This window comes from Oceanobacillus sp. M65 (assembly GCF_052246275.1).
Classification (GTDB): domain Bacteria; phylum Bacillota; class Bacilli; order Bacillales; family Amphibacillaceae; genus Oceanobacillus_B; species Oceanobacillus_B jordanicus.
In genome coordinates, this window is sequence record NZ_JBQQCJ010000003.1 from 230,687 (window position 1) to 561,503 (window position 330,817).

Consider the following 330,817-nt stretch of genomic DNA (forward strand, 5'->3'; position numbering starts at 1 on the left):
TAATCTAAAGCCTGATCAGGTATGAGCGTATATGGCGTATAGTTATCTTGCATTAGTGCAGGGCCATATACAGCTATCGGTTTTATTGTTGAACCAGGCTGTCTCACGACCGAAGCTCGATTTAACTCTCCTAACTGATAGGATCTTCCACCAAGTGCTGACACAATTTTACCTGTGTCCTGTTCCATCATGACGAAAGCCCCCTCAGTTCCTTCTGTATTTCCTGGGAAATAAGCATCATTTTGGAACTGCTGGTAAGCAATAAGCTGAGCCTCCGAGTCCATGTTTACGACTATTCGATAGCCTCCGCGTTTTAGCTCCTTAATCGACAAACCATGTTTTTCCGCTGCTTCCTTCATTACTAGATCCACATAACTGTCTGAAGAGGGTTCTGTTTTTCTCTCATTTAATTGTAACCCTAAATCACGATTTTCAGCCTGCAGTCTCTTTTCAGTAGAAAGCAATCCGGCATTTTCCATTGAGTGCAATACAATATTTCGTCGTTCTAATGCTCTGTCAGGATGATCAATTGGCGAATAGCCATTCGGTGCTTTGGCAAGCCCTGCAAGCATAGCGCCTTCCTCCACCGTCAATTCATTTACCGGCTTTGAGAAGAAGAACTTTGCCGCTGTCTCAACACCATAGACCCCTTTGCCAAAGTAAATTTCATTTAAATATAGCTCTAATATTTGATCTTTGGTGAAGCGCTGTTCCATATATATGGCTGCCATTACTTCTTTCGTTTTCCTCATCAATGTTTTATCATGATGAAGAAATAAGTTCTTTGCTAGTTGTTGCGTGATAGTACTTGCACCTTCCACTTTTTCCATGGCTACAATATCACGGACAAGCGCACGCATTACAGACCGGATATCAACGCCTGCATGGTCATAAAAACGTCGATCCTCAATAGCAACGAATGCATTCTTGACATGATCCGGAATCTTGTCTATCGATACTAGATCACGATTTTCGTTATAAAGTCTCCCGATAATCGTCCCATCCTCCATCTCTATGGTGGAAGTGGAGTCAAGAAGAAATGCTTCTTCGTCCACTACTAAACCGCCACCATATAAAATAAGAACAAACCCGATCAAACTCAGGACTAAGACAGCAATAAAACTATAGAGAATTCCTTTAACATACTTGGGAGTTCTCTTTTTAATACCAGTACGTTCCTTTTTCATTTGTTCACCTCTACACATATCCCATTATACGACAGATTCCTACATTCTTAAAGTTTAATACTTCATATCACTTAATAATTATTTTAAATAATTTTTTTGACTAATTCTTGTATTCATAGGGTAATATAATAATAGTGATGGAAGAAAGGGTGAAAAACCATGAAAGCGTTTATGACGAACGGAACCATTGATTTTCTTTTAAAGCTAGATGAAAAGCATAAGGATATTCCGTTTCATTTTATGACTAGCAATAGTAATGGGTTAGCTTATTATGAAGGAAACAAGAAAAGTGTTTTTAGTGCTGGGCGGGAGTACGACATCCTTATTGAAAAAGGTGACATTTTAGATGATGGCTATGTTGTAATGAACAACATTCCCGTGATAGAGGATGGGCAGGCTTCCTTTGAAGCGCGCTTTAAGAAACGAGGAAACGACGTGGACATGATGCCAGGTTTTCAAGCATTTCGCTTTTTAAAACCACGAAAAGGGAACACGTATGTAGTATTTACACAGTGGCAGTCTGAACAGGACTTCGAGAACTGGAAAAACTCTGAGCAATTTAAGCAATCACACAAAGGTCAAGCAACAAAACCACCTGCTTATTATGCTGATAAACCTTTCATTACCACTTACCATATGTTTGATAAAGAGTAAAAAAGGCTATTGATCGGTTTAAAAACATAAAGACCAGATGAAGGCTTGAAAACATTCAGGTAGTTTTCAAGCCTTCATCCGGCCATTTTTCTCTTGATATTATAATATAAAAATACTATCCAGCGCAGATTAAGCAGGTATTCTACTCTATTACATATTGATCAAAAAATTGCTGGAATTCCTCTTCTGGTCTTTGTCCTACAATTCTTCCTTGCTCTTCTCCGTTCTCAAAATGGATAAGGGTTGGCGTGGATTCTATACCATATGCGTTCCACTGATCCTGAAACTCACGTAGGTTCAATTTTTTCATGTCCACACCATTATCTTCCGCCAATGGTACAAGGTAAGGAGTGGTGTTTTGGCAGTGTACACATTGTGGGTCATAAAAATAAACGGTCACAGCCTCGCCACTTTCTACTTTCTCACTAAGCTCATCAGGCATAATTTGGTTCCCATAGTTCGGATCATCAAGTTGGTCAATTGTGCTTTGCTCAAGTTTTTTATCTCCGTACGGGTTATCGCTATTTTCCACTGTCTGGTTATTCTTATAGTCTATAACAAAATATAAACCTGCAAATAATAGAACAATTACTCCTACAAAAACGAGTATCTTTTTCTGCATTATTTATTCTCCTTTATTTCTTTGATTAATAGCAAATGTAATACAAAGATAACAATAAACGCGATCCCGGCAAGGAACGGTATCGTAATAAATCCGAAGTAATTGACATAAGCCACATTACATGGAACTAAACCACATGCATCCCCTGCATCCTGTAAGGCGGGTAGCTTTTGGACAAGGTAATGATATAGTGATACAAACATACCTATTCCACTTAAGATCAACCCTGGAAGTGCAATAGATACTTGTTTTTTAAATGCAGCCACTCCATATATAATCACTAATGGATACATAAGGATACGTTGAATCCAGCATAGCTCACATGGGACATATCCCATTACTTCCGAGAAGAACAAACTACCTGCAAGGGCTATAAAAGCCTGCGCCCAAATAAGTAATAACAGATTTTCCGCTTTCTTCGTTAGATTAGTCATTTTTTAAATCCTCTCATTTAATCGTTACATTGGTATTATACAAATGCGAAGAGAAAAAAACAAAGGGATTGTCTTATTTTCAAATTCTTTTTAGTCCTTACTTCTGTCTTTACTCCGTCCACTATTCTTCTATTCTTTCATTAATTGCTGTTTATGTACATACACTGCTGCCTGGGTTCGATCTTGTACTTCTAATTTGGAGAGAATGTTACTAACATGTGTCTTAACCGTCTTTATTCCAATATATAGCTTCTCGCTTATTTCCTGATTCGTCATTCCGTTCCCAATACAAAGCAGCACTTCTCTTTCTCTTTCCGTCAAAGCATCATGCAGCTTTTTCTCTTCCGTACGAAAACTCGACAACATTTTTCCAGCAACTTTCGGTTCAATCACATTTTCTCCCATAGCTGCTTTTTTTATAGCTGCAAGAATATCTGTCGCAGAGGAGGTTTTCAACAGATAACTAAATGCACCTGCCTCAACAGCAGGGAAAACCTGTTCATCATCATAATAGCTTGTTAGAATAATAATTTTAATCGAGGGATCTGATTTTAAAATGCGCTTGGTTGCATCAACACCCGTACCATTCTCCATCATTAAATCCATGAGGACAACATCTGGTTTTTCTTTTAAAATTAATTCAGCGCCATCATTACCACTTGAAGCTTCACCAATTACATCAATTTCTTCATCAGTTTGTAAATAAGCAATAATTCCTTTACGTACTACTTGATGATCATCCACTACAATTACACGTATCATGTTATTCTCTCCTTCTCCCATTTTTAGCATGGTATGCGAATGGTTATATGAGTCCCTTCGTCTTGATCAGATCGAAGGACAAATGTCCCACCAAGCTCCTCGGAACGTTCCTGCATTGTTTTCAACCCATAGGATGCCTTTTTTTCTACTCTATGATTCACATCAAATCCTTTTCCATTATCGCGGATATGGATAAACAATTCTTTAGCACGCGTTGCAATATCTAGTCTAACTTCTGTAGCGTTCGCATGACGTAAAATATTGGAGAGCGCTTCCTGGATAATCCGAAACACGTGATCCTCTATCGTCTCTGTAAGTGCTAAATCCTCTTCTATTGCTAGTTGAAAGCGTGTATTACTCTTTTGCTTCAGTTCCTCTACTAATTTACTAACACCAGTAGATAATGAATCTCCCGATAGATGAACGGGCCGCAAATGCAACAGAAGTGCCCGCATTTCTGTCTGAGATTGTAGCGCAGATTTCGCGACTTCCTCCATTTGTTTTTTAGCTGTTACAGGATTTTTATCTAGTTGCTTTAATGCCGCTTCTGACATCATTGTTAAGGCAAAAAGCTGTTGACTTACAGCATCATGTAGGTCCCTGGCTAACCGTTGACGTTCTTCAATTACAGCAGCTTTATGTGCTGATTTTGCATAATCTGCTTTTTCATCAGCCATTCGCTGCAAGGATTTCACCTGGTTTTGCAACTTCTCACCAAGTTCGTTCATTTCATTACCGATTCGCGCCAGTTCATCTCCTTCGTTATAATAAACACGAGATTGATAGTTACCATTAGCAAACTGTGTAATGAGGACAGACAAATAGTCAAGTCGTTCTTTCATATCCCCACTAGATTTAAAACCAGTATATAGAGAAATAATGATGGCTAGTACAAAATATAAAGAAATGAAGAGAAAAATACTATGCGGCGTTAACCATTCTGGTTCAATTAAGACATAGATTGAGAGCAATATAGACAAAATAGTTACCGTTGTAAGAAATACACCGTATAAATGGGAGCGGATATAACTATATCGTATACTCGAAAAACGTTTATTCATGTTTAGCGCCCCCTTATACATAGTCGATTCTAATTGAACCGGCCTTTAAACGAATATGAAAGTCAATTTTCTGTACGGCGTGCTCGTAATCCTCTGTTTCATAGTCGAGAGAACGATTTATACCATCCACATTTTTCCCAACCACCTCAATATCCCCTGCTTTAACAGAAGCATGTACTTTAAATGGTACATCCTCCGGTATTAAAATAGTCACATCACCTGCCAGTGAGCTAATGGAGACGGGTGTTCTTTTTTCAGGAATGAAAGCCTTTGAAAAGTCAAAGTAGAAGTCACCTGCCATGTTATTCAAGTTCATAGGTTCAAGTTTCCAGTTAGGAGACGTGTACTCATAACTGCCGACAGAGAAGAAAGAAGAATTATGGGATTTCTGGGATTTATCTGTATAGAAATCTTCGTCTTTACTATTATATGTTACAAAGTATTTCTTTCTCCCAATTAAGAGAAAACCGACATAAATAATAAGAAGTGGCCACAATTTAAATATGTCTCCCAATGTAAACGAGATATATTCAAATCTATCAAGAAGCAGTAAGGAACCAGCCACAAGGAACAATGATCCAAAGATCCAGCTCCCTCCCCTTCTTTTCCAATAATCCAATAGCCATTTGCAACCAATCACCACGAAGAATGTAGGATATATATATAGCCAGGCAGCGTTAAAATCAAATGCAATTAATCCAATGTTAGAGAGAACTAGCATGATGCCTAAAGCAATTAACAATACTGCTAGAAAATAACGTATAAAACTTTTCATATACGATTCCCCCTTTCCTAATTATTTGTTTAAAACTATTGTCCTTACGCCTCCACTACAAATTCCTTCAAGCGTTTATTCCTTATGGTGTTTAGCGCAATTCCTGTTATAACAAGCCCGCTTACGATTATAATGACTTGTATTTGGACACCTACTGCAATTAATAAAGACGTCACTGCATAGGAAACAGGAACCAATCCTGATGATACTGTCATCAGCAAGCTCATTATTCTGCCAAGCATGCGCTTTTCTGTAGTCTGCTGAAGCATTGTCATAATAGGTATGTTTACAATCTGCATGGCAAACGCCATGACAAAGACTAACGCTGCTGTCATCCCTAATATTGTAGACGTACCAATAAAAGTATAAATAATACCAAGTCCGATTAATCCGCGAATTACTGCTATACCTGGTTTTTTAAATGAGACTACTGCCAAAAATATAGCTCCCATTAATGCTCCAATACCCATCGACATTTGAACGGTTGCCAGACTGACTGCACTTCCATGAAAAATGTCCTTTACGATAATCGGTATTCCAATGGTAAACGGCCCTGTAAAGAAAAAATTAAGAAAGAATGATACGGAAACGATGGACACGATCAGTTGATTCTTTTTTGCGTATACTAGCCCTTCCTTTAAATCAGCCCAAGGTGTTTGGATTGTTCTTTCCTCTGTATCTTCTTTTTTCAAACGGATAAACAATACGATAATAGAAGCAATAAATAACATGCACATGGCTACAGTAAATACGCCTGTAAACCCAAGAACAGCGATTAAAGTTCCACCTAGAGCCGGTCCAGCTATCGGACTTATTTGCGCGGTCATTTGAATCAAAGAATTTCCCCTCTGTAGCTGATTCTTTTCCAAAACCATCGGGGTCAATGAGTTTATAACAGGGTAGCTGAATGCATCCGATATACCGAATAACGCAGCAAGCGTGATAAGATGCCATGCCGTGACAGAGTCCGTTATTAAAATAAGGATCAGGATGAGAATTAAAACAGCCCGTGATAAATCTGATATAAACAAAATGAGTCGCTTATTAACTCGATCAGCAACTACCCCCCCAAAGGATAGCAACAACAACCTAGGGATAGAAGCTGCTAGAAAGAGCATTCCGAAATAAAAACGGTTTTCACTAAGCGAGAGCATTAACCATTCCGCCCCAATTAAATAGACATAATAACCAGGTGAAGATAGAAATGCGCTTAAAAACAATAAAATAAAGTTACGATTTTTCATTAATGGTACGTGTAAGGCATCCTGCGTACTGACTGATACATCCATTGAAACTACCTCCCTCAATTCATCTCTTACTTATCATACAAAAACAATTGAGTGAGGGGGACAGTCTTCGGATTGCTCTTAACTCCGTCTTAAGACTGAATCTTTATCCGTCTATGTCTAAGTTTTTCGTAAAGGAAAATCATAACGAGCACCCAGAGATACCCAAGTATGAAACCTGCCATGACATCTGTTAGATAATGAACATTGATGATATACCTACTTGTCCCTATTAAGAGGATTAAAAAGGCAAGTCCGCCTTGGATTAACTTTTTCGCTTTAGGCTTCTTTACAAGCTGGACGATAAAATAAGCGAGTAAGCCATAACAAACCATTGATATCATTGCATGTCCGGATGGAAAACTGTATCCTTCAGCATTTGCCGCAACAAGAATGCTTGGTCTTTCACGCTGCACTACATGTTTAATCAACACATTAATTATGTGAGCGCCCCAAGTGCCACCAGCGAATATCAAAACAGGTAAAGTTGTTCGGTACTTCCAATATAGAATAACTGCCATTATAACAACAAGAGGGATTACGAAATGAGATGATCCTAATTCCGTTATCCAACGGAAAACAGTATAGAAATGGGAATCTACTGCAAGACCTTCTACAGGATCTCTTGTCCACTGGTCCATATATGGCAATGTTCCATTTAAAATTTTCGTTATCCACAATCCTATCATCACTACTACTGCAACAAGTAATACAAGTAATAGATAATTCTTCTTCGATCGCATTCATTTATCCCTCCTCTCTTTATGATACCTTAAATGTGGTTTCAAAAACACTGAGGAGGGAAAGATATAAACGGATAAAAAATATAAAAGGCGGGATTAAAATGGAAAAAGAATTACAGCAATTAATTGATGGATTAAACGTGGACTTAGCTAATGAATATGGTGCTGCCATTCAATATACGTACAGTGCTTCTGTAGTTACAGGACTTTATCGTTCTGCATTAAAACCATTTTTTGAAGCGGAGATTAATGATGAACTTGGCCATGCCCTTTATTTATCAGAGAAAATTAAATCACTTGGGGGCACCCCAACAACAAAGGCAGCTGAGATTCCACAGCCTACTGAAGTGAAGGATTTATTAAAAGCAGCTCTTCAATCTGAGTCTGACACAATCGAGCGTTACGAGGAACGAAAAAAACAAGCAGAAAATCTTGGGTTCACGGAACTTGTTGTAAAATTAGAAGATCTTATTTCTGATGAGACACATCACAAAGAAGAAATTGAACGTTTATTAGAAGATCCGCGTTTATCTCAGTAAACAGCTGCGCAGGTAGTTTTAAAACGTATAGATGATATAGATGATCACTTGCCCCCATTGTCCGTATTAATTCGGTCGATGGGGCTTTAACCTTATCTCCCCAAATTGTTTTAGTTTGGATTTTTATTAATTCTTACTTAACAAGCCGACTTAGGATTTACGTCCCCACTTTTGCTCTGAAATGTTATAATAGTTAGAAATTAAATTCATCGAGGGGGATTTAAATGCTACAAGACATCCATGCAGCCATAGACAAATTGTATGATGAGATGGTAGAAACCAGACGATACTTACATCAACATCCAGAATTATCTTTTAAGGAAACGAAAACAGCCAAGTATATAGCAGATTACTACGAAACGATTGGTATTCCTTACAAGTCAGGCGTGGGCGGCAATGGGGTCATTGCTACATTAAAAGGTGGGAAACCAGGTAAGACCATTGCACTACGAGCAGATTTTGATGCCTTACCGATACAAGACGAAAAAGATGTTCCTTATAAATCCAAAGTGGACGGTGTTATGCATGCATGTGGCCATGATGGACACACAGCTTCTTTGCTCGCTTTAGCTAAAGCAATGCAACAATACCAGGATGAACTACCAGGTACAATTGAATTTTTACATCAGCATGCAGAAGAATATGCACCTGGCGGAGCAAAGCCGATTGTGGAATCTAGGGCACTCGATCATGTGGATGCAGTATTTGGGACCCACTTATGGGCTACAACCCCTCTTGGTGTTTTACAGACATCTGAGGACGTTTTTATGGCAGGTGCCGATCGATTCACTATTACAATTCAAGGATTAGGTGGCCATGGCGCCTACCCCCATGAAACAAAGGATGCCATCGTGATTGCAGCTCAGCTCATTACCCAGCTTCAACAGATCGTTTCCCGTAGGCTTGATCCGCTAGACACAGCTGTCGTGACAGTAGGAATATTCGAGGCTGGGAAAGCCTTTAATATAATTGCAGATAAAGCAACGCTGACTGGAACCGTCCGTTATCTAAATCCAGCAATACAAGAAAACCTTATTGCGGAAATGGAGAAAATTATTAAAGGGGTCTGTATTTCTAATGATGCGGACTACACGTTCGACTATACAAAAGGCTATCCTCCGTTAATCAATCATGCTGAAGAAGCCAAACTTGTCTTGGAATCAAGCAAGGTAATACACGATATTCATACTCGTGAAACGGTTGTACCTGTAATGGGAGGAGAAGATTTTGCTTACTACACCTTACACAAACCTGGTGCCTATTTCTTTACAGGAGCAAACCTAGAAGGAAATCCATATCCTCATCATCATCCTAAATTTGATATTGACGAACGCGCCTTACCAATCGCAGCAAAAACCTTAATTACAGCCTATATGGCGTATCAGGAACGCCCTTAAACAAAAATCCCGTCACCAGCAATAGCTGTGGACGGGATTTTTGACATTTTAAACGGTGCTCCGCTTTTATTTATACGAGCTTGGCTTTTACATAGCCATTGATAAATAGGAAGTTAAAAAGTATTCCGCCTAGCAATGTAATGGCAAACCCGATATAGGCTTGGGTAAATAAAAAGACTAGGGAAAAAATCACCGCTTGTCCAATAGATAGCTGATACAATAATTTCATGACAGCTTGCTGTTTTGGCTTCGTCTCAACCGGGTAAATATCGAGCCATATATTCGTACGATGATGCTGATAAATCGTCATCATTTGAAAACAGCTTAAATAAAGAAATAATACTGCAAAAATAATCTTCATCCATACGTTCGGAATATAATAGATGAATAATCCCCCAATAACAATCAAGCGTAAATACATACCGAGGTAATCTCCACTACGTATAAAGGTAATTCGATATAGATAATCAAACGTATTCTTTTTATCCACCGAGAGATTGCTTACCAGAGAAACAAGCCATTGTCGTTTTTTTACTCGATTTTTCAAATGAGGAACATCTGCAAACATATTTGCGATTCGATAGAAGGTCTGCATTCGATTCTGATCCTTTTCAACAAGGAGGTCCCAAACAATGCCAGCCTGTCTTCGAGATACATTCAAAACATACAGAAAAAGAAGTGCAAACATTACAGAGGTGATCCCTGCCATCAGCATATTACCACTAATAATAAAATAAAACACGACTACATTTAGTACAGTTCTCACCGCTAGATCAAGCCTTCTTGTACCTGGCTCGCGAACCTTCAACATCCACCAATTAGCAATTAAATTTCCTACTTTGAACACTAGCAAAATTGCAATGCTCAAAAGATACATTTGTCCACTTCTGTCAGGAAACGATGCAAAATAAAGTGGTCCAAACGCTGCTGCTACCAAGAGAACAAGATATAATTGGATAACAAAACTGTAAATAAGCGCATTTCGAAAATATGCATGCATTTTCGTTTCCGCGGCTATTAAGAAAACAAGGTCAGGCTCCTTAAGTAATGTACGAACAGGACTATAACTTACAAGCAGCCCAAGGGCCACCCCCATAATACCTGCTGTGGGAAAATCTTCTGGCAAACCTACAAGCCACTGTTGGTAGTAATAAGCAAGTGCCGAAATAAAAAACAACATGGCCACAGCAATATGACCATTGAAAATGTATTTCAAGTAACGACTTGTTTCTTTGATGTGAACAGAAAGTCGCTTTTTATAAAAATCGTGAGAATCAAACATGGCTATCTTCTTCTTTCGTGAGCTGTACATACAAATCATCTAACGTTGCATGAGGCATATTGAAACTATTACGAAGCTCTTCCAATGTTCCCATTGCTCGGATTTCTCCTTCATGCAAAATAACAAAACGATCACAATAACGCTCAGCTGTAGCAAGAATATGGGTCGACATTAATACCCCAGACCCATTCTCCTTCATTTCATCCATTAACTGGAGATAGGATTGAATACCAAGTGGATCCAGCCCGACGAAAGGCTCGTCCACAATATAGAGTGGCGGTTCAATCAGAAAGGCGCACATGATCATCACTTTTTGCCTCATTCCTTTAGAAAAGTGAACCGGAAACCAATTTAGTCTTTTCTCCATTCGAAATTCTTTTAGTAATGGTGGCAGTCGCTTTTCAAACAATTCTTCAGAAATATCATAGGCCATCGCCGTTAATTTCAGGTGCTCGTGTAACGTAAGCTCATCATACAATATGGGCATTTCCGGTATGTAGGCAAGTTGGTTGCGATAAGACGCTGGATTCTCTTGGAATGTTTTTCCGTTAACCGAGACAGACCCTTTTTTAGCCTGCATTAACCCAATGATGTGTTTAATAGTCGTACTTTTCCCAGCACCATTAAGGCCGATTAATCCAACAATTTCCTTTGGATAAACATCAAATGAGATACCATGTAAAACATTTTTATGGGTGTATCCCCCATGTAAATTTTCGATATGTAACAATGATTCCACAACGGTTCCTCCTCTTCATCTTCTTTATTTTATCACTACCGGGAATGAATGCCAAAGTAAACTGTACCTTGAATTTTGACAAAAAACGTGCATGTCCTGCATATTTTTTTAATCTGGTTGCAAACTAGTATTAGAAGGGCGGAGGTTTCCAATCCAATCATTTCACTTAAACCACAAATGAGGTGTTAGTGATCGAGTAGCGAAGAAGTTTCCACACTGACCGAGGTGTTCGTGATCGAAATCTAATGTAAAATTTGTGAATTTAGCAAATGAGGTGTTTGCGAAAGGTAACCAAATGTAATAAACACTTTTGCCAGCATATCTCAGAGAAATTCTGAGATTTTGACAAAAAAGTTTACGTAACCAATCGTTCATGCACATGCATAAACTGTACCGTTTACGAAGTCCCCGCATTTTCGTTATACCCCTTCGCCCTTCTTAGCGCAGGCATCGCTCTTTATGAGTGATGCCTGTTTCTTTGCAATAAATTCGTATCCTCTATACAATAAAGGATAATTAAACGAAGGGGTGAATTAGCAATGACTCATGATGATTGTATTTTCTGTAAAATAATTAACGGAGATATTCCTTCTGCCAAGGTGTATGAGGATGAACATGTTTATGCTTTTTTGGACATTAGCCAGGTTACCAAAGGCCACACCCTTGTCATACCAAAACAACACACAAAAAATATTTACGAAACTTCACCGGAAGTAGCGAGTGAACTATTTGGCCGTGTTCCATTAATAGCCAATGCAATTAAGAAGGCCTATAATCCCATTGGAATGAACCTTTTGAATAACAATGAAAAACCAGCAGATCAGTCTGTCTTCCATTTGCACATTCATATACTTCCTAGATATGGGGATGGAGATGGCTATAAATCCAATTGGACTGTACATTCAGACGATTACACATCAGAAGATTTAACAAAAATAGCCAATGAGATTGGAAATGCAATGTAACATTAATTATTTCCAAGTGAATTAAAAAGTAGTACTTTTTATTTGCCCATGTATTTGGTATAATTATAGTACATTTCTGCAGCTGACAATGAGTGTACAGTTGAGGAATGTAACATGATATTTCATGTAGCTGAGAAAGCAGAGAAGAGGAGAGGTAAAATGAATACGAAAGTTTTAGTTATTTTGTCACTATTGGTGGGTATCGGGACAGTGCTACATACTGTCATACCGGGAGTGTTTTTCGGAGTTAAGCCGGATATGCTGTTATCCATGATGTTTCTAGGAATTATCTTATTTCCACAACCAAAGTATGTGGTACTACTTGCACTAGCGACAGGTGCTATTTCCGCCTTAACAACACAGGCGCCTGGTGGGCAGATCGCCAACTTGATTGATAAGCCAATTACAGCAATGCTATTTTTGATTTTATTTTTATTTGTTAAGAACAAGGTTAATAATAAAATAAGTGCCCCTGTTTTGACCGCAATCGGGACAATGATTAGTGGCGCAATTTTCCTTAGCGTTGTACTATTCTTCCTTGGCGCAATGGAAGGTGGATTTATAGCAGGAATGCTTACAGTTGTACTCCCTGCTGCCGCTGTCAACACATTGATCATGATTGTAATTTATCCAGTCGTTGAGGGGATTTTGAAGAGGTCACAGCCCATAACATCATTGTAAGAAAATCCTCTGACAGCTTCGTTTGTCAGAGGATTTTTTAGAAATACATAAGTAAAATGTTTGATGTAACAGTAAAAAGAGGAAAACTATAAGTAAGTGTTGGGAAAGGAGCGTATTAAAATGGCAAATGTAAAATCATTATTATTAGGATTAATGGTTGGTGGTACGGTAAGTGCTGCTACAACCCTACTTACCACCCCTTCTTCTGGTAGCGATGTTCGTAACCGTGTGAAAACCCAAGGTACGGAATTGAAAGACATGATCGCGAATTTAAAACAAGACGGCTTAAAATTGAGAAAACAATTGACGGAGACATCAAAAGAAGGTGCAGCTTTAGTCAAAGAATTAACACAAGAAATGAAGAAATCTGTTGAGGAATGGAAAGATACGGTAGAGCCTCACCAGGAAAATATCCACCAATACCTGGAACAAATTGAATTGAGCTTGAAAGACCTTGAAGAAAAAATGAAAACGAAGAATCCATAGTAAAAGTGCTGCTTATAAAGCACAAAGAAACACGCTTGGTGAATATAAACCAAGCGTGTTTTTTATGTTCTTATTGAAGTTAAATAAGATATGTCCCAACCATTAAAGTGGGAGATACTATTTAGCTTTTAGATCTTCAATAGAATTGATATCTTCCATGTATTCTGGAACGACAAGTCCAATTTTAGCCCCATCAAGGTTTGCGCCAAGATCTACAAAGTCATCCTTAAAATCCTTATAGAAATCAGCGTGAGTCTGTGGCATCCAAGCTGCCATTGTCGCGTCTCCATCTCCGTTTGCTACTGCCTCAAACATAACGGCCACGTCTACAGGAGTTATCGTTACTTCAAACCCTTTTCGCCTCAACACTTCTGCTACAACGTTTGCTGATGCGCGTTCGGAATCCCACGGTGTGGAAACAAGCTCAACGGAAACTCCATCAACGTCTTCAACGCCTTCTGTCCATTCTGCTACCTTATCCGGATTGTCCTCAACCCATTGCTTAGCAACCGTCGCTATATCTTCTCCAGAGTCAGAGGATTCGTACATGATACCCTCCATATCTTCAACTGTCCAATTAAACTGATCGATCAGTTTATAGGCATTCGGCTTGTCCTCTTCTAAGCCTTTTCGCGCGAGCGATTTGATTTGCTCCACTTCTCCATAAACCCCTTGTGGATCTTCAAGATATTTTAGGTTATCAAATTTTGTGAACATCCAATGCGGATTCCATCCAGTTACAACAATTGGTTCTTCATTGTTTATCGCTTTCTCCAACTCTGTAACCATTGCTGCTGTTGAAGATTGCTCAACCTGCCAGCCATCTAAGTTCTCATATTCTTCAATAGCTTTTTCTGTAGTAACTGAGATTCCAGCACCTGGTTCAATACCGGTAATTGTATAGTCTATCTCTTCCCCAATGTTCATAGAGCTATCAGAACTCTCTTCCACGTTTTCCTCACTATCGTTTCCCGATCCGCACGCAGCAAGAAATAAAACGAGTAAAATACCCATTATCAATGTTAATTGTTTTTTCGGATTTTTCAACATAAAATTAAAGCCGTCCCTTCTGTGTTGTATTTCTGAATGCTAAGATAACTATTATTTAAAACAAAAAGGCTGGCACATGCATGATGTACCAGCCCTTTTGTTACCTAATCGCTAGGTTTATTCTACACCATTCAACCATTCATCTACTTTGTCTTGGTTGTCTTCTACCCATGTAGCAGCAGCTTCTTCAGGAGAAGCGCCATTATAGATATCAAGCATTACAGACTCCATATCATCTGTAGTCCAGTTGAACTGGTCAAGAATCTTGTACGCATTTGGAAGCTCTTCTTCTAAGCCTTCACGTACCATTGTGTCAATGGTCTCTGCCTCACCAAATGAACCTTCTGGATCTTCAAGATATTTTAGATCATACTCTTGGAATTTCCAGTGTGGAGTCCATCCAGTTACAATAATATCTTCTTCCTTATCAATAGCATTCCCAAGCTCGGTAGCCATGGCACCACTAGATGACGTTTGAACTTCCCAGCCCTCGAGATTGTCATAATCTTCAAGAGCCTGTTCAGCAGCTCCTACAACACCTGCACCTGGTTCAATACCAGTAATTGTTTTATCAGCTTCTTGATCAAGGTCAGCAATAGAATTTACATCCATGTATTCTGGAACTACTAACCCAATTTTTGCGCCTTCAAGGTTTGTACCAAGCTCAACAACCTGGTCACCATATTCTTCAAATTGTCCTGCATGTGTTGCCGGTAACCATGCAGCTACCATTCCATCTGCTTCACCGTTTGCAACAGCTTCCCACATTACAGCATTATCAAGTGGTGTTAATGTTACATCATAGCCTTGGTCCTCCAATACCTTCCCGATAACATTTGTGGAAGCTACCTCAGAATCCCATTCTACGTATGCTAGTTCTACTTCTTTTCCATCACCTACAGATGCAGAACCTTCTTCTGATCCACCATCTGATGACTCATCATCTGAACCGCAACCAGCAGCAACCAATGATAATGAAAGACCTGTTACAAGGCCTAAACGTTTCCAGTTAAATTTAACCATAACTAAAATCTCCCCTTTTTTTATTAATGAAATATATATGGACTTTTCTTAAGAAAAGATACCAACAGTTTTAGTTGTTTATCCCGGAGCAACCGCCCGTATGACTCCCACATCAAAACATGAAGTGAAACAGTGATGTTCAAGTGGTGGTAAACGGACGCTAACATCCCGATTCGTTCAACTAACAATCAGTAGTGGAAGAAACCTCCACTGATTGAAGTTTCACTTTATTTCTTTTTGTTTAAATTCTGTGTAACACGGTCAATAATTATTGCAAGGATAACGATCCCTACACCAGCAACAAAGCCGTTACCAACGTTTGAACGTTGTAGTGCGGAAAGCACTTCCCTTCCTAATCCTGGAGCACCGATCATGGATGCAATAACAACCATGGATAGTGCAAGCATTACAGTCTGGTTAATTCCAGCCATAATTGTAGCTTTTGCCATTGGAAGTTCCACTTTAAATAGTTTTTGGGAGCCAGTGCTACCAAATGCCTCAGAAGCTTCCACTAACTCACTTGACACCTGACGAATACCTAGATTAGTAAATCTGACTGTTGGTGGCGTTGCGAAAATTAGTGATGCGAAGATCCCTGGTACCATCCCTATTCCAAAGAAGGCAACAGCTGGTATTAAATATACAAACGCAGGCATTGTCTGCATGAAATCCAAAATTGGTGTAATAATTGATTCTGCTGTTTTACTTTTTGACATGAGTATCCCAATCGGAACCCCAATTATGATAGATAATAGACTTGAAATCAGTACTAGTGTAAAAGTACTCATAAGGTGTTCCCATAAGCCCTGGTTATAAATGAACCACAGACCAACAATGGAGAATGCCGCAAGCCCAATCTTTTTGCCTGAAATAAAGAAAGCAAGTATTGCAACTAAAAGAATAATGATAACTGGTGGTACTGCTGTAAGTGACTCAGAAACAAAATCCATAAAGTTCCCAAAATGTTCTTTAATTGGCTCAAACAAGAACGAAAAAGTATCTGTTAAAATATCAGTAAACGTTTCTGTCCAATCCGCAACCGGAATTTCTGGAATGAAATCTAGCATATTATTTAACATCTTCTATGTTCACCTCGCCTTCCCCAGCAAGTGCAGCTATAACTGCGCCGCGCACAATGATTCCTACAAGTTTACCTTCCTCTACCACTGCGACTGGAATTGGAGAATCATGAATGATATCAAAGATTTCTTTTAGTGAGGTATCTCTATCTATTTTTGGTATATTATTTTTCAAGATTTCTTGCAGATTACCCACTTCTTTTTTACGAGCTTCTGAAGCGTCATCAGCAGTAATATACCCCTTTAGATTACGTTTGCTATCGGTTACGAACATGCTTGATAATCCTTCTTCACGCATGCGCTCCAATGCAACCCTAGGGCCATGTTTATCAATGTTAACTGTTTCTGGACGTTTCATAATGTTATGCGCCGTTAATACTTTAGAGCGATCAACATCCTCAACAAATTTTTCAACATAGTCATTAGCAGGATTAACTAAGATTTCTTCTGGCGTACCTATTTGTACGATAGAGCCATCTTTCATCAAGGCAATACGATCGCCTAGACGGAGAGCTTCATCCAGATCATGTGTAATAAATAGGATCGTTTTCTTCATTGTAGTTTGCAGATCAAGCAACTCATCCTGCATTTCTTTACGAATAAGTGGATCTAGCGCTGAAAATGCTTCATCCATAAGTAATACTTCTGGATCGTTAGCTAAAGCGCGGGCTAACCCAACACGTTGCTGCATACCACCGGATAATTGATTTGGCTTTTGGTGCATATAACCACCAAGTCCAACCATTTCCAATGCCTCTGTCGCTTTTTTCTGTCTTTCTTCTTTTGGAACGTCTTGAATTTCTAAACCGTATTCCGCATTTTCCAGAATTGTACGAAATGGGAAAAGGGCAAATTTCTGGAATACCATACTCAGTTTTTCACGACGTACTCTCCGTAAGGATTTTTTATCCATCCCAGCAAGATTCTCACCGTCGATATAAAGGCTCCCCTCTGTTGGTTCAATTAAACGATTAACTAAACGAACCAAGGTAGACTTACCACTACCAGATAACCCCATAATGACGAATATCTCACCGGCTTCTACGGAAAAGGAAGCGCGGTTAACCCCTACTGTATTTCCGGTTTCTTTTAATATTTGCTCTTTGGAAGCACCTTTATCCAACAGTTTTAATGCTTGTTTTGGATTCTTACCAAATACTTTTGATAACTGCTTTGCTTCAATTACTGGCAAATTATTCACCTCACCTTTAATCTAACTATTATTATTGGACCACTACTTTGTAACTATTGTTTGTCCGTGTACAGGCATTAGAAACCAGCCAGAAACCCAATCTGTTGATTTCCATGAAGCCGTACCGCGTTGGTCTACTCTAAATACTATATAGGTTTTTTTATTACAATACAAACTTTGAATTTCGTTAGTTTTGTACATTTTTTACGTACAGTTTAAACTGTACAGATTTAACAGTGCAATACCTTTAAATAACTTCCATTTACTTAAAAATGCTGGTAGATGTGCTGTTTTTAAATAAACTTTTTTTAGTGTACCCTTTATATATCATGACTTAGGAGGATTTTATGAAAGAACCTCAAAATGAAAATGTAACAAGTGAAATTATGATGGAATTCTCTAAAACACTCGAAATGTTTGATCTTACTCCATTAGAGGCGAGATTATTTGTCTATCTATATTTATATGAAGAACCATTTACATTAGATGAAATGAGCGAGGCGCTTGGAAAAAGCAAAACATCTATGAGCACTAATGTGAGAACGTTATCAGACTTAAACCTCGTAACAAGAGTCTGGAAAAAGGGAGTACGCAAAGATTTATATCAAGCAAACACCCAGTTGTTCAAATCGTTCATGAACTCCTATATAAATAAATGGATTGATGCTACGATTCACCAAAAGGATGCACTAGAGGAAACCAATAATTCTGTTGAAAGAGAATTAAGCAAAGGAGAGACACCAGAACTCCAGCAGATAAGTCAGAAGCTTCAGGACATCATTTTCTTCCATACACAGGTCGAGCTTCTGTTCAGGCAAATGAAACAGGATTAAAACCAACAATAGAAATAAAAAAATATAAACGAGGGATTAATAACTTCTCCCTCGTTTATATTTACGTTTGTCTTTTTCAATAATTTTTATAAATGCTGCCATTAAGGAAGGGTAATACCCTTCTTTTTTTAATGCATAAATTGTTGCGTCGGGATCAAGCTTTTCACTTAGCATTCCAGCAAATTCAATAAGAAGTGAACTGTAGTCAAGAAGGCCTTCCTCTTGTTGTACTTCATATTTTTCATTTAACCTGCTCAATAACTGGATTAATTCGTTATACTCTGAGTCTGTCACATTTTTCTCTAACACCATCTTTATCATAGGGAATTTATTAAGATCGATCACTTTAGAAAGCAGTTGCAAATGAAAGGCAGCATTGTCGTTATATTCCGTTCTTCCCAACCTCTCGAACCCCCTTTTCCAACACCGTTAAAGCTCCGCTGTAAATCTTTTATAAAAATGCACAAAAAACTATTGATTTTTCTCTCCAATCGTACTATTATTCATGAAGGATTAAAAGTCTCATCAAGAAGATACTGGAGGGATCAAAAATGAATTGCTGGAAATCCATTAACCTTACGAAAGAACTTGGGAATAATCGAATATATCTTTTGTCATTTTTGATCGGCTTGTTATCCTTCATATTTCTTTATGTGCCTATTACAATTGCCCAAGGTACAAATAAAGTTGACGAAGCAGGTTTTTTACCTTTTATATTGGCATTATTGTTATTACCTGCATTGCATTCACTAATGCATATCCTACCATTGATTATACTAAATAAGCGATTAAAAATTATATTTAAATTAAAAAATAAAAGATTACCTGTTTTTAACTATTATACGAAATTTCATCTGACAAAAAAAGTCTCACTCATAGTAGCAATTGCACCAACTATTTTAATTAGCATCCCAGGAATTATTGCGAGCTATTTGTTCATTGATTATTCCGTTTACATCTTAATGTTTACATCTGTGCATATCGGCATGTCATACCTTGATTTTCTTTATGTGAATCATATTGGAAAAGCCCCTAAAAGTTGTTTCATCGATAGTCGGAAAGACGGCTTTGACATACTGATAAAGGAAAAGCACCTTTAAGATCTGGATATTCCAGGTCTTTTTTTATAGATTCTTTTCTTGGCAAAAGGTTCTTTAATATATTAAAATGATACAATTCCATTCATAATCCTGTCTATAAGTTAGACAAGAACAATTCTTTATTAAAGGAAACACGGTAATATATCCCCATTTCTTTAGCAGCTAAGAGGATTGGTCTGTTCAGATTGATAATCTTTTGTTAAAGTTAAGAATAGGATAATTAGAAGAAAGTGTGTACTTTTACATTGTGAACTGGGAACGAGGAGGTCGATTATGCTTATCATGTATTTACTTTTCGCAGCTTTTGTCTTATTTATATTTAATTCTCTTACAGATAGATTCTGCAAGAAGATGGAAATGGAAATATTAAAACAAAGGAAGGTATTCCGGACAATTAACATTATGGTTCTTATCCTACTCGTATGCTCCTACCTTCGAGTGTTAAATGTCATGGCATAGCCTAACAATAGAACTATATTTTTTTTACATAAAATATGTTATATTAATCAATAGTAAAAACAAAACGCAAGAAAAAGATTAGGAGTGTTCATAATTGAAAAAATTAGCAATTGCTGCAACACTGACAGCAGGTATTTTGACTCTGTCTGCTTGTAACTCTGACGAAGCAGATTCAGAAGTGGTCGTAGAAACTGCTGCCGGGGATATTACAAAAGAAGATTTCTATCAAAAGCTTAAAGACACTTATGGCGAAGATGTACTTCGTGAGTTGGTTACTGTTGAAGTTTTGCAGGACAAGTATGATGTTACAGAAGAACAGGTAGACAGCGAAATCGAAAAAATGAAAGAAGAGTTAGGCGATCAATACGAAAACGCGGTTAAACAACAATTCGGAAGTGAAGATGCTTTCCGCGACGTAATTGAAATTAGCTTGTTACAAGAAGCTGCTGTATCAGAAGATATTAAAATAACTGATGAAGAGCTTCAAGAATTGTATGATCGTAAAAATACAGAAATTGATGCATCACACATCCTTGTCGCTGATGAGGAAACAGCAAATGAAGTAAAGGAAAAGTTAGACAATGGCGAAGATTTTGCTGATTTAGCAAAAGAATATTCTACTGATGAAGCATCAGCTGAAGAAGGCGGAGATCTCGGGTATTTCTCTGCAGGCGAGATGGTTGCTGAATTTGAAGATGCTGCATACAGCCTTGAAAAAGGAAAAATCAGTGATCCAGTTGCATCACAGCACGGATTCCATATTATCCGCGTAAATGACAAGCGCGAAAAAGAAGAAAGCATCGGTGAATTTGAAGATGTGAAAGATGATCTTCGTCGTGAACTTGTAACGCAAAAAATGGATCCAACCGCAGCACAAGAAAAAATCAATGGTTTGATTAAGGATGCGAAAGTAGATATTAAAGTTGATGGTTTGGAAGATATCTTTGAAGAGCCTGAACAAGAGGAAGCTCAAGGCTAAATTCAACGTTTCTATAAACAATATATCAAAAGAGGATGCTCATACGAATGGGCATCCTCTTTTGATTTCTATTTAATCTGATATGTGCTCTTTTTGCTGTTGTTTATTCACTCTTTCCGCTTCTAAACGGTCCATATATACCTTTCCCTCTTTTTCAATAAATTGTTGTTCCAGCCTTCTCTCTGCCAACATTGCGCGCATTGCCATATATCCACTCAAAAAGATTAGAATAACCAGCATAAAAACCCACCAAGGTACTCCTAGTATCATTATTCGGCCTCCTTGTCCATATTCTCTATCAGATATATATGTTCTAGAAGTTTAAATAATGACCGATATCTTTATTCTTCGAATGAGGGCTTGTAGAATGCTCGATTATCCATGGCAAACAACCGATCGGTAAATTCACCTGGTTTCACTTTATCCAACGCACGATTTAGCATATTCATCTTCGCATCCATTAAATCAATTAAGTGTAAAATCTCTGCCTCCCGTACTAAAGGCGGCTTTGGACTACCCCACTCTGCTTTACCATGGTGGGACAAAATTAAGTGTTGTAAGATGAGGGTCTCTTCTTCTCCCTCAATTTGTAATTCTCTTGCCATTAGACCGATTTCTTCTACCATTATCGGTATATGCCCGAGCAATTTCCCTTCAATGGTGTACGATGTTGTAACCATTCCTGACAATTCTCTTAACTTCCCTAGATCATGTAGAATAATGCCTGCATACAGCAAATCTTTATTTACTTCTGGATATAATTGATGTATTTGTCTTGCTATCCCCAACATGCTGACAATATGATGGGCCAGGCCAGACACATATTCATGATGATTCTTTGTTGCAGCTGGATATAAAAGTAAATTTTCCTGATACTTTTTAATAAATGCTCTGGTAATTCGTTGTAACGTAGGATTCTTCATCTCAAAGATGGCCTCGGTCAATTTATCCATAAGTATATCTTTACTCACCGGTGCTTTTTCAACAAAGTCTGATACATGTACGTCATCTGTCGGCTGCGCCGGCCTCACCGCGAGAATTTTTAATTGCGGTTTCCCTCGGAACTGATTTACTTCACCTGATACCTTAATAATTTTTTCCGGGATAAATAATGCTTCATCTTCCTTTGTAGCGTCCCATAACTTTGCTTCAATCTCTCCTGTGGCGTCTCTTAGGATCAGTGTAAGGAACGGTTTTCCTCCACTAGTCAATCCCTTTGAAGCTTCCTTAATAAGCATAAAACTGTCGATCGCTTCCCCTACACTTGCATAACCTATACCTTTATTCATTCTCTTCCCCCCGTATTATAAGAATAGCGCTTAGTGAACTAGTTTCTCCCCTCTAAACATCTGCGCATTTTTTATATATCTTACATTAAAAAAGAAGACTGACTTAAAACAGGCCAAAAGCCTTCATTATGTCAATCTCCAGCTGTTACTTATTATTTTTAGGAATATAATCAAATATTTTCCCAGATTCAATGACCTGAATAAACTTCATCAACCATTCATAATAATTCTGCGCATAACGCAATCGTTCAATATCGTCTTGAATCTTCTCTTTCAATTCAGCATCTTCCGTGCTTTGAATGATTTCTTCTAGTTCAGCAATTGCTTCATCTGCCTCTTCTATATTTGTTTCCGTGTGCTGTCTCCAACGGTTCCCGAAAAGGGAAGTGAACGATTTATACCAATCTTCTTCTGATTTATATAAATCCTTTCGAATACCTTTTTTAAACGTGGACTCAACCATTTTCATATCCGAGAGAGCCCGAACCCCTGTAGACATACTTGTCTTACTCATTTCAAGGGCATCGCGCATGTCATCCAAGGTCATTGGTTGATCAGCAAAGTAAAGCACACCGTATAAGCGGCCTACGGAAGATGTGATGCCATAAAGGTTCATATTTTTGGCAATCACCTGAATAAATTTCTCAATCGTTTCGTCATATTTATCCCAATCAGTTGTTATATTCTTCTCAGGCAATGGATGTCCCTCCACTTGCAATTATTAATCTGCAAATAGTTTATCATTATTTGTCAGTTTATGCGAACAGAATTTTTCAGTTGGATAATATTTTCTAATTCAAAATATTTTATAAAATCTTCATTACACGTAAAAAGTAAAATTTGTTGCTTGTTTGACAGAGCTTTAATAAGCTGAAACATTCGCTCTGTTCTTGTGGAATCAAAGTGCACAAACGCGTCATCTAAAATAAAGGGTAAGCGATGCTTTTCACTCATAATCTCACTAATCGCAAGTCGAAGGGAAATATATAGTTGGTCCTTTGTCCCTTGTGATAGTTCGTTAACTGTAAAACGAACATGGTCAGTTGTCTCAACCTGAAACACTTTCCCCTCCACGGGGGCATAAACGTTTTGATATTTTTCCCCTGTAAGCAATTGAAAATATTCATTCGTTTTTTCCATTACTCTGGCTAAATATTTATCCCTGTATTTTCGTTTTGTCTCTACAAGCATCTCTTTCGCTGTTTTAATGACTGCCCACTTTCGAACAGATTGTTGGAATTCTTCTTTCTCCATAGAAAAAACATGTAGAGCTTCTGAATACTCTCCAGAAGATTCTAATTGTGAGAGTTCTGCCTTTACATCAGCTATCAATTGACGCTGATTTTCTAAATCACTTTCTAGCATGGTAATACGCTGTTTTTCTCTATTAATATGTTCTACCATTTCTGTTTCATCTGAGGTAACAAGACTATTGTGTGTGTTTTCTTCATGTAAGAATGGTTGAAGCAATTGCTCTAGTCTAGATGAAGTCTCTTGCAATTGTTCTTTCTCAGCTAGGAGATTTGCGCGCTTATAAAATGCATTCTCTCCATCCACCTCTGCATACTGCAATAGTTCCATATGAGCTGCCTCATATATAGAAAGCTTTTTCTCTGCACTGTGAAGCTGCTCGGTTGTTTCTTTGTAAAGTTGCTGATAATGCAACTTTTGACTCTCATTCTTTTCGTTACCTTGTATCCACTCCTCGAGTAATGTTAACAGGTCTTCCTGTGTTTTATCTACTGTTCCCTTTATGAATGAACTTAAAAACACTTTTAGCTCTTGAGAGAATCTCTGCTGCTTACTCTCTAGTTGATTTAAGGTTTCTGTAAGACGATTTTCCTCCCGAGATTGTCGAATGAGATGTTTTAGATGATGGTAGACATCAGGCCAATAGATTACATTTATTCCTAACAGAAAAGAATATTGCTGCCTTTCGTTTTCTATTTTTTTATTCAGGAGAGTTTGTCTATTTTTTAGTTGTTCCCCTCTTTCTTGCCATCCGGCAAAGGTATGATCAAGAGACTTTAATTGTGCCTCTAATGTAGCAATTTCTGTAGAAACGTTTTCGTGCTTTAGTAGTTGCTGTTCAGCTTCTCTTTTTTCTACCATTGTTACTGAAGTATTTTCCTTTGCATTTGTAAATGCCTCGACTTCAGTTAGCGCATGCTTCCCTGACCACCACTGTAACACCCCAACAATGATAGAAACACCTGCAAACATGTAGTATGTGTAAGTTTCTACAATTGTGCCAATAACACCTAAGAGTATGGCTAATCCTAAAATGTAAAAAAACACAGCCTGGTAGGTTTTCTTCTTCTTTTGCTTCCACTTTTCCCATGTATTCTGATCTGACCTTAATTCACTATCAGAGAACGTTCCTGTGTTATTAGAATTTAATTCATGAATTTTACTTTTTAGTTCTTTAACACGTTCCTCTGAAAGGAGGTTCTCTTCAAGACTCTCAGCTTGGGACAAAAGACGTGTTCGATCTTTTTTCAGCTGATGGCTTTCTTCCACATGCTTTGACTGTTCAATAGCTAACGTATCCTGTTCTGTTTTCAATTGACTCCACGTTTTTTCTGTATGAAAAGGAAGGTTTATTTCATGTAGCAGTTCCTTATTCAAATCAATATGTAACTGATCCAATTCTTGTTCCACTTGGTTTTCAATCTGTTCTTTTTGCTTTTGAATATTGATAATCTCTTTTTTTTCTGCAAGGTATTCTTCTGCCTGTTTTCTTAGTTTGTAGGCATATTGAAGCTTCTCCCCATCTACCTCTTTAAAGTTTTCATTCAGTGAAGAAAGCGTCTCACCATACTTTTTTTGATTTTCCTGTAACAAAGCGTGTTCACTTTTTATTGGCAACAGTTTATCCTTCACCTGTTGCATGCGTTCCATTCCATTTTCGGGGAAAGGAACTTTTTCTGGGAACTGTTCTAATTGTTTCAGTACCGACGCATAGTTTTTCAAATCTGGAAGAGCTTGGAGCTTTCGTTCATTTAAGGTTAACGTAGCTTTATTCTTTTGCAGTCTTTGTTGCGTCTCTTCTATCGTATCGTAAAGTTTTAGGACCTTCTCCTTTTTCTCCCTATAAGTTGCCTCGTGTGCTTTTTCAGATTGCAAATGATTGGAACGGGCTTCAAGTTTGCTTAGCTGCTCGTTAATGAGTGGCTTTTTACCAGAAGGTTTATACAGTCTGTTAATTTGGCTCTCAAGGCTAGTCTCGAGCGAGTGGATAGCAGTAGAGCCCGTCAACCCAATTCCTAATAGAACTTCCCCCAGGTCTTCTTCTTTCATTTTTGGAAGGTTTGCTAGATCGCTTGCTGAGAAGGAAAAAATGGATCGATATGTTTGCTCTGTCATCCCCTTCAGTCTACTTCTTAACCAGGTTTCATCATATTCGGCCCCGTTTTCCGCATAACAAAGTGCTGCCCCATTACGCATTGTATCTAATCTTTCAATCGTGATCCTGCCTGTATCTGGATCGATCACCGTCAGCCTACCTCCCATTTTCCCGCTTGTTCTCGGTTTATAGAAGTTTCGCTGCTTTGGTGGGAGGCCAAAAAGCATAAATAGGATGAATGCTTGTAATGTTGACTTCCCAGATTCATTTTCACCATATATAACGACAGGACCTAATTTAGGGAATTCAATGGTCTTATCCACCCATGTTCCAAATCCATATATGGTTGCCTTTTCGATATACATTCTTCTCACCTCATTCATCCATTAAACCTTTTATCAAAATATGTTGAGCTTCATTTTTAATTTTTGCCACTTCTTCCTCTGAAAATGTTTCGACATATTTTCTTGCCTGTTTCTGTTTAAATAAATCCTTGAATAAAGGCTCGATGGACGCCTCATCTATTTGTCTGACTAACTCGCCTATGAAGTGGTCCCCTTCATATAAGAAAGGGTCAATCGTACTATAGTCAACTTCCGGACGATAACGGAATATGTGACACCAATGTAACTCTGATTGCATGGAAGCATTAGAGATTTCAATCACTTCCTCTAACAAACCTTCTTGATCCCATGCTGCTAATTTCTTTTGGTCTCCGACAATAGAAAGATCAACCATTTGTGGATGGTCTCTTATTATTTGACGGCAGGCTTTCTGGATCTCTTGTTCCAGCTGATGAATTTCGGAACAGGCAATAGCATTAACTGATAGCTTGGTATACTGGATTGCCTGAAGTGGGATAAACTGTGTTTTGCACGAGGATGCTGATAACTCAACAATATAGCAGCCTTTCTCACCTGTTTCTTTACGGTGCCTCCCTTGTATATTACCAGGGTATATAACAGGAGGAGATTCCTTCAATACTTGTCGCTGATGTATGTGCCCCAGTGCCCAGTAATGGAAATCCTTTTCCACCAGTTCACTTAGTTGGAAAGGCGCATACATGTCATGGTCTGTATTCGACTGTATACTGCCATGCAACATCGCGATATGAAAAGGAATTGTAGTGTCCGATATAATGTATTCACTAGCCTTACCTTCTGTAACTGCCCTATTTTCATAACTAAATCCATATATTTTTGCAGCCGACTGACCTTCCTTATAATGAACAAAAGATCTCACCTGTTCATCTGGAAAGATACATACATTATCTGGATAAGTAATCGGATGAATATTTCCTTTTATGTAATCATGATTGCCATAAGATAAATAAACCATAATATTTTGCGAAGCAAGTAACTCGAAAGCCTTCTTTAAGCGAATTTGTGCTTTTAAACTCTGTTTTTCATTATCAAATAAATCTCCGGTAATTAACACAAAATCAACTTGTTTTTCAATAGCTGTTTGCACAAGGTTATCAAGTGCAAGGAATGTGCTTTCTCTAATTGAATCAAGAACTGACTTTGGCGCATGTGCCAAACCGATAAACGGACTGTCTAAGTGCAGATCTGCTGCGTGAAGAAACCTAATGCTATTCATCTTTTCACCTCTTCTTCTATTTTAGCAAACCCCTAAACAGAATGCACGTTCTATTACCCATGCAAGAGGAGAGTATCCTTTAGAAATAAAGCTCTCGGGGATGTTCTCTCGTTCTCGGGCGGTGATGCTGACAAGATATGCTTCACATAAAAAAACGAGCGAATTCGAATTTCACTTTAAAATTCGAACCCACTCTCATATAACTTGAACGTGACTAGGTAGCTCTTACGTTGCTATTCTTTTTTCGATAAGGCCAGTGCCTTTTTAAAGTCTTTTAATGAACTTGATTTTCCATACATCAGAACGCCGCCTTTGTATACACGGGCTCCGATGATTGCTAGTAACGCGATCGTGCCTACAAGAATGCCAATAGATAGTGCGACTTCCCATATTGGAATATCGAGCATTCCCACTCTTAAGAACATGATCATTGGGGAGAAGAATGGGATAAACGACGTAATTTTGATTAATTCTGATTCAGGGGCATTTAGACCAAATATCGCAATAAAGAATGCAATCATGATTAAAAAGATCATTGGCATGATTAATTGGTGTACATCTTCTATTCGACTAACAAGCGAACCGAGCATTGCTGCTAATGTTGCGTAAAGCAAATAGCCTAGAACAAAAAATACAATTGCATAAATGTACACAGAGATGGACACATCACCTAACCCAAAGACCGAGAAAAATCCGCCAGTCATATTATCCTGGTTAGCTTGGATCATCGCGTACCCGACTCCAAGGAATAGGATGACCTGTGTTAACCCTAGAAGCGCAATACCAATTATTTTGGCAAACATATGCGTTACTGGGGGAGCACTAGACACAAGAATTTCCATGACGCGTGAAGATTTTTCTGTGGCGACATCTGTAGCGATCATATTTCCATAGGTAATGACAGCCATGTAAAGTAAAAATAACATAACATAAACTATCCCTCTTGCCTGACTCAGCTCTTCATCCGTTTTTGCCGACGTATCAAGCGCCTCGGTATTAAAGGTAACCGGTGCTGAAATTTCTGCGAGTGTCGACTGATCAACACCTTGTTGCTGTGTGGCATAAGCTACTTTTATTTGCTGCATTTGTTGCTGGATAAAGGTTTGATTACCCGAGTCAGAAATATTGTTTGCATAGTAATTCCCTTCAGGTAACCCGTTTTCATTTAAAGATAAAACGAGTAATGCTTGATACTCTTCATCCTGCACTGCATCTTTCGCAGCTTCCTCTGTTCCATCAAATAAAGATACATCTATTTCTTCATTTGCCGCCTGTATTCCCTGTTGCAGTGGTTCATAAAGTTCTCCTGACTCATCAATAACTGCAAACTGGTCATTCTCGCCGTCCGAAAATGCATCAATAATTGTTTGAAAGTTTGTAGCTGCTACAATGAATAAAAGTGTAATCAAGGTACTGATAATAAAAGATTTTGTTTTGATTCGACTCATATAGGTATGGGACATAATAATCCAGAATTTACTCATAAGAAGCACCAACCTTCTCAATAAATATATCATTCAGAGATGGCTCTTCTAATTCAAATTTGCGGATAAAGCCTTTTCCTTGAAGAGCAGAGAAGATTGTTTGAGAAACGTCTTCGTTTTCAATTTGAATTGTACAGCCATCCATGTATTTTTTGTAGCTGACAACACCAGGATGATCTTTTAGAAAAGCAAAATCCTCATCTCCACGGATTATGAGGTTTTTCCTACCAAAGGAGCGCTTAATATCCCTTAGAGAACCTTGAACAACTGGTTTCCCTTTATGTAAAATACATAGATGTTCACATAGTTCTTCCACATGTTCCATTCGATGTGATGAGAACACAATCGAGGTGCCTTTTTCTTTTAAATCAACTACAGCCTCTTTTAACATTTCAACATTGACTGGATCCAGTCCTGAAAAAGGCTCATCTAAGATTAATAATTTGGGCTTATGAATAATAGCAGAAATAAATTGGATTTTCTGTTGGTTTCCTTTGGAAAGCTCCTCTACTTTTTTATTCATGTACTCTGGAACCTTAAAACGTTCCAACCAGCTTTCCAGTTCTTTCACAACACCGCTTTTATTCATACCACGTAATTTCCCCAAATAAATAAGCTGTTCTTTAACTGTTAGCTTTGGATATAGCCCCCTTTCTTCGGGAAGATACCCAATAAGATGGCTTTTACCATAATTAATTCTTTCCCCATTCCAAGAGATTTCACCATCGGTCCGATCAAGCAAACCAAGGATCATTCGGAAGGTTGTTGTCTTACCTGCTCCATTTCCCCCTAAAAATCCAAACATTTCACTTTCCGGAATTTCTAAAGAAAGGTTATCCACAGCTTTATGACTGCCAAACTGTTTTGTTACATTTTTTAATACAAGTGTCACCTTTCATTCCCCCTCTACTAAGTAGTACGTATTTTCCACTGTTTTGTTTCAATGTTTTTTTGCAATAATCATAATGACAAATACATCGCAACCCGATATATCGTACATCGATATAATAGCATATACGGGTTACCTTGGCAACTGCTATTTTCATTTCCCCCTCTTTTAAAGAAACATTGATTTTATATACTTAGTGAAAGGTATATTGTATAGTCGTGCTAATAACCCTATTCCTATACTCTTTTCTTACGTCGTTCATTTATCGAGTTCAATACCTTTTGTTATCCTATGTGCAAAAAAGGATTTTTAGGGTATATACAGAATATAAGTAAAAGACGTTCAATACATAGGGAGGGACTTAAAAATGCGTACTTATGCTTTAACTGTATTTGATGATTCCGGTGAGAAACTGTTAGATGAATCCTTTACCGCTCCAACTGACGATGAAGCAAAAACTGTTGGGCAGGCAAGATTAGAGGAAGCCGGCTTCCAGGGACACACCCACCGATGTGTCACACCAGAAGCAAAGCTAATTCTATTTCACCGATAAAGTTTCCACATTATTGTAATAAGACCAACAGTTCCAGACTGTTGGTCTTTATTTTCCATTAAAAACAGGTTTTCTTTTCTCTAAGAAGGCTCGCACACCTTCTTGATGATCTTGTGTTTGCCTTAGTTCCCACTGTGCTTGTTGTTCATCAGATAAAAAGGAGGCGAGACTTTCTTTTTCACGTGAATGATATAGCTCTTTTGTCTTTAGCATAGCAATAAGCGGTGATTTTAGTAGTTTTTCCGCCAGACCTTTTGCTGTAACGATCGCTTCCTCATCTGACAACATATCAACTAAACCTATCTCCTTTGCTTGCTGTCCGTCAATTTGTTGCATCCCCCAAGTAAATTGTTTCGCTCTTTGAATTCCAATTCGTTGCTGTAAAAAGAAATGACCGCCTCCATCTGGCAGCAATCCTATACCGAGAAATAGCATGCCTAATTTTGCATCTCGCTCTGCGATGACATAGTCAGCCGTTAGCGCAATACTAAGTCCTAAGCCAGCAGCAGCTCCATGTATAGCAGAAATAACGATTTTAGGCATCGTATATAACTCCATCACTAATTCTTTAATGGTTCCCATGACCCCATCAAAATACACCTTATCTGAAAAATCTTCCATCATACGAATATCTCCACCAGAACAGAAAGCGCTTCCTTTTCCAGATAAAACAACCACCTTCGCTTTACTATTCTTAGTATGCTTAACTGTTTCCACAAGCTCCTCCAACATCTCTTTATTTAAAGCGTTGTATTTTGCTGCACGGTCTAAGGAGATATGAGTAATATCGCCCTTTTCCTCCATTACTACATACTTCATCATTCCATCCCCTTTTAAAAGTCTTTCTATCTCCTTCGCCATGCAGAGGTGAACTTCCTGCCTCCCCCATTAGAAAAACTCACATTTACTATACTTTAGCTTCTATGTGCGTTTTTATTGCTTCGACCTTAATGTTTTTCATTGCTTACTTGATAAAATTTTTACGTAAAAAAAGCCCACAAAATTGTGGGCTTTTTATCGATATAAAATTATTGTTGCGTATCTTCAGGCGCGCCATATAATTCTTCTAATGGCTTCGTAATAATGCGACTTACATCATTAATTACCGTATTTAATCGTTGTTCTTCTTCCATTAATTTAGAGATGTCTTCATGCTGTTGGACAAGCTCAACAACCTGACGAGCTTTCTCAACTTCTTCCTCTGTAATTTCCTGACCTTGCATTTGTTTTTCTTGTAAAGCCATTTGGGTATCACGGAAATTATCGAACATTTGCTTTGCAGTTGCATCATTCATTACTGCATCATATGCAAGTTTTAAGCTCTTAAATTCTTCACTTTCACGTATCGCTTTTTCTAAGTCATACGCACTGTCATAAATGTTAGGCAAATTAAATCCTCCTCCGATTTTCTTACTCTACCTACTATAACAAACGATTAGTTTCATGTATAGCGATAGAAAGATGAGGCAAAAATCCAATAATTTATTTTTTAATCATGTTATCATTGCTATAATTATAACAAGGTCATGAGAAAGAGGTTTTCATATGTTAGAGCAGCTACAAAACATTTTTCCATCCATTATTTTTCACCAAAATTTAAACAAAAAAGAAGCTAATGAAGAAAACTACAGGTGGTTTCGGTTCGAACAAGATCAAGTGATTGGCATACTGAAGGAGGAGCTGTCAGGTAGGGACCTCACTCTTCTGTCGGCATTTCTCACACCATACCAAGCAAGTTTTCCTGCGCTTACAGAGGCCGAAAAAAAATGGAGAAATATAATTGAAACAGATGACGCATCTGGCAATGTCACGGCCTGCCCTTTTCGCTTTGTTTATTTCTCTATTAGAGAAGATCAAATGGATCCTCAATCATTTAAAGAATCGCTCTATGAATTTTTCTCTTCTCCTGTTCCGATACTTTGGGAGAACGAGCAGGAAGGAATTATCATTGAAGAGAAAGCTGAGAATGATGATGAAAGCATTTCATATGAACAGATTATTGATGTCCTCATGAGCGATTTGTATGTCAATATTCACTTTTTTGCTGGACCTTATTCACAACAATTAACCAATACGGGAGAACATTATAGCTCGATACTTTCAAGTGCACGTACAGCTTTCACATACTCAGACAAGTCTGTGTTATCCTTCTCTGAATCCATCCCATTTTTATTGGTTGATCAAACAAACGAAAGCTTTCGTAAAGAGCTCTCGAATGCAATTCTACAAGAATTTTCAGATGATGAAGACATTCTCCAAACAATTGAAACCTTTATTCAGTGTAATCTAAATGTCTCTGTTGCTGCTAAAACGCTATATATGCACCGCAACAGCCTGCAGTATCGTTTGGATAAATTCATAGAAAAAACCGGCATTGATATTCGTGATTTTCGAGAAGCAATGGCTGTTTATATTGCATTACTGGCAAACATGCACAAAGGATAAGTAGATCTTTGTGCATGTTTGCCATTTTCATTCGGACAGACTTTTTCTATAATAAAGATAATAAAGCGTTTTCAAAAAATGGAGGGGAAGAGAATGGCTGAATTAAAACTAGAACACATTCAAAAGTCATACGATAAAAAAGTGGTAGCAGTAGAGGATTTTAATCTACATATAAAAGACAAGGAATTTATCGTCTTTGTTGGACCATCAGGTTGCGGTAAGTCTACAACCCTTCGTATGATCGCTGGGCTTGAAGAAATAACAGATGGTTCTCTATTTATTAATGAAAAGAAAATGAATGATGTGGCTCCAAAAGACAGGGATATTGCAATGGTATTCCAGAACTATGCACTTTACCCACATATGAACGTATATGACAACATGGCTTTCGGCTTGAAACTTCGTAAATTTAAAAAAGATGAAATTGAAAAGCGTGTTAAAGACGCAGCAAAAATTCTAGGCTTAGAAGCATATCTCGATCGTAAGCCAAAAGCTCTATCAGGTGGTCAGCGCCAACGTGTGGCACTTGGTCGTGCAATTGTGCGTGATGCTAAAGTCTTCCTTATGGATGAGCCTTTATCAAACCTTGATGCTAAATTACGTGTACAAATGCGTGCTGAAATTCAAAAATTGCATCAGCGTCTGCAAACAACTACAATATATGTAACGCATGACCAAACAGAAGCAATGACGATGGCGACAAGACTTGTTGTAATGAAAGATGGTATTATCCAGCAAGTCGGGGCTCCAAAAGATGTATATGACAATCCGGAAAATGTTTTCGTTGGTGGCTTTATTGGCTCACCTTCTATGAACTTCTTCTCAGGTAAACTAACTGAAACTGAGTTTCAAATGGGTGATGTAAAAATAAAAATACCTGAAGGAAAGTTGAAAGGTTTACGTGACCAAAAATACATTGGCAAGGATATTATCCTTGGTGTGCGTCCTGAAGATATTCATGATGAACCTATTTTCATCTCATCAACTCCCGGAAGCAAAATTAACGCGACTATCGATGTAGCCGAACTTATGGGTGCAGAATCCTACTTATACTCTAAAGTAGCTGATCAGGATTTCGTTGCCCGAGTTGACTCCCGTACAGACATACAAGGCAGTCAAGAGATGGAATTGGCATTTGATATGAACAGTGCTCATTTCTTTGATGCCGATAGTGAAGCAAGAATTAAATTATAATACGCGTAGGACAGGGTGCAGCAGGTCTGCTCCCTGTTTTTAGTACAAATTAAAGAGGGAAAAGCAGCGCTTTTCCCTCATACCATTCATATTAAAATTGTTGTCCATTCATTTGTTGTTGAGCAGTTTGTACAAGACGCTTGGTGATTTCTCCACCAACTGAACCGTTAGCACGTGAAGTTGTATCTGCACCTAAGTTAACGCCAAATTCTTGAGCAATCTCAGTTTTCATTTGATCTAGTGCTTGTTGTACACCAGGTACAAGCAATTGGTTTGAATTGTTGTTGTTAGCCATTGTTTATCACCTCCTGTAATTATAGTGTGAGCAGATTTGCCTAACTTATTACTTCTTTTAATTGGTAAATTGTAGGGTAGTTTCCACTTACGTTATGAATGCTATTTAAAAAACCCTAATGCCTCGGCATTAGGGTTTATCGTCTCTATTTAGCTTATCTTAGTCCAGTCATATCGGCTGGGTTTACATACTTATCAAATTCTTCTTCAGTCAGCAATCCGGAAGCAACTGCCGTTTCTTTTAACGTGGCATTATCTGCAAAAGCTTTTTTAGCAATTTTAGCAGCATTTTCATACCCAATATGCGGATTTAGTGCCGTAACTAGCATTAGTGAATCATTTAGATATTTTGCTATTTCCTCTTCATTTGCTTCAATTCCACTAGCACATCTCTCATCAAAAGAAAGAATGCTGTCTGCTAAAAGCTGGCAGGATTGTAGAAAGTTATAGGCAATAACTGGTTTAAATACATTTAACTCAAAATTCCCCTGACTTGCTGCAAATCCTATTGTAGCATCATTCCCCATTACTTGTGCAGCAACCATTGTTACAGCTTCGCTTTGTGTAGGATTTACTTTACCAGGCATAATGGAGCTTCCTGGTTCGTTTGCAGGAATTGTAATCTCACCAATTCCACAGCGCGGTCCACTTGCAAGCCAGCGTACATCATTAGCGATCTTCATGATATCAGCCGCAAGTGCTTTTAGGGCACCGTGTGCATATACGGTTTCATCATGACTTGTTAGCGCATGAAACTTATTTGGCGCTGAAATAAAATCTTTCCCGGTAAATTGATTAATTTTTTCACAAACACGTTGAGAAAATTCAGGATGGGCATTCAGTCCCGTCCCGACAGCAGTTCCACCTATTGCAAGTTCCTTTAAATAGGTTGTACTTTCTTCAATCATTCGTTCCGATTTCTCAAGCATACGATGCCATCCACTAATTTCCTGACCAAGTGTTAATGGTGTTGCATCCTGAAGATGTGTGCGGCCAATTTTAACGATATCATGGAATCGTTCCATTTTTTCCTTCAGTGTCGATTTAAGCTGTTTTACAGCTGGTAACACAGTATCCTCCATTTTTAGGACAGATGCAATATGCATGGCTGTAGGATATGTATCATTCGAGCTTTGTGATTTATTTACATCATCGTTAGGATGCAAGACAAGGTCACTATTTTTTTCTTTTAACCATTTGTTCCCCACGAAGGCAATAACTTCATTGACGTTCATATTTGATTGCGTTCCACTTCCTGTCTGCCAAACTACAAGTGGAAAATGATCATTAAGATTGCCGTCTACTACTTCTTGTGCTGCATAAGCAATTGCCTCAGCTTTTTCCTTTTCCATTAAACCAAGGTCATGGTTGGCCTTAGCTGCACTCATTTTTAATATAGCAAACGCTTTAACAATTTCAGTTGGCATTTTCTCATTTCCAATAGGAAAGTTTTGCTTGCTTCGTTGTGTTTGAGCACCCCAGAACTTATCAGCTGGTACATTTATTTCGCCAATAGTATCTTTTTCTATACGATAATCCATGTTTATTCTTCCTCCCCTATGTATGCATCAATCAATTCATCTTTCCTCCATTGTACCAAATTTTCAGAAGAAAAAAAGCGTTAACAAATAGGTGAGACGCGAAAATATACTAAAACAGGTTCCCTTTTTCGTTCGTTTTCTTTTATACTGATTATAAAGACAATGATAAAACAAGCTAATTTATCCCGGTGAAACAGTGATATTTAAGTGGGGAGTAAACGGAAGCTAACACCCCGATTCGTTCAACTAACAATCAGTGGGGAATGAAAACCCACTGATTGAAGTTTCACTTTATTGGAAGTATCTAAACTAAATCGGTAAAAAGGGAGTTTTTGTATGCCAAACAGTTGGACACATATTCTATTTTGCGAACAAGTTGTAGATGCCATCAAGGAGCCTCAAACTTTTCTAACACATAAAGAATATATGAAGTTAGGTGCACAGGGCCCTGATCCTTTTTTCTATTATAACTTCTGGCCATGGGTCAAAGAGGAGCCTGTCCATGAAGTAGGTATGGCATTACATACGAAAAATTGTGGGGCTTTTCTAATGGATCTTATTTCAGAAGCTAAACGAGACAGCGAAGAGATGCGTGCCTATGTATTTGGCTTTGTAACACATCATATTCTTGATCGAAATACCCACCCGTATATCCATTACCGAGCAGGTTATGAAGGGAGCAAACATCAAAAGCTGGAGATACGAATCGATACTGCAATGATGGAAAAGTATCTTAATCAAAGGACATGGAAAATGCCTGTCTATAAAGAGATCGATGTTGGGAATTTTAAAAAGGAAATTAGCGAACTTCTAGACACTTTAATAAAAAAGCATTACCCAGAGGTTTCTGATCAGAAACCAGGATATATTGAAGCTTCCTATAAGGATATGCGCTTTGCTCTAAAATTGCTCTCTGATCCTTATGGATGGAAAAATAAATTATTTCATTCTCTAATATCTTCCTATTCACATCGGCCAATACGGGATAACATTGACTATTTAAATCTTCAAAATGCAACATGGTATCATCCTGCTACAAAAGAAGCAAGCAACAAAAGTTTTATTACATTGTATAACGAAGGCTTAGAAGAAGGAATAGAAATTCTCTCAGAGGTGCTACATTATTGGCAGCAAGAAGAACGTACTGCGATGGAATTATCGAAGAGGATTGCTAATATTTCCTATGACACAGGATTACCATTGGAACGACAGCTAGAAAATCAATACAGTGACCCAATTGTCTAATGTCATATTTTATTGTTACTAACCACCCCATGTTTACCAAAAAACATAACTAGCCGAACGAATCCCCTTAACTTGGTAGGTTCGTCCGGCTAGTTTATTTAATAGTAGCGTCTCCCACGTTCAATCATTGAGAAATAATTAAAACCTCTATTCCCAAATAAATTGTTTAAACGCTTCACTGCTCTCCATAAACTTCTCTTTATTATCATCTGCTATTGCTTGGTTAATCGATGTTTCTATTATTTGTTTGTTATATTGAAAACAAATTTCATCAAGGATCATTCGGGATGTTAGCCTAAATTCAAATGGTATCTCTTTTCTCGCTGAAGATACTTTTCCTTCGTATCGTTTATATTTATAGATTAGCTTTTCCTTTTTCATGGAATAGCCCCCTTGTTCCTTTTTTCTATTATCCTAAATTTTTAGAATAATTTCAACTATTATTTGAAAAAAACATAAATTTTCTGGTTTAGGTAACAGTAGTTAGAGGACCTTTATTTTTTGCTTTGGCAAACTTACTTCCCTGCTTGCAATACATATACCCCCATGCTTCAATGTTTCTCTAGACCCACCATAACGCGGTTTGTTAAACTATTTACTAGCGAAAGAACCATTAACGGAGGATTTTTCATGAACCATTCAGATAACTTAAAGCGCGGAGAAAAAGGGGCCTGGCTTAGTATTTTTGCCTACATTTTTCTAGCAGCACTTAAGCTCATAATTGGCTATGCAGGGGACTCAGATGCACTTCGTGCGGACGGGCTTAACAATTCAACAGATGTTGTCGCATCAGTTGCTGTATTAATCGGATTAAAGATATCTCGTAAACCACCTGATGAGAATCATCACTATGGCCACTTCCGCGCAGAAACGATTGCATCACTTTTTGCCGCGTTCGTCATGATGTTCGTAGGGATACAGGTCATTTTCAGTACCATTAAGAATGTATTGGAAGGTAATTCCCTAAAGCCAGATATGATTACAGCATGGACAGCCCTAGGTGCAGCATTCATTATGTTGCTTGTCTATCTTTACAATGTAAAACTGGCAAAAAAAATAAATAGCAGTTCACTCTATGCTGCGGCTCAAGACAACCGTTCAGATGCCTTAGTCAGTATCGGCGCTTTCGTAGGGATAATTGGAGCCCAATTTGGTCTATTTTGGCTTGACCCGCTTGCAGGATTACTGGTTGGATTGATAATTTGCAAAACGGCCTGGGATATCTTTAAAGATGCAACACACTCCCTAACAGATGGATTTGATACGGAACAAATAAAAAAAATCCGGTCCAGTGTAGAAATGGAGCCGGATGTTAAATCAGTTAAACATGTTAAAGGTAGGGTACTAGGAAATCAGCCATTCATCGATATAACGATTCTTGTTGATTCCCATTTAAATGTAAAAGAAAGCCATGACATCACAGTAAGAATTGAACAGCATCTCTATAATGAGCATAATATTAGGCATGCGCATATTCACATTGAGCCATTTCAATAAGTTTAATAAGATATTTACGCATGATTTAAAAGAAAATTAAAAAGTAAGCAAAAAGACCGTTGCTATCGCGCCAAAAACAACTAAAATGACATTTAATCCAATATAGGCTAAGCCAATTGCCACCAGTCCCCCGATCAGTCCAATATGTGGCTGATCGGGTTTTATTGTCATTATACCTGGAAATATTAATGCCCCGAGGGCAGCATATGGAATAGCGTTGAGCCAGCGATTTACCCAATCTCGAAACTGAAGCTTATCTACGATAAATGCAGGAATCATCCGGGGAATCATGGTTACAATTGCCATACCAAGTAAAATAAAAAGTATCATCGTTCTTCCTCCTTCATTAGAAAGATTCCACTCATTCCGCCAATAATTGTACCTAGCACGATTGCCCAGCCTGAGCTCATGCCAAGTTCAACACAAAGGCCATTTATTAACATGGCTAAGATAGCGATGATTGCCACCTTCCATTCCTTTTTAACAGAAGGAACCAACAAGCCAATAAACATTGCATATAGGGCGATCCCCATGCTCTGGCTCAACTGATCTGGGATAACTTCGCCAAGTACCCCACCAAGGAAGGAACCGGCAATCCATGAAAAGTAAGCTGTTAAAATAAGTGCTAAATAAAACCAAGGCCCCTTTTCCTCTTTAGCTTCGTCAGGATGGAGTGCAGATACAGCAAATGTTTCATCTGTCAGCCCTAAAGATAAAGGTAGTTTCCATCGCAGACCGATACCCCGCATTCGATTCATAAACGATAGACTCATGACAAAATGGCGAAAGTTTAAGACAAATGTAGCAATCATAATTTCTAAGGCTCCCGCTCCAACTGCAATCATATTCACTCCCATAAATTGACTTGCTCCAGCGAAAACCATCACACTCATTAGTGTTAGTTCTGTTAAGCTCATTCCTGCTTGTTTTGCAAGTACGCCATATGTAATAGCAATTGGTAAATATCCAAGCATGATCGGAAACCCCGCAGCTATCCCCTTATGTATCATTTGTTTTTTCGTATTCGTTGTTACACTGTCTACTGCATCTGTTGCCACATCTCTTGCCTCCTTTATGAATAATAATTCTAATTATTATATCGGATAATTTTCTTTTGAGAAAGGATTTCATTTTTTATTGACAAAAGATATTTACAGCATGTATAGTCATTGTAATCTACAAATGAAAAAAGAATAATTTATCCGGAATGCGAAGTAAATCTTTTTTAGGCAGCAAAAAGAGACGGGACGCTTGGTGTGAGTCCTGGCAGAAAAAGATTGAATTACACATTCATATAGAGCGGATAGTCAGGTTGAGAGGCTAGCACTTGTGTTGGCAATCAGGGTGGTAACGCGGAGTAAAGCTTCGTCCCTATTACAGGGGCGAGGCTTTTTTGTTCGTTTGGAATATTTTAGCCAGGAAGTAACGACGTACTGTTATTTACAAGGGAATGTACGACTGTCGTCTTCGTAACCATTACAAAAACAAAGGAGGATATACCATGTTTCCAATAAAACCAAAACATCAACCAGCATTAATAGAATCTATACTTTTTTTCCTAGTTCTTATTTCACTTATTAGCTTCTTTATTATTAAATTGGAAAGCCCGCCTCATATTCCTATTCTGCTTGGGATATTCTTACTTATCACATACGGGTTAATTAAGAGAATTAGCTTTACTGATATTCAGGAGGGAATGGTGGAAGGAGCCCGTACTGGTATGGGTGCAGTCTTCTTATTCTTGCTAATTGGTGTACTAATAAGCAGTTGGATTATAAGCGGTACAATACCTGTACTTATTAATACCGGGTTTCAATTTATAGGTGGAACTTGGTTCTACGCCATAGTATTTGCTGTTACTGCCATAGTTGGGGTATCTCTAGGAAGCTCTTTAACAACAACCGCTACCATTGGGGTTGCCTTTATCGGGATGGCTAGCGCAATGGATACTTCTTTGGCCATTACAGCAGGAGCTATTGTTTCCGGAGCATTCTTCGGTGATAAAATGTCGCCTCTATCTGATACAACGAATCTCGCCTCTACAATTGTAGGCGTAGATTTATTTGAACACATTAAACATATTAGTTTAACGACAATCCCTGCGTTTATTATTGCATTTATTTTATTTGCCATTCTTTCACCAAATGAAGCTATCTCCTTACAAAGTGCTACAGATTATCAAAATGCACTACAAGGAACTGGCTTAATTCATTGGTTATCATGGTTACCACTTGTTGTCATTGTACTTTGTACTATTTTCAAAATACCTGCATTTCTCTCCTTAGGGATTAGTAGCATAACCGCTACCCTTATCGCAGGATTTGTCCATCATATCCCATGGGGATCTATCTGGGGGATTTGGTTCGGTGGCTATACTGCTTCCACCAATTTTGAACCTGTAAATGAGCTATTGACGAAGGGTGGTATTAACAGCATGTTATTCACCATTTCTCTTGTTATTTTAGCTCTTGGCTTTGGTGGTTTATTGTTTGTAACAGGTATTATACCAAGCATACTATTAGCGCTGCAGGAAAGGCTCCAACGGGTAAGGTCGATTATTATTTCGACTGCTGCTACCGCAATTGGTGTTAATGTATTTGTCGGGGAGCAATATTTATCCGTTATGTTGACTGGGGAAACGTATAAAAGCCTATATGAAAAGGTAGGATTGCCAAGGAAAGCATTGTCTCGAACTCTAGAGGATGCAGGAACTGTAATCAACCCATTAGTACCATGGAGTGTCTGTGGGGTCTTTATCGCAGATGTACTTGGCGTTCCAGTATTAAGTTACTTACCATTCGCCTTTTTCTGCTTAGCAAGCCCCATCATTACCATGATTTTCGGAGGTAAAAGAGTGAAGTAAAAACAAGGGCAAAAATGGGAATATAACCTCGTTTTTGCCCTTGTTTGATTTATCCCGGTGCAACCGTCCGTAAGACTCCCACTTCAAAACATGAAGTGAAACATGGGAGTAAACGGACGCTAACACCCCGATTCGTTCAACTAACAATCAGTGGGGGAAGAGCGAAAACCCCCACTGATTGAAGTTTCACTTTATAGAACTTCAACTAGTTTTCTCAAGCCTTCTAGTAATCGGGGTGATGGTCTACAATAGAGCGATTCTTCCAAAACGTGGATGTTTCTATTTTGTACTGCGCTCATCATGTCCCACCCAGGTCTTTGCATAACTAGTTCTGGTCTCATTTTTTCTTCTTTAATTCCTACCCATACCATACAAATGTGATCTGGATTTCTTGTCTTTACGTCCTCCCACTCCGTCTGGAAGCTTGCCACTTGTTCGGTAGCATAAATGTTCTGGGCACCTGCTAATTCACTAATCTCTGTTAGCCAATTAACAGCACCAGGTGTAAACACAGGATTTGGCCACCATTCCCAATAAAGTTTGGGGCGGTCAGCATCTGCTTCTCCTTTATGCCGTAGCTGGTCTATTTCATCGAGAAAAGCTGCTTTCTTCTCCATTCCAAGCTGAGACTCGCCAATTGCATGACCTACAGTTTCAATATCTTCTGCAATATCATGTAATGAATTTGGATTAAGGATAAGATATGGTAACTGGTATTCCTCCAGCCCCTCCACATTCTTTTCCATTCCAGGAACACTTAAAGAAGCAAGCACAAGATCTGGCTCTAGTGCAGCAACTTTATCCATGTTAATTGATAAATCAGGCCCGACCTTAGGCAATTCGCTTACTGCGTGTGGCCAGTCAGAAAAATCATCAACTCCAACAAGTAAATCCGTTCTACCTAGATAATCAAGTATTTCTGTATTACTCGGACAAATGGACACAATACGCATTGTTATCCCACCAATCGTTATTATACGTTTCTTTCTTCCCCCTGATCTGTCAGTAGCACAGGTCCATCTTTGGTAATAACGATCGTATGTTCATATTGAGCTGAACGGCCCTGATCAACTGTTCGTGCTGTCCAGTTATTAGAATCCATTTGGCTGTGCCAGCTTCCTTCATTAATCATTGGTTCAATGGTGATAACCATGCCCTCTTTCAAACGTAACCCTTTATTCGGAAGGCCGAAGTGTGGGATATGTGGTTCTTCATGTAAGGTCGGTCCAATTCCATGTCCAGTGAAATCTCGAACAACGGAGAAACCTTCTGCTTCAGCATATGTTTGAATTGCATGGCCGATATCCCCAATGCGACTTCCCAACTGCGCCTGTTCGATTCCTTTATATAATGAAGTTTTTGTTACATCCATAAGATGCTTGCCTTTTTCATCTACTTCCCCAACGGCGTACGTCCATGCTGAATCAGCCAAACCACCATCAAGGTTTACTACCATATCAATGGTGACAATATCACCGGCTTTAAGTTTTTCATCACGCGGAAAACCATGACAAATCTCATCATTAATTGATGCACAAGTAGCATAGGCATAGCCGTTGTACCCTTTTTGTTCAGGGACTGCGCCATGATCACGCATGAATTTCTCAGCAAACGTGTCAATTTCCATTGTACTGATTCCAGGCTTTATCATTTTCGCTATCTCTTTATGGCATTGCACTAAGATATCTCCAGCTGCTCGCATTTTCTCAATTTCACGCGCACTTTTTCTTGTAATCAACTCGCATCTTCCTCTCTTCTTTCCACAAACTTCTTTATTAAATATGTTAAACTATCCATAAAGTGAAACTTCAATCAGTGGGGTTTCGTTCTTCTCCCACTGATTGTTAGTTGAACGAATCGGGGTGTTAGCGTCCGTTTACTCCTACTTAAACATCTCCGTTTTACTTTAAGTTTTGAAGCGGGAGTCTTACGGACGGTTGCACCGGGATAAATGTTTTTTTATTAGCTGCCATCATAAAGTGTACCATACAATATGATATTCATAAAAGCAATAGAAATGAGGGGAAAGTATGATCGAAATAAAGGAAGTAAGCAAGCATTTTTCTGGTCAGAGAAAAGTCATTAACCAATTAAACCTTTCCATACCAGATGGGAAAATAGTTGGCTTTCTCGGTCCGAATGGTGCTGGTAAATCCACCACTATCAAAATGATGACTGGAGTACTCCCTATCGATGAAGGAACCATCTCATTAGACGGGTTTGATATCGAAAAAAAAACACTGGAGGCCAAGAGTATTTTTGGCTATGTTCCTGACAGGCCAGATCTGTTCCTCAGGTTAAAAGGGTTAGAGTATTTAAATTTTATTGCTGATATTTATCAAGTCCCTAAAGAAGTAAGACAGGAACGCATAGAACGAATAACAAAGCAATTCTCTATTTATAATTCTTTGGATGATTACATTCAGTCCTATTCACACGGCATGCGGCAAAAAATCATCGTGACAGGCGTTCTGCTTCACGATCCTTCTATTTGGATATTGGATGAACCATTAACCGGACTTGATCCTAAATCTGCCTACATATTAAAAGAAATGATGCGGGAACATGCAAACAAGGGGAAAACGGTCTTTTTCTCAAGTCATGGGTTGGAAGTCGTCGAACAACTATGTGATGAGGTCGCGATCATTAACAATGGGGAACTATTATTTTATGGCACTTTACAAGACATGAAAGAAACGTATGAATCTGATGATCAAAGCTTAGAACAGGTTTTTCTGGAGCTGACTAGCAATGAGTAAAACATGGAAGCTAATTAGAATTATGTTGAAAATGCAGTATTCCAGAGTAGGCAAAAAGAATTCCCAAACGATATTATGGATAGTTGCCTTATTGTTTCTACTCCCGATGGCCTTCGTTTATATTTCTATTGTTAGAAGTGCACTTACCGCTTTCTATAATGTACTTGAACCATTAGGACAAGAGTCTCTTATCGTCGGTATCTTGCTTCTTTCCGTACACGTTATACTTTTACTTGTAAGCTTTATTACGATACTGAATGCTTTCTATTTTGCAGAAGATATTGATTCTTTTATCCCTTTTCCGGTGCAACCTTATCAGCTATTGCTGGCAAAGTCAGCTGGACCAATGATTTATTTATATGGAACTGCCGCACTATTCTTTCTGCCTGTATTCTTTATTTATGGTGGCGTAAGTGCTGCACCTATCCTATATTATATTGCGGGAATTATCACCTTTGTTTTGTTGCCAATCATCCCGTTTACTTTGGCCGGTATAATTCTCATGTTTATCATGCGTTTTGTTAATATCGCAAAAAACAAAGACCGTTCCAAAGTAATTGCTGGGATATCTTCATTGGTATTTATCGTTTTAATCAATGTTTTGATTCGTCTAAATACGGATGTAGATGCCATCATGCAAAACGCGGCAATGTTTATCCAGGAACAGGACGGGCTATTACGCTGGATTACTGCCTTCTACCCACCAGCCTATTTTGGAACTATGGCAATGACTGCTTCCAGCTTATGGAATGGCTTTTTATCGTTAATCGCTGGAGTGGTTCTTCATGCTTGTGCGTTGCTTATTTTTATCTGGGTCGGACAGCTGCTTTATATTAAGGGAGTACTTGGAATGGGTACTGCTAATAAATCGACTTTTTCGGGTGCAAAACTTTCTAGAAAAACATCCGTAACTCCTATCTGGCTCGCTTACATCAAAAAAGAGATGCGAATTATATTTCGGACACCTACTTTTCTAACACAATGTGTGATAACGAGCTTATTTGCTCCAATATTTCTTATTATTATATTATTTATGGATTCATCAAGTGGAAATATAGGTGGCTTATTGGATGGGTTATCAGGAAAGCATGGCCTCCTCATTCTATTTTTAGGTTCTTTACTCATTGTCGGCTCAAACGCTACATCTATTTCCGGCATATCAAGGGAAGGAAAATCATGGCATGCAAACTTATTCCTGCCACTTAACCCAAAACAGATCTTGCTAAGTAAAATCGCCACAGCCTGGTTTATTAATTTAATCGTTATCGGATTAGCCGTTATACTGTTCATTTTTATTATAAAAATAGAGTGGACTCTTTTTCTTATTTGGCTGCCACTCGTATTATTGGCTAGCTGGTTTAGTAGTGCACTCGGAACGTTTCTTGACTTCTTACAGCCTAAACTTAATTGGACAGATGAGCAGGAAGTGTTTAAATCACGGATGATTGGATTAATTGGAATTGTGGTGCAGCTAGGCATATTTGGTATTTTGGTACTGTTAATATGGAATTTAGATTTTGTAAACGGCATATATATGACAGCAGCTATCCTATTTGTACTAGTTGTTATCGCGATCGTCGTGATCCATAGCCTCATCCATCATAAAATTAAGCAGGGACAGCATCAAACCATATAAAGTGAAACTTCATGTGGGGATTTTCATTGTTCCCCAACTGATTGTTAGTTGAACGAATCGGAGTGTTAGCGTCCGTTTACTCCCACTAAAAACACTGTTTCACCTAATGTTTTGAAGTGAGAGTCTTACGGACGGTTGCACCGAACAAAAAAATGCAGAGGAGTATATCTCCTCTGCATTTTTTACTTATTAATAGAAACCGCCGCCGTAGCCGCCGCCATAGCCACCACCAGTATAAGCAGTTCCGATAATGATCAATAAAATAAACAATACAACTAACAGCGCAAAACCGCTGCCGTAGCCTTCACCTTTACTCATTGCTTTCCCTCCTCTTTTGCCGATTAATATACTTTATGCTGCTAGACGCTTTTTGGGAGGGAATTTGCAAAGAATGGGCGCATTTTATTATAAGAAATCTTTTACGTTATAAATCTTTCCATTTTCTATATTGGCTTCATTTGTAAGTATATCAACTAATACTCCGCCTACTGTATCTGTATCCTTTAACGCTTTATCTTCCTTGTAGGATTTAAATGTTTCAACATTGGTAAATTCTTCTGGTGAAGCAGCGCGAATTTTCTCTTGCATTCCTGTATCCATAATCCCAGGACTGAATGCAAACACCTTATTTCCTGTTCCCCTCTCATCTTGCTCGATAGCAACTGTTTGGGTGTACATATTAATACTCGCTTTTGTACTGCAGTAAGCACTCCAGCCGGAAATTGGACGTTCTGCTGCTCCAGAGGTAACCGTAGCGCCGATAAAGGAGAACCCTTTAGATGATGCTTCCTTCAAGAATAAATTCGTCATCACCATTGGCGCGATCGTGTTAACTTGTACATGATATGCCAATTCATTGCTTTTCGTATTCATTGCCTGATCAACAGGATCAATTACAGCAGCATTATTAATAAGATAAAGGGTGCTAATTCCCTCACTCCACTGATTTTTTATTTTACTGCAAGTCTCTTCCACTGCCTCTACATCACCTAAGTCACATTGGAATTGTTGAAAGGTGACATTATTTTCCTCAGCAAGTTTGTTAAGTCCGCTCGCTTCCGATCTAGAAATGCCAATGACATGGATTTCCTGTTCAAGTAAAAGCTTTGCGACAGAATACCCTAGCCCTTTCGATACACCTGTTACAATGGCATACTTCATTAGATAACCTCCAATGCTTCATTATTTGTCGTTTACTTCATTCCAATAGTACGCTAATGTTTCCATTCCTTTATGAAAACTATCTAATGGGAAGCTTTCATTTGGAGAATGTAGTCTATCATCTGGTGTTCCAAAGCCTAGCAAAACAATTGGCATTTGATATATTGCCTCCATCCATTCGACAACAGGTATAGAGCCACCCATCCTAACATAAACGGTTTCTTTGCCAAATGCTTTCGTGTAGCTGGCTGCCGCTTTTTTAATTAAAGTATGATCTGGATCCACTTTATACGCTTTTGCAGACAGTTTTTCTTTTTTAACCTCAACTTGTACCCCTGCTGGAGCGACGTTTTTGACGTGTTTCTCAAGTAATTGCTGTACTCGCTCTGGATCTTGTCCAGGTACAAGTCTGCACGTGATTTTTGCTGTGGCAGAGGATGGAATAATCGTTTTGGTACCTTCCCCTTGATAGCCCCCATACATGCCATTTACTTCAAAAGTAGGGCGTGCCATTGTATGTTCCTTGGCTGAATAGCCTTTTTCCGAAACGGTTTCCGGCACACCCGTAGCTTGTACATAATCTTCTCCCTTAACTTGGTCAATCAAGTCCCTTTCTTCATCAGACAGAGGCTCAACACCATCGTAGAAACCTTCGACCGTAACAACTTCCTCTTCATTTTTCATGGAGGAAAGAATGTGACTTAGCGCCATCAGTGGATTGCGAACAGCACCCCCGTACATGCCTGAATGTAGGTCATGATCTGGTCCATTCACTGTAATTACGATGCCAGTAAACCCTTTTAATCCGTAAAGTATAGTTGGCTGGTTTTTTTCTACCATCCCAGAGTCTGAAATTACGGCAAAGTCAGCTTGGAACTGTTCCTTCTTCTCATGAAGGATTTTATATAAGTTCTCACTACCGATCTCTTCTTCTCCTTCAATACATACCTTTACGTTTAATGGTAATTTACCTTCTGTTTTCATGTAAGCTTCAAAGACAGCCAAATGCATAAATACTTGCCCTTTATCATCACTAGATCCTCTAGCAAAAATTCGCTCATTCCTAATTTCTGGTTTAAACGGATCACTGTCCCATAATTCAAGTGGATCAGCAGGCTGTACGTCGTAGTGACCATAAAACAGTACGGTAGGTGCTTCAGAGCCTGCGCCGTTATATTCTGCATAAACAAGTGGGTGTCCACCCGTCTCCTGCTTTTCTATATTTTCAAATCCAATGTCCTGTAAGTATGTAGTAATGAAATCCGCTGCTTTGTGAATGTCCTGTTTATGTGCGCTATCTGTACTCACACTCGGGATAGCTAAAAATTCAAATAATTTATCTTGCAAACGTTGCTGATTATCCCGTAAATACTTCAAAACCTCTTGGCTCATCGTATTACTCCTCCTAAAATTTCATGTTGGTACTTATTTTAGCATATTTACTCAAATAACTTCCATTACACTGATTAAGGATGTTTGGCTCTCACCCGTTCTTTTAAAAACGAGCAAAAAAAGTTGCAGAAACATACTCATTTTATCAGTAAATACTTGACGTGATATAGTTCTCTAATTATCCCGCCGGAGTTGTGTATATCTTACGCTGTATGCTACTTCTTCAAGAAAAAAAATAAAAATCCAAACTAGATTGAATGAAAAAATCATAGTTCGGATCTTCTTTTCACTAAACACTTCGTGCCAGCCTCTATATTTATCCTAAAGCTTGTTTTAAATCCTCTAGCAAGTCCTCTGCATCTTCAATCCCGACGGATAAGCGGATTAAGCCATCTGTGATCCCCAACTCATTCCGTCTATCACGTGGGATAGACGCATGCGTCATCTTGGCCGGAATCGAAATTAGGCTTTCCACAGCTCCCAGGCTTTCTGCCAAGGTGAAATATTGAACCCGGCTTAATAGTTTATCTGCCACTGCCTCACTTCCTACATCAAATGAGACCATACCACCGTACCCAGTAGATTGATCTACAGCTACGTTATGCCCTTCATGGTTTTCAAGGCCAGGATAGAAGACCTTTTCGACCTTAGGGTGATGCTCTAAAAACGCAACCAGTTTTTTAGTATTTGCTTCAATTGCTTCCATTCTTAGAGCAAGGGTTTTTATTCCGCGCATTAATAGCCAAGAATCCTGCGGTCCTAAAACAGCCCCTACTGAGTTTTGGATAAAGTGAATTTTCTCAGCAAGTTCTTTAGAGTTAACAGCCACAAGCCCTGCTACTACATCACTGTGCCCACCAATATACTTTGTTGCACTATGAAGCACGATATCTGCCCCCAGATCTAATGGCTGCTGCCAATACGGCGTTGCAAACGTATTATCAACAATGAGAAGCAAATTATGCTTCTTCGCAATAGCGGCCATTTGCTTAAGATCAGTTATTTTCAAGAGAGGATTAGTCGGTGTTTCAACATATAAGGCCTTTGTTTTCTCTGTAATGGCTTCTTCCACTGCTTTAACATTACTTGTATCTACAAATGAATGTTGAAGCTGATATCTGTTAAGCACATTTGTCATGAGACGATAAGACCCACCATACACATCGTCTGTTGAAAGAACATGATCTCCAGCATCAAATAGCATCATAACAGATGTGATTGCCGCCATACCTGAGCCAAAGGCAAATCCAGCTGTTCCATTCTCTAAATCTGCAATGACTGTTTCTAGCGCATGTCGAGTAGGGTTTCCTGTACGTGAATATTCAAACCCACTGTGATTACCTGCGCTTTCCTGTTTATAGGTACTTACTTGATAAATTGGCACGGATACAGCGCCAGTTTTCTCATCACCTGTTATCCCACCATGTATCATTTTTGTTTTTGGTCGCATCTCTATTCTCCTCACACGTTGTCATAGATATTTTTACTTATATAACGATCACTACCATCTGGAAAGATCGTCACAATAGTTGTACCAGGCCGCGCTTTCTTTGCTTCCTGTAATGCACCAAACATGGCGGAGCCAGAGGAACTGCCAACAAGCAGTCCTTCTTTACGGGCCAACTGTCCGACCATATCAAAGGCATCTCCGTCTGTTACCGTATACACTTTATTAATGAAGGAACGATTAAAATAACTTGGAAAGAATTCCATTCCAATTCCCTCAGTTCGATGTGATCCTGCCTTGCCACCCGCAATAATAGATCCCTCCGGCTCTACGATTGCCGTATGGACAGCTGGGTTTCTTTCTTTAAAAAAGCGACTGCTCCCCATAAAGGTCCCTGCTGAGCCAGCACCTGCGACGAAAATGTCGACTTTCCCTTCAAGTTCACGCCAAATCTCTGGTGCTAATGTATGATAATAGGTTGCAGGATTGGCTGGATTAGAAAATTGCTGCGGACAAAAACTGCCGGGAATTTCCTTACAGAGATCCTCTGCCTTCTTAATCGCACCTACCATACCTTCCTCCTGTGGAGTTTGTACAATACGTGCCCCTAATGCTTTCATAATGGTTTGCTTTTCTTTACTAAAATGTTCTGGAACACAGAAAATTGCGTGCAGATTATAGGTAATGGCAGACATTGCTAAGCCAATGCCAGTGTTTCCGGCAGTAGGTTCAATAATAGTACCGCCAGGCTGTAAAACACCTTTTTCAAGTGCATCCTGTATCAAAGAAACTCCAAGCCGATCTTTTACACTACCGCCAGGATTCATAAATTCCAATTTAGCATAGAGTTTTACATCTTTCGGCAAATCAAATTGTTTCAGTTCTAATAAAGGTGTGTTTCCAATTAATTCTTGTACAGAAGCATACACCGCCATGTATCTTCGCCTTCCTTTTTGTGGTCGGGCTTAGCCCTACCTTAAAATACTTCCTGCCATTCATTTCGATGTGCAAGCATTTCCTTGGCAATTTCCTTAGCACCTTCTAGGCTGTGATTGGCAGCCCAGCCACATTGCACCTCGTTACATGCAGGCACTTCATTAGCCTCAATTACGTCATGTAGCGTTTTTTCCAATGTATCTAAAATCTCTTCATAGTTATCATGATTTATAACAGATAAATAAAAACCTGTTTGACATCCCATCGGACCAATATCCAAAACACTGTCCATATGATTACGAATGTTTTCTGCCATCAAGTGCTCGATTGAATGAAGCCCAGCCATCTCCATATGTTCTTTATTCGGCTGTTTAAACCGAATATCATATTTATATACCTTATCTCCATTTGCACCCTCTGTCACACCTACTAAACGTACATATGGCGCTTTTACTTTCGTGTGATCCAGATTAAAGCTTTCCACGTTCATTTTTTCTGCCATAATGATCTCTCCTCCATTACTTCATTCGCTCAGCTTTTATCAGCCAAACAAAATCATTCATTTGTTTAAATGTTACATCAAATTTGTGTGTATTGAAAATAGTTTGAATTACAGGAATTGTTGTATAATATTCTCTCTCAAGGTCCTCAGCTAAATCTGCGAACCCCTTTTTTCTGGCATCATCGATCGCTTTTTGCTTATGTGCCTCCGACTGGAAGACTGTATCACCAAATATGATCTTACCTTCTGCCGGCAATAGAGCGGAGAACTGTTTAATTGCAACATCTTTCTCTTCATCTGATAAATGATGGAAAGCATACGTACTTACAATCGTTTCCACATCGGAAGGAAGACTTGGATAATCTAGAAAGTCTCCTTCCTGCACAGTCAGCTCAGGTAATTTTGCTGCAGCAATACTGCGCATTTCATTGGAAGGCTCAACTCCTACCACTTCACTTCCTTTTTCCAGAAGTTTTGCAGCGAGGTTTCCTGTTCCCACACCAAATTCCACTACCGTCCCAGAGGCGTGTCTAACCACCTCCGTTAATATATCATCATAATTGGCAAATACTGCAGCATACTGAGGATCATCCCCTGCTACACTGTCGTCATAGGTATCTGCCCAATCTGTAAAAATGTCAAGAAATTCCCGCCCCATAACCCCTACACTCCTTTAAAAATAATTAATCCATAGTATTACACTTGGTATAGTAAGAATTATATGTATTACAATATCATATGTTACCGTTTTTAAAAAGCATCTTTTCTCCAATATAAATTGATTTAATCATTGCAATGTTCAAATAAAAATATCTAAAAAAACGTAGCAGCACACCATTTAACCATACAAAAACACCCCAAAAATTACTCAAACTTTTGGGGTGCGGTACCACGTGATGCTTCTTTTTATGTTTAGTTATTTTGCGGGAAGAGACGTTCTACCATATTACCAAATTGGTCAAAAAATCCTTCAATTGGCTCACCATTGTTCATATCATCAATATAACCATTGGTTAGATCTCTAAAATCTGGATTCGTTGATACGTAAACATTATCAATATCCTTGTCCACGGATTTTACAATCTCAGAAATCTTTTCTTTTACTTCGTCTGATACTTCACCGTTACCATTACCATTTCCTGCATTGGTATTATTATCGTAAGTATCCGTATTCTCTACGCCGGTATTATCGTCGTCATTTCCGCCAGTACCATTATTTCCAACGTTGTTAGTATCCGTATTGTTTCCATTTCCGTTACCATTTTGGTTTTTCACTTCTGCAGCAACGTAAGCATTATTTTCTGTCGTTAATACATAAACTTGATCAATTTCATCTATTTCACCTTTAATCTTATCAGCGGCTTCTTCTGAAACCTCATATTCCTGTTGGCCATCTCCAGCATTTCGATTCTGATCGCGTTCTGAGTCCCTCGCCATTTCATAGCTACGGTCCCCACTCATTCCCTCACCTGTATTATTGAATCTTGTTTGTTCTACATTGTTATCACCAGTAGCGTCTTCTTGGTTTCCATTAGAATCCCCACAACCAGCAAGCGCCACGGTAAGTACTGTAACTGCACTAATTAGTTTCCATTTCATCTGTTTACTACCTCCTTTTCATTTGGTGTTAGTATGTAACAGTTTCTCTTACTTATTCCCACGAATACCACAAAACTTTTAAGCTTTTATATAGAACCTTAATATGGCAACGACACCATTTTTGTTTCAGACAATATATATAAAATGCGGGGACAATAAATATAACCCTTACAATTAAGGAGGGGTATGAATGGATATTCCTGATTATGACAAAGCATTGTATTTCACACTGTGGGGCCAATGGGATGATTTGCTTGTTTTAATGGTACGTACCAAAGATGATATGCTTTCAAAGAAAATACAACTTTTTCTACACGCTTATCATTATTCCCTTGACCAAAGTAAAATCATGTCTTCCCACGATAATTTACTGTATTATGTAGACCATGCCATGAAATACGAACCAGTACCTATAATGGAAATATAACAAAAGGCTGCGATTCCTATTTAGCGGAATCGCAGCCCCTTTTTATTGGCTACTTATAAGACTTACCTAACCGGACCCTATTTCACCCTTCACTTTTCTTCTGAGAGACGGTTTTTTTCGAAATAAAAGGAATGAATAATAGCTTTCTGTTCGTCATTCAGATTCAAAGCACTTGTAGAGTTCTGAGAGGATTCCGCCCGGTTAATCATTTCAGCCAACTTTTCATTTGTTGGTTTACCCGCTTTCTCAGCAGATTTTCGTACATAATGCGGCACGTGAAATGCAGTAATACTCCAGCTATCATCTCGTTTTCGGGAAAAGGCATTTAAATTACGCAAAAGCCTATTTTCTCCATGATATTTATTAGGATAACTAACGCCTATAAGCATATCTTTCTTCTCCCCAACAAGACCCGATTTTTCACTTTGTTCCATAATTTTTTCAATAACAGTTTCCATCTTTCTATCCCTATATTGGGATAATTTCATACCTACCTGTTCTGCATCTTCGTTAAGATAGCGTATAGATTGAACATGGAATTTGTTATCTACTTCGAGTTCAAAGCTTCGTTTTATATCAATGCTTAAATAGGCTAACGTTTTATTATTTGCCAGTGCGAAATAAATTGGCAATACAAATAAGAGCAGCGCACAGACCAATACAATCAGTCGACCAGGGATTTGCCAAACCTTACGTAACAAGAAAATATAGCCTCTTCTTTCTGCTCGATATATTTCAAAAGGAATCTCATTTCCAATGTCTACATGTTTCACTGGCATTGCTTTATGAAAGGTACCATCTCTATCCATTACGATGGTATATGTATGCCGGTGTTCCATGACAATACCTTTTTTCACTGACCCACCCCCTTAAGATAGTCCTTCAGATACAAGTAATCTTCCGTCAGTACGATAAATACAGCAAGTATAAATTTACGGTTCCTCTCCAACGTTTTTTTGCTGACATCCACCTTTCGCACCAGTTGTTTGATAGGAAGCTTTTTCTTACTAAAAACGAACGCACGCAGTTCAGGATCTTCATACAAAGTCCTGGCTGTCTTAACAGCTGATTCACGTGCATCCCTATGTTTAGGCGAGACTTCTGTCAATTCGGCAAATGTAAGCTTATAAGCAGCTAGTTTTTCTTTATAGTCTGCGATCTCTTCTTTTCTATGCCAAGTGTCCTGTTCTTCTTGGTATTTTTCTTTCACCGCCGCGATTTCCAAGGGGTTGTCCATTTGCTCTGCATCAAACGTCTCATCAAGGGAGATTGGTGTAGGACGTTTTTTTATATAGCGAATATAATCGATAACCTTCCGTTTTATAACCAATTTAGCAAAGGATAAAAAAGAACTTCCTTTATCAGAAGAATAAGACATCATCGCCTCATTAAATGCTGAAAGGCCAATGCTAAATTCGTCATCTCTTTTGGGGTCAATATATCGCTTGCAGACTTCGGAAACACACTTTGCAATGAATGGTTGATACGTCTTTAAAAGATAGTTTTGTGTATGCATATCTCCCCTTTGAACAGAGGAAATCATTTCTTCTAGAGGTTTGCCTTTTAACGACTGCTCTTTTATCAACCTAGAACACCCCCAGGCATTACAAAATTCGATTTTTTTTGTTTCTTTTTGGGTGTAACCATAAAGTATTTCTTATGCACAGAAACTGTATATTTATATATTTCATTTATTTGAGTTCGGTAAGTTGTCATTTTTATTGTCACCAGCTTATTTTATAATAGAATTAAAATGTCAGTCTGATTAATCTTACCGTACCGTATACACTGTTGCTATCTCAAAACAATTACAATTTGTTTAAAATATAATTACCACCACGACCGCCAATGAATATATACCCACACCTATATACCTAGTCGCTTCCAAAATAAAAAAAAGACCCTCAGCAGTCGATGCTGAAAGGCCCGTGTGTTTACCTCTTTATAAACTTGTGAGTATCATGTCTTTTGAATTATATTTGGTAACATTTTTTGTTTCCGCTAATGTTCCCTTAATATAAATATCTCGTTCAAACCAATCAACAGACTCAATTTGATTTGTATGATAGACAAAGTATTGTTCCTTCGTATACGTTTCACTATCTTGTACGACTAGATAACGCAGCTTCCAATATTCTGAATCAAAGACCATATCTGCGACTGTACCTATTTTACCATCATCGGCATGCACTTTAAATTCTATCGTCTCGTCTTCACTACGCAGATTATAGTGACTCTGTGCTTCTAATTGCTGATCAAACACCTCTGGCTGTGGTTCTTCAGCAGGAGGAAATTGTGCCAATGGTCGATCATTAGATCCCCAAAGCATATTTCCTGTCCAGTATCTGCTCCAGCCGTAGTATCCAATTAAACTATCCTCTACATCTTTTGAAACTGCACTTTCTTCAGAGATGGAAGGACTGTTACGTACCTTCTCCTTATCATACTCTACCTCTAAGTGCTTATCATTTTCATTAAGTGTAATAAACGAAGATGGGGAGAGGAGTACACGGCGGCCCGGAAGCCATTTCCTCGTGTCTACAATTGCATAACGAATAGCCCATTTTTCATCGTCAAAATAAAGATCCTTTACTTTACCCATTACACCATCTGCTGCATGGATATTGTATGTTTTTAGTTCGGAAGTAAAAAATAACATGTAACTTCGCCTCCTTAAGACGTTTACAATATAAATACCCCCAAACAGTATGGATGAAACAAGAGGTTACATCTCATGATAATACGTAACAGGTATAAAGAGCCCTACCTTGCCTTCTGTCTCATGATCTAATGTCGCAAAAATTACCCCAATCACTTCGCCTTCTTCGTTAAAGACAGGACTACCACTGTTTCCCCGGTAAACAGGTGCCTTTATCATCACCACTTCACGTTCCCAGTCGCTTAGCCTGGTGTGACCCACAATAGATCCTTGATTCGCTATTCCATTAAATCGCAAAGGATTTCCAATAAATGTAATAGACGCATTTTCTTTAAAAATCGGGGCATTTGCTAGCTTAAGTGACGGAAGGTCCTCCGCCTCGACTTTTAATACCGCTAAGTCGATCGCAGGATTAGTTTCCACCACCTCTGCTTCAAACAATCCGTCATCCGGAAAAGCAACCGTTACGTGATCTTCTCCTTCTACCACATGATGGTTTGTCAAAATCGTACCTTCTTGGTTTATTGCAAAGCCAGTACCCTTACTATTCTCTGTTTCTACAACGACCACCGCTTGTTTATAGTTTCGTATGTCCTGATCGGTTGAAAGCTTTGTAGATGTGATGAGAAAATCAATTGCCGGGATAGAAAAGGTCTGGGGAATTAACGCGAACACATTGAAGGCTAAAGCTAGCGCAATCACCCAAAATACCCACTTTGGAAAAGGACGTTTTGGTTTATCATCTTCTTTGGCCTTCGTTCTCTCTAAAGCTTTTCTGCGTTCTTCTTCCACGAGCTCATAAAGTTCTTCGTCATCAAATTCCTCATATAAATCTTCATCTATAATGTCCGCTTTTTCTTGCTCTTCCCTATCTCTATCCATACCTCACCCCGTGTTTTAAGCGGTTTTCCTATCCTGCGGTTTCTTCAAGTATCCCTTGCTGCATTTGATACATTTGATAGTAGGCACCTTGTTGCTGTAGGAGACTATTATGGTTCCCCTGTTCCTTTATCGTACCGCGCTCTAATACAAATATAACATCTGCTTGCTGTATAGTCGAAAGTCTATGTGCGATAACAAGCGTTGTTCTTCCTTGCTTCAGCACTTCCAAGGCTTCCTGAATGACGTTTTCTGTCTCCGTATCAATATTCGCAGTTGCTTCATCCAAAATCAAGATGGCTGGATCAAACGCCAATGCTCTAGCAAATGATAATAGTTGTCTTTCACCAAGCGAAAAGGTGCCTCCTCCTTCTGTGACTTTTTCATCATAACGATTCGGCAGCTTTTCAATAAAGCGGTCGGCTCCCACTGCTTTTAAAGCATTTATGGCTGCTTCCCTGCTAATATGAGGATCGTTCATCGTCACATTAGAAAGGATAGTCCCAGTAAATAAGAATGGGTCCTGTAATACGATTCCCATATGACTTCTCACCTGTTGCCTTGACCACTCCTGTGTCGACTTCCCGTCAATCGTAATGGAGCCTTTCTGTGGATCATAAAAACGGAAAAGCAAATTCATAATAGAGCTTTTACCTGACCCTGTATGACCAACAAAGGCTGCTGTCTGCCCAGCCTTCACTGAAAAGGAGATATCGTTCAAAACGTAATCCTTCTCATTATAAGCAAATGATACGTGATCAAATAAAATATTTCCTTGATAGCGTGATATATTATCATCTATCACATTTTCACCAGGGTGGTCTAGCAATTCAAAAACTCTCCCACCAGCAACTCGTGCTTGTTCGATAAGCGGTAGCTGATTCACGATATCGGTCACTGGCTCAAATAATCTTGTTAGATAATCGACAATCGCATAGAGCATCCCAATGGATATGATACTTGTCGGGTCTAATGAAGCGGAACCAAAATACCAAATAAAAGCTACGAAAGCTAAATTGCGAAACACGGTAACAAGATTATAAGAGGTTAGCGCACTTAACTTAACTAGCTTACGTTGATAGGTAAAATGCCTATTATTAAGCACCTCAAATTCTTCTTTTGTCTTCTTTTCTCTACTAAACGCCTGAATAATCGGCATTCCTTGAATTGCTTCACTTATGTTCCCATTAATTTCGCTTATCGTGGAACGGATAACTTTATTATACTTGCTGCCAAAATGCTTATATAGCTTCATCCAACCAAATATAAGTGGAATAATGAAAAGACACATAAGAGCAAGCTTTGCATCGAGAATAAACAATGCGACAAATATTCCTGCCATATATATAATGCTTGTGAGGACAATAGACAGCACACGCTCATACAAGTCGCGAATAGCTTCTGTATCATTTGTGATCCTCGCTACTATTTTACCTGCTGGCTGATCAACAAAATAGTTAACAGGAATCCGCTGAGTATGGGCGAATAGATCGTTTCGCATCTTTCTAACAATTTGATTGGACGATTTCTGTAAAAGAAAGGTTTGATAAAATTGAAAGAAACCAGCAATAAATAGTAATGCGACATATAATCCAAGCAGCCACATGATTGGTCCCTGCTCCGGTTTAAAAAACGGATACACTTCAGTTAGCGATAATTTTTCACCTGTAAAGGTCTCTTCTCCAGAGCTTGTCGTTATCGTGATCGTTTCCCCATCGACAGTCCTTTTTCCTTCAAGTGGAATTTCTTCTGCAACAAAATAGTAAGTGGTACCAATTTGAAATATCGTTACGGGATTTCCAATTGTCTGGTCAGAGCCTTCCAACCTATCAACACGTTTGTAAAACTGGCCATTATAAGACGCTGTTTGCTTATCATTTTGCGATTCCACCTCTTGCCAGGTCCCTTCCACTCCAAGAATATGATCATCAATTACTCTCTTGGCTATTAAAGGACCAGCAAGTTCAAGCGATACGGCAATAATTAAGCAGATAAAACCAATGATAATACCTTTTTTATATTGTAATGCGTATTGAAACAGTCGTTTCTCTGTATTTTGTTTCATTATTCGTTCACCCCTGCCTTTGCAAGCTGCTGTTGGACATACTGCTGCTTATACCAGCCATCTGTTAACATAAGTTCTGCATGGGACCCTTGTTCCACGATTTCGCCATTATCAAGTACAATAATGTGGTCGGCATGTGTTACAGCAGACATACGATGTGCAGCTATAAAGGTCGTTTTATTTTTTCTTTCTCTACGTAAATGTTCAATAATATTTGCCTCTGTCTTACCATCGACCGCGGACATGGAATCATCCAATATGAGGATTTCCGGATCTTTAATAAAGGCTCGCGCTAATGCTACTCGTTGCTTTTGACCACCTGATAGCGTTACACCACTTTCTCCAACCTGTGTATCTAAACCATTTGGAAGTTGTTTCATGTCATTAAGGAAGTGTGCTAATTCCATCACACGGAAGATTTCGGTATCCGTTGCGTCCGATTTACCGAATTGGATATTCTCTCGGATAGATTTAGAAAACATCATTTGATCTTGTGGCACATAGCCGATCCAAGAACGAATTTGAGCAAGTGAAAGATCCTCTAAATCTACGTCTGCAACTTTTATGTTTCCTTGCATGCCAGGGTATTGCCTTAGGAGTAATTTGAAAAGCGTCGTTTTCCCTGCACCAGTTTTTCCGACAATCCCAATGGTATCGCCACGTTTTACGTTTAATGAAACATTGTTCAGTTGCTTTGTTTCTGTTCCTGGATAGGAAAACGTCACCCCTTCAAAAACAAGTGATTCCACTGCATCTACGGTTTTTGGTGTTGCCGGATCTGACACATCAGCCTTGTAGCCAGTTGTCTCATTCACTCTATCAAGCGATGCATTCCCCCGCTGTAGTATATTAATAAGCTCACCCACGGCAAACATCGGCCAAATTAACATTCCTAAATATACGTTAAAGGTCACGAGATCACCAAGCGTCATTTGATTATCAAAAACCAAAAAGGCACCATACCCAAGTCCAATTGTATAAGAAAGCCCTACAAGAATTTTCATGGTTGGCTCAAAAAGCGCATCAATCTTAGCAACCTCCATGTTTTTCACATAGACATCATCTGTCATGTTCTCAAATCGCTTTAAATCCTGTTTTTCCTGTACAAAAGCACGAATTACCCGTACTCCTCGAATTGACTCAAGAACATCATTATTCATTTCTCCAAACGCTTGCTGCGCTTTGGTAAAACGTGCATGGATGACAGCTCCATATTTATTCATAATCACTGCCATAATTGGCAGCGGAAGCAATGCGGCAAGTGTCAGCTTCCAGCTAATTGTAAATCCCATCATGGTTACAAGCATCAGCATGAAAACCGATGAATCCACTAATGTTAAAACACCAAATCCCGCTGTGAGACTAATGGCTTTTAAATCATTGGTACTTCTAGCCATAAGGTCACCTGTGCGGTATTTCCCAAAAAACGTTGGCGTCATCTTAGTAAAATGATCCATTAAGTTGCTTCTACTCCAGCGTTCTAGGATAACTGCTCCGCTAAATAGCGTATAATCCCATAAAAATGAAATGGCATAATGTATAATAATTAAAAGTAAATATCCAATTATTAATGCGGTTAAAAGTTGGGTTGTCATCGAATCGAATTGAATTTGATCAATTGTATACCCAGCTAATTTAGGCGGTATAAGACCTATTGCACTTGCTACAATGAGCGCTAAAATTGCAAATAAATAGCGTTTCCAATAATGTTTAAAAAACCAGTCTAATTTTTTAAAAACCTGAAACATTCCATCACCTTCTAATCTCTCTTTAATTTCTTTCTGATGTGTTCTTTCCAACAAAAGTTCCTCAACTCGTATTCCTAACCAATCTTTGTAATGACATCAAAAAAAGCATGCGCCTATGACGACACATGCTTACGATGGGATACGCAGTAACATACCTATCCCAAAAACAAAAAGGCCACAGACAGTTGTGACCTTTGATATCTACAAAGAAGTATGTAAAAAGTTAGAATACTTTTCCGCAAAATACGGTAGAGGTCACATATTTAGTTGGATTAAGTTGCGTTGTTTGAATGATGTTTTTCATCATCATGACCTCCTTTGGTTTATTTGTTCTCAATAATTATAGTATTAGGAAAATTTAAAGTCAATCCTTTTTTAAATTTTGGGTCAATTTCTTTTTAAACTGGACGTCCATTTTAGAAATCTCCTAAAAACACAGAGTTATAAATGGGTGCTCTCACGTTTAATACGAATTCCAAGATGGAGCATTCTTTCTAATTTAACGGAAGGAACCTTGGTCGAGCAAGATATCTCCTGCATCGAAGCTAGCGGGTGCTTTCTAATAAAACTCTGGACTCGATCACTCTCAGTAAGACAGGCAGGGCACATCATAAATGGACTGCTTTCCATTGGCTCTTTGCACAATCGACAATTACGGATTATTTCACTCAAATCCTCACCCCTCACTATTTCCTTAGCTTTTATGATACAAGAACCGACAAAAACAAACAATGTTTTCATTGGAATTTTCTAAAAAATGAGTCTTTAGACTACTAATCATTTGTTTCAAGTGAACTATAAGATAGTGCACATAGATAGTAGTTTTTCCTCACATACTATCTTCATAAAGTGCAACTTCAATCAGTGGGGGTTTTCATTCTTCCCCCACTGATTGTTAGTTGAACGAATCGGGGTATTAACATCCGTTTACTCCCACTAAAAACTAACGGTTTCTCTTCATTTCATGTTTTGAAGTGGGAGTCTTACGGACGGATGTACCGGGATAAATTATTAGCACTGGACGATTACGGGAGGAATTATGAAAAAAGCTAATAGAAAAGCCACCAATTCATTCTTTCCCATTAAGGTTGAAAAGTTAAAGCAGACTCTAGAAGACCAGTTTGAAAATAGTACTGATCTGAGCTTTTCCATCTTTGAACACTCAGGCCAAAAGCTTGCTGTTTTTTATCTTTCCTACCAAGTGAATTCAGAGAGAATAGAAAATATGCTGCTCAAAACTCTTCTGGACTCCCAAAAAGAGTGGACCGTTGAAACAATATTGAATGAAGTACCCTTGAACACAGGCCAGAAGATGGACAAGTTGGAAGAATTGTTGACGAATCTAATCAATGGGCATGTATTTGTTTATGTTGAAGGAGAAAAACAAGTAGTCTCCTATTTAATGCTAAACATTGAACAGAGATCTCTAACCAAAGCCGAAACAGAGTCTGTTGTTATTGGTCCACAGGTTGCTTTCACTGAATCTTTGGTTACGAACTTAAATATATTACGTTGGCGAATGCGCTCTCCAGATCTCGTTTTTGAAAAGATTATGTTAGGAAAAAGGACACCAAAGGAAGCAAGGCTTATTTATTTAAAGTCCGTTGCAAACGAAACAGACGTTAACACAATGCGACAGCGTCTTCAGGACCTTGAGGTTGATGAGGTAGAGGATGCGAATGTACTCATGCAATATGTAGAGGACTCCTCTCTCACGATATTTCCACAGTTCTATTCAACAGAGCTACCGGATCGTGCTTCCTATGCAATTAATAAGGGACGTATTGGCGTAATTGTGGAAAACAGCCCCGCGGCAATATTAGCACCCACAACATTTTTCAGTTTTTTTGAATCTACTGAGGATTTATATATGCGTTGGAATGCCGGATCATTCCTAAGAATTTTGCGCTTTATTTCTATGTTTATATCTGTTATGCTCACGCCCATGTATGTTGCATCTGTAACGTTTCATTATGAACTTATTCCCACACAGCTCCTTATCTCAATTGGACAATCTAGGGCAAATGTCCCTTTTCCACCTATATTTGAGGCACTGCTTCTTGAACTCTTAATAGAATTATTACGTGAAGCAGGTGCTAGGCTCCCAACGAAGGTGGGTCAAACCATTGGTATTGTGGGTGGTGTGGTCGTAGGAACTGCAGCCGTACAAGCAGGGATTACAAGTAATATTTTGATCATCTTTATTACGATTAGTGCGCTCGCTTCCTTTACCGCACCTAGTTATTTAATGGGGACTTCTATTCGGGTATTGCGATTCCCTATGATTATACTAGCCGGTATTTTAGGCATTATGGGAATTGTCTTTGGTATCAGCTTTCTAATCATTCATTTATTAAGATTGACTTCTCTCGGAAGACCTTATCTTACGCCAATTTATCCGTTCCGTATGGTGGATCTCAACAAAGTACTCATTCGATTTCCCCAACAATTTCAGGGTAAAAGATTTCTTTCTTTCCGACCTAAAGATAGGGTTCGATTTAATAAGAAAAAGGCACATGAGAAAAAAGATATTGACGAGTAGGTGATAGATTGGATATAAACGTGAAAGTAAAATCTAATATAAGTATTCGCGCATTTTACCTATTCTTCATTATCACTTCCTTACAGTTAGGCGTGGGGGTAATGGGCGTACCAAGGTTTATTTATCTAGAGGCTGGAGCAGACTCGTGGATATCTGTTCTTATCGCTACCTCTTATATTTTGGTTGTCCTTTTTGTCATGATCTTCATTTTAAAGCAGTATGACAATGCAGATATCTTTGGTATACATCGTGACCTGTTCGGTAAATGGCTCGGCAACCTAATAAGCAGTGTCTATATTATATACTTTATCGCTACCCTTTTTTCCGTACTCATTACGTATATAGAGGTTGTCAGGATTTTTATCTTTCCAACCCTCAGTCCTCTAGTAATGGGATTACTTATGATTATATTGGCTGTATATAGTACATTGGGCGGTTTACGTATCATGGTTGGGGTTTGCTTTTTATTTTTTATTCTTACCCATTGGTTATTGCTTTTATTGATTGAACCTGCTGTTCAAATAGATTGGGATCATTTTCTTCCAATGTTTCAAACCCCCATGCCCGATTTATTAAAAGGCGCTCGAGCCACGTCCTATACGTTTTTTGGTATTGAAATCCTGTTTTTAATTTACCCTTTTATTCAGAATAAAAAAGGAATGCATTTCCCTATATATATGGCAGCAATCTGGTCTGGCCTTCTCGTTATGATCACAACTATCATAACGCTCGGCTTTTTCTCTGGCGTGCAAGTGGAAAGACGTGAGTGGACACTTCTATCATTATTCAAATTTCAGCAATTTTCCTTTATAGAACGCCTCGATTTTGTGGTAGTAGCAGAATGGATGATGGTTATCATCCCGAATATTATCCTTCTGTTGTGGGGGGCAACCTATGGGATAAAGCGGGTTTACAAACTCCCTCAAAAAGTTTCTATTTATGCACTTGCTTTTCCCCTACTTATTGGTTGTTGGTTACTTGATGAACACTTTCAAATCCAATGGATAATTGATAAGATAAATGAATTAGGATTTTGGCTAGTGTATGTATATCCATTTTTGTTACTACCACTTGTGCTTATAAAGAAAAAATGGAAACAACATAAAAGGGGTGAAAAGAATGCGACTTAAAAGATTCTTCTTGCTTAGCATCATTCTTTGTTTGCTTACTTCCTGTGTTGATTCAAGCCAGCTGGAAAAACTAGGAATCATCCATACGCGAGGTGTCGATATTTCAGAAGAAAAACCTAATGAACTGGAAACCACCTTGATCATCTTCCAATTCAATGCTCAAACAGATATGATTTCTAAAACACTATCAGGTACAGGGCACACGATTAAAGAAGCACGTGAGCAAGCGAACAAAAAATCCAGTTTTGCTTTAACTCCAGGACAAATCCGCCTAGAAGTATATGGGAAAGAAATTGCGGAAAAGGGAATACTAAACTACCTAAAAACCTTAACACGAGATGCCAGGGTTTCAGATACCATGCTACTTGCTGTTAGTGACACTACAGCGAGAGAACTGTTGGATGTCGGCCAGTCAGACACGAACATGGACATCGGACAATTCTTTCACAGCTTGATAACACAGGAGTATAAGAAAGATACCATTCCTGAAATCGCGTTGCATGATTTCACTCATATCTATTTTGATGTGGGGCAGGATCCCTTTCTGCCTGTTCTAACAATGGACGAGGATAATCCTCAAATTTCAGCATTGGGAATATTTCAAGGCGATAAATATGTCGGTGAGATCTCCTTAGAAGAAGCGCTTCTTCTAAATATGACACAAAAGCATGTGGACTATGCTCCAATTGAATTAGAAATCCCCAGAGCTGCATTGGAAAAATATCTAGCAGGTACGGAACCGATAGATCCGAACAGCGAAAATATGTATGTACGAATTGGAATTAAAGGAGAAACAACAAGCAAATTAACCGACCCAGAACAACTCGGCTTTCGCTCGAAAGTAGATATTGATGTGGATTTACATGAAGCCTCTGAGGAGGTTGTTATCAAAGATAAGAAGGTGGCAAAGGTTATAGAAGAAGAATTAGGGAAAGCAATTAAGAAAAAATATGAGGTACTATTTAAAAAGGTGCAAGAACTCAATGCAGATCCTATTGGTTATGGGAGATTATACAGAATAAAAAATAATAACAAGCTGACTACGGAAGAGTGGAGAGAGAAATTCCCTGAAATAACTGTAGATTTTCAAGTCGATGTTAACCTAGTCCATTTTGGTACTATTCAATAAGTCGGGCCGATTCAAATATAATCTGTTAGAAAAAAAGCCAACGATTATTCGAATTTCATATCGAATTCCGTTGGCTCTTTCATACTATACGACATTACATTATTTTCTTTGCACTTCACCGATTATTTCTATTACGCGATCTCGTGCCTTTTCACTTCTATATTCTTTCATGGTATCTGTCATAATAGAGGAATATTCTTTTAATTGATTTAGTTCATGAACTAACGTTTCATTTGTCAGTTTCTCTTCTTCTAACACTCTTGCATAGCGCTTTTTAACAAAGGATTGGGCATTAATAATTTGGTCGCCCCTACTTGCCTCTTTAGATAATGGGATTAGCAACATCGGAATTCGTAATGCGAGGAATTCAAATATAGCATTTGAACCTGCACGTGAAAGAACGTAATCAGTTGCTGCGAAAACATCTTTCAGTTCTTCATTAACATAGTCAAATTGAACGTACCCATTTCTTTTATAGGCAGGATCTACCTTATCTTTTCCACAGATATGAATAATGTGGAAGGTTTCAAGTAAGTGATCGAGCGAAGTCCTAATGGTTTCATTTATTTTCTGCGAACCACCGCTTCCCCCCATGATAAGTAAAACGGGTTTATCCGATGATAAGCCTGCAAATGCCAGGCCAGCTTCCTTTTTCCCTTCAAATAATTCGTCACGAATGACTGCACCAACATACTCAGCCTTTTCTTTTGGTAAATATTCCATTGTCTCTGGAAAAGTTGCCAATACCTTACGGGCAAAAGGAATCGCAATTTTATTCGCAAGACCTGGTGTGTAATCAGATTCGTGAATAACGACTGGGATTCTTCTCAGTTTTGCTGCTAAGACTACCGGTACGGAAACAAAACCACCTTTTGAAAAAATAATCGAAGGTTTTCGTTTTTTCATGATGCGCGCTGCCTGGGCAACACCTTTCAGTACTTTGAACGGGTCTTTTATGTTTTCTTTGGAAATGTATCTTCTAAGCTTACCTGTGGAAATCGGATGGTAACTGACCCCATCAAGCTGCGTTATTAGATTGCGTTCTATGCCATCATTTGAGCCAATATAATCAATCTCATACCCTTCTTCCTGATAGTAAGGGATCAAGGCTAGGTTGACGATTACATGCCCTGCAGTGCCTCCACCAGTAAATAGGATTCGTTTGTTTTTCATACTTTGTTCTCCTTTATGTTCATAAATCTCCTTAAGCTTTTATACAGTCTCTACTATGGTATTAAAAACCGGGGCAAAATGAAAGTAAAAAAAGGCATCCATTTGAAATTAAATGGACGCCTGTCTTATTTTAGGATGCTTTTGCGCTTCATAAAATAATTTGCATACCGCTACCAAAATACATCTTATAGGAATAGCCCTACTACTGTTGCGGATAGGATGGATGCGAGTGTTGCTCCGATGAGTAGTTTCAATCCAAACCCTGATACACTTACTGCCTTTTCACTGTCAATTCCTTTTACAGTACCTGCGATGATTCCGATCGAGGAGAAGTTAGCAAAGCTAGTTAGGAATACAGATACAATTCCGACTGTTTTCTCTGACATTTCAGCAATCATTGGTTGGAATTCAAGCATGGCTACGAACTCATTTGTAACAATTTTTGTCCCCATTACGGAACCTGCTCTGAGTACTTCATCCGGAGAAATTCCCATAAGTATCCCGATTGGATAAAGAACGTAACCAAGTAATTCCTGTAATGTTAAACCTGAAAAACTAATAATCCAGTTAACCAATTCAAGTGATGCGATGAATGCAATAAGCATTGCTGCAACGATAAGGGCAATTTTACCACCTTCTAGTGCACCATTTCCCATTGCTTCAAAGATGCTTTTATCATTTGTCACATTTTTTACATCAACTTTGTCCTCTTCCTTCGGCACTTTTACAGGCGCAATAATAGATGCAAGCATAAGCGCACTAAACATATTAAGAGGAAGTGCGACTAAAACATACTCTGGTGGAAGCATTTGTAAGTATGCACCAACGATAGAGGCAGAAACAGAACCCATAGCTGATGCACTCACGATATAAAGTCGATTGGCAGTCAGGTGATGGAATTGTGAGCGGATAGCGATTAATGCCTCCGACTGACCGAAAAAGATACTATTTACGGCATTAAATGATTCAACACGGGGAAGACCTGTTATCTTGGAGATTAACCCGCCAAAATACTTAATGATAGGTGGTAGAATTCGCAAATAAGTTAGCACAGATAATATCGTCGCAAAGAAGATAATAAGCAAAAGGACGTTAAAGAAGAATACGCTTCCTCCTTCTTCGACCATTAAACCGCCTACGACGAAATTAACTCCCTTTGTACCAAATTCAATTAGTTTGTTAAATCCTGCTGCAATTCCATTGATAATGGCCTGTCCAATATTGGTACTAAACATAAACCAGGTTGTCAAAAGTTGCAGGAGCAACATTATTCCAATACCTTTATAATTAATATTTTTCTTATCGTTAGACATTAAAAATGCCAAACCAAGCACAACGATTATTGCTAAAACCCCTAAAATAATTCCCACGTTTTTTACCCTTCCTTTCTAAATGTAACTGTTTTCATTTCTCTTATTACAATGGATATTGTACCAAGACGTCAGACGTCAATCAACTGATTATATTTTCTGTTAATTTTGCTTATCTTACTTAATCATTCCCTAAACGCCAGCGAATTAACAATTTTTCTTCTCTAATAGAGAAAACCTTATTTAAATCTTTCTACTATACACAAAAAACCCGCCAGCTAAAGCTGACGGGTTTTCCTACTAAACAATTAACCTTCTAGTAATAGATCATATGGGTCTTCTAGTAATTCTTTCACACGTACCAGGAATTGAACAGCTTCTTTACCGTCCACAATTCTGTGATCGTAGGATAGAGCCAAGTACATCATTGGTCGAACTTCGATCGAATCATCAGGCATGACCATAGCTCGCTTTTGAATGTTATGCATACCAAGAATTCCCACCTGTGGTGCATTAAGAATTGGTGTAGAAAGCATGGAACCAAATGTTCCTCCATTTGTTATCGTGAAGGAACCACCTTGCAAGTCTTCCATTGCAAGTTTTTTGTCGCGTGCTTTTTTACCAAGATTACCAATTTCTTTTTCTACTCCAGCAAAATCAAGACGGTCTGCATCACGTACAACCGGAACAACAAGTCCGTCATCTGTTGATACCGCAATACCAATATCGTAGAATTTCTTTAAGACTAATTCATTGCCTTGGATCTCAGCGTTTAATAATGGGAATTCTTTTAGTGCCCCTACTACAGCTTTTGTAAAGAAGGACATGAAGCCTAATTTCACGCCGTGTTTTTCAATGAATTTCTCTTTTCGATCACTGCGTAGCTTCATAACATTGGTTAGATCTACTTCATTAAAAGTTGTTAGCATTGCAGCTTCATGCTGTACTTCAACTAGACGCTTTGCAATGGTTTGGCGACGACGTGACATTTTCACTCGTTCTACTGGTTTATCAAACTCGGTTTTTTGTGAAGTTGCTTCTTTCTTTTCTTCCTTCTTACTTGAGCCTTTGGCAGCAGCCTCGACATCTTCAGGACGAACACGACCAAGCGGATCTCTAGGGCTGACCTCACTTAAATCAATATTCAATTCACGAGCTCTTTTTCTAGCTGCTGGTGAAGCGATAACTTCGCCGTTTCTGCTCTTAGTGGACGATGAATCCTTTTCCTCGCTCTTAGAAGGTGCTTCTTTTTTTGAATCACTTTCCTTTTTCGAGTCACTTTCTATATTAGGGGATTCCTTCTTTTCCTCTTTTGAAGCTTCTTCCGCTTTTGGTTCTTCCTCGTCTTGATCCCCGCCAGCTTCGCCGTTCTCATCCACTTTGGCAATAACATCCCCAACTTCTACATTATCGCCTTCTTCTCTAAGGATTTCCGTTATGACACCTGCATAATCTGCATTTACTTCCACATTTACTTTATCTGTTTCTAGTTCAACTACAGGGTCGCCTTTTTCAATCTTGTCACCTTTTTTTACTAACCATTCAGCGATTGTACCTTCTGTAATTGATTCAGCAAGCTCTGGTATTTTAATTTCTTTCATTGGAATCTCCTCCTTTAGACGGGTTGATTGCTTTTTGTACAAGTTGTTTTTGTTCTGCTTTGTGGACGTTTGGTACCCCTACTGCAGGAGCAGCCCGATGTGGCCGACCAATATAGCGTAATTCTTGCCCTTTTTTCAATAAATCTCTTAGGTAGTCATCAACATAATCCCAGGCACCCATGTTCATTGGTTCTTCCTGGACCCATACGATTTCTTCAAGATTCGGTAATTCTGCTAGTTTCTTTTCCAATTCTTCTTTAGGGAATGGATAGATTTGCTCTAAACGAAGAACATTTAGCCAATCAAAGGATTCCTCTGTATTGTCCATTGCCTCTTCTATATCTACCATTATCTTCCCTGATCCGATTAATAGTCGCTTCACCTTTTTCTTACTAAGCGTAAGATTAGGTTGCTGTCGTAATGGCTCAAACTTACCATCTGTAAATTCCTTCGGCTCAGAAGAAACACGCTGATTACGTAGCAAACTTTTTGGCGTCATGAGTATTAAAGGTCTTGCTTCTTCACGACCGCGCATTGCCGCCTGTCTACGAAGCAAATGGAAAAATTGCGCCGACGATGTAACATTTGCCACAATCCAGTTATTCTCTCCTGCCATTTGCAAGAAACGTTCAAGCCTTGCACTGGAATGTTCTGGCCCCTGACCTTCATAACCATGTGGCAATAACATTACCATATTCGATTTTTCTCCCCATTTTGCTCGTGCAGCAGAAATAAATTGATCAAAAATAACTTGCGCAGCATTAGCAAAATCTCCGAACTGAGCTTCCCAGATTACCAGCGTATTCGGTGATTGAACACTATAACCATACTCAAAACCGAGTACACCAGCTTCTGACAATGGGCTATTACGAATGTCAAATGACGCATTAGCAACCTCAATTCCATGCATTGGACTATACTTCTCATCTGTCTCTACATCATGGAGAACAACATGCCTATGCGCGAATGTTCCACGTTCGGAATCCTGTCCAGTTAACCTTATTGGGATTCCGTCACGAAGTATCGAGGCGTAAGTCAGAGCTTCACCTGTTCCCCAATCTGCTTTACCGCCTTCTTCCATAGCCTTACCACGACGGTCTAGAATTTTTTCGAGCTTCTTAAATCCATTAAAACCTTCTGGACGTTTCAATAACCCTTTATTCAAACTTTGTAGAACTTCAAGCTCTACCGCAGTTTCAAATGTTTCTAAAGTATTCTCCAACGCTTTTGGCATGCATTTTACTTCTGCCTTACCGGTTTTATTTTCTTTCATACCGTCGTAGATTTCTTTGAGATGCGCTTCTACATTCTCTAGCATACTCGTAAAGGTCTTTTCTTTTATTACACCTTTCTCCTTTAACACCTCTGCAAACACATTCGCAGCTGTTGGGTGTTGGTCAATGTCCTGATACAGCCCTGGTTGGGTGGTTCTCGGTTCATCCATTTCATTATGACCGTATCTGCGGTAGCCGACCAAATCAATGAGAAAGTCCTTATTGAATTTCTTTCGATATTCGTATGCAATTTTAATTGCTGAAACACATGCTATTGGGTCATCTGCATTCACATGAATGATCGGTATTTCAAACCCTTTAGCTAAGTCACTTGCATAACGTGTTGAACGTCCATCATCCTGATTTGTTGTATACCCAACTAAGTTATTAGCGATGATATGCAAGCTACCACCTGTGGCATAACCAGGAAGCCCACTAAGGTTCAAGGTTTCCGCAACTACGCCTTCCCCAATAAATGCAGCATCCCCATGAATTAATACTGGAATCGCTTTATTTAAATCTCTCTCCGGATATCCGGCTTTAGTGCGATCATCCTGTGCAGCACGTGCAAAGCCTTCTACTACTGGATTAACAAATTCAAGATGTGACGGGTTATGTGCAAGCGTAATACGGGTTGCTGTTTCTTCACCCTTTTTTACTTCTTTCTTTGCACCAAAATGGTATTTAACATCACCTGTCCAGCCATAGTTAATTCCCATGGAGCCTTCAGAAGGAACTAATTCTTTGTCTGGTGAATGATGGAACTCAGAGAAAATTTTATCAAACGGTTTGCCTAGCACGTGAGCCAACACAGAAAGTCGACCCCTGTGAGCCATTCCCATCATAATATTTTCAACTTTATCTTCGGTTGCATATTTTACAATCTGATCAAGCATTGGCACCATTGCTTCCAATCCTTCGATAGAGAAGCGCTTTTGCCCAACAAACGTTTTTTGTAGGAACCCTTCAAATCCTTCAACATCCACTAAGCGTCCAAGCAACTGCTTTTTGTCTTCATCAGAAAGATCAAGTCGTGCCTTACCTGTCTCAATTAGATCAAGTAACCACGCGCGCTCAGCTTCGTTATTAATATGATCATATTCAAATGTGATCGTACCAGAATAGTATTTTTTAAGTTCACGAAGGACATCAAGGCCGTTTTCAACGTGATTCGGTGCCTTTTCCCATAACCAGCTAGCTGGCATTTGTTTTAGATCATCTTCACTTAATCCATAAGTGTCAGGCTGTACTAAATTTGAATTACGATTTTTGTGTAAACCTACTGGATAAATATCCGCTTCTAGATGACCGAAACGGCGAATAGCCTCAACAAGTTTCATAGCTGAGGTTAGTTTTTTCACATCGTGCATGGAAGCTTGAGAACCTGTTGGCAGGTCTGTTGCTCCTGCATCGTTTGATATCCAATTTGGCTTTCCATACTGATCGAACATTTCCTTTATGGAATGATCGACTGCATCTGGATCTGTTTTATACAGATCATATTGTTCTTCTACATACCCCATATTTGGACCATGAAATTCTGCCCAGAATCTTTGATTAGATTCTTCCGTCTGTGCCACGTTTTTATACCCCCATTAGAAGTTAACATTACTCGTAATGTAAACGGTTTTCTAACACTCACTCTATTATAGAACTGTTAAATGACTTTCATCAACTAATATACCCTATTTTATATACTGAAACAATATAATGTTCCAACCTTTACTATTATTAAAATCTTCCGTCTATTCAAAGCTAGAAAAGTTATGTCTTTTCTAAAAATATGAAAGCAAATTGCTTGCATTAGTTCACATTATAAACATAATTCGTTATAATAGGGACATAATCATAAAGACGCTCTTTTTTACCTACATAAGGAGGCATAACAATGAAGCTTGCACTTTTAATTGGCGTTATCTTAACATTTATGACATCAATGTTCACATCTGGATATGAATCAAAACCAGCCGTACCTAAAAAAGATCAATAAAAAACCGCCAATATGGCGGTTTTTTATGTGAGGTGTGGAAATCCTTGTTGACGCAAAGCCTCATAAACGATGATAGCTGCAGTATTGGATAAGTTTAATGAACGAACCTTGTCATTCATATGAATGCGTAGACATCTATCTTCTTTGCCTTCAAGCAATTCATGTGGAATGCCATTCGTTTCTCTTCCAAAAACAAAAAATAAATCATCTTTATCATTGCTGTAATCATAATCTGTGTAATGCTTTGTACCAAAGTTTTCTATATAGTAGTAGGAACCTTTAGGATGCTTTTCATATAGTTCCTCTATGCTAGCATGTTCTTGAACATCCACATCTTTCCAATAGTCCAGCCCCGCTCTTCGTAACATTTTATCCTCTGTACTAAAGCCTAGTGGGTGTATAAGATGCAATGTTGCTCCTGTTGCCAGGCAAGTTCTCGCTATGTTTCCAGTGTTTGCAGGAATCTCTGGCTGAAATAAAACGACATGTATACTCACTGATCTAATCTCCTTGTTCGATAATCAACTGCTCCTCGTATGGAAGTAGCCTATTTATTATAGCATTACTGCGAACCAATGCGAAAAAATTTATACTGAATATTGGGCGTCCAGGCTGTGGAATCTTCGTAAGACCAGTACCGGTTTCGACTGTTATCTGTATGTGCGTTAACAAGCGGCATTCCTGCTGCGTCTTTTGTCACCACAATTGTATTATGGTCCCATCTGCCATTCCCCTGAAAGTCGTAACAAATAATATCTCCAGGCTCCAATTCTTCTGCAGAGCTAACTTCTTTTCCCTGCAGGCCATCCGTCGATCCACTTAAATACCATCTCATTGAATGAGCCACGGCCCAACTAAAACTCCAGCTATCCTGGTTATACCACCAGCCTCGTTCTCTGACTGGTGCTCCTCGCATGGGAGCTCCACCAGCTAACAGGCACTGTGATATATAATTTGTGCAATCCACTTCAAATTTACGAAAGTTGGGATTATAACTATTCCACCAACGCTCAGCGTATTGAACCGCCGCCAGTCGATCATAGGTAAAACGCATTCGTTCTTGGTTTGACGCACGATTCGCGTTCGGAGCAATTGATAAAGGTGACTTTACCTTTGGTGTGCTACCCCTCTTATGCTCTACAATCGAGCCCTTTTCCATTTTAAAGGTATATGGAATTACCTCCTCTTCCAAATATAGCTTATCTTTCTGCTTCGTAAGATAAGAAAAGTGAAGTCTGTACTCATACATTGTTTCGCTATCGTACCGAAACTTTCGGAATAAATGCCCCTTCCCTTCCACACGAACGATCTTTGCACCTCGTTTTTCACAGCACGCTTTCTTCTTATCCCACCAACTTTCTTCCCCACGTTCTTCCTGTAAAAAGTCCAGCCAATATGCTTTTAATTTTTCCATGAAAAATCCCCTCCACCATTACTATATGGGGAGGGGACTTGTCAAAAACCATAATAATGAACAATTATGTCTTGGCTTGATACACCTCTTGAAATGCCATGCCTTTTTCCATCTCAACTTGCACTTGTTCATCCTGCTCTGTTTCCATTGCTTCTCGTATTGCCATATATGCTTCTTCTGTTCCGATTTTACCTAGAGACCATGCAGCCGTTCCTCTGATCACAGGTCTAGGATCAGTGCGCATGACTTTAATGATGTCGTCCACAGCTGTTTTATCCTTGTAATGTCCTAGTGCTATCAATGCGTTACGTTGTATAGGCTTTTTACCACGCCAAGAACCAGAAATATGACCAAAGGTTTCTTTGAATTCTCGATTGGAGATACGTAGCATCGGTTTTAACACTGGTTTTGATACGTCATGTTCTGGCTCAAATTCAGGATGTATATGAAAGTCTATCTTTTGATTTTTAGGACAGACAACTTGACATGTATCACAACCATATACTCGATTACCAATTTTAGTACGGAACTCATCAGGCAGAAAATCCTTTGTTTGTGTTAAAAATGCAATACAACGCTGTGCGTTTAATTGGCCGCCCTGTACGATGGCACCAGTCGGGCAAGCATCAATACACTTGGTACACTCCCCACAACTGTCATCAACTGGATCATCGGGTACAAATGGAATATTGGTTATCATTTCACCCAAATAAACATATGAACCAAATTCAGGTGTAATAATTGAAGTGTTTTTTCCACTGAAGCCAATGCCGGCACGTTCTGCTACAGCGCGATCTGAAAGTTCCCCTGTATCAACCATTAACCGGTTAGCCACATCTGGAACCTGTTCTTTAATAAACGCTGCCAGCTTTTCTAAGCGGTCACGCATGACAACATGATAATCCGTTCCCCAAGAAGCTCTGGCAAAAAGGCCACGCCTCTCTTCCTTCGTACTCTTTGGAGCACCTTTCATACGAGAAGGATATGCAAGTGCTATCGAAATGATTGATTTTGCTTCAGGCAATAACCTTTCAGGTTCTGTTCGTTCCTCAACGGTTCCTTTTTCAAAGCCTGATTGGTAGGATAATTCCTGCTGTCTGCGCAATCTTTCTTTTAATTCTCCAAACACATCGGCAGAGGCAAAGCCAATTTTATCAATCCCTATTTTCTTACTGTAAGCAATAATATCTTTTTTAAGCTGCGCTGTATCCATTGGCTCCGCCTCCTTTCTAATTGTGTTTCACAGCCGCTGTGCGTAATCGGTTGATCACTGCTGCTATTTCATACTTTCTCGGTCTCGCAATATCACCTGGATGCTGATTTTTAAATGGACTGAATGCCGCGATCCCTTTTTGATTCAACTGGTCATCAATATATTGCACAACATCCTTCAACGACTTATTGCCCAATACATTTCTTTGGTCAAGATGCAAAATAATATCTGCGATCAGTCTCGTTTGGGATTGATCCACCAACTGTTCCGTGTCAGCAAATTGTATGTCATTATATCCCATCAATATAGTGGAGAGTCCTTTTGCTTGTACCTTTGCACGTTTCCCCTTTTGGGTCTGTAATGATTGAGGCATGAAATAGCGTTCCGTGACATTGCCAAAGTTCTCCGTAACATCCAAATCTCGCTCAAGCGGCGAATCATTCATTATTTGCTTCGCTTTTTCTGTTACATCTTCAGGCCGGTATGTTTCCAGCATAATCACCTTGTCGGCTACTGCAAAGTAATCACCTGATCCACCCATAACCAATATAGTAGATACGCCTAGTTGTTCATCCATTTGCTTAATTTTATCAATAAATGGCGTAATAGGTTCTTGATCTTTTTTAACTAACTTTTGCATGCGGTGATCCCGAATCATAAAATTAGTGGCACTCGTATCTTCATCGATTAGTAATGTCGTAGCACCAACTTCCAGTGCCTCCATCACGTTTGCAGCTTGAGAGGTACTTCCACTCGCATTTTCTGTGGAAAAGAACGTTGTTTGCTGTTTATGTGGCAAATTATTAATGAATGGGGAAATATTAACCCCTGTCACTTTCCTACCATCCTCTGCTCTAATTTTCACCGCATCCGGATCTGTCAGGACATATTCTCTTCCATCACCCTTTGAATGATAATATACACCACGCTCAATTGCTTGAAGCATTGTGCTCTTACCGTGATAGCCGCCACCCACAATTAATGTGATACCTTTTTCTATTGCCATCCCGCGGATTGGTTCTTCACTATGTGGGATAGAAATCTCCACCTCTGATTGTGCGGGGCTTTGAAAAGGAACTGCTTGCTTCATAGGTCGATTGCTAATACCACTCTCTCTTGGCAAAATAGAGCCATTTGCTAGGAAAGCAATCCAATTATGCTGTCGCATTTGTTCACGAATTGCTTCCTGCTGGTCCGCAAGTTCTATAGCTTCGGTAATCACTTGATCGGTAATAGTAAAAACCGAATTTCTAACAAGCTCAGGAATAGCCTTCGTAAATAACTTTTCTGCCTCTCTCCCATTAATCCTTCTGCCATTTGCAGGAAGTCCGACCGAAAGGCAGATGGTGATTGTATCTGAAGTAAGTTGTACAGCACTTCTCTCCAACACTTCCTGACCAGGTCGGTCAAAGAAAATATTACCGCTTTTCCCTGAGCCTTTAATTGAAATCTCATTCTTACCTACCGCTTTTCCGACACTACGTGCAATCGCATCCTCTGCTGCTATTTTTCTAGGAGCTGTTTGCAGCCATTCTTGATTAATTCCCCGCTTCTGCTTTGGAATCATAATTCGCAGCCGAGAAGGAGATGCAAATGGGTCTCCTTGTACATAATCAAGAAACAGGTCAAAGTCAGGAAAACTATATTTCCCTTGTAAATCTTTGTATGCTTTATACCCTTTATTATCAATCCGTTTTAATTGTTGAATTAAATCCTTCATATATCAATCCCTCAATTTCTCAATAGTTGCCTTAAGGATACTATGGGGAAACCCCTGATTCAAGTGAGGGGATAAGTTTTAGACAAATGAAAAACGCAACACCCCGTAAGTTAGATTACGAAACACTGCGTTAAGACATATGTATGGAGCGGGTGAAGGGAATCGAACCCTCATCATCAGCTTGGAAGGCTGAGGTTTTACCACTAAACTACACCCGCATGGAATATAAGATTAATATTTTATAATAGTACACGTTCTATAAGTCAGACTGCCTCTGCATCTTCTAGCTTACTCATAGTTGCTTGTGCTTCGAGGCAACTCGTTGGTTACTCGGCGGAAGCTTCGCTCGTCACTAAACTACACCCGCATGAGATTGTTAGATTATTTTATTCTCAAATCAACAATTACGTTGTTTTTTTGAATGCATTATTGATTATAGCAAGGCTTTTAAGAGAATGCAAGAGAAAATTTTACTTTTTTCGACAGAATACTAGAAACCCCCTAATAACAACGCAGTTAAAGCAACTCTTCAAAGCTGTTTTACCCTTTTTCTTATGACTACATTTCCATAATATTTTTTTTGAGATTCCAATTTACATCTATTCGGAGAAGTTATAGAATAGGCATAAGATTTAGGGAGGGGAAATCGCATGGCTGTTTATCCAATTATTATGACACAATCAAGCTTCACTCACCGAGATAACTTGAAATATCCTTATGAAGAACGCGGGCTTCAATTTGGCGATGGCATTTATGAAGTGATTCGCATTTATAATGGAGAATACTATTTACTTAAAGAGCATGTGGATCGATTATTTCGTTCGGCAGCTGCGGTGAAAATTAATCTTGCCGCTACAAAGGAAGAAATGACTCAATTACTATTACAACTATTGGAAAGAAATAAGATGAATAAAGACGGCAAGGTTTACTTACAGGTTACACGGGGGTCGGCTCCGAGAGATCATGTTTTTCCTGAGGGAATTCCGGCAAATGTATATGCATATGTTCAGGATCTACCACGCAACACAGAAAAGATGGACGCTGGCGTTGCAACGATTACCCAGCGGGATGTTCGTTGGGAGAACTGCTATATAAAAAGCTTGAACCTCCTACCTAATGTACTTGCAAAACAGGAAGCAAAGGAAAATGGCTGCTACGAAGCAATCCTACATAAAAATGGATTGGTAACAGAGTGTAGCTCTTCCAATGTATACTTAGTAAAAGACGGAAAAATTTACACCCATCCAGCTACAAATAATATCTTGCACGGATGTGTCCGTATGCGTGTTGAAAAGTTTGCTAATGATTTGGGGATACCATTCATTGAAGAAAGCTTTACTGTGGACGATATCGCGACAGCTGATGAAATACTGTTATCTAGCAGTACATCGGAAGTTATGCCCGTTATTTCTGTGGACGATAAGCAGATTGCTGATGGCAAGCCAGGTAAGATAACAAAGCAGCTTCAACAAGCTTACATTGCAGATGCCAATATAGTTGAACCTGATAAAGTAAGTAATTAATCTTAAGAAATCTAAAAATGCCGAGCGTATTTAAACTCGAGCCACCGACAAGGCTTTGAGTAAACGCTCGGCATTTTACTTATAGCTTCTAAATTCCAAACTAAAAAACTTGCAGATTGCTCTGGCTCAACTAACCCTTCACTACTGGTGCGTTACTTAAACCAACCTTTTCTTTTAAACCAAAGAAACATAGTAAACGCAATGACGATCATTAATATAATAGAAAAAAAGTAGCCATACTTCCAAGTTAATTCAGGCATATTTTCAAAATTCATTCCGTATATTCCCGCTATCAATGTTAATGGAGCAAATATGGATGTAATAATCGTCAAGACTTTCATAACATTGTTCGTTTGATGTGAGTTAAGGGAAAGGTAACTATCTCTTATATCAGCAGTTACTTCCCGATTAGACATGACCATTTCCGCTAATTTCAAAAGATGATCATAGATATCAGAAAAGTATTCCCTCCTGTTTTTAATTTCAACTAAATGATGGGAATTTAACATCCTGTATAACAAATCTCGCATCGGATTAACAGAATGCCTTAAATTCAATAACATGTTTCGTATATCAAATAATTCACTCATTAAATCATTCATTGATCTGTCTTGTGTATTATTTTCGATTAAATCCAATTCATCTTCCAGTTTATAAATGAGTGGAAAATAGTTGTCTACAATTTTGTCTAATATTTGATAAAACACATAGAAAGTGTCCCACACATCCGTATTCCTACCAGCGTGAAGCTTCTCCCAAACATGGGTAATCTCTTTAGCCTCAGCACGATGAAACGTTACGATAAAATTCTCGTTCACAAAAAAATTTAACTCGTCCCTTATAATTTCTCTTTCTTGTTCTCGTACAGAATGGGCGACATAAAATGTGTGATCCTCGTAGTAATCCAGTTTTGGTCTTTGGAGTTTTTGAATACAATCTTCAATCGCTAATGGGTGAAATTCAAATGTATTGGATAGATGGTTTATCTCTTCATCTGTCGGTTTGTCAAAATCTACCCAGAACCATTTATATTTATTTTGGGTGACATCTCGTATAGTTATATCTTTTTCGATTGTATTTTCATCTGTTATGCCGACACACCGAATCAACTTGATTCCTCCTTTTGGAGTGAGTCTATTCACTATCTATTATTAGTTTATTGTACTTTGCGCCCTATCCTGGATTAATAGAATGGGAAACTCGTCGTCCTCAGCAGTACTCCAAAGAACCGACTCAATATGAACCTTATCATCTAACTGTGGTAAATCTACTAATAATTCCTCCGCTACTTTAAACATATTTTCCGTTCGCTCATCATCCATATAAGGATTACCATTCTCAAAAACCTCTTCTATCTCTTCCCCAAATTGTTCAGTATTAGGCATGATACGAACAATATACTCTGTTCTTCCTGTTTCTTCATTTTCCCAGGTATCTAAGCTATAGTGGGTATTTTCAATGGCATAATGCTCATTTAAGTACATTTCTACATTCAAGTCCGTGCCAAGAGACTCATTTTTAGTAGCTTCTTCATTTTGCCCAACCTCAGTATCTTCAGAAGCTGAACCACTATCTGTTTTAGTAGTATCAGTGGACTCATTTATTGAAGAGTCTTCTGAGTCAGTGGCATTTGTTTTTCCTACATTTTCTTGTTTGTTGTTGGAGGATTTTGAAACCACATTGTCTTCTTTAGACTCAACATCTTTATTTGACGAAGCGTCATCTTTTACACCTTGTTCACCCTCAGCCTTAGTACAAGCCCCCATTAATATTAATCCTGTTAACAGCAAAATAGTAAGCAATTTCTTCATGTTCTACACTTCTTTCTAGTAAAATTATTCCCTATCAATTATAACAAAAGATAGTAGAGTGAAGTGGAAATGACCGTCTTACTCTTTCACTCTCAAGTCTTCTCCAATCTTTCTACAAAGTGATGAATAATTCTTGCCGTTAAGCCCCAAATAACTTTATCCCCAAAGACATAGAAGTGTTCTGCAAATTTACTTGTTCCCCATTCATAGTCTTTTCCACCAGGGATGAGCTCAAAAGGAAATGACTCCTCTGGCTCCATTGCAACATTCACATAATGAATTTGTGGCGGGTTATCCAAAAAAAATTGCAATGGCACGCTAAATACTTCATCCACTTCGCTGGGATTAGGAATCACATCCAAAGTACTGTCTATTATTCCTGTGTATGGATAGACAATCATTCCAAAGGATGAAACAAGGTAATCTAATGGAAGAACATCAGAAACCCGTTCCTTTTCTATCCCTAATTCTTCTTCGGTTTCTCTAAGAGCTGCATCTTGGGCACTTGCATCACTAGGGTCTATTTTCCCGCCAGGAAAGCAGATTTCTCCAGGTTGCCTTCTTAAGCTAGCTGCCCGTACTTCAAATAAAAGGTGGATCCCATCTTCTTTTTCCACTAACGGAAGAAGGATGGCATATTTATAGAGGTCTTCTGCTCCGAGGATTCCAGCGGTATGATGTGTGAGTTTGTGGAGAATCTCTTCTTTCTTCATCACAACTTCTCCTTCCTTTTTAAATTATCCTTTACTATAACACGAGATCGAATGATTAATCTTAAACCCTGTACTGTGAAATAAAAGGAATGTATTTTTAGAAAATTATGTTATAATAATTCTTCTTGCTTGTCCATATATTTAGGAAGGGAGTTATGTTATGAGGAAAGTTGCAATCATTGGAAGTGGGGGTGCTGGCAAATCTACATTAGCGAGAAAGCTTGGCGAAATACTAGATATTCCTGTTTACCATCTAGACGCAATTTTTTGGAAACCTAATTGGGACCCGATCGGACGTGAGGAACTAATTGAAAAAACGATGGAGATACAGGAGACTGATGATTGGATTATAGATGGAAACTATAATGCGACAATGGAATTCCGCTTACAACAGGCAGACACGGTTATCTTTTTGCATTACAAGACACTTCGCTGCCTTTATGGGATCGTGAAGAGACGCTTACAATATCATAATAAGACTCGTCCTGATATGGGGAAAGACTGTAAAGAAAGGCTTGATTGGGAGTTTTTCAACTGGGTACGTACGTATAATAAAAAGAAAGCCCCACTTGTCTATGAGCGTCTTTCAAAATTAGAAGACACAGCAATACATGTCTTTACTTCACCTAGTCAACTAGAGGCCTATTTAAGGGAATTGCAGAAAACAGCCTAACATAAACATTTGATTCGGCACTCGAAATAGTTTAAAATATAAAAATACAGAAATTTCGATATATATAGGGAGGATATTTTATGACAAGCACAAAACGTGCATTAAAAACAGAAGATTTAACTAGATTAGAAGTTTACAGTGATCCTCAGATTTCACCTGACGGAAACTTCTATAGCTATGTTTCCACAACAGCAAATGATAATGATGATTACAACTCTCATTTGATTGTACAATCCATTCAGGGCGAGCCCCCTGTACAATGGACCTTTGGAGATATCAAAAATAGCAACCTTCGTTATTCACCTGATGGAAAGAGTGCCGTCTTTCAATCTACTAGAAGTGGATTATCTCAGTTATGGATGTTGCCAACAGAAGGCGGGGAAGCAAGACAGCTAACTACGTTTAAAAATGGTGCATCAAGCCCAACATGGTCTAAAGATGGCAAGTATATCTTTTTCCATGCCTCACTCGATAAGGATGACGATCTACATAACCAAAAAGAACAATCTAAGGAAGAACGACAAAAGGAACAAGAAGCAAAGAAAAAGCAACCACTTATCGTGAATAGTCTGAAATATAAGTCAGATTCCAGTGGGTTTCATGATAACAAACGAGTTCAGCTTATCGTATTAGATGTGGAAAACAACACATTTACTCAACTAACACGGGATGGTGCTGATCATAGTTTCCAGGATATTTCACCAGATGGTAAACAGCTTTTATTTGCAGCTAATCTAAATGCTGATGCAGATTATGAGTTATCAAATGACTTATTTTTACTTGACCTACAATCAAAAGAACGTAAAAAGCTAACGGATGGAGAAGGTGGATACCATAGTGCCTCTTTCTCACCAAGTGGTGATAAAATCGTTAGTTTTGGCCATGGGTTTGAATATGCTGGAGCAACGCTAACAGAAATCTACGTATTTGATCCTGAGACAGGTGAGCGTACATGCCTTAGTCAAAGTTGGGACATACAGCTTGGTGACCTGATGATCGGTGATACACGTCTAGGGCAATCAGAAGCAGGACCTGTCTGGGCAAAAGATGAGAAAAGCTTGTTCTTCATCGCAACAGATCAAGGTTCTACTGGACTTTACGAAGTTTCCTTGGATAAAGAACTGACCACCCTCTATGAAAAGGATAACCATGTATTTGGTTTCTCCTATGATCAGAATAAGGAAGCCTTTGTTTTAGGTATTAGCTCTGCTACAAATCCATGTGATTTTTATTACTTGGAAAAAGACGGTACACTTACACAGTTAACAAAAAGCAATCGCGCTTTTCTTGAGGAAGTAGCCATTGCAGAGCCCGAAACGATTTCTATTAAAGCAGATGATGGGAAGGGAATACAAGGATGGCTATTAAAACCTTATGGCTTTACAGAAGGTAAAAAATATCCTTTTGTGTTGGAAATCCATGGTGGTCCACATGCAATGTATGGCCAAACCTTCTTCTTTGAAATGCAGCTCTTAGCAGCAAGAGGATATGTCGTGCTTTACACAAACCCAAGAGGAAGCCACGGATATGGCCAGGAATTTGTGGATGCTTGTCGCTCTGACTATGGTGGTGGAGATTATACAGATCTTATGACAGCTGTAGACTATGTATTAGACAATTATAGCTATATTGACGAAGATCGACTTGGTGTAACTGGTGGAAGTTATGGTGGTTTCATGACAAACTGGATTGTTGGTCATACAAATCGCTTTAAAGCAGCTGTTACGCAACGTTCCATCTCCAACTGGCTAAGCTTTTACGGTGTAAGTGATATTGGCTTCTTCTTTACAAAGTGGGAACATGGTCTTAACCTATTGGATGACCCAGAGAAGCTTTGGGAGATTTCTCCTTTAAAATATGCAGAAAACGTGGAAACTCCATTGTTAATTCTGCATGGGGAATTAGATTTCCGTTGTCCTGTTGAACAAGGCGAACAACTTTTCATTGCTTTGAAACATTTGCGTAAAGAGGTTGAATTCGTTCGTTTCCCTGGTGCTAACCATGAGCTTAGTAGAAGCGGAAAACCAGCAATGCGTCAAGAAAGACTAAATCATATCTGTCGCTGGTTTGAGCTGTATTTATAAGAATGAACTGAAACATAAAACAGGCATGCTATCTAACGTATGCCTGTTTTGTTGTGTATTCTTTACAAAAAAATAAATACTTATTACTGTCTAACAATTTTCTGAAGAGGTAGTGTTTTCCAAATTCCATAACCTAGCAAAGCACCTAGCATATTGAGGATGAAATCATCAATATCAAAACTGCCCGTTCGTGTTAGTAGTTGTAAGGTTTCTATTAAGAACAACAGTACAATCATAAAAGTAGTAAATGTGCTTACACGCGTTAGCTTTGTGATGTAAAATGGCATATAAATGCCCATTGGCAAAAACATGAATATATTGCCACCAAGATTTTTTATCGGTATATCCAAATTCATGCTACCATCAAATATTGCTTGGAAATATGTGTTAATCGTCTTAAAAGGGACGACATTTGAAGAGCTCTTTATATATTCTATTAACGAAAGATCTGCCCACATATAGCCTCTATTTCTAAGAAACAGCAACATTGTCAATGCTATTAAATAAATAACGAAACTCACTTTAAAAATCACTTTAATTATCTTCATTTTCCCTCCTACTGTAAGTCAATCCTCCAGATTTTAGTCATTTCGTTACCACTTCCTAAGAGTCCAACTCAACAAATCTTAATAGTTAACATTTTTCCTATTAAGCTATTCATAGTTGGAACGATATTCTCCCTCTTCAAAAATTTCCTTACCATTTATCCCCAACCACTCATCTGGCTCTAAATCCGGATACTGTTCAAGATAGTTCATTACAATTTTATAGCCTTCACTATACCCATAGTATGGAGGTAGCTCCCCTTCTCCATAAAGGATTTCTAAACTTCGCTCAGAGTCCCCCCGATTTAAGTCAGCTTCGATTAATTTCCAATGATTTTTATCATAAGTGGAATACACGGGAGTCGAATATGAATACATTTCAGGATAGACGAGTTCTTCGAAGACTACTGCTTTCCCTTCAAAAACCAAGTTCTCTAACACTGTAGAATAATCATTCTGATCATAGAATTTCTCTGTCCATACACTATGATGATATTCGTGCGCTGTAGTTATTTTATAATCCTCTTCATCTAAATAACTGCTATGGAAAAGTAAAATCTTTCCTGCCCCAACATTGAAGCCAACAGGGGACTCCTCACCTAAGGTTGGAAACACACACACGGTATTCTCTATATCAGAAGGTAACAAATTAGAAGATTTTATTAATGCCTCTTTAATAGCCCCATTTATGCTCTCTGAATCAATACCCTCAATAAGTTTTTGAGTGTCTCTAAGATTTGATAAAGATTGGTCCCATACTAAATCCATCACCTGCTTATGCTCTCCATCAGCAATACATTGATCATAAATAGGATCCATAACCTTTGTTTCATACAATGCTTCTATATTTTCTTGCTGATTCTCTTTTAATGCCTCCTCTATAAACTCATCATACAGTTTATAAGCGTTTACAATCTCGAAAGTTTGATCCATCTTTGGATGCTTGAATTTAGTAACAATAACTTCCTCTTCCTCACAACCGACTAAAACTATGAGTAAAAGTATAATCCCCGTAAATATGTACTTATCACATATAATTCTATTTTTCACCCCTCACCCCTCCACCTTTGTCATACCAATATTTGATGATGAATTTATATTCAAGCTAGATTATCTCTTGAACCGTACTCTCAATAAAGTCTCTAATTCTTAAAAGTTCCTTTTTCTCAAAATCACACTTACTTTTAGTAGAATCGTAACACTTCAACACTTTTTGAATGGTATACCGTACATCCAAAGGTAGTGCTGATATCCCCCAGTTACCAGCTTCCTGTTTTGATGAGATGACGTCATCGTTAATATACCAAAGCACTCTAAGAAGGTTTAACGTACAATAGATAGGGTCCTCTTCAATGCCTTCTAAACAATCTTGAAAATCTCCCATTATGGATGATAGATAATCAGACCGAGGAACAGAGGGAAAGACTTCCATTATAGGGTTCCCTTCTATGCAGATTCCTCTGTGGTTCAATATCGTTATATGTGCAGCTAAATCGGGATCTGTCTTAATCTCGTCGTTTAAATAATGGGAGGTGCCTTTTGCTAAGTCCTTTTCATAACCAGCTCTCCACCACTCACTATAATGAAAATCAAATGGACAGGGATGCTTCCAATCTCTTAATTGTTTTATAGTTAAAACACTTAATTCTAACGGAAAAGGGTTACTTGAACTTGCAAGTAACAGCTTTGCTAAGTCCCTTTTTGTCTTTAAAGTTAGAGATTTATTAGATACAACCAGAATATCAATATCGCTACTTTTCGGATTAAATCCCCCCATCGCTAAGGAACCGTGTAGATAGCAACCATTAAAGTCTTCCTTTATAACCTCTTTTATTTCACCTAGAAGATTAAAAACGAAACCTCTCACCTCTGGTGGTGAACAGGTTACCCAGTTATAAGGCATATTATAGCCCCCCAGTCTTGTTAACCATTCTTTTAGTTTAATTGCCTAATATTTTTCTGGTAATAACTCCATTACATTACACTTCACTAACGTATCATTATACGAGATGATGACGTCAGTATTACTACCATAATCGCTGATTAACTCGCGACACATCCCACAAGGTGCCACAACCCAGCATTTTTCAATATCCTCGTGTGGATGAGGATGAGCTACTGCTACTATTGTTTTAAATTCATGGTCCCCTTCTGATATGGACTTCCCCATAGCAATCGCTTCCCCACATACAGCTATTCTTCCCACATTTGCTTCTAAATGTACTGCAGCGTACACCTTTCCTGACTTAGCTCGAACTGCCGAACCAATGTGATGGCGTCCATATATATAATTCTTTTCAATGACTTTCTCTGCTTCTTTGATCAATTCATAGTCTTCCTCTTCTAATGCTTTCACGTTTAACACATTAATACCTCCTGTTCAAATCAGTCTCTATATAAATCAGTGAGCCTGCTGAGTCTCTGAAATGTGCTACCTTTATTCCCTACTCCTTTTGTTTAGTCGGCTTTGTAATGAACTCGATTTTTCTGTTTAGTTTTTGGTAACCGCGAATAAGTTAGTTCCATAAAACCCCTCCTAAATGCAAATAAATATTATTCACCATAGACTTTAATGGCCTATTTAGAGAGAACTTATTAATGCACGATAAACTTACGGCTCTGCATTGAATTCAAACTACCGATGTCTATTCTTAGGATTGCTGCAACAGCATAGAACCTCTACCAAGTTTCATCTAATTTATCGGAATAGAAATGAATGGCTCTTTTATAGCTTATTATTTTCTCATCTGATGTTGTCTCAACTAAGCATCTTAATAACAATTTCATAGCTTTACTATGTTCCTTTAAATTATATAAGGTCATTGAATAAAATGTTTGAATTGCTTTATTATGCGGGAAAGCTTCAAGTCCTTTTTGTAAGGTTAATTTTGACTTTTCATATTCTCCTAGTGTCCTGTAAGTACTACCTAACCCCAATATGGCCTCTTGTAGTTCATTCTCTTCCAATCCAAGCTCAATCGCTTTTTCATAAAAGGGGACTGCTTTAGCTTCTTCTCCCAACAAATCAAAACTCCAAGCACATTGATAGTTTATGGACGCGTTTTTTGGATAGTCCTTGACCAATTCAATTAATATCTGGTTCGATTCTTTATGATTTTCTGTTTCTCTTAATTCAATCGCTTTTTGTAATACCTTTATCATTGATTTCATCTCCAATATAAAAATTACCCTTATACTTAAATTAACGTTTTACTATATTCATAAAATCTATTTCTATTAAATAGATTGCTTTACTTAGAGCATCATAAATAAATGGAACAAAGTCTAAATCTTTAAATAGGAAAACCTCTATTTGATTATCGTTGTTTCGGTACGCTTCAAATATCCTATGGTTCCCGTTAATACAGTACATTTTATTATCAGTTAAATATTAACTTTGAAGTATGATAACAGGGTTTTTATGATTTGGTTTTATTAATTTAGGGTCTTTGTTTATATTACCTTGGTCCACAGCCTTAATTATTTTCTCTGGAGAAATTGTTTCTGGTAAAAACCCTTCCTCTTTTATTAATAAAGTCGCACCATCAATATCTAAGTTAAATTCAAAGATCCCAGTTGGGAACTTAATATAAAGGGGAAACGTCTCTTTTCCAATTGGATGCATTACTGGGTATGTTTTATTTGTAAGTGATTGTGCAAAAACACCTCTCCACTTAGAGGCAACCTCAGCACCATAAGGTAATGCTTCCTCTATTTCTTTAATACGTGAAATTAAATGGATATAGAGATTAAATTTCTGAGATTCTTTTTCATATATTTCAATATTGCTTTCCAACTGCTACACCCTCGCTTTTATTTATAAACCTAAAAATAAAAGAATGCGCTATTAAAGTAAACGCTTCTCCAAAATAATTTTATGTAATCCTTTTTCATCCGTACATGTAGCTACTACATCAAATCCACTTTTAATATTGAGAACTAACATATTGCGCCACTTATTCATGGTCTTTGTTTGAACTACTTTATATCCTCTTTCTTTTAAATAGTCATGCTGTTTTTTCATTAAAGCGGAGGCTATACCATGGTTTCGGTATAGCGGATCCACTCCTCCTAACCAGCTATAAAATGTACTATTATCTAACGCGTATCCAATTTTATACCCAATAATCCTTTCGCCATCCATCGCTGTTACGATCACTAACGATGGCTTACCTGTCATTTTGCAACTAAGGTTGTCTGACTCACCAAAAATGGTTTTATGTAATGCTTGCAGTCCATCTAAAATATTGGCGTCTAAAGTTGAATCGTTAATATGGTATGTAATTGTCACTTTGTTCCCCCTTTGTCATAGTTGGCTTTTATACAATTATATTAACATTATATACCATTTGTTTTGAATATTCTTTCATATATATGATTTTCCACTTTGCAAATTCGTTTAATTTCCATAGAACTCGGGAAGCTTGCAACAAGATACTAAGTAGAGGAGGATTTTTATGATTACCTTTTTGCCAAGTAAAAGCACCTCAAGTATTGCGGTAGAATTTACTGGAAGGGCAACGAAGGAAGATGCGGCATTACTAGATGAAAGAGTTGCCCAAAGCTTTAACGGGGATAAATTTAATGTTTTGGCTATTGTACATGATATCGATGGAATGACATGGAAAGGTATAATAGACGGGGTGCAATTCGACGCGAAACATTGGAGCCAATTTCAAAAGTTCGCTATTGTTAGTGATGAAAAGTGGATTGGTACTGCTGCTAATCTCGGTCATTATCTTCCAGGCATAAAAGCAAAGCAATTTAAATCTAATGAAGTGGAAGAAGCGTGGGAGTGGCTTGGCTAGTAGAACAAGCGAAACTTATAAGCAAATGTTATTTGGTACAAAATATAGCTGCTAGGGGGCGCATCAACTCCTAGCCGCTATATTTTATCCTCTCATTCTATTCTTCCATTTTCTTTAAGGATTTCACCGCAGGCCCTTCTATTACAGAGCCTGTATGTGAAAAGCGTGAGCCATGACATGGACAATCCCATGAGCGTTCTGCGTCATTCCACTCTACATCACAGCCCATATGAGTACACGTTGGTTTGATTACATGAATATTCCCAGCTATATCGCGATAAGCGCCTGCCTTTTTACCATTATGAACCACTATAGAGCCTTCATCACGCTCCAGTTCATCGACCGTTTTATCCTCCCGATGTGCTTTTCCTTTAACTAATTCTTTTGCTACATCTGTATTCTCTTTTATAAAAGAGCTAGCTCCTTTTTTTAACTCAGTTCTGGTTGGATCGAACAAAGCAGCATAGCGGTTTTCTTTTTCAAGAATAAGGTCTTTCAATAATAAAGCCGCCACTACACCGTTACTCATGCCCCATTTGGCAAAACCTGTTGCTACCCACACATGCTTTTTGCCAGTTACCATTTGCCCGATGTATGGAACATGATCGAGTGATACTAAATCTTGGGCAGACCAGCGATATGGAATGGATGCGATCCCAAATTCTTCTTCTCCATAATTCTTTAAAGCTTCATAATTAGCAAATGTAGAATCATCATTTTTCCCAGCAGTGTGCCCCTGTCCACCAATTAACAGCAATGGTTCTCCATTAGGATCAGTAGCTTGTCTTAATGACCTTGAAGGTGAATCGACAGCAAGGTACATTCCCTTTGGAGGGGTTTTGACTGGTTTCACAGCAATAGCATAGGAGCGCTGTGCATGCAAACGCGAAAAATAGGCACCTTGCTCATCATTAAAAGGAAAATGGGAACTTACTAGTACATCCTTGCACTTTATTTTATGACCATTTTCAGTCTTTACTGTTGGTTCATAACTTCCTTTTACACTTACAGCTCTTGTATGTTCGAAAATCCAACCACCATTATTTTTAATGGAGGGGAGCAATCCTTGAAGAAATTTCACAGGGTCAAATTGTGCTTGGTTACGCAGCACGAGAGCCTTCTTTACCGTATGAGGAAGGTCCACTTCCGCTGTTGCCTCACCCCCATTTATCCCCAAGGCGTTGTATGCTTGTTCTTCTTTTTCTAATATCTCTAGGTTCTTATCATTTGTCGTATAAAGGTAGGCGTCTTCTGTAGTTAAATCACAGGCAATATTCTCCTCTTCCTGGAGTTTGCGAATATATTTTAACGCCTCCTTATTTGCCTCATAGTACAGTTTGGCTTTTTCTTTGCCGTGTATTTTCATTATCTCCTGGTAAATGGGCCCATGTTGCGAGGAAATTTTCGCGGTTGTATAACCAGTAGTACCTTCTAGCAGGCTGCCAGCTTCTAGTAATGCAATCTTTTTACCTTCCCTTGCCAAGAGATATGCAGAAACAAGACCAGTAATCCCACCACCGACTATTACTACGTCTACCATTAAATCTTTATCTAAAGGTGGATAGGTAGCAATCCGTCTATCCTCTTGCCATAATGAACGTGCTTCGCTTGGAATTTGATTAATATCTCTCAAATGAAAAGCCTCCTAAAGTAGTTTTACTGAGTTATTTACCGTAAACACAGCAAGCGAAACACGGAATGGACTAAACTTCTGAACTGCGTTTTGGATAAAGCAAGTAAACGCAAAAATATAAATCTAAAAAGAGCTGTCTCAGCATTTGAGACAGCTCCGAAACTTCACTTCTTAATAAATAAATAAATAAATAAATAATCTAGAGACTAAACCATTTGCTTCTCCATATACTCATTTAATGAACAAACCTCAATCTGACTAGGTTTTTCCGCCAGAAGAATTGCCTGAGCAGTATCAAGGCTCGTAAAACAGGTAATCCCATATCGAGTTGCTAGCTCTCTTAAATAAAATCCTGTTCTGCGTCGTTCTCTTCCTTTTGTTGGTATGTTGAGTAATACATCTGGTTGTTGCTTCTTCCAGTGTGCTTCTATAGCGCTTTGATCATTCGATACCTCCACTACATTAAAGCCAGTAGCTGCAAGGTATTTTGCGGTGCCTGCTGTGGCTGACAAACTTACATTCTTACCCACAAGCTGCTCAATAAGCGAAACGGCGTCTTTTTTATATCTATCTGTAATAGAAACAAAGATTTTTAAGTGTTCACTAGTTAGATCAGGACGGACCTTATTTATAGCTGTTTCTAGACTTTCTCCCATTCCAATAATTTCGCCCGTGGATTTCATTTCTGGTCCTAGCACATGGTCCACCCCTTTTAATTTCCCTGCTGAAAAGATAGGTGCTTTTACCGTATAATGAGCCGGCTCTTTCATGACATTTAACTCACTAGATAACGTAGCCAAAGGCCTGCCCATTTGCACCTGCACTCCCCATTCCATAATTGGCATATCTGTTACTTTGCTAATAATTGGAATGGTTCTAGAGGACCTTGGATTTACCTCGATGACAAATACTTCATCCTGGAAAACAATGAATTGAATATTCATTACGCCCACTATCGGTACCTTTCTGCAAATGCCTTGGATTATCTTTGTCATTTTATCCTTTATGCTTGGCGTTAAGCTTACAGAAGGAAAGATCATCATACTATCCCCTGAATGGACGCCAGCTTTTTCCACATGCTCGTAAATACCTGGTATGATAACATCCAGGCCGTCACTGACCACATCCGCTTCACACTCTATTCCAGCTAAATACGAATCAAGCAATAATGGCCAGCATTGTCCGTTCGTATCTGCTTCGATGCGCTCTACATAGTGAAGAAGCTCGGATTCATTATAGCTTATAAACATTGATTGACCGCCAATTACATAGGATGGACGAATCAAAATAGGGAAGCCAATTTTTTTAGCACTTTGCTTTAATGCTTCAGAATGAGAAACGACCTCCCCTGCGATATGAGGAATCTCTAACTCATCCAACACTTGATAGAATGCATCTCTATCTTCCATCTTATCAATTGCTTTCGCAGTTGTACCTAGTATCGGTACACCTTCCTCCACTAAATCATGTACTAGATTAATTGCTGTTTGACCACCAAATTGTACAAGCACACCATCAATGTTCTCTTTTTGAATAACGGCCAGCACATCTTCTAATGCCAGTGGTTCAAAATAGAGACGATCTGCAAGGGAATAGTCTGTGCTTACGGTTTCAGGGTTGTTATTCATGACAATTGCGTCGTAGCCCATTTTCTTCAAAGTAATAGTTGCTTGAACAGCACAGTAATCAAATTCAACGCCTTGCCCAATACGGATGGGACCAGAGCCTAATACAAGGATCTTTTTCTTCGAATCTAGTGATTTCACTTCATCGTAACCATGCCATGTAGAGTAATAATATGGTGTAACGGCATCAAATTCCCCTGCGCATGTGTCAACCAGCTTGTACGCTGGCTGGAGTGAAATTTCCTTATATCTTTTTCTAAGTTTCTTAGGGGATGCACCTGTCAGTTCAGCAATACGTTCATCGCTACAATTGAAGCGTTTAGCCTGTTTTAACACTTCAGGGGGGATGTCAGGCCATTGGTAGGAAGCCATTGTCTCCTCCATGTCAATGATGCGTCGTAGTTTTCGAATAAACCAGTAGTCCATTTCCGTCAGCCGCATGATTTCAGCTATGTCGATCTTACGATGAAGTGCTTCCCCAATGGCGAAAAGCCGGAGGTCATTCGGTACGTGAAGTAGATTAGCTAGTTCTGCTTTCGCCTTCTTCTCCATCCCTGGCCAATGCAGGCTGTATACTCCCAGCTCTAGCGAACGGATTGCTTTATTCAATGCACCTTCAAATGTCCGATCAATTGCCATTACTTCCCCAGTTGCCTTCATTTGGGTACCTAAGGTTCGATCTGCTTCGGTAAATTTATCAAACGGAAAGCGTGGTAGTTTTACTACAATATAATCCAAAGCCGGCTCAAACGAAGCATATGTATTTCCGGTGATTGGGTTCAAGATTTCATCGAGATAAAAACCAACGGCACATTTGGCTGCAATCCGCGCAATTGGATACCCTGATGCCTTTGAGGCTAAGGCAGAAGAACGGCTAACCCGTGGGTTCACTTCGATGATCCGATAGTCATTGGATTCTGGATGGAGGGCAAACTGAATATTACACCCTCCTATGACGCCAAGCTCACGGATTACTTTTAAAGAAGCTGTCCGTAATAGTTGGTATTGCACGTCTGTTAAAGTTTGGGAGGGCGCGACAACAATAGAGTCACCAGTATGAACCCCAACTGGGTCCATATTCTCCATGTTGCACACAATGATACACGTATCATTTGCATCACGCATTACCTCATATTCAACTTCCTTCCATCCCTTGATGCTTTTCTCAACCAGTACCTGGTTAATCGGACTAAGCGATAGTGCCTTTACAAGTAACTCAGCAAATTCAGCTTTGTTATGTGCAAATCCCCCTCCTTCCCCACCAAGCGTATAGGCTGGACGGAGAATTACAGGAAAACCGATTGTTCGGATGAAAGAAAGCCCTTGTTCAAGATTTTCAATAATCTTTGACTCAGGGATTGGCTCCTTTATATCTAACATAAGATTTCGAAATAATTGGCGATCCTCCCCATTTTGTATGGCTGTGACTGGCGTACCAAGCACCTCTACGCCATACTGTTCAAGGATTCCTTTTTCATATAATTGTACAGTTAAATTTAAACCCGTTTGCCCTCCTAGTGTTCCAATTATCCCATCAGGTCTTTCCTTAGCAATGATTTTTTCAAGTATCTCTATAGTTAAGGGTTCCATATACACCTGATCAGCAATGGATTTATCTGTCATAATCGTTGCTGGATTGTTGTTAACGAGTATGACTTCTATTCCTTCTTCTTTTAAAGCAAGGCAAGCCTGTGTTCCTGCATAATCAAATTCAGCTGCCTGCCCAATCACAATCGGGCCAGAACCGATAACGAGAACTTTCTTTAGCTGTGTACACTTTGGCATGCCTGTTCCCTCCTTGTTTTAACCTGTTGTAAAAAATCCTGAAAAATATATGCTGCATCACTTGGCCCTGGATGGGCTTCTGGATGGAACTGAACAGACTGAATAGGAAGTCTACGATGTTGGATTCCTTCCACCGAATTGTCGTTGACATTACGGAAAGTAAGTTCAAAGGCCTCCCTATCAATCGATTCTTCAACGACTTCGTAGCCATGGTTTTGTGAAGTAATGGTTACTTTTCCTGTTATCAGCTCTTTGACAGGATGGTTGCCGCCCCTATGTCCATAAGGCATTTTTTTCGTTTTGCCACCATAGGCCAGTGCTAGTAGTTGGTGCCCTAAACAAATACCTAGGGTTGGGTACCTTTCCGATAATTGTTTAACTGGCGAAAAATAAGCCTCCAATTCTATGGGATCCCCAGGGCCATTACTAATTAATATTCCATCAGGAGACAGAAGGGCGATCTCTTCAACTGATGTAGTAAAAGGGACAATTGTTACCTTGCATTGGGCTGCTAGCAATTCATCTACAATTGATTTTTTATAGCCGAAGTCTAGAAGAACAATGTGAATGTCCCCCATTCCGACCACTTCATATTCCGGGACTGTCACGGTTCTTACAAGTTCAATTGTACTTTCCTGCTTCCAGGAAGACATCGAGGTAGTGGAGGATTGTTGCGACACAATTCTTGCGCGAACCGTTTGATGTTTACGGATAATTGCAACTAACGCCCGCGTATCAATATTCGTCAATCCAGACACCCCAGCCTGTGCCAGTTTTTCCGACATTGTGGCGACAGATTGATAATGACTCGGATCTTCACAGACATCACTCATAATCACAGCAGATACCGCAATGTCACTACTTTCCAGATCATGCAGATTAATACCGTAATTACCAATCATCGGATAGCAAAAGGTTAATATTTGGCCGGTATAGGATGGGTCTGTCATCATCTCCTGATATCCAGTCATACTGGTGTTAAAAACAAGTTCTCCAGTGGTATCTTGCTTGGCACCAATCCAGTCACCAGAGAATACTTCCCCTGTCTGAAGCATAAGATAGCCTTTTGTCATTTTGTGTTATTCTCTCCCTCTACGAAAATTCTGTTAAAGGTATGGATGAATTCTTCAAGTTCTTCCCAAGTGACGGTTAGTGGTGGAAGGATTCGTAATACATGCTGTCCAGCTGTCAAAACAAGGATCCCTATTCCCCTGAAGATAGAAACCAAATCTCCTGCATTGCCGCTTACTTCTACACCGATTAAAAAGCCTCGTCCTCGAACATCTATTATATTGCCGAATCTTTCTTTTAAATTAAGTAAAGCCTTTAATAACCAGCTACTTTTCTCTAACACATCTTCGCGAAATCCTTCCTCAAGCATAACGTCTAATGTCGCTGTCCCTGCAGTCATTGCTAGCGGATTTCCACCAAACGTACTGCCATGAGTGCCTGGTTGAAAAGAAGCGGCTACCTGCTGTCGTGCCAGCATGGCACCAACCGGGAAACCGGAACCAAGTCCTTTCGCTAGTGTGATTACATCTGGCGTTATACCAAATTGTTCATAGGCAAATAGTGTTCCTGTTCTTCCTATCCCTGTTTGGATTTCATCGACCATCAATAGAATATCAGATTGACGGCATTGTTCCTGAAGTTCTTTAATCCATTTCTGTTCAACAGGACGGACGCCACCTTCCCCTTGAATAAGTTCAACTAACACGGCTGTGGTTTTTCCGTTATCAATTTGTGATAATGCGTCTTGGGAATTTAGCGGTAAATAGCGAAATCCAGTAGCTATTGGTTCAAATCCATGATGAATCTTTTCCTGTGCAGTAGCAGCCATCGTGGTGCCAGTCCGACCGTGAAAGGAATGATGGAACGTGACTATTTCGGTTCTTTCCGGCTTCCCTTGATCCTTTGCGTATTTCTTCGCTAGTTTAATCGCTGCCTCATTTGCCTCAGCACCACTGTTACAAAAAAACACCTGATCACAAGAAGAGTTGTTGGTTAATCGCTTTGCTAGCTCCTCCTGCTGAGGTATGGTAAATAAATTAGAGCAATGCCATAACGAGGAGAGCTGCTCAGAAAGTTTCTTATGAACAAAATCAGGCACATGTCCGAGATTGCACGTCGCAATCCCAGAAGTAAAATCAAGGTATCTTTTCCCTTCGGTATCCCAGACATAGCTTCCTTTTCCCTTTGCAAGCTTGATTGGAAAGCGGTTATAGACACTCATTATAGCAGGCAGATCATTTACTGGTATGGACTGGCTCATCGTATTTCTCCTTCCTTAATAGAATGCTAGTTCCTCTCGTTTCTCCATGAATAAATGCTCCTAAGTCTTCTGGTTTCAACCCATTAACAATTGCTGTTCTTTTTATACCATTTGCTAATCCTTTTAAAGCGGCCTTCACTTTGGGAATCATCCCACCATAAATATTGCCACACGCTATTTTGTCGTAAATTTCTTGTTCATCCAGTGTTGAAAGTAATGTTTTTTGTCCATTGATCTCTTCCATGACCCCATCGATATCACTAACAAAAATGAGGTCCGCTCCAAGTGCCTGAGCGATTGCCGTGGCGGCAGTATCTCCGTTAATGTTGTAATGTTGGCCATAACTATCTGTGCCGATTGGAGAAATGATAGGCAGGATACCTGCTTCGAGAAAAGTAGTAAGAAATGTTGTATTCACTTTTTCAACCTCTCCGACATAGCCTAATTTACCTGTTCTATCAGCAGGTACAGTCTGCAATAAATTGCCATCCACACCACATAAACCACACGCGTTGACTCCTGCTAGCTGAAATTCTGATACAATTTGTTTGTTAATCTGACCACACATTACCATTTCGGCTATTTCCAAAACACTTTGCGAGGTAACCCGTAATCCATCAACTTTTTCATTTGGTATTTGCAAGCTCTCTAACATTTGATTAATGGCTGGCCCTCCGCCATGTACGATAATGGGAAGGCACTGTTTTTTATGAAGAAGATCACCAACTGTTCGATAAAATTGAGTTGGAAGTTTTTCCAATATGCTACCACCAAGTTTCAGAACAAGTAATTGCATCTCGACACCTCACGTTCGATAGGAAGCATTAATTTTGACGTAATCGTACGTTAAGTCACAGCCCCATGCGGTCGCATTATATCGTCCGTCCTGCAAATTCACATGTAATGTTATATTGTCTTGTTGTAGGTACTGCTTTCCGTCCAGTTCATCAAACGCTACTGGTATGCCTTCTTTCACTACAGGTATTTCTCCGATCTCAATACAGACCTTATCTGGATTCACTGGCTGCTCACTATAGCCAACTGCACAAATAATCCTTCCCCAATTTGGGTCTGCGCCATAAACAGCAGTCTTAACAAGGTTAGAAGAAATCACAGCTTTTGCAACGTGAGATGCAGCATCCTGCGTCGGAGCACCCGTTACCTTCACCTCTATTAATTTACTAGCACCTTCCCCATCCCGAGCAATCATTTTGGCGAGCTCTTCACTCACCATTTTTAGAGCATCGACGAATAGAGACCATTGGGGATGTGATTGGTTAAGTGGATGATTTTCCTGTTGTCCATTTGCCATGACCAGAACCATGTCATTCGTACTGCAATCACCATCGACCGTGATCATATTAAATGTCGTATCCGTTGTTTGTTTTAGTGCCAGCTGGAGACTTTCGGCTTCTATCGCTGCATCGGTTGTAATAAAACCAAGCATGGTAGCCATATTCGGGTGAATCATTCCAGATCCTTTTGCAGCCCCACCAATGGTAATTGTTTTCCCATCAACCTCCAGTTGTACTGCAACATGCTTTGTTACTGTATCCGTGGTTAAGATGGCATCTTCAAAATGCTGTGGATTTGCTTCTTTATCAATAGTTATTCCGTGGATCGCTTTGTTTATTTTTTCCATTGGGAGTGGGCTGCCAATAAGTCCAGTCGATGCAATTGCCACATGGTTTGCTGGAATGTTTAGCTTTGCTGCAGCTTTTTTCTGCATCTCCTCTGCATCCAAGTCACCTTGTTTACCTGTACAAGCATTCGCAATACCAGAATTCACAATAATAGCTTGTAAGTGACTCGTTTCATTGATTGCTTGCCTCGTTATCTTTAATGGTGCTGCCTGGAATACATTCATTGTATATACACCTGCTGCCACAGCAGGTGTAACAGAGTGAATCCAACCAAAGTCACGTCTTTTTTTGCGAATGCCACAATGTAGCCCACCTGCCGTAAAGCCTTTCGGAGTTGTTACATGTCCCTCTTTCAACACTTTAATTGCCTCACTCTGTATCGTTACCATGCTTTCACCCTTTCTATGGATACATGGGGATGTGATTTAAACCTTTACGCTCATCCCATCCATTCATGATATTTACATTTTGAATCGCCTGCCCTGCTGCTCCCTTCATTAAATTATCAATAGCTGAAATGATAATCAGCTGGTTCGTTCTAGTGTCTACATGTAATCCAATATCACAAAAATTGCTTCCATATACGCCTTTTGTGCTTGGAAATTCCCTTTCATTGAGCACCCTGACGAACCGGTCTTTCTCATAAAAATGTTGATATTCTTCTATTAATCTTTCAGTGGCTTGCTGATCGGTAAGCCTGCCGTATATCGTACAAACAATACCTCTCGTCATCGGAACCAAATGTGTAGTCAGGGTAGCATGTACAGCCACGTTGGAGTGTTCGCTAAGATATTGGTCAATCTCGGGAATATGCTGATGCTCGCCAATTTTATATGGTGTAAGATTGTCATTGGTCTCTGGAAAATGTGTCCGTACAGAAGGTGTCTTTCCCGCTCCAGAAACGCCTGTTTTTCCATCAATAATAATTCCTTCTGTATGTATGTGTTCATGCTGTAAAGCAGGAATTAATCCAAGTAATGCTGCTGTTGGAAAACAACCCGGATTAGATAGGATCGTCGCCTCCTTTATCTGGCTTCGATTAATCTCAGAAAGTCCGTATACCGCTGTATCCAATAAACCTTCATTCGCTGCTTCTGCTTTGTACCATGCTTTGTATTGCTCCCGTGAGGATAGTCGCAAATCCCCAGACAAATCGATACATTGCATCCCGCTATCTGCTAATTCAGGTATAATATTTTTTGCAATGCCCGCAGGAGTAGCAAAAAATATAATGTCTATACCTTGGAGAAGCGCAGGAATTTCTAATATTTCCAGGGCAATATCCTCCATGCTCTTCAAATGTGGGTAAACAGAAGAAATTGCCATGCCATCCTGTGAATGGGAAATAACTTTCACTAGCTTTATTTCTGTATGCGTATGTAGTAGCCTGATGAGTTCTAAAGCTCCATAACCGGTTCCGCCAACAATTGCCGCATTTTTCAAATCATCACCCTTTCACGCGCAGCTGAATTTTTTAATTATTCATTAGTATAAATATCTTCTAACAATATTTCAAGTATATTTATTAATTATTTCTTATATTTATGCAGATTTATGCAAAATAATTGTATTTTGTTGTATATTTAATGAATAAAAAAAGCCCCCACTTGAAGTGAAGGCTTCCTTTTCTTTATTCCTTAATATGCTTTTCCAAAAACTCATTGAGCTTCGATACATACCGATCTTCTTGGGTGACAAATGCCTCTCCATGTCCTGCCCCGTCAAAGGTAATCATCTCTGCCTCACTCTTTGTATTTTCCAATAGCTCTTCCGTCATTTTAGTTGGTACAAAGGTGTCGGCATTCCCATGAATATAAAGTATAGGTACTTCAGCTTTTTTCACTTGATCGAGGGCGGATGCTTCTGATAAAGAATAACCAGCCTTCATTTTCGTCACTACACTAGTACTAGGTAGTATAGGGAAAGCAGGTAGATGAAACATTCGTTCCAACTGATAGTCAAACATATCGTAAACACTTGTATATGGACTATCTGCTACAACAGCTTTTACATTTGGTTGAAGATCCTTTTCTCCACTTGCCATTAACACCGTAGCAGCGCCCATCGAAACGCCATGCATTACAATTTCTGTATCATCACCTGTTTTTTCTATTATCTTATCCATCCAATCTAGATAATCCAACCGATCATGCCAGCCGAATCCAATATAATCTCCCCCACTGTTACCATGTCCTCTCATATCAGCTGTGAAAATATTGTAGCCCAATTCTTCGTAATAATATTGGCCGTATAGTCCCATATCTCTCGCGTTCCCTAAGTAACCATGAGCTAATACAACTGTCTTGTTTGTAGGTTCCTTTGCTGGGAGATAGTATCCTTTTAACTCCAACCCATCGTAGGAAGTCATTTCCCAATGTTCGAAGTCTTGGTTATCGACCCATTCTCGCCAATCACCCTCTATAAATACATCCATTGCCTCAGCTGAAACTTCAAGGTCTGCATTCCCCTGCAAGAAGTCTTTTACATTTCGCTCAATGGCTAAATTATAAAAATAATAGCTTGCTATAATATCTATTACTAGCAGGATAGAAAGAATTCCAATACCTATACCAATAATACGTTTTTTCTTCACGATGTCTTCCCCTCTCTGCTCTACTCCTATTATTCTATTATACTAGAAAATAGCGTAGAATGAACCCTGTCTCAACTGGTACATGTTTACAGAAGAGCTTTCTAAAGTACAAGAAAAGAGGGCGGGACAAAATTAATTTCACAAAAGATAAGTCCGAAAGAATGGTGTCTGAAGAACCGCTTCAGAAATATACTTCGCTTTCCATGGGCGGCTGGTGAGCCTCCGGATGCTCCGCATTCCGGGGTCTCGCCTAGGCCTTCCTCCCATCGGAGTCTCCGTATATTTCTTACGCTTATTCTAGCTATCATCCGTCTTTTGACTAAAACTTTTTGTTATGTTCCGTCCTCTTTCAACTATTTATTTAGTTAAAGCGTTTCTTTTATCTCTTTAATTTGGTCAATATGCCTTTGCTCATGGTATCCGACAAAGGGGATCCATTGGAACAAGTTCATTTCACCGAATACTGGGTGCACGGCCGTTTTTTCTACTAATCGTTTTTCATCAACAGTAGTATAAATCCCCCGCAATGCCTCATGGGACGTCTGCAATTTCTGTTGCAAATCTTTAAGCTTCATAGAAGATTCACTTGGTTGCACAAATTCCGGAGCCTCTACTTTTCTGGACCTGTTTACTGTGAGTTCAATAGGTTTAGAACTAACTTCCTTAATCGAGCCATTTTCAAGAGCATGTTGAATATTATAAACGACAGCGCGTTCCATTAAGTATAAGTGTTCCATAACCTGTGCGATTGACCAGCCACCAGTGCTTGGGCGTTTATTTAATTCCTCATCCCCTAGCCCCGTAACCTCATCCAACAGTGTTGCTCTTGCTTCATCATTTATTTTCAAAAGTATCCTCTCCCTTTTTAATATTTATATAGTAAAAAGTGCCGCGAAACCAGTTAGGGTAGCAGGACCACATGATCCGAGGCAGCTATCCTTGAAAGGGGCGCATCACACCACCGTACTGACGCAGCAATCCTCGAAAGTGACGCATCTCATCACTGATCTGACGCAACCAACCTCGTAAGTGGCGCATCACACCACTGATCTGACGCAACCAACCTCGTAAGTGACGCATCACACCACTGATCTGACGCAACCAACCCAGAAAGTGGCGCACACCCCTTTATATATTCCAATTTAGTGAAACAGTCCTGATTCTTTTGATTTTTGTTTAATCTTTTTAGATTGTCTATTAATTGGCTGTTTTAAAAATGCTCCTAGTATAATGGCTGCGATTCCGAAAATGCCGAGGAACAAAATATCATGTAGGACTCGGTCCCAAACAATTCCGCCTACAGCTTCCCGCATAAGATCAATTGCATAGCTAAACGGCAAGAATGGATGGATAACTTGGAAGAATTCTGGTAAAAGGACTACAGGATACGTACCGCCCGAACCAGCAATTTGCAGAACCAGCAATACTATGACCATCGCCTTTCCAATATCTCCAAAGACAGATACGAGTGTGTAAATAATAATCATAAACACGAGGCTGATCAGTAATCCAAATAGTACAAACCAACCAGGACTTGCCATGGAAACATCCAATAGGAAAATATCCCCCAATGACACAATGGTCGATTGCAAAAGGCCAATCGTTATAAAGGTGAATAATTTACCAAAATAAACCTGTCTCGATGAATAGCTCTCCATATTTGTTGTATCTGTAGAAAGTAACGAAATAAGTAGTAAGCCACCTACCCAGATCGCAAGCACCGTATAGAAAGGAGTCATTCCTGAACCATAATTTTCTATAGGGAAAAGTTTATTTTCATTAAGCTGAACTGGTTCGGCAAAAAATCCTTGTTCGGCCTCTGGATCATTTTGTAGCAGTTCAATCATCTCACCAATATCGGTTTCCCCTTGTATTTCCCGTATACGATCCGCTAGTTCATTCACCTTATCGTTTACATATGGAAACTCATTCTGGACCTTCTCTAGCATGTCTTTTCCTTCGCCAAGATCAGCCTCTGTACTTCCAAGAATTCTTTCCACCTCAGGAATAGCAGTCTGAATATCCACCAAGATACCACGTGCTTCAGCAAGCGTTGTTTTCGCACTGTCCACTTCAGCTAAAACTGTTGGTTCGATGTTTTCATTGTACTCTGTTACAAACGCATCAATATTTGCGGAGGTATTTTCAACCAAGCCTTGCAGATCATTAAATACCGCTTCTACTTCTGATTGCTTATCCTGAATAAAGGTACGGACATCATTACTACGCTCCTGAGCTGTCTCAAGACCTGCACGGATAGTCGCCAACTCTTGTAGTGCCTGCTCAATTTGTTGACTTCCCTGTCCCTGGTTACCTTCTCCTGCCCCTTGATCAGGGGTATCTGCATTTTCGCCTTCTTCCACATTCTCATTTTGTTGTTGCTGTACTTGTCTTAACATCTCTTCAATAGATGAAATAGCCTCAATTTGCTGTGTTACTTGTTCATCCAATTGATTAGTCAAATCAGTACCACTTCCGAAATCGATTCCAGCAGATTGAACCTCCTTAAGAAATGTGTTCGTTTCATCCGCTACCTGCTGAACACGTTCTAAGTCTGCTTGAATCTGTGGTGCGACTTCATTAAGCCGGTCCTCAGCTTTATTTAAAAATGCAGTCGTATTATCGATGGTATTCAGCCCATCGTTGGTAACTTGCTCCGCCTCAGGGACAAGCGCCTGGGCTTGGTTAATCATTTCCTCTGCGCTACTAGCATCTGATAATGATTGATCGACAAGCTGTTTAATCTCAGGTAGATTTTCTTCCAAATTGAATATATAATTCTCGAATCGTTCGATATCTGGTAAATCCTGTTCTAGCTCGATTCCAATATTATTAAACATGTCAAAAATGACACCATTTACTGTAGATATGAAATTACTACTAATCTCATCAGTAATGGCGGAAGCACCTTTATCCGTGATTTTTGGGGCAATGGCATTGATTTTCTCGTTAACGTAATATTCCATCTCCGCTTTCTCCGGCTTGTCGTTAACAACTGTACTTAGTTTACTGGAGAAGTTTTCCGGGATGACAATAACAGCAAAATAATCTCCGTTTTCTAAGTTATCCATTGCCTCATCTCTATCCTCGAAGTGCCAATCCATTGATCGATTTTCCTTCAAGTTATCAACAAGCTCCTGCCCAACATCAATATCTTCATCTCTTACTGTTGCACCTGTATCCTCGTTGACTACACCTATTGGAATTTGATCTGTCTGCCCATATGGGTCCCAGGAAGCTTTAATATTAAACCACGCATAAAGTGATGGTAATATAATTAGTCCACCTATCAGTATTAACGCTACCCAGTTTGTTCCCGTGTTCTTTACGTCTTTTGAAAATATTCTAAAGATGTTTTTCATTTTTGTATTCCTTCTTTTCCAAATGAATGGTGATTCATTTTAATGTAAAATTAAGCTATAAGGAAGATTATAGCAAGTTTCTCATGTGAATTCTACTCTTCACGATGGGACGTTAAAAAAAGAGCTGGTCGGTAACCAGCTCTTTAAACATGTCTTCTCTCCATCAGATGGATGCCAAGCCCTGTCATCACTACTCCCATTAACACTAAAATACTGATAGGGAATAATAAGTCCTCAAGGGTATACCCATATAGTACCACACCGTTCAATATTTCCATTCCATATGTTAATGGGTTAATCTTAGAAATTGTAATTAGAATCTTAGATTCCACAATTTCGAGCGGCCAGTACGCCCCACCAATCATCGCCATACTTACTGCGATAATGGGGATAATCGCAGTAAACTGTTGGACATTCTTCACTATCGCGGTAAACAATATAGATAGTGCCACTATGGAAAATATATAAGGTGTTATCAACAGCAACGCTTCTAAGAATTTCCCATGGAAATCAACACCTATCCAAAATCGGAAAATACAGAAGATAATTACAATCTGAACATAGCCTTCTATAAAACTATAAACCAAGTTGGCCACATAAACTTCCCATTTTCTTACTGGGGATAAGATCATACGATCCCAAATCCCATCACGCTTTTCTACTAGAATTGGTTGTAGCTTATAGGCAATCGTATAGATCACAAAAAATAGAGTAAAGCCAAACAATGTTTGAAAAGTATTATCATAAATAACGGCATCCTCGCTACGGAAACTTGTTGTCTCCATTTCAAAGGCAGGTATATTCATCGATTTATCAAACGCTTCAAGAACCGACACACGTTCTTCCTCGGCATTCGTAGCGGAAACCTCTAATAGTGCCGTTTCAAGGTTATGTGCCCGATAAGCTCGCTGGATGGCTTGCTCAATCATGGTAGCATTTGGGGAGTCCACTCCAACTATGAGTTGATAGGAAGTATCACGAAGAATTACGCCAACTTCCGCTTTCCCATACTCAATTTGCTCAAGCATCTCCTCTTCTTCTTTCAACCAATTAAATCGAAATGCTTCATCCTCTTTTAGTACTTTCTCAAGTGTTGAACCTTTAACTGAATTATCCTCAGCATAAATTGGTACAGAGATGGTTGTAGCAGCGCCATTACCGCCTATGATGAGAGCAAAGCCAATCGACATAACAGTAAAGATAATAAATGTCCAAGGGTTGCGTATAAACATGCGTATTTTTGTGAGAAGTATACCAATCATAATGCAGCCCCCCTCTTTGGAAAACTCCAAGCTGCAATAACAATGGAAACAAACCCGAACAATAGCAGAAATGCTACGTGATCGGTAACATCACTTAATTCATTGCCACGCAACAACGTAATATAGGCCGACATTCCCGCACCATTTGGTGTTAAATTTCCTAATGTTGCAATAAATGTAGATGAATCTCCAAGTGGGAAGAAACTTCCACCTAGTAAAGCCATCAAGGATACAAGAATATTGGAGAAAAAGTTAGTAATTACCTCAGAGTGGAGGCGATAGCTCAAGGCTGTTAGTAATACAGCAATCCCACCAACCGCTAAAGCATACGCCGTTGTAACAAAGATAAACCCAAGCAAGTCAGGCCATGTGACACCAAAGACAATCCAGGAAAATCCAAAGATGATAAGCAAGTGTAAAAATGCAAATATCATACCAGATAGAAGAATACCGACAAAGTAAACCCACCTTGAGACATTTGCCAATATAATTCGGTCAAAAACAAAAATATTTTTCTCGAGAAATGCAATCGATCCAATTGCGGAGGCAATAAACAAGACGTTCATTACAGCCATCCCAACGGTATAATAATCTTTTGAGCTAACTGGGGACTGTTGATTCAATGTCATGACATCTGCTGTAACATTTTGTAGATTTTCTTCAAGGTTTTCTGGATTAATGTCTTCCTCTTGTAAAAATGTTTGCAATGTAAGCTGTTCCTGATATTGCGTGAGAATACCATCTACAATGCTTACACCAAGCTGATGTTCCGTATTGGTAAACAGCTGTAGAGAAGGCTGGTTTTCCTCACCTAACAAGGAGTACTCCAATATTTCATATGTGAAATTATCAGGGACCTCTATTAGGGCAGTATAGGTGTTGTCATCCAACACCTTTTCCTTATCCGATGGTGATATTTCCTCTAACATAATATACTTTGTAGCTTCATCACTACCAAAAACATCTTCTTTCAACCGTTGTATCGGTAGCATATTATCTAGTTGGTTTAATACAGCCGGCGGAAGTTCTCCCTTCTTATCCTCACTAAACCTTTCTAACTGAACGTCCTCTTGTTCTTGCTCTACAATTCCTAGCTTTACTTGAATATTCGGGCTTTCTCCGTTCATAAAACTACTTAGTGCCACGCCTAGTATTAAAATGAGGATGATTGGTAATCCGACGAGTAATAATAATTGCACGGGATTGCGAATGAGTACCAAGGCTTGCTTTTTTATAATTTGTCCTATCATTCCTACACCCCTAATCCCTTAAAGCACGACCTGTGAGGTGTAAGAATACATCCTCCAGAGTAGGCGTTTTATTATGAACAGACGTTAATTCGATGCCTGCAGTCTCAGCAAGTTTCGTTAAGTCACCAAACATGCTCACTTCTTTTGCTACCATAAGCGTGATCTCTTTATCTGTGCTCAAAACACGATTAACAAGCGGGTGCTCTTGCAACATGGAAATAAGTTGCTCGTTGAGTTGATCACTCTTTATGGAAATGGTTTTTTCTGAAGATAAAATACGTTTAATCTCTTCATTAGTACCAGATGCAATAAGGTTTCCTTGGTCCATAATATAAATACGATCACATAGAAACTCTACCTCTTCCATGTAATGACTTGTGTAAATTACCGTCATAGCCCTTTCTTTATTTAGTCGCTTTACGGTTTCCAGAATATAATTTCGTGATTGCGGATCTATTCCCACTGTCGGTTCATCCATAATAAGCAGCTCTGGGTCATGTAATAATGCAACGCCAATATTAAGTCGGCGCTTCATTCCACCAGAAAAAGTCTGTACCACATCCTTCTTTCTATCTGCCAACCCAACCAAATCAAGAATTTCCTGTATTCTCTTTTTTAAAATGGAGCCTTTGAGTCGATACATTCTACCGAAAAACTGCAAATTCTCTTCTGCTGTAAGGTCCGTATATAAGGCAATCTCCTGGGGAACCATTCCTACGATTTTACGGAATTCACCTGGTTTTTTTAAAATACTTTTATTATTATAACGGACATCCCCAGCAGTGGGTTCTGCTAAGGAGGAAATCATCGAAATAGCTGTAGATTTACCAGCACCATTTGGACCTAGTAAACCAATGATTTCTCCGCGTTCAACAAACATATTTAAACTCTTTACTGCATAAAACTGTTTAAATTTTTTTGAAAGACCATCTAATTCCAACATGTTGTTTTCTCGCCTCCTTCCATTTAATCTTAAGATAAAACATAGCTGAAGCATACTGTCTGCAGTCATGTAATGCTTCTTCTCATTATGACTTAAGTCACTTCTTTAATATGCCTTTTATTGTCGTAATCTTAAAAATTCTACCTATGAAAAATTTACTAGCGTGCAAAAAAAGCTCACCCGATGGAGAGCTTTTAGATGTTAATCAGATATGTCATGCTTTATAGCATAAATGGCAAGCTGTGTGCGGTCACGCTGCCCTGTTTTCTGCAAAATATGGGTTAGATGATTCTTAACCGTTCCAACAGACAAGAATAGTGCAGAGGCAATTTCTTTATTCGTTTTCCCCTCACCCACGAGCTTTGTGATGGCCATTTCTCTATCAGATAGAGAGACTTCAGATCGTGGCGTCTCGGTTGAACGCTCTAATAATTTCGGCATCACTTTTGCTGCCACTTCTTCGTGTAACGTTAGACCACCGTTCATACAGCTATGTACTGCAGCAATTAATTTTGCTGACTCTGAGGTCTTAAGTAAAAAGCCATTTGCACCTTGCCTTAGTGCTTCCACTGCATATGCATCATCGTTAAAGGTAGTTAAAATGAGTATCTTAACATGGGGCCACTTTTGTTTAATTACGCTTGTGGCTTCTATCCCATTCATCACAGGCATCCGTACATCCATCATCACAAAGTCAATAAGATGCTTTTCCAATATGTGAATGGCTTCCTGTCCATTTGCCGCTTCATGAGCTACTGTTATCTTCTCATCCTGCTCCAAAATAACCTTAAGACCTTGTCTTACTATGACTTGATCTTCTACAAGTAAAACCTGCATTCTCATCCCCCTAACCCTCACTGGGAATCATCCCCGAAACCACAAATTTGTTGTTCGTCTGTATCACTTCCAAGCTTCCACCTAGCTCACCAACACGCTTTCTCATCATCGATATGCCAAAGCCTTCTTTAAAAGAAGTTGCTTTATGTAATGAATTTTCGATTTCAAATGCAATAGCTCCTGTAGCTGATTTACCAAGTGTTACACGCACTTCCCTTGTTTGAGCATGACGCATGGCATTCGTCAGCGCTTCTTGAATAACCCTGTATAATGCAACGCTCTTATCATTAGAAAGTGAAGCAGAGAGAACACCTTGTTTCACGGTGAATTGCACCATAATATGACTTTCTGCTTCAAGTTTACGAATTAGATGTACAACAGTGGCAATTCCTTCGTTCTCCTCAATATTCAGGGCTCGGACCGCTTGCCTTGTTTCCTCAAGGCTCTCTGTCGCCATCCGCTTTAACTCTGTATAATCCTCTGTTTTTCGCTGGATGGAGAGCATTTCCAGTTTCATAATTAATGCTGTAAGCCGGTGCCCCACCGAATCATGAATATCTCGCGCTATTTTGGTGCGCTCTTCTAATCTTGCATCCCGCTCTGCTGCTAAATTCAGCCTTTTAACACTGCGATATTCCCCACGTAGTTGGTCATATAGCTGACGCATTTCCTCTCTTTGTGTAACGATCATGGAAATCCTTGCTGCCAAAATATATAGAACAAGAAGGACCAAGATTCCTTTTACAGTCAATTGATCGTGTAAAGTAAGAGAAAGTAACGAAAGAAGTAAACCAACAGTTAATACAATCCAGGATCTTGGCTTAAGAATACGATAAATCCCGTCTAAAGAATAAAAGTAGAAGAGAGCCATTGTCCAAAATACATCATCTTGTCCAGCTACCAAGAAATGCACCATCCCAATCCCAAAAAGGAAAATGTTTAGAGTGATAGGGAATTTTCCCATCGTCAGGAAAAAATATACCGCAAGTGAAGCAGCAAAAAACAGGATACTTACTGAAAGAAGGTTACTTCCCAATGTAATCATACATATCCATAGTATGCTAAGAACACTAAATCGAAGCCAAAATATCCTCACGTTTACATTCCCCGTTGTTGGATCTTTTCTAAAAATGATTTAAGAACGTGAACCGTTTGAATACAGTCACTTAACTCAGACCATTCATCAGGATGGTGGCTCACCCCATGAATACTTTTCGTGAATAGCATTGCAACAGGTATTTTTTCCCCCACAACCATTGCATCATGCCCTGCCCCACTTGGTAACCGAAATGGAGTTACATCCTTGGATCGGATCGCTTCTTCCAAAAGGTCCTGCGTTTTCTCATTAATTGGTACTGGCGATACACGCATTGTTTCATGGTATGTAATCTGTGTGTTGTGAGCGGAGGCAATCTCCTCACCAGTTTGCCTTACCACCTCAATTAGTTTATTTCGAGTCTCTTTGTGAATATCTCGAATATCCACATATAGAGTTACTTTTCCTGGGATTACGTTCACACCATTTGGTTCCACGTGGAGTTTTCCAACTGTCGCGACCGCACTATCACTAACAGTGGCTGGTAAGCTGGCTACCTTTGTAATAAACGCAGAGGCTGCTACTAGTGCATCCTTTCTGTCATGCATTGGTGTATTTCCTGCATGTCCTGCTTCCCCAGTAAATGTCACTTCAAGCCAACAAGGACCAGCAATCCCTGTTACAATGCCACAGGGCAGGTTTTCTTTTTCCAAGCGCTTTCCTTGTTCAATATGGACTTCCACGAACATTTCAATCGTTTCTTCAGCCCGTTTCGCTTTAGGATAGTCTCCTGCAGATAGGCCTACATCTTGCAGTACCTCTGAAAAGTTCTTCCCGTCACTATCCTTTAACTTTTTCTTAGCTTCCAAATTGCCAAAACCCATTAGGCCTTCACTACCGTTAAAGCCACCATTGAAACGAGCCCCTTCTTCGTCACTAAAGATGACAACTTCATATGGCTTTTCCGGCTGGTATCCCGTTTCCTTCCAGGCTTCTGCTACTTCTAGTGCAGCAAGAACCCCTAAGGGCCCATCAAAGTGACCGCCGTTTGGCACACTGTCTACATGAGAGCCACTTAAAATGGCGGGTAAATGATCTTGTTTACCAGCAAGTCGACCGAACACATTACCAGCCTCGTCACGATGGACGGCAAGACCAGCCTCCGACATCCAAACTGCAACCATATCCTTTGCTTGCTTCTCTTCCTGAGAATAACCAGGGCGGTTTGAACCTTTATCTGCGGTGAGGCCAATTTCGGACAGCGCTGCAAATCTTGCTGCCATTCTTTTTCCTGAGATACCATCATAATTCAGCGTATCATTATAAGAATCCATTAATTTATCGTAAAACGTATCCTTCCAGCTCAGTACGAAAACCTCCGTTTCTTTTCATTAAACATATCAAAAATATCAGACATTGAAAATATGAAGTGCGTGAAACATCGTAATCTTAAAAAGTCTTTTAACTAATGCTAGATACTATGTAACACCCTTCTAATGGTAAAAGGCGAATGCGAAATACATGCATTCACCTTTAGTAAAACGGGTTATAGAAGCGACTGCCATCATAAAACGTTATGACCAATGACAGAATCAGTAAAACCACACCCGTAACGATTGTAATATAATCTGCCCGTCGAAAAGCTGTGGCATTGTACCACGTACGCTTTTTCTTTTTCCCAAATCCCCGGAGCTCCATCGCATTACTAATTACTTCGATTCTTTCTAAACTGGAGAATATTAATGGCATCACAATTACTGCTGCATTTTTTATTCTTTTTGTCAGTTTTTCATTTTTAGACAGGTCTGCTCCTCTAGCCTGTTGTGCTTGGGCAATGGTTCTGAATTCACGTTGGATATCCGGGATATAACGTAAAGTCAAGGATACCGAATAAGCGATTTTATAAGGTACGCCAATACGATTAAGAGAAGAGGCAAACTCACTTGGGTGAGTTGTAACAATAAATAATAGGGCTGCAGGTATAACAACAAAATATTTTAACGTGATATTAAAGTGATAAAACAACTGCTCTAATGTAACATTATACCTGCCTGCTATTTCCCAAAGGACATGGCTCGTTCCATAAATTTTGACTCCCTCTTGAGGAGAAAAAAGGTATATTGCAATATTATTCAATAATAGAAAAAACAAAATAAACATTAAAACGAAACGGATCTCACTTATTTTTATTTTAGATAATCTAAAGATAACAAAGCTAATGACAAGTAAAGCCAAAAGGATCCACGTATCATAGGTGAGCATGGCAGCTGTCGACCAGCAAAGAAAAATAATCAACTTTGTTGCACCAGAAAGTTCGTGGACTGGTGACTGCTTCTTTATGTAGGCGAGCATTTCTACTGCCATGTTCTCACCTCTCTATCATAGGCAATAAAACGGGCTACAAACTCTCTTGGATCTGCAATATCGGCCCGGACAGCCAGTTCGAATAAGGAGGTGACCTTCAAGTTAGTAGCATGAATAACTGCTTGATTCGTTAAGACATTTACTGCTGTGTCATCTGCTATCTTCTTTCCTTGGACAATTGCAATGGCACGGGGTGTGTATTCAAGCATAAGGTGCATGTCATGGGTAATCATGATAATTGTTATGCCCCGTCGATTGAGATCCTCTAGAAATTCCATTATCTCTGTATAATGGCGGAAATCTTGCCCTGCGGTTGGTTCATCAAGGATGAGTACCTCTGGCTCTAACACTAGAATAGATGCTATGGTAACCCGCTTTTTTTGTCCAAAGCTAAGTGCGCTTATCGGCCAGTTTCGGAAAGGGTAAAGTCCGCAAATACGTAGTATTTTTTCTACTCGCTCCTTGATAAGATTATCTGCTATTCCCCGTTTAACCAGTCCTAACGCAACCTCATCATAGATTAAATGCTTGGAAATCATCTGGTTCGGATTTTGCATAACCATTCCAATTCGCTCAGAGCGTTGGTGGATACTATCTGACGTAATATCTTCCCCCTTATAAAGAATTCTGCCACGCTGTACCTTTTCAAAACCGACGATTAACTTTGATACCGTTGATTTTCCTGCTCCATTTTGGCCAACTATGCTGACCATTTCCCCTTGATGAATGGTAAAGGACATATCTTGGATAGCGGTCTTTCCAGTATCGTAAGCAAAGGTTACATTATCAACTTCAAGGATGGGAGAACTGCTTTCATTCAGTTCTTTATGAGGGCGATCCTCATACCAATCCTGTAACTTTCCTTTATTTATTTCTATGGTATCAGAATGTGCTGGTTTCATTGCTTCTGTAATCGTACAACCAGCATATTTCATTGCCCTAATGTATAGTGGTTCTCGAATATTATTCTCCAACAATACTGTTGATGATAGTAATTCATCAGGGGTGGAATCTGACACGATTTCCCCATCATTTACAACAATGATACGATCCACATCACGATATAATACATCCTCGAGACGGTGTTCAATCATGATAATCGTTTTATTACTTTCCTTGTGGATTTGGTCAATGAGCGCAATGGAATACTTCCCTGTTGCTGGATCAAGATTTGCAAGTGGCTCATCAAATAAGAGTACATCCACATCATCAACCATGACACCACCAAGCGAAACCCGCTGTTTTTGCCCTCCAGATAGTTGGTGGAGTGAGGACTCTAAATAATTTTCCATATTTACTAGCTGTGCTACTTGCTCCACCCTCTCTTTCATTTGCTCGTTTGCTACAGCGTCGTTTTCTAGTGCAAAGGCAATATCCTCACCAACGGTTAGTCCAATAAACTGTCCATCTGGGTCTTGCATAACGGTCCCAACCACTTTGGATAACGTAAACAGGTCTAGCTCTTTTGTTTCCATGCCATTAATCGTAAGGCTTCCTGCTATATCTCCTTTATAAGCGAAAGGAACAAGACCATTTATACAATGTGCTAACGTACTTTTCCCAGAACCAGATGGGCCAACAATTAATACTTTCTCACCTTCGTATATGGTTAAATTAATATTTGTTAGTGACGGCTCTGTTTGACTTCGGTATTTAAATGTAAAATCTTTAAATGAAACAATTGGCTTTTTCATTATTTACTCCTAGGGCTATCTTTAATTTCTGCGACGTCCAATGTGTTAGACGCCTTATTCCTTAGAAAGACTGTTGCCTTGACTGCGTGTTTTTGCATAGACAACAAGTAACAATGTACCCAGGATTCCAACCATTGCAATATTCGATATTGCTGCGATAACACCTTGAGTAAATACTTTATTGGCAGGCTCTGCATAGATCAGAATATCAAGGATAGGAGCTACTAAAATCCAACCGACTGCTTGGACAGAAGCCTGTATCACATTAAATAAAAGAATTTGTTTTGAAGCAAACACACCTGCTTCGATATTGATTCGTTTGGCAATAAGTCCAATAAAAAATCCAACAAACAATGAAACCAATACCCAGCTCCACCAAACAGAGCCATATGAAATGGCATCCTTTAAAGCGTGCCCGATAAATCCGATAAGCGCTCCTGCTATCGGACCAAAGATAACGGCCATCAATGCGAGAAATGGATAGGTTGTTTCCACATACGTATTTGGTGCAATGGGTATGGAGGCAAACCTTCCTAAAATAACATAGATTGCTGCTCCAATCCCGATCGCTACAATTGTTTTAACTGATAACCCTTTATTCATTTGTCGTTTCCCCTTTTTATTTATTTTTTAATTATAATGGATACTCGAAGTTTTGCGAATACTTATTTTCCAATCGGCCCCTGTTTTAATGTGATATGCCTTAGCAAAGGAGCCTTGGTTAAGTGCCACTCCCAACTTATCCAATGAATTCACATAGATTAGTGGCTCACCAAGTCTACTGTCAGCAAAAGAACGGCCAAATGTCATAATGTTTTTATATACTTGTTGTTGATTGTTGGTGATCGTAACTTCTAAGGAATCGCCATATTGAATGGTTGCCTCTTTAAATAATCCCCGATTAATATTGGTCCACAGATTTCCGAAACGGATATCAAGTATATCGATATTTCCGATAATTACTTCCTTTTCTATTCGTGCATCTGGTTTTGGTAACTCCACAATGTCCTCCACATTTATAATTGGTCCCACCTGCTCGTAGGTAATAATATTCGAAGCAAGCCTTGCCCCCGTGTATGCATAGACATCCCGGCCATGGAAGGTATAAGACTCTCCTGATCGTGGCAAACGATTTATCTTCTCATCAATAATTCTAGCTTCCTTAATGCCAATATGATGCTTAATATGTGTCAGTGTCCCATTATCAGGCGTTACGATATATTGATTATCTGCTGTCTTCACAACAATGCTTAAGCGATCTGTCCCTACACCCGGGTCAACCACTGATACGAAGACTGTCTCTTCAGGCCAGTAGGTAACCGTTTGGTATAATCTGTAAGAAGCCTCCCATATGTTGTATTCCGGGATGTCATGGGTAAGGTCAAATATTCTTAAAGCCGGGTTAACCGAAATGGCTACTCCATACATCGCACTTACTGCCCCATCACTAATTCCAAAGTCTGTTTGTAATACTAATTTACTCATTGTGTACACCCTCCATTTATGTTTACTAATATAAAAAAACCACGCCATTACCGAATAAACGATAAGGACGTGGTTGGTTTAACGTGGTACCACCTTACTTCACCGTCTGCTCACACAGACAGTCTCATCAAGTACGACAGGTAACATCCCCCTGTATATACTGTGGTATTGATAACGAGTACCAAATCTCGTCGGAACCTACTAGCATAAGACATACGTTCAGCACGAAACTCGTGAGGCCATTGTTCAGATTCGTATTTATGCTTCTTTTCAGCGACTGAAGCTCTCTGTGAAAAATAACTAAATCTTACTTTTCCCCGTCAACGTTTTAATTAGTTAAATTAAGATTAAAGTTATTATAAGCAGAAACTCCCACAAAAGCAAGTGTATTTTTTAAATATAAGTTATTTTCTAAAAACACCTCTTCAATGCGCTCCCATTTCATCATTAATTGACTATGTGGGGGCAGAAAATATGTAACAAAAAAATTTATCTTTTTCACATCCACAAAACCCAATAGAGTCCCGCGAAAAAAGGACTAGGAACAGCCGCTAAATCGCTAAATCCCAACTACATTATAAAGGGTAATTTTACCCAATATAAAGAATCCTGTGAATATTGTACCATTTTCTGTAAATTTCAGGCTATTTTCGGTTTATTTGTTGTATACTATAGGGGACAGTCTATGCAGGGTGAGCTTCGGTCAAAGCTGTAGAAGTACTTCTTTTACTTGGCGACAAAAATCTGGTGAAAGGGGTTGAACAAATTGATTCCAATTGACACAACTCTTGAGTTGATGTTTTTGTTTGCCACACTCGTATTGTTAATCGTTAACAGCCGAGAAAAAAAGTAAGCTACCCTGCCGACGGACGGGAACATTACTTTTTCGTTTAAGAAGTCGCCTCACCCCCCAGAGGATAGCTGTCCGATCCGCAAGTTGCCGCTTGCGGATCGCTTTCTGAGGGTTCAACTAAATGAGATCAAATAAAATCGCCATTTAAATAGTATTGCCTCTTCTTAAAAATTATTCATCTGATTTTTTTTGGACGAATGTGACAAACTCTTCCGCTATGCTTAATTAAATCCTATCATAACAAGCCTCCGGCTGCTACTTGAAAATAAAGCTGTAACACATATTTAACATCTCTATTCCCTCATTACCTCAAAGTGTAAACAAGCTTTCCTTAAAGATACTCTACAATTCTTCTCCATTCCTCTACTTTTCCTTCAAAGGTCTTTGTATATCGACCTGGAATAGGACTGGTTGAGGGAAGCTTTATGACATCAACGCCAGTTAATTGTTCCATCGGGAAATTACGCTTAAACGTGTCATATGCTTTTCCACCATTACAGGCAATAAGTTTAATAGAGGGAAATTGCTCTGTTAGTTCAATAATATTGTTTGGTTCCTCGTCCATAATATTTGCATCTAAACTTCCTCTTCGATAACATTTCCCTATCGTGTCCCAAAGGGCAATACCTTTTTCTTTTACAAAGTCCAATTTTGCTTCATAATCTTGTAATGGAGTTTGATGGAATAAAACGAAAAGAATGTTCCAGAAGTGATTTCTTGGATTCCCATAATATTCTTGTTTCTCAAGAGACTTCCCGCCAGGCATTGAACCAAGGATAAGTACTCTCGGTTTCTCAGGCAAAACCGGCGTGAATGATGATAATTTTTCCTGCATATGTCCAACCTCCATGCCTAAAATGATTGTTTTTCGGGAAATATTGATTGTAACACTATTATAAAGAAAGAAGGGTGCTAGATGAAAGCAATTGTTATTAATGAATACGGATCAGCGGATAAACTAAAGGAAGAGACCCTTCCTATCCCCGCACTAGAAGATAATCAAGTCTTAATGGAATTACATGCCACTTCCATTAACCCCATCGATTGGAAATTAAGAGAAGGGGCATTAAAAGAGGGGCTTCCCTTTGAATTCCCTATTATACTCGGATGGGATGCAGCTGGAGTTGTAGCAAAAACAGGCAAAAACGTGAGCAATTTTAAAGAAGGTGATCGAGTATTTGCTCGACCAGCAACAACAAGAAATGGAACGTACGCTGAATTTACTGCTGTGGAAGAAGACCTTCTTGCCAAAATCCCAGACAATATTCCGTTCGAAGAGGCTGCTGCTGTTCCTTTGGCTGGATTAACTGCATGGCAGTGTTTGGTAGACTTTGGTGGAATAAAAAAGGGAGATAAAGTGCTTATACATGCAGGATCAGGCGGAGTCGGTAGCTATGCCATTCAATTTGCCAAACATTTTGGGGCATATGTAGCTACTACAGCTAGTGGTAAAAATGAATCCTTTGTAAAAGAGCTTGGTGCAGATCAATTTATTAATTACAAAGACACCGATTTCACCGAAGTACTAGAGGATTTTGATATTGTTGTGGACACAATTGGTGGAGAAGTACAGGAAAAAAGCTTTCAGGTTCTTAAAGAAGGTGGAAAACTCGTATCAATTGTGCAACAACCAAATGAAAAACTTGCGAAAGAAAAAAATATTAAAGCGGAATCTATATGGTTAAGAGAGAATGGAGAACAACTTGAAGAAATTGCCCAACTGCTTGAATCAGGAGAAGTCGTTTCCAAGGTAGGTCAAACCTTCCCTCTTACAGAAGAAGGGGTAAAAGAAGCCCATAAACTCAGTGAAACCCATCATGCAAGGGGAAAGATCGTTATTAATATAAGATGAAACTAACAATCAGTGGGGTTTTTCCTTCTTCCCCACTGATTGTTAGTTGATCGAATCGGGGTGTTAACGTCTGTTTACTCCCACTTAAAACTTCATGTTTTGAAGTGGGAGTCTTACGGACGGTTGCACCCTGAAATTTTTATGTAACTATACAAATAAACCTACAACTACGACCGCTACAAGAATAATAATGCCTACTATTAGGGGAGCTCTTTTATTAAAGAAGGACATTTTTTCTAGGAAGTAAATGACTCCAATTGTAACAAGTCCCCCCACAAGATATGCTGTAATTGTGCTTAAGTACATGTCTAAGAAAGGCACACCAAACAATAGCATTTCATAAAGTACGATAAAAGTAAGTATTGTCTTCCATTTCATAAAACAGGTAAACCCCTTCTGCAAAAAGTTAGAAATTATAATAGTCCATTATAACCTTCGACTATAAACCTAATTTTAATGGTGGTTAACAACTTTTTATACAGGGATGACTCGGTATTAATCTATTTAACTAGGAAATATTGTTTTCATCTGCATGATAAAGATCAATCCGTTCACGCAAATCTTTCTTCTTTTCTAAATCATGCCATTTCAGCACAAGGTAGACCTTTTTGATATCCTCTAGTGTTATTGGGTTTCCCTCCTGGTCTACATAACTATCTCCTGTTATTTTACCAGTGTTTTCAACGGCAATATTTATGATTTTACCGGTCCGATCTATCTTTTGAATAACTTGGTCTACATCTCCAATAACCGCTCGAACCTCGATATCAAACGAATTCGTCATAAAGCTATCTACGTCTTTCATATCAAGAAATCCGTTTCCTACGATAAACGAGTCTTCTGATATTTCTATTTCATATCCCTTAACTCTCCAGTGCTGGCCTTCCCCCACTAATGATAAGTAATAGTCTTTTAGATTTTCATTATCATCAATACACCCAGCAACAATAAACAAAGAAAGGAATATTGGTATGAACACCAGTCTCCGCATTATCTTCCCCCTTACACTCAGCTTTCTTTTCCCTATTAAATTTAAACGCTTTGTCTCCCTTATTCACCACGCTGCTTACTTAGTTTCGACCATAACGGCGATTCTTTCAGCTTATGCCAAAGTAGTAAGCTATATTTTTTGATCGCTTTTCCAAAATAATGCCATACAAATAAACCGAGCCAAAAAAATAAATAAACATAGCATAAGAGGAGGATAATAGCAGTAAAACGACCTTGACCAATTTGATGAAAAAGATGCTCCAACTCATTACGATTCGCTGCTCGACCAACCGTATACAAGAAAGAAAATAACGGTGCGCCGATTGATAAAATAATGGTCATATAAGCAAATGGGATAAGCCTGTCCCTTGCATTACTAATAATAGCGGTTATAAGTGCAGTCATAATAAAAATACCATAGATAATCAAAAAGCTACTGGGAAGTGTCTCCATTCACATTCACTCCTTTAACCTTTAAAAGCTTTGTTTCCGATGCCATCTATTTTATGATTCCCAGTCCTTCGACATGCCCATTCTATCCGTCTTTAACTGCAAGATAAATAGTTCTAAAGCAGTCTCGTCAATCCAGTTGGTGCCCCAGACATCTCTGTTTTGCAGCATTGTACCAAGTAACCAAATCCTTCTTGTTGTAATGAACAATGGCAAAGCCTTCATATTCTCTTCACCTAGCGAATACTCTTGCTCATAGCCTTGCAAAAAGGTATTCCAGCATTCCTTTTCCTCTTGCTTGTAATTATGAAGGAGATTCCACCAGGCTACCGCCACATCATATGCACGGTAGCCAATCGCACAACTATCAAAATCAAAGACTTGAAGTTTTCCTTTATTTAAATGCATATTATGGTTATGGAAATCACCATGACAGAAACCTGTTTCTAAATTGGCTGTTTCCAATTTTTCTTTTACATACATTACTGCCTCATTCAACACTTCGACTGCCGTCTCTCCTAAATACTGCTTTAGAATCGGTCGAATAAAGCTAGCTGGCTCATCTAGTAAGTGTGTTAAATCAATTGAATAACCACGTTTATGTTCACTAGTGAATCCATTAGACAATCGATGAAGTCTACCTAGAGATTTTCCAATAAAATATGTATTTTCCGGATTAATAGCAGGTCTTTCTCCCTCCGCAAAATAAAGTAAAACTTCAATCAGTGGGGGTTTTCGCTCTTCCCCCACTGATTGTTAGTTGAACGAATCGGGGTGTTAGCGTCCGTTTACTCCCACTTAAACATCACGGTTACACTTCATGTTTTGAAGTGGGAGTTTTACGGACGGTTGCTCCGGGAGAAAATAACACACCGTAGCGGTCTCCTTCGGGGGCTACTATTTTCTTTACACAAAGACCACCTGTTTCCTGCACAGGCCCTACTGCCTCATACCCCTTATTCTTCAAGTATAAAATGGCATCCAACTCAAATTTAATTGCAGCTTCATTTCTCCAGCCGTGGCGATAAATTCGATACGCATAGCAGGATTCTTTTCCCGTTATTTTATATGTATCATTTAGTCCTCTCGATAAAAAGCGAACATCCTTGACTTGTTCTGAAACCTGGCCCTTAACAAGGCCCAAAACACTGTCTTCATGAATCAATGCATGTTTCACGTTTATTTTTTCTACCATTTTACTATCCACCTCAAAATTATGCCTGTACCTATATTATTAATTCGTCATATTTTTCCATAATCCTGCTTTATCTATTTCCATTTTACTTTCATAATATTATGTTATTTTTGCACCTATTTGTTATGATAATGAAGAGGTGATGAGTATGAAAGCAATTATTATTGGTATTCTATCTGCATTATTCTTTTCTGTAACGTTTATTTTAAACCGATCGATGGAGCTTGATGGCGGAAGCTGGGCATGGAGCGCTTCATTACGATTTATGTTCATGCTACCACTCTTACTTATTATCGTAGGTTACCAACGTAATGTAAAACCCGTCATACAGCATATCATTAAAAAACCGGGTCCCTGGCTTTTATGGAGTTTTGTAGGTTTTGGATTGTTTTATGCTCCACTAACCTTTGCGACCATTTATGGACCAGGCTGGCTTGTAGCAGCTACATTCCAACTAACGATTGTTGCCGGCTCTTTCCTTGTACCGATACTTAATAAGAATACAAAACAAAGGATACCAGTTCAATCTGTGCTTATTTCCTTCATTATACTGAGCGGTGTTTTGCTCATGCAATTAGAACATGCAAGCGTTGTCCCACTAACAAGTGTTCTTCTATGTGTTCTCCCTCTTCTGATATCAGCGATTGCATATCCCTTGGGAAACCGTAAAATGATGCAGCATGTAAATGGAGAACTTAACACTATTCAGCGAATTCTAGGTATGACCATCATGTCCATGCCTTTTTGGATTCTTGTATCTATTTATGGTTTCCTATCACACGGACTTCCAGAAGTGACACAAATAACCCAAACATTTATTGTCGCTATCTTTTCTGGGGTTATTGCTACAGCGTTATTCTTCTATGCCACTGAGCTTGTTCGAAATGATAATGAGAAACTGGCTGGGGTGGAGGCAACGCAATCAGGTGAAGTGGTGTTTGCGCTATTTGGTGAAATGCTACTACTTCATGCAGCATTGCCAAGTATAATGTCTTTTGTCGGGATCTTCCTAGTCATTATCGGCATGATACTTCATAGCCTCGTTACCGTAATTGGAAACCGTAAAAAGCATCCGATCATTAAAAAAGCACAATAATACTATTCAATAGAAAAAGCATAAAGGGTCTCCACAGGGGAGGGTCCTTTATGCTTTGTTTGGTTGCTGTTGTTTCACTCGTTCACGATCTTCAGTAGGCGTGGTTCCTTTAATAAAAAATGCAATGACAAGTGCAATAATGGATATTACGGTCGTTACATAGAATGCAGTATTAACTCCATTCACCATCTCGCTAGCTGAAGAAGCATCACCAGTAGATGCTGTCATAACTGTAACCAATATTGCTGTACCAATAGAAGCTGCCACCTGGCGCATTGTATTGGTCATAGCAGAACCATGTGGTATTAAGCGATTTGGCAAGCGATTGAGCCCAGCAGTAGTAGCCGGCATCATAATCATGGAGACACCAAACATTCTAAAAGCAAAGACAATGGTAATATAAGTTAGTGTTGTATCTGGCGTTAATCTTGTATAAAGGAAAGAAGTTACTGTTAATAAAGTCAGGCCAATAATAACCAAGTACCTCGCCCCATACTTATCAAAAATCCTCCCATTAATTGGTGACATGATACCCATGATCACTGCTCCTGGTAAGATCATCATTCCTGAATCTAAAGCGGAAAAACCAGCCATATTTTGCATGTAGATAGGCAAAATGGTTTCAGCTCCGATTAACCCAATAAACGCTATCATACCAATAACCGTTGTTATAGTGAAAATTTTATCCTGAAAAACACGGAACTCCAAGATTGGTTGAGCCAACTTGAATTGTCTTAAGATAAAAGTGGTTAACGATATCGCTCCTATAGCTATTGCGGAGATAACGAAAACATTGGACCATCCATAATCTCCCGCACTACTGAATCCATAAAGTAAGCCACCGAAACCTAGTGTCGATAGAATGATCGAACTAATATCAACTTTAGGATAGGTACGCTTTGTGATATTTCGCATCACATAGTAAGCAATAATGACATCTATAATAGCAAGTGGCAAAATAATATAAAATAAAGCTCTCCATGGATAATGCTCAACGAGCCAACCAGAGATCACCGGACCGAGCGCTGGTGCAAAAGCAATCACAAGCCCTACCGTTCCCATTGCTGACCCTCTTTTTTCAATAGGGAAAATCAATAAAAAGATAGTCATCATAAGTGGCATCATAATACCGGCTCCAGCAGCCTGAATTACTCTTCCCACCATTAATATGGCAAAGTTTGGTGAAATGGCACATATTAATGTTCCGACTACGAAGGTGATCATCGCAGTAAGGAATAACTTCCTTGTAGTAAATGTTTCAATCAAAAAAGCTGTAATCGGGATCATAATCCCATTTACTAGCATAAAGATGGTCGTTACCCATTGTGCCGTATTTTCGGTAAGATTTAAATCTTCCATTATATGTGGAATAACGGTTGCCAACAAAGTCTGGTTTAATATCGCCAAAAACGCGCCACCTATTAAGACAGCAACGATTGGAAGCTTGTTAATTTTGTGTACATCTTTTATTTCTTCATTTCTCAATCAATCATCTCCTAAAACGCCAACGTGAATTATTCTCTGCGTATTAGTGAATTATATGGAAGTTATTATAGATAGTCAATTTTCTAGATTAGTATGTTAATATCCCCATGAAAAGCAGCATTCCTACGTGCACAGAAGCATTGCAGCCACTTAAAGGAATCGCCGAAGTATTATCCGAGGTGCCATATACTCCTAGCCTAAAGTTCCGCGGTGAGACCTTCTGATATACACCATCCAGGTAACTCCTAAAGTTATTAGTAATAAGCCAGATACATAATAAATCAGTTTAATACCATATAGATCAATCACCGTAAATGCTAATAATGGCCCCATGGCTGCCCCAACATCCACGACTATCGTATGCGCAGTCATCACTTTAACTTGATCCGTCTGGGAAGCTGCACTTGCTGCTAAAGTATCCGTTGTGGTAACGAAAATAGTGGAGAGAAATTGAAAAAATAATAGACTAATTATTAGTCCTGCCATTACGTGTACGTTTACGAAAACATAAAACATGACGCCTCCCATAAACAATGGTACCAATAAAATTTTAGGAGCCGTTTTTATACTATCCATTATTTTCCCAATCCTTGGAGCCAAAAATGGATCCCAACCCCAGCGTATTGCTTGAATAATACCGGCTAAAGTCGCTGCACCAATTGTTATTTCTGCAATATCCCAATTGTTGTCATACGTTTCTTCAATTAAGATACTTAATGTAGAAGAAAACAGGCCAAAGACAATAAAGCCCATAACCGTTCCTGTCAGAAGAATTAGACCAACATAAGAATTAAGCCACTTTTTTCTTTCCTTGTTTCTGTCTCCGGCATCTTTTTCCTCCTTTCTTGAAATAGGAACAAAGTAAAATACCGCTGGCAGAGCTAGTAATCCTGTGATAGAAAATAAGATTGTAACAAACAAAATAGATGTCTGATCAACTAACAGTCCACCTGCAAGCATACCAATTAAACCACCAATGCCCCACAGCCCATTATATAAGCCTACATAGTTCCCCCTATTTTCATCCGTCGTTACTTCAATGACTGTTAGGAAACCACCAAGCCTTAACAAGGACCAGGCAACTCCCCACAAGATACGCATAAGTAAGAGCAGCCAAAATTCTTTAAATAACCCATAGCCAGCAGTTGTGATGATGGCAATGATTAATGCTATCCATACACCTGTACGAAGTTGGAATCGCTGATAGAACATACCGACTAATGGATTGACCGGCAATCGAATAAACCTATTAATCGATAGTAAAAGGCCAATTTGCCAGATTGAAGTTAACCCAAAATCTTGCCAATAAACAGGTAAAACAATAAACAGCATAGCATCTCCTAATAAAGCGACAGCTGTAATTAGAGCAATTGCAATTACTTTCTTTTTATCTGCATTCATGTTGTCTTCCTTTCCAACCAGTCTATAATAAGCTGCTTTGCCTGGAACAAAGCAATCTGTCTATGGTCATAAGGTGAGATGGTATGCTCCAATTGCTCTGTTAACACCTTGTCATTACTTAATAAAAAAATATCACCGTACCCTTTTAATCTACTCGGGATATCCTTTGCAATCCAACCATCCATAGTCCCTTGACTGTGCAAGACTTTTCCATCTGGGAATGCTAAAGCTACCACACTGATAAATTGAGCAGTCCGCTTACTTAATGGAACCCCTTTTAGCCTATCCATTAGTAGTTGAGCGCGATCCGCATCACTTCCGTGAGAAAAACGTGCTGTTTTCACTCCGGGAAATCCTTCTAATGCATCAATTGTTAGACCAGAATCTTCTCCTACTATAATGTCGTTTGGGTAATATCTCTTTACCGTTTCTATTTTTAGTCGTGCATTTCCTTTAAAGGTAATGGCTGTTTCCTCCACATCCTCCATATCTTTTGATAATGAAGTGATTTCTAATGGGACTTCCTTTAAAACCATTTGAATTTGTTCCAGTTTTACTTTATTCCATGTCGCAACAACAATTTTGATCCCTATCACCCCCTGCATTTATTGTAACTTTAGAAAGGAGGAAAAAAAGTGTATACTTGATCTGATTAAATTTCCCCTTTTATCGGAGGTTGGCTTAGTTGAAATTATTGGAGCATTATGAAGTGATTAACCGCAGTTTAAATGAAACAGAAGAAGAAGTTTCTATAACGGTAAATGAAATAGCTAATTTACTATCCTGTTCACATCGAAATGCCAAAATAATTATTCAGAACTTACAGGAGCAGAAATGGATTAAGTGGAAATCTGGGATAGGTAGAGGGAATTATTCCACCCTTAAACTATTAAAAAATTTTGAGTTACTTGTGGTAGAACGAGCAAAAGAAACAATCACGCCTCATTCCATTGACCAAGCCATTACATTATTGAATAAATATCAGGTGAAGGATTCACTACAACGGGAGTTTATTGATTGGATCTTCCATTCCTACCTTAGTGAGTACAAAGACCAATCATCAAATATGCACTCAAGACTTCACTTTCCTTCCTATCGGCCACTACCAATTCTTGATCCAGCATTTGTATGTCGTCGTTCTGAAAACCATGTTATGCGCCATGTATTCAGTCAACTTGTTCAATTCAACCAAGATACGGGTGATTTCCTTCCTCATCTGGCTCATTTTTGGGAACATAATCACGACAGCACGAAATGGATATTTTATCTGCAGAAAGGGGTCCGTTTTCATCATGGGAAGAAGATGACATCTGATGATGTATGCTATAGTTTCTGGCGTCACAAACAACCCATCTCAGCATACGGGTGGATGGTGCAAGACTTACATAAGGTATCAGCCATCCAACCATATATCGTTGAATTTCAGTTTAAGAAGCCATGTCCTTTCTTTTTACATATGGCTGCCTCATTAGGCGGGAGTATCCTGCCGAACGATAAATCTAGTAGAAAAAAATTCCCTCTTGGTACAGGGCCGTATAAGATAAGTGAAAATACCGACGAGAAATTAACGTTACATGTTTTTAACGACTATTTTTTAAGACGACCTTTCCTTGAAGAAATTAAGATCTACTTCTTCCCAAAACTTTATGATAATGCCACTGTTATTGATAGCGTACCAAATAGCTACGAAATGAACTTTTACCATTATCCATATAAAGGACGTGAGCTACACGATCTCGAGAAATACACTGCATTAGACCGCGGAAGCAAACTTCTTACCTTTAATAGAAAAAAAGGTCTTCTTGCTAATGACCCATTACTAAGAAAGGCGATCGTCCATTTGTTATCCCCTGAAAAGATGATTAGAGAATTAGGTGGTACTCGTCATAAAAAGGCTTCTCATCTACTTGAACAATTTGAACACGGTGACCTAACCCGATCAAAGAGGAAAGGTAGGCAGGCACTTGCTAAAAGTGATTACAAAGGAGAGCCGCTCGTTTTAGCAAGTTATACTGGAGCGGGGAACGAGGCTGACGGGGAATGGATTAAAGAGGAATTGCTAAAAGAAGGGATAAATGTATCTCTTACATTTCATACGTATGAACACTTACATTCCTTGCCCCTCGAGGAAGAAACAGACTTGCTCTTAGGTGAACAATTAAGCTATGAAAGTGATTTATATACTTATTTAGTTGCATTTATAGGAGATCATAATTTTTTAACTCGCCATTTATCAGAGGCTGATAAGGAAATACTGGAAATGTTGGGCGAAAACGAGCTCGATACCCTTTCTTTATGTAGGAAAGTGGAAGATAATAGCTTGCATCACAATGGGCATATTCACTTGTACCGTATCATTCAATCCGCGTTTTATCCGAGCTATGTAAAAGGTATTCACTTTAACGCTTTAGGCTGGATTGATTTTACTAAACTTTGGTATAAAGTGAAACGTTAATCAGTGGGGTTTCTTTTTTCCCTCATTGATTGTTAGTTGAACGAATCGGGTTGTTAGCGTCCGTTACCTCCCACTTTAGTCATTACTGTTTCACTACATGTTTTGAAGTGGGAGACTTACGGACGGTTGCTCCGGGATAAAGAAAAAAGGGTAGGAAGTACGTTATCTGTACTTCCTACCCTCTTTTTTATGCACTTTCTTCAACTAATTGTGCAGAGTTTGCAGAAGTCTTTTTTGAAGGAAGCATGTTAAAGATAATGTTCAATACGATAGCTGTGACACTTCCAGCAACAATACCATTACTTGTTAGGATTTGTAGGCTGTTTGGAAGTTGTGCAAATAATTCAGGAACTACTGTAACACCAAGCCCCATTCCAACTGAACACGCAATAATCATAGAATTTTCCGGTGAACTAGTTAGAACACTACCTAGCATTTTAATTCCTTGTGCAATGACCATACCGAACATTGCAATCATGGCTCCACCTAATACGGCAGTTGGGATAATGGTAGTTAAAGCAGCAATCTTTGGAACAAGTCCAAGTCCTACTAACATAATACCAGCCGTCATGATAACTCTGATTGATTTAACACCGGTCATCTGAATAAGACCTACGTTTTGTGAAAATGCGGTGTACGGGAATGCATTAAATAATCCTCCAAGTACTATGGCAAGGCCTTCCGCGCGATACCCCTTCGTTAAATCTTTTTCTTTTAATTTTCGTTCTGTAATATCGCCTAGCGCAAAATAAACACCAGTTGACTCCACTAATGAAACGATCGCTACAAGTATCATTGTTAAAATAGCTGACCATTCAAATGTTGGTGTCCCAAAGTAGAATGGTTGAACGATATGGAAGAATGAGGCCTCTGTGACAGCATCAAAGCTGACTTTTCCCATAAATGATGCAACCACTGTACCAATTACAATTCCAACAAGAATAGAGATAGAGCGTAGAAAGCCACTAGAGAATCGATACATCAAAACAATAAAAGTTAATGTACCAAAAGCCAATCCTATATTAGCAAGAGAACCGAAGTCACTTGCTCCTTCTCCGCCACCCATATTGTTAATCGCTACAGGAATAAGTGTTACCCCAATAATGGTTACAACAGAACCTGTTACCACTGGCGGGAAGAAACGAACTAATTTACCAAAGAATCCACTGATAAGAATAACGACAAGTCCAGAAACGAGGATTGCTCCGTAAATAGCTGATATTCCAAATTCCCCTCCAATGGCAATCATTGGACCAACAGCTGTAAATGTACAACCGAGAACTACTGGCAAACCAATGCCGAAAAAGCGATTGTTAAGAAGTTGCAGGATTGTTGCTACTCCACACATAAAAATATCAATTGCTACTAGATAAGTTAATTGCGCTGAGGTTAAACCTAGTGATTCTCCAACGATAAGTGGTACTAAAATTGCTCCTGCATACATTGCTAGGACATGCTGGATTCCAAGTGCTGCCGTCTTCATTTTAATGCCCCCTCTTTACGAAATGTAACGTTTCCCTCTGCTAAGGAATCAATGATAGCTAATGACTCGACTTGGATGCCTTTTTCACGGATCATTTTACCGCCATCCTGAAATCCTTTTTCAATAACAATTCCAACACCTGCAAGTGATGCTCCTGCCTGCTTGAGAATATCCATTAAACCAAGAACCGCCTGTCCATTTGCCAAAAAGTCATCAATTACCAAAACGACATCATTTTGATTAATATATTCACTGGAAATGGAAATCTCATTTGTTTCTTTTTTAGTAAAAGAATGTACCTCTGCTGAATACAAATCATTTATTAAAGTAAGTGACTTTCGCTTTCTCGCAAACACAACGGGAACATTCATCGTAAGACCCGCCATAACAGAAGGAGCAATTCCTGACGATTCCAATGTCAATATTTTTGTGACACCAGCATCTGCAAAACGCGCTGCAAACTCCTCGCCAATTAGTCTCATTAACTCTGGATCAATTTGATGGTTTAGAAAGGAATCCACTTTTAAAACCGTTTCTGATAAAACCTTACCTTCATTCAATATCTTGCTCTCTAGACTCTTCACGGTGCCTCTTCCTTTCCCTAATATATAAATAAAAAAGCTTGAAGGATGCGACGCACTCAGACTATGAGTAGCGCACCCTTCAAGCTTTTGCCATTTGAAAGATAACGAAAAAACCACACCATGTTAAAGGTATAATCCTTTCATTTATTACACTCATAGTCGGTAAATTTACGGTAAACCGGTAGAAACTCGTGGGCCATATCCCCACTATTATATGAATACTATTAAATTAGAATGGTACTAGTATAGCATGTCAAAGCTCAGTTTCAACCCTATCATGAAATAAAAAAACATTCAAAACATTTCGCTTTTAAATTTCATTATTCCAACCATTCCAGAAACTCTATCCGATTACCGTATGGATCTTCCACAAAAAAACGCGCAGCACCAGGTAATCGTTCATCCTCTTTATAGCTAATTCCATACATTCCAAGATGTTGTTTTAATGCCGACAAATCCCCAACGTGAATAGCTGGATGTGCTTTTTTTGCCGGTAAAAAGGCATCCTCTGCTCCAATGTGGATATGTACGTTACCAGCTTGAAACCATACTCCTCCATTTTGCTTTAATGCTTTCGGTTTCTCCACCTCTTCAAAGCCCAATAACTTCCCGTAAAAATCCCTTGCCTGCTGTTCGGATCCGACAGGCGCTGCTAGCTGAACATGATCAATCTCTTTAAAATAATACGACATCGTTATCCCCTCCTATTACTACTATAATGCTTGTAATGATGGGTAAGATAATACCTATTTATAATCGGATCGGAAAAGTTATGCTTATCACGCTTAGAAAACGTTAGAATAACTCGCCTTCGCTCGTCTGAATGGGTACGTTTTTCTTATAGTTAGGCTTCAAATTTGTTTCTCGGCTATATCCAAACGTACAAAAAGGACCAGTCCCAAAAGGAACTGATCCTGGTTAATTGTATTAGTTACAGGCCACAATTGCCGTATTGATTATAAAAAGTTTTAAACCACCACTTCACCAAGTGGGTGTTTGCAGAAACCATCCTGTCTTCCGCTACGCTATGGCGGCACGACATTACTGTTCCGATGTAAAACTCCCTATTATATCATTAGAGGTTAAAACTTAATTAAATACGTACATTGCAGCTTGTATTAATATAGTATACTTTTTACGCTGTTTTATCAATGGTAAAATTATACTAATTTCCCTCACCATTAACGGGAAACAATTGCAATACGACCAAGTAATTTGACCTTCCCAACTAAAAAAGCAGTTCAAAGACCTCAGTCAATTCTTTGACACGCTGATCGTATTGAACATTTTTAGCATAATCGAGTTCATTCTCTAACACATCATGCAGATAGGTCATTTCTTCATCCTCAAGGTCTTTAACAAACTCTCCTTCACCTGCATAAGTCTTTGCTTGTAGCTTGTTTATAATCTGCTGACACATCTCATTTTCTTGATAATTGGCTAGTGACTCTCTGAGGTAATCCAATGTATGATCGATAATGCACACCTCTTATATCTTTGAATTTTTCTTTTTAGCACGTTGTTCTAATTGAGACTTTGGCTGATGGTCTACGGTGTCCTCTGGCTGACCTTGAGGATTAACACTTGTGGTTACACGCCGTTTGCTCCAGCTGTCCTTTTTCTCACTCATCCCAACACCTCCTATCACTAGCTTTTTCATTTTCACACTTGTCTATTCTTTTTAAAGTTGATCCATCGTATACAGAAAACTTTTTGCACATTAAAAGGAGCATCCGTCTTAAACGATGCTCCTTGATTGAACAAGTTAGTTTATGTTTCCATATTGATCTCTTAACGCCCTTTTCAATACTTTACCACTCGGGTTTTTCGGTAGAACATCTGTAAACTCCACCTGTTTTGGCACTTTAAAAGTAGACAAACGTTCACGGCAAAATGCCACAACCTCCTCTTCTGATAGAGAAGCCCCTTTCTTCGGGACAATAATTGCTGTTACAGCCTCTATCCAATAAGGATCAGGAATGCTGATTACCGCAACCTCTGAGACACCTTCCATTTGATAAAGGCTTTCCTCTACTTCTCTACTGGAGACATTGACTCCACCTGTATTAATCATATCCTTTTTACGATCAATAATCGTAATATATCCTTCTTCATCCATCGTCCCTAGATCCCCGCTATGGAACCATCCATCCTGAAAAGCTTCAGCTGTTTTTTCCGGATCATGTAAATAACCCTTCATTGCATGTGAAGTGCGATGGACAATTTCACCGATCTCTCCTCTGGCTACTTCCACCCCGTTCTCTCCCACAATCTTTGTCTGGACATTTAAGGTTGGTTTCCCTGCTGAGCCAAGCTTTCGAAGCTGATCCTCTGGTTGAAGTGCGGTTGCAAGAGGTGCAACCTCTGTCTGCCCGTAAAAGTTCCAAAACCTTGCATTAGGTAGCCTTTCTGCAAGCTCTTTTAAAATTTCTTTTGGCATAATAGCAGCACCATAGTAACATTTTTCCAATGTTGATAAATCATAGTTATCAAATTCTGGATGTCTTAGTAGCGCAATCCATACTGTAGGTGGACAAAACAACTGTGTTGCTCCCTCTTCCTCAATTGTACGCAAAAGGCTTTCTGGATCAGCTTGGCTCAGAATGATTCCGCTTGATCCAATATAAATACTCGGTCCAAGAAAAACATGCAGCTGGGCACTGTGATAAAGTGGCAATGCGTGAATCGCAATATCTTTTTCTTCCATTTTCCCATCAATAATACTACTGACATATTCACTGATAATGCTCTTATGTGTCAACATAACCCCTTTAGGTCGGGATTCTGTTCCACTCGTATAAAGGACATGGGCAAGATCATCGTCATCAAGATCGGCCATAACCGGCACAGTTAATTCGTCCTTCCTCGCAGAAGAAAGAGTTGTCCAGTCGGATTGAAGCCCTTCCTGACTTGTAGGTACATCCATAAGATACCGAAACTGAATAGTCAATTCTTGAGCTGCCTGATCAAGTAATGCAGCATACTCTTCTGAAGCAATGAGCCCCGTCACTTCCGCATGATGCAAAATATAGGAAACATCGTCCCGTGAAAGCATGTAATTAACAGGAATCATAACCGCGCCAATTCTCGCCAGCGCAAACATAGCTGTCACAAAATCCTGACTGTTTTTTGACATGATCACAATATGGTTACCTTTTTTCATCCCTGCATTAACAAAGGCATTAGCAGTTTGATTTACCATATTATCAAGCTCTGAATACGTAATCCACTCCCCTTTGTAAGCGATTGCATTTTTATCGGAATTGCGTTCCTTTGTTCTTTCCAACAGATCTCCTAACGTATTTCTTCTTGCCCTTTTCAATAGTAGGTTTACCTGTTCCTGTTCCTGTTCCTGCCCCTTTGTTTCCAAACCCATCCCCCACTCTCTTGTATTCAATACTGAAAATTCTTTCTATTAGTTTAATTCAAACTAATCCAGAAAGCAAGCTTAGGTATATTCTCACGGGCGTTGAGAGTTTTATTTAGACAAATAAAAACTCCCTCTAGCTGAATGGGAGTAGAGGGAGAAAAGACTACATTGAAATATTATGTTATGGCTTCTCATATTTTCTAATTAAAATATATGCCAGAATGTATATCAGCATCATAACAATCCAAGCTAAAATACTTACATTTCCCTGTGAAAAGAGGGGATAATCGTTGTTTAGATAAATAAAAATATGAATTAGAATCGAGATTGGACTAATAATGATACCTAAAAGCAATAGTTTTTTCATTAGCTCTGAAGGCTTCATTATTAGGGCCCCTTTGTAGTTTTCGGCTAAAAATAAATGCGTTTACTACGCTGAGTGCGTTTTGCTTTAGGTGGATAATATCCACGCTCATAAATTCTGCCTTTGCTCATTTGGCAGCTTTCCAAAAACGAATCTACAGTATCTGTTCCATATTCCCTTAATGCTTGCATGAATATCTTCGCTGCAACTCGTGCATCTTCTAACGCATGGTGGTGCTCAAATGTGATGGAATGATGAGCAGCAACCGTGTTTAGTTTATGATTCATTAGATCAGGCCAGACCTTCCTGGAGATATTTGCCGTACACAAGTAGTCCATCTCCGGATACGTTAATTTAAAGTAATCGAGCGTCTGTCTAATTACACTCATATCAAAACTAGCGTTATGCGCCAGCACGATATTGTTTGATAGATACTTATCTAAAACAGGCCATATTTCCGGAAAAGTCGGCGCATCTTCTACGTCTCTTTCGGTAATACCGTGAACTCGCACATTGAATGGACTAAAAGCAGTAATTGGATTTATTAAGCTATAGTACTCTTCCAGGATTTCTTTTTCATTTGCTACTACAATCCCAACTGCGCATGGGCTGTGGCGCTTTTCATTAGCCGTTTCAAAATCAATGGATACGAATTTCATTTCGCTTCCCCTCCTTACTTTTCCTCTTCCTGTGCGTGGACGATATCCCAAGGTGTGATGATACCAAGGAGTTTTTCTTCGGAATCCCCACTTTTTGTAATGAGTAATGCTTCCAATCGACTTCCTTCTCCAATGTTACCTCTAAAATATTCCGACGCATCATTTTGCGTGGTGTCCTGGCTAATAAACTGATAGTTATCAACCGTTTGATACGTTAACACATCACGAAGTCTTGTTTCTTTTATAGTCGAATGACTGATCTCAAGGTTTTCTGCAAGCCATCGTGTAATCCCCTTTTGAGTTAGAAGGCCCTTAAAGGCTCTTTCGTTGTATATGGGGAATTTCGATATGCCTTTCTCACGAATGATAGTCAGCAGTTTTTCAAGTGGGTCATTCTCCTGGAAGGTATGTACAGCGCGTGAATAAGCTGGCATTACTTTCAGAGGCTCTGACAATGCTTTTTCTATTAACTCTATTCTTTCAACAACGGAATCATGTGGCTCTGCGATTGCATGGGTCATATCGACCTTGTTATGTACAATAGCATTTCGCAGTTCCGCATACTCCAGTAAGTCCTCGCTATATCTTCTAATGATAGTATTTGAATTACTAAGGATACGCACTGATCGTGAAAAACTCATATCCTTACGATAAACCATTAATGCTTTTATCTCTTTCTCTACTCGATTAAACGTTGCCAAAAATTTCTCTGAATTCTTATACACAACATCGCTCCTATGGAATACGTATACTATCCATTTTAGACGAAAATCGCTAAAGTTAAAAGGAGACGTCTTTTATTTCACATTGAGAAAGTAAAAATTTCAACTAGAGAGTATAGTCGACGCAGTGAAATTTTGAGGTATCAAGTTTTAGAAAAACGTACACATTCCATAAAGGGTGAGCGAATGCGAGTTTTTCTACGTATATATTTATTAGTACAATTTATTAGTACTCTCTATAAGTAACAAGAAAAGGAGCAATGAAAGAACCAGTTAACAAAACAACAAACGCTCCTCCAAATGTCAAAATAATATTATGTAAAGGCGCAAGAAAATAACCAACAAAAAACATTGGCAAAATAGTTAATAGAACAAAAGTTAATCTACCAGAGATTTTTATCCTATGTATCGAACCGCATTTTTTACAATGAATAGGTTTATAATTCCACCATAGGGATTTCAAAATTTCACTCCAACTGAATGGTGCATTGCATTTATCACACCTTTGCAGCATAAAAAAATACCCCCCTTATCATATTTTTATTACCCGCTTATATTAGGAAATAGAGTTTGTAGTTCAATTAAATCATCTATCACGAAATCAGCTTGTGAAAGCTCCCCTTCTTGTGCAAAATCAAAATTACATCCAATTGATACTAAGCCATTGTCTTTAGCAGCATTTATATCTGATAGTCGGTCTCCAATGACTGCTCCTTTAGTTATATCGTATTTTTTTATAATACTTTGTACTAAATCCGATTTATTTAACGAATCAATTTGTTGTATACTGAAAGTTTCCGTAACCCAATGATCTAAATTATAATGCTTCACAATTGCTTGTAAATATTCAACCAAACCATTACTTGCTATGTAAATGGAACAATCATTTTCTATCAAATGACGAAATACTTCTTTAACATTAGGATATAGTGAACCATTACCATTTCTTATGTTTTCTACTAATCTTTCTAAAAAATAAGAGTCCACTTCTTCTCTTACCTTTCGGGAATGATCTGGTAACAAGGCTTCCCACACTTTCGGCAAGGGTACGCCCATTATTTCCCGATACTTATCAATAGGAGTATCAGCATTCCACTCACTTTTTGACCTTAAGTAAGCAAAAGTATCATCAAGTGATAACTCTAAAATTTTATCTGTTTGAAAAAGCGTTCCATCCATATCAAAAATTAGTGACTGTGACATTAATTTTTCTCCTCTATATAACTAATAACTTACAAAGTTTAATGAATAAGTATGAAATATGAGTTCCAACATTTGATTAACTAATTAAATGGGTTTGTGAAAAAGAACAGCACTTTGCCTATTTTAAAAATTTCAGCAGCTATTAGTAAAGTAGCCAATCTTTTACCGTTTAATTATGGTTTCTCCAAATATAAATCGGTCTTTTGGATTCCACACATGCAGATCATCTGCAATGTATCCCCGCAACCATAGTTCTCCCTTCATATTTCTTAGATAAAATCCTTTTGGAAATTCATCATCCGCACTAACTATTTCTGAAGCTATTGTAATAGACCCAGAAGGCGCATGCCCTTCTTGAGAATCTCTCCCTTTATCACTTTCTGGCTGATCAAAATATGTCAGCCTTAAATATGGCCCCAGTTCAAGTGGACACAAATTCAGACCAAGTTCGCTCGCTTGTCTGAAGATCTGTGGCATCGTTGCACCATTAGAAAAGCCGAGATCCTTAACGCTTAATTCAACGGTCTTTAGACTGTACTCTGTTTCTGAAGTAGTAAATCTTTCATCTCGTAGTAATGTCTCCCCAAACTTATTTATTAAAACAGAGTGTTGTTGCAACCTATGCGTAAGTTGAGATTTCGTTAACCCGCCGACCACTACTGTTCTAGTAATAGCATCACAATCAGGGTATATCTGCATTGTGGTCACTCCTCCTACCATTATAAATAAGCGTACAAATCTTCAATTCTATTGGATAGTTTTACTTCGCAAATTATTCACATACTTCTCTGCTAATTTTGCTTTATTAATAATGACCATTTTATCTTTAAGTATGCCGTACTTATTGAAAAAGTTAACTTTTCCTTTCTTCTCAAAGTCCCGGTTCCATTTAAACATTTTTATAAATATTTCCCGTGTTGGTTTGTAATTCGACTCCTCTATTCGAAGCTTTTGTTTAAAGAATCTCTTTCCTATTCTATAAACTCTGATGGAATACTTTGTATCTAAGAAAACAATTAAATCTGCACGATGAAAGCAAGGGCTTGCCCAATCTGCAGTGTGTACTCCTTCTGTTATCCAGCTTTCTGACTGAATGATACTGTTCAAGCATGCCTCTCTTTCTTGATCCGTTCTTCTTAAATCTCCAGACTTATTCCTTATCCAAACTACATTATCTAACTCGTAATAGGGGATACCTAGCTTTGAAGATATTTCTCTTGCTAATGTTGTTTTACCACTTCCAACCGAGCCGACAATATGTATTCTTTTTGGTATTGTCTTGTTCACAACGACCACCCAAACCATTTAATTTTCTATATTAATTCTATTTACGATTTTTATAATAGCAAAGCAGTATTACCCTTCAATTAAAGCTTGATACACGAGTAACTCATTATTATATTCTACTAATACCAATCCTGGGGCATCACCTTTTTGGTACCCTTCTTCATCACCTGAATAGATTTTAGTCCCCACAGGAAGTTGGGAGGCGTAAAAGTTTTGATACAACCAAGTTTTTGTAGTCCTTTTTTTGACTTCTCCAATCATTTCTCCTTTTGTGTATTCCTTGGCTTCAATCCACTCCCTATCTGAAGCATTAGAATATACCAGGTTGTCTAGTTGAAAAATATCAGCATTGGGGTTATTACTTAAGACCTCTTTGGCGGTGGGATTATCTGCATGATAGCCAGACGGAAACTTATCAGTAAGAGCCATATAACTAAATGCAACAAATAGCAAAATACCAATAAATACCACAAGTCTTTTCATAATGACCTCCTAACTAAACCCACTATCTAGACTAAGAGTCTTTTGTGCGCAAACATAAGTAACCATCTCAAAGAAATAGGAGTCAAACATGCTTACATAGAATCCTTGATACTACCAGGCAACTTCATCAAAGTAATACCCGACATTTCGCCTATGACGGGCAAAATGCCGAAGCTACACTTTCAAAATGATCGTCATCACACTTATGACGCACAAAACAGTGAAGCTACACTCGCAAAACGTCCGTCATTCCGCTTATGATGTGCAAAAGAACGAAGATCCTCCCTCAAAACGCTCATCACACCTACGTTGGCGAGCAAAATGCCGAAGCTACACTTGCAAAGTGCCCATCACATCCAAATAACGTTCTATACGTCATCAAAACTCTCTCCAGATGATGATTAGCTAATTTCCAAACCGGAAATTAGCTAACCTATCCTCTTTTAATTAGGGAGCAAAACTATATTAGAAACTGTTATGGCAGTTCATTTCCAGCTGCACGATAAATTTCATACCACTCTTCCCTACTCAGAACAAGTTCAGATGCATCTGCTATAGTAGACAGTCGCTCCGTATTCATTGTGCCAACCACTGTTTGAATCTTTGCTGGATGTCGTAGGATCCAGGCAACTGCTATAGTCGTTTTCGTTACATTATATTTTTCAGCAATGTTCCCCAATACGCTGTTTAGTTCTGGAAATTTATCATTATCGATAAATACTCCTTCAAAGAACCCATATTGAAATGGCGACCATGCTTGAATCGTCATATTGTTTAACCTACTATAGTCTAGTACACTACCATCCCGGTCAACGCCATTAGGATGCTTCGTATTCACCTGTAAACCAGCATCAATCATGCCTGTATGCATCACGCTGAATTGTAACTGATTTACGATTAAGTCCTGCTCTACATATTTTTTTAAGAGCTCAATTTGCATTGGATTGTGATTACTTACACCAAAATTCCGTACCTTCCCGCTTTTTTCCAGTGATGAAAATGCCTCCGCAACTTCTTCTGGTTCCATTAATGCGTCCGGACGATGAAGTAACAATACATCAAGATAGTCTGTCTGAAGTCGCTGTAAAATACTATCTACTGACGAAAGAATATGGGATGTTGAAAAATCGAAGAATCCATTTCTAATACCGCATTTTGATTGCAAGATCATTTTTTCACGAGTAGACGGATTCATGTCAACTGCCTTCGCAAAGATCTCTTCTGAGGCTCCCCCACCGTATATGTCTGCATGGTCATAGAAATTTATACCCAGATCCATAGCATGATGTACAACATTCTTTGCTTTATCATCCGTAAGTCCACTTAATCTCATACATCCTAGCGAAATGTTTGATACCTCTAGCTCACTTGTCCCTAATTGCATTCTTTTCAACTAAATCCCTCCTCAACTTAGTTCCATTCTAGCATCTTGCTCGAACGATGAATAGAAAATTGACTAAAAATTCTTTATACAAAAAAGATGAATCGCTTAGATTAACGATTCATCTTTTTACTTATGTGTTTTTTAACTCTCTGACCGAGACAGACCTCTTCTCTTCCAGCTTATCCAAGAAACGATAATCGCAATTACGAGAGCGAATCCGAGATAGCCTGTGAACGGGTAAAGCGTATTTACAAGTTTGGTAAACCCGACAAAGCTTGAGGCAAATGCAAGAAGACTAATAATAACAACAATCTTTTTAAATGATGGCTTGTCCGGCTTAACAAATCTAGTTGTAAAGGTATACAACATGCCGACGGCCGTATTAAAAATCATTCCTAGTAATGCAATGGACATCAACACGCCAACAATTGGCGAGATTTCCGTTGCAAGCAAAAGTGTTGGCATATCTACTGTTAATACTCGATCTATGTTGAAAAACAATCCAATATTAATGATGAATAGTAAGATACCGAGCCCTACTCCGCCCAAAAGTCCACCTCTTGATATGCTCCCTACTTCCTTTTCGGAGGAGCCCATCACAATAAGCATGGAAAAAGCCAGCACGATATTAAAGGAAACATATAATGCTGCACTAACAAACCAGTTAGACGCAGCTGCCGTTTGTGAATCAGCAATGGCGCTCATTTGGTGTATGCTTAAGTCACTATTGAATAGTGAAAAGCCAACAATTACAAACATCAATAAAAATAAATAAGGTGTTATTAAGCTGATAACTGAAATAATCTTTTTAACATTTAAGCATAATGTGGCAATTACTAGTAATGTTAGTATGAAATTGCCCAAACTAGCAGAAATGCCAAACTGCTGCTCAAAAATCGATCCGCTTCCAGCAATCATAATAACCGCTACGCCAAATAAGAAAAAGGTTAAGATGATATCCACAAAAAACCCTATGTATTTGCCGCATATTTTATAAATGACGACCTTATGGGAGGTTGTTTGCATGTGCTGTCCTAGTTGGAGTACATGCATCCCCAAAAATGCAAATAGAATTGTTGAAATAACTGTTCCAGCAAGTCCATACCAACCGAAAGCAGTGAAAAACTGTAATACTTCTTGCCCTGAAGCAAATCCGGCACCCACAATCACGCCGATATAAGCTCCAGCTATTTGTAAGGTTTTTTTCATATGTTGCCCTTCCCTTTCTAAGCTGTTCCACCCTTTTTATGTTTCCAATAACAAGCTAATTTTATCACTCTAGCCAAGTTTTAGAAAATTTTACGAAACATTAATTTAAAAAATCTCCTTTACGTAACAAAAACCATGGACCTAATAAGATCCACGGTTTTTATATTCGATATCAACAACCAAATCTGTTTAGATTTTTTCCTCACAACCTTAGCTAGCATAAGCTGTACGCATGTCTTTCCTTGTCTTTTGCTTCAAAAGTTTCCTAATAAACCAGATAAGGACAACTGTCCATATAGCTCCCCCAATAATCATAGAAACAACGTAATCCATTTGGAATCCTTCCGGGGCGTAGAAAATATATGTGCTGACAACCCCTGTCATAAATAGTGCAGGAACACTACAAATCCAATGGAACTTATCATTTTTCAGCAAGTACATAGCTCCAGTCCAAAGCATAAACGTTGCCACGACCTGATTTGACCAGCCAACATAGCGCCATAGGAAACTATAATCAATGGTTGATAGTAAAAATGCTGGAATAGCGACAGGAATAACAAGTAAGGCCACCGTTTTCTTTCCTGTCATTTCTTTCTTAGTAATTTGATTTATTAATTCGCCCAGCATCATTCTGGAAGAGCGAAGTGCTGTATCTCCAGTTGTGATAGGTAAAATAATTACCCCCAGCACAGCCAGAATCCCTCCAAATGCTCCAAGTGTAGAGATGCTAATTTCATTTACGACTGCTGATGGGCCACCTGCATTCAATGCTTCCTGTAAGCCTGTGGTTCCATTGAAAAAGGCCATTCCTGCTGCAGCCCAGACAAGTGCAATGACACCTTCACTAATCATGGCACCATAGAAAACTTTTCTCCCTTCACTCTCTTTCTTAAGAGTCCTGGCGAGAATTGGACTCTGGGTACTATGAAACCCAGAAATCGCTCCGCATGATATAGTTACCATTAACAGAGGCCAGATTGGCAACTCACCAGGATGCATATTTTGCAAAGTTAGATTCGGAACTGGGTTATCAAAAAAGAAGATACCAATCCCAATCGAGACCGCCATAAAGATTAATATCCCGCCAAAAATAGGATAAATCTTACCAATTATTTTATTTACCGGTAGCACCGTTGCTAATAAGAAATAAGCAAATACAATAACGAGGCATGCCATAAAACTAAGTGGTGTCAACTGTGAAATCAGCTGTGCTGGCGCTGCTGTAAAGGCTGCCGCAACCAAAATCATTAATAAAATAGATAAGACGGTTATAAATGATTTCGCATATTTTCCTAAGTATTTTCCAACTATATTTGGAAACTGTGCACCTCCATGACGTAGTGACAGCATACCTGAAAAGTAATCATGAACTGCTCCTGCAAAAATAGATCCAACTACAATCCAGATAAAGGCAACAGGACCATAAAGCGCTCCAAGAATTGCACCGAAAATAGGACCGGTTCCAGCGATGTTCAGAAGTTGAATAAGGATTGCCTTCCACCAGCTCATTGGCATATAATCCAAGCCGTCCTGTTTGGAATAGGCTGGTGTACGTTGTCTATCGTTGATGCCAAAAATTCGTTCTACCACCTTCCCGTATATGAAATAACCTACTAGTAGTAACAAGATTGATGCTACAAATGTGACCATCACTGAACCTCCTTCAAAAAGAATTTTAAAAATTATTCTATATCCAAATCTTTTAAAAAGCAAGGTGTTTTTAGAAAATTACTTCATTATTTTAATTATTAACGTAAAATGACCTCAATTTACGAACTTACTTTTTTCTTATTAGATCCATCACTTTAAATAAATAAAGTAAAATATTTTTTAAATTGCTTAAATTTATTGACAATCATCATAGTTCTGCTATGCTGAAAAATATTTACGAAAGATATAATAAGAAAACCAACCTATTGTTCGGATTTCAGGATTGCAAGGGAGAGATAGGAAATGCTAGCAGACCAGCAATTTTTAAGGATACCTGGGCCAAGTCCCATTCCACCAAGTGTACAGCTTGCAATGGGGAAACCAATGATCGGCCACCGTGATCAAGAGGCAAAATCGCTAATCAAACAGCTGAAACCCCGCCTTAACCCCATCTTTGGTACAAAAGAAGATGTACTCATTCTTACTGGAAGCGGTACTGCAGCACTAGAAATGGCTGTAGTCAATTCCGTAGAACCCGGTGATGAAGTGTTAGTTCTCGTTTCTGGATCGTTTGGTGATCGCTTCACTAAGATTTGTCAGGCATATGGCATACATGTACACCGCCTTGATACAAAATGGGGAGAAGCAATTAACCCAAAAGATGTTGAAACATACTTACAGGCACATCCTGATTTGAAAGGAGTATTTTCTACCTATTGTGAGACTTCTACAGGTGTTCTCAATCCGGTTAAAGAGATTGCTACAGTGGTACGACATCATTCAGATGCGCTAATTATTGTAGATGGCGTATCCTGCGTTGGTGCTGTACCTGTGGAGATGGATAATTGGGGAATCGACATTTTAGTAACAGGGTCCCAAAAAGCTTTTATGCTTCCAGCCGGATTAGCCTTTGTAGCAGCAAGTGAACGTGCATGGAATCGCATAGAAGAAAATAATACACCTCGCTTTTACCTTGATCTCAAGCGATACCGTGACAGTATAAAAAACGACACGACTCCTTTTACACCAGCACTGTCCCTTTTATTTGGCCTCGAACAGGTTTTGCGGCTATTAGAGACGGAGGGATTAGAAAATGTTTTTGGAAGACATAGGCTAATGATGCAAATGACTCGATCGGCATTTAAGGCCCATCATATTGAGTTGCTCACCACTGATGAGGCAGCATCCCCAACTGTAACAGCAGTGAAGCCGACTGATTTTAAAGCAGAAGAATTTAGAAAGATATTAAACGAAGAATTTAAGGTAAGCATTGCAGGTGGACAGCATCAACTCAAAGGGAAAATATTCCGCATCGGCCATATGGGCTATTGTTCCCCTGCAGATGTCCTGCAAACGATTAGTCTAATCGAAATGGCACTTATTCGAATTGGGAAAACAGTTGAGCTTGGAAGAGGAATAGCAGCAGCTCAAAAAACATATTTAGCCTAGAGAAACCTGGAGGTGCTAACATGGCGTTTAATGTATTAATCTCAGACCCCCTCAGTGAAGAAGGGATACAAGTGCTTAACCAGCAGGATGGTATACACTATGAGCTAGCAACAGACCTGACACCAGAAGCACTTTTGAAGAAAATCAGCAAGGTAGATGCATTATTGGTAAGGAGCCAAACGCAGGTGACCCGCAAGCTGATAGAAGCAGCAGAAAACCTTAAGATTATTGGCCGTGCTGGAGTTGGTGTGGATAACATTGATTTAAATGCAGCAACAGAACGAGGAATCATTGTTGTCAACGCACCGAATGGCAACACAAATTCAGCAGCAGAGCACACGATGGCAATGCTGATGGCTCTTTCGCGAAAAATCCCTCAAGCATACTACTCGCTTAAACACCAGCAATGGGACCGAAAAAAATATGTTGGGGTTGAACTAAAAAACAAAACACTAGGGATTATTGGCTTAGGTAGAATTGGTGCGGAGGTAGCCTATCGGGCAAAGGGCCAGCGTATGAATATAATGGCTTATGATCCTTTTCTAACAAAAGAAAAAGCAGATCACCTCGGAATAGGGTACGGAACCGTACAGGATGTATTAAAAGAAGCTGACTTTATTACCTTGCATACCCCCCTCCTAAAAGAAACAAAGCACTTATTAAACGAGGAGGCATTTGAACAAATGAAGCCAGGGGTTCAAATCATCAATTGTGCACGAGGTGGAATTATTGATGAATCTGCACTTTATGAAGCTATCGTAAGTGGAAAAGTAGCCGGTGCTGCACTTGATGTATTTGAAGAAGAGCCTTTTCATGACAATAAACTATTGGAACTCTCAGAAGTTTTTGCTACCCCACATCTTGGAGCAAGTACTGTAGAAGCACAAGAGAATGTTGCCGTGGATGTTTGCCAGGATGTCATTCGCTTTCTAACAGGGGGTATTGTGCAAAATCCGGTTAACCTGCCATCTGTCCCAAAAGAAGTGCTAAATCAAATAGAACCATATTTCAACCTAGCAGAAAATCTAGGTACCTTTCTCATACATCTAGCACGAGAAGTTATCGAAGAAGTGAATATCTATTATTCTGGTGAATTGGCTGCCGTTGAAACGGCTCCCATTACCCGAAATACCATAAAAGGACTTCTGACGAGACATCTTGGAGAACATGTTAATGACGTTAACGCATTATATTTAGCAGAAAAACGCGGGATTCGAATACATGAAAATAAAACATCGACGACAAAAGGATTTACGAATTTGCTAACCGTAGAAATCGTTACAAAATCTGAAAAGCGCCGGGTTGCCGGTACGCTTTTAAATGGGCTTGGCCCCCGTATTGTGATGGTAGATGACTATAGTGTAGATGTTACACCAAAAGGCCACATCCTGGTTATCCACCATCGTGACATTCCTGGCGTAATCGGAAAGATGGGCTCCTTGCTTGCCCAATATAATATTAATATCGCTACGATGCAGGTTGACCGTGCTGATGTTGGTGGAGATGCAGTCATGATGCTAACAGTCGACAAGCATCTTGAAACAAAAGAGTTGGAAGCATTAAAACAATTAGAAGAAATTTACCAAGCGACAGCTATTGACCTATAAATAGACACTAAAACAGACGCAAAAGATAAATCCGAAAGATTGGCCTTTGAAAAACCGCTTCAGAAATATACTCCGCTTTCCATGGGTGGCTGGTGAGCCTCCGGATGCTCCGCTTCCGGGGTCTCGCCTAGGCCTTCCTCCCATAGGAGTCTCCGTATATTTCTTACGCTTATTCTAGCTATCATCCGTCTTTTGAATAAACCTTTTTTTATGTTCAGACCTCTTCAGATACTTTTGTCCCGTATTCTTCCTTATTTTTTACTAAGCCTCTTTTTTTCCTTCAAGTTGTTTAATTAAAGGAGCTAGTTCCCCTAAATCCGTGATTTCGAATGAGGGTTGTACGTCTGCTGGCTTCTTGCTATGATGATTAATCCAAATAGATTGAATGCCCGCTCTAGATGCACCTAGAATATCTGTTTTTAAATTATCTCCTACCATTACTACTTCTTCTCGACTCACTGACAATAAATCCAATGCATGTTCAAAAATAGCTTGATCTGGTTTCCCTTTTCCAAAAGCACCTGAAACGACAATATGGTCAAAATACCGTTTTAGCTCTGGTGTAAGAGAAAGCTTTGTATGTTGAAGGTCAGGAGAACCATTCGTCAATAACAACAAGGAATAATGAGGATTAAGCTTGTCTAGAACTTCAAAGGTTTGCTCAAACACAAAAGCATTCGCTATACGAGCCTCAGGGAAAGCCTCTGCAAGCTTTGAGCCAAACGCAGTATCTTTCACCCCAAACGCTTCCAACGCTTTTGTCCAAACCTTCTGCTGATAACCTGGTGCCAACTCTCTTAATTTGGCAAACTCTTCCCCTTGATCTTGAAATTGGGCCCATAACCCTTCAAATGGATTAATACCAATCATTTGAGTGAAGGAATATGTATCATAGGTTGCGTATTGCCTTCTTGCAATCTCACGGACTTTTCCCTCAAAATCGTCTGCCTGGATGCCATACTGCTCTTCAGCCAGCTGGCAGGTTGTCTCAAAAGCCACCTTGACACTTTTTTCATCCCAAATCAATGTATCATCCAAATCAAACAGTATCGCTTTTAACACCCAATCACTCCTTTTCTCTCTACATAGACTACTTAAATTATACAACAAAAACATAAGCCAGAAAAAACTGACAATTTAGGGTTGCGTTTATCCTGAATATGGCTTATTATTGAAATTAAAATTTTCACCACAAGGGGATAGTGACATGGAAGAATGGACAGTCGAAGTACATCATAGCAAAACAAAGAAAAATAAGCCGAAAACAGATCAATTAGAGTTTGGAAGACTCTTCACAGATCACATGTTTATCATGGATTATTCAGAACCAGTTGGTTGGCATGATCCACGTATTGTGCCATATGAGCCATTAACAATTGATCCTTCAGCAATGACCTTTCATTATGGGCAATCTGTATTTGAAGGCTTAAAAGCCTACTATACACCAGAGGGAGATATTCAGCTTTTTCGGCCTGACAAGAATTTACAACGGCTAAACCGTTCCAATGACCGTCTCTGCATCCCACCAGTTGATGAAGCATTTGTGTTAGATGCTATAAAGCAACTCGTGTTTCTTGAACGAGAATGGATTCCAACATCAGATGGAACATCTCTTTACATCAGACCATTTATCATTTCAACAGAACCGTTTATCGGGGTAGCTCCCTCTCATCAATACAAACTAATTGTTATTCTTTCACCAGTTGGCGCGTATTACAAAGAAGGCATAAACCCTGTTAAAATCGCTGTGGAAAACCAATATGTGCGCGCTGTTAAAGGAGGCACAGGTGAGGCGAAGACCGGTGGTAATTATGCAGCTAGCCTGAAAGCACAGGAACTTTGTGCACAAAAGGGATTCACACAGGTGCTTTGGCTTGATGGTGTGGAGAAAAAGTATATTGAAGAAGTTGGAAGCATGAATGTATTCTTCAAGGTGAATGGAGAAGTCATTACCCCTGAATTGAACGGAAGTATCCTTGAAGGTGTTACTCGAAATTCTGTAATTCAATTATTGAAACATTGGGATATCCCAGTAATTGAGAAGAAAATTTCTCTTGATGAACTACATGAAGCATATGTGAACGGTACATTAGAGGAAGCCTTTGGCACAGGAACAGCAGCAGTAATCTCACCAATTGGCCAGCTTAGCTGGGATGATAAAGATCTCTTTATAAACGGAGGGAAAACAGGCAAAGTTGCAAAATCACTTTATGAAACGTTAACAGGTATTCAATATGGCCGTGAACACGATCCTTTCGGCTGGGTCGAAAAAGTAAACGAAACAAGTGCAGTAAAATAATAACTTTAAAAGGCTGGTACAGATTAGTTTCTGTATCAGCCTTTTTATTATAGCGCTATTTCGGTTAATGCATAGGTAGCGTCTTTCGTTGATTGCGGCACAAGTTAGATTGAAACGCTCTATGACTTGGTTGATTCACCCACAGACTAAAAGTTGTGCAAGTCTCAATACCAACTTCCATAAAAACTATGACTTAATGTCAACAACCTTCCCCGGATTAAAGAGCCCCTTCGGATCGATTGTGGCTTTGATTGCCTGCATTACATCAAGTGCTCCACCATGCTCTTGACGCTGATATTTTTGTTTGCCGATTCCTACGCCATGCTCCCCGGTACACGTTCCACCTCTTGTAAGTGCATATTGAACAATACGTTCATTTACTACATTCGCCTTTTTTATATCTTCTGGATTCTCTGTATCTACCATTAGAAGAATGTGATAGTTTCCATCACCTACATGTCCGACAATTCCACCTAATAAACCTGATGAATCAACTGCTTCTCTAGCATCCTTTATCGCGCCTGCCAATTCGGATATAGGTAAACAAACATCTGTAACCATCTGCTTTTTCCCAGGGTTACCGTGAAGATATGCATAGGCTGCATTATGCCTTGCTTCCCAAAGTCGATTTCTGCCTGCTGTGTCTGACTCAAATGCAAACTCTCTACAATTACAATCTTCTATAATTTCCTTCGTAAAAACAACATCCTGTTCTAAACCGGCTTCATTTCCATGAAACTCAAAAAACAAGGTTGGTACTTCTTTGTAGTCCGTATCACTAAATGCATTGATTTGCCGCATTGATTGTTCATCTACCAATTCGACTCTCGCTACAGGGATACCAGCTTGCAGGACATTAATCACTGCTTCCACTGCATGATCGATTGTATCAAATGCCGCTCTACCCGCCATGTTATGTTCAGGTATCCCATGTACTTTTAATGTCAGCTCGGTAAAGCAGCCTAATGTGCCCTCTGAACCAACAAATAACCCATTCAAATGATAGCCAGAAGATGATTTTGCAGCCAAATTCCCTGTATGAATAACGTTCCCATTAGGGAGGACGACTTCTAAGTCACGTACATTATCACGCATAATCCCATACTTCACAGAAGTTGTGCCACTTGCATTGGTTGCTGCCATGCCTCCGAGCGTTGCATCCGCCCCAGGATCTACAGGGAAAAACAGCCCATACTTACGCAACTCTTTTTCCAATTGTGTTCTTGTCACGCCAGGCTGTATTTTCACAAGGAAGTCCTCTGGTCGCACTTCAATTATTTTATTCATCACTGTAAAATCAATCATAATTCCACCATTATGCGGAATCATACTACCTTCTAAACTAGTCCCAAGGCCATAAGAAACAACAGGAACTTCCCATTCGTCCGCCAATTTAACAATTTGGCTCACTTCCTCTGTATTCTCTGGATAAAGAACTACATCAGGTAAATGAGGCGTATGATACGACTCATCCGAACTGTGTTGTTGCAAAATTGTTTCGTTTGTTGAAACTCTTTCAGTAGGAATTATCTCCTTAAGCGCTTCCAAAAACCCCATTTTCCCATCACTCCTATAAACATAAACTTAATAATCGAATAATTGTTACTATTCCTCAGTGTACCATAATCCATCCGAAATGAAAAAAGCCCCCACAAGGAGACTTTACTCATTTCGGTATACAACACGTGTCTTGCAAATCATATCATGTAGTGCTTTCTTCTCTTCATTCCACCCTGCTATCATAAATCCAATCCCTAGTGGTAAAGCAGAAATGAAATAACACAGGTATCTTCCAATGGACTTTAGCATACTTATCTGCGTGCCATCAACATTCACTACTTTTATTTTACACGTTAACTTCCCGGGGGAGCCCATAAATTTGCTCCCAGTAAAAATAATGATAAAAATAATACCATATAAAAAATTAGCTATAGACTGTGAAGTTGTCTCGTCAGTGCTACTCCAAGAACTCCAGAATGTATCGTCACCTATCAGAAAAGCAATTACTGTTGCAAGTAAAAGTATAAGCATACCATCAATAAAATCAGCTAGAAATCTTATCCAGAAACCCGCTGGCTTATTAGAAATCATCCTACCACTCCCTATTAAAAATCTAATTATAATATTACCTTATTTCTAAAGCCTTCTTTAAAGAAGTAAGTTCTTCCTCTGTTAGTGTCACGCCTTTCCCCATCTTTTCTTTGTCTGGAGACCAATCTCTTATGTCATATTTAGGGTCTCTTCCGTTCCAACTAATTAGATTTAGTTCCTTCGTCCAACCCTTTGGCGATTCGGATAAGACGGCAATTGTTTCCACTATTTCAAATTTCAATTCTGCCATTTTGTTGCACCCTTTCTATATTGGTAAATATCACCTTTGTTTTCTTCCATCCCTTTATATACTTTCTTGTAGTCTGCATCAACATTTAGTAGTGATTATAATCCTAACACAAAAAGTCTCTCCAAGAATACTGTAAGGGCAACCATTGGAAGGCTATTATCTTGCTTTGCCAAACAGGAACAATTGTTCTATAATCATAGAAAACGAATGTGGAGGTGTTTGTGGTGAGACCCAACCTCACTAAAGATCTTAGTATAGTAAACTTTCAAGCATACTATTGGTTAAAGGAAGAATTACAGTCTTTCTGTAGAGAAAACGGAATAAGTTCTTCCGGCTCCAAATTAGAAATCTCCAATAGAATTGAATTATTTCTTCAAACAGGAGAGATAAGTAAACCCATTAAGAAAACAAAAGCTGTTAAAAAGAAAATACTTCAAGTAAATTTAAGCCCCGATACAGTAATTTCAGCAGACCATCGTTGTAGTCAGGATGTAAGAGCATTTTTTAAGACAGTAATCCCAAAATTCCATTTTTCTACCTATATACAAAACTTTTTTAAAAACAATGTCGGTAAAACATATCGCGATGTAATAAACGCTTGGTACGAGGAAGAAGAACGGAAGAAAAACCCTTTGTACAAAAAAGAAATTGCACCTCAATTTGAATACAATCTATTTATTCGGGACTTTTTTGCTGATCCGAAAAATCAAGGTAAAGGACGTGAAAAGTGAATTGAAGCCTGGAATGTAATAAAAAAATTGCCTGGAAGTAATAAATATAATCCCATTGATTGAAGTTTCACTTTATCGCTTAAAGGATTTTTATTTTTACATAAGGCTCTGTTAAAGGTAGTTGTTGATAATCGACCGAACAGGTCATACGTTCTATAATAGCTGTAACATTATAGAAGTTGGTGATGACCGTGAGAGCAACCGATATACTAAAAGCCATCTAAAAACTAAATCCAGCAGAGAAACATCAATTACGAAAGTATTTAATTGATACACTTACTGCATCATCTTCGACAGGAACTGTTCTTCAAGAAATATCTGAGCGTAAAAATAAGAATGGTTATCGTTGTCCAGATTGTGAGTCAGAGCATATCGTCCGTTTTGGAAAATATTCGACTATCGTTGACGGAGAAGAAGTGAAAAATCAACGCTATCGCTGTAAGGCGTGTAAAAAGACATTTACTGACCTTACAAATACAGCCCTATATCGAAGTCGTCGTCTCCACTAATGGATAAAATTTATCGAGTGTATGATAGAGGGCTATTCTTTGCGGAAATCTGCTGAATTAGTTTGTAATGTTACTCACGTCACTTTGTTCTACTGGAGACATAAGCTCTTAGCATCATTAAAGCAGATAGAAATCCCAAACTTCGAAGGTATCGTTGAAATGGACGAGACCTATTTCCTATACTCTGAAAAAGGGCAATGAAAGATTAAAGATAGAAAATCACGTAAGCGTGGTGGTTCTGCCAATAAACGTGGTATCAGCAATGAACAAGTATGTGTATTAGTTGCAAGGGACCGTGACAAGATGACTGTTTCGCAAGTATTAGGAATGGGAAGATTACAAAAGAGCAATTGGATAAAGCTATCGGTCATAAACTATCAAGTGAGAATATATTATGTAGTGATTCTTGGCGTGTCTTTAAGACCTATGCTGCCGAAAAGGTATGGATATTTACCAATTCAAATTAGATGGATAGGTTCGAACAAAAGGGCTATACCACATTCAAAACATTAACAATTACCATCATAGACTTAAGGCGTGGATTCAACGATTTAACGATGTTGTCACTAAGTATCCGAACAATTACCTTGCTTGGTTTCAGTTGTTAGAAAGCATTCAACATCAAAGAAATGAAGTAACTATGAACGACTTAATTATTCGGGGAGAACTAATACAAAATTCGGAAAATTATGATACAATTAGATTAACTAAATTTGCGTCTTCTTCAACTAACGGAGCAGTTTAGTTGAAGAAGTGATAGTAGAAGTTTTACAAAATAAAAACCACCATTTTCTATGATGGTTTTTATTTTGTTTGTAAGGATTATCATATAGATGGTAATGATCTTCTTTAAGTATCACCTTTTTGTTTTCGGCATTTATTACTACACATTTTAGCATAGTCCCAACAGTGGACTTTAGGTTTAATGTTTCAATCGTAGCTCACTCATTCTTACAAATTCGCTTTTTCGTTTAGTTGCCAAATGACTTCAATCAGCGCACTTAAAGCAACGGAAAGCGTATTTTCATTAAAGTCAAACTCACAATGATGATGCCCTTCAACAAGTGGCGTGCCATAGATCATGAAAACAGATTTACCACCTGATTCTTGTACACGCTTCATCATAAATGTCACGTCCTCAGAAGCATTGAATGGTATTTCTTTCATTGCATTTGTAACAAAATCACTTGATTGAGAAGCGTCTATAATCGTATTATGCCAAGATGGATCTGATGTTGCAGAAATTCCTTCTCCTACAATGGAATATATCGCTTCTACGCCATACATTTTGGCAACTCCATCAATTTTTTCAAATACTTCTTTCTTCATATAATTGTTTTCTTTTGTGCTCGCTCCTCGTGTTTCTAATTGTAAAGAAGCGTTCCCCGGTACGATATTTCGACCTGTCCCCGCAGAAAATTTGCCTACATTTAAACGAGTCATACCATCCCCATGCGGCGCAATACTATGTAATGCTTGTACAAGCGCCACACCGGCTAAAAGGGCATTTTTCCCTTCGTGCGGACGTATGCCTGCATGAGCAGTCTTACCAATCAGGTCTACGTCAATCTTAGTTGTTGCCAAAATATCTGTGACCAATGATCCAATTGTTCCAACCGGTAAATCGTGGATACCGATATGGCCACTCAAGAAATAGTCCACATTTTCGAGCCATCCTTTCTGTACTATCGCATTTGCTCCACGACACCCTTCTTCAGCCGGTTGAAATAAAAGTGTATAAGATCCAGTTAAAAATCGCTGATGCTCATGTAATAAATGGGCAATACCAAGTCCTATTGCTGTATGCCCATCATGCCCACATGCATGCATCATCCCGTCGTTTTGGGAGCGGAAGTTTTCCAGAACGGGGAGATGCGCTACATCGGTAGACTCTTCAATTGGCAGTGCATCAATATCAAAACGAAGGGCGAAATGCTTTCCTGGTTTACCTGTGTCCAATCTGGCGACAATTCCCGTAAAGCCACCACTCATTCTCTCAAGAAGAGATTCCGGTACACCTTGCGCAAGTGCTCGTTTCTCATGTTTCACAAGCTCTTCTTTTGGTGGTACATCAAGTCTCGCTTCGCGCTGCAGTACCTCTTCACCAATAAAAAGTTCAAAATCAAGGTTTTTCAAATTTTCATAGATGTAGTGTGTTGTTACATATTCGCAAAAGCCTACCTCCGCATTTTTATGTAACTCACGGCGCCATTTTTTAACTAATGGGGAAATTTTCGTAATCCATTCATTATGATTTTGATCCATAGTTAATATCTCCCTTTCAATAAGAACATTTTTTAATACTTCCAATAAGGACTTAATTTCTATGGTGTATCAACTAATCAATCAGGTATTACTCTTCTATGAAAAGCGTGTATTCACGTCCTACCCACAAGTGTTGGGAATCTCATAGCTCCCTTCAGCTCTTAATTCGACTTAATTCCTGCTCCACAAAGAGGGATTATAATTACTTCATCTTTAGATTTCGAATACTCTAAGTATCCTGCATAATTAATGGCAGAAGTAATTTCTACATAGAATCCTTTACTTGCAAGTATTTTACGAGCTTCTATTATTTCTTCTTCGCCAACTGTAATAATCTTACCTTCAGATTTTCGAATTGCTTCTAATATTTGCTTTGATCTTGCAGGTGCTGCAATAGCAATCCCCTCCGCTAAAGTTCCTTCATTCATAACTGGCATTGCTGTCATCTCTTGATTTTCAAATGCCTTGGCAAGTGGTGCGCACTTTTCAGCTTGAATTGCTACTATTTTTGGCATACGGTCAATTTTTTTTGCCTCTAAAAGCTCTTTAAAACCATAATATACACCTAATACTAATGTTCCGTTTCCGACTGGAACCATCACTGTATCAGGTGCTTTCTTTAACTGCTCAAAGATTTCAAAAGCATATGTTTTTGTTCCTTCATAAAAGTATGGATTATAGACATGACTGGCATAAAAAACTTGTTCTTCTTCAACAGCTAATTGAGCTGCTTCTGCCACATCTTCTCTTGTCCCTTTAATGGCTTTAACCTTTGCTCCATGCGCTTTAATTTGTGCTAATTTTTTGGGTGAAGTTTCTGTACTCACATAGACATCACATTCAATTCCAGCTCTTGCACTATAAGCAGCAAATGCTGTCCCTGCATTTCCACTGCTGTCTGCAATCATTTTTTTCACACCTAGTTGTTTCGCCAGAGTTACTACTACTGCAGCGCCACGATCTTTAAATGAAAGTGTTGGCATCATAAATTCTACTTTAACAAATGTATTTGGCTCTGCTTCATCTAAAACAAGTAAAGGCGTTTGCCCTTCACCGAGGGTAACGGATGGCCAGGCTCTTAGATCTTCTCCAGCATCCACTGAAGAGGCATATCGCCAAATCGATGGGTGACTAGTCCATTTGTTTTGTGAGTTTGCTTTTGATTTCACTAGATTCAGTAGGCCGCCACATTCACACTTCCAACGAGTTGCTTGAATCGGATTAGTTCCCTTACATACTGAACAAATATAATGGGTCATTTTCATCGTCTCCCTTATTTAATATAAGCAATTGCTTCAATTTCAATTTTAAAACCAAAATGTAAATCGTTCGTTAATACAACCGTCCTTGCAGGCTTATGTGAACCAAAGAATTGCTCATAGACATCATTTACTTGATTCCACAGTTCTACGTCAGGGATGTACAAGGACATACGCAGTATTTTTTCTTTTTTGCTTCCAGCTGCAGTTAATATGGACTCGACATTTTTCAACGCTTGTAATGTTTCTTCTTCAATCGTTCCAAATTTCTTTTCACCTGTATCAGGATCAATAGCAAATTGTCCTGATACATACACAGGTTCCTTGATGAATTGTCGCCAAAGCATAGTGACCATTTGATTTTAAATTGCCAACTTCAAATAAGCTTTTCATGTTAATCAATCTCCTTTTCATAACCATTAAATCTAAATTCCTTTTCACCTAATTGGATTTGGCCAACTTTCTTATACTGAAGTTTGCTAAATAATCGGTTCATTCCAGTATTCAATTCAGACGTATCGGATATAAGAAACTTGATTCCTCGTTCTTTTGCAACTTGTTCAGCAAATTGCATTAGCATCATCCCTACACCTTCTTTACGATTCGCAGGATTTACGGCTAACCGATGAATAACAAGAAAGACTTCAGATTTCCAGTTCAGATCCTTATATTCTGGAGGGAAATCTTCATTAATGGAAATAACCCCCTTCAATTGTGCATCTTCCTCTAAAACATATAATGATTTGGTATTAATATCTTGAAGAAAATCTTCTGGTAAAGGATACGTTTCATCCCATTGCCGATTATTAGATGATGACATTTCAACTACAATTTGCTTCACAATAAGCGAAATTTTAAGTAAATCTGATGATGTTGCTAATCTAAACATAAATCCGCCCCTTTAAAATTAGTTACTACTAAAATAGTACCTAAATGTTTGTAAAATGTAAATATATTCGTTAAGCTAAAAGTAATGAATCTTTTGGAGGACTCAATATGGAGATAATTCATCATTTAAAAAAGCTAGGTTTTAATGAATATGAATCAAAGAGCTATACAACTCTCGTACAAAATGGAACATCAACTGCTTATAAAGTGAGTAAAATTTCGGGTATCCCGCGCGCACGTATTTATGACACATTAGAAAGTCTTGTTGAAAAGGGAATTGTATTAAAAGAGGAATTTGAAAAATCGATGATTTATTCACCATTACCAGTTGAAATTTTTCTGCAAAAGTCACAAGCGGAATGGGAAGAGACATATCGTACTATCGATAGCGGGCTTAGAGAGCTAGAGCTTAAACAACAAAAAAGTGAAGATAATAAAGTTTTTACGATTAAAAATCAAACTGCAATTCTAAATTATTGTAAGGAATTAATTAAAAAAGCAGAAAAGAGAATTGTCATTTCATTTTGGTCAGATATGTACGAAACATTGGAAAACGAGCTAAAAAAAGTAAATAATCATGTAAAAATACAAGGTATTACGTTCCATGTGGATTCTCCGTGCGCAACATTAGAAAAACATCGTATTACACCTTATACAGAATCAGCGAACAGTGATCATTGGTTTATTCTCTCCATTGATTCAAAAGAAATGATTTATGGACCATCCTCAAACGAAAGAGAAATTGCCTTTTATACTGATGATCCGATTCACATTCACTTATTAGAGGACTATATTTGGCATGATGTACTAGTAAACAGACTCGTGAAACAATCAGACGAAAATTTAGAACAATGGATTTCTTCCGGAAGGGAACAATTCTTTAAGGAAGATTAAAACGAAAAAGGGCAGTTTCTCAAAGAAAAATTTTGCCCTGCTTATCAGCAGTTTTTTCAGTATGCGGCTGTCGGGAACATACCTGTAAATTAATATGTGAAATCAACAAAGTATGTGAAGTAATATTCTTATTCTAACGGGGGGCTTTAGTTGAATAAAAAGACTATATTACGAAATAGAACCTCCATATATTTGGAAGTTCTATTTTTTTATATAATATCAACATTAAACTTTAACAGAACCTTACATAAAGAAAAAAACTACTACTTTGAAAACGAAAGTGGCAGTTTTTTTCTTTAATTCTGAGGAGGAATACATAACCGGCTACAAAAAGAAGCCCCTTACTCGAATTTTGGCAAAGCATACTAAACCAAGTTATCTTTATCCTCTTTTTTAATTGTGCTCCTCTTTCTTTTTACTACTAACCAAACTACCAGTGCAATAACCCCTAGCGGAATAAGGATTGGCAGATTCCCTGCTATAAAGACAAACAATCCAGATAGCACCGCTAAAATGGTATTAATGCTTTTTAAAAATTGCTGTTTGGTTCTTTCCCATGTGTTTAGATCATCTTCACTCATGCCCGTAATGTTAACGTTATTTTCTTCTATGTCAATTTGTACCGTAGCAAGGTCAGCTTTGTTTCGTAAATAATTCATCCTGCCTGTAACCTGTTCAATTTCTTCTTGAACTTTCGCTAAATCACTCGAGATGGTGAGTAAGTCCTCTGTTTTTTCTGCTTTTTCCATAAAGGATAAAAGTCGTTCTTCTACAACTCGCTTCGATTTTAAGCGTGATTCTAAATCAACGTATTCTTCTGTTACATCCTGACCTGAGACATTGCTTTCAAGCAGCTTGCCAGCTCCTTCCTCCACAAGCTGAATAAACTCCCGAAATCGTTCTTGTGGAATGCGTGCTGTAATATGGCCACTAGTCGAACTTTCTTCCGACGAACCATAAGTGGAGGAATCTACAATATACCCATTAAAGTCAGCCACTTGGGACTCTATTTCATCTACAGCTTGTTGATATTCTTTTACTTCTAGCCTTAAATTAGCTGTATAAATGATTTTCCTTTCTTCTACCTCTACTTCTTTCGTTTCAACTTCCGCTGCCTCTTGTCCACCCGATTCCGTTGCCTCATTGTTTTCTGTCTCAGAAAATTCGGTACCCTGTTTTTCTGCTTCATCCATCGATTCCTCTACAGAATCCATTGCAAAATCTTCACTTGATTCCCCAATATTTTCTTGCTCATTACTACACGCTGTTAAAAACACCATTACCCCTAGCAAAAACCAAATCGCCTTCTTCACTCCTAATCCCCCCATTCCAATAAGTATGCTTTTCTACTTAGTCGGAATCACAAGGAAAAGGTTACAACTATGTTACAAAAAGATTGAGCATTATAGCCACAGTATAAAAAAGACCAACCTAAACGCATTCGAAAAACCTTTCTATTTCAAGTCACGATTTCAATATAATTTCTGCATGCGCAAATTTTCCTTCAAACGTTTGGAAATGTGCCCCTTTTGTAATTGGTAAGCCGTGTTGGAAGTTGGGACCATCACAGACGAATGTATGAAACTCTCCATTCTCCCCACAAGGATCTACATGTAATGGTAGGTCTTCTAGAAACTGATAATTGAACATTCGGCCCGCCGTATTCGCTGGCAATACTTCTGTATCAACAGTTGTTACGATAGCCTTAAACCCATCTTCAATAAATTGCCCTGAAACACTTGCTGTATCTTCCTCCCACAAGGGAAATACTCCCTTCATCCCGTGCTGCTTAAGAAGCCGCTCTCGATATGCCTTTATATCTTCAAGAAATAGATCAGCATAGGCAATTGCCCTTATCCCCTCACTAATGAACTTTTCAAACTGCTCTCCCATAATGCTCTCATACGCTTTATTTGTCACACTGTCAGGCATCTCTATTCCATAGAGTGGGAGGTTTAAGGAAGAAGCTTGGGCATAAAGCATTTCCTTTAACACTTCATGTATTGGAAGTCTGCCACTTTTTTCAGAATAAGTGGACAACAAGCCTACCACTCGAAAATCAGACGACTGCTGTAATGAATGTAAAGCAATCGCGCTGTCCTTTCCCCCACTCCATGAAACAATAACATCCTGTACAATCCGTTCCTTGCCTTTTCTCATTAGGAAACCTTCGTGCCATTTGGGAGCGTTTCATCAGGGCGCAGTAAGACGACATCCCCATCCTCTTGTACTCCTCCCAAAACTAGAACCTCAGATTTATAACCGGCAACCCGCATTGGTGGAAAATTAACCACTGCAGTTACCTGTCGACCTACAAGTTCTTGCGGGTCATAACGTCTTGTTATTTGTGCGGAGGATTGTTTTATGCCAAGCTCACCAAAGTCTACTTCCAATTTAATCGCCGGCTTTCGCGCTTCCGTGAAAGCTTCTGCTTTTACAACTGTTCCAATCCTTACATCTAATCTCATGAAATCATCTATTGTTGCCATCAATTAAACCTCCTAAAATTATTCTCCCTATCTATTTCTAGATAACATTGGCAAATTCCTACCTTAGCGCACATTCAAACTGTTACTTCATATCATACAATGATTGCGTACCCCATTTAAAAGTAAGACTAAATTCCTAATGAAGAGGAAAGCTGACATCTAATTACCTGTTTTTTGAATTTTTTGTTAGATATTCTTACACGTTAAATGACATTTTTAGAGATATCGCCTAATCTTGGTATATCCTACTTAATTAACTTGAATCTGAGTAGTCGCTATTATGAGTTTAACAGTCATGTAGGACGAATCATTCTAGTCATGGAGGTGTCAAACAATGCTCATGAAAAATCAGCTACGTGAGGCTGTTGAAGAAGTGAAGCAGTATTACATCCAAAAACTAGTAGAAATAGATGCATTTAAAAATAAGAAAAAAGCTCCCTCAGCACACACACTAAGCGAACTAGAAAAAATGTATAAGTATTACCAGCGATAAACGTACGAGGTGCTACCTATTTAAGGTAGTTTCTCGTACATTTTACGCTATGGCTGTATATTATTATCTTATGTAAGCTTTCCTAACACACTTAACTTAAAAGCAGTAGAAAAACCAATTGAATCATGTATACTATGAAACAGGGGAGGTTGATATCTTGGCTTCTTATAAAGACAAAAAGGTAATCACCATCGGGATTGTAAATGAATTAACGGGATTATCTGAGCGTAAAATACGCTATTACGAAGAGCGGGGGCTGATTTTCCCTGATAGAACAAAGCGAGGAACAAGAAAATATTCCTTTGCTGATATAGAACTCCTCATGAAAATTGCCGACAAACGCGAGGAAGGCGTCCAAACAAGTGAAATTAAAAAAGACATGATGCGGGAAAAAAGAAAAAAAGACTTGCGGGAAGAAGTGCTTCGCGGTCAAATAAATGCCCATTTCAACCGGCAAAAATGACCTCACACTCTCTCCGCAAGTAGTTTTTTTGTTACACCTTCCTTGGACACATACGTACCACGAGGCATACAGTATAAATCCTCTTCACCTACATATGCCCTTCTTACTAGCCTAGTAAAAAATGTAACACGTTAGCTTCCTATTTTAATTTTCTTCCCTTCTCCTTCAGGTCGAGATCCTTTAAGGAAAAAGGATAAAACGAGTCCGATAATCGCTGTTATCCCTGCCACGACAAAGGATACATTTACTCCATGAATCATGCCATCAACACCTTGCTCAGGCATTGCTGTCGTGGTCATCACTGTAACAAGTAATGCAGTCCCAACCGCACCAGATACCTGTCTCATTGTATTGTTCATCGCAGTGCCATGCGGAATCAAGTTAGAAGGAAGCTGATTTAAACCAGCAGTTGTTACAGGCATCATTACCATGGCAACCCCAATCATCCTAAACACATTGACAACAGACAGATACAAGAAAGTAGTCTGTGCATCCAAGTTTGTAAACATAAAGGTCGTAATAACAAGGATGGTTAGACCAATAATTGCGAGCCATCTTGCACCAAATTTATCAAAAATACGACCAGTTATGGGGTTCATGATTCCCATTAGAAGCGCACCTGGTAATAGCATAAGACCAGATTCAAAAGCTGTAAACCCTAGCATAGTCTGCATGAGTAATGGTAAAATTACCGCTCCACCGATCATGGCCACAAATACAACCATGCCCAGAATTGTTGTGAGAGTGAAAATTTTATATTTGAAGATGCGGAATTCTAGAATAGGCTTCTCTAGCTTTAACTGTCTACGAATAAACCAAACTAAGGCCACTGCCCCGACAATCATCGATACTATAACCTGGACACTTCCCCAGCCGCTATTACCTGCAGTACTAAACCCAAATAACAATCCACCAAATCCAAGTGTTGAGAGGATGATGGACAATACATCTAATTTAGGGAAAGTCTGTTTTGTAATGTTCTTAAGAATAAAATATGCAACGATAATATCAATTATCACAATTGGTAAGATAACATAAAACAGGCTTCTCCAAGGGAAGTGTTCTACAAGCCATCCTGATAGTGTTGGGCCAATAGCAGGAGCAAATGCAATAATTAGGCCAAACATACCCATAGCAGCTCCACGTTTTTCAAGCGGAAAGATCAAGAACAATATGGTCTGCATTAATGGCATAATAATCCCTGCGCCAGCAGCTTGTGCAACTCTTCCTACCATCAAAAAACCGAAATTTGGAGCAATAGCACAAATGACTGTGCCTAATGCAAATACTCCCATCGCTGTAAGAAATAATCCTCTTGTCGTAAAACGTTCAATTAAAAATGCTGTAATAGGGATCATAATACCGTTTACAAGCATAAAAATAGATTGCAGCCACTGTGCTGTGTTTGCATTTAGATCTAAATCTTCCATAATGTGCGGAAGCGCCGTAGCAAGTAATGTTTGATTTAAAATAGCTACAAAAGCTCCCGATATCAGCACAATCAACAAAGGTACCTTATTAAAAGATTCCCCAGGCGGCTGATTTGTTCCTTGGTCGTTTACCATAAAGTTATTCCTTCTTTCTATATTATATCTCCTAAAAGGCTTCTATCCTCTTTTATACTGCTGTAAACGCGCAAATCGTTTACAGCAAACGAGAATTGCAACGTGACACATGTTAACACAGCCTAGGGAGAAGAAAAAAACATTATGTTTACGAATGTGAAATTTTGGTTATATACATTTTATACTAGCATAAAATGTGAAGTCGGCTATGAATAGTGCGATTTATCCTATAAAACAACAAAGATTGGAGCAATAAAAATGAAGAAACGTTTAGCATTTGTAAGAATTGGGGCCTTTTTTGTATTAGTCTCCATCATCGTAACCAACATCTAAGAACTCTTTAGGTGCTTGTTTTGTATTCCCTGCACCTTCTGGGTACGTATAATAACAAATAACTTGCAAAGCACCTTGTTCTATACAAGGTGCTTTGCAGTTTTAATGGTGGTACATGTCTGGCTTATCTCCAAATGGAAAAAGCTTGCGTTCCTTAGCCTCTGCAGCACGATCGGAAATAATCTCCTGAAGCAGCTGCTCTGCGCTTTTATCTTTGACATCTAAATTAAGTTCTGTTGCTGTATCATAAATTTTTTGTTCTCTTATTTCGTTCTTGAGTTCATGCGTGTCCTTATTCTCCGTTTGAATTCCTAATTCTGTTGCTTCATTTTTGACCGATTGAGAAAAAACGGCTTTCTTCAGCTCTTTTATTTCTTTCCCTTCTGTCTCAATCCCTAGTTTTTCTGCTTTTTTCAGCAGCATTTCTTTATATACTTCTTTTGCAAGTTCCTTTGCTTCTTTTCCGTCCGTCTCAATATTTAATTCTTTAGCTTTATCCATAACCTTTTGGTGGTGTATTTCATTTTTAAGCTCTTTTATTCCTTTTCCTTCTATACTTATACCCATCTCTTCAGCCATGGTTGAGATTCTCTTCTCAAAGACCTCTTTTGCAAGCTCCTTAAGCTCTTTCCCCTCTGTTTCTATACCAAGCTCTTTCGCTTCAATTAATATTAGCGGCTTGTATTTTTCTAGGCTTTCCTTATCGTGATGATCCTTCTTTACCTCCATATTCCACGCTTCACTGTCGTGATACGAAGCAGAAGCTGGAGCAGCTAACCAAGTTAGCGTTACCATAACAGCAACTGTAATTAGAGCAAATAATCTTTTTCTCATCTGTATCCATCCTCATCTTATGTTGGAGTTAAAACCTTAAAAATAGTGTTCCCACTCTAAGTAAAATAATGAATGAAAGACATAATTTCCGATTATAGTTTAACGCTTTTACCTTATTTATAAATGCCTGGATACAAACTCGATTAGATTGTTCATTTTAATCGACTTAAGGTTATTTTAACTGAAACATTTCTTATACAATCAACGTATTAAGGTTAGCTAGTATGAAGTAATGGAGCGTACTACAGTTCTTGCCTCTACAGGCGAAAGGAGAAAAAACATGAAAAGACTTGTGGTTATACCCATATTGGCAGTATGTATCATCCTACTTTCTGGTTGTTCTTTTCTAGAAGAGACCAATGATTCAATTAATTACGTGTCAGAAGCGACGGATTATATAAACAATTTAAGTAGCTTTGTAGAAGAATCCACTTCACTTGAAGGAGAAGAACTTGCTAACCGGGTGCAAACACTCCAAACAACCATTGAAGATTTTATACGTATAGAAGCCCCCGGGTTTGCCGAAGACATTCATCAAGAACTGAAAAATAAAAGTGAAACGTTGCTAACTGCTACAAACGAGCTCTTGAAAAATGGCGAGGTTGCAATTGAACAACTTCAAGGTTCCCACGTTTATCAAACAATCGAGAATATTACCGGACTGATGAATCAAATAGAAAACCTGGGCCTATAATTATTTACCACTTCTTATAAAAAGAAGTGGTTTTTATTTTATACTACTTTATGCTTATTTTCCCCCTAGAACACTATGAATCTGGATTTTCATCATTGTATTTCATAAAACATGGGAGTATAATGATTTCACAATAGAAGGGAGCAAAGAATAATGAGAAAGATTGTAAGAGGAATTACTAAATTCTTCGTAGCTAACCTGACTGTTGCTTTCGTTATGATGCTTTTACCTGTGTTTTTAATTACAGATAATGTGCAAGCATTTGAAGCGATCATGGATTACTTATTCAACAACAAAAGTTAAAATTAGAAAACTCGCATTCGCTTGTTAGCGAATGTGCAAGCTTTTCTTATTCCTGGGAACTCGTCATAAACTTCGCTGAATCTTAACCATAACTAAGATTAACCACACCTTCCTTACGTGGGATAAAAGCGCAGGACTTCAATGGATTATTTTGTAAGAAGTCCCGCACTTCATTTTTTAAAAGAACTCCATATGCGATTTCTCCTCTCTGTAATAATCCATCCGGTCTTCCAAAGTGCCTGTATGAAACTCAAATTTATGTCCATCAGGGTCTGCAAAATAAATAGATTTCTTATCACGTTCGTCTCTTTGTCTACCTGATAGAATATTCACCTTTAACTCCCTCAGACGATTATAAAGAACTTCGTATTCCTCATCCTCTATTGTAAAAGCTATATGTGTGTATGATTGCTGAATTTCATTACGAGGTATATCCTCTTCTACATTTAATGCCAACCATAATCCATCTAAATCAAAATACGCTGTACTTCTTCCCTTCACAAGTAATGTAGCATCAAAAACTTTTTCGTAAAATGAGATCGATCTTTCTAGGTTTGATACAGAAAAAAGCAAATGATTTATTTTTCCTAACTTCATCCAAAATTCCTCCTATACTGTATAACTTTAAACTCAACGCTCACATAGTTAATTAACCGTCATTTCCCTGACTAGTCTATCGTTTGCCCAATGTATGTACAAGTCTAACTCTTCCCTTCCTTTACTAATACTGTAATATCCATCTAACCAAGCTTCTCTAAATCTTTTTACTAAAGCATGATCTATACCGAGATATTGTCTCGCTTCCTCTACACTTAAAATAGAATACGTTCGAGCAAGATCATATCTATAATCGCCAGATGAGGCATTCATCCAATCAAGCACCCCTGTTATTTTACTATTTTCCGCAAGTACATTTAATGGATGGTAGTCCATGTGTAAAAAACAGATCTTTGTCTCGTTGGCAGAACGTGCTTTTTCGTAGAGTTTCTTTTCTCTTTCGGATTTTGGCGCAAGCCACTCTGATTTCCCCATTTCAGATGGCATAACATCGTGCAACCGACGCTGCATTCTTCCAAAATCCATTCCAAGCTCTGTAGCATTATTCGGGTTGTCCAATAGTTCTTGTAATACTGTCCTCCCTCTCCCCCATTCCATCACCATGACAGCATATTTCTTCACTTCCATTACCTGATGTACGAATGGTACAGGGATACCGTTCTCGTGCGCAATATTAATTAAGTGCTCCTCCTGTCTGAACTGATCTACTCTTTCTTGTGGAAGTATGCGAACAGCATAACGCTTTTCATTCATGGTTTTAACTTTATAGACAACACTGTCCCTTCCACCTGTTATTCTTTGGAAATCTAAAATTGTGCCGATGTTTAATTGCTCCAAAATTTTTTCCAAGCTTTTTCACCTTCCATCCTCTATTTATACTCCATTCAATACGCCCCCTACAATTTCCTTCCTGTTAGAAAAACTCGCATTTGCTCGTCCTTTAGCCAATGTGAAAGTTTTTCTTATACTTGGACCTTCAAAATTTTCACTGCGTCGGCTTTACTTCCTTGCTGAAATTTTATACTCTCCTAACGTGCAAAAAAAGAAGCTGGCTTTTCGCCAGCTATCCCACTTCATCTATTATCTTTTGTATGACTTGCCTTTTCGTTTATTCATATATTTTCTTACCATCGGATAAATAATTGGTCCGTACTTAACAAGCTTGCGAATTAAACCTTTCATATACAGCCTCCATTATTAAGTATTATATCCTTTATAATTCCTTCTTTCGAATAAACCTAAACCAACTAGAATGCTTCAACCAAAAAAATATTGCCGAATTACGCAAGCTATCTACATCTTTTTATAATCAGAGTACAACTTATAACATCCACTTTAACCACTTACATTGTAGTATTTTTGTAAAAAACTTTTTTTCTTATTGATTTATTTGAACTACCGGTATAAAATATATAAATATTATCTAAGAGGAAAGAAGGAATCATGATTGGAAATAAACAAACTACATGAAAAACCACCTTATGGAATGATTGCTATATTGTTCATTGGTGCTTTTGTGTCTATATTAAATGAGACATTGCTGAATGTTGCACTACCTTCTATTATGGAAGAATTCGAAGTGAAAGCGACTGCCGTTCAATGGTTGTCTACTGGTTACATGCTGATTAACGGAATACTAATTCCAGCAAGTGCCTTTTTTATTCAGCGGTTTACGAATAAAAGTTTATTTATCACAGCTATGACGCTTTTTACAATTGGAACATTGACTGCAAGTCTCGCACCATCTTTCGGTGTATTACTTGCTGCCCGAATGATCCAGGCTTCTGGCTCTGCTGTAATGATGCCATTATTAATGAATGTGATGCTTACAGCGTTTCCCGTGGAAAAACGAGGAGCTGCAATGGGAACGTTTGGCCTAGTTATGATCGTAGCGCCTGCTATTGGTCCAACTTTGTCCGGATGGGTCATCGAGCATTATAGCTGGAGAACTTTATTTGATATCGTTCTACCTTTTGCTATCTTTACGCTTTTATACAGTATTTTCAAACTAAAAAACATTACACCACAGCGGAATATCAAACTTGATATCCTGTCTATTATTCTATCAAGTCTAGGTTTTGGTGGATTACTTTACGGTTTCAGTACAGCGGGAGAAAATGGCTGGAATGATCCTTTGGTTTATGGCACCATAGCTATCGGCGCTATTTCCGTAATCGGTCTAATTATCCGCCAATTAAACATGGATGATCCTATGCTCGAATTTCGGATTTTCAAATACCCTATGTTTGCCTTATCTTCTACTATTTCTATTGTATTGGCGATCGCAATGTTTTCCGGCATGATTCTAATGCCAATATACATTCAAACCATCCGAGGCATCTCTCCGATGGATTCAGGTTTACTCATGCTTCCTGGTGCTATTTTAATGGGAATTATGTCGCCGATTACAGGTAGATTATTTGATAAATATGGAGCACGCTTATTAGCACTGATAGGATTATCAATTACCATTGCAACAACCTATTCTTTCAGCAGACTTAGTTTGGATACCAGTTACGGAACCATCATGTTAATCTATACTATTCGCATGTTCGGTATGTCCATGGTTATGATGCCGATTATGACAAATGGATTAAACCAGTTGCCGATGAAGGATAACCCACATGGAACTGCGATGAATAATACCTTGCAACAGGTTTCTGGTGCGATTGGCTCAGCCTTATTAATTACAGTGATGAATAATCGCACGGAGACAAAAGCAACAGAGTTAAGTGCAGCGGTCGATCCAAGTACTTTAGCCTCTCAACAAGCTGCTGCAGAAGTACAAGCTGATATATTAAATCAGTCTATGCTAAGTGGAATTAATTTCAGCTTCCTGGTATCAACTTTTATTGCAATTTTGGCGTTTGTATTGGCATTCTTCATTAAACGGGTGCAAACTTCGACTAACAATCCAGAACCAAAAGGTCCAGAAAAGGAAACAGAAGGGATATTAAATAAACCTACTGTCGCTACAGAATCTTAAGACAGAACAAAACTCCCCTGAGCTAGCCATATGGCCAAAAGGGGAGTTTTTTAACCACCTAACCACTCCATTGGGAATGGTAATAGTATACATAGTATTGACGCACATAATATAACAAACGTCATATTACGTGGGAGCTTTTTCCGCCCCTTCCCTTGGTACCAACCCGAAAATTGAAATATGTTACGATACAATACAAAAAGCGTTAAATAGATACCTATTGCACCTATCCACTTATAGGTCTCAATTCCCTCATAAGCACTGTAAATAGAATTTAATACTTCCCATGTAAATCCTCCAAGCAGTATAAAAATAAAGATAATCCTTAACAACTCCAGTATTACTCGCATTAGTGCTCACTCCTTATTCGGTACATCCTTCGTCTCCAATATGACAGTCCATTAGAGTTGCAGATACAAGAAAGGCATGCTCATATGCAGTGACTTCTATCAAATCCTCCTCTGAAGCAATATCAGTCGGTATCGAAATATTCTCCTGATTGCTTTTTACTATGGAAGCAATAATGGTTTTTTCTCCTATTTTCAATTCGGTTTCATCCATTCCTACAGAACTAACAGTCATATCCATATTTGACAAGCTATCCATAGGATCCGTTTCCAAACTGGTCATTCCATTTTCTGTAATAACTGCAGCATTCCATTTTTCTTTATCCTTATACGGCGTGTTTAGAAGCACGAACCGTGATTTTTTTTCTTCTATCGATGTACCAAAGTCCACAATTGTGTCTACAAGTTCTCCTTCTTGATAATAATCCACTTTTAATCGTACCTCTTTTGCATTCTCATTTAAAAATTCTACATCATAAATAAAGAAGGTTTCACTAACTAAATCAGTTAGACTGCGTTCGTACTCGGTAAGCTCCCCTTCCTTAATCAGTGCATCACCTTGTTGGGATTCCGAGTTACAGGCTGTTAGTAACGCAAATAAACTGACTATAATAAGGAATGTAACTTTCCGTGTTATCATTTTCTTCCTACTTTCCTAAACTACTAAGATATAATGCTATTTCTCTAATTCTCTGGTCGGTTCTCTCTTCAATTTGCTCATAATCGGCTATACGCGAATACAAGGTATCCCCTTGTATCAAATGGTCAGAAAGATTAAGTAAACCAACAGCACGCCGATTGTATTTACTGGCAACCGCAAAAGTCGTAGCTGTCTCCATGTCCACCCCAATAAACCCTCGATTTGACCAATCCTCCACTAGCTCTTTTGTCTCCATTAACATAGCACTTGTGGTATATATATTGCCAGTTACATAGCTATAGTTCATTTCTTCGCAATAGGCAATCGCTTCATTAACCAGCATGGGATCGGCATATACCATATCTTGTTCGGATAAATACCACCTAGAAACTCCATCCTCCATATAAGCACCTGTTACAATAAAGATGTTTCCATAGGACGCTTGCTTTGAAAGCCCTCCAAAATAGCCTGTTTGGATCATTATTTCTGTACCAAGCATAGCAAAACGATGCGCTATCATGGCAGCTTGAGGCCCTCCAAACACATTTGCAAATCCAATTCTAGTTTGATTGTAGTTTCCTGTAATGGCATTCCATGTAGGGATCCATTGTTCTTCTGCCAACAACTCTTTCCAAATTTCAATGTTCCATGCATGCTCCCATTCCCCATGCAAAATAAAGGCTGTGGGAATATTTTCATCTTTAATATGTAAAGCTTTCATCCAGTCTGCTTTTGTCATTTCTCCATATAAGGTCATATGTATATACTCCTAACTACTGTCTTTTAATTATTATTCGCTATTCTATTCATAATTTCCTTTTTTTATAAAATTAAGTATTGTATGCTTAATTACAAATGTAAATTCTTACAGAATACGTAACAAGCACCTTTTTAGGAGGAAGAAAAATGAATACAGCTGCACAATCATATTGGAATAATTTTTGGGAATCGAAAAACCAAGTAAAACCAGAGTCCTATGAATCTTGGCAATTTGGAGCAGATCCAGATTATTTAGCACAACTAGTTATAGATGGCGTAAAAACAGCAACTTGCTCTGGATTAATCTTCTATGAAATGGAGAACGAGCCTTTGCCAGCTGTGGAGGATTATAGTGTCATATTGAATTCAAATGACGAGCCAATGGCAATTATCAAAACAGTAAAGGTTGATATTATGCCAATGAATGAGGTTCCAGAGGAATTTGCTATTGCTGAAGGGGAAGGCGACAGAACGTACCAGTACTGGAAGGATGCTCATGTGAAATTCTTTACTAATGAATTGCAACAAATGGGATTGGATTTCAAAGAGGACATGCTGTTAGTTTGTGAACGATTTGAATTAATAGATGTTAACAGGTAAAAGTGCTTGGGGAGATTTAAACCCCAAGCACTTTCCTTCCAGAACGCTTATCTAATAGATTCCGCCTTAATTATCCAGGCTTATACCAAGGGATTCTGCTATGAATTTAGGTAGATCTGTATTGTCATGAAACCCTGTGAAATCCTCTGATGCTGGCCCATATACATACAGTGGAATATCTACAGATGTGTGATTACTGCTTGTCCAACCAATATTTGCTTTGTTACTAATAAGTTCGTTTATTGTAACGACTGGATCCTCCGCCTCTTGTATTTGTTGGATTTCGCTTGCACTCCATTCCAAATCGGTATACGTTTCAAGCACCTCTTGACTATTCGTACGTCCTTCGTTCAGTTCAGAGGCCATATGGGTACCAGTTGCTTTCACCTTTTTTAAAATTTCTGGAGAAGCGTTAGATGGCGAACCATCTATCCCAGTGGTCATTCCACCTGTTTCATGGTCACCACCAATTACGACCAGTGTTTCTCCATCTTCCTCAGCAAATGCTAATGCAGCTTTTACCGCTGCCTCAAATGCTTCTACTTCGCTCATTGCCCATCCAGCATCATTAGCATGGCCTGCCCAGTCAATCTGACTGCCTTCCACCATAAGAAAGAATCCATCTTCACCCTGCTCGAGGATTTCAACAGCTGTTTCTGTCATTTCAGCTAAACTTGGTTGTACTTTCTTATCACGAGCCAATTCGTCTGGTAACGCGCCACCTGCAAATAAACCTAGTAATTTATCATCCTGTTTTAAAGCAATATCATTTTGATTCATTAATTCCTGACGGGTCTCAATTACCTTATACCCTCTTTCCTTTGCTGCTTCCAACACATTCATATCTTCCTGATTACCGCCCATCGTTTCAGGTAGAAAATTATTCATTCCACCGCCAAGCATGACATCCACTTCATTTGCAATCAGTTGTCTGGCGATTTCTGTTTCATTGTTACGGCTTTCTACATGTGAAGCAAATGCTGCTGGAGTCGCATGTGTAATGGCAGAAGTGGATACTAACCCTGTTGCCATCTCTTGTTCTTTAGAAGCTTCCAAAATGGTTTCCAATTCTTCTCCTTCAGGGTTAAGGCCAATCATTCCATTGTTCGTTTTTACCCCGGTAGCCATTGCTGTACCAGCTGCAGCTGAATCTGTAATACTTGAATTAGCAGAATATGTGGTGTACATGCCTTTTAAATGCTTATCCCATGCAGCATCCTCACCCTTATAAAGGCGATAATTCTTCGCATAGTCAGCATTAAAACCATCAGGAATCATATAAATTACATTTTCTACATCTTGTTTTCCGTTCCGTGCTTCCACCCAATCAGGCTTTCCTTTTCCTGCCCATTCCGGCTTACCCGCTTCTACCGTAGGAACAGAGCCCATCCCGGAAAAAATAAGACCAGCACTCAATGCGACAACCCCAACCTTTTTAAACATGCCATCTCTCCTCTCAAATTTAACTCAGTACAAGCATAACGGAGAGATTTTAAAAGAGATTAAATAGAAGGTAAATACCCAGTGAATTTTTTTAGGAGAAATGGTTCCCTGGCAATATGCCTAGTTGTCTTCCTTCGACTCCTACTCCATACTCCTAAACAATTCTACTTAATATTTTAGTAGCATAATAAGCATACTAGATTTTCCCTATGATAGAGATAATGAGCAACACAGTGACAATAACAGCATACCAATTTCATTAACTAGCAATTCCTTATAGTGTATATGCCGATAGATCATTCAAGGTTTGGGCTAAGCTTTCAAATAGTGATCGCTGTTCGGGCCTGTCCCAATCCTCCGGAACCTCTGCCATCAACCACATCACTTCATCAAGAAACACATGTTCAAGTGCGGCATTCCAATAGGTTTTTTCCATTTCAGTTAATTCGGTAAACTCTGCATACCCTTTCATAAAATGAGTCCACTGATTAGGCGTAAATAGTTTATCAGGAGCACTATCCATTTCATTGTGAAATAGAAACAGCACTAATGCTAAATCATAAATTCTCGGTATCCATGTGGCATTATCTGGATCGATTAAGTAAGGAGATGGTGTATAAACTAAGTTATTTGCTTTATAGTCATGTGGGGTCATGACTTTTGGTAAAGCAATATCTTTTAGTCTCTCCTGCTGTGCAACAGCTTGACTAAGCTTCGTTTCGAGTAATGGAAGACTTATGTCCACATCATGTTGACCAACATGTTCGCTAATTTGCTTCATACTTTCATCTACTTCATCCAAATTAAAATCGTAGACATCATAGACACTTAATTGGTAGTCATTCTCTTTCGGTGAGAGTGCATGTATTTTTCCAAGAAGTTTGCCAGCCTCATAGATTTCTTCCTCTTTCCCATTATATTCATCACCTACTATAAACGGATAAGCTACATAAACCTCATCTTCTATCTGCTGTGGATTATGCGTTGTTAAATCAACCGGTGTCACAACACCTACACCATTTTTCTTAAGAAAGCGTAAGTAGTCCATTACCCTCCCCGCTTTTTCTAAAGGACGCTGTGTTTTCTTAATAATGATGTCAGCTTGCCCTTCAGGGGATACTCGATACACCGGAGAAAAAGCATAGATACTCTTTGGTTCTTCACTTGTACTAAAACCAAACTGCGTTAAAATATCCTTACCATTCATGAATTCCCTCTCCTACTCCTTGTTCGATATTCCATCAACCAGCAATCTCGATACTCCCCTTCGTGATACTCATGAGCGGGCAATTGTTTTATCTTTTTAAATCCGCATTTTTCATAGCAGCGGATCGCTCGATAATTTGTGACGTGGGGGTCCAGGACGACGACATCTACCTGCTTTTCCTGTTGCAGATAATCAAGCATCGACTGAACAAGCATGGTTCCAATTCCCTTCCCCCAGTAACTAGGCTCCCCTATAAACTGGTCCATCCCATATGTAACTTCTTCATATCCTGTAAGGTTGCTCGTTCTCTCAGTAATTTCGTAAAATTGAATGTAACCAATAGCTACATCCTCATATATGACGATACACTTGCTTACTTCAGGTTCATTCTGGTAAAAATCCTCTCTCACCATATGGAGATCATATAGCTTATCCCTACCTTCATAAAACGCCAGCACTTCTGGGTTAGATAACCATTTTACAAGCTTCAGCTCATCTTTTCTCTCAATAGTTCGCACCAAAAGCTTATCTGCTTTATACACCATAACTCACCTGTATTCTTTATTAGATATTAAATAATCCAAACCCATTTGTTAGTAATAATAGGATTGCAAATAGGATAAAACCTCCAAGTTCAATAAGGGTTATATAATGAAACTTTCTACTTTTTATATACTTCCATTCCATAAAAGCTTTTACCGATTCTTGTATTACCGCTAGGCTCAATATCGCATAAATGGTTTCTTTTAAATCATCTTGGTAAATGAAGTAGAAAATAATAAAAACCGAAGCAATCCTAATAAGCCAATCAAATTTTTGATGTATTTTATTCACATGGTCATAGGAGAAAAATTTCTTTTTTATATGTAACACCTTATTTAGATAATTCCTTAACAACACTTGTAGCACTATTACAATTACAGTCAACAGAAGAATTTTCACCAAGAACTCTACGTAATCAAACTCGCCGTACACTTTTAGCCCCCTTGTTTAAATTCACTTTGGCCATTAATTCACTTAACTGCTTAACGTCCTAAGGAAAAATCCTCGATCTTCGGGGAAGGAAAGGTCTAACGTTTCTAACTCTTTTTTGGATTTCCAAGCAATTTCATGGATAATGAATAGTTGGAATTCCACCAATGATTCTCACAGCATAGTAGTGTACTTCCACCTGGATTGGGATTTCCTCTATTTCCGCCTGTTTTACCATCAATTCTTCAACTATTTCAACCAAGTAACCTGTTTCTTCCCAAACCTCTCTTAAGCAACAAGAAACGAAAGTCTCGCCATCCTCTTTATTACCTGTAGGAACAGACCAGGTTTTCTTTTCATCTACCTTGCCTTGCAAGACCATAAACAATTCGTTGTTTTCGTTTAGACATACTCCTGCAGCACCCTCCCACGTTTCCATCGGTTTATAGATACTCATTGTTGATACCATATTTCTCTTTAAAATCTGGGCTTAGTTCGCTCCAAATATCAAACTTGTTTCCGCTTGGATCATAGAAGATGAAATTTCTTCCCGCATGTCCCCGGTCCTCAATAGGACCAATTTTTATGCCACTTTCATTAAACTGCTGATGCAAGTTTTCTAAAGCAACCAGTCCATCCACTTCAAATGTCAAAGAGAAATGAACGTTTCCATCACTATCCTCAAAATTGGCCGTTGCCTTTTCTGAAGCCTTTACAAGGAAAAAGCTTTGGTTAGCAAAATTAATAATTGCTTTTTTCTCATCCTGATACATGATATCTGCACCAAGATTGCTTTTATACCATTTAGCAGATCCTTCTACATGATGAACAGGTATGTACGTTGTCCCTACTCGCCAAATAGTGTTATCCACGTCCTACACCTACCTCTAAAGCCTTATCCACAGCTTTTATTGCATGAATGTGTGTTGTATCAAACACAGGGACTGGAGCATCCTCTGTTTTTATCAAAAGACCGATTTCTGTGCAGCCTAATACAATGCCTTCCGCTCCTTGCTCTATTAGATCCGCAATAACCGATTTAAAATATTCTCTTGAGCTAGACTCTATCTTTCCATGACATAATTCATTGAAAATAATCGTATTGACCTCTTCACGTGCTGCCTTTTCAGGAATGATTACCTCTATCCCATTTTCTTCAACTCTTTGTTTGTAAAAATCCTGTTCCATCGTATAAGAGGTACCTAATAAGCCTACCTTTTTGATCTTGGCATTTCGAATAGCTAAGGTAGTAGCATCCGCAATGTGAAGGACCGGGATCTTAACACGAAATTCAATTTGTTTCACCACTTTATGCATGGTGTTCGTACATATTAAAATAAAATCAGCGCCGGCCCGTTCAAGAGAAGACGCACAATCAGCTAAAATCTCGCCTGCTCTCTCCCATTCCCCAGTCGTTTGACAATGCTCAATCTCTTCAAAGTCAACACTATTCAGCACGATTTTGGCAGAACGAAGCCCACCAAGTCGTTTATTTATTTCTTCATTTATGATCCGGTAGTATTCAGCTGAGGATTCCCAGCTCATTCCCCCAATTAAGCCAATTGTTTTCATTAATTATTCTCCTTTATCCTTACGAGTTAATTTGTTATTAAAAAGAGCATAATAAGGATTGCCCATGGTACAACGTATTCCGTCACCCATAACCCAAATACAGTAAGATCTATTCCAATGAGATGTGCTAGAATGAAAGCTGTTGCTGCTAATAGGATATATGGTAATTATTCATGGATATATTTTCTATATCCCTTTCGTGTTCATCAACACGACTCTCCAACCATCTGGATCTTCTATGGTTATTCCCTTCTCTTTCCAGTAACCATTTTCAGGCGCTACTTCGCTGTATCCCATATCTTTAAGTCGTTTTGTAATCCTATTAATCGCTGTTTTTTCTGGAATATAGAATACTAGTAGGTTGTCCTTCGTGGGAGCAGGACATGGACTTCCACTAGTATGTGTCGTGAATTCCAAATGGTAGGCAGCCCCTGGCAAGCCCAATATCACTCCAGTGTATCCTTCATGCCCGGTAAACTCCGTAAGTCTCTTCAGCCCTATTCCGTGCTCATAAAACTCAATTACCTGTTTAAAATGATCAGTAGGACGGGCAATTCGAACTTGCGTAGCATCAAATGTATTAAAGTTCATCTTATCCCTCGCTTTTATAAAAGTTCCAAATTGTTCCAACCATATACTTCTTCCTCTACCTTCGTATCCGCAATCCTTATGGTAAGACTATCAATCTTTTGCGCACCCATAGCATGATAAAACTGGATAGCAGGATTCTCTTTAAGCACAAGTACTAAAATCGAATTTATCTGAAGCGTTTTTAAGTATTCCACTATCCTATTCAGTAGTTTTCTTCCTATGGCCATGCCTTGAAATTCTTTTAGAATATAGATAGCATACAATTCACCTTGAAAGTCGTTATATCCTTGCGACTTTTTATGTCCACCTGTAGCAAAGCCGATTATCTCTTCTTTCGTGTTAACTGCTACAAAAATGGTGTCTGCTTTTAAATTTTCAAGCCAGAGGTTCGTTCGATTTCCATAATCAAGAAGGTTTAAAAATTCCTGAGGGAGAATTCCATCATAAGTAGTTCGCCATGCATCAACATGCACTTTGGCAATCCCTGCTGCGTCACCGGGCTTCGCGATTCTAATACGCACAAATTCATCCTCCATTACTCTTAATTCCTTTCCTTCATAAACGTCCCAGGATCAATTCCTTTTCCTTCTATTGTAATGGCAGTCATTCCTTTTTCAGATTTTGTTTCATGCCATTCGCCAGCCTCCCAGAATACAGCCTCGCCTTTCACAACTTTCACTTCCTTCTGTTCACTACCGGTAACCATTCCTTCTCCTTCCATAATGAGGAGTAGCTGATCTACCGTAGCAGGATGCAACCCAATGACACCATCTACATCTAAATGCATACAGGAAATTTGTAGATTCGCATTTTCTGTTCGGAGGATACGGGATAGCCAAAAGTCAGATTCATAGCGGCTGATGTGTGTGCCCACCTCTTTATCAAAACGAAACAATTTCATTAGTCTTTTCCTTCCTCCTTATCTTTAAAAGCAAATTCAGTAAGTGACAAAATAATGGCAATGATCATCTCTTGCGGTGCTGAGATAGTAATACCTGTTATAAGCTCATCGACTGTAAAAAGTGCTAGCCATCCTGCGATAACATCAACCAGAATATAGAGATAAATTTTGTAGCGATTAATATTAGCGATAACCAAGAAGAAGACGCCTTTAAAGACCAACTCAAAAATAATGCCGACGCCGAGGAACCATAGACTAAACACAATTAGTAATTTGAATGAGTAGTATTCAATCCCTACGATTATAAATATGCCAGCAAAACCGAAGAAGTAAAGAACCAAGAAAAAAGTAACACTAGAGAGAATAAGCAATGCAAGCATGAATCCAACGGCTATTTTTCCTATAACGCCTAAGTTATCCTTCTGGCTTTTGTTTTTCTTGAACATTCCTCGCTCCTAACTCATTACGTAATAGATAACCCCACTAACTACGCTGAATGCTCCCAGGAATATAGCTAGTTGGAGCTTTGTGCTATTATTCAACCAGCTCCATCGTTTCCGTTCAATATCGAACCATAATACATCCACTGTAATGGATACTAAAACTAATACCATTACTGCTATCCAGCCCACTTTGTGTCCCTCCTATTCCATACCGGATATGCCTACAAGAATAAAACCAAAGAGAAGACTGATTACCGAAACACCCGCCAAAAACCACGCGACTGCCTGGTTATTTTTACTTTCCTTCCATGCAGCCAACAGACATAATATAGCTGAGCTGAGCCACAATAAATCAAATAAAAAGTTTCCTACATCGAAGGGGAATAGATCGTATACCTGGGTCAAAACTGTTATCCAATAAAGTAATAGCGTTACAAAAGCAGCCCAAGATAAGCGATGTGGTCGCTCTTTCCATTTTCCGTTTAAAAAGGCAAGGATTATAAAAACTGCTATAAAAGCAGAGACAAATCCTGTAGCAATATAGATAAACTGTGTTAAGGCCAAAGTATCCCTCCATGTTCTCAAATCATTTTTAATCTATGCTTACCGAAAATAGGCATGATTGCGAAAATTTAATTCCTACTTATATAATTGTCATATTTCTTGAACATGTATTTATACGATTGAACGAATAATTGGTTTCGATTAAATCCTGTGTATCTCTTTGACCATTCGCACAGTCTTCAAAATATGGCCGTCTAGTTCCTCGTCAAATGTGCTGTGGACCTGAAAACCTTTTGCGATATAAAAGCTTTTTCCGAGCTCATTGTTTTCTTCTACATTTATAAATAATTCAGTTGCACCCTTTAGCTCATGGATCCCTTTTGCAAGCAATGCGCTGCCTATGCCTTTTCCCTGAACTTTTGGGAGGAGATAGATTGCACTTAGTTCCACTTCTCCCTTCTCTTTGACTCGAGAAAAGTTAGCAAATCCCACAATCTCATTGCTTATTTCCGCAACATACAAAAATGAGGCTTTCATCCTTCTTTGCATCATCTCATCACGATATGCCATATTAATAAAATTTCGCTGAACCGTTTCTGGTATGATCCCTTTGTATGTTGCTTTCCAGCTCGTCCTTGCTACATTCTGTACCAATGGAATATCTTCTTCCTCCATTAATCGTATGACCGTTTCCATCCAATCCCACCCATATTCCAATATTTTCAAACATTATAACATTAATCTTTTTAGGGAAGTACCTTAATTATTATTTTTCGAGAATACGTAATGGTAGTTGAATATGAAAAAAGACAAAATCGTTAAATTGATTTTGCCTCTGTTCTCATTTATTTATCTGTTATGCGGTTTCGTTGCAAAGACGGCGGGCAAGCAAAATTGTATTCTTTCACTAGCTTATTTATCTGCTTAATTTTTCTGGCCCGCTCTTTTCCTTCTATTTGGGATAGCTCCTCTTTTAGTTGATCTATCTTATTTGCAAGCTCCACCCATCTTGGTAATACATTATTATCTTTCATTGTTTTATAAAGTTGCTTTTCCTCGGGATTAAGATAGTCTTGCCCGAGTTGCAATGGTTTTCCTTTTCCTGGGAGGTCTTCAAAATGCCCTTCCCGTTCAGCCTTTTTAATTATCTCTGATAAATGATCCTTATACTCCAGTCTTTCTTCTATTTCAAACGGCTCTTTCTTTTTATCCAAATCCACCAGCCCCCTCTAATAAAAGCTTCACCATTATATTCGCTATAAAGGTGAAGATCCCTGCTTAATAGGCAGATGATGTGCTGAATTTCTCAGCCGATAATTCCGCTTGCTCGGCCGATGTGCTCTTTCTCTCAGCCGATAATCACGCTTGCTTGGCCGATGTGCTCTTTCTCTCAGCCGATAATCATGCTCGCTCGGCCGGTGCGCTCGTTCTCTCAGCCGATAATCACGCTCGCTCGGCCAATATGCTCGTTCTCTCAGGCGATAATACCGCGCTCTCGGCCAATGCAATATCCCTCCATCAAAGAATCATTGCCAGTAATCAGGGTCTGCCATTCGTATTTCTTCTACAATATCGTCCAAGTCAGCAGGGGTTATAGTGTAGACGGGATAAGCTTCTCCAGCTTCCTTCGCGGCACTAAACAAGAAACGGTTGCTCCCAGGGAATTCCTCATCCATTAAGATTAGGCTTGCGTCACTTTTATCTACAAGCCACAAGTTTTTAGCCTTAAACTGGTAGGCTCCTTTATAATCACCTTTGTAAATAGGCTTAAAAAAGTCTGCAAGCATCTTAAGCTCCTCATACTTTTCTTTAAGGGGATCCGGCCAGCGACTCTCTTGGTTTTCGAACGGCGGAAATACACCTAGCTTGATATCATACTCCTCCTGCAAAGAAAATATAATATCAGCCGTCCAAAGCTCTACCCCCATTTGACCAGATATGATAACCCATTCCAATCCTTCTTCAATAAATTGGATAAGCCTTTTTTGAATTGCAGCTTTTACAATATTAATTCGGGGGTCGTTCTCTTTAAATATATTTATCTCGGCAGGTTTATAACCTGAAACAGCTAAAATCTTCATATGTATCCTCCAAACAATAAACCTAACTATCATATGGCATGAGTTTTCCTTATAGAAAAAGGCTGACATGATTACCGTCAGCCTCTATTACTAAGTTAACACCATTTATTTGGTTTTTGCCACTGTTTTGGTCCACCACAATGCTTACCATATCCTGGGTTCATTGCTCCTGCTACTTGACCATTGTGGCCCATGCCTGGACTCATTGCACCGGCTACTTGACCATTTGGTCCCATGCCTGGATACATTGCTCCTGCTACTTGATTATTTGGCCCCATTCCAGGGCTCATTGCTCCCGCTACTTGGTTTGGTGATGGAACGTTTAAAGATCCACCGTACTGATTTACACTGTTTGACGTGTTTTGTACAGATGTGGAGTGTGGAAACACATGCTTGTTCTTAACTAAATGATGGTTCATAACCGTTGTGTGTGATGGATGAATATGCTCCACAACACTCTCTGAATATTGGTTAACACAGTTATATTTCGTTGGATGAACTACTTGCTTTGGTCTCTGGCAGCCACATCCACATTGATGCCCATGATGTCTCATTTAAAATCCCCTTTCCTGTGATAGGTTCATTAATAACCTATGACAGTTGGCCTGATATTGTATAAGACATCGACCTAGTGAGGAAAATAATTTACCCAAACGGTATTCTAAAAGGTGATTTTCATAACATTAATTGTTTAATAATGTGCCAGCAAGCCTTTTTTCATCGCTACATTCTCGCAATAAAGGAAAACCAGGAGACCAACTATAAAATAGACGACTCCGTTAACCGTTAAAATAATAAAATCGCCTGCACCTAACTGTGTTATTGTGGCGCCGTTTATCATAACCTCCCGCACCATATCCACCCCTTTAACAAATGGAAAATACGCTAGAAAAGGTGCTGTAGATAGGGGGACAAAGGTAAGACCCGCTAATATAAACTGGAGAATCTGTAAAAATGCCTGAACCTGTTTTAAAATAATAGACATCCCGGCAATAATAAAACCAAGCCCAAACATACTGACCAATGACAAACTAAGGATAGGTATGAGCGCCACAAGATCAATGTTCAGTGATTGCCCTGTTGTCAGCATGGATAAATACAGCAATGCAACAATCATAAAAATATTTACAATGGTAGAGGAGAACAGTCTTGTGACCATAATTCTCCACATTCCCATTGGTGACATACACAGCTGCTCTAGTGTCCCACGCATGGCTTCATTCGTGATTTCCCAGCCAATGTTGTTGACAACCATCATAGCTAAAAACCAGAAAATGTAGTTGACGATTACATACTGCGTATTCACATCCTGAGAGCTCGGGTCACCGATAAGCTGAATCCCGGCAAACATTCCAAGGAAAATAACATAAAAGGTAATAATCATGGCCAACGTGTTTGGCAGGTATCTTCTCAACTCCAAATATTCTTTTCTTAAATTAGCTTTGAATAGATTAAGCCAGCGCATGATCTGTCGCCTCCCCTTTTACGATTTTCATAAAGATTTGTTCAAAGTTGATGGTTTTGCGATCAATTGATTTTACTGGTGTGCTTTCAGCCTTTAACACTTCAAATAAGTCATATATTTCTTCATTTCGCTGCAAGTCAATTTCCAAAGTCGATTGGTGGGTGTCTGGGATGTATGTAAGGGTTGGGAAAAACTGGAGTAATTTCGTATGTTGTTGGTCGGTTAAGCGTGCACCTAGAGTAACCTTGTACGATCTAACTTCGAATAAGCGTAAGAGGTTCTCGACTCGATCATCGGTAACAATGGTGCCGTTATTGATAATGACAGTCCGCTCACAAAGATCTTGGATTACATCCATGTCATGTGAACTGATGATAATTGTTCGGTTATAGTCTTTTACAATGCCACGTAACAGCTCTCTTACTTCATATCCTGTCTCGACATCAAGACCAAGTGTAGGTTCATCGAGAAGAATGACATCACTATCTGCGAGCATCGCTACAGCTATAGCCAGTTTTTGTTGCATCCCTCTAGATAGACGATTAACAAGTTCATGTTCTTTGTTTTTTAGATTGAATTTAACTAATAAATCTTCAATTTGTGTTGCTGCTTCCTTTCTGGAAACCCCTCTGTTACCTGCAAAGTAATCTAAATTCTCTCTAACAGTCAAACGCCAATACAGATTACGGTTTCCTTCCAGCACAGAACTTATATGCTGTAGTGCTTTCAAATGCTTTTCATGGTTATTTATCCCATTAATAAAGATTGTCCCCTCATCAGGCTTTAGTAGCCCACAAATCATTTTAATCGTCGAGGTTTTCCCAGCACCATTTGGGCCAAGTAATCCTAGAATCTCCCCTTTCCTCACCGAAAACGAAATGTCATTTACAGCCTGTACGAGCTCTTTTGTCTTTCGCTTCTTATACGTCTTTTTTACATTGCTTATTTGAACTATGGCGTCCATTCACTCATCCCTTTCCTCATTTCAATTTGGTATATTTCCATGGTAAATAAAAACAGAATAAGATACGACAATCTCTAGTACGAAAAAAATCCAGCCTGGAGGCGGAGGTTTCCTAGGACTCAAATTTGTATGATTTCTGGAATAATGTAATAGGAGAATTTTTTATACGTTTACATACGAAAACCGAGGTTAAAAGTTCCCTCGGTTTTATGAAGAGTTTAATTTTTAAGGAGTACAATGTGTTAGCAATACGGCAATTATATGGACATTGTGTCACTACTAGTATTCACGTTTCCTGCTTCCCGTTACCAAACTACCAATAATCACAACACTTTTGTATAACAGACACACTCATGAACACGCTTAAATTTTTCTTTTACTGCTTCTTTATTTTCCCCAGTATAATGGGCCCACCCCTGCACTAACTGCATCTCACTCTTATTACCTTCTATCTTTGGCAGTTCGTTTCCTTCCATGAATATATGGAGATAGGAGGAGACTAACTTGAAATGATTTTTTTCATACCACGCCCTCACCCATTGGTCATCTCTTGTCCATGCCTCCAAATACATTACTTGTTTTTGAGCTGCTATTTTTTCTAGTTCCTTTAATAGCTTTTCGCCAATCGTTTTTCGCTGAAAGTCCGGATGTACGGCAATATGCCAGATCATTGCCCCTTTTTCTTTCTTCCCAGTACAAACCCGGTTCTCTGTTGTATCATATTCTGCATCAAGAATTCCGACAATCTTCCCTTCACTCACTGCAACTAACTCGATAGACGGATTCTCATAATGCTCTTTTTCTCTTAGGACATTATCAAAATACGCAGTCTCAAGAAAGGAGAGAGCACGACAGCGAACCCAGCCTTTTTCATCACTTTGATTATATTGTCTAATTTCCACGAATTAACCCCTATCCTTTTAATTAATAGATGTATTATAATGAAAGTATAGCAAAGATATGAAACTTATTTGCTTACAAAACGTATAAACATCTATCCAAACAATATAAAGGGGGTGAATACCATTGTTTATTGAATTTATGTCGGAGCTAGCAAATGACTTTTCACCAGTGTATGCTTATGTCTTTAGCATTCTGCTGTCTGTCTATTTTTCCTACAAAGCCGCTGATGTTCAATTTGGCACAATTAAAAAGACAAATGAATGCTATACACGTAATATGCATGCCAGCATGATCCATTCTTTATCGGTTCTCATTACGATCGGCGAAACGATTGATAAGCGAAACTGGCGCTCCCATAAAATGATGTACCGGGACGCAGATGATGATACAGACGCTCCTTCCTTCTCGTTATACAGACAGAACAATAAACGAGGAGGACAACAATGGAAAAACAATCGGTATTTACACCTATTAAAAAATACAGCTTTATCGGGGTCATTCTTTTAATCTTTTTGGCAGGTTGCCAAGGGAATGGCAACGGAGAATCAACAGGATGGTTTCAACATTATTTAGTAGAGACTTTCTCTTCCATTATTAAAGGGACAGCGAACTTATTAGGAGATAATTATGGTCTCTCAATCATTCTTATTACGCTTCTTGTTCGCCTTCTAATTATGCCATTTATGCTAAAGCAAATGAAAAAAAGTGCTGAAATGAAAAAGCATATGGACGTCGTTAAGCCTGAAATGGATGAATTGAAAAAGAAATACAGTGATAAAAAAGATGTAGATTCTCAGAAAAAGATGCAACAGGAAATGATGCAACTTTACCAAAAACACGGTATTAATCCACTTGCATCGCTTGCAGGTTGTCTGCCGCTACTAATACAGATGCCCGTTTTACTCGGCTTTTATTATGCGATCAGGCAGACACCAGAAATTGCGACACATTCGTTTTTATGGTTTAACCTTGGACAAACGGATCTGTTGCTAACCGCTATTGCCGTAGCTATTTATTTCTTGCAGGCAAAGGTTTCACAAATTAACATGGCACCAGAAATGAAAAAGCAAATGGCCATCATGGGATATTTGTCACCGATCATGATTGGTATTTTTTCATTTAATTCACTTGCAGCCTTGCCACTATACTGGTCTGTAGGAGGAGCATTCCTCATCATACAAACAATTATAGCTAAGAAAAAATATAGTTAAGCAAAAAGGTTGTACTTCACTTCGAAGTACAACCTTTTCATTTACATATATGTCGTGATTTATTATTTTTAAGAGCTATTTTGCCATTGGATCAGTAATTCAATCCCTTTTTTCGTTCTGCTCACGCAACAAGTCCCTGATTTCGATCAACAACTCTTCCTGTACACTGACCTTTGGTACTTCTTCCTCCACTACTTCCTCTTCTTTCTTTCGCTTCAATTTCATTGCAAGACGAATAAAAAGAAAAATAGAAAACGCGACAACAAAAAAGTCTAGAATGGATTGAATAAATGTCCCGTATAATATCTCCGCATCACCAAATGTATATTTCAGTCCCGAAAGATCCACACCATTCATAAGTATTCCTACAAGCGGCGTAATGATATTGGTTACTAACGATGTGACGATGCCACTGAAGGCTGCACCAATTACAACAGCAATGGCTAAATCCATAACATTTCCTTTAAAGGCAAATTCCTTAAAATCTTTCCACATATGTTTGACTCCTTCCCTAACTATGTATGACAAAATGATAGCAGAACTTCGTTGTTATGTGAACAGATGACCATCAATGTGTTTTCTTAAAGAGACTGGGAAATAACTAACTTTTCAGCATGGCTTCGGCAGAACTCTCCGTTACATTAGATTTCATTCATACAAAACCCGAACTAAGCAAACCTTTTTCAAGGGTTTGCATTATAGTTCGGGTTATTTCTAGACGCGATCCTTTTATCCCACGCTTTATTTTTACATATCATGATGAACATTGCGATTTTGTCGCGAATGATTTTTATTCTTAACCTGTTTTGAACCACTTAATGGCTCCCCATATGGTTGTTGCGGGCTTTGTGGCAATTTTGGCTTTTCCTGCTGTTTTGGTCCTTTTGGTTTTCCACCCATGTGATTTCCTCCTTCCAGCTAGTAATTAGCTTTTGAGAAAGGGGTGCAAATTATGCATTTGTTATAGCATGGATGGAATATCTGAGACAGCAGTTGGAAAAGCATAGACAACATTTTTCAGTTTATCAACAGGGATGCTCATTTGAATAGCCATTGCAAAATAATTTATCAATTCATCAGATTTTCCACCTATTAAATGTGCACCAAGAATTAAATCTGTTTTTTTATCAATAATAATTTTGACAGCAGCCGGAGCATCGTTTGTATGACTGTACGTAAACCAGTCCGAAATGTCTTGATGGTTTACTTTTACATCATAATTAGCTTCTCTTGCCTCTTTTTCTGTGAGACCTGCTTTGGCCAATTTTGGCTCAGAAAAAACAACTGACGGGATCCCATTATAGTTTGCTTCTTGTTTTGCATCTGAAACAATGTTTTCCGAAACAATTTTCCCCTCCATTTCTCCTACTGGTGTTAAAGGGGAACCTTTTGTATCTGCTACATCGCCAACAGCATAAACGTGTTCATTGCTGACACTTTGTAAATACGTGTTGACAGTTATCCCAGTCTTGCTATGATTAACACCCGCCTGATCTAGCTTGAGATCGTTTATTTGTGGAACGCGACCGCCCCCATGTACGACTAAATCTCCACGGAATGAAACTTCTTCATCGCCTTTACTTGCCTTTACTATATATTCTTTATCATTTTTTTCAATTGCATTTACTGAACTATTTAAATGAATGGAAATACCTATTTCTTTCGATTTTTTTTGCAACAGGTCTACCATATCGGAGTCAAATGACTTTAATGGCTGTTCTCCACGTTGCACAATATGAACATCACTTCCTGCTCTTGCAGCAATATGGGCGAACTCAAAGGAAATGTATCCACCCCCCACAAAGATAACACGTTTTGGTAGCTGATCAAGTTCAAGAAAGTCTTCACTATACGTAAGGTGGTCCGCTCCGTCAACTGGTAATGGAGCAGGTCGAGCTCCTGTTGCAATAACAATTTCCCCCCCTTCTAAGACCTTCTCCTTAACTTTTAGCGTTTTTTCATCTAAAAATTGCGCTTGTCCATGGAAGGTTTCAATTCCTGCCTTTTCAAAGCTTTTCTCCTTCGCTTCGGGAACCGGCTCTGTAAAGGAACGCTTGAACTCCATTAGGTCCTGCCAATTAATCTTAGCAGGCTTTGCAATCCCCTTTCCTTGCATCCGTTCTGTTTCATCAATCATGGTGGCAGCACTCGCTAACACTTTTTTCGGGTTACATCCCCTCAATGGGCATGTACCTCCATAAGCACGTTCATCTATAACAGCAGTACGCAGCCCTTCTTGTGCACAAGAAGTTGCCACTGAAGATCCAGCGGGTCCTGTCCCGATTACAATCACATCAAATTTCTCTGTCACGCTTTCCCCTCCTAGTTACTATTCACGTACAATAATTTTCCCCTTACCTTATAGAGGTTAAACTTTTTCAATAGGAAGGGAAGGTGTAAACTTAAACGAGGAGGGATATAAATGACGATTCCAATACAGCAAATCACATTACACCATCTAAGCATGGAACTTAAACAACCCTTTACAACAAGTTTTGGGACTGTGGAAAACAAAGACTTTTACATCACAGAGATTGATGATGGACAAGGAAACCGAGGCTTTGGAGAATCTGTTGCATTTACAGCTCCTTGGTATACAGAGGAAACCCTCACCACAACCGGACACATGATGAGAGACTTTTTAATTCCTATCTTATTAAATAATTCGATCAAGCACCCTGATGATGTTTCGAAGCTTTTCACAACGATAAAACGGAATAACATGGCGAAATCTGCCTTAGAGGGGGCAGTCTGGGATTTATATGCCAAACGTGAAGGCCAATCACTTGCCGAAGCCCTTGGCGGAACGAAATCAAAAATTGAAGCAGGCATTGCTATTGGCATGCAGTCTTCCATAGCGGAACTATTACATAAAATTGCATTAAGCCAAGAAAATGGATATAAACGAGTGAAACTGAAAATTAAACCAGGTAAAGACATAGATGTCCTTAAAGAAGTACGGCACCACTATCCGGACCTGCCTATCATGGTTGATGCAAATTCTGCTTATACATTAGAGGATACAGCAAGGTTAAAGGAGTTGGATGCCTTTCAATTGTTGATGATGGAACAGCCTCTAGCACATGATGATATTGTAGATCATGCAAAGTTACAAGCAGAAATTGATACCCCCATTTGTCTTGATGAAAGCATTCATTCTCTTGAAAATGCGAAAAAAGCGATTGAGCTTGGAAGCTGTCGGGTCATTAATATAAAACCAGGCCGAGTCGGTGGCTTAACCGTAGCAAAGCAAATTCATGATTATTGTGTGGAAAAAGGCATTGCCGTTTGGTGTGGCGGTATGCTTGAAGCAGGTGTGGGAAGAGCGCAAAATATTGCCCTTTCTTCTTTGGAAGGCTTCCGTTTTCCTGGAGATAACGCTGGCTCAGACAACTACTGGAAAAAAGACATTATCCTGCCAAAGGTTGTTGCCCATAACGGATTAATCACCGTTCCTACAGATCTGGGAATCGGCCACGCCATTGATATTGAAGCCTTGGCCCAATTCAAAGTCGACGAAGAGATTTTCTGAGAAATAAAAAAAGCTAATCACGATTTTAACTCGTGATTAGCTTTTTTAACATGTAAATAGCGCAGATATTTTACTTCAACTGCCAGAAACGAGGCTATTTAAAGCATGTCTGCTCTACAATTTATTATTTAGTAAAGGCATCTGTTAATGCTGTTACGATTTGTTTCTTACGTGACACAACGCCTTTAAGCAAGGCGCGGTTATTAGCATCAAGGGAAACGTCAAATGCCTGCTCCACTTTCGCTTTTCCACTACCAAGTGCTAACACTTCGGAGTCGTTGTTAAGAATATCCGTCACAACGAACAGAAATAGATCTAACTCTTTATCCTTAATAATTTGGGCAATCTCTGTATCAATATCATCTTGGAATTTATAAATTGCGTTCGTGTCAACAGCGTTTACTTGTGCAATTTCCACCTTAGCTTCACCCATAGAAAATTCTTTCGCATCCATTGTCAGTAAATCTGTTACAGATTTATCGCTCAAGTCTGCTCCTGCCTGTAGCATTTCAAGACCGTAAGTTTCTAATTTTACACCAGCTAGTTCTGCCAATTCATATGCTGCATCAACGTCTTCTTTTGTACATGTAGGAGATTTTAATAAAAGGGAGTCGGAAACGATAGCGGAAACAAGAAGTCCAGCTATTTCTTTAGATACCGCGACACCTTTTTCTTTATATATCTTATTTAAGATAGTTGCTGTACATCCAACTGGTTCAGCGCGAAAAGATAGAGGCTCTTTTGTTTCAAAATTCGCGATGCGATGATGGTCAATAACCTCTGCAATGCGTATATCTCTAATATTATCAACACTTTGTTGGAATTCATTGTGATCCACAAGAATCACTTCTTTTATGTCAGATCCTACTGTTTCAATTAATTCAGGTGCTTGTACACCAAAATAGTCGAGTGCAAATTGCGTTTCCTTGCTAACTGTTCCAAGTCTGGCAGCTTCTGCATTCACGCCAAGCTTTTTTTTAAGATCAGCGTAGGCAAGTGCTGAACAAATGGTGTCTGTATCTGGATTTTTATGTCCAAAAATCAATGTTTTTTCCATATTCATTCTCCTTCTTTCACAATATCCACTATAAGATTATCATACCTACTATGTAGATGAATAGCGATTTACTATTTTAATGTTTCGGTTACCCTCCAAATTTTATCAGAGCCATTATAATGATTCAATGCTATATCCAAATCATGGAAATATCGATGTAAATGTCTAACTTGTTCCACTTTCTCATCACTTATAGTAGCCTTTGCAATCTCCACAATTGCTTTAAGATCTGTTTTTAATGCATCACTTTGAACCGTTTCGATCTCCTTCTCAATAGTTCCAATGATTTCTTTTGCTTTATCCGTTTGTTCTTTCCAATTAAGATTGTTAATATTCCCATAGCCTGTTTTATCATTATAAAAATCATGGGTCTTCGCTATAAAATCACCTATCTCAACGTGTTGCGCTCCTACTGTCTCCTGAATCTCTTCAATCTCTTTTGCAGTGTCCGCATCGACTTCCTGCCCCTCTGTCGCCTTCTCATTCTGTGCATTCTCCAAGTCCTCAATTGAAAAAACACTATTAATGTTGAATACGTTAAAAAAGAGTAACAATGAAGCTATGAGTGCCACGGAGAAAATTGTTACCAAACTCCACCCAAACCATCCGATTTTTCGTTTTTTCTTACTAGTTTCCAAATCTGCTCATCCTTCTTTACTGTTGATAATACCATTCGAGAATCTTATTTCTCTTTTCTGTATCTTGCACATCCTTCGCACTAAACCCACCAACGTCGACTACTTTAATTTCCGGGTTTAGTGGCCTGCTTGTATCTTGTACCTTGACGATACAGTAGCCTTCCAAATTTGCAAGTCTTATTTCTAATATTGCTTTATCAGAATATAATTCATAGATCTTTTCTTCATCTTCTCTTGTAAGATTCCAAGCCGTGTCGATTTCTTCTTGACTGAAAACAACGGATTGTAGCTCGGTTGGTTTAGTAAGAGAAGGTGTTTGGGTAACTGTCTCTTTCTTCAAGATACCATCCAATAAACGGATAATCTCAGCTATACCGATTAATATAAAACCGTACATCAAGGAAGTTCCAGCAAGCATAAAAAACGTGTCCCAATCTATTGTTGCTGTTCCTTCCGGGTTATAATCGGAAAATTGATTCAATCTAGCCATATTCCAAGCCTTGTAAAATCCTGCTAAAAGGACAATAATTCCTGTAACAAATATAATTCTACTTATGATGATTGCTCTCAATGTCTTTCCCCCTTCTCTATTTAATTCTTTACCTGATCAAAAATCCCTTCATAAAATCAATATATTTTACATTCGAACCTTTTATTTTTATAGTTAATACCAAATGTTCTATTAGGAGGAATATAAATGTCAGAGCAATTTGATCTTACTCGTTCTGCTTTATTAGGCTTTATTAAAAATATCGACGAGAAAAAGGCTGATGTACAGCCTGAATACTTTAATAACACAATCCGTTGGCATATCGGGCATGTGTTGGTAACGCCAGAGTCACTACTGTTTGGCTTTCCAAACCATTCCGAGAATCTACCAAAGTCATTTAATGACTTGTTTGGCACAGGAACGAAACCAGCTGATTGGCAAGATACTCCACCTAGTATATCTGAACTCGTTACAGAGCTCGAACAACAACGCTCACGTATTAAAGATCTGACAGATGACTTTTTCAAGCAGGATCTACCTTATACCCTACCGTTCGGAAATTTTAAAACCTATGGAGATGTTTATGAAATGATTCTGCAGCATGAGAATGAGCATCTTGGTAAAATAAAGGCAATGAAGCAAGTTGTCGACAAATTATAAGAAAAAAGAAGGTTATATTGTAATTGGTGGCGGTATACTAGGTGCCTCCACCGCTTTTCATCTTGCTAGTAGTGGGAAAGCTGTTACGCTAATTGACCGAAAGGATACAGGACAGGCAACAGATGCTGCTGCAGGAATCGTCTGTCCTTGGCTTTCCCAGAGAAGAAATAAGGCCTGGTACCAGCTCGCTAAAGGTGGAGCAAAAATCTACCCGGAAATAATTAACAAGTTGCGAGAGCTTGGAGAGGTCGACACCGGCTATGAGAGAGTCGGTGCAATTAGCCTGCATTCAGATGAAAAGAAACTTAATGCCATGAAGGAAAGAGCATTAAAAAGAAGAGAAGATGCACCTGAAATTGGCAATATAACGATATTAAACGAGGAAGAAACAAAACAAGCCTTCCCTTTGATCGGTGAAGGATATGGCGCTGTTCATGTAAGCGGAGCTGCTCGCGTTGACGGCCGAAAACTACGCGATGCCTTAATCAGTGGTGCAAAAAAGCTTGGAGCACAAATAGTCAAGGGTGATGCTAGCCTTGTTGCTGAGAATGGTAATGTAACCGGTGTACGTGTGGATGATGAGTTGTATGAGGCCGATACAGTGATCGCTACAACAGGAGCCTGGATGGGAGAATTATTTAAACCATTGGGAATCTCTTTTGATGTTAAACCACAACGAGCCCAACTCATGCATCTACAAGTTGCTGGGTATGATACAGCAAAATGGCCTGTTGTCATGCCGCCAACCAATCAGTACATGCTTGCTTTCGAGGATCAACGCCTCGTGATTGGAGCAACACATGAAGACGACACAGGCTTTAATCCAAGCGTAACAGCAGGTGGTCTATACGAAGTGCTCAGTAAAGCATTACAAGTGTCTCCACAACTGGAACACGCGACCGTTCTTGAAACAAGAGTAGGCTTTCGCCCTGTCACACCTGGATTTCTACCAGTAGTTGGCATGGTACCTGGCGTTTCTGGACTCTTTGCTGCAAATGGACTAGGTGCCTCTGGTCTTACAATGGGACCATACATAGGGGCAGAGCTTGCGAAGATGGCCCAGGGAATTGAATCAGAAATTGATCCCGCAAATTATCCTGTAGCCGAGACTGTTACAAAGCTTTAGATTAGATGGTGTGGGTGTGAAGCGTCTCCTTTTTTGGAGGCGCCTTTTTTGTTGTTGCTGCGTCACTTTTGTGGGTGCTGCGTCTCTCCCGTGTGAGGCTGCGTCTCTTCACGTGGCTGTGGCGTCTCTTCTGCGGGATGATGCGTCTCATTTCTTGGTTGATGCGACTCTCCCCTGTGTGGCTGCGTCTCTTTTCTTGGCTGATGCGTCTCTTCTCTAGGAAGCTCCATCATAAAACGTCGGCTTCACTTTGCAGTGGTCTGGCTTCACTTTGTGGTACTCTGGTTTCACTTTGTGGTACTCTGGTTTCACTTTGCGGTGCTCTGGTTTCACTTTGTGGTGCCCTGGTTTCACTTTGTGAGGCTCTGGTTTCACTTTTCGGTGCCCTGGCTTCACTTTGCGGTGCCCTGGTTTCACTTTGCGGTGCTCTCGATTCACTTTGCCTCCATCTCGATTCACTCTGCCCCGCTCTCGGTTCACTTCCAACATCTCTCCCCATGGAATACAAAAAAGGCTGCCAATTCGGCAGCCTTTTTCTATATCTTTTGTTATCTACTATTCTATTTCACAATTAATACGGGACATTCTACGCGTTTTGCCACTTTGTGGCTCACGCTTCCGAGGATAAAGGTCTGCAGGTTGTTCAGCCCCCTACTCCCTAGCACTACACCATCTATTTCATTATTGTTGGCATAGTTGACTAAAGTAGGGCCTGCTTCTCCATGCAAAATCTTAATCTCGTATTGAATATCGGTTTTATTCAATAATTCTTTAACAGCCTTTAGTTTATCATTACGCATTTTTTCTAGGGCGAATTTGTCCGTTGCATGTAGCACATCTGACTTCGCTTTATTGCCATCCACAACGTACACAACATTAATGACTCCATTAAACTTCTCAGCAAGCTCTATAGCATAATTTGCTGAGCGAATGGAATGCTCTGATCCATCTACAGCCAATAGTATTCTTTTAAACACCATAACCACCCTCTACAGATTCTGATAAAAGCACTTATTTTAATGTCCTGACGCCTTCGATAAACCACCAATACGTTGAACTAAATTTTTACTTGCTTCATTTAAACCCGTGAACTCCACGTTAATGTGGTGTTGTTCAAACTTGGCTTGAATCTTATCAAGCGCTCCTACTGCTGAATCATCCCATAAATGCGCACGACTTAGATCAATTTCCACTTCCTTAACAGTATCGGCGAAAACAAACTTCGCCGTAAAATCACTTACTGAAGCAAAAAACAACTGACCTTCAATACGATAAACTCTTTTTTGTTCTCGCATCATTAACTCATCCGTAACTTTCACTTTGGATATTTTAGCAGCAAAGAAAATTGCACTTAATAGTACACCAGCAAGTACACCTTTAGATAAATCATGTGTGTAAAGCACGACAGCAACGGTTGTTAGCATGACAACTGCATCTGTTCTTGGTAGTTTGTGTAAGTTACGTATCGAGGACCAATCAAATGTACCAATAGATACCATAAACATAACACCAGCTAGGGCAGCCATTGGGATTTGAACAACAAGTCCGCCTAGTACAATAATCAGAAACATTAAGAACGATCCAGCAACCAATGCAGATAAACGGCCTCTACCACCAGACTTCACATTGATGACAGACTGACCAATCATGGCACAACCAGCCATTCCACCGAAGAAGCCTGCAACAATATTGGCAATCCCTTGTCCGCGACTTTCTTTGTTCTTATTACTCTCTGTATCTGTCATATCATCTACGATATTAGCAGTTAATAAGGATTCTAGTAATCCTACAATAGCCAGAGCCAAGGAGTATGGAAAAATAATCATCAACGTTTCAAAAGTAAACGGAATAGAAGGAATCAAGAAGATAGGCAATTGCTGTTTCAATGCACCCATATCTCCGACTGTTCCAATATCTATTTTACCAAAAATCACGATTGCTGTGACGACAATAATTGCTACCAAAGCAGATGGAACCGCCTTTGTAACCCTAGGCAATAGATAAATAATGGCCAAGGTAAGTCCAACAAGTGCATACATAATCCAGCTTTCCCCTTGGAAATGCGGAATCTGTGCTGTAAATATTAGAATGGCTAGTGAGTTAACAAAGCCTACCATCACCGAACGTGGTACAAACTTCATAGCTCTTGCTAGCTTAAAAACGCCAAAAATGATTTGGATGATACCTGTAAGAATCGTTGCTGCAAACAAATACTGCAACCCATGATCCGCAACGAGATTTACCATGAGTAACGCCATTGCTCCTGTTGCCGCAGAGATCATACCCGGTCTCCCTCCGACAAAAGCAATTACAACTGCAATACAAAAAGATGCATATAATCCAATCATTGGATCAACACCCGCTATAATTGAAAAGGCTATTGCTTCTGGGATTAAAGCCAGTGCAACTACCAAACCTGCCAGGACATCCCCTTTGACATTGCCAAACCATTCATTCTTCAATTGTTCTACTTTCAACTATTCAACCTCTTTTCATATATATTCAAGCCAACTTATGGCATGTTCCGTAGATAACTAAGAAATCATACCATAATTACTCACATTTCACAAAACACGAAGAAAGCGTAATCAAAAGGTGCTTACGTCTATTTTTATTGTTTTTCTTCTATTTTCTCTTAATTTTAGTAGTAGGCCCATTCTCTATAAAAATGGTGGCTTTATTTACGTTTAAAATCAAGGTATACTTACATGTGAAATGAGTGAAAGAAGGTGAAGAAATGAAAGGAAGAATTGCAGTATTTGTTATTATTTTAGTTACGATAATTGCCATGTTCTTATGTTGGCTATGGCTTCAGGATGTTATCGAGGATTATGATTTGGAAAGAGCACTTGGGGGAACGATGGTTGGGGATTACGAGCACAATCCGGCTGACTCCCAGTTATCATAAATGTTTTGCCATGTTGAACTCTTAATATCGGGATGAATTTAATTCTGATATGCCTCGAGGCAAGGCTTTCTACTTGGGGCTTACGATGTTCTGTCACACAAGCATTTCTTATCATAGCTTCTTTTCCATCGTTTGCATAGTGATACGGAGCAGAACGGGATACGACGAAGCTGGAACAACATAATCTGGATTGGAATTATGCCTTTCTAGAAACTGCCGAAACCTTCCCATTAACTCTGGTACGATTGTTACGGGAAGATGAAAGAGCCTGCCTTGCGTGGTATAAACATTGTTTCCAACAGGTAACAGGATGCCGCTTATGATCTCACCCATTTTAGGAGTTTGGAATATTTCATTAAAAATAAATACCTTTTTCTCCTCTTTTAAAAATACGTCTTGAACGTGGAATAACCGGTTATACTTTCTATCTATCTTGACTACACGATAAAACCCTGGCGTGATACTTAGCCAACTATTCAAGTGTGCCTGCACAACCTTGTCTGCCTTAGTCCATTTTTCATTATGTACTTCCAAATAATCCTGGTAGATGGTCATACCATGGGGAGCTTGCGGGTAGCAAAATAATAGCCACCAAATGATTTGGGGAAAAGCTTTATCAAACAACACTTCAGGAACATTCATTTGCTTTAGTAATTTTTCAATTTCTTCCCGCAATAACTGGTCATACTTTTCAATGGAAAATAAGAACAAATCATCCAAGATAAACAGTAATTCCTTTGTAGACTGCTGCGTATCATGTAATTCATCTAAACTTCTACCGTTATTCAACACCTGGAAACCCCCTTCGTGAATTCACCCTATCTTATCACGAAAAAAGCTATAAATCAGGTTGGTATAATCCCATTTCCACTACTATAAACCCCTTGAAAATAACTTTCTCCCTTAAGGAAAAGCCCGTTATCTTTCCCTTATTAGTACTAGAAATGTGATTATAAACGTTTAAATCTTGATTTCTTACTCATCCGTTTTAGGAATATTACGCTGTTTGCCTTTTTCTTCCCAACTCTTCTCCCCATCGTCCTCTATAATTCCTAGTAGTACATCTGCTACTTCGGATTGGCGTAAAAGCGTATCGGACAACTCAAACTTAATATCATCTGCTTTTGCCAGGCTAAGCCCTTTTTTTAGTTCAACTGTTCCCTCAACATGGTATAGACGGCCTTCCTGTACAATTCGAATTCGATGAATATCCACTACGTCTTCATGGTCTAAAAGTATAGTTGTGAGCTTGTCTTGAACCTCTGCTGGTGCTGAAACTCCGATTAAACCGATCATATTGTCATAACCCACTCGAAAAGCGACAAACAACATTAAACACCCAATTAACATGGAAATTAAACCATCTGCTTGCAAAATACCAAAAAACTGCGAAAGCACTATACCAACCATTGCTAGGAGTGCACCTGATGTTGCAACAAGATCCTCATAAAAGACAAGTCGTGTAGCAGGCGACGCCTTCTTGACATTTTTAAAAGCTACGGTTATTACATTACTTGATTCATCCGTTTTACTTTCACTTCTTATTTCCCGCATCGCTTTAAAAAGGATTAATCCATCAATGATTAAGGAGGCAAGTAATACAATAAAGTTTAACAGTAAGCCATCTGATTCCTCAGGATCCTGAAATAAATGCCATCCTTTTAATATTGTCTCATAAGCCATCACGGTTACGACAATCACAGCGACCATACAAAAGATATTAATGACTCTTCCAAAACCTGACGGGAATCGTTTGGATGGAGGAAACTCAGCCAATACACTACCAAAAAATACAAACCCCTGATTTACAGCATCGGCAAGGGAATGCATAGAGGATGCAAACATGGAACCATTTCCACTAAATGCTGCAGCTATTCCCTTTATCCCGGCTAAAAAGGCATTTCCTAGGGCAGCAATACCCGAAGATGTATTTCCTTTACGTACCTTTTCTATGATACTCATGTAAATTCCATCCCTTTCTGAAGTTATGCTCCCGTTTTATGGAGGCCTTTCTCTTCTATTGAAGCTTCCATTTTATTTAAATGTCCACCAAGTAGCTTATACGTAAACTGAAAGATAGGACTTTGAATAAAGGTGAAGATAAAAGTAAAAAGAAAAACAGGCCCACCAAGCAACAGACCAATGAGTAATACAAGACATTCTGTTATAATACGCACTTTTCCTACAGAAGCACCGAGCTTATCAGAAATGGAGAGCATGAATCCGTCCCTTGGACCTGATCCAACTCCAGCTGAGTTGTAGATTCCCCCACCAATTCCCATTAAAATAATTCCTGAAATAATGACGATTACATCTAGCCAGCTTTCACTCGCATGTGGTAAGAAATCTAGAAATAAGAAAAAATCCACAAACACACCAACGAGGATGCCATTTAAAAACGTACCTAGTCTTATATAACTTTTATCCAGAATCCATGAGACAATAATTAGGATTACAGAAATAATAATTGCCCAAGACCCAATTGATAACCCTAGTTTTTCATATAGTGCTACATTTAATACGTCCCAAGGATGAATTCCCAAATGTTGCATGTTTATCGCTATACTGATGCCTATACTAAATAGAATTAAACCAAAGAAAAACACACTCCAGCGGATCGTCTTTATCATAAAACCCCTTCTCTCTTGCTAAAATATTAAAAATCGTCTTCAGTTTTTTTAAAAATCAAAACTCCAATTTAGTTTATCATTTTTCCTATAAATGTGTAGATAGTTTTCAAAGGATGATAAGCAAAATCCTTCATGTTTTTTTACATTTTATGTCATACTATTAATTGTACAGAATAGGAAAGAAGGAATTTACATGAACTTTTCAACTATCACAATCGCAGGAAGTGGTGTGTTAGGTAGTCAAATCGCCTATCAAACTGCATTTAAGGGATTCGATGTTACGGTATATGACATTAACGATGAAGCCCTAGAGAAGGCGAAAGAGAGAATTGAAAAACTAAAAGAACGCTATCAAGAGGATCTCGGTGCTTCAGAACAAGCTGTTAATAATGCGTACAATCGTATCGCGTTTCAGTCTGATCTAGCGAAGACAGTTTCAGATGCAGACCTTGTTATCGAAGCGATTCCAGAGGTCGTAAAAATTAAAACAGAATTTTATAATGAGCTAGGAAAAGTAGCTCCTCACAGAACTGTTTTTGCTACAAACTCATCCACCTTATTACCAAGCCAATTTGCAGAGGCAACTGGTCGTCCAGAAAAGTTTCTTGCCTTGCACTTTGCCAATGAAATATGGATAAACAACACAGCTGAAATTATGAAGCATCCTGGTACTGATAACGATGTGTTTGACGAAGTAAGTCAGTTTGCAAAAGCAATTGGAATGGTTGCACTACCATTACACAAGGAGCAACCAGGTTACATTCTTAACTCTCTATTAGTTCCATTATTAGATGCTGCAGAGCTACTCCTTTCTAAGGAAGTAGCAGATGTTGAAACAATTGATAAAACGTGGATGATTGCTACTGGTGCTCCAAAAGGACCTTTCGCCATCCTAGACGTAGTCGGAATTACGACTTCTTATAATATCGTAAATGCAAAAGCCGAAGCGACCGGTAATGAAGAGTTTAAAAAGCTGGCAAACTTGCTCAAAACGGAGTATATCGACAAAGGTAAACTTGGTACCGCAACGGGAGAAGGATTCTACAAGTATCCAAACCCAAGCTTTGAAGAGCCTGATTTCTTAAAAAACTAAACGAATGGCGTCTGTTACGTGAGTACTACGTAATAGGCGCCTTTTTTTATATTTCCTAGGTATGTTTTGCTTACGGAAGTTAGGTGAAAAAATAGTATAAAAAGAAAGAACCTTGGCTAAGGTTCTTTCTTTTTATGTTCTCATATATTTTCACTATAAATGGATAGTGATTTCTTTAGAAATTATTCTTCCTCTACTTTTGCTTTTTGGACTAATGCTTCAGGGATCATTTCAAAGCCCTCAATCATTGTGTTCTCTTCCAATTCGATCATAAGACTTAGTTTTCCATCAAAATGAATTTGCTTCACAAATCGTAAGTCTTCTGGGCTTACTTTTATGTCTGCCACTTTCGTCTTAATCTTAATGGATTTTTTATTGTATTTTGGAATGATACTACTTGCTTTTAACTCATATTTTTCATCGTCAATCACTGTCTTAAACGCAGTTTCAACCTTTTCTGTATCAACGTCCTCTATCCCACTGCTTTTCAGAACACTTTCCACATCTTTATAATCCAACCTTGGTATATCATCTTCTTCATGCTCTTCAATTACCCGATGAATTTCATCATACACATTAGAAAGCGTGGACGTATTAATTTGATCTCCGCTAACCTTTTTGACAATCTCCTCGAATACTACCTTATCATCTTCTGCTGTCATCGTTTCTTCCGCATTCAAAACTTCCTCAATAAAATGGTAATTCAGTTCATATGCTTTTCCAGCAGAGTAAAGAACATGGTTTACATCCGCTACGTTCTCTGTAAAGGTTGGAAATAAAAAGCCGGAAATCGGCGCCTTAAGATTAATAACAGGGTCCACCACGATGTTATATTTAAATTCCTTTTCTACATAGTCAAACAACAGCTCTTTTTTGGGATCCTGTGTTTTATTCATACTACATAAAATAAACTTATTGGAGTAAACTGCATCACGGGAGCTTTCTTCTGCATCTTCATTGCTTCGTTTCATCGGTTTCATATATTCACCTTGTATAAAAGTAACCACAATATCCATTTCATATTGCTTATCCTTTAACATTTTTTCCACAAGACGCAACATTTGATCTTTCCATTCTTCCGTATCATTACTCAATATTCCTTGATGCAAGATAAGCTGGCTACTATCCTCTACATCACGTTGAAATTTCAATTCAAATAATTTCTCATCAAGCTGTCCTGTTAGCACTTTTTTAAAATTGGTCATAAATAAATCTTTTTGTTCCTCTTCAAGTAAGTCGAAGGGCACACTCTGATGATGATAGATTTCACTCGATTCTTTCATGATATATACGTTAAAGATATCGTTTATTTTCAACAAATCGTTATTTATTTTAAACTGCTTTCGAATATTTGCGATGTCTTTTTTGTTCAACTTCATTCCACTCCTAAATTGGACTACGAATATATATTCTTCGTTCATCCATTCTATCATTTTCCATTTAGGTTATATAGATAAATATTTTTAAATGAAAGTTGAAAAATCTCTGTACAATATTAATTGTGTGTTGCAAAAGAGAACGGTTCTTCAGCCACTATGATACTATCAGCTAATTTTATAAAGTGAAACTTCAATCAGTGGGGTTTTCGTTCTTCCCAACTGATTTGTTAGTTGAACGAATCGGAGCGTTAGCGTCTGTCACTCCCACTTAACTTCACTGTTTCACTTCATATTTTGAAGTGGGGTTCTTACGGACGCTTGCACCGCGATAAATTCCTTCACATCATTCATACACAGCTCCATCCCTTTTTCCCAAAATGACTCGGAAGTAATATCTTCTCCGAGGTGTTTCATCACTAGTTCTTCCGTTGACATACTTCCGGAATCACGAAGGAATGCAAGATAATCTTTTTCGAATCCTCTTCCTTTTTCTTTTGCCTTTGCATAAATACTCAAGGAAAGTAGGTATCCAAATGTGTATGGAAAGTTATAAAATGGAGATTTGGTAATATAGAAATGTGGCGTCCAAACCCATGAGTGAACAGGGATATGACCAAGTGAACCATTATATCCTATATCCATAGACTCTTTCATTAATGTATTCAAACGAGTTGTTGAAACAAACCCCTGCTTTCTTTCCTCATAAAATTTCTTTTCAAATAGGAACCTTGCATTTATATTCATAAAGTTCATTACACTTCTCTTTAATTTTTCATCTAATAAGAGTAGTTTATCTTTTTTTGTAGTTGCCTGATCTATTGCCGCATCTAATACGATCATCTCCAAAAAAGTAGAAGCTGTTTCTGCGAGACTCATAGGATATTGCTTGTTAATACTATCAACATCCTTCATGGCATGATTATGAAAGGCATGTCCAAGTTCATGTGTAAGAGTTAGCAAGTCCTTTATCGTTCCTGAATAAGTCATGTAAACTCTGGATTCACCTGTTTGTGGGAAACCTATACAGAATGGGACTGCTGATTTATTTGGACGATTTTCAGATTCCACCCACCCCTTTTCAAATGCATTAGAAATAAAGCTTGCTAATTCTGGACCAAATTGGCTTAGATGACTTGTCACAAATTTCACAGCCTTATCGTAGTCAATATGCTGATCACTATTTGTAATGGGAGCCCAGAAATGATAGGAATTGAGTTTCGCTTCCCCTAAAATCTCAGCCTTCCCATTTAGATATTCAGTAAATGCATTTTTATGTTTATCCACTGCTCCCCACATTATATCTAGCGTCTCTGCTTTAATTCTGTTATTTAACAAGGGCTCTTCTAAAATATTTTCGACTCCATTGGTTTTATACACTTGTAATCGGAAACCAGCAATGTGATTTAGAATCTGTGCAAACAATCCCTCTTTTTCTTTCCAAACATTTTCTAATGCCTCATGAGAAGCTTTGCGTACTTCCGCATTTGGGTCTGCCCTTAAATTTATAGCCTGACCAACTGATAATGTATTTTCCTTTCCATTAATTGATACTTTAACTTTTATGCTACTCATCAGCGTTTTGTAAAACGAATACCAAGCGTGATAACCATCTATCATTAAATCAGATATTAGCCGCTCCTCTCTTTCAGATAGTTGTAACCTACCTTTTTGTCGCCATTCATTTAATATATATTTATAATTACTTAATATCTCTGTATCCAACATTTCATTCCATAACTTCTCTTCTATTTGTTGAAGGAGTTGCTGTGTTCTTTTGACACTTGTTTCAAAACTAGCATTAAGATAACCTACTTATCCTCCAGTGTAGAAGCTTTTTGATCTTTTGGATTTTGTGCCAGTAGGCATACGACAAAAGATTTGGCTTGTGATACGTTCATTTCAATTTCACTAATCAATCTAATTAACTCTGTTACCTCTACTGGTTCAGCAATACATTTCGAACTTACAAAACTACCAACTTTACTGTTAAAATCTTTTATCTTTCTTTCTGTATTTCGTAGATGTTCAACTAATTGTGGTGACTCACTCCCGCCCGGAAATATGGAGTCTAAGTCCCATACTTCACGATAAACACCATTTTTCAAATTTCTCCCTCCATCCACCTATCTACATTCACAACAGCAATTACTAGCTGACAATTCAAATAATTATATATCCTCATCTTACATGAAACCGTCACCTAACAAAATACTATTTGAGCTTTGTGTGCTAATAGAGCATCCAAATATTTTCCTTTTTCCCTCAAAAGTTTTGAAGGTTATATTTGAAAGTTCTATAATGAATACTAGGTTCGAAATATTTTTACATATCAAGGAGGAACAGTTTATGCCAACAAAGGACAATGCACCTGAATCTACCGTTACTGAGGATATCTCTGCAAGACGAGCAGCACTTGATGCTAAATTTAACAATTGGCCACGTAATACGATTTCCACACACTTTTATCAAGCCAGTTCTACATATCCTGAAAGAATGTATATTCAAACAGATAACGATTCGATTACCTATAAAGAAACATGGAAACTCGCCAAGAACTATGCTAAAGCGTTGATCAATCTTGGTGTAAGGCGTCGGGACCATGTTGCGATTCTAATGGAAAATGACGTCGTATATCCTGCTCTCATGATTGCATGTTCAATGGTAGGCGCTGTGTTTATCCCAATAAATACCATGTTAAGCAAAAACGAATTAAAATACATACTTACACAATCTGATGCACGCTATTTAATCATGCATCAAGCGACAAAAAATAATCCCCTTGCTGACTCTATAACTGCTTTACTAAATGAAGAGTATTTTAAAGAAGAGACTCTGCTTCAAGAAATCATTTGTTTACCGAATCATAATGAGTTATTGGACGAGCGCTTTCTTCCATGGGAGAAATTTTGTAAGAAAGCTGAATTAATTACAGATGAGAAATGGCAAGAAAGATGGAATGCGTCCCGTTACCCTGATGAAGTAGGTGCAATCATATATACTTCTGGATCTACTGGTACACCTAAAGGAGTAATGCTTACAGATGACATGCTGCTCAGGTCTTCCTACAGCACGTGTATGAGCAGGGCAATTGAGGATGGGCGTGTAACGTTTGCGCCACTTCCATTTTATCATTGCTACAACTTGATAGAAGGGATCTTTGCTATGTCCTTTGTCGGTGGCTTATTGGTCGCACCGCGTTCCTTTTCGCCACTGTCTGCTATGGAAATGATAGAAAAATATCAAGCAAATGACTTTCTACTTGTTCCAACCATGCTTGTTCCATTTTTGAATCATCCAAAGCTCACAGATTATGATCTGTCCAGTCTTTTTGCGATGTGGTGTGGTGCGGCACCTGCTCCTATCCCAGTATGGAAAAAGGCAATCGAATTACTTGGTCTGACAGAAATCATTACTGGCTATGGGCAGTCCGAAGTGGCCTCTTCTGGTGTAACGACAGAGCTTGGTATTTCCCTTGAAACACTCACAACAAGAGTTGGCCGACCAAAGCTTGGTGGTGTGAGTGGTCTTCCAGAATTTAATGGCAGCAATGTAGAGTACAAAACGGTAGATATCGAAACGAGAGAAACTCTACCCCATGGAAGTGTTGGAGAACTTGCAGTACGTGGCACGACCGTTAGCCACGGTTACTATAAAAAGCCGGAAGAAACCGCAAAAGTTATCGATAAAGATGGTTGGTTACTAACAGGTGACGTAGGTCGACTAGATGAAAATGGTTATATTGAGCTAATTGGACGAACGAAGGATATTTACAAAGTATCGGGGGAATTAGTTTCCCCTCGTGAAGTGGAAGAGGCCATTTCCAAGCATCCAATGGTCGACCAGGTTGCTGTTATCGGTGTACCGGATTCTTTAACAACAGAAGCTGGTGCCGCGTTCATTGAATTAAAAGCCGGTGAAGATTGTAAGCGAAAAGATATTTTGAGCTGGTGCACTGATTATCTCGCTCGGTTCAAGGTGCCTCGCCATATCTGGTTTATAGAATCATCAGAATGGCCATTAACGAGTACTGGAAAGGTGCAAAAATTCCGTTTAAAGGAAATTGCCGAAGAAAGATTGGCGACAAGAAATAAATAATTTCTAGAGTTCAAAAATAGGGAGATGCATGTAAATGAAGGCTTGGCATAAGGAAGTAATACGTGTTCATTATAAAGATACGGATCAAATGGGCGTTGTCCATCACGGTAACTATGTAAACTTGTTTGAAATAGGTCGAACCGAATGGATGCGACATGCAGGTATTCCGTACAGCAAAATGGAGGACATGGGACTTTTATTGCCTGTAATGGATCTGAATATAAACTATCAAAAATCTGCTCGATATGATGATCTTCTTGTCATCTATACGAAAGTAAGTAATTTTTCAAAAGTACGCCTGCAGTTTGATTATGAGGCAAGGCTTATCGCAAACAATGATTCTCAAGGAGAGATAGCCGATACACCAACTGGAGAGTTGCTCGCACAAGGTTCCACTGTCCATATGTGGGTCACACGTGATTGGAAGCCCGCCCGGATAGATCGTTTTGCACCAGAAGTATATGCGCTATTTCAAGAAGCGTAATTATTTTAATAGAGAGGAGCATAACCATGAATGAATCGATGCGAATAGCTGTAACGGGAATGGGAACGGTGAGCCCTTACGGTGTTGGACTGTCTACGTTTTGGGACAATTTAATTGCGAATAAATCTGCTGTTAAAGAGGTTGAAGATGAACAACTGCACCAGTGGGCTCCCGTTGGTGCGCGGGTTCAAGATTTCAATCCTGCCGAATATCTACCAAAGAAGCTAGTTAAGAATACGGATCGTTTTACCCAACTTGCACTTATTGCAGCAACAGAGGCTTTGTCTAATGCTGGTATTCTAGGAGAGGATGGCGAAACAATTGCTCCCAGTATTGATCCAGAACGGATCGGCACTTCTATTGGATCAGCCTTTGGGGGCATTCAGTCATTAGAGGAAGGATCTGGAAAGTTAGCTACAGGAAAGGCCTCGCGTGTCGGCCCTCGGCTCATTTCCAAATGCATTCCAAATGCTGCTGCAGCCACTATTGCAAAGCACTATGGTTTACGCGGTCCTTCAAGTACTCATGTAACAGCCTGTGCAGCATCAGCGCATGCGATTGGTGAGTCTACTTTCTGGTTTTGGCGTGATGATGTGGATTTCGTACTCGCTGGCGGAGCTGATTGCCTCTGGTCACCTGTTTTCCTATCAGGTTTACGTGATATGGGGGCGCTCGCAACAGAAGGCCCAGAAGACAAAACGACCTGGTCACGTCCTTTTGATCAAGATAGAACGGGAATGTTAATGGGGGAAGGATCAGCGTTATTTGTGCTTGAACCACTAGAAAAGGCAAAAGCACGCGGTGCCCATATTCATGCCATTTTAGGCGGGTATGGCTCGTCAAATGATGCCTACCACGATACAGCACCACATCCTGATGGCACAGGTGCCGCGCTCGCGATGAAACGTGCACTGCGTTCAGCTAATTTGGGTCCCACTGACATTGAATATGTTAATGCTCATGCTACATCAACTAAAGCCGGAGACATTGCTGAAACGAAGGCATTGCAAAGTTTATTTGGGAAACAATTGGATGCTATCCCTGTAAGTTCGATAAAAGGTGCGGTTGGCCATCTGCTTGGAGCTACTGGCGCAATCGAAAGCATCGCTAGCATAAAAGCAATGGAAACAGGAATTATTCCCCCCACCCTCCATTGCAAAAATCGGGATGAGCTCGCCCCAATGGATGTCGTACCAAACCAAAGTCGTAAACAGCAGATTAAAACAGTACTAAGCAACTCATTTGGCTTCGGTGGGCAAAACGGCACATTGATATGGAAGGCATATAATGCTGAGGAGCAGGGTTAATCCCTGCTCTCTTGCATATTCTAAAACGAAAACGTAGTAGGAGGTATTAACATGTCAACTGACAAACTTATTCTCGGTTCTTCTTCCCCTAGAAGACAGGAGTTGCTAAAACAAGTAAACCTCCCCTTCTCTGTTCGTACACCAGATATTGATGAATCACAAATTACAACAAATAATCCAATCGAGAAGGTAGAACAACTAGCAATGCGAAAAAGCCAAGCTATCCCTTTATTAGATGAAAAAGAAGTGATCTTAACAGCAGATACAGTCGTTTCCTATAAGCAACAAATCTTTGAGAAGCCAAAGAACAAAGAAGCTGCTATTCAAATGATTTCGGACTTAAGTGGAGAAATGCATGAGGTCTATACTGGTGTACAGATACGTTCTTCAAAACAGGAGCTTGTTTTTGTAGAACGATCAGAGGTAGAATTTTGGTCATTGTCAGAGGAAGAAATAAACTGGTATGTATCAACGCCTGATCCCTACGATAAAGCTGGCGCTTACGGGATACAGAGCCTTGGAGCAGCGTTTGTCAAAAGAATTAATGGTGACTACGCAACAATTGTCGGGCTACCTATTTCGAAGGTAGTACGAGAATTAAGGCAGTTTTCCATTTTTCCGTATTAAAAAAGGGCCGCCTTTGGACAAGCCCATATTTGCGATAAGCTTATAGAATGATTCCACCTATAAGCTTATCCCCTATATCGCATGCCCAGTCCTTTTAAAAAGTTCCTTGCATACCTATCGCCACATCTTCTGTAATTGCTGTGGCCTTCCTTTCGAAGCAATGCACTTAACTCTCCTTTAGAGACGTTAACCCCTACTTCTTCCCAAATTGCTAACATATCCTCAGTTGTTAGCTGCAACGCTATCTTTAATTTTTTTAGCATAACATTATTAACACTGCCACTGTTTTTTATCATCATAGGCGGACGTTCAGGCTGGCCAGGTTTAGGTTCTTGTTTTCCTCTTTTATGTACAATAAGACCATTAAAAAAAGACTCCAGCATTGTATTATCACATGGAAGCTCATACTCATTTTCATCATCACTTAAGCTATCGTTTAACCTGTTGAGCAATTCCTGTACGTCTTCTTTTGTAACTTCCACATCTCCTAATTGAAAGATCTTAACCATGTCCTCATCTTTTATATCAAGTGCATATCTTAAACGAACAAGGATATCATTATTGTTCATATCCATCGCCATTCCTCCTAATAGTCGGGTTAAATTACTAGTTTACCACGTAACGGAAAGGTTTTACAGTATGGCTGGATGATTGGACTTATGTCTGATAAAAGGGAATATGAAACTGCCACGTGAACCTTTTAAAGTGGCGCAGCTTCGCCTGGGTGCGACGCGACTCCTCCCTGAGGTGACGCGACTTTCTCTCTTTCTGGCGCGACTCCGACCTCATGTGACGCGACTTTCTCTCATGCAGACGCTACTCTACTTCCCAATAGCGTGCGTTCCAGAACTCATATGAAAGGGAGGAGCCAACACAAGGGTCCTCCCTAAGCTTACAATCTAATCTTAAACTTCTCCTTCATCTAATGGTGCGAGGGAGTCCATATGGCTGGCGATCATAGCGATAATGGTGCTAGCTTCATCCTTGCTAAAAATAAAATGAGATTCATCTTTAATTAAATCGTCGTCTTCTGTCCAGATACGGTTTGTTCGCTTAAGTACTCCATCTCCAGTTTCTCCTACAACTCCAAACTGGTAGGAAATCTCTACCTCATCCTCGTCATAGTACGCCGTAACCTCAGGAGTTTCCCATTCCACATCAATTTCCTCAAAGTATATTTCATCCGTTTCTTCTTCATCGTCCATAATATAACCTGAGTCGTCTGTTTCAATAAAATCCGCTTCAATGTACTCGTGGAAGCTCTCATGAACAGCATCCATGATATCGTCTATATCTTCAAGCACTACTTTACTAGTCAATCCATATTCCGGGTCTATCGTTTGAATATAGAACTCTTCATTATATGGATCGAAGAATAATGTACAGAAGTAATCAATGTCCTCTTCCCCACTGTATGTGAAAAAGTCTAAACGAGGATGCTTGGCACCGCGCTCAATGGACATTCTTCCATTCTCATCGTACTGTTCACATATCGAATTAAGATTATCCTGCAATTCCACACATACCCTATCAAACCATTCCATGTGCATATAGATTCCCACCTTTTTATTGGATTCCTCTTTAGTATGAACGGATATCCAAAAATATCTCCATGAATCAACAGGTAAATTTTGCGATATTATTATTTAAGCATTGAAACCATCTAAAAAACATGGAAATGCACTTTAATAGATAATTAAAAATCCCCTGTAAGAAATGTTTTCATATTTCCTACAGGGTGTTTCCTTTCATATAATTTCTAGGCGAGATCTGCGCCATTTGATTGGATGACTTGTTTATACCATTCAAAACTCTTCTTTTTACTTCTATCTAATGTGCCTTCACCTTTATTGTCCCTATCTACATAAATATATCCATAACGCTTTTTCATCTCACCAGTTGAAGCACTTACGATATCAATTGGTCCCCAGCTTGTGTAACCGATCAGCTCAACACCATCCTGAATAGCTTCACTCATCTGTTTGATATGAGCACGCAAGTAGTCAATCCTATAATCATCGTTAATTTCGCCAGCCGCATTTGGCTCATCCATAGCTCCAATACCATTTTCTACAACAAATAGAGGTTTTTGATAACGATCGTATAATTGATTTGCTGTAATTCGGAAGCCTTTTGGATCAATTGTCCAGCCCCATTCTGATTTCTGCAAATATGGATTAGAAATAGATCCAAATACATTCCCACTTGTCGAATTCTCTTGAACTGTTGGGTCGGTGCTTGTTAACCGACTAGCGTAATAACTAAATCCGATATAATCTACGGTATGATTTTTTAGTAGTGCTTCATCACCATCTTCTGCTTGTATGGTAATTCCCTTTTCCCGGAAGAACCGTTTCGCATAACCAGGATACTCTCCACGAGATTGTACATCGATAAAGAAAAAAGACTCACGATCCTTTTCCATCGCGTCTAGGACATCATCTGGATTACTTGAATAAGCATACGTCATACCAGCAGCTAACATACAACCTATTTGCGCATCTGGATTTATCTCATGGCCCGCTTTCACTGCTATAGCACTGGCGACTAGCTGATGATGCGCTGCCTGATATTTAACCTGTTGCTCATTTTCACCTTTTTGGAATACAAGTCCTGCTCCAACATATGGTAAATGTAAAAGCATATTGATTTCATTAAAGGTCAACCAATACTTTACTTTATCTTTGTATCGCGTAAATACTGTCCTAGCATATTTTTCAAAATAACCTACTAGTTTTCGGCTCTTCCAGCTACCGTAAGCCTCTACCAAATGAACTGGTACATCAAAGTGAGCAAGTGTAACAATTGGCTCGATTCCATGTTTCTTTAGTTCATCAAATACATTATCGTAGAATTTCAGCCCTGCTTCATTTGGCTCCGCGTCATCGCCATTTGGAAAAATACGAGCCCACGAGATGGATAAACGTAGTGATTTAAAACCCATTTCTGCAAAAAGGGAAATATCCTCTTTATAGTGATGGTAAAAATCAATTGCTTTATGTGAGGGGTAATATTCGCCTTCTAATGGGGAGTAGGATGGTAGGTTTCCTGTCATAATAGAATAACGTTTTTCTCCCGTTGGCAGCAGATCTACCGTCGTTAAACCCTTCCCGTCTTCTAAGTAAGCACCTTCAGTTTGGTTGGCAGCAATTGCACCACCCCATAAAAATCCTTCTGGGAAAGTCTTTATTACTTTATCCATAACAATTCACCTCTCTATGTAATGTAGATCAGTGAGGGACAAGATCCCCCACTGTAATTAATTTTTTTCCTTATAAATTTTCCCCATTCGAAGAGATAACATCTTTATACCAGAAAAAGGACTTTTTACGTGATCGCTCCATAGTACCGCTACCGTCATCGTGTTTATCTACATAAATAAACCCATAACGTTTTGAATACTGGCCTGAGGAAGCACTTACTAAATCAATACAACCCCAGCTTGTATAACCAATTAAATCCACGCCATCTTCCACTGCTTCTGCCATTTGCTCAATATGGGAGCGAAGATAATCAATACGGTAATCATCTTTAACCGAGCCATCCTCTTCCACTTCATCATAAGCTCCTAGACCATTTTCTACTACCATAAGTGGTTTTTGATAACGGCCATATAACTCATTTAAAGAAATCCTTAAACCAACAGGATCTATCTCCCAACCCCAATCACTTGCTTGTAGGAATGGATTTTTGACTCCTCCGATTAAGTTTCCATGGCCCATTTCTTCTGGCGTTTTTTCTAATTTATCTGTCCGTGACATATAATAACTAAAAGAGATGAAGTCTACAGTACCTTCTTTAATGGTTTCAAGATCTCCTTCTTGAATGTTTAACTCGACATTATTTTCTTTAAAATAACGCTTTGCGAAGTAAGGATATTCCCCTCTTACTTGTACATCTCCACAAAGATAATTAAATATATTACTTTCCTCTTGAGCATGCATGACATTCTCAGGTTTTGAATCGTAGGAATAAACAGGCGCATAGATTAACATACAACCAATTTGGGATCCTGAAATCAATTTATGTCCTAGCTTAACCGCTCGTGCACTTGCGACAAATTGATGATGTAAGCCTTGGAAACTATCTTGTAAACGAGTTTCTTCACTTTCAGGTGAAAACCCAAGTCCTAGCAATGGCATATGTGTTGCACCATTAATTTCATTGAACGTTAACCAATATTTAACCTTATCTTTATACCGTGTGAAGATAGTTTCAACATAGCGATCAAAAAACTCAACTAGTTTCCGATTTCTCCACCCACCATATTCTTTTATCAAGTGTAATGGTGTTTCATAATGTGCGATAGTTACTAATGGTTCAATTCCATGCTTATGAAGTTCATCAAATACTCGGTCATAAAAGGCTAAGCCTTCCTCATTTGGCTCCAATTCATCTCCTTTAGGAAAAATACGGCTCCATGCAATACTCATACGGTATGTTTTAAAGCCCATCTCTGCAAATAAGGCGATGTCTTCTTTATAGCGATGATAAAAGTCGATCCCCTCATGGTTCGGATAACTATATTTAGATTTATCAATTTCAAAATCAAACCCAGTTTGTCCAAGTAATTCAAGCCTCGCTTTACCACCAGGTAAGACGTCAGCTAAATTAAGACCCTTTCCACCTTCACCATATCCACCTTCAAGTTGGTTGGCTGCAGTAGCTCCGCCCCATAAAAATCCTTTTGGAAAACCTTTTGTCATGATATATTCCCCCCACAATAAAATTATTAATAATTATTAATATGCCTCTAGTTCACTTAATACAGATTTCATATAATCTACTTTCTGTTCTTCTGCATTCCAGTTACCATCAATAACTGTCACTGTAACAAAACCTCTATTAGCAATCGTTAAATCAGTTTCTATCTCTTCATCTTCTATAAGTGATGTTAAATATCCCATATCATTAAAATTATATATTCCTTTTTTCTCTTCATCATATTTATAATTTTGAAAATCAGAATATACCTCTTCATTTTCTATGAATTTTACACCTTTAATTTCACTAGATTCTTCTGCCGGATAATTTATAGATAAACCTGTTCCTAATGGCATTATCATATTTCCTGATTGCCATTCTTCATTTAATACATCCACCATATTAACTACATAATCGACAGCAGGGTCCATATATTTATCTAACTCCTCCCCACCAAAGAAATTAAGACTTGCAGCAATTGCAGGGTAACCATGTCTAACAGCACGAGCCGCTCCCCCAACAGTACCCGAGTTAAATTGTATCTCTCCGTAATTCGGTCCATCATTAACACCTGAGATCACTAGATCAGGTTTTTCGTCCATTATTACATTCACAGCAACTTTAAAACTATCCGTAGGGGTACCTTCAAAAGCGTATTGTTGATTACCATGCTCAATTAGTTCATGTTCTTCTTCATCCCATTTAATAGATGTTCCTGTACCACTTTGATTATTTATAGGAGCAACAGTCCATACATCATATCCATTTTCTTTTAATCTTTCATGTAAAAGTTGTATTCCAATTGAATCAAAACCATCATCATTGATTAGTAACACTCTCATTGGGCGATCACGTTCACTTACTGGCACTCCACTATCAACTAGATTATTTTCTTTTTCATCAGCCCTAACCTCACTTTTAGATTCTTTTGAGGTCTCCTCGCCATCTGATTCACCTTTTGTCTCTTCGGAACACCCGATAACTAAAAATGAAAATAATACTATCATTACTAGTGGAACAAAGAACCTATTCTTCTTCAATTAAATTCTCCCCTTATTCATGTTTACTAAAGTCTTTTCCCTTTAGGAAATTCTTCTTACTTTGCTTGCAATTCGATCAATAAATCTTGAGACTTTACTTCTTGTTCACTTGTTATTGTGATTTCAAATTGGTCATGATTTGTCACGACTATTGGTGTAGTCAAGACAAAGCCATCTTCTTTAATTGCCTTTATATCAAATTCAGTTAGTACTTGACCTCTTTCCACACGCTCCCCTTGTGCAATGTGGGCTGTAAAGTGTTTACCTTCTAATTGAACGGTATCCAAACCAACGTGTATCAAAAGTTCAGCTCCTTCATCTGATGTTATTCCAATCGCATGGTGTGTTGGAAATAATGCCGAAACGGTACCTGATACTGGTGAAAACACTTTACCTTCAGAAGGGTCAATTGCAATACCTTTACCTAGTGCACCTGACGCAAAAGCTGTATCTTCAATACTAGCTAAGTTTTTTACTTCGCCATTTAGAGGACTAACAATCACTTCATTTTTCACATTTTTGCCTACTGTACCTTCTTTTGGTGAATTTACTTCTGTTTCACTTTTATTAATCCCCCCGAAGATATAAGTTAATAGAAAAGCTAAACCCATACCAATTACCGCAGCGATTATAGCGCCAATTAGCGACATATCAATACCATCAGGAGAAATGAAACTAGGTATTTGGAATATACCAAGACCACCCATTTCATGTCCTTTTGTACCAAAGAATCCTAGCATTGCTCCACCAATTGCTGATGATATAATTGTGAAAATAAATGGTTTTTTAAGTGGTATTGCAATACCATACATACCTGGCTCAGTAACCCCAAAGATAGATGATATAAATGCTGGTGCGCTAAGTGTTTTTGTTTTTTGATTTTTAGTTTTTATCCATACTGCTAAAATAGAACCTGCCAACGCAAATGAATGAACAAATATTAAGGCAAGTATTGGGTCCCAACCCTGACTTGTAAAGTTGTTGAGTGCAACTGGAACAAGCCCCCAATGAAGACCAAACATAACAAACACTAACCAAAAGCCACCAAGAAATGCTCCTGCAATAACAGGGCTTAGATCATAGATCGAGGTAGTTGTTTGTCCAAGTAATTGACTTGCCCACGTTGCGATAGGACCGATTACGATAAATGTTATTGGAATAATAATAAGTAAGGTAAACATTGGAACTAAAAACATTTTTACAACAGAAGGAATTACTTTCGCTAAAAACCTTTCCAGTTTTACTGCAAAAAATGTTGCTACAATGATTGGTATAACAGACATGGAGTACGTCATTAAAATAACTGGAATTCCAAAAAATTCGATGTAAATAGGTGATTCAAACATTGTCCCTGCAAATAAGGTGTATAACGGCTCTCCTGCATTAGGTATTCCTTCTAAAGCTGGGTATACCAAGGCCATTGCAATAACCATACCTAAGAAAGGAGTTCCACCAAATTTCTTCATTGCGGTATATCCTAGAAGGATCGGTAGGAAATAAAACAGTCCATCCCCTATTGCATTTAAAATTTGGTATGTTCCACCTTCATTATCAAGCCACCCAATTGCAACAAACAAAGCGTTGAATCCCTTTATCATACCCGATGCTGCTAATACGCCAAGTATCGGGGTAAAAATGCCAGAAATCATATCGATAAATCTATCCAGCAGACTACCCTTTTTTCCATCTTCAGCATCAACTGGCTTTTCAAATTGAAAAGCCCCTTCTTCTACAACTGCTTTGTACACATCTGATACATGATTTCCAATAACTACCTGGTATTGACCTCCGCTTTTCATCACGGTTACAACACCATCCATATTTTTTAATGTCTCGGTATTTGCTTTGCTTTCATCCTTTAATTTAAAGCGAAGTCGCGTGATACAATGAACCACACTGTTAACGTTTTCTCTTCCTCCGACATTTTTTATAATGTCTTTTGCCAATTGATTGTATTTCATAATCGGCCACCTTCTCCCCTTTTTTTCAAATAAAAAACCTGAATCAATCTGGAAGTCACACATAGAAACTGTGTGAATCCAATTGATTCAGGTTATGCCCAAACTAGGTAACATTCCTAAACGTTTATTCGATTAGCGTTAATTAATTAACAATTTAAACTTATCATGCTATTTTTGTAATGTCAACAAAAAAAATAAAACGTTTTCATATGTCAATCACTATTTGTCTTTCGCAACCTAAATGTTACTCGGTGAATATGCACAGTAATGTAGATTTTCTCATCCTGCGACAAAGACCAATTAAAGTTTTGATCTAAATAAATATTAATTTTTTCTGTACAAGCAAATGCTTTTTGATATTTACGTTGTACTTGCTCATAAAGAAAATCATCAACAGTATCTTCTAATTTTTCTTTTCGAACAAAACGAATAGAAAAATAACGTAGATGGGTTAGAAATCTTTCATAATTAATAGAATCTTCATCTAATTCCATTTGATAATGGTACTTGACGATATTCAAAATATTATTCACCATGTCGGTCACTTGAACGGCAACCTCTAAGTTCTCACCAGAAATTCCACTATTCACTAAATGTAAGGCAATGGACGCTGCTTCATCTTCATCCATGCGGAGTCCTGTATGCTCCCCAATAATATCTAATGCTTTCAATCCAATCTGGTATTCTTTTTTGTAATATTTCCTAATTTCATAAGAAAGCGGGTTTTTTATTTCAATCCCTTGTTCATGTCGACTGATAGCAAAACTAATGTGGTCGGTTAACGCAACATACAAATACTCATCCAATTTATAGGAAAGCTCTGCCTGTGCATAATCCAATATGTGTGAAGCTATTTCCAAATAATTTTCTGAGGTGTATTTTAATAATTGGTCTAACTTCTCGGAAGTACGTGTGTTTTGGAGGATAAACTTTTTCTCTATTTTCAACTCATCCATCGATTGGCCAACCTTCTTCTGAAAAGCCAATCCTTTTCCCATTACAACCATCTCTTGATTGTTTTCATTTTCTGTAACTACCACGTTATTATTTAAGATCTTCTTTATATCCATATAAACACTACCTCTTAAAACATATTTTAGCTTACACTAACTATTTTTTTATACATAAAACGGCTTTAAACCTTTTAAAAAAGAAAAACCTAAATTTGGTCATAGGTAACCATAGAGATTACCTTTCCACAAATTTAGGTTTTGCCTGCCGAACAGTAACAATCCTATTAAAATTGTAAACGCTTAATTTGATTAAATCATACACATTAAGAAGTGTCAAGATGAGTTTTTTATGCAGTTATAGATCACCGACAAGGTAATATTACTTGAATTCTAATATTCTATATGCATTACCATATACTATTAGGATAACTCCCTTTTTGCCTCAGTCTGGAGTTATTACTACCTTAAAGATCTTCCACAGCTTTCTTAATAGCTGTCTCTCCATTCACAATTTGGAACTCTTTTCCGATCGTATTCTTATCTTCTAGACATGCTTCAATGACTTTCGCAACATCTTCTCTGGAGATTTGCCCACGAGCTACATCCATACCTGCTTCAATTTGGCCAGTTCCTTCTTCATTCGTAAGTCCACCAGGATGGATAATCGTGTAATCCAAATCGGTTGCGCGCAACCATTCATCTGCATAATGTTTGGCTGCCACATATGGAGCAAAGGAGGAAGGTGCTTCCTGAATAGCTTCCCGTCTTGTATCAAAGGAACTAATCATGATAAATCGCTTCACGCCGGCCTTCTTGGCAGCTTCAATTGTTTTAACTGCGCCATCCAAATCAACCATAATGGTTTTGTCTTTCCCTGTTTTCGGTCCAGATCCGGCAGTAAATACAACCGCATCTACGCCCTCAGCAGCCTTTGCAATCGAATCAATATCTTCTTCCAAGTCAACTATTGCTGTTTCTGCATTTCGTTCTACAAAATAAGTTGCTTGCTCCTTCTTACGGATCATTGCTTTTGCTTGAAGTTGATCATTATCTTGAATAAACGTGACAAGATGCTTACCAATTTGGCCATTTGCCCCAACTACTAATGTTTTCAATGCCAACACCCTTTCAAAATTATAAGTTATGTTACCTCTATTGTGCCCCATTCCCTTTCTGTAAATCAATTATGCTGTTTGACCGTACTATGAAAAAACTGAACTCCTTTAAATACTTGTTTAGACTGACTAAAACCACGGAACATTTTATTTTTATGCTAAAATTTATTTAAGCCAAGTTTAGAATATGCACTTGGAAATTGTAGATATACGGAAGCAACAAATTCGTTCCTAGCTTAAAACGAAAGGGGTAAATTTAATGAATACAGATGATTTTGCATGGAATAAACACGAGAAGAAAGCAAAAGAACAGACAAAATTCACTTATAGTAGCCCTAAAATAAAGATAATAGATCATAATGAACTAAGGAATAAAATCGAAGAAGAACTTGAAAATTTACCGCAAAAATTACTCGGCCAATGGGCTTTAAAGGTAGCAAATCCCTACTTGGATTATCTCGATACTCATTTAAAAGATGACCCACGAATAATTTTAGGAAGAGAAGCTTTAGAAAAGAGATTGAACGGAACTATAAGAGCTTATGACTTACGAAAAGTTGGGTTTACAGTAAATGAATTAGCTAAAGAGGCTAAATCTAACGTTAGCAAGTATTCCGCACGTTCATTTGCTCAAGCTGTTGCAACTGGACATATGAGAGGACATGCTATGGTTAGCAGTGATTATGCAATAAAGGTAGTAAACCTTTTAACCAATAACTCCTTAGACGCTTCCATGAAGGAAAGGAAAAGACAATTAGCAATAATAAATGATTTATAGTAATGCATAGAACTTCAAACCAAAGAAACAATTCAGCAAAACGAAAAAGGTTAGGTATTCTTAATAGATATGTTCTCTACCGGTTTAGCCATCATGCTTTCATCAGACTCTTCATTTCCAGAATCTACTTTTTACAAAATACACATTGTCTGAATATGTTTGTTTTAAATCTTTTTCAGCAGCTAGTCCGCCTTCTTCATTGAAATCAGTAATAACAACGCTCACACCCTTTGCTTCTGTCAATCCAACACTGATCTATCAAGCCATTCAATTACTAATTTCTGGAATAGATCTGCTTGTTCAATCTGTACATAATGTCCTGCTTGTTCCAGTACATTATAAGATGCCTTCTGGTAGCGATCTAGAATTTGAAAAGCATCTTTATATCCGACCACTGCATCTTTTTTTCCTAAAATAAACGTACTTGGCTTATCAAAACTATCTTCTTCTAGCACTGTGGACAATCCATAATGCTTTTCAATTTTTGCAAGAAAGTCGTTATCAGCACAAATGATTCCAGCGTAAACTTCATCCCTGTAACGAACCCAATTCTTTTTATTCAACACAACGTTCTCTGAGCGAAAGGCTTCTTTTTCGCGTGGAGTCAATTGCGATAGTAATCCATCATCCTCATATAGAATAGTATGAGCGGGTAAAGTCCTTTCTCCTTTTTCAGGAATAATGACGGGACAAAGCAAGCATAGCCCAAGTACGTGCTCTCGCTGGGCATCTACAATGCCACGGGCTAGGTATCCACCATACGATTCTCCCATAAGCAGGTACGGCTGGTCAGGAATGACCACTTGGATAAAATCTAAGACAGTCTCCAATATGTCATCTGCATTTTCTACTTGATGGTATTCCTTTGTCTTCCCCATACCAGGTAGATCAAAATAGATCCTTTTAAATCCAGACCTCTCCCGAAAAATTGGTTCCATACATCCTTTCATAAGTCGGTGATCAACACCAAACCCATGTATCATGATTATGGGAATACCATCTCCAATTACCTCATAATAGATTGATGCTTTAGTTAAACTACAATATGGCATAGGGCGCCTCCCTTATTTTTAAATAATTATATGTAACAAGACTACTAGCGCTTTTCATAAAGTAAAACTTCAATCAATGGGTGTTTTCGTTCTTCCCCCACTGATTGGTAGCTGAACGAATCGGGGTGTTAGTGTCCATTTACTCCCATTTAAACAACACTGTTGCACTTCATGTATTAAGTGGGGTTGCAACGGGATAGATTAAAGAATAATCTCCTTTAATTACAATATCAATGTATTCTAGCCCTTTTTTCTTGTATAGTTAGAATAATGAAGAAAAAATGATGACTTTGGAGGATATTTAATGAGAAAAATTATCTTATCGACAGAAAGCGGAGCCGATTTACCAGCAAATTTAGCTGCAGCCCACAATATTCAAGTTGTCCCAATGCACGTCATCATGGATGGGAAGGACTATCTAGATGGTTCTTTACCTGTACAAGACATATATGATTATTATGATCGTACCAAAAAAATACCTTCCACGACATCCACAAATGCACATGAATACGAAGAATTCTTTTCAAAGATAAATAAAGACCATCCTGATTGTATGATTGTCCATATCGGCTATACATCCAAAGCCTCTTCCTCTTTCCAACATGCAGTGATAGCTTCAGAAGAAATTGATAATCTCATCCTCATTGACGCTTTAAATGTCACAGGTGGGCTAACTGCCATCGTTATGTATGCCGCCAAGCTGTTAGAACAAGAGCCCGGGATAGAGCCAACATCATTTGTAGAAAAAATTGAAGCCATCATACCGAAATCCAAGCTTGCTTTCGTACCTGGCAGCTTAGACTTTTTACGAGCCGGCGGACGCGTAAGTAATGTGGCTTATCTCGGAGGTGCCTTGCTAAAATTAAAGCCCAGAATAGAACTAATTGATGGCCACCTTGTGTCCAATAAAAAATATCGTGGAAAAATGAGCAGTGTTGCAGAAAAATTTATCCGAGAATACTTCAATCAATACGATATTAACAGAGAGCAATTATATTTAATTTACTCTATCGGTCTTGCAGAAGATATTAAAAATAGAATGGAAGAAATTGCAACCGAACATGGCTTCAAAAATATAACTTGGATGCAGGCCGGCGCAATGATATCCACCCATTCTGGCCCTGGTGGGTTTGGAGTTGCGGGGATAGAAGCATAAAGGACATTAACACAAAATAAGTGTGTGTTTATTGGTGAAAGCAATTTAAATAGTTCTAAACAAAAAGAAGTAACCGCCCCTTCGACCAGTGCGATTACTTCTTTTTAAATAACTATCTATGGTCAACCGCTCTTTATGCTGATGGGAAGTACCCTCTACCTCCCACAGCATTTCTTATACTTTTTTCCACTTCCACATGGGCATGGTTCATTTCTGCCAACTTTTTTATTGGAAGTAATATTAAGTTGATTCTTTTTAGGTTTCGTCAACGGATGTAGTCCTGATTCACTTTGTTCTCTTATTTCTATTGAAGAATAACCTTTAAGCGTCCACTTTTTCGTGTTATTCATTAGGTTTACAACATTATCTGTTAGCTGTTGGACGCTCTCCATAGTTTCAAATTCTATTACCTTACCCAAAAAAGTTATAACCTCACCTAGCTCATCGCCAATTTGCGTTTCATAAACACACTCTTCTACAATCTCATCAGCTTCCTCTTTATCCATTTCATAATTCCGAGTTAGGTACTGAACTAATTGCATATAGCTGTTATTTCTTTCTATATAATCCGGTTCCCCAGCACGGAGTAATTGTTCTTTTGTAAACGAGAAGAAGGAAAAATCATCTCTTTTTTTATGTTCGCGTTTCACCTTTTTTGGATCAATCACTCTCCAATGAGAGAACCCTTCCCGATCACTATACATTTCCTCTTGGTACACATTAGCTTCATAAATGATTTCTAAATAATTTCTAAGATCTACTTCATTTTTCGTATAGCTTTCTATCATTTCTTCTAGCTATGTCAGACTCTATGTTCCATAATAATATAAAAGGCCCCTTGTCAGCTTAATCCATTCGGTATTCCTTTTAACGATAGCCCTTACTTGCAGACTATCATTAAGCTTCAATACTGGTGCCACCAGCTCCTCTGGTAATGATAATATCTTTTCCCCTTGAAATATCCCTGAGTATACGAAACCAGTTGCTCGCAGGTAAAGAATTTGTTCTATTTCTAGATCTGGAGCAGGAATAGAGCCGCCTTTGCGTGCGATCTTAACTAGTAGTCCAAACCGCTCTTCATCAAAACGCAGACAAACCGTTTCCAGCAATTCTGGAATCTTTTCTTGGTATAAGGAAATAATCTCTCCTTTTCTTAAATTACTTACTCCTTTTAGTTGCAAGTATTTTCTTATGTTATTTAGTTCATCTTTGGTGTATCTGCTAAGTCCCTCTTTTAGCGAAAAAGGCACCTTTATTTCGCTCCAAAGTTTCTTATGTTCCTTTACTGGCAAATCTATATGTCTGTCATTTAGTCCGTTTAAAGCATTTTTTAAATCCTCTTCCAGTTCTTTGTTTATCTTATCACTCACTTTTGAAAGACTCTCTTTCTAGGCAGGGGCAAATTACATTCTGATTAGACCTCAGCCATTTAATATTTCATCATCTGCTTTTATAATATTTTTAAGGATGACCCTGAAAGTAACAAGCGTTGAAGATACTACTAATCTCTCTAATTATCTTCTACACATTCATAATTCCAATGTATTTTATTTCGGTATATTATTCATTACACAGACCAAATTTCATGCGAAATCGACAGAATATACATATTATATGCTACAATAGTAATAGATTTTTTCCAAAAAGGGGCAGCTCCTAATGGTCGAAAAAGTAAAAGAATCGCTTTTAAAGCTATCAGATTTTAAAGATCAAAAAGGAATAAAAATACTTGGTAACTTTTTATTAGTCCTCACCGTTATCTTTATGGGGATCGTCATTTGTATTGTGACTTATTTCTTCATTGCCGACTTTTTACATAATCATTAAACGTTTCATTGCACTATAGTAATTTTTAAAAAGCTGCGCCTCTCTATAGAAAGGCACAGCTTTTTTTAATAATTAATTTAACAAGCCTTGGTTATGACATAATTCTATGGTAGTGACTCACAAGCTAAACCGTCATTGTCATTCCCATCTAGCCGATGTGGGTCTGATGGTCCTGATGCCTCCATAAAGGCTTGAGCCTCAGCTTGTGTTGAGAAATCTCCACAGTCGCGATCCGCTCCAGAAGTGTCTATTCCAGTGTTAGGTTCTGGTTCTGGCTCTGGTTCTGGTTCTGGCTCTAGTTCTGGCTCCGGCTCTGGTTCTGGTTCTTGGTAATGGAAACCGTCATCATCATCGACATGTGCATAATTAGGGATTGACCATACACCTATACCTGAATCAATTGCAGTTTGTTGTGCAGCATGAAACTCATCCAGCATAGTTAAATCATTATATAAATATGCAGTTTTAGCTAACCCTTCACTAAGGAGTTTCTCTTGGATTGTTTCTCCATTGATAAACACATATGCCAACACCCTATTATACTTATCTCTTTCTTCTGTGCCTACTTTCACTCTTACTTCTTTTCCTTCTAAAGTATCTTTAACAAATTGTGATGCCTCAGGACCAAAAGGCTCAACTGGCTCACTAGGATGGACAGTTTCTGGGGTATCAATTAATAATAGGCGAACATCTTCTGTTTTACCGTTCATTGAAACTTCTAATGTATCTCCGTCTACTACTCTTGTAACAGTTGTTAAGACGCCATACTTTTCTTCCTCTTCTTTTGCTGCTTTTGCTTTTGCTTTTTTCTCCGCTTCTTTTTTTGTCGCTTCCGCTTCAGCTTTTTTTTCTGCTTCTTCTGCTTTAGCCTTTTTTTCAGCTTCTTCTGTTTTTTCTGCTTTAGCCTTTTCTTCTGCTTCTGCTTCTTCTTTTTCCTCATTCTCTTCCTGACTTTTAGAGGCTGTAGTTTTTTCATTATCTGATTCTACTGATTCTGACTTAATATCGTTGTGATTATCTGCTTTGCTATCCTCTCCAGGTACAAATCCAATAATAGCTAGTAAAACACCAAACAACAAAATTACTAAAGGCACTTTGGATTTTGCTTTTAACTTGGCATTTTCTCCAAATTCATACAAACCATAGATAATGATTACAATCCCAATGGTAACAAGAGGGAAATTAAACAAAAAAACTATACCTAATATAACTAAAACGATTCCAAGGAGAGTAGCCATCTATCTAACCTCCTCAACTAATTTTAAACCTTTTGTCTTTAAAAACTTCATATTGTGTGTAAAGGTCTCTATGGTATCTGAGCAATCAATGTTATCAAAGTCTACGCCTTCAATTTCATGTCTAGTAATTTTAACAGATAGAATACAACCTTGTTCGCTGCCTTCGTCTGAACTGACTTCACCGTACACATGTATAGTAGTTGTATTAATAGGAAGTATAGCAAAAAACTCACGTGCAACTCTTATTGCGCAACTACAAACATAGTCTTGATAAAGTTGAAAATACTTCCCTTTTGCCATGTTTCTTTGAGAAAGTTTTCCTGTCTTTGTTAATGAAAACACTTTTGTCGGGACTACTTCTTGGTTCTCAATATTCAAATTCACCATAACGTTTGGTTCATTTGGAGAGAAAGCAAAATCCACGGTGCTTCCTAAAGCTTTAATATCCTCAAATGGGTTAACTTCATTTGTAATTTGCTCCCAGGCCTCTCTCTCTCCATCTAAAATTTCCTTTGATCGCTTCACGCTATTTTGCCACTCAATATATAATTCGTTATCGGAGGTTTTTGCCATGTCAACCTCTTCTACCAGAATTCTCTTTCTTGCCTCGACCCTATTAAACAATCTATCTCTCAATGTAGGTTTATAAGATTGCACTTTTTCTTTGACGACCATAACATTAGGTCCTTCTTCAACTCGATTAAAAGGAGGATTGGATGTAGCAATTTCTTGCCAATTAAGTTGATCATTAACCTCTTTATGGAAGCTAGTTAACATCTCAACATGTGCCTCATATCTAGCAACTTCCTGTTTTGCTTCGATAATTTTTTCTTCCTTAGCCTGTTGCTGTTGTAACCGCTCGTAATTTGTTCTTTGAGGACGTTTATTTCTGCTACTAAGGTTTTTGCTATACGAGATGCCTGTGCCAGGTATACTCGTACCCACCGATACGCCACGTGAACTACTATTAACTCTTAGCCCTTTTCCTCCAATACTCGTACTAACCCCTTTTTTACCTACGTTGAACTTGACCCCTGGCGCGACTTTAAAACTCTTACGAAATCTGACTCCCATTAAAATCCTCCTGTTGTAGAAATTATGTTTTCAAACACTTGTGCTATGTAAACGTATTTAGTTCTAAAGAATCACTTATATTATACCATTATTAGATATACAGTAAATGGCAAATTTTGAATTCACCACCACTTCTAGTTTTAAAAATTTACTTTTGCTATTAATTTATTCCACGTAATAAAATTGGCTTTTTAAGATCATCCATTTGACTTACAATAAATTCAAAGATATCATAGACATTGTAAGTCTACGATTAAAGGAGTACAATTTTATTATGAAATTTTCAAAGGCTACAAACTACGCTTTGCATACAATGCTATTCCTAGTTAAAGCAGAAACGGATAAACCGATTGGTGTTCAGCAATTAGCTGAATCTCAAGATGTTTCTCCCACATACCTTTCCAAGATATTAACAAAACTTGTCAAAGCACGCTTGATTGATTCGATCTCAGGTGCCCAGGGAGGATATAAATTGTCCCGCAATAGAGATGAGATTAATTTCTTAGACATTATTCATGCAATAGAGGGAACAGCTTCCTTATTTGAATGTGACTTTCACCACAGTGACGGCTGCCTAATCCAAGCTGAAATTAAAAATGCAGAGGAAAGGATGAATGAGCATCTTAGGAAAACAAAATTGATTGATTTGGTTAAAAAGGAACAGCGTTTATCATAACTTCTTTTGTGTTATGGTAAACATATTTTTCAAGCGTATTACAGATATTAAGAGTCTTTAATATCTTCCTGGGTGGTGGTGTTTTATGTAGTAAAGGATGTTTTTCACACAAATTATAGATATAAAGAGTCTTTAATATCTTTTTAAAAGGAGAGGAATTTAAAATGTATGATTGTATTATTATTGGCGGTGGTCCAGCAGGGCTAAATGCAGCACTAGTGCTTGGAAGAGCCCGACGACATATTGCCTTAATCGATAATAATAATCCGAGGAATGCAGTAACACATGCTTCACATGGTTTTATTACAAGAGACGGTGTAACACCAACTGAATTTCGTACAATAGCGGCAAATGAATTATTACGATACCCTACCATTGATCATTTACAAGCAGAGGTGTCTTCTGTTGAAAAAGTGGATGCTGGATTTGAGGTTCGAGATTCTTCTGGTCTTGTTTATCAAGCAAGAAAAGTCATCATGGCTACAGGGGTAAGCGAAATCTTTCCTAAGATTGAAGGGTTCTATTCCTTTTACGGTAAAAGTTTATTCGTATGCCCCTATTGCGATGGCTGGGAGCAGCGTGATCAGCCGTTAGTTATCGTATCTGAATCACCTCACGTATTCCATTATGTAAAAACAATCTACAATTGGAGTAAGGACTTAGTTGTTTGTACAAATGGTCATTCTCTACTGGATGATGAACAAAAGGGGAAATTGGAAACAAAAGGAATTAAGATAATGGAACAAGCTGTTTCCTCTTTTCTCGGGAAAAATGGCCAGCTTGAAAAGGTTCGCTTCAAAGATGGAACAGAAATAAAGCGAAGGGCTGGCTTTGTTATGTCAGAAATGGCGCCTAATATACAACTCGTTGAAAACCTAGGCTGTGAAAAGGAGCAATCAGGCACATTGGTAACCGATGATTTTGGTCGTACTTCTATAAAAGATTTATATATTGCCGGGGATGCCTCCTATGTGAATCCATCTCAATTAATCTTTGCTGCAGCCGATGGTAGTCGAACAGCAGCTGCTGTAAATATGGATTTAACAGAAGAAGATTTTTAGCTTATGAGATAGACTTTAATCAAGAACGAATAGGAGGAGTATAATGTGGAACAAAATGTTTTTGAACAGCTAGCAAAGAGATATGATTCAGAAGATAGAATAGAATTAGCAAATGTAATTGTGAAAGAGGTGAAATCAGAATTACGAAACAGTAAATCAAAATCCCTCCTTGACTATGGGAGTGGTACTGGTCTCGTTAGTTTAGAATTAACCGACTTAGCGGATTCTATCATACTAGTAGACTCATCTAAACAAATGACTGACGTTGCGCAAGCGAAAATTAACGAAAGGGGTATTAACAATGCAAAAGCAGTTTACTCAAATTTCACTCAAGAAACTCCTGCACTTAAGGCAGACATCATTCTAACATCTCTTGTCCTTCTTCATATCCCGGATACGAAGAAAATCTTACAACAGCTGTTCAAAGTTTTAAATAGTGGTGGCAAGTTAATCATTGTTGATTTTGACAAAAACGATAAAATCAATCATCCCAAAGTACACAACGGTTTTACTCACGAAGAACTGAAAAATTGCTTAACAGAAGTTGGCTTTAAATCAACTCAAATCAAGACATTTCATCATGGAACACGGATTTTTATGAATCAAGATGCTTCCATGTTTATCTCAAGTAGCATGAGATAATAGAGTATAAAGCGGACTTTAACACTTTTAATAAGAATAGCGACTAATACTCAAAGTGACTTAAATAATTATCGCTAAAGGCAAATTGTATACAGTTTGATTATAGTAAAGCCAGCAATCTTTTGTTGCGGAGTAGAAGTGCACGTTCTGCACCAGCCAATGCTCCAATTCCCGCGATTAAGATATTTTCAATATAATTAAAATTAATTGGAGATACAAATGTTCCAAAGTTATCTGAAACCCAAGGAATTTGAGTAATACCTTCAAGTATCTGAGGAAGACCTAGAATTGCAGTTAATAATAAAAGGCAGATTGAAGTACACCCTACTAACTTACTCAGTGTAGGGTGTTTTTTCTCTAGCCTTAAGCGTAATCCTCTAACTGAATTATTATCCGGGTGCATAGGGTATTCTTTTCCTTCATTATCAACATAGTGTATTCTCTTAATTCCATAGGAGCCTGAAGAAACTTCAATTACACCATCATCTATAGAGAAAGTAGCCGGAAGTTTTGAGTAAGCAACTTGTTTTCCAGCACGGTATAATTCAGCTCTTGGTTCTTCAACGAAATATGGATAATTTACAGCATAATCAACTAACTCATCTTTGTCATTCTTAATTTTTATATAAAATACAGTTCGAGTAAATATATGCCATTTCTTATAATCTTTTAACTTCTCACCGTTTCCTCCCTTAACTTTATTTAACTGTCTACGTCTTCTATTAGAACGTAACATATACATACATCCTCTCCTTACTTATGATTCTAATTAGAAGTTAATACGGGACCGGTATGGCGTGTTTTATACCATATAAATATACTTATCAGAATACTAGCAGCCGAGGGGATGAATATAATCCAAGTCCCTTCCATTCCATCTGTTCGGTCTACATCAGCTAACAAATCAGTTCGTAACACTGTAGCGAGGATATAAGTAAGAGTATTATTAAGTGCATGAATTACTACTGCATACTCTAACCCACCAGTTCGCCACGTCATTATTCCGAAAGAAATACCAAGCATAATGTAATGTAGGTTGAACCAAAGGTCAGGTGATAGATGAATAGATGCAAACAATAAACTAGAAACAGTTATTCCAACAACAAGAGATGCTTTAGGGTTTTTGAACCAACTGGAGGAAATTTGAAAAACAAGTCCACGAAACCCGTACTCTTCTCCGGCACTTTGAAGTGGTACCAGTAATATACTTAAAGCAAGGATTAGTAATAAGTCAGTCGTAGTCCATTCCGTTACAGTGTAGGGAGCGAAATAGTTTAGTATTACAATACATACAGTCATAATAGGGAGTGTAACTAATATTGCACGCCCAAAAAGTTCTGCACGAAATGAAGAAAGAACTGAATGCAATATATTACCTTTCATACCGTAAAGCCATCGTTGTAATATCATGCTCCAAGGAATGAGCAGACCAACTGCAAGAAAATTACTTGCCATATAAATAGGCGTATAATCTGTACCACCTTTTACAGGACTAGTACGTCCAAACACACGACTGTCAATCTCACCGCCGATTAGCGAGAAACCTAAAATGAAGATAAACATTCCACCGATAAGAAGGATAAAAGCTATTAAACCACGTAAGACTTGTGGTTTATTGCTTACCATGACACGGTGATACGGTACTCCACTTGGAACCTCTCTGTTTGATTTTTTCATAATTATATGACCAGCCTTTTGACACTCTTAATTACCTTTTCCGTATATGCTTCAAAATTTAATTCATCATTAGTTTTTAATATTGATCCAGATATAGCTCCTCGAACGATAACTGCAATAACTTTTGGGTCGATATCAACAAATTCTTTAGCCAATACACCGTTGCGTAGTATTTCATCTAACAGATCATCTAATGCGTCTTTTTCGTCAATATCCACTAGATAATATGGAATATTTTCAGGGGTTCGAGCATTAAAAACAATTTCTAGTAATGCAATATTATTGTCACGATATGTCGCCTGATAAGTTAAGCTCGCTTTGATATACGTAATTAATTTATTCATGTTTGATTTTTCTTTTTCAACTCTTTCTTGGATAAAAGCCCGTTCTTCTAACACAAGATATCTTAACGTGTTTTGCATAAGATCTTCTTTTCCAGAAAAATGGTACGAAATAAGACCCGTGCTAATATTTATATTTTGAGCTATTTTCGATAGCGTTGTTTTTACGTATCCTATTTCTGTCAGCACACTTATGGCGGAATTAATAATTTGTTTTTTTCGTTCATCTGTTTCTATATAATCTCTACTATTCATTTTATTTCCTCCCAAGACACTCTTAATTTAATTGATCAGTCAATCAAATTCATTTTATATCTAGATATGGATTATGTCAAATTATATTAGACCTAATAATAGTGACTCTAATGCCGTGAATTAGCAACTCATTCCTCATCCACGGCATCTTCAAAAACAATTTCTAATAATGCAATCAACACTGCAACGATAATCTCTGTTTTAATTGAAAGTGTAATGCTACTCATGAACTCATCCACTGTATAAAGGACTAACCAATTGGATGTGAATTCAATACAAACTCGAATAACCATTACTTTAGATTTCCCTTTTATGTATAGCGTTGTCAGCTTGAAAATAGCTTTAGAAAAAATTTCAACAATAATCCCAAGAAAATAGAAACTGATAACAAATAATAACAGTGACCAAACCGTATCGTACTCCACACCAAGTAGATTGAAGACACCCGCGATTCCAAAAAAGTAAACCCCCACTACAAAACCAACCAAAAAAATAATAAAGATTGATATTCCAACAATTGACGCCATTTTTTCTTTCCAATTCATATCACGAAATGGACTCACCTCTGCCTTCTTAAATACAAAGTTCCGTACTACTATTTGACTTGGATTGTTAATGTTTCATTTTCCGATAATCCCCTTCACTTAAAGACAAACGTAAGAAAACCTAATTAAAAATAAAGAGGAATTTAGCTTTCTATTATTTCTTTTACCCAACTAATTCCCTCGTTCACGAATGCTTCTGTGGGATTTGAATGTGGAGTATGTTCAAAAACAAAAAACACGTTTGAACTACTTAAGAGCTTATTAATTAAATTCTCTACATTAAAATGGGTATTGTCTTTTTCATGTGAAGGGTGAACAGGTACCCAAATATATTTATTGTTATGAAACTCTACATTATGTAAATGGACTACTTTAATATGGCTCTTCCACTTTTCAATATAATCCATTACTTTGTCGCCAGTTGCCAATAAATAATCCCCGATATCTATACAAAGTTTTATTCCATATTTGTCCCAAACTTCAATCGGAAAATTATCAAGCGCTCTAATTCCAAATGTAGATTTATTAAGACCGAGTTTTGGCTCGCAAACAATGGGTGTAGAATATTTTTCTTGTAGTAAAACTAACCGTTTAATCCCGTCTTCAATGATTGCTGAAGTATCGATATCTTGTTCTTCTTTAAAATAAGGAAAGTGCACTAGAATATACTCAGCCCCTAACTGGGACATATAGTTAACTTCCACTTCAAGCTGTTGCCAAGCCTGCTCTGGTTCGCACTGTATTTTTTGCAATAAATCATTTTTACTTTGATTTCTATACAAAGGAGAGTGTAGACCAAAGGTTACATTTTTCTTCCTAACCAATTCTAAAAAATCGTTAAATGACTCCTCGTTTGGAAACTCACCAATTTCTATATGACTTATATCTTTCTTACTAAATAATAAAGGGAGCTTTTCAGGATCTGACATTATGACACTTCCAGAAAGACCAATACGATGCATATTTCAATTCCCCCCTCTTCCAATATTCGTACTTTCGTCATACACACAAACTTATCTCACGTATTTCTTTCCTCTACTTAATTAAATTCAACAAAAAGAGCGTTAATCCTCTTTTGATTAACGCTCCCATTATAAAGATATATATCAAACTCCACTGTTGGCCTAAAACACCATTCTCTTTACTTGCTTCACATAGAAGAAGCGTACAATTAAGAAGTATACAATCTGTATAACAGCGAAACTTCCTAGCACGAGCGAAGATTCAACTGTAAGATTGTAATCAAACAAATGAGATAAAGCAGTAAGTGCCACAATGCCATGAACTAATGCCACTAAAATCGGCGAGAAAAATAGGAGAGCAATTTGTCTGTTTACTACCTTTTTTAACTCCGTTTCTGTTAAACCAATTTTGGCAATGGATCGGAACTTGCGCTTCTCTTCATCCAGATCCGTAAATAAACGGAAGTACAGAAAGCTTCCGGCAGAAACGAAGAACACAATCCCAATAAATAAGCCGATAAATAAGATTGGCCCAAACGCTTTATTGATTTCATAAAGGCTATAATCCACTGAAAATGCTTTATATTCTAGTTGTTCACTTAGCTTTTTACCCGCTTCGATTACCTGCTCCGTTTGGCCGTCCTCTGCCTTCCAAGCAGCGCTATGATCACTTCTTACAACTGTGCCAAGCTGATTGTAGATCTCGTCATTCACCACATAATAACCGTTTAGTTCACCTAATACAGCAGATTTGATTACATGACTTGGTTTAATTTCTTCCCCGCTTTCTAATGCAACGTTGGATGCCATTAAGATTTCACTGGCTTTGGTTCCCTGTGTCAGCATGGCATCACTCTGTTCCACTACAATCGCTTCATTTTTTTCTGGACTTAGTGCTTCTTCGTCTAATAACGCCGCAAAACGATTATAGTCAGAGGCCTTGGTTATGAGTACTTGCCGATCCTGTTCAGGCATTTCAAAATAAGTCAATTCCATGTCTTCCATTTTGGTCTCAACATTTTCTTCTTTCAATATCTCATCTATTTTATTAATATCATTCTCAATAATTTCCTCACTATCTTCCAGCCACGGACTATACGTGACGGTAAATGGATTCATCTCCTTTACCCCTTTAGTTAGGTAGGATTGAAAACCATATAATGTACCAATTGCACTAAACGCAACTGTAGAAATAATGGCTACCATGAAAAACGTTCTAGCATTATCCTTCATGCGAAACGATAAATCCGAGAATAACAGCATATTGGTTTTCCGCCAAAAAATAGAAGTATTGTTTTTTACCCGGCGGATGAAAAACACGCTCAGTTGCGTGAAAAGAAGATACGTACCAAGTGTGACTACGAGAATAACTGGGATCATTGCATATACAACATATATCCCCTCTACTAATACTGCCGTGCCATATCCAATCAGGAGGAGAAATGCTGCAACAACAGATAAGAATACCGATGCTTTCGGTTCCCCTTTGGACTGCTTATCCCCCTTCACTAAGTCTGTTAATTTATTTGTACGAAGAATAAACGATACAAAAACAGATATGAAGAAAAACAACAGCATAAAGCTTCCAAACGTTACGACGACAGCAAGTGTTGGAAAATAGAACGGAAGTGACTCACTTATGATTAAGACATTTTCAGCAACGAGGAGGATAGCTTTAGCGAATAATAGCCCTGCCAGTATCCCACCTACTGTTGCAAAAAATCCTATTAAGATGTTTTCTAAGAACACCATGAGACGTATTTGCTTATTGGTCGCCCCTAACATGATTAAAAGACCAAACTCTTTTTTCCTCGACTGTAGAAAGGAACTCATTGAATACAAGACGAAAAAGAAAGAAAACACATAAATAATTCCACCTGCAGCTGCCATTCCTAATAGCGCATTTTGATTAACGGAACCATTGGAAAACGCTGGATGAAATGCAAAGATAGCAAAGGTGAAGAAGACCATCACTGTGAACATGCTACTAAGGAAGTAGGCAATATACAGCCGTTTATTTCGTAAGACGTTATTAAACGCGAACTGACGAAAAGTCATTGCCGTCCCCTCCCATCAAGGAAAGCATGTCAATGATCTTCTGGAAAAATGCTTGTCTATTCTCCCCACGATGGATTTCAGAATGGAGCTTCCCATCCCGGATAAAAATAACCCGATCTGAATAGCTAGCTGCCTGTGGGTCATGTGTTACCATTAACAGACTTGTCTTTTCCTTCTCATTAATCTCTTCAAGCATGTTCATGACATCTTTAGATGCTTTTGAATCTAGGTTCCCAGTAGGTTCATCGGCTAACAGTAATTTAGGCTTATGAATCATGGCTCTAGCAATGGCTACTCTTTGCGCCTGACCACCAGATATTTCATACGTGCGCTTCTTCATGATTGCTGAAATACCAAGACTCTCCGCAATGTCACGAGCCTTCTCTTTCATTTCTTTAACCCGGGTACCATCTAATGTAAGTGGCAACACAATATTTTCTTCCACCGTTAATGTATGCAGCAGGTTAAAATCCTGAAAAATAAAACCCAACTCATTACGGCGGAATTTTGCCAGGGCATTTTTCTTTAGCTTGTGTGGGTTTTCCCCTTCTATTTCTACTTCTCCCGTAGTTGGCATATCGTTTGTAGAAATAATATTAAGAAGGGTCGTTTTCCCGCTCCCAGATGGCCCCATAATAGAGACAAATTCACCCTTTTCAATTTCTAAGTTGATATCCGTTAGGGCACGATAAGCAACTTTTCCTTCATATATCTTACTTACTTTTGAAAGTCTCAGCATAATCATTCTCCTTTTTCGAGCTTCTAACAAAAGTATAGTCTACGTGTTGTACTTTAAACTATCGATTATGCTTTCACGAGTATTACACCGATGTAAGGTTTTGTGTTTCAGAGAAAATGATTCGGATGGTGGTCCCTTCCCCAACTGTTGATTCCATTTCAATATGATGCTCCAACCTCTCCGCAACCTCTTTTACTAAGTAAAGTCCCATTCCTGTTGATTCTCGGTAATTTCGGCCATTTTCTCCTGTATAAAACTTATTAAAAACTCGCTTCTGATCCACATCAGGGATACCAATTCCAAAGTCTTTTACTTCGAGAACTGCATTTCCTTCGTGCTCGAAAATGCTTAAAACAATGTGTTTTGCTTTGCCTATTGAATATTTCACCGCATTATGTATGAGCTGGGTTAACAAAAAGAAAAGCCACTTCTCATCAGATTCTACGGTTATGCCAGGTTTCTCCTCTCTTAGTTGTGGAAACACCTCATGACGAATATAAAATAGTTTATTTTCTTGATTCACTTCACGAATTAGCTTGGATAGGGTAACTGGCTTCACCTGGAAGTCCTCTGTAATCGTACGAAGTCTGGCCATATAAAGAACCGTGTTCAGACCGTTTCGCATTCGCTCTGTTTCTTCCCGAATACTTGAGGATTCCGGCTCATCCAGTGTGCGTGCCGTTAATTCAATAACTGAAAGCGGGGTCTTCATTTGGTGTACCCAGCGATCCATGAACAGAAGGTGCTCATTCTGTGATTCTTCTGCCTGTTGAAGTTCTTCTTGGTATAACCTAAATTGCGCGAGTAATAATTGATCCAAGGCTTCTGAAATTGGAGTTTGTTCCGTAATTTCAAGGGACTCATCCAGCTTCGCCATTGGATCTTGTAACCTTTGGTAAAAGTTTTTTCTACTAATATAACGGTAAATAAGAAAGGCCGTTAATAACACAATTGAAAGGAGAATTGCATAGATAATGACGCCCTTCCCTCGATAGCCGTCTAGCCAAAATAATACGGAAATCATGACACATTGGCTGAGCTGCGTAACGATAAGTAGTAAGTTTTCGCGAAGAAATAGCTTCATGCATTCTCCTCTCCCCATGTAACGCGTAAGCGATATCCTGCTCCTCTAACGGTTTCCACCGCGTCTTCTATTCCGATCTCTTGAAACTTTTTTCGAACACGCGTAATATTCACATTCAGCGTATTTTCATCTACAAAGGCTTCGTCATCCCATAGTTTTGCTAACAGATCCTGTCTACCAGCAATCCGAGGATAACGATCAAGTAGACTTTCTGTAATATCTGTTTCTTTTTTAGTTAATTGCGCTACTTCATTTTTATAACGTAATTCTAACCGTTCAGGATATAGACTTAATCCCGCTTGGGTCAACACTCTTTCCTCATTCTTAACCGCATATTCACCGTAAGCGCGCCTGAGCTGACTTCTAATTTTGGCCATCACGATATCAGGATGGAACGGCTTTGTAATAAAGTCATCTCCGCCATTTTCAATTGCCATGACTTGGTCCATCTCCCCTGTCCGTGCCGAAATAAAGATGACCGGGCAAATGGATTCTTTGCGGATTTGCCTGCACCAATAATACCCATCATAGCTAGGAAGATTGATATCCAGTAACAAAAGATCAGGCTGCACTTCTCGAAATGTTCCCATGATATCTGTAAAGTTGATGGCAACCCTCACATCATATTCATATTTTTTTATATAAGAAGATAAGTACTCTGCAATTTTCATATCATCTTCCACAACCATTATTTTTTTCATATATACGTCTCCTAGCTCCATATTTCATTCATGTTCAATTTTACATAACAATCCCGGGAAATACCATGATGAGGGAAATGGAGTGTGTAACTTTTAGTTAGTATAATTTTTAACAGTAGGATTATTTGAATTAATATATAATAGACACTACAAGGAGGAAATATCTTGCCAACCTATAACAAACTAGTCCGAGACAAAATTCCAGAGATCATCAAAGACACAGGAAAAGACTTCAAAACAGAAATCTTATCAAATGATCGTTACATAGAAGAGCTGAAAGCAAAGCTAAACGAGGAGATAACCGAGTATATAGAAACGACTACAGATACCGATGCTCTAGAAGAACTTGCAGATGTTTTAGAGTTAATGCATGCACTTGCTGGTGTGCATGGGGCGTCCTTTGATGAAATAGAAAAAGTACGGAAAGAAAAAGCTGACAAAAGAGGAGGCTTTACTGACAGAATCTTTCTAATTGAGGTTGAGGATTAATGAGAAACATTTCCTTGAATACTAGCAAATCTGCATAAACAGATAACACTAGATATTAAAAGTTCCTCTATTTTCCCCTCTACTATTTTTGATCTCCTAAAACATTGAAAAAGCATATAAAAGCAGAAATAACACTTATCGCCACATTCGTCATCTTTCTAAACAAAAAGAAGTAACCGCCCCCAGACCATGGTAGTGGTTACTTCTTTTTAGATCGTCAAACAATTGGTCAACCGCTCTTTATGCGGATGTAGTTGTGGTATCGGGTAGTTCGAGCTACTCGATACCTTTTTCTTATTATTAGTATAATTTTATTTATATATACTGTCAATTATGCCCTACTAGATCCATTACTTCATATACCGATATTTCAAAAGACCCTTCAACATAGAAATCTCCTGTAACAAGCTCTCTCCAACATTGGTCTCACGCACTTTTTTCCGCTTCAATTCCTTATCCACTAACCTCTTCACGGATAAAACATCATTTCCATTGTGCAATACTTCTTGCTTGGAATTGAAATGTTTATGGGCGACAAGCTGCATGCCATAGGAGTTGTATAATAATGTGTAGCCGGCGATTCCTGTTGTCGGTTGGTAAGCTTTGGAGAATCCTCCATCGATCACAACGATTTTTCCATTTGCTTTAATTGGGTTCTCCCCTTCGATTTCTTTGACTGGTGTGTGGCCGTTGATAATATGACCATGCATCGGGTCGAGTTCAAATTCCTTTAAAATCTTGTGGCAGATATCCTCATTTTCACGCATGTAATAATACGGATTTTTCACTTCTTTATGTGTTTTCTTATCTGTAATAAAATACCGCTCAAAGGTCGTCATTTCTCTTTTTCCAAATAAGGAAGAATGCTCACCTGTCCACAAATACCAGACCATATCTGTCGCAAGGTCATCTGTCTCTTCAGGGTGGGCAAAAGAATAGCGTAAATAATGTTCAAATATATCAAGCAGTTCACGGCCTGCATAAGATTTGTTCTCAATCTTCATCTCTTCCATATTTCCTTGCTCATCTATCGGAATACAGCCATGTATTAACAGGTTTCCATTATACTTGAGGTAAAGGCTTCCCTTTTTCATCAGGAAGCGCATATGTCTGCCCAATTTTTCGGAATGCCTGACAGAGAATAATAATTTATCGATTACTTGCTGTTCTTCCTCTAGTAATTGATCCGGTTGTTCTGGGTTCACTGTTGCAAAACAGGTGTTATCTAATGGATACGTTTCCCCGCGCAATGTGATCTCGTTTTTCTCGTAATTAACCTTCTCCAAAACTAGCCGTTTCTCCATATTGAAGTTAGGGCGTCTTTTGATGATTGGACTCTCCAGCTTAAATTGAATCATCGCAATTGCTTGATGAATTTTCGTGATTTGTGATTGTTCTTGATCCGATATTTTTTTATTGGAATGTCTTTTCGGTCTAAATGCTGAATTATCCTCATAGTACTTCTCCGCCAAATTAAGCAGTGGTCGAAGGTTAATTCCATAAACGTCTTCTATTATATCCAAGTTGTCATAACGAGCGCAGATACGGATAATATTCGCTAGACAAACCTTCGAACCTGCAAACGCACCTAACCAGAGCACATCGTGGTTTCCCCATTGCACATCAACAGAATGGTAATTAATGAGCGTATCCATAATTTTATCCGGTTCCGGACCACGGTCGTAAATGTCCCCCACCACATGAAGATGGTCAACTACCAGTCGCTGTGTTGTATAGGCAAGGCCTATAATTAATTCATCCGCTTGATCGAGTGAAATAACTTGCTCCACGATTTTTTTATAATAGGGTTTCTTATTGGTGTAATCGTCTGTTTTATATAGAAGTTCTTCAATAATATATACAAATTGCTTTGGTAATGCTTTACGCAATTTCGACCTTGTATACTTAGAAGAAGCATAGGAAACGAGCTGAATCAAATGTTCAATCTTTTTTATGTACCATTCATTTATCTCTTTTTTATTTGCAAAATGGCTCTTAATCAATTGTAGTTTTTCTTCTGGATAATAAACCAATGTCGCAAATTCTGTGATCTCTTCTTCAGATAATTCATTGGAAAAACGGTCTCTTATTTTCTCTTTCACTTTGCCCGAGCCATTTCGTAGCACATGTTGAAATGCTTGATATTCCCCGTGCAAATCACTAACAAAATGCTCTGTTCCCTTAGGCAAGTCGAGGATGGCTTCAAGGTTGATAATTTCGGTTACGACTTTTTCTTCACTTTCATAACGTTGTGCAAGTAAATCCAAAAACTTGTTTTTCAAAACGATTGCATCCCCTTTTAACAGTTAAATCTATTTCAACTACATTATTACTAGTATAACTGAAAAGTGCCTGCTAAGTGAACTCGATTTGGTCGCACAACCTTGGAAAAGTATGGATTGCTATCGACAAGCACACTAAAAACGTTAAAAGGGTTGTTTACTACGCATTTTCAATTACATTCTGTCTACCTAGCTTAATCTCTTCAAGTTTTTTCCTGTTTGCATCTACTTCTCTTTCTAGATCTCTTATGATCCTTTCGACTTCAGCCTGTTTATTGTTCACTTGATCTCTGGCTTCATTTATTCTGTTTTGAACCATAAAGTCGACAAAGATTCCGTCCAAGAAAAAGTCGGCAAATTTAAGCATACCTGAGATATCAATTTGGACGTCTAATTCTTCCTCTACATCTAGCAATTCTTTTTGGAAACGTCGCATGCTTGTTTGCGCCTTGTGGATCGCTGCTGTAGCGTCGTCTATGTGACCATGTTTTGCGATTCCTGAAATAGCCCCTCCGCCAAACATATCAAAGGTACCCCAATTTGCCGCACTATCTAATGAGGCATGCGCACTATCCAAATCTTCCACTACATAAGAACCTGCCTTAATGGCTTCATTGAGTTCAACCATGTATGCTTTTGTATCGCCTTCTTGCTCCGTTAGCTGAACTAACATAGCAGCTGAGGAATTGTTACTTTGTTTGATGTATTGCTCTTTTTCAGCAAATAGTTGTTGATACCTTGCCTCTACATTCCCTAGTTTTTCCAGTTCATATCTTAGTTCTGTTAGTGCTTTCTCTAATTCCCTTTTCGTTTTCTCTGCTTCCTGCAATTCCAACTGGACAGCAATTATTTCTTGCTTCTCTTTTTCTATCTTTTCCTCTTTACTTCCTTTTAGTGCTAGGAATACTCCAGAAATACTAAACCCTTCTAACTTTTCAACATCCTTTTCCTCTTCAACAAGTTGCTTCTTTAAGTTGGATATAATACTATCAATTTCAGTACGTTCCCTTTCATAATCCGTCACTTGATTCTTCCATTTATTCTTTTTTCTTAGATCTGCTTTCACCTGTATAAGTTCTTCATTTAATCGATCTATCATTATAAATTCCCCCTCCCTTATTTATTACGGAAAGTCTTTTACAAAAGTTTCACGGGTTAAACCACTAAAAGAAGACCCTAGATAAAGACTACGTCCTCATCTAAGGTCATTCATTATGGTGTATTAAATTATTTACTCTTGGTTAACAAGTTCATCTTCAACGGCACCTGCTTCAATCGGGTTTCTGATTAGATAATCAAAAGCTCCTAGTGCAGCTGTCGCTCCAGACCCCATCGAGATAATAATTTGGTTATAGACACTATCTGTACAGTCACCTGCTGCAAACAAACCTGATACTGTTGTAGCACCATGCTTGTCCACTACGACTTCGCCGATGCGGTTCTTTTCAACCGTATTATCAAGCCAACTTGTATTTGGTACCAGGCCAATTTGGACAAACACACCTTGTAAATTGATTTGTTTCTCTTCATTTGTTTCACGATCAAGATACTTGATGCCATTCACATTGTCAGAACCAGTGATTTCCGTTGTTTGAGCATTTTTAACAACCGTTACGTTAGGGAGTTTAGCTAGACTATTTTGAAGTACTTCATCAGCCTTTAAGGTATCAGAGAACTCAAGAACAGTTACATGGTTTACGATACCTGCTAGGTCAATCGCAGCCTCGACGCCAGAGTTTCCTCCACCGACGACAGCAACGTCTTTTCCTTCAAATAATGGGCCATCACAATGTGCACAGTATGCTACACCTTTGTTAGCGAACTCCTCTTCTCCAGGTACACCAAGCTTACGCCAGCTTGCACCAGTAGAAGCAATTACCGTTCTGCTTTTTAGAATAGCGCCATTATCTAGCTCTATTTCAAACATATCTTTCTTCTCTACGTGACGTACACGTTGTAAGTTCAAAACATCTATTCCGTAATCTTTAACATGTTCTTCTAAGCTTGCAACAAGCTTCGGTCCTTCGGTACTTTTTACACTAATGAAGTTCTCAATGCTCATTGTGTCTAGTACTTGTCCACCAAAACGTTCTGCTACAATCCCAGTGCGGATGCCTTTACGTGCAGCATAGATGGCAGCACTAGCTCCAGCAGGGCCTCCACCAACAACAAGCACGTCGTATGGATCTTTTTCAGATAGTTCGGCTGCATCTGGTCCGCTACCTAATTTGGCAAGCATCTCTTCAGCTGTCATACGACCACTACCAAACTCTTCCCCATTTAAGGTTACAGTTGGGACAGCCATGATGTTTTTGCTGTCTACTTCTTCTTTGAAGGCAGCTCCATCAATCATGGTGTGAGTAATACTAGGATTAAGCACACTCATCATATTTAGTGCTTGTACGACGTCTGGGCAGTTATGACACGTAAGACTTACATAGGTTTCAAAGTGGAACTCACCTTTAACCTTTTTCGCTTGGTCTATAACACTTTGATCTACCTTGGGAGCTCTTCCACTAACTTGTAGTAAAGCGAGCACTAGTGATGTGAACTCATGTCCAAGTGGAACGCCAGCAAAGGTTACCCCAGTGTCTTCGCCAACACGGTTCACACTAAAGCTAGGTGTTCTTTTCAAGCTTGCTTTTTCGATAGTGATCTTCGATGACATAGAAGCAATTTCATCAACAAGCTCCTGCATTTCTTTTGATACACTATCGTCGCCTGTATCTACTTTCAGTACAATATCACTTTCAAGTAATTGCAGGTATTGGTCTAGTTGTGCTTTAATGTTTGATTCAAGCATGCTTATCGCACTCCTTAAATTTTACCTACTAGGTCTAGGCTTGGTGTAAGTGTTTCAGAGCCTTCTTCCCATTTAGCAGGGCAAACTTCACCAGGATTTTTACGAACATATTGTGCTGCTTTGATTTTATCAACAAGCACACTAGCATCACGGCCAATGCCGTCTGCATTAATTTCTACTGTTTGAATAACACCGTCTGGATCGATAATAAACGTACCACGATCTGCAAGACCTGATTCTTCGTTTAGCACTTCGAAATTACGAGAAATCGTTTGGGATGGGTCACCGATCATTGTATACGTAATTTTACCGATTTTTTCGGAAGTGTCATGCCAACCTTTATGAACGAAATGCGTATCCGTTGATACAGAGTATACTTCTACTCCTAGGTCTTTTAGCGTTGCATATTCATTTTGTAAATCTTCAAGTTCAGTTGGGCAAACAAATGAGAAGTCTGCTGGGTAGAAACATACTACGCTCCATTGACCTTTGAAGTTTTCTTCTGTTACATCTACAAAGTCACCGTTGAAATAAGCTTTTGCATTAAATGGTTTTACTTCTGATCCGATTAAAGACATTGTGTAAATTCCTCCTATAGGTGCATTTTAATAATAGTTATTCTAATAAAGCATACACTAATATATATTGCCAAACATTGCAAGAGATATCCGAAACACCATATTATATTTCACATTATAGTCAATTTTATGTAATGAAACCGTTATCATTTGGAGATTATAATTGAGATTTATTTAATTATTTTCTTCTTGCCTTTTCATAGGGAATAAATGCAGAAATATAGACGTATTGTTATACTGAGAGTATGGTTTCAACATATGTATTAGTGTAGTTATCATGCGGAATTTAGTCATGTATTAATAAAAATATTGGAGGTTATTTCATGGGATTTCTTGATGGGTTATTGGGTAACGCTTCGAATGTGGACAAAGGTGAAATAAAGAGGGAATTTAGCAAACTATTTATAGACGGCGAAGAAGTAAACGTAGCATTTAAGGTATTAAGGGACTTATTTATTTTTACGGATAAGCGTCTTATTTTAGTAGATAAGCAAGGGATAACTGGCAAAAAAACTGAATTCCACTCCATTCTGTATAAAAGTATCTCGCATTTTAGTATTGAGACAGCGGGGACTTTTGATATGGATGCCGAACTGAAGATATGGATATCTGGAAATATCGAACCACTTGTGGCAAAGAATTTCAAGAAAGATGACAGCATTTATGATATTCAAAAGGTGTTGGCCGCTGCTTGCGGGTAATAGAATATATCCGGACTATAATCTAATTTCAATATAGATTGCACAAAAAGCATGGCTGGTTTTTAAATTATAAAACCAGCCATGCTTTTATTCTTTTAATTAGTTATCTAGTTGATCATTAAAACTATTAGCTCACTTATTTCGCATTCTCATCCGGTTGATGAATACCAAATGTGTTTCCTTCTGTATCGGTATAATACCCTTGCCACGCCATGCCTGGGAGTGCATATTTGGGCAATGCTACCCGCCCTCCACGCTCTAAAATCTTTGATTCCGTTGAGTCATAATTCTCTACGTTCATTGTACAAGCAAATCCATTCAACGCTTGGTTCGTTTCTGGAGGTGGCCCTTGTCGTTGCATTAACGCGCCATTAATTCCAAGCTCATTGTCATCACCAGTTACAGCACCAGCATAAGGCATGCCAGCATATTCGCTCCAGTCCTCAAATGTCCAACCAAATACTTCACCATAAAACTTTTTTGCCCGTTCCATGTCATCTACATGAATCTCGAAATGAACTAATCTACCCATAATATCCTCCTTATTATGAAACGTTTTATTATTCTCTTCCGAATTTAGTGAGTGTGCTACAAGACGTCTAAAACACTTTATCTTATTTGTTATACTTATTAATTCAACACTCTATACCTTTTCTCCTTCCTAACTACTTATAATACTTTCTTAAGTTGTTAGGACTGTTTTCTGTTCTTTTTGGCTGGAATATCATATACATTTATACCTCTATCTGATTCAATTAATAGAGACTCTTATTAACGTTCTCCCGTATTTTTCTGCAAATAGAAATTATCTATAAAACAAACATTGACTCTGTTGTGCACCACATAGTTTAAACTCGTAATGAAAGGACAGGCATCATGTATAAAATAAGTGAATTTGCCGAAATAACCGGTTTGACTAAAGAAACACTTCGCTACTACGCCGAAGTGAAACTATTAGAGCCCGCTTATATTGATCCACATAATAATTACCGATATTACGATGATGGTAGCTACTTCTTAGCAATTCTTTTAGGGAAATTAAGGAGATTCGGATTTACCATTCAAGAGATGATTTCTGTTATGGAGGACGAATCGTTCTATCACCTAGAAGATCTGCTAATTCAAAAAAGAGAAAACATACAGCATAAAATAGAAGACCTACGCAAACAAACCGAAGAGATTGATGACTTTTTAAAATCTGGAAGGGAAGATGAAAACGATGACTGAATGGAAAGAAGAAACGATAATTGAAAGAGATATTGAAACTGTTTGGAGCTTATTTTCGGATAAAAACATTAAAAAAATCATGCCGAAAGTCGAAGAACATACTATAGTGGAAAAGTCAGAAACAGAAGTAGGAGCGAAGCATCAACAGAGCTACCGTGAAGGGAAACGCGTTGAAACGTACATCGTGGAAACCTTAGCCTACGAAGATACACCAGACAAGAAACTAAAAACAGTTCGATTTGTAATTGGGAAAGCGTTTGAAGTTAACTTTAGTTTTACCCTGGAAAAAGTGGACGAAAATAACACAAAGTTCATATACTCCGGCCATAACAAAGGCGTCAACTTCGTCGGCAGGGCCATGATGAAGCTTGCAAACAAAAAAGGAAGCCAAAAAGTTGTTCATGAATTTATGGAAAGAGTGAACCAAGAAGCGTTAAACCATACTTCTCACTAATCCAATAGGATCAAAGTAAGCGGAAAAACATTGAGAGAAGCTAAAAGCCAACATTTCCATTTGTCACTCCTATCAATATTCTAAGGAATATGAAATAAAACAGCCTAATTCCTTTTTGTAGAACTGGGCTGCTTTCTATGTAATGCGCCATTTAGATGTCGTTCGGGTGAAGATTTATTTCAGAATGACCCGCAGATAAAAGACGTCCAAAACTTTAACTTGGCTTATTTTTGGTCGGATTTTCTAGGTTATGCTTCAGCTTATCCATTATTTTCAATAACCGTTCGCGTAAATAAACAGGTTCAATATCTTCAATTAGTGTACCAAAGGACAAAAGGTAACTATCTAGCCATGTGCCTACTGGGAAATTTGCTACAACGGTGTACGAGCCATCTTTATTTTTCGTAATCATATGTTCTTCAAACTCATCATAGACCCGGTACGCACCTTGAGAAGAAATTCTAATCTTTATCGGTATAGAGGTTTCCCCTATTTGTTTTTCGGCATCTTTTATCGCATCTTCTGTTGATCTCACGGTAAATGTTTGATCTGAAACACCCACTTGATCCATGCGACTAATTTTAAAGATACGAAAATCCTCCCGGCCTAAACAATATCCAGAAAGATACCAAGCATTTTTTTTGAATAATAATTGAATCGGCTCTACTTCTCGTACACTTTGCTCACCAAGTGAGTTAAAATAGCGAAAGTGAACGACAAATTGTTGGGAAATTGCATCTCTTAATAGGATAAATAACTGTTTCTTCTTTTCTCCACTTCCCCATGGAGAAAAATCAACATCAATCCAGTTTGTTGTTTGTTTTTTAAACAGCCGAGCTGCTTTTTTTAGAATGAGATCTGTATTTGGAAATTCAGTAACAGCTAATGTTTGTAGTCCGACTAATATGTCTTCTTGTTCATCACTTGTTAACATGGAAGCATTGAAGGAGTATCCCTCTAAAAGAGAAATCCCTCCTCCTCTCCCCTTATTAGCATAAATAGGGATTCCTGCCCCACTTAACACATCCACATCTCTATAGATCGTTCTTGGGGAAACCTCAAAGTGCTCGGACAATTCCTTCGCAGTAACCACTTTTCTATCCAATAAGAGATAGATGATTTCAAAATGCCTACTAATGGTCATGTGAAATCCTCCTACTTCACTTTACAAGAATTGTTCTTCTTTTTTCTTTAAAAAATTCTCCAATGCTTGCCCACTGTCAATGTCCATTCGTTCTGCTAAAACCATTAGCCACCAGAATGACTCCGCGATTTTATGTTCTAAGTCCGTTTCTGAATCAGCTCCTGCTGGCCATCTTTCTTGGTTTGCCATTGTTAATCTCCCAACGAGTGCCGCATCAGTTAGAAACGCAAGTGCATCTTCTTCTACTGTCCATTCAGAGCCATGATATTTTTTCTCGAGTTGATGATAAGCTTTTCTAATTTGTAACGAACGATTAACTGTGTTGTTAAAATCCATTTTCTTTTATCTTCCTTTCTTTGTTTGACGTGTGGTACACACAGCTTGTCACGTGGTCATCCACCATACCAATTGCTTGCATAAAGGAATACATTGTTACTGGGCCAACAAATTTGAATCCCCTTTTTTTCAAATCCTTACTAATCTGGTTCGATAGGTCTGTTTGAGCAGGTATTTGACCCTCTGAATGCCAGTCATTGATTATTGGTTCAAAATCAACATAGCGCCATAAAAAATTGGAAAAGCTACCAAACTCTTTTGTTATTTTTATGACCGCTTGCGCATTACTTCTCACGGATTGAAGCTTAGCAAGGTGTTTAATGACATTATATTGTTCCTTTATGTTCGTCAAATCATTATCCGTTAAATTCGAACAAAAACTAATATCAAAATTATGAAAAGCTTTTTGATAAGCCTCTCGTTTAGATAATACAATACTCCAAGACAAACCCGCCTGTGCCCCCTCTAATGTTAGCATTTCAAAAATATATTGGTCATTAGTGGTCGGTACACACCATTCTTCGTTGTGATACATTCTCATAAGCTGATTATTACCCGGCCATGAACATTCCATTTTCATTCCCCTCTCGTTAGTGATTACTATATCACTCTAAATAAGACATGTATCTGTCATATTTAAAATGATTAGTCTCACCATTTGCAAAAAATATAAAGACTCGGGGAATTAAACACCATAAACTCACCGTATCTTTCCTTTATGTATATATAGCTTTTAATAAATGTACGTTTTGACAGTATGATAATTAAAGTTAATATATAATTAAAAAGGAGATAATCTATGGGCTATATAATGGAATTAAGAAAGCTAGTGGGAAATCGTCCTCTTATAATGGTTGGGGCGTGTGTCATATTACTCAACAATGAAAAAGAAATACTTTTACAACTTCGAAATGATAATAAGTGCTGGGGATTAGCAGGTGGCTCAATAGAGTTAGGTGAAACTTTAGAACAAGTTGCCAAGAGGGAACTATTCGAAGAGACAGGATTGGTTGCAAAAAGATTAAAGTTATTCCATGTGTACTCAGGAGAAGAATTCTACTATAAGTACCCTCATTGTGATGAGGTATATAATGTTGTATCTGTCTATATATGCAGTGAGTTTGAAGGTGAATTAAGTCGCGGGGAGAATGAAGTTCAAGCATTAAATTTTTTTAAGTTAGACGCACTTCCTCAAAATATTAATCCACCTGATGTTCCTATACTAAATGAATATATTAGTAGTGTTTATTAAGCTATTGAGTGTTGGATAAGATTTATCGTATATTGGAATTATTGAACTTAAAATGGGGGGATCATGATTTTATTTTTATTTGGGCTCTTACTATCTTTTATTACTGTCATATTGCTTTTAATTTTATGTACAAGAATAATCGTTTCTTTAACTAAAAAGAAACCTTTCCCAAAAAGATTATTGATTGCAACGTTGTCTGGGATTGTTTCGGTTTCTTCAATTTATTTATATGAAACGTACTTTTTTACATTTAGTGATATAGATAGAGAATCCACTCAAAAAGGTCCTGGACCTGTAACATCACCCACTGGAGCATACACGGCTAATGCATATTATGATTTATATGGTGGTGCAGCAGGCGGTGTTAATCTAATGGTGGAAATTACAAACAACAATGAGAAAAATAAAATGAAAACTGTTTATTATAGTGATGCAAAAAGCAATATTTCTATAGAATGGCTTGATGAAGATACACTTAACATACTAAATGACAACCCTAATTATTCAAATTCAAATAGAAGTATCGAATTAGAAATCGGCAAAGAAATTTATCATGATAATGGTTTGGCTTGCAAAAGTTTGTTAATGAAAGACGAATATGAGACCTGCTACCAAAACGAATAGCTTATTGAACAAATGTGGCTGGGACATAACGTCCCAGCCTTTTTAAAACCCGAACAATAATAAACAAACTGCTTAATTACCGCTTCGGAAAATACTCCGCTTTCAGTGGGCACGGCCTTAGTCTCGGGCCAACAGGATGTTGGTCACGAAGGCGTTGCCACAGGACGTGGCGATCTTAGCCTTTGATCCTTCTCTATCTTGCGGGGTCTTCGGACTCGTGCTGTTCCCACTAGAGTCTCCGCATTTTTCCTTCGCTAAAGTGTGATTCATATTCGAAAAATTAGTGGCTATCTGATGTATTCGAACTTTTTCTGCAATACTCCGTTTGAACATCAGGATTTTTCTTGTTTAATATTCTTATGTCCCAGCCTCTTTACATTATTATATGCCTTTATATTAATACATATTACTGTGTTTTTTTAGGTATTGCTGCTAGATTCACTTGCATAAAAGCCATAACCTCAAGACCTTTAACATACATTTTCTGTATATTAAAGGCCTTAAGTAATACACCATTTAGTTCCGCAAGTTTATTCTTTTGAGTTCAGTTTCTTTCTATTTACCATAATTGGTGGTTGTTCCATCCAACTATTGTCGATCATAAGATTCGCTCCATCTTCTACATATAACGAAACGTCCATTAAACATTTTGCATATAGTACTCCAATATCTTTTCTTCCGTTTAATGATAAACCATTAGCATACTCTCTTATCTTCATCGAAAACATGTCAATTTTATGAGCGACCATTAGCTTATCAGAAAATGGAGGTACGGTAGAGGCAGTCACCATGTGGTCTAGGTAAGTAGGTGAAGGTAAGTTATCATCATGAAGTTTCTTTGATAGTAATTCAACATGTTTTTTATTAATAGTTTTTCCGCGATCCAAATATTTTTTCACTCTTTTATCTTGCGCGCCTTGGCTAAATCCAATAATAAGTGCTTTACTTGTGATGTCATTGTTAATGTTGTCAAATAAATGTGCAACTTCTAGCCCATGAAGTGGCCTTATATCTCCTATATAACCATTTAGAAAGCTTTGGTCATGAAGAAACTCAGCCTCTTTCGGGTTCGGTACTTTAGGTGCATTCATTAGCTTCCCTTTTGATTGCAAAATATCATTTGTTTTACCCATCAATTTAACCGTGTCACTAAGACTTTCAACAAAAAAATCTTTTATATCCTTTCTAGTTACAATAGCAATCGCAGCAGTATAAATGCTCATCCCGGCTTTTCCGGTATACTGTAAATAATACAGGTAGAATTCATCACTAAAAAGTCTCGGTGCCTTTAAGTTTACGTCTTCTTCAGAAAAACCTACTGGTACAGGAAAACCCTCTTTTTTAAAGAGGCCTTCTATTTTCTTTACAAACATTTCAGCTAAGCTGAATGCATATTCTAATACCTTTTTAACTTCCTTATCTTCTACATTCTTCAAATAAAAACGAAGCACACATTTTGCCATTGTATTCCCAGTATATGTCGCCCAAAGTTTTCCCATTTCTGCTGAAGTTAAATTTGAGATACCTGTATTCATAACAAAAATTCTCCAATCAATATATCCTTTTCATATATTGTGAGCTATTTAGTAAATAACATGTATTACCAAGAAAAAACTCTTTTGAAAGAATTAATGATGATGGAGGTTTGCACATCTATTAAGGTTCTGCTAGTCATGACAAAAAACAGCTTTCTCTACAGCAAATTGTAAAAACCATACTTAAATCATGTTTTAGTCCTTCTTGCGTTTTAATATGATTTCAAAGAAGGAAGCTATGCCATAACCTTTTGTACCTGGAGCGAAAATTTGGACTAACTCCCATCCTTCCTTTTCGTGCTCGTGGATAATTGTATGATAGTCTTCTTTGGGTTCTAGTTTAAAGCTGGATAGATCAACTTTGATAAATTTGTGTTCGTACATAATAGCGTCCTCCAAAAGTTTGTTATAAATACTAATTAAACATAGTAGGCGATTTTCCTTCTTAATTGTTAAGAGAAATAATTAGAGACCCTATATCAGTTCTAACCAATGAAATACCACTTAATTATTCGTCAATAAGACGATATCCTCTATTATGTCATCTTTCTTTACAGGTTTATCAAAGATTGCCATATCATAAAGCGCTCGTATCTTGTTATTTTCATCAAGTAAATACATGGTGGTGGAATGATATAGCACCGTATCATCCTCTATCTCATATTGCATTTGAAAATCATTCGCAATTTGCTTTGTTTTTTCCGGAGTTCCTCTTAACCACTTCCACCCTTTCGTATCTGCCTGAAACCCTGTTGCATAGTCGGTGATTACGTCAGGAAGGTCATTATCTGGATCTAGCGTAATACTGATAAGCTCCACTTCGCGTCCAAATAGCTCCTCTTCTTTTAACATCGTTTGTAATTCTCGAAAATCCACCATCGTTAATGGACAAATATCTGGGCAATCCGTAAAGAAAAAAGCTACCAATTTAACTTTCCCATTCGTTGATTCAAATATATCTCCGTGCACGTCATCTAATTCAAAAGCGTTTACTTGATCAAGGATAGGCAAGCCATCATTATTTGGCCATAACCAATAAACGAGGAAAAATCCAGCTATAACGAAAAAAAGGAGGAGAAGTTTACCTGTCTTCTTCATATTTCATTACCTCCCAAATGACTCTTACTGGTGGGGACATACTGCCAGTTTTGGTGGGACTAATAGCTACGTGACAATGATCATATTTCATTTTTGTTCTTATTTCTCAACTCGAGGAGATGGTCTTTTAAGGAACTGTGAACGCGAATGAGGTAAGTCCCTCCCCTCTCCGTTGACTCAGTTCATTAATCGAATCTTTCTTTCTAGCTTCCTGTTTTCTTTGTTCAAGTAGGTTCTCTGTATATTCGTTTAAGTGGATTTTCCTTTTCGCATGCTCCTTATCCTGGTGGGTGTCGATTCCGTTCCCCTCCTTTCAGTGCCCCTAGTATTCATATTCGTAAGGAATAAAATAACAAACCAAATGTGGTAATAACCAAGCCTGTGCCAAATAAACTAAACAGCATCATGTGCTGCTCCACATCAATAAAATAGGCAGCCGGTAAGCCACATAATGCCGGATTCTCCACTACAGCCCCAAACATGGTCCCCATAATCGCCCCAAGGGTCCCTTGTGAGAAACCCGCTAATAATGACTGAAATCGGGTGAGTGCTCCATATAGAATTCCAATACTGCCCCCAATTATTGTAGAAATTATAGCTAACGTACCGAGATTGAAAGGAAACATAAAAAAAAGCATCATAGCAAGATTTAAGGAGAGAATGCCACTACCAACCATCGCCATTACCATCCCGAATCTGTCCGTAAACAATTTCCTTTTCTTATACATCACGACATAAAAGGAAAGGCCAATCACACCATTCAAACTAAACAGGATGACAAGGAATTGGGTTATATTCAACTACGCGTCTCCTCTCTTATGTATTTTTAGCGGAAAGGAAAACGAGTAGAAGAGAAATCAGGAAAACGACTTCAATAAACACTAGAAAAAGAATACTGTTATTGGCCGCTGCTCCCACCATCGGTGCCATCATTCCCATCATTAAACCATTTATATACCCTGTTAAAAGCGTTTGGTAGTCAAATAATGCACCAAAAATGGCCCCTATGAGCATCCCTATCACTACGGTAATCATGGTAACGATGACAAATTTTAAGGGAAATTGATAAATGAGTAGGACACCTGTGGCAATGGCACCAAATCCCCCTACCAACATGGAGATATTTATCCCTAGTTGAAAGCCAATAAGTTTCCGGATTTTATTAAGGTATAAATAAAGTATTACGATCAGAACGAGGTTTCCATATAATAATAATCCTAAATTCCCCATTATCACTGGTTTTCTCCCCCAAACTTCCCATTTATCCCGGAATAACCGTCCGGAAGAATCCCACTTAACATGAAATGAAACAGTGTAGTTTATGTGGGAGTAATCGGACTCTAACAAACCGATTCGTTCAACTAACAATCAGTGTAAAGAACGAACCCCCCACCAAATGAAGTGTCACTTTATAATTGCTATGTTTTTAGAGGCTTGGTCTATTCCCAGCAATAAAATCTTAACATGAGTCAATTTAGACTTCTGCCCAACAACAAAATCAACAAATACCCATATACTAGATTTATGCACAGAAGTAAAGGGGGGTGGTGACAATTCCAACTTATAATAAGGTACATCCTACTACTATAGATATGAAGGATCATAAAGTTTGGGATGATATAGAATGCTTAGAATCCGAATTCCTCCATGGAAAAAAAGCCTTTAACTGTCCGGAAGTCGTTCCTGCTGGAGTGAAGGAGGACTTTTGTTTGCCAAAAAACTGCCCAGAAAGGCTCCCACAAAAGAAATTCCCATCAGCCAATACTTCTTTGCCACCCAAAGAATTCATGGAGATCAGAGAATGCATATGGAGGGCGAAAACATTTCAATTATCCCTACTACAAGGGTTCTATCTATTCAGTACGAGAAGCAAGAAGATGCTACTACTCAACAACTTGAACAAGAGCTGCTAGTTAATCATATTCCGGTCTTTTTATTTACTATATTTGCTCAATTAGATTCTCCTGATAGTTCTAGAACTACTTTACATCTTTGTGGCGAAATAGTTTGTAAGGGAGGTCGTTGGTTAATCCTGCTAAGCGTAGATAAATTCGCCCATCGCAATATGGGATGATGGGGTCTTTCTTGAGTCGACAATGGCAAATTTGATGTTGCCGATGACAATCCGAGCAACGTCGTTTGTGTTTTTTGTCATCGCATGTTTTCTCAAGGTCTACATTGTCTAGGCACTTTCCACAATGTGGGTCTACCCATTTAATATTTGTAATCCATTTTGTTAACACTCTAATCGTTGTATTGTCACTTTGCAGCAAATCTACATAATCCGTTCCAACCCTAGAGGTTATTCCTTCTTGTTCAAAGAAACGGAGTGTGGTTGCACCTTGTCTAGTATTCATACTCGCCCTCTTTTTCACACTTACTGTAAAGTATGAAGAGCACGGCTTTCTTGTTCATTAAGATACTTTTTTAAAGTAAAAGGATTGGAGGCATTGAAGTCTCCAATCCTTTACTATTCCTCTCGATTGTTTGTTATGTCCTAAAAGAGTCCGCCAATTATGTCGTACAGTTTGATACATGTTAGGACGGTAAATAATAATGCACTAAGCGAAAGGACAATATTCGAAAGTCTGCCACTTCTAAACGGTTTGTCAATTTGTCTAGAATTTAAGAGATAGATAAGTGTTATAGCTAAAAACGGCATAAATAGTGCACCTAGAAATCCATAAAGGATGATTAACGCCACAGGTTTACCAAATAAGTGCAATACGATTGGTGGGAAGGTTAACCAGAAAAGATAAAACTTATAAGACTTTGTTTTGCTAATATCATCTTGTTTCACTCCTGTATGTCGAGTAGTTCGGATGAAATCAGCAAACAAATAAGATACACCATTCCACACCCCTAAAATCGACGTAAAGGAAGCAGCCCAAAAGCCAATTAGGAAGAAATATTGTGCGGTTGGACTTAGCACTTCCCCTAGCCTACTTGAAAAAACGACAAGTGCCTCTTCTCCACTAATGATATCTCCCGTGCCAAAAATAATTGCTGTTCCAAGAACCATAATTCCCAGAGCAAAGATACTTGTTATAATATACGCACTTAAGGAATCCCAGCGCATAATTTTGATATGGCGTTTCTCCGACCAATTTTTTTCTTTTAGCCAATAACCATAACTTGCCATGGTAATTGATCCACCAACACCGCCAATTAATCCTAGTGAATAGATGATAGTGTCATCATTCATGACTGGTACTATTGTATCTAAGTATGGAAGTAGATCAGGTAATACGAAAATCATGGAGCCAATAACAGTGATAAACATGACCGCAACGAGTGCTGTAATGACCTTCTCAAAGAATCCATACTTTCCAGTAAGAACTAACGCATAACAAATGACACCATTAATAATTGCCCACCATGTTAAGCTAATTTGTGGAAAGAGAGCATATGCAGCTAATGCACAAGATGCTGTTCCGGCAGCTCCATAAACAAATCCCCAAATAACCGAATAAATGCCGAAGTACCCTGTAGTCCATTTCCCAATGCCTCGCCAACCCTCGAGGATTGTATTCCCACTTGCTAGTGTGTAACGCCCCACACCTTCCCCAATAGCAAATTTCACGATAACCCCTAATACAATAGCCCATAAAAAGGCGAGACCATATTCCGCTCCAGATACCAATGCTGTCGCTAAATCACCGGCTCCTACTCCAGTGGCTGCTACTATAAGTCCAGGACCAATAAACTTCCATTTTGTTGCTTCTTGTTTATCGGAAAATGATTCTACCTCTTTGATTTCTACTTTTTCCTGCATAAAGTAACCCCCTGACTCTATCTAGCCTTTTTAAAGCTTTGTTTATAATTTTCGTAATATTATATTATCATAGGGTATTTAAAGCTGTATACGGATTCTATAGTAATTAGGACAATGGGTTCAGATGCAAAAGCAAAGTCTAAAATAGTAGGGTCTTCTACCTCAAAGACGACCGGCTCAATGACATGCTCTTTTACAATATCAGCAACAGACTGTCCCGTTGTTTTTTTGATAATCGTTGTCAACAACTCAATACTGGGACCTCTATATGCCCACGATTCTCCAGGTTTATATTCACTTACTAGTTTACCATCAGCTATTATAAGTCCATGTGTGTGGGTTAATAAGTGACGAATGGTTACTCCTTCATATGCGGGTAAATAGGAGTCTTCTACAAAACGAGTAATCGGATCATCAATGGAAAAGTAGCCATTATGTACAGCGTACGCAGCATAAAAGCCGATATAAGACTTTCTTACAGATGCAATGTGGAATTGAGTGTCTGCTTTAACATCTAAGTAAGAGTCAAATACGAAGAAGAGACGATCACTTAATAAACGTAATCGTCTCCGTAATTTTTCAACAGTATTCTGTTTCAAATTACCGTTAAAAACAATTAATTAACACAATTGAATCATTTTTAATCTATCAGGCCTTTAATCGGTAGTTTAAATTGTGCTCTTGAAGTGTTTTGTCTTTCCCGAACAAGAAATGCTTCTCCATATCAGGAGAGTATTTTGAATTTACTGTTTCAACGTCTACAGCTTCTGCTACTGCACGGAGCATCGCAGGTGAGGCACCGCAGCACAGACCAATATAATTAATGCCTAAATCTTTTGCCTCTTTTGCCCAAGCCGCTAACTCGTAACGGTTATGGTAAAGTGGATCTAGGGCAGTCGGAAAGGTTGTTTCTGTAGGTAAGTGACAACTGCATCCTCCATCAGGCAAGTTAAAGAATGTTGGGTTTTCTTCTGTTGTACGATATGGGATAGGTAAGCCCGCTACATATCCTTCCACATTGTTTCGTATATCAGCAAGATATGGCTGCATTGTTTCAGGGCCTCGGAAACAATTCATTCCAACGACCAATGCACCTTTTTCCGAAAGTATTTTACAGGACTCTTCTACGGTGTAACCATCTCTTAAAATATTCTCGCCCATTAATCCAAATGTAATGACTGCTGGTAAACCTTGTTTGGTGATTTCCTCCAATGCTATTAACGCCTCTTCATGGTAATAGAATGTTTCACCATTTATGAAGTCTACCCCTTCTTCTTTGCACCATTTCACCATTTCCGCAAATATACTTCTAACCTTAGCCTTTGATTCGGGAACATCTGGATTAAAGATATTGGTGTTTGAAATATTTCCAGCTACTAACGCTTCTTCTTTTGGATGCTCTTTTGCAACCTCTTTTGCTAAGCGAATGGCATTTCTGTTTAAAGGCTCTAATAAATCTTCTTTACCAATAATCCGCATTTTTTCCCGGTGAGCATTGTAAGTAAAAGCTAAAACAACATCAGAACCGGCATTCATATAATCCCTGTATGCTTGTTTTAGTGCTTCAGGATTATCTAGTGCCACCTCTGGAACAAAGGAGCCTGCTTGCAAATATCCCCTTCGTTCTAACTCAAACAAATAACCTTCCCCTACAATTACTGTTCCTTGTTTCAAACGTTCTTCTAAACTACGTTTCATCATTTTTCCTCCCTCGTAATTTACTTGCTGAGCGTTGCTTAATACCCAAAATAAAAAACCCCTTCTTTAAATAAGAAGAGGCTTCGGCCGTTTGCTAAATACTCTTCTTATCTTCAAGCTTTACGCTTCTGGAATTAGCACAGTATTAAAAAATCTGTTGCTGAGGTTTCACAGGGCCAGTCCCTCTACCTCTCTTGATAAGAATATTAGGTATTCATTTTTTTGATTACTCAAACAATACGCCTAATTCCCTCAAAAGTCAAGGTAAATTTTAAATGGTATGTTGATGATTTTTTAGTGGATAAATTAAAACTCACGGTGGATAGAGTGCGAAGATAGTAAATCAATTTGATTTATCCCACAACCTGCTATAAATAAAACTTAGTTGCTTTTAGTACATTCTTTCACAAAAGAAATTATTTGTTTCGTAGTTTAAGTCAACTAAGAAAGACGACCACCCAAAATGTGTAGATGTTTATATTATTACCAGTATCGTTGTACGGTGCAACAAAAAACCCGTTTTAAGATTATAGTTCTTGTTCAACTAAAGCACCCGTTTGTTGAAAAAACTAAAGTTAAAACCCTCACCGTCCTCTATTTCCATCTACTATTTTCTTATCTAATTCAACGATTGGCTAGTAACTTCTCCCACTCATCAAATGATAATTTCTTATTAATATGTTTTAAATTATCAGGGACTTCAATGTAACACATCAGTTCTAAACTATTACCGTCTGGGTCAAGAAAATAAACAGACGCGTTTCCTTGGTTTGGCCTTATAAATGGTTCCGTAGTAGTTCTGTTACCAAAAGGAACAGCCTCCATGTCTAAGGAATCAAGCCACTCTAGAGACTTTTTAAATTTTCATAAGAAACTCGAAAAGCTATGTGCCTTTATGATGGATGATAAGGAGTTTGATACTCACTACCTTCCCACAATCCTAACCAACTTTTTCCTTCTTCCAACCAGAAAAACGCTGTTTTATCATCGCCTCATGCAAACTTTAATCCTAATTTCCGATAAAAAACCCTCATGAGAGTTATCTTATTGCAAAGTGATGAGAAAAAGTTAGGATAAATGCTCCTATCTCTGAAAATAAAACATAACTCCACCTACAACAAGCAATACACTGGCAATCATAAAAAGATCATACGTATTGGTTAATATATTTGGTAATTCGTTATCTTCATCCTTTTCTTGATCATTGTCAGAGCCCTATACTCCTACCTGCTCATATGTTATTACTTCTTTAGCAGACTCATACATAGCAAACTGACTGAAGTATTGATAATTTCCATCCGACTTCCTTCTCTCTACTTCCATTATACTACGAATAATAAGGTGTTAATAGACTACATTTTCCATCTTCCCTGTTCTATACTGTTATATATAAATCCAAAATAAGAGGTGTATCAGTATGAATGACAAAAAAGATGTCTTAGATAGTGGACCTTTCTTTCATGGTACTAAAGCAGAACTAAATATTGGAGATCTTTTGGAACCGCAATACTTATCAAATTATCAAGACAAAAAATCAAACTATATATATTTCACTGCTACATTAGATGCGGCTAAATGGGGTGCTGAATTAGCGACATCCAAGTCAAAAGAAAGAATTTACGTAGTAGAACCTTTAGGTGAATTTGAAAACGACCCAAACGTAACGGATAAAAGATTCCCGGGAAATCCAACACGTTCTTATAGATCTAAATCGCCTTTGAAAATAGTAGCTGAATTAGGTTCATGGAAAAGACATTCTGACGAAGAAATAAATCATATGCTTACATCCTTAAAAAAATTACGAGAACAAGGCAAAGCTGTCATATACGATTGATCCACAATACCTTTAAAGTCACGATTTATTTGGAATAACGTCTGGATAATGCAGCTTACAATGTAAGTCTAATTACACATAGAAAAAAACGGTTCCTTACAACAATCAGGAACCGTTTTTTAAAATTGTTATACTGTACAGCCCAATGTTACCAATTAATAATCGAATTGCGGCAGTCGGTGTTTTACCTCAGGAAACTAACGGAGCTAAAACAGAATAATGATAACTAGAAGACAATCTCATACAAGATTCTGCGACAGAATTCACATTTCCCTCGTGAGCCCATTTCCATATCCATTTACTTCCCTAAAGAACGAATCACAGAACAAGTACAGATTATCCCTTTGAAGAAATTATCTACATTTAGATTTTCATTTGGTGAATGGTTTGCTTCATCAGAATTTGCATATGGAACGATAACAGAAGGTACACCTAGTATTTGGGTCCAGACATAATCTGGTAAACTACCACCTAGGCTAGGCTGTAGGACTGGCTCTTCATGGTAGGCTTCCTTGACTGCTTCCTTAATAACCTTTACAACCTCCAGATCTGCAGACGTACGAGATGGCTTCATTGAACCATGACTTACCACTTCTACTCCAGGTGCATGTTTATGAACATGTTTAATAAATTTTTCTAAAATATCATCTGGGTCTTGATCAATTACTAATCGCATATCCATTTTGACCATAGCAGTAGAAGGGATAATTGTTTTTGCACCTTCCCCACCATAACCACTATGAAAACCTGCGATATTTAAAGTCGGTTCAAGGGTTAGTTTTCGGTAATATTCCTCCCGTGTCATATCAAAACCTTTATATCCAATTTGATTAGCGACTTGTTTAGCATCATAAGGTAATGTGGATATCAATTCTTCCTCGTTTACAGTGGGTTTTTGCACGTCATCATAAAACCCTTCTATTAATATATTACCATCATTATCCTTCATGGTACCTAGAAGATCAACAAGCTGCCATGCTGGATTTGGAGCAATATTTCCTTTGTTACCAGAATGATTATCCCAATCTGAGCCTTTTGCATTTAGTTCTACATAGAGCATTCCTCTAACTCCGAGTAAAACAAAAGGCGCCCCACTTTCATGCATTGGTCCATCTGATGTATACACTAAATCTGCTTTTAATAAATCGCGATGCTCAGAGACAAATTTAGCTATATTCGGGCTCCCACTTTCTTCTTCTCCTTCAAATACAAATTTGATATTTATCGGAAGATCCCCTATAACTTCTTGGTAGCTTTTAAGTGCGAGAATTTGCGCCATGAGCTGTCCTTTATTGTCCCCAACCCCACGGCAATATATCTTCCCGTCTCTTATCGTTGGTTCAAAGGGTGGTGAATTCCACTCCTCAATCGGGTCTGCAGGCTGAACATCATAATGTCCGTATATGAGTAACGTAAAATCATTATCTCCCTTCATCATTTCACCGTAAACGACAGGATGTCCATCCGTCTCAATTAATCTACTATCCATTCCGATATCTGCTAACATCTTAAGTAGCATGGCACTTGTTTCTTTCATCCCAATATTCTGTGCACTAATACTTTTCTGGCGTAATAAAGTAAATAACGTCTCCAAATATTCCTCTTTATTTTTCTCCATAAATTCCCTTATCTGGTCTAAACTCATCACTTTCCCTCCTCTATTAATTGTTTACAGCACCAAGAACTCCGTTTGTTGAGGCCATGGCAATTATGACACAGCCCCACATATGTTTGTATGCTGTGACCATGTCATCACATGTGAAACTAATACGAGTTGGCGTGAGCATTTGCACAGTTGGTAATGTTGACGTCATTTGCGCCTGTTGCGGGCCTTTAAATTCGATTTCAAACGTAATAGGTCCTTCCAAAACGAAAGGCTGGTAGTGTTCTATGTCTTCCACTGCGACCTGTACATATTTTTCAACCTCTAGTTGCACGACATCAGGATGTATTAATTCAGCAGCTAATCTGTTTCTAGCATATTTGGTTACAACAGACTGTACTAGGGGTAAGGTTTCTTTTACTTCTTTTACATAAATATCATCCCCACTAATAAAAATAGAAGGAATTTGAAACTTCCCGGCAACCATTGCATTGAGTTCTGTTTCTCCAACAATTTTGCCATTTACATTAAATTCTTTTACACAAACTCCCGCTAACGTATGGGAAATAACTGCATTGGAATCACTCTCTCTTCCATGATGTCCAACAAAAATAATGCCATCAAACGAATCGTCCAATCCTTCTAACTGGGCCATTACTCGATTGTTCCCAGACACCAATCGCGCCCTTGGGTCTAAATCTTCTATTATTATATTAGACATATTTCCATGCCCATCTGCTACGACTACTTCTGTTGCTCCGCCATTAAAAGCTCCTCTTATAGCCGCATTTACTTCTTCAGTCATTAATTTTCGAAATCGTTGATACTCTCCACTTGTTACAAGCTGTTGAATGGTAGCAACACCAGCAATTCCTTCAATATCAGCTGAAATAAATAGTTTCATTATATACATCCCTTTCTTATATTCAAAAGTTTATGTAAATAGCTTATAAAACTGCTCTCAAGAAATAAGTACTTGGCAAATAGCTATTTACCATTTACCAAGTACTTTATCTTCATTTAACAAATAAGGGAGTTAAGATCTCTTGGGTAATACGTTAGCATTTCAATACCATCTTCAGTAATTAACACAGTATCAGAATGCCTAAAACCACCAAGTCCCTTCACATAAATACCAGGTTCAACAGTTACCACCATACCTGGTTCCATTACGGTATGATCACCTAGATCAAAGAAAGGTGCTTCATGACCAAGTAAACCAATATTATGCCCAGTATGATGTTGGGTTAAATGTGTAATACCTTCTTCTTTAAAGTACTGTTGCACTTTTTCTTCTACGGAAGAATATGTAGCCCCAGGTTTAATGGCAGAAAAGGCAACATCCTGTGCTTCATACATCTGATTAAAGTATTTTTCTTGATCCTTAGAGACTTCTTCCACAAACATGGTTCTTTCTAATTCACTATGATAGCCAAACACATCTGCAGCAGCCCCTGTGACGAGCGTATCACCCTTAGACATAATCACGTTTTGTGTTACAGCGTGTGGAAATGCAGATTCAGGTCCAATCTGTCCGCGGAATATCGCATAAGCTGTTCGGCCATGCGGCTTATAATTTGGCCCTAACGTTTCAATCATCGCCATTGTAGCCTCTGTGGAAGCTTTACTCGTAATCTCAATTTCACTTAAACCGGCTTTCGTATATTTTTGAAGAAGACGGTGTGCTAAATTCCCCCACCGACAAGATTCTTTAATTAGTTCGATTTCATTCTCTGACTTAACAAAACGTAATTTCTCAATAACTCCTTTTAAAGATACAAACTCTTTAACCTCGAGAAACTCATCAACTGAAGGTCCACTATATCCCATAGGAGAACCATATCCTAATGAATCATAACCAATTGTCTTTCCTTCAAACCCAAATTTCTGTAGTACCTCTTTTAAATATTCCATCGGATGTTTAATGCCAGGATACTCAGGATAAGAATGCACATGATCAATTACCGCATATTCCTCTGCATGGTTATGCTCCAATGCAGGAACAAATAGATGCACCTTATGATCGGGATCTACTAATACTCCCATCGGGCGTTCCGTTGAATGAAAATGGAAACCTGTTAAATAAAAAATGTCGGTTACAGCAAATATAATCGCCCCATCACAATTCTCTTCAAATAGTTTGTTGAAAAATTTCTGCTGTCTTTCCTTGAACTCGCTTTTAGGAATGGTTAATAGCATATTCTTTCTCCTCCTTATTTTCTGAATCTGTATATAAATGACAATTTGCCTTATGGCCATTCGAAAACTCTTTAGACACTGGTTCAACCTCACGACAAATATCCATCGCAAATGGACATCTTGTATGAAATGAGCATCCAGAAGGTGGGTTAGCTGGACTTGGTACATCACCAGTTAAGATGATCCGTTCCTTCTCTTCATCTGGATGGGAAATTGGAACAGCAGAGATTAACGCTTGAGTATAGGGATGCTTTGGATTTGCAAATAACTCTTCCGTATCAGCAACCTCAACAATTTTACCAAGATACATTACGGCAACCCGATCTGTCATGTGTTCAATTACGCTTAAATCGTGTGATATAAATAGGTAAGTCAAACCAAACTCTTCCTGCAAATCTAGCATAAGGTTTATTACTTGAGATTGAACAGATACATCTAGGGCTGAAACGGGCTCATCGGCAATAATAAAATCGGGTTGCAAAATGACAGCACGAGCAATTCCAATACGTTGTCTCTGACCACCTGAAAACTCATGAGGGTACCGGTCTAAATGCTCTTCCGACAAACCAACTATCTTTAACATGTTATTTATCTTCTCAAGTCGCTCTTCTTTCGGAAACTTATTATGAACTCGTAATGGCTCCATTAAAATTTGACGGATGGTTTTCTTAGGATTTAATGAAGCATAAGGATCTTGAAACACCATTTGCATCCTATTTCGTAATGCTCGCATTTGATTATATGGTAGTTTTTCGATATTTTTACCCTTAAAGACTATTTGGCCATCTGTAGGATCGGTCAAGCGGAGGATTGTTCTTCCTGTTGTTGACTTTCCACAACCCGATTCACCAACAAGCGCAAACGTTTCACCTTCTCTTACAGAAAAACTAATATCATCTACTGCACGCACATTAATTTTTTCTTTGAACATGCCTTGGGATATTTCAAAGTATTTTTTTAGATTTTTGATTTCTAACAATGTTTTTGTTTCCATTTAAGACACCTCATCCTTGTTAGAATCTTGTAGCCAACACTTGCTCATATGATTCCCTAAATGTTGGACAGGTGGTGTCTCCTCAAAGCATTTTGAAAAAGCAAAAGGACATCGATTCGCAAAAATACATCCCTTCGTAATTTCGTTTGGTTTCGGTACTTGCCCTTTAATGGAATACAATCGATTTTTACGTGTGTTTTTAGATGGTAACGATTCAATTAATCCTCTTGTATAAGGATGCAAAGGGTTATCGAATAACTCTTTTACTTCTGCTACTTCTACTATTTCACCAGCATACATAACAACGACACGATCACACATTTCTGCAACCACGCCTAGATCATGGGTAATAAGTAAAAGACTCATGTCATGTTGCTTTTTAATATCTTTCATCAGTTTTAATATTTGGGCTTGAATGGTTACATCCAAAGCTGTCGTTGGTTCATCAGCTATCATTAATTTGGGTTGGCCTAAAAGAGCCAAAGAAATCATGACACGTTGTCTCATTCCACCTGAAAGCTGATGTGGATACTCGTGAATAATTTGCTTTGCACGTGGAATCCCAACTTGGTTTAAAACATCAATTATTGCAGTTTCTATCTCTTTCTTAGACATCTTTTTATGCTGTTTTAATGGCTCGCTTAGTTGTTCCCCAATTGTAAATACGGGATTTAGTGATGTCATCGGTTCTTGAAAAATCATTGAAATATCATTACCTCTAAGTTTGCGGAAATGCTTTTCTTTTAGATTCGTTAAATCCTTTCCATCAAATACGATCTCACCAGAGATAATTTCACTTGTTTTTTCTGGCAACAGTCCCATTACAGCCAAAGAAGTAACACTTTTTCCACTTCCGGATTCACCAACAACGCCCAATGTTTCCCCTTTTTTTATGGAAAAGTCAACACCACGGATTGGTTGAACTGTTTTCTTACCAGTCTTAAACTGTATTTTTAAATCTTTTACTTTAAGGATCGTATCGGACATATAAATCCCCTCCCATCATTCTCCTTTTAATTCAGGATCTAATGTATCGCGTAACCAGTCCCCAAATAAATTAACTCCAAGTGCCGTAATTACAATCGCTAATCCTGGGAAAGTGATTAGCCACCAAGAACTAAATATATAATCCTTTCCTTCATTAAGCATGTTTCCCCAAGCAGGTGTGGACGGTTCTACTCCAAAGCCTAGGAAACTAATCGAAGCTTCTGCAATAATATAGGTACCAATTTGTAATGATGCAAGAATAATAATTGGAGTAAACAGATTAGGTACAATATGTTTAATAAGAATTTCAAACCGACTAACGCCAGTCGCAATACATGCGGTAATAAACTCTTTTTCCCGTAATGCAAGAACTTCACTTCGAATGACACGAGCGAAAATCACCCAGCCACCAACTGCTAATGAAATAATAATATTTCTCAAACCTGCTCCAATAATTGCATTGATCACAAGCACTAATAGAATAAATGGGAAACTTAAGGTCACGTCAACAATTCGCATTAAAATGATATCAATCCATCCACGAAAAAAACCTGCAATAATTCCAATTATGGTACCAATTAACCCTGCAATTAGAGCTGTTGCTAAACCAATAATGACGGATACCCTAGCCCCCAAGATAATCCGGGAGAAAATGTCTCTTCCAAGTTGATCGGTCCCTAATAAATGGCCTTCTGTCATTGGCGGAAGTAGTTTTTTACTAAACTCTGCAAAATAGGGATCAAAAGGTGTAATCCATTGCCCGATCAAACTTATTACAATCAAAGTCATTATAATGATAAAGCCAATTAACCCAGTCCAGCTTCTTGATAAATTGGAAAAAAAGGTAGCAATAGCCGATTTCCTTTTTGGTTTCACATGATTTTCGAGAGCTTGTTCGTTCTGTGGAAGGCTTGATGACATGTTTTTCACCTACTTCACTCGTATTTGCGGGTTTACATATGCGTATAGTACATCTGCAATGAAGTTAACCAATGCGTAGATTAAGGCAATAATAAATACCCCAGCAAGAACTATTGGAAAATCTCTGTTCATAAGAGATTGCATTAATAATCTACCTACACCTGGCCAAGAGAAGACTACCTCTGTAATAACAGCTCCACCCAGTAACACACCTAAATCTAAAGCAACTAATGTAATGATTGGAATTAACGAATTTCGTAAAGCGTATCTCATAATTAATCGAAATGTTGGAACACCGGAAGCTTTACTCGTTCGAATATAATCTTTTCGTAGAACATCTAGCATTGCAGATCTTGTAAATCGTGTGAATCTAGCAACACTGTATGCAGCTAATGTTAATGTTGGAAGAATCAAATGGATCGCTGTGCCTCCACCTCCCGAAGGTAGTATTTTTAATTGGGCAGCAAAGAAATAGATTAGGATTAATCCCAACCAGAAACTAGGGATCGCCTGTCCCACTACAGTAAGTGCTACACCAACTTTATCGAAAACAGTATTTCTTTTATAGGCAGATAAGACACCTAATGGAATTGCGATAATTAATGCGATTAATAACGCAGATATAGCCAGTTGGAAAGTTGCTGGTATTCTACTTAGTACAATTCCCAAAGCATCTTCTTGACTTCGCAGTGATTCTCCAAAATCTCCTTGAACAGCATGAAACATGAAGTCCCCGTACTGCACAATAAGTGGTCGGTTATAACCCAGTAGTTCCTTATATTCTTCTATCTGGTCCTTAGGCGCATCTGGGGGTAGAAATAAAGTCGTTGGATCACCTGATATTCTAATTAAGAAGAAAACAACCGTTAGTGCCAACAAAACTACCACTATTACTTGGAAGAACCTTTTAATTATAAAATCCAACATAGAGCAGCCCTCTCTCTGTGAAAAAGTTCCATTGTAAGAGGAGAGGTATGCCCTCTCCTCTTACTTTTTATTTCCAAGACATTTCAAACACTTGCATTTTTTCATCAACTCTAGGTTCGAAATTTAAGTCTTCTTTAATTGCATATAAGTCGGCTTGTTGCCAAAGTGGAACCCAAGCCGCCTGTTCTACTAAATCATGCTGCAATTCAGCGTATCCTTCAAATCGATCTTCTTCATTAAAGATTGCATTTGTTTCTTGGATTTTAGCTTCAATTTTTTCATCATAAAAACTACTGTATGGAGCACCTTCTGTGAATAAGTTTTCAATTGTTGATTGTGGATCAAATGCAGGTCCCCAACCAAGGATATACATATCTCCCATTTCACGATTTTGTATTTTTTCTAAATGGTTTCCCCATTCATTTACTTTTACATCTACTTGAACCCCAATTTTTTGTAATTGAGAAGCAATGCCTTGTGCTACTTGTGAATCCATTGGGTAACGTCCATTTGGTGTATCAAGTGTTAATGTTAACTCTTCTGGGTCATATCCAGCCTCTTCTAAAAGCTCAACCGCTTTATCAGGATCGTAGCCATAGTCATCTGTTTCTACATAACTACTATTGATAACCGCTAATGGACCAGTCATTTTCGTACCATAGCCATTTAAAATCGATTCCAATAATTCATCAACATTTACTGCATAATTTAATGCCTTTCTTACATTCACGTCTTGTAATGGACCATCATGGAAAGTATTCAAAGCTAAGTAATTAATACGCGCAGATGATACTTCTCCAATTTTAGCGTTATCTGTGTTTTTTATTTCAGCTACAGAGTCAACTGGAATATTTTTAAAGAAATCAATTTCTCCACCTAAGAATGCAGACATTCTAGAACTGAATTCTGGAATATAACGAAATTCCACTTCTTTAATTGCTGGCTCACCTTGCCAGTAATCTTCATTAGCTTCTAATTTCAAGAAGTTGTCCCTAGACCATTCAACAAATTTATAAGCACCAGTTCCAACTGGTTCCTTCGCTGCAACATCAGTACCAACTTCCTCTACATATCCGGGTTCCATAATAAGTAAATCCTCTGTTATACGCTGAACTAAACTAGGAAATGGAACAGAAGTCTTTATCTCTACTTCCGTTGGAGAAAGAACCTTGACCTCTTCCACGTTTGCCCATCTTGAACGATAGAATGACTGGTTAGCCTCATCTAAGATATAATCAATACTAAATTTTACTGACTCTGCATTAAAATCTGCACCGTTATGGAATTTCACACCTTCTTTAAGCGTAAGTCGCCATGTTAACTCATCAACATTTTCCCAATCCGTTGCTAAACTTGGGATGTATTCACCCGTTTGTCCATCTCGCTCAATTAGAGAATCATAGATATTACGGATTTGTGTATCTGTAGTATAGTTTACATCTGAGTTTGCAATTAATGTTCCAGCATCTGCTTCAAACCCAATAACAAGACTATCCTTTGCTTTTTGGTCATTGTTCCCATCACTCGAAGGTTCATCCTGTCCACTTGTTCCTTCTGTACACCCCGCAAAAATGAAAAGCATGCTCATAGCAAAAAACATTATTAAAAATCTTTTCAAAATAACCACCCTTTTCTATTAGTTTTGTGTAAGTATTTTTTCTATTTTATTCATAGATGAAATTAGTTCACTCAATTCTACTTCACTGATGTCTTTGACCATGTTTTCAACATTTAAATTAGCTTTTGACATTAACTCATCTAAATCTTCCTTTCCTGTTTGCGTAATTTCAAGATACTGCTTGCGACGATCTTCCTTAGAAGGCACCCTACTAATAACTTGATTCTCCTCAAACTTTTTAATAATTCTACTGATATATCCTTTATCAAATAAAAAATACTCAGATAGATGGGAGGCTGTACAATCCGGAAATGAATGTATTTCAAATAATATCAATGCTTCTGTTGCTGAATACGAGCTTTCATCTGTATATAAATTAAAAAGACCCATCATTCGAATATAAAACCTATTAAATTTTTTAATTTCTCCAATGTGCTTTTTCATATTTTCAGTAAATTCCCTCTCTTTATAATTTAAAATTAATTCTAATAATTTTTGTTGCTAAAGTCAACCTTTTTATTTAAAAAATATTCAGTTTAATTTATAATTATGTAACAGTTGAGTGCATACTATTTTTCTATTATTAGGAGGTATTAAAGTGGGGGGTAACGAGAGATTTTTTTATTCATTTATCTCAGAACAAATTGCTAAACACCAGTGCAAAACGTTGGGGATTAAAACTAGGGGCTAGATCAGTTGTCGCAGGTACTACTGTTAAGGAAATGATTAAGAGTGTATTAGATTTAAATGCATTAGGAATATCTTGTACCATAGATAATCTGGGAGAGTTTGTTTATGAAAAAGAGGAAGCAATCGAGGCTAAAACTCAAATTTTAAAGGTAATTGAAGCAATTTACGAACATGATGCGAAAGCTCATATTTCTTTAAAGCCTACACAAATTGGACTAGATATTGATTATGATTTTTGCTTAACAAACCTAACTGAAATCGTGGAAGCAGCAAACAAGCACAATATTTTTATTAACGTAGATATGGAAGATCATGCCCACTTGCAACAAACTTTTGATTTAATTAAAACATTGAAACAAAAATATAATAATATTGGTACCGTCATCCAAGCTTATCTCTTCCGCGCAGAAGAAGATATTAAAAATTTTAAAGAATCTCGTTTAAGGATTGTGAAAGGTGCTTATAAAGAATCTGAAAAAGTTGCATTCCAGAATAAGAAAGAGATTGACCAAAACTACCTTCGTTTATTAGAATATCATTTACTTCATGGAAGATTTACTTCTATAGCAACCCATGACCATCATGTTATTAACCATGTGAAACAATTTGTAAAAGAAAATAACATTGCATTGGATAAGTTTGAATTTCAAATGCTCTATGGGTTTAGAAAAGAAATGCAGCTTCAACTAGCAAAAGAAGGGTATAATTTTTGCACATATGTCCCTTTTGGAAGTGATTGGTATGGATACTTTATGAGACGACTTGCAGAGCGCCCGCAAAATCTAAATCTAGTAGCGAATCAAGTTTTTAACAAGAGAGTTAACACTATCATTGGGATTTGTGTAGGTGCACTTCTTGTGGGAGGACTACTCAAGAAAACAAAAGGATAATATTGCAAAAAAAAGATTCCAGAAATCGTTAATGATAACTGGAATTTTTTTAACTTTATTCAGGCTTCAGGTTTATACCCATATTACATATGTGAACTTATAAGAAGAATTGAAAAAAAGAGAGGTACATATACTGTCCTTTGTCTCATTACGCCTTCTTAATATATATACGAAATGACTTCTTCGTCGTCTTCTCATACTTTTCAAAATCCTTGCCGTATTTCCCCCTTAAGTATCGATCATGCTCCGGAATATTAAAGAAAACAAACATGAAGAATAGAAAGATGGGTATCAGTCCTGCCCATGCATTTCTTGTCAGCAATGCAAAACCGCATACCCACACGAAATCTCCGAAATAATTGATATGGATGGCATACCTGAATAATCCCCCGGTATAGAGTTTTCCTTTATTCTGGCTATCCCTTTTCCAGTGATTTCTTAACACCTCAGACAATGTATTAATTACTGAACCGGCAAGAAATATAAATACAGCAATTCCGTCTATCCAATCCAAGGGTTGTTCATTAGTTTCTCCTAACAGGGAAAAACCAATATAATAGAGAGCGAAGGCAAAAGAAACACTTACTGTTTCTCGCCATGTAATCCCTCGTTTCAACAAATAAACTACCATAAAACTCATCCTTAAAAAGACGACCAGACAAAAACCGAACAGCAGCACTCTTCTCTGAAAATCACCTTCGGGCAAATACAAGACTTCATTACCGGCTAAAAAGAGAAACCAGTAGACAAGGACAAGGAAAACACACTCATATGCAATAATCGTTAATCGCTGTGGCCAAGATTTGTTCGCTGAACCGTACATGGCAAACCACCCCTTTTCTAAATCAATTAGACGCAGATAAACTATGTCCCAGTCCGACTGTTTGGTCAATTTTATAGCGGATACTACCACTTTTGACCTTATTATCTCCTTCTGAATTTCCGAACCAACAACAATAGGTGAAAATATAAATTAGATGCAGCAAATCCGAATAATGAGAAGTAAATGACTTCCACTAGATATATACTATTGGAAAATATTATAAGGTATATAAATCCGACTAGTATACCAGCCAAAGAGTACAAACCTAACTGAATAAAGTACAGTTTCCATTTTGAATTTCTATCAACATTCCCGACTAACTTATCAATTAATATCGAAACAAGTATTCCTACAAATAAATAAACTGGACCAGAACTTGCTTTTTCTCTAATTTCAGTTATCTTAACCAAGCTTAAGATTTGGAAGTTAGTAATTATGTTAATATACAACTATATAGAAATTGAGTGCAGTAATTCATTTTCTATCCAACTTGTAGACCTTTTTTAAGGAGGTGAAACCCGTGGATAAAGATAAAAAAATAAATTATAAGAATCTAGAATTACAAGCGGAAGAAATGACTGATATTAATTCATATGCCTCCATATCAGGAGCGACAGTTAGTTCCATCGCTTGTGCTGCCACAGCGCTAACAGTAACATCCACAATTACTTCAGTAGGAACTGCATCATCTTACTTCCCTGGATAAACTACATTTTTTTAAAGGTATGGCATTTAGATCTCTAGTACCTTTCTCAACATACTTGTCAGCTTTAAAACGACTAAACATTATATAGCAGCCATACCGACGCTTAAATGGTACGGCTGCTTTTTTACTCGTTTACTTTGGTAAGAACTCAATCAACATAGTTAATTCAGCGGTTTATTAGAGATATCTAGCTTGTTTTTTCCCAACGAAATAATCGAGACGATAGAAATACTAAAAGAAGTGTTACAAGAATTAAAACTAAGTAGGAGGTTAATATTCCTAAAGATGGTTCTTCTCCATTCAAGTAAAATCTAAGCAGCTCACCAAAATAGGTTAAGGGTATGAATTTTGAAAGTGTTTCAATCCATGAAGGTAGTAGTGTTAATGGCATAAATAATCCACAAAAAATGAGTAACGGTGCTAATATCCCACCAGATATACCACTAACCGCTTCAACTGATAAATTCAAACAAGCGGTCAAATAACCTAAAGCAAAAAGCATAGTTAAACCTATCACGGAAACGATTATGATTGGTATTATATTTTCTAGCAGCAACATATCTTTCACATAGGCAACCCCCAATAAGATTAGTAATTGGATCGTCGCCAACAAGAAACGGGCCGTTATTTGTGAAACGACAAAGGTAATTTTATTTACCTCGGTAAGACCTATTAATCTTAATGTGCCTTTTTCTCTCATTTGAATAATAGGAATTGATGTCCCATTAATTGCAAGTGTAAAAAATGCCATCACTATTATACCGGGTATAATAAATTCAAGCATATCTGTTCCAGTTGTACTAGAAATGACTCCAAACATAATTACGAACAAGAACGGAAAAGCTAACACCATAAAAAATGTCATTGGATTTCGAATAAGTTCTTTCATATTCATGTTAATTAGCAAGAGAAGTTGTTTCTTCTTTTTCAATTAATTCACCTCCACTTAATCTTTTACCAGTTAATTTGATAAATACATCTTCTAGTGTACCTTGTTCAAAACGGATATTCTGCCAATCGTCCGATGTTAATTTTAATAGTGAAGTGAATAAACTTCTTGTGATTTTAGGAGCTTTAATTTCTAATTCATAGCCAGTCGATAATTCTTTGATAGATAAATGCGTTATTCCTTCTATATTATTTGTTAGTTGATTATAATCTGGTTTGTTAGAATATCTGACGAAAAGTCTTTGTTGGGGGCTGTGTTGTTGGATTAAATTATCTGGAGTATCTAAAGCAACAAATTGTCCTTGATGTAGGACTGCAATACGATCACATTGAGAGTATGCTTCTTCCATAGAATGTGTTGTTAAAAAAATGCTTTTACCTTCTTTTTTGAATGAAGTGATAATTTCCCATATTTTACGACGTGAATGAGGGTCCAAGGAGGCAGTGGGTTCATCTAAAAATAATATTTTTGGATCAGCAATCATAGCAATTCCTATAGATAGCCGCTTTTTTTGTCCACCTGATAATTTACGAGTTGGTTTATTAATCACATCTAATAAATCTATTTTCTCTAATACTTCATTTGCTGATTTGGATCGCTCGTACATATTAGAAAACAATTCTAGTGTTTCCCCTACCTTTAAATAAGAAAAAAGGTTGACATCTTGTGGTTGAACGCCAATATAAGGGTGAATTTTCTCGACGTTGTGGTTAACATCGAATCCCATAACATGGATATCTCCCTTAGTAATCTTGCGTAGTCCAATAATGGTTTCTAATATGGTAGTCTTACCAGCACCGTTAGAACCAAGTAAACCAAAAACCTCCCCTTTTTCAAGATTAAAAGAAACATTTTTGATGACAGAGGTAGAATCGTAGGATTTATATAATTTTTCTACAGTAACAAACTGTTTTTCAAATGACACTTTTATTACCTCCTCATAAACAAACTATTATTTATATAAAATATAACCATAATTTCTTATACTCAATAGGTATCTAGGTCTTCTTGCATCCTCTTCTATAAAGCCCCTTAAACGATAAATATATACGTATAGGGTATTCTTAGATGCATAGTCTTTATTTCCCCATGCGTAATTTACGATATCCTTACAAGAAACAGGTACTTCACTATTTATTGCGAGATAATACAGTATTTTAAATTGAATTCTTGATAAGGGGATTACTTCACCTTTGTTAATAAGCATCTCCCTTTCGGCCTCTAATACCCAATTCTCTCCAATAGATAAGTATTCACTTTTCAACAGTTGCATAATTAACCTACCTCCTTTCTTTTCATTACCTACGCGAAAAATCAGTATTTGGTTTAATAAAAAGCGAAATATTTAGAAAATGAATCTTTTGTACTACATATCTTAACAGGCTTTAAGACTCTATTTATTATATTTGTGCTAATCTAAATTAAGAGAGGTTAGAAAAAATTAGGAGGTGCAATTAAAATTTCACATTTAATTGAGAGATTAGTAGAACCGTTTGGATTAGTGAAACAAATTCATGGGTTAGATCCTTATCCAGGAGAACCGGATTTTCCAATCAAAGTAGCATCTTTAGGTGATATTTCGTATGCGCATGAACACATTGCTCGTGTGACACTGGGAAAATCGATTGCTGGTGACTTAGATGGAGCCGGAGGAGATTTACGAGAAGAAGAAAGCAGAATTAAGGCAATTGCTGAAGCATTAGAACGTTACTCAAGTTGTATTTATGACGAAAAACAATTCATTTGGGCCACGGCAAATGAATTAGGAAATAAAGCGTTAGATTTAACTAAAGTTCCAATGTGTTCCGAAGAGGAATTAGCACATCCAAGAGTGCCAGTTAGGAAGCCTCAACTTGATGCTCCATTACGATGGGTAAAGGGTATCTCGCTTCATACTCAAAAGGAAACTTGGATTCCAGCGATTATGTCCTATTTACATTTACCCGCAATGAGCCCAGGAGAGAAGTTTTGGTTACCCATTTCTACAGGGTGTGCAACCCATACTAGTTATGAGCAGGCCTTAGTTAACGGAATCAATGAGGTTATTGAGAGGGACGCCATATCACTCACTTGGTACCAGCAACTTCCCTTACCACATATTATTTTTGATGAAGTCGATCAACATATGCAGAATTTCCTAGATAATACCCATACAACACATAACATAAAACAATATATCTTCGATGGTACAACAGACGTTGGTATCCCTACCGTATATTCCCTGCAATTAACACCACATAATGATAAGCTTGGCGCCTTAATCATGTGTGCAACCGATCTTAATCCAAAGAATGCAATAAATAAAGTAATGAGAGAAGCAGCCTCATCTCGCATTGCAATGATGAACCGAAATGAGATTCCACATAATATTGATGATTTCCATGGTGTGTTTCATGGTGCATCGTATATGGCCAAACAAGAAAGGTTACATGCATATGATTTCTTAGTCAACTCAGAAAACCAAGTAAACCTTTCTCAGTTAGAAAACCTTGAGCAAGACAGTCCGGGTAGTGATCTTAACTTTCTACTAAATAGACTTGAAGAAAAAGGATTTGAAGCGTATGCAGTTGATCTCACCACAGATGAAGCAATGAAGGCAGATATGAAGGTAGTACGTGTGATTATTCCAGGCCTCCAACCACTTTCATTCAGTTATCGTTGTCGTTTTCTAGCTCATCCAAGATTATATGAAGGTCCAAGAGCAATGGGATATGAAGTAAAAAGTGAAGAGCAAATAAATAAATGGCCACAGCCATTTGCATAGAAAGGAGATACTAAATCTATGAAACCTATTCATATTATTACAGTTGGCTCTTTCGGGAAAGAAGTGGCAGAAAGAATAAGTCAAAGAGATGAGAAAGTTGTGGTAACAGAATTAGAGGGATACCAGTATTTTCTTCCGACTGATCGCTTTCCTTCTGCAAAGATCCACATATTTGCCAGTGACAAGCCATTGTCTCGTCTGTCCAAGCATTTGGATATCATTTTTTCAAAATGGAAGGAACCTTGGTTACCAATCATTCAAGAACATCCTTATGTAAGAATTGGCCCGTTTGTCATACCAGATGAAGAAGGTTGCTACCACTGCTTTGAATCTAGATATCTACAGCACTCATCTAACCCCTCACATGTGAAAGCACTATATGATTATTACTCATCTAACCCTATGTCTGCACCAAAAGGATATTTACCAGGATTTGCAGGATTTGTTGCATCATATGCTTGGAATTTGATTCAAAAGTTTGATCAAAAGGATTTCTCAATGGCTGGGAAAGTCTATCAATTAAATATGTTATCTCGTACATCCTTAAGTTCCAAAGTAATAAGTGTTCATGGATGTCCAAGATGCGGATTTGAGAGAGATCCAAAGATGGCAAGTATCGATTTGCTTGCAAAAAGTATTAAGCCTGTATTGGACAGTAGAACTCAGAAAGTAGAGGTGAACTCAAAATAATGGTAACTTCATCATTTATGTCAACAAATAATGTAGGTCATGCCATTGCAGACCCGAACCTCAAGTTCCCTAAGAGACCAAGATTCCTAAATGGAATAGAACAGATCCCCTTCAATAATAAGTTGTTGTTTCAAGGTAGTGAAAATCTGCAAATATTAAGTGGAAATGCTGTATCAAAATTTTTGCCAATGCTCCTCCCCCATTTAGATGGCACCAATACAGTGGAAAACATTATTACAAAATTTCCTGAGTATTCACCAAAGGATATCACTTCCATTTTAGCTGTATTATTCATGCGGGGCCTTCTTGATGACGCACAGGGTGATGACCTGATCGACTTAGATTTTTTTCGACCTGAAGTATTAGAGTACTTTAATCGTAATAATGATTCTACTAGGGTAAATAAAAGTGCAGCCCAAGGCCTGGAACGATTGAAAAATGCCAATCTATTAATTCTATCTGACTCTGACCATGGAGACATTCTACTTCATGAAATAAAACACATGGGAGCAAGTAATGTTGTCTTCCAAAGTTTAGATGATTACATCTACGTCCAAGATCTTACGTTAGTCATTGTGTTTTGTGTAAATGACTTAAAACATGAAAGATTAGAAGAAATTGATCAATTATGTATCTCAAATCAGGTTCCATGGATGTTAACACGAGTTGAAAGAAACCAAGGTGTAATTGGACCTTACTTTGAAAATATTGAAACCCCTTCATATGATGCATATCGCAACGAGTTAGAAAATAAAGAAAGACAATTAAAAGGCCAAGCGCCTCAAGAACTTGTTGAAATGTGGGAAAGCTATGCCGCCATTGAAATAGTTTATTTTATTACTAAATTAGCCCCATCTGTAACTGGTGTTGAATATCTAGTATTCAATTTTGATGATTGGACGAGCACAAGTAAAAAACTGAACTACCTCATTGAATCAGAATATATAGCCTACAAATTTGAAAATGCAATTGCTTTTCCTTCAAGACATTTAATCACACCTAAAAGTCACCAAATGCACTATAACCCAAAAAACTTACAACTATCAACTGAAGGGAAAGTATACCCAAGTGCTGATTTGATAAATCTACCCTTAAATACGGAGTTGTCAGGGGATTTCTTTTCCAATGCCTTTGAAAAAAGCACTAGCAGTCGGTCACTTGATTTTGATTCCTTAAGCACTTTGTTAACAATGACTGGAGGGATTAAGGAATCGCAAGGAATTATTAAAAGATGGGCACCGACCGGCGGAAATCTTGGATCACCACAATTTTATGTGATTCCGACAAACGTAAAAGGCCTTGAACCTGAACTACTTTTCTATCAAGAAATGGATCAAACCTTAGCAAAAATAGGCAAGGTAAATAACAATGGTCAACTTGAAAAAACTATTAATGAAGTTATTGGTAACCAAGAAGAGGAAATACCTGATGCCTTAATTGTCATAACAGGGAATTTAGAGCGGACAGCAGGAAAATACAATGGTTTTGCATATAAAATCATACATCTCGATGCAGGAGTTGCCCTTTCTCAAATGCAAGCCGTTTCAAAAGGGTTGGATCTGAAGATGAGGATGTACGATCAATGGAATGAAGAAAGACTAGTAGACTTCTTGGGAATTAATCATTATAAGGAGCCTGTTGTAGGTCTAGCTGGTATTTATGGTAAAGGAGCTGTTAATTAATGCCTTCTCTTGAACAATTTCAACACATTCAAGCAATGATTGAAGAAAACCATCAAATATTAGTTCAGGATCATGATGTCAAAGAAAATACTCAAAAATTGAATCTTAATATCTCTTATCCAAATAAGAGAAAGCTACTCCAGTCCGCATTAGAAGAAAGGACCGCAACAAGATTTTATAATTTGAAACCCATTGAGCTAAGTCATCTATTAACAATCCTGGGTACAGTGAAACAGTTGGACCTAGAAAATTGGTCAACACCCAATCAACTTGGAGTAAATATCGATATCTCAATCATTATACGTAATGTAACTGACGTTCATAGTCCTGCTATCTATGACTATGACGTTGTGTCCGATACACTCTTACCTGTTTATGAAATACCTGAAGATGAAGATAAAGATGCTTGGTATCTACAGAAGGAATTCACGAATTCCCCAGCAGTCATTATTGTTCATGGAACATTGGAAAACGCACTTAAACAATTTGGTGAACATGGTTACCGTCATTTATTGACTAGAGGAGGTGTTGCAGTACAGAATGCATGGCTCTCAGCTTTAACATTAGGTTATTCCGGAAGCATTTTTGCTGGAACACTCCCAAAACCTCTAAAGAAATTTACCAATATTGATGGGTATAAGAAGGTTCAATTATGTGCATTTTCATTCGGCAGCAACGTTTAGTCAAAGTTTAATGTATTGAAAGGGGGTGAAGACACTGGAGAACAAAAAGGATTTGGAATTGTTTGCAGAAGAAATGAATGATCAATTGGACCTGTCCGCTATGCCAATGGGAACTTGGTTTTCAGCAACAACTTTTGGTAGCGCATCTTGTCCAGGCAGTTCGGTAGGAACTGCAGGTACTGCTTCATCTTTTGGCTAAAACTATAATACTAGAAATTGGGGTGAAAATTGTGGAAGAAAAAAAGGAACAGTCATTGCAACTTATCGCTGAAGAAATGAATGATATTAACTCAATGTCATCTTTAGCAGGTTTTACAACTGCTGCGACATTCGGATCTGTCGCTTGTATTGGAAGTAGTGCATCAACAGCAGGATCTATTTCTTCATATGGACAATAAAAGTTAAAAAGGAGAGACATGTATATGGCAGATACAAAAAACAACCAACTAGAACTATTTGCAGAAGAACTATCAGACCAAATTAACTTGTCCGCCGTACCTATGGCATCATTTATGTGCGCTTCATCCGGAAGTACTGCTTCTTGTCCAGGAACATCTGTTGCATGTATCGGAACTGTAAGTACTGTTGGTTAGTATTAGAATAATTTTAGTAGGAGGAACATAATGGCTAATGAAACGACTACCAAAAACACCTTAGAACTTTTTGCAGATGAATTACCAGACCAAATAGACTTGTCGGTAAACACTACTGCAGTTGGTGGTAGTACAGCAGCAACATTGACTTCTGCATCATGTCCAGCATCGACATACTCAACGTTTACAACACTAAGTAGCTACTAGACCTCACATACTAACAGTAAGACAAGTTTCTCCTGGAGTATAGGGCTTGTCTTACTCTTTACATAAAAAGAAAGTAGGTGGGTAATTGGAACAAATAAATATGTCACAGGATGAATACGAATTTATTAGTAAACCTGTATATCTAAATGAACATGTAGAATTAATAAGGGGAGCAAATAATGAACCAATGCTCTATCATCAACTAAATAAAAAATATATACGTATTTCTACATTTAGTTTAGAAGTATTAAAGCTTATGGATGGAACAAATACTGCAAAAGATATCGCCAACATTCTCCAGTCAGAATACGACATTGATAGGGATATATTTGAAAATATCCATGATTTCTTAACAACATTACGTAAATCAGGAGTCCTTAATCTAGAGCCTTTACATGAAAAAGGTATAAAGAAAGTAGTAAACAAAATATCCAAGAAACCAATGTTAAGCTTTCCACTAGTTAAATCCTTGGACCTTATTAATAATCGTCTGTTAGCCATATATCGACTTTTACCAAGAAAATTTCGCAGTTACTTTTGGTACTTGTTAATTTCAGGTGCAATAACCGCTTATATACTCTTTTTCATATTTGGTTTTTCAACAGATTTTTCAAAAGTAAATTGGTTATTACTCATCCCAATCGTAATTAGTAATTTGATCATTCACGAACTAGCCCATTCTGTTGTTACAAAAGGCTATGGAATCTCCATTCGGGAGGCCGGAGTAGCATTGCTCTATTATTTTCTACCTGTTGCATATGTAGACAGAACAGATACGTACCGGTTAAAAAGTAAAAAAAGTCGTATTCATATTGCTATAGCTGGTCCCTATTCAGATTTCGTAATTGGTGGGATGTGGGCCCTAACTGCAACTGTTATCCCTTATGATGGCGTCAGTCAATTTGCACAAATTGTTGCACTCGTTCAGTTGCTTTTTGTCTTTAATAACTTAAATTTATTGTTACCTACGGATGGTTACCATGCTGTGGAAGCATTAGTAGGAGAATTATCATTAAGAAGGAGAGCATTATATTACCTCTTCTCAGTAATAACGTTTCGTTCAGCCCCTAATTATATAGCTCTAAATAAAAAAAAGAAATTTGTTTATTTTACTTATTCCTTCGTTTCGCTTTCCTATTTTTTAATACTAGTCTCAGGGATCCTTATTCTAGTAAAAAACGAATTACATTAATGAGGTGATAATTTGACCAATGAAACAGTGGCACCATTCATAATGTTACGTGTTGCAGGAGGAAATATTGAGAAATTAAATAAATTAGATTTAACTAAAACCGTCAGTAACATCGAAAAAATATTAGATATCAAAAAGGATATAGAAAGTGTAAAAGTGACTTTGGATGAAGCACTATATCAATTAGTATCTACGTTTACAGAGGAAGAAAGACATCTATCGAATTTCACATTAAAAGTAAAAAGAAATATATTTAATGGAAGACCTTTGAATATATCGCCGGAATATACTCACGAAATAAGATCACGTATTTTAAAGAAAGACTTACATTTATTATTAACTTGGCATCAAAAAATACACGAGATAGAAAAACTGATGATTGACACAAAGAAAATATTTGATACAGAATTAGTAATCGCAAATACTAATTTAGCATCTGAAATGGATAACAGCGAATGGAAAAAGGGAATGGCTATTGCTAACCCTAGTTATTTAACTACTTTCAACAAAAACAAAAAGAAATTATGGCATCCCCATAAACAGTTTGCGCGTACTAGTATATCCTATTTAAATCGCATAACTGCCAAGACGAGCCCTTTTAGTACATTTACCAAAATTGGTATGACTTCCTTTACTCCACAAGAAAACCATATAAAAGAGGATAAGAACTATCGATATAATTTCTGCAGCGTAACGAAAGCCCTTTGTTCAGAGCTTGTATTTGAAATGGTTAAAAAAGCAGAATTTCAACCCTATTTTACTTATGAGAAAAATACCTCAATTAGATTCGTAACTCCTACAAATATTCAGTATGTTGTCAGTGATTTTTCTATAGCCAATGGTTTTGCCTGGAGAAATGATAACCTGATAACTAAAAATTTAAACGAGGATCAATTACTGTTTTTACAAAATGTCGAAAAAAGTACGTATGATGAAATAGTTGCGTCTACCCCAATACCTTTTTCCAAGTTGATTGATATGCAACTTATTAAACCTGTTCTGCCTTTTTCAAGAAAGACCGAACAACCATTGTTTGTATTAGGTGAATTTCTAAAAAATAAGCAAACTTTTAAAACAAGGAGGATTGCAAGAATTGCAAAGTGGATTGAAGATTGTATCCTCCTGATGGAAGGAAGTGACTCACGAAAGAGAATATCCTATCAGAAGTTTATTTATCTACAAACCAAGCGTATGTTTGACATGGTGAGCAGCTCCTACTCTAGTAAGGTATTAAACAATAGCTTAATATATGAAAATGCACGCTCTGAAAGAAAACATCCACCTTTGGGGAAGTATGTAAAACAAGATCTGGAATATTTAGCAGAACACATGAGAAAGTATATGTTTGTTACACATGTATATGAGCTATTATGTGATCATTTCATTCAGTTATTTGGCCGCGGAGGTGTTTGTACAGATATTAAGGAATTTTTATATAGCTTTGAGAGTCGAAAAGACCGTGTGAGATTAATGAAAAAAGCATTAAGGAAGGATAAACAATTAGCAAACGCCCTTGTTCAAGAAAGGATATTTGCCCCTATAAGTGACAGTGCATCCCCGCCTAATGCAACAATATTCTACCAAATAGCAGCGGAGAATGGTTACGAGGATATTATCAATGGTAATTATAAACTAGTGCTTAATCAAGGAAGTTCGGGTCAGGGAGGATTATTATTACGATTTGAATCTATGTTTTCAGATGAAAAGGGTGACTTAAAAAAGCGAATGGGGGATTGGATTCAGTCCATGTACCCAAACTCTGAGGTAGTAAATTTACCAGTTATTTCGGAGTTTAACAATCTGCAATCCGATCGAGGCATAACTAAAAGATCCCTAAGGATAGGTGGAGAAACATCTACAACAGAAGAGTATGATGATTATTTATTAGAGGATCTAATTCTCGTTCATTGTGACGATAATAATACCCTTACACTGATGAATAAAGAAAGGAAACCAATTGCTCCAATTTACCTTGGAACAGTACCGCAACATATGCATTATGGCATCATTTCCTATATTTTAACAATTAGTATGCCATGGATAAATGCATTTGATATAAATGGTACATCCCCTTTTTCAACAAAGACTGCTCCACCAGAAAAAGTAGAATTTCATGAGCGGCTGGAAAGTGGACGTATTGTGCTTAAGCGAGCAAAATGGGTCATTCCAAGATATTTATTCCCGATAAAAGAACAACATGAAAATTCCTATGCATATTTCTTGAGGATAAAGGAATTCCAAAAAGAGTATAATCTGCCTGAAGAAGGATTCTTAGCAAATGATCAGGCCAAATTTTCCATAGATACTAAAAAAAGAAAACCTCTGTACTTCAATTTTAATAATTATCATTCTATAGAAGCGGCCGTACAAACCTTATTAGAGGGGCAGGTACTAGCAATTTCTTTTACAGAAGCACTCCCAAATAAAGCTACACATTGGTTGAAAGATGATGAAGGTCAATTTTATACAACTGAATATATGTCACTCTTAAAATGGTCACGAGATAATATAAATATAAGGAGTGAAGAAAATGAAGAATTGGGTATTTTATAGTATTTATGTTCCCACCTTTAATTATTTGGAACATTCCATTGAAGGCATTGTTATTCCAACTGTTGAAAAGGTGAAAAGTAATTTCGTTATTCATCAGTGGTTCTTCATTCGTTATGTTGATATGCAAGGTCCGCACATCCGATTAAGATTTTTAATAGATGAAAAAGATATGGAATGCTTAGAAGAGGTAATGGATGAAGTAATTGAAAAGAAGTTAGCAGCACTTATTTCAAAGCCTCCCTTACCATTGTCACGGTTGCTTCGGTTGCCTCCACAAGAAAAAGAATTTGAAGCATCATTTGACCAAGAAGAATATGAGCCTGAGTATGAAAAATATGGTGGAATTCAAGGTGTAAAAATTGCAGAGCAGTGTTTTGAATTATCCAGTGAATTAGTAATTAATTTTACAAACAGTTCAAATTTCACGGATAAAGATCGATTCGATTTATCTTTATTACTAATGAAAATAACTGCAAAACAAGCGAAACTATCAAAGATAGAGGAACACGAATTATGGGAAAGAATTCTTTCCTACTGGAGTGGGTCAACCTATAATGAGGATGATAGATTCAAAAATAATTTAATCGAGGCAGCAAAGAAAAGACTAGATGTATTAGGCAGAAAACTAGAAGCTATTTCCCAAAAAACTAGTATGATACAATTGGTAAATGATTATGAGATGGGACTAGGAAATGCCTTTAGTAGTATGACAAAATCAGAAAAGATAGTTGTTACCAAGGAGCATTTAGCATTTCATTATATTCACATGATGAATAATCGATTAGGGGTAACACCTATTGAAGAGGCATATCTTGGCGCACTATTATTGAATGGCGATAAAGTATCAGTAAAATAAAACGTAAAAAACTTCAGTACCAATTAGTTTAATCACATAACTAGTACTGAAGTTTTTAATTTTGAATTTTCATGTGTACTTATAGAGGTTCATTACTTGAATAAACCGTCCGATCATTAAAAAGGAAGATAAAAATATCCAAGCAAAGGAATTAATAATTAACCCGAGTTGTAATCTGTTTAAAAATAGTGTCCCGCCTGTTTCCATATTAAAAATGGTGATCCCTCCCGCTGCAATAATAAAAAGGATGCCAAATAAAAGGATGTACAGGTTAAATTTATCAAATTTTGTCCAACGTCCTAAAAACTTACAATGCTTTACAAGTAACGTATAACGCTCATGTGGATCTTTTGGTAGTTTCTTCAAACCAATTGACGATAATATCTTTTTATTTAAAGATAGCATCATAAATGTTCCAATCGATCCAACTATAATTGAAAGAACTAAACTAATTAATGGAATTATTGAAATTGAATCCATGTGGTTCACTCTCCTAGTTAAACAAGATTAGTTGTAATAAAAACATACTAAAAAGTACTACAGTTGGAAATCCTGTCATAATTGTTGATTTAGCCGTAAGAAAATCAGGTAATTGTTTACTAGGTGAAATTAACCAGTTAACAAAGAGACTAAACTTAGAAAGTGGTAATGGTGGGGGTATCAATAATTCTTCAGGGAGTGGGACGTTTACTTTACTCATTTCGGTTATTAATTCTGGCATTTCTTTATAAATTTTTTTCATGAAAATATCTTGTTCTTGATAAGAATTACGCATAGTAATCTGCTCCTTCTATAAATTGTTTATTTAACTTTTTAAATATGTAATGTCTCTTAGATTTAATAGTCCCTTCTGGTTTTTTTAGAATGTGGGCTATTTCTTTAGTAGAAAAATCTTGATAAAAGGTCAATATAACAATTGCCTGTTCTTCTTTAGGTAATGTGCATAATAAGTGTTCAACAAATATATTGTTGACTGCTTTCTTTTCAGCACCTGGACTTTCTAATAAGTGTTGGCTTTGTTCTAAATTCACACTAGTGTATTTGGAATGCTTTCGATAATAATCAATACAGAGTCGATATGCAATTCGATGTAACCAAGTTTTAAACAACGCTTTTTCACTATCAAACTGATGCCTTTTTGTATACACACGAATGAAAGCTTCTTGCAGAATATCTTCGGTCATTCCTTTTTCCTGGATATAAAGATATATAAATCGATAAAGGGTTTGAGCCCATCGATGATACAACTCATCATAAACTTCTAAATTTTTGTTATTTAGCTCAATCATCAATTCCTCATCTGATAACATCTAATGCACCTCAATTATTTATCATTTAATACATACGTTATAAAAGTGGAAAGGTTCAAACAATCTGAAGTACTTCGATGAATACAGCATATGATTTTTTATGTATGTATTATAATTTAAATAAAGAAAAGTAAATAGAGTATATAGTCATGGTTGATGAATGCCCTCCTCATCTTCTCCTAGTTTAGAATGTCATGCTCATAAAATTTTCTCGATAACACACCCTATTTAAAACCATTTAAGAAAACATTATTTTAATTACAACATTCAATAGCCCCGACTCCTTTACTCGAGCGATAGAAAGCAAACGGAAAAGGTTTGTATGGCTGAAAGCTGTAAAAGCTCCATTTACCAATATGATTAAAAATACAAACACCTCTTCAAAGTATTTGAAGAGGTGTTTGTTACACATAAAAGTTTCTTTTAATATGAATTTAAGCTTCCCTGAGAATGTCTGTTTCCAACAGGATATTCCATTCCTTTTGAAATATCAAATAAGGAATAGGACTATAGAATCGAGTGGTCCAAGACCCACCCCATTTTCAATAGATATTCTCCGCTTCTTCTCCATTCAACATGAGACGGAATGAAATGTCAGCTTTTAATGAGTCTGAAACAGCACAATACTTCTGCTTCCCTAAATTAATAGCTCTCCATACTTTCTTGGCATCAATTTCACCATCAACCGTAAAGGTGACAGCGATGGCAGTAAATCCTTTAGGTAAGTCTTCTTTTCGCGTTCCATCTGTCTCGATCTCGATATTTGTAATTGCATCAAGATGCGGTTTTAGTATCATGGTTACATCAATTCCAATGCAGCCTGCAACAGATGCAAGCAACATTTCAGTAGGCGTTACACCTTTTCCTTCGCCACCATATAATTCTGTAGCGTCCATGTTGAGTTCATATCCAGAATCGCCTACTGCTGTGAAAGCTCGTTGACCATTCCATTTTGTTTGTATCTTCATTGCTGACATTCCCTTCTTGGATTAAATAACTGGGCTACATTTTATTTAAAAACTTTCTCGCTCTCTCTGTTTTAGGTTGGTTGAAAAATGAATCCGGAGTACTTTGTTCCACAACCACTCCTTCATCCATAAAAATGACACGATCAGCCACCTCACGCGCAAATTCCATTTCATGCGTGACAATCACCATCGTCATTCCTTCTTTAGCAAGTTCCTTTATAACTGCTAACACCTCGCCAACCAATTCAGGGTCTAACGCTGATGTGGGCTCGTCAAACAACATCACTTCTGGTTCAACAGCCAAAGCACGCGCAATTGCCACCCGCTGCTGTTGGCCCCCAGATAACCGCGATGGATATACATCTCTTTTTTCAGACAAACCAACTCTTTCTAGTAAGGCTTCACCCTTTTTAGTGGCTTTTTCCTTTGACCATTTCCTAACCGTTAGCAAGGCTTCAATCACATTCCCCAATACGGTTTTATGTGGATATAGGTTAAACTGCTGAAAAACCATCCCACTATGCAAACGGATCTGACGGTATGCATTTAATTGCTTTTTCTTACTATCTTCCGTGTTCACGGTAGTTCCAGCTACTTCAATCTCACCACTTGTCATGTCTTCTAATCCGTTCAAACATCTTAAAAGTGTACTTTTCCCTGAACCACTTGGCCCTAGAATCGTGATAACTTCGCCGTTTTCCACTTCTAAATTAATGTCCTTCAGTACTTCTAGTTTTTCAAAACGCTTCGATAAATGTTTTATTGTTATCATATAAACAACCCCAACTTATACATAAATAGATAGCTTCTTTTCCCATCTTTCTAGTAAGAAAGAAAAGCCTGTACTCATGATCCAATACATGAGTGCAATCGATAGATAAAACGGCATGTAAACATAGTACTGCGCAATTAAGAGTTGTGCAGATCGCAACAATTCCGTAACGGTAATGACAGAAACGAGAGATGTTTCTTTTAACATGCCAATGAACGTATTACCCGCCGGTGGAATTGCGATTCGTATTGCTTGTGGAAAGATAATACGTCGCATCGTTTGTACAGGCGTTAGGCCAGACGCATAGGCAGCTTCCATCTGTCCTTTTGGAATAGATTGCAGTGCACCACGTAAGGTTTCTGAAAGGTAAGCCCCAATGCTTATACTAAGGGCAATAATTGCTGCCGGTAATGGCTGCAGCCTAATTCCAAAATCCACAAGGCCATAATAAACAATAATAATCTGAACCAAGGTCGGGGTCCCCCGAATAATGGATACATACGCTCTAGCAATCCACCTAATTGGAGGAGCCCCTTTAAGCCTTGCAACCGCAACGATCGCAGCTATTATGGAGCCAAATAACATGGAAATAACTGTGATCAGAAGTGTATAGTATGCTCCTTGGAACAAAAATGGCAAATGATCAATGACAATATCCATTTTTAAAATTCCTTTCTTTTACGCTTGAGGCTCTTCCCCAAACCATTTTACAAAGATTTCATTATACGTTCCATCTTCTTTCATCTCCGCTAAAATACTATTTAATTCCGCTATAAGCTCTTCATTTCCTTTACGCGTCGCAATTCCAGCTTGGTCTGATTTAATTGGCTCACCGACGGCTTTAATTTTAAAACCATTTTGCTCTACAACTGGAGTTATAGCGTAAATATTATTTATTGTCGCATCAATACGCCCTGTATCAAGATCCTTTAGTGTTGTAACCACATCATCATAGGTCATAATAGTAAAGTCTCCAACCTCAGGCATAAGTTCTGTTCTTAAGTAGGTTTCATCATTTGTCCCTAAGCCAACTCCGATGTTTTTCCCCTTGAAATCTTCCACTGACGTAATGGAATCATTATCTTCTTTCACAATAACTTTAACTTGATTAGTGATATAAGGATCTGAGAAGTCCATTTGTTCTTTTCTTTCATCTGTAATGGTCATTTGACTAATAACCACATCAAATTTTTCAGATTGTAACCCTGCAATCATCCCTGAAAATTCTTGTGCAACAAATTCAACGTCTACCCCTAAACGATTGGCAACCTCTTTTGCGATATCCGCATCGAATCCGTCCATTTCCTGGTCTTCGTTAATAAAGTTATAAGGTTTATAGGTACCCATCAAACCTACTTTTAATTGGCCTTCTTCTTTAATTTGATCTAGTAATGATGATCCTTCCTTATTTGACCCCTCTGACTCTTCACCCTCTTGTTTATCTGCATCTGACCCACAAGCCGTTAGCATAATAGCAAACACTGCAAGCAATATTCCTAGTAAAAACGATTTTTTCTTCATCATAATGAACCACCCTTTTTAATATTAAATTCCTAGTAACCCAAAAAATTCAAATTGAACGACATCTTTGGCTAGTTGTTTTGCACTTTGACTTTGTAATTTAGAATAACCTTGTTGTGGGTTAAATAACCATCTCTCCAACATTCCTTCTAAAAGACTTACCAAAAGTGCAGACTGTACCATTGGATCCTTTTGTGGCAGAATACCGAGTTCAGCTGCTCTTTCAATATTTTTTTGAAAAGCGACCTCAAACTTTATCCTTGTTTCAAGGATGGCAGATTGGACAGATTCCTCTGTTTCCATCCCTTTTAAAAGAAGCCGCATGAAGTATTTATTTTCTTGAGAAAAAGCAAAGAAGTCCTCAAATAATTTTTCTGATGCTTGTACCACTTCCTGGACCGTTACTTTCGACTCCCTATATCCTTGTGAAACGACGGCAATCAAATCGGTTTCCTTATTATGTATGATTTCTAAAGCGATAGCCTCTTTACTTTTAAAGTACCAATAGAAAGTACCTTGTGCGACACCAGCAGCTTTCACGATATCCGATACTTTTGTCTTATGATAGCCATAATCAGAAAACTGTTTTAAGGCAACCTCTAAGATTTGCTCTCTTCTTTCAGAACCTTGATCTTGTGTAGTAATATAATCCACCTCCTCTTGATTGATCAGTCAGTCGGGTAGTGTTATTTTAGCTATGATTCTTTTTTAAGTCAATAAATTTGATCAGAATAGTCGGGTTTAAATTTTAGAGGGGGTTTAGGGGGGATATTTGGCTGTGGATAAGTGGGTTAACTCAAAAAATCTTAACCTCTACTGCTGTCTTCAATAACTATTAAGGCATTTTTTTAGTAATCTGATTTATAATTTGTACGATACTTGGATTTGAATCGTGCAAAGAAAGGAAATAAAAGCGATGGGATGCCTATTAATATTAAAAATTACCAATTGACGTATATAATAACTTATTAATTAAAATGTAAATGAAGATAATTATTGGAAGTTCTATTTTCAACAATACGGTTTTTGAAGAAGTTTCTAAAACATGTTCTGTGTCGCATTCTTTGCATGTGATAGGTTGCTTTTTCATATGGGCTTTGAAAATTTGTTTCCATTTAAAAATCGTAAAACATCTCTCACACTTTTGCACATCAGACTCCCTCTCTTATTTAATCCTTCCTTGATAAAAAACCGTTAGTCTACGTTACAATTCTGACATCGTTAAAAGATTAAATTCATTAGAGATATTGAGCCATATATGATAGCCCCACAAGCGATGATAAATAATCCAACCATTACAAACCCATAAGCAAATCCCTTCCCCATAGAAAACAAATCTAAAAACATATTTTTGAAAGTATCAAGAAACTTAGACATAACTCTCCCTCCCCTATCTAAATAAATAATTTCGATTTGAAGAAAACTGCTCCGTTACTTCAATATCTTTTAAGTAAATACTAACATAATATTCCAAATATAAAAATGAGTGAGGCTGGGACAAAGTTATATTATTGCTGTTTAAACACGAATAATACTTTCTAGCGTCGCTTGGCAGAACACTTCGCTTTCCACGGGCACGGCCTCAGCCTCCTCGTGGAAAAGGCACCACTGTGGGGTCTTCGGACTCGCGCTATTCCCGTTGGAGTCTCCGCATTCTGCCTACGCTAAAACAAGAAAACCCGAACTAGGCAAACCTTTATACAAGGAGTTGCATGATAGTTCGGGTTTTAAATTGTTTAGAGAACTTTTGTCCCAACCTCTATCAAATCTTTATTGAATAACTTAGCCTTGAGCTAGTAAATATATAATAGCCCCCCTTCTAGTGAGACTACTATGTATAGCGTTACTTACATTATTTAATATCTTTTTTCCTTTTCATTTTCGCTCTATACGGCATGATTAGAACCAAGAAGGTAATGACAATAAAGGATAACGATATTGGTTTAGTGAAAAATATAGTGAAATCTCCTGTAGATGTTAAGATTGCACCGCGTAGATTTTCTTCCAGCATAGGTCCTAAAATAAATGCAAAAAAGAATGGGGCTAATGGGAAGTTCGTTTTTCTCATGAAGTAACCTAAAATCCCAAATACAAGCATAATGCCTATATCAAAAACACGCTGGTTAATCATATAAACACCAATGAAACAAAAAGCTGCAATAAAGGGGATTAAATATGCTTCCGCTTTTTGGATAATGATAGCAAAAGCAGGAACAAAGGCTGTATTCAAAATTAGCAACAAAATGTTAGCAATAAAAAAGCCGGCAAATGAGGCCCATACAATATCTGAGGAGTTTTCGAACAATAATGGTCCTGGCTGCAATCCGACCATCATTAATCCTCCTAACAAAACAGCTGTTGCCGCAGATCCAGGAATGCCCAAGGCAAAAGTAGGAATGAGAGCACCACCTACAGATGCGTTATTAGCCGCTTCTGGTCCACTTAACCCTTGTGACACCCCAGTGCCAAACTTTTCAGGGGTTTTGGATAATTTCTTTTCAATATTATAAGACATGAATGTTGCTAAGAGCGCTCCTGTACCAGGTAGTACACCAATAACAAACCCTATAACAGATCCCCTAACCATAGCCCAGAAGTTACTAAAAACCTCACTAACTTTCGGGAATAAAGAAGAAAATGTTAATTTCTCCCCCTTTTTGTTTGAAACCTTTTCTTCTAGTCTAATAAGTGTCTCGGAAATACCAAAAAGCCCTATCCCTACGACTGCTATATTGATCCCATCCCAAAGTTCTACTATTCCAAACGTTAAGCGCTGAGTACCTGTTATCGGATCTGTTCCAATTGTAGCAATTAATAAACCTAATAACGTAGCTATAATTGGTTTTAATGGCTTTTTATTTGTTAATCCACAAGCTGCAATTAAGGTAAATAAAATGAGGGAGAAATACTCAGCAGGACCAAAGATCAAGGCAAGTTCGGCTAATATACTTGTCAGAAAGATCATACCTAGAAATCCAACAAGTCCCCCAATAAACGAACTGACAGCACTTAAAGTCAATGCGTAGCCTGCCTTGCCTTTTCTTGCCATTGGATATCCCTCAAAAGTAGTTACAATGGCCCCGCCATCGCCTGGAACATTTATTAATATAGAACTGATTCGACCTCCATACATGGTTCCCAGATAAATACTCATTAATAAAATTAAGGCACTTAATTGTTCCATCTGAAAGGTTAATGGAAGAAGAAGTGCAATTCCTGTAATTGGCCCGAGCCCCGGTAAGACTCCGATCAATGTTCCCATGGATACTCCTGCTAAGCACCATAACATCGCAGTTGGGTTTGACATAACCGTTGTGAAACCATTTAGTAGTTCTGTTAGCAACATTCTCACCTCCAACATTGTTAGGTAAAACGCTTATTCAAACATTCCTTTAGGCAATGTAAGTCCTAACCACCAGTCAAAAATGACATACATGATAATTAAAATCGCAACTGAAAAAGTTAGCGATTTAGCCCATGGGACTTTTTGTACTGCTGTTAGCATTAAAAACATAAAAAGTCCGATAACCGGAAGCATACCGAATACATTTGTTAATGCAATACATACAATTAAGGAAATGATTAAGATACATTGCTTGATTATGATATCTTTATGGAAACCTTCCTGACCTCCACTCATTTGCTTTACTAACGCTTGTGGTACTTCTTCATCCTGCTTTTCTGGTTTTTTTCTTAACATTGTTATGAAACAATAGCAAACCAATATAAATAAGATCGTTGAAATAATACGAGGGAAAAAGCCTGCTCCAATCACCCCGCTTGTTGCATATAATGGTAAGCCGAAAGAAAAAAAGAGATAAAAACTGGAGAGTAAAATTAGAAAGGTAACAAAATAACGTTCCAGCAACATATAATACCTCCTCCCAAGTACGTGCTTTAAGGGAGCGAAGTACCGATCACTCCCTTTTGTGATTACCATTTATTTATTAAGACTATTAAGGTACGTTTCATATCTCGATCCTGCTTCTTGAATTAATTCTGTATATTCTTCCGTACCTTTGAAGTAAGGAACTAGGCCACGCTTCTTCAAGAAATCCTTCCACGTGTTTGTCTCTGACATCTCTTTCAGCTTTTCCTCCCAATAGCTAACTACAGCGTCCGGAACATCCCCACCTGTCCAAATTCCAGTGAATCTCGTATATTCGTAGTCAATTCCAGATTCTTTTAAAGTAGGAACATCTGGGAAATCCTCTGAACGTTCATCTGAAAGCACTGAGAGAGGTCTAATTTCACCTGCTTTAACATAGTCCTTTATCACGGCCGCTACCCCAAACGTAGTGTCTACTTGATCGCCTAACACCGCTGTTAGTCCTTCAGCAGCCCCACCTTGTGGTACATAATTTAGTTTTTCAATTCCTACTACATCCTTTAGCTCCTCCCACCGGAATACCTCTCCACCTTCAATAGGGCCAAGTGTAGCAACCGTAATATCTTGATTTGTTTTTAATGCTTCTACCAGATCAGTTATCGTTTTGTATGGGGAATCTGCTTTTACCACAATAAATATTTCACTAGTTCCCAATGAAGCAATTGGTTTGAAGTCCGAAAATTCTACTCCAGATTCTGGTATCCAACCAGGTCCATATTCAGGCATAACTTGTAATACATAAGGGTCATCTTTTTTATTTGCAGCTTCTTTTGCTGCTACAAGTCCGCCTGCTCCTGGTTTATTTACCACAACAAATGGCTGTTCCATAATGTTTTCATTATTAAGCGTTTCGCCGGCTGTTCTCATAATTAGATCCTGTCCTCCACCTGGCGTAAAACCAACAATGGCATCAATAGGCTTTTCAGGGTAGTTTTCTGGAAGTCCTTCCTCCCCTTCTTTAGAATTCGCTTCACTCGTAGAACTTGATGTATTACACCCTCCTAATACTAGCGTCAGCACAATTACAAACAGACCTAAACAAAATAATTTCGCTCTCCATTTATTCATCATTTCATTCCACCTCACCTTTTTTTAGTCCTCAAATGCAACATGCAGTAAACCAAGGATTTTTTTTCGCAATAACTTGTTCTAGATGGAAAGCTTAGATGCTTCAACTTCGTGAGAGACTCATTATCTGTAACAATGCTTTTTCAACTCTTTTCTTACTTCTTCTGGAAGAGGTTCGGAAAGTTGTTTTTCCCGGTTATAGTGTACGTAGGTTGTTGTGCCTTTTACACAGCATGTTTCGTTTTGCCAAATTTCCTCATATAATTGTAGGCTAGTAGTTCCGATCTTTTTCACCCATGTACGGACTTCTACGTTTTTCCCAAAATATATGGCACGGACATAATCTATGTTCATATTCACTATAATCATTTTCCAATCTTTAAAACTGTGATTGGCATTAAACAACTTAAATAACTTGTTTCTACCTGCTTCCAACCAAACAGGGGCAACCGTATTATTAATATGGCCGAGTCCATCGGTTTCAGAAACACGTGGTTCTATCATTGTTCTATACATGTTCACTCTTTCCCATCGTCGTTTACTAATTGTCCTTTATAAGCGCTCGTATATATTTCCTGAATATCCTTAATGTCTAAAGGTTTTGGACTTCGATTCAGTAATCTAGTCTGCTTCATTCCATTTTCTGCTAGGATCATAATATCGTCCAAGTGAATATCATATTCTTTTAAGCTAGTAGGCAACCCAACTTCCCTCACCAAATCTTGTAAACGTTGTACGACATCCATCGCAATTTCTTGGTCACTTTTTCCATCGATTGGCAGATTAAAGGCTTTCGCTATGTTTGTCATCTTCGCTAAACAAGACGACCAAATATGACCATATACATATGGTAATAGAACTGCATTCGATTCACCGTGCGGTATTTTGAATAAACCGCCTAATGGGTACGCTAAGCCGTGCACGCCTGCTACCCCAGCATTATAAAAGCTTAAACCCGCTATTAAGCTACCTAAAGCCATTTGTTCTCTTGCTTCCTTATCATGGCTATTCCATACCGCGTTTCGGATATGCTTATAAATCCGCCCCATTGCATCCAATGCCAATGTGTCTGTTAAAGCGGTGGAGTGAACGGAGGTATATGCTTCTATTGCATGTGTTAGTGCATCGATTCCACTTGCTGCTGTTATCTTGGGTGGCAACGTATACGTTAGTTCTGGATCCACAATGGCATAATCAGCTAATAAATTTTCGTGTGTAATCACGTCTTTTGTATTTTCCAATGAAAACACTGCGATATCCGTTACTTCTGACCCCGTACCAGAAGTAGTGGGGATCAACACTTTAGGTAAACCTTTATTAGTAAATCTCTTTTTCTTCTTTAAGTTTAAGTAATCTTCTACTTTCCCCTCATTTTTCCCAAGAACAGCTGCTACTTTTGCTAAATCTAACGCACTCCCCCCTCCTACTCCGATAACTAACTCAACCTCTGTTTTTCTTACTTTATCTACTATTTGGTCACCTATATACAGTGTTGGTTCTGGCACTACGTCAGTAGAAATCTCAACCTTAATATGATATTTATCCAATTGTACGAGTATAGAATCGATCACTCCGAGTTCTTTTATCATTGGATCAACAAGAAGAAACACGCTCTTTACTTGTAAGTCTTTTATAATTTCATTTAAATGTTTTAATGATCCAGCTCCATGATAGATATTTTTAGGTGATATAAAATGTGCCACTGTGCTCACTTCCCCACCTTTCTTAGTAGCCTTTGCAAGAACCTAAAACCAATCCTTAGGTACACCAAAAGTAGCTGTTTTTATTGAAATAGATTTATAAACTTAACCAATACATCCCGATCCCCTTCGACTTTCATTAGGCCATTCTCTAGTAGTTCGTCTATACCATGTATTCCTAAAATAACCTTTTTCCACATTTCCTCCGTCGTTTCAATACGGAGATCTGGGGATACCAGCTCTCCTTCTCGCACTTCTGCGACTCCTCTCCGTACATGGATCTGATAGGTTACATTTGATTCCATCATGTTGGCACATACATGTATGACTTCATTTTCACTCTTCTTCGGATCAAGCAATACTGCCATCTTCAAAAAGAATTGTTCTATGGGCATAGAATTGGCATTGGTAAATTGAGTCTTTTTTGTAGGGGACTGAAAGGTAATATCCCCCTTAATCTCCAACGCCTGTGACAAATAATAAGAGCGATTATTTGAGTTCTGGGAAGCTAATCCTAACTGAAATAACGCTTCGGATTTAACAAATAAAACATCGCTTGCACCTGGAGTATCAGCAAGAAGCAGGTCAGACAGTTCTGCTGCCCACTGATATTCCTCCTCAACTAATGCTCCTCTAGCTTCCATTAGCATGTTTTCATAGCCACCCGCTAAATCGATCAATTTCTTCGCCCTTGCTTTGTAATGAAGAGGAGCTAAATTCGTTGCGTTTCCGTCGAACCAACCAACGTATCCTTCAAAGATGGCTCTGACTGATTGCGAAACATCCCCATATAGTTCACGTAATTCCTTATAATCCTGAAGGTGAGCTGGAAGGGTGATTTCTTCAACTAATTCGTCAGGTGTTTTCCCCTGATTCATTCCTCTGACAACAGAATCGTGAATATATTGAATAGCATCACGATACATGGTAAGTAGCTCATCAATTTTTTGCGATCCATACACAGGCTCAGCATGGCTCGGTACTAAGTATTCCGCCGGTAAATCCCGCATCTTATCTAATGATTTAACCCATTGGTAGACAGGACGAGCTGTGGTCCCCCTGATCGTATATAAGTTAGGAAAACAAGGATAATAATTGTCAGCGCTAAGTAATACTTTCTTCTCCGGTATCCAAATAAAAATTTGGTCATCCGTTTCTCCTGGAGCTGAAACCAACTTTAACTTTAAGTCGCCAATGTTCAATTGCAAGGAGTCTGCAAAATCCTCAGTAGGTATTATTAGTGGTGGGTTACTTCGATCCACTTTAAGAAATGGTCCCAAGCCACTGGCAGGAATCAATTCTTTTGGAACTCTGACACCGAACTGTCGCGCTCCTCTTCTTGTCAGGATCGGATCTAGTTGATTAAATTGCTGATTAATAAACTCCTTCGTTTTTGCATGAGCATATACCTTTGTATTTTCGTCCATAAAAACGGAGGCTCCACGAATGTGATCCGTATGTCCGTGCGTATAAATGATCGCAGCGGTTGGCTGAGGGGAAATGGAACTGAACTCTGCTCTTATTTCTTTCGCTGCTTCTGTACTTTCTGTTGTGTCAACTATGACATTTCCTGCATTTGTAACCAACAAGATAGAATTTGCTAGGCCATAGCCTATCGCGGAATATACACCATCTGTCACCTTTTCCACCCGTTTAGTGAATCGTTTTGCATGTTCAAATAACTGGCCCGCATTATGATTCGGTTTTAATTTGTTTATTTCCATCACATCGTCCCACCAATCGACTTTATAATGTAAAAATCCAATATGAATCCCTTTTTAAAGTAAGCGTTTACAATAATATTAAGGTCTAACATCGTAACTTTTCTAATCATCTCACTAGGTCGGAAGCATGAAAAATTAGTGTACCTTCCTTGCAATCCCTTCCCAGAATGGCTTTTTTAATTTTTTCTTATCAATCTTCCCTACTGTTGTAAGAGGTAAGGATGTTTCAAAGTAGATTTCCTTTGGTACCATATAGGAAGAGGTCTGTTCCTTGCAAAATTGAATTAGTTCCTCTTTTGAACATGTCATCCCTTCACGCAGAACTGCAAACACGCAGACAGCTTCTCCCCAGTTTGAATCAGGGATGCCAATACATGCACTCATAGATACAGCGGGATGCTGATTAATCAATCTTTCTACCTCAACAGAATATACATTTAGCCCCCCTGAAATAATCATATCTTTCTTTCGCTCCACAATATGAAGAAATCCATCTTCGTCTAGTTCCCCGATATCCCCGGTATAGAACCAGCCATCCCGAAAGGCTTCTTTAGTAAGATCATCCCTTTTATAGTAGCCAGTGGATATATAAGGTGCTTTCACAGCAATCTCCCCACGTTGGACAGGCTCCTTATTATTCCCCTCATGATCAACGAGGCGAACTTGGGTTGTTAAACAAGGTTTACCACAGCTTCTTAGTACATTAGGGTTATGGTTAAAAGCCCATAAATGATCACTTTTTGTTAGTCGCGTAATTAGGATGCTGCATTCCGTCATACCGTATTGTTGCCGCAGAATTGGACCAAATATTTCGAAAGCTTCCTTTAAACGTTCAGTTGAAATAGGAGAAGAGCCATAATTTATATTTCGTAAAGAACTTACATTATAGTTTTTGTTTTTCGCTTCATCAATTAAACGATAAATGATAGTCGGAACTACAAACGTACTTGTAATACGTTCTTCTTCAACTGTTTGTAAGAACCTTGCAGGATCAAAAGACCTGGCAAGATGGACGTGACAACCTCCCAATAAGGAACGGTTTAGTAATACACCTGCGGCATGTACAACTGGGGTACAAAATAACACTTTATCCTGATCGTCATAAGGATATTCCATACAGGCTCCCCTCATCTCCGCCACTACGTTTCTTTGTGAATGCATAACCCCTTTAGGTGTGCCAGTTGTTCCACCAGTATAGGATATCCTAGCCAAGTCGTCTTCTGAAGCGACGGGAAATTCAAGAGAGATACCGGGTGTTTCATTCCAATCGAATAGGCGGAATTCGTCAGGATAATATGTAGCAATAAATCCTGGAAGGCCGATCACTGTTTTCCCATCCACTTTATTTAGATAGCTTAATACAGGATCAATATGTTTCTCTGTGGCCATAATAACGATTTCCGGTTCTGCATCGTGAAGAATAAAATCTACTTCGCGTACACCTAAATTGCTGTTCAAAGGAACTATCGTGGCACCACATCGATTTATCGCAAGGCCGAATAAAACGCTTTCAATACTGTTCGGAATTAACATAGCAATATTGGTACCAATCTTTGTTCCAATCTCATATAGATAACCAGCTATCCGCTCCACTTTGTCTTGTAATTCCTTATACGTTATTGTCTCATTTGACTCCAGGCAAGTAATCGCAGGTTGATGATCAAATCTACCGAGCCCATCAACCATTAGTTGTTGGTTTGTTGAATTGTCCATTAAGCAAATCACCCCTATTAAAAAACATTTAAATTAGTTAATTGTTTCTTATCGATCCACTTCTTTATTAATGATTAATCCATTAATAATTTCTTAGCAATTGTATTTCTTTGAATCTCCGATGTACCAGTTAATATCCTGAACATGCGAACACTTCTATACAACCGCTCTACTGGGTGTCCTTTCATTAATCCCTTTCCACCAAAAATCTGAAGTGCTTTGTCGGCAACACGATTAGAAGTTTCTGAAGCAAATACTTTAACCATCGAGGCCTCAGCTTTTACATCCTCATTTCTATCAATTTTGTTAATGACATCATAGAGCATACAACGTGCTGCATAAATTTCAGTGGCCATATCCGCCAGCATGTGTTGGATTGCCTGAAATTGCCCAATCGCACGGCCAAATTGCGATCTTTCTTTTGCATGATTAATCGATAAATCCAGAAGCCTTTGAGAAACACCGAGATACGTAGCACCCCATGAGGCGCGATTTTCATTTATTCTGCTAATCCCTAATAAGAGCCCTTTTCCAGGTTCTCCTAAAATATTTGAGCTGGGAACACGACATTCATTGAAGAGAAGTTCAGCAGTACTTTGTTCACCTGATATAGGTACTTGCATTTTTCCTAATTCAAAGCCGGATTTATCTTCTGTCTTTTTCTCCACAATAAATGCGGTAATCTGATCATCATTACTTTCTATTACTTTTTCTTTAGCAATGACGATTGCCCAATCAGCATAAGGTGAAGCACTGATAAAATGTTTCTTTCCACTTAAAATGTATTCATCCCCATCTTTTACCGCGGTTGTTTGAATTGCACGAGCATCCGATCCTGCACCTGGTTCTGACAATGCGAAGCAACACCCGGCATCTGCATTAATAACTGGCATAGCATACTTTTCGATTTGTTCTGATGTAAACACCTCTAACATTTTGCCGATTCTTAACGGTCCGCCTAACTCGCCTAATACATGTCCCCACAGTACAGCACCTGACCTTGCCAACTCCTCCTTTAACATGCATACACCTTTAAGATTGAGTTCTTGTCCGTTCAATTCTTTAGGTAGATTAATCCCGTAGAAGCCTAACTCTTTCGCCCTCTTCCTAACCCACTTGATATGTTGCATAGGAATACGTTGTTCAGGATCAATTTCATGCTCTTCCTCATAAGGTAACAACTCGTCATAAATGAAACGATTTAAATCGTTCTTCAAGTTATAGAGATCTGGCATACTTTCTTTCAACCCCTTCGTTGAAAATAAGTGTCTATTTATAATACGTCATATGACGTATTATAAATGATTATTATATAGTCAAGATTATTTGTCAATACATTTCTAATTTAAAAAACAATTAATCTCTTCTGAATATTATACCTTTTGGGAGATATCGCTTATAAAATAAAGTTATTTAGTATTACCACCTGATTTACTTTTTATGGTGAATTGATAAGAATCAGAGGAAAGGTACATAAGCGATACAATATATGGCGCAGAATCTTCTATAAAAGTTCGGGACAAAGTCAAAAGCGGAAAGCCTGGTGGGATATTTAATAGTTCTGCTATATTCTTTGGTGTTTTCTTTACTTCCAGGGAACATCTTATTTCTTCCAATTCAAATTCATCCTGAATGAGTCTGCTTAAAGGCTGGTCTTTCATTTTATTTACTATTTCTTGTTCCACCTTCCCTACAGTCGGGGATAAATATACAATGTGATATGCAATAGGTAAATCTTTAATATAAAAAATGCGCTCAATCGTTTGTAGCTTGGTATCTGTGTCGCTATTCACTATCTCTGCAATATGCTTTGGCGGTATTTGTTCAGCAAAGCTTAGAAATTTAACTCGTACATCAATTCCCTGATCTAATAATGTTTCGTAAAACCCTTTAAAGTTTTCAATATTCATTACATCGTTCATTACATCCGTTTCAATAGTAGGGGCATTTACAAACATCCCCTTCCCCCGTTGGATGGTTATGAACCTTTCTTCAGTTAATACATTTATAGCTTTGCGTACAGTAATTCTGCTAACCTGGTATTCTTCCATCAGAAGAGGCTCAGTCGGTAACTGTTCGCCAATTTCATAGAGACGATCTTGAATTTTTCTTTGTAGGTCGTTAGCAATTTGCTTATACATGGGTACATGACTGTTACGATTAATTTTCATTTAGTTACCTCCAATATTATGTAATTGATATTTATTGAAAAAAACATAAGGTCACAACCTTACACTTATAGTATAGATTTTCAACACCATTAACTTTTTTTGATCTAAAGTAATTAAAGCCAATCATACATTATTCACTAAATTTATTCTAGCTGATGCATGATCGAAACGGAAGCTATAGTCTTTACCAAGGGATTGTACAATATCTATCTTACTATGCAAATGACAACAATAAAATTATTGCCGTTTATTACTAGTAGCTTCAATATACCATCCGTGTTATAATGATTACGCGATGAGCTGATTTGTGTAAGACGAGGAATGCTATACATGTGAATGTGAACACATAATTCTTCGCCACAAATATACGTAGAAAACGCCTGTATTTATACAGGCGTTTTTTCTTATGGAAATAGCGATACGGTTCTTTAATTGGAGCATAAGAAAGCTCATTATCACAGATGAATTGAGCCGCTTGTGAGATGGGATAAAGTACTGTGACACAGATTCACCATCATGGGTTTTGCCTTACAAGATCTTACTTAAAAAAGATTGGGTTCTAGGATTTTGAGGATTATCAAAAATCTGTGTTGGCTCTCCCTCTTCCATAATAATTCCTTCATCCATGAATAACACACGGTCTCCAACTTCCTTAGCAAAGCCCATTTCATGAGTGACAACGACCATTGTCATGCCTTCTTCAGCTAAATCCTTCATTACTTCGAGAACATCCCCTACTAATTCAGGGTCAAGAGCAGAGGTAGGCTCATCAAACAGCATAACTTTCGGATTCATCGCAAGCGACCTTGCAATAGCCACGCGTTGTTTCTGCCCACCGGAAAGACTGTCCGGATAATCATCCGCTTTATCAGATAATCCTACTTTTTCAAGTAGTTTAAGGCCAACATCTTTGGCTTCATTTACAGAAAGACCTTTTACCTTAATTGGGCCGAGTGTAATATTATCTAAAACTGTTTTATGTGGGAACAGATTAAAGTGCTGGAACACCATTCCAACCTGGGAACGAACATCATTAATATTGACTGATGGATCAGTTAACTTGTCACCATTGATCGTAACTTCACCTGCGGTTATTTCTTCCAGTAGATTGAGGCATCTGAGAAACGTACTTTTACCAGATCCAGATGGCCCAATCACGCATACCACTTCACTCTCATCAACTGTTGCATCAATTCCTTTTAATACCTCTAAATCACCAAACGATTTGTGCAAGTCTTTTACTGTAATCATTTATACATCCAACTTCCTTTCTAATCTGTTCAAATACAGTGCGGTTGGAATAGTGATACATAAGTAAAGTAAACAAACCATGACTAATGTTTCAAATATTTCGAACGTCGTGTTGTAATACTCTTTTGCCATAAACACCACATCGTGTACAACAATTACAGAAAACACGGACGTGTCTTTTAAGCTAATAATAAATTGGTTTCCAAGAGGTGGAATCATTCGTTTAAATGCCTGTGGCCAAATAATGTATCGCATGGTCTGCTTTTCGGTTAATCCCATAGATCGTCCTGCTTCATGCTGACCTTTATCAATGGAATAAACGGCTCCACGAACAATTTCTGCAATATATGCCCCGGCGTTAACTGCAATTGCAATAACACCTGCAGTAAAAGAACTTATATTTAAGCCAATTAAATCTTCGGAAACACCGTAGTAAAGAAATAAAGCTTGCGCTAGAATTGGTGTACCACGTACAACTTCTACGTACACCGACCAGAACCCTCGGATGAATTTGTTTTTAGAGAGTTTTCCCAAACCTGCTAATGATCCTATAATCATTCCTAAAAATAGACCTATAACTGTAATACTTAGTGTTATTTTCAAACCATCTATTAAGAAAGGCAAACTTTTAATATATGCTGTATCCATAATCGTATAGATCATTCTATTATCTCTCTCCTTAATAAAATGGCGTAACAAGTAACTACTTGTTACGCCTCATTTGTATTCTGCTTCGTTGCTATTCGGTTTCAGGTGGCTGTGTACCAAACCACTTCTCATAAATCTCTGCATATGTTCCATTTTCCTTAATTGCTGCTAAACCTTCATTTACTGGATCAACTAGATCTGATCCTTTAGGTAATGCTATACCATATGGTTGACCTTCCATAACGTCTCCCACTGTTTTTAATTTATCAGAAGCATTTTCACTGATATAGTATTGGACGTTTGGCAGATCATATAAAACTGCATCAAGACGTCCTCTTTCCAAATCCATGTAGGCAGTAACAATCTCAGGGTATGCTTCAACCTCAGCATCTGTATTATCTTTTAAGTAGTCATTACTGGTGGAACCTTGACGTGCCCCAACTGTTAAACCATTCACATCATCAATGGATTCAATATCTGAATCAACAGGTACTGCAAGAATTAAACCGGAATCATAGTATTTATCCGAGAAATCGATGAATTCTTTGCGTTCTTCCGTAATAGAGATACCAGCGATACCAATATCATTTTTGGAAGTTCTCATGGAAGCTAGCAATCCATCAAATTCCATTGTTTCAAATTCAACATTAAAGCCGGATTCTTCAGCGATAGCTTCGATTAACTCAATGTCAAAGCCTTCCATTTCACCTGTATCAGGATTTTTATACTCAAATGGCTGGAAATTGGAATCTGTTGCGACAGTATACGTCTCTCCGTCTCCATCACCGCTGGCTTCATCTGTTCCGCAAGCCGCAATCAATCCAATAAAAATTATTGCAGTAAATAATAGTATTAGTTTATTTTTCAATTAATGTCTCCCCCTTTTCCATATATTCAATCTTCTCACATTGTTCTAACTTTTTGAATTTTCGTTTAAATGCATTCTCAGCTTTAAGCCATCATTTACTTACCTCTCCTTTATTTAACAGGCTATTTTTAAAAATATCTGATAAATACCCTTTAATACTTCCAAATGCACGAAATTTGGAAGTATCCTCACATAACAAGACCAACAATTATCATAGACAAATAGTCTCTCCTTTAAAAAATACAGATGGATCAGATGAACTACTTACCATCCATTTTTTATCATAACTGCAATAGCAGCTGTAACACACCATTAAAAAAAGCTGTTGGAATCATTTACAACTATCCTTTTCCAACTTACCTTGATCAAATCCTCCAATCCTCAGAATTTCAACTTCCATATACAGCGATGATAGGGTATTTGGGCATTTCTAAGCGCATGTGAACAATATACCTCCAAATGTTAGCGCTTACCCTGACTATTTCGGCTATATACACCCGACTTGTGTCCAAACCCTTGAAGTATAAAACGTACGTGTTACGCTAATTAACGGTTAAGAAATCGTAAATAGGAGCGTATTGAATTTGAATAATAAACGAATCGCATTTTTAGGTGCAGGTAACATGGCAGAAGCAATTATCTCAGGATTTATACAATCAGGAAAATTATCAACAGAGCAAATCGTCGTTACAAACCGCAACAACCAAGAGCGTTTGAACGAATTAAAGGACAAGTATGACATAAAAGCAGTTACAAAAGACCAGTTGGACTATACAACGATTGATATTTTTATTTTAGCAATGAAACCAAAAGATATAGATGGTGTCATGGAGGAACTACGCCAAAAGATCACTGCAGATCAGCTACTTATTTCTGTATTGGCTGGTATCTCTACTACCTATATGGAAGAAAACTTAAACGATCGTCAGCAAGTTATCCGTGTCATGCCGAATACATCCAGCATGATTCAGGAATCAGCAACTGCTGTTTCCTCCGGTAAATATGTGGATATGGATCAGGTGCTGTTAGTTAAGGAACTAATGAAATGTATTGGCGAAGCATATATCCTTGATGAAGATAAGATGGACATTTATACAGGAATCGCTGGTAGTGGGCCCGCTTACTTTTATAACTTAATGGAACATGTAGAAGAAGTTGGTCATCAGGCAGGACTTGATCGCGAATTGGTACGCGAAATCGGTGCCCAGACCCTTTATGGTGCAGCAAAAATGATCATGGAACAAGAAGAAACCCCGAAAGAACTGAGAGAAAATATTACATCCCCTAATGGAACAACAGCGGCCGGACTGGATGCTTTAAATGAGCATGGTGGTGGAATGGCCATTATCGAAGCAATTAAAAGTGCAGCCTCCCGCTCAAAAGCATTAAGCAAAAAACCAGAGAAAAAATTAGCCCTGCAAAAATAAACATTAAGTGGTGTAGTTTCTTTCCCCTACTTAATGTTAGTTTAACGAATCAGACATTTTCTGGCATAACCCCCACCCATGCTTGAATTTTTGAGGTGGTGTACTGCCAGTTACATAAACCCAGTACTAAAACGCAGTTAACAAAATGAAATGAAAAATAATAGGAGTGGTGGAGTGACACCTGGTATAAATACGAAACGTATCGTAATCAAAATTGGAAGTAGTTCATTGACAAGTATGAACGGAGAAGTAAGCCGTAGAAAACTGGAAAAATTAGTCGAAGAAGTTGTTCGTTTAAAGGATGATGGCCACGAAGTATTGCTTGTTTCTTCTGGAGCAGTAGCAGCTGGATATCGTAAGCTAGGCTGTCTTACCCGCCCGGATTCTTTATCAGAAAGACAAGCTGCCGCATCCATTGGACAAGGGGTATTAATCGAAACGTATTCGGATCTCTTTATTTCCCACGGCTATGTGGCTTCACAAATTTTAATCACCCGCAGTGATTTCTCTGATGAGAACCGTTATAACAATGCAAGAAACACGATAAATGTTTTACTGGAACGGGGCATCGTTCCAATCGTAAATGAAAATGACACGATTACGATGGATTTCCTAAAGTTCGGTGACAATGATACACTCTCAGCAAAAGTAGCTGGTCTAGTTGATGCGGATCAATTAATCATCCTTTCTGATATTGACGGACTGTATGATAGTGATCCACGTAAAAATGAAGACGCAAAGCTTCTTACTAAAGTAAATGAAATCACCCCTGAGATCGAAGCAGCGGCTGGTGAACCTGGTAGCTCCGTCGGCACAGGTGGAATGAAGTCAAAAATCGAGGCCGTTAAGATAGCGATGGCATCCGGTATTTCTTCCTTTTTAGGAAAATCAAGCACCAACGGCATCGTCTATGATGCTGTTTATAATAATGCAGTCGGCACATACTTTGAACCACAAGAAGACATGGAAGAACTCAATCAAAAAAAGCAGTGGATTGCGTTTAACTCGGGACCAGAAGGCGAAGTTACCATTAAACCATCCGCCAAAGAAGCAATTCTTGAGAACCATACCAGCTTGGAACCTTCAGCTGTCTACAGCGTCAACGGTCGGTTTAAAAAAGGCGCTGTTGTAAAGATATTTGATGCAACTGGCGAGGAAATTGGCCTTGGTGTGGTGAATTACTCTTCCAAAGCACTGGATCAATTAATAAATAAGGTTGACGTCGATTTGGAAAAATACGAAAAAGCAGCCATTGAAAGTGAACAGCTCGTTTGTCACCTGGATACATCCGTGCTCACAACTGTATAAACATTTTAGGAGGAATATAATGACAGTCATAAATAAAGTGAACGTCAAAGAACAAGCCATTAAAGCCAAGAAAGCAGCTAAGACTTTATCTTTACTGAAAACCGAAGAAAAAAACGCAGCACTGCTTACTTTGGCCGATGTACTAGACACAGAATATGAAAGTATCTTAACTGCCAATAAAGCAGATTTGGAAAAAGGAAGCAACAAAGGCTACGACGCGGCATACATGGATCGATTGACGCTTACCAAAGATCGTGTCGAAGAGTTCGCCCAAGGATTACGTGACGTAGCGAAGCTTGAAGACCCAACTGGTATAATGGATTCCGATTGGACACTGGACAATCAGTTAAATGTTCAAAAGGTAACCGTCCCTCTCGGGGTCATCGGTATGATTTATGAAGCGCGTCCCAATGTAACGGTTGATGCGACTGGATTAGCGTTAAAATCCGGAAACGCAATTGTGCTGAAGGGTGGTTCATCTGCGATTACATCCAATAAGCAGATCGTCGAAGTGATGCATCGTGGATTGGAAAAAACAAAAATACCAAAAGAAGCCGTACAATTCATTGATAGTACCGATCGGGAAGCAACACAGCAGTTATTCACGATGAAGCAGCACATCGATGTACTTATACCTCGTGGTGGTGGCTCGTTGATTCAAGCGGTCGTCAACAATGCAACCGTTCCTGTTTTGGAAACGGGTGTGGGAAATTGTCATCTTTACATTGACGCAGAAGCGGATGTGGAAAAAGCTTTAGCCATTCTTGTCAATGCGAAAACAGATCGTCCCGCTGTTTGTAACGCTGTCGAAACTGCCATCATTCATGAAGATTGGCTGGAAACAAATAAGGATGCTTTAATCCAGGCTTTTAACGAAAATAACATCAACGTTCATGGTGACGAGGCTGCTGTACAGGTTTTTCCTGGCTCTGTTCTGGCAGGAGAAGATGACTGGGCGAATGAATATTTAAGCACAGACATTGCTGTCAAAACGGTAAACCATCTGGATAATGCTATTGACCACATTGATACCTATGGAACCAAGCACTCAGAAGGAATTATTACGGAAAATGTTCAAACTGCTGAGACATTCATGAAACTAGTCGATGCAGCTGCATTGTACCACAATGCTTCCACTCGTTTTACCGATGGAGGCGCACTTGGCTTTGGTGCTGAAATAGGAATTTCCACACAAAAGCTGCACGCACGTGGCCCAATGGGATTACCTGCTTTAACAACGATTAAATATATGATGAACGGGAATGGACAGATTAGATGAATATAAAGTGAAACTGCAATCAGTGGGGGTTTTCATTCTTCCCCCACTGATTGTTAGTTGAACGAATCAGGGTGTTAGCGTCCGTTTACTTTTAGACCGTTTAACCTTTCCCCTTAGTTACTACAGGAAAGATAAGCTCACAGCGAAAAGAGGAGGGACATTCTCCATGTAAGTTCATTTACTGGGGCCTGCCCCTTCATTTCAATAAAATTCACTTCACATGTTCCGCTTCCCATTCCTCCATAAATGCTTGTAGAGATCTATTAACATCTTCCTCACTTGGCACACTGCTCAATATTTCATCTTGGGTATATGCTTTTCCACCTTTCATGACGAGGTCGATCTCTTTTGTATGTTTAATATTATCTAATGGGTTCTTGTTTAAGATGACGAGGTCTGCGATTTTCCCTTCTTGGATTGTGCCAATATCATCTAGATTAATAGACTTAGCTGCATTGACTGTGGCTGCTTGTATAGCCTCTACTTCGGTAAAGCCGATTTCCACAAAAATTTCTAGTTCCCGATGCAAAGCCATTCCTGGGTACGTATATAGTAAGGCTGGTGTATCAGTACCAGCAACTACTGTTCCGCCCATATCATAATAAGTTTTGGCAATAGCTTTCGTTAAGTTGTTTACGACAGCATTACTCTCTTTTATAACCGCATCAAGTTCTTCATGGCTTTTCCAGTATTCTACAGGATGCTTTCTATTTTCAATAGATTTAATCACTTTATTTTTAGGCGACCAGATAGCTGGATAACGCATAGCTTGATCAAAAAGAACCATGGTCGGGCATAGTTTTACGTTGTGTTTAAGGATTTTCGCACAAAGCTCCTCGATTTTTACTTGATCTGGTTCTTCCCAATTAATATGACTCCACGCGTTTTGATCTACCATTGGGTTCCAACCTTTGTACATTTCTTGTGCAAATCCAGATGTATGTTCAAGCCAAGTAACACCCGCTTTCGCTGCATCTAAAGCCGTTAAATCCTTGGAATTGATTAAGTCACAAGCAACTTCCATGTTGTACTTCTCGGCCTCATCGGCAGCTGCTTCCATGACATCTCTTTTGATCCATCCATATAGTTTTACAAATTTAGCTCCTACCTCTACTTGCCTTCGAACTTCTTTTCTAGCTTCCTCAGGATCGTCTGTTACGAAATTACCATAGCTAGTTGGTCCCCATTGTCCAGGTGTTCCATCAATCATTCGATCTGATGCGTACACTCTTGGTGTCGGTGCATCTGTAGGCTTTTGAATTAAGTTGTTAAGCAACATGACATTACCTGCCGTATTGCGCACTGTCGTTACACCTGACGCAACGAAATGAGCAGCGAATCCCTCATTAATATGGCAATGCATATCTATTAAGCCTGGCATAATATATTTACCTTTGGCATCAATTGTCTCTATTCCCCTAGGTAATGCTTCATCGTGTCTTATGATCCTTTTGATTTTATCCCCTTCTACTTCAATTGACCCGATAAAAGAGACTTCATTCGCCACATCAATAATCGTTCCATTTTTAAGTAATAATTTTTCCATTTCTATTCCCCCCTATATTAAATGTTCTGATTTTATTGTATATTGATTAAAACGACTGGTTTGCAAAATTATCATATAGTGGAATTTTCTTCTCTGGGAGGGGAATTGAAATAGTAGTAGAATACGGAAAAACAATTAGAATGATTCGAAAACAAAAAGGGATAACTTTAAAAAGATTAGCAGATGGCGTCTGTTCTGTTTCTTTTCTATCCAAGTTTGAACGGGGAGATTCTGATATAACCCTCGGCCTCATGACAAAAATATTAGAAAAGCTCATGATGAACTTTGATGAGTTTCTTTACATTCATCATGATTTTCAGCCCGACAAACTAGAACATTTTTTTAAATCAGCAAGCAATGCCTATTTGAATAGAGATTTAAACCAACTAAGGCAATTAAAAAGCGAACAACTAAAGAAGGGCAAACAATATGGTGTGGAAACCTACTATTTTAACGCCCTATTGATCGAGGTATATGAAAGTATTGTAGGGAACCAGTATATTAGTGAAGAAGTGCAGAAAAATAATATTCGCCTTCTTGCTGATTACTTATTTCGCGTGGAAGTATGGGGGTATTATGAATTAATGCTTTATAATGGAACACTATTATTACTCGAGCCAGATATGGTCATAACGCTATCCAGAACTGCTTATGAAAAAAGTACTCGTTTTAAAGGCTACCTGAAGATCCACGATGCGATCACAGCTGTGCTTTTTAATACGATTATTTATTTACTTGGATCTGTGAATCGATTTCATGAAGCATTTACATATCAAAAGGAATTTAATGAGTTTATGTCGTATCTGGAGGAGGTCGCCATTCCAGAAAGCAACTTAGTGGATAGAGTCCATTTATTGCAGTTAAAAGGCGCTTATGAGATCCGGACTGGTAATAAAGAAGAAGGTATTATAAAAATGGAGAAAGCAATTCATTTATTGAAGGAACTGGATTCTACTAAGCTGGCGAATAATATTGAGGAATATCTCTTGCTGATTAAGTAGTAACGAGCAACTACCACTTTAATAAATTTTAAAGCCCTTCTTAGCAAAGGGCTTTTTTAGTTGCATCGAATATTAAATCTTCGCTACACTATTGGCAGGATGACATGTGATGGATATTCTTTTTGATGAAATAGACTTTGGGTTGCCTTTTTCATTTGTTCTGATTCTAATGTTGATTTTCCGGTGTTAGGATTCACATCATAGCGCGGAAAATCACTGGAAGATATCTCAATTCGAATAGAGTGTCCTGGTAAGAATACATTGCTTGTTGCACATAAATCTATTTCATAACGGATAATTTCACCATTCAAACTTTCTTGCTCCCTTTTCCCACTTCGATATGTGGCCCGGATAATACCATCTGCTAAATTATAAGCAGTTCCATCAGGGAAAACATCGATTAACTTTGCTGTGAAATCAGTATCTGGAGCATCTGTAGACGCCCATAGAATAACTTTTGCTGTGCCAGTTACTTCTACTTCCTGTTCTAATTCTTCAGACGTGTAGACGACTACATCATCTCGTTCTTCTATTTTTCGTTGATCACGTGGTCCAGCGTTTCTACCGTTATAAAATAGCGTTCCACCACCATTAGTTGGTACTGGGCTCGTTGGATCATGAATAAACTGATCCTTTTGCTCATTGCCAGGAAGGGTAGTATTTAGGATGCCAGACTGGAGATTTGCTTGTCCATCACTATGAAAATAGAAATTGGTGTATGTAGCACGCTGCAAGGGCCATGACTTTTCCGAGCGCCATTGATTTATCCCCATCACAAAAATTTTAACAGGGTCTTCATCCTCTTTTCGAACCTCATTCTCTTCTTTCAACCACTGGTTAAACCAATTAAGATGCAAAGTTGTGAGGTCATCTTTACCATCAATAGAGTCACCTGAACTATTTACACCAAAAGAACGTTCCCCTAAGTCGGTACCAGTCATGCCGTGTCCCCATGGACCAATGATTAACTTTTGATTTTGACTATATGCTTGCATCTGTTCATAATTCAATAGCGTTTGATTTAAGAAATTATCATACCAACCAGCAAGATGATAGGCTGGGATATCCATTAAATCAGAATACCTCTTTACATCCCTATGCTCAATGGCTTTAATATTATATTCTTGATGAATATATTTCTGGTAAATATCTTGTAGCGCGGGATGCTTCATGACTGCTGGTAATTCTTTAATCGGAGTAAATGTATGCCATTTTTCAATCTGATTTAGGTCGTTGGCTAACTCCTCCATCGCTTTTGCAAAATCTTTTGGACTTAGCTTTCGTTTTAAATAATCAGGCGCTAACGAATCGAGCATCCATGTTTCTGCTGCAGCTAAAGAGAGTATGCCGTTTTCCTCAAAGGCATCCTTAAAAATGTTTCCTGTCATTGCGGGGAAAATTGCTTTTAGAGCAGGGGGTTGTTCTACCATTGCATACAATTGGGTGAATGCATAATAAGACAGGCCAAACATACCTACTTTACCATTGGAATAGGGTAAGCTCGCTGCCCACTCAACGGTGTCATAGCCATCTTTCACCTCTTGAACGAAGGGTTCAAATTCTCCTTCTGAGGCAAAACGACCACGCACGTCTTGAATTATAACGATGTAACCTTCCATTGCGGTACGGATGGGATCAATCCAACGATGTGAAAAGCTAGGAAGATTTTTATTGTAAGGTAAGCGAGTTAAAAGTACTGGATAGTTTCCATTTGCTTGTGGACGATAAATATTTGCATAGAGTATCACTCCATCTCTTAACTTACAAGGAACTTCTCGGTCGACGATTACTTGATTTATGTCTGACATATTTACCTTCCTTTCGAATAAGATGAAATTTACCATACACTTGACTAAGAGAGTAGAAACAAACAAGGTCTGTGCTGACTCAGTCAACACAGACGCTCCATTATTTGCCTAACATTTCATTTACTTTATCTTGATTATTGTCAATCCACTCTTGCGCTACTTCTCTGGCAGGTACGTCTTCTTCCTCAATTTTAACAATCATTTCTTCCACATCATCAAGTGGGATACTCCAATTACTTAGGAATTCATATGCGTCAGGCGCTGTTTCTTGTAGTTCTTTGTTCGTAATCACTTTAACAGTAGCTGTTTCAAAGAAACCTTTGTCGTCTTCAATTACTTTAATGTCTAACTTATTAAACATTGTGTGTGGACGCCAGCCATAGAAAACAACTGGTTCTTCATTTTCCAATTTACGCATAGCTTGTGCAAGCATACCGCCTTCAGATGAATTGACTTGCTCCATATCCAGTCCATATCCTTCAATCAAGTCATCAATGATGCCAGTTACACTTGCTCCTTCTTCAATTCCATACAATTCATTATTAAACTGATCTTCCATACCTACTAGGTCCTCAACTGAATTCACATCCTCCATATAACTCGGAACGACTAAACCAGCATCAGCATCTGTATAACTAACCGCTGTTTCTTCAATAGAGTCACCGTACTTTTCGATATATACGTCATGGACTGGGAACCACCCATCCATGAATACATCGATATCACCACGTGATAGTCCAATATATGTGCTTCCAGCATCTGCTTGTGTTTGTTCTACGTTATAACCCATATCTTCCAATAAAATTTGAGCTATTTCTGTAGGAGGTACAGTGCTTGTCCATGGCGTTACACCTAAAGTGATTGTTTGCTGTTCTTCAGCACCTGTCTGATTTTCACTATCTTCGTTTTGTTGGGAACAACCAACGACAAACATTACGAATAATGCACTAATCATACCTAGTAATACCTTTTTCATAATAACTCTCCTTTTAGTTTTCTATTTTCTTGATACGCCGAACTATTAGATTTAGTTTATAATTTATTCCCTAATCCTTGTGTAATGCGGTCAAGTATAATGGCAATTACAACGATGGCTAAACCGCCAGTTAATCCCAGTCCTACGTTAACTGTCGAAATCCCGGACAATACTACCGAACCAAGTCCTGGAGCCCCAATCATGGAGGCCACCACTGCCATAGATAATGCCAACATAATTGTTTGGTTTATACCAGCCATAATAGTTGGTATAGCAAGTGGTAATTGAACTTTAAATAGTAATTGTTTTGATGTTGTACCAAATGCTTTTGATGCTTCAACTACTTCTTCAGGCACTTGTAAAATCCCTAACCGAGTCATACGAACAGCTGGTGGAGCCGCAAATACAAATGTTGCTATTACAGCTGGGACACCACCAAGCCCAAATAATAGAATCGATGGAATTAAATAAACGAAAATAGGTAGTGTTTGCATAAAGTCCAATATTGGACGGACAATTTTATCTATGAGGCTACTTTTTGCACTTGCTATGCCAACAGGAACTCCAAAAATAACGGATATAATTGTCGAGACGATTACAATGGCAACAGTTTGCATTGTTTCAGCCCATAAATCAACAGAACCGATATATAGACAACCTATTAACGTAAATAATGCGATACCTCTTCCAGCAAGTTTCCAAGCTAATAATATGAGGACGACTGCGATAATTTCAGGAGGGATAGAAATGATGAGATTCGTAACACCGTCAATAAAGGAACTAAGTGCAGTACTAATACTATCAAAGAAACCACTCATGACTGGCAGTAACCAACCATTAACAAAATTGTTTGTCCATTCTTCTAGAGGTAAGTCGATATAGTTCATATAGATTCCACCTCGTCTTTCTCTTTCCCTAGCACTAAGCCTGACAATATGGAAACGCGTGACACAATACCCAGTAGCTTTCCATCTTCAACAATGACAATCGGATACTTTACATTAGCAGCAATGCCGATTAAATCATTTAATGGCGTATCTGGAGAAGTAGTATAAACGTCCTCTGTTATAAGCATTTCTTCCATAGAGATATTGTTTTGATAAGCTTTAACTGCATCATCGATGGTTAAGAGACCCTTAAAATTCTTTTCTTTATCTGTAACAAAGATACTAGAAACACTTGCTTCTTCCATTTTTCTTACAGCTAAACGAGGGCCGTCCTTGTACGATAACAATACTTCTGGTTTTTTCATTACATGGGACGCTTCAAGGACTTTGGAACGGTCTACATCTTTTACAAAGTTGGAGACATAATCATCTGCTGGATTTTCTAAAATCTCTTCTGATGTTCCTATTTGGACAATTTTTCCGTCCTTCATTATTGCAATCCGATCACCAAGCTTTAGAGCCTCATCCAAATCATGGGTAATAAATAACACAGTTTTCCCCAATTTGTTCTGGATCTTTAAGAGTTCGTCTTGCATTTCTTTACGAATAATGGGATCTAGCGCACTAAACGCCTCATCCATCAATAGAATATCCGTATCATTTGCAAGTGCACGAGCTATGCCAACGCGTTGCTGCATTCCTCCACTTAATTCACTTGGATAGCTATTTTCATATCCCTTTAGCCCAACATCTTCAATTGTTTCTAGTGCTATTTTTTCCCGTTTTTCTCTTTCAATTCCTTGGATTTCTAGGCCATAAGCGACATTGTTCATAATTGTTTTATGTGGTAGTAACCCAAATTTTTGAAAGACCATACCTAGTTTTTTACGTCTCGTTTCAATTAGAGTATGTTTATCCATCTTGGTAATTTCTTCTCCATCGATTAAAACTTCCCCATCTGTAGGTTCAATCAACCGATTGACTAATCTTATTAATGTTGATTTACCACTTCCAGAAAGGCCCATAATAACGAAAATTTCCCCAGGTTTTACTGCGAACGATGCTTGGTTAACACCAACTGTCATTCCAGTTTTTTTAAGAATTCCACTTTTTTGTTCTCCATTTTTCAAACGTTTTAGGCCTTGCTGTGGATGAGAGCCAAAGATTTTCGTCAAATGATTCACTTCAATCTTATTCATCTGCATTCTCCTATTCTTTTAGAGATACTTTTTGGAAAAGCACCTCCTTAACTTTTTCGCTTAATACCTATCGTTCTACCCACTTGCTTCGGTGCTTTTAGTTGCTTATCCTTGTCCCACATTACTTCTATATTTTTTGCTACAGGAGCAGGAAAAGGAGCAGGTCTTTCTTGATCCGTATTGATCCCCATTAACATTTGTTCACTTGTTGCGATTGCTTCGTTCATTTCATTTTTCATTGTGAAAATCACGTGTAGACGTTTGGTGTCGACGTCTAAAAGCTGTATAGTCACGTTCAGTTGCTCATTTTGGTGTGCTTCTTGCAAATAACACAAATGTGTTTCTAAGGTAAAAATCGTATAACTAAAATAATTACGTGACGCTTCATCTAGTCCAATATTAGCCATAAATGCATCAACAGCTAAACTAAATACTTTCGCATATGCTGCATCATTCATATGGCCGTTATAGTCTACCCAATCTTGATGCATTACAGTTTGATAATGAAAGGGTTGTTGCTCTGCCATGGTTTAAAATCCTCCCAGACTTTTAATTCGTTTGTTCAAAAAGATGGACAAAGGAAGGGAACATTCCAAATTGCTGCTTTTCAAAGTTACAACCAGTACTTTCGCCTACCTTTTTAACCATTTATTAAATTTTGGATTGAGGCCAATAATCCTCGACTAAGTCTAATAGTTTCACTAGAAACTCGTTTCGTTTATCTTCTAATTCAGAGATGGGTACATCACCTGCATGGCTTTCACAGCCTCCGATAACTTTTTCTTTTAGATCATCCGTTAGTTCAGGTGCTTCTAGTTTTGTCCATGGTTTTTTAAGTGCTGGACCAAACTGTTCTAGCATATGTCGCATGCCTTGATCTCCGCCTGCTAGATGGAAAGTTAAGAATGGTCCCATTTGAGCCCAACGAAGCCCTGCACCATAAATAATTGCTGCATCAATTTCTTCTGTAGTAGCAATTCCGTCATTTACAAGGTGTAGCGCTTCACGCCATAATGCTTCCATTAAACGATCAGCTACGTGCCCTTCAATTTCTTTGTTAATTACGAGTGGTTTCATTTCAATAGATTGATAGAAAGCTTTTGCTCTTTCCATTAACGTAGCGTCCGTTTCTTCTCCCCCAACTAGCTCAACAAGAGGCAAAAGATAAACCGGATTGAAAGGATGAGCAACAATTACCCGCCCTGGATACTGCAAACCTTGTTGTAATGTTGTTGCCATAATTCCTGAAGTACTAGACCCAATGATGGCATCAGGCTTAGCATGTTGATCAATACTAGTTAAAACACTTTTCTTAATATCTTCACGTTCGGGTACATTTTCTTGGATAACTGTAGCATTTTGAACCGCTTCTTCAATTGTCGGAACGAATGTCAATCGTTTTTGTGAAGCCCCTTCTGCCAACCCAAGCTTTTCCAAAGACGGCCAAACTTGCTGAATGACTTGTCGAGTACGTTCTTCTGCTCCTGCTGCTGGATCAAAAGCAATGACATCTAGCCCTTGAGCTAAAAATCGGCCGATCCACCCATTTCCAATTACGCCTGTACCAATGACTGCTACTGTTGTTGACTGACTCATATGTTTTCGCCTCCGTATGGGTTTCTCAATCCGAATTGTATTCTAGCTTCTTGAGGTGTCATGACTTCGATATCATTGCTGTTTAACATGTTTACTGCTTTCTCAACAAGTTGATCATTTCGAGCAAGCACACCTTTTGATAAATATAAATTGTCCTCTAAACCAACGCGTACATTTCCACCTAACTGTGCGGTTTGTTCAAGAATTGTCAACTGCATCCGTCCAATACCAAATGCTGACCAGTGTGCATTTTCAGGTATACGATTTTTCATGTACATCATTGTCTCTTCATCTGCATCCATTCCCCAAGGAATTCCCATACAGAATTGGTACATTGGATCACCGTCGATTAATCCTTCATTCACTAGTTGCTGGGCAAAACGAAGGTGCCCGGTGTCAAAGCACTCTAATTCAGGTTTGACACCACTTTGTTGAATAAGTGCCGCTTGTTCTCTTAACCAATCAGTTGGGCTCATATAAATCATATTGCCGAAATTTACTGAACCACAGTCAAGGGTGCACATTTCTGGAAGCAACTCACCTACAGGCTGATGACGTTCCGCTGGGGTTTGCATATCGGTTCCATTTCCACCAGCTGCTGGTGTATTTAAACTGGGTATGAAATCTCCGCCTCCCCCAGAAGTAATATTAATAATAACGTCTGTTTCAGATTCGCGAATCCGATCAACTATTTCACGATAATGATCAACGTTATGGCTTATTCCCCCTGTTTCTGGATTACGAGCGTGAACATGAGCCACAGTTGCTCCCGCTTTTGCTGATTCTATTGCTGCTTCAGCAATCTCTTTTGGTGTTACAGGTACATGAGGGCTTTTTGAAGTTGTATCCCCTGCACCCGTAACAGCAGCTGTTAGTAATGCTTTTTTCAATCTACTTCCTCCTCTTCTTTACTGCTCAATTAAACTTTTTTAGTATTAATCGATTAGTGTTACAATGTGTACCATCCGGACGGTTTGTTTATCACAGTTATAAACTATACCATCCAGACGGTTTGTTTTCAACCCTCTCTAAAATTAGAAAGGTGTTTCATTTGCTCTTTTTAATTTAAAGCAACCATTAAACTAGTCAGTAGAAGGGATTGTTTATTTTTCGATAAACTTGTAAAAAACAAAAACACCTCTATAAAGTGGTGTTTTGTTCAACATTTATTCTACCAATTTTATTCGTTTGCCCATTCTCTTAGCTTTTCGTAGACAGCTTTTTTCTTGTCTTTTTCAATATGATAAATATCGAAGAGTTCGGATAACCAAATCCCATCAGTAGCCAGTCTTATGATAGTAGCTTTAATGGGATCTATACCATCGTCCTCAATTTTATATTGCCAATCTGAATAGAGTTCACGAATAGGATCCAATGAATTAGAACTGACTGCTTTCGCTGCAAGTAAACCATAATGCATATCCTTGTTTTGGTAAGCTTGATTAAACGTTACATCAACATATGCACGAACCCATTTACCTTTATCTACTGGATCTGATTCCGCATTATTACTTATTTTCTCTCTATAGTTATTCGCTAGATGTTCTACCATCCCTTGCACAAGTGCTTCTTTCGACGGGTAGTGATAGAGAAGGCCACCTTTGCTTATTCCAGCTTCCTTCGCAGTGGCATCGAGTGTTAAATTAAAGATACCTTTTTCACTTACAACTTTCGAGGCAGCATGAAGAATATCCACTTTTCTAGAAATTTTGCCCATTGAAGATCTCCTCTTTATTTTTATTTATGCTATTTAACATACCATCTGGACGGTACACTTTCAATCTTTTTTAGAATGGGAGTAACAAGTCAATTTTACAAGTTTTGGGCTAAAAATCCCAATAAACCAAGCAAATACTCCAATTATTTAAGGTGAAAATTGATTAACTTTTATACAGATTGCATGTTTTTAGAGTGGGTGGAGTGGTTAGAACCAGAGGGCCATTCATCATATTACATACTAACTTTATAATTTATCGGCACCTGTATTCCTTTTGATAAACCATATAATTTAGGGGATGTCGAGTCCCGCACATCTGCCAATTCCGCCACAATAGCTGACTGAACATCATCGTTATGTTCTGAATTTCTTCGTTCTATTCATTTCCCTGAACTAACATAAAACACCTTACCTTACAAGCCAAAAAGGTAGAACAACTAAAAATGTCGCTCTACCTTTACCTTAGAAGATTTGTGTGGTGAAAGTTCCACCCCAATGGAGGGACCACCGCTCATACCTATGTAACAAATCCACTACAAATTAATAGTAGATTACTATTTTCTTCCTTGGGGATTGTCGAAAAAATCAGTACCGTTACCAAAATCCCCCCTATTACATACTGTTATTAGTTTCATTACCTTCAATCGTCGCTACTGACAGCAAGGGCGACTTTGTACTGCTCGACTTTTCTAAAGGTTCGAAGCCCCATCCACATTATAAAGTAAACGAGAATGATGATACTGAGAAAAGGGAACAAGCGTAAATAATAGGAAAGTGTAAACGTGACAAGGGAACCTATTAGCATTAAGACCGAATTTAAGGGCTGGAATATCGCCATTAGTAACGTTTGTTTTATATATTGAAAAAGCTTAAGTTCATAGTGAACAAAGACAGGAAAGAAATATAGTAACATGGTTAGAAACAGTAAGCTCAACATAATAAAACAGGCATACCAGATGAAGTATACGATTCCTTCTTGAGATTGAAAGAAGTGAAAATCAAAATAAATCAGTAATCCTATTGAAGAAAAAAACAAGCCTAAAATATTTGATTTAACAAACGCTGTTTTATATGTTTGCCAAAAGGATTTAAATATAGGAATTTCTTTTTCACCAATCAACCATTTTCTTACTACTGAAAACATCGCGATAGTGGCAGGGAAAATGCCTAAAATGAGGAGACCTAAACAAGTGAAAATTATCCATAACAAGTTTAAATAGAATAGGTTTGCAAACTGCTTACATAGTGATAAAAGCTTCTCCACCCAGCCTTCCATTTTTCACCCTCCAGTTTTATTATTTTTGTATGGCTTCCGTTTTTCCAATCTGCTGTTCTTTTCCTTGCTTAGGTTTCAACCAGAGAAAAGCGATACATAATAGCGATACTCCAGTTGCTAGCTGATACATGTATGCTATGTTGACATAATCTACAATCCAACCTGCTAGGATATTTCCAATTAATCCACCTAAGCCGAGTGCAATTGCCCAGTAAATGGTCTGCCCAGTTGCCCGATATTTTTTTGGGGTTATGACATCTACATAGGCTACCGCAACAAAGTATTGAACACTATAAGAAAAGCTTAATAGTATTTGAGACCAGATTAACACTTGAAGGTTGTCACTAACTCCCAAAACTAACCAGCGTAAAGCATACATAAGCGCGACCCCTGATAAGAGAATAGGATAGGAATAACGGATCATTAATCTCTTTGACACTGCAAAAAAGGGTACTTCTAAGATGGATTTTATTAATAAGGCAAAGCCAATAATCGTTATGGTTGCTCCTAAGTTTTGTAAGTATATAGAATAGAAAGAATTGTTGGCGTGTACAGTAAGATGTAAGAAGAAACTAAATAATAGTAGCATGATAAACGGACGGTTTTTAAATAATCCCATTGCTTCTTTAAATTTGAAATGTTTTTTTCCACTCTTATTAGCCGGTAATTTTAAAGCAAGTAGTAACGCAAATACAATTAAACTACTATGCAGGAAAAACATTAGCTGTAAACCAAAAAAGTCTAACATTTTCCCAATGGTAAGGACCCCAACCGCATAACCAATAGAACCCCACAACCTAATTTTGCCAAAGTCATTCCTGTCTGTGAGTAAAGACATCGCTGTCACATCAGCAATTGGAGGGATGGCACTATGAAAGAAAAAGTAAATAATATTAAGTATTAGTAGATGTGTAAACGAGAAAGTGAATGGGAAAAATAGAGCTGTTGCAGCAGAACATAAAATTAAAATCATTAAGGTGATTTTCGTAGAATTCCAATAGTCTGTTAGCATGCCCCATAATGGTTGAGCAATAATCATGACCAACGGACCAACCGCGAATAAAACACCGATTTGGCTAGGAGTAAGGCCATGATCAACATAAAATAAGTTTAGAAACTGAAAGGCACCTGTCCCTAGGGAAAAACAAAAATAAAATAATTTTAGAATACCATAACTCATATACTTATTTTCCTTCCACCATAATATCTAGTGCAAAAGACCATGAATTTCTCATGATCTTTTGCATTTAACATTATCTATATTTTTACCTCCTCAAAGCTAATTTCTGTTCCCTTTTCACTAGATTCATAAATTCCGCACAGAATCTTCATTATCTCGACACCGTCTTCTACTGGGCTTAACGTCTGTTTATCCCCTTTTACACTAGCAATAAAATGGTCAATCTCATTTTGAAATGCTTGTGTGAAATCAAAGGTAGCGCTGTCAGTTTGTGGTACGGCATTTAAAATTGTATTATGCTTTTCTGTTATTAAGTTAAGCTCTGGTTCTAGCTCTGCTCCCCCTTTTTCTCCGTAGAGATTAACAGCGACTTTGTCTTCCTTTGCATGGAGCGTGAAGCTTACATCGACTAGTAGTGATGCGCCATTTTCAAAGCGGATAACTGCATTTGCTAAATCTTCTACCGTATTCTTGCTCGGGTCATAATCAGCCGCCTTATAAAAGGATAGGTTCTGGACGTTGGAACGATTTCCTAACTTAGAATACGTGTTTCCGCTAACTGACTTCACCTTTGGCCGCCCCATTAAGTACCAGCAAACGTCTATAATGTGAACCCCTAAGTCAATAAGTGGTCCTCCACCAGAGCGTTCCTTATCTGCAAACCATCCACCTGGATTGCCTAACCTACGCAAGCAAGACGCTTTTGCGTAATAGATCTCACCCAATTCATTCGAGTCAATAAAGTTTTTTATAATTGCAGTATTGGTAGCATAACGACGTACAAAGCCAACCTGCAACACTTTACCACTCTGTTTCACAGCTTGTTCTACGAGTAAAGCCTCCTCAACAGTTTTACACAATGGCTTTTCAACAAGCACGTGTTTACCTGCATGTAGAGCAGCAATCGCTATCTCTGCATGCGTGTTATTCCATGTACAAATGCTTACCGCTTCGATATTTTCATCAGCTAACAGTTCGTTATAATCGTAATAAACCTGTGAAGCGTGATATTTCTTTGCTTTGTCCTGTGCTCTTTGTTCATTTAAATCACAAATAGCATAAATTTCTGCCTCTTTACTACTAGCATAGGATTGTAAGTGACTTTCAGAAATCGACCCAGCTCCAATTACGCCCACTTTTAATGTCATGCTTTATCCTCTCCTTTTTAAATTTCATTCCAAATACGACGTACATTGTCCAAGCTTATTTTACAAGCGTGCTTACATTCTTCCATTCCTTCAAATTCCACAGATAAATAGCCATCATAGCCTGAGTTCTTCACAACTCCTATTACTTCCCTCATATTAATATCACCATGTCCAATAATGGCACCTCTCAAGTAATTACCTGAAATCGTCTCCATCCATCCTTCTCCTGGATGAGTTGATCGAAGGTAAAAGTCCTTAATATGTACCATCGAGGAATAAGAGATATTTTTCTTTACCGCAGATACAGAATCTTCATCTGCACACATAAAGTTCCCTACATCTAACGTTGTTTTAAAATTCGGTCGATCAACATGATTAATTAAAGATTGCACCCGATCACTCGCCTGAACATAATACCCGTGATTTTCAATACTAGTGGTAATCCCATATTGTGCTGCATAATCAGCAATTTCACGACAGGCTCTAACAAGCTTTGGTAGATCTGACTCAAACTGTTGGATTGAGGTTTCCCTGATTGGTCTCCAAGCAACATCATGACGCATCAGTTTTACGCCAAGTTGATTTGCAATATCAACTTCGTTTTTGACACGCTCGATTTCAGCTTGGAATTTCTCTTCGCTTTCCGTAATGAAATTGGCACCAATAGCATAATTCGATATATCTAAACCAACCTCTCTCGCTTTTTCTCTAATCTCCGAAACTAATCCGCCATCCTCTAGTGTGAAACCAAGATTCGGAACAATCTCAATATGCTCCCCACCTTGTTCCGCTACCCATTCCATCACATCCAAGATCGACATTTCGCCCGCCTTCATTGCGGAATACAAACTATAAGAACTTATACCAAGTTTCATTGCTTACTCCTCCTCAAGGATATCGGCTTAGGCTTAGAACGAGACCTTCCTTAGCCTAAGCCACATGAAATTATTGATTAGCTGACCATTTTTCGGCTCGTTTTTGGAGATCATCCAAGTACGATTGAATATCAGGAGCATTGCCGTTATGTGCTTTACTGATAAATCCATTGACAGCAGGCGCCATTTCACTTCCAAAGAATGGATTGGCTTCATCCATTAAAGTTGCAGATGTAACTTCAGCAATCTCAGCTGCTTTTTTCATATAAATATCATCATCCGTAACGAAATCTGCATCAGCTAGTGTTGGTGTATAGGTAAAGTTTTCATAGTTATGCTTTTGTGCTTCATAACCTGTTAAAAACTTTAATACCTCCCATGAAGCTTCTACATCTTGTGCATCTTTTGCCATAACAAATGGATCTGTTGCTACCCAACCTTCGCCATTTGGACCTAGGTTTAAAACAGGTACAAATCGCTCAAGCAGACTGCTATCTCCAGTAGATTTAATTTCACCCATTGTACTTGCGCCCGTTCCATCTAAATAAATGGCGATATTATTACTTTCCAATCCAAAATTCTCATTTCCTAGCGTATTTAAGAAGTCTGATGGTGGATATTGAGAAGCCTCCACCAGCCATTCAAATGTCTCAACCATTTCCGGTGAATTTAAATTCCATTCAATATTCTTTGGATCATCTAGTGTACCTTCTCCACCAGTTACTCCAAAAGCGTGCGTTAATGCTACGAAAGTAGAAAGGTTTAGAGATTTTCCATCCCACCATACTCCATAATTCTGTTCACCGGTCTCAGGATTTTTCCCTGTCATTTGCTTTGCTTTTTCTAGTATTTCTTCTGGGGTTGGATTTTCAGAAAGGTATTCTACCCCCCATTGGTCAAATAGTTCTTTATCATAGACCGTTACACGACGACCCAAAATAGCCGGTATACCAAAGTGAGCTGATTTATCAGGAGATTTAGTACTATAGGAGTTTTCCCAGACTCCTTCTAGATAAATACTAGAGTCAAAGTCAGCATCTCCTTCAATTAATTCATCTAATTCCTTTAACAATCCTTGTTGATACCATTGCGTTGCAAAGGCTCCTCCTGTATATAGCACATCAGCATCGCCTGACTGCAGCATTGCTGTTTGTTTAGCTTGAGCATTCTCCCACGGTACTTGCGTTAGGCTTACTTTTATATTAGGATATCTTGGTTGAAATTCTTCTTCTATGAAGGTTTCTAGCCCTTTATTTTCTACACCTGTTATTGGGTCAATTCCATCCTCTAGTTGAAAACCGGCTAAAGCAACCCTAACATCTCCTTCCATTTCGGAAACAACTTCAATATCACTTTTTTCATCATCGGTACTACCTGACTCAGCAGAACATGCCATTAGTGCAAACATAGACAAAATCACCAAAAACAGAACAAGCTTCTTTCTCATTAAATTCACTCCCCTTATTTAATTTTCGTCCTGCATTTCTACTAAAATCCCCGTTATCTATAACGACTAGACCTTCTTTTCACCCCCTTTAATTCTGAAAGGTTGGGGTCACTGTTTCATTCCTGACAACGCGATACTTTCCACTATATAGCGTTGTAAGAATAAGTAGGTAACAATAACTGGTAGTAAACTCACCGTTGTTGCTGCCATGATAACGGAGGGTAGCGGTAGATCTTTGTTATACGAAAACATGGCTAATCCAAGCTGTATTGTATATTTATCCGGGGTTTGTAATGCCAATAGCGGCCATAGTAAATCATTCCAAACGGCTAAAAACTGTAAGATAACCATTGTAGCCAGAATCGGAATACAAAGTGGTAAGTAAATTTTTAAAAATACAAGAAATTCATTTGCACCATCGATAATTCCTGCTTCCCTTAACGTATTTGGTAGTTGATCAATAAACGATTTTGCTAGAAAGGTTCCAAAGGCGAAGTTAAGTGCAGGTAAGTAAAAAGCCCAATACGTATCTAATAGGTTTATTTTGTCAAAAAGTAGATATTGAGGAATCATGGTCATTTCAAACGGAATCATCATGGTACTAAGTGCAAGTACCAAAACAATAGAAGAACCCTTAAATTTTAATTTTGAGATGGCATAGCCTGAGAATAGCGCGGAAGTTAAACTTATAATAATGACCCCTAAAGAAATAATTAATGAGTTAACTATATATTTGAGCATCGGAATGTTCGTAAATGCCAATGTATAGGTTCTAAGCGAGAACTCTTCCGGCCAAAACCTCGGTGGAAACGGAATGTTTAATCTTGCTTGCCAGTCAAAACTCGTTAAAACCATCCATAGAAATGGAACAATCATAATAAGAGATCCTAGAAGAAGAACGATTATTAAAAGGATATTTCCCATCCTATTAGTCTTTTTCATCGATCTCGTTTTTACATTTTTTTCTTTACCTTGACTCAGAACAGGATTTAGTGGTGTCGGCTTCATCGTATTCCTCCCTCTTAATCAAAATTGCTCTTTCTATTCGTAACGAGCAAAATAATGGTTAACGTTAAAATAAACATGAACAAAATATACGAAGCAGCGGTTGCTATACCCATCTGAGAAGATAGAAATGCATTTCTATAAATGTATAAGACAGCTGTCATCAGCGACCCTGCTGGATTCCCTGCTGTACCACCAATCAACCATACATCCGTAAAACGTTTCATCGCATTAATTGTACCTATAATGACCATGAAAATGATAATGGGACGAAGATAAGGAATTGTAATGTAAAGCCATTTTTTAAACCAATTTGCTCCATCAATCTCAGCAGCTTCATATAAATCCCTTGGTACACTTGTAAGCGCTGCAATAAAAATGATTGTGTTATAGCCTAACATCCCCCATAAAGTCATTAAAACGATACTAAATCTAGAGTAGCTTGGATCTGTAAACCAGCCAACCGGCTCAATACCAACTAAACCAATCACGTAGTTTAATAATCCTTCGCTTCCTGGGTTAAATAGAAAAGTAAATAAAATACTCGTAGCTACTAATGAAACAACATTTGGTAGAAAATAGACCGCTTTAAAAAAATTCCTCCACCTTAATCCGGTAACATTATGAATTAAACTCGCTAGGATAAAAGATAGGGATATGCCTAAGACCACCGCTATTATTCCCATATAAAAAGTGTTATAAATTGATTCCCAAAACATCTTATCTGATGCTACATATTGATAATTGCTTAATCCAACCCATTCCCCCGCAGAAGAGCTTGCTGACTTTTTAAAACTCATAATTAATGCAGCAACCATTGGATAGATGGCGAACCCCATAATTCCAATTAAGAGAGGAGCTGTAAACAAGTATCCTGCCAAATCTCGTGAATTAAAAAACTTCTTTTTCGGATGCGCTTTTTTCTGTCTAATAGGAACTTCAGTTTTTAACGGCATGATCTCACTCCTATTACTATGATTTTCAAAAACTAGTAATTATCCCCTCATAAACTTACTCTATTTAGCGTCACAACTTGGTTGGTGTCAGCAGATTGATAAGCAGCCTGTACAACCTCCAGCGTTCTCAAACCATCTTCACCTGTTATAGAAGGTGAAGACCCTTCTTTTAAACACGAAATAAAGTCATGGATGAGGCCTTGATCCATATCTGAGGACCATGGTAATTGCTGGACCTTTTTGTTCGTGTCATCATACAATAGAGCATGCTGTTTAAATACATCTATTGATAAATTCCCTTTTGTCCCTATTATTTCAAGTGTTACATCTCCCCAAGTAGGAAAGGTATTTGGTCGTGACCAACTCGGATCGATTGAAACAATAACACCAGATTCTAGTTTTAAGGTAACAATTCCGTAATCCTCAACATCTACCTCATGAAACCTAGTATCTAACTCCGCGTAGATAGTGCTTACTTCATCTTTTAACATCCAGCGAATAATATCCATAAGATGCACGATATGATCTATCGCCGCCCCGCCACCTGATAGCTCCTTATCAATAAACCATCCTCCTGGCATTTGACCATGATTTGTTCCGTTTATGGCCAAGACTTCTCCTAATTCATTTGATTGAATCATATGTTTTACTTTTTGAATAACAGGTGAAAAGCGAACCGGATAGGCAACCTGTAAGCGAACACCTTCTTCTTTGCACACAGCAATTATATCTTTAGCATCTTCTATCTCTGTTGCAATTGGTTTTTCACATAAAATATGTTTCTTCTCATGCGCCGCTGCAAAAATATGCTCCTTGTGTTTAACATTTTCGGAACAAATAACTACTGCTTCTATGTCTGTTTGAAGAAAGACGTGGAGGTCAGAGTAATACTGACATGTATACTTTTCTGCCATGTCGGAGCCTCTGGAAACATCCTCGTCCCAAATGGCCGTTAACTCCACGTCTGGATGTTCAGATAGGTAGTGTGCATAGGCTTGTGCATGCATATGAGCAAAGCTTATTATGCCTATTTTCATCGTGTCACCTTCCTTTCCACGAGGTTAACCGGTTGTCCTGTAGCTGCTGATTGAATAGTAGCCTCTGCAACTTCAACTGCCTGTATTGCTTCTTCAGCAGTTACAATAGGTATGTTCCCCTCTAAAATACATCCTTTAAAGTGTTCCAATTGCCTTAGAATAGGAGAATCCTCCACTATATTGTTGGATAAATACGTAGGCTTTGTTGATGTCTCCCAATTTGTAAACCTTATCGGCTGATTTTCCATACTATTACTTACGATTAATCCATTTTTCCCAGCGATCTCAAAGGAGGTTTCCAATCTTGTTTTTGCCCATGATAGCTCCACATGAGCAATGGTTCCGTGTTTCATTTTTAACGTTACCAGCGCATAAGAAAGTTTTCTTCCATCCTCAAGCTCTCGTTTCACATGCTGAGCCATAACTCGCTCTACATCGCCAAACGTCCAGATTAACCAGTCAAAATCATGGATTCCTAAATCTAGCAGGATTCCACCACTCTTACTATCATCTTCATACCAGGAATCCTTTCCATATGGATATGCGGTACCTCTAGATAGGCGAACCACACCAGGATTCCCTATCACCCCATGCTTCACCTGATTATGCGCATGTACATATTCGGCATCAAAGCGCAACGTTTGCCCTACATATAATTGAACGTTTTGCTGTTCACAAATATCCAAGATAGCTCTCGACTCTTCTCCATTCATTCCTAAAGGCTTTTCACAGATAACGTGTTTACCTGCCTCTGCTACCTGCTTGACATAGGGATAGTGAAGATAAGTTGGTAGGCATATATCTACTACATCCACTTCTACCTGATTAAATAAGTCTTTTAAGCTTGTAAAAACTTTTGCGTTAAAATCAGATCCCAAGGTATGAAGCTTGTTAGTATCACGACCTACTAGCCCAACAACTTCACACTTATCAAGGCACGACCATGCTTCTAAATGCCTTTGGCCCATTTTCCCTAACCCTATAACTGCTATTCTTAACATTGTGTCACCTCAATTCAGATAATTATTTTTAAATTAATCCATCAGGGTAAAGCTATCTCTGTATTCATTTCGATTGGTTGAGCCTTTTCCTGAGATTGATTAGCTGCAAGCGAAACAGCAAGCGTTTCCAGTCCATTTTTATAGGAAGACAGTAGTAGATCAGGATTCTTAGTACGTATCGCTTCTATAAATGCTTTATCCTGCTCTTCATAGAAATCGACTTTAGATTTATAGGTAACAGTTGCCTCTCTATCAACAATCGTTACATTTACACCATCAAGTACAACACGGAAGTCTTTACCTAGTATTTCTAGACCCATTCGGTGATCTGGCTGTGTAAAGGAGCAATCAAGATGCCCCACCGCCCCTGATTTAAAGGTTAGGTTAACGGAAGTCACATCAGGAATGTCGATGTTCGGAATATCTTCTAATACTTGAAGACTCATGTTTGCATACACTTTTTCAATATCTCCAGCTAAGTAGCGGATTAAATCCAAGGTATGGGTTGCTTGCTCTACTAATTGTCCTCCTGATTTCTCCATTTCTCGATACCACGGCGTTTGTACAAAGGAACTCAGATAGTGACCACGGACCATAGCAATCTTTTTATTCTCTAGATATTCTTTCGCTTTTGCAACCGTATCAAGATACCTTAGACAATAACCAGTTGCACAGATTACATTAGATTCATTAATAACTTCATATTTTTCTCTGACGGTATCCATATCCAACCCAATTGGTTTTTCTACCATTAGATGAATTCCTCGCTGAACGGCTTTTTCTTCGATATCAGCATGGGCAAAAGGAGGTACACAAATGAAAAGAGCATCCATATCTACCGTGTCTAACATTTCATCTATATCCGTATATGAATTCGCCTCGTATTCGTTTCCCACCCGAATCGCATTCTCTTGCACAATGTCACAGACTGCAACAATCTCCGCTTTTTCCATTTGATTTATATTCTTTAAGTGTATAGCTGCAATCCCACCCACGCCGACAAATCCAATCTTAACCTTCTCCATCTACTCAACTCCTTTTTTTATTGCTTAACTTTACTACCTGTATTCATTATGATATCCATATGCCTTGCCGTATCTTCAGCAAGTGTTCTTGGACCGATTGCAAAAGCGCTAAGTTCAGCAGTTAGTGTATCATCATAGCCAATTTCCTCTAATGCCTTATAAACCTCTTGCCAATTAACATCTCCCGCTAATAAAGGTAAGAAACCTTTTATATTACCAACATCTGTACTAAAATCTTTCAAATGGATTTTCCGAATTCGATTAGCTAATGTTCGTATCCACTGCTCAGGGAATCCAAACTGTAAGACGTTTCCTACATCAAAGTAAACACCAACATAATCCGAATTTAACTCATCAATATACTTAGCCATCTCTAATGGAGATAGGAGAAATTTGTTCCATACATTTTCAATACCAATATGCACACCTTTCTCCTCTGCAAGTGGAATAACCTTCTTTAGTGCTTCCTGACTACGGTTATAGCAATCCTCATATGAAGTATCATTCGTAACCGCGCCTGGCACGACTAATACCGTGTCCATGCCCATAACAGCAGCTAATTCAATTTGTTTCTCAATGACTTGCCTGCCCTGTTCGCGTACGCCTTCACTTGGTGAGGAGAGTGGCGTTTGCCATAGTAAACTTGTAGAAATACTGCGTAATTGCAAATTATAAGCTGAAGCTAGTTGGAGTATTGTTTCTGCTTCACTAGCTGTTGTGTCTACCGTCAGTCCAACACCTCCAGCAGAATTAAGATTCAATTCCACAGCATCAAACCCTGCATCACGGCTAAACTCAAATACTTTTTCGAGCGGTGTCCCTTCTGGATAGCACCACTGGTTAATACCTTTTAACATTCAATAACCTCCTAATTTATAATTTACAAAATCCTAACCTTTAACGACCTCCTCTGGGTGCGTTAACTTAAATTGAAATTTATCTTGTAAAAGAACAGAGGCTGCCCCAATCATTTCGAATTCTTTTCCTAAAGACGACGGTTGAATTTGGAGATCTTCATATAAAATAGTAAGGGCACGCTCTTTAACAAACTGATTGACCTTTTGTAATAGGAGTGGGTTATTTGTAGTAATCTCACCACCAAAGATAATAATTTGTGGATTGAACAAATGAACTAGATTGACTAGACCTATAGCTAAATAGGTAGACATTTCTTCTAACACATTAATAGCTAGTTCATCTCCTTTATTTAATGCATCAACAAAATTTAGTTCAGTAAGTTGGCTAATATCTCCATGAACTAGCTCGGTCATGATGGTTTGCTTCCCCCTAGCGATAGAGGACAATATTCTAGAGTAAACCGCTGGCCAGCACACATAATTTTCGATGCACCCTATATTGCCGCAATCACACTTTATTCCCTCATTGCTTATATTGGTATGACCAAACTCTCCTGCACCGCCATTATGACCTCTGTTAATTGTGCCATTTACAATAATTCCAGCACCTAACCCCTCCCCAATTGTGATATAAATCATATTTTCATAATGATTGAACAATCCAAAATGCTTTTCTGCTAAAATATAGGCATTTGTATCATTATCAAGCCAAGTCTTTATATTAAATTTTTGCTCGATCAGTTCCTTTAGAGGAATATTTTCAAATTTTAACTTCGGGTTATATCGAATCACACCATTTTTCGAGTCCACGATCCCTTGGGTAATAACGGAAACCCCAACACATAAATCTAAAGGCTTATTGATTATGTTTATAAAGTATTCGATTAACTCCAGTAAATAAGAGATTACCTGTTCACCAGTATGTCCCCTAGTTGAATAAACCTCCTTGCAACGAATCCTTGCTTCTAGATTCATCTCTGCAATCGTTATCTTAGAGTTTGAGATGGAGATTCCAATTATGTAATGATTATCCGGAGAGAATTGAAGTAAAATTGGTTTCCTTCCCCCATTAGACACCCCCGTTCCTCTCTCGCTCACTAATCTATCCTGAATTAAATCATTTACTGCCGTAGTAACTGTGGTTGGACTTAAATTACTTCTTTTAGCGATCTCACTCCTAGATAAAGGTCCATCTTTTCGAATCATGTCCAAGATAATAGAACGGTTTAATTCCTGTATTAACTTAAGATCTCCTGTTCTCCGCAAGCTATCACCTTCCATTCATGTATTAAATTCAGCTTTGTTTTTCCAATGATTTTATTAAGTTTGTAAGAAAATGGGTAATTACTGGAATTATATAGTAGATGTCGTATCAGTGAATTAAAAACAGATTGAATCCTTAATGTGATGTTCTTTCTTTTTCCATTGCCTTTACTAATTAATCGTTACAATTTTCAAAATGTTAAAGGCGCACTACTTCCTTTTGAACATTCTATAATCTACAATTAACAGTTATTAGAACGTATCATAATGTGGTTTCGAATACTGTTTCGTTCGTAATTGGCTATGATGCTTGGTTTTTAATTAAATCAATTAGGTAGGATGAAATATTAATTCATAGGTGGGAGTTAGTAGGCATGTGGCTTGTTTTGCAGTTGGTTAGTTTATCATCTAATTAAGACTTTCTTAATGTTAGTTAAGCATAAATTATTATGTAAGCGCTGTCAATATGAAAAGTAAGAAAATTTTATCAATTATTTTTTATTTATATATCTTTTACCTGGGTAATCACCAATGACATCAATTCCACCTGAAAGTTCTTATTGTAAATAAGCTATAGATGGCTATTCCATTTTAGCATGTATATCATGACGACCCGTTTTATACTTTCCCCTTACGTTCTCTTCATCTGTAGGGAAGATTAAAAGCGCCCCCTTAATCAAGGTAGAGCGCTCTTATTTTAACCTCTATTTAATACCTACCAAGTATATCTCGTATTGCTTAAAGTGAGACATCAAATGATAAAAAGCCAGGCAGTTGTTGTTCATGCTTGTCGAGCATAATCTGTTCCGGCTTAATCCCCTGCTCATGTAGTACTTTAATGTTATCCATAAGAAACTCATCACTACCAACAACGTAGAAGAGTCCATCCTTATCGGCAGCAAGTTTTTCCACTTCCAAATAGTAGTCTTGACGATTATCGACAAACTGTGATGTGAACTTCTTCTCAGGTGCGGATTTAAAAACATTAGTGAATAAGAAATCTTTTGATGAATCAATGTTCAAGGAATGTATTTGGTTGACGTTGTCAGCACGTTCTACATACTCAAGCACAAGCGGTCTGAAAGTTGCCAGGCCAACGCCTGATGACAGCAAGTAAACATTTTTGTTTTCTCTTTTAAGTGGTACATTCGAATGTGTTTTAAATATGGCAACCTCATTGCCGACTTCAAGATTTCTTAAAATTGTTTTAAACTCGGAGCATTGCTCTCTAATGCGTGTGGTAATACCAATGGATTTTTCGTTTGGTAAAGTAGAAATTGACATATGGCGAATCAGGCTTCGGTTCGGTTTATCCCCGGCATTAAATCCTTCAAAAGCAAAGTGGGTGTGAGAGCCTTCTTCCCATGTGAAGTTTTCCGGACAGTCAAGCAGATACGTTTTAACCTCCGGTGTTTCTTCAATAATCTTATTTATTTTAGTCCAGTATATTTGCATTATATATTCTCCTCACTCCATTATATAAACCCTCACTGTCTACTATACAACAATTGATAACAATTCTCAATTAAACGTATTATTTTTTTTTGATAGTTTACATGCATTAATCTTCCTAACAATTAATGACGCACTTTACCAAGTTAGAAACAATGGAGGATGTTAACAGAGAGATCATCCAGATGACTACCCAAAAGTTCAAGTTCTATAAGATGAAAGAATTAATGGCCGCAGATACTCCTTCACTTCCTTTCACTTCCCCTTATCCCCTGAACCAATTACAGATTACGCAGCGTTAACGTTAACTTCAGATAACTTAGAGTAACTTATGTTAGTTGCTTTAGAATTAGATTTAGATAAAAAAATTAGTGAATCTATTACTTGAATACTCAACACCAGAAGGCGAATTAGCAAGTAAGTATCTTGATATATATGATTTTCGTTTAGCAACGGAAGAAGAGGAAAAAAGATAACTTATACATTATGGTCTTGATTCTCAATACAAATAGAAAATAGAGTGAGCTTTTTTATAATTTACGAGCTCACTCTTTTTATATAAAATATAAATTTTATAATAAAAAAGGTGAACTATAATGTATAGTTCGCCTTTTCTATTATTCTTCTTTATTGTTAAGACTATAATAGTCTAAGAAGGCATTCTCTTCCTCTGCTGTGGCCAAACGATAATCGTCTATTTCTTTAAATTCCCTTCCGTTAGTAAAAGAGGCGTATTCTTGAAACAGCTTCTTATGTACTTCCACTACTCTACTGTAGTCTCCTACTTTCCATTCCTCTAGGAAACTTAGATAATAATCTTCTTTATCTCTATCTAGTCCTAATTTCTTAACGTATTCTTCCACGTACTCTATATTTTCAACAGTTAAAGTTCTGTAATACGGAGCTAAGTCGAATCCCAAAGTGTTAAGGTAAGCTGGTGTAAAGCTTCCTTTACCTCCTTTTATTAACTCTTTTAGCTGATCAGATTCTATTTTTTGAGAAGTCATCTGAATTATTTCTTTATTAACATCGTCTAAATTTGATAGATACTCAAACCTTTCCCACCCGGCTTTTTCCGGTCCCGAAAGCACTTGATTTGATCCCTCAATATAATTAAATTTCACAAAAGTATATGAACCTATACAAAATATTAATATACCTATCATTGATAAGGTGATTTTCTTTATGAGGCCTTTGTTCATTGTATTTTCCTCTCAAATCCATTTACTTACATTATATCATGCTGAAAAAAACATTTAAAACAATCATTTATATATTTTCGTATTTACCCTATAAAAAGACAATAAAAAAGACCTCCAACACAAATGTTGAAAGTCTAATATAGTACCGGTGGTCGGGGTCGAACCGACACTCCCGTGAAGGAACGGGATTTTGAGTCCCGCGCGTCTGCCAATTCCGCCACACCGGCATGTGTATAAATGGAGGCGGTAACCGGATTTGAACCGGTGATAAAGGTTTTGCAGACCTCTGCCTTACCACTTGGCTATACCGCCATAAAAGTAATGGAGCGGAAGACGGGATTCGAACCCGCGACCCCCACCTTGGCAAGGTGATGTTCTACCACTGAACTACTTCCGCATATTGGCTGGGCTACCAGGATTCGAACCTGGGATACACGGGATCAAAACCCGATGCCTTACCGCTTGGCTATAGCCCATTAAATTAAAATGGGGCGATCGATGGGGATCGAACCCACGAGTGCCGGAGCCACAATCCGGTGCGTTAACCACTTCGCCACGACCGCCATACATAGAAATGGCAGGGGTAGTAGGAATCGAACCCACATCAAAGGTTTTGGAGACCTTCGTTTTACCATTAAACTATACCCCTACTAAACTTATTGAATTAAATGGTGGAGGGGGGCAGATTCGAACTGCCGAACCCTGAGGGAGCGGATTTACAGTCCGCCGCGTTTAGCCACTTCGCTACCCCTCCATATATAAATGTTTAAATAAAAAAATGGTGGCTCGGGACGGAATCGAACCGCCGACACAGGGATTTTCAGTCCCTTGCTCTACCGACTGAGCTACCGAGCCATTTAGTTTTTAAGACTTACTAGATAAAGTGGCGGTCCGGACGGGACTCGAACCCGCGACCTCCTGCGTGACAGGCAGGCATTCTAACCAACTGAACTACCGGACCACTATTTAATTAAGTAATTTGGTTGCGGGAGCAGGATTTGAACCTGCGACCTTTGGGTTATGAGCCCAACGAGCTACCAGACTGCTCCATCCCGCGATATGATTGAAATTGTTTATGGTGGAGGATGCAGGGCTCGAACCTGCGACCCCCTGCTTGTAAGGCAGGTGCTCTCCCAGCTGAGCTAATCCTCCAGCATAAGTTAAAAGTTGGTGACCCGTACGGGATTCGAACCCGTGTTACCGCCGTGAAAGGGCGGTGTCTTAACCGCTTGACCAACGGGCCAGATAATTTATTATAATAGTGGCGGAGAGCGAGGGATTCGAACCCTCGAGGCCGCGGTAACGGCCTACACGATTTCCAATCGTGCTCCTTCGGCCACTCGGACAGCTCTCCAATGGCTCCACAGGTAGGATTCGAACCTACGACCGATCGGTTAACAGCCGATAGCTCTACCACTGAGCTACTGTGGAATGGAATATGCCTGGCGGCGTCCTACTCTTGCAGGGGCAAAGCCCCAACTACCATCGGCGCTGGAGAACTTAACTTCTGTGTTCGGCATGAGAACAGGTGTGACCTCTCCGCTATTGCTACCAGACCATAAAACATGTCTTTAAAATAGTGACAACCATTATTATAATTGTTTTTGAGAAAAAATCAAGTATAAAATCAAATTTATGTAGATATTTATACCCTAAAAACTAAATAAGAGTAAACAACGAATCAAGAAAAATGTTAGTTAAGTCCTCGATCTATTAGTATCCGTCAGCTCCACGTGTCACCACGCTTCCACCTCGGACCTATCAACCTCATC

The 330,817-nt window shown here is 38.2% G+C and carries 336 protein-coding genes, 15 tRNA genes, 1 rRNA gene, 1 other RNA gene, 4 pseudogenes, 2 riboswitches and 1 other annotated feature (1 of these 360 only partly in view); of the genes and pseudogenes, 82 read left to right on the forward strand and 275 right to left on the reverse strand.

The window, feature by feature from the left end; all coding sequences use genetic code 11:
• A protein-coding gene (locus ACTWPF_RS13320) for a PBP1A family penicillin-binding protein (RefSeq protein WP_443149402.1) crosses the window boundary here: on the reverse strand, positions 1-1,187 show its 5' portion. It extends 976 nt beyond the left edge of the window; 1,187 of the gene's 2,163 nt are visible here — the first part of the coding sequence; the start codon lies at positions 1,185-1,187; its stop codon lies off the left edge, out of view.
• Positions 1,188-1,346: 159 nt separating this feature from the next.
• Between ACTWPF_RS13320 and ACTWPF_RS13325 the strand changes: the two genes are divergently transcribed.
• Positions 1,347-1,841 (forward strand): antibiotic biosynthesis monooxygenase family protein, encoded by a 495-nt coding sequence (locus ACTWPF_RS13325; RefSeq protein ID WP_443149403.1) that lies wholly within the window; start codon positions 1,347-1,349, stop codon positions 1,839-1,841.
• 142 nt (positions 1,842-1,983) lie between these two features.
• Here ACTWPF_RS13325 and ACTWPF_RS13330 read toward each other — a convergent pair whose 3' ends face one another.
• The 7 genes from ACTWPF_RS13330 to ACTWPF_RS13360 form a co-directional block, all read right to left on the reverse strand.
• Entirely contained in the window at positions 1,984-2,463 is a 480-nt protein-coding gene (locus ACTWPF_RS13330; protein WP_443149404.1) for a thioredoxin family protein, read from the reverse strand.
• Positions 2,463-2,897, reverse strand: a complete 435-nt coding sequence (locus ACTWPF_RS13335) for a disulfide oxidoreductase (protein ID WP_443149405.1) — start codon at positions 2,895-2,897, stop codon at positions 2,463-2,465. Before ACTWPF_RS13335 ends, ACTWPF_RS13330 begins: the two co-directional genes overlap by 1 nt.
• Positions 2,898-3,026: 129 nt before the next feature.
• Complete coding sequence (locus tag ACTWPF_RS13340; protein ID WP_443149406.1) at positions 3,027-3,659, reverse strand: response regulator; 633 nt, start codon at positions 3,657-3,659, stop codon at positions 3,027-3,029.
• A 23-nt stretch (positions 3,660-3,682) separates the two neighbouring features.
• Positions 3,683-4,720: a sensor histidine kinase gene (locus ACTWPF_RS13345; protein ID WP_036574031.1), complete on the reverse strand. Its 1,038-nt coding sequence runs from the start codon at positions 4,718-4,720 to the stop codon at positions 3,683-3,685.
• Between the two features lie 13 nt (positions 4,721-4,733).
• Positions 4,734-5,495 carry a cell wall-active antibiotics response protein LiaF gene (gene liaF, locus ACTWPF_RS13350; protein WP_106896267.1) on the reverse strand — a complete coding sequence of 254 codons (762 nt, stop codon included), beginning with the start codon at positions 5,493-5,495 and terminating at the stop codon, positions 4,734-4,736.
• A gap of 44 nt (positions 5,496-5,539) precedes the next feature.
• Positions 5,540-6,784, reverse strand: coding sequence for an MFS transporter (locus ACTWPF_RS13355; RefSeq protein ID WP_443149407.1), 1,245 nt, complete (start codon positions 6,782-6,784; stop codon positions 5,540-5,542).
• 89 nt (positions 6,785-6,873) lie between these two features.
• Positions 6,874-7,524, reverse strand: a complete 651-nt coding sequence (locus ACTWPF_RS13360; RefSeq protein WP_443149408.1) for a phosphatase PAP2 family protein — start codon at positions 7,522-7,524, stop codon at positions 6,874-6,876.
• A 101-nt stretch (positions 7,525-7,625) separates the two neighbouring features.
• Between ACTWPF_RS13360 and ACTWPF_RS13365 the strand changes: the two genes are divergently transcribed.
• Together ACTWPF_RS13365 and ACTWPF_RS13370 are read left to right on the forward strand one after the other, a co-directional pair.
• On the forward strand, positions 7,626-8,063 hold the full coding sequence (locus tag ACTWPF_RS13365) for a ferritin-like domain-containing protein (protein ID WP_058951213.1): 438 nt from the start codon (positions 7,626-7,628) through the stop codon (positions 8,061-8,063).
• 224 nt (positions 8,064-8,287) lie between these two features.
• Positions 8,288-9,460 carry a M20 metallopeptidase family protein gene (locus ACTWPF_RS13370; protein WP_443149409.1) on the forward strand — a complete coding sequence of 391 codons (1,173 nt, stop codon included), beginning with the start codon at positions 8,288-8,290 and terminating at the stop codon, positions 9,458-9,460.
• Positions 9,461-9,530: 70 nt separating this feature from the next.
• Here the strand turns inward: ACTWPF_RS13370 and ACTWPF_RS13375 are convergent, their stop codons facing one another.
• Both ACTWPF_RS13375 and ACTWPF_RS13380 read right to left on the reverse strand, forming a co-directional pair.
• Entirely contained in the window at positions 9,531-10,742 is a 1,212-nt protein-coding gene (locus tag ACTWPF_RS13375; RefSeq protein WP_106896263.1) for an ABC transporter permease, read from the reverse strand.
• Positions 10,735-11,481 carry an ATP-binding cassette domain-containing protein gene (locus ACTWPF_RS13380; protein WP_161464558.1) on the reverse strand — a complete coding sequence of 249 codons (747 nt, stop codon included), beginning with the start codon at positions 11,479-11,481 and terminating at the stop codon, positions 10,735-10,737. The genes ACTWPF_RS13375 and ACTWPF_RS13380 overlap by 8 nt, the downstream gene beginning before the upstream one ends.
• A gap of 539 nt (positions 11,482-12,020) precedes the next feature.
• Here ACTWPF_RS13380 and ACTWPF_RS13385 point away from each other — a divergent pair.
• From ACTWPF_RS13385 to ACTWPF_RS13395, 3 genes are all read left to right on the forward strand, one after another.
• Entirely contained in the window at positions 12,021-12,446 is a 426-nt protein-coding gene (locus ACTWPF_RS13385; RefSeq protein WP_443149410.1) for an HIT family protein, read from the forward strand.
• A gap of 159 nt (positions 12,447-12,605) precedes the next feature.
• Positions 12,606-13,127 carry a tryptophan transporter gene (locus tag ACTWPF_RS13390; protein ID WP_036574051.1) on the forward strand — a complete coding sequence of 174 codons (522 nt, stop codon included), beginning with the start codon at positions 12,606-12,608 and terminating at the stop codon, positions 13,125-13,127.
• 120 nt (positions 13,128-13,247) lie between these two features.
• The gene (locus ACTWPF_RS13395; RefSeq protein WP_443149411.1) at positions 13,248-13,613 is read left to right on the forward strand and encodes a YtxH domain-containing protein; all 366 of its coding nucleotides are present in this window, start codon (positions 13,248-13,250) and stop codon (positions 13,611-13,613) included.
• 117 nt (positions 13,614-13,730) lie between these two features.
• Here the strand turns inward: ACTWPF_RS13395 and ACTWPF_RS13400 are convergent, their stop codons facing one another.
• The 4 genes from ACTWPF_RS13400 to ACTWPF_RS13415 form a co-directional block, all read right to left on the reverse strand.
• Positions 13,731-14,663: a glycine betaine ABC transporter substrate-binding protein gene (locus tag ACTWPF_RS13400; RefSeq protein WP_443149412.1), complete on the reverse strand. Its 933-nt coding sequence runs from the start codon at positions 14,661-14,663 to the stop codon at positions 13,731-13,733.
• A gap of 117 nt (positions 14,664-14,780) precedes the next feature.
• Complete coding sequence (locus tag ACTWPF_RS13405) at positions 14,781-15,686, reverse strand: glycine betaine ABC transporter substrate-binding protein (RefSeq protein ID WP_161465187.1); 906 nt, start codon at positions 15,684-15,686, stop codon at positions 14,781-14,783.
• A 227-nt stretch (positions 15,687-15,913) separates the two neighbouring features.
• On the reverse strand, positions 15,914-16,765 hold the full coding sequence (locus ACTWPF_RS13410; RefSeq protein WP_058951206.1) for an ABC transporter permease: 852 nt from the start codon (positions 16,763-16,765) through the stop codon (positions 15,914-15,916).
• Positions 16,755-17,957, reverse strand: coding sequence for a quaternary amine ABC transporter ATP-binding protein (locus tag ACTWPF_RS13415; RefSeq protein ID WP_443149413.1), 1,203 nt, complete (start codon positions 17,955-17,957; stop codon positions 16,755-16,757). Before ACTWPF_RS13415 ends, ACTWPF_RS13410 begins: the two co-directional genes overlap by 11 nt.
• A gap of 347 nt (positions 17,958-18,304) precedes the next feature.
• Between ACTWPF_RS13415 and ACTWPF_RS13420 the strand changes: the two genes are divergently transcribed.
• Positions 18,305-18,790, forward strand: coding sequence for a GbsR/MarR family transcriptional regulator (locus tag ACTWPF_RS13420; protein ID WP_443149414.1), 486 nt, complete (start codon positions 18,305-18,307; stop codon positions 18,788-18,790).
• A gap of 36 nt (positions 18,791-18,826) precedes the next feature.
• On the opposite strand, the gene ACTWPF_RS13425 is transcribed toward ACTWPF_RS13420, so the two are convergent.
• Positions 18,827-19,192 (reverse strand): DUF1878 family protein, encoded by a 366-nt coding sequence (locus ACTWPF_RS13425; RefSeq protein WP_238018600.1) that lies wholly within the window; start codon positions 19,190-19,192, stop codon positions 18,827-18,829.
• A 149-nt stretch (positions 19,193-19,341) separates the two neighbouring features.
• Here ACTWPF_RS13425 and ACTWPF_RS13430 point away from each other — a divergent pair, with 149 nt between their 5' ends.
• Entirely contained in the window at positions 19,342-19,890 is a 549-nt protein-coding gene (locus ACTWPF_RS13430; protein WP_036574072.1) for a DUF3267 domain-containing protein, read from the forward strand.
• A gap of 553 nt (positions 19,891-20,443) precedes the next feature.
• Positions 20,444-21,328, forward strand: coding sequence for a peptidylprolyl isomerase (locus ACTWPF_RS13435; protein ID WP_238018602.1), 885 nt, complete (start codon positions 20,444-20,446; stop codon positions 21,326-21,328).
• Positions 21,329-21,400: 72 nt separating this feature from the next.
• On the opposite strand, the gene ACTWPF_RS13440 is transcribed toward ACTWPF_RS13435, so the two are convergent.
• The 7 genes from ACTWPF_RS13440 to ACTWPF_RS13470 form a co-directional block, all read right to left on the reverse strand.
• A complete protein-coding gene (locus tag ACTWPF_RS13440) occupies positions 21,401-21,598 on the reverse strand; it encodes a sporulation YhaL family protein (protein ID WP_051557696.1) in 198 nt (65 codons plus the stop codon).
• Between the two features lie 71 nt (positions 21,599-21,669).
• Positions 21,670-22,617, reverse strand: coding sequence for a 3'-5' exoribonuclease YhaM (gene yhaM / locus ACTWPF_RS13445; protein WP_443149415.1), 948 nt, complete (start codon positions 22,615-22,617; stop codon positions 21,670-21,672).
• A gap of 145 nt (positions 22,618-22,762) precedes the next feature.
• The gene (locus ACTWPF_RS13450) at positions 22,763-23,314 is read right to left on the reverse strand and encodes a GbsR/MarR family transcriptional regulator (protein ID WP_036574079.1); all 552 of its coding nucleotides are present in this window, start codon (positions 23,312-23,314) and stop codon (positions 22,763-22,765) included.
• A gap of 53 nt (positions 23,315-23,367) precedes the next feature.
• A complete protein-coding gene (locus ACTWPF_RS13455) occupies positions 23,368-26,328 on the reverse strand; it encodes an AAA family ATPase (protein WP_443149416.1) in 2,961 nt (986 codons plus the stop codon).
• 10 nt (positions 26,329-26,338) lie between these two features.
• On the reverse strand, positions 26,339-27,562 hold the full coding sequence (locus tag ACTWPF_RS13460; RefSeq protein ID WP_443149417.1) for a metallophosphoesterase family protein: 1,224 nt from the start codon (positions 27,560-27,562) through the stop codon (positions 26,339-26,341).
• 233 nt (positions 27,563-27,795) lie between these two features.
• Positions 27,796-29,046 (reverse strand): ABC transporter permease, encoded by a 1,251-nt coding sequence (locus ACTWPF_RS13465; RefSeq protein ID WP_106896248.1) that lies wholly within the window; start codon positions 29,044-29,046, stop codon positions 27,796-27,798.
• Positions 29,039-29,938 (reverse strand): ABC transporter ATP-binding protein, encoded by a 900-nt coding sequence (locus ACTWPF_RS13470; RefSeq protein ID WP_106896247.1) that lies wholly within the window; start codon positions 29,936-29,938, stop codon positions 29,039-29,041. The genes ACTWPF_RS13465 and ACTWPF_RS13470 overlap by 8 nt, the downstream gene beginning before the upstream one ends.
• A gap of 364 nt (positions 29,939-30,302) precedes the next feature.
• On the opposite strand from ACTWPF_RS13470, the gene ACTWPF_RS13475 reads away from it, so the two are divergent.
• Positions 30,303-30,488 carry a YhzD family protein gene (locus tag ACTWPF_RS13475; protein ID WP_106896246.1) on the forward strand — a complete coding sequence of 62 codons (186 nt, stop codon included), beginning with the start codon at positions 30,303-30,305 and terminating at the stop codon, positions 30,486-30,488.
• Between the two features lie 48 nt (positions 30,489-30,536).
• On the opposite strand, the gene ACTWPF_RS13480 is transcribed toward ACTWPF_RS13475, so the two are convergent.
• Together ACTWPF_RS13480 and ACTWPF_RS13485 are read right to left on the reverse strand one after the other, a co-directional pair.
• Entirely contained in the window at positions 30,537-31,349 is an 813-nt protein-coding gene (locus ACTWPF_RS13480) for an enoyl-CoA hydratase (protein ID WP_443149418.1), read from the reverse strand.
• A 167-nt stretch (positions 31,350-31,516) separates the two neighbouring features.
• The gene (locus tag ACTWPF_RS13485) at positions 31,517-31,876 is read right to left on the reverse strand and encodes a YlbF family regulator (protein ID WP_036574100.1); all 360 of its coding nucleotides are present in this window, start codon (positions 31,874-31,876) and stop codon (positions 31,517-31,519) included.
• A gap of 157 nt (positions 31,877-32,033) precedes the next feature.
• Here ACTWPF_RS13485 and ACTWPF_RS13490 point away from each other — a divergent pair, with 157 nt between their 5' ends.
• Complete coding sequence (locus ACTWPF_RS13490; protein ID WP_443149419.1) at positions 32,034-32,933, forward strand: PucR family transcriptional regulator; 900 nt, start codon at positions 32,034-32,036, stop codon at positions 32,931-32,933.
• 93 nt (positions 32,934-33,026) lie between these two features.
• The gene (locus ACTWPF_RS13495) at positions 33,027-34,127 is read left to right on the forward strand and encodes an ABC transporter ATP-binding protein (protein WP_443149420.1); all 1,101 of its coding nucleotides are present in this window, start codon (positions 33,027-33,029) and stop codon (positions 34,125-34,127) included.
• 91 nt (positions 34,128-34,218) lie between these two features.
• Here ACTWPF_RS13495 and ACTWPF_RS13500 read toward each other — a convergent pair whose 3' ends face one another.
• Positions 34,219-34,422 carry an alpha/beta-type small acid-soluble spore protein gene (locus ACTWPF_RS13500; protein ID WP_058951323.1) on the reverse strand — a complete coding sequence of 68 codons (204 nt, stop codon included), beginning with the start codon at positions 34,420-34,422 and terminating at the stop codon, positions 34,219-34,221.
• A gap of 154 nt (positions 34,423-34,576) precedes the next feature.
• Entirely contained in the window at positions 34,577-35,962 is a 1,386-nt protein-coding gene (gene fumC, locus ACTWPF_RS13505; RefSeq protein WP_443149421.1) for a class II fumarate hydratase, read from the reverse strand.
• A 336-nt stretch (positions 35,963-36,298) separates the two neighbouring features.
• Between fumC and ACTWPF_RS13510 the strand changes: the two genes are divergently transcribed.
• Complete coding sequence (locus tag ACTWPF_RS13510; protein ID WP_443149422.1) at positions 36,299-37,207, forward strand: zinc dependent phospholipase C family protein; 909 nt, start codon at positions 36,299-36,301, stop codon at positions 37,205-37,207.
• Positions 37,208-37,354: 147 nt separating this feature from the next.
• Here the strand turns inward: ACTWPF_RS13510 and ACTWPF_RS13515 are convergent, their stop codons facing one another.
• Entirely contained in the window at positions 37,355-37,588 is a 234-nt protein-coding gene (locus ACTWPF_RS13515) for a hypothetical protein (protein WP_106896241.1), read from the reverse strand.
• A gap of 249 nt (positions 37,589-37,837) precedes the next feature.
• On the opposite strand from ACTWPF_RS13515, the gene ACTWPF_RS13520 reads away from it, so the two are divergent.
• Complete coding sequence (locus tag ACTWPF_RS13520; RefSeq protein ID WP_106896240.1) at positions 37,838-38,704, forward strand: cation diffusion facilitator family transporter; 867 nt, start codon at positions 37,838-37,840, stop codon at positions 38,702-38,704.
• 36 nt (positions 38,705-38,740) lie between these two features.
• Here ACTWPF_RS13520 and ACTWPF_RS13525 read toward each other — a convergent pair whose 3' ends face one another.
• Both ACTWPF_RS13525 and ACTWPF_RS13530 read right to left on the reverse strand, forming a co-directional pair.
• Positions 38,741-39,034: an AzlD domain-containing protein gene (locus ACTWPF_RS13525; RefSeq protein ID WP_058951327.1), complete on the reverse strand. Its 294-nt coding sequence runs from the start codon at positions 39,032-39,034 to the stop codon at positions 38,741-38,743.
• On the reverse strand, positions 39,031-39,714 hold the full coding sequence (locus tag ACTWPF_RS13530) for an AzlC family ABC transporter permease (protein WP_161465003.1): 684 nt from the start codon (positions 39,712-39,714) through the stop codon (positions 39,031-39,033). Before ACTWPF_RS13530 ends, ACTWPF_RS13525 begins: the two co-directional genes overlap by 4 nt.
• A 491-nt stretch (positions 39,715-40,205) precedes the next feature.
• Between ACTWPF_RS13530 and nhaC the strand changes: the two genes are divergently transcribed.
• Positions 40,206-41,567: a Na+/H+ antiporter NhaC gene (gene nhaC, locus ACTWPF_RS13535; RefSeq protein ID WP_106896239.1), complete on the forward strand. Its 1,362-nt coding sequence runs from the start codon at positions 40,206-40,208 to the stop codon at positions 41,565-41,567.
• Positions 41,568-41,758: 191 nt separating this feature from the next.
• Here the strand turns inward: nhaC and ACTWPF_RS13540 are convergent, their stop codons facing one another.
• Together ACTWPF_RS13540 and map are read right to left on the reverse strand one after the other, a co-directional pair.
• The gene (locus tag ACTWPF_RS13540; protein ID WP_443149423.1) at positions 41,759-42,520 is read right to left on the reverse strand and encodes a cobalamin-binding protein; all 762 of its coding nucleotides are present in this window, start codon (positions 42,518-42,520) and stop codon (positions 41,759-41,761) included.
• Positions 42,521-42,540: 20 nt separating this feature from the next.
• On the reverse strand, positions 42,541-43,305 hold the full coding sequence (gene map / locus ACTWPF_RS13545; RefSeq protein ID WP_106896237.1) for a type I methionyl aminopeptidase: 765 nt from the start codon (positions 43,303-43,305) through the stop codon (positions 42,541-42,543).
• A gap of 292 nt (positions 43,306-43,597) precedes the next feature.
• On the opposite strand from map, the gene ACTWPF_RS13550 reads away from it, so the two are divergent.
• Together ACTWPF_RS13550 and ACTWPF_RS13555 are read left to right on the forward strand one after the other, a co-directional pair.
• Positions 43,598-44,326 (forward strand): ABC transporter ATP-binding protein, encoded by a 729-nt coding sequence (locus tag ACTWPF_RS13550; RefSeq protein WP_443149424.1) that lies wholly within the window; start codon positions 43,598-43,600, stop codon positions 44,324-44,326.
• Positions 44,319-45,962 carry a putative ABC transporter permease subunit gene (locus tag ACTWPF_RS13555; protein ID WP_443149425.1) on the forward strand — a complete coding sequence of 548 codons (1,644 nt, stop codon included), beginning with the start codon at positions 44,319-44,321 and terminating at the stop codon, positions 45,960-45,962. Before ACTWPF_RS13550 ends, ACTWPF_RS13555 begins: the two co-directional genes overlap by 8 nt.
• A 189-nt stretch (positions 45,963-46,151) precedes the next feature.
• Here ACTWPF_RS13555 and ACTWPF_RS13560 read toward each other — a convergent pair whose 3' ends face one another.
• From ACTWPF_RS13560 to ACTWPF_RS13595, 8 genes are all read right to left on the reverse strand, one after another.
• Positions 46,152-46,280, reverse strand: coding sequence for a YjcZ family sporulation protein (locus tag ACTWPF_RS13560; protein ID WP_081779363.1), 129 nt, complete (start codon positions 46,278-46,280; stop codon positions 46,152-46,154).
• 87 nt (positions 46,281-46,367) lie between these two features.
• A complete protein-coding gene (locus ACTWPF_RS13565) occupies positions 46,368-47,123 on the reverse strand; it encodes a (S)-benzoin forming benzil reductase (RefSeq protein ID WP_443149426.1) in 756 nt (251 codons plus the stop codon).
• A 21-nt stretch (positions 47,124-47,144) separates the two neighbouring features.
• On the reverse strand, positions 47,145-48,515 hold the full coding sequence (locus tag ACTWPF_RS13570) for a dipeptidase (RefSeq protein ID WP_443149427.1): 1,371 nt from the start codon (positions 48,513-48,515) through the stop codon (positions 47,145-47,147).
• Between the two features lie 316 nt (positions 48,516-48,831).
• The gene (locus ACTWPF_RS13575) at positions 48,832-49,965 is read right to left on the reverse strand and encodes a bifunctional cystathionine gamma-lyase/homocysteine desulfhydrase (protein ID WP_443149428.1); all 1,134 of its coding nucleotides are present in this window, start codon (positions 49,963-49,965) and stop codon (positions 48,832-48,834) included.
• Positions 49,966-49,976: 11 nt separating this feature from the next.
• The gene (locus ACTWPF_RS13580; RefSeq protein WP_443149429.1) at positions 49,977-50,897 is read right to left on the reverse strand and encodes a PLP-dependent cysteine synthase family protein; all 921 of its coding nucleotides are present in this window, start codon (positions 50,895-50,897) and stop codon (positions 49,977-49,979) included.
• A 41-nt stretch (positions 50,898-50,938) separates the two neighbouring features.
• Positions 50,939-51,400, reverse strand: a complete 462-nt coding sequence (locus tag ACTWPF_RS13585; protein WP_106896230.1) for an S-ribosylhomocysteine lyase — start codon at positions 51,398-51,400, stop codon at positions 50,939-50,941.
• 16 nt (positions 51,401-51,416) lie between these two features.
• A complete protein-coding gene (locus ACTWPF_RS13590) occupies positions 51,417-52,058 on the reverse strand; it encodes a class I SAM-dependent DNA methyltransferase (RefSeq protein WP_106896229.1) in 642 nt (213 codons plus the stop codon).
• A 254-nt stretch (positions 52,059-52,312) separates the two neighbouring features.
• Positions 52,313-52,999 (reverse strand): YhcN/YlaJ family sporulation lipoprotein, encoded by a 687-nt coding sequence (locus ACTWPF_RS13595; protein WP_443149430.1) that lies wholly within the window; start codon positions 52,997-52,999, stop codon positions 52,313-52,315.
• A gap of 190 nt (positions 53,000-53,189) precedes the next feature.
• Between ACTWPF_RS13595 and ACTWPF_RS13600 the strand changes: the two genes are divergently transcribed.
• Positions 53,190-53,426 (forward strand): YhdB family protein, encoded by a 237-nt coding sequence (locus ACTWPF_RS13600; RefSeq protein WP_036574147.1) that lies wholly within the window; start codon positions 53,190-53,192, stop codon positions 53,424-53,426.
• 89 nt (positions 53,427-53,515) lie between these two features.
• Here ACTWPF_RS13600 and ACTWPF_RS13605 read toward each other — a convergent pair whose 3' ends face one another.
• From ACTWPF_RS13605 to ACTWPF_RS13630, 6 genes are all read right to left on the reverse strand, one after another.
• A complete protein-coding gene (locus tag ACTWPF_RS13605) occupies positions 53,516-54,283 on the reverse strand; it encodes an anti-sigma-I factor RsgI family protein (protein WP_106896227.1) in 768 nt (255 codons plus the stop codon).
• On the reverse strand, positions 54,280-55,011 hold the full coding sequence (gene sigI / locus ACTWPF_RS13610) for an RNA polymerase sigma factor SigI (protein WP_106896226.1): 732 nt from the start codon (positions 55,009-55,011) through the stop codon (positions 54,280-54,282). Before sigI ends, ACTWPF_RS13605 begins: the two co-directional genes overlap by 4 nt.
• A gap of 357 nt (positions 55,012-55,368) precedes the next feature.
• Positions 55,369-56,085, reverse strand: coding sequence for a PRC-barrel domain-containing protein (locus ACTWPF_RS13615; RefSeq protein WP_443149431.1), 717 nt, complete (start codon positions 56,083-56,085; stop codon positions 55,369-55,371).
• A 66-nt stretch (positions 56,086-56,151) separates the two neighbouring features.
• Positions 56,152-56,967, reverse strand: a complete 816-nt coding sequence (locus tag ACTWPF_RS13620) for a S1C family serine protease (RefSeq protein WP_238018635.1) — start codon at positions 56,965-56,967, stop codon at positions 56,152-56,154.
• A 28-nt stretch (positions 56,968-56,995) separates the two neighbouring features.
• Positions 56,996-59,029 carry an ABC transporter ATP-binding protein gene (locus ACTWPF_RS13625; RefSeq protein WP_443149432.1) on the reverse strand — a complete coding sequence of 678 codons (2,034 nt, stop codon included), beginning with the start codon at positions 59,027-59,029 and terminating at the stop codon, positions 56,996-56,998.
• Entirely contained in the window at positions 59,029-60,777 is a 1,749-nt protein-coding gene (locus ACTWPF_RS13630) for an ABC transporter ATP-binding protein (RefSeq protein WP_443149645.1), read from the reverse strand. Before ACTWPF_RS13630 ends, ACTWPF_RS13625 begins: the two co-directional genes overlap by 1 nt.
• Positions 60,778-61,816: 1,039 nt before the next feature.
• Here ACTWPF_RS13630 and ACTWPF_RS13635 point away from each other — a divergent pair.
• Genes ACTWPF_RS13635 through ACTWPF_RS13645 form a run of 3 tightly spaced genes read left to right on the forward strand, consistent with a single transcriptional unit; the run spans position 61,817 to position 65,578 of the window.
• Positions 61,817-63,319 carry a spore germination protein gene (locus ACTWPF_RS13635; protein ID WP_443149433.1) on the forward strand — a complete coding sequence of 501 codons (1,503 nt, stop codon included), beginning with the start codon at positions 61,817-61,819 and terminating at the stop codon, positions 63,317-63,319.
• Between the two features lie 8 nt (positions 63,320-63,327).
• On the forward strand, positions 63,328-64,449 hold the full coding sequence (locus tag ACTWPF_RS13640) for a GerAB/ArcD/ProY family transporter (protein WP_443149434.1): 1,122 nt from the start codon (positions 63,328-63,330) through the stop codon (positions 64,447-64,449).
• Positions 64,439-65,578: a Ger(x)C family spore germination protein gene (locus tag ACTWPF_RS13645; RefSeq protein WP_443149435.1), complete on the forward strand. Its 1,140-nt coding sequence runs from the start codon at positions 64,439-64,441 to the stop codon at positions 65,576-65,578. Before ACTWPF_RS13640 ends, ACTWPF_RS13645 begins: the two co-directional genes overlap by 11 nt.
• Before the next feature lie 99 nt (positions 65,579-65,677).
• Here ACTWPF_RS13645 and ACTWPF_RS13650 read toward each other — a convergent pair whose 3' ends face one another.
• From ACTWPF_RS13650 to ACTWPF_RS13690, 9 genes are all read right to left on the reverse strand, one after another.
• Complete coding sequence (locus ACTWPF_RS13650; RefSeq protein WP_443149436.1) at positions 65,678-66,751, reverse strand: undecaprenyldiphospho-muramoylpentapeptide beta-N-acetylglucosaminyltransferase; 1,074 nt, start codon at positions 66,749-66,751, stop codon at positions 65,678-65,680.
• Between the two features lie 185 nt (positions 66,752-66,936).
• Positions 66,937-68,121 (reverse strand): NupC/NupG family nucleoside CNT transporter, encoded by a 1,185-nt coding sequence (locus tag ACTWPF_RS13655; protein WP_106896219.1) that lies wholly within the window; start codon positions 68,119-68,121, stop codon positions 66,937-66,939.
• 248 nt (positions 68,122-68,369) lie between these two features.
• Entirely contained in the window at positions 68,370-69,662 is a 1,293-nt protein-coding gene (gene odhB / locus ACTWPF_RS13660) for a 2-oxoglutarate dehydrogenase complex dihydrolipoyllysine-residue succinyltransferase (protein ID WP_443149437.1), read from the reverse strand.
• Complete coding sequence (locus ACTWPF_RS13665; protein ID WP_443149438.1) at positions 69,649-72,516, reverse strand: 2-oxoglutarate dehydrogenase E1 component; 2,868 nt, start codon at positions 72,514-72,516, stop codon at positions 69,649-69,651. The genes odhB and ACTWPF_RS13665 overlap by 14 nt, the downstream gene beginning before the upstream one ends.
• 433 nt (positions 72,517-72,949) lie before the next feature.
• Positions 72,950-73,423, reverse strand: coding sequence for a tRNA (uridine(34)/cytosine(34)/5-carboxymethylaminomethyluridine(34)-2'-O)-methyltransferase TrmL (gene trmL, locus ACTWPF_RS13670; RefSeq protein ID WP_443149439.1), 474 nt, complete (start codon positions 73,421-73,423; stop codon positions 72,950-72,952).
• A gap of 65 nt (positions 73,424-73,488) precedes the next feature.
• Positions 73,489-74,340 (reverse strand): amidase domain-containing protein, encoded by an 852-nt coding sequence (locus ACTWPF_RS13675; protein ID WP_443149440.1) that lies wholly within the window; start codon positions 74,338-74,340, stop codon positions 73,489-73,491.
• A 64-nt stretch (positions 74,341-74,404) separates the two neighbouring features.
• The gene (queG, locus tag ACTWPF_RS13680; protein ID WP_443149441.1) at positions 74,405-75,553 is read right to left on the reverse strand and encodes a tRNA epoxyqueuosine(34) reductase QueG; all 1,149 of its coding nucleotides are present in this window, start codon (positions 75,551-75,553) and stop codon (positions 74,405-74,407) included.
• 16 nt (positions 75,554-75,569) lie between these two features.
• Entirely contained in the window at positions 75,570-77,273 is a 1,704-nt protein-coding gene (locus tag ACTWPF_RS13685; protein ID WP_443149442.1) for an ABC-ATPase domain-containing protein, read from the reverse strand.
• A 144-nt stretch (positions 77,274-77,417) separates the two neighbouring features.
• A tRNA-Gly gene (locus ACTWPF_RS13690) sits at positions 77,418-77,491 on the reverse strand.
• Between the two features lie 432 nt (positions 77,492-77,923).
• On the opposite strand from ACTWPF_RS13690, the gene dat reads away from it, so the two are divergent.
• The gene (gene dat / locus ACTWPF_RS13695) at positions 77,924-78,796 is read left to right on the forward strand and encodes a D-amino-acid transaminase (protein ID WP_443149443.1); all 873 of its coding nucleotides are present in this window, start codon (positions 77,924-77,926) and stop codon (positions 78,794-78,796) included.
• Between the two features lie 152 nt (positions 78,797-78,948).
• Here dat and corA read toward each other — a convergent pair whose 3' ends face one another.
• The 3 genes from corA to ACTWPF_RS13710 form a co-directional block, all read right to left on the reverse strand.
• Positions 78,949-79,905: a magnesium/cobalt transporter CorA gene (gene corA / locus ACTWPF_RS13700; protein WP_443149444.1), complete on the reverse strand. Its 957-nt coding sequence runs from the start codon at positions 79,903-79,905 to the stop codon at positions 78,949-78,951.
• 42 nt (positions 79,906-79,947) lie between these two features.
• Positions 79,948-80,607 (reverse strand): hypothetical protein, encoded by a 660-nt coding sequence (locus ACTWPF_RS13705; RefSeq protein ID WP_238018659.1) that lies wholly within the window; start codon positions 80,605-80,607, stop codon positions 79,948-79,950.
• A gap of 92 nt (positions 80,608-80,699) precedes the next feature.
• Positions 80,700-81,320 (reverse strand): NUDIX hydrolase, encoded by a 621-nt coding sequence (locus ACTWPF_RS13710; protein WP_443149445.1) that lies wholly within the window; start codon positions 81,318-81,320, stop codon positions 80,700-80,702.
• A 160-nt stretch (positions 81,321-81,480) separates the two neighbouring features.
• Here ACTWPF_RS13710 and ACTWPF_RS13715 point away from each other — a divergent pair, with 160 nt between their 5' ends.
• Positions 81,481-81,993: a DNA topology modulation protein gene (locus tag ACTWPF_RS13715; protein WP_443149446.1), complete on the forward strand. Its 513-nt coding sequence runs from the start codon at positions 81,481-81,483 to the stop codon at positions 81,991-81,993.
• Positions 81,994-82,073: 80 nt separating this feature from the next.
• The gene (locus ACTWPF_RS13720; protein WP_443149447.1) at positions 82,074-84,077 is read left to right on the forward strand and encodes a S9 family peptidase; all 2,004 of its coding nucleotides are present in this window, start codon (positions 82,074-82,076) and stop codon (positions 84,075-84,077) included.
• 83 nt (positions 84,078-84,160) lie between these two features.
• Here the strand turns inward: ACTWPF_RS13720 and ACTWPF_RS13725 are convergent, their stop codons facing one another.
• The 7 genes from ACTWPF_RS13725 to ACTWPF_RS13755 all read right to left on the reverse strand — a co-directional run bounded on the left by ACTWPF_RS13725 (position 84,161) and on the right by ACTWPF_RS13755 (position 88,913).
• Complete coding sequence (locus tag ACTWPF_RS13725) at positions 84,161-84,625, reverse strand: VanZ family protein (RefSeq protein ID WP_443149448.1); 465 nt, start codon at positions 84,623-84,625, stop codon at positions 84,161-84,163.
• Positions 84,626-84,730: 105 nt separating this feature from the next.
• Positions 84,731-85,672, reverse strand: a complete 942-nt coding sequence (locus tag ACTWPF_RS13730) for a DUF2268 domain-containing putative Zn-dependent protease (RefSeq protein WP_443149449.1) — start codon at positions 85,670-85,672, stop codon at positions 84,731-84,733.
• Between the two features lie 55 nt (positions 85,673-85,727).
• Positions 85,728-86,525 carry an aminoglycoside adenylyltransferase domain-containing protein gene (locus tag ACTWPF_RS13735; protein WP_443149450.1) on the reverse strand — a complete coding sequence of 266 codons (798 nt, stop codon included), beginning with the start codon at positions 86,523-86,525 and terminating at the stop codon, positions 85,728-85,730.
• 45 nt (positions 86,526-86,570) lie between these two features.
• Positions 86,571-86,987, reverse strand: a complete 417-nt coding sequence (locus ACTWPF_RS13740) for a cytidine deaminase (protein WP_443149451.1) — start codon at positions 86,985-86,987, stop codon at positions 86,571-86,573.
• Between the two features lie 314 nt (positions 86,988-87,301).
• On the reverse strand, positions 87,302-87,784 hold the full coding sequence (locus ACTWPF_RS13745; protein ID WP_443149452.1) for a tetratricopeptide repeat protein: 483 nt from the start codon (positions 87,782-87,784) through the stop codon (positions 87,302-87,304).
• A gap of 229 nt (positions 87,785-88,013) precedes the next feature.
• Complete coding sequence (locus tag ACTWPF_RS13750) at positions 88,014-88,418, reverse strand: hypothetical protein (protein ID WP_443149453.1); 405 nt, start codon at positions 88,416-88,418, stop codon at positions 88,014-88,016.
• Between the two features lie 51 nt (positions 88,419-88,469).
• On the reverse strand, positions 88,470-88,913 hold the full coding sequence (locus ACTWPF_RS13755; protein WP_443149454.1) for a GNAT family N-acetyltransferase: 444 nt from the start codon (positions 88,911-88,913) through the stop codon (positions 88,470-88,472).
• 166 nt (positions 88,914-89,079) lie between these two features.
• On the opposite strand from ACTWPF_RS13755, the gene ACTWPF_RS13760 reads away from it, so the two are divergent.
• On the forward strand, positions 89,080-89,430 hold the full coding sequence (locus ACTWPF_RS13760) for an STAS/SEC14 domain-containing protein (RefSeq protein ID WP_443149455.1): 351 nt from the start codon (positions 89,080-89,082) through the stop codon (positions 89,428-89,430).
• 97 nt (positions 89,431-89,527) lie between these two features.
• Here the strand turns inward: ACTWPF_RS13760 and ACTWPF_RS13765 are convergent, their stop codons facing one another.
• The 21 genes from ACTWPF_RS13765 to ACTWPF_RS13865 all read right to left on the reverse strand — a co-directional run bounded on the left by ACTWPF_RS13765 (position 89,528) and on the right by ACTWPF_RS13865 (position 116,902).
• Positions 89,528-91,063: an FAD-dependent oxidoreductase gene (locus ACTWPF_RS13765; RefSeq protein ID WP_443149456.1), complete on the reverse strand. Its 1,536-nt coding sequence runs from the start codon at positions 91,061-91,063 to the stop codon at positions 89,528-89,530.
• Positions 91,064-91,269: 206 nt separating this feature from the next.
• Positions 91,270-94,473 (reverse strand): carbamoyl-phosphate synthase (glutamine-hydrolyzing) large subunit, encoded by a 3,204-nt coding sequence (gene carB, locus ACTWPF_RS13770; protein ID WP_443149457.1) that lies wholly within the window; start codon positions 94,471-94,473, stop codon positions 91,270-91,272.
• Positions 94,452-95,546: a carbamoyl phosphate synthase small subunit gene (locus ACTWPF_RS13775; RefSeq protein ID WP_443149458.1), complete on the reverse strand. Its 1,095-nt coding sequence runs from the start codon at positions 95,544-95,546 to the stop codon at positions 94,452-94,454. The genes carB and ACTWPF_RS13775 overlap by 22 nt, the downstream gene beginning before the upstream one ends.
• Positions 95,543-96,745 carry an acetylornithine transaminase gene (locus tag ACTWPF_RS13780; protein ID WP_443149459.1) on the reverse strand — a complete coding sequence of 401 codons (1,203 nt, stop codon included), beginning with the start codon at positions 96,743-96,745 and terminating at the stop codon, positions 95,543-95,545. Before ACTWPF_RS13780 ends, ACTWPF_RS13775 begins: the two co-directional genes overlap by 4 nt.
• Positions 96,720-97,541: an acetylglutamate kinase gene (gene argB, locus ACTWPF_RS13785; protein WP_443149460.1), complete on the reverse strand. Its 822-nt coding sequence runs from the start codon at positions 97,539-97,541 to the stop codon at positions 96,720-96,722. The genes ACTWPF_RS13780 and argB overlap by 26 nt, the downstream gene beginning before the upstream one ends.
• A 9-nt stretch (positions 97,542-97,550) precedes the next feature.
• Positions 97,551-98,777, reverse strand: a complete 1,227-nt coding sequence (gene argJ / locus ACTWPF_RS13790; protein ID WP_443149461.1) for a bifunctional glutamate N-acetyltransferase/amino-acid acetyltransferase ArgJ — start codon at positions 98,775-98,777, stop codon at positions 97,551-97,553.
• Positions 98,778-98,790: 13 nt separating this feature from the next.
• The gene (gene argC, locus ACTWPF_RS13795; protein ID WP_443149462.1) at positions 98,791-99,831 is read right to left on the reverse strand and encodes an N-acetyl-gamma-glutamyl-phosphate reductase; all 1,041 of its coding nucleotides are present in this window, start codon (positions 99,829-99,831) and stop codon (positions 98,791-98,793) included.
• A 187-nt stretch (positions 99,832-100,018) separates the two neighbouring features.
• Entirely contained in the window at positions 100,019-100,984 is a 966-nt protein-coding gene (locus ACTWPF_RS13800) for an alpha/beta hydrolase (protein WP_420830793.1), read from the reverse strand.
• A 362-nt stretch (positions 100,985-101,346) separates the two neighbouring features.
• A complete protein-coding gene (locus ACTWPF_RS13805) occupies positions 101,347-101,829 on the reverse strand; it encodes a DinB family protein (protein WP_443149463.1) in 483 nt (160 codons plus the stop codon).
• Between the two features lie 294 nt (positions 101,830-102,123).
• The gene (locus tag ACTWPF_RS13810; RefSeq protein ID WP_202606505.1) at positions 102,124-104,343 is read right to left on the reverse strand and encodes a YhgE/Pip domain-containing protein; all 2,220 of its coding nucleotides are present in this window, start codon (positions 104,341-104,343) and stop codon (positions 102,124-102,126) included.
• Between the two features lie 143 nt (positions 104,344-104,486).
• Positions 104,487-105,605: an ABC transporter permease gene (locus ACTWPF_RS13815; protein ID WP_443149464.1), complete on the reverse strand. Its 1,119-nt coding sequence runs from the start codon at positions 105,603-105,605 to the stop codon at positions 104,487-104,489.
• Positions 105,602-106,855, reverse strand: coding sequence for an ABC transporter permease (locus tag ACTWPF_RS13820; RefSeq protein ID WP_443149465.1), 1,254 nt, complete (start codon positions 106,853-106,855; stop codon positions 105,602-105,604). The genes ACTWPF_RS13815 and ACTWPF_RS13820 overlap by 4 nt, the downstream gene beginning before the upstream one ends.
• 10 nt (positions 106,856-106,865) lie before the next feature.
• Positions 106,866-107,798: an ABC transporter ATP-binding protein gene (locus tag ACTWPF_RS13825; protein ID WP_443149466.1), complete on the reverse strand. Its 933-nt coding sequence runs from the start codon at positions 107,796-107,798 to the stop codon at positions 106,866-106,868.
• 201 nt (positions 107,799-107,999) lie between these two features.
• Positions 108,000-108,635, reverse strand: a complete 636-nt coding sequence (locus tag ACTWPF_RS13830) for a response regulator transcription factor (protein WP_106896191.1) — start codon at positions 108,633-108,635, stop codon at positions 108,000-108,002.
• Between the two features lie 10 nt (positions 108,636-108,645).
• Entirely contained in the window at positions 108,646-109,731 is a 1,086-nt protein-coding gene (locus ACTWPF_RS13835; protein ID WP_443149467.1) for a sensor histidine kinase, read from the reverse strand.
• 2 nt (positions 109,732-109,733) lie between these two features.
• Positions 109,734-111,005: a M20 family metallo-hydrolase gene (locus tag ACTWPF_RS13840; protein ID WP_443149468.1), complete on the reverse strand. Its 1,272-nt coding sequence runs from the start codon at positions 111,003-111,005 to the stop codon at positions 109,734-109,736.
• Positions 111,006-111,204: 199 nt separating this feature from the next.
• Positions 111,205-112,035, reverse strand: coding sequence for an energy-coupling factor transporter transmembrane component T family protein (locus ACTWPF_RS13845; protein WP_443149469.1), 831 nt, complete (start codon positions 112,033-112,035; stop codon positions 111,205-111,207).
• On the reverse strand, positions 112,026-113,729 hold the full coding sequence (locus ACTWPF_RS13850) for an ABC transporter ATP-binding protein (protein ID WP_443149470.1): 1,704 nt from the start codon (positions 113,727-113,729) through the stop codon (positions 112,026-112,028). Before ACTWPF_RS13850 ends, ACTWPF_RS13845 begins: the two co-directional genes overlap by 10 nt.
• Before the next feature lie 54 nt (positions 113,730-113,783).
• A complete protein-coding gene (locus tag ACTWPF_RS13855; protein ID WP_238018695.1) occupies positions 113,784-114,332 on the reverse strand; it encodes an ECF-type riboflavin transporter substrate-binding protein in 549 nt (182 codons plus the stop codon).
• Positions 114,333-114,359: 27 nt separating this feature from the next.
• A complete protein-coding gene (locus ACTWPF_RS13860; protein ID WP_238018697.1) occupies positions 114,360-115,214 on the reverse strand; it encodes an SAM hydrolase/SAM-dependent halogenase family protein in 855 nt (284 codons plus the stop codon).
• Positions 115,215-115,274: 60 nt separating this feature from the next.
• Positions 115,275-115,547 (reverse strand) — a binding site (T-box leader).
• A gap of 851 nt (positions 115,548-116,398) precedes the next feature.
• Positions 116,399-116,902, reverse strand: a complete 504-nt coding sequence (locus ACTWPF_RS13865) for a DNA-deoxyinosine glycosylase (RefSeq protein ID WP_443149471.1) — start codon at positions 116,900-116,902, stop codon at positions 116,399-116,401.
• 81 nt (positions 116,903-116,983) lie between these two features.
• Here ACTWPF_RS13865 and ACTWPF_RS13870 point away from each other — a divergent pair, with 81 nt between their 5' ends.
• The gene (locus ACTWPF_RS13870) at positions 116,984-117,919 is read left to right on the forward strand and encodes an NADP-dependent oxidoreductase (protein WP_443149472.1); all 936 of its coding nucleotides are present in this window, start codon (positions 116,984-116,986) and stop codon (positions 117,917-117,919) included.
• 147 nt (positions 117,920-118,066) lie between these two features.
• Here ACTWPF_RS13870 and ACTWPF_RS13875 read toward each other — a convergent pair whose 3' ends face one another.
• From ACTWPF_RS13875 to ACTWPF_RS13895, 5 genes are all read right to left on the reverse strand, one after another.
• Positions 118,067-118,297: a hypothetical protein gene (locus ACTWPF_RS13875; RefSeq protein ID WP_119578165.1), complete on the reverse strand. Its 231-nt coding sequence runs from the start codon at positions 118,295-118,297 to the stop codon at positions 118,067-118,069.
• 130 nt (positions 118,298-118,427) lie between these two features.
• Positions 118,428-118,910, reverse strand: a complete 483-nt coding sequence (locus tag ACTWPF_RS13880; RefSeq protein WP_443149473.1) for a hypothetical protein — start codon at positions 118,908-118,910, stop codon at positions 118,428-118,430.
• A 59-nt stretch (positions 118,911-118,969) separates the two neighbouring features.
• Positions 118,970-119,362, reverse strand: a complete 393-nt coding sequence (locus tag ACTWPF_RS13885; protein ID WP_443149474.1) for a hypothetical protein — start codon at positions 119,360-119,362, stop codon at positions 118,970-118,972.
• Positions 119,363-119,413: 51 nt separating this feature from the next.
• Positions 119,414-120,109: a phosphotransferase enzyme family protein gene (locus ACTWPF_RS13890; RefSeq protein ID WP_443149475.1), complete on the reverse strand. Its 696-nt coding sequence runs from the start codon at positions 120,107-120,109 to the stop codon at positions 119,414-119,416.
• Between the two features lie 61 nt (positions 120,110-120,170).
• Positions 120,171-120,554 carry a hypothetical protein gene (locus tag ACTWPF_RS13895; RefSeq protein WP_443149476.1) on the reverse strand — a complete coding sequence of 128 codons (384 nt, stop codon included), beginning with the start codon at positions 120,552-120,554 and terminating at the stop codon, positions 120,171-120,173.
• Between the two features lie 148 nt (positions 120,555-120,702).
• On the opposite strand from ACTWPF_RS13895, the gene ACTWPF_RS13900 reads away from it, so the two are divergent.
• Complete coding sequence (locus ACTWPF_RS13900) at positions 120,703-121,650, forward strand: DMT family transporter (protein ID WP_443149477.1); 948 nt, start codon at positions 120,703-120,705, stop codon at positions 121,648-121,650.
• A gap of 48 nt (positions 121,651-121,698) precedes the next feature.
• On the opposite strand, the gene ACTWPF_RS13905 is transcribed toward ACTWPF_RS13900, so the two are convergent.
• From ACTWPF_RS13905 to ACTWPF_RS13915, 3 genes are all read right to left on the reverse strand, one after another.
• Positions 121,699-123,135, reverse strand: a complete 1,437-nt coding sequence (locus ACTWPF_RS13905) for an MDR family MFS transporter (RefSeq protein ID WP_443149478.1) — start codon at positions 123,133-123,135, stop codon at positions 121,699-121,701.
• Between the two features lie 192 nt (positions 123,136-123,327).
• The gene (locus ACTWPF_RS13910; RefSeq protein ID WP_443149479.1) at positions 123,328-124,536 is read right to left on the reverse strand and encodes an MFS transporter; all 1,209 of its coding nucleotides are present in this window, start codon (positions 124,534-124,536) and stop codon (positions 123,328-123,330) included.
• On the reverse strand, positions 124,533-125,141 hold the full coding sequence (locus ACTWPF_RS13915) for a non-canonical purine NTP pyrophosphatase (protein WP_106896175.1): 609 nt from the start codon (positions 125,139-125,141) through the stop codon (positions 124,533-124,535). Before ACTWPF_RS13915 ends, ACTWPF_RS13910 begins: the two co-directional genes overlap by 4 nt.
• An 80-nt stretch (positions 125,142-125,221) precedes the next feature.
• Here ACTWPF_RS13915 and ACTWPF_RS13920 point away from each other — a divergent pair, with 80 nt between their 5' ends.
• Positions 125,222-126,991, forward strand: a complete 1,770-nt coding sequence (locus tag ACTWPF_RS13920) for an ABC transporter substrate-binding protein (protein ID WP_443149480.1) — start codon at positions 125,222-125,224, stop codon at positions 126,989-126,991.
• A gap of 187 nt (positions 126,992-127,178) precedes the next feature.
• Here ACTWPF_RS13920 and ACTWPF_RS13925 read toward each other — a convergent pair whose 3' ends face one another.
• The 18 genes from ACTWPF_RS13925 to ACTWPF_RS14010 form a co-directional block, all read right to left on the reverse strand.
• On the reverse strand, positions 127,179-128,474 hold the full coding sequence (locus tag ACTWPF_RS13925) for a nucleobase:cation symporter-2 family protein (protein WP_443149481.1): 1,296 nt from the start codon (positions 128,472-128,474) through the stop codon (positions 127,179-127,181).
• A complete protein-coding gene (locus ACTWPF_RS13930; RefSeq protein ID WP_106896172.1) occupies positions 128,471-129,058 on the reverse strand; it encodes a xanthine phosphoribosyltransferase in 588 nt (195 codons plus the stop codon). The genes ACTWPF_RS13925 and ACTWPF_RS13930 overlap by 4 nt, the downstream gene beginning before the upstream one ends.
• Before the next feature lie 136 nt (positions 129,059-129,194).
• Positions 129,195-129,296: riboswitch (purine riboswitch) on the reverse strand.
• A gap of 82 nt (positions 129,297-129,378) precedes the next feature.
• Positions 129,379-129,750, reverse strand: coding sequence for a VOC family protein (locus ACTWPF_RS13935; protein ID WP_443149482.1), 372 nt, complete (start codon positions 129,748-129,750; stop codon positions 129,379-129,381).
• Between the two features lie 239 nt (positions 129,751-129,989).
• Positions 129,990-130,176: non-coding RNA, 6S RNA (ssrS, locus tag ACTWPF_RS13940), on the reverse strand.
• Between the two features lie 110 nt (positions 130,177-130,286).
• Entirely contained in the window at positions 130,287-130,544 is a 258-nt protein-coding gene (locus ACTWPF_RS13945; protein ID WP_420818726.1) for a sporulation protein, read from the reverse strand.
• Between the two features lie 3 nt (positions 130,545-130,547).
• Positions 130,548-130,688 (reverse strand): small, acid-soluble spore protein L, encoded by a 141-nt coding sequence (gene sspL / locus ACTWPF_RS13950; protein ID WP_443149483.1) that lies wholly within the window; start codon positions 130,686-130,688, stop codon positions 130,548-130,550.
• A 135-nt stretch (positions 130,689-130,823) separates the two neighbouring features.
• Entirely contained in the window at positions 130,824-132,428 is a 1,605-nt protein-coding gene (locus ACTWPF_RS13955) for a fatty acyl-CoA synthetase (RefSeq protein WP_443149484.1), read from the reverse strand.
• 181 nt (positions 132,429-132,609) lie between these two features.
• Positions 132,610-132,813: a hypothetical protein gene (locus ACTWPF_RS13960; protein WP_443149485.1), complete on the reverse strand. Its 204-nt coding sequence runs from the start codon at positions 132,811-132,813 to the stop codon at positions 132,610-132,612.
• A 26-nt stretch (positions 132,814-132,839) separates the two neighbouring features.
• Positions 132,840-133,451 (reverse strand): 3'-5' exonuclease, encoded by a 612-nt coding sequence (locus tag ACTWPF_RS13965; RefSeq protein ID WP_443149486.1) that lies wholly within the window; start codon positions 133,449-133,451, stop codon positions 132,840-132,842.
• Between the two features lie 14 nt (positions 133,452-133,465).
• Positions 133,466-134,176 carry a CBS domain-containing protein gene (locus ACTWPF_RS13970; RefSeq protein WP_443149487.1) on the reverse strand — a complete coding sequence of 237 codons (711 nt, stop codon included), beginning with the start codon at positions 134,174-134,176 and terminating at the stop codon, positions 133,466-133,468.
• 223 nt (positions 134,177-134,399) lie between these two features.
• Entirely contained in the window at positions 134,400-134,687 is a 288-nt protein-coding gene (locus ACTWPF_RS13975; protein ID WP_443149488.1) for a TIGR04104 family putative zinc finger protein, read from the reverse strand.
• A gap of 29 nt (positions 134,688-134,716) precedes the next feature.
• Positions 134,717-135,376, reverse strand: coding sequence for an HAD family hydrolase (locus ACTWPF_RS13980; RefSeq protein ID WP_443149489.1), 660 nt, complete (start codon positions 135,374-135,376; stop codon positions 134,717-134,719).
• Between the two features lie 162 nt (positions 135,377-135,538).
• Positions 135,539-136,075 (reverse strand): helicase, encoded by a 537-nt coding sequence (locus tag ACTWPF_RS13985; protein WP_443149490.1) that lies wholly within the window; start codon positions 136,073-136,075, stop codon positions 135,539-135,541.
• 48 nt (positions 136,076-136,123) lie between these two features.
• Positions 136,124-136,663, reverse strand: a complete 540-nt coding sequence (locus ACTWPF_RS13990) for an AAA family ATPase (RefSeq protein ID WP_443149491.1) — start codon at positions 136,661-136,663, stop codon at positions 136,124-136,126.
• A gap of 69 nt (positions 136,664-136,732) precedes the next feature.
• Positions 136,733-137,146 carry a hypothetical protein gene (locus tag ACTWPF_RS13995; protein WP_443149492.1) on the reverse strand — a complete coding sequence of 138 codons (414 nt, stop codon included), beginning with the start codon at positions 137,144-137,146 and terminating at the stop codon, positions 136,733-136,735.
• Between the two features lie 475 nt (positions 137,147-137,621).
• Positions 137,622-138,539 (reverse strand): aldo/keto reductase, encoded by a 918-nt coding sequence (locus ACTWPF_RS14000; RefSeq protein ID WP_443149493.1) that lies wholly within the window; start codon positions 138,537-138,539, stop codon positions 137,622-137,624.
• A gap of 132 nt (positions 138,540-138,671) precedes the next feature.
• The gene (locus ACTWPF_RS14005; RefSeq protein WP_379554150.1) at positions 138,672-139,739 is read right to left on the reverse strand and encodes a YkvI family membrane protein; all 1,068 of its coding nucleotides are present in this window, start codon (positions 139,737-139,739) and stop codon (positions 138,672-138,674) included.
• Between the two features lie 210 nt (positions 139,740-139,949).
• Positions 139,950-141,389 (reverse strand): carbon starvation CstA family protein, encoded by a 1,440-nt coding sequence (locus ACTWPF_RS14010; RefSeq protein WP_443149494.1) that lies wholly within the window; start codon positions 141,387-141,389, stop codon positions 139,950-139,952.
• 303 nt (positions 141,390-141,692) lie between these two features.
• Here ACTWPF_RS14010 and ACTWPF_RS14015 point away from each other — a divergent pair, with 303 nt between their 5' ends.
• Positions 141,693-142,838 (forward strand): pyridoxal-phosphate-dependent aminotransferase family protein, encoded by a 1,146-nt coding sequence (locus ACTWPF_RS14015; RefSeq protein WP_238018731.1) that lies wholly within the window; start codon positions 141,693-141,695, stop codon positions 142,836-142,838.
• Positions 142,839-142,858: 20 nt separating this feature from the next.
• The gene (serA, locus tag ACTWPF_RS14020) at positions 142,859-144,445 is read left to right on the forward strand and encodes a phosphoglycerate dehydrogenase (RefSeq protein ID WP_443149495.1); all 1,587 of its coding nucleotides are present in this window, start codon (positions 142,859-142,861) and stop codon (positions 144,443-144,445) included.
• A gap of 261 nt (positions 144,446-144,706) precedes the next feature.
• Here the strand turns inward: serA and ACTWPF_RS14025 are convergent, their stop codons facing one another.
• Positions 144,707-145,507, reverse strand: a complete 801-nt coding sequence (locus tag ACTWPF_RS14025) for an HAD family hydrolase (RefSeq protein ID WP_443149496.1) — start codon at positions 145,505-145,507, stop codon at positions 144,707-144,709.
• Between the two features lie 145 nt (positions 145,508-145,652).
• Between ACTWPF_RS14025 and ACTWPF_RS14030 the strand changes: the two genes are divergently transcribed.
• Positions 145,653-146,744 carry a branched-chain amino acid aminotransferase gene (locus ACTWPF_RS14030; RefSeq protein WP_443149497.1) on the forward strand — a complete coding sequence of 364 codons (1,092 nt, stop codon included), beginning with the start codon at positions 145,653-145,655 and terminating at the stop codon, positions 146,742-146,744.
• 186 nt (positions 146,745-146,930) lie between these two features.
• Here ACTWPF_RS14030 and ACTWPF_RS14035 read toward each other — a convergent pair whose 3' ends face one another.
• From ACTWPF_RS14035 to ACTWPF_RS14045, 3 genes are all read right to left on the reverse strand, one after another.
• Positions 146,931-148,301 (reverse strand): FAD-binding oxidoreductase, encoded by a 1,371-nt coding sequence (locus tag ACTWPF_RS14035; RefSeq protein ID WP_443149498.1) that lies wholly within the window; start codon positions 148,299-148,301, stop codon positions 146,931-146,933.
• A gap of 105 nt (positions 148,302-148,406) precedes the next feature.
• Positions 148,407-148,835, reverse strand: coding sequence for an RDD family protein (locus ACTWPF_RS14040; RefSeq protein WP_443149499.1), 429 nt, complete (start codon positions 148,833-148,835; stop codon positions 148,407-148,409).
• Positions 148,836-148,869: 34 nt separating this feature from the next.
• Complete coding sequence (locus tag ACTWPF_RS14045; RefSeq protein WP_443149500.1) at positions 148,870-149,085, reverse strand: YdbC family protein; 216 nt, start codon at positions 149,083-149,085, stop codon at positions 148,870-148,872.
• 224 nt (positions 149,086-149,309) lie between these two features.
• On the opposite strand from ACTWPF_RS14045, the gene ACTWPF_RS14050 reads away from it, so the two are divergent.
• Together ACTWPF_RS14050 and ACTWPF_RS14055 are read left to right on the forward strand one after the other, a co-directional pair.
• Positions 149,310-149,816, forward strand: coding sequence for a DUF6434 domain-containing protein (locus ACTWPF_RS14050; protein WP_443149501.1), 507 nt, complete (start codon positions 149,310-149,312; stop codon positions 149,814-149,816).
• Between the two features lie 185 nt (positions 149,817-150,001).
• Positions 150,002-151,070, forward strand: a pseudogene (locus ACTWPF_RS14055) (IS1595 family transposase).
• 206 nt (positions 151,071-151,276) lie between these two features.
• Here the strand turns inward: ACTWPF_RS14055 and ACTWPF_RS14060 are convergent.
• The 4 genes and pseudogenes from ACTWPF_RS14060 to ACTWPF_RS14075 all read right to left on the reverse strand — a co-directional run bounded on the left by ACTWPF_RS14060 (position 151,277) and on the right by ACTWPF_RS14075 (position 154,738).
• Positions 151,277-152,590, reverse strand: a complete 1,314-nt coding sequence (locus ACTWPF_RS14060; RefSeq protein ID WP_443149502.1) for an amidohydrolase — start codon at positions 152,588-152,590, stop codon at positions 151,277-151,279.
• A 161-nt stretch (positions 152,591-152,751) separates the two neighbouring features.
• Positions 152,752-153,849 carry a threonine synthase gene (locus ACTWPF_RS14065; protein ID WP_443149503.1) on the reverse strand — a complete coding sequence of 366 codons (1,098 nt, stop codon included), beginning with the start codon at positions 153,847-153,849 and terminating at the stop codon, positions 152,752-152,754.
• 14 nt (positions 153,850-153,863) lie between these two features.
• Positions 153,864-154,242: pseudogene (locus tag ACTWPF_RS14070) on the reverse strand (RidA family protein).
• A 1-nt stretch (position 154,243) separates the two neighbouring features.
• Positions 154,244-154,738 (reverse strand): GNAT family N-acetyltransferase, encoded by a 495-nt coding sequence (locus ACTWPF_RS14075; protein ID WP_443149504.1) that lies wholly within the window; start codon positions 154,736-154,738, stop codon positions 154,244-154,246.
• A gap of 107 nt (positions 154,739-154,845) precedes the next feature.
• On the opposite strand from ACTWPF_RS14075, the gene ACTWPF_RS14080 reads away from it, so the two are divergent.
• Positions 154,846-155,631 (forward strand): TrmB family transcriptional regulator, encoded by a 786-nt coding sequence (locus ACTWPF_RS14080; RefSeq protein ID WP_443149505.1) that lies wholly within the window; start codon positions 154,846-154,848, stop codon positions 155,629-155,631.
• Between the two features lie 365 nt (positions 155,632-155,996).
• On the opposite strand, the gene ACTWPF_RS14085 is transcribed toward ACTWPF_RS14080, so the two are convergent.
• From ACTWPF_RS14085 to csaA, 3 genes are all read right to left on the reverse strand, one after another.
• Positions 155,997-156,944: a DUF4349 domain-containing protein gene (locus tag ACTWPF_RS14085; RefSeq protein ID WP_443149506.1), complete on the reverse strand. Its 948-nt coding sequence runs from the start codon at positions 156,942-156,944 to the stop codon at positions 155,997-155,999.
• A gap of 151 nt (positions 156,945-157,095) precedes the next feature.
• Positions 157,096-157,791, reverse strand: coding sequence for a hypothetical protein (locus tag ACTWPF_RS14090; protein WP_443149507.1), 696 nt, complete (start codon positions 157,789-157,791; stop codon positions 157,096-157,098).
• On the reverse strand, positions 157,791-158,120 hold the full coding sequence (csaA, locus tag ACTWPF_RS14095; protein WP_443149508.1) for a chaperone CsaA: 330 nt from the start codon (positions 158,118-158,120) through the stop codon (positions 157,791-157,793). Before csaA ends, ACTWPF_RS14090 begins: the two co-directional genes overlap by 1 nt.
• Before the next feature lie 334 nt (positions 158,121-158,454).
• Here csaA and fbpA point away from each other — a divergent pair, with 334 nt between their 5' ends.
• Both fbpA and ACTWPF_RS14105 read left to right on the forward strand, forming a co-directional pair.
• Complete coding sequence (fbpA, locus tag ACTWPF_RS14100) at positions 158,455-158,613, forward strand: Fur-regulated basic protein FbpA (protein ID WP_081779371.1); 159 nt, start codon at positions 158,455-158,457, stop codon at positions 158,611-158,613.
• A 157-nt stretch (positions 158,614-158,770) separates the two neighbouring features.
• Positions 158,771-159,076 (forward strand): MerR family transcriptional regulator, encoded by a 306-nt coding sequence (locus ACTWPF_RS14105; RefSeq protein ID WP_443149509.1) that lies wholly within the window; start codon positions 158,771-158,773, stop codon positions 159,074-159,076.
• Between the two features lie 131 nt (positions 159,077-159,207).
• Here the strand turns inward: ACTWPF_RS14105 and ACTWPF_RS14110 are convergent, their stop codons facing one another.
• Together ACTWPF_RS14110 and ACTWPF_RS14115 are read right to left on the reverse strand one after the other, a co-directional pair.
• The gene (locus ACTWPF_RS14110; protein WP_106896149.1) at positions 159,208-160,641 is read right to left on the reverse strand and encodes an MDR family MFS transporter; all 1,434 of its coding nucleotides are present in this window, start codon (positions 160,639-160,641) and stop codon (positions 159,208-159,210) included.
• 435 nt (positions 160,642-161,076) lie between these two features.
• Positions 161,077-161,808 (reverse strand): hypothetical protein, encoded by a 732-nt coding sequence (locus ACTWPF_RS14115; RefSeq protein WP_106896148.1) that lies wholly within the window; start codon positions 161,806-161,808, stop codon positions 161,077-161,079.
• 280 nt (positions 161,809-162,088) lie between these two features.
• Between ACTWPF_RS14115 and ACTWPF_RS14120 the strand changes: the two genes are divergently transcribed.
• On the forward strand, positions 162,089-162,502 hold the full coding sequence (locus tag ACTWPF_RS14120) for a DUF6376 family protein (RefSeq protein WP_443149510.1): 414 nt from the start codon (positions 162,089-162,091) through the stop codon (positions 162,500-162,502).
• Positions 162,503-162,655: 153 nt separating this feature from the next.
• Positions 162,656-162,805: a hypothetical protein gene (locus ACTWPF_RS14125; protein ID WP_159033222.1), complete on the forward strand. Its 150-nt coding sequence runs from the start codon at positions 162,656-162,658 to the stop codon at positions 162,803-162,805.
• Between the two features lie 177 nt (positions 162,806-162,982).
• On the opposite strand, the gene fosM is transcribed toward ACTWPF_RS14125, so the two are convergent.
• Positions 162,983-163,402, reverse strand: coding sequence for a FosM family fosfomycin resistance protein (gene fosM / locus ACTWPF_RS14130; protein WP_106896146.1), 420 nt, complete (start codon positions 163,400-163,402; stop codon positions 162,983-162,985).
• Between the two features lie 48 nt (positions 163,403-163,450).
• The gene (locus ACTWPF_RS14135) at positions 163,451-164,212 is read right to left on the reverse strand and encodes a phosphotransferase family protein (protein ID WP_443149511.1); all 762 of its coding nucleotides are present in this window, start codon (positions 164,210-164,212) and stop codon (positions 163,451-163,453) included.
• Between the two features lie 637 nt (positions 164,213-164,849).
• Here ACTWPF_RS14135 and ACTWPF_RS14140 point away from each other — a divergent pair.
• Positions 164,850-166,349 (forward strand): DHA2 family efflux MFS transporter permease subunit, encoded by a 1,500-nt coding sequence (locus tag ACTWPF_RS14140; protein WP_443149646.1) that lies wholly within the window; start codon positions 164,850-164,852, stop codon positions 166,347-166,349.
• Positions 166,350-166,399: 50 nt separating this feature from the next.
• Here the strand turns inward: ACTWPF_RS14140 and ACTWPF_RS14145 are convergent, their stop codons facing one another.
• From ACTWPF_RS14145 to ACTWPF_RS14155, 3 genes are read right to left on the reverse strand one after another with little or no spacing between them, the layout of a single operon-like run.
• Positions 166,400-166,699, reverse strand: coding sequence for a hypothetical protein (locus tag ACTWPF_RS14145; protein WP_443149512.1), 300 nt, complete (start codon positions 166,697-166,699; stop codon positions 166,400-166,402).
• Between the two features lie 13 nt (positions 166,700-166,712).
• Positions 166,713-167,336 (reverse strand): hypothetical protein, encoded by a 624-nt coding sequence (locus tag ACTWPF_RS14150; RefSeq protein ID WP_443149513.1) that lies wholly within the window; start codon positions 167,334-167,336, stop codon positions 166,713-166,715.
• A gap of 7 nt (positions 167,337-167,343) precedes the next feature.
• Complete coding sequence (locus ACTWPF_RS14155) at positions 167,344-168,093, reverse strand: phosphorylase family protein (RefSeq protein ID WP_443149514.1); 750 nt, start codon at positions 168,091-168,093, stop codon at positions 167,344-167,346.
• Between the two features lie 149 nt (positions 168,094-168,242).
• Between ACTWPF_RS14155 and ACTWPF_RS14160 the strand changes: the two genes are divergently transcribed.
• The gene (locus ACTWPF_RS14160; RefSeq protein ID WP_161465524.1) at positions 168,243-168,695 is read left to right on the forward strand and encodes an ASCH domain-containing protein; all 453 of its coding nucleotides are present in this window, start codon (positions 168,243-168,245) and stop codon (positions 168,693-168,695) included.
• Positions 168,696-168,761: 66 nt separating this feature from the next.
• Here ACTWPF_RS14160 and ACTWPF_RS14165 read toward each other — a convergent pair whose 3' ends face one another.
• From ACTWPF_RS14165 to ACTWPF_RS14260, 20 genes and pseudogenes are all read right to left on the reverse strand, one after another.
• Positions 168,762-170,138: an alkaline phosphatase gene (locus ACTWPF_RS14165; RefSeq protein WP_443149515.1), complete on the reverse strand. Its 1,377-nt coding sequence runs from the start codon at positions 170,136-170,138 to the stop codon at positions 168,762-168,764.
• Between the two features lie 274 nt (positions 170,139-170,412).
• Positions 170,413-171,345 carry a phosphotransferase gene (locus ACTWPF_RS14170; protein ID WP_443149516.1) on the reverse strand — a complete coding sequence of 311 codons (933 nt, stop codon included), beginning with the start codon at positions 171,343-171,345 and terminating at the stop codon, positions 170,413-170,415.
• The gene (locus tag ACTWPF_RS14175; RefSeq protein WP_443149517.1) at positions 171,342-171,890 is read right to left on the reverse strand and encodes a GNAT family N-acetyltransferase; all 549 of its coding nucleotides are present in this window, start codon (positions 171,888-171,890) and stop codon (positions 171,342-171,344) included. Before ACTWPF_RS14175 ends, ACTWPF_RS14170 begins: the two co-directional genes overlap by 4 nt.
• A 19-nt stretch (positions 171,891-171,909) precedes the next feature.
• Positions 171,910-172,320, reverse strand: coding sequence for a DUF4181 domain-containing protein (locus tag ACTWPF_RS14180; protein ID WP_443149518.1), 411 nt, complete (start codon positions 172,318-172,320; stop codon positions 171,910-171,912).
• Positions 172,321-172,362: 42 nt separating this feature from the next.
• Positions 172,363-172,756: pseudogene (locus tag ACTWPF_RS14185) on the reverse strand (NUDIX hydrolase).
• Between the two features lie 4 nt (positions 172,757-172,760).
• Positions 172,761-173,189 (reverse strand): VOC family protein, encoded by a 429-nt coding sequence (locus ACTWPF_RS14190; RefSeq protein ID WP_106896136.1) that lies wholly within the window; start codon positions 173,187-173,189, stop codon positions 172,761-172,763.
• Entirely contained in the window at positions 173,182-173,889 is a 708-nt protein-coding gene (locus ACTWPF_RS14195) for an aspartate/glutamate racemase family protein (protein WP_443149519.1), read from the reverse strand. The genes ACTWPF_RS14190 and ACTWPF_RS14195 overlap by 8 nt, the downstream gene beginning before the upstream one ends.
• Before the next feature lie 186 nt (positions 173,890-174,075).
• A complete protein-coding gene (locus ACTWPF_RS14200; protein ID WP_443149520.1) occupies positions 174,076-174,480 on the reverse strand; it encodes a VOC family protein in 405 nt (134 codons plus the stop codon).
• A gap of 14 nt (positions 174,481-174,494) precedes the next feature.
• A complete protein-coding gene (locus tag ACTWPF_RS14205) occupies positions 174,495-175,001 on the reverse strand; it encodes a GNAT family N-acetyltransferase (RefSeq protein ID WP_443149521.1) in 507 nt (168 codons plus the stop codon).
• A 20-nt stretch (positions 175,002-175,021) separates the two neighbouring features.
• Positions 175,022-175,381 (reverse strand): cupin domain-containing protein, encoded by a 360-nt coding sequence (locus ACTWPF_RS14210; RefSeq protein ID WP_238018765.1) that lies wholly within the window; start codon positions 175,379-175,381, stop codon positions 175,022-175,024.
• On the reverse strand, positions 175,381-175,827 hold the full coding sequence (locus tag ACTWPF_RS14215) for a YrvL family regulatory protein (RefSeq protein ID WP_443149522.1): 447 nt from the start codon (positions 175,825-175,827) through the stop codon (positions 175,381-175,383). Before ACTWPF_RS14215 ends, ACTWPF_RS14210 begins: the two co-directional genes overlap by 1 nt.
• Positions 175,828-175,836: 9 nt before the next feature.
• Positions 175,837-176,013 (reverse strand): hypothetical protein, encoded by a 177-nt coding sequence (locus tag ACTWPF_RS14220; protein ID WP_443149523.1) that lies wholly within the window; start codon positions 176,011-176,013, stop codon positions 175,837-175,839.
• A gap of 12 nt (positions 176,014-176,025) precedes the next feature.
• Entirely contained in the window at positions 176,026-176,388 is a 363-nt protein-coding gene (locus tag ACTWPF_RS14225) for a hypothetical protein (RefSeq protein WP_106896130.1), read from the reverse strand.
• Between the two features lie 141 nt (positions 176,389-176,529).
• Complete coding sequence (locus tag ACTWPF_RS14230; RefSeq protein ID WP_238018770.1) at positions 176,530-177,024, reverse strand: GNAT family N-acetyltransferase; 495 nt, start codon at positions 177,022-177,024, stop codon at positions 176,530-176,532.
• A gap of 149 nt (positions 177,025-177,173) precedes the next feature.
• Entirely contained in the window at positions 177,174-177,548 is a 375-nt protein-coding gene (locus ACTWPF_RS14235; protein WP_443149524.1) for a J-domain-containing protein, read from the reverse strand.
• 306 nt (positions 177,549-177,854) lie between these two features.
• Entirely contained in the window at positions 177,855-178,409 is a 555-nt protein-coding gene (locus tag ACTWPF_RS14240; protein WP_443149525.1) for an SLOG family protein, read from the reverse strand.
• Between the two features lie 95 nt (positions 178,410-178,504).
• Positions 178,505-178,963 (reverse strand): CotD family spore coat protein, encoded by a 459-nt coding sequence (locus tag ACTWPF_RS14245; protein ID WP_443149526.1) that lies wholly within the window; start codon positions 178,961-178,963, stop codon positions 178,505-178,507.
• Positions 178,964-179,100: 137 nt separating this feature from the next.
• Positions 179,101-179,874: an ABC transporter permease gene (locus ACTWPF_RS14250; protein WP_443149527.1), complete on the reverse strand. Its 774-nt coding sequence runs from the start codon at positions 179,872-179,874 to the stop codon at positions 179,101-179,103.
• Complete coding sequence (locus ACTWPF_RS14255) at positions 179,861-180,838, reverse strand: ABC transporter ATP-binding protein (RefSeq protein WP_443149528.1); 978 nt, start codon at positions 180,836-180,838, stop codon at positions 179,861-179,863. Before ACTWPF_RS14255 ends, ACTWPF_RS14250 begins: the two co-directional genes overlap by 14 nt.
• A gap of 323 nt (positions 180,839-181,161) precedes the next feature.
• On the reverse strand, positions 181,162-181,740 hold the full coding sequence (locus tag ACTWPF_RS14260; RefSeq protein ID WP_443149529.1) for a GNAT family N-acetyltransferase: 579 nt from the start codon (positions 181,738-181,740) through the stop codon (positions 181,162-181,164).
• A 124-nt stretch (positions 181,741-181,864) separates the two neighbouring features.
• Here ACTWPF_RS14260 and ACTWPF_RS14265 point away from each other — a divergent pair, with 124 nt between their 5' ends.
• Positions 181,865-182,248 (forward strand): hypothetical protein, encoded by a 384-nt coding sequence (locus tag ACTWPF_RS14265; RefSeq protein WP_238018773.1) that lies wholly within the window; start codon positions 181,865-181,867, stop codon positions 182,246-182,248.
• The gene (gene yidC, locus ACTWPF_RS14270; protein WP_443149530.1) at positions 182,185-182,952 is read left to right on the forward strand and encodes a membrane protein insertase YidC; all 768 of its coding nucleotides are present in this window, start codon (positions 182,185-182,187) and stop codon (positions 182,950-182,952) included. Before ACTWPF_RS14265 ends, yidC begins: the two co-directional genes overlap by 64 nt.
• Before the next feature lie 99 nt (positions 182,953-183,051).
• On the opposite strand, the gene mscL is transcribed toward yidC, so the two are convergent.
• The 3 genes from mscL to ACTWPF_RS14285 all read right to left on the reverse strand — a co-directional run bounded on the left by mscL (position 183,052) and on the right by ACTWPF_RS14285 (position 185,263).
• Entirely contained in the window at positions 183,052-183,447 is a 396-nt protein-coding gene (gene mscL / locus ACTWPF_RS14275) for a large conductance mechanosensitive channel protein MscL (RefSeq protein WP_058949928.1), read from the reverse strand.
• A 252-nt stretch (positions 183,448-183,699) separates the two neighbouring features.
• Positions 183,700-183,852: a small acid-soluble spore protein P gene (locus ACTWPF_RS14280; RefSeq protein WP_058949927.1), complete on the reverse strand. Its 153-nt coding sequence runs from the start codon at positions 183,850-183,852 to the stop codon at positions 183,700-183,702.
• A 61-nt stretch (positions 183,853-183,913) separates the two neighbouring features.
• Positions 183,914-185,263 carry a dihydrolipoyl dehydrogenase family protein gene (locus ACTWPF_RS14285; protein WP_443149531.1) on the reverse strand — a complete coding sequence of 450 codons (1,350 nt, stop codon included), beginning with the start codon at positions 185,261-185,263 and terminating at the stop codon, positions 183,914-183,916.
• Between the two features lie 111 nt (positions 185,264-185,374).
• Here ACTWPF_RS14285 and menC point away from each other — a divergent pair, with 111 nt between their 5' ends.
• Complete coding sequence (menC, locus tag ACTWPF_RS14290) at positions 185,375-186,484, forward strand: o-succinylbenzoate synthase (protein ID WP_443149532.1); 1,110 nt, start codon at positions 185,375-185,377, stop codon at positions 186,482-186,484.
• A 124-nt stretch (positions 186,485-186,608) separates the two neighbouring features.
• On the opposite strand, the gene ACTWPF_RS14295 is transcribed toward menC, so the two are convergent.
• The 3 genes from ACTWPF_RS14295 to ACTWPF_RS14305 all read right to left on the reverse strand — a co-directional run bounded on the left by ACTWPF_RS14295 (position 186,609) and on the right by ACTWPF_RS14305 (position 188,750).
• Complete coding sequence (locus ACTWPF_RS14295; protein WP_443149533.1) at positions 186,609-187,541, reverse strand: manganese-dependent inorganic pyrophosphatase; 933 nt, start codon at positions 187,539-187,541, stop codon at positions 186,609-186,611.
• A 71-nt stretch (positions 187,542-187,612) separates the two neighbouring features.
• Positions 187,613-188,179 (reverse strand): hypothetical protein, encoded by a 567-nt coding sequence (locus tag ACTWPF_RS14300; RefSeq protein ID WP_443149534.1) that lies wholly within the window; start codon positions 188,177-188,179, stop codon positions 187,613-187,615.
• A gap of 16 nt (positions 188,180-188,195) precedes the next feature.
• The gene (locus ACTWPF_RS14305) at positions 188,196-188,750 is read right to left on the reverse strand and encodes a hypothetical protein (protein ID WP_443149535.1); all 555 of its coding nucleotides are present in this window, start codon (positions 188,748-188,750) and stop codon (positions 188,196-188,198) included.
• A gap of 126 nt (positions 188,751-188,876) precedes the next feature.
• On the opposite strand from ACTWPF_RS14305, the gene ACTWPF_RS14310 reads away from it, so the two are divergent.
• Together ACTWPF_RS14310 and ACTWPF_RS14315 are read left to right on the forward strand one after the other, a co-directional pair.
• The gene (locus ACTWPF_RS14310) at positions 188,877-189,329 is read left to right on the forward strand and encodes a DinB family protein (protein WP_238020365.1); all 453 of its coding nucleotides are present in this window, start codon (positions 188,877-188,879) and stop codon (positions 189,327-189,329) included.
• Entirely contained in the window at positions 189,313-190,455 is a 1,143-nt protein-coding gene (locus ACTWPF_RS14315) for an NAD(P)/FAD-dependent oxidoreductase (RefSeq protein ID WP_443149536.1), read from the forward strand. The genes ACTWPF_RS14310 and ACTWPF_RS14315 overlap by 17 nt, the downstream gene beginning before the upstream one ends.
• Before the next feature lie 216 nt (positions 190,456-190,671).
• Here the strand turns inward: ACTWPF_RS14315 and ACTWPF_RS14320 are convergent, their stop codons facing one another.
• The 3 genes from ACTWPF_RS14320 to ACTWPF_RS14330 all read right to left on the reverse strand — a co-directional run bounded on the left by ACTWPF_RS14320 (position 190,672) and on the right by ACTWPF_RS14330 (position 192,932).
• The gene (locus ACTWPF_RS14320) at positions 190,672-190,941 is read right to left on the reverse strand and encodes a hypothetical protein (protein WP_443149537.1); all 270 of its coding nucleotides are present in this window, start codon (positions 190,939-190,941) and stop codon (positions 190,672-190,674) included.
• Between the two features lie 74 nt (positions 190,942-191,015).
• On the reverse strand, positions 191,016-191,432 hold the full coding sequence (locus tag ACTWPF_RS14325; protein ID WP_106898483.1) for a universal stress protein: 417 nt from the start codon (positions 191,430-191,432) through the stop codon (positions 191,016-191,018).
• A 39-nt stretch (positions 191,433-191,471) separates the two neighbouring features.
• Positions 191,472-192,932, reverse strand: coding sequence for a SulP family inorganic anion transporter (locus tag ACTWPF_RS14330; RefSeq protein ID WP_058951288.1), 1,461 nt, complete (start codon positions 192,930-192,932; stop codon positions 191,472-191,474).
• Positions 192,933-193,192: 260 nt separating this feature from the next.
• On the opposite strand from ACTWPF_RS14330, the gene ACTWPF_RS14335 reads away from it, so the two are divergent.
• Positions 193,193-193,363 (forward strand): hypothetical protein, encoded by a 171-nt coding sequence (locus ACTWPF_RS14335; protein ID WP_159033219.1) that lies wholly within the window; start codon positions 193,193-193,195, stop codon positions 193,361-193,363.
• 111 nt (positions 193,364-193,474) lie between these two features.
• Here ACTWPF_RS14335 and ACTWPF_RS14340 read toward each other — a convergent pair whose 3' ends face one another.
• The 3 genes from ACTWPF_RS14340 to ACTWPF_RS14350 form a co-directional block, all read right to left on the reverse strand.
• The gene (locus ACTWPF_RS14340) at positions 193,475-194,155 is read right to left on the reverse strand and encodes a hypothetical protein (protein ID WP_443149538.1); all 681 of its coding nucleotides are present in this window, start codon (positions 194,153-194,155) and stop codon (positions 193,475-193,477) included.
• A 183-nt stretch (positions 194,156-194,338) separates the two neighbouring features.
• Positions 194,339-195,325: a cation diffusion facilitator family transporter gene (locus ACTWPF_RS14345; protein ID WP_106896107.1), complete on the reverse strand. Its 987-nt coding sequence runs from the start codon at positions 195,323-195,325 to the stop codon at positions 194,339-194,341.
• A gap of 23 nt (positions 195,326-195,348) precedes the next feature.
• Positions 195,349-195,993, reverse strand: a complete 645-nt coding sequence (locus ACTWPF_RS14350; protein ID WP_238020373.1) for a YczE/YyaS/YitT family protein — start codon at positions 195,991-195,993, stop codon at positions 195,349-195,351.
• A 193-nt stretch (positions 195,994-196,186) separates the two neighbouring features.
• Between ACTWPF_RS14350 and ACTWPF_RS14355 the strand changes: the two genes are divergently transcribed.
• Positions 196,187-197,086 (forward strand): 3-hydroxyacyl-CoA dehydrogenase, encoded by a 900-nt coding sequence (locus ACTWPF_RS14355; RefSeq protein WP_443149539.1) that lies wholly within the window; start codon positions 196,187-196,189, stop codon positions 197,084-197,086.
• Positions 197,087-197,268: 182 nt separating this feature from the next.
• Here the strand turns inward: ACTWPF_RS14355 and ACTWPF_RS14360 are convergent, their stop codons facing one another.
• From ACTWPF_RS14360 to ACTWPF_RS14370, 3 genes are all read right to left on the reverse strand, one after another.
• Complete coding sequence (locus ACTWPF_RS14360) at positions 197,269-198,459, reverse strand: DUF4317 domain-containing protein (RefSeq protein ID WP_443149540.1); 1,191 nt, start codon at positions 198,457-198,459, stop codon at positions 197,269-197,271.
• Between the two features lie 288 nt (positions 198,460-198,747).
• Positions 198,748-200,190 carry a M3 family oligoendopeptidase gene (locus ACTWPF_RS14365; protein WP_443149541.1) on the reverse strand — a complete coding sequence of 481 codons (1,443 nt, stop codon included), beginning with the start codon at positions 200,188-200,190 and terminating at the stop codon, positions 198,748-198,750.
• An 83-nt stretch (positions 200,191-200,273) separates the two neighbouring features.
• The gene (locus ACTWPF_RS14370) at positions 200,274-200,570 is read right to left on the reverse strand and encodes a hypothetical protein (protein WP_443149542.1); all 297 of its coding nucleotides are present in this window, start codon (positions 200,568-200,570) and stop codon (positions 200,274-200,276) included.
• Between the two features lie 241 nt (positions 200,571-200,811).
• On the opposite strand from ACTWPF_RS14370, the gene ACTWPF_RS14375 reads away from it, so the two are divergent.
• From ACTWPF_RS14375 to ACTWPF_RS14390, 4 genes are read left to right on the forward strand one after another with little or no spacing between them, the layout of a single operon-like run.
• Complete coding sequence (locus ACTWPF_RS14375) at positions 200,812-202,560, forward strand: class I adenylate-forming enzyme family protein (protein ID WP_443149543.1); 1,749 nt, start codon at positions 200,812-200,814, stop codon at positions 202,558-202,560.
• Positions 202,561-202,594: 34 nt separating this feature from the next.
• On the forward strand, positions 202,595-203,044 hold the full coding sequence (locus ACTWPF_RS14380) for an acyl-CoA thioesterase (protein ID WP_443149544.1): 450 nt from the start codon (positions 202,595-202,597) through the stop codon (positions 203,042-203,044).
• Positions 203,045-203,070: 26 nt separating this feature from the next.
• Complete coding sequence (locus tag ACTWPF_RS14385; RefSeq protein ID WP_443149545.1) at positions 203,071-204,351, forward strand: beta-ketoacyl-[acyl-carrier-protein] synthase family protein; 1,281 nt, start codon at positions 203,071-203,073, stop codon at positions 204,349-204,351.
• A 51-nt stretch (positions 204,352-204,402) separates the two neighbouring features.
• Positions 204,403-204,978 (forward strand): Maf family protein, encoded by a 576-nt coding sequence (locus ACTWPF_RS14390; protein WP_443149546.1) that lies wholly within the window; start codon positions 204,403-204,405, stop codon positions 204,976-204,978.
• Positions 204,979-205,043: 65 nt separating this feature from the next.
• Here ACTWPF_RS14390 and ACTWPF_RS14395 read toward each other — a convergent pair whose 3' ends face one another.
• The 8 genes from ACTWPF_RS14395 to ACTWPF_RS14430 all read right to left on the reverse strand — a co-directional run bounded on the left by ACTWPF_RS14395 (position 205,044) and on the right by ACTWPF_RS14430 (position 214,751).
• Complete coding sequence (locus tag ACTWPF_RS14395; protein WP_161465080.1) at positions 205,044-205,553, reverse strand: DUF1456 family protein; 510 nt, start codon at positions 205,551-205,553, stop codon at positions 205,044-205,046.
• Positions 205,554-205,883: 330 nt separating this feature from the next.
• Positions 205,884-206,528, reverse strand: coding sequence for a hypothetical protein (locus ACTWPF_RS14400; protein WP_106896097.1), 645 nt, complete (start codon positions 206,526-206,528; stop codon positions 205,884-205,886).
• A gap of 209 nt (positions 206,529-206,737) precedes the next feature.
• Complete coding sequence (locus tag ACTWPF_RS14405) at positions 206,738-208,180, reverse strand: 6-phospho-beta-glucosidase (RefSeq protein ID WP_443149547.1); 1,443 nt, start codon at positions 208,178-208,180, stop codon at positions 206,738-206,740.
• A 70-nt stretch (positions 208,181-208,250) separates the two neighbouring features.
• Complete coding sequence (locus ACTWPF_RS14410; RefSeq protein WP_443149548.1) at positions 208,251-209,684, reverse strand: glycoside hydrolase family 1 protein; 1,434 nt, start codon at positions 209,682-209,684, stop codon at positions 208,251-208,253.
• 36 nt (positions 209,685-209,720) lie between these two features.
• Entirely contained in the window at positions 209,721-210,722 is a 1,002-nt protein-coding gene (gene surE / locus ACTWPF_RS14415; RefSeq protein WP_443149549.1) for a 5'/3'-nucleotidase SurE, read from the reverse strand.
• Positions 210,723-210,778: 56 nt separating this feature from the next.
• A complete protein-coding gene (locus ACTWPF_RS14420) occupies positions 210,779-212,683 on the reverse strand; it encodes a beta-glucoside-specific PTS transporter subunit IIABC (protein ID WP_443149550.1) in 1,905 nt (634 codons plus the stop codon).
• Between the two features lie 212 nt (positions 212,684-212,895).
• The gene (gene licT / locus ACTWPF_RS14425; protein WP_443149551.1) at positions 212,896-213,753 is read right to left on the reverse strand and encodes a BglG family transcription antiterminator LicT; all 858 of its coding nucleotides are present in this window, start codon (positions 213,751-213,753) and stop codon (positions 212,896-212,898) included.
• A 347-nt stretch (positions 213,754-214,100) separates the two neighbouring features.
• The gene (locus ACTWPF_RS14430; protein ID WP_443149552.1) at positions 214,101-214,751 is read right to left on the reverse strand and encodes an SDR family oxidoreductase; all 651 of its coding nucleotides are present in this window, start codon (positions 214,749-214,751) and stop codon (positions 214,101-214,103) included.
• Positions 214,752-215,010: 259 nt separating this feature from the next.
• On the opposite strand from ACTWPF_RS14430, the gene ACTWPF_RS14435 reads away from it, so the two are divergent.
• Entirely contained in the window at positions 215,011-215,529 is a 519-nt protein-coding gene (locus ACTWPF_RS14435; RefSeq protein ID WP_443149553.1) for a putative immunity protein, read from the forward strand.
• A gap of 239 nt (positions 215,530-215,768) precedes the next feature.
• Here ACTWPF_RS14435 and ACTWPF_RS14440 read toward each other — a convergent pair whose 3' ends face one another.
• Positions 215,769-216,581, reverse strand: a complete 813-nt coding sequence (locus ACTWPF_RS14440; protein ID WP_443149554.1) for an alpha/beta fold hydrolase — start codon at positions 216,579-216,581, stop codon at positions 215,769-215,771.
• Positions 216,582-216,885: 304 nt separating this feature from the next.
• Here ACTWPF_RS14440 and ACTWPF_RS14445 point away from each other — a divergent pair, with 304 nt between their 5' ends.
• A complete protein-coding gene (locus ACTWPF_RS14445; protein WP_443149555.1) occupies positions 216,886-217,737 on the forward strand; it encodes a DegV family protein in 852 nt (283 codons plus the stop codon).
• Between the two features lie 155 nt (positions 217,738-217,892).
• Here ACTWPF_RS14445 and ACTWPF_RS14450 read toward each other — a convergent pair whose 3' ends face one another.
• Both ACTWPF_RS14450 and ACTWPF_RS14455 read right to left on the reverse strand, forming a co-directional pair.
• Complete coding sequence (locus ACTWPF_RS14450) at positions 217,893-218,525, reverse strand: YecA family protein (RefSeq protein WP_443149556.1); 633 nt, start codon at positions 218,523-218,525, stop codon at positions 217,893-217,895.
• A gap of 21 nt (positions 218,526-218,546) precedes the next feature.
• Positions 218,547-219,107 (reverse strand): hypothetical protein, encoded by a 561-nt coding sequence (locus tag ACTWPF_RS14455; protein ID WP_443149557.1) that lies wholly within the window; start codon positions 219,105-219,107, stop codon positions 218,547-218,549.
• 289 nt (positions 219,108-219,396) lie between these two features.
• Between ACTWPF_RS14455 and ACTWPF_RS14460 the strand changes: the two genes are divergently transcribed.
• Complete coding sequence (locus tag ACTWPF_RS14460) at positions 219,397-219,564, forward strand: hypothetical protein (RefSeq protein WP_443149558.1); 168 nt, start codon at positions 219,397-219,399, stop codon at positions 219,562-219,564.
• 104 nt (positions 219,565-219,668) lie between these two features.
• Here the strand turns inward: ACTWPF_RS14460 and ACTWPF_RS14465 are convergent, their stop codons facing one another.
• Both ACTWPF_RS14465 and ACTWPF_RS14470 read right to left on the reverse strand, forming a co-directional pair.
• Positions 219,669-220,802 (reverse strand): thermonuclease family protein, encoded by a 1,134-nt coding sequence (locus tag ACTWPF_RS14465; RefSeq protein ID WP_443149559.1) that lies wholly within the window; start codon positions 220,800-220,802, stop codon positions 219,669-219,671.
• Positions 220,803-221,876, reverse strand: coding sequence for a DUF4236 domain-containing protein (locus ACTWPF_RS14470; RefSeq protein WP_443149560.1), 1,074 nt, complete (start codon positions 221,874-221,876; stop codon positions 220,803-220,805).
• A gap of 274 nt (positions 221,877-222,150) precedes the next feature.
• On the opposite strand from ACTWPF_RS14470, the gene ACTWPF_RS14475 reads away from it, so the two are divergent.
• The 3 genes from ACTWPF_RS14475 to ACTWPF_RS14485 all read left to right on the forward strand — a co-directional run bounded on the left by ACTWPF_RS14475 (position 222,151) and on the right by ACTWPF_RS14485 (position 224,255).
• Positions 222,151-222,552 carry an Rrf2 family transcriptional regulator gene (locus ACTWPF_RS14475; RefSeq protein ID WP_161465491.1) on the forward strand — a complete coding sequence of 134 codons (402 nt, stop codon included), beginning with the start codon at positions 222,151-222,153 and terminating at the stop codon, positions 222,550-222,552.
• 164 nt (positions 222,553-222,716) lie between these two features.
• Positions 222,717-223,613, forward strand: a complete 897-nt coding sequence (locus ACTWPF_RS14480; RefSeq protein WP_443149561.1) for an NAD(P)/FAD-dependent oxidoreductase — start codon at positions 222,717-222,719, stop codon at positions 223,611-223,613.
• 45 nt (positions 223,614-223,658) lie between these two features.
• Positions 223,659-224,255, forward strand: coding sequence for a class I SAM-dependent methyltransferase (locus tag ACTWPF_RS14485; RefSeq protein ID WP_443149562.1), 597 nt, complete (start codon positions 223,659-223,661; stop codon positions 224,253-224,255).
• Between the two features lie 100 nt (positions 224,256-224,355).
• Here the strand turns inward: ACTWPF_RS14485 and ACTWPF_RS14490 are convergent, their stop codons facing one another.
• From ACTWPF_RS14490 to ACTWPF_RS14530, 9 genes are all read right to left on the reverse strand, one after another.
• A complete protein-coding gene (locus ACTWPF_RS14490; RefSeq protein WP_443149563.1) occupies positions 224,356-224,991 on the reverse strand; it encodes a hypothetical protein in 636 nt (211 codons plus the stop codon).
• Positions 224,992-225,020: 29 nt separating this feature from the next.
• Positions 225,021-225,932, reverse strand: a complete 912-nt coding sequence (locus ACTWPF_RS14495) for a lysostaphin resistance A-like protein (RefSeq protein ID WP_443149564.1) — start codon at positions 225,930-225,932, stop codon at positions 225,021-225,023.
• Positions 225,933-225,934: 2 nt separating this feature from the next.
• Complete coding sequence (locus ACTWPF_RS14500) at positions 225,935-226,528, reverse strand: TetR/AcrR family transcriptional regulator (RefSeq protein WP_443149565.1); 594 nt, start codon at positions 226,526-226,528, stop codon at positions 225,935-225,937.
• Positions 226,529-226,656: 128 nt separating this feature from the next.
• Positions 226,657-227,091 (reverse strand): regulatory YrvL family protein, encoded by a 435-nt coding sequence (locus tag ACTWPF_RS14505; protein ID WP_443149566.1) that lies wholly within the window; start codon positions 227,089-227,091, stop codon positions 226,657-226,659.
• A gap of 125 nt (positions 227,092-227,216) precedes the next feature.
• On the reverse strand, positions 227,217-228,035 hold the full coding sequence (locus ACTWPF_RS14510; RefSeq protein ID WP_443149567.1) for a TIM barrel protein: 819 nt from the start codon (positions 228,033-228,035) through the stop codon (positions 227,217-227,219).
• Positions 228,036-228,197: 162 nt separating this feature from the next.
• Positions 228,198-230,093 carry an ABC transporter permease gene (locus ACTWPF_RS14515; RefSeq protein WP_443149568.1) on the reverse strand — a complete coding sequence of 632 codons (1,896 nt, stop codon included), beginning with the start codon at positions 230,091-230,093 and terminating at the stop codon, positions 228,198-228,200.
• Positions 230,068-230,832, reverse strand: a complete 765-nt coding sequence (locus ACTWPF_RS14520) for an ABC transporter ATP-binding protein (protein ID WP_106896087.1) — start codon at positions 230,830-230,832, stop codon at positions 230,068-230,070. Before ACTWPF_RS14520 ends, ACTWPF_RS14515 begins: the two co-directional genes overlap by 26 nt.
• Positions 230,833-230,914: 82 nt before the next feature.
• Entirely contained in the window at positions 230,915-231,916 is a 1,002-nt protein-coding gene (locus ACTWPF_RS14525) for a sensor histidine kinase (RefSeq protein ID WP_443149569.1), read from the reverse strand.
• The gene (locus ACTWPF_RS14530; protein ID WP_443149570.1) at positions 231,913-232,617 is read right to left on the reverse strand and encodes a response regulator transcription factor; all 705 of its coding nucleotides are present in this window, start codon (positions 232,615-232,617) and stop codon (positions 231,913-231,915) included. The genes ACTWPF_RS14525 and ACTWPF_RS14530 overlap by 4 nt, the downstream gene beginning before the upstream one ends.
• Before the next feature lie 165 nt (positions 232,618-232,782).
• Between ACTWPF_RS14530 and ACTWPF_RS14535 the strand changes: the two genes are divergently transcribed.
• Positions 232,783-233,106, forward strand: coding sequence for a MazG-like family protein (locus ACTWPF_RS14535; protein WP_443149571.1), 324 nt, complete (start codon positions 232,783-232,785; stop codon positions 233,104-233,106).
• Between the two features lie 350 nt (positions 233,107-233,456).
• On the opposite strand, the gene ACTWPF_RS14540 is transcribed toward ACTWPF_RS14535, so the two are convergent.
• The 4 genes from ACTWPF_RS14540 to ahpC form a co-directional block, all read right to left on the reverse strand.
• Entirely contained in the window at positions 233,457-235,388 is a 1,932-nt protein-coding gene (locus ACTWPF_RS14540; protein WP_106896083.1) for a fructose-1,6-bisphosphatase, read from the reverse strand.
• A gap of 160 nt (positions 235,389-235,548) precedes the next feature.
• Positions 235,549-236,487: a hypothetical protein gene (locus ACTWPF_RS14545; RefSeq protein ID WP_443149572.1), complete on the reverse strand. Its 939-nt coding sequence runs from the start codon at positions 236,485-236,487 to the stop codon at positions 235,549-235,551.
• 132 nt (positions 236,488-236,619) lie between these two features.
• On the reverse strand, positions 236,620-238,191 hold the full coding sequence (ahpF, locus tag ACTWPF_RS14550) for an alkyl hydroperoxide reductase subunit F (RefSeq protein ID WP_443149573.1): 1,572 nt from the start codon (positions 238,189-238,191) through the stop codon (positions 236,620-236,622).
• Positions 238,192-238,205: 14 nt separating this feature from the next.
• Positions 238,206-238,769, reverse strand: a complete 564-nt coding sequence (gene ahpC, locus ACTWPF_RS14555; RefSeq protein ID WP_036574467.1) for an alkyl hydroperoxide reductase subunit C — start codon at positions 238,767-238,769, stop codon at positions 238,206-238,208.
• 323 nt (positions 238,770-239,092) lie between these two features.
• Here ahpC and ACTWPF_RS14560 point away from each other — a divergent pair, with 323 nt between their 5' ends.
• On the forward strand, positions 239,093-239,470 hold the full coding sequence (locus ACTWPF_RS14560; RefSeq protein WP_036574470.1) for a PH domain-containing protein: 378 nt from the start codon (positions 239,093-239,095) through the stop codon (positions 239,468-239,470).
• A 136-nt stretch (positions 239,471-239,606) separates the two neighbouring features.
• On the opposite strand, the gene ACTWPF_RS14565 is transcribed toward ACTWPF_RS14560, so the two are convergent.
• Positions 239,607-240,002 carry a VOC family protein gene (locus ACTWPF_RS14565; RefSeq protein WP_443149574.1) on the reverse strand — a complete coding sequence of 132 codons (396 nt, stop codon included), beginning with the start codon at positions 240,000-240,002 and terminating at the stop codon, positions 239,607-239,609.
• 344 nt (positions 240,003-240,346) lie between these two features.
• On the opposite strand from ACTWPF_RS14565, the gene ACTWPF_RS14570 reads away from it, so the two are divergent.
• Together ACTWPF_RS14570 and ACTWPF_RS14575 are read left to right on the forward strand one after the other, a co-directional pair.
• A complete protein-coding gene (locus tag ACTWPF_RS14570; protein WP_106896079.1) occupies positions 240,347-240,697 on the forward strand; it encodes a MerR family transcriptional regulator in 351 nt (116 codons plus the stop codon).
• Positions 240,690-241,151 (forward strand): SRPBCC family protein, encoded by a 462-nt coding sequence (locus ACTWPF_RS14575; protein ID WP_443149575.1) that lies wholly within the window; start codon positions 240,690-240,692, stop codon positions 241,149-241,151. The genes ACTWPF_RS14570 and ACTWPF_RS14575 overlap by 8 nt, the downstream gene beginning before the upstream one ends.
• Positions 241,152-241,365: 214 nt before the next feature.
• Here ACTWPF_RS14575 and ACTWPF_RS14580 read toward each other — a convergent pair whose 3' ends face one another.
• Genes ACTWPF_RS14580 through ACTWPF_RS14590 form a run of 3 tightly spaced genes read right to left on the reverse strand, consistent with a single transcriptional unit; the run spans position 241,366 to position 243,211 of the window.
• Positions 241,366-242,295 (reverse strand): helix-turn-helix transcriptional regulator, encoded by a 930-nt coding sequence (locus ACTWPF_RS14580; RefSeq protein ID WP_443149576.1) that lies wholly within the window; start codon positions 242,293-242,295, stop codon positions 241,366-241,368.
• 21 nt (positions 242,296-242,316) lie between these two features.
• Positions 242,317-242,631: a MazG-like protein gene (locus tag ACTWPF_RS14585; RefSeq protein ID WP_443149577.1), complete on the reverse strand. Its 315-nt coding sequence runs from the start codon at positions 242,629-242,631 to the stop codon at positions 242,317-242,319.
• On the reverse strand, positions 242,621-243,211 hold the full coding sequence (locus ACTWPF_RS14590) for a DNA-3-methyladenine glycosylase I (RefSeq protein ID WP_443149578.1): 591 nt from the start codon (positions 243,209-243,211) through the stop codon (positions 242,621-242,623). The genes ACTWPF_RS14585 and ACTWPF_RS14590 overlap by 11 nt, the downstream gene beginning before the upstream one ends.
• A 219-nt stretch (positions 243,212-243,430) precedes the next feature.
• On the opposite strand from ACTWPF_RS14590, the gene ACTWPF_RS14595 reads away from it, so the two are divergent.
• Complete coding sequence (locus tag ACTWPF_RS14595) at positions 243,431-243,883, forward strand: NUDIX hydrolase (protein ID WP_443149579.1); 453 nt, start codon at positions 243,431-243,433, stop codon at positions 243,881-243,883.
• Between the two features lie 63 nt (positions 243,884-243,946).
• Complete coding sequence (locus tag ACTWPF_RS14600) at positions 243,947-244,507, forward strand: DUF5412 family protein (RefSeq protein WP_443149580.1); 561 nt, start codon at positions 243,947-243,949, stop codon at positions 244,505-244,507.
• Between the two features lie 530 nt (positions 244,508-245,037).
• On the opposite strand, the gene ACTWPF_RS14605 is transcribed toward ACTWPF_RS14600, so the two are convergent.
• The 5 genes from ACTWPF_RS14605 to ACTWPF_RS14625 form a co-directional block, all read right to left on the reverse strand.
• Positions 245,038-246,042, reverse strand: coding sequence for a DUF3231 family protein (locus ACTWPF_RS14605; protein WP_443149581.1), 1,005 nt, complete (start codon positions 246,040-246,042; stop codon positions 245,038-245,040).
• A 195-nt stretch (positions 246,043-246,237) separates the two neighbouring features.
• Positions 246,238-246,426 (reverse strand): DUF4177 domain-containing protein, encoded by a 189-nt coding sequence (locus tag ACTWPF_RS14610; RefSeq protein ID WP_106896069.1) that lies wholly within the window; start codon positions 246,424-246,426, stop codon positions 246,238-246,240.
• Between the two features lie 120 nt (positions 246,427-246,546).
• On the reverse strand, positions 246,547-247,140 hold the full coding sequence (locus tag ACTWPF_RS14615; RefSeq protein WP_443149582.1) for an SCO family protein: 594 nt from the start codon (positions 247,138-247,140) through the stop codon (positions 246,547-246,549).
• Between the two features lie 329 nt (positions 247,141-247,469).
• Positions 247,470-247,940, reverse strand: a complete 471-nt coding sequence (locus ACTWPF_RS14620; protein ID WP_443149583.1) for a hypothetical protein — start codon at positions 247,938-247,940, stop codon at positions 247,470-247,472.
• Positions 247,941-247,956: 16 nt separating this feature from the next.
• Positions 247,957-248,370 carry a hypothetical protein gene (locus ACTWPF_RS14625; protein ID WP_443149584.1) on the reverse strand — a complete coding sequence of 138 codons (414 nt, stop codon included), beginning with the start codon at positions 248,368-248,370 and terminating at the stop codon, positions 247,957-247,959.
• A 475-nt stretch (positions 248,371-248,845) separates the two neighbouring features.
• On the opposite strand from ACTWPF_RS14625, the gene ACTWPF_RS14630 reads away from it, so the two are divergent.
• Positions 248,846-249,214: a hypothetical protein gene (locus ACTWPF_RS14630; RefSeq protein WP_161465030.1), complete on the forward strand. Its 369-nt coding sequence runs from the start codon at positions 248,846-248,848 to the stop codon at positions 249,212-249,214.
• Between the two features lie 423 nt (positions 249,215-249,637).
• Here ACTWPF_RS14630 and ACTWPF_RS14635 read toward each other — a convergent pair whose 3' ends face one another.
• From ACTWPF_RS14635 to ACTWPF_RS14650, 4 genes and pseudogenes are all read right to left on the reverse strand, one after another.
• Positions 249,638-250,915 carry an Nramp family divalent metal transporter gene (locus tag ACTWPF_RS14635; protein ID WP_161465369.1) on the reverse strand — a complete coding sequence of 426 codons (1,278 nt, stop codon included), beginning with the start codon at positions 250,913-250,915 and terminating at the stop codon, positions 249,638-249,640.
• 59 nt (positions 250,916-250,974) lie between these two features.
• Positions 250,975-251,514: a serine hydrolase domain-containing protein gene (locus ACTWPF_RS14640; protein ID WP_443149585.1), complete on the reverse strand. Its 540-nt coding sequence runs from the start codon at positions 251,512-251,514 to the stop codon at positions 250,975-250,977.
• 49 nt (positions 251,515-251,563) lie between these two features.
• Positions 251,564-252,613 (reverse strand): homocysteine S-methyltransferase family protein, encoded by a 1,050-nt coding sequence (locus ACTWPF_RS14645; protein WP_199848527.1) that lies wholly within the window; start codon positions 252,611-252,613, stop codon positions 251,564-251,566.
• Between the two features lie 104 nt (positions 252,614-252,717).
• Positions 252,718-252,817, reverse strand: a riboswitch (SAM riboswitch).
• 420 nt (positions 252,818-253,237) lie between these two features.
• Positions 253,238-253,578, reverse strand: a pseudogene (locus ACTWPF_RS14650) (VOC family protein).
• A gap of 452 nt (positions 253,579-254,030) precedes the next feature.
• Between ACTWPF_RS14650 and arr the strand changes: the two are divergent.
• On the forward strand, positions 254,031-254,447 hold the full coding sequence (gene arr / locus ACTWPF_RS14655) for an NAD(+)--rifampin ADP-ribosyltransferase (RefSeq protein ID WP_443149586.1): 417 nt from the start codon (positions 254,031-254,033) through the stop codon (positions 254,445-254,447).
• Between the two features lie 298 nt (positions 254,448-254,745).
• Here the strand turns inward: arr and ACTWPF_RS14660 are convergent, their stop codons facing one another.
• The 9 genes from ACTWPF_RS14660 to ACTWPF_RS14700 all read right to left on the reverse strand — a co-directional run bounded on the left by ACTWPF_RS14660 (position 254,746) and on the right by ACTWPF_RS14700 (position 264,140).
• On the reverse strand, positions 254,746-256,092 hold the full coding sequence (locus ACTWPF_RS14660; protein ID WP_443149587.1) for a M20/M25/M40 family metallo-hydrolase: 1,347 nt from the start codon (positions 256,090-256,092) through the stop codon (positions 254,746-254,748).
• Between the two features lie 16 nt (positions 256,093-256,108).
• A complete protein-coding gene (locus ACTWPF_RS14665; RefSeq protein ID WP_443149588.1) occupies positions 256,109-256,954 on the reverse strand; it encodes a M55 family metallopeptidase in 846 nt (281 codons plus the stop codon).
• A gap of 116 nt (positions 256,955-257,070) precedes the next feature.
• On the reverse strand, positions 257,071-258,249 hold the full coding sequence (locus ACTWPF_RS14670; protein WP_443149589.1) for a M24 family metallopeptidase: 1,179 nt from the start codon (positions 258,247-258,249) through the stop codon (positions 257,071-257,073).
• Positions 258,230-259,243: an ABC transporter ATP-binding protein gene (locus ACTWPF_RS14675; protein WP_443149590.1), complete on the reverse strand. Its 1,014-nt coding sequence runs from the start codon at positions 259,241-259,243 to the stop codon at positions 258,230-258,232. Before ACTWPF_RS14675 ends, ACTWPF_RS14670 begins: the two co-directional genes overlap by 20 nt.
• Entirely contained in the window at positions 259,244-260,230 is a 987-nt protein-coding gene (locus ACTWPF_RS14680; RefSeq protein ID WP_443149591.1) for an ABC transporter ATP-binding protein, read from the reverse strand.
• Positions 260,231-260,245: 15 nt separating this feature from the next.
• A complete protein-coding gene (locus ACTWPF_RS14685; RefSeq protein WP_443149592.1) occupies positions 260,246-261,151 on the reverse strand; it encodes an ABC transporter permease in 906 nt (301 codons plus the stop codon).
• A gap of 9 nt (positions 261,152-261,160) precedes the next feature.
• Positions 261,161-262,078, reverse strand: a complete 918-nt coding sequence (locus tag ACTWPF_RS14690) for an ABC transporter permease (protein WP_161465125.1) — start codon at positions 262,076-262,078, stop codon at positions 261,161-261,163.
• Positions 262,079-262,145: 67 nt separating this feature from the next.
• Positions 262,146-263,696, reverse strand: coding sequence for an ABC transporter substrate-binding protein (locus ACTWPF_RS14695; protein ID WP_443149593.1), 1,551 nt, complete (start codon positions 263,694-263,696; stop codon positions 262,146-262,148).
• Between the two features lie 18 nt (positions 263,697-263,714).
• Positions 263,715-264,140, reverse strand: coding sequence for a MarR family winged helix-turn-helix transcriptional regulator (locus ACTWPF_RS14700; protein ID WP_443149594.1), 426 nt, complete (start codon positions 264,138-264,140; stop codon positions 263,715-263,717).
• 278 nt (positions 264,141-264,418) lie between these two features.
• Here ACTWPF_RS14700 and ACTWPF_RS14705 point away from each other — a divergent pair, with 278 nt between their 5' ends.
• Positions 264,419-265,276, forward strand: coding sequence for a proline dehydrogenase family protein (locus tag ACTWPF_RS14705; RefSeq protein ID WP_443149595.1), 858 nt, complete (start codon positions 264,419-264,421; stop codon positions 265,274-265,276).
• Positions 265,277-265,424: 148 nt separating this feature from the next.
• Here ACTWPF_RS14705 and ACTWPF_RS14710 read toward each other — a convergent pair whose 3' ends face one another.
• On the reverse strand, positions 265,425-266,099 hold the full coding sequence (locus ACTWPF_RS14710; protein WP_443149596.1) for a DUF1295 domain-containing protein: 675 nt from the start codon (positions 266,097-266,099) through the stop codon (positions 265,425-265,427).
• A 520-nt stretch (positions 266,100-266,619) separates the two neighbouring features.
• Here ACTWPF_RS14710 and ACTWPF_RS14715 point away from each other — a divergent pair.
• Positions 266,620-266,805 (forward strand): hypothetical protein, encoded by a 186-nt coding sequence (locus tag ACTWPF_RS14715; protein ID WP_443149597.1) that lies wholly within the window; start codon positions 266,620-266,622, stop codon positions 266,803-266,805.
• Positions 266,806-266,992: 187 nt separating this feature from the next.
• On the opposite strand, the gene ACTWPF_RS14720 is transcribed toward ACTWPF_RS14715, so the two are convergent.
• From ACTWPF_RS14720 to ACTWPF_RS14730, 3 genes are read right to left on the reverse strand one after another with little or no spacing between them, the layout of a single operon-like run.
• Positions 266,993-267,736: an ABC transporter permease gene (locus ACTWPF_RS14720; protein ID WP_234368451.1), complete on the reverse strand. Its 744-nt coding sequence runs from the start codon at positions 267,734-267,736 to the stop codon at positions 266,993-266,995.
• Positions 267,702-268,679 carry an ABC transporter ATP-binding protein gene (locus ACTWPF_RS14725; RefSeq protein WP_106896041.1) on the reverse strand — a complete coding sequence of 326 codons (978 nt, stop codon included), beginning with the start codon at positions 268,677-268,679 and terminating at the stop codon, positions 267,702-267,704. Before ACTWPF_RS14725 ends, ACTWPF_RS14720 begins: the two co-directional genes overlap by 35 nt.
• Before the next feature lie 27 nt (positions 268,680-268,706).
• Positions 268,707-269,027 carry a winged helix-turn-helix domain-containing protein gene (locus tag ACTWPF_RS14730; RefSeq protein WP_106896040.1) on the reverse strand — a complete coding sequence of 107 codons (321 nt, stop codon included), beginning with the start codon at positions 269,025-269,027 and terminating at the stop codon, positions 268,707-268,709.
• A gap of 228 nt (positions 269,028-269,255) precedes the next feature.
• Here ACTWPF_RS14730 and ACTWPF_RS14735 point away from each other — a divergent pair, with 228 nt between their 5' ends.
• The 11 genes from ACTWPF_RS14735 to ACTWPF_RS14785 all read left to right on the forward strand — a co-directional run bounded on the left by ACTWPF_RS14735 (position 269,256) and on the right by ACTWPF_RS14785 (position 278,974).
• Positions 269,256-270,518, forward strand: coding sequence for a YcaO-like family protein (locus ACTWPF_RS14735; protein ID WP_234368450.1), 1,263 nt, complete (start codon positions 269,256-269,258; stop codon positions 270,516-270,518).
• Between the two features lie 18 nt (positions 270,519-270,536).
• A complete protein-coding gene (locus ACTWPF_RS14740; protein WP_106896038.1) occupies positions 270,537-271,208 on the forward strand; it encodes a TOMM precursor leader peptide-binding protein in 672 nt (223 codons plus the stop codon).
• The gene (locus ACTWPF_RS14745; RefSeq protein WP_443149598.1) at positions 271,208-272,890 is read left to right on the forward strand and encodes a nitroreductase family protein; all 1,683 of its coding nucleotides are present in this window, start codon (positions 271,208-271,210) and stop codon (positions 272,888-272,890) included. The genes ACTWPF_RS14740 and ACTWPF_RS14745 overlap by 1 nt, the downstream gene beginning before the upstream one ends.
• Entirely contained in the window at positions 272,890-273,573 is a 684-nt protein-coding gene (locus ACTWPF_RS14750) for a nitroreductase family protein (RefSeq protein WP_443149599.1), read from the forward strand. The genes ACTWPF_RS14745 and ACTWPF_RS14750 overlap by 1 nt, the downstream gene beginning before the upstream one ends.
• Positions 273,574-273,598: 25 nt before the next feature.
• On the forward strand, positions 273,599-273,772 hold the full coding sequence (locus tag ACTWPF_RS14755) for a thiocillin family RiPP (RefSeq protein ID WP_234368448.1): 174 nt from the start codon (positions 273,599-273,601) through the stop codon (positions 273,770-273,772).
• Entirely contained in the window at positions 273,765-273,971 is a 207-nt protein-coding gene (locus ACTWPF_RS14760) for a thiocillin family RiPP (RefSeq protein ID WP_234368447.1), read from the forward strand. The genes ACTWPF_RS14755 and ACTWPF_RS14760 overlap by 8 nt, the downstream gene beginning before the upstream one ends.
• A 24-nt stretch (positions 273,972-273,995) precedes the next feature.
• Positions 273,996-274,166 carry a thiocillin family RiPP gene (locus ACTWPF_RS14765; RefSeq protein WP_159033211.1) on the forward strand — a complete coding sequence of 57 codons (171 nt, stop codon included), beginning with the start codon at positions 273,996-273,998 and terminating at the stop codon, positions 274,164-274,166.
• 30 nt (positions 274,167-274,196) lie between these two features.
• Positions 274,197-274,373: a thiocillin family RiPP gene (locus ACTWPF_RS14770; protein ID WP_106896033.1), complete on the forward strand. Its 177-nt coding sequence runs from the start codon at positions 274,197-274,199 to the stop codon at positions 274,371-274,373.
• Positions 274,374-274,458: 85 nt separating this feature from the next.
• Positions 274,459-275,565 carry a PqqD family peptide modification chaperone gene (locus tag ACTWPF_RS14775; protein ID WP_234368446.1) on the forward strand — a complete coding sequence of 369 codons (1,107 nt, stop codon included), beginning with the start codon at positions 274,459-274,461 and terminating at the stop codon, positions 275,563-275,565.
• Between the two features lie 12 nt (positions 275,566-275,577).
• A complete protein-coding gene (locus tag ACTWPF_RS14780) occupies positions 275,578-278,118 on the forward strand; it encodes a lantibiotic dehydratase (RefSeq protein ID WP_443149600.1) in 2,541 nt (846 codons plus the stop codon).
• Positions 278,096-278,974 (forward strand): thiopeptide-type bacteriocin biosynthesis protein, encoded by an 879-nt coding sequence (locus ACTWPF_RS14785; RefSeq protein WP_443149601.1) that lies wholly within the window; start codon positions 278,096-278,098, stop codon positions 278,972-278,974. Before ACTWPF_RS14780 ends, ACTWPF_RS14785 begins: the two co-directional genes overlap by 23 nt.
• 69 nt (positions 278,975-279,043) lie before the next feature.
• Here the strand turns inward: ACTWPF_RS14785 and ACTWPF_RS14790 are convergent, their stop codons facing one another.
• The 21 genes from ACTWPF_RS14790 to ACTWPF_RS14890 form a co-directional block, all read right to left on the reverse strand.
• Positions 279,044-279,454 (reverse strand): hypothetical protein, encoded by a 411-nt coding sequence (locus ACTWPF_RS14790; protein WP_443149602.1) that lies wholly within the window; start codon positions 279,452-279,454, stop codon positions 279,044-279,046.
• 13 nt (positions 279,455-279,467) lie between these two features.
• Positions 279,468-279,749, reverse strand: coding sequence for a hypothetical protein (locus ACTWPF_RS14795; protein ID WP_443149603.1), 282 nt, complete (start codon positions 279,747-279,749; stop codon positions 279,468-279,470).
• Positions 279,742-280,284: an RNA polymerase sigma factor gene (locus ACTWPF_RS14800; protein ID WP_443149604.1), complete on the reverse strand. Its 543-nt coding sequence runs from the start codon at positions 280,282-280,284 to the stop codon at positions 279,742-279,744. Before ACTWPF_RS14800 ends, ACTWPF_RS14795 begins: the two co-directional genes overlap by 8 nt.
• 542 nt (positions 280,285-280,826) lie before the next feature.
• Positions 280,827-281,252 (reverse strand): OsmC family protein, encoded by a 426-nt coding sequence (locus ACTWPF_RS14805; protein ID WP_443149605.1) that lies wholly within the window; start codon positions 281,250-281,252, stop codon positions 280,827-280,829.
• Between the two features lie 34 nt (positions 281,253-281,286).
• Positions 281,287-282,024, reverse strand: a complete 738-nt coding sequence (locus ACTWPF_RS14810) for an amino acid ABC transporter ATP-binding protein (RefSeq protein WP_443149606.1) — start codon at positions 282,022-282,024, stop codon at positions 281,287-281,289.
• Positions 282,025-282,039: 15 nt separating this feature from the next.
• Positions 282,040-282,684: an amino acid ABC transporter permease gene (locus ACTWPF_RS14815; RefSeq protein ID WP_036574520.1), complete on the reverse strand. Its 645-nt coding sequence runs from the start codon at positions 282,682-282,684 to the stop codon at positions 282,040-282,042.
• Between the two features lie 18 nt (positions 282,685-282,702).
• A complete protein-coding gene (locus ACTWPF_RS14820) occupies positions 282,703-283,551 on the reverse strand; it encodes a substrate-binding periplasmic protein (RefSeq protein WP_443149647.1) in 849 nt (282 codons plus the stop codon).
• Positions 283,552-283,569: 18 nt separating this feature from the next.
• Positions 283,570-284,199: a TetR/AcrR family transcriptional regulator gene (locus ACTWPF_RS14825; protein WP_443149607.1), complete on the reverse strand. Its 630-nt coding sequence runs from the start codon at positions 284,197-284,199 to the stop codon at positions 283,570-283,572.
• A 567-nt stretch (positions 284,200-284,766) separates the two neighbouring features.
• Entirely contained in the window at positions 284,767-284,922 is a 156-nt protein-coding gene (locus tag ACTWPF_RS14830; protein WP_443149608.1) for a hypothetical protein, read from the reverse strand.
• 475 nt (positions 284,923-285,397) lie between these two features.
• Positions 285,398-286,891: a tripartite tricarboxylate transporter permease gene (locus ACTWPF_RS14835; RefSeq protein WP_443149609.1), complete on the reverse strand. Its 1,494-nt coding sequence runs from the start codon at positions 286,889-286,891 to the stop codon at positions 285,398-285,400.
• Positions 286,892-286,921: 30 nt separating this feature from the next.
• A complete protein-coding gene (locus ACTWPF_RS14840) occupies positions 286,922-287,416 on the reverse strand; it encodes a tripartite tricarboxylate transporter TctB family protein (RefSeq protein ID WP_443149610.1) in 495 nt (164 codons plus the stop codon).
• A 69-nt stretch (positions 287,417-287,485) separates the two neighbouring features.
• On the reverse strand, positions 287,486-288,505 hold the full coding sequence (locus ACTWPF_RS14845; protein WP_443149611.1) for a tripartite tricarboxylate transporter substrate binding protein: 1,020 nt from the start codon (positions 288,503-288,505) through the stop codon (positions 287,486-287,488).
• 120 nt (positions 288,506-288,625) lie between these two features.
• The gene (locus tag ACTWPF_RS14850; protein WP_443149612.1) at positions 288,626-289,018 is read right to left on the reverse strand and encodes an acyl-CoA thioesterase; all 393 of its coding nucleotides are present in this window, start codon (positions 289,016-289,018) and stop codon (positions 288,626-288,628) included.
• 2 nt (positions 289,019-289,020) lie between these two features.
• Entirely contained in the window at positions 289,021-290,205 is a 1,185-nt protein-coding gene (locus ACTWPF_RS14855; RefSeq protein ID WP_443149613.1) for an iron-containing alcohol dehydrogenase, read from the reverse strand.
• An 80-nt stretch (positions 290,206-290,285) separates the two neighbouring features.
• Positions 290,286-291,926, reverse strand: coding sequence for an alkyl sulfatase dimerization domain-containing protein (locus ACTWPF_RS14860; RefSeq protein ID WP_443149614.1), 1,641 nt, complete (start codon positions 291,924-291,926; stop codon positions 290,286-290,288).
• A 135-nt stretch (positions 291,927-292,061) separates the two neighbouring features.
• On the reverse strand, positions 292,062-293,639 hold the full coding sequence (locus tag ACTWPF_RS14865) for a class I adenylate-forming enzyme family protein (protein WP_443149615.1): 1,578 nt from the start codon (positions 293,637-293,639) through the stop codon (positions 292,062-292,064).
• Between the two features lie 74 nt (positions 293,640-293,713).
• Positions 293,714-294,874: an acyl-CoA dehydrogenase family protein gene (locus tag ACTWPF_RS14870; protein ID WP_443149616.1), complete on the reverse strand. Its 1,161-nt coding sequence runs from the start codon at positions 294,872-294,874 to the stop codon at positions 293,714-293,716.
• 174 nt (positions 294,875-295,048) lie between these two features.
• Positions 295,049-295,810, reverse strand: coding sequence for a GntR family transcriptional regulator (locus tag ACTWPF_RS14875; RefSeq protein WP_443149617.1), 762 nt, complete (start codon positions 295,808-295,810; stop codon positions 295,049-295,051).
• A gap of 528 nt (positions 295,811-296,338) precedes the next feature.
• Entirely contained in the window at positions 296,339-297,061 is a 723-nt protein-coding gene (locus tag ACTWPF_RS14880) for an amino acid ABC transporter ATP-binding protein (RefSeq protein WP_379553902.1), read from the reverse strand.
• The gene (locus ACTWPF_RS14885; protein WP_036574530.1) at positions 297,062-297,724 is read right to left on the reverse strand and encodes an amino acid ABC transporter permease; all 663 of its coding nucleotides are present in this window, start codon (positions 297,722-297,724) and stop codon (positions 297,062-297,064) included.
• Between the two features lie 76 nt (positions 297,725-297,800).
• The gene (locus ACTWPF_RS14890; RefSeq protein WP_238020450.1) at positions 297,801-298,577 is read right to left on the reverse strand and encodes a transporter substrate-binding domain-containing protein; all 777 of its coding nucleotides are present in this window, start codon (positions 298,575-298,577) and stop codon (positions 297,801-297,803) included.
• Positions 298,578-299,137: 560 nt separating this feature from the next.
• Here ACTWPF_RS14890 and proC point away from each other — a divergent pair.
• The 3 genes from proC to ACTWPF_RS14905 all read left to right on the forward strand — a co-directional run bounded on the left by proC (position 299,138) and on the right by ACTWPF_RS14905 (position 302,591).
• Positions 299,138-300,004 (forward strand): pyrroline-5-carboxylate reductase, encoded by an 867-nt coding sequence (gene proC / locus ACTWPF_RS14895; RefSeq protein ID WP_443149648.1) that lies wholly within the window; start codon positions 299,138-299,140, stop codon positions 300,002-300,004.
• 174 nt (positions 300,005-300,178) lie between these two features.
• Positions 300,179-301,312 carry a glutamate 5-kinase gene (proB, locus tag ACTWPF_RS14900; protein WP_234368443.1) on the forward strand — a complete coding sequence of 378 codons (1,134 nt, stop codon included), beginning with the start codon at positions 300,179-300,181 and terminating at the stop codon, positions 301,310-301,312.
• Positions 301,313-301,331: 19 nt separating this feature from the next.
• Positions 301,332-302,591, forward strand: a complete 1,260-nt coding sequence (locus ACTWPF_RS14905; RefSeq protein ID WP_443149618.1) for a glutamate-5-semialdehyde dehydrogenase — start codon at positions 301,332-301,334, stop codon at positions 302,589-302,591.
• Between the two features lie 211 nt (positions 302,592-302,802).
• Here ACTWPF_RS14905 and ACTWPF_RS14910 read toward each other — a convergent pair whose 3' ends face one another.
• A complete protein-coding gene (locus ACTWPF_RS14910; RefSeq protein ID WP_443149619.1) occupies positions 302,803-304,137 on the reverse strand; it encodes an amidohydrolase family protein in 1,335 nt (444 codons plus the stop codon).
• A gap of 140 nt (positions 304,138-304,277) precedes the next feature.
• On the opposite strand from ACTWPF_RS14910, the gene ACTWPF_RS14915 reads away from it, so the two are divergent.
• Positions 304,278-305,138, forward strand: a complete 861-nt coding sequence (locus ACTWPF_RS14915; protein WP_443149620.1) for an Rgg family transcriptional regulator — start codon at positions 304,278-304,280, stop codon at positions 305,136-305,138.
• An 83-nt stretch (positions 305,139-305,221) separates the two neighbouring features.
• On the opposite strand, the gene ACTWPF_RS14920 is transcribed toward ACTWPF_RS14915, so the two are convergent.
• The 37 genes from ACTWPF_RS14920 to rrf form a co-directional block, all read right to left on the reverse strand.
• Positions 305,222-306,946 (reverse strand): CocE/NonD family hydrolase, encoded by a 1,725-nt coding sequence (locus tag ACTWPF_RS14920; protein ID WP_443149621.1) that lies wholly within the window; start codon positions 306,944-306,946, stop codon positions 305,222-305,224.
• Positions 306,947-307,046: 100 nt separating this feature from the next.
• Positions 307,047-307,922 (reverse strand): glycine betaine ABC transporter substrate-binding protein, encoded by an 876-nt coding sequence (locus tag ACTWPF_RS14925; RefSeq protein WP_443149622.1) that lies wholly within the window; start codon positions 307,920-307,922, stop codon positions 307,047-307,049.
• A 56-nt stretch (positions 307,923-307,978) separates the two neighbouring features.
• Positions 307,979-308,809, reverse strand: a complete 831-nt coding sequence (locus ACTWPF_RS14930; RefSeq protein WP_443149623.1) for an ABC transporter permease — start codon at positions 308,807-308,809, stop codon at positions 307,979-307,981.
• On the reverse strand, positions 308,806-310,008 hold the full coding sequence (locus ACTWPF_RS14935; protein WP_443149624.1) for a quaternary amine ABC transporter ATP-binding protein: 1,203 nt from the start codon (positions 310,006-310,008) through the stop codon (positions 308,806-308,808). Before ACTWPF_RS14935 ends, ACTWPF_RS14930 begins: the two co-directional genes overlap by 4 nt.
• Positions 310,009-310,055: 47 nt before the next feature.
• Positions 310,056-310,535 carry a thioesterase family protein gene (locus tag ACTWPF_RS14940; protein WP_443149625.1) on the reverse strand — a complete coding sequence of 160 codons (480 nt, stop codon included), beginning with the start codon at positions 310,533-310,535 and terminating at the stop codon, positions 310,056-310,058.
• Positions 310,536-310,659: 124 nt separating this feature from the next.
• Positions 310,660-311,604 (reverse strand): 3-hydroxyacyl-CoA dehydrogenase NAD-binding domain-containing protein, encoded by a 945-nt coding sequence (locus tag ACTWPF_RS14945; RefSeq protein ID WP_443149626.1) that lies wholly within the window; start codon positions 311,602-311,604, stop codon positions 310,660-310,662.
• Positions 311,601-312,494: a 3-keto-5-aminohexanoate cleavage protein gene (locus tag ACTWPF_RS14950; protein WP_443149627.1), complete on the reverse strand. Its 894-nt coding sequence runs from the start codon at positions 312,492-312,494 to the stop codon at positions 311,601-311,603. The genes ACTWPF_RS14945 and ACTWPF_RS14950 overlap by 4 nt, the downstream gene beginning before the upstream one ends.
• A 290-nt stretch (positions 312,495-312,784) precedes the next feature.
• Positions 312,785-313,321, reverse strand: coding sequence for a TetR/AcrR family transcriptional regulator (locus ACTWPF_RS14955; RefSeq protein WP_036574562.1), 537 nt, complete (start codon positions 313,319-313,321; stop codon positions 312,785-312,787).
• A gap of 640 nt (positions 313,322-313,961) precedes the next feature.
• A complete protein-coding gene (locus tag ACTWPF_RS14960) occupies positions 313,962-314,597 on the reverse strand; it encodes a YesL family protein (RefSeq protein ID WP_443149628.1) in 636 nt (211 codons plus the stop codon).
• Positions 314,598-314,616: 19 nt separating this feature from the next.
• Complete coding sequence (locus ACTWPF_RS14965) at positions 314,617-315,777, reverse strand: MFS transporter (RefSeq protein WP_443149629.1); 1,161 nt, start codon at positions 315,775-315,777, stop codon at positions 314,617-314,619.
• A 77-nt stretch (positions 315,778-315,854) separates the two neighbouring features.
• Positions 315,855-316,925, reverse strand: coding sequence for a Gfo/Idh/MocA family protein (locus ACTWPF_RS14970; protein ID WP_443149630.1), 1,071 nt, complete (start codon positions 316,923-316,925; stop codon positions 315,855-315,857).
• A gap of 17 nt (positions 316,926-316,942) precedes the next feature.
• The gene (locus tag ACTWPF_RS14975; RefSeq protein WP_443149631.1) at positions 316,943-317,800 is read right to left on the reverse strand and encodes a sugar phosphate isomerase/epimerase family protein; all 858 of its coding nucleotides are present in this window, start codon (positions 317,798-317,800) and stop codon (positions 316,943-316,945) included.
• A 70-nt stretch (positions 317,801-317,870) separates the two neighbouring features.
• Entirely contained in the window at positions 317,871-319,247 is a 1,377-nt protein-coding gene (locus ACTWPF_RS14980; protein WP_443149632.1) for an extracellular solute-binding protein, read from the reverse strand.
• A 108-nt stretch (positions 319,248-319,355) separates the two neighbouring features.
• Positions 319,356-320,189 (reverse strand): carbohydrate ABC transporter permease, encoded by an 834-nt coding sequence (locus ACTWPF_RS14985; RefSeq protein WP_238020506.1) that lies wholly within the window; start codon positions 320,187-320,189, stop codon positions 319,356-319,358.
• An 80-nt stretch (positions 320,190-320,269) separates the two neighbouring features.
• On the reverse strand, positions 320,270-321,208 hold the full coding sequence (locus ACTWPF_RS14990) for a carbohydrate ABC transporter permease (RefSeq protein ID WP_443149633.1): 939 nt from the start codon (positions 321,206-321,208) through the stop codon (positions 320,270-320,272).
• Between the two features lie 47 nt (positions 321,209-321,255).
• Positions 321,256-322,245 (reverse strand): Gfo/Idh/MocA family protein, encoded by a 990-nt coding sequence (locus ACTWPF_RS14995; RefSeq protein ID WP_443149634.1) that lies wholly within the window; start codon positions 322,243-322,245, stop codon positions 321,256-321,258.
• Complete coding sequence (locus ACTWPF_RS15000; RefSeq protein ID WP_443149635.1) at positions 322,242-323,246, reverse strand: Gfo/Idh/MocA family protein; 1,005 nt, start codon at positions 323,244-323,246, stop codon at positions 322,242-322,244. Before ACTWPF_RS15000 ends, ACTWPF_RS14995 begins: the two co-directional genes overlap by 4 nt.
• Positions 323,247-323,287: 41 nt before the next feature.
• A complete protein-coding gene (locus ACTWPF_RS15005) occupies positions 323,288-324,271 on the reverse strand; it encodes a Gfo/Idh/MocA family protein (protein WP_443149636.1) in 984 nt (327 codons plus the stop codon).
• A 17-nt stretch (positions 324,272-324,288) separates the two neighbouring features.
• Positions 324,289-325,128, reverse strand: coding sequence for a sugar phosphate isomerase/epimerase family protein (locus tag ACTWPF_RS15010; RefSeq protein WP_443149637.1), 840 nt, complete (start codon positions 325,126-325,128; stop codon positions 324,289-324,291).
• Positions 325,129-325,161: 33 nt separating this feature from the next.
• The gene (locus ACTWPF_RS15015) at positions 325,162-326,394 is read right to left on the reverse strand and encodes an ROK family transcriptional regulator (RefSeq protein ID WP_443149638.1); all 1,233 of its coding nucleotides are present in this window, start codon (positions 326,392-326,394) and stop codon (positions 325,162-325,164) included.
• A gap of 735 nt (positions 326,395-327,129) precedes the next feature.
• Entirely contained in the window at positions 327,130-327,846 is a 717-nt protein-coding gene (locus tag ACTWPF_RS15020) for a dihydropteridine reductase (RefSeq protein ID WP_443149639.1), read from the reverse strand.
• A gap of 614 nt (positions 327,847-328,460) precedes the next feature.
• On the reverse strand, positions 328,461-329,045 hold the full coding sequence (locus tag ACTWPF_RS15025; protein ID WP_443149640.1) for a DUF6241 domain-containing protein: 585 nt from the start codon (positions 329,043-329,045) through the stop codon (positions 328,461-328,463).
• A 143-nt stretch (positions 329,046-329,188) separates the two neighbouring features.
• Positions 329,189-329,272, reverse strand: a tRNA-Leu gene (locus ACTWPF_RS15030).
• An 11-nt stretch (positions 329,273-329,283) separates the two neighbouring features.
• Positions 329,284-329,357, reverse strand: a tRNA-Cys gene (locus ACTWPF_RS15035).
• Positions 329,358-329,367: 10 nt separating this feature from the next.
• Positions 329,368-329,442, reverse strand: a tRNA-Gly gene (locus ACTWPF_RS15040).
• A gap of 4 nt (positions 329,443-329,446) precedes the next feature.
• A tRNA-Gln gene (locus ACTWPF_RS15045) sits at positions 329,447-329,521 on the reverse strand.
• A gap of 11 nt (positions 329,522-329,532) precedes the next feature.
• Positions 329,533-329,608 (reverse strand) — tRNA-His (locus ACTWPF_RS15050).
• A 12-nt stretch (positions 329,609-329,620) separates the two neighbouring features.
• Positions 329,621-329,694, reverse strand: a tRNA-Trp gene (locus tag ACTWPF_RS15055).
• Positions 329,695-329,714: 20 nt separating this feature from the next.
• A tRNA-Tyr gene (locus ACTWPF_RS15060) sits at positions 329,715-329,799 on the reverse strand.
• Between the two features lie 25 nt (positions 329,800-329,824).
• Positions 329,825-329,900, reverse strand: a tRNA-Phe gene (locus ACTWPF_RS15065).
• Positions 329,901-329,929: 29 nt separating this feature from the next.
• Positions 329,930-330,006 (reverse strand) — tRNA-Asp (locus tag ACTWPF_RS15070).
• Positions 330,007-330,025: 19 nt separating this feature from the next.
• Positions 330,026-330,102 (reverse strand) — tRNA-Met (locus tag ACTWPF_RS15075).
• A gap of 19 nt (positions 330,103-330,121) precedes the next feature.
• A tRNA-Val gene (locus tag ACTWPF_RS15080) sits at positions 330,122-330,197 on the reverse strand.
• A 16-nt stretch (positions 330,198-330,213) separates the two neighbouring features.
• A tRNA-Glu gene (locus tag ACTWPF_RS15085) sits at positions 330,214-330,288 on the reverse strand.
• A gap of 19 nt (positions 330,289-330,307) precedes the next feature.
• Positions 330,308-330,399, reverse strand: a tRNA-Ser gene (locus ACTWPF_RS15090).
• Between the two features lie 2 nt (positions 330,400-330,401).
• A tRNA-Asn gene (locus tag ACTWPF_RS15095) sits at positions 330,402-330,476 on the reverse strand.
• Between the two features lie 9 nt (positions 330,477-330,485).
• Positions 330,486-330,601: ribosomal RNA gene (gene rrf / locus ACTWPF_RS15100) — 5S ribosomal RNA — on the reverse strand.
• Between the last annotated feature and the right edge of the window lie 216 nt (positions 330,602-330,817).

Excerpts from the sequence above, each read along its gene's own strand:
- ACTWPF_RS14995 (WP_443149634.1), bottom strand. The coding sequence starts at position 322,245 with ATGAAAATAGGCATAATAAGCTTTGCTCATATGCATGCACAAGCCTAT.
- ACTWPF_RS14515 (WP_443149568.1), bottom strand. The coding sequence starts at position 230,093 with ATGACTTTTCGTCAGTTCGCGTTTAATAACGTCTTACGAAATAAACGG.
- ACTWPF_RS14795 (WP_443149603.1), bottom strand. The coding sequence starts at position 279,749 with ATGCGTAATTCTTATCAAGAACAAGATATTTTCATGAAAAAAATTTAT.
- ACTWPF_RS14545 (WP_443149572.1), bottom strand. The coding sequence starts at position 236,487 with ATGATAGATCGATTAAATGAAGAACTTATACAGGTGAAAGCAGATCTA.
- ACTWPF_RS14525 (WP_443149569.1), bottom strand. The coding sequence starts at position 231,916 with ATGAAGCTATTTCTTCGCGAAAACTTACTACTTATCGTTACGCAGCTC.
- ACTWPF_RS14710 (WP_443149596.1), bottom strand. The coding sequence starts at position 266,099 with ATGTACGGTTCAGCGAACAAATCTTGGCCACAGCGATTAACGATTATT.
- ACTWPF_RS13830 (WP_106896191.1), bottom strand. The coding sequence starts at position 108,635 with ATGCAGGTTTTACTTGTAGAAGATCAAGTCATAGTAAGACAAGGTCTT.
- ACTWPF_RS14150 (WP_443149513.1), bottom strand. The coding sequence starts at position 167,336 with ATGATAACACGGAAAGTTACATTCCTTATTATAGTCAGTTTATTTGCG.
- ACTWPF_RS13985 (WP_443149490.1), bottom strand. The coding sequence starts at position 136,075 with ATGCAGATATACCCTGATTGTGATGCTATTACTAGAACAGTAGTGGTC.
- ACTWPF_RS14500 (WP_443149565.1), bottom strand. The coding sequence starts at position 226,528 with ATGAATAGTAGAGATTATATAGAAACAGATGAACGAAAAAAACAAATT.
- ACTWPF_RS13555 (WP_443149425.1), top strand. The coding sequence starts at position 44,319 with ATGAGTAAAACATGGAAGCTAATTAGAATTATGTTGAAAATGCAGTAT.
- ACTWPF_RS13525 (WP_058951327.1), bottom strand. The coding sequence starts at position 39,034 with ATGATACTTTTTATTTTACTTGGTATGGCAATTGTAACCATGATTCCC.
- ACTWPF_RS13760 (WP_443149455.1), top strand. The coding sequence starts at position 89,080 with ATGATTACCTTTTTGCCAAGTAAAAGCACCTCAAGTATTGCGGTAGAA.
- ACTWPF_RS14435 (WP_443149553.1), top strand. The coding sequence starts at position 215,011 with ATGAATACAGATGATTTTGCATGGAATAAACACGAGAAGAAAGCAAAA.
- ACTWPF_RS13490 (WP_443149419.1), top strand. The coding sequence starts at position 32,034 with ATGTTAGAGCAGCTACAAAACATTTTTCCATCCATTATTTTTCACCAA.
- ACTWPF_RS13385 (WP_443149410.1), top strand. The coding sequence starts at position 12,021 with ATGACTCATGATGATTGTATTTTCTGTAAAATAATTAACGGAGATATT.
- ACTWPF_RS14690 (WP_161465125.1), bottom strand. The coding sequence starts at position 262,078 with ATGTTGGATTTTATAATTAAAAGGTTCTTCCAAGTAATAGTGGTAGTT.
- ACTWPF_RS14590 (WP_443149578.1), bottom strand. The coding sequence starts at position 243,211 with ATGAAAATGGAATGTTCATGGCCGGGTAATAATCAGCTTATGAGAATG.
- ACTWPF_RS13870 (WP_443149472.1), top strand. The coding sequence starts at position 116,984 with ATGAAAGCAATTGTTATTAATGAATACGGATCAGCGGATAAACTAAAG.
- ACTWPF_RS14035 (WP_443149498.1), bottom strand. The coding sequence starts at position 148,301 with ATGGGGTTTTTGGAAGCGCTTAAGGAGATAATTCCTACTGAAAGAGTT.
- ACTWPF_RS13480 (WP_443149418.1), bottom strand. The coding sequence starts at position 31,349 with ATGGCGAAGGAGATAGAAAGACTTTTAAAAGGGGATGGAATGATGAAG.
- ACTWPF_RS14175 (WP_443149517.1), bottom strand. The coding sequence starts at position 171,890 with ATGGTGTATAAAGCAGATAAGCTTTTGGTGCGAACTATTGAGAGAAAA.
- ACTWPF_RS13850 (WP_443149470.1), bottom strand. The coding sequence starts at position 113,729 with ATGAAAAAGCCAATTGTTTCATTTAAAGATTTTACATTTAAATACCGA.
- ACTWPF_RS14585 (WP_443149577.1), bottom strand. The coding sequence starts at position 242,631 with ATGGATTTTAACAACACAGTTAATCGTTCGTTACAAATTAGAAAAGCT.
- ACTWPF_RS15020 (WP_443149639.1), bottom strand. The coding sequence starts at position 327,846 with ATGCAAATATACTGGACTAAAATAAATAAGATTATTGAAGAAACACCG.
- ACTWPF_RS14770 (WP_106896033.1), top strand. The coding sequence starts at position 274,197 with ATGGCTAATGAAACGACTACCAAAAACACCTTAGAACTTTTTGCAGAT.
- ACTWPF_RS13365 (WP_058951213.1), top strand. The coding sequence starts at position 7,626 with ATGGAAAAAGAATTACAGCAATTAATTGATGGATTAAACGTGGACTTA.
- ACTWPF_RS15010 (WP_443149637.1), bottom strand. The coding sequence starts at position 325,128 with ATGTTAAAAGGTATTAACCAGTGGTGCTATCCAGAAGGGACACCGCTC.
- ACTWPF_RS14685 (WP_443149592.1), bottom strand. The coding sequence starts at position 261,151 with ATGTCATCAAGCCTTCCACAGAACGAACAAGCTCTCGAAAATCATGTG.
- ACTWPF_RS13405 (WP_161465187.1), bottom strand. The coding sequence starts at position 15,686 with ATGGTTAAATTTAACTGGAAACGTTTAGGCCTTGTAACAGGTCTTTCA.
- ACTWPF_RS13360 (WP_443149408.1), bottom strand. The coding sequence starts at position 7,524 with ATGCGATCGAAGAAGAATTATCTATTACTTGTATTACTTGTTGCAGTA.
- ACTWPF_RS13875 (WP_119578165.1), bottom strand. The coding sequence starts at position 118,297 with ATGAAATGGAAGACAATACTTACTTTTATCGTACTTTATGAAATGCTA.
- ACTWPF_RS13620 (WP_238018635.1), bottom strand. The coding sequence starts at position 56,967 with ATGGATAGAGATAGGGAAGAGCAAGAAAAAGCGGACATTATAGATGAA.
- mscL (WP_058949928.1), bottom strand. The coding sequence starts at position 183,447 with ATGTGGAAAGATTTTAAGGAATTTGCCTTTAAAGGAAATGTTATGGAT.
- ACTWPF_RS13540 (WP_443149423.1), bottom strand. The coding sequence starts at position 42,520 with ATGCGTATTGTGTCCATTTGTCCGAGTAATACAGAAATACTTGATTAT.
- ACTWPF_RS14280 (WP_058949927.1), bottom strand. The coding sequence starts at position 183,852 with ATGGGTGGAAAACCAAAAGGACCAAAACAGCAGGAAAAGCCAAAATTG.
- ACTWPF_RS14575 (WP_443149575.1), top strand. The coding sequence starts at position 240,690 with ATGACTGAATGGAAAGAAGAAACGATAATTGAAAGAGATATTGAAACT.
- ACTWPF_RS14765 (WP_159033211.1), top strand. The coding sequence starts at position 273,996 with ATGGCAGATACAAAAAACAACCAACTAGAACTATTTGCAGAAGAACTA.
- ACTWPF_RS14975 (WP_443149631.1), bottom strand. The coding sequence starts at position 317,800 with ATGAAACTTGGTATAAGTTCTTATAGTTTGTATTCCGCAATGAAGGCG.
- arr (WP_443149586.1), top strand. The coding sequence starts at position 254,031 with ATGAATGACAAAAAAGATGTCTTAGATAGTGGACCTTTCTTTCATGGT.
- ACTWPF_RS14740 (WP_106896038.1), top strand. The coding sequence starts at position 270,537 with ATGAAACCTATTCATATTATTACAGTTGGCTCTTTCGGGAAAGAAGTG.
- ACTWPF_RS13440 (WP_051557696.1), bottom strand. The coding sequence starts at position 21,598 with ATGATACTAGGAGTACCTTGGTGGGTTTTTATGCTGGTTATTCTAATC.
- ACTWPF_RS13840 (WP_443149468.1), bottom strand. The coding sequence starts at position 111,005 with ATGGATTCTTATAATGATACGCTGAATTATGATGGTATCTCAGGAAAA.
- ACTWPF_RS14075 (WP_443149504.1), bottom strand. The coding sequence starts at position 154,738 with ATGTTTAGATTAGCAACATCATCAGATTTACTTAAAATTTCGCTTATT.
- ACTWPF_RS13720 (WP_443149447.1), top strand. The coding sequence starts at position 82,074 with ATGACAAGCACAAAACGTGCATTAAAAACAGAAGATTTAACTAGATTA.
- ACTWPF_RS14815 (WP_036574520.1), bottom strand. The coding sequence starts at position 282,684 with ATGGATATTGTCATTGATCATTTGCCATTTTTGTTCCAAGGAGCATAC.
- ACTWPF_RS14800 (WP_443149604.1), bottom strand. The coding sequence starts at position 280,284 with ATGTTATCAGATGAGGAATTGATGATTGAGCTAAATAACAAAAATTTA.
- ACTWPF_RS14495 (WP_443149564.1), bottom strand. The coding sequence starts at position 225,932 with ATGAAAAAATCAAACAGAGAGGTTCCAAGTGGAGTACCGTATCACCGT.
- ACTWPF_RS14745 (WP_443149598.1), top strand. The coding sequence starts at position 271,208 with ATGGTAACTTCATCATTTATGTCAACAAATAATGTAGGTCATGCCATT.
- ACTWPF_RS14015 (WP_238018731.1), top strand. The coding sequence starts at position 141,693 with ATGCTAGCAGACCAGCAATTTTTAAGGATACCTGGGCCAAGTCCCATT.
- ACTWPF_RS13705 (WP_238018659.1), bottom strand. The coding sequence starts at position 80,607 with ATGAAGAAATTGCTTACTATTTTGCTGTTAACAGGATTAATATTAATG.
- ACTWPF_RS14140 (WP_443149646.1), top strand. The coding sequence starts at position 164,850 with ATGATTGCTATATTGTTCATTGGTGCTTTTGTGTCTATATTAAATGAG.
- ACTWPF_RS14915 (WP_443149620.1), top strand. The coding sequence starts at position 304,278 with ATGATTCGAAAACAAAAAGGGATAACTTTAAAAAGATTAGCAGATGGC.
- ACTWPF_RS14875 (WP_443149617.1), bottom strand. The coding sequence starts at position 295,810 with ATGAAAATTAATCGTAACAGTCATGTACCCATGTATAAGCAAATTGCT.
- ACTWPF_RS14230 (WP_238018770.1), bottom strand. The coding sequence starts at position 177,024 with ATGGAAACGGTCATACGATTAATGGAGGAAGAAGATATTCCATTGGTA.
- ACTWPF_RS13390 (WP_036574051.1), top strand. The coding sequence starts at position 12,606 with ATGAATACGAAAGTTTTAGTTATTTTGTCACTATTGGTGGGTATCGGG.
- ACTWPF_RS13585 (WP_106896230.1), bottom strand. The coding sequence starts at position 51,400 with ATGGCAGAAAAAATGAACGTGGAAAGCTTTAATCTGGATCACACGAAA.
- ACTWPF_RS13820 (WP_443149465.1), bottom strand. The coding sequence starts at position 106,855 with ATGATAGGACAAATTATAAAAAAGCAAGCCTTGGTACTCATTCGCAAT.
- ACTWPF_RS14935 (WP_443149624.1), bottom strand. The coding sequence starts at position 310,008 with ATGAATAAGATTGAAGTGAATCATTTGACGAAAATCTTTGGCTCTCAT.
- ACTWPF_RS13975 (WP_443149488.1), bottom strand. The coding sequence starts at position 134,687 with ATGCTGCAAAGGTGTGATAAATGCAATGCACCATTCAGTTGGAGTGAA.
- ACTWPF_RS14970 (WP_443149630.1), bottom strand. The coding sequence starts at position 316,925 with ATGACATTAAAAGTGGGCGTAATTGGAGCTGGGTCGATTTCTGAAAGT.
- ACTWPF_RS14375 (WP_443149543.1), top strand. The coding sequence starts at position 200,812 with ATGCCAACAAAGGACAATGCACCTGAATCTACCGTTACTGAGGATATC.
- ACTWPF_RS14570 (WP_106896079.1), top strand. The coding sequence starts at position 240,347 with ATGTATAAAATAAGTGAATTTGCCGAAATAACCGGTTTGACTAAAGAA.
- ACTWPF_RS13725 (WP_443149448.1), bottom strand. The coding sequence starts at position 84,625 with ATGAAGATAATTAAAGTGATTTTTAAAGTGAGTTTCGTTATTTATTTA.
- ACTWPF_RS14850 (WP_443149612.1), bottom strand. The coding sequence starts at position 289,018 with ATGTATAGAACAATGATAGAACCACGTGTTTCTGAAACCGATGGACTC.
- ACTWPF_RS15025 (WP_443149640.1), bottom strand. The coding sequence starts at position 329,045 with ATGAACAAAGGCCTCATAAAGAAAATCACCTTATCAATGATAGGTATA.
- licT (WP_443149551.1), bottom strand. The coding sequence starts at position 213,753 with ATGGATATAAAGAAGATCTTAAATAATAACGTGGTAGTTACAGAAAAT.
- dat (WP_443149443.1), top strand. The coding sequence starts at position 77,924 with ATGGCTGTTTATCCAATTATTATGACACAATCAAGCTTCACTCACCGA.
- ACTWPF_RS14460 (WP_443149558.1), top strand. The coding sequence starts at position 219,397 with ATGGTCGAAAAAGTAAAAGAATCGCTTTTAAAGCTATCAGATTTTAAA.
- ACTWPF_RS14080 (WP_443149505.1), top strand. The coding sequence starts at position 154,846 with ATGGAGATAATTCATCATTTAAAAAAGCTAGGTTTTAATGAATATGAA.
- ACTWPF_RS14520 (WP_106896087.1), bottom strand. The coding sequence starts at position 230,832 with ATGCTGAGACTTTCAAAAGTAAGTAAGATATATGAAGGAAAAGTTGCT.
- ACTWPF_RS14920 (WP_443149621.1), bottom strand. The coding sequence starts at position 306,946 with ATGTCAGACATAAATCAAGTAATCGTCGACCGAGAAGTTCCTTGTAAG.
- ACTWPF_RS13420 (WP_443149414.1), top strand. The coding sequence starts at position 18,305 with ATGAAAGAACCTCAAAATGAAAATGTAACAAGTGAAATTATGATGGAA.
- ACTWPF_RS14595 (WP_443149579.1), top strand. The coding sequence starts at position 243,431 with ATGGGCTATATAATGGAATTAAGAAAGCTAGTGGGAAATCGTCCTCTT.
- ACTWPF_RS13885 (WP_443149474.1), bottom strand. The coding sequence starts at position 119,362 with ATGGAGACACTTCCCAGTAGCTTTTTGATTATCTATGGTATTTTTATT.
- ACTWPF_RS14475 (WP_161465491.1), top strand. The coding sequence starts at position 222,151 with ATGAAATTTTCAAAGGCTACAAACTACGCTTTGCATACAATGCTATTC.
- ACTWPF_RS13580 (WP_443149429.1), bottom strand. The coding sequence starts at position 50,897 with ATGGCGGTGTATGCTTCTGTACAAGAATTAATTGGAAACACACCTTTA.
- ACTWPF_RS14660 (WP_443149587.1), bottom strand. The coding sequence starts at position 256,092 with ATGAGTTTAGACCAGATAAGGGAATTTATGGAGAAAAATAAAGAGGAA.
- ACTWPF_RS14410 (WP_443149548.1), bottom strand. The coding sequence starts at position 209,684 with ATGACAAAAGGTTTTCCAAAAGGATTTTTATGGGGCGGAGCTACTGCA.
- ACTWPF_RS13615 (WP_443149431.1), bottom strand. The coding sequence starts at position 56,085 with ATGTTATTTTTTACTTCCGAACTAAAAACATACAATATCCATGCAGCA.
- ACTWPF_RS14210 (WP_238018765.1), bottom strand. The coding sequence starts at position 175,381 with ATGAAATTGTTTCGTTTTGATAAAGAGGTGGGCACACACATCAGCCGC.
- ACTWPF_RS14810 (WP_443149606.1), bottom strand. The coding sequence starts at position 282,024 with ATGATAACAATAAAACATTTATCGAAGCGTTTTGAAAAACTAGAAGTA.
- ACTWPF_RS13925 (WP_443149481.1), bottom strand. The coding sequence starts at position 128,474 with ATGAAGACGGCAGCACTTGGAATCCAGCATGTCCTAGCAATGTATGCA.
- ACTWPF_RS14955 (WP_036574562.1), bottom strand. The coding sequence starts at position 313,321 with ATGGGCAAAATTTCTAGAAAAGTGGATATTCTTCATGCTGCCTCGAAA.
- ACTWPF_RS14960 (WP_443149628.1), bottom strand. The coding sequence starts at position 314,597 with ATGGAAGGCTGGGTGGAGAAGCTTTTATCACTATGTAAGCAGTTTGCA.
- ACTWPF_RS14905 (WP_443149618.1), top strand. The coding sequence starts at position 301,332 with ATGACAGTCATAAATAAAGTGAACGTCAAAGAACAAGCCATTAAAGCC.
- ACTWPF_RS14675 (WP_443149590.1), bottom strand. The coding sequence starts at position 259,243 with ATGGAAACAAAAACATTGTTAGAAATCAAAAATCTAAAAAAATACTTT.
- ACTWPF_RS14885 (WP_036574530.1), bottom strand. The coding sequence starts at position 297,724 with ATGATCTATACGATTATGGATACAGCATATATTAAAAGTTTGCCTTTC.
- ACTWPF_RS14930 (WP_443149623.1), bottom strand. The coding sequence starts at position 308,809 with ATGAACTATATCGACTTACCTCTAGAAGAATGGACAAACAATTTTGTT.
- ACTWPF_RS13600 (WP_036574147.1), top strand. The coding sequence starts at position 53,190 with ATGGATATTCCTGATTATGACAAAGCATTGTATTTCACACTGTGGGGC.
- ACTWPF_RS14565 (WP_443149574.1), bottom strand. The coding sequence starts at position 240,002 with ATGGGTAGATTAGTTCATTTCGAGATTCATGTAGATGACATGGAACGG.
- ACTWPF_RS13650 (WP_443149436.1), bottom strand. The coding sequence starts at position 66,751 with ATGAAAAACAAACGAATCCTATTTACTGGTGGAGGCACTGCAGGGCAT.
- ACTWPF_RS14860 (WP_443149614.1), bottom strand. The coding sequence starts at position 291,926 with ATGGAAATAAACAAATTAAAACCGAATCATAATGCGGGCCAGTTATTT.
- fbpA (WP_081779371.1), top strand. The coding sequence starts at position 158,455 with ATGCTCATGAAAAATCAGCTACGTGAGGCTGTTGAAGAAGTGAAGCAG.
- ACTWPF_RS14350 (WP_238020373.1), bottom strand. The coding sequence starts at position 195,993 with ATGATAAAGACGATCCGCTGGAGTGTGTTTTTCTTTGGTTTAATTCTA.
- ACTWPF_RS14395 (WP_161465080.1), bottom strand. The coding sequence starts at position 205,553 with ATGGATATGAACAATAATGATATCCTTGTTCGTTTAAGATATGCACTT.
- ACTWPF_RS13915 (WP_106896175.1), bottom strand. The coding sequence starts at position 125,141 with ATGCAGGGGGTGATAGGGATCAAAATTGTTGTTGCGACATGGAATAAA.
- ACTWPF_RS14155 (WP_443149514.1), bottom strand. The coding sequence starts at position 168,093 with ATGACCTTATATGGAGAAATGACAAAAGCAGACTGGATGAAAGCTTTA.
- ACTWPF_RS14705 (WP_443149595.1), top strand. The coding sequence starts at position 264,419 with ATGATTAAGAGTGTATTAGATTTAAATGCATTAGGAATATCTTGTACC.
- ACTWPF_RS13400 (WP_443149412.1), bottom strand. The coding sequence starts at position 14,663 with ATGTTGAAAAATCCGAAAAAACAATTAACATTGATAATGGGTATTTTA.
- ACTWPF_RS14680 (WP_443149591.1), bottom strand. The coding sequence starts at position 260,230 with ATGTCCGATACGATCCTTAAAGTAAAAGATTTAAAAATACAGTTTAAG.
- ACTWPF_RS14245 (WP_443149526.1), bottom strand. The coding sequence starts at position 178,963 with ATGAGACATCATGGGCATCAATGTGGATGTGGCTGCCAGAGACCAAAG.
- ACTWPF_RS14195 (WP_443149519.1), bottom strand. The coding sequence starts at position 173,889 with ATGAAAACAATTGGCTTAATTGGGGGAATGAGCTGGGAATCCTCAGCT.
- ACTWPF_RS14615 (WP_443149582.1), bottom strand. The coding sequence starts at position 247,140 with ATGAAGAAGACAGGTAAACTTCTCCTCCTTTTTTTCGTTATAGCTGGA.
- ACTWPF_RS14835 (WP_443149609.1), bottom strand. The coding sequence starts at position 286,891 with ATGTTGCTAACAGAACTACTAAATGGTTTCACAACGGTTATGTCAAAC.
- ACTWPF_RS13395 (WP_443149411.1), top strand. The coding sequence starts at position 13,248 with ATGGCAAATGTAAAATCATTATTATTAGGATTAATGGTTGGTGGTACG.
- ACTWPF_RS14160 (WP_161465524.1), top strand. The coding sequence starts at position 168,243 with ATGAATACAGCTGCACAATCATATTGGAATAATTTTTGGGAATCGAAA.
- ACTWPF_RS14880 (WP_379553902.1), bottom strand. The coding sequence starts at position 297,061 with ATGATTACAGTAAAAGACTTGCACAAATCGTTTGGTGATTTAGAGGTA.
- ACTWPF_RS13410 (WP_058951206.1), bottom strand. The coding sequence starts at position 16,765 with ATGTTAAATAATATGCTAGATTTCATTCCAGAAATTCCGGTTGCGGAT.
- ACTWPF_RS14345 (WP_106896107.1), bottom strand. The coding sequence starts at position 195,325 with ATGAGTATCATAGAAAAGGTACGTAAAGGAAATACATCTTCGGGTATT.
- ACTWPF_RS14215 (WP_443149522.1), bottom strand. The coding sequence starts at position 175,827 with ATGTTCAAGAAAAACAAAAGCCAGAAGGATAACTTAGGCGTTATAGGA.
- ACTWPF_RS14990 (WP_443149633.1), bottom strand. The coding sequence starts at position 321,208 with ATGCCGTTAAAAACTGAAGTTCCTATTAGACAGAAAAAAGCGCATCCG.
- ACTWPF_RS13775 (WP_443149458.1), bottom strand. The coding sequence starts at position 95,546 with ATGACAAAAGGCTATCTTATGCTTCAGACAGGGGAAGTATTCTCTGGT.
- ACTWPF_RS13625 (WP_443149432.1), bottom strand. The coding sequence starts at position 59,029 with ATGAAACAAAATACAGAGAAACGACTGTTTCAATACGCATTACAATAT.
- ACTWPF_RS14665 (WP_443149588.1), bottom strand. The coding sequence starts at position 256,954 with ATGAAACTATTTATTTCAGCTGATATTGAAGGAATTGCTGGTGTTGCT.
- ahpF (WP_443149573.1), bottom strand. The coding sequence starts at position 238,191 with ATGCTTGAATCAAACATTAAAGCACAACTAGACCAATACCTGCAATTA.
- ACTWPF_RS14845 (WP_443149611.1), bottom strand. The coding sequence starts at position 288,505 with ATGATGAATAAATGGAGAGCGAAATTATTTTGTTTAGGTCTGTTTGTA.
- ACTWPF_RS14310 (WP_238020365.1), top strand. The coding sequence starts at position 188,877 with ATGTCAGAGCAATTTGATCTTACTCGTTCTGCTTTATTAGGCTTTATT.
- ACTWPF_RS13935 (WP_443149482.1), bottom strand. The coding sequence starts at position 129,750 with ATGTCGTATTATTTTAAAGAGATTGATCATGTTCAGCTAGCAGCGCCT.
- ACTWPF_RS14170 (WP_443149516.1), bottom strand. The coding sequence starts at position 171,345 with ATGAATGGTAAGGATATTTTAACGCAGTTTGGTTTTAGTACAAGTGAA.
- ACTWPF_RS13910 (WP_443149479.1), bottom strand. The coding sequence starts at position 124,536 with ATGAATGCAGATAAAAAGAAAGTAATTGCAATTGCTCTAATTACAGCT.
- ACTWPF_RS13355 (WP_443149407.1), bottom strand. The coding sequence starts at position 6,784 with ATGGATGTATCAGTCAGTACGCAGGATGCCTTACACGTACCATTAATG.
- ahpC (WP_036574467.1), bottom strand. The coding sequence starts at position 238,769 with ATGTCTTTAATCGGATCAGAAGTAAAACCATTTAATGCAAAAGCTTAT.
- ACTWPF_RS13475 (WP_106896246.1), top strand. The coding sequence starts at position 30,303 with ATGCGTACTTATGCTTTAACTGTATTTGATGATTCCGGTGAGAAACTG.
- ACTWPF_RS14910 (WP_443149619.1), bottom strand. The coding sequence starts at position 304,137 with ATGGAAAAATTATTACTTAAAAATGGAACGATTATTGATGTGGCGAAT.
- ACTWPF_RS13635 (WP_443149433.1), top strand. The coding sequence starts at position 61,817 with ATGAAAAAAGCTAATAGAAAAGCCACCAATTCATTCTTTCCCATTAAG.
- ACTWPF_RS14045 (WP_443149500.1), bottom strand. The coding sequence starts at position 149,085 with ATGGCAGAATTGAAATTTGAAATAGTGGAAACAATTGCCGTCTTATCC.
- ACTWPF_RS13455 (WP_443149416.1), bottom strand. The coding sequence starts at position 26,328 with ATGTATATCGAAAAGGCAACCATATATGGATTTGGAACATGGGTGGAT.
- ACTWPF_RS14445 (WP_443149555.1), top strand. The coding sequence starts at position 216,886 with ATGAGAAAAATTATCTTATCGACAGAAAGCGGAGCCGATTTACCAGCA.
- ACTWPF_RS13345 (WP_036574031.1), bottom strand. The coding sequence starts at position 4,720 with ATGAATAAACGTTTTTCGAGTATACGATATAGTTATATCCGCTCCCAT.
- ACTWPF_RS14510 (WP_443149567.1), bottom strand. The coding sequence starts at position 228,035 with ATGCATCGTATTGGTCTTTCTGGAAGTGTCATAATGTCAGATCCTGAA.
- ACTWPF_RS14405 (WP_443149547.1), bottom strand. The coding sequence starts at position 208,180 with ATGGATAAAGTAATAAAGACTTTCCCAGAAGGATTTTTATGGGGTGGT.
- ACTWPF_RS13860 (WP_238018697.1), bottom strand. The coding sequence starts at position 115,214 with ATGAGTAAATTAGTATTACAAACAGACTTTGGAATTAGTGATGGGGCA.
- ACTWPF_RS14830 (WP_443149608.1), bottom strand. The coding sequence starts at position 284,922 with ATGTCTAAGTTTCTTGATACTTTCAAAAATATGTTTTTAGATTTGTTT.
- ACTWPF_RS13460 (WP_443149417.1), bottom strand. The coding sequence starts at position 27,562 with ATGAATAGCATTAGGTTTCTTCACGCAGCAGATCTGCACTTAGACAGT.
- ACTWPF_RS13735 (WP_443149450.1), bottom strand. The coding sequence starts at position 86,525 with ATGCCTTATAACTGGGTAACCTGTTCACCACCAGAGGTGAGAGGTTTC.
- ACTWPF_RS14600 (WP_443149580.1), top strand. The coding sequence starts at position 243,947 with ATGATTTTATTTTTATTTGGGCTCTTACTATCTTTTATTACTGTCATA.
- ACTWPF_RS14470 (WP_443149560.1), bottom strand. The coding sequence starts at position 221,876 with ATGGGAGTCAGATTTCGTAAGAGTTTTAAAGTCGCGCCAGGGGTCAAG.
- ACTWPF_RS14200 (WP_443149520.1), bottom strand. The coding sequence starts at position 174,480 with ATGAACTTTAATACATTTGATGCTACGCAAGTTCGAATTGCCCGTCCT.
- ACTWPF_RS14645 (WP_199848527.1), bottom strand. The coding sequence starts at position 252,613 with ATGAAACGTAGTTTAGAAGAACGTTTGAAACAAGGAACAGTAATTGTA.
- ACTWPF_RS14030 (WP_443149497.1), top strand. The coding sequence starts at position 145,653 with ATGGAAGAATGGACAGTCGAAGTACATCATAGCAAAACAAAGAAAAAT.
- ACTWPF_RS13825 (WP_443149466.1), bottom strand. The coding sequence starts at position 107,798 with ATGTTGGAATTAGATGGTCTTTCAAAAAAATTTAAACAGTTTTATGCA.
- ACTWPF_RS14840 (WP_443149610.1), bottom strand. The coding sequence starts at position 287,416 with ATGTTGCTGGAACGTTATTTTGTTACCTTTCTAATTTTACTCTCCAGT.
- ACTWPF_RS14125 (WP_159033222.1), top strand. The coding sequence starts at position 162,656 with ATGAGAAAGATTGTAAGAGGAATTACTAAATTCTTCGTAGCTAACCTG.
- ACTWPF_RS14965 (WP_443149629.1), bottom strand. The coding sequence starts at position 315,777 with ATGAGTTATGGTATTCTAAAATTATTTTATTTTTGTTTTTCCCTAGGG.
- ACTWPF_RS14005 (WP_379554150.1), bottom strand. The coding sequence starts at position 139,739 with ATGAAAAAAACCTTACAAATAGCTGGAGCTTATATCGGCGTGATTGTG.
- ACTWPF_RS14610 (WP_106896069.1), bottom strand. The coding sequence starts at position 246,426 with ATGTACGAACACAAATTTATCAAAGTTGATCTATCCAGCTTTAAACTA.
- ACTWPF_RS14530 (WP_443149570.1), bottom strand. The coding sequence starts at position 232,617 with ATGAAAAAAATAATGGTTGTGGAAGATGATATGAAAATTGCAGAGTAC.
- ACTWPF_RS13865 (WP_443149471.1), bottom strand. The coding sequence starts at position 116,902 with ATGCAGGAAAAATTATCATCATTCACGCCGGTTTTGCCTGAGAAACCG.
- ACTWPF_RS14750 (WP_443149599.1), top strand. The coding sequence starts at position 272,890 with ATGCCTTCTCTTGAACAATTTCAACACATTCAAGCAATGATTGAAGAA.
- ACTWPF_RS13500 (WP_058951323.1), bottom strand. The coding sequence starts at position 34,422 with ATGGCTAACAACAACAATTCAAACCAATTGCTTGTACCTGGTGTACAA.
- serA (WP_443149495.1), top strand. The coding sequence starts at position 142,859 with ATGGCGTTTAATGTATTAATCTCAGACCCCCTCAGTGAAGAAGGGATA.
- ACTWPF_RS13595 (WP_443149430.1), bottom strand. The coding sequence starts at position 52,999 with ATGAAATGGAAACTAATTAGTGCAGTTACAGTACTTACCGTGGCGCTT.
- nhaC (WP_106896239.1), top strand. The coding sequence starts at position 40,206 with ATGTTTCCAATAAAACCAAAACATCAACCAGCATTAATAGAATCTATA.
- ACTWPF_RS13325 (WP_443149403.1), top strand. The coding sequence starts at position 1,347 with ATGAAAGCGTTTATGACGAACGGAACCATTGATTTTCTTTTAAAGCTA.
- ACTWPF_RS13570 (WP_443149427.1), bottom strand. The coding sequence starts at position 48,515 with ATGAGCCAAGAGGTTTTGAAGTATTTACGGGATAATCAGCAACGTTTG.
- ACTWPF_RS13715 (WP_443149446.1), top strand. The coding sequence starts at position 81,481 with ATGAGGAAAGTTGCAATCATTGGAAGTGGGGGTGCTGGCAAATCTACA.
- ACTWPF_RS13330 (WP_443149404.1), bottom strand. The coding sequence starts at position 2,463 with ATGCAGAAAAAGATACTCGTTTTTGTAGGAGTAATTGTTCTATTATTT.
- ACTWPF_RS14480 (WP_443149561.1), top strand. The coding sequence starts at position 222,717 with ATGTATGATTGTATTATTATTGGCGGTGGTCCAGCAGGGCTAAATGCA.
- ACTWPF_RS13960 (WP_443149485.1), bottom strand. The coding sequence starts at position 132,813 with ATGAAGCCTTCAGAGCTAATGAAAAAACTATTGCTTTTAGGTATCATT.
- ACTWPF_RS14925 (WP_443149622.1), bottom strand. The coding sequence starts at position 307,922 with ATGAAAAAGGTATTACTAGGTATGATTAGTGCATTATTCGTAATGTTT.
- ACTWPF_RS14440 (WP_443149554.1), bottom strand. The coding sequence starts at position 216,581 with ATGCCATATTGTAGTTTAACTAAAGCATCAATCTATTATGAGGTAATT.
- ACTWPF_RS15000 (WP_443149635.1), bottom strand. The coding sequence starts at position 323,246 with ATGTTAAGAATAGCAGTTATAGGGTTAGGGAAAATGGGCCAAAGGCAT.
- ACTWPF_RS14010 (WP_443149494.1), bottom strand. The coding sequence starts at position 141,389 with ATGGTCACATTTGTAGCATCAATCTTGTTACTACTAGTAGGTTATTTC.
- ACTWPF_RS14110 (WP_106896149.1), bottom strand. The coding sequence starts at position 160,641 with ATGGTAAACGACCAAGGAACAAATCAGCCGCCTGGGGAATCTTTTAAT.
- ACTWPF_RS13565 (WP_443149426.1), bottom strand. The coding sequence starts at position 47,123 with ATGAAGTATGCCATTGTAACAGGTGTATCGAAAGGGCTAGGGTATTCT.
- ACTWPF_RS14355 (WP_443149539.1), top strand. The coding sequence starts at position 196,187 with ATGAACTTTTCAACTATCACAATCGCAGGAAGTGGTGTGTTAGGTAGT.
- ACTWPF_RS13560 (WP_081779363.1), bottom strand. The coding sequence starts at position 46,280 with ATGAGTAAAGGTGAAGGCTACGGCAGCGGTTTTGCGCTGTTAGTTGTA.
- ACTWPF_RS14385 (WP_443149545.1), top strand. The coding sequence starts at position 203,071 with ATGAATGAATCGATGCGAATAGCTGTAACGGGAATGGGAACGGTGAGC.
- ACTWPF_RS13995 (WP_443149492.1), bottom strand. The coding sequence starts at position 137,146 with ATGAAAAGACTTGTGGTATTTATTGGTATTTTGCTATTTGTTGCATTT.
- ACTWPF_RS14295 (WP_443149533.1), bottom strand. The coding sequence starts at position 187,541 with ATGGAAAAAACATTGATTTTTGGACATAAAAATCCAGATACAGACACC.
- ACTWPF_RS13510 (WP_443149422.1), top strand. The coding sequence starts at position 36,299 with ATGCCAAACAGTTGGACACATATTCTATTTTGCGAACAAGTTGTAGAT.
- liaF (WP_106896267.1), bottom strand. The coding sequence starts at position 5,495 with ATGAAAAGTTTTATACGTTATTTTCTAGCAGTATTGTTAATTGCTTTA.
- ACTWPF_RS13590 (WP_106896229.1), bottom strand. The coding sequence starts at position 52,058 with ATGGGGCGGGAATTTCTTGACATTTTTACAGATTGGGCAGATACCTAT.
- ACTWPF_RS14065 (WP_443149503.1), bottom strand. The coding sequence starts at position 153,849 with ATGACCCATTATATTTGTTCAGTATGTAAGGGAACTAATCCGATTCAA.
- ACTWPF_RS13645 (WP_443149435.1), top strand. The coding sequence starts at position 64,439 with ATGCGACTTAAAAGATTCTTCTTGCTTAGCATCATTCTTTGTTTGCTT.
- ACTWPF_RS13340 (WP_443149406.1), bottom strand. The coding sequence starts at position 3,659 with ATGATACGTGTAATTGTAGTGGATGATCATCAAGTAGTACGTAAAGGA.
- ACTWPF_RS13465 (WP_106896248.1), bottom strand. The coding sequence starts at position 29,046 with ATGAGTAAATTCTGGATTATTATGTCCCATACCTATATGAGTCGAATC.
- ACTWPF_RS13550 (WP_443149424.1), top strand. The coding sequence starts at position 43,598 with ATGATCGAAATAAAGGAAGTAAGCAAGCATTTTTCTGGTCAGAGAAAA.
- menC (WP_443149532.1), top strand. The coding sequence starts at position 185,375 with ATGACGATTCCAATACAGCAAATCACATTACACCATCTAAGCATGGAA.
- ACTWPF_RS14060 (WP_443149502.1), bottom strand. The coding sequence starts at position 152,590 with ATGGATCAAAATCATAATGAATGGATTACGAAAATTTCCCCATTAGTT.
- ACTWPF_RS14255 (WP_443149528.1), bottom strand. The coding sequence starts at position 180,838 with ATGGACGCCATAGTTCAAATAAGCAATGTAAAAAAGACGTATAAGAAG.
- ACTWPF_RS14865 (WP_443149615.1), bottom strand. The coding sequence starts at position 293,639 with ATGGACAATTCAACAAACCAACAACTAATGGTTGATGGGCTCGGTAGA.
- ACTWPF_RS14670 (WP_443149589.1), bottom strand. The coding sequence starts at position 258,249 with ATGCTATTAACCATTCCTAAAAGCGAGTTCAAGGAAAGACAGCAGAAA.
- carB (WP_443149457.1), bottom strand. The coding sequence starts at position 94,473 with ATGCCAAAGTGTACACAGCTAAAGAAAGTTCTCGTTATCGGTTCTGGC.
- ACTWPF_RS14380 (WP_443149544.1), top strand. The coding sequence starts at position 202,595 with ATGAAGGCTTGGCATAAGGAAGTAATACGTGTTCATTATAAAGATACG.
- ACTWPF_RS13370 (WP_443149409.1), top strand. The coding sequence starts at position 8,288 with ATGCTACAAGACATCCATGCAGCCATAGACAAATTGTATGATGAGATG.
- ACTWPF_RS14390 (WP_443149546.1), top strand. The coding sequence starts at position 204,403 with ATGTCAACTGACAAACTTATTCTCGGTTCTTCTTCCCCTAGAAGACAG.
- fumC (WP_443149421.1), bottom strand. The coding sequence starts at position 35,962 with ATGGATTATCGTATAGAAAAAGATACTATTGGCGAAATAAATGTACCA.
- ACTWPF_RS14420 (WP_443149550.1), bottom strand. The coding sequence starts at position 212,683 with ATGAAATACAATCAATTGGCAAAAGACATTATAAAAAATGTCGGAGGA.
- ACTWPF_RS13845 (WP_443149469.1), bottom strand. The coding sequence starts at position 112,035 with ATGGCAGTAGAAATGCTCGCCTACATAAAGAAGCAGTCACCAGTCCAC.
- ACTWPF_RS13375 (WP_106896263.1), bottom strand. The coding sequence starts at position 10,742 with ATGTTTGATTCTCACGATTTTTATAAAAAGCGACTTTCTGTTCACATC.
- ACTWPF_RS14335 (WP_159033219.1), top strand. The coding sequence starts at position 193,193 with ATGAAAGGAAGAATTGCAGTATTTGTTATTATTTTAGTTACGATAATT.
- ACTWPF_RS13495 (WP_443149420.1), top strand. The coding sequence starts at position 33,027 with ATGGCTGAATTAAAACTAGAACACATTCAAAAGTCATACGATAAAAAA.
- odhB (WP_443149437.1), bottom strand. The coding sequence starts at position 69,662 with ATGAAAGAAATTAAAATACCAGAGCTTGCTGAATCAATTACAGAAGGT.
- ACTWPF_RS14870 (WP_443149616.1), bottom strand. The coding sequence starts at position 294,874 with ATGCCAGATCTCTATAACTTGAAGAACGATTTAAATCGTTTCATTTAT.
- ACTWPF_RS13335 (WP_443149405.1), bottom strand. The coding sequence starts at position 2,897 with ATGACTAATCTAACGAAGAAAGCGGAAAATCTGTTATTACTTATTTGG.
- csaA (WP_443149508.1), bottom strand. The coding sequence starts at position 158,120 with ATGGCAACAATAGATGATTTCATGAGATTAGATGTAAGGATTGGAACA.
- ACTWPF_RS13520 (WP_106896240.1), top strand. The coding sequence starts at position 37,838 with ATGAACCATTCAGATAACTTAAAGCGCGGAGAAAAAGGGGCCTGGCTT.
- ACTWPF_RS13980 (WP_443149489.1), bottom strand. The coding sequence starts at position 135,376 with ATGTCACAGTCACTAATTTTTGATATGGATGGAACGCTTTTTCAAACA.
- ACTWPF_RS14700 (WP_443149594.1), bottom strand. The coding sequence starts at position 264,140 with ATGAAAAAGCACATTGGAGAAATTAAAAAATTTAATAGGTTTTATATT.
- ACTWPF_RS14785 (WP_443149601.1), top strand. The coding sequence starts at position 278,096 with ATGAAGAATTGGGTATTTTATAGTATTTATGTTCCCACCTTTAATTAT.
- ACTWPF_RS13900 (WP_443149477.1), top strand. The coding sequence starts at position 120,703 with ATGAAAGCAATTATTATTGGTATTCTATCTGCATTATTCTTTTCTGTA.
- ACTWPF_RS14465 (WP_443149559.1), bottom strand. The coding sequence starts at position 220,802 with ATGGCTACTCTCCTTGGAATCGTTTTAGTTATATTAGGTATAGTTTTT.
- ACTWPF_RS14400 (WP_106896097.1), bottom strand. The coding sequence starts at position 206,528 with ATGCACATGGAATGGTTTGATAGGGTATGTGTGGAATTGCAGGATAAT.
- ACTWPF_RS13815 (WP_443149464.1), bottom strand. The coding sequence starts at position 105,605 with ATGATTGGTATACTTCTCACAAAAATACGCATGTTTATACGCAACCCT.
- ACTWPF_RS14985 (WP_238020506.1), bottom strand. The coding sequence starts at position 320,189 with ATGAAAAAGACTAATAGGATGGGAAATATCCTTTTAATAATCGTTCTT.
- ACTWPF_RS14145 (WP_443149512.1), bottom strand. The coding sequence starts at position 166,699 with ATGCGAGTAATACTGGAGTTGTTAAGGATTATCTTTATTTTTATACTG.
- ACTWPF_RS13515 (WP_106896241.1), bottom strand. The coding sequence starts at position 37,588 with ATGAAAAAGGAAAAGCTAATCTATAAATATAAACGATACGAAGGAAAA.
- ACTWPF_RS13880 (WP_443149473.1), bottom strand. The coding sequence starts at position 118,910 with ATGCGGAGACTGGTGTTCATACCAATATTCCTTTCTTTGTTTATTGTT.
- argB (WP_443149460.1), bottom strand. The coding sequence starts at position 97,541 with ATGCAATTACTTGTTCTGAAACTTGGTGGTAGCATATTGGAAAAACTT.
- ACTWPF_RS14560 (WP_036574470.1), top strand. The coding sequence starts at position 239,093 with ATGGGATTTCTTGATGGGTTATTGGGTAACGCTTCGAATGTGGACAAA.
- ACTWPF_RS13965 (WP_443149486.1), bottom strand. The coding sequence starts at position 133,451 with ATGAAATTCGTATCCATTGATTTTGAAACGGCTAATGAAAAGCGCCAC.
- ACTWPF_RS14730 (WP_106896040.1), bottom strand. The coding sequence starts at position 269,027 with ATGCAACTGTTGAAAAGTGAATACTTATCTATTGGAGAGAATTGGGTA.
- queG (WP_443149441.1), bottom strand. The coding sequence starts at position 75,553 with ATGGATACAGCGCAGCTTAAAAAAGATATTATTGCTTACAGTAAGAAA.
- ACTWPF_RS15005 (WP_443149636.1), bottom strand. The coding sequence starts at position 324,271 with ATGGAGAAGGTTAAGATTGGATTTGTCGGCGTGGGTGGGATTGCAGCT.
- ACTWPF_RS14090 (WP_443149507.1), bottom strand. The coding sequence starts at position 157,791 with ATGAGAAAAGGCAAGGAACGGATTGTACAGGATGTTATTGTTTCATGG.
- ACTWPF_RS13630 (WP_443149645.1), bottom strand. The coding sequence starts at position 60,777 with ATGTTTCAGGTTTTTAAAAAATTAGACTGGTTTTTTAAACATTATTGG.
- ACTWPF_RS14450 (WP_443149556.1), bottom strand. The coding sequence starts at position 218,525 with ATGATAGAAAGCTATACGAAAAATGAAGTAGATCTTAGAAATTATTTA.
- ACTWPF_RS14635 (WP_161465369.1), bottom strand. The coding sequence starts at position 250,915 with ATGCAGGAAAAAGTAGAAATCAAAGAGGTAGAATCATTTTCCGATAAA.
- ACTWPF_RS14625 (WP_443149584.1), bottom strand. The coding sequence starts at position 248,370 with ATGGGGAATTTAGGATTATTATTATATGGAAACCTCGTTCTGATCGTA.
- ACTWPF_RS14605 (WP_443149581.1), bottom strand. The coding sequence starts at position 246,042 with ATGAATACAGGTATCTCAAATTTAACTTCAGCAGAAATGGGAAAACTT.
- ACTWPF_RS13675 (WP_443149440.1), bottom strand. The coding sequence starts at position 74,340 with ATGGAAAAATTAAAAGCATATTGGCTGGACTTTTTACAGGAAGAACGT.
- ACTWPF_RS13895 (WP_443149476.1), bottom strand. The coding sequence starts at position 120,554 with ATGGTAGAAAAAATAAACGTGAAACATGCATTGATTCATGAAGACAGT.
- ACTWPF_RS13780 (WP_443149459.1), bottom strand. The coding sequence starts at position 96,745 with ATGAGCCAGTCCATACCAGTAAATGATCTGCCTGCTATAATGAGTGTC.
- ACTWPF_RS13810 (WP_202606505.1), bottom strand. The coding sequence starts at position 104,343 with ATGAAAAACATCTTTAGAATATTTTCAAAAGACGTAAAGAACACGGGA.
- yhaM (WP_443149415.1), bottom strand. The coding sequence starts at position 22,617 with ATGAATAAAGGTATAGGTTATGCAAGTGTAGGGGAAGCGATCGACAGT.
- ACTWPF_RS14165 (WP_443149515.1), bottom strand. The coding sequence starts at position 170,138 with ATGTTTAAAAAGGTTGGGGTTGTCGCATTGAGTGCTGGTCTTATTTTT.
- ACTWPF_RS13745 (WP_443149452.1), bottom strand. The coding sequence starts at position 87,784 with ATGATAAAGGTATTACAAAAAGCGATTGAATTAAGAGAAACAGAAAAT.
- ACTWPF_RS13530 (WP_161465003.1), bottom strand. The coding sequence starts at position 39,714 with ATGATACATAAGGGGATAGCTGCGGGGTTTCCGATCATGCTTGGATAT.
- ACTWPF_RS14240 (WP_443149525.1), bottom strand. The coding sequence starts at position 178,409 with ATGAAGATTTTAGCTGTTTCAGGTTATAAACCTGCCGAGATAAATATA.
- ACTWPF_RS14805 (WP_443149605.1), bottom strand. The coding sequence starts at position 281,252 with ATGAAGATACAAACAAAATGGAATGGTCAACGAGCTTTCACAGCAGTA.
- ACTWPF_RS14790 (WP_443149602.1), bottom strand. The coding sequence starts at position 279,454 with ATGGATTCAATTTCAATAATTCCATTAATTAGTTTAGTTCTTTCAATT.
- fosM (WP_106896146.1), bottom strand. The coding sequence starts at position 163,402 with ATGAAGTTAGGAAAAATAAATCATTTGCTTTTTTCTGTATCAAACCTA.
- argJ (WP_443149461.1), bottom strand. The coding sequence starts at position 98,777 with ATGGTAACGATACAGAGTGAGGCAATTAAAGTGTTGAAAGAGGGACAT.
- ACTWPF_RS14980 (WP_443149632.1), bottom strand. The coding sequence starts at position 319,247 with ATGAGAAAGAAGCTTGTTCTGTTTTTGGTGATTTTGTCTATGTTTGCA.
- ACTWPF_RS13710 (WP_443149445.1), bottom strand. The coding sequence starts at position 81,320 with ATGAAGAAAGAAGAGATTCTCCACAAACTCACACATCATACCGCTGGA.
- yidC (WP_443149530.1), top strand. The coding sequence starts at position 182,185 with ATGGAAAAACAATCGGTATTTACACCTATTAAAAAATACAGCTTTATC.
- ACTWPF_RS14945 (WP_443149626.1), bottom strand. The coding sequence starts at position 311,604 with ATGAGTCAGTCAACAACAGTAGCAGTCATTGGTACAGGCGTAATTGGA.
- ACTWPF_RS14580 (WP_443149576.1), bottom strand. The coding sequence starts at position 242,295 with ATGACCATTAGTAGGCATTTTGAAATCATCTATCTCTTATTGGATAGA.
- ACTWPF_RS13685 (WP_443149442.1), bottom strand. The coding sequence starts at position 77,273 with ATGAAGGATTTAATTCAACAATTAAAACGGATTGATAATAAAGGGTAT.
- sspL (WP_443149483.1), bottom strand. The coding sequence starts at position 130,688 with ATGAGTGAGAAAAAGGACAGCTGGAGCAAACGGCGTGTAACCACAAGT.
- ACTWPF_RS13575 (WP_443149428.1), bottom strand. The coding sequence starts at position 49,965 with ATGCGACCAAAAACAAAAATGATACATGGTGGGATAACAGGTGATGAG.
- ACTWPF_RS13855 (WP_238018695.1), bottom strand. The coding sequence starts at position 114,332 with ATGAATAAAGGGTTATCAGTTAAAACAATTGTAGCGATCGGGATTGGA.
- ACTWPF_RS13430 (WP_036574072.1), top strand. The coding sequence starts at position 19,342 with ATGAATTGCTGGAAATCCATTAACCTTACGAAAGAACTTGGGAATAAT.
- ACTWPF_RS14040 (WP_443149499.1), bottom strand. The coding sequence starts at position 148,835 with ATGATTTCTAATAAGCCAGCGGGTTTCTGGATAAGATTTCTAGCTGAT.
- ACTWPF_RS14490 (WP_443149563.1), bottom strand. The coding sequence starts at position 224,991 with ATGTTACGTTCTAATAGAAGACGTAGACAGTTAAATAAAGTTAAGGGA.
- ACTWPF_RS14120 (WP_443149510.1), top strand. The coding sequence starts at position 162,089 with ATGAAAAGACTTGTGGTTATACCCATATTGGCAGTATGTATCATCCTA.
- ACTWPF_RS14250 (WP_443149527.1), bottom strand. The coding sequence starts at position 179,874 with ATGCGCTGGCTTAATCTATTCAAAGCTAATTTAAGAAAAGAATATTTG.
- ACTWPF_RS14365 (WP_443149541.1), bottom strand. The coding sequence starts at position 200,190 with ATGTTGGATACAGAGATATTAAGTAATTATAAATATATATTAAATGAA.
- ACTWPF_RS14940 (WP_443149625.1), bottom strand. The coding sequence starts at position 310,535 with ATGGCAGAGCAACAACCCTTTCATTATCAAACTGTAATGCATCAAGAT.
- ACTWPF_RS14115 (WP_106896148.1), bottom strand. The coding sequence starts at position 161,808 with ATGAGAAAAAGATTATTTGCTCTAATTACAGTTGCTGTTATGGTAACG.